The organism is Lachnospira hominis (ex Liu et al. 2021), from assembly GCF_014287955.1.
GTDB classification, from domain to species: domain Bacteria; phylum Bacillota; class Clostridia; order Lachnospirales; family Lachnospiraceae; genus Lachnospira; species Lachnospira hominis.
In genome coordinates this window covers 57,672-519,044 of record NZ_JACOPD010000001.1, presented here as the reverse complement: position 1 = coordinate 519,044, position 461,373 = coordinate 57,672, and the positions used below count along the sequence as shown (strand labels likewise).

The following is a 461,373-nucleotide window of genomic DNA, read 5'->3' as shown; positions in this document are numbered from 1 at the left end:
TAATGATTTTGGAAAAGATACGCTTGTTCTGGTTATGAATGCCTCAATGAAGCAGAAACTATATGATTCATTTGACAGAGCAATTAATGTGTATACATTATGTGAATTCTGCGGTGAACCTGAAGAAGAAGTACAGGACCCATATGGAAAAGGTATTGAAGAATATAATGTATGTTTTGAACAGCTGCAGCATCTGGTTGATATAGCAGCTGACAATATTATAAATAATATAAAACAAAAAGAAGAAAAAGGAGAATAACAAAATGATAGCAATTGGTAGTGACCACGGCGGAATTGAACTTAAAGAGCAGATGATAGAGCATCTAAAAAAAAGAGAAATTGAGTGTAAGGATGTAGGATGTTATTCAAAAGAGTCATGTGATTATCCGGTATATGCCAAGAAAGTTGCCGGTGAAATTCTTTCTGGAGAATGCGAGCAGGGTATTCTTATATGTGGAACAGGAATTGGAATGAGCATGGCTGCAAATAAGATTAAAGGTATAAGAGCAGCACTTTGCGGAGATTGTTTTAGTGCACAGATGACAAAGGAACATAATAATGCGAATGTATTATGTCTCGGTGCAAGAGTAATTGGATCTGAACTTGCATTCAGAATTGCAGATACATTTATTGATTCAAAGTTTTCTAATGATGAACGTCATATCAGAAGAATAAATATGCTTGAACAGTAATATTGCAGATTGGAGGATTTTCAATGAGCGATAAAAGAACAGACTATATTTCGTGGGATGAATATTTTATGGGTGTTGCCAAAATGTCGGCACTTCGTTCCAAAGATCCGAATACCCAGGTCGGTGCATGTATAGTAAGTAATGACAATAAGATTCTTTCTATGGGATATAACGGATTGCCAAGAGGATGCTCAGATGATGAATTCCCATGGGCAAGAGAAGGTGCACCACTTGATAATAAGTATATGTACACAGCACACAGTGAACTGAATGCAATTCTTAACTATCGTGGTGGAAGTCTTGATAATGCAAAGATGTATGTAACGCTTTTTCCATGCAATGAGTGTGCGAAGGCTATAATTCAGGCGGGAATAAAAACAATTGTATATGATTGTGATAAATATGCTGATACGGCATCCGTTATTGCATCAAAGAGAATGCTTAATGCAGCAGGTGTCAGATATTATCAATATCAGAGAACAGAAAGAGAAATAACTATTACATTATAATTGTTAATGGCAATAGTAATATGCCGGTTTTGCAAGTCGGAAAAGTATTTTATAAACATGCAAAACCGGTTGCTATGAGAATATGATATTTAATTAAAAAATATCTTATATTTCTTTATCTTTTGAAAAATAACTGTCAAGTTTATATATATAATCTTTAAATGAGCCATCGTATATAATAGATAAAAGATTATTAAGGCGGTGAAGTGAAGCAGTCAAAAGGGATGTGCTTATTAATTCGTTGCTGCAGGCATCAGCGAGTTCATCAAGGTCCACAACCTTTACAAATCCGGAATTTTCAATAATTACATCGGCAAGAAGGTCGGTAAATATATATTCGTCTTTCAGACTGTTATAATCAGTGTCTATTATATCGCAGTAGATATATTTCAGCTTGTTTTCAGATGTAAAAAACTTGCTTATTTTCCAGCCTTCATTAAGACAGTACATGGAGATTCCATGTGAGAATTCTGCTTTTGGATGAATGGTATTCCATTTTGTGACAATAATGTCTTTGCTGATATGAATGATGTGGTCATTTTTTAAATGAAGACATTCATCTGGGATTAAACGTCGTCTGTATAAATCGCTCATGGTAATCTCCGTTCTATATATCTATATAAAATTTGGTATAAATTATCTGTTAAATTAAAATGAAAATTGTATTAAGTACTTATTTTAAGTGAATTATAGCAATATAAAGCTATAAATTCAATCGTTTTATTGATGTAAAAAAAATGGACTTATTTGATTTTAAATGTTATTATAATAGCAAACGAAATTTGAGAGGATATTCGTATGGGCTCTAGTGATAAGAATTCTGAGTATCGCAACATTATTTTAATTTCGCAGGTTGGCATATGTGTGATGATACCGATGTTTTTATGTATGGCATTGGGAATATGGCTTGATAAAAAGTTTGGAACATATTTTACACTTCCTTTGCTGGTTGTCGGAATAGCTGCTGGTGCAAGAAATGCCTATGTACTTGTTATGAATGTTGTAAAGAGCGAAGAAAACAGACGAAAAAAGCGTCAGGAAGACGAAATTAAGCGGAAAATTGAAAGGGCTAATCAAGAAAAAGAAAATGACAAACAGACTTAGAGATTTAAATGAGGCATTGCCTGAAATATTGGTAATAGATTTATTATATCTTATTATTGGTGAGATTGTTATATTCCTTTTATTTGAGAATCCGGCAAAATTTGCAGTTGGATTTCTGGCAGGGGTAATTTATGCCATTTTTTGTGTGTTGAACATGAGCTTTAAAGTGCGTAAAGTGGTATATGGAAAAGCTAATCCTAAAAAGTCATATCTGTTAGGTTATCTTTTGAGGCTTACGGTTATGATTGCCATATTTGCAATATTGTATCTTTGTGATATCGGAGATCTGCTTGCGGCACTTGTTGGAATGTTCATTATGAAGCTGTCTGCGTATCTGCAGCCGGCTGCCTTGAGAATATCGTCCAAAATACTAAGAAAAGGAGGAAAAGAATGTGGGGAGCATGGGTGTGACCTCGATGACCTCAATGATAGCCTGTGACAGCAGTTTTATGATTAAGTCACTCTATAAGTTCAGAATCCCGGGTATTGACTATGATTTCAGTATCAATACAACACATGTTGCTTTGCTTATAGTCTCTATATTTATTCTTGTTGTTGCTATAATTGCAAGAATTAAGATTAATAAGGCAGAAGCATCAGACACACCGGGATTTTTCCAGAATATAATAGAGCTGATTGTAGAAATGCTTCAGACCATGGTTGAAGGAATTATGGGAAAAAATGCGAACAAGTTTGTAAACTATATGTCTACATTGTTCCTTTTTATAATTATATCCAATATTTCAGGTCTGTTTGGCTTGAGACCGCCTACGGCGGATTACGGTGTTACGCTGTGTCTTGGTCTTATAACATTTGTACTCATTCAGTTTAATGGTATAAAGAAAAATAAAATCAGACATTTTACGGCACTGTTCCAGCCAATATGGTTCTTATTTCCTATTAACCTTATTGGTGAGTTTGCAGTTCCATTGTCTCTTTCATTGCGTCTTTTCGGAAATATTATGTCAGGTACAGTTCTTATGGGACTTATATATGACTTGCTCAACCCGTATACAATCGGCGGTGGGGCATTGCTTCATGCGTACTTTGACCTGTTTTCGGGATGCATTCAGGCATACGTATTCTGTATGCTGACAATGGTATATATAAATGATAAAATTGCCGACGAATAACGTACGGTGTAAAATTAATTTTAATGGAGGATTTTAAACATGAATATTAGTGGACAGGAATTTATCCAGGCTATGTCAGCTATTGGTGCAGGTATTGCTATGATCGCAGGTGTAGGTCCTGGTATTGGACAGGGTATTGCAGCCGGACACGGTGCTGCAGCAGTTGGACGTAATCCAGGAGCAAAGTCAGCAATTACTTCAACAATGCTTCTTGGACAGGCCGTTGCCGAGACAACAGGTCTTTACGGTTTCGCCGTTGCTATTATCTTAATGTTCGTTAAGCCATTTAAGTAAAATAACAATGAGATTACGTAAAATTAAAAATTGTCAGGAAGGAGGCTATATATTTTGAGTTCCTTGGGAAGTACAATGATAGCCCTGGCGGATGATGGCAGACTGTTTGGTCTGGATTACCAGCTTCTTTTTGATGCTTCAATCACAGCTATAAATGTATTTATATTATTTATATTACTTTCATTTATATTATTTAATCCGGTCAGAAATATGTTAAAAAAGAGACAGGATAAAATTACAAGTGACAGAGAAAATGCTGAGGCAGATAAGAAAGAAGCCCTTGCCATGAAGCAGGAATATGAAGCAAAACTTAAAGCTGCCAATAAAGAGGCAGAGGGCATTTTAAGCGATGCAAGAAAAGTTGCAAAGCATAATGAAGAAAAGATTGTTGCTGATGCAAAGCAGGAAGCAGCAAGAATAATTGCCAGAGCTAATACTGAGGCAGAGCTTGAAAAGCAGAAAGCAGCAGATGAAGTCAAGCAGCAGATTATTGCAGTTGCAAGACTTATGGCATCTAAGGTTGTGGCTGAATCTATATCAGAAGCAGACAGTCAGGCACTTATTGAACAGACTTTGAATGAAATGGGTGATAAGACATGGCTAAGTTAGCGGCAACAAAATACAGTGAAGCTATATTTGAGCTTGCTGTGCAGGAAGGACGAGTGGATGAGTTCTATAATGAAGCCGAAGTCATTCTTAAAGAGTGCTCAGAAAATGATGAGATTTCAAAGCTTTTGAATCATCCAAAAGTCAGCAAAGAAGATAAAGAACATTTTATAGAGGATACATTTGGAAGAGTTATTTCAAAAGAGATGACAGGTCTTCTTGTTCTTATGATTGCTAAAGACCGACATAAGGACATTGTTGAAACTCTTAATATGTTTATGGCAAAGGTGCTTGAATACAAAAAGATAGGCACTGCATATGTAAAAACAGCTGTTCCACTTAGTGAGGAACAAAAAGAAAAGGTATTAAAACGCCTTTTGGCAACAACGGATTATAAAGAATTCCGCATGAATTATTCTGTTGAGCCGGAGCTGCTTGGAGGAATGATTATTCGTATAAATGATCGTGTTGTAGACAGCAGCATAAAAACAAAATTAGATAAGCTTGCAGGAGATTTGAAAAAAATCCAGTTATCGTAAGTTTATACTTTAATAGAAAGAAGGTGCGTTAGTCTAATGAATTTGAGACCGGAAGAAATCAGTTCTGTTATTAAAGAACAGATTGAAAGGTATGCTACAGGCCTTGAAGTATCAGATGTAGGTACTGTAATTCAGGTTGCGGACGGTATTGCACGTATACATGGACTAGAGAAAGCAATGCAGGGTGAACTGCTTGAATTCCCGGGCGGGGTTTACGGAATGGTATTGAACCTCGAAGAGGATAATGTTGGTGCAGTTCTTCTCGGCGATTCACGAAATATCAGTGAAAAAGATACAGTAAAGACAACAGGACGAGTAGTTGAGGTTCCTGTTGGCGATGCACTTATAGGAAGAGTTGTTAATGCACTCGGACAGCCAATCGATGGAAAAGGACCTATCAATACAGATAAGTTCCGTCAGATTGAAAGAGTTGCATCAGGTGTTATTACAAGAAAATCAGTTGATACACCACTTCAGACAGGTATTAAGGCTATTGATGCCATGGTACCAATCGGAAGAGGACAAAGAGAGCTTATTATCGGTGACCGTCAGACAGGAAAGACAGCTATTGCGGTTGATACAATTATCAACCAGAAAGGTCAGAACGTAAAATGTATCTATGTAGCAATTGGACAGAAAGCGTCTACAGTTGCTAACATAGTTAAGACTCTTGAAGAAAATGGTGCTATGAGTTATACAACAGTTGTAGCTTCTACAGCAAGTGAGCTTGCACCATTACAGTATATTGCACCATATTCAGGATGTGCAATTGGTGAGGAATGGATGGAACAGGGACAGGATGTTTTAGTTGTTTACGATGACTTGAGCAAACATGCTGCTGCATATCGTACACTTTCATTGCTCCTTAAAAGACCACCAGGACGTGAAGCTTACCCTGGTGATGTATTCTATCTTCATTCAAGACTTCTCGAAAGAGCTGCCAGAATGTCAGATGAGTACGGCGGAGGTTCTCTTACAGCACTTCCTATTATTGAAACACAGGCAGGAGATGTATCTGCGTACATTCCTACAAATGTAATTTCAATTACAGATGGACAGATTTATCTTGAGACAGAGATGTTCAATTCAGGTTTCAGACCAGCTGTTAATGCCGGTTTGTCAGTATCACGAGTTGGTGGTTCTGCACAGATTAAGGCTATGAAGAAGATTGCGGCTCCTATTCGTACAGAGCTTGCCCAGTACAGAGAGCTTGCATCATTTGCACAGTTTGGTTCAGAACTTGATGCTGATACAAAGGAAACTCTTGCACAGGGTGAAAGAATCAGAGAGATGCTTAAACAGCCACAGTATAAGCCAATGCCGGTTGAATATCAGGTAATAATCATCTATGCCGTTACAAAGAAATATGTTATTGACATAGATGTAGACAGAGTTATAGATTTCCAGGATGGATTATTTGAGTTTATTGATACTAAATATCCTCAGATACCGGAGAAAATCAAAGAGACAAAGGTACTTGATGAAGAGACAGAAAAAGAGCTTATCAGTGCTATAGAAGCATTTAAAAAGACATTTAAATAAAACAGTGGATGGAGGTAATGGATTATGGCCTCAATGAGAGACATAAAAAGACGTAAAGACTCGATTCAGAGTACCGGTCAGATAACTAAAGCCATGAAACTCGTTTCCACCGTTAAGCTGCAAAAAGCTAAAGGAAGGGCAGAGAATACAAAACCATATTTCGATTTGATGTATGAGACAGTCCAAAGTATTCTGGCAAAGTCAGGACACATTAACCATAAGTATCTTAAAGAGTCAGAATCTGACAAAAAAGCTGTAATTGTGGTTACTGCAAACAGAGGTCTTGCCGGCGGTTACAATTCCAATATAACCAGAATGATTATTGATGAAGGTTTTACTAAGGAAAATACCGTTGTATATGCTGTCGGTAAAAAAGGACGTGAATTGCTTGAAAGAAAAGGATATGAAATAAAAGCTGATTATTCTGAAGCAATTAATGACCCTATTTACAAAGATGCGAAAGAAATTTGTGATGATGTGCTTTCAGCATTTGCAGATGGTGAGGTAGGAGAAATTTATCTTGCATATACAGTATTCAAAAATACAGTTGTGCATGAACCTCAGTTAATCAGACTGCTTCCTGTAGAGGCAGATGATGCCGCACATGAAACAGACGGAAGTGAAGCACTTATGACATATGAACCAAGCGAGGAAGAAGCACTTGATATGATTATTCCCAAGTATGTATGCAGCCTGGTTTATGGTGCACTTATTGAGTCTGTTGCAAGTGAAAATGGTGCCAGAATGCAGGCAATGGATAGTGCAACAAGCAATGCAGAAGAGATGATTTCAACTCTGTCGCTTAAGTACAACAGAGCCCGTCAGGCATCTATTACGCAGGAGCTTACTGAAATTATTGCGGGCGCTAATGCTATCGAATAAAAATATGGAGGCTAGATTAAATGGCAGAGAAAAATATAGGTAAAATTACCCAGATTATCGGTGCCGTTTTGGATATAAAATTCCAGAATGAGATGTTGCCAGAGATTAACTCAGCGATTAACATTACAAGAAGTAATGGTGAGCGTCTGGTTGTCGAAGTTGCCCAGCATCTCGGTGATGATACAGTAAGATGTATTGCCATGGGACCGACAGATGGTCTTGTCAGAGGAATGGATGCAGAAGCTACAGGTGCTCCAATATCTGTTCCTGTTGGTGAGAACACATTGGGAAGAATGTTTAATGTACTCGGTGATCCGATTGATAACAAGCCGGTACCTGAGACAGAAGAATATATGCCGATTCACAGAAAGGCACCGGCATTTGAAGACCAGTCAACATCTACAGAGATGCTTGAAACAGGTATCAAGGTAGTTGACCTTCTTTGTCCTTATCAGAAGGGTGGTAAGATAGGTCTTTTCGGTGGTGCCGGTGTTGGTAAGACGGTACTTATTCAGGAACTTATCAGAAATATTGCTACAGAGCATGGTGGATACTCAGTATTCACAGGTGTTGGTGAGCGTACAAGAGAGGGTAATGACCTCTACTATGAAATGAAGGAATCAGGCGTTATCGAAAAGACAACAATGGTATTCGGTCAGATGAACGAACCACCTGGAGCCAGAATGAGAGTAGGTCTTACAGGACTTACAATGGCTGAGTACTTCAGAGATAAAGGTGGAAAGGATGTGCTTCTTTTCATTGATAATATTTTCAGATTTACACAGGCCGGTTCAGAAGTTTCAGCACTTCTTGGACGTATGCCTTCAGCCGTAGGTTACCAGCCTACACTTCAGACTGAAATGGGTGCATTACAGGAGAGAATCACATCTACAAAGAATGGTTCAATCACATCTGTTCAGGCTGTATATGTGCCGGCCGATGACTTAACTGACCCGGCACCTGCTACAACATTCGCACATCTTGATGCTACAACAGTTCTTTCCCGTTCTATTGTAGAGCTTGGTATTTATCCGGCTGTTGATCCGCTTGAATCAACATCAAGAATTCTTGACCCAAGAATTGTTGGTGAAGAACATTATCAGGTTGCACGTCAGGTACAGGAGATTTTACAGAAGTATAAGGAATTACAGGATATTATTGCAATTCTTGGTATGGATGAACTTTCAGAAGATGATAAGCTTGTTGTATCAAGAGCAAGAAAAGTTCAGCGTTTCCTTTCACAGCCATTCTTTGTGGCAGGCCAGTTTACAGGTCTTGAAGGAAGATATGTGCCTATTAGTGAGACAATTCAGGGCTTTAAAGAAATCATTGAAGGTAAATATGATGATATTCCTGAGGGATATTTCCTTAACTGCGGAAATATAGACGATGTTCTTGCTAAGGTTAATAAAGCCTGAAAGGAGCATATATGGCAGATAGATTTACGCTAATAGTCAACACACCTGACAGAGAATTTTATCGCGGTGATGTGACAATGCTTGAATTGACTACAAGTGAAGGCGATATTGGCATATATGCTGGACATATTCCGCTCACAGCTGTAATTGTTCCGGGCGTTATGACAATACACACTGATGAAGGCATTAAAAAAGCTGCTGTTCATGGTGGTATAATCGAAATTTTGCAGTCACAGGTAAATGTGCTTGCAGAAGTTGCCGAGTGGCCTGAAGAAATTGATGTAAACAGGGCTAACGAAGCAAGAGTACGTGCTGAGAGAAGATTAAAGAGCAGCGATGCAGATGTAAATATTGTAAGAGCCGAGATGGCACTCAAGCGTTCACTTGCCAGAATTAATGCTGTAGATTAATAATACAGTTAATTTTATGAATAAACCTCCCGGGAGTGGTAATAATCCAATTATCACTTCAGGGAGGTTTTTATGTTAAAAGATATATTTTGTTATATAAAAATGAGTATAAGAGGAGAACTTGAAACGGGTGGTGGTAAAAAGAAAATAAAATATCCTTTTCAGAAAATAGCAATAGTAATAGCACTTGCATTATGGACTATAACTGCAATCAACATATTATATTCAGAAAGTGCTTTAAGTGGTGAAGAAAAAATTATAAGTGCATTTGGAAGGCAGACATATTCAGATGTGTCATCATCAGTCAGTGCATATGGAAAATATGGTGATATCAGCATATCTGATAGTGCCAAAAAACTTATTTTAGAGAATATTGCAGAAAAAATCGGGATAAATCACTATATGATAAGTGATTTGGTGGATGAGGAGTATAATTCAGTTAAGACTTTGAGCCAGACATCTGTCAATGGTGATGTTATCCTGAAATTTATAACCCATGATGAGGATAAGCAGTATATTTATATCGGAATTACATTAAAAAATGGAATTGAATCAGCATTTACATACGAAAAAATTGTAAAGCAGATTTTAAAAGACCTTGAAATGACATCTGCTGTAAATGTCAATCTTAAAGGTGAAATAAATGGTGAACTTGATATTCAGGAAAAAAATGCACTTGCAGATTCACTGCTTGGAGAAGTGGGAGCAAAAATTGTTACGCAGAACAGAACAGATGATTTATATGTAATTTATGGTTATGATGATGAAATAGATGAGTATATTAATGTCGGAAGAGGGAAAGTCAATGTGTGTATTTCGGTAAATTATGATGAAATAAAAGATGTCACCTGTGTCTATTTTTCAACTCCAATGAATAATCAGGATTTTTAAATAAAAAAGTATAAAAACACAGATATAAAATATAGATATAAAAATTGTTTTATATTGCGGTTTTTTACTGAACGGATTACAATATAAAAGAGTATGTACATTGAAATGGAGATAAATACGCATATGAATTTACATGAATTATTTGATAAATGTCTGAATAAAAATTTAATTGATTTGACTATAAGCGGAAGAAAAGATAAATCGCAGGATGAGGTATCAAAAGTGAAGATTCGTCCTGTTATAATAAAAAACAACCTGTTATTTCAGGTATCTGAATACAAAGGGACAAAAGTTTACCATGACAATTACAGTGAAGCTGATGTCAGGAATTATATAGAAAAGATGATGACTGATAATTTTAAGCAGGCACAGTTTAAGATGACTGATGCAGATGCACAGGTTTTATCAGGAAAAAATTCAAATATGACAATTAAGTACAAAAAGAGCTGTGAAGTACGATGCCAGAAAGAATTGTCACATAACAGAAATAAAAAATATATTCTCGAGGAAGGCAAAAAGGTGGATTTTCTTGTAGACCTCGGAGTAATGACAAAAGAGGGTAAAATTGTTAATCAAAGATATGATAAATATCGCCAGATTAACAGATTTCTTGAGTTTATCGAGGATATACTGCCGGAACTTGACAGTACAAGAGAACAGACAATAATAGATTTCGGATGTGGAAAATCATATCTTACATTTGCAGTATATTATTATCTTAAAGTTTTAAAAGGCATGAATATAAGGATAATAGGTCTTGATTTAAAAGAAGATGTTATAAAAGAATGTAACAGGCTTGCAAAGAAATATGGATATGAAAAGCTTGAATTTCACGTAGGAGACATAGCTTCATTTAAAGATGTTGAACATGTTGACATGGTTATAACACTCCATGCATGTGATACAGCAACAGACTATGCACTTGGAAAAGCGGTAAAATGGGGTGCTAAGGTTATATTGTCAGTTCCATGCTGTCAGCATGAAGCAAATGGACAGATTAAATCAGAACTCTTATCTCCGGTATTCAAGTATGGAATTTTGAAAGAGAGGATGGCAGCAATATTTACAGATGCAATAAGAGCTGACATTCTTGAGGCAAACGGATACCAGACTCAGATTCTTGAGTTTATAGATATGGAACATACACCAAAAAATCTTCTGATAAGGGCTGTCTATACAGGAAAGAAGAACCGGGAAGCGGCAGAAAAGCTTAAAAAGATGGAGTCAGAGCTTAATCTTGACCTGACGCTTAACAAACTTTTATAAGAAAGGTGTAATTTATGAAAAATAAAAGTTTTTCAGGAAAATATATATTATATGTCATAATATTTATGGTTACTGCTATAGTGACATTTATATCAATGCATTATAAGACGGAGAGTGCCGCATCAGTTCTTATGTCAGAAGCAACACTTCCGGTTGTCATGGCAAAGACAGAAGCAGGAACACTTTATAATGCAATGCATGGATATACATGTGAAGTTGATTATTCAAGGCTTTCAACGGATCTTACACTGCTTCCGTCAGATAAAAAGCTTGCTATTGCAATTGATACATATGGTGAAAGTGTATCCTCAATATCATACAAAATCAGAGATTCAAGAGATATGTCGCTTATCGAGAGTACGAAAGTTGAAAACTTTGACAGTTCACCGTCAAGAGTGGAGACTGTGCTTAACATAAAGAATCTTATTTCAGATGAAGTTAAGTATATTCTTGAGATTACGCTAAATACGAAAAATCATGAAAATGTATATTACTATACTACCGTTGTGAGTGGAATGAGCGATGGTATTCAGGAAAAACTTGATTATGTAATAGAATTTAACAAAAATACTTATGATGCATCAAATGTTAATGAGATCAGTAAGTATCTTGAGACAACTGCATCTGCTGACAATTCAAATTATGGAAAGATTAATATTTATAACAGTCTTGACCAGGTAAGATGGGGGGATCTGCATCCGTTTATCGAAAGTAATATCATACCGTCGCTGTATGAGTCTGATGGTGATACTGCGGTTATTGCAATAGATTACACGGTTGGTGCCGGCAATGATAATGATTCATATGACACATACACAGTTCATGAATATTACAGAATAAGAAAAACGACAAGAGCAATGTATCTTCTTAATTTTGAGAGGGAATCAAATCAGGTATTCGACGGAAGGAATGATTTGCTTTCAAGTGGAAAAATCAATCTCGGAATACAGCCTGATTCTGATATAGAACTGATGGATGATGACAAGAATAATTACACATATTTTGAAAATGAGGGAAGTCTCTGGTGTTATGACAAGAGCAGCAATACATTTACAAAAGTATTTGCATTTGCTTCTGATGACACAGATAACATAAGAGAGCGTTATGAAAGACATAAAATTAAGATTCTTGATGTCACAGAAGATGGAAATGCACAATTTATTGTATATGGATACATGAACAGGGGTATACACGAAGGTGCAACAGGTGTTTCACTTTACAGTTATAATTATGTTTCAAATGAAACAGAAGAGCTTTTGTTTATTCCGGTAAATATGTCATATGAAGCTTTGTGTGAGACTGTCGGAGATGTGGCTTATGTCAGTGATGACAGATCATTTTATATAGTTTTAAATGATACAATGTATTCAATTTCGCTGGACAGCAGGGAAGTTATGACAGCTATTGATAAAATGTCTAAAGGCACATATAAAGTTTCAGGAAACGGACGGATAATAGCTTACAGTACCAATGGAGAACTTTATAATACTGACAGCATCAGGGTATTTAATATGGAGAGAACCAATGATTATACAATAGATGCACCGCCCGGCGATAAGCTTATGGTTCTCGGATATGTTAATACAGATTTTATATATGGTATTGCACACAGCACTGATATTATAAATGATGAAAATGGTATTACTACATTTCCGATGTATAAAGTCTGCATAATGAATGAAGATTATGAACTTATAAAAGAATATGAGCAGGATGGAGTATATGTAAGCAGTGCGAACGTTGACGGATTAAGAATTAATCTTGACAGAGTTGCTAAGAGTGATTCGGGTTATTCGGCTGTTTCAGTAGACCAGCTTATCAATAAAGATGAAAATAATACGAGTGAGCATGCATCATTTGATATAATATCTACTTCATTAAGAAAAGTAGAACAGGTTATTGTGCTTCCAAAAGGCGGTGGGAAGCCTGACTCGGTCATAACAAGAGCTGCAGGTTCTGTTGAGTATAAGGAAAACAGGACGATTGATATTAATGATATTCATATCGGTACATGTGAACGCTATAATGTTATAGGAAAAGGCAGATATTATAGCTCATATGACGATGCTGATAAAGCAATTATTGCGGCGGCAGGTAATTACGGTAATGTTTATGATGGAGAAAATAATATTATCTGGAAGAGATTTAAGACATCTTCATATATGATAAAAGGCTTTAGTTTATCGTCATCATATGGCAATTCATATGCGGCAGCTTCACATGCTGTTGAAAGCTTTATGGGAAGCGATAAGAATCTTACAAGGCTGACTTTGAAAGGTATTTCATTTGAAAATGCATTGTCATTTGTAAGTGATGGAAAACCTGTAATAGCAAAGACTGACGATGGTTATGTTGTAATAACAGCATATGATACAGCAAATGTGACATATATTGATGCTTCAACAGGAAGTGAAGTAACACAGACGCAGGCGAATGCGACAAAATTATTTACGCAGGCTGGCAATATTTATGTGACATATTATAAGAAATAAAGGTCAATATGTAAGTTACAGAGGTGCATATGGCAGCAAAAAAGAAGAAAAATAAGAAAAAGAAAATGGTTAAAAGAGTAATCCTTGGCATATTAGCAGTTATTTTTATTGCAGGCGGCATTTATGCCGGTCCTAAGGCATTTGCAATATTACGCATGAGCAGGATTGCAAAGGCATTTGTTGATTCAAGCACAGCCAGTACATTTAAAGAGAGTAAGACGACGCTTGTATATGATACAAATGGGAACGAACTGTGCAAGATTAAAAGCAGCAAAGATATGTATTATGTCGATTTCAGTGATATTCCGCTAACACTCGATAATGCATTTGTTGTAATGGAAGACAGGGATTTTTATAATCATGACGGAATTGATTACAAAGCAATTGTAAGAGCAGCAATTGTAAACCAGAAGAGTAATGAAATTGCCCAGGGTGCGAGTACAATAACACAGCAGCTTGCAAGAAATATTTTTCTTACGCAGGAAGTAACATGGCAGAGAAAAATTGAGGAAATATTTATTGCGTGGGGGCTGGAAAAGAAATATTCAAAAGAGCAGATTCTGGAATTTTATCTTAATAATATTTATTTTGGAAATGGGTATTATGGTGTTGAGGCTGCAGCAAAAGGATATTTTAACAAAAGTGTTTCACAGCTTACATTGTCGGAACAGGCCTTTATAGCTGCGATTCCTAATAATCCGTCAAAATACAATCCGTTGACAGGATTTGATAAGACATTAAAAAGGCGTGACCTTATTTTACAGCAGATGTATGAGGCTGATTACATAAGTTATGTGGATTATTATATGGCAAAAGGCGAAAATATCGTTTTGAACCAGCCTGAACAGGAAAAAGAAGACAATTCAGTTGTTACATATGTAAGACATTGTGCTACAGAATCACTTATGAAATCGACAGGGTTTTCTTTTCGTGATAATTTTTCATCTAAAGAAGATGAGGAAAGCTACGATTCATTGTATGATACATATTATACAAGATGCCAGCAGATGCTTCTTAGCGGAGGGTATACTGTGTATACATCATTTGACATGGATTTGCAGAATAAACTTCAGCAGGCTGTTGACGATAACCTTGCAGGATATACAGAGGTGTCTGATGACGGAATTTATAAGATGCAGGGGGCGGCTGTATCGATTGATAATTCAACGGGAAATGTTGTGGCGATTGTCGGAGGAAGAAGCCAGGATCTGAAAGCCGGATATACGTTGAACAGGGCATATCAGAGTTACAGGCAGTCTGGTAGTGCAATTAAGCCGCTTTCAGTATATATGCCATATCTTATGCGTGGCAAAACTGCAGATTCTATAGTTGTTGATGAGCCGATAGAAGGTGGACCGGTTAACTCTGATGGAGGTTACTGGGGTGAAATGACTGTAAGAGATGCCGTGAAATTTTCAAAAAATACAATAGCATGGAAAATATATCAGGAAATTACTCCAAGAGCAGGTGCGGCATATCTTTTAAATATGGATTTTAAAAAAGTGTGGTATGATAAGGATTACACTGCGGCAGCATTAGGCGGATTTACATATGGTGTAACAACAGAAGAGATGGCAGGAGGCTATGCTGCAATTGCAAATGATGGCATATACAGGAAAGCAACATGTATACAAAGAATTGTAGGGGCAGATGGCAAGATTGTCATTAATGAAGCTGATAGGGGAATGCGTGTTTATGATTCAAATGCGAGCAGGATGATGACAGGTATTCTTGAAGCGGTTGTTGAACCGGATGGAACCGGTGCAGCAGGTGCTGTGGGTAACGCGGTTATAGCCGGAAAAACAGGTACAACTAATTCTAATAAAGATATGTGGTTTTGTGGATATAGTGCGTATTATACAACAGCAGTGTGGATAGGCTTTGATTATCCAAAAGAAATTCAGGGGCATAACAGTGCCTCATATATTTTTAAACAGTATATGACACAGGTACATGAGAACCTGCCTAGAAGAGAGATAAGTATTTATTCGGATTCCGGACAGAATGAGACACAGTCAGCGACAGAAGCTGAGACCGAAAGCATACAGGAAACAACTGAAGAGCAGCAGCCTGTAACACAGCCGCAGACCACAACTCCGGCTAATGGTGGCACAACGGCAACAGGCGGTACTGGAAGTAACGGAGGAAATGGTAGTGTGGGAGGCAGTGCAACTTTGCCGGCAACGAAACCTACTTATCCACCTGGTGAATGGGACGCTCCGTCGATTGGTGACCCGGATAAACCGGCAGGCGGCGGTGGAGGAGACATAGATGTTCCAATAAGTGGAGATCCTGACAGACCGGCAGGGTAAAAAAAGGGGTTTGGTACTAATCAAGTGCCAAACCCCTAAATAATTATTTATTATAATGTAATTCGTTATATTCTTTTACACGCTGCTGGATTCTTTCAACAGGGCTTAAAAGGTTGCTGATTGATGAATCATGATTTAATGTATCGATAAGAAGAGCGATATATTTGCTCATATCAACATTGATATACCATGGCTTAGAAAGAAGTTCTTCAGGCTGGTATACAAGGTTTGTTGTAAGAACCTTATCAATAATTCCGTTTGTATAAGCTTCATCAAATTTCTTGAATCCGTTTGTGAAAAGACCAAATGTCGTAGCACAGAATACTCTCTTGGCTTTACGGCGTTTAAGTTCAGATGCAACATCAATCATGCTTTCACCAGAAGAAATCATATCATCAATAATAATAACATCTTTTCCTTCAACATTGCTTCCCAGGAATTCGTGAGCAACGATAGGATTACGTCCGTTTACAATCTTTGTATAATCACGTCTCTTATAGAACATACCCATATCAAGACCAAGAACATTAGCAAAGTATACGGCACGGCCTGTACCGCCTTCATCCGGGCTGATAACCATCATATGGTCACTGTCAATGTGAAGGTCGTCCACATTAAGAAGAAGGTATTTGATAAACTGATAAGTTGCTGATACAGACTCAAATCCCTTGAGAGGAATAGCATTCTGTACTCGTGGGTCATGTGCATCAAATGTTATGATGTTATCCACACCCATATCTGTGAGTTCCTGAAGCATAAGTGCACAGTCAAGAGATTCTCTTCCGTTACGTTTGTGCTGTCTGCTCTCGTAAAGGAATGGCATGATAACAGTAATTCTTCTTGCTTTTCCTCCGGCAGCAGCGATAACTCTCTTTAAATCTGCATAATGGTCATCAGGTGACATGTGATTTCTGAATCCACAGAGTGAATACTCAAGGCTGTAATTGCACACATCTACCATAATATATAAATCAGATCCACGGACAGAATCGTTTAATACACCTTTACCTTCGCCTGAACCAAATCTTGGTGTGCGGGCATCTAAAATATAGCTGTCTCTTTTGTAACCGTTGAATGCTAGAGTTGATTCGTTTTCGTGTTCACGCTGTTCTCTCCAATCAACAAGAAATTTATCTACTTTTTCACCCATTTTTGTGCAGCTGGCCAAAGGAATAATTCCTAATGTACCATATGGGATAGTTGCTGTGTGACGTTCGTCTCGTGGCATAATAAAATCCTCCTTGTTTGTAAATTACGTTATTGTAACAAAACCATATTAAAATATAATCATAAAAGCAAAATAAGTCAACAACTTTCGCAAAAACTTATTTTAAGCCTTTCCGGGCTTTCGTCCCGTTTTTTTCATCATTCGTATATCACTTCCGAAAACTTTTAATATTGTATAGGAACTTGTTATTCTTGAAAAAATTCGTTCGGAATAAGAATCCCTGATTTCCGAGAGTGAAAGATTAGTTGAAATAATTGTACTCTTCTTCTTTAACATCCGCTCATTAATTACATAGAACAGTTTGGAGTTAGTATAAGTGTTGCCAACTTCGGTTCCCAGATCATCAATAATAAGCAGGTCGCAATCAGAAAGATAATTGGCATCAGAATCTTTATCTTCACCGAAGCGGCTGAAGTCCTGACGCTGGAATGTTGTAAACAGCTCAATTGCTGTCAGGTAAATAACGCTGTGTGAAGTATTTAAAAGCTCTCTTGCAATGCAGTTGGAAAGAAAAGTTTTGCCTGTGCCTGTGCCGCCAAAAAATAATATGTTAGCAGCTTCCTTATCAAAGTTATTAACGAATTTGTGACATATGTCAACAATACGCTGCATATTATGATAAGGTGTGAGCCCGTTAGATGGGTCAGGTATTGTGTTGTCATACCACTCATATGAAAATGTATCAAAATTTTCATTATCGGTAATATTCTTCAAATTGGAATCATGATATACAAGGTCAATAGCTTTTTTGTTAAAGCATGAGCATTTGCGGCTGTTTATATATCCGGTATCATGGCACTGCACACATGTGTATACAGGATCCAGGTAGTCCGCAGGCTTACCGGCACTAATAAGCAGATTTGCCTTTTGGTCATTGAGAGATTTAAGCAGACTTGTATAATCTTGGCTGTTTCCGCTTATACGGGCTTTTGCGGCCTGCATTGAAACGGATATTATCTCATTTTCAATATTCTGATATTCAGGGATAAGTGAAACAATCTCGTTATAACGCTGTTCCTGAATATGGCGGTTGTGAGTGCGTATTCCGTCATATATACGCATTATTGCATCATGTTGTGCATTGGTTAGCGGCATACGGTATTCCTTTCCCAACAGGCTGTAAGTCAGCCATTGTTGCTTATTAATTCACTTTCAAGACTGTCAATGTCAGTATTACGCTGATTAAAATTATTAAAACGGTTATTGGAAGCTTTTACTGCATTATTATATGCATTATTCCGCTTGACAGCACTTGACTGCTGGTTCTGTTCAAATTCCATATCAATCCGTTTTATGTCAGAAGTGTTTTTTACATTGGCATCTTTCCAGCGTGAAAGAATGCTGTCAGCATATTCAAAACTAGGCTGATGTGTCTTTTTAAGTGTGCGGTTGCATGCTTCAACAATTATATCGGAATCAAAGCAGTATACATCAGTCCATTTTTTGATGTAATCCTGTTCGACTTTGCCGGCTGTGCGGTTAGTTATTCCGAATGCACCGAGAACAGAAAAAGCGGTATCGTTGTATCCTGATGATGCAGCTTTTGCCTGCTTCACAGTCTGTATTCCCTTGTCAGCCCATGCAAGTGCTACTTTTTCGATATAACGCATGCTCTTGTGACCGTTAGAAACACAGTATTCAATAAGATACTCAATGAGTTCTGAAGAAAACTGTAAAGAGTCGTATAAATATGCGATTACAGAGGCATCAGACGAATTGAGGACAGAACCAAGATAAGTCTGGGCTGCATATAAAAGCATTGAAAAATCTTCCTGTTCAGACAAATCTTCCAGCTGTTTCGGTGTATATGCAGAACGCGGGTCACATGTTTCATTGGAATCCGGTGTAATAGGAACTTCTGTGTCAGAAGCGGCTGCATTATATATATCAGTAGACTGTTCTGCATGCATATGGTTTGAAGGTATATGGTTTGAAGGCATCTGATTTGAATTAAGCTGTGCAGATGAATTATCGGGAGTGCTGCCTGAAGCAGAATCCAGGTTGCAGAAGGTAATTCCCGTAATCTGTCTGCCGGTGGAATCAGTTGATGCAATTAATACACCGGCCTTGTCCCAATAGCGGAGTGCACACATAATATCTGCTTCTGTCTGATTGAAAAAATCAGCGAGACAGTCTATTGATATATTAGTTTTTCCATTGGAAATACATCTTAAAAGATATAAATATATCTTTGTAAATTCACCGTTGGCAAGGGGCATGAATTCGTCAATAAACACGTTGGAAACGGTAGTTGTATTAGTATTGTTCATAGTTGATAAAGATAAGTTATTCATGATAATCCCCATTTCAAAATTTTCTAAAATCAGTTTAGCATATCCCGTTTAAAAATAAAAGAGGGCGACATATCCACAAAAATACAGGTGGAAAATGTGGATAATGTGGATAAATAGTAAAAAACGTGTAAAATCCTGTAAAATTTATTAACTAAAAATCCACACGGAAAATTCCATTCTTAGAATAATCCATGTGGATAATGTGGATAACTTTGTTGACAACTTTTATAAAAATTCAGAAATTACTGATTAACAAGGGCTTCGCCGACTTTATAAACATCTCCGGCACCCATAGTTATCAACAAATCGCCGTTGATACAATTTTTTAATAAAAATTTTTCGATTTCCTCAAATGAGTGGAAATAATAACATTCTTTGCCGAGTTCACCGATTGCTTTCTGTAAATCTGCTGAACTTATTCCAAGGTTATCAGTTTCTCTTGCAGCATATATGTCGGCGAGGACGACAATGTCGGCAGCTGAAAGTGCTTTTGCAAAATCACCGAGAAGTGCTTTTGTTCTTGAATAGGTATGAGGCTGGAATACGCACCATGTTCTGTTGTGTGGAAAATGTTTTGCACTGTCAAGAGTTGCTGTAATCTCGTCAGGATGATGTGCATAATCATCGACAACTGTCACACCGTTAAAAGTTCCTTTTTTCTGGAAACGTCTGTCAGTGCCTGAAAAACCGCATAGTCCTTTTTTGATTGTTTCAAGGTCAAGACCAAGTTTTATGGCAACGGCAATTGCTGCAAGTGAATTGTATACATTATGTTTGCCCGGAACACCGAGTTTTATTGTGCCATTTGGCTTATTATCAATAAGAAGTGTATATGAGCAGCAGCCGGCACTGTCATATGCGATATCAGCAGCACTGTAACGGCTTGTCGCAGGATTTGAACCGACTGTAATTACTTCACAGTCTGTATCTTTATAAAAATATTCATAGTTATCAATATCTGTATTAATAATGAGAGTTCCGTCTTTTGGAAGTTTTTCTGTAAAAAGCTTGAACGAATGGCGGATATCGTCAATATCTTTAAAGAAATCAAGATGGTCTGCTTTTACATTAAGAATTACATCAATTGTCGGATAAAATGATAAAAAGCTGTTAGTATATTCACAGGCTTCAGTTACGAAAATGTCAGATTTTCCGACACGTACATTGCCACCGATACTGTGAAGTATGCCGCCTACAGAAATAGTAGGGTCACAGTTACCGGCAAGAAGGATTTCTGTAATCATTGATGTAGTTGTCGTCTTTCCATGTGTTCCGGCAACATTTACCGCAACCTTATAATTTTTCATAAGCTGGCCTAAAAGCTCAGCTCTTGTGAGGGTAGGGATTCCAAGCTCTCTTGCACGTGCAAGCTCAGGATTGGAGTCTGAAATAGCTGCTGTATATACAACAACATCATAATCAGGATGTATATTAGAAGCCTCCTGCTTGTAAGAACATGTGCAGCCTTCCTTTTCAAGTGCATCTGTAAGTTCAGATTCGTGGCTGTCGGAGCCGGATACGGTAAAATGTCTTCCTATGAGAATATGTGCAAGACCGCTCATGCTTATTCCACCGATACCTATAAAGTGGACATGTACAGGATTATTAAAATCAATATGATACATAGATTAATTGCCTTTCTTAAAAATTACTTATTATAATGTAGTCTCCAATATTATTATAAACATAATGAGAAAAATTTCAAACTAATTTAAGGACACATTATGACCTTTTTGTCAATAGCCGGAATAAAATTGTTTAGATAATTTTTCTCGAATAAAATAATTGCATTAAAATTGTGTTTAGAATTTTTTGAATTGTCTATTTAAACAAGAAAAAAATAAAAAAAAATAAAAAATTCTTTTTACTTACAAGTCTGAATATGATATAATTAGGACAACTTAATAAGACAGTAAATTTTTAGCATCAGGGGTGAGAGCATGATTAAAAAAGAAATGATAGCCATGTTACTGGCAGGAGGACAAGGAAGCAGACTCGGAGTCCTCACATCAAAGATGGCCAAGCCGGCCGTAGCATTTGGCGGTAAATACCGCATAATTGATTTTCCATTAAGCAACTGTATTAATTCAGGGATTGATACAGTTGGTGTGTTGACTCAGTATCAGCCGTTAAGACTTAACACTCACATCGGTATTGGTATTCCGTGGGATTTGGACCGCAATGTTGGCGGTGTTACGGTGCTTCCTCCGTATGAGAAGAGTACAAACAGTGAATGGTATACAGGAACAGCCAATGCCATTTATCAGAATCTTGAATATATGGAGCAGTATAATCCTGATTATGTTCTTATTCTTTCGGGTGACCATATTTATAAGATGGATTACAAGATAATGCTTGATTATCATAAGGCCAACAATGCAGATATAACAATAGCTGCAATGCCTGTTCCTATTGAGGAGGCAAAAAGATTCGGTATTGTTGTTACTGATGATGACAACAGAATCACAGAATTCGAGGAAAAACCTGAGAATCCTAAGAGTAATCTTGCTTCAATGGGTATTTACATATTCAGCTGGAAAGTCCTTAAAAATGCACTTATTGCACTTAAAGACCAGAATGAATGCGATTTTGGCAAGCATGTCATTCCATATTGTTTTGAAAATAATAAGAGACTTTTTGCATATGAGTATAACGGCTACTGGAAAGATGTAGGAACGCTTAATTCATATTGGGAAGCTAATATGGAACTTATAGATATTATTCCTGTATTTAATCTATATGAAGAGTTCTGGAAGATTTATACCAGAACAGATGCGATTCCACCACAGTATATATCATCAGATGCTTTTATTGAAAAGAGTATTATAGGTGACGGAAGTGAGATATACGGAAAAGTCTATAATTCTGTAATAGGTTCAGGCGTTGTAATTGAAGAAGGTGCAGTTGTAAGGGATTCTATTATAATGCAGGATACTGTAATAGGAAAGAATACATCAGTTGAAAAAGCAATTATAGCGGAAGAAGTTGTTATCGGCGATAATGTTGAGATTGGTGTCGGAGAGGAAGCAGAGAATGTACTTAAACCTAAGATTTACAATTCGGGTCTTGTTACAATCGGTGAATGTACAGTTATTCCTGACGGCGTAAAGATTGGCAAAAACACAGCTGTTTCAGGTGAGACAAAACCAGAAGATTATCCGAATGGAGAACTTGTGGGAGGCGGTGTAATAATTAAGGCAGGTGACAACGTATGAAAGCAATAGGAATTATTTTAGCCGGCGGCAATAATAAGATGATGAAGGAATTGTCTAATAAAAGAGCGATAGCAGCAATGCCGGTTGCAGGAAGCTACCGCAGCATAGATTTTGCATTGAGCAATATGTCTAATTCAAAAATCCAGAAAGTTGCTGTTATAACACAGTATAATGCCCGCTCACTCAACGAGCATTTAAGCTCATCAAAATGGTGGGATTTCGGAAGAAAGCAGGGAGGACTTTTTGTATTTACGCCTACAATAACAGCTGACAGCAGCTACTGGTACCGCGGAACAGCAGATTCACTTTATCAGAATCTTCAGTTCTTAAAGTCAAGCCATGAGCCATATGTTGTAATTGCATCAGGTGATGGTATTTACAAGCTGGATTATGGTAAAGTCCTTGAGTATCATATAGAGAAAAAAGCAGATATTACGATGGTTGTAAAGAAGCTTGAAGACCGCTCTGAGATTAACAGATTTGGTGTTGTATCAATGACAGAAGAAGGACGTGTCACAGAGATAGATGAAAAACCTTTGGAGACTAATCTTTCAACAGTTTCGACAGGTATTTATATTATAAGAAGACGACTTCTTATTGAACTTATCGAAAAAGCGGCAGAAGAAGACCGCCATGATTTTGTAAGAGATATCCTTGTCCGTTATAAGAATCTTAAAAAGATTTATGCGTACAAGCTTGATACATACTGGAGCAATATTTCAACAGTTAATTCATATTACAAAACTAATATGGATTTCTTAAAGAAAGATGTAAGAAATTATTTCTTTAAACAGTATCCGGATATTTATACAAAAGTTGAGGATTTACCGCCTGCTAAGTATAACTTTGGTGCAGAAGTAAGGAACAGCCTTGTTTCAAGTGGATGTATCGTAAACGGATGTGTCGAGAATTCAGTTCTTTTTAAGAAGATTTATATCGGAAACAACAGTGTTGTAAAGAATTGTATTATTCTTAACGATGTTTATATCGGAGATAATTCCTATCTTGAGAATTGTATCGTTGAAAGCGGCAGTACAATAAAGGCAAATTCACGATATGTAGGCGAGGGTGATCCTATTATTGTAGTTGAAGATAATCCGATTTATTATTAAAATCATCATTAATTTGAAAAATTTCAGCTTGGGTGTTAATATGGCTATAATAGCTATTTCATCTGAGCTGATTTTTTATTGCGGCGGTGGGAAGGAGTTTAATTTTATGTATATAATAGCAGGACTTGGAAATCCGGGAAAAGAATATGCAGGTACAAGACACAACGCAGGATTTGCGGTTATAGATGCACTTGCTGATAAATATAATATAGATGTGGATACAGCTAAGCATAAAGGGCTTATCGGAAAAGGAATAATCGACGGTCAGAAGGTAATACTTGTAAAGCCGCTCACATATATGAATCTTTCAGGAGAATGTATACGTGAGGTTATGGATTATTATAAGGCAGATATTGATGACTTAATAGTAATATTTGACGATATAAGTCTTGAGCCCGGAAGACTGAGGCTTCGTGCAAAGGGAAGTGCCGGAGGTCACAATGGTATCAAAAATATTATTGCACAGCTTGGAAGTGACAAATTTAAGCGTATAAAATTTGGTGTCGGAGACAAGCCAAAGGAATGGGATCTTGCAGACTGGGTTCTGTCAAGATATCCGAAAGAGGTTGAGGCTGATGTGGAAAATGGAATAAAGAAAGCCTGTGATGCCGTTGCATGCATAATGAATGAAGGCATAGAAAGCGGCATGAATAAATATAACGGGTAAATATATTGTTAATACAAAAAACAGTAATTTATAAAATAACGGAGTTATATAAATGAAGACATTTTATGCACCGCTTTCTGAGTTGGCGGGAATAGAACAGTTAAAGAAAGATTTTGAAGTTACAGGGCAGCCGGTTATGATAAGCGGCTGCATAGATACCCAGAAAATTCATCTTGTTCATGCTGCCGTAAATGATTACAGATTTCGTCTTATAATAACGGGTGACGAGGCAAAAGCACGCGAAATGCAGGAGGATTCACGATTTTTTGATAAATCGAGTATATACTATCCTGCGAAAGATTTCATATTTTACAGTGCTGATGTACATGGTAATCAGCTTGCGGGTGAACGGTTAAGATGTATACAAAAAATTATTGCAGCACAAGATAATAGGACAAACATTACCGTTATTACTACAATTGACGGATGTGTTGATATGCTTATGCCGCTGCAAAGATACCGTGATAATATAATTCATTTTAAAAATAGTGATATTATTGATACGGAAAAGCTTATTTCTAAGCTTGTAGGAATCGGATATACAAGAGTTCCGATGATTGACGGACAGGGGCAGTTTGCGGTCCGTGGCGGAATAATAGATATATTTTCATATACGGATGAGACTCCGGTGCGTATTGAATTGTGGGATGATGAAATCGATTCAATACGTTTTTTTGACGTGGAGAGCCAGCGTTCAGTTGAAAAAATACAGACATACGACGTATTTCCGGCGACAGAGTGGATTTTATCTGAGGATGAAATAGATGCGGGATTTGAAAAAGTAAAAGATGAAGTTGAAAAGCAGCTTGTTACGCTTGGAAATGATAAGAAGAAAAAGACACAGCAGGAGATGGATGCATGTAACAGATTAAGACATGCATATGCTGATTTTGAAAGAACGAGAGATTACAGTAAATTTATACTGTCATTTACTGATGAGATAGAAGGGTTCACAGACTATTTTCCAAAAGATGAAACAGTTTTTGTGCTTGATGAGCCGGACAGGATTATGGAGAGAATGGAACTCATCTCATATGAGTATGAAGAGAGCATGAAGAACCGTCTTGAAGGCGGATATGTCGTTGCAAGCCAGACAAAGCTTATGCGTCCGATTGCAGAAGTTTACAAAAATATGCAGTCTTCAAGGCTTATGCTTTTATCGTCACTTGATTACAAGCCGAAAATGTTAAAACCGGCAGATTATCTGAGAATTGATGCGAGAAGCATAAGTTCTTATAATAACAGCTTTGAGTATCTTGCAGATGATATTAATAAATATAAAAGAACAGGGTACAGAGTTGTCCTTGTGTGCAATTCAAGAACGAGGGCGGCAAGAATTGTAGCAGATTTAGAGGAGCTGGGCACGCAGAGCTATTTCAGTGAGGATTATGACAAAGAAATAATGCCGGGAACTGTTATGGTTACGTATGGAAATATCCATCGTGGCTTTGAATATCCGCTTATTGGTTTTGTAATCATTACTGAAAATGATATATTTACGAGCCGTACAAGAAAGAAGCAGAAGAAGAAATACGAGGGCAGGTCAATTGCCGGATTTAACGAACTTAATGTCGGTGATTATGTTGTCCATGAAATGCACGGACTTGGTGTATACAAGGGAATTGAAAAGATTACTGTTGAGGGCGTTGAAAAAGATTATATCAAGATAGAGTACGCCGGGAACAGCAATCTGTATGTTCTTGCCACACAGCTTGACAGGCTTCAGAAATATGCTGCATCAGACACGGAAAAGAAGCCTAAGTTGAATAAACTTGGAAGTGTCGAGTGGAATAAGACCAAAGCAAAGGTTCACGGAGCTGTTGAGGAGATAGCAAAGGATCTTGTGGAACTTTATTCAATAAGACAGAACCAGAAGGGTTATGCATTTGGACCTGACACTGTATGGCAGAAAGAATTTGAAGAAATGTTCCCATATGAGGAGACTGATGACCAGCTTAATGCCATAGCTGATACTAAGGCGGATATGGAAAGCACACGAATCATGGACAGACTTATATGTGGCGATGTCGGATACGGAAAAACTGAAGTTGCCATACGTGCGGCATTTAAGGCTGTACAGGAAGGAAAACAGGTTGCTTACCTTGTGCCGACGACAATTCTTGCACAGCAGCATTTCAATACATTTGAGCAGAGAATGAAAAATTTTCCTCTTAAAGTTGCACAGCTTTCAAGTTTCAGAACCAACAAAGAAATAAAAGAAACGCTTGCTGATTTGAAGAAAGGTTTTGTCGATGTTGTTATAGGAACTCATCGTCTGCTTTCAAAAGATGTAGAATTCAAAGACCTCGGACTTCTCATAATAGACGAGGAGCAGCGTTTTGGTGTGGCACACAAGGAAAAAATCAAGAAACTGAAAAATAATATTGATGTTCTTACGCTCAGTGCAACACCGATACCAAGAACGCTTCACATGAGCCTTGTCGGAATAAGGGATATGAGTGTGCTTGAAGAACCGCCTGTAGACAGAGTACCGATTCAGACATTCGTGACGGAACATAACGACGAGATGATTCGCGAAGCGATAAACAGAGAGCTTGCAAGAGGCGGACAGGTGTATTATGTATACAATCGTGTCAGAAGCATAGATGAGGCGGCTGCACACATCCAGGAACTTGTTCCGCAGGCAAATGTGGCATTTGCCCATGGTCAGATGGAAAAGCGTGAACTTGAAAAGATTATGGTCGATTTTATCAATGGTGATATAGATGTGCTTATTTCGACAACTATCATTGAGACGGGCATGGATATTTCCAATGTAAACACGATGATTATAGAGGATGCCGATAAATTCGGGCTTTCGCAGCTTTATCAGCTACGCGGGCGTGTCGGTAGAAGCAACAGGACGGCATATGCATTTCTTTTATACAGAAGAGACAGGATGCTTACAGAGGTCGCCGAGAAACGGCTTTCTGCGATAAGAGAGTTTTCTGATTTTGGTTCAGGATTTAAGATTGCAATGAAAGACCTTGAAATCAGGGGAGCGGGAAATGTTCTCGGAAAGAGCCAGCATGGACACATGGCAGCAGTAGGTTATGATTTGTACTGTAAAATGTTAAATGAAGCCGTTAATGACTTAAAAGGAATTAAGAACGAATATAGTTTTGAAACGAATGTTGATTTGTCTGTGGATGCCTATATTCCTTCGACATATATCAAAAGTGAATATCAGAAGCTTGATATTTATAAACGTATTGCAGCTATTGAGAGCGAGGAAGAATTAAGCGACATGAAAGATGAACTTGTAGACAGATATGGTTCATTAAGCACACCGGCAGTTAATCTTTTAAATATTGCCCTCATTAAGTCAATGGCTCATAAAATCGGAATTATGGAAATGAAAGGAACTATTGAGGATGGACCGTCAGGTTGTTATAAGACAGTTATGAAAGTTTATCCTAAGGCAGAAATAAATACAGAGGCAATTCCGGATTTTATTGACAGCTTCGGAGGGGCAATGAAGCTTGTAAGCGGTTCACAGCCGCAGTTTATCTGGCGTGTGACAAAAAAGAAATACAATAATGCTGGAGAATATCTTACAGGTATTAAAGAGATGCTCAAACTTATGCAGAATAAACTTCAACTTTAATAAAAAAAGCTTATAAATGTTTTGACTTTTCGATTTAAAGTGGTATACTTATATCAATTTAACGCTTTAAAGTGAAAAATACAGACGTATAAATTAAATTAGGCGTCATGGTGAAATACGCATGGTAAAGCAAAAACATACGGAGGATTTTTTTATGCAACAGAAAGGTGAATTAATTTCGTTCAGACCAGACATCAAGGTTGTTGACTGCACAATAAGAGACGGAGGTCTTGTTAATAATTTTTATTTTGATGATGAATTTGTAAAAGATTTATATAAAACAAATGCTGCCGCAGGCGTTGATTATATGGAGTTCGGTTATAAGGCTTCAAAGGATTTGTTTGACGTGAATGAATTTGGCAAGTGGAAGTTCTGTGACGAGCAGGATATAAGAGATATTGTCGGTGATAATGATACTGACATGAAGATTTCGGTTATGGCGGATGTCGGAAGAACTGATTATAAAAAGGATATCATTCCGAAAAAAGACAGTGTAATTGATATGATTCGTATTGCGACATATGTAAATACTATCCCGGCAGCAGTTGAGATGATTAATTACTGTGCTGATATGGGATATGAGACAACAATAAATATTATGGCAGTTTCTACTGCACAGGAAAGTGAGCTTGATCTGGCACTTGATTTGCTTTCAAAGAGCAAGGCAGATGTTATTTACCTTGTTGACAGCTATGGTTCACTTTACCCTGAACAGATAAGAAGATATGCTGATAAGTACATTAAGGTTGCAGAAGCAGCAGGAAAGAAAGTTGGTATTCATGCACATAATAACCAGCAGCTTGCATTTGCAAATACAATTGAAGCATGTGCCTTCGGTGTAAGTTATCTTGATGCGACAATGAGCGGTATGGGAAGAGGGGCAGGAAACTGCTATATGGAACTCCTTCTGGGATTTTTAAGAAATCCTAAGTACAGCCTGAATCCTGTTCTTAAGTTTATTGAAAACAGAATTCTTCCACTGAAAAAATCAGGTGTTGTATGGGGATGTGATGTGCAGTACATGCTTACCGGACAGCAGAACCAGCATCCAAGAACAGCCATTGCATTTACAGCTGACAAGAGAGAAGACTATTTTACATTTTATCAGTCAGTGCTTGACAGGGAATAATTAAGCAGATAATGTTGTTGACTTTAATATAGTATCGTATTAAAATACGTGTAAGTATTTTATGAAAGGAAGTAATAAAGATGGAAAAGAAAAATCTTGACTGGTCAAATCTCGGTTTTGGTTACATGAAGACTGACAAGAGATTTGTTGCAAATTTCAAAGATGGAGCATGGGATGACGGTGTCATTACAGAAGATGATAAGGTCGTGATTAGCGAGTGTGCAGGCGTGCTTCAGTATGCACAGACATGTTTTGAAGGAATGAAAGCATATACAACACAAGACGGTCATGTAGTCATTTTCCGTCCTGATATGAATGCTGAGAGAATGGCAAACTCATGCCGCAGACTTGAGATGCCGATTTATCCTGAAGATAAGTTTGTAGAAGCAGTTGCAAAGACTGTTAAGGCTAACGATGCATGGGTACCTCCATTTGGTTCAGGTGCGTCTCTCTACATTCGTCCATATATGTTTGGTAGTAATCCTGTTATTGGTGTTAAGCCGGCTGATGAATATCAGTTCAGAATTCTCGTTACACCTGTTGGACCTTATTTCAAGGGTGGTGCTAAGCCCCTCACAATCAAAGTTTCTGATTTCGATAGAGCAGCACCTCACGGAACAGGTCATATCAAAGCAGGTCTTAACTATGCAATGAGCCTTCATGCTATTGTTACAGCACATGAAGAAGGTTATGCAGAAAATATGTACCTTGACCCTGCAACAAGAACAAAAGTTGAAGAGACAGGCGGAGCTAACTTTATATTCGTAACAAAGGATGGCAAGGTTGTAACACCTAAGTCTGACAGTATCCTTCCTTCAATCACACGTCGTTCACTTATTTATGTTGCTAAGGAATACCTTGGACTTGAAGTTGAAGAAAGAGAAGTATTATTCGATGAAGTTAAAGACTTTGCTGAATGTGGTCTTTGCGGTACAGCTGCAGTTATCTCACCTGTAGGCAAGATTGTAAATCATGGCGAAGAAATCTGTTTCCCTAGCGGAATGGAGAAGATGGGTCCTACAATCCAGAAGCTCTACGATACTCTTACAGGTATCCAGATGGGTAAGATTGAAGCTCCTAAGGGCTGGATTTACACAGTTGAATAATAGTAGATTTATACAAATATAATATTATATTGACTCAGACGCCGGCTTGTAAGATTAATTCTTTGGCCGGCGTTTATTATGTATGCGGGAAACAGGCTGCAGACTGTGCATACACGGAAAATATTGTTTATATAATTAAGTCATTTTATATGGATTTTTTATGAACAATATGTTATTATTTAATAACAATAAATGAGAAAGAGGCGTTTTAATATGGCAGAATTTGGTACGAATGAGCGGGTTCTGCGTTCGGATGTATCACCTGAAGAATGCAAGAAGATAGAAAAGGTCTTACGGAAGAATAATATTTCCTATTATGAAAAATGGAAAACGCATTCAGGCTTACTGAAGTTCCTGGACAATAGTAAGAATATGAAGTGTGATATATACATACATATGGATTCGTATGACGAAGCAAAAAAGGTATTAGGAGATAATTAATATCTGAATGGTGGCAGCTGTGGCAGTATAGTGCCACAGCTTATTTTATGTACGCACAGGGCGGTTTATGGAAGCCGACGGGAAGTATTTCTCATAGTTTTTGATAAAGGAGAAAAAAATTGAAGGCGATTTTGAAAAAACTTATTATGGCTGCGGCTCTTGTAGCTGTAATGGCAGGTGTGATTACCGGCTGCGGCAGTAAAAAGAATGACAGTAACGTGGCAAAAAACAGCGGGGATACATTTACGGTAGGTTTTGATGCGGAATTTCCGCCGTATGGATACAAAGATGACAGCGGAGAGTATGTCGGATTTGACCTTGACCTTGCAGCAGAGGTATGTTCAAGAAATGGTTGGACACTTGTAAAGCAGCCTATTGAATGGGAAAGCAAGGATATGGAACTTAATTCAGGTATGATTGACTGTATCTGGAACGGTTTTACAATGGACGGACGTGAAAAGGAATATACGTGGTCAACTGCTTATGTAGACAATTCACAGGTTGTGGTTGTAAAGAAAAATTCAGGAATAACAAAGCTTTCTGATCTTGCAGGTAAAAATGTTATAGTACAGTCTGATTCATCGGCACTTGCAGCATTTACAGGAGAAGATGCCGACGAGGAAAATATCAGGCTTGCAGCAAGTTTTAAGTCGCTTCAGCAGGTTGGAGATTACAACAGTGCATTTCTTAATCTTGATGCCGGTTCTGCAGATGCGGTATGTATGGATATAGGTGTTGCAAAGTATGAAGTTGAGTCGCGTGGTGATACATTTACAATTCTTAACGAGCATGTTTCAAGCGAGGAATATGGTGTCGGCTTTAAGAAGGGCAATACGCAGTTAAGAAATCAGGTTCAGGAAACACTTGAAGAGATGCTTGCTGATGGCTCGTTTGATTCAATTGTTCAGAAATGGGGACTTGAGGAGTCTGCATGTCTTGGACAGCCGGGAACAGATTCTGTTATGAAAGCGGAGGATACTGTTAAAGAAAAAACCGGATTTTTAGACAATATGCTTGATATATTAAGACAGCTTTTATCAGGAATGCTTGCATCACTTGGTATATTTGTGCTTACACTTATATTCTCACTTCCGCTTGGACTTGTTATTACATTTATAAGACGTTCAAAGTTAAAAGTACTTAACTGGATAGCAAGAATATATATTTCAATTATGCGTGGCACGCCGCTTATGCTGCAGCTTCTTGTAGTATTTTTCGGACCGTATTATCTTTTCGGAATGTCACTTTCTAACAGTTACAGGTTTTACGCTGTAATTATAGGATTTTCACTTAATTATGCGGCATATTTTGCAGAGATTTACCGCTCGGGAATAGAAGCGGTTCCAAAAGGCCAGTATGAGGCAGCAGCAGTTCTTGGCTATTCAAGAACACAGACATTTGTACGAATTATTTTTCCGCAGATGGTAAAAATTGTGCTTCCACCAGTTACAAATGAAGTAATTACACTTGTAAAAGATACATCGCTTGCATTTGCACTTGCATACACAGAAATGTTTACACTTGCAAAACAGATTGCGGCGGCACAGACAAGCATTATGCCACTTTTTGTTGCAGGTCTTTTCTATTACATATTTAACTTTGTAGTTGCATATGGCATGGAGAAACTTGAAAACAAAATGAAGTATTAAGATTATTTGTGATTATTTAAGATGTGTATTGTGTAAATGCACGGGAAGGATGAGTATATGAAGCTGCTTGAAATGAAAAATGTGCAGAAAAGCTTTGGCGGGCTTGAAGTGCTTAAAGATATTTCGTTAGATGTTAATAAAGGTGAAGTAGTGGCGATAATCGGACCTTCAGGTTCAGGAAAATCAACATTTTTAAGATGTGCCACACTTCTTGAAACAATGGATAAAGGAACTCTTTGTTATGGGGGAAAATATGCCACAACAAATAAACCTGATGAGAACACTTCATATGTTGGCAAGAAAGAAATGCTTGAAGTGAAGAGCCAGTTTGGTCTTGTGTTTCAGAATTTCAATCTTTTTCCACATTATACAGTATTGAAAAATATTATTGATGCACCTGTACATGTTCAGGGAAAGTCAAAGGAAGAAGCAGAAAAGACAGCAAGAGCACTTCTTAAAAAAGTGGGACTTGAGAGTAAAGAGGACAGTTATCCGAGCCAGTTATCAGGAGGCCAGCAGCAAAGAGTCGCCATTGCAAGGGCACTGGCAATGAATCCGCAGATTCTGTTTTTTGATGAGCCTACATCGGCACTTGACCCGGAAATAACAGCCGGAATTCTTAAAGTATTAAAAGACCTTGCCGCAGAGAAGATGACAATGGTTATAGTTACACATGAAATCGACTTTGCGAGAAAAGTTGCAGACAGGGTAATATTTATGGATGGTGGAGTTATTGTCGAGCAGGGTAGTGCCGAGGAAGTAATCGGTAATCCAAAAAATGAGAGAACAAAAGCATTTTTGTCACATCTTAATGTGTAAATTAAAGAAGAATTGAAAAAGAATTGAAAAAGAATGGGACTGTTGTTGTGATTGTTTTAAATCAATCAAAGCAACAGTCCTGTTTTTATCAGTGATTTTTAATCATATATGAGACAGATTTTAAAATCTGTATGGTCATTGTAGGAACAAAAGCAAGAATTATAATTTGAAGCAGCTGCATCTTTGAAAGGGTTACAGCAGAAAACAGTGTTCCCAGAAACGGGATGGCTAATACCATGATGAGCAGGCATACACCGGCACAAAAAGCACTTACGCTGTAAATATTCGAGAAAAGTCCTGCTTTTGAAATTGGTTTGTCAGTGCGGCAGTTAAAACCATGAAAAAGTCTTGCAAGAGTAAGCGTTGCAAATGCCATAGTCATTGCAAGTGCGGGATTGGCTGCTGTTTGTGCACCCTGTGCAAAAACGGAATTGTTGTATCCCATATAATAAGCTGTCATTACTGCGATTGCAATAAGAAATCCCTGACCGATAATCCTGAAAAGGAATGATTTTGTGAGTATTCCCTGTGAAGGATCACGCGGTTTTTCATCAAGCAGTGAGTCGTCAACCGGTTCCATTCCAATTGCGATTGCCGGAAGCGAATCTGTGAGCAGATTAATGAACAGAAGCTGTACAGGAGCAAAAGGAACAGGAAGACCGGCAATTGATGTATACAGTACAGCGAGTATGGCTGCCATGTTTCCTGATAAAAGAAACAGTATTGCATTGCGGATATTGCGGTAAACACATCTGCCGTTTGTCACTGCTTTTATAATAGTTGCAAAATTATCATCAGCAAGAATCATGTCGGATGCATCTTTGGAAACTTCTGTACCTGTAATTCCCATGGCAACACCAACATCAGCCTTTTTAAGTGCCGGTGCATCGTTTACGCCATCGCCGGTCATTGAAACAATACGACCTTTGTTCTGCCATCTTTCAACAATACGAATTTTGTTTTCAGGTGATACACGGGCATATACACTTATTTTTTCAAGCTTTGAATCAAGTTCTTCATCGCTCATTGAATCAAGCTCGCTTCCTGTTACAGCAATGTCCCCCTGCCTGAATATTCCGATAGCTTCGGCGATTGCAGAGGCAGTTATTTTATGGTCGCCGGTAATCATAACTGGCATTATTCCGGCACGGCGTGCATCTTTTACCGCCTGAACTGCCTCTGGACGTGGCGGGTCAATCATCGATATAAGACCGATAAAAATAAAGTCATTTTCATTCTCAAAATTAAGTGGCTCATGGCATTCTTTGTATGCAAAAGCAAGGACACGCTGGCCTTTTCTTGAGAAAACTTCATTTTGCTGTTTTATAGAATCTATATCGCTGCTATTTATTTTGCGGACGCCATCATTATCACGTATAAAGCTGCAGCGGTCTAACAGTACATCCACTGCACCTTTTGTGAGAACAGTAGGAACATTGTGAATATAGTATTTGGTGCTCATCAGTTTTCTTACAGAGTCAAATGGCAGTTCTTCAATACGCTGCATGTGATTGCGTATGTGATTTTCATTAAATGAGTTGTCAGTACCGTCAAAAGGTACTTTTTTTAACATTTCAAGGAGTGCCGATTCAGTAGGATCTCCAATACATTTGCCATCGGTTATGCATGAATCGTTTGTAAGTATTGCATCATAAAGAAGATACCGGTGAAGCGGCAGGGAAATGTCAAGCTGTTCAGGTGATATTTCTTCGGAGTTGATGTAGATATTCTGCACAGTCATTTTATTCTGTGTAAGTGTGCCTGTTTTATCGGAGCATATTACGGATACACAGCCAAGACTTTCAACAGCTTTTAATTGTTTAATAATTGCATTTTCTTTTGCCATTTTGCGTGTTCCCATAGCCTGGACGATTGTAACGATAGAACTTAATGCTTCAGGAATAGCAGCAACTGCAAGTGCAACAGCGAACATCATTGAATCGAGCATAGGCATTTTACGCACAAGACATAAGGCAAATACCAGTCCACATATAATCATAATCATTATGGCAAGTTTTTTGCTGAAATCATCAAGGCTGACCTGAAGAGGAGTTTTTCTTTCTTTAACTGAATTCATAAGACCTGCGATATTTCCGATTTCAGTATCCATGCCGGTTGATGTAACGATTACTCTGGCTCTTCCGTATGTTACCAGACTGCCAGAATAGACCATGTTTGTGCGGTCGGCAAGAGGCGTGTCATTACCGAGGATATCATTAAATTTGTCAACATTGGCAGATTCACCTGTGAGAGCACTTTCATTTACCTGCAGGGAAAAACTTTCTATGATACGGCAGTCGGCAACGATTAAGTCACCGGCTTCAAGCATTATAATATCGCCGGGAACTATGTCTTTTGAATGAATTTCAATTACACTGCCATCACGTATGACTTTTGCCGAAGGTGATGAGAGCTGTTTCAGGCTTTCAAGTGAACGCTGTGCTTTGACATGCTGGATTGTTCCTAATACCGCATTCATTATGAGAACCAGAAATATTACAATTGTACTTTCAATATTACCTGAAAACATAGAAATAAGTGCTGCGATAAGCAGTATTACTATTAAAAGGTCACAAAACTGGCTGAAAAACACTTTTATAATGCTGTCGGGTTTCTGTTCGTCAAGTACATTTTCTCCTTTTTCAAGCAGGAGCTGTCTGGCACGATTACTGCTAAGTCCGTCCGGACCTGAGCCAAGTTCACTGATAATATCAGCAGATGCAAGGGACCAATAATTTTTTGTTTTCATAAAACTCCTTTCTTTGCGGCTATGGCTGCAAGTTACATTTTTATTACATATCAAAAAAGAGTATAAAAAAAGACTTTTATTGCACAAATACATAGATGTATACAATAGTTATACATCATATATACATATGCAATAAAAGTCTTGTCACCATAAGTGTGCCGACCGGCTGTAAGCAGCGGGATGACGAACGGCACAACATCTATATTAATTAAGATGTGGACTACTCCCTGATATTGATAATAAAATAACAGTCATATTTAATTATATTCGGTTCAAAAAAGATTATTCATGAACCATGTTTTGTAAAATATTATCATTGCAGAAGTAATGTGTCAAGAATAAAATCGTATATTTTTATTTGATATTTCCTTTAAGTTTCCGGTACTCGGTAGGTGAAACACCATTTTTTTGTTTAAATGAATCTCCGTAATAATTACTGTTTTCAAATCCACATTCAAACGCAATTTCTGTAATATTTTTATTAGTCTCAAGCAGCATTTTTTCTGATTTTGTTATACGAAGATTATTGATGTATTCTTTAAAGCCGGTTCCGATTACCGTCTTAAATCTCTTTGAAAAATATGACGGATTCAGGTGAAAACGTTCTGCAATATCTGAGAGTGTGAGCCGGCTCTGAAAATTTTCATTAATATAATCAACGGCAAGCTGCATTGTATTGCTTGAGTTATTAAAATCAATCGTGCGTCCGTCAAGCGGGATACTTCCACGCATGAGACGCAGTATAAATTCCTGAAAATAAACATTTAAAAATGCAGGACTTATATAATCACGCTGCTTATATTCATTTATCATATTAAGGATAAGCGAATCAAGAAAAGCCGTGTTTTCTGTACTATTATGAAGAACTGTAAATAGCCGGCTGTCAAGAGTTTCATTTCCAAACATGGAAATAACAGGTTGTATGTAGTTTGCGGAAAATTCTATGCATAATCTTTTATTTACTTCTGCAAGGTATGCTGTTTTGTGCAAAATATCAGGAGGAATAACTGCAATATCGCCTTTTTTCATCAGATATGTCTTGTCCTGTATATAAAAAGTGCATTGCCCGGATTGCAGATAAAAAATTTCATACCATGAATGGGAATGAAAGTTATACATTGCAAAATTAGCACCATGTGTCTGTTCGGATATTTCAAATCTGTTTGGTGAAGCCATAAGTCCTCCTTTTATTCTATAAATGTAAAATGCGGCTTCTGTGCTGACTTTGGAAAATTGCACAGAGTGCTCTTAATTGTTTTGTTTAAAATGACCAAATTATATAACAGCTTTTTTTGTTGCTTTGTAATATATTATATTATAAACCTAAAAAAAACTGTAATCAATACTAACTTCCTCTAAAAATAGGTAGAACACCTGGTATAAGTGTGATAGCCTTGTCATTACAAAAGCTTTGTAAAAGCTATGTAAAAAAAAGGGAAAGCGAGGGCTTTATTAATGAAATTTCGTTCATTAAAAAGAGTTATGGCTGTTGTTCTTACAGCATTGCTTGCGGTGACAGCAATGCCTTCAGGTCTGACAGGGCTTTTAAGTGTAAAAGCTGCAGAACCTGAGATTACAAAGACAACAACTACGTATGACTTCACTAAGTCAGGAAAGTGGAGTAATGTTACAACTGTAGGAGCAGTTCTTCCGGATAATTATGGAATTATTTTAGGAAAGACAGCAGGTTCAGGAGTAAGTAATGATGGAACATTAAGATTCCGTAACGGAAATGTATTATATTTTCCGATTAAGGATGATACAACAAAGGCCACTGTTACAATGACTTGTAATGGTGATAAGCCGGACAGACTTGTAATTTTTGGTGATAATACTAAAGATACTACATATAATGTTGCAATGTCATCAAAGGGTACAACTGTTACAGTTGACGATATTGACGATTATATCAGAACAGTTGAAGGAAAGAAATATCTTGCATTAGTTTCTAATGGTGATATTAAAGCAAAGACTATTACAATTGATGAATATAATCCGATTAATTCTGTCACAGTAAGCGGTACAGTTGAAAATGCTGTACAAAGAGGAGTTAAGAGCATTAAGTTCAAGAATCTTGATAATGATAAAGCAGCAGTTGTTATTGCTGATATTGATGCTTCAGGAAAGTATACAGCAGTATTAAAGAGAATAGCCGGTAATACTAATTATGTTGCAGTAATTACAAAGGCAGGCTCTAAAGTTGATGATACAAATGATGCTAATAAATTTACCCTTACAGGTAATTCAGCGACAGCAGAAGTTAATTTTAAAGCTGTTGAAGCACCTGTAGCCACAGTAGCAGGTACATTTACAGGAGTGCCTGATGCTGCATTAAAAGGTGATGTTGCTGTAGAATTAGTACCTGATGATACATCCCTTGATACAGTAACATTATCACTTACAAAGACAGCTGATGGTAATTATACATATGCACAGGAATATATTGTTCCTGATAAGGATTATGCAGTTGTAATTAAAAATGCAGATGATTATGAAGTAACAGAAAAAATTAATAAGGCCGAAGGCAAATATTCAGATGTTGCAATTAATGCATCAAAGAAGCCGGTTGTTGATGTTAAAGGTTCATTTGTTACTTCTGATAAGAAGAATGCTAATGTAACAAAGATAACATTTAAGAATATGGATACTCCTGATTACACATATACTTTTGATGTTTCAGGAAAATCATATAGTGTAAAGCTTCGTGCAGGTGAATATGAGACATCTGTTGAATGTGAAGGATATACAGCATATGATCATGTAAGTGTTGGTAATACAGCAGTGTCTAATGACGTATATCTTAATGCACCTGAAGATACATCAGCAGTTGCTTATGAAGCAGAAGTTAAGGTAGGTGCAGGTCAGAAGTTTGAAAAGATTGCAGATGCAGTTAAGTATATTGCAAGAATGGAAAGAAGTAAGGATGAGAGAGTAACAGTTGTCCTTACTGATGATTTATACAGAGAGCAGGTAATAGTAGATACTCCTAATATAACAATTAAGAGTGCAAAAGAGAGTGGTTCAACAATCACATGGTATTATGGCGTTGGATTCTCTTATTATAGTGCAAAGAAAACAACTGATGGAAAAAATGGTTCATATTATGATGAAGCATGGGCAGTTGATAAATATTATAAGACAGCAGTTGAGCAGAATCCGGGACATTGGGGTTCAACGGTAAATCTTTTTGCAAATGCAAAGGGATTCAAAGCTGAGAATATTACATTTGAAAATTCTCTTAACAGATATCTCACACAGGAAGAACTTGCAGATGGTGCAGATAAGAATGTAGCTCCTGCATGTACGGCCAGAACAACAGAAAATATTGATGTTCGTTCTAAAGCAGCTAAAGAGAGAGCGGCAGTTATCTATATCCAGGCTGATGATACAGAATATAAGGATTGTAAGTTCCTTAGCAGTCAGGATACAGTTTATACAGGTGATGCACAGGAAGTTTCATATTTTAAAAACTGTGTAATTGAGGGAACTACTGATTATATCTGTGGTGACGGTAATCCTGTATTTGACGAATGTACATTAAGCATGTACAGCTACAGCGATAAGGAAGCAGTAGCAAGTTACATTGTTGCTTCTAAGGCAAAGGGTAAGCATGGATATATATTTAACAATTGTAAGATTGTTACAACATCATCAACTGGTCTCAAAGCTACGTCAAAGAATATTCTTGCACGTGCATGGGGAGCAGGAACAGTTACATGGCTTAACACAGAAGTTGAGTCTGCAAATATGATTGATCCTGTTGCTTACAAAGATATGAATGCAAAAGTAAAAGATGCTCATTATTATGAATATAATACACATACACCTGATGGAACAGCAGTTGATACATCAGCAAGAGCAGAAGGCGTTACAATTCTTACAGCAGAAGACGCTGCAAAAATTGATATTAAGGCATTACATACAGCAGGTGAGTGGATAGTAGACAAGGAAGCAACAGAAGAAGAAGCAGGAAGCAAGCACAAAGAATGTACAGTCTGCGGACATGTAATGGAAGAGGCTGTTATTGATAAGCTTACACCTTCAACACCAGACCCAGAACCAACACCTGGCAACACAGATAATAATCAGCCAGCAGCACCTGAAGCAGAAAAACCAGCTGCAGAAGGTTCATCACCAAATACAGGTGATATGGGTATGATGGCAGTTGTAATGATGATGTCATTAATGGTAGCAGCAATGCTTGGTGCAGCGTATGTATTATTTGCACAGGCTCGTTCAAGAAAGAGAAGTTAAATTCTTGAAATTGAAAATACGTATTGTGGGTTTGTTTAGAACGTGAAAATTAAAAATGATGCACATGCTTAGGGGTAAAGCGTGTGCATCATTTTTTGTTGTGTTCGGGAAGCATTTTTAATATAGAAATAACAAAAAGAAATAGATAATTTGCAAAAGATTTTTGTAAAAGGATAAAAAAACTGTACTTTAGAGGTTTGGAATAAAAAAATGAGTGGTCTGATATCAGATTATATAGTACAATCTATGCACAATATTTCTTGAAATAATAGTCATACGCATGAAAGTTGTGCATCATGTACAATTGAGTGCGTTATTGCATTTTTTTGGGGAATGTATAAAAAAGGAGGAAAGAGTTATGAAGTTCAAAAAAGGCAAGAAAGTATTGTCTTTAGTTCTTGCAGCACTCATGGTGCTTTCTGTTATGCCTACAAGCATGCTCATTCAGAAAGCAAACGCCGCAACAGCTTTTGAAGGCGGCAAAGAAGTGGCTGACGGAACATGGAAGGGCTGGACATGGTCCGTTTTTGGTAACAGTACAGCCGTTGCAAATAATACAATTAAAGAGAATTCAGATGGCAGTGTTACACTTGAATCATCAGGAAAAAAGGGTAAGATAGCATCTAAGAATGAAGGAATTGATTTCCTTTATTACAAAATTGAAAATGGCAAAGATTTTACTATCACAACAAAGATGACAGTAGATTCATTTGCTGTTACAAATCAGCAGGCTATGGGTCTTATGGCAAGAGCAGCTGTTGGCGAGCATGAAAATTCAAAAGATGTTGACCCATTAAACAGTGCTTTTATAGGTGAAGTTACTAAGACAGATGTATTTGCAGCAAGTTATCGTATAGCAAATGATACATTTAGTGCATTTGGTAAGGCTACAGAAACACAGCCTACAGTTGAAACCGGCAAGACATATGACCTTGCAATCCAGAAAATCGGTGACAGCTTAATCCTTTCAAAGGATGGAGTTGTATACAAAGAAGGAAAAGCTTCTGAGATATTCACAGGCGACGCAATGTATGTTGGTGTATTTACATCAAGATTGGCTAAGGCAACATTTAAGGATACAACACTTACAGTTACAGATACTAATTCAGATGTAGTTGTAAAAGATGTTACTAAGCCTTCAAAACAGGAGTATATCCAGGGAAATACATACAATGATATTGACCTTGCAGGATTTTCGGCAAATGTAACACTCGGTGGTGTTGAAAAGACAATCACAGCAAAAGACTGCCGTATAGAAGTACCTGATTTTTCAGAGATAACAGATAGCGGTAAGATTGTGCTTGATTACTTTGGTACAAAGATTGAAATTCCTGTAAAAGTAATAAAAGAAGTAGTTACAGATATTAAAGTTGATTACAATCCAATCAAGACAGATTATCTCTTAGATGAGAGTATTGACCTTACAGGTCTTGAAGGAAATGTTGTATATAACAGTGGTGTGACTAAGAAATTACAGGATCTGATTGCCGCAGGTGATGCAGATACAACTGTTTCTTATAATTTTTCTAAGGCAGGCAAGACACAGGTAACAATCGCACATACACACGGAGATGTTACAAAAGAATATAAATTTGATGTAAATGTTTCTGATGCAAAGGTTACTAAGATTGAACTTGCTGGTCCAAACAGAACAACATTTTATAAAGATGTTGTTTATGATGTAGATGCTTACAGAGACGGTGTTTTGGTAACAGCAGAATATTCTGACGGTTCATCAAAAGTATTGTCAGCAGGATTTGCTGTTGAGGCAAAGGGTGATGCTCTTGATACAACAAAGACAGGTAAGTATACATATGTAGTTACATATGGTGGAAAGACAGCCGAGTATACTCTTGAAGTTATAGAGAGAACAGTTCAGTCACTTGAAGTTACAAAGATTCCTGATAAGACAACATATTTAAAGGGTGAGGATTTCTCAGCTGACGGTCTTCAGGTATACGCTGTATATGACAGCGAAGAAAAAGTTAAAGTTGAATCACCTAAGGTAGATTCATCAGCATTTAACAAAGACGAAGCAGGCGAATATAAGATTGTTGTAAGTGCTGAAGTTGATGGCAAAGCACTTTCTACAGAATTTACAGCAGCTGTAAGAGATAAGATTGATTACAAATATAATGACCTTGAGTGGAATGCAGTAACATTCGGACAGTCTACAGCAAATGCAGAAAAAGCAACTGTAACGGACAATGAAGATGGTTCAAAGACAATTACTGTAGAAGCTAAAGAGGGCGTAGGTAAGTGTACCGATGATGGACAGGATGGTATATCATATTATTATACAGTACTTGACCCTACAAAAGATAATTTTGAAATTACAGCAAAGATAAAAGTTGATTACTTTATAACAAAGAAATCAGCTGATAATCAGGAAGGTTTCGGTATTATGGTAAGAGATTCTATCGGACCTGACGGAGATTCATCAATTTACTGTTCTAATGCAATGTCGGTCGGCGGATATTATGGTGCGTTTAATGTATTCGGAAGATACGGCGTTGCTTCAGCAGACGATGCAAGCGGAAAAGTAAATTATACACTTGTAAATAAGGGTAAATCTGAGAAAGTAACAGAAGCTGCTCCTAAGACATTTACACTTACACTTAAAAAAGATAATACAGGCGTATATGCTACAATGTTAGATGAAGCCGGAAATGCAGTAAACAAAATTGACGGAAGTAAGACATGGTATCTTCCTGCTGACACATTTGAAAAGATTGAAGGCAATAAGATGTACTTAGGTTTTATGGCATCCCGTGGAGCTAAGATTGAAGTAAATTCAAATGATATTGATGTTAAGATTACATCAAGAGAGGCTGATGCACCACAGACATTTGCACCTGTAAATGCAACAAAACCTACTGTAACACAGGCTTCATTAAGAGAGACAGCAGATGAAGATTATGAATACAAAGTGACAGTTAATACAAAGGGTCTTCTTACTGTAAAGCAGGATGGAAAGACACTTGCAAGCCAGCAGGTAGTTGAAGCTGGTACATATTCATATCCTACAAAACTTACAGTAGGCAATAACAAGTTCCAGATTCAGTTTGAGCCTGATGCAACCCAGAATATTAATCCTAAGGATACTATTACACAGAACAATACAGTAGTAAGAAAAATATATGCAGCAGTAGAAACACCGCTTTATGTCTCTGCTGACGGCAGCAAGTCAGGTAATGGTACAGTCGAGAATCCACTTGATATTCAGACAGCTCTTACATTCTGTCAGGCAGGTCAGGCTATATATGTAAAGGGTGGCACATATAACCTTTCATCATCTGTAGCTATTAAGAAATATAACAATGGTACATCTAAAGATATGAAGATGCTTGTGGCTGACCCTGATAATACAGAAGATGTAGTATTTGATTTTGCAGGTAATGATGGTAAAGCTACAGGAAATACATTTGATGTTTCTGGTGATTACTGGTATGTTGAGGGAATTAAATTCCTTAACGGCGGCGGCGTAAGAGTCGGTGGTAATCATAATATATTAAAGAACTGTGATTTTGCAGGACATACTAATTCAGGTCTTTCAATTTCAAGAACTGATGGTGCTACAGAACAGAAAGACTGGCCTTCATACAACCAGATTATAAGCTGTAATGCTTACAACAACAGAGATAAGTCAGACAATAATGCCGATGGATTTGCTGCAAAGCTTACATGTGGTGTTGGTAACGTATTTAAGTACTGCGTAGCTGCATATAACGCAGATGATGGTTGGGATTTATTCTCAAAGAGCGGTACTGGTGCAATCGGTGAAGTAGAAATCTATGATTCAGTATGTTATGCTAATGGTTATGTAATTGAAGATGGCAAGCTCGTTAAGACAAAGGGTGACGGTAACGGCTTCAAGATGGGCGGCAGCGGTATCGCCGTAAATCATAAGATTTACAACAGCTACTCATTTGGTAATGCAGCTAACGGTTTCACAAACAACAGTGACCCAATGGGCGAGTACATTAACTGTACAGGTTACAACAACGGAGGTTCAAACCTTGAACTTCACACATATACAGGTGCAACTGCACAGTTTGTAGTTGAAAACTTCAAGTCATTTGCAGATAACTCATGGGAAAATGAGGAAACACTTGCAGCTCTTACATCAACAGAAAAAGATGCAGAAGCTGATATTATGAATATGATTAAATCATCAAGCAATTTCTTATATGACAAAGAAACAGGTAAATCTGTTAATGCTGATGGTGTTGAACTTACAGCAGCTAACTTTGTAAGTCTTGCTGAATTCAAGGATTATCTCCTTGGTGGAATTGAAGCAGTTCAGAGAAATGAAGATGGTTCAATCAACTTAGGCAACTTCCTTAAATATACAAATGCTGCTGATAACGGAACAGATATACCGGCAGGAAGTGACACATCAATTACAACACCTGATACAGGTGACAGAGTAATGAAAGTTCTTGTTCCTTTAATTATCGTTATGGTAATTGCCGTTGCAGGTATCGTATATGTTGCAGTTTCTTCAAAGAAGAAAAAAGAAGATAAGTAAAATAATACAAAAATGTATTTTGTAATTATTTGAAATGTGAAAAACACCGTATCACAAGTATGTGGTACGGTGTTTTTCGATTTAACCGGTTATTATTATGATTAATTACGGTTATTGTTACTGTTATTAAGGTCTCTGACCGAGTCCGCCTTCAAGCGTGATAGTTTCGCCTGACATATATTTGAAATCAGGTGAACCAAGATGTACGCATACGCGTCCGATGTCCTGTTCAGGATCACCGAAACGACCTGCAGGAACAGCTTTTAAGCTCTTCCTGCAGGTCGATAAGTTTTTGTTCGTTACGTCCTGTAAGAACAAGATTTGCACCTTCTTTGGCATATGCTGTAGCGATGCCATATCCGATTGATTTTGCTTTTCCGCCACCTGTAATGATGGCTGTTTTACCTGTAAATATTCCCATATTCTTCTCCAATCTAAATTTAATAATGTGGGGCTGCTACGCACTGTGAAAATCCCGCATAATTTGATTTTATAAATAAATATTTAACTTGTCAAATATAATTGAATAAAATTTTATAAAAGAAGTGAAAAATTTTCTCATAATAATAAAAATGAAATAAAATTGTTAGAAAAATAACAAGTGTAATAGTTTTTACAAAAAAAGAACAAATCACTGCCTGTAAGAGCAGGATTTGTTCTTTTTAAACAAGATTTTATTTTAAATGTTTTTCAACGTAATCTTTAATTGCCAGATTGTCAGCAGGCATCTGGCAGCCTACGATATACATGCCGTCATTGTCTGATGAACGAATGATTTTACCTTCAAGAACGGAGTTGTCAGGAAGGTCGAAGTTTTCAATCTGCACAGAGATTTCAGAGCCCTTGCTGTCTGCAAAGAATGAATTATCAGCAAGGAAAGCAAATCCGTTAGCACTGATGTTGTCAAGCTTTCCGGAGTAAGTCGTACCAGTCTTTTTAACTGTAATAGTACATCTGTTAGATATATCAAGACGAGGATATTTACGTCTGTTTACAATACTAGGACGTGTAGTTATCGTTATTGTTAATGTATTAGTTGAACTGCTGCCGGCAGTTAATCCTGATGTAGGATTAATTGCAGCTTTATCCCAGCAGTAAAGAACGTTACCAACAGTTACCTGTACTTTACAAGGTGTATTTTTTGCTACATTAATTGAATTATCAAGGCGTACCTTTATGCTGTTACTGTTCTGTTCAAGGAGTTCACCGTGATATTCATTAATGTTACCATTTTCGGAATCAATAAATAGGCTCAGTTTCATGCCGGGCTTGATGTCGTCAATTCCCATGAAACCGCCGATGCCAAGTTCACACATAAGACCCTGGATTATTTCTTCAATGTTATCGATATTTGAAGCACTTTCTTCGTATTTACTTACCATTCGCTTGCTTGTTTCATCAGATTCATTGATGAAGCCTGTCATTGTATCGACAATGTTATATACTTTTTCCATGTTATCGACAAGCTGATGATTTGAAGATTCAACTTCTTTCATAGCTGTATTGATTACAGAGATATGTTCACCGAGTTTGCCGGAATCTTCGTTAATTTTATTAACATTCTGACCGGTAAGAGTAACTTTTTCAAGAGTAACCTGTATAAGTTTGATTGTCTGTTCTATTGAGGTCATCATCTTGTCAGATATTTCTGAGAGACGTGTAAGTGCGTCCTGTATCTGCCCTGAAGATGACTTGGTTTCTGTACTGAGAGTACGAATCTGTTCAGCGACGACGGCAAATCCTTTGCCGGCTTCACCTGCTCTTGCGGCTTCTATTGAAGCGTTGAGAGCAAGAAGGTTGGTCTGGCTTGAAATATTATCAATAGTGCTTGTTTCTTCTTTAACGGTCTCAAATTCATTCTTAAATTCAGTGAGAATATTTTCAACATCGTTTGATAATTCTGACATTGTTTTTGATGTCTTTACAAGACTCTCAAGGTCGGTTGAACTTGTCTGGGCATGGGAACCTGATTCAGCTGTAAGAGATACCATCTCATTGATGAGTCCCGCAACATTTTCAACCTGGGAATTAATGTCAGTAGTCATATCAAGTGAAGACGAGGCGTGGTTCTGGAGCTGTTTGTTGTTGTCGGTAAGTTCGTTGAGACCATCAAGTACGAGATCTGAACCATGTTTGTTTTCTGAAGCAAGTTCACGTACAACAGTGATGCCGTCCATGATAGTATTGCTTGCTGTTTTTACTTTTTCTACAGTTGTTACAACACGCTGTAAATCAGCCTTAATGCTGTCTGTCAATGCACCATCCGATTCGTTGAGATGTTTGATTGACATTACATAACATATATAGCACAAAACGATACATGATACCTGAAGCTGGTAGTTTTTCATATCTGAAGCACTTGTGCATCCAAGTAACATGGCTCTGTAGAATGCACTGAATATTATGCTGGCAGTATTGGCTATTCCACAGTAAACCATGAATTTACGCTGCTTGTATAAAACAAGAAGGCTTGTAACAGGAAGTATGTAAGTAAAAGCGATTGGTGATTCAGTAGTACATAATAAAAATGTATAAAAAATGCCATATCCGATTACCAGATTATACTTATATATATCTGTATCTTTACCTTTTATGCGAAGAAGAATTTCGCCAATAAAGAAAGGTATCCAGCACAAAATAACAAAAATAATATAATTATTTACCGGATAAAGACCGGAAGATACATCGGAACCATAGTTCGCAGTGAGAAGAAGGGCGAATACAAGCCATATTCTCCGGGCTTTTATATTGGCCTTGGCTTTAAATAATTTTTCATCATAATCCATATAAAATACTCCTATTAGATAAAATAAATTCATAAATCATATGCACTATAATTATAAGGGTTCTAACTATTATTTTCAACAAATTTGTATAAAATGTTGAAAAATGTCGAACTATATGCTGCAAATAAATTGTTTACATTAAAATATACATATGATATAATACCTATAGAATTGAATTACAATTTTAACTTACAAGATGACAGGGTGAAGTTTAATGAAATTACTATCAGAAGCGTTTGATACAGTAAAACGAGTATATGCCTATGAGAAGTCCGTAAAGGTTGATACGGCAACACTTCAGAAGATTATGGCAGTATTTGCAATTGTCATGATTCTTATTGATGTCGAGAATATAAGACTCGGCAAGTATATTATAGGTGCAGCTACATTTTTTGTGGCAGCTGTGTCGCTGGTGGCAGTATGGGCATTAGATTATTTTAAGAATGTATACAGAGTATGCAGGATTGCGGCAGTTATTCTGCTGGTTCTTGCTGTGCCAATTATATTCATGGGAGCCAATGATGGATTTTCTTTATTATGGTATCTTTTGCTTCCTGTTATTACACTTATTTTACTGGGAATGAAGTTTGGTGTTCCTGTGTGTGTTATATATGGACTATATATTACAATTTCGTTCTGGACGCCGCTTGGCAATATATTTAATTATGAATATGGCAGGGATTACCGTTTTTTCTATCCTGTTTTTTACTGGGGATTCTGTCTGGTTGTAATTACCGTGGATATATTCTACAAGAATTATCAGATGAGACAGGCTGATGACGAGCATGAGCTTGAAAAAGAAGTTCAGTCAGCTGTAGCGGGAACGAAAGTCCTGATGATTAATTCTGTTACGGCAATCAGCCGTATGCTTGATGAAAAGGATGGGTATACACAGCAGCATTCAAAGAGGGTGGCACAGTATTCGGAACTTATTGCACAAAATATGAAGAGCAGGACTTATACAAAAGAAGAGATTGATATTATATACAGGAGTGCTCTTCTTCATGATATAGGAAAGATAGCGGTTCCTGATGCAGTGCTTAACAAGCCTTCAAGGTTGACAGATGGAGAGTACGAGCTTATGAAGAAGCATACGATATGGGGTAAAGAGATTTTGGCAGGACTTGAATTTCTTCCACAGGCTGATATGGGAGCAGCTTATCATCATGAGAGATTTGATGGAAAAGGATATCCGTATGGAATTAAAGGTGATAAGATTCCGGATATTGTAAGGATAATCAGTGCTGCGGATTCATTAGATGCTATGAGTTCCAACAGATGTTACAGAAGACATTGCGATAAAGATTATATAATCAGTGAGTTTGAAAAAGGGGCAGGTACACAGTTTGATGCAGATGTTGCACAGGTTGTTGTCGAATTGATAAAGGAAGGCAGGATAATATTGTAATATATGGGAGATACCAAAGCAAAATTTACAGACACACGTACAGGTTTTATTGATATATTAATGTGCCGGTATGAGGATGAACATCTTGCATTATGGATGAAGATAGTATTCTGTTTTATATGGATTGTAAGTATTCCTAATGGGCTGATATATGGAGTGGACACGGATTATATTATGGCATTATTTTCTATTATTTTAATGCTTTTATTAAATATTGCAGTCTCACGTAAGAATTACCGGACATGGGTTGATGTTGCTGCTTTTATTATAATTGCAATCCCGGTATTCTTTGTATATTACCATGCGTGTATCGGATATTTCAGCGTATTTTTTCCACTGTTTTTTTCATCGGTGGCGGTATTTATACTTGGAATACGTAATAGTTTTTTTATCAATATAATATGTTCGGTAATCATTCTTATATGTTCAAGGACATATGGGAAGATGTCAGTAAGACATATATATGGTGATAATGTTACATTGAGGTTTCCATATATTTATGTGTGTATTATATTGATTTCATATTGTCTTATGTATGCTATTCAGAAGTACTGGGTTGATAAAAGAAGAAGAAAGCAGATTCTGCAAATCCGTATAGAAGAAGAAAATAAACATCTTCATGCAATGTCTATGAGAATTATGGATACTATGACTAATGCTCTTGATGCAAAGATTTCGGGAGAAAAGGAACATTGTGTGAGGGTTGCCGGGTATTGCAGGCAGATTGCACAGATGAAGAAGCTTGATGAAAAGATGTGCGAATATGCATATAGTGCAGGCTTGCTGCATGAGATAGGCATGGTGGGAATACCGGACAGACTGATACGTAAAGACAGCCTTACGGATGATGAATATACAGTATATCAGACATATGTTACAAAAGGATATGAGATTTTAAGTACGCTTCAGGTTGAAGATACAATTAATGTTGCACAGGCGGTAAAGTATCACCGTGAATATTTTGATGGAACCGGCTTTGTGGAAGGACTTAAAGGTAATGAAATACCGGTGCTTGCAAGAATCCTGTCGGTGGCAGATTATGCAGACAGGCATGTTATGAGGGGTGAAACACCGGAAAAGATTATTAGTGATATAAAGTACATGGAGGGAACAAGATTTGAGCCCGGTATATCATTATATATTGGTAAAGTGTTAATGGAATAAAGGCTGTTCATGAAGCGGCGATTTTATTGAAAATTGATTTTTCTTAAATGAAATCAGACCATCGTCACGCATTTTACTAAGTTCTTTGGAGAGTGCAGTGCGGTCAACATTAAGATAATCGGCGAGCTGTTGGCGGTCATAGTGTATTGTAAAATCAGAGCTGCCGGCTCTTCTTGATTCATTTGATAAAAAAATGAGCAGGCGGCTTCTGACTGTTTTGGGAGATGTACAAAAAATGCGGTTTGATAAAATAAGGTTTTTGTGCATGGAAATGGTGAGCATATTACCTGTGATTTTTTGTGAGAGTGTTTTTGCAATGTTGTTGTTATCTGATTGCGTAAACAGTCTGCTGATATTAAGGAAAAGAATCTCGGTATTGCTGGCAGAGATAACTTCGACCTGAAGTGGTTCACGACAGAAGCAGTAAGTTTCTGCAAAAACGTGACCACAAGCAATATTGCTGAGAATGGATTTATTTCCCCACAGGTCAATACTCTCAATTGTTACAATTCCTGAGATAACTATTCCTATTTCATCTATAAGTTCATCCATATGAAAAATTATGTCATTTTTTGCATATGATGATAATTTTAACATATTATGTTCTCTAAGATAATTCCATTCGTTTTCATTGATATTTGCAAACAGAGGCAATGATGGTATTTGCATAAAAACTCCTTTTATTTTTCAAATGTGGTTATAACAACGTAATTATTATAGCCATTATAGTATGCTTAATTCACAAAAACAAGAAAGAAGGAAATATATCATGATTAGAAAAATTATTCATATTGATGAAGATAAATGTAACGGATGTGGTGCATGTGTCAATGCATGTCATGAAGGTGCGATAGGTCTTGTCGATGGCAAGGCAAAACTTTTACGGGATGATTACTGTGACGGACTAGGAGATTGTCTGCCTGAATGTCCGACAGGAGCTATAACATTTGTGCAAAGAGAAGCGGCTGCATATGATGAGCAGGCAGTTATTGCCAATAAAGCACAAAAAGAAAAAGAGCAGAAAGAAGTATCTGATAACTGTGAAAATGCATGTTGTAGTTCAGGCATATCACAGTCGCAGCTTGGACAGTGGCCTTGTCAGATAAAGCTCGTTCCTGTTCGTGCACCATATTTTAATAATGCAAATCTTCTGATTGCAGCTGATTGCACGGCTTATGCTTATGCTAATATGCACAGCGATTTTATGAGTGGAAGGATTACTCTTATAGGCTGTCCTAAGCTTGATGCAGTTGATTATAGTGAAAAACTGACAGAGATTATTGCAAATAACAATATTGCAAGTGTGACAGTTGTGAGAATGGAAGTTCCATGCTGTGGCGGACTTGAATATGCAGCAAAAATGGCTTTAAAAAACAGTGGAAAATTTATTCCATGGCAGGTTGTGACTATTTCAACAGATGGAAAAATTCTTGAATGATTTATGAATTCAAAAATGACTTTTGAAAAACATCTTGCAAAAAGAGTGCTTTTGTTTTACATAATCCAATATATGTGTTAATATACTGAGTATATTTGTGTGAGAGAATATTGGAGTTTTTTAATTTTATTGTACATGGAAATTAAATAAACGGGGTATTTTACCGGAGAAACAGGAGGATAATGTATGCAGGAGTACGACGAGTCCTTTTTCAGGGCTAAAGCAAACAAGAGAGCCAGATTGACATGGCTTATTTTATTAGTGATTATAACAGTTTATTATGGTGTGAAGATTCCGTCAGATGATGTGGAACTTAGCAGGTTTCTTGCATTTACAATAACAGGATGGCTGCTTTATATAAGCGGTGCGGTATATCTGATTATAAGAGGTAATGACAGCAATAAGTATAAGTGGTTCCTGGGAGTAGGATATCTGTTGTTTTATGCCGTTATAACATGGACTTCTCTTAGTCAGATAACATTTGTGTTCGTAATGCCTTTGATTTCAATGATGATTCTTTACAAAGATCCGAAGTATATAAAGTCTATGATGTGGATGACTTTGTTTGTTCTTATATCTAGCAATATGTATAACGGTTTTGCAAAAGGCATGATGGATTTTGTGTCAAGTGCGGAGTGTGCATTGCAGTTTGCGATGATTCTGTGCTGCTTTTTCTGTACTGACAGTTCTATTAAGCATCTTATTGAATCGGATGGTGCACTTACGGCTTCGATTAAGGCAAATCTTGCAAGAGTTGTAAAGACGGTTGAACAGGTTAAGGATGCAAGCAATTCCATAGTTGACGGTGTTACTGTCGTAAGAGAACTTGCGGATGAGAATAAAGAAGGTGCGGATAATGTTGTAAAAGACATGAAAACACTTGCCTCAAATAATGAAATTCTTAATGATAAGACAATTTCATCAGTGGAGATGACTAAGGTTATTGACACACAGGTTAAGGATGTTGCTGACCTTATGAATGAAGTTGTCACACTTATCGGGGCTTCTGTTGAGCATGCTAGTACAAGTGAGAATGAATTAAAAGAAGTTGTTGAAGTAACCAATAAAATGGCGGTTCTCTCAAAAGATGTTGAAAAAATACTTAAAGATTTCAAGGCGGATTTCAACAGTGTAAAAGAAGAGACAGGTACTATTGAAAGCATTTCAAGCCAGACAAACCTTCTTGCACTCAATGCCTCAATTGAGGCAGCAAGAGCAGGTGAAGCCGGAAAGGGTTTTGCTGTTGTAGCTGATGAGATAAGAAATCTGAGCAGTGGAACAAAAGAGTCATCTAACAGTATTATGGAAGCACTTTCGCATCTTGAAGAAACATCAGAGAAGATGATGGAGTCAATAACAGAAACTGTAAAGTTAATACAGCTTAATATTGATAAGATGGCATATGTAAATAAGAGTGTGACAGATATTACCAACGACGCATCTACGCTTGGTGAAAATATTAGGATTGTTGACAGTGCTGTCAAAGAAGTAGAATCCTCTAATAAAACGCTTACTGAAAATATGAATCATGTTGGCGAAGTTATGCATATTATGACACAGAGTATTAATGAGGCTGAACAGACAACAAAAACAATGCTCAGCAAATATGAATTAAGTGCTAAAAGTGCATTGGATATTGAAAGTGTTGTCGGCGAACTTATGGAGGAACTTGGTGTTGGCGGATTTATGGGTGTTCAGGATGTAAAGAGCGGCATGAAGATTTCGCTTGTTTTGAATACAGACATAAGCGGAAGAAAAGAATATACCGGTGAAGTTGTTGAATGTAAGAACAATGATATATTTGTAACGCTTGATAAAGATGTCCGGATAGTTCAGGACGACGTTAGAAAGCCTCAGCTTTGCAGACTCCAGATTGTTGTTGAAAATGTATTATACTGTTGGAAAGACATTGCGGTACGCAATTCAAAGCCGGCAGAAAAGGGGCAGTACAGGCTTAATATCCAGACAAATCCTGAGGTATATAACAGAAGAAAATATCCAAGAATGCCATTTGATAACAAATGTGTTATAAGAATTGACGGAAGAGCAGACTCATACAATGGACATATGGTTAATATAAGTGCAAATGGATTTGCGTTTGTAGTTAATGATAATATATTTGAGAGCATGAAAAATAAAAACATCACAGCAGAAGTGGAAGATTTTGCAGTTATAGGTGATAAGCCGCTTGAAGGCTGCGTAATCAGATGTTCAAACAATGATGGTGAGTATATTGTCGGATGCCGTATGCCTGAGGACAGCGAGGCAATTAAGGAATATGTAAGTAAAAATTATAGCGTATAATGGCAGCTATGGAGGTTTGAAAGTGAAGATTAAATCTGTGGCACTTCTTGGTGCAGGAGCAGTTGGTGCATACATTATATGGGGGCTTTCAGAAGTTAAAAATATTGAGTTTGGAATTGTTGCAGAGGGAAGCCGTAAGGAAAGACTTGAGCGTGACGGAATTGGAATTAACGGGCAGGTTTATCATCCAAAAGTATGGACACCTGATGAGGCAAAAGGCGTTGATCTGCTTATTGTGGCTCTAAAATATGGAGCACTTGACGGAGCACTTGACAGCATTGATACTATTGCCGGTAAAAATACATCCGGAACAACTACTGTGATGAGCCTTATGAACGGAGTTGACAGTGAGGAGATAATTTCTACAAGAACAGGCATGAAACCAATATTACATTCTCTTATAAAAGTTGCATCACATAAAGAGGATGATGGGTATCATTTTGACCCTGAAACAACAATTGGCATTATTTTCGGTGAACTTAAAGCACCTTTTGACAGTGACAGAGTAAAGGCTGTGAGTGAAATTTTTGAGAGTGGCGGTATACATTATCGTGCCACGGAATATATCCGTGAAGAGATGTGGAGTAAATTCAGACTTAACGTGTGCAATAATCTTTTGCAGGCAGTTATATCTGCAGGAGTAGGCTGTTACCGTGACAGTATTCATATAGATGCTGTAAGAAAAGGGCTTCGTGCAGAATTGGAAGCAATTGCAAAAGCAAAAGGAATTGATATTGATAAGGCCGATTCTACATCGTCACATGGAAGTGCAGTTCCGCCAACAGCGAGGTATTCTACATTGCAGGATCTGGATGCAAAACGCCATACGGAGATAGACATGTTTTCCGGAGCATTGATGAAAATGGGAAAAGAGCTTGGAATTGCGACACCTTACAACGAATGTATTTATCATTTGATAAAAGTATTGGAAGAAAAAAATGATGGATTGTTTGATTACGATGAGAACGGCGAAAAAGTCACATATTCAAAATAATGCGTTGGCTGAAATTGAATAATTTTTCGGCTTTTTCCACATACTAACTCCAGAGCTAATATATAGCAAAAAAAGAGTGATTATGCACTCTTGTTTAAATATTGGATTGGAGGATTATATGAAAGCAACAGGGATTGTTCGCCGTATAGATGAGCTTGGAAGAATTGTCATACCGAAAGAGATAAGAAGGACATTGAGAATCAGGGAAACAGATCCTATGGAGATATTTACGGATAAAGAGGGCGAGATTGTTCTCAAAAAATATTCTCCGCTCGGTGAACTTGCGGAATGTGCAAAGGAATATTCGGAGTCGCTGGCAAGAACGACCGGCAACGTTGTGTGTATATCTGACAGAGAGCAGATAATAGCGATGTCCGGTACAGTAAAAAAAGAACTTGTAGAAAAGCCGGTAAGTGACAAGCTTGAGCAGATTATGCATGACAGGGAAAATTTCATGTCTGACGACAATAAAAGAAATTATATCAATATTTCAGATGAAATTGAAAATGAATATAATTCGCAGATTATAAGTCCGATAATCTGTCATGGAGATGTTCTCGGTGCAGTTATTATGCTTTCAAAAGATGGAAAGAAGCAATTTGGTGAGCAGGAAAAACAGATGGTAATGGTAGCATCAGATTTTCTTGGACATCATATGGAATCATAGATTTCCGGAAATTTAAGATAAAAAATGAAGAAGCTGTGTAGTATGTCGGTTGTGGAATACACGACGTACCGCATGGCTTTTTTTGACCAATGTCTTGCGGCACAAATTTTTGTGATGTATAATCTGAAACATATTAAGATTATTAAGAAAGAATAGAATATTTGAAATGGAGAATGTATGAAAAGAGTATTGAAAATATTTGTGCATGATTTAGTTGGCTTATCCAGGAATATATTTGCACTTATTATAGCGGTTGGTTTGTGCATAATTCCATCACTTTATGCATGGTTTAATATATATTCAAACTGGGATCCGTATGCCAATACGTCGTCAATTAAAGTAGCAGTTGTATCGCAGGATGCCGGATATAAAAATTCTGACGGAAAAAATGTAAATATGGGCGAAGAGGTTCTTGATACATTAAGAAAGAATACAGGTCTTGGCTGGCAGATACTTGGAACATATGATGAGGCAATTGATGGAGTTAAGAGCGGTAAATATTATGCAGCTATTGTTCTTGGTGAAGATTTCAGCAAGAATATGTTTGATTTTATTGATAATGGACTTGTGCATCCGTCAGTTACATATTATGAAAATGAAAAGAAAAATGCAGTTGCGAGCAAGATTACGCAGTCCGGAAAATCAACACTTCAGGAAAATATTAATACACAGTTTGTTGATACTGTAGTCCAGACAGCAATGGGTAGCACAGATGGGATTTTATCTGAGGATAAAGACATATTATCAGGTGTGACGGAAAGCCTCAAAAAGTTAAATTCCAATCTTTCGGGTTACAATACAACAATAACAGCATTTGTAAATAGTAATAATGCACTTCAGGGTACGCTTAATCAGGTTAAAAATGAGATACCGCAGGTACAGCAGGCACTTCTTGATGGTTCGGATACAACACAGAAAATACATGAGCAGACATCTGCTGCGGCTGATGAGTATATACAGAAGATTGATGAGTTGTCATCGCTTATAAGACAGACTTCAAAGGAACTGTCAGAGCAGATACATAAACTGATTGATTCGGTACAGAATAATGCAGGTACCGATGAGATTATAGCAGGAATTAACAGTGCACAAAATCTGCTTGATGCACTTATGGCACAAAATGACACGCTTGCAGGACAGCTTCAGGAGATTTCACAGCAGCTTGGAGGTGTTGTGGATGATGAAGTTATCAATGCAGCAGTAGCCTCAATAACACAGCTTGAAAATGTCACAAAAGCACTTCTTGAACAGGCGAAAGTTCTTGTTTCCAATTCGGCAGAAATGACAAATGCAAAATTGGAACTTTTAAAGATAATTCTTGGACAGTGTGAGACAAAGATTGATGAACTTGATAAATTATATCAGGATTCACTCCGGAAGAGTGTTGATTCGCTGCGTGCGGTTATAGGTACAACAATAAGTTCAATAGGAACATCACTCACGGAAATGTCGCAGCAGATGAGCGGCTTATCTGCAATGATGGGAAGCCTTATGACTACTGTTGACGGAATGAACATAGGGCTTGACCAGACAGGAATAATCATAAAAGGGATGACAGAAAAAATAACAACCCTTACGCAGAAGCTTGACAGCCTTAATGGTGATGAAAAATTTGAAATGCTTGCAAAGGCATTGTCACAGGACCCTGTTACATATGGAGAATTCTTATCTTCACCTGTTAAAGTATCAACACATCAGGTTTATGAAACAGCCAATTATGGCTCAGCTGTTGCACCATTTTATACAACACTTGCATTGTGGGTTGGAGGACTTCTTCTCACAGCACTTATCAAAGTCCACCCTGATAAAGATGAACTGACAAATGGGGCTAAAAGCCATGAGCTGTTCTTTGGAAGATATCTGTTATTCTTCGTGCTTGGTCAGGTACAGGCAGTAATAACGGTTTTGGGAGATTTGTATCTTTTGAAAATACAGTGTCTGCATAAAGGATTGTTTATGCTGGCAGCATGCTTCGTAAGTTTTGTATTTACACTTCTTATATATACACTTACAGTGTCATTTGGTGATATAGGAAAAGCACTTGCGGTAGTAATGGTAGTAATACAGATAGCCGGTTCAAGCGGAACATATCCGATAGAACTTCTTCCTGTATTTTTCCAGAAAGTATATATTTACTTCCCGTTCCCATATGCGATTAATGCTATGAGAGAGACAATAAGCGGCATGTATTCGGCAGATTATGCGATATACATAGGAGAACTTCTTATATTTGTCGCCGGTTCACTTGCACTTGGATTATTTATAAGAAAACCGTTTATGAAGCTTAATCATTATATGCATGAACGTATGCATGATACAGATATGATGTAAGGATGTATACATAATTTATATAGCAAACACAGACATTAATATGGAGGCATACTTTGAGTAAAGACATTAAAGACGAAGAATTGTACAGTCAGCTTTATAATATTATACAGAGTGCGGTACGAAATGAAGTCGAACGTGCCATGCAGGAAAAAGATGATAAAGCACAACATGATATAACACAGGATAATAAAATAACAAAAGCGTCAGAAAAACAAGTGGATTCATATATAATAGGCGGTGAAACTGAAGAAGATGCAGTAACAAATGATTTTTATATAGATGAATATGAGGAATCGGGTGAGGAAGAACAGCTTATATTTAATAAAATGCTGGAATATTATACGGAATCACACAGGAAGAATAAAAAAAGAATCAGGGTCGGCATGATATGTATGATTGTGATTCCTCTGATATTCCTTATGCTTATGTTTACAATGAACAGTTCAAAGATTGTATATCTGGTATTCTGGATAATTTCACTTTTTGCACTTTGTACATATCTTATTGCAGTAGAGTATATGGATTATAATCTGCAGGAGCGTATGAAAGAACTTGGTGTGACATCACACAAAAAGAAAGAGGCAATTATCGGACCGAAAGTAATAGGACAGGATATTGAAAATCTCAAAGAAAGGATTGGACTATGAAAAATATATACAAAGTTTTTATTTCAGACTGGAAAAGAATAAGTAAAAACGTAGTTGCGGTTGTAGTTGTGATGGGACTTATAATACTGCCGTCATTGTATGCATGGTTTAATATTCTTTCAAACTGGGACCCATATGGAGAAGAGTCAACTTCAAGGATAAAAGTAGCGGTTGCATCTGATGATAAGGGAATTGTTATGGATAGTCTGCAATTTAATATGGGTGATACTATTATTGAGGCACTTGAATCTAATACTACAATTGGATGGGTATTTACAGACAGCACAAAGGATGCTATAGACGGTGTTTACGCTGGCGATTATTATGCGGCACTTGTAATGCCGGAAGATTTTTCAAAGAAAATGGTAAGTTTTCTTACAGACAGTGTTACGCATCCTGAGATAGATTATTATACAAATCAGAAAAAGAATGCGATTGCACCAAAGATTACAGATAAGGCAAAGACAGCAGTTCAGCAGCAGGTCAACTCAACATTTATAAGTACAATTGCACAGACATTTGTAAAGGCGGCAGATGGAGTTGATACATCGGCAAATCAGGAAAATATGACATCAGGCCAGACAGTTCTTGACATCCTTTTGTCAAAAATGCAGCAGCTTAATACACAGCTTGATTCATATGACACGATACTTACGGCATTGATAAGTGTCACAGATTCGGCATCGTCTGCTATGAATGCAGCGGGACAGATTTCACCTGATATGTCAAAAAAAATCATCGCTGAGCAGCAGAAAGTAGATTCTCTTATGAAGATAGCATCAAAGGGAAATATACTTGATTCAAGTGTTTCCAGCCAGCTTGCGGCCGGTCTTGGACAGATTTCACAGATAATGGATAGTGTTATCAATATATATTCAAAAGCGGATGGCAATATAGACAGTTTTGCATCATCTATTTCGACGGCAGGTGTGAATCTTAAAGATACGAAAGAGATGCTTGGCAGTCTCAAAACGGATTTAAGTTCAACAATAGAAAAACTTAATAATATAAAGAATAGCGGAAGCTATGATATGCTTTTGAAAGTGTTGGGACTTGATGCGGACAGTTTCGGTTCATTTGTTGCATCACCTGTCGAGATTGAGACAGAGGCAATATATCCTATAGCGACATATGGTTCTGCGATGTCTCCGTTTTACACAGTTCTTGCAATATGGGTGGGCGGACTTATTCTTGTTGCAATTATACATGTGGGAGTAAAACCACAGAAAGAGCATCCTGATGTTAAGCCATATCAGGCTTATTTCGGAAGATATATAACATTTTTCCTTATAGGGCAGGCACAGGCACTTCTTGTTACGCTTGGCGATTTGTATTATATAGGGATCCAGTGCGTAAGCCCGTTTAAATTCTGGTTTGCTGCATCGGTTACAAGCTTTGTATTTACAATATTTATGTATTCGCTCACAGTTGCAATGGGCAATGTCGGTGAGGCACTGGCTGTAGTTATAATGGTTATTCAGGTAGCAGGAGCCGGTGGTACATTCCCGATAGAGGTGCTTCCAAAGGTTTACCAGAAAATATACGAATTCCTTCCATTTACTCACGCGATGAATGCAATGAGAGAATGTGTAGGTGGTTCATACCAGCTTAATTACTGGAAATATCTTGGATATCTTTGTGTTTATGTGATAATATCGCTTCTGATTGGGCTTTTATTTGCTATACCATGCAGAAAACTGAATGAAAAGATTGAGAAGAGCAAACATAGGTCCGGAGTAATGATATAAGTAAAGATTGGCATTTTTAACAAGAATTGGTGGCTAAAAAGCCTCAAAACCGCTTGAAAACTGTGAAAATGACTAAAATAAATGGCTTATATTGACAAATGGATTAAAAGAGTTTATAAATGATTTTATTGGGTAGACCAATAAAATATACCTGTTGAGGAGAGATTTACAATGAATAAAACAGAGTTAGTAGCAGCAATTTCAGAAAAGACAGAATTAACAAAGAAGGACAGCGAGAAGGCTTTAAAGGCTCTTATCGATGTTGTTGCAGAAGAATTAAAGAAGGGTGAAAAAGTTCAGTTAGTTGGCTTTGGTACATTTGAAGTATCAGAGAGAGCTGCAAGAACAGGCAAGAACCCACAGACTGGTGCAGAGATTAAGATTGCTGCCTGCAAGGCTCCTAAGTTCAAGGCTGGTAAGGCTTTAAAAGATGCAGTTAATGCATAATTAAATTTAGGATTTGTGAAAATGTAATTTTTGAACAGGAAGTGCATCGTGTCGAAAGACTGGTGGGCTTCCTGTTTTCAGATTTACGCGTGTAACGAGCCAAAGTCCGTGCTTGCACGAGACCTTGGCGACTGCCGCGATAACTTGAGAAACTCGCAGAGCGTGTTTCTCATAGTTTATGTGTATAAAAGGCTGATACAGGTCAGAAATACTGATACAGGTTATAATATAAGGAGACAGGTTATGAGATTAGATAAATATTTAAAAGTATCAAGACTTATCAAAAGAAGGACAGTTGCCAATGATGCATGCGATGCAGGAAGGGTTACAATAAATGGGAAAGTTGCCAAGGCATCAGTTGATGTAAAGGAAGGTGATGTTATAGAGATTGAATTTGGTAACAGAAGTGTAAAAGTCCGTGTTCTTGATGTAAAAGATACAGTGAAAAAAGAAGAAGCGGCGGACATGTTTGAATATATTTAAAAGTCATTATTATTTCCGAATATAAACGCCTGTTAAGACATACATTAAACAAGATACAATTTTTTATGTATGGGAGGCGGGTATTATGGAAGAAAAAATAAAACAGAGGCGTTCGCACAGACTTAACATGGAAGACCGTAAACGTCTTGAGATGACGGGAATAAGTGATGTTATCTCATTCGATTTAAATAAGATTCTGCTTGAGACAGATTACGGTGTTGTAACTGTAAAAGGTGACAATCTTCATGTGAACAGGCTGTCTGTAGAGAAGGGTGAACTTGACATAGATGGCAGCATACAGTCATTGGAATATTCGGAAGTTTCCAGCTTTGGCAAGAAGGGAGAGTCATTCTTTAGCAGGCTTATGCGTTAGACATGCCTGCCGGGTGGCAAAAAGCTGATTGGGTAAAGTGAGCAGTCTTATTATCTGGGAACAAAGTACATTTTTTGCAGCATTATTTATGGGAATGATGTTTGCGTTTATATATGACTGTATTCGTGTATTCCGGCGGGTGTTTAAGCATAAACATGTGTATACAATGGCGGTTGAGGATATACTGTTCTGGTTTTATGTAAGCATACGTGTTTTTACCTGCCTTTATGAAAGAAATAATGGCATTATCAGGGGCTTTATTGTAATATCGCAGATATTTGGTGCATTGATTTACAGGTACGCATTTGGAAAATTATTTGTGAAATATATGACCGGATTATTGATATTTATTTTGAAACCATTGAAAAAACTGTTCTTATTGATTAAAATAAAAGTACATGAGCTGGATGCTCATGTCAAAAGACGTAGAGCATCCGGGGAAAAGAGGAAAAAATGCAGTTTGAATCCAGATGGGAAAAACAGCAGCGTCTAAAAAGACAGAAACGTTCAAGTGTTGCCGGAATGATAACAGCCGTGATACTTGTACTTCTGCTTGGTGTTGCCATGTGGAATGGAAAAAGGACGCTGGAAAAGAAAAACAGGATTTACGAGGAACAGAGTGAATCCCTTACACAGCAGATAAATGAGCAGCAGCAGCGGCAGAAAGAACTTGAAGAATATAAAAAGTACGTTAAGACAAAGAAATTTGTAGAGGAAGTTGCAAAGAATAAGTTTGGACTTCTTTATCCGGATGAGATTCTTATAAAACCGGATGATTGACAGATACATACATAAAAGAGACTGATACGCACAGTGAGGGGGGAAACCTCTTAATATTTTCAGCGTATCAGCCTCTTTTTTTGTTGTCATCACTACATTATGACAAAAAATGACAGAACATATGGTTATAATATACAAAAGCAAAGAATCACAGACAGGGAGGTATGATTATGAGTGAGAGTGTTCGTGATTATGTAACTACATATTCTTTTAACAAGCTTGAAGAGACGGCTAAGACATTCAGAAGATTAGGGGAAGTATATGAAAATGCGGCAGAGTTCAAGACAGCGGACCCAGGAATATCAAGACAGCTCCTTCTTGTTGCTGATGTGTTGGATGAATGTGTGACAACGCACCTGTATTCAGAAGAAATCCCTAAAGATATTGCAAAGGAACTTTTCAGAAAATGTTTTCTTTCCGGTGTGAGAATAAAGAATTTATCGACAATCAGAAACCATCATGGGGCGGCTGAGCTTGTGATGCAGGCAAGGACTGTCGGCAGGGGATGTGTTTCGGTAAAAAAGATTCTGCCAATCATATCCGAAGTATTCGGGCTTGGCTATTATCTTCCGGGTTCAGACAGGACAACTATTCATGAACAATTTGAGCAGTTTATATTTATACAGGAGAGCAGATTCCGCATGCTTACGGGAGTTGCACGCCGTGGCAAAGGATGCAGTAAATTTAATGGGGATAATTTTCTTATTTCAAGACTTGATTGTGGAAAAACAACCGCGGCGATAGCTGACGGAATGGGAAGCGGGAAGAGGGCTTTTATAGAGAGCCGCATGGTTATTGAACTTATGGAAAACTGCATAGATGCAGGATTTGATGAACATGCTGCATTGGACCTTATAAATGCGGCGTATATTGCAGGCGGTTCTAAGAGTGTCAATCCTGTAACTATGGACATGAGCGTGATTGACTGTAACACAGGAATAATGTCGTGTATTAAAATGGGGGCGGCGGCTACATTTATAAAGCGTGATTCATCGGTGGAAGTTATAAAATCGACAACACTGCCACTTGGCGTGCTTGAAAAGGTTGATTATGAGCGTGTTAATAAAAAGCTTTATAATGGTGACTATGTTATTATGGTAAGTGACGGGTTGTTAGATAATATTCCCAATGTTGATAAAGAAAAAATATTCGCAGATATTATAAATACAATATCTGTTAAAAAGCCGGATGCAATGGCAGAAGAGATAATGCGTAAATCATTAAAATATAATGGCGGAAAGCCATCTGATGATATGACAGTTCTTGTACTCGGACTGTTTGACACTTATGACAAATAATAATATAATTTCTGGTATAATATAAAGTTATATTTGTTATAGTGACAAAAGAACGGACTGGATATGATTGAAAAAGTATATGACTATATGAAAAAGACAGGAATGTCTGATAATACAAAAACGATTGTGGCAGGACTTTCAGGCGGTGCAGATTCCGTATGTCTTGTTATGGTTTTAAAAAGAATAATTGAAATCCACAGACTGGGTATAAATATTGTGACAGTTCATGTAAATCATGGAATAAGAGGGGAAGAAGCAGAACGTGACGAGAAATTTGCCAAAGAATTTGCACAGGCAAACGGACTTGCATTTCAATCATATCATGTAAATATACCTATGATTGCAAAAAATGGCAATATGAGTGAGGAAGAAGCGGGAAGGCAGGAAAGATACAGGATTTTCAGAGCAGAAGCAAAGTGTTATCCTGATGCAAAAATTGCGGTTGCACATCATATGGACGACCAGGCGGAGACTGTGCTTATGCATCTTATGCGTGGAACCGGACTTGCCGGGCTTGTTGGAATGAATCCGGTTAATGGCGATATAATCCGGCCGCTTCTTTGTGTTACAAGACAGGATATAGAAGATTTTCTTGAAAAAGAAGGACAGGGTTTTATAACTGATTCGACAAATCTTGATGATGATTATACGAGAAATAAAGTGAGAAATATTCTCATTCCTCTTATGAAAGATATTTTTAATCCAAACGTGACACAATCGCTGTGTGCAGCATCTTTGGATGCAGCAAAGATAGAGTCGCATATAGAAAAAGAGACTTGCCAGGCAATTGATGAATATGTGGTTTATGGAAAAGAAGATGCGGTAATTGAACATCTTGAAGAGTTTTTAAAGCTTGATATATGCATACGTGAACGCGTATACAGAAACGTGTTATTCAGACTTTCGGGAAAACACAAAAATATATACCGGGTAAATATCGAGGCGGTTGACGGCATAGCGTGCGGTGATACTGGTAAAGTACATGATATGCCGTGGTCTTTGTGCGTGAAAAAAATATATGACAGACTTATATTTGAACGGAAAAACAGCTGCGATGCAGCTACAGATGATTTTTTGATTAAAATAAATAAAAATGAGATTGATTACAGTGGTGTCAAAAAAGAATATCCTGTTGGAAAGAATATATATCTGAACGGAAAAAATGTATATTTAAATAGTATAAATTTCCAAATGGTTAATAATCTTAATGGAAAATTTAGTGGGAATGACTATACTAAATATTTTGATTATGATAAAATAGAGAATACGATTCATATTCGTTTCAGGCAGAATGGAGATTATTTTATATTTTCATCTGATGGCGGTAGAAAAAAATTGAAAAATGAGCTGATAGACCGAAAAGTCGAACCGCAAAACAGGGATAAAGTGCTTATTGTGGCACAGAATTCGGAAGTTTTGTGGGCTGCCGGAATCAGGCGTTGTCAGTCGTATCTGATTGATGATACAACAAAACATATTTTAGAAATGACATTAAATTTTCAGGAGGAATAATAGCGATGGAAAAACACAATATTAGTGTTCTGATATCAGAAGAAGAGGTACAGAAGAGAGTTCGTGAGCTTGCAGCCCAGATAAGCAAAGATTATGATGGAGAATCAGTTAAGTTAATATGTATTCTCAAGGGAAGCGTATTTTTTACATGTGAGCTTGCAAAGAGAATTACAGTGCCTGTAATCCTTGATTTTATGCAGGTTTCAAGTTATGGAAGCCAGACTGTTTCAAGTGGAACGCTGAAAGTTAAAAAGGAACTTGATGAGCCTATTGAAGGTGATAATGTAATTATTGTCGAAGATATCATTGATTCGGGCAATACTCTTTCACGACTTGTTCCTATGCTTCAGGAAAGAAATCCTAAGTCGTTAAAGGTATGTACTCTTCTTGATAAGCCGGAAAGAAGAGAAGTCGATGTTAAAGTTGATTATAACGGGTTTAATATTCCTGATAAATTCGTTGTTGGATATGGTCTTGATTATGACCAGAATTATAGAAATCTCCCATATGTCGGAGTAATAAATTTGTAGGAGGAATATATGAATAACAAGGGAAAGGCCAGCGGCTTCGGAATATATGCCGTTGCGGTTGTGATTATTGCGGTTCTGTATCTGCTCATGTCACGCTTTGGCAGTCAGACAAGCGATTATACGTATGATGCATTTGTTAAAGACGTTGACAGCGGAAGCGTTACAAGCGTTGTAATAAAGCAGAATGCAGAAGTTCCAACAGGTGTTTTATATGTATCATTTTCAGGCAGCAAAGAACAAAAAATGCTCAATGTGTCTGATGTCAATGATATACAGAGCATGCTCACAAAGAAAAATATTTCTTATGATCTGAGAGACGTTTCAAGACAGAGCGTGTGGATAACGACGGTGCTTCCTATCGGAATAAGTCTGTTTGTTATAATATTTTTATTTGCAATGATGACAAGGCAGGGTGGAGGCGGAGGCAATGCCAAGATGATGAATTTTGGAAAGAGCCGTGCGAAGCTTATGACCAATGACCAGAATCATGTGACATTTAATGATGTTGCAGGTCTTGATGAAGAAAAAGAAGAACTTGCGGAGATTGTAGATTTCCTTAAAAATCCGGTGAAATATACAATGCTCGGTGCAAGAATTCCAAAGGGTGTAATTCTTACAGGCCCTCCGGGAACAGGTAAAACACTTCTTGCAAAGGCAATTGCAGGTGAAGCAGGAGTACCGTTTTTTAGTATATCAGGTTCTGACTTTGTAGAAATGTTTGTCGGCGTGGGTGCTTCAAGAGTAAGAGACCTTTTTGAAGAAGCTAAAAAGAATGCACCTTGTATTGTATTTATAGATGAGATTGATGCTGTTGCAAGAAGACGAGGAACAGGTATGGGCGGCGGCCATGATGAACGTGAGCAGACACTTAACCAGATGCTTGTTGAGATGGATGGATTTGGTGTAAATCAGGGCATCATTGTAATGGCAGCCACAAACAGAATTGATATTCTTGATCCAGCTATTTTAAGACCTGGCAGATTTGACAGAAAAGTAGTTGTTGGAAGACCTGATGTTGCAGGAAGACTTGCAATTCTTAATGTCCATGCGGCAAAGAAGCCTCTTGGTGATGATGTTGATCTTGACAGCCTTTCAAGAACTACAGCCGGATTTACAGGTGCAGACCTTGAAAATCTTCTCAATGAGGCGGCAATCAATGCTGCCAAGCACGGACGCAAGTTTATCAAAAATGAAGATGTCAATTATGCATTTGTTAAAGTTGGTATCGGTGTTGAAAAGAGAAGCAAGATTATTTCAGAAAAAGAGAAAAAGATTACAGCATACCATGAGTCAGGACATGCAATATTATTCCATGTACTTCCTGATGTCGGACCTGTTCATTCGGTATCAATAATTCCAACAGGAATGGGTGCAGCAGGATATACAATGCCGCTTCCTGAAAAGGACGAGATGTTTAATACAAGAGGCAAGATGCTTCAGAATATAATTGTAAGTCTCGGAGGACGTGTTGCTGAGGAACTTGTATTTGATGATATTACAACAGGTGCTTCACAGGATATACGACAGGCAACACAGACGGCAAGAGATATGGTTACAAAGTACGGATTTTCATCAAAACTTGGACTTATTAATTATGATACAGACAATGACGAGGTCTTTATCGGAAGAGACCTTGCACATACAAGACCATATGGTGAAAATATTGCCGGACAGATAGATGCGGAAGTTAAGAATATAATTGATGAGTGCTATTCACGGGCAAAGACAATTATCTCTGAGAACAGGGATATTCTTGATAAGAGTGCATCACTTCTCCTTGAGAAAGAAAAGATTTCAAGAGAAGAATTTGAGGCTCTTTTTGAAGAAGAAAATAAAGAGAATGAAGTTGTACAGAGTGTAGAATAGACAGATTGTATAAAATGCACAAAAAAACGTAATATATTACGTGAAAGTTTAGCAACACTTATGGGCGGCAATGTGATACTATAATTAATGTAAAAACCCCCCAATACATTATATTTTTTGCTACACCCCATAATAAGTGAAATACCTTCTCCAAAAAGGACAGCCTACCCCGGCTGTCCTTTTTACTTGCTTTATAAGGCGTTTCGTTATAAAATTATATTGAACCATTCACAGTAAGGAGTGTTTGAATATGAGACTTGTTAAGTCAACTGAAACTTTAGAGAAAAACGAGAAGAAACTTCTTTATATGTGTAATGCACGTCCTGTTTTAAAAATGAGGGCTTTATTTTCTGATGCAACAAAGGATTACAGAAATCCTCCGGAATGTGACCCGGGCGACAGCGTAGCTCTTCGTCTCAGAACAGGAAAATATAATGTTAATAAGGCATATCTTTGTACTGATAATGGGGAATACCGCATGGAACGTGTGGACTCGGATAATTTGTTTGATTATTACGAGGCTTCGGTTACAGTAAGCGAAAAGATTCTGTCTTATTATTTTAAAGTTGAGACAGCACATGGTGCAGTCTGTTATTACAATCAGATTGGTGCATCAAGGGAGCTTAACCAGTATTATAATTTTCGTATAATACCGGGATACAAGGTTCCGTCGTGGGCTAAGGGTGCTGTCATGTACCAGATATTTGTGGATAGATTTGCTAATGGAAGACCACAAAACAATGTACTTGATGATGAATATAATTATATAGGAGAGCATGTCAATGAGGTAAAGGATTGGTATAAGTATCCTGAACCTATGGGTGTCAGGGAATTCTACGGTGGAGATCTGCAAGGCGTATGGGATAAGCTGGATTATCTTGAAAATCTCGGAGTAGATGTTATTTACTTTAATCCTTTGTTTGTATCTCCTTCTAATCATAAATATGATATACAGGATTATGATTATATAGATCCACATATTGCAATGATAGTCTCTGATGAAGGAGAAGTTCTTGCACCGGGTGACCATGACAATACTCATGCGACAAGATATATTGACAGAGTTACAAACAGACGCAATCTGGAGGCAAGCAATATTTATTTTGCACAGCTTGTTGAAGAGATTCACAAGCGTGGGATGAAAGTTATTATAGATGGCGTATTTAACCACTGCGGTTCTTTTAATAAGTGGCTGGACAGGGAACATATTTACAGCAGAAGCCGCGACCAGTATGAGTCGGGAGCATATGAGCGTTTTGAAAGCCCATATCACAGCTTTTTTAAGTTTTACAGTGACCAGTGGCCTGATAATGGTTCATATGATGGCTGGTGGGGACATGATACACTTCCTAAGCTTAATTATGAAGGTTCAAAGAAACTTGAAGAGTATATTCTGGACATTGGAAAGAAATGGGTGTCTGCACCATACAATGTTGACGGATGGAGACTTGACGTGGCGGCAGATTTGGGATATAGTCCCGAGTATAACCATGAATTCTGGAAAAAGTTCAGAAAGTCAGTTAAGGATGCCAATCCACAAGCTGTTATTCTGGCGGAGCATTATGGCGATTCATATGACTGGCTCTCAGGCGGAGAGTGGGACACGGTTATGAATTATGATGCATTTATGGAGCCTGTCACATGGTTTCTTACCGGAATGGAAAAACACAGTGACCAGTACCGTGAGGATATGCTCGGCAACGCAGATAATTTTTTTGGTGCTATGCATCATAATATGTCAAGAATGGGTGGACAGCCTGTTAGTATTTCAATGAATGAGCTGTCAAATCATGATCATTCAAGATTTTTAACAAGAACAAACCACCGCGTTGCAAGGCTTGCAAATGCAGGACCTGAGGCAGCAGGTGAAAACATAGATAAAGCAGTCTTTATGGAGGCTGTAGTTATACAGATGACATGGCCGGGAGCACCGACAATATACTATGGAGATGAAGCCGGAGTGTGTGGCTGGACTGACCCTGACAACAGAAGAACTTATCCATGGGGCAGGGAAGATAAAGAGCTTATAGATTTCCACCGTGATGTCATTAAGATGCACAAATCGTGTGAAGTATTAATGAGCGGTTCGTATAAGCAGCTTTTATCAGAATATAATCTGATTTCATATGCAAGATTTAACCGTGATGATGCGGTTATAGTTATTATCAATAATTCACCGGAAGAACGCAGGACAAAGGTTCCTGTGTGGGAAGCAGGACTTCCGTATAACAGCGATGTTGAGCAGATATTTGTGACATATGAAAATGGTTACAGTACGGCAAGGCTCGGATATACGTTAAGTGGCGGCTGGCTTGATATTGGTCTCAGGGCAAAGTCAGCAGTTGTTCTTAAAAAATTGAATAATCAGATTTAATTCATAACAGAAAATGAAGAAAGGGGCGATTTTGTTATGCCTAAGAATACAGGTGACGAAACAAAAAGCGAAATTAAACTTAACCGAAAAATGAGAATGTGGAACAAATACCGCAATTATTTTATTACAGGAGTTGTAATTGTAATTGTCCTTATTGTTCTTGCAATTATATTTAAAGGTTGTTCAGGAAAAAAGAAAAACGATACTAAACCAACAGTGACAAAGCAGACAACGCAGGCTGATGTTACAAGTAATGATAGCACGAATGAGACAACAACACAGGCAACTACAGCAGCACCGGCTCAGACACAGCCTCAGACAACACAGGCTGCACAGGGCAGTTCTGGTAATGTATATAAAGTTGAAGGCACGGCTGGTCAGGAAGATTTTACAGCTAAGGATTCATATGCAGACACAGTTGTGCTTGGTGATTTTATTGCAGGTGGTATGTCCTATTATGGATACCTGTCAGATTCACAGGTTGTATCAGATGATAATATGACAACACGTAAAGCTGCTGACTATATTGATTCTGTAGCATCTGCAAACCCTAAGAAAGTCGTAATTATGCTTGGTTTAAATGATGCGAACTATGGAACAATGAGCGGCGAAGCTATCGGTGATAATATAAGCGAGGTTGTATCATCAGTTAAGTCAAAGTGTCCATCTGCAAAGATTTATGTAGTATCAGTGCTTCCGGTTACTTATGCATTTGAAGGACGTTCAAGTGTAGAACAGAGTGTGCTTGATACGATAAATACACAGCTTGAGAGTAAAGCAGCCTCAATGAATGTGACATATATTGATATTGCTAATTCATATAAGGATGAGAGCGGATATCTTAAAGGAGACTGCACAGGTAACGGATGTAATCTTAATAACGGATATTATCCATTCCTTTTAAATAACATTGCCAAGGCATTCAAATAATTGCTGAGGCGTCTGGAGGAGAGTAATGAATTTTCATGTATTGACACTGTTTCCTGATATGATAATAGACGGGCTTAATACAAGTATTACCGGCAGGGCAATTAAAAATGGCTGTCTTAGTGTAGAAGCGGTAAACATAAGGGACTATGCCAATAATAAACATATGAAGGTTGATGATTATCCATACGGTGGAGGGGCAGGGCTTGTCATGCAGGCTGCCCCTGTGTGTGCCGCGTATGACAGTCTTGTACAAAAGATAGGAAAAAAGCCCAGAGTTGTCTATATGACGCCGCAGGGATATACATTTAACCAGAAAATGGCACAGGATTTTGCCAAAGAAGACGATCTGGTTATTTTATGCGGACATTATGAGGGCATAGACGAGAGAGCGTTGGAAAGAATCGTGACTGATTATGTATCGATAGGTGATTATGTGCTTACAGGCGGCGAGCTTCCTGCTATGGTTGTTATAGATACAGTATCAAGACTCGTTCCGGGCGTACTTCATAATTCAGAATCGGCAGAGACAGAGAGCTTTGAAAATGGGCTTCTTGAATATCCACAGTATACAAGACCGGAAGTGTTTGAAGGGAAAAAAGTTCCGGATGTTCTTCTTTCAGGACACCATGCAAATGTTGAAAAATGGAGACTTGAAAAGTCAATTGAAAGAACAAAAAAATACAGACCGGATTTATATGAGGAATATTGCAGAAAGCAGAGTGGTACTTGACACTCTGCTTTTTTGATGTTATAATTTTATAGAAAATTTGAGCCTAGATAGCTCAGTCGGTAGAGCAGAGGACTGAAAATCCTCGTGTCGCTGGTTCGATTCCGGCTCTAGGCATTTTTAACTGATTATTTATTGTGTTTTTATTAAAATGGCAGCTTACAATGGTGTTTTCAGACATTTCTTGTGGGGTGTCTTTGTTTTTATATAAAAAAAATATTGCGATTAAATTTTTACCTTTTAAAATTATTAAAAATAAAACGGAAAAATGTAGATTTATTAAATTAATATAGAGAAAAATTGGTACTTGTATATCAATATTAATTATATTATTATAAATGAACAATGATTTTTGAAATGGTGGTAAAATGGATAATAACGTGTTTTTTAAAGGTAAAGCTATAATAGATGAACAGTTTAATATTTTGTCAGTAGATGATGAGCTTAAAGATTTTTTAGGAGACAATCTCGTTAATACTAAAATTGCACGACTTATACATCCAAGTGATATAAACCAGCTTGAGACAGCTGTAAAGAATGTCCAGAGTGAATCGGGATTTGTTACGGCACTTAGAATGGTAGATAATACAGGAAGATACAGATGGTTTGTTTATATTATAGATGAAGCTGAACCTGCGGATAATGTTTGTAACAGCAGAATATGCAGTATATCGATTTTTGATATAAGAGTATTTTTTAAACATACAGATACAAAGGCTGATAACACATATATGGAATATTTCAGTCTTATGGAGTATCTTATGTTCTCATATGACGTATCGACTGACAGATTGAGAATTTTTATGATGGAGAGCCACCAGCAGGTAGATTTTTACCGGGGAACTTTAGCTGATTGGCGTAGAACAATGCTTGCCAATGGCAATGTATATGGTGTTACACGCAATATATTTGATTCTTTTTGTGATGATTTTGCCAATGGAACAGAGATATTTGAACGTGAGTTTAAGATGAAGATATTTGAGAATTCACAGGGAATGGAATGGTGTCTTGTCAAAGGTAAGACTATCATAGATTTTAATGGCAAAAAGCATGTAATTGCCACAATGTCAAAGATAAGCCCTGTCAATGATGAAGAGCATGTATATCTTAATTCAGATGCACTTGATGTAGGAACGGATATTCTTAATAAGCGTGCGATTACGGAATATACAAAGAGGCTGATTGAGTCAAAACCCGGATGTCCTGTTACAATTGCAATTATAGATATCGATAATTTTAAGACGATTAATGATGAGTTTGGTCATATGTTTGGAGATGAGGTAATATGCAATGTTGCAGATGTTATTAAAGAGTCTGTTGAAGGAAAGGGTGTAGCCGGAAGAATTGGCGGAGATGAGATGTTTATCGTTGTTGAAGGGCTCAAGAGCAATGATGAGATAAGAAATGTGCTTCGTACAATCCGCAATAACGTCTCATTTATGTATAATAACCAGCCTGATAAGCCGCATGTCACATGTTCTATCGGTTCATCTACATATCCATGTGACGGACAGACATATGAAGAACTTTTTAATATAGCAGATAAGATGCTTTATCTTGCAAAAGAGAAAGGCAGGGACAGATATATAATATATCTCCCGGATTTGCATGAGGATTATGTGAAGGGCAAAGGAATGCCTAATTCAGAGGCATACATGTTCTACAAGTACAAAAAAATCGGGGTTGTTAATGATATAGTTAATGCTTATAGAAAAAATGGAAAAGACTGCATTATGGAGTCAGCTGATAAAATAAAGAGAGCTTTTGCATTAGACAGCATATTTATTTATCACCATACAGGAGAAGCCTGGGAGAGAAAGATTATAATAGGTAACAAAGATATTGCTGAAGATAATGATTATCTTAACGATAAGGCATATATAGCTGATTTTACGGAAGATGGTATTGAAGTTATTGATAATATCAATTTTTTTGAAAGACGAGCAAAAAATACGGTTAAGGCATTTATTAATATGGGAATTAACCAGGCTGTCCAGATTATAGTTAATGTCAGTGATGAAAACGATGTTATTGTTTCATTTAACAGAAACAGGCAGATGAGCAAGTGGAGCGAGATGGATATAGTATATCTTGCAATACTTGGTAATATATTTGGAAATGGAATATACAATGATTAATACATTTGTTGCCCTTGATATTGAGACGACAGGTCTTAATCCGGCAGAAGATAAGATAATAGAAATAGGAATGGCCAAAATATCCGATGGAGAAATTGTTGACAGTTATTCAACACTTGTTAATCCTGGAATAAGAATCAGCGAACGTATCACCATGATAACAGGTATTACAGATGATATGGTTGAAGGAAAGCCGGCGATAACAGAGATAATAAGTGACATAGTTGATTTTACAAAAGATATGCCAATCCTTGGACATAATGTAATATTTGATTACAGTTTTATTAAAAAGGCGGCTGTTAATTCGGGACTTGATTTTAAAAAGAGTGGAATTGATACGTTGAAGCTGTCAAGAAGGCTTCTTCCCGAAGTACCGCATAAAACACTTGAATATCTGTGTGGATATTTTGGGATTGATGCAGGAAATTCGCACAGGGCATATGATGATGCATTGAGTGCAATGAAACTGTATGAGAAGCTCCATCAAATTAAACCTGATGATACAGGATTTGATGAGCTTATAGAACTTAACTATTCAGCAAAGAAGGATTCTCCGATTACTGCGGCACAAAGAAAATATCTTATAGCACTTACCGAAAAGCATGGGCTTGAGCCGGTTGAAGACATTGATGCACTGACGAAGAGCCGTGCATCAAAGCTTATTGATAATATTATATCTAATTATGGGAAATAATTGCTATGGCAGATAATCTGTTATAAAAGGTATGCGTCGATTTTTTTGATTATGTAATCTTTTGTTATAGTATTAAGAGTTTCTGCATATTTTTTAAGGTGATTAATTTTTTCATTTTCGCCGTTTTTAGAATAGATTTCTGCAAGCATTACATAATTGGCAGATAAATCTGAGCGGCTGCGGATTCCGAATTCAAGGAAGCTGACAGCCTCTTTTTCATATCCGTTATCAATTAGTGCTTTTGCAAGGTTAATAATTTCACGACACAGCGTATGGAAATTATTTTCATATATTGTAAGTTCTGAAAGATTGGCAACACCATATTCCAGTTTTAAATCGGTGTTAGTCTTGCCGGTAAGGTTCAGGATTTTTTCATCTTTAAGATTCATAATATTCTGTTCGGCATTGCTTATTTCGGCAATGTCGGTTTTTATAAATGGCAGATTATCAGGTATTGTTATGTAATTAAGATTTGAAATATCGCGTTTACGGCTTTGGTTGGCTTCACTTTCACGCTTGAAAAAATCTTCATTTGAGCTAGCGGTTTTGTTGTTATTTCTTTTAAAATATATTTGCATTAAGATAAGTATTATTATAAAATAGGGCAGTATTAAATGCATTTGAATCTCCAATCTATGGAAAACAGTGCGGAAAAGAGGAAATATGATTAATTTTAATAACAAAAAAAATAAGAAAATATTGACAGCGGTTATAATTATTTTTCTTGTAGTCGCGATGGTTGTACCGATGGTTGCCTCTGCACTGCTTTCATTTCGTTAAATAATTTATTAATAAAATGATATATTAAATCGCCTTTTTTTTCAATATGTTAGATATAGAATATTAAATGCGGTCCGGAGGAGAATATGAAAACAGGAAAAATAACAAATTCAGTTATCAGTCGTTCTGTATTAAAAAATATAAAACCTGCAAAGAACAGCCTTGCTGTCAAGCCGTCAATTGGTGCAGATGCTTCAGTCCTTGAAAATGGTATTGTAATTGCATCAGACAGCGGTTTTGAACCTGTCTATACAGCATCTAACAATATTTATGCAAGAGGTGGAAGACCGCAGTATATCCAGTGCTGCGTCAATCTTGCACAGGATATGCGTGAGATACGTCTAAAAGAGATAATGCAAAAGATTTCTGCGGATTGTGCACAGCTTGGGCTTGTTGTTTCAGGTGGACATACACAGGTTGAGGCAGGAAATACAAGAGCTGTTGTAGCGGTTACAGCAGTTGGATTTACAGAAAATGTGAAAGAACCACATGCTGTCGGAAGCAATATGGCGAAGCCGGGAGACGATATTATAATGACAAAATGTATCGGCATAGGTGGAGTACAGTATATTATAAATAATAACAGAGAAAAAATACTTGAAAAGTATGTTGAAGATGTAGTAAAACGTGCATATGGCAATAGAAGTGATTTGTCAATTGCAAAAGAAGCCTGTATAGCGATAGAAAATGGTGCTGTATCTTTGCACGATATGTCACAGGGTGGTGTATATGCAGCGTTATGGGATATGGCTGAAGCATCAGGAACAGGACTTCTGGTGGATTTCAGGGCAATAGCTGTCAGACAGGAAATAATAGAGATATGTGAAATATTTGACATTAATCCATATGAATTAAATTCTTGTGGAAGTCTTTTGATAACATCATCCGATTCGGAGCGTATTATAAAAGCACTTGCAGAAGAGGGAATTGACGCATGTGTTATAGGAAAAGTTACGGATGGCAATGATAAGATAATCAATAATCTTGATGAGGTTCGTTTCCTTGATAAACCGGTACAGGACGAAATTTACAGACTGCAGGAGATGCAGAGTGAAACAACAGCAGAATGAGACTGCATGTACAGTGAAAGGATTATGATATGAGAGAAAAGATTTTAAATATGCTTGAAAAAAATTCAAGAATAGATATAAAGGATATGGCTGTTATGCTGGGGATAAGCGAGCCGGAGGTAGCCAATGAAATCGCTGAGATGGAAAAAGAGCATATTATATGCGGATATAATACAATAATTGACTGGGATAAAACGAGTGAAGAAAAGGTTACGGCACTTATTGAGGTTAAGGTTACGCCACAGAGAGGGCTTGGATTTGACAGCATTGCTGAAAGAATATACCAGTATGATGAGATAACTTCTGTATATCTTATGTCAGGCGGATTTGATTTTACGGTTATTATTGAGGGAAAGACAATGAAATCTGTAGCACAGTTTGTCGCCAATAAGCTTGCACCGCTTGATTCGGTATTAAGCACTTCAACACATTTTGTATTGAAAAAATATAAAGATTATGGAAAAGTTCTTGGCGAACCTGAGAAAGACGAAAGGATGCCGGTGACACCATGAGAGATGCTTTATCTAAAAAAATTGTTGATATTGAGCCTTCTGGAATACGTAAATTTTTCGATATAGTAAGTGAAATGCCTGATGCAATATCGCTTGGTGTCGGGGAACCTGATTTTGACACCCCTTATCGTGTAAGGGAAGAGGGCATTTATTCGCTTGAAAAAGGTCGCACATTTTATACGTCAAATGCCGGTTTAAAAGAGTTAAGGGATGAGATAAGCCGTTATATTGCAAGAAAATATAATTTGAATTATAGTGCCGAAGATGAGATAATGGTCACAGTAGGAGGAAGCGAAGCGATAGATGTTGCACTTCGTTGCATGGTTGATCCGGGGGATGAAGTACTGATTCCGCAGCCATGTTATGTATCTTATGTCCCATGTGCGGTTATGGCAGATGCAAAGCCGGTGGCTATTGAGTTAAAAGCCGAGAACGAATTCAAGCTTACAAAAGAAGAACTTATAGCATCAATAACAGATAAGACTAAGATACTTATACTTGCATATCCTAATAACCCGACAGGTGCTATTATGACAAAGGAGGAGCTTGCAGAGCTTGTACCTGTTATAATTGACAATGATTTGTATGTTATTTCTGATGAGATTTATTCAGAGCTTACATATGGCAGCAGGCATTGCTCTATAGCATCATTTCCGGGAATGAAGGAAAGAACTGTAGTCATAAATGGATTTTCAAAAGCATTTGCAATGACAGGATGGAGACTTGGGTATGCCTGTGCACCGAAAAATATCATGACGCAGATGATAAAGCTTCATCAGTTTGCGATAATGTGTGCTCCCACAAACAGCCAGTTTGCTGCGGTTGAAGCGATGCGTAACTGTGATGATGAAGTCGGAAAGATGGTTGAGGCATACGACCAGAGAAGAAGATTTCTACTTAATGCATTTAAGGAAATGGGAATAGAATGTTTTGAGCCATATGGTGCATTTTACGTATTTCCATCAATTAAAAAGTTTGGCATGACATCGGATGAGTTTGCTAACAGACTGTTGTTTGAGCAGAAGCTTGCCGTTGTGCCGGGAACTGCATTCGGAGCTTCGGGTGAGGGTTTTGTCAGAATTTCGTATGCTTATTCTGTTGAGAAACTGAAAGCAGGACTTGAGAGGATAGAAAATTTTATAAAGAACTTGTAGGAGAAAAAAACAATGACTGGAATAAATGTTGATTATATTAATCCGTTCTTAATGGCGGCAACGGGGATTATTAAAGATATATGTCAGATTGAAATGAAGATTGGCAAACCTTATGTAAAGGAGACAGCGTTTGCGGATGATTCAGTTATTATTATGATTGGTATTACGGGAGAGATGCGTGGTCAGGTTATGATTGTTCTTTCATATACAAAGGCACTTGAAATTGCATCTAAGATGATGATGGGGATGCCGGTTGAAAAACTTGATGAAATGTCTATTAGTGCAATCAGTGAACTTGGTAATATGATTATGGGTAATGCTGCGACAATATTTTCAACAAAAGGAATACTTATAGATATTACACCGCCTACGGTCTGTCGTGGTAATCTTACCATTGCACAGTCATTTGCACAGAATATATGTGTACCTTTAAGCGGCGGCGATATAACAATTGAACTTGACGTTGCTGTCAAGGCCTGATAGAAAAGAGGCACATAAATGCTTAATATTGTATTACACGAACCTGAAATGCCTGCAAATACAGGAAATATAGGAAGAACATGCGTTGCAGCAGGTGCAAGGCTGCACCTTATAGAGCCTTTGGGATTCAGTATCAATGATAAGATGGTAAAAAGAGCCGGTCTTGATTATTGGGATAAACTTGATGTGACAGTTTATGATGATTTTAATGATTTCTGTGAGAGGAATCCGGGAGCTAAGATTTATATGGCTACAACAAAAGCACATAAGACATATACCGAGGTTTCTTATGAGCCGGACTGCTATATAATGTTTGGTAAAGAAAGTGCCGGAATTCCTGAGGAAATTCTTGTGGATCATGAAGATACCTGTGTAAGGATTCCAATGATTGGAGATATCCGTTCACTTAATCTTTCCAATTCCGTTGCCATTGTTTTGTATGAGGCTTTAAGACAGAATAATTTTGATCATATGAATCAGGAAGGTCATCTGCACCGACTTGAGTGGCATGATGAGTAAAATTACAGCCGTGGAGTGTGTTAGTTATCACAACCACGGCTGATTTTGACTGCTTTTTGTTGTTTCAGACTGTTTTTAAGTGTTTTCAGCTGATTTTGCAATTGGCAGTGAGAATATGAATTCTGTTCCGACGCCGACTGTACTGATTACGTCAATATTTTCATTATGTGCAAGAAGGGTCTCTTTTACGATTGACAGACCAAGACCAGAACCTTTTTTATCACGTCCGCGGGATGAATCTGACTTGTAAAATCTGTCCCAGATTCTGTCAATATTTTCTTTGGAAATACCGGCACCGGAATCTTTTACTGAAATATAGGCTTTTTCACCTTTTTCTTTAACTGAAATAAATATATTTGAGTTTTCTGAACTGAATTTGATAGAATTATCTACAAGATTGTAAATAACCTGTCCGATTTTTACTTTATCAGCACTGACCAGTTCTTTTTCTGCGGAAAAAGTAAGCTGGAACTGGATTTTTTTCTTTTTGCAGGTTCCCTCAAATGTTTCTATTGTATGTTTTATAAGAGCATTAATATCAAAGCTGCTTATGTCGAGACGAACTGATTTGGGGTCAAGTTCGTTTAACGTAAGGATATTACTTGTAAGTTTTGTAAGGCGGTCAGTTTCAAACAGCACAATATTGATATATTTATTAATCATTTCCGGTGGAATAGTTCCGTCAGCAATCGCTTCGAGATAACCCTTGATTGATGTGAGCGGTGAGCGGAAGTCGTGTGAAATATTTGAAAGGAACTTCTGCTGGAACTGGTCCATCTCATTAATCTGTGTTGCCATGTAATTAAGCGAAGCAGAGAGCTGTCCAATCTCGTCATTATGTCCGACAGCAACTTTATATGAAAGATTACCGCGGCCATATTCTTTGATGGCATTGGTAATGTCTTTCAGAGGATTATGTATATGTATAATATACAGTATGATAAAAGCTGAGTTTAAAACAAGTATTATGAGAAGTGTTATATAGTTAGTGTTGAATGTTGTATACACACGGTCTGTTATAACAGATTCCGGCATATGGACAACGACATAGCCTTTCATGACAAATTTATTTGTAATAGGTGCGAATACGGAAACATTTTTTTCTGTAAATACACCATAGAAGTTACCATTCATTGAGTGATTGGTACCAAGCTTACTTACATCAAAATTGTTGATTGTATACAGGATACCATTTTCGTCAACTTCTTCATTCATATTGTTGTATTGTGTGTCAAGTATTACATTGCCATCCATGTCAACAAACATGATTCTTGAATGGTCAAGTTCGGTTATTGTATGAAGTTCAAGCTGTATGAGCTTCAATTTGTCATTGCTGAAGTAGTCCGGGGCAAATTCGGCAGCTATTGATACTGCCTGCCGGTACATGTTTTCAGTCTGTTCTGAATATACACGATTGTAATCTATTTTGTATGATATGACAGTTACACCTACAAAACCTATAATTGCAACGGAAACATATATGAGAATATATTTGGTTAATAGATTAAATTTCATATGATATACTCCATTATTTTGTAACAAATTTGTAGCCGATGCCCCATACTGTATCTATTGCCCAATGTGCATGGTCTTTGATTTTTTCACGGATACGCTTGATATGTACATCTACTGTTCTTGTATCACCGATATATTCATATCCCCATATATTGTCAAGAAGCTGCTCTCTCGTAAATACCTGATTAGGAGATGAGGCGAGAAAGTAGAGCAGTTCAAGTTCTTTTGGAGGCATTTCAACGTTTTTGCCATAATAAAGCACAGAATAATTGCCAAGATTGATTGTAAGGTCAGGATATTCAACAACCTGTGATGGCTTTTCTGGGACGGATGTGGCTGTCGGCTGCTGGTAACGTCGGAGTACGGCTTTAACACGTGCGACAAGCTCTTTTGTCTCAAATGGTTTTATCATGTAATCGTCAGCACCAAGTTCAAGACCGAGAACTTTATCGAATGTCTCACCCTTTGCTGAGAGCATGATTATAGGAATATTGTTTGTTTTTCTGATTTCACGGCATACCTGATAACCGTCAATGCCGGGAAGCATAAGATCGAGAAGTATCAGATCCGGTTTGAATATATTAACCTGTTCCAATGCAGATTCGCCGTCATATACTATCTTTGTCTCAAAACATTCTTTTGTAAGATACAAAGATATAAGTTCCGCAATATTTTCATCATCATCGACAATGAGTATTTTTTGTTTAACTGCCATGCTAAAGCCTCCTTTATTATTTGCTTTTTATTTGAATTCTACGATTGTAACGCCGGCATCACCTTCACCGACTTCGCCAAGACGGAATGATTTTACATATGGAACACCTTTTAAGTAGCTTGCAACACCATTTCTTAATGCACCTGTTCCTTTTCCGTGGACAATACGTACCTGTGCGATTTTTGCAATGTATGCATCATCAAGATATTTGTCAAGTTTTGCAACAGCTTCGTCAACGGTAAGTCCTAAAAGGTTGATTTCCGGTGAGATTGAAGCTGATTTTGACATCTTTATGCGGCTTGAGCCGCCTGTTTTTATTGTAGTCTTTTCTTCAGGGTCTTTGTATCCTGTTACAATTTCCAGATTGTTTATTTTGGTCTTGGTTGTAAGACTTCCAACGCCAACTGTTACTTCACCTTTTGGATTCGGTGCAGAAAGAATTGTGCCGATTACATTCATGCTGAGTACGCGTACATGCATGCCCTCTTTTAATTCTGCGGCAGATACAGGCTTGTGCGACTTTGGTGCAGTAGTCTTAACTGCGAGTTTTTCCTGCCTTTTATTCATTTTGTCACGGACAGCACTTCTTTGCTTTTCAAGCTCTTTTACGCTCATGCCGTGTTTGTTCATAGTCTTTATTGTCTCGTCGGCATATTCTTTTGCTTCACGTAGGATTTCTGCAGCTTCTTCATTGGCTTTACGGATAATCTTATCTGTTCTTTCATCGAGACGCTTTGATTTGGCAGCAGCTTCTGCTTTGAGTCTGCGTATCTGGTCTTTGTATTCTTTTATCTCAGCCTGCTCTTTTTCTATTGTTATACGGCTGTTTTCAAGGTCTGTGAGCAGATCTTCAAAGTGAATATCGTTTGCGTCAATACGGCTTGATGCATCATCAATTATATAAGATGGAAGACCGAGTTTTCTTGAAATTGCAAATGCATTACTTTTTCCCGGAACACCAATTAAAAGTCTGTAAGTAGGTGAAAGCGTTGCAACATCGAATTCACAGCTTGCATTTTCCACGCCTTCCGTTGTAAGTGCAAATACCTTTATTTCACTGTAATGTGTAGTAGCCATCGTTGTTATATCTTTGTTGTGAAGGTCGGATAAAATTGCAATTGCGAGTGCTGCACCTTCTGTCGGGTCAGTACCGGCACCAATTTCATCAAAAAGTATAAGGCTGTTTTCGTCAGCTTCCTTTAAAATACTTACAGTGTTAGTCATATGTGATGAAAATGTAGAAAGGCTCTGTTCAATACTTTGTTCATCACCAATATCTGCAAAAATATTATCAAATACGGCAATCTGTGAGTGGTCCATGGCAGGAATATGAAGTCCTGATTGTGCCATGAGAGTGAGAAGTCCGACTGTTTTTAAAGAAACAGTCTTACCGCCTGTGTTAGGACCTGTTACGATAAGCAGGTTAAAATCTTTTCCCAGATAAATGTCAATTGGAACGACAGTTTTTGCCGGAATAAGAGGGTGTCTGCCTTTTTTGATATTAATGTATTTATCAGTGTTCATTATAGGACAGCTGCATTTGTAAAACTTAGACAGCTGTGCTTTTGCAAATATAAAGTCAAGTGTGACAAGGATAGTGTAATCCGATTGCAATTCATCTGTATATGCGGATGCTTCAGCACTGAGTGCTGCAAGAATACGCTCGATTTCGGCCTGTTCTTTAAGTTCAAGTTCACGAATGTCATTATTTAACTTAACGACAGCTGCCGGTTCAATAAAAATTGTTGAGCCGGTTGCAGACTGGTCATGAATCATTCCGGCAATCTGTGATTTGTATTCGGCCTTTACGGGAAGGCAATATCTGCCCTGCCGCATGGTTATGACATAATCCTGCAGACACGATCTTGTTGACGGTGAATTGAGAATTTTATTAAGTTCAGTGTGAATACGGTCTGCCGAAATACGCATCTGGCGGCGGATGTCACGCAGAGTGCCGCTTGCGTCATCGCTTATTTCTTCCTCGGAAATAATACAGTTTTTAATCTGTGTATTGAGTGGTGTAAGAGGTTCAAGTGAGTTGAAATAATCTGTGAGTGAATCATTAGTTTCCTCGTAATGCGATTTTGCAGCTGCGGCAGTAGTAAGAACTGCACTTATATTCAGAAGTTCGTGTGTATTTAACGTGCTTCCGACCTCAAGACGCTTAATGCTGTCAATAATATTAGTAACTCCAGAAAATGATACACTGCCTTTTGCATATATTCTGGAGAGTGCATCGCTTGTCTGTGTAAGTGCGTCGTTAATTGAGTTGATATCAGTCATGGGTTTTAAATCAGCACACATTTTTCTGGCAGCTTCACTGCCGGCATAAGATGATAATTTTTCTATAATTTTATGATATTCAAGTGTTTTAAGTGACTTGTAATCCATTATTTAAATTCTCCATTCAAAATCTGTTTAATATGGTTATTTTACATCATTCAGCTAAAAAAAGCTATACGCATTGTTGGGTCAGGTACTCTGGTAATATTAATTTACAAGTATGTCATAGAATGTTCATATTTATTTATTATAATAAAATAAGTTTGGAATTGTGAGCGTGTTTCTCATAGTTAGGAAAATACTTTAGAACGGAGTTTTGTTTCGTATGGATTATAATGGAAGAGATGAGAAGGAAACACAGGAAGCACAGGAAGAGTTTCCTTTATATACGGAAAGAATAATTATTAATCCTAAAGTTAAGTATAAAAAGCTGTTCAGTTTTTTGAAGTTTCTTGGCGGTGCGGTTATATTCGGAGTAATTGCATGTGCCGTAATTGTATTATTGTATCCATATTTTGATAAAAAGGTAAATGGAAACAATGAGCCAGCTGTTTCACTTGAGTTAAAAAAAGACCAATATATAGATGATTCCGTTGACGGCAGTCTTGACAATGTACGCCAGGATCAGGCAGATACTGACAGACTGGAGATAAAATCGACGGCACAGATTAATGAAGAAGCATCAAAGTGCATGGTGATATTTGAAAATGATGGCAGCCAGAATACAGGAATGAATGATTCAGTAGGTCTTATAATAGGTGATATAAATAATGCATATATTATAATAGCTGATTCATGTGTTTTGAATAATTATGATATGGCTGTCAAAGTAGGATTTAATGGCGGTGCATATGGAGAGGCAAAGCTTATCGGCAGTGATTCATACAGTAAAGTTTCATTGTTGTCAGTACAGAAAGATTCAATTAAAGCAGATTCAGATGCTGATATACAGGTGGCTGTGCTTGGCAATTCGTATAAGATGAAGGAAAATGACCCTGTTATTGCAATAGGACGCATAAATGGAAGTACAGGACAGACAAAATTTGGAAATATTACACAGATTACAGATGAGAGCAGTGTCGATAATACATTTGAGATGATGAGTATTGATATTATTCCATCATATGGCGACTATTGTTATATATTTAACAAAGGCGGCAATGTTGTAGGAATTGCAAGACCATCAGGTGATATGATGAAATTTCAGGCGGTTGGATTATCTGATTTAAAACCTCTTATTGAGACACTTTCAGCAAGCCCTGAGATTATATATCTTGGAATAAAAAGCACTAATGTGACATCAGTTACAGCTGAAAGATATAAGCTTCCGCTGGGAGTCTATATTACAGATGTGATTATGGACTCGCCGGCTTTTGAGGCAGGACTTCAATGCGGTGATATTATTACTGCTTTGAATGGAAATAGTGTTTTGACAATTCAGTCATTTAGTGAGAAACTATATCGGTGTGTGAACGGTGAGAATATCACACTGACAGTCAAAAGAGCCGGACGCGATGAGTATAGGGAACTTAATTTTTCCGTTGTGCTTTCTGTGAGATAACGGTATGTTCCGGTGGATTTTTGTGAAAATAATGAGTAAATATTTTAAAGAAGGAATAGGTAAAAGAAAATGCGTTATATTGAGACTTTAAAAGATGGTGAAAGAATAAGTGAGGTATATCTTTGCAAGTCAAAATCGACTGCGACAACAAAAGCGGGTAAAGAGTATGAAAATGTTATGCTTATGGATAAGACAGGCCAGCTTGATTCTAAAATCTGGGACCCTAATTCAGGCGGAATAAGTGACTTCGATGCACTTGATTATGTTGCGGTTACAGGACAGGTTACAAGTTTCAATGGAGCATTACAGTTAAAGATTGACAGAATCAGAAAGGCTGATGAGGGTGAATATATTGAATCTGATTATATTCCAAGCAGCCGTTTTAATATTGATGATATGTATAAAGAGCTTCTTCAGTTTGCAGGAAGTATTAAAAATACATATATTTCATCACTCTTAAAAGCTTTTTTTGTGGATGATGCGGACTTTATCAGAAAATTCAAGTCAGTTGCAGCCGGAAAGTCTGTTCATCACGGATTTGCAGGCGGACTTCTTGAGCACAGCCTTAGTGTGACAAGAATGTGTGATAAAATTGCATCAAATTATGATTTTCTTAACAGGGATCTGCTGGTTGCCTGTGGAATGCTTCACGACTGCGGTAAGGTAAGGGAACTTGCAGAATTTCCTAAAAATGATTATACGGATGAGGGGAATTTCCTCGGACATATTGTAATGGGATACGAGATGGTTACTCAGAAAATGAATCAGATAGAAGGATTTCCTGAAACATTGAAAGCGGAAATAGGTCATTGTATACTTGCACATCATCGTGAACTAGAGTATGGTTCGCCGAAAAAACCGGCAATAGCGGAGGCACTTGCTCTTGCATTTGCAGATGACTGTGATGCAAAAATGGAGACAATGCGTGAGGCACTTGAGGCGAAAGATACAAATGACTGGCTTGGATACAACAGATGGATTGATGCTAATATCAAGAGAACAATTGTGTAGATAAGAATTCATCTTATAGGAGAATTTATGTTAAAAAAAGACGATCAGGTTACGATTGAAATAGAAGATATAGGAACAGACGGTGCGGGAATAGGCAAAGCCGATGGTTATACACTTTTTGTAAAAGATGCGGTTATAGGTGATATTATAAAAGCCAAAGTTATTAAGGCAAAAAAGACATACGGATATGCAAGGCTCATGGAGATAATAACACCTTCTAAAGACAGGGTAGAACCTGTATGCCCTGTTGCAAGGCAGTGTGGCGGATGTCAGATTCAGCAGATGTCGTACTCAGCACAGCTTAAATATAAACAGAAGCTTGTCCGTGACAATCTGGCAAGAATCGGTGGAATAACAGATTGTGAAGTTCTTCCTGTAATAGGAATGGAGAATCCGTTTAATTACCGCAACAAAGCACAGTATCCGGTCGGAAGAAATAAGGACGGAAAAGTTGTAATTGGTTTTTACGCAGGAAGAACACACAGTATTGTAGATTATACGCAGTGTGCAATCGGTGCACCTGAAAATGCACAGATTCTTGAGAAAATCCGTACATTTATCAATGAAAACAATATAAGCGTTTATGATGAGCAGTCCCACAAGGGACTTATCCGTCATATTCTGATAAGAACAGGAAAACATACCGGTCAGATTATGGTATGTCTTATTATAAACGGTAAAACGCTTCCGCATGCTGACAAGCTGGCAGATTGTTTAAAAGATATCAGCGGAATGTCATCAATTATGATTAACATTAATAAGGAAAGAACTAATGTTATTCTTGGCAGTGAATGTTCAGTAATATGGGGGAATTCCTATATCGAGGACAGTATCTGCGGGATTATGTTTAGAATTTCACCACTCTCATTTTTTCAGGTCAATCCTGTGCAGACGGAAAAGCTTTATTGTAAAGCTCTTGAATATGCAGAACTTACGGGAAATGAGACGGTCTGGGATTTGTATTGCGGAATAGGAACAATATCGCTTCTTATGGCAACAAAGGCACGAAAGGTATACGGTGTCGAGATTGTTCCACAGGCGATAGAGGATGCAAAAAATAACGCACTCCGCAATTCTCTTAATAATGCTGAATTTTTTGTCGGCAAGGCAGAAGAGGTTGTGCCGCGTATTTATGATGAAGATATGAAGAAAGCGGAAAATGAGCCTGTTGATTCAAAAGAAAGTTCTGGATTGTCCGATTCAGCCTCCTTTGAGTCTGTAATGAGGATTAATCCTGATGTTGTGGTTGTTGACCCGCCTAGAAAGGGCTGCGATGAGACACTTCTTGATACGATTGTCAAAATGAATCCTAAGCGGATTGTGTACGTGAGCTGTGATTCGGCAACACTTGCACGCGACCTGAAATATCTTGCTGCTAATGGTTACGAGATAGATCGTGTTCAGCCTGTAGACCAATTCGCTCATACGGTGCATATAGAAACTGTAATTTTATTGTCCCGAACAGCTCCAGATGCAGTAATTAAGGTAAATCTTGATATGTCGGAATTAGATGTAACCAGTGCAGAAAGCAAGGCAACATATAAGGAAATACAGGAATATGTGCAAAATAAATATGGATTGCATGTAACAAATTTGTATATAGCACAAGTAAAACAGGAATTTGGAATTATAGAACGTAAAAACTATAATGTTGGTGCAGGTAAATCAAGAGTGCCACAAGTAACACCAGAAAAAAGGGAAGCTATTATAGATGCACTTAAATACTTCCAGATGATAGTTTAATTTAAATTCACGCACCATATATGGTGCGAAGTGTTTCTAATAATAATATGACTGTATTAAGAAAAAAGAAAAAAGTTGTATAGCTTTTTTATATTAAAAATCAGTAAAAAGGCTATACAGAAAAGAACTCCTTCGGGGGTTCTTTTTTACGTGATGCGTAAAATCAATTTTTCAAGCTAAAGTGTAAGTTTTATAGTTAAAGTGAAAAAAATAAAAAAATCTCACTTTTTACACTTTAACTGTCATATTAATTGTAAGAATAAAAAAAAGAAAAAATGATAGAAATAAATGAATTTGATATGCAACAAAAAGTTGCAGAATCGACTAAACTAATAAGAAATATTTTTGATAATAATTTTACAAAACGACAATTAGACATGGTATATGCCATAATCTCATTGGTAAAACCAACAGATGATGATTTTAAGACATATCATATATCATATAGTGCAATCGGAAAAATTTTTAATCCTCAAAATCCATATTGTGAAGTAACTGTTAATGATATAAATTTAGCTGTTAAAGACATAATGAATAAATCATTCAGAATAAAAACTGACAAAAAGCATTATCATTATATAGAATATGCAGAAGTGGATGAAGAAGAAAGGTACATAGATTTTAAATTAAGTGAAGATGTAAAACAATTTTATCTTAAATTGCGTAAAGAAGAATACGCAGTATTTTTGCTAAATGATATTGTAAAATTGTCAACAGTATTTCAATTAAATTTGTTCAAATGGTTATCCTGTAATTCAAATTTCAAAAATGATGTAAGTATATACATTGAAGATGCAAAACTTCGATTTTATGGTGATGCATCTATAAGAACAGCGGATTTTACAAGAAAATTAGATAGTGCAATTAAACAAATCAATAAAAAAACAAATTTAGATGTAAGTTATCAGCGTGTGAATAAAAGGGGAAGTAGAAAAATAGCTGTATTAAGATTTACTATAAAAAATAAATATAAAAGTGAAAAATAATACACCAAACAAAAAGATTTGCCATGCCAGTGCTTTTTCTGGCTCGGTAAATTTTTTGTGCGATAGACTGGAAATTGATGCATCAGCATCAAGGCGTGTAGCACATAAAGATATTTATATAGAATATAAGCTCATTTTATGCTAAAATATGTGTAAAGTAGGCTTTTTATAAGCAAAAAAGGAGGCTATTATGGCTAATTTGTCCAAAATCAAAAGAGATGATTTGATAGATAGAATTGAAGCATTAAAAACACAGTATAAAGATGATGAAGATACAAAATTACTTTTGAATACTGTTATAAATGAATTAACAGGGAAGAAATACGGATTAGTATGGGAACAGCATGAAGAAAATGTTGATAAAAAAATGGAGACCGCTATTCCAGTCTTTGATGAAATAAAAGAATGTGAAATTTGTGGTAATCCAGATGATGAAAAAATAAATTTTTTGTTAGAAGGCGATAATTTACACAGTCTTAAATTGTTGGAAAAAACACATAAAGGAAAGATAGATGTAATCTATATTGATCCACCATACAATACAGGAAATAAAGATTTTGTATATATGGATGAATTTGTTAAAAAAGAAGATGCATATAGACATTCTATGTGGTTATCTTTTATGAGCGAACGTTTAAATATTGCTTATGACCTATTAAAAGAAGATGGATTGATTTTTTTATCAATAGATGATAATGAATTTTCACAACTAAAAATATTAATGGACGAAATTTTTACAGAAGAAAATTTCGTCATTTCTATGCCAAGAATAACTAAAAAAAGTGGAAAAACTACAACAGCATATGCAAAAAATCATGATTATATTTTAGTGTACACAAAAAGAAATCAAGATATATTTGCAATGGAAGAACACGTTGATCCTGCCTTTAAATATTCAGATGAATTTGAAAAGGAAAGAGGCAAATATAAGTTAAATCAAACACTTGACTATGACAGCTTGCAATATAGTAGTAGTTTAGATTATCCACTTGAAATAGAAGGTGAAACATTCTATGCTGGTGGTGATATAGAAAAATGGAAAGAAAGAAAAGCAGGAAATCATAAACGTGCAGATTGGGCATGGAGATGGAGCAAAAAATTATTTGACTTTGGATATAAAAATGGTTTTGTAGTTATAAAAAGAAAAAATGATGGTTCTGCCAGAATATACACAAAAACATATCTTAATGCTAAAATTGATAAAGATGAAAATGGTGAACCTTGTATTATCTACAATAAGAGGACTAAGGCAACCAGTTCAATAGAATTTATAAATAATATTTATTCAAATGATAATGCAAAAAAGGATTTAAAGGCATTTGGATTAGAAGATGAATTTGATTATTCAAAACCAGTTGCATTAATTAAAAAATTGATAAAAGCATATTACAGAAAAGATGCAATAATATTAGATTTTTTTGCTGGCTCTGGAACAACAGGACAAGCAGTAATGGAATTAAATATAGAGGATGGTGGAAACAGAAGATTTATACTTTGTACAAATAATCAAAATAATATTTGCGAAGAAATTACATACAAGCGAATAGGTGATGTAATTAATACATATCACTACCAGAAATGCACAGAAGAAATTTTATTTGAACATGAAATAAAATTGAAAGACATTAAGGATTCAACAGAATTATTAGAAAATATAGAATCAATTAAAAAAGAAAATAAAAGTCAATTTAAGAAGTTTCAAATAAAGGTTGTTGATGGAATTATAAAATTAATAGGAAAAACTGAAATTTTAGATTTAACAGGTATTCCAGCAAATCTAAAATATTATAAAACAGATTTTGTTGATAAATACTCTGATGATCCAGATTACTTTATTGAAGATGCATTAATGGAACATATTGTTGAAATGATTCAGCTTGAAAATGGTATCAGTATAGACAATGATAAATATGTTGTTTTATTGACAGATGAAGATGCAGAGGAATTTGAAAGCAACATAGATAGTTACAATCCGATAAAAGTTTATATTGATGGAACAGTATTTTTATCCAGAAAAATAATGGATAAATTAGATACTGAAGGGGTGGAAGTATTACCTATTCCAGATTACTATTTCGCAAAAGACATTAAAGGGGGTAACTAAATGATCGGTGTAAAGAAAATTGATTTTCAAGATGAATGTGTTGATAAGATGATTTCATTAAGCAATACTTCAAAAGATGGTATTGTAATAAAATCACCTACTGGATCTGGAAAAACTATCATCCTGTTGAAATATATAGAAGCATATTTTAATAATTTTGATGAAGATACAGTATTTGTGTGGTTCTGCCCTGGTGCTGGTGATCTCGAAGAACAAAGCAAGGCAGAAATGGAAAAGCATATGAAGGACAGAGTAGCAAAGGATCTTGATGATACTTTAAGAAATGGCTTTGATGCTGGTGATACTGTTTTTATTAACTGGGAAAAAGTAAATAATGCTAATAAAAAGGCAATGACTGAATCAGAACATAAAAACCTTATCGATCAGATTGCAAAGGCACATAGAGCAGGTCTTAAATTTGTTATCATTGTTGATGAAGAACATGCATACAATACATCAAAATCACAGGCTGTTATTAATGAATTTAATTCAAAACTTATTATTCGTGTATCGGCTACAGCAAAGAAAAATAATAAGTTTGAATGGATTGAAATTGATGAAAGAGATGTAATAAATGCACAGCTTATTACAAAGGCTTTATATATTAATGAAGGTGTGACAGCAGGACATATTACAAACGAAAATGAATTACTTTTAAAACTTGCCGATGAAAAACGTAAGGCAATTCGTGATGAATATAAAAATATCGGTGTAGACATTAATCCATTAGTACTTATTCAATTTCCAGATAAATCAAAGGATTTAATAGAATCCATAGAAAAAATATTGAATGATATGGGTTATTCATATGAAAATAAAGCACTTGCAAAATGGATGAGTGATAAGTCGGATAAAATCAATCTTGATGAAATAAAGGCAAAGAATGGTGAACAGCAGTTTTTATTAATGAAACAGGCTGTTGCAACTGGATGGAACTGTACAAGAGCCAAGATACTTGTAAAACTTCGTGAAAATATGAGTGAAGATTTTCAGATCCAAACAATCGGAAGAATCCGAAGGATGCCAGAATCACATTTCTATAATAAAGAATTGCTTGATAATTGTTACCTTTACACATTTGATGAAGATTATAAGGAAAGTGTGAAAGCTGAATTATTTTCTGCCTACAGTGTAAAACGTATTAAATTAAAGGACAAATGCAAAGTATTTTCAATACAAAAAGAAAATAGGGATCAAGATGTTGCAGGTCTTGGGGATGCAGAAGTATTTAGAAGAATCAAAAAATTTATGACTGATAAATACCATTTAACAGCACCAACAAAGAATAAGCCAATGTTTGAAGCTGGAAAATATGATGTTACTGATAAAATCAAATATGATGTAAAGACAGGAAAAGAAGTATTAACCAGTGGATTATTAAAAGAAACTAATACAGTAGTACTCACAAAGGATGTAAAAACACATTATGATGGACTTGATTTTAAGCAGACAACGGATATGCTAAAATCTGAATTAAAAACAGATTATAGTACTGCATCAAGGGTATTAAAAAAATTATTTTATGGAATGAAAAATGGTGGCAAGTTATTAAAACTAACAACGACAGAATATTATGCATTTGTAATCAATAACAGGGATTTATTAAAGCATGATTTCAGAGAAGCAATGTCGCAGATTGTTGTAGATCCAAGTTTTAAGGTTGCACCAAAAACATCCGAATTTAAGATACCAGAGGAAGATTTATTTTTATATGATGATTCCATTGAAGATGTAAATGTATTATTATCAAATGCCTATGAAGATTACACAACAGATTGTTTCATAAAAGGGTTACGCTCTAAGCCAGAAAGGGTATTTGAACGCTATTGTGAAAAGACAGATAGAATAGAATGGGTATATAAGAATGGTGATAAAGGAGCAGAATATTTTTCTATTGTATACTATGATGGAATGATGAACCAGTGCTTATTTTATCCCGATTACATAATAAAAATGAAAGATAATTCTGTATGGATTATTGAAACAAAAGGCGGTGAATCTGACAGCGGATCAGATGAAAATATTGATAAGTATGCAGAGAAGAAATTCAATGCATTAAAGGAATATGCAAAACATCATCATATTAATTTTGGTTTTGTAAGAAATAAAAATGTTGATGATGAACCAAAACTATTTTTGAATAATACAGAATACATAGAAGAAATGACCGATAACTGGGAATGTATTGAAAATTTCTTCTAAGGAAAAATGCGGGAGACCGCATTTTTTTATTACAAAAGGCACTAAAAAAAATCATTCTCTTTGTAAACAACAAGGAGAATGAAAATGGCAAATATATCAAAACAAAAGAGGGAAGAATTTATTGCAAAAATAGAAGCATTGAAGCAAAAAGAAGCAATAGATGATACAGATAGATTACTATTAAATGATATTATAAATGAACTCAATGAAAAAAGATATGGGTTAGTCTGGGAGCAACACTCTGAGGCAGTAGATGATATGATGGTTAATAACATACCAGTATTTACAGAAGATAAAGATAAAAAAATAGTTTCAGCTCCAGACCTTCCATACAACTTTTTATTAGAAGGTGACAATTTACACAGTCTTAAATTGTTGGAAAAAACACATAAAGGAAAGATAGATGTAATCTATATTGATCCACCATACAATACAGGAAATAAAGATTTTATCTATGAAGATAGAATGGTTGGAAAAGATGATGGATATAGACATAGTAAATGGCTATCATTTATGAATGAAAGGTTAAAAATTGCAAAAAAACTTCTATCACAGCAAGGAGTTATTTTTATTTCTATTGATGATAACGAATATGGTCAATTAAAAATTTTATGCGATTCAATTTATAATGAAGAAAATTTTGTAGCTAATATTATATGGGCGAAAAATTCTGGAAATAATAATTCAGTCAATGTATCTATAAAAACAGAGTATGTATTAGTTTATGGAAATGATAAAAAGCACTTAGGAAAATCATTTTTTTTCCAAAGAAAAGAATCCTTTGATGATATATTAGCATTAGTGAAAAAATGTAAAGATAATGGTATGACACCAGAAGAAGCACAGGCAGAATTGAGAAATTATTATTTGAAAAATAAAAATATTCCTAATGGAACAAAACAGTATAAATATGTAGATGATGAATTTAGAATTTTTAGGATTTCAGATCTTGGGAATCCTTCTGATACAGCATATCAAAAACCAGAATACACATATGATTATATTAATCCATTAACAGGAGAAAAATGTGAAATACCAAAAAGAGGTTGGTTGTATAAAAAGAAAGATTTAGATAAAAAGGTGGCTGAAAATATAATATATTTCAAGGCAAAAGTTCCGCAGTTAAAAAGATATTTAGATTCTGTTGAATATGAAAATGTATCATCATTATTAATAAACAATGATTTAGGAAATAGGGATTTAGAAGGTGTAATAAATGAAAAAAGTTCTTTTTCCTATCCAAAACCAATATCTCTTATAAAAAAATGTATTAGTTGTAATTCGAATAAAGATATAACTGTTTTAGATTTCTTTGCTGGCTCTGGTACAACAGGACAAGCAGTGATGGATCTAAATATGGAAGATGGCGGTAGTAGAAAATTTATTTTATGTACCAATAATGAAAATAACATCTGTGAAGATGTGACATATCAAAGATTGAAAACAGTTATAACAGGGATAAGGAAAGATGGTAGCAAATATTCAGATGGCATTTCTGCAAATCTAAAATATTATAAAACCGATTTTGTAAGTAAGATTTCAAAAGATAAAGATTATTACATAGAAGATAAGATAACGCAACACATAAAGGAAATGATTGAACTTGAAAATGCAGTTGAGATAGACAATGATAAATATGTATTATTATTGACAGATGAAGAAGTGGATGCATTTGAACAGGATATGAAAAATAAGAATTTAAAAAAGGTTTATATAGATTCCACAATAATGTTATCTGGAAAAGCATTAAGCTACTTAGATGATAAGAAAGTAGAAGTAATTCCTATTCCAGATTACTATTTCCATAAAGATATAAATGCAGGTTAATGACCTGCTTTTTTACACTTGAAAAACACCACAACATATAGTTTTTTTGAAAATAGATAAACCACAATATGGTGTATGAGATTCGGCTGGAAATGATAGAAAAATATTTTTTTAGTAAAACATCATAGATGTAAAGTTGTCCTAAAATGTCATATGATGTCATATTGTGTTTTTGAAAATTACCACTTACAATATATTTGTAAGTACTTACGGAAGAAATTTTTGATATGAAGATATAAGAACTATGGCAGGAGGTAAATAAAATGTCAACAAGCGAATTAATAGATGCATATACAAAAGCATTTAATGGTGATTATTTAAAGAATATGCAAGTGATTCAAGTAGGATTAGAAGCTACATACAAATCTATAACAGGCAATGATGCCTATAAGCAAATGCAGGCATGGCAAAAAGTTTTAAATGATCCAGAAAGTTCTATTAATAAATCAATGCGTATGTGGTCGGAATTTTCTAAAAAGATTGATTATGAAAAACTGACAGGAATACAAGCAGGATTACAGCAACTCACGTTTCAGATGCCAAAAATAGATATGAGTGCATTTGAAGGCTTGCAATCTAATTTAGGAAAGTTATTAAATACAGAAAATATAATTAATTCAAAACTTTCGGAAGCTATTGAATATGCATATGAAACAGCAAGAGAAGAAGCTGGAGAGCCAGACATAGGCAAAGAAGAATTACAAAATGTTGTTAGGGAAGAAATTGAAAATGATACGCTCGGTGATGCAGTTATTCAAAACAGCAAATTTAAAGAACACTTCTATGCGGTTATAAAATTTATCCTTTTGAATGTAATTTTGCCCTTAGCTGTAAGTTTTATATATGATTTAGGAAAAGCACAAATTGGAAAACTTATAAAAAGCTCTGCTGAGAATGATGCACCTGTGATTTATGAAATTCACAATGAAAATACATATGTAAATATCATAGATCAGACAGATAAGAAATATCGTGTATTTTTCATTGATGACGATGGAAATGTGATAGATGGCTATACAGACAAAGAAAATATAGATATGAATTTTGAAGATGAAGAGTAAAATACGAATTTATAAAAGGGTTTGATTTTGGTATAATAAAATCATCACAAATAACAAAGGCGGGCTATTATGCCAAAAGAAAACATATTTTCTGGCAAGTATGAACCAGATCGGGACACTTGCACAGAAGCAAATGAAGATAATGTTGCCAGATTTAGAACAGCAATGTTAAAGTTAGACAGAATACATAATGAATCAAATGAACAGGATCTAACAGAAAACATTATGCAGTTATGTTCCAGAAATAATAAGACTGGTGAAAAAATTGATTTAAGTGTATCTTATGAATTTGAAGATGCAATGGATTGGTTAGAAAGAGTCTATAATGATGTAGATGCTGATTTGATGATAATAGCAATAGACGAATTAGCAAAGCGTTATGGATATACTGCAGATATGGATGAAAGTATTGAAATTGTGCAGGAAAAAAGATTGCATGCAACAGAAAGTTTTCCTGCATTAATCAATAGAATACAGACAACCTATGCAACAGTGCCAGCAAGTGAACAGAAGATATTAACACATAAAATAGCTGGTGGAATGAAATTGTATGAATTAGAAAGTAATGCGAGACCGAAGGTACATAGAGGTGAAATCTGGGCGGTAGAAGTTTCTACTGGTGTTGGAAGGGAAACAACAGGAATAAGATGGTCGCTTATAATATCAAATACAACTCATGCAAAAGTAAGTGATGCGGTAAATGTAGTGTATTTAGATGGAGAAGAACCAAAGAATCTAATGTCACAAATGAAAATAAATAATACAGATCTGGAATTTGGAACATTAACAAAACAACCAAGTAGAATAAATTTAACAGATCTGTATACAGTAGATAGGAAACGATTTAGGGATTGTAAGGGTAAAGTAACAAGTGCATTTATGCAAAAAGTAATGACAAGAATAGCAAGTCAGATTGGAATTACTTTGGATAGTGGCTCAACCATAGAAGATATTGATTAAATTTTTCAGTTATTGTCAAAAGCAAAATTACATATTATAATTGTCTTAGTGAAGATATGGAGATTATACATAATGCTATAAATTATTTATAGATCGTTTCAAATCGTAATTGATATGCTGGTGAACCAGATAGTACCAATAGAATATTGGTGTAGATTAAAGAACTTGGTATAGTGAAAACCCCCTTTAATTGAATTAAATTTTCACGCATTAAAACACATCTGGAAATAGGTGTGTTTTTTTAGTGCAAAAATATATTTTGGAGGAGGCAAGTTCTGGAAAATTGATTTTCAAAAAAGGCTATACAGAAATTTTTTATGATTTGAAAAACAGAATAAGACATATTAAATAATAAAAGGGGGATTCAATATGTCAGAATTGGAAGAAGAAAAAAATATTGTAAATATTGTGGTGAGGTAATAGATGAAGATTGTGTAGTGTGTCCTAAATGTGGGAAACAAATTGAATCGTTAAAAGATAATTCAATACCAGTAATAGTAAATAATAGTGCATCAGCTTCAGCGTCTGCATCAGCAACAGCAATGCAACCAGAAGAGAAGAAAAAGAAATATAATCATTTATTGGATTTTATTCTTATATGTTGCACAGGTGGTTTCTGGATTATCTGGATGATAGTAAGACCAAAATATGAATACTAAAAATGTATATGTGAACAAACCAGAGTTTAGGCTCTGGTTTGTTTTCTAAAGAAATGTATACAAATATTTTTAAAGCCTTTTGAAAAATTAATCCCAAGGATTTGTTAATCGTCTTTCGTCACGAGGAATATCAGACCATAATGAACTAATATTATTAGCACGACAATAATCTGCAACTTTTTTCCCTAAAAAAAATTCAGTTTTATCAAAATTATGGGCTTTACGTTTATCTGTTTTATGATCATTCCAACCACAAAAGTATATTTTATCTGCATCATCAACATGACGATAATGAAGATAATTTCGCAATTCTCTGTATGGAACACCTCGCATATTAGAGTGTAAAGGAGCATTTTGTGAAAGGAGACGGAGGAACGTAGCAGAATTAAAATGATCAGCTTTCCAATTTAAATTTAATAATGAACAAAGGGAATAGTAGTCATTATCTTGCATTTCAATATTAAAATCATCATCCATAGTTAAAACACATCCCCAGTTATGTGTATGAATTGCAACAAGAATTTCATAACCAGTTGAGACAATAGATAAAATAGTGTCAAATCTAAAACCATTATAATTAAAAAAATAATGTTCTTTATCTATGTCATGTGTTTTCATATCGGTAATCAAGGGTTTAAATGCAGGACATCTCATAGTCGTTTCCTCCTAAAAAATATGTTTATTGAAAATGGAACTTTAGTGAAAGTAACCTGTTGTGATAACGCAACTTATACAGGAAGAGTATATAAAACAACTATACAATTATGTAAAGACGATAATGATAGACCACATGCATTAGTATTTATATCTCAAGATAAGCGTTATATAAAACAGGAAGGTGAATTTGGTTGTGTATCACTTTGAGTAGATAAAATAAAATCTTTAGAAATTTTATAAAACCAAATTTTAAATTCACAATTTTATTGTATCTTAAAAAGGTAAAAATAACAATATATGTAAAGGCAGTTTATAGCTGTCTTTTTTTATGCTTATAAATCAAATTAGTATAAAAGCAAGGAAATTTTTATATTGCCCAAAAGTGTACTTTTTGAAACTACTAAAAAACGACTGATAAACAGTCACGAAATGTATGGACATCCCTTTATGGAACGTTCCAGTATTTATGTACACATTTTAAGACTAGTGAAGGAGCGTTAATCATGAAGAGGTATGGTTATTATAATTCCAAAGGCAGATATCTTGATGAAGAGTCAAGTTCGATTTGGTTAAATGAGCAAGAGAATTGGTACATATTGGATTGTGGATATGGTCTGCCAAATGGGAGGCTCGCGAGTATCTGTCTGGAAAACGGAGAGAGATTTTATACGTAAGGAGATGATTTTTATCCACATATGTTATTTCAGATATTCGTGAGCTTATCTACATCCCCAGGTTCCCCGTCATATTAATAGTCGCCTGAAAACGGAATTCTCTGTCGTCGGTGAAAAATCCGTATAGACCATGATATTTTTCCATGACGGAAATCATGCTCTGTACGCCAATTCCGTGGCCGGGACGATATGATACAGGAATACCGTCTTTAAAGACAGGTGCATATTTTGGAGATGAGCAGTAGCTGTTTGCAATATTTATACAGAGCTGTTCATTTTTTTCATAAATTTTTAAATTGATATAGCGTTGTTCAGCTTCAGAAATGTGTGTGCATGCATTGAGGGCATTTTCAAGAGCATTTGCAAGCAGGCTGCATAAATCTGCTATTTTAAATGAATCAAAATTTGATGCGGTGACATTAAAATTAACAGTTATGTTTTGGGCAGCAGCTTTGTCGGCATATGATGACAAAATCAGATTTATCGCTTCGTTGCTGCAATATCTGATAAAACGGCTGTTTTCAAGTCCGGTGCATATTTCATCAATATAAGAGAGAGCCTGTGAAGTTTCGTTATTTTCAATACAGTTTTTTATAAAATTCATATGGTGACGCAGGTCATGTCTGTATATAGAAGACTGTTTTTGCGAAAAGGACAGCTGTTCTATTTCTTTTGCAGCTTGTGAAGTTGCCGTCGTGAGCAACAGATTTTCGCGTTCAGCTTTATTTTTTTCATCGGAAAATTTTAACGATAACATTGATAATATAAAATAAAATACAACAATAAAACTGTCCATAAAATCTATGACAACAGCTCCGCCTGTATACAGCAAATCAGTGTATACAGTAAATGTGTATTCCAGAATATAATAAGCCAGAGGAAGCATGAAAAATAATAACAAAGCTTTCTTTGATTCATATTTCAGGCGGATTATGTACGGAGACATGTATTTGATAACGAGAATCATAAGCGGAATTGTGACAAGAATGGAAACAGTATCAGAAACCAGAGTATTACCGTCAAAAAATGATGCTGCAAGAGTTCCAAACCATTTTCTTGGTGTGCATAAAAGATATGCGGCAAGAACTGAGGTTACGGAAATTAATATATTTTTATGAAAATAAAAACATATTAATAAAACAAGTGGAATATGTATAAGGAGAGGATAACATTTATTAAGAACTGTTTCACCGAGGACAAAATAGAAAACAGCCTGAATTAACGCAAATAAAATAAGTGTAATTATATAAAAGCTGCTGTATTTTTTCCAGCTTATATCTGCGAGACATAATGATACAACGATTCCGAAAATTAATACAAATATATAGTTGGTTATATTTAAAATGACAGAAATATCCATATTTTCAGTCCTCCATCTGGAATGCGAGATAATGTCGTTTAATATCGGCAACTCTTCGTTGTGCAAGTGGAATTATAAGTGAATTCTGCATATAAATATCTGTGGCGTTAATGTGTCGTATATAATTCATATTTACGAGAAAAGAGCGATGAACAAGAATAAATTCATGGTTATTTAAAAGAAATTCGCATACATTTGAAAATTTATCCGTACATTCGATTTTTTCATCGTTTTTTAAGTGATATATGACATGATGTTTTTGTGCTTCGACACAGATAATATTTGATAACATAATTTTGTGTACACCAATATTGCTCTTTATTACAACATATTTTTCTTGTTCATATTTTCTTTTTTCGACAATTTCGTTAATTGAATTTAAAAGACGATTTTTGTCAACAGGTTTTAATATGTAATCAGTTGCTTTGACACAGTAGCTTTCAACAGCGAATTCAGGTGAAGACGTAAGAAAAATAATATCGGAAGCTTTGTCAAAACTGCGTATTTCGGTTGCAAGATTCATACCGCTTAAGACGGGCATGACAATATCAAGAATATATATGTCGAATTTTTCTTTTTGTATAATAGAGGCAAGTTCTACACTGCTTCCGAATTTTGAAATATAAATATCGTATTTTTTTTCTTCAAAATAGTTATTTAGTATTTCACAAATGTTATTAAGTTCCGCAATATCGTCATCACAAACAGCAATTTTCATATGTAATCTCCGTAAATCCCGGTATGTCAAAAATTCTTTAATTGTTAAAATACCGAATAATAACAACATTATAACCCGCACTGATAAAAAATTCTAGTCACTCTACGCATCGTCGATTGAAAAAATTCATTTAAAATCGTAAGATTTTCATATGATAATGCCGATGCAGATAAGAATTACGCAGATTGCGAAGAGGAAAAGCGGGAACTTGCATTATATAAGGAAGAGATTGAAAAATATAATATGAGAAGAAAAAAGTTACATAAAAGTATAAGTATTATATGTGTTGCTGTCGGCATTGCACTGATAACAGCAGGAATATATTTTTTAAAGAATCCATACATGCAGACGTCTGAAGCCGTTCGCGGAAGTATTGACGGTCCCACAGCGGTTTATTTTGTGAAAAAACAGCCCGCAGTAGGAAGCGTCATATCCTGCATAACAGGAATTGTATGTATTGCGGCAGGAGTTGCCTTGACTGTAAAAGATACTCGTAATACATCAAAAATCAGATAACTTTATAGCCCATTTCTTTTATGGTGCGAATATCCTCATCCATTGAAATTCCTTTTACGGTCAGCATATTTCCCGTGATTGTCGCATTGGCACCTGATTTGAAACATGAAAAGCCGCTGTCGGGAAGATAATTTCTGCCTGCGGCTAATCTTATATATTGTTTCGGAAGTATAAAACGATAGAGAGCGGTTATTCTTAAAATTTCTTCTTTTGTAAGAGGAGCAAAATCGCCCATAGGTGTGCCTTTTATTGGATTTAAAAGATTAATCGGCACTGATGTGACATCAAGGTCACGCAGCGTGAATGCCATATCGATGCGGTCTTTCATTGTTTCACCGACACCGAAAATACCGCCGCTGCAAACTTCAAGCCCTGCTTTTTTTGCCGCAATTATTGTGGCGATTTTTTCGTCATATGTATGGCTTGTGCACAGGTACGGAAAATATCGTCTTGATGTCTCAAGGTTGTTATGTATTCTTACAACGCCTGCTTCTTTAAGTTTTCTGAATTGCTCTTCGCCCAGAAGACCGAAAGAGGTACAGACCGAAAGTTTAGTATCACGGCAGATTGCTTTGATTCCGCTGCATATTTTGTCAATATCTTTGTCGCTTACGCGTTTTCCGGATGATACCAGACAGTAGTGGCGTATATCGTGAAGATTACGGAGTCTTGCGTGTCTTAAAAGAAGCTCCGGTGAAATCATTGCATGGGCTTTGACGGGAATCTTTGCACATGTTGACTGTGAACAGTAAACGCAGTTTTCGGAACATTTTCCGCCTTTTACATTGACAACGGCACATATGTCAAAGTCATTTCCAAAAAATGTGTGCTGTATTTCATCGGCGGCTTTGCACAAATCATCAAGGTCTGCTTCGGAAAGAAACAAAGCATCGTCGATTGTAATTAACCCGCCTGATATTACTTTATCTTTTAAATCATTTATTGTCATAAAAATAACCTGCTTTCTGATAAAAATATTAACTGGTAAAACAATCATAATATAAAAAATATTAATAAATGATATTATAATCAGTAAAATGTATATTGTCAACGAAATGTAAACTACAATGAAATAAAGGTTGACAATCAAGAGGGCGTTTATTATACTTGCTTTAGACAAAATATATACGAGTGAGGTATAATAAAAATGGAAACACCAACAAAACCAGTAGCGGGTGCAAAACCTGCATTTACAACACAAAGCTTAGTCATGATGGCTATATTTGCTGCAATTTTATGTATTTCTGCATATATCAGCATACCGATTCCGGTTCCCGGAGCACCGCATATTACACTGCTTAACTTTGTAATTCTTCTTATTGCATTGTTATTTCCGCTTCAGCAGTCATTTTTTATCATTCTTGTATGGATGCTTCTCGGTGTGGTAGGACTTCCTGTATTTATCGGCGGCGGTGCCGGAACAGGTTATTTAATCGGACCATGGGGCGGTTATACTGCAACATTTATTCTCGTTGCTGTAATTCTTCCGCTTATCAGAGGTAAAAAATATAACCGTATAAGATATACACTTTCTGCTATTGCGGGTGCGTTGATTATTGACATTCTTGGAATGTTCTGGCTTATGGCACAGAATCATCTTAATTTACAGAGTGCATTTTTAATCGGATTTGTGCCGTTTATTCCGCTTGATTTGGTAAAATCAATAGTTGCGGCTCAGATAGTTCCCGCATTTAAAAATATTATTAAAAATTAACGGTTTTGTCAGTGCTTTCAAAAAACAAGTACGAGGCATAATTATGGATAATATTTATACAGTTATAAGAATTGACGAACCTGATTTCGGGTGCGAAGGTCTTCCTGACGGAGCGGTTTACAAAGACATTGTAAGAATTAAGGATAGTTCGGGCAATGAAAAGCAGCTTGAAATCGCAGATGCGTATTTATATGAAAATGATATTAACGAGGGGGACAGCGTGATTATATCGGATGGAAGTATTGTAAAGGTGTAAACTAAGCGGAACATGATTTATGGAGAAAACTTCATTTATCATGTTCCTTTTTTATTTACGCGTGTAACGAGCCAAAGTCCGTGCTTGCACGAGACCTTGGCGACTGCCGCGATAACTTGAGAAACTCGCGGAGCGTGTTTCTCATAGTTATGGGTCGTGACCCTGTTGAGCCAACGAAGCACACGAAATGATTTGTGGCAATAAAATAAAAACTGTTTAAAAATTACAATATACTTGACAATATATGACTAAAGTGTGATTATATAGCTATAATATTTGTTTTGAAATGAGTACATTATGAATGAGAGGTGCAAAAGAATATGGGGATAAAAAATATTTCCGATAACAGAGAACAAATCAGAGTAAGTAAAGACAGAATATTTTATAATATAAATATGCGTGATATAGATTATATTAGGGCATATAACAGTGAGACGCAGATTTTTGCCAAAGGTGAAACATTCAGGAGTGACGATTCACTTGTTGCAGTGGAAGAAATCCTTGATAAGTGTGTCTTTTTTAAAATATCAAGGTCTTATGTTGTGAATATACAACGAATTAAAGAGCTGGACGAGGCAGGACGACGTATAAAGATATACGATGAATTCATACCTGTGACAGCGAGAAAAATGAGTGCGTTAAAAAAGGCTTGTGTTGAATATAAGCTTAACAGAGGGGAGAATTCTTAGAATCAGTCTAAAAAAATCTTTTTAATAAATTCCCTGACAGTACAATAGAATAACAGTTTGAATTGTGTGAAAAATATACACAAAAAGAGTTATACCCCTCGTTCACGGAGTTATCATTGAAAATAGTGTCGAATAATGTAATATAAAATCAGACAGTGCCAAACTTCAGTACGGAGTGGATAAAGTTGAAGCCAATTATTATTTTTATACAAGTGAAGGGTATGAACATTCACAGTATGTAAATGCGGGAAATTAATATTTAAACAGAAGTTCCTGTCAACGTATATCAGTAAAAAGATATACGTTGACAGTTTGGGAGGTTGTTATGATGAAGTTCAAAAATACGTTAATAATTTTTTTAGGTATTATAGCAATTATTTTTGTAGGCTGCAAAGAAAAAAAGGCAACACATGAATCGGGTGCTCTTGAGGAACCTAAAGTAGAAACATACGAAGAAAATGGGGTTAATTTTACAAGAGAAAGTTATATAGGATATGAGATAACATATCCCAGTTTAGATAAAAAAATAGTTGATAAAACTTTTATTCAATACGGCGACAATCAATATACATGTTATGGGTATGAGAAGCCTGCACACAGTGTTAATGAAACTTATAAAGGAGAGCCGTATCATTTATGGACATATCATAAATTATGGACATTACCTGATGACATAAGCAGGGAAAATTTATCTGATGTTACATATACTGTGTATAACAGAACCGGAACATTTGTAAAAGAATTGCAGACAAGTAAAGTTATCGAAAATGCACAGTTATCGGGAGGGTATAAATTAGACTCAAGTTGTACAGTTACATCAGATTATACGGGAGATTTATATTTGTGTATTGTGTCGGAATATTATGGCTTTGTTGAAAAAATGACAAGCGAAACAAAGGAGTTGTCATTTGACCAAACAATAATAGGCGTAAACGCAAGGTATGCAGATGGAAGTACAGAAAATGCTTATTACAGCATTGAATATTATCCTGAAGGAAATAAAAAAGAACCATATAAAATCTACTATATATACCGCCTTACATTAGAAGAATAAAATGAGTACAAACAGAAGATATACGTTGGCAGTTTGGGAGGTTGTTATGATGAAGTTCAAAAATACATTAATAATTTTTTTAGGTATTATAGCAATTATTTTTGCGGGCTGCAAAGAAAAAAAGGCAACACATGAATCGGGGATTATAGCAGAACCTCAGAAATCAGAAACATATGAAGAGAATGGAATATCATATAAGAAAGAAAAATATTTGAGTTATGAGATAACATATCCTGTTTTAAATAAAAATATAAAAGATAAGTCATTTGTGCAATATATTGATTATCAGTGTTATTGGTGTGGATATAACAGACCGACAAGTGACCCGAGCGATTCTTATAAAGGTGAACCATACGATTTGCAAATATATCATAAAGAGTGGGAACTTCCGGCAGATATAGAAAAGCAAAATATCAGTGAAATAACATATACAGTGTATAACAAACCGGGAACATTTGTAAATGAATATCAGCAGGCAAAAATTGTAAGACAAGCTCAGTCAAACGGAGGATATAACCCGTCACCATACATTACAATTAGCGGAGACTGTAACGATATAGTATATCTTGCCGTGATTGCAGAGTATTATGGTAGGGCAGATGACCATGAGAATTCATCTATATTATATCAGAATTCATTTAACGATACAATAATAGGGGTTAAGGTAAAGTATAATGATGAAAGTGTAAAAGAAGCATATTATATTTTGGAATTTAACGAAAATATGCCACCAAAAGAGTCGGACAAAATGTTTATATTATACCGCCTTACATTAGAAGAATAAAATGAGTAAACGGAGGGATGCGTATGACAAAAAAATTAATAGCTGTTGTAATGATTATTTGTATTGGAATAACGGCTTTGACGGGGTGCGGTAAAAAAACAGTATCTAAAGCTGTTTTAAAAAATGATATGGAAAAAACAGAGATTAATGATATAGGCGTGTCAAAAGATGATTCGCAGCCGTATTGGGGTACATATGTGCACACATTTGCGGCGGCTGATGGCGGATATTATTATATAGGTAAATGGAATAACGCTTTTTTCCTGTTGTTTTTTGATAAAGATACCAAGGAATGTTATCCGGTGTGCGGGAAAGCGGATTGCACACATGATAATATGGAATGTAATGCCTATGTGGGGTACCAGTATTCAAAGAACAGACAGACAACAACATATTATTTGGACAGTGCGGTTTATTATTACAAAGATAATGTATATCTTCTTGATACGAATGGGTATCTTGTAAGATTTTCAACTGACGGAAGTACAAGGGAAAAAATAGCCGTTGTATATGCGTATGGTGGTGAGAGCGGAACCAATCTCGTGTTCCATGATGACTATGTGTATGTATACAATCTGCTTGGACATTTGGGAAATGAAGAAGAGGCTGTAGAGACAATAAAGCGTTATTCGCTTGATGGTAAAAAAGAAGAGACAGTTCTGGAATATACAGGTACAGGTGCCGCAATAACAAGGGCAAAAAGCTATGGGGAAAGACTCTACTTTCTTATAGAAACAGCGACAATGAGTAAAGACGAAAAAGCAAATAAGGTAATTATGAACAGCAGATACAACAGTCTTTATGCGTATGATTATAAGACCGGAACAGCAGGCAAAGTATTAGAAGGCAGTATAACAGATTATTGTATAGATGAAGTGTCAGGGAATATTTATTATTATGAATATAATGATGGCATGTATTGCTATAACGTAAAATCAAAAGAAAAAAATAAAATTTTTGACGGAAGCGAAGAAACCAGAAAAATGGAACTCTCTTTTGATGGAAAATATGTATATGCAGATAATCGTTTCTGGTCGATTGAAGCCGCAAGAAGTTACCAGACATATGACAGAAAATGTGTCGTATATTCAACAGATGGCAAGCTTATAAATACAATTAGCTGCAAAGGTGAAACATTTGCATTTTTTGGAGATGAGGATTATATGTTTGCGGAGGTTGAATTTGAGGAAAAAAGCTCAAGCGGTTCAAAGAGCGGACTTGCTTATATTAAAAAAGACGATATGGGTAAAGAATGTAAGTGGACAGAACTTAAATAATAAAAATGTCGTGTTATGGGGGTGAAGTATGCAGGAATATAAAAGGATATTAACTAAAAAATTAATTATAACAGTTATATTGTGTATGCTTCTTAATATAGCACTTTTTTTGTACGGCCAGCTTGAAGGACGAAATATTAATGATGTAATATCCGACAGCAGGCAGTATTCCGATTTAATCAGCCGTTTGAAAACGCAGAGAGAAGAATCGGATTTTGAGGGAATGTTTGAAGATGTTACACAGATTATAAAACAGGATAAAGAAGATGGTAAAGAATCATCGGCATCACTTGTAAGACTGAGAAAGAAACTTAAATATTTATCGGGTTTTACAAGTCAGGTAAACGAATGTCTTCAACAGGCGGAACAGATGCGTGGAAAGAAGCTGTTTTCAAATAAAAAAAGTTATTCATATAACAATATCTTAAAGACGGCTGAGGATTATAGCAGGATAGCTGATGTTAAGGTTGTGCTTGTGAATGATATGTGCATTGAAAAGACAATAGAATATAAATATACATATTATTTGCTGGCTGTATGTATGATTGTGATGATATATGAGTGCTTTAAGGAACGTGATAACGGCATGTGGCAGATAGTTCACAGTTCAAAAAGCGGACGTATGATACTTGCGTTGAAAAGATTTATATTTGTGTGGATATATGCGTTTGTGCTTACATTCATATATTTTGTATCAACAGTTATTGCATCTGTTTTGTTATACGGAGTATCTGGAATATGGAAAGCACCTGTTCAGTCGATAGAGACGATGAGCGGATTTACAATAAAATGCAATATGGCGGCATATATGTGTCTGCTCTGTTTAATTGCATCGTTTGTACTTGCAATGTTCGGAAGTATAATTTTGGCATTATTTACTGTTATAAGAAACAGAAATGTTGTACTTATAGGCAGTGTAATATTTGCGGGAGCCGAGTATCTGCTTTATAAAAATATAAGTTTGCAGAGCCGTATAAGTTTTCTGAGAGTGGTTAATATTATTAATTTTTTTGATATTAATACACTTTTGTCGAAATATGCAAATTGGGGATTTAAAACATTTGTTGTCTCATCAAAAGTTTTAATTATAACCGGAATGGCAGTTGTAACAATAATAATGTCTGTGGCGGCACTTATAAAGAGTGTTACATTGAGACCATTCGGAGCACAAAATGTGCTAAAAAAATTGTTTGATAAAGCGGGAGAGTTATATCAGAGAATATTTGCGTTATATCCGCCTGTAATTAAAGAAATGCATAAACTGATATTTACGGGAAAAGGATTTTTTGTAATTGCAATAGGACTTGTTCTTACATTATATATATGCGGTTCGGGGAAAATGGTATTTTCCGAGTCACAAAAGGAATATGATAATATATATATTCAAAAAGGCGGAGAAGATTATTCACAGCTAAAGAGTGAGATTGATGAACTTAACAGCAGGTATGACAGTATTCAGAAACAGCTTAAAGATATGCAGGAGGCATATAAAAACCGGGAAGTTTCGGATGACGAATTTCTTTATGCTGTAAATGCGGCACAGACGTTAAAATATGCAATTCAGAATAAAGAAGAATTAATAAATAAAATAGATTATCTTGCAAATATAGAAAATCAATATAATAAAAAAGGATGGCTTATCTCTGACAGGGGATATGAGCAGTTTTTTGGAAAGTATGGTAGACTTAGGGAATGTGTACTTGTCGGACTTATGGCTGCAATAATATTTATTGTGGTTTCAAGAGGGGCAGAAATACGATATTCAACGGGTATGAATATTATTGAGAATACATCGGCAGAGGGAAGAAAAAAACTTGCTTTAAAGCGGGATTTTGCAGCTATTATTTTTTCTGCGGCGGTTGTACTTATATTAAGTATAGTTGATTTGGGATTTGTAAGCCGAATGTATAATCTGACGTATAAAAATGCTCCGCTTGTGAGTCTTTCATTTATCGGGGATTATCTTGGAAAAGGAATCGGCAGAAATGCTGTCATACAAAAAATTATATTGTCATCAAGTATAGCAGGATTTCTTATTATAAGAATTGTATTGAGAATAATAACTGGATTTGTTGTTACGGCAGCGGCTTTATTGTCGGGAACTTTTGCCGCCAGAAAGAAAAATGCAGCAGTGGTTCCTATTGTAATGGCTGTAGTTGTATTGATTACAGTATTTATTTTTAACGGACTTGCAATATTTTAAATATTGTAATTATTTATGAAGTGTAAACTAAAAATCTTTTTGTCATATATTATAGTATAACGGAATATATGAAAGGAAACTATTGAATATGGCAAGATTTACAAATCAGGCACAACTTCGTTACGGCAATGCCGTTACAAATTCCAATATAGCGGTAGGAGAAATTCTGGAGGTGCTCTCGGCTACAAAAACGGCAGTGAGAAATACCTACGGACAGAGTGATACAGTTACGTATATTGTCAGTATTGTAAATTCGGGAACAACTCCGATTACAGGTATTTCAGTAACTGATAATCTTGGAGAATATACATTTGGAACAACAACACTTGTTCCACTTACGTATATTGACGGAACTGTAAAATATTATGTAAATGGTGTACTACAGCCATCAGCTGTTGTTACAGCCGGACCGCCACTTGTAGTGTCAGGAATAACGGTTCCGGCAGGAGGCAGTGTTACAGTTGCATATGAGGCAGCAGTTAATGAATTTGCACCACTTGATACAACTTCAGTTATAAATAATACAGCAATTGTTGCCGGAACAGGCATAACACCTATTACAGCTGAAGAAGAAATAACTGTAGAAAGTACGCCGGTTCTTACAATTACTAAATCTGTAAGTCCTGTTCCTGTTACGGAAAACGGTACACTGACATACACATTTTTAATACAAAATTCCGGTAACGTGGCAGCAGATGCTTCTACGGGAGTTGTGGTTACAGACGTGTTTGACCCTGTGCTGTCAAATATTTCCGTTACGTTTAATCAGACAGCATGGAGTTCACCTGCCAATTATTCTTATAATGAAACCACGGGAGCGTTTGCAACCAATTCGGGTCAGATAACGGTTCCTGCGGCGACATTTACACGGGACGAAGTAACGGGCGTGTGGAATATAAGTCCGGGAATAAGCACTTTGGTGGCAACAGGTACTATTTAATATATCAAGAATTAGAAAAGTATAGAATGGGCGAGGGCTGTAACGGCAATCGCCTGTTTTTTTTATGTTTATGCCGAAAAGTCTATTGACACAGCCGCAAAAAGGGAGTACACATTTGTTGAGAAAAGACGAAATGAGGAAAAATATATGAAGTACGTAAAGCAGTTTCTTATCATTATAGGAATATCGCTTGCCGGCGAAATATTAAAATATATTCTGCCGCTTCCGATTCCTGCAAGCATTTATGGAATGGCAATTCTTTTCATTGCACTTTTAACAGGTATAATTAAGTTGAAAGATGTACGTGAGACAGGAAAGTTTCTTATTGAAATTATGCCTCTTATGTTCATTCCTGCCGGTGTGGGACTTATGTCATCATGGGGCGTGTTAAAGCCTCTTCTTGTACCAGTCAGTGTTATAACAGTTGTTTCACTTGTTGTAGTTATGGCAGCAGGCGGTCTTGTGTCACAGGCAGTTATCAGAATTACAATAAAGAAAAATGGAGAGAATTATGATGAATGAATTTTTTATTAACTCAGCATTCGCAGGGGTTACAATAAGCCTTGTTTCATATATGCTTGGCATGTATCTGAAGAAAAGGTTTAAACTTGGAATATTTAATCCGCTTCTTATAGCAATTGCAGTTACAATGGTAATATTATTTGCACTTAACGTTGATTATGATACATATAATACGGGAGCAAAATATCTTAGCTGGCTTCTGACACCATCAACAGTGTGCCTTGCAATACCGCTTTATGAGCAGATATCACTTCTTAAAAAGAATTTTGCGGCAGTTGCGGCAGGAATTGTTGCCGGAGTGCTTGCCAGCCTTTTATCAATATTTATTATGGCAAAGCTTTTTGGACTTGGCCATACCGAGTATGTGACACTTCTTCCAAAGTCAATAACAACAGCAATCGGTATGGGTGTCTCTGAAGAACTTGGTGGTTACGTTACAATTACAGTTGCAGTAATAGTTATCACTGGTGTACTTGGAAATATATTTGCAGAACTTATCTGTAAAATATTCAGAATAAATGAACCAATAGCTAAGGGAATTGCAATTGGTTCAGCTTCACATGCAATAGGAACAGCAAAAGCTATGGAAATGGGTGAAATTGAGGGTGCAATGAGCAGTCTTTCAATAGCGGTTGCGGGAATTCTTACAGTATTTGGGGCAACACTTTTCAGTAATTTTATGTAATTGGAGGTTTTTGGCTATGATTATTACAATCGCAAGAGAATGTGGATGCTATGGTGATTTGATTGGAGAAAAGCTGGGAGAAAAACTTGGAATTCCTGTATACGATAAAAAGTCCGTAACACAGATGGCAAAAGAGGCCGGAATTTATAGCAAATATCCAAATTTCTTTTCGGAGAAACAGGCAAATGAGTTTCTTGCTGCAATTATATCGGATGAGTGTGAGACAGTGAAAGATACTCCCCAAAAAGCACTCAGTGCTGTAATAAAAGATGAATCATTTCTTTTAATAGGCAGATGTGGTAATTTTGCATATGGCACAGACCATAATGTTTTAAGAATATTTTTAAGTGGAAACAGACAGATACGCGTTGGAAATATTATGAAAAAACACAATGTGAATGTGCGTGAAGCAGAAAATACGGTTGATTCGACAGATGAGAGAAGAGCAGCATATCATAAGTATTATACAGATGAGACATGGGGATATGCGGGCAATTATGATTTGTGTCTTGATGCATGCAGACTTGGAGTAGACGGAGTTATAGATATAGTGTTACAATATATTAAAAAGACCGGAATGGAGAAAGATTAGCATGAGCTATAAACTTGCGATATTTGATTTGGACGGAACGCTACTCAATACAATAAGAGATCTTGCAGATAGTGTGAATTATGCACTTGAAAAAAATGGTTTTCCCAAAAGAACGCTTGAAGAAGTAACAAAATTCGTAGGTAACGGAATACGGCAACTGGTTGTGCGTGCTGTTCCAAAAGGAACAGATGAGCACATGACAGATGTTGTGTTTGAAGATTTCAAGGAATATTATGGAAAACATTGTGCTGATAAGACAGAAAAATATCCGGGAATTGATTATGTACTGGATTCGCTTCACAAAGAAAGATGCAGGACAGCAGTTATATCAAACAAGGCTGATTATGCAGTAAAAATATTGTGTGATGATTTTTTCCCGGGTAAATTTGATGCTGTATATGGTGAGCGTGAAAGCATGGGAATCAAAAAAAAGCCTGACCCGCAGGCGGTTCTTGCTGTTCTTGACGAATTTAAAACAGACAGAAAAGATGCGGTTTATATCGGTGATTCCGAAGTTGATATTGCAACAGCAAAAAATGCAGGAGTTGATGGAATAATAGTTTCGTGGGGATTCCGTGAAAAGGAAATTCTGATTCAGAACGGAGCGGAATGTATAGTAGATACATCACAGGAACTTGTCGATAAAATACTTGGATGATACAAATATAATTATAATCACGGAGAGTGAAAATATGGATACAAGAACAATTTTGCGAAAAGTAAAAGATGGAAGTCTTTCTATAGATGAGGCGGAACTTGCGTTTGGAAGACAGCCATATGAAGAGTTAGGATACGCCAAACTTGATGAAAACAGGAAAGTACGCCAGGGATTTCCAGAGGTTATATATTGCAGTAACAAACCTGATGATTATCTTGTATCTATTTATTGTAAAATGTTTGAAGAAAATGGCGAAGTGTTTGGCACAAGAGCTTCAATACATCAGTATGAAATAGTAAAGAAGAAACTTCCACAGGTTCAGTATGATGAGGTTTCCCAAATATTAAAGATAGAAAAAAACGACAAAAAGCTGACTGGAAGAATTGCTGTGTGCAGTGCTGGAACAGCTGATATTCCGGTTGCAGAAGAAGCAGCACAGACAGCAGAATTTTTTGGAACATACGTTGACAGAATCTATGATGTAGGAGTAAGCGGTCTTCACAGACTGTTGTCAAAGATGGAAGTTATACAGAAAGCAAATTGTGTTGTTGCCGTTGCCGGAATGGAAGGAGCTTTGGCAAGCGTTCTTGGTGGTCTTGTGAAAAATCCGATTATTGCTGTGCCTACGTCGGTCGGTTACGGTGCAAGCATGGGTGGTCTTTCGGCACTTCTTACAATGATTAATTCGTGTGCCAACGGTGTTACAGTTGTAAACATTGATAATGGATTTGGTGCCGGATATGTTGCAACACAGATTAACAGACTTGCGGGAGGAAAATAATTTGGCAAAAAAGAAAACATTATATTGGGAATGTAGTTCAGGAATCAGCGGGGATATGGCAGTTGCATCGCTTCTCGATGCCGGTGCAGACGAAAAAGTCCTGCTTGAAGTATTAAAAACAATTCCTGCACATGGATTTGATATAAAAATAAGCAGAGTAAGCAAGTCAGGTCTTGACTGTTGTGATTTTAATGTTGAGCTTGATAAAGATCATGAAAATCATGACCACGATATGGAGTATCTTTTTGGACATGACCACATACACAGTCATGAGCATATGGAAGAACATGTCTATAATGAAGACCACACACATTTACAAGAAGATACACATCATCATGAGCATAGAAATTTAGCTGATGTTATTGCTATAATAGATAAAACTCATATGACAGAAAATGCAAGAGCACTGGCTGTAAAGATATTTACAATTCTGGCACAGGCTGAAGCAAAAGCACATGGAACAGACATAAATCATGTCCATTTTCATGAGGTCGGGGCAATAGACTCGATTGCTGATATAATTGCGGTGTCAGTATGCCTTGATAATCTGGCAGTTGACGAGGTGTGCATACCATCGATGAATGAGGGCTGTGGAACTGTACGCTGCCAGCACGGAATACTTCCGGTTCCGGTGCCGGCTGTTGCCAATATAATTGCAGAGTATGGAATTGCAGTTAATCAGATGGATATAAAAGGTGAATTTATAACACCGACAGGTGCTGCGGTTGCGGCTGCGGTAAGAACTACAGACAGGCTTCCGGATAAGTATATAATCAAAAAAATCGGTATCGGTGCGGGGAAACGTACATACGAAAGACCAAGCATTTTGAGGGCGATGATTATAGAGACCGACGCAGAATCAGAGTGTGGCAAAGCCAATACCGGCTGTGAAGAGGCAGATTATATATATAAACTTGAGAGCAATATAGACGACTGCACAGGTGAAATATTGGGATATGTCATGGACCGTCTTTATAATGCCGGTGCGAGGGAAGTTAATTACATGCCTGTTTTTATGAAGAAGAACAGACCGGGATGGCTTATTACGGTTATCTGCAAAGAGGAAAATATTAAAACTCTAGAAAATATAATATTTGCAGAGACAACAACTATAGGAATCCGCAGGCAGAAAATGGAGAGGACAATTTTAAAAAGAGAAATTTCCGAGATTGCCACACCGCTTGGAAATGCGGTTGTCAAGGTATGTGATTCCGGTGATTCAAAAGTATTTTATCCGGAATACGAAAGTGCGGCAGCTATTGCCAAAAAAAATAATGTGCCGCTTAAAGAAGTATATGATATTATAAAGAGAGAAATTAATTCAGGAGGACAATGTGGTAAAAAAGAAAAAGACTGAGACAAGCTGTGATTTTTGTAATAATCTTGTTTATGATGATGAAATTGAATCATACGTGTGTGACGTAAACATGGACGAGGACGATTATGCAAGATTTTTAAGTTCAAGCAGAACATATTGTCCGTATTATCAGAGCAATGACGAGTACAAGATTGTTCGTCATCAGATGTAAACGCAGACACGAAACGGAGAATTATTATGGAAGAGAAAAAATATGCAGTGCTAATTGACGGGGATAACATTTCGTCGAAATATCTGGACAGCATTTTGAATGAAATGACAAAATATGGTATTGCAACATATAAAAGAATATATTGTGATTTTACAAGCCAGCAGTCATCAAAATGGCGGAGACTTGTAAGGGATAGCGGAATTCAGGCAATGCAGCAGTTTGCTAATACTGTCGGCAAGAATGCGACTGATTCGACGCTGATAATTGACGCCATGGATATTCTGTATACAGGAAATGTAGACGGATTCTGTATTGTGTCAAGTGATGGGGATTTTACTAGACTTGCAATAAGGCTGAAAGAGTCGGGAATGGATGTAATCGGAATGGGAGAGAGTAAAACTCCGAGATCATTCCGTGCGGCGTGTACGGTATTTACAGATTTGGAAATACTTTATGAGGCAGAATCGGAAGACGATGAAATCAGTACAAAAGGCAAGAAGCCTGCAGTTAAGCATAATGTTGTAAAGGTTTCGGAGATTGAAAATGTAATTATTGAGATAATTAACGAAAATAACAACAAAGGCAGGAGAACAGGGCTTGGAGAAATCGGAAGCCGTATACAGAAAAAATATAATGACTTTGATGTCAGACAGTATGGCTACAGTTCCCTTTCTACATTTATAGACGAAATTGACAGCTTTGTGTTGATAAAAGAAAACAATACTGTCCATGTGGCATTAAAAGAAGACAATGATGTCAAAGAAAAAGTAGTTCAGTTTGCAAAAGAGTATGTAAAAAAAGCCGGAAAAAACGGCATAGATTTAGGTGCTCTCGGACAGAAAATACATGGAAAATATCCTAACTTTAAGGTTAAAGAATACGGTTATTCTACACTTCAGAAGTTCATTTCAGGAATAAACATATTCAGGATAGAGTCCGATGAAGATAACAGAAAAGTAATATTTTTAAAGGAAAAGTAATGAATAAAATATTAAGGGAAAGAGGTTAAATATTATGAACAAAATAGCAAGTTTTACAGTTAATCATCTGAATCTGCTTCCGGGGGTATACGTTTCAAGACGTGATTATATCGGAAGTGAAGTTGTGACAACATTTGATTTACGTTTTACAAGACCAAATCTTGAGCCACCTATGGATAATCCTGGAATTCATTCAATAGAACATCTTGTTGCTACATTTTTAAGAAACCACCCTGTATGGAGCGACAAGACAATATATTTTGGACCTATGGGCTGCCGTACAGGATTTTATGTAATATTTGCAGGGGAGCTTAACTCTGAAGATATTCTTGATGTATTGAGAGAAGCCGCTGATTTTGTGCTTTCTTATGAGGGTGAGATTCCGGGATATTCTCCGAGGGACTGTGGTAATTATCTTGATAATAACCTCAAACTTGCACAGATTTACATGGACAAGTTCAAGAGAGAAGTTCTTGATAATCCGACACCTGACAGACTTACTTATCCGGAATAATCAGTCAGAGAAAATAATTAATTATAAACAATACAAAAGGACTTCGCGGATTAATCTGCGAAGTCCTTTTTGGAAGACAAAAATTTATTTAACTCTGATGAGAATTAAACCTCGAATAATAAATCGCCATATGAAGGGAATGGCCAGAATTCCTTGTCAACAATCATTTCGAGCTTGTCAGCAGGGGCTCTCAATTCATCCATTGCAACCTTAACAACATCTCTGAAATATGTTGCCTGCTCTTTACCTTCAGTAATATCTGAAGCCTTTTCAGTAACTTCTGTAAGCTTTTTCAAAGCAGCCTTCATTTCTTTTAAGTATTTAGTAACTTCATCGAGAAGTTCTTTCTGTGTAGAACTGTCAACACCAGCCTCGCTTACTGCGATAACTGAATTAGCAAGCTCTGTTGTATATGAAACAACAGCTGGGATGATGTGCTTGCTTGCAATATCAATCATAGACTTAGCTTCAATATTGATAGCCTTAGCGTAAGCTTCGTACTTGATTTCGGCTCTTGATCTTAATTCTGACTCTGTAAATACACCAAATGATTCAAAGAGCTTAATAGCCTTAGGTGCTGTAAGAGCTGGAACAGCATCAACCATGGATTTGATATTTGGAAGACCTCTTCTTTCGGCTTCTTCAACCCATTCATCAGAATAACCATTTCCGTTAAATACGATTCTGTGATGTTCTGTGAAGAGTTTCTTAATCATATCATGGCAAGCCATGTCAAAGTTGTCAGCCTTTTCAAGTTCATCAGCAATTTCCCTGAAGCTTTCTGCAACGATTGTATTTAATACAACATTTGCAGGAGCGATTGAATCAGAAGAACCAACCATACGGAATTCAAACTTGTTACCTGTGAAAGCGAATGGTGATGTTCTGTTTCTGTCTGTAGCATCTTTATTTAAATCAGGAAGTGTAGAAGCACCAGTCTTTAATTTGCCCTTCTGTATTGAGTTAGTAGCATCACCTTTGTCGATAAGCTGCATAACTACGTCCTCTAACTGCTCGCCAAGGAACATAGAAATGATTGCTGGAGGTGCTTCGTTAGCACCAAGTCTGTGATCGTTACCAACGTCAGAAGCGGATTCACGAAGAAGGTCTGCGTGAGTGTCAACTGCCTTCATTACGGCACCAAGTACAAGAAGGAACTGGATGTTTTCGTGAGGAGTTTTACCCGGGTCTAAGAGATTAATGCCATCATCTGTTGTGATTGACCAGTTGTTGTGCTTACCTGAACCGTTAACACCTGCGAATGGCTTCTCATGGAGAAGACATACAAGATTGTGGCGATAAGCAACTTTCTTTAATACTTCCATTGTAAGCTGGTTGTTATCTGTAGCTGTATTGCACTGTGCATAGATTGGAGCAAGCTCATGCTGTGCAGGAGCAACTTCGTTATGCTGTGTCTTTGCTGAAACACCCATTTTCCAGAGTTCCTTGTTGACATCCTTCATGAATGCACCGATTCTTTCACGGATAGCACCGAAGTAATGGTCATCAAGTTCCTGACCCTTAGGAGGCATAGCACCGAAAAGTGTACGTCCTGAGAAGATTAAGTCTTTTCTCTGTAAGTATTTATCTCTGTCTACAATGAAATATTCCTGTTCAGCACCAACAGAAGGAGTTACTTTCTTTGAAGTTGTATTGCCGAATAATTTTAAAATACGGAGAGACTGTTCGTTGATTGCATCCATTGAACGAAGAAGAGGTGTCTTCTGGTCAAGAGCTTCACCTGTATAAGAACAGAAAGCTGTAGGGATGCAAAGAGTAGCACCTGTTGCATCTTCACGTACAAATGCAGGTGAAGTGCAGTCCCATGCTGTATAACCTCTTGCTTCAAATGTTGCTCTTAATCCGCCTGAAGGGAATGAAGAAGCATCTGGCTCACCTTTAATAAGTTCCTTACCGGAGAACTCCATAAGAACTTTACCATTTTCGTTAGGTGCAGAGATGAAAGAATCATGTTTTTCAGCAGTAGAGCCTGTGAGAGGCTGGAACCAGTGTGTATAATGTGTGGCACCTTTCTCAATAGCCCAATCTTTCATTTCATTAGCAATAACATCTGCATCTGCGAGCTGTAATTCCTTTTCGCCTTTCATTGCAAGTTTAAGATTCTTATAAACGTTTTTTGGCAGACGTTCTTTCATAACTGTGTCATTAAACACGTTTTCGCCGAAAATCTCAGCAACATTAATCTTTTCACTCATGTTTTTGTCTTCCTTCCTTTATATGTATTTATTATTTAGATAGTAGAACTAAAAAAGGCATTCCCATTTATATCAAGAAGTATATAAATTGGAACGCCTTTGTTCTGCTATTAAATTACGACAATCATCTGTCTTTAAATAAAATAACTCAAAAACATTTATTATGCAAGTGTTTTTTTGAAAATTATTTAAAAATTTAATTTTATAGAGTACAAAACCGCCAAATAGCAAGCTGGTACGGAATGAACCGTGTCAGAAATATGCTGTTCTACGGTATAACAGATTCACCGATATAACTGCCATGTATTATGAGACGTTTAGTAAGATTATCTGCACATGTTGAAAGTGTGATAATCTGAGTTGCTTCACTCACATCACCCGTTGTTTCATACATGGTCAGTTCCTTACGCTGCATTGCATATTGTCTCATGGATGCAATATCAGGAAAATTAAATGTAAATGTATCGCTGACCGGGTCAGTAAGATACACACTGAAAATCTGATACTCTTTAATCTTATCCTGTGTATAAATGTAGAACTTGTCATTACCTTCTGTAGAATAAAAACCGGAATTACGGTATTTATGCAGAGAAGAGAACATAGTTCCGCTGTATAATGTGTGACCATATATTATTACATGGCTTGCTGTAATGCCGCCTTTTATACGATAGTCGATGAAAGGACAGCCGTTTTTATTAATGGAACCGTCAATTGTGGTTTCAAGATACTTTTCATTATCTGTTCCCTGGACAATCGGCAGACGTAAATTCACAGAGGGCACATAAATATACCCCTGGGCGTCAGGATTGATTGCAAGGAGAGCTTCATGATTATATTTGAAAGGAATCTCAACTTCACCCTCAGGCATCTCAACGGTTACCGGAGTATTATCGTCAAGAACCTCTGACTGGACATCTTTATAAATATCAGAACCCTTCTTATACTCGAGCAGTATCTTTATGAGCATACCGGCTGATACACAAAAGACAATTATACATATAATGAGAATTATACGTCGTATTACAGATCCTTTCTTTTTTGATTTTTCCTGCTTGTCAAATGCAATATCAGCTTCATCTTCTTTGTATTCTGTATCATTAATGATGTAGTCATCATCAGAGTGCTTTGAATCCATTATAATCAGGCCTTTCCGGCTGAACCGAAAAGAGTAATCTTTTCACGTACAGTCTGTTTTATTGCTTCGGTACCAGGAGCTAAAAGTTTTCTAGGGTCAAATCCTTTACCTTCAAGGTCTTTTCCTTCTTCAATGTACTTTCTTGTAGCAGCAGCAAATGCAAGCTGACATTCTGTATTAACATTAATCTTGGCAACACCGAGAGAAATTGCTTTTTTAATCATATCCTCAGGGATACCTGTACCACCGTGAAGAACTAATGGCATATTGCCGACTTTTGCTTTGACAGCTTCAAGAGTTTCAAAGCTTAAACCTTTCCAGTTAGCTGGATATTTGCCGTGGATATTGCCAATTCCGGCTGCAAGCATGTTGACACCGAGGTCAGCAATTGCTTTGCACTCATCAGGATCTGCACACTCTCCGGCACCGATAACACCGTCTTCTTCGCCGCCGATAGCACCAACTTCGGCTTCAAGTGACATGCCAAGAGCCTTAGTAATGGCAACGAGTTCTTTTGTCTTTTCAACATTTTCTGCGATTGGATAATGTGAGCCGTCAAACATTATAGAAGAAAATCCGGCTTTGATACACTTGTAGCATCCTTCGTATGTTCCGTGGTCAAGGTGAAGAGCAACAGGAACCGTTATCTCCATAGAATCTGTAAGAGCTTTAACCATATCGGCAACGACTTTGAAGCCGCCCATATACTTTCCGGCACCTTCAGAAACGCCGAGGATAACAGGTGCATTCATCTCCTGTGCAGTAAGAAGAATAGACTTAGCCCACTCAAGATTGTTAATGTTGAAGTGACCTACTGCATATTTGCCCTCACGGGCCTTGTTCAACATATCTGTAGCATTAACTAACATAAGATATACCTCCCGAATAAAATATTTTAACTATCAACATAAAAATATTATACATTATATTCAGACAAATTAAAAGCTAAATTTTGTTGTTAGAAACATTCATATATTGTATAATGTGAACAGAATTTGTAGCGGTTATATTACAGATTTCGTATGATATATATAGAGGTGGCAGAAAAATCAAAAAAGGAGGTAATTTATATGACAATATTATCTACGCTCGCAGCAAATGCTGCAATGTTTGCATGTGAGATTGACTTTAATGATGCTGAAGCACATGCAGGAACATCGTTTGTACCATTTTTGGGATTTATGGTATTTCTTATAGGTCTGGTATTCTGTTTTATCGGAATAGTTAAGATTAATGATGCAAAAAAGCAGTGGTATCTTTTCTACGATAACCGTGATAAAGATGACAGAAAACAGCCTAAGTATGCAAAAGAGAAAAAAACAGGCATTATATTTGTTGTTATTGGAGTAGTATGTATGATAGCTTCATTTATTATTATGCGTTAAGAGCTGAAATGTCGAAATCAGGCGTAAGCCGTCAATGTTTCATGTAATGCAAGTGAATTTTAGGTAAAAAAACACTGCCCGTTTTTGACGGGCAGTGAAAAGAGGGAGGAGAGCTGTTCTCTATAAATTAACAACTCGATTTATGAAAAAATTCTTGTAAACATTTTAATGTTGAGTTATCTGTTCAACTCATTTTTAATTCTCTTTTAGTATATGTTGGAAAAGTGAAGAAAAAATGTTCATAATGTAAATTTAAATTGAATGATATATGAATAAATTATGAACATAAATATTAATTATGGGGAGGAATTATAATGCCTACAACTTACAAATGCCCATCCTGTGGGGCGGCAATGGAATTTGACAGCGATACACAAAAGATGAAGTGTCCGCAGTGTCAGAGGATTATGGATGTCAGTGAATTTGACATGGATGCAGCTGACGGCAATTATGATGAAAATACCGGATTTGCCGGAGAAGGATATGAAAAGGAATCATATGATGGGGAAGCTACAGGTGGAACAATGAATATGAAAACATATCATTGCACAAGCTGTGGAGCTGAACTCCTTGCTGATGAATACACATCGGCAGTGATATGTTCATTCTGCGGTAATCCATCACTTGTGGAGGACAGACTTACAGGAGCATATAAACCAAAGAGAATTATTCCTTTTAAAATTAACCGTGATGCTGCTGTTGATGCGTATAAAAAATGGGTGCACAAAGGACCGCTTACGCCGGCAGCATTAAAGAGCCAGTCAACAATAGAAAAAATATCAGGTCTGTATGTACCATTTTGGCTTTATGATTACAAGGCTGAAGACAGAATGATTGCAGATGCCGAAAAAATAAGAACAATAAGGCGTGGAAATACAGAGTATACATATCATGACCATTTTTATGTATACAGGGATGTTGAGGCTGATTTCAAAAAGATTCCGGCAGATGCTTCTGAAAAGATGGAAGATGGAGCCATGGATAAGATGGAGCCGTATAATTATGCTGAGTTAAAAGATTTTGAGCCGGCATATCTTTCCGGTTATCTGTCCGAAAGATATAATTTTATGCATCAGCAGATGGAAGAACGCGTTAATAGGAGAGTTGATAAGTACATAACAGAGCTTACAAGAGATACAATTGCCGGGTACAGCAGTGTCAATGTGAGACATAATGATATAAGGAGAAATAATTATAATGCAGAATATGCCCTTCTGCCTGTGTGGGTTCTTAACTGCCGTTATCACGGAAAAGACTTCCAATTCATGTTAAACGGACAGACAGGGAAAATAGTTGCAGACCGCCCGATAAGCAAAGGTAAGGCATTTGCATGGGGAGTAGGAACATTCGTTGTTTCACTTGCTGTTATGATGTTGGGAGGTATGTTTATATTATGATGAATGTAAGGTTTAACAAAATTAAGAATATTTTTCTGGCAGCACTGGCAGTCCTTATGCTGTTTTTAAGTTTTCCACAGGTATTATATGCAAAAGATCCGGATTCATCAAAGATATATGTTACAGATGAAGCAGAAATACTATCAGATACAAAGGAGTCAAAGCTTCAGAAAAAATGCAAATCAGTGTCAAAAAACTGTAAGACAGATGTTGCAGTGCTTACTATATCAAAAGGACTTGATTATACAGACCTTGATAATTATGTAAGAACTTTTGCAAAAGAAAAAGGATATGCATATGATGCTTCATCATCAGAAGCTGACTACATCGTCTATGTGATAGATATGAAGTCAAGAGCTGTGAGAGTTGTAACATCAGGAATAGCAAAATCTGATATTTCACAGTCTGACCTTCAGAGTATAATCGATAAGACAACATCGACACTTTCAGATGGAAATTATTATAAGGCATGCGTAAAATACACAGATATTACCCAGAATCTGCTTTCAACAAGCAAAACATATAAGCTTTTCTTATATATGCCAATAAAGCTTGGCATTGCGGCAGTAATAGCAATTATTGTTGTTCTTGTAATGATGTTTAATGCAAAGACTAAGATGACAGTTGACGGAAATACATATGCAAAGAATGGCGTTCATGTATACAGGCGTGAAGACAGATTTATTAATACAACAGTGACAACAAGGACTATAGAGACAAATAATTCATCAGGAGGAAGCTCCGGCGGAGGCGGCGGTAACTCAGGAAGTGCCGGTGGACATTTTTAAATCGGAATTATAAAGAAAAAAGGTCTGTTCCCATCTGTGCAGGCACAGGTGGAAGCAGACCTTTTAATGAATTAAAAGAATGATACAGTATTATAAAGTTTCCGGTTCATCGTAATCAACATCGAAAGTTTCAACAGTTACAGTCTTCATAACCTGTGGCTGTAATGGACGGTCATTCCAGTCTGTATCGCATGTTGCGATTTTATCAAGAACGTCTTCGCCCTCTGTGAGTTTGCCGAATGCTGCATAATCACCATCAAGATGAGGTGCATTTGCATGCATGATAAAGAACTGTGAACCTGCTGAGTCAGGAACCATTGTACGTGCCATAGAAAGAACACCCTTAGTGTGTAAAAGGTCATTCTTGAATCCGTTGTGTGAGAATTCACCTTTGATGCTGTATCCGGGACCACCCATTCCTGTTCCTTCCGGGTCACCGCCCTGAATCATAAAACCTGGAATGATACGGTGGAATACTACGCCGTCATAAAATCCCTTGTTGATAAGGCTTATAAAATTGTTTACTGTATTAGGTGCGATTTCAGGATAAAGTTCAGCCTTCATAACGTCACCATTTTCCATTGTAATTGTAACTATTGGATTTTGATTTGCCATGATTATGTCCTTTCAAAAAATAAAATTCTTAAATATATTTATACAGTAAATTTATGTGAGTGGTCAAGCAAATCTTTTATATTTATGATATATATAAATAAATAAGGCATGAAAACTTGTGAGGAAAGGTTATAAAATTAAAAATGTTAAGAAATATATATGTATATATAAAATATATTACAATTGGCAGCGACGAACTTAATATAATTAAACAAAATCTTGATAAAGAAGTTAATCTTTTCATTCCTGATGATATTGAAGAAATTGATTTTGAAGATTCACTTGTTATTACGGATGTGCCTGAAAATGAATTTAAGATGCAGGCTGAGGCGTGTGGAAAAGACAGCTGTGAGGTAAAGGCTGCAGGGTTTAATACAAAGCCGGGAGAGGGTTATTCTTATGTATGCCAAACACTTGATATGGGGATTTCTTATTACAGGCTTGTATATGCACGCCTTACAGGTGAACCGTTTGTTGTAGCAGAGACAAAAAATTTATTAATAAGGGAGATGACGACAAAAGATCTGCCAGAATTGTATGCTGTATACAGCACACTTGAAGACTGCCGGTACATTGAACAGCTTTACGATTATGATAAAGAACTTGAATTTACAAAAAATTACATAAAAAATATGTATGGATTTTTCGAGTATGGTCTGTGGCTTGTATTTGAAAAAAAATCTGGAAAACTTATAGGAAGAGCTGGCATTGAAAACAGGGAAATAGACGGTGTTACATGCTGCGAGATAGGTTATCTGATAAGAAGAGATATGCAGCATAAAGGGTATGCATATGAAGCGTGTCAGGCAATTCTTGAATATGCATCAGATGAGCTTGGGATACAGGAAATGTTTGCTGTGATAGACAAAACAAACGAGCCGTCACGAAAGCTGGCACAAAAACTTGGCTTTGAACTTTATGCACAGACAGACGGCGGCCCGGATTTATATAAATTTGTATTTGGATAAATTGCATTTGCAAAAAATTACAAATCAAAAGCATAACGGATAAACGCAATAGCATTTTCAGGATTTTTGGCAGATACAACAACTCCGTAGCAAGGTGATTCGAGTGTGAGGTCGGTATCAGTCTTTACCTTCGTATTTGTGAGGTCAACAGCGATAGGAATACGGGTTTTATCAGCTGTTGTATAGTAAATGATGTTTTCCTCACCGATTTTTGCAAGCTCATCATCAGTAAGAATTTCAGTTAAATCATATAAAAATGTCTCGGCATCAGTTGAAAAATAATCGATATAGTCACGATTTGCCATGTAACCATCAATAGAGCCGACAGATGCAAGAATATAAATCTTGTTCTGGCTTATGTTAGCTTCCTGGTCGAGCGGCTTTATTGTTAAAGAATAGTGGCAGTCGAGTTCAACACGTTCTTTTTTTCCGTCAAGACCAATATATCTGGTGAAATTTTTTGTTATATCGTCAGAATATGTATCATATCCTGTAATCTTACCGTCAACAACTACAATATTGCATTTTATATCATAATTATTCTGCACAAAAGAGTAGATGGTATATCCGGCAGCGGCAATTATAATAACAGCGGCAAGCATGTAATATTTATAATAGCCGAAAATGTAACGGATTTTATCGGAAAAAGATAATTCCTTAAAAGATGTCTGCTGTTCTTTCGGCATTTCTTTCTTTGATTTTTTGTTCTGAGCCATAAAGACCTCCTTGATTTGTGTGTGTCGTTAAACATACAGAGTTTAACATAATCAGAGACGAAAAAACATACTTTTATAAATATTTAATAAAAACAGGGGATTATTTAATTAAAAATTCTTTGCTTTTTATGGTTTTTACAGTATAATCTTATTTTGATAGTAACTAAGTACACTGAAAGGAAAACAGACATATGTTTAGTATAGAAGGAAAGTTTTTTAAGGCACTCACTAAAGCGGGAGATTTTCTGATACTTGGCTTTTTGGGCTTTGTATTCAGTATTCCGGTTATAACAATGGGGGCTTCGATTACTGCAATGTTTTATGTTGGCATGAAACTTGTAAGAGATGAAGAAGGATACGTATTTAAAGGATTTATCAAGTCGTTTAAGCAGAATTTCAAACAGGGATTTCTGATAGAATTGATAATTGGCGTAGTTGCAGCATTGCTTATAGCAGATATAAGAATATGCTATATGTGGGCAAAAGCAGATGGCGGAGTTCCGATAAGACTTCTTATGTTTGCGGCAATAGGACTGCTTCTTGTTTTATCAGCAGTTGCACTATATGCATTTCCGATGCTTTCAAAGTTTGAAAATACAGTAATAGGAATACTTAAAAATGCACTTCTGCTCTGTATGCATCATCTGCCACAGACACTTATAATGCTTTTTATAACATATGGTCTTATAGTATTTTCAATCAATTACTTTACGGCATTTATAGTGACAATACCTCTGATTCTTTATATAGACAGCTATGTCCTGTCAAGAATTTTTCTTATTTATGTTAAGAAGAGCCAGGAGGAAAATGCAGTAAAACAGGCACTTGAAGATATAGAAAATGGACATCAGCAGGAATCATCAGAGAGTTCAGAAAGTGATGAAGAAAAATAAATACCGGCAGTCAGTTGTTTTACATAAATTAAAAACCGGCATGATTAAACCTTATTTCAGGCTTAATCATGCCGGTTTATTTACGCGTGTAACGAGCCAAAGTCCGTGCTTGCACGAGACCTTGGCGACTGCCGCGATAACTTGAGAAACTCGCAGAGCGTGTTTCTCATAGTTTTTGCTTGGATTTTGTCATATAGACCGATAGGTCAGACTTTAAAGTGCATCAACTCCGCGTTCGCCGGTTCTTATTCTTACGGCATCGGCTACATCATAGATAAAAATTTTGCCGTCGCCATATGTGCCGGTATTGATTTTATCAATTACAAGATTAATGATTTCCTCGGAAATTTCGTCACTTACAATAGTCTCAACTTTTACTTTTGGAAGCAGATTGCCACCAAAATCAATTCCATTATATTCACGTTTGTGGCCTCTTTGTATTCCATATCCCATGATATTGGTAATCATAAGACCGTGTGCATCACATTCATTGAGAATAGCTTTTAAATCGTCAAGTCTTTCAGGGCGGATGATTATTTCTAATTTTTTCATATCAAAATCCTTTCAGTTAGATTATTTTTCTGTATCCATATGTTTTGTTGGAAGCCCTTCCATGTAGAGCTGGCTGCATGAAGTAAAAACAGATGAACAGTAGTAAATAGAAAATATTACACATACAATCTGAACAAGTGTAGATACAAGTGCGATTCCTGACATAAGTGCGATGAAATTACCGAAAATAAGAATGCCATATAATGCCCATACTAATCTGAGAGAACGTGTGAGAGCTGATTTATCCTGAAATTTAGCTTCAAGGATAAGTCCTTCAGTAAAATAGTATGTCAGATAAATGTTAAATATTGTTGCGACACCGGATACAACCTTTAAAGCATTGTCGCCTCCCATGATAACCATAAGGAAATTAATTACCTGTCCCAGAATTATAAAAATGATGCTTACAACAGATAAGATACGAAATTTTTTGAATACGACATTGCGGCCGCCCAGTGGAAATGCACCGGCTGTAATAAGCACAGCTGCAAGTATGTCGTTAAAAATATCAATGTAAACAGAACCGATTTTTACGTTGAATTGAAGAGTCAGCAGTAAAAAGCCTGCCAGAATAAAAGATATATTTTTTTTGTTCATAATATTGTTAAAATCCTCCATTTCTTTACCATGCAATATGCAAAAACACTAAAATTATTTTAGAGGATATAGATACTGCGGTCAACTTAAAAATAGATTACTTTATAAAAATTTCATTATAGTAATACATTGTACTTGAAACATCAGTGTGTTACAATATCGCCGTTAATTAATACAGGCGATGAACAAAAAATAAGAAAATGAGGATTATTTATGCTTGAATGGTCTATACCTGAGGCGGAAGATGAAGACTGGATAAACAGCTGTATTGCTGTGTCAGGCACAATGGCAAGTGACGCTTCATTTGCCAATATCTATCTGCTTCGCAATAAATATAGTACAAAGATAAGCCGTTATAAAGACTTTATAATAAGAAAGTATTCTGGAAAAGGTGCAAGATGTGGTTATACATTTCCGCTTGGAAAAGGTGATGTCGCAAAGGCACTCGCCGAGATAGAAAAGGATGCAAAAGAGTGTGGTGAACGCCTGCAGTTTGCATTTGTCACAGAAGAACAAAAAGAAGTTCTTGAAAATGCCATGCCGGCACGTTTCTGCTACAGCAGTGATGCCGGGGACAGTGATTATATATATCTGAGAAGCGAACTGGCTTCGCTTTCGGGAAAAGCATTCCATAAGAAGAAAAACCATTTTTCAAAGTTTGTAAGGACGTATCCTGATTATAAATACTATGAGATTGGTGCATGTAATATTTATGATGCACAGAAAGTTGCGGATGCGTGGTATTACGAGCATCTGCAGGATGAGGATGCATCACAGCTGGCTGAGTACAAGGCTATAAAGGAAGCTTTGGAAAACTTTGAAGAACTCGGGCTTATAGGCGGAATAATATATGTTAATGACAGCCCTTGTGCCATGACTATTGCGTCAAAAATAAATGAAAATACTGTTGATGTCCATTTTGAAAAAGCAGTTGGTGAGTATGCATTAAATGGCGGATATGCAGCCATCAATAAGCTTTTTTCCGAAAAACTTGACGGCGTGACATGGCTTAACAGGGAGGAAGATATAGGAATTGAAGGACTGCGTAAGGCAAAGCTGTCTTACAGGCCTAAAATAATGCTGAAAAAATACAGTGCAGTTGAAAAATAAAGCTTTTAAACGGAGTAAAATTGTTAAGATAATCCGGACACAAGCGGAAGGGAGAATATTATGTTATCAAAAGTTCTAGAAAAATCGACATGTGCAAAATGTAAGTTCTGCTGTTCATTCAGAAGATGCAGTCTGTGGGAGACACCGCTTTTTCCGGAAAATACAGTTGAAAAACTTGAAAGCCGGGGAAGTTATCAGTTTGATATGAATGATGACAATGGCAAATATGGAAGGATGCATCTCCAGGACTCATATAATACAGATGATGAAAATGAGGAAGTACCATGTTTTTTCCTTGACCCGGACAAAGGATGTACGTTGTCATACGAAGATAAGCCATTTGACTGTAAAATATGGCCTTTAAGAATAATGAAAAAAGACGATGAGTATGTAATTGCACTTACGCCTACATGTCCGTCAATCGGAAAAGAACCGTCAGATGAGCTGCAAAAGCTCGTTGATGATGGACTTGGCGATATTATTTATGATTATGCCAAAACACATCCATTTATAATAAAAGACTATAAAGAGGGCTTTCCTGTACTTATGGTACGAAAGTAATACTTTTATTTGAAAAATGTAGAAAAAAGTCTTAATATGAGGTTAAAGTTTTTTTATATAATCCGATATATAAAGTGATTACAGATGACTATGGCATAATTGGGAAAGGAGATGCATACTATGGCAATATATGGAATAAATCAGCATGGTTCTCAGATGTATATAAACAGTATTGATGACAGCGATAAACTGAATGTTGTGAAAGATAACGGCAGTATAGATTCTGGAAGCAATGGAATTTCAGATAACAGCAATAGTATGCCGGGAGATTTTGCTGATAATCAGAACAGCAGAAACAATGCACCTAAGTTTTCTGACCCTGAGAAACTGTTTAATATAAAAAAGAATAATGGTTTTGACTTTACAGAAAAATCTGTTAAGTTTAATCAGGATGATATAGACAAAGCGATAGATGATATGAAAAAGGAAGTTGTCCTTGAGCAATATACATATTTCGTTGAGCCGGCAAATCTTGGTACAGATGCGGATGGTACGGTAAGGCTTAAAGGCTGATATTTTCGGGCGTTGTACTTATTGCATTTAGTGTTGTAAAAAAAAATTAAAAAAATTTCAAAAAAACACTTGCATTTTGTAAAAACATCAGATATAATACCATATGTCGTCACGATATTGGGCTTTCGCCAAATGGTAAGGCACTGGATTCTGATTCCAGCATTCTGGGGGTTCGAGTCCCTCAAGCCCAGCTTACCCTCGCATATATGCGAGGGCTTTTTTTATGCTGACAGCGAGCCGAAATCCGTGCTTGTATGACACCCGTTTATTTAAGAAATGGAGAGATTATATGATAGAATTAGGAAAGACACAGTGTCTTAATGTAGTTAAAAAAGTTGATTTTGGCGTTTATCTTGGAACTGAGGAAGATAAGGTGCTTCTTCCAAAGAAAATGGTTCCTGAAGATATAGAAGCCGGGGATGCACTTACTGTTTTTGTATACAGGGATTCAAGTGACAGACTTATTGCCACGACAAAGACTCCTAAGGTGCAGCTTGGCCAGCTCGCGGTTCTTAAAGTTTCGCAGGTCAGCAAAATAGGAGCTTTTCTTGACTGGGGTCTTGAGAAAGATTTATTTATGCCGTTTAAGGAACAGACAAAACATGTCCAGGAGGGCGATGAATGTCTTGTGGCATTATATATAGATAAGAGCAGCAGACTTGCCGCAACAATGAGAGTATATGATTATCTTACAAATGCACAGAACTATGTGAAGGATAGTGCTGTAAGCGGTACAGTTATTGAGATAAACCCTGATTATGGTGTTTATGTTGCCATAGATAACAAATATTTCGGAATGATTCCTAAAAATGAAGTGTTCGGAAAAATTAACATAGGTGACATAATATACGGAAGAGTTTCAAAGGTAAGAGAAGACGGGAAACTTACAATAAGCCTTAAACAGAAAGCATATATCCAGATGGATGAAGATTCTTCTATTATATATGAAGCAATTAAAAATAATGGCGGAAGTCTTCCGTTTACAGACAAAGCGTCACCTGAAATAATAAAAGAACATTTCCAGATGAGTAAAAATGCTTTTAAGCGTGCGGTAGGCAGACTTCTTAAAGAAGGAAAAATTGTTATAAATGAGACTTCAATTAATATGAAATAAATGGTATAATGCACTTTAGCAATTCGCAAAACAAGGAGGCTAAATCCTCTGCTCCTGCATGGGGCAGTCGCATTTTGCTTCGCAAAACAAGGAGGATTTTATGCAGAAAGTTATCAGTACAGATAAGGCACCGGCAGCAATCGGACCTTATTCACAGGCAATCGAAGTTAATGGTATGGTTTATACATCAGGCGTTATTCCTGTAGACCCTGCAACAGGCAATATTGCAGAAGGTGTTGAAGCACAGGCAGAGCAGGCTTTTAAGAACCTTTGTAATCTTGTTGAAGAATCAGGTTCAAAGGTTGAGAATATCATTAAGACAACAGTATTTATTAAAGAAATGAATGATTTCGGAACTATCAATGAGATTTATAAAAAATATTTTAAAGAACCATTCCCGGCTCGTTCATGTGTTGAAGTTGCACGACTTCCAAAGGATGTTCTTTTAGAGGTAGAGGCTATAGCATTTAAGTAAAATGTGGAAAAGTTAATGCAGAAGGGGGTTTTTACGGCATATGTGTAAAAGAATTAATATATTTTTTGCATGTTTTCTTGCATTTTATGTGGCTGGCTCAATGGCTGCCGGACTGGTGATAGGAACGACGGGGATTGACCTGCCTTACTGGGGACAGTGCCTTATAAGCCAGGCAATACTGCTTATTCCGGCATTTATCTATGTATTTATCAATAAGATAAATATATATAAGTGTATTCCATATAGAAAAATTAAGCCGTTAGATGCATTTCTTTCACTTGTATTCGGATATACACTTATTCCTGTGGTTTTGTTTATCAATGTACTTACACAGTTTATATCAACAAATTATATGAATGATGCGGTTTCTGACCTTACTTCATATCCGTTTATAATACAGATAATTCTTCTTGCAGTCATACCGCCTGTTGTGGAGGAGTTTATATTCAGGGGACTTATTTATCATTCATACAGGAAAAACGGAATCTGTGGAGCAGCACTGTTAAGTGGTCTGCTTTTTGGTGTTACACATCTTAATATTAATCAGCTCTGTTATGCTTTTGTAATTGGAGTTATGTTTGCATTTCTTGTCGAGGTAACAGGCTCTATGTGGTCATCAATGATAGCACACTTTGCTGTAAATACTTATTCAATTACTGTAATGAAGATTTTATCGCTCGCCGGTGTTGATGTAAATGCGATGGCAGGACAGACACAGCAGCTTTCATCGGGAAGCATGTTTATTGCAACGATTATTCAGGTGATTGTACTTGGAGCGATTGCAATGGGATTTCTGGCACTTTCGATACTTATATTAAATAAGCTTGCCGAGAGAAACGGAAAAGCCGGATTTATCAGACGTGATTTTGAGTTAAGACATGTGAGAAGAAACGGAGAGAAGTTTGTTACAATACCACTTATAATTACATTGGTTCTTGCATTTGGTTATATGATATTTACTGAAATAATAACAAGACTTACCATGATGGTTTGATAATACTATATGAAAATATAAAACAAAAAGCTTACCGGTTGATTACCCGGTAAGCTTTTTGTTTCGTGGATAAATCCACTGAAAAGAAAATGAGAAAGGAAAAATATAAGAAAAAACGAATTAAACTAAATAATCAATATTCTGTCCGAGATAAGGAGTAACGGAAGATTCCATCATCTTCTTCATCCCATCACCTAAAGTCTCCATGGTGTCAAGACTCTTACTTAAAACAGCGACTTGAACATCACTGGCAACATTAATAGTGCTTTGTGCTATTGACAATGAAGCTATATCCATATCAATCAGCCTCCAAATATTAAAATAATGTAACTTGTTTTGTTTATGTATTGATTATAGTACAATTGTTGTAATAATGCAACACATTTTTTGAAAAAACGGCAGAAAAATTGTTATAACTATTATAAACGCTAATTTTATGGTTAAAATAGTGCAGAATTGTGCCGGTGTTTTGTGAAAAATTCACATGAAATAAGCACATGTAGTAAATTTGCAAAAAAAACCAGACATATATTTGTGAAATTGAGATATGGTTTTTATTATCAAATTATTGTATGATTGTTACATCAAAAAAGTGCCGTGCGTAAGCTGAAGGCACAATAAGAGTGCAAAGATATACATAACTGATGTTTTTCTATTATATTATGACACATTATTTTGCACCTATTTAATTTAGGAGGATTTTTAAGAATGGCAAGTTTATCACTTAAGAATGTATGTAAAGTATATCCTAACGGTTTCGTTGCTGTTAAGGATTTTAATCTTGAAATCGCTGATCAGGAGTTCATCATCTTCGTTGGACCTTCTGGTTGTGGTAAGTCAACAACTCTTCGTATGATCGCTGGTCTTGAGGAAATCAGCTCAGGTGAGCTTTGGATTGGAGACAAACTCGTTAATGATGTAGAACCTAAGGATAGAGATATCGCCATGGTTTTCCAGAACTACGCTTTGTATCCACATATGACAGTATATGATAACATGGCATTTGGTCTTAAGTTAAGAAAAGTACCAAAGGCTGATATTGATAAGGCAGTTCATGAAGCAGCTAAGATTCTTGATATCGAACATCTTCTTGATCGTAAGCCAAAGGCTCTTTCAGGTGGTCAGAGACAGCGTGTTGCCATGGGTCGTGCAATCGTTCGTAGCCCTAAGGTATTCCTTATGGATGAGCCACTTTCAAACCTTGATGCTAAGTTAAGAGTACAGATGCGTGTTGAGATTTCTAAGCTTCACCAGAGATTACAGACAACAATCATCTACGTTACACATGACCAGACAGAGGCTATGACACTTGGTACAAGAATCGTAGTTCTTAAAGATGGTATTATCCAGCAGGTTGATACACCACAGAACCTTTACAACACACCAAACAACATCTTCGTTGCTGGTTTCATTGGTTCTCCACAGATGAACCTTGTTGATGCTGAAGTAGTAGGCAATGGTTCAAGTGTAACATTAAAGCTCAGTGATACAGTTTCTATTGCTTTACCAGCTGATAAGAGCAAACCTATCATTGATGGTGGTTATGTTGGTAAGACAGTTGTTGCTGGTATCCGTCCAGAGGATATCAAGGATGATGAAGAATTCATCACAAAGCATTCAGCTACAACATTTGAAGCTACAGTTAAGGTATACGAATTACTTGGTGCTGAAGTTAACCTTCACTATGATATTGCTGATACAACATGTACAGCTAAGGTTAATCCACGTACAACAGCTCGTCCTGGTGATGTTGTTAAGTTTGCTATGGATATTTCAAGACTTCATGTATTTGATAAAGAGACAGAGCAGATTATCACTCACTAATTGAGTTAATAAGCCAATATCATTTGGTTTTGGTTTTTTTGAATGGAATAATGATGTAATTTTTGAGGAAATGTATAGAAATTATGCATTTCCTCTTTTTTTTTTCGCCATTTTGCATTACAATAAAACAAGGACCTAAAAAGGACTAAAAGCGAAAGGGTGTTCACTATGATATCAAATCAAATATTACAGACAACTGTTGATGGACTTAAAGCAATATCACGGGTGGATTTGTGCGTTATAGATTCAGACGGCAAGATTGCGGCTAAGACATTTGATGATGTTCAAGGCTGTGTTGCAGATGCATTGACATTTATGGATTCGCCGGCAGAGAGCCAGGTTGTAAATGGCTACCAGTTTTTTAAAGTTATAGACGAACAGAATCTTGAATATATTCTTCTTGCAAAGGGAACAAGCGATGATGTTTATATGCTTGGTAAGCTTGCAGCATTTCAGATTCAGAATCTCTTGGTGGCTTATAAGGAAAGATTCGATAAAGATAATTTTATAAAGAATCTTCTTCTAGATAATCTCTTACGTGTAGATATGTATACAAGAGCAGAAAAGTTACATATTGAGACGGATGTTAAGCGTGTTGTTTATATAATTGAGACGAAACACGAAAAAGATACTAATGCACTTGAGATAGTAAGAACTTTATTTGCGGGAAAAGTGCATGATTTTATTACAGCAGTTGATGAGAAGAGTATAATTCTTGTTAAGGAAGTTAAAGGCAATGAGACATATGAAGAACTCGACAAGACCGCACAGGTTATTATTGACATGCTCAATACTGAGGCAATGAGTTCAGCACATATTGCATATGGTACTATTGTGGGTGATATAAGAGAGGTTTCGCGTTCTTATAAAGAAGCTAAGATGGCTCTCGATGTAGGCAAGATTTTCTACAGCAACAAGAATGTGGTTGCTTATAGCAGACTTGGAATCGGACGTCTTATTTATCAGCTTCCGATACCACTTTGTCAGATGTTTATAAGGGAAATATTCGGCGGTAAGTCGCCTGACGATTTTGATGATGAAACATTGTCAACAATTAACAAGTTCTTTGAGAACAGCCTGAATGTTTCAGAGACATCAAGACAGCTTTATATTCACAGAAATACGCTTGTATACAGACTTGATAAGCTCCAGAAGAGCACAGGTCTTGATTTGCGTGTATTTGATGATGCGATTACATTCAAGATTGCACTTATGGTTGTGAAATATATGAAGTATATGGAAAGTAAAGATACATTTTAATGGAGGAGATTACTGATGATAATCTTAGAAAATGTCACAAAGACATACTCATCCGGTACACCTGCCTTAAATGGTATTAATCTGCATGTTCAGAAGGGTGAGTTTGTATTTATAGTAGGTAAAAGCGGTTCGGGTAAATCAACTCTTATAAAGCTTCTGCTTAAAGAGTTAGACCCGACAACAGGAAAGATATATATTAATAAGAAATATCTTAACAAAATCACAAGAAAGAAGCTTCCTTATCTCAGAAGGGACATAGGTGTTGTATTCCAGGATTTCAGGCTTCTTCCGGATAGAAATGTTTATGAAAATATTGCATTTGCAATGAAGGTTGTAGAAGCTCCGTCAAGACAGATTAAGAGCCGTGTCCTTTCTATGCTCTCAATGGTTGGGCTTCTCGACAAATATAAGGCTTATCCGAATGAGCTTTCAGGCGGCGAGCAGCAGAGAGTTGCAATCGCAAGAGCTCTTGTAAACAGACCGGCTATCCTTTTATGTGATGAGCCGACAGGTAACCTTGACCCTGCCAATTCTGCCGAGATTATGAAGATTCTTAATCAGGCTAACAAGCTTGGCACGACTGTCCTTGTTGTTACACATAACATGGAAATTGTGCAGCAGATGAAGAAGAGAACTATCACAATGAGTGAAGGTAAGATTATAAGCGATTTGGAAAAGGGTGGTTATTTCTATGAAGATTAGGTCATTATTTTATCATATAAAAGACGGTCTCAAGAACATATACCGCAACCGTCTGTTTTCACTTGCTTCAATAGCAACAATAGCGGCATGTATATTTCTTTTTGGTATTTTGTATTCACTTGTAATGAATTTCCAGTATATGGTTAAAAAGGCTGAAAATGAAGTCTGTGTTACGGTTTTCTTTGACGAGGGACTTTCAGAGACACAGATTAAGCAGCTCGGTGATACTATTTCAAAAAGAGTTGAAGTTTCTTCAGTACATTACACATCTGCTGAAGAGGCATGGAATAATTTTAAGTCAGAATATTTTAAGGAGTATCCTGAACTCGCAGAAGGATTTAAGAATGATAACCCTCTTGCCAACTCTGCATCTTATGAGGTATATCTCAGCGATGCAAGCATGCAGGGTACACTTGTAACATATCTTGAGAATCTTGACGGCGTAAGACAGGTAAACCGTTCAGAGGTTACTGCGAGCAGCCTTGCAAGTGCAGCAAAGCTTGTAGGATATGTTGCTGCAGCAATTATTATCATACTTCTTGCAGTATCAATTTTCCTTATTACGAATACAATTGTTATTGGTATTACAGTTCGTAAAGATGAGATTTCAATTATGAAATTTATTGGTGCAACTGATGGATTTGTAAATGCACCGTTTTTTGTTGAGGGTATTACAATCGGAATTATCGGTTCAGTAATTCCGCTTGTTATTCTGAGTTATATTTATCAGAAGGTTATCAGCTACGTTCTTGGTAAATTTTCAATTCTCAGCAATATTCTTGCATTTATGCCGATGTCAGATGTTTTCAGAGTTCTTGCACCTGTGGCAATATGCCTCGGAATCGGCATTGGTTTCCTCGGAAGCTTCTTTGCGGTACGTAAGCATGCCAATGTATAAAATGCCGGTTTGAAAAATGTTAAAAAAATGTGCCGTTATCGGATGGTATTGGGAAAGGAGAGGCACCGTATGAAAAAAACGACAATTTTAAAATTTGTTGCTACATTGCTGTGCCTTGCATTATGTGCATCTTCTGTTATGGCTTTGTCTAACGGATTGTTTGCGGCAAAAAAGGTCGCGGCTTCTGACCTTGATGACGTAAAACAGGAAAAAGAAGATAAGGAACAGCAAAGAAAAGATGTTCAAAAGAAAATGGACGAATATAAGGCCAGTGCACAAGATACAAAAGAATATATGGCAATACTTGACGCACAGATGTCAGAACTTAATGGCAGTCTGTACGAACTCCAGATAAAGATGGAAGATCTGAATACACAGATTGATGAGACAACACAGAATCTTGAGGCGGCACAGGAAGATGCAGCAAGCCAGTACGAGATGATGAAGTTAAGAATTAAATTTATGTACGAACATAATGAAGAGAGCTATCTTGCTTTGATTCTTACATCTGAGAGTATGGGTGAAATGTTAAACCGTGCCGAGTATGTTACAAAAATTTCGTCATATGACAGGGATATGCTCACAAAATATGAAGAGACTATTAAGTATATAGCAGAGGCAAAACAGCAGCTCGAGGATGATTATACTGAGCTTGCGGATACACAGTCACAGCTTGAATCACAGCGTGACGAGCTTGCACAGATGCAGGCTGAAAAAGAGAGCGAACTTGCCAATTATAACAGTCTCATAGCATCCTCAAAGGCACAGGAAACGGAACTTTCTAGTGATATCAGCGGACTTACGAGTGAGATAGAGCGTATTGAACGCGAGCTTGAGGAACAGAACAGAAATAACAACAATAATAATGGCGGAAATAGTGGCGGAAGCACAGATATTCCAAGTACGGGAGTATTTCTATGGCCTACAGAATCAAGAAGAATAACTTCTGATTATGGCGATACTGATGGAAGAACAAGTCCACATATCGGAATTGATATAGGTGCAACTAAGCCGGGCGTATGGGGAGACCCTATTTATGCGGCTGACGGAGGAAGAGTTGTAAGAGCTGAGTATAACTGGTCAGCGGGTAACTGGCTCTGGATAGACCATGGCAACGGACTCTATTCTATTTATATGCACTGTTCAGAGTTCCTTGTCCGTGTAGGCCAGACAGTAAACAGAGGAGATAAAATAGCTCTGATGGGTTCGACAGGTGAATCGACAGGGGCACATCTTCATTTCAGTGTGCGTTATGGCGGTACATATGTTAATCCTTGGGGATATTTAAGGTAGAAAGACATATTTTTTATACATAAATCAGAACGGGTCTTAATACGGATTTGTTCTGATTTAAGTTTTTTGAAAGGCGAAAACAGATGGATAATATGGACAATTCAAATCAGCAGAACAATGATTTAAATAATGCGTATGCATCGTATAGGAGAGAAAAAAATAAAAATAAGTCAAAGTTTGGCAAAGGGCTTGTGGCTGGCATTCTTGCAGGAGTTTTCGCAACGGTTTCTGTTGTGGGAATTACAGCTGGGATTTTTGAGAGAAAAGGATATCTTCATTTTGGTGCAAATGGAGAGGTGTATGTGCAGCAGACTTCAACTGATGATTCAGATGGAATAGGAAGTGATGTTGAGGGGAAGCTTAATGCAATTGATTCGCTTCTTGACAGGAATTTTTATTTTGGTGGAACAGATGATGAAAAGGCTGAAAATTATATTTACAAGGCTTTTCTTGATTCCTATGGCGATAAATATACAGTTTATTATACTCCTGATGAATATAAGGCAATCCTTGAATCGACAAGCGGCAAGTTCTATGGAATAGGTGCTGTATGCCAGAAAAATGAGGATGGTTCGATTCTTATCGCAGACCCATATGAGGATGCTCCGGCATACAAAGCGGGAATAAGAAAGGGCGACTGCGTTGTGAAAGTTGACGGAACAGATATAACTGATATGGATTTGTCATCCGCAGTTGCACTTATAAAGGGGGATAAAGGAACAACTGTTAATCTTGAAATAAGAAGGGGTTCACAGACACTTACCTTTACAGTTGAAAGAGCAGAGGTAAATGTAAAGACTGTTGACCATAAAATGATGGATGATAATATTGGATATATTATAATTTCACAGTTTGATGAAGTTACGACAAAGCAGTTTAAAGAAGCATTAGAAGATTTGCAGCAGCAGGGAATGAGCGGACTTATAATTGATATACGTTCAAATCCTGGTGGACTTTTAAACAGCGTTGTTGATATTCTTGATGGGCTTCTTCCGGATGGATTGATTGTGTATACAGAGACTAAGAGCGGAACACGTAAGGAATATAAGGGAAGCAACAGTAATGAACTTAAAGTTCCTCTTGCAGTTCTTGTAAATGAGGATAGTGCGAGTGCTTCAGAGATATTTGCCGGTGCGGTTCAGGATTACGGAAAAGGTGCGATTATCGGAACAAAGACATTCGGTAAAGGTATTGTCCAGACAATACAGCCGCTCACAGACGGAAGTGCTGTAAAGTATACGATTGCCAAATATTTTACTCCTAAGGGACAGGATATTCACGGAAATGGCGTTACACCTGATATTGAGGTTACGCTTCCGGATGATGCTGTAAGTGATGTCCAGTATGAGGCAGCTGTTAACTATCTTAAAGGGAAAATGAATTAAGAGTTTTAAAAGTACAGAACAAATATTCGATTTGTTCTGTACTTTTTTTATTTTGAATGATATACTATAGTGGTAACATACTAGGAATAGTTTATTATTTTAGATATATCACATAGTTTAATCTTAATCAGGAGAACAGTATGAATCATTTTGAGTTGGTATCTGAATATAAGCCGACCGGCGACCAGCCACAGGCAATTAAGAAGCTTTCAGATGGATTTCTTGAGGGCAATCAGTTTGAGACGCTTGTCGGTGTAACCGGTTCGGGAAAGACTTTTACAATGGCTAATATTATTGAGAAAGTGCAGAAGCCTACGCTTATTATTTCACATAATAAGACACTTGCTGCACAGCTTTACGGCGAGATGAAGGAATTTTTTCCAAATAATGCTGTTGAATATTTTGTTTCATATTACGATTATTATCAGCCCGAGGCTTATGTACCGCAGAGCGATACTTATATAGCTAAGGATTCTTCTATTAATGATGAGATTGATAAGTTAAGGCATTCAGCAACAGCCGCACTTTCTGAAAGAAAGGATGTTATTATTGTGGCTTCTGTATCGTGCATATACGGACTCGGTGCACCTATTGATTACCAGAATATGGTTATTTCCCTGCGTCCCGGCATGGAGAAGGACAGAGACGATGTCATAAGAAAGCTTGTTGATATTCAATATATGAGAGGAGACCAGGATTTTAAACGAGGAACTTTCCGTGTGCGTGGCGATGTTGTTGAGGTTTATCCGGCAGCATCAAGTGGAGAGGCTGTAAGAATTGAATTTTTTGGTGATGAAGTTGACAGAATATCTGAGATTGATTCTTTGACTGGAGAAGTCAAGTCAGAGCTTGAACATATTGCGATTTTCCCGAATTCACATTATGTTGTTGATAAGGAAAAGATGGCGGCAGCAATTGAGAATATTAAGGAAGAACTGAAGGAGAGAATTGCTTATTTTAAGAGCGAAGATAAGCTTGTTGAGGCACAGAGAATTGAGGAGAGAACTAATTTTGATATAGAGATGATGCAGGAGACCGGTTTCTGCTCGGGAATTGAGAATTATTCAAGACATCTTGCGGGGCTTCCGGCAGGGGTTCCGCCATATACACTTATGGATTATTTTCCGGATGATTTTCTTATTATAGTTGATGAGTCACACATAACGATTCCACAGATAAGAGGAATGTATGCCGGCGACCAGTCAAGAAAGACAACTCTTGTAGATTATGGTTTCAGGCTTCCATCTGCTAAGGATAACAGACCGCTTAATTTTACTGAATTTGAGAATAAGATTTCGCAGATGTTGTTTGTTTCGGCAACACCATCTGTCTATGAGGAAGAGCATGAACTTTTAAGGGCGGAGCAGATTATACGTCCTACAGGACTTCTGGATCCTGAGATTTTTGTACGTCCTATTGAAGGGCAGATTGATGACCTTGTTTCGGAGATTAACAAGGAGACTAAGAAACATAATAAGATCCTTGTCACAACGCTTACTAAACGTATGGCAGAGGATTTGACAGATTATCTTAAAGAGCTTGGAATACGTGTCAAGTATCTTCATGCCGACATTGATACGCTTGAAAGGCAGAAGATTATACGTGATATGCGAATGGATGCGTTTGACGTGCTTGTTGGTATTAACCTTTTACGAGAAGGTCTTGATATTCCTGAGATTACACTTGTTGCTATTCTTGATGCCGATAAGGAAGGATTTTTAAGGACGGAGACATCGCTTATCCAGACAATCGGACGAGCTGCACGTAACAGTGAGGGACATGTTATTATGTATGCCGATAAGATTACGGAATCAATGGAAAAAGCGATTTCCGAGACGGAAAGAAGACGTCAGATTCAGCAGGAGTATAATGAAGAGCATGGAATAACTCCTCAGACTATAAAGAAGGCTGTGAGGGATCTGATAAGCATTTCCAAGGCAGCAGATGCATCATCCGGCAATGGTGAGACTCTTGAGAAAGATTATGAGTCTATGAGTCGAAAAGAACTTGAAAAGGTTAAGAAGCAGATTGAGAAGAATATGCACAAGGCTGCGGCAGAGCTTAACTTTGAGGAGGCAGCAGTTCTCAGGGATAAGATGATTGAAGTTAATAAGTTTTTATATGAGACGAAGTGAAAGAGGTAAATGATGAAAAAAGGAGATTACAGGCAGTTTATAAGGATTAGGGGAGCTAATGAGCACAACCTTAAAAACGTATCTGTTGATATACCAAGAAATGAGCTTGTTGTGCTTACAGGACTTTCAGGTTCAGGTAAGTCTTCGCTTGCATTTGATACTATTTATGCTGAAGGACAGAGAAGATATATGGAGTCGCTTTCTTCATATGCCAGACAGTTCCTCGGTCAGATGGAAAAGCCTAATGTTGAAAGTATAGAGGGACTTTCACCGGCGATTTCTATTGATCAGAAATCTACTAACAGAAATCCACGTTCTACAGTCGGAACTGTTACAGAGATATATGATTATTTCAGGCTTTTGTATGCAAGAGTGGGTATTCCGCATTGTCCTAAGTGTGGAAGAGAGATTAAGAAACAGACTGTGGATCAGATGGTTGATGTTATTATGGGACTTCCCGAAAGGACAAAGATTCAGCTTCTTGCTCCTGTTGTAAGAGGAAGAAAAGGTGAGCATGTTAAGCTTTTTGAGCAGGCTAAAAAGAGTGGATATGTTCGTGTTATGGTTGATGGCAGCATGTATGAGCTGACAGACGAGATTAAACTTGATAAGAATAAAAAACATAATATTGAGATAGTTGTTGACCGTCTTTCTATAAGAGAGGGAATCGAAAAAAGACTTACTGATTCGATTGAGACGACATTGAAGCTTGCTGATGGAATAATGACTGTTGATGTTATTGGCGGAAAGCCGATAAACTTCAGCCAGAGTTTTGCATGCCCGGACTGTGAGATAAGTATTGATGAGATTGAGCCGAGAAGCTTTTCTTTCAATAATCCTTTTGGTGCGTGTCCTGATTGTTTTGGCCTTGGATATAAGATGGAATTTGACGCCGAGCTTATGATACCCGATGAGAGACTTAGTATTGATGAGGGTGCCATTGTTGTTATGGGCTGGCAGTCTGTAACAGATGAGGGAAGTTTTTCAAGAGCGATTATGAAAGCACTTGCAGATGAGTATAATTTCAGCCTTTCAACACCATTTAAGGATTATCCGGACGAGATTAAAGATATTATTATCAACGGAACCAAAGGTCACAGCGTTAAGGTTTATTACAGAGGCCAGCGAGGTGAGGGTGTATATGATATTGCATTTGAGGGACTTGTAAGGAATGTTGCAAAACGCTACAGGGAGACAGCTTCAGAGGCATCTAAGCAGCAGTATGAAGAATTTATGAGAATTACTCCGTGTGCGTCATGTAAGGGACAGAGATTAAAACCGACATCGCTTGCTGTTACGGTTGCTGATAAGAATATTTATGAGATTACCAATATGCCGATTCTTGATTTGCAGGATTTTCTTCAGAATATGAAGCTTTCAGAAAGACAACTTGCCATAGGCAGCCAGATTTTAAAGGAGATAAGGTCAAGAATACAGTTCCTTATGGATGTAGGACTTGATTATCTTTCTCTTTCCAGGGCAACAGGTACGCTTTCGGGCGGCGAGGCACAAAGAATCAGGCTTGCAACCCAGATTGGTTCGGGGCTTGTAGGTGTTGCATATATTCTTGATGAGCCAAGTATCGGTCTTCATCAGAGAGATAATGACAAGCTTTTAAAGACGCTTGAACATTTAAGAGACTTAGGCAATTCGGTCATCGTTGTTGAACATGATGAGGATACTATGTATGCTGCAGACTATATTGTGGATATCGGTCCCGGTGCCGGCAGGAATGGTGGACAGGTTGTTGCAACGGGAACTGCTGAACAGATTATGAAGTGTAAGGAATCAATTACCGGAGCATATCTGAGCGGAAGAATTAAGATTCCTGTTCCTGCAAAAAGACGCAAACCGACAGGCTGGATTAAGGTGAGAGGTGCAAGGGAAAATAATCTTAAAAATATTGATGTTGATATTCCACTTGGCGTATTTACATGTGTTACGGGTGTATCAGGTTCAGGAAAGAGCTCACTTGTAAATGAGATTCTTTACAAGCACCTTGCAAAGGAACTTAACAGGGCAAGATGTATCCCGGGAAAACACGACGGAATAGACGGAGTGGAACAGCTTGATAAGGTTATTGATATAGACCAGTCGCCAATCGGACGTACTCCGAGGTCAAATCCTGCGACATATACAGGCGTATTTGATATGATAAGGGATTTGTTTGCCGCAACATCGGATGCAAAAGAGCGAGGATACAAAAAAGGAAGATTTAGTTTTAATGTCAAGGGCGGAAGATGTGAAGCATGTTCGGGTGACGGTATTATTAAGATTGAGATGCATTTTCTTCCTGATGTGTACGTGCCTTGTGAAGTCTGCGGCGGCAAGCGTTACAACCGTGAAACGCTTGAGGTTAAGTATAAAGGCAAGAGCATATATGACGTGCTTGATATGACAGTTGAAGATGCAGTTGAATTTTTTGAAAATGTTCCGTCAATTAAAAGAAAAATTGAAACTCTCAATGATGTGGGACTTTCTTATGTAAAGCTCGGACAGCCTTCAACTGAACTTTCGGGTGGCGAGGCACAAAGAATAAAGCTGGCGACAGAGCTTTCAAAGAGAAGCACAGGAAAGACTATTTATATTCTTGATGAGCCTACAACAGGACTTCATTTTGCGGATGTGCATAAACTGGTTGATATTCTTCATAAGCTCGCGGAGGGCGGCAATACGGTCGTTGTTATCGAGCATAATCTTGATGTAATAAAGACTGCAGATTATATTATCGACATGGGACCGGAAGGCGGTGCGAGAGGCGGTACTGTTATTGCAAAGGGCACGCCTGAGGAGATTGTCAAGGTTAAAGAATCTTACACAGGACAGTATGTAAAAAAATATCTGGAAAAGTAGGCGGTATTTTGATTGCGACATCAGGCAGTTTGAATACCTGAAGGATTTATATAGGGCAGCAGAGATATAAATATACAGATATACACAAAATATTTTGGAGAAAAATAAGTATGGTTGATGGAATTATTTTTGATATGGACGGAGTTTTGGTCGATTCCGAAAGACAGTCAAATGAGGGCTGGAAGTGGGCAGCAAAAAAACAAGGCATAGACATGCCTATGTGGCTTATCGATAGTTTTAAGGGAGCACCCGATGAGCTTAACTGTAAAATATTTGATGATTATTTTGAAGGAAAAGCTGATTATTGGGAGACAAAAATGCTTCGCACAAAGCATATTTACAAGATAAGGGAAAAGGAAGGTCTTCCTGTTAAAAAAGGTGTTAAAGAAATATTTGAGTATATTAAAGCAAATAATTTGAAATGTGCGGTTGCAACTTCAACAAGGCGTGTCAGTGCCGAAAAAACACTCCGCGATATAGGTGTGTCGGATTATCTTGATGCGGTCGTGTATGGCAATGAGGTTGAGCATGGGAAACCCGAACCTGATATATTTCTGCTTGCGGCAGATGCAATAGGTGTAAAACCTGAAAATGCGATTGTTGTAGAGGACAGTATCAACGGAATTAAGGCAGGTCATGCGGCGGGAATGAGAGTTATTCATGTGCCTGACACGATAGCGATTGATGATGAGATAAGAAAGCTGACGTACTGCGTGTGCAATGATTTGACGGAAATTGCCGATATTGTTGACAGTATTAACAAGCCTGTGATTAACAGAAAGGCTGTGCTTAACGCATTTGCCGGATATGTGCATTATTATGACCCGTCGGATGGAAAGATTAAACTAAAAATTGACCACACTTACAGAGTTGCTGCACTTTGTGAAAAAATTGCCGATTCTGTAGGGCTTACTGGTGAAGATAAGGACGTTGCATGGCTTCTGGGCATGTTGCATGATATTGGAAGATTTGAACAGATAAGATGTTTTGGAACTTTTAATGATGGAATGTCAGTTGACCATGCCGAGCTTGGTGCGGATATTCTTTTTGACCCTGACAGAAAAGATAAAGTTTGTGTAACTTTCGCCCAGGGTACTGTGTATGCAATAAAAAAGCCTATGTGTGAACCAGTCAACAATACTGTTGTGAAAAATGCTCCTCGCATAATTAATAAATTTGCCGAAGGATATGTCGAGAAAAACGGCAGTGATTTGCTTGAGCTTGCTATCAGACAGCATAATAAGTTCAGGATTGCCGATGGGCTTTCCAAACGTGAAGAAATGTTTTGTAATATTCTTCGTGACGCAGACAAAATCGATATTTTAAAGGTTAATGTAGATGTGCCGCTTGAGACGATTTATAATGCAACGACAGAAGAGATACGAAACAGTGTGATAACAGATGAAGTGCTTGAATGTTTTTATGCAAAACAGACTGTACTCAGGTCGCTTAAAAAAAGTGTTGTGGATAATATTGTCGGACACATTTCGCTTATTTTTGAACTGGTATATCCAGTGAGCCTTAAAATTGTAAAGGAGCAGGGTTATGTGTATAAAATGCTGGATTTTAAGTCGGACAGACCGGACACTGTGGAAAAGTTTGCCGGAATGAGGAAGTTTGTTGATAAGTTTCTTGAGGAAAATTAAGCAGGACATAGTGTGTCTATAGGTGAAAATTCGGCATTTCTCGTTTTGTGTCGTGTTTATTCCGGTACAGATGATATAACCTGTCAATGAAAGGAGGCAGCAGTATGAATCAAAAAAATATAGGCTCGTTTCTTAAAATATTAAGAAAGGAAAAGAACCTTACGCAGGAACAGCTTGCGGAACAGTTCAATGTATCGTCAAGGACTATTTCGAGATGGGAAACGGGAAGCAATATGCCCGATTTGAGTCTTTTGGTTGAACTTGCGGATTTTTACAATGTTGACATCAGGGAAATTATTGACGGGGAAAGGAAAAGCGAGATTATGAACAGTGAAGAAAAAGAGACATTGAAACTTGTTGCGGATTATGCGGAGAACGAAAAGGGCATTTTACTTAAAAGACTCAGAATTATAAGTATCGTAGGGCTGTGTTCGATTATTGTCGGTTTTGTGATGCTGAATCTGGGAACGGAAAATAACATGCCTGTTTATGATTATCTTATGGGAACTTCGTTCGGACTGGCTATGGGTGCATTGATTGTTGCAGTTTTTTATTCTACGGGAGTATTGTCTTATTTAAGAAAAAATATAAAATGCAGGAACAGCATGAAAGTCATAAAGATAATCGCTATATTGGCATGTGCGGCATTTTTGGTAGCATCAATAGTTGCGTCATTATAAAAAACATCGCAGTTAAATGATTTTTTGTAAGTTTATTTACAAAGTGGCTTGTCATTGCCGGCGGACTTTACTATAATAATTAAAGGAGTGCAAAGTTCGTGTATACACTGTAACTTGGCAACTGCCGTGAAACTGTCGGAACATGCAATACGTGTTTTGTGGTTTAGGAAAAACAATATATGAAAGGGACAATATGAATCAGGAAAAGGTTATTGTTATAGACTTTGGCGGACAGTACAACCAGCTTGTTGCACGTCGTGTCCGTGAATGTAATGTATATTGTGAGATTTATTCTTACAAGACACCTCTTGAGCAGATAAAGGCCATGAATCCTAAGGGAATTATCCTTACAGGTGGTCCAAACAGTTGTTATGAAGAGGGTTCGCCTACATGCACAAAGGAATTATTTGAACTCGGAGTACCGGTACTCGGACTTTGTTACGGAGCACAGCTTATGCAGCATGTTCTTGGCGGAAAGGTTGAAAAGGCACCTGTACGTGAGTACGGAAAGACAGAGACATTTGTGGATAAGAGCAGTGCTTTATTTGGAGATGTTTCAGAAAAGACTATCGTTTGGATGAGTCATTTTGATTATATTTCACAGGTTGCACCGGGATTTAAGATTATCGCCCACACAGCAGACTGTCCTGTCGCAGCTGCTGAGTGCAAGGAAAAGAATCTCTATGCAATTCAGTTCCACCCGGAAGTTCTTCATACACAGGAAGGTACAAAGATGCTTCATAATTTTGTACGCGGCGTGTGCGGTTGTGCTGGAACATGGAAAATGGATGCATTTGTTGAAAATACGATTAAGGAAATCCGTGAAAAAGTCGGCGACGGCAAGGTTTTACTTGCTCTTTCAGGCGGTGTTGATTCATCTGTTGCGGCCGGACTTCTCTCAAGAGCAATCGGAAAACAGCTTACATGTGTATTCGTAGACCACGGTCTTTTGCGTAAAAACGAAGGTGATGAAGTTGAGGGCGTATTTGGTCCAAATGGTCAGTTTGACCTTAACTTTATAAGAGTAAATGCTCAGGAAAGATATTACTCAAAGCTTGCGGGAGTCACAGAACCCGAAGCAAAGAGAAAGATTATAGGTGAGGAATTTATTCGTGTATTTGAGGAAGAGGCAAAGAAAATCGGTGCTGTTGATTTCCTTGCTCAGGGCACAATTTACCCTGACGTTGTTGAAAGCGGACTCGGCGGCGAATCAGCCGTAATCAAGTCTCACCACAACGTAGGCGGTCTTCCTGATTTCGTTGATTTCAAGGAAATTATTGAACCTCTCCGCAACCTTTTCAAGGATGAGGTAAGAAAAGCTGGTCTTGAGCTTGGAATTCCTGAAAATCTCGTATTCCGCCAGCCATTCCCGGGTCCGGGTCTTGGAATCCGAATTATCGGTGAAGTAACGGCTGACAAGGTACGTATCGTTCAGGATGCAGATTTCATCTATCGTGAAGAGGTTGATAAGGCAGTAGCCGAATACAAGAAGGCAAACGGTGAAGCTCCGGCATGGATGCCGAACCAGTATTTTGCAGCTCTCACTAACATGCGTTCAGTCGGCGTTATGGGCGATGAGAGAACCTACGATTACGCAGTTGCACTGCGTGCCGTAAACACTATAGATTTCATGACAGCCGAGAGTGCCGAGATTCCATTCGCAGTGCTCCAGACAGTCATGAGCCGAATTATAAACGAGGTGCGTGGGGTCAATCGAGTATTTTACGATTTGACGAGCAAGCCACCTGGAACGATTGAGTTTGAATAATGTACACGAGCCAAGAAATGCCGAATTTACGGCGTTTCTTGGCTCGTTTTTTGTTGCGTGACAATCAAATGACAATAATTTATTCATTTTCAGAAGTAGCTTTTAGTTTAAAAGATAAGTCTTGGAAATCAATGTTAAAATGAGCAAATAACACGCGAAGCATTTCAATTTTAGTTTGCGTATTTAAGTTTAACTCAATATAGACATCAGAATCTACCATAAAAGGATTTCTCATTCCTGTATTAGTTGTGTTGAATCTTTTTTTAATAGTCTTATTTTCCGGGAAATCTGCATTTACAAATGATATAAATGAACTTCGATCCAATAGGAATAATGATTTACAAACATCTTTGTACATTGATGTCCAATCAGAAATTGGAGTAAGTTCTGTAAGAAATTTGTATTGGCAGATGGATTTTCCTGTATAGTCAATATTATCTTCGTCAAGACCAATCCAATCATCTTCATTAGTCTTTGTGAATGAAGAATCTGGAAGTTTCCATATTTTAAGTGCTCGTTCAAATAGTACATGTGCACGCTCTTCCATAGTATCTTTTGTCCAGCATGTTTGCTGTGATACGAATTTGTTTAAATATAGACGACTTTCATTAAACCCTTTTTCAATACTACATTTTTCTTTGAATGATAAATTGCTATATTTGCTATTGTATCCAGTTAATGTTAAATTTCCAAAGGTATGTAAATATTCTTCGTGTATTTTGCTGTAGTTTTCTCCTAATTCATTTTTCCATGGTTCATTTAGAGTTTGTGGCATTATATGTTCAATGGTTAATTCACCAGAGTCTAATTGACCATATACATCTATTTTTTCTTTGTTGTCATAGTTTTCTAACTCAGCGAGAAAATACTTTTTGTAATTTGATTTTGTGTTATAAACATCTTTCGATAAAAATTTTTCTTCAAATTCATTATCTCTTGGAAAACGATAATGACCTACTTTATTTAAAAGTATGTATTTAAAAGCTACTAAGTAAGATACTTTTTCCTTGGACATCATATCTTTAATATTTTTACCCATGAAAGCAAACATTTTATTTAACGATCCAGAATCTATTCCGCAGATGATTCGCCGTGCCATGTATGATTCAATGTAAAGAAAAATTTCATCTAAATGCTTTTCTGAAATTAAATTATTGTCTAAAGCTTCAAAAAGTTCCATAGCAAAAGGATATACTATTGAAAAATCTAACATTTTTATTTTTGTTAGGGATCCTTTATAGCCTGATATACCATCCGTATTGATGACATAATTATAGTAGTTTGCATATTTTAGTAAATCTTTTAATAAAATACTAATGTCGTTATTCAAATTATTTGCAATAACATATGTTTTAAAATATTTATACAATTTGTCAGTTTGCCATAGCTTTTGCTCTTTTATTGCTAAATAATATCTAAGAAATGTACTTACATTATGAGATGTAAGTGTTTCAATTTTAGCCCAATATTCATTGTAATATTTAGTTTGTAGCTCTGAGTTTAATCCCATCAGAATAAAGTTTCTTACTTTATCTGCTTCTTCAAGTCCTAAGCCAGTAGAATTAAGACTTTCAAAAATGAGTTGAGGATCGTCTCCGTGAGACGGATTAATGGAAATCTTAACTATAATAAGTTTTTGTATTGCAGAAAAGAGTTTATCCAGTTCAGCAGGCTCCATATGTGATATTCTAGTATAAAAGTAGTTGTAATTACCTGTGACCGATGAGTTTTCAACTAATGTATCATGTGAAAATAATTTTTCATAAGCATCTTTATCGTTTTTTGCTAATTTTAGTTTGAGCTTTAATTCATCTGGTGCATATTCATCGACAAGATAACTATCTTTGATTTTTCTAGGGTTAATTATCTGCGTTTCAATATTGTTTTCCGTAACATAGTTATATATAGCCAATAGTAATAATGAAATAGTTGTTAGACGTTGTTGACCATCAATAATGCAAAATTCTGTTCCAGAAGCAAGTTCTTCTCCTACAAAAACAATACTTCCAAAGAAATGAGAGGGAATATTGTTACGATAAATAGATATCAAATCTTCCATAAGTGTTTCACATTGTTCCTTTTTCCAATCATAATTTCTTTGATAGACAGGGATGACAAAACGTTTATCTGATCCCTCCATAAAGCGTAATAAGTAACTTTGTATAGCGTCCATAATATAATTCCCCTTTCAAATTGTAATTGATTTTATTGTAAGTGATAATATTATTACTCCTTCTTCGGTTTCCTCTTTCTCTTCACATACGAAAAATCCGGAAACAAGTCTTTTAACAATTCAGCAGTTTCTTCTGCATCGTCATCCTCATTCATATTCTGAACCAGTAGCTGGTCGTCATCATCAAGGTTTAACGAAACAGAGTACTCTTTATTTGGACCTATTGGATTCATTGGGTACTTTACCTCTTTGAGATAATATTCCGTTTCTGATATTTCTCCATCCTCCAGCTTGTCTCGCAAGCGTGCCCAATACTCAACCATCTTTCGGAAGTTATCAAGGTCTTCTTGTGGACGGGGACCGGCACTAGGAAGCCGCTCTTCAAATTTGAAGCATATTTCTCCATCTTTTAGGGTAGGTCGTAGTCCATATGCCCATTCAATGTCAAACAGTACATGAAGTGCACTGAATATATTTGCCACATCAGGATCAGACAACGCATAAAAACTGACCCCTAGATTTCTTGCAATATTTAATAAAGTTGCTTCATCCGGATATCTGTTTCCAAGTTCATAGTTTCTGATAGTGGATTCGTTTAATCCACATTTATCTGCTAATTCCTTTTGCGTCATGTCAGATGCAATTCTGAAATTTCGAATCAAATAGCCTACCCGGCTGGTGAATTTCTCGCCCATTTTACTGCTCCTTATTCGTGTAATGAGTACCGTATTATGCATGATGTCACAAGGTACAAATCATATATCTGCGTACATTATATCATTAACAGTACAAAAATGAAATGTTTTTTACCAAAAAGTATTGACAGTACAAAAGTGAACTGCTAATATAATGCACATCACAAACGTTCATAAATGAACTGAATAATAAAACGAAAGAGAGGAGGCATTTGCTTATGGAGAACAAACGATTTTTAACAGCGCAGGATGTCATGGAAATGCTAGACGTATCACTATCCTATGCATATAAGCTGATACGGCGGCTGAATGCAGAACTTGAGGCTGATGGATTCGTGACAATAAAAGGGCGTGTAAGTACACAGTATTTTATGAAACGAATCTACGGGCTATCTACGGATAAGGAGGTGGGATAGATGGCGGTTATCAAGAATAATAAGACTGGAATGTGGGAGGTGAGAACCTATTATAAGGATTTGACTGGAGCAAGGAAACAGAAAACCAAGAGGGGCTTTGCGAAGAAAAGCGAAGCTCTTGAATGGGAGCGGAACTTCAAGCTGAAAGAGAATCAGAGTATCAGTATGAGCTTTCAAAGCTTTGTGGATATTTATTTGACGGATTTGGAGCCGAGAATAAAACGCAATACTTTCCTGACAAAGAAGCACATTATTGAGACAAAGATTCTGCCTTATTTCGGAAAAAGAAAACTGGATGATATACGAACCTCGGATGTCATCCAGTGGCAAAATGAGATTATGAAGCTGAAAAAGGATAATGGGGAGTTGTTCTCCCCTACCTATCTGAAAACCATTCATAATCAGCTTAGTGCCATATTAAATCATGCGGTAAATATGTATGGTCTGAAAGATAATGTGGCACGAAAAGCAGGAACCATGGGTAAAGAAGAAAATAAGGAAATGGAGTTCTGGACACAGGAGGAATTTCAGGCATTTTTGGAGTGTGTGGCAGATAAGACTATTTCGTATTATGCATTTGAAATACTTTATTGGACTGGTATTCGTGAAGGTGAGCTGCTTGCCTTGACACCGGGTGATTTCAATTTTGAAAAGAAAACGCTTCGGATAAACAAGTCATATCAGAGGCTGGAAGGTAAAGATGTAATTACAGACCCGAAAACACCAAAGAGTAACAGAATCATTGTCATGCCGGATTTCCTTACTATAGAGATGGAGGATTTTATAAAAAGCATATACGGAATCAAGATGGATGACAGAATTTTTACCATTTCAAAAAGCTATCTGCATCACGAAATGGATAGGGGAGCAAAGCTTGCAGGAGTGAAAAGAATTCGAATCCATGGATTACGACATTCGCATATTTCCCTGTTAATCAATTTAGGATTTTCAGCATTGGCAATAGGGGAAAGAGTCGGACATGAGGCGGTAGATATTACTTATCATTATGCACATTTATTTCCAACGGTGCAGACGGATATGGCAGCACAACTGGAAACAGAAAGGGAGGCGTTGGTCAATGTCAGAAAAGAATAGAGATGATAAAAACAGATGGCGTAATGTGACAATCGCATTCCGCATGTCACCGGAGGAAAACGAGGAGCTGAATAATAGAGTGAAGCTCAGCGGATTTCGTACCAAGCAGGATTATATAATCCAGAGTGTTCTTCATCAAAAGGTGGTTGCCATAGGTAACCCATTGATGTTGGTACAATTCCGGCAGAACCTGCAAAGGATTGAGCGTGAACTTGAAAGAATAGAAAAGGCATCGGATATGGATGGGGAGCTGCTGACTCCCATCCGCTCCATGCTGGAAATATTGGAAGGCTTCAAAGAAAAGCCGAGAACATTGGCAGATATGAAGCAACTTACAGTACCAAATGAGGAATAACAAAAATTTTGCATAAAGGAAGTGACTGCTATGAGCGAAGAAACATTATTTGAAAAATTAGGTGTGAGATACATAGAAAAAGAGGGCATTTTTTATCCATTGATTACATTAGGTGGAGAGGAGAATAGTTCAGATGTCGGAAAATATGGTCATATGTGGATTGATTACATACAGAAGGAATATCCACAGCGATACAGAAGTCTGGTACGATTTGGAGAATTACATGACAAAGCAACCGAAGTAAATGAAGTGGCTTATGAATTGTTGGAGGATATTGAAAATGAGTGGTTGCGTAAACATAAACCAAAGCATGCGAATTCTTTTGTGGAAATGTATCAGCTACGAACTCAGGCAAGAATGATAGCTGAAGAAGTAGTTCTGCATGATGTGGTGAACTGTTTTCATTAGGGGATAAGTGGAGTTCTGTATCGGAGCTGTGGCTGGTAAATAATATGTCGCGTATCCGCGACTTATAAGCTCCCGAAAGGGAGCTTTATCCGGTGGGGAGAGCCGTATAGCCACTCCGGCGAGGAGCGCAAAACCCGCTTGCGGGTCTGCATTTTTGATGGCGAAGCTGTCAAAAGTGCTTTTGCGTTACTTTTGACAAAAGTAACAAAACCTTCCCAGGGAAATCTGCTGTTTCGTGCCGTATCCGGCACTCATTACAGATAAGAAGGAGGTGCCTATATTACATACCAAAAGAGGAGGATTTTGACAATGGAAAGAACTATCAGTTTCATGAATGGGGAAGGTTCCATCGGGCACAACACTAGAAGATTTATAGCTGACAATGTAGATGCCAGCCGTACCAAGAATAATATTACTCTTATTCACGAAGATATTAAGCAGGCATATCATAAATTATTTGATAAGGCACTTAAGGAATATAATGCAAAACAGAAACGCAAGGACAGGCAGATTAAAAGTTATTATGATAAAATTTCCCGAAGCAAGCAGGAAAAATTATTTTATGAGGTTATCGTTCAGATAGGCAATAGGGATGATACCGGAGTAGGTAGTTCTTCTGCAGAGGTTGCAACATGGGTGCTGAAGGATTATGTGAAAAAGTTTCAACTTCGCAATCCACAGCTTTATGTGATTGGTGCTTATATTCATTTGGATGAGGAAACACCACATTTGCATCTGAATTTTATCCCTTGGGTATCCGGTTGCAAGAGAGGATTGGAGACAAAGACAAGTCTTAAGGCGGCACTTGCTACCAGAGGATTTGTAAGTGAAGGCAAAGGGAACACCGAATGGAAGCAGTGGGCGGAGGCAGAGAAAGATGATATTGCTCTTATTATGAGCCGGTACGGAATTGACTGGAAGAAGAAAGAGACGCACAATAAGCATTTATCCGTACTGGATTATAAAAAGCAGGAACGGGCAAAAGAAGTGGCTGTACTTGAGGAGGAGTTGGAGGGCGCACAGGTTGTTCTGGAATTAAAAGAGGAACGGATAGAGTCTTTGGAAAAAGAAATTGAAAGTAAGCGGGAATGTTTTAGAAAAGAACGGTCTGAGGTTCAAAAGAAGCTGGATGATACCATAGCCGAAAATCAGAAATTACAGTCGGAAACAATGGATTTACGCTTAAAGAATTCTGAATTACGACTGGAATATTATGAGAATGTAGATAAGCTCACGGATAAACAGAACGAAATTGAGGCTGCGCAAAAAGAGGCAGACAAGTGGATGATGATATCGGATACTGCAAAATTACAGACTGAACGGGCTGAATTTGAACTGGAAGAGGCAGAAAGACTTAAGAAGGAACTTCTGAGAGCGGTCGATGGCGACGATTATCTGAAGGAGCAGGTGATAGAACTGAGGTATCAAAACCAGATATTGCGGGAGGAGAATCGTAGCCTAAAGGACAAGCTGGAAAATGCATATGAGTTTATGAAGCAGTTTGTAATTGGTGGGATTAATCTGCTGGAGAAGTTTATGGAGTGGCTCGGGGAGAAGGTCAAGGATGTGGGGAGAGGAAGGTGATGTGCACCTTCCTATATTTCAAAATAATTTTTTTACTATTCGAGTGTAATTAAATATTTTAAGCAGGGAATTTTAAAATAAAAAGCTCTATTTTTGTCTGATACGATTCTGTCATATTTCCTTGAATAAATTGCATGATAAGGAATGGAATCTTTCGTTCTGATTTGAATATACTTTCCATTTGCAGTATGTAACATTGCGTCAGGCGAAAGACAAAGTTGGTCATTTAGAATGTCACATATGTCTATGTAGTCAAATTTTAGTTGGGCAGCAAGTTCGGCATATTTTGGCAATGATAGGTCTACTAATATAGGTGGCAAAAACATCCAATTCTCAGGCGCTCCTTCTTTGTTGATGCGAACATATAACATTCGATTGATTTTTTTATATAACTTACTTTCTTCAAAGGGCTTGAAAGATAGTAATTCATCAATAATAGATGCGGTTTGTGTGATAAACATTGTTTCAGCAGGAATTCCGAGTTTATTACATTTGTTAGTTTTAAGCTCTCCATCTTCGAAATCGAGAGTAGTATTGGAAAGTTGAAGTCCAATAGTGAGTTCTAAAATCTGTCCGGTTTTACCTTTATTAACAACAATATTATTAAACTGTTCTTCGGTAAGGTATTCCTTAAATGGAATATAAGCAAGTTTTTCGATTCTTTTCTGAGCTTCTATTAGTTTCATGTTTTATCAACCTCCTTAAAAAATTCACTAATCTCAACACCAAGTACATTTGCAATCTGGTTCAGCACCGATATTGAAAGACTCTTATCACATCCGGATGCTTCGATTTTGGAGAGATAGCTGATGCTGATTTTAGCCTGTTCGGCAAGTTGCACCTGTGTTAATTTAGATTGTTCTCTGTAATATTTTATATTTGCACCTATAACACGATATAGGTCTATATCATTTTCGAAATGCATATCAACACCTCTTTCACTATTTGTGAATATTATCTCATGAGATGTATAACAGATAAATTCACTTATAGTGAAAGAAAACTACTATGGATTTTTGAATGAAATTGAGTTACAATGTAGAAATCAACAAAAAAGAAGGAGGAATGTCTTATAAGTTTACAACCAAATAGTTTTAAGCTTGAACCAACAACAGTCTGGTCGTTTCCGGACAGGGGCAGTTGGGCAACGCATTCAGGAAAGTATCGAGGAAATTGGTCACCATATGTACCAAGAAATCTGATACTTCGGTATTCTAATCCCGGTGATTGGGTCTTAGATCAATTTATGGGTAGTGGAACAACCTTAGTAGAGTCAAAGCTACTCAATCGTCATGCGGTAGGTGTTGACATCAATCCGCAATCTGTTTCAATCTCTGAAACGAATTTACAATTCCAATGTGAAACAAATTCAAAAATCTTTACACGAAATGGAAATGCTACAGATTTGCATTTTATCAAAGATAGTCGTATTGACTTTATCTGTACGCATCCGCCATATGCCAATATCATCAAATACAGCAAAGGGATAGAAGGGGATATTTCATTACTTGGTGTGGAAGCGTTTTTAAATGAGATGAAGAAGGTCGCAAATGAAGCATATCGTGTTTTGAAAAAAGGAAAAATGTGTGCTGTAATGATTGGGGATGTAAGAAAATATGGAAAGGTTATTCCATTAGGATTTCGTATGATGGAATGCTTTTTACAGGCAGGATTTACGAATAAAGAAATTATAATTAAAGAGCAGCATAATTGTCGTTCTACTGATTATTGGGAAAAACAAAACAACAATTTTCTGCTTCTGGCACATGAGTATATATTTGTATTTCAGAAGTAAGATAATTCACACAGAGTGAAAGTTTTGGTTGTTATTTTGTATGTTTGCAAGTATAATAGATATGTAAAAGATTGTCCTTTTGCGGACATAGAGAAGAGGAATCAAAATGAATAATTCAAGTGTCGCTCCATTTGTGAAATGGGCTGGCGGTAAGCGTCAGTTGATTCCACAAATAAAGGAAAGAATGCCTGAAAAATATAATAATTATTATGAGCCATTTGTGGGTGGCGGTGCAGTTACATTCGAGTTGCTACCTGCAAATGCTCTGATAAATGATATAAACAAAGCATTGATAAATGCATACAAGCAGATATGTAACGCACCGGAAGCATTCCTGAAGGCTGTGAGCAGGCTTGATACGGAAATGTGGGAAGATGGTAAGGAATACTATTATTCCCTCAGGGAGCATTACAATGACAAGCTGATGAAAGCGGAGTATGATGTGGAATTGGCTGCGTTGTTTGTGTTTATAAATAAGCATTGTTTTAATGGCTTGTATCGGGTAAATGGCAAAGGATTATTTAATGTTCCGTATAACAACAGCCGGAGAGCTTCTGTTGATGAAGAGGTTATTATGGCTACTTCAAAGTACTTGCAAGGAGTAACCATTATAGATGGTGATTTTGAAATGGCTTGTAAGGATGCAAAGAAGGGCGATTTTATATTTATAGATAGTCCATATGCACCACTCGCGCCTACTTCTTTTGAGTCATACACAAAAGAGGGATTTGATATAGAAAGCCATAAGCGTTTAGCAAAACTTTTTGATGAATTAACAGATAGAGGTTGCTACTGTATGCTCACAAATCATAATACGGACTTGATAAATGAGCTGTATGGCAACAAAGGCTATAAAATAGATGTTGTAAGTGTAAAACGTATGATTAATTCAGATGCATCCAACAGAGTTGGTGAAGAAGTGATTATATGCAATTACTAAAGGAGTCGAGATAATGGAGAACTTATTTACAAAGAAAGTGCCATTATATTTTGAGACTGAAGAATCACAATTGATATTAGGTGATTCCTTTAAAATTCTAACAAAAATGGAACCAGAATCTGTTGATATGATATTTGCAGATCCACCTTATTTTTTAAGTAATGACGGCATTACCTGTCAGGGCGGAAAGATGGTTTCAGTAAATAAAGGCTCATGGGATAAGCTTTCGGAAAGTGGAACCAGCGTCGAAGAAAAACACAAGTTTAACAGAAAGTGGATTAAGTTATGTAAGAAAGTACTAAAGCCGAACGGCACAATATGGATATCAGGAACACTACACAATATATATTCAATTGGTATGGCATTGGAGCAGGAAGGCTTCAAAATAATCAACAACATAACATGGCAGAAAACAAATCCACCACCAAACTTAGCATGTCGATGCTTCACACATTCTACGGAAACCATTTTATGGGCACAGAAGAATGATAAGAAGTCTCGGCATTTTTTTGATTATCAGAAAATGAAAGAAATGAATGGCGGAAAGCAGATGAAGGATGTGTGGACTGGAGCATTGACGAAACCTTCTGAGAAAACAGAAGGTAAGCATCCCACGCAGAAACCGGAATATTTGCTTGAAAAAATTGTACTGGCGTCAACGGAGGATGGACAAGTTATATTGGATCCATTTTGTGGTTCTGGAACTACCGGAGTAGAGGCAGTACGATTTGGACGGAAGTTTATTGGAATAGATGTAAGTGAAGAATACTTGGAGATATCCAAGAGGAGATTGGAGAAGGTAGCAAATGACAAATAGAAATTTTGATGAATGGTTGAGTAAGTTCAGACCAAGTATATCAAGTTATGATTATTATATTGATTTTGAAAAGGTCGTAAGAAATGTTAATGAAATCAAGGTGGAATTAAACATCTTAAATTCCTTGATTGGTTCTAAAAATATCGAAGAAGAATTTGAGAAGATTGTGACAAAGTATCCGGAAACTTTACAATGTGTTCCGCTACTTCTTGCGGTGAGAGGTCATGAAATATATGCCCAGGATGAAGAAGGTGCGTTCTTATATAATTTCAAACAGATGAATTACAATGTGGAGCAGTACAAGGTATTCATGCGTAAGACAGGATTATTTGATATGATTGCAAATCACTTAGTAAATAATCTTGTGGATTATGCGTTGGGTATAGAAACCGGATTGGATTCTAATGGTCGTAAGAATCGTGGCGGTCACCAGATGGAAGACTTGGTTGAAAAGTATATCATGGCAGCAGGATTTGAAAAGGATGTAAATTACTTCAAGGAAATGCACCTCAAGGATATTGAAGAAAAGTGGAATATTGATTTATCTGCACTTTCTAATCAGGGAAAAGCCGCTAAGAGATTTGATTTTGTAATCAAGACAGATAAGATGATTTATGGTATTGAAACAAATTTCTATGGTGGCGGTGGCTCGAAGTTGAATGAAACCGCAAGAAGTTATAAAATGCTTTCGCAAGAAGCAGACACTATTGAGGGATTTACCTTTGTGTGGTTTACAGATGGAATTGGCTGGAAGAGTGCAAGAGGTAATTTGAGAGAGACATTCGAAGTTATGGATACTATTTATAGTATTGATGATATGGAGAATGGTGTTATGGAAATAATATTTAATGGAGGAAAAATATGATAGAAAGAATTTATAATAAAGTAAAGTTTCCAAAAGATGAAACTGCAAATGCAATATTGAATTTTTTAAGAAGTAAAATTGGAGATAGGGAGGATTGCTATTGTTTATATGAAGAACCGGATTTTTTAGTGGAGAATGGCGTTCTGCCAACATTTACCATAGTGGACAGAGAATGGGGAGTAATATTTATTAAAGGATATAATTATACAGCAGAACGTTTAACGGAAATGAATGAAAATTATTGGGTTATTTCTGAAAATAAAGAGATAAATGAGATAAAATACTTTGACAATTATTGTTATAAATGCAAAACAGATATTATGTCGCCATTAAATGGAATAGACAATGAACTGAAATTTACAAGCTTTATTATTTTCACTAATTTAGAAAAGGAAAGGGTCAAAATTCACGAAAACTTTATGAGAAATATATGGTTTTCGGACTATATATCAGGCAATATGTTTGATAATATGTGTGAGCACCGATTGGATGATGATAATTGGAAAAGGCTACTTAGTGTTATTGAAAAGGCGAATGTATTGGCGAAAGATATCGGAATTCCGATTGAAAAACCAGCAAAGAACTTAAGGGAAGCAATTGCAATAAACAATCAGAAAATATACACATTTGATGAAACTCAATTAGAGGCAAGCCTTAGTATAACAGATGCATGTGAGCAGATTAGAGGGTTGGCTGGAACTGGAAAAACAGTTATTTTGGCAATAAAAGCTGCTAAGATTCATAGATATGATCCCAATGCAAAAATTGCGTATGTATTTTATACTCAGAGTTTGTATACGCAAGTAACGAGACTGATACAAAAGTATTATGTAAAATTGACTGGGGTTCAACCGTCAGAGAATTTAAAGATATTGCATGCGTGGGGAGGAAGAACAACAGGCGAGGGACTATTGTATAATGTTTGTAGAACTAATGGATTGTCACCTATACCATATTATGAAGTAAGGGGATATAGTAATCCCTTTGGAGAGGCATGTAAAAGAGTTTCAGCTTATAATTTAAGAAAAGAATATGATTATGTGCTTATAGATGAGGCACAAGATTTACCAGAAGAATTTTTTTATTTAGTAGCGAAGATTGTTAAAGACCCTAAGAAGATTGTGATAGCATATGATCAATTACAAACAACAACAGATGTTTCAATGCCAGATTTTGAAGAATTATTTGGAAAGGATAAAAATGGAGAACCGCAGGTAAAGTTACTTGAAGAAAATGATCATATATTGAAAAAGTCATATAGAAATTATCGAGATGTTCTTTTGATTGCTATGGCTTTTGGCTTTGGAATTTATGCTGTAGATGGAATGGTTCAAATGATAAGAAGCGTTAAAAATTGGAAAGCTTTGGGGTTTGATTTTGAAAAGATTAATAACGTGGGAGATGATATTTCTTTTTCAAGTCGAGTTATAGTGGAAAGAACTAAAGAAAACAGTCCTAACGAAATCAATCAGCTATATGAAAAGTATCCGATTGTAAATTTTGATTTTTATTCTACAATTAATGAAGAATATCAGAGGGTAAGTGAAAAAATAGATGAATTAATTACTCAAGAAAAAGTTAAGCCTGAGGATATAATGGTAATAGATCTGAGAAAAAAATCTAAAGAATTGTTGCAACGTATGCAAGAGTTGTTATACAAGAAAGGGCACCTTTCAATTATTCCAGGAATTGTTGAAGATTCTAAAAATTTCTTTCAAGATGAGTGTGTTACATTGACAACACCGAGGAGAGCAAAAGGAAATGAGGTTCCGATAGTATTTGTTCTTGGTGGAAATAGCATGTATGACGAGACCTCTATGGCGAAACGTAGAATTGCGAGAAATTCTTTTTTTATTTCAATGACCCGTTCTAAAGGTTGGGTATTTGTGAGTGGTGCTGAGGACAATATAGATTTGTTTAAAGAAGAATATGAGAAAATCGTTAGTAAATTGCCATGTTTTGAATTTGATTTCCCATCACAAGCTGAATTTGAGAAAATGGTAAATATAGATTATATTTTTAAATCAGATAAAACAGCAAAATTTGAAAGAGATATTGAAGCGTTGAAAGCGGTTTTGGGCGATAAGGAAAAACTGAAATTACTTAACTTATTTTTAGATGACGATACAAAGGAGAGCATTAAAAATTTGCTTGGAGAGAGTACAGATGAATAGTTATGAATTAATTATGAAAGATATTAAAGCAACTATAAGTAAATATTTGGAGTGTAAAATGATTGTGAATCCGCTCTTTGCAGAAAAAAAGTGCAATGATTTCTCTATTTCATCAAATCATAATCAAACTGGAATACAGAAAGATGCTAAATTTTCGGAAGTATATCAGAATATTTGTAATCAGAATGATTATTTGTTTATGTTTAATGATGGTGGTGTTATACAGATTGATTATAAATTTTATATGAAAAGTATTTCAGAGGCTTGCCTAATTTATTATCCGTGTCCAAATGAGTTAATGTATGATGGATATTTGGATAAAATGAAAACGTATATTCGATTAGAATATACAGAAGACAGAACACAATACTCTGCAGTGTCACATCCAAAGGCTCATATACATATTGGAAATTATAATGATTTAAGGATAGGGGTAAAACGTGTGCCTACGTTATCGGAATTTATGGAACTAATAATGTACCTTAATTATCATGAGGATTGGATTAAAATAAAAAATGTTACATCCGAAGACGAGTTGATAAAAATGGTTGAAGATATCATTAGGGAAAGAAAAGAAATGACAGTTCAAGGATGCCTAGAGTCATATGAAGAACAGTTTTTTTCGATTACTTTGTAAATCGAAACTGGCAAAATTGTTGTGACAACAAAATGACAATACAATTACCTAAAAATCCACGCAACAGGTATAGTTTGGACAAAACTCCCGGATTTTCACCACCAAAATCAATACATTACACCACAAAACAACTTGGCAAAGAGGAGTTTGAATAACGGATTGAAATGCCGAAAGCTTGTATTTATGCGGGCTTCCGGCATTTGTTTTATCAAATGGCTCTAGTTTGGCTCTATTTGTGGAGTGGCAAATAATATCGATTTTTCTGTTGAGAGTGATATATCTGAATACGAAATATAATGTGACCAGAGATTAAGCATTTTAAGAATTTCAGATGATAACTGCATCAAGCTTAAGTGGTTGGTGGAGACAGAAAAGTTTTGGAGAGTAAGAAACGAGCGTCCGGGGTGGCATGATACCACTTCCGGGCGTGTTTTTTATTTGACAAGATTTGTTAAGTTATAAAAAATGAAAATAAAACTATCTTTTTGAGGTAGTCAGTTGTTACACATATTAGAGTGAGATAAACGTTTATTCATTACAAAATAAGGAAGGAGTGTAACTTGAATGATTTTATTTTAATCCTGCAAATGAAACAGGGCAATGATCAAGCCTTTGATAAATTTGTACGGAAATATTATGCGGATATTTTGTCTTATTGTAGATATCACTGTTTGAATCAGACAGAAGCGGAAGATCTAACACAGGAAACCTTTCTTCGCTTTATAAATAACATACAATCTTATCAGCATATGGGAAAAGCAAAGAATTACCTTTATGTGATAGCTGGTAATCTCTGTAAGAATAGTGCAAAGAAATGGAAGGCAGAGAGCATAGAAACGGAAGTATTGGAAAGAGAGTTAGTTTCTGATGGCGATATCCCCAAAAAGGAAAATCAAATGTATGTGGAACATGCACTTGAACAGATGCAGCCGGAATTAAGAGAAATTATTATAATGATCTATTTTCAAGAGCTAAAGCTAAGAGAAATTGCTGACATAATGCAGATTGGATTACCGCTAGTAAAGTATAGGCATAAGAGAGCAAAAGAAGAATTAAAAAGATTATTGGGAGAGGAGGAGTCTCATGAAACTTGAGAAGATGATGGAAACATATAAAAGAGAAAATAGTGTTACTCCAAGAGAAGAAAAAATTTTGGAAACTATACAGAAATCAAAGAATGTCATGATGGAAGTACAGTCTGAAAATATGATGAGTTATACAGAATTCTTTTTTTCGCAGTTTCGCTTGATTCGAAAGAGATGGTGGATATTACAGGCAATGTTGCTTGCCTTGGTATTTTTGATTATGCCATTTTTGAAGGATTCGATTTATCTTATGAGAACATTGGGAGTTGCTTCTGTATTTTTTGTAGTGATGATTATTCCGGAATTTTGGAGAAATAAGGAGAGTAATTCCCGTCAAATAGAGGTGACATGTTTGTTCTCTCTTAGACAGATTTATTCGGCAAGAATATTTCTAATAGGAATAGTTGATGTATTCATGCTAACAGTATTTTTAACAGTGGTATGTATCGGCATGAAAATGCAGTTTATGGATTTACTGGTTCAGTTCTTGTTCCCTATGGTTATTACAGCGGGAATTTGTTTTGTAATGTTGAACTGTAGCTTTCTGAATGAGGCAACATCTATATTAGGATGCTTTATATGGGGCGTGATATGGTGGGGCGTTGCAATGAATAATGCTATTTATGAACGTATTGCTATGCCTATATGGATTATCCTGTTCGTATTTGCAATATGTTTTTTGATTGGTGCAGTCTATAAGACGATTCATGAGTGTAATCGTTTTTTGGAGGTGAATTTATATGGAATTACAAATGGTTAATGTTACAAGAAAGTTTGGTGAGTTTTGCGCTGTAGATGATCTGAATTTAACAATAACCAATGGCGTATATGGATTGTTGGGTGTGAATGGTGCAGGTAAGACAACTTTTATGAGAATGATTTGTACCTTATTGCCGCCAACAAGTGGACAGATTTTATGTGATGGAAAAGACATTTTCCAAATGGATGGAGAATATAGAAATTTGCTTGGATACTTACCACAGGAATTTGGATTTTATCCAGATTTTACGGTAAAGGATTATCTGATGTATATTGCCAGCTTAAAGGGAATCCGTCCTATGGTAGCAGGAAAACGAGTAAAAGAATTATTAGAGCAGGTGGGACTTACAAAGGCTGCCAATAAGAAGATGAAGAAGCTATCAGGAGGTATGAAGCGTAGAACTGGAATCGCTCAGGCTATGTTAAATAATCCAAAGATTCTTATTTTGGATGAGCCTACAGCCGGACTTGACCCATCGGAAAGAGTTCGTTTTCGTAATCTGATTAGTGAACTGTCAGAGGAGCGAATTGTTATTTTGTCAACGCATATTGTTTCAGACATAGAGTATATTGCAAACGAGATCTGGCTGATGAAAGAAGGGCAGATTGTGCAACAGGGAAATCTGGATGATATGATTGCTTCTATGCAGGAAAATGTGTATGCGTGTGAAGTATCACAGGCAGACGCAACAAAAATGATGAAACAGTTCAAAGTGTCAAATATGAAGTCGGAGAGAGGAATGGTGGAACTGCGTATTATTGCTGATAGACCGCCAATTCCTGAAGCCTGCGTGATAGAGCCAACACTAGAAGATGTGTTTCTGTATTACTTTGGAGAAAAGGGTGGTGAGACAGAATGATACGTTATGAAATCAAGAAGATTTTTTCTAAAACCATCTGCAGGATATCTATGATTGTGCTGCTACTTTCACTTATTATATCCTGCTATTTTGCAATTACAAATATCACTTACATTGATGAACAAGGGGTATCGCATACAGGAATAGCAGCAGCTAGAGATCTACGAACAGAAAAGCAGAAATGGGAAGGCACTTTGGACGAAGAAGCCTTGCAGAAAGTTTTGGATGAATATAGAAAGATAAATGAAGAATACCCAATTCGTCAAGGAGATTACACAGCCAATATGCTGCATGATTCCAAAGTGCAGGGCATTTCAGAAATCAAAGATATGATTAATATCGGATTTTGTGAGTTCCGAGATTTCAACTATTATCGTATTGATTCTGTATCAAAAGATGAAGTTGGTAAGCTATATGAGAATAGGGTAAAAAGTTTAGAAAAATGGCTAGGTTCTGAAGATGCAGAAGGGTTATTTGATGAAAATGAGAAAGCCTTTTTGCTTGAAAGATATGGTCAGCTAAAAGCTCCATTATATTATGAGGATTATGATGGATGGGGGTCAGTACTACACTATGCTCAAACTATTGTAATGTTAGTCATGCTTGTATCTGCATTTTTGGTATCTGGTATTTTCTCAAATGAATTTAGCTGGAAGGCAGATTCCATATTTTTCTCGACAAAGTATGGAAGGGATAAAGGAACGAAAGCCAAACTTACAGCAGGGCTTATTGTGGTAACGGCTATTTATTGGCTGTTTATTGCTTTATATTCCATCATTGTATTAGGGGTTCTCGGATTTGGTGGTGGAAATGTAATGATACAAACTGGATTTTGGTATTGGAAGTCCTTTTACAATATTACTTATGTGCAACTGTATGTACTTACCATTTCAGCCGGTTATATTGGAACATTGTTTTGTATGTTACTGTCTATGCTTATATCTGCGAAAACACATACAGCAGTAGTGGCGGTTACTATTCCATTTGTTAGTTTGTTTTTACCATTATTCTTGTCGAATTTCCACTTCTTAGAAGGTGTACTTGGATTATTCCCAGACCAATTATTGCAGATTAATGAGATTATAAATCTTTTCAATTTGTATCAAATAGGTGGGAAGGTTGTTGGTTCGATTCCGATTATGATGGTAATATATCCTATTTTATGCGTGGTGCTATTGCCGATTATTTATTATATATATCATAAAACGGAGATAAAATAGATGAAACGTAAAAAGAGAGGCCATCTAAAAAATATGGCTCTGTTCATGTTTCTGCTCTTGGTCGCTTGTGTTGGGTATTTCTTGGTAGTGAATGGTGTCATTCATTATTCAAGTAAGTTAAAAAGTTTTGGGATAATAAAGCAAGAAGAACATAACACTGCAAGTGACAAGTATGGATGGGAGTTAATGCTGGTCAATCGTGATAATTATGTTCCTGATATTTATGAAATTGATTTTATGGAGCTAAGCAATGGACAGAAAATTGATTCCAGAATATACCCATATTTGCAGGAAATGTTTGATGATGCGAGGAATGCAGGTGTATATCCTTTTGTTAGGGAAGGATACCGAACCGCAGAGGAACAGCAACAGATTTTAGATGATAAAATAGCTGCTTATCGAAGTGAGGGATATACAAAGCACATGGCAGAAGAAACAGCAATGGAGTGGGTAGCGTTGCCGGGGACAAGTGAGCACCAACTTGGAATAGCAGTAGATATCAATGCAGATACCTCAAAGTGTTCTCGTGATGATGTTTACAACTGGTTACTTGAAAACTCTTATAAATATGGTTTTATCCAAAGATATCCGTCAGGAAAGACAAGCATTACGGGAGTTGCTAATGAACCGTGGCATTATCGCTATGTAGGAAAAGACGCGTCAGAGGCAATTCATCAGAGTGGAATGTGCTTGGAAGAGTATATTGATACATTGGATTAGTGGAGGGCCATAAGTAATAATATGAAATGAATTTGTATGAGCGTCCGGGATGGCATGATACCACTTCCGGGCGTATTTTAACTATATAAAAAACATGTCGAGAACAAACGATTCTAGGAGTAGATAATCATGTTGAAATACTTGGAAGAAAATAATAAAAAACTGAAAGAAGTGCATGTACTCTTGCAGAAGCATTAGTTCTTATGTTAGGATACTATCTAAGGAAAGTACCCATGACAGGGCGTTAAGCGTCCGGGGGACGCTTGTTTAGCACCGACCGGAGCGAAGCGTAGAGGTAGACTCCCGAGTTTATGATACCGGTTTACCGGCGGAATACATAGGAAGGGGTGCTAGGTGCCGGTGGCACCTGCTTAGCACCGACCGAAACGAAGTGTAGACGTGGCGCCGATGACAGCTTATGAGATCATTACGATTTTCATTGGGATATTAGCTTTACTGATGTCCTTTGGTAGCTTGATTGTAGCGTTGCTTGCCTTTCTCGACAAGAGAAACAAGCACAAATAAAAATGCCTATCCTGTCTGATCCACAGGATAGGCGGTGTCCATAAGGACATTTCTTTAGCCTAAACTCGGAGCATCCACCTTTGGAGTGGGTGCTTTCTGTTTAATTAGATATTATCATCTTATGTCTGATAATTCAAGAGATTTCTCTAATTTGGAAAAATTTTCACGGTAAGTCTGTCAGTTCCTTTTTGACAACCATATTGTCATCAAGCAGGTGCTGCTTGATTTCTTCGATATTTTCATTGATGTGCTTCAGGTTGTCAGCATACTCTTCTTCTGAATATTCATCTTTAGCATTTATCATATTTTCACGAATTTCCAGAACTTTCATATAGGTACAGAGTTTTTTATTGATGAGATTGTTCTTAAAGGACAGCTTAACAGTAGATGGCTTGAAATTGCCCTCATCGTCCTTATCTGCCTCAAATTTCATATCAATCTGATCATCCAGTTTAAACAGTAATGATAAGACATCAGAAACTGTTTCTATATCAAAATCCATGAAAATGTTAATGCTGATGCCTAGTGCATTGGCAATCTTTAAAAGCTGGTCAGGCTTTGGATTACGGATTCCATATTCATATTTCTTTATTGTTGCGGAGTTTATGCCGGATAACTGACCAAGCGTTTCCTGCGATATTCCACGCATATTGCGAAAGTATTTAATCTTTTCCCCAGTAGTCATGTGAAAACAGCTCCTTTATGTTTTGATAAGCCTATTCTATCACATTGGGACACATTTGTGTATAAAAATTTAATATAAATACTTGACAGACACAAATGTGTACTGATATAATACGGACAAACAAGGTCACAAAAGTGTACCAAAATAAAACAGGAAAGGAGAACTCAATATGGAGAATACGATGAAGATGTATGTAACAGCAGATGAAGCGGCACAGATTCTTGGAGTATCAAGAGGATATGCTTACAAAATCATTCGTGGTCTTAACAATGAATTAAAAGAAAAAGGCTATCGAGTGATTTCAGGCAAGGTGCCTACAAAGTATTTTGAAGAAAAGTTTTATGGTATGGCAGTTGGTTAGTGGAGAGGAGATGATGATATGCCAGCAACAAGAGATGGCAAGACGTGGCGTAGCCAGTTCTATTATGAGGACTGGCAGGGTGTACGTCATAAAAAGAACAAAAGAGGCTTTAAGACAAAAGCCGAAGCAGAGGAGTGGGAGCGTAACTTCCGGCAACAGCAACAAAAGGACTTGGATATTAATTTTGAGAACTTTGTGGAGATCTATTTTGCTGATATGGAGAACCGATTGAGGGAAAGCACAATCAAGAACAAAAGATATGTGTTTGACCTTAAGGTTACACCATATTTCAAAAAGAAAAAGATGTGTGAGATTAAGACAGCGGATATTCGAGCTTGGCAGAATGAATTGATAAAAAAAGGATATGCACAGACGTATCTTAAAAGTATCAATAATCAGCTTGCTGCACTTTTCAATTATGCGGTCAGATATTATGACCTGAAAGATAATCCATGCAGAAAAGCAGGAAGTATTGGGAAGAGCAAAGCCGATGATATGGAATTCTGGACAAAGCAGGAGTTTAAGCAGTTTATCCCTTCAATGGATCAGAAACCGGAGGCAAGGATGGCATTCTTGCTTCTGTATTGGACGGGAATGCGTATAGGAGAATTACTTGCATTGACCTATGAAGATATTGATTTTGAAAATCGTATTGTAAGTGTTTCGAAATCATATCAGAGGTTGGATGGAAAAGATTTGATAACTCCGCCCAAGACACCGAAAAGTAATCGTAAGATTAGTATTCCACCATTTTTGGCAGAAGAGTTAAAAGAGTATTGTAGCCATTTATATGGGATTATGGCAAATGAGAGAATGTTTCGTTTTACAAAGTCTTATATGGAACATGAAATAGTGCGTGGCATTAAGGAAACAGGGGTAAAGCGAATTCGTCTTCACGATTTACGTCATAGTCATGCTTCCTTACTTGTGGAGCTAGGCTTTCAACCTTTGGCAATAGCGGAAAGGCTTGGGCATGAAAAGATAGAAACAACCTTAAATACCTATTCACATTTATATCCGAATAAACAGGCAGAATTGGCGGATAGGTTAGAACTTGAAAATGAGGAGGATGTACAATGAGTGGAGTACACAAATATCCTACAATCAGCTTTCGTGTTTCACCAAGAGAACGGGAGATGATTGAGGCAAAGATACTTGCAAGCGGTATGCAGAAGAAAGATTATTTTGTCCGTTCTTGCATATACAATCGTGTATGTGTGGTTGGAAAGAAGGAAGTCATTTACAGACTGGTAGAAGAATTACAGAATATGCAGACCAATATATCCGAAGTTGTAAAGCAATTTGAACAGCAGGCGGTAACATTATCTTCTGAAGGATTAGAGGATATGAGAAATGACTGTATGGATATGTTGCAGGCAATTCTCTGGATGTTGGACGGAGCGAAATATCTTTGGCAAGGACAACAGACAGATAAAGAAAAAAGTCCTGACAGCGGCAACTGTTAGGACTTGTGATAACTGGAGAAACCTCTGTTATCCATGCTTATTGAACTGCTAATGTTCAATAAGATATGTATTTACAATAAGAGTATAGCAGAGGTTCTTCTTTTGAGCAAATTATATTTTGAATTGGAGAGGACTCTTATGGAAGAACAAAAGACGGAATTAAAGATGATACGGATGTCAGAGATACAGTCACAGGAAGTTGAATGGTTATGGTATCCGTTTATACCATACGGAAAACTTACAATTATTCAAGGTGATCCGGGGGATGGCAAGACCACATTGGTTTTGAATATTGCGGCAAAGCTTTCCAGAGGTGAGGGCTTGGATAATGATATGAAAGTGAAGGAACCGGTAAATGTAATTTATCAGACTGCCGAGGATGGTTTGGCAGATACAGTAAAGCCAAGGCTTGAGCTTGCAGGAGCAGATTGTGAAAAGATATTGGTTATTGATGAGAGTGATAAATCCCTGTCTATGGCAGATGAGAGGCTGGAGGAGGCTATTGCTCGAACAGGGGCAAAGGTATTGATTTTAGATCCGATACAGGCTTATTTGGGTGGTGGAATGGATATGAACAGAGCAAATGAGGCAAGAGATATGACAAAGAAATTAGGAGCGTTGGCTGAGAAATATCAATGTGCAATCCTTCTTATCGGTCATATGAATAAAGCATCGGGAAATAAGGCGGCATATAGAGGCATGGGTTCCATTGACTTCTTTGCTGTAGCAAGAAGTGTGATTCTGGTTGGCAGAGTGGAAGGTGAAGCAAATACACGAGCAGTAGTTCAGATAAAGAACAATTTAGCTGCATTTGGTCATTCGAAGGCATTTATGTTGTCAGAAAGTGGGTTTCATTGGTTAGGGGATTATGAGATTACAGCGGATGAAGTGCTTGGGGGAATTGCACCTAAAGCAAATAAATTGGAGCAGGCAAAGCAAATGCTTCGAGAACTTGCGGAAACGGCAAATGCAGTGCAGAGCAATGAGATTTTTGAAATGGCAGATGAGCGGGGGATTTCAAAAAGAACACTGGAAAATGCCAAAAAGGAACTTGGTATCCGGGCGAAGAAAATCAACAATTCATGGTATTGGGAGTTGGATAAGGTAAAGTCAGATTAAGGCAAGAATGCAACAATGCAGACTATATAGAAATTGCGGAGATGAACCTTGCAAGGTTGCAAAATCTATAGATATTGCATTGTTGCGGACTTGATAGTAGAGGAAAGGATTGATGGATTGATATGAAAAATGTGCAGATTTCACAGGAGCTTTTCATTGCACTTATGAGGTATTTTCTGCTGGAGCAGGAGGAGTTATACCCAGAGATAAAGAAAGGTCTTGAAAAGAAACTAGATGCGCTGGTAATGAGAGAGCTGTATACGAAGTACAAAACCGCACCAAGCGAAGAAGAACGAGAAAAGGCACGCAGGGAATATTTGGATAAGCGTGGTGTGCCGGAAAGCTTTCGGTGGTAGTTTCGCTTAATCGTAAATGACGGGTGCGTGGCACGCTCCCGTTAGATATGGTTAAGGAGAAATGTTGTGCGGTGGTAATACAGTGAACGCTTGCGGACACTGACTGCCGGAGGCAGATTAGCCCCCGGCAGGGCGCAAAACCTGACTTGTCAGGTTGCATTTTTGATGCCGCAGGTGTCAAAAGTGCTTTTGCGTTACTTTCGGCGAAAGTAACAAAGCCTGCGCCGTTTCCGGCGCTAATATGACAGATAAAAGGAAGGAGAGAATTGCCTATGGAAAGAACGATTAGTGGGATGGTAGGAAAAGGTTCCGTTAATCATAACACCCGAGCATTTACAGCAAAAAATGTGGATAGTGATAGAAGTGGTGCTAATGTTCATTTTTGTAATGAAGATATAAAACAGGTTTATCATAAATTGTTTGATGAAGCACTTGAACGATATAATGCAAAGCAGAAACGTAAGGATCGAGTGATTGATGATTATTATGAAAAAATCAGACAAGGCAAGCAGGAGAAACATTTTCACGAAGTCATTTTTCAAATTGGAAATAAAGACGATATGAATGCCAAAAGTGAAGAAGGGATTCTTGCTAAAAAGATATTAACAGAGTTTATGAACGAGTTTCAAGCACGAAATCCTAACTTGTATGTGTTTTCTGCTCACTTGCATATGGATGAGGAAACACCACATCTACACATTGATTTTGTGCCATATATTACAGGTAGCAAGCGAGGATTGGATACAAGAGTATCATTAAAATCTGCATTGGCTGCAGAGGGTTTTACAGGTGGCACGAGAGGCGCTACAGAGTGGAATCAATGGATTGCAGCGGAGAAGCAGGCGTTGGCTATGGTAATGGAGCGATACGGTGTTAAATGGCTTCAAAAGGGAACACATGAAAAGCATTTGTCGGTACTGGACTTTGAAAAGCAGGAGAGAGCGAAGGAAGTAGCGGAATTAGACAGTCAAAAGCAGGAAAAGACCACTGAGGTTGCTAAATTGGATCAAGTAGTATCCTCTATGAAGCAGGAATTAATGACTACTACGATTAAGCAGGTAAAAGCTGAGGAGGCTATTGAAAAGGCAAGAGCGGAAGGTGCTACGCTTCAGAGGGATAACGAAACATTAAGTACAAGCAATCAACAATTGCGAGTGGAAAATACAAGCCTTGAAATAAAAAAGGAGGAACTACGGACCGATAACCGCCACTTGGAACAGCAACAATGGAAATTGAGGACAGATAATAGCGAGTTAAAGTTGAAACAGAGTGTTTTACAGTCCGAGAACCAGCTATTGGAACAAGAACAGAACAAATTGCAAAAGGATAATGAAGATCTGGAGCAGAAGCAAGCTACGCTACAATCGGATAATCAGGTACTAAAACAAATGCAGGATAGGCTGCAGAAAGATAATGCCCAGCTTGAAATACAACAGGAGAAATTGAAAAGCAGTATTAATCAGATGGTGCAGTCAGAGAAGTTGTTGCAGCGTGACGTCCGAAAGTATGATGAAGAACCTGAATGGCAACTTCAAGAGCCGGGAGCATTTACAAGTGCAAAGTCATTTCGGGATAAAGTAGCGTTGCCTCTTGTGAACAAATTGAAGGAAACGGTAAAAAGTTTGACAATCCAATGTGTTAGATTAAAAGAGGAAGTGCTTCAACTACGAGATAAAGTTAAGCATCTCACAAGTGATGTAGAATTTTATAAAGGCAAGATTAGAGATATGAACACTAAAACGGAATTATTGAAGGAAAAAGCCGATGATCTGGAGCGTGTGAAACGATATGCCGGTGCGGAGCAAATCAACACTATTATCAGTAAGGTAAAGGAGCAGGAACGCATGGAGCAACAGGCAAGACAGTATAACAGGTCTTATGGAGCGAGATAAACGAAAGGATGGATTGATATGATGGATGATAACAGATTGGATAATATTGCAGAGTGTGCTTATAACATGGACAACGGATATGTTGAGGTGTGGTATGTTGACGGGAATATGCTTCGGATAAAGTGCGATGAGGTTGAGGCTGCTCTGCGGACTACAGAGCAGTCGCTGGCAAAGCTACACAAATTGTTGGATAATAAGCCGATAGAGTATGTGGCAATGGCTTTGTCAGGGGAAATGCAGGCATATTGTGATATCGAGGATGAAATGGCTAAGAGTATGTTTGGGACGATTGTGCAGGGGTATTTGAAGAAGGGGTATAATCGAGCTACGGCGGAGATGATGGCGAGGGAGTTTTTTCGGTATGAGAGTTGAATTTTGTTATAATTGAAAAACGGTACATATTTACTGAAAAGTTTAAGTAGTAGAATAGATAATTATGTTATAATTATACTAAGATTTTAGTGGAGGAAAATGAAAATGTATGATTTCCTATTGGAATTGAAAAAGGTTTCGCTTTGGGGTGCTTTACCTTTGTTTGTAAATGTTATATTTGTTATAATAATAATTATGGTTTCAAGTATGAAAAAAGACAAACTTTCACCTGCCGATGAGTTATGTGATAAAAGAAAAAATCATAAATTACAAAAGATTTTTTTGCGCGTTGATCTTTTTTCGGAAGTGTATTTATTTGTATGCTCAATTATGGCGTGTATTCCACTTGTAGCAATTTTTAATCAAAAATACTATGCTTATATTAATGGAATGATTGACAAAATAGAAGTTGTAGGTAGCAGTGTTTTAGGATTAACAACAATTGCTGTAACACTATCAGTTGCAGTTATTCTTTTTGATAGAAAGTATTACATTGTTTTTTCAATACGTGATGTTCTTCAAAAATTTAAATTTGCAGAATGTTTGTTTATAAGTGTGTCAAGTTGCGTAATAGTAATTATTATGCAAATTACTCTGATAAATCAAACTATTGAGTCACTTTTTGATTTGATTAGGTTTATGGTGTTTGAAATTGTTACTATATACAATATTGTTGCTAATACTTATGTCCTTTTCATTATTGTTTATATTATGTTTTTTGAGCAAAGAAAAGAACTTGAAATATTAGGACAGTTATATCGAAGTTTTTGGATTGATAGACTTGATACATCGTCTTTTAAAGAAAAAACGAATTGGAGCAAAGAAGCAGTTGAAATAAATGTTGATTATTTGCTTCAAAAATATGTTGATACATGTAGGAAAAAGAAAATATTAAAAATAGATTATATCGAATTTGCAACAACATTGGATACATATAAGCAAAAATGGTATAATAAAGCAAGAAATAAATTTATTAAATTGAATATAATTTGCATGTTAAGTAGTATATTATTGGACATTGCTTTTTTGAATAGAAAATGTATTATTCTAGTTGTGATTAATCTAGTTTTTACTGCAATTAATATAGGGATTACCTTTTGTGAAAAAGACTGTATACACTTGGTGATTTTAAAATTTTTTTCTGATACATGGGGATATTATATTCATCAGAGAAACAATAAAGAAAAATTCATTCCAAGAGTTGCATTAAGAAAAAGCAATGTATATGACAAATATATAATGAGAATGAATAGTCTTAATGCTTTTTTTTACATATGGATAAATTATTTAGATTATAAAACTAGTGACAACAAACTAGTTATAGATATGTATCAAGAGATGATAGACTGCTTAGAGTCGATGGAAAATATTAATAGTGTTTTATATATGCCAATATTTATTGTTGGGTTCTTCTTATATGAGAAAAATATAAATGTATTAAGTGCAAGAGAGATATATGATAAAATAGATGAAAATGGAAATTTATTTGAAATGATGTTTATGAGTCAAATAGTACATTTGACGAAAAATGATAAAAGATGCATTCAAGATGCAAAGAAGTATTTGTTATGGTTACAACAAATAGGTGATATAAAGGAATGAAAGTGGAGATAGCATGGATAAAGAAATAATTAAAAAAATATATAATGATATTTTTCTTTATATACAACATAGTAATATTGATTTGTTTTTATGCGGTGGAGCTAGTAATAAATCATATGTTTCAAACCGAGATCAATTAAGAAAGCGATTGGAGAAGGATAAAAAGTTATCTATTTTTTATCCTGAAGATATGTTTATGGAATTATTAAGTAGAAAAAAGTATGACTTATTTACATTAGAAAATTTTTTGGCTGAAAATAGTGACTTGATTATGATTGTATGTGAAAGCCCAGGTTCTTTTACGGAATTAGGTGCCTTTACAAGTAATGAGAAAACACTAAGAAAATTGGTTGTTTTGATTCAGAAAAAATATAAGAATGACAAAAGTTTTATTATGCAAGGTCCTGTTAGATATATAGAAAAGCATGACAAGAAAAATGTAATATATTTTAATAATGATTTGGATGATATGGAAGAAGTAGTTGAAGAATATTTGGCATCAAAGTATTGGTTTTATAGAAATAAGAAATATACAAGAAAATATGGTAATTATACAAAAGAAATTAACTTGATATCAGGTCAGTTTTATTTTATACTGTTATTGTTATATTTTTATAATAAAATAGAAACAAAAGAAATGAATGAAGCAATCAGATATATTTATCAAGAAAGAAAATTTGAGGCGAATCAATTTGAAATTCTTTATACAGCAGCATTGAAGAGATTATATAAAGAAGGAATGCTGATAAAAAATGTTGAAAATGGGTTGAATTATTATAAATTATCAAAAAAGGGTTATTACACTGTAAAAGATTTATTAAATGATGTTATGGTAGATAACCGGGATAAATTGGTAAATAGAATTCGACTTGACATTATTTCTGCTCAATATCGTTAGCATCACAATCTTAGAACGTTACTGATACATATTTTTGTTGAAGTTTATGGAGGATGGTTCGTCTTCCGGAGAATATGAACATGACCAGAGTTGGTCAAAACCATGGTGTAATTCCACGACAGTGAAATCCCACCATGGTTTTGACGCAAAATATATAAGGTAAGAAAGTGGTGTTAACGATTTGAAAAAATATAATAACAAAATGGTAATTGAATCATTAGGGCTACCAATGTTTGAAGATATAGAAACATTGGCGGAGGAAACGAGGCTAACAGAAAAATTAGTGTTCTTTATAACCAAAGAGGATGCGAAAGGACGTTATAAAAAATTTTATATCCCGAAAAAAGACGGAACTTCAAGAGAAATAAATTCACCATGTATGTCTTTAAAAGTAATACAACGTTGGGTGCTAGAGAATATTTTATATAAAGTTAGAGTTTCGCAATATAGTATCGGTTTTGTAAAAAACGGTAAAGGTTCGCCACTGGTACAATGTGCTGAACGCCATAAAAATAATCTCTATATATTAAAAATGGATTTGAAAAATTTTTTTCCCTCGGTAGAGAGAGGCAGAGTTTATAATCAATTTTTACAATTAGGATATAATACATATGCATCTAATTTGCTAACGAATATATGCACATTAAATGGAAGCTTGCCTCAAGGAGCGGTAACATCGCCATATTTAGCCAATTTGGTATGTTATAAAATGGATATAAGAATTGCGGGATACTGTAATAAACGAGATATAACATATACTAGATATGCGGATGATTTAATTTTTTCAAGTGATAATAGAGATTTGTTACGAAAAATTTATGGAATGATCAAGAAAATTGTTGAAGATGAAGGTTTCGTAGTTAATGAGGAAAAGACCCGATTTTTATCACCTAAGGTTCACAAGGAAGTTATAGGGGTAACAGTAAATGATGGCGTAATAAAAGCACCTAAGGAAATGAAACGTATGGTTAGGGCGATGATTCACTATGAAATAGTAACGGGTGATTATTCGGACAACGAAAAAATTAGAGGATATATTGCATATATTGATTCATTAGAGAGGAATTATCGAAATAAAATCATAAAATATATTGAAAAATATTTAGACGATACCATTACATTGTTTCCAGAACTAGTAGAAAAATTTAATCAAAACAAATTATATAATCAAATTCCAGATATGAAACAACATGATATATCAAGATTTGTCAATTTTGAAGATGAAGCAGATTATTATAGTATGGTAGTAAATGAACGAGAAGACTATTTATCTAGACATGGAATTGCTATATAAGTTTTACTATGCTACTGGCTCCATTTTGGCTCTAAAAAATTTGGACGAGATAGAGATAAACATAAATTATGAAGAATATGAATAATAAAACACACAAATGTATACTATGAAACACCCCAATAAATCTCTCCGCCCAAGAGTTTGAATAGTAAACAGAGCTTCATAAATGGCGTAAACAAGCCATTTATGGGGCTTTTTCTTTTGTCGAGATACCTATATGATACCCATTGAGGGTCATGTGAGGAAGAGTTGATGTAGATATTATGATTAATTATCTGGCTTTGCAGGATGAAAGTTATCAGAACATGATGAGGATACTTCAGAAAAACGGATACTTTCATTGCAACATATTACAATAAATAATATAATAGATACAATAAATATTAATTGAATGGATGTCATCAATATGGATAAAATAAATGAATTACGATTAGGATTAGAAACTGCATACATAGATGGTTCTGTTGCTTCTGACAGTTTTTATTGTCCTCAGTTTGTATCGAATAATTATAAATCTGGTAAGAAAGTTTTATCTTCGATTGAAGATGAGCTGTTAAGATGTGATAAGTTTCAGATAAGTGTTGCATTTATTACTATGAGCGGAATCACACCATTACTTCAGACATTTAAAGATTTGGAAAAGAAAAATATTCCAGGTGAAATTCTCACAACTAATTATTTGAATTTTAGCGAACCTAAAGCGTTGGAGAAGCTTAATGGATTATCAAATATTACATTAAAAATGTATGACGTACAAGAGGCGGATGAAGGATTTCATACAAAAGGATATATTTTTAAAACAGATGAAGTATATCGTATTATCATTGGAAGTTCGAATATAACAAGTGCAGCACTTACCAGCAATCATGAGTGGAATACTAAGCTTGTATCAACGCAGCAAGGGAAGATAGCGAAGGAAATAGTTGATGAATTCAATAGATTATGGAATTCTAGTTATGCCTTAGATTTTAATGAATTTTATAGGAATTATAAAGAACAATATGAAATTATTAAACATCAGAGAGATATTGCGAGGATTGATAATGTTGTATCGCTTGAAAAATACAAGCTAAAGCCAAACAGCATGCAGATTGGATTTATTACAAATCTTAAGAAGATTTTAGAAGAAGGAGAGGACAGGGCACTTCTTATATCGGCGACAGGAACAGGTAAGACTTATGCTTCTGCATTTGCAATGAGAGAGCTTGGATTTAAAAAAGTTTTATTTTTAGTTCATAGAGGACAGCTTGCAAGACAGACTAAGAAATCTTATGAGAAGGTGTTTGCAAAATCTGTTTCTATGGGTTTGGTTGGTGCAGGTTATCATGAATATGAAGCGGATTATGTATTTGCTACTGTTCAGACGTTAAATAGGGATGAACATTTGCTTCAATATGATAAAAATGCATTTGATTGTATTATTTTTGATGAAGCACATCATGTAACTGCTGATACATATCAGAAGATTATGAAACATTTTACGCCTAAGTTGTGGCTTGGAATGACAGCAACTCCTGATAAGCGGGATGATAATATTGCAGGTAGAAATGTTTATGAGTTGTTCAATTATAAGATTGCATATGAGATACGTTTACAACAGGCCATGGAAGAAAATTTGTTATGCCCATTTCATTATTTTGGAATTACTGATTTGTCTATAGTTGGAGATGTTAAAGAAAATCATGATTTTAGTATGCTTACAAGCGATGAACGTGTAAGGCATATAATCCAGCAGGCAAATTATTATGGATATAGTGGAGAAAAAGTTAAAGGTCTTATATTTTGTAGCAGTATCAAAGAAACACAGGAGTTATCAGATAAATTTAATAATATAGTTAATCCAGATACAGGGAAATATTTTCGTACGATAGCGTTGAATGGTGATGCAACGGAACAGGAAAGGCAGAATGCATTTGAGAGACTTGCAATGGATGAGAATGAGGAAAATATTAATAAGAAGCCGTTAGACTATATATTTTCTGTAGAAATATTGAATGAAGGTGTTGACATTGTAGAGGTTAATCAGGTTATTATGCTTAGACCGACACAATCACCTATAATATTTATACAGCAGTTGGGACGAGGACTTAGAAAGGCCGATGGAAAAGAGTATGTTGTTATTCTTGATTTTATTGGTAATTATAATAATAATTTTATGATTCCAATAGCACTGTCAGGGGATAGAACTTACAATAAAGATAATATACGTAGATACATAATGGAAGGTGGAAGGGTTATTCCAGGTGCATCTACAGTGCATTTTGATGAAATAAGTAAGAAAAGAATATTTGCATCTGTTGATAATGCTAATTTTAGTGATATTAAACTGATAAAAGAAAATTACACAAATCTTAAGAATAAATTAGGAAGAATACCACATTTACGGGATTTTGATGATTATGGAGAAATGGATGTTGCCCGTATTTTTGATAATAATAGTCTGGGTTCGTATTATAAGTTTTTAGTTAAATATGAGAAGGATTATAAGCTTCGTCTCTCACAGGAAGAAGAAAAGATAGTCGAATTTATTTCCAAGAAACTGGCAAATGGCAAGAGAATTCAAGAATTACAATTACTTAAGAGAATGCTTATGTATGCAAAAGGATTGTCCAAATGTGGATTATTTTCAAGTCTTTCACAGGATATGTTGACTTATGGTAAATTAATTAGCAAGGAACAGAAGGAAAATATTATAAATGTTATGACTAATGAATTTCCGGCAGGATCTGGTAAGAAAACATATGCACAGTGTGTTTTTATAGAAAAGGAAGGCAATGATTATAAGCCAACAAAAACATTTCTTGAAATGCTATCAAATAAAGATTTTTATAATATTATTAAAGAACTTGTTGATTTTGGAATAAGCAGATATGAGAGAGATTATAAACAAAGTTATGATGTAACAGATTTTGTCCTTTATCAAAAATATACGTATGAGGACGTATGTCGTCTGCTTAATTGGGAACAGAATGAAGTTCCATTAAATATTGGTGGTTATAAATATGATAAGAAAACAAAGACATTTCCAGTATTTATTAATTATGATAAATCGGATGATATTAGTGACACAACAAAATATGAGGATCATTTTGAACAAGGATTTAGGGATCGATTGATAGCAATATCAAAATCGGGAAGGAGTCTGCAATCTGAGGATGTACAGAATTTTCTTAAGGCTAAAGAGAGAGGAATTAGAGTAGAACTTTTTGTGCGAAAGAATAAGGACGATAAGATTTCTAAGGAATTTTATTATCTTGGGCATATGACGGCTAGTGGAAATACTAAGGAATTTACAATGCCAAATACACAGAAAACAGCAGTTGAAATAGAGTGGATACTTGATGTTCCAGTACGTGAAGATATATATGAGTATATTGTAAATTCATAAATATTATGTATATGTCAAAAGTATAAAAAGTCGTTTGTGCTTGCAGAAAAAGACTTTTTTACTTAATTTATTGCATTAAATCACGATATTAAAAGAAAGAAGGAAAGTGAGATAATTAGTTTTATAATTGTCACACAAGAATTATATGAAAACAGTTAAAGTAGTTGCAGCAGTAATAAAAGAAGTTAATGATAATGGGGAGCCAATTATATTCGCAACGCAGCGCGGGTATGGAGAATTCAAGGATGGCTGGGAATTTCCAGGAGGAAAAATAGAGGCAGGAGAGACACCACAGGAAGCATTAAAACGAGAGATTATGGAAGAATTAGATACAAAAGTTAAAATTGGAAATTTAATAAATACAATTGAATATGATTATCCCAATTTTCACCTTTTAATGGATTGTTTTTGGTGTGAGATAGTAAGCGGAGAATTGAAGTTAAAGGAACATGAAAATGCAAAATGGCTGACTAAGGAGCATCTTGATGAGGTTGAATGGCTGCCGGCAGATGTTATTTTGATTGATAAGATAAGAATGGATATGTAGGAGAAATTATACGGAAAATTTGATAAGAATGATATTAAAATAAAATTTGAATTTAATATCCAGTAAAAAGGAGGAGAATATGATACCGGCAATTAATAAAAGAGAAACAGGATGGAATATCCGAATACTTATGGATAAATACAATCTAACAGTAAAGGATGTACAGGAATATCTTGGATTAGGAAGTCAGCAGAGTATATATCATTGGCTTAACGGAATAAGCATGCCGACTATAGATAATCTTTATGCGTTAAGTAGTTTGTTTGGCGTTTCAATGGATGATATTGTGCGTGGAAATAAATCTGATATAAAAGATTACAGTTATAGAAGACTTTTTAGATATTATAATATTTTAAAGAAATGTGTTGCATAATATTTTTATACTACAAGTTCAATGACAAATGTATCAGTATATCTTAATATATTATATATAAATTATATATTTAGGAGGCTGATATTTATGAATGAAGGGATTTTGATAGCATATGATGATACATACTATAGTATAGGAGATACGTTAGTAATACAGAAAAGATTGACTGATATTTTAAAACCGTGTGGTATGAGATACTTTACTGGACGTAGTTTGTATAAGCCTGAGGATCCAGATAGAAGGGATGATATCATGTATGATGCAATGAAACTACTGTCTCAATGTGAATGGATTGATAATAAAAATGTAGGTATATTTGTGATTGATGACATAATAAGTATTTCATTTAGCGATATTGACTGTTCTGGAATGGTAGAACCTAAATCCGAAAAATATAAGTATTATGAGGATTATTTCAAGAAAACAGGCAGGATGGCTCATAATATATTAATAGATGAGAACAATCAGATTGTAGATGGATATGTATCATTGCTTATTGCAGATAAACACAAGGATAATATGAAAAAGTGGCAGAATCCAGCGATATATAAAGTAAATGCATTGGTTCCTCGTGCAAAGGTTGTTATTGGACGCCATGTTGATATGTCAGGAACTGATATAATAATAAAAGGACCACAGTATTTTGCATGGATATATAATAAAAAAGAACCTGTTGTGCCTGGAGATGTATTGAAAGTTAATACGAGAAAAGGAGAGGCATATATGGTGGTAGAGAAGATTAAGTATATAGCGGGAAAGAAAAAGTGTGCAGAATATAAAAAAGTTATTGAGCATATGGGGATGAGAATAGAGATATAATTATTTTAATAATTCAAAATTCACCAAAATCAACTTGTGTTTTAACAACACCATATATATGTGACAATGATAATTATGAGTCAATTCTTTATGGGGTGTACAGCACGGAACAACTTGCAAGAGAAGCAGCGGAGGAACTTCTTGAACTGGGGAATATACATCATTATGAAATAGAATGTCCTAAGTTAGATGAATTTGGATGGAGATAGGTAAATGTGGACAATAGTTTCATAAATTAGATTAAGGAATTAAACTGCAATGACACAAGAGTAGACTACAAGGATTGTAATGGGAAATTTTTAGGAGAACGGTTACTATTTGAAGAAATCCCCTGTAAATTATATTTTCAAAAACAATACAAATGATTGACAATGTAAATTAAAACGGTATAATATAATTATAAGAGGTGCATATAATATTATTATTGTATTTTGAGATGGAGGCGATTTTATGGCTACAGTACCTACACAAGTAAGAATAGATGAAAATTTAAAGAAACAGGCAAGTGAACTTTTCTCACAGTTAGGAATGGATATGTCCGGTGCAATGAATATATTCTTGAAACAGTGTGTATTAAGAGGAGGACTTCCTTTTAGTGTTGAATTGCCACAGTATAAGCCGGAAGTATTAGAGGCAATGGAAGAAGCAAAGAGAATCAGCAAAGATCCTAATACAAAGAGATACGCTAGCTTTTCAGAGGCTTTGGAGGATATTGATTGATGCAATATGAATTAATACTAACCGGGAAATTTAAGAAAAGTCTCAAGCTGGCAAAGAAACGAGGCTTGGATTTGAAACTTTTAGATAAAGTTATTACGATGCTGCAGAATGATATTCCTCTCGAAGAGAAATATCGTGACCATGAACTAAAAGGGAAATACCAGGGGTTCAGGGAATGTCACATTCAGCCGGATTGGTTATTGATTTATCTGAAGGAGAATGATGTTCTAACATTGACTTTAGTTGATACCGGAACACACGCGGATTTGTTCAATTTGTAGCGGAATATACAAAGGTATTTCATAGTAACGGATTAAAATGCCGAAAGCCTGTATTTATGAGGGCTTCCGGCATTTGTTTTTTCAAATGGCTCTAGTTTGGCTCTATTTGTGGGTGGAGTAATGATTTTCATAGGTTAATGTTAATTTTCCTATTTTGGTGTATGAAGCAGGAAACCAAACTTTGGTCGGGGAGGTTCCTGCTTTTTGTTTATTAGTGACGAGACTATAATAACAGAAGGTACAGACTAAAACAATCTGACGCATAATGCATCAGAATAATTTAGGCTGTACCTTCTTTTAATTTGCCTGAAAATGAAGAAAAAAGAAGCGTGGAAAGTTACGGTTTACAATTTGGGGCAGTAGAAAGGCTGCCTTTTTGCTATATGATATATTGTAAAATTAAATATTTTTTGTGAAAAATAGTTGCATAAAAAATAATTAATGATATAATAATGATAAGTAAAGAAGAAAAGTGACTTGGAGGAATGAGCCATGATTATAGAGATAAGAGCAAAAAACTGTTATGCATTTGAGGATGACATTACATTTTCGATGAAAGCAGATATGCGAAATAAAAAATTTGGAGCAAATGTTCACAAAGAGAATAATTTTAATGTCCTTAAAACGGTAGGAATATATGGACCAAACAATGCCGGTAAAACATGTCTAATCAAGTGCATTAGGGCAATAAGAAATGTACTTTTAAATAAGAAGAATGGACTGATGCCAAATATATTTACTGATAGTGATGTATGCGAGTTAGGTGTTACATTTATGGCATCTGGAAGAAAGTTTTCTTATGATTTTAAGTATGATGCAGAAAAAGAAGAATATATATATGAGTCATTTTCGGAGATATTTAAAGATCAGTACAACAACGAAAAGGAAGTTTGTTGGTTAAAAAAAGATACTGTTAGTGAAATATATGAGTGTATTGATGAATCTGTTCAGAATATGATTTCAGTTGTATCGAAGAATAATTTGCTATGCTATGTGGTAGATACAAGTAAATTCGAACATATCAATGAGATGAAGCAGATTCTTGTCGGATTTGCAGAAAAAATTGATATCATCAATATGAATAACATACCTATGCAGCACACGATTGAACTTATGAAGAATAAGAATCAGTTACAGCAAAAGGTTGTTGAGTTCATAAAAAATGCAGACTTATATATGGATAATTTTGAATATGTGGATATGGATAAGATACAGCTGAAAACTGGTGAAGGTGACGAAAAGCCAGATGAGAAAGTGCTTGATATTCCAGAGAACATTATGGATCAAATCAGATTGGTTTCTACTTATAAAGGAGTCCATGTGCCAAGTATGATGTTTGACTCCACAGGAACAAAGAAGATTGCAGCTATTGCCAGCTATGTAATTGAAGCACTTGAACAAGGCAGGATTTTAGTCGTGGATGAGTTGGATAGCAGTATTCATTTTAAGCTTACCAGGGCGATTGTTGCGATGTTTAATAATGAATTAAATACAAGTGCACAGATGATATTTACAGTACATGATATAAATCTTATGGATTGCAAGAGAATGTTTCGAAAGGAGCAGATTTGGTTTGTTCATAAGGATGAAGAAGGTGTGTATGTATATTCACTTGCAGATTTTACAGCACAGCAGGGCGTACGAGATACGACAGATGTTATGGAAAAATATAGGAAAGGTGCACTTGGAGCTTTACCTGATCCAGAATTGATTAACTCTTTGCTTAGCATTAAAAGCGGTGTAAAGGGGGGGTGATGCCGATGCCAAATAAGCTCCCTAGGTTTTTTGATAACCATAAAATCTGTATTATTTGTGAAGGTAATGAGGAATATGAGTATCTAAATCGATTAAAGAATTTAAAAGTATGGAACGAGCAATATGATATTTCATTGGTAAATGCCGATGGAAATGGTAATATCCCGGCGAGGTATCAGGATCGATATCAAAATGGAGCAGATGAACTTGTGCTTGTGTTCTGTGATACGGAAAAGAAACCTCACGAGCAGTATGAGGACATTAAACGCAAAATCAATGAGTTTCATGGTGTGGATAGTGCAGCGAATGAAGTGATTATGTTTGGTAATCCTTGTACGATGCAGATTATATCTAAGCACTGGGCCGATGAAAAACTGAAATCTCCGGCAAAACCAGTGAATGCTCCCTTGATAAAGGAATATACCGGAGTAGAGAATTACAAAGGTAGAGCAGACCAGATTCAGAAAGTTATGGAACATGTTACTGCGGAGAATTACAAGGATATGAGTCAACGAGTGAGAAAACTGGATTCGGATGATTCTGTTACTGGAAGCAGTAATTTTGGAAAGTTCATAAAGCTGTTTGAGAGTGATGACAGTGGGTGGATTGAGGAGATTAATGAACAAATAGAGTAGTATAAGGAGAGTACAAAAGTTATATTATGAACAAAGTGAATGTGATAAAACAAAATTTGGAGTTCATAGGTAAAACGTGGATGAAGTGTATTGGCACATTTGCAAGTATATTATCGCTTTTCTTTTTGTTTTGGACTTGGGATGATATACGCATTACGTCAACGCAATATAAATGTGTGATAATAATATTATTATGTGTGCTTGCACTCATACTTGCAATCCTATGGACGTGTATTTTTAAGAGAACAAAGACAATTTGGGAAAGTCCATCTGGGAAAATAAAAGTATGTTATTCTGATATTATGAAAGATGGGTTTGACAAAAGGAACAAGGAAGAAAAGTTATTTGTAATTCCAGTTAATTCATGTTTTGACACTATTGTAGATGAAGATATATCAACATGTTCAAAGCCATTGGTATCACCTAATTCGTTACATGGAAGATGGATAAAAAAAATGGTTAATAAGGGATTTACTATAGAAGAAATAGACAACAAGATACATAATTGCTTGGAAATGCAAAATTTAGCGCCCAAAAGTATTATTGCTGACGAAGATAAGGAACGTGGGAAAAGAGAAGTATATGAGTTAGGTACAGTGGCGATGATTAGGGGAAATAACAATAGTACCTTTTTGTTACTTGCAATTTCGGAATACGATAAAGATAATATCGCTCATACTTCTGTCGATGATTTAGAAATGTGCATAAAGTCACTTCTTAATTTTTACGATCAACATGGTCAAGGGCATAGATTGGTAATTCCATTGATGGGAACAAACCTTTCGAGAGCAGGATTGTCACATAATGATTCACTGAGAGTAATAACATCGTTATTTCAATTGTATGGAGATAAAATACATGGAGAAGTTGATGTTGTTATATATAAAGGAGATAAAGATAAAGTAACATTAGACATATAGTAAAGGAGGAATTTAATATGTCATATCAAAATGCAAATTATAGTGCGTTTTATGTTTCGGAACCATTTAGCGAAAGTAATTTAGGGGCAAATTCAACACATGATTTTGTTTACTACAATATGCTAAGAATGTGGAAAGGGGAGGATAATAGTTTTCCCTTTAATGATGCACATGATAAGACATATAATGTGCGAGATGGTAGTGATTGGGAAAAGACTCTTAAGCCTAGACTTCATACAAGGCTTGACAATTCTAAGAACATTATTTTATTTTTAAGTTCCATTACTGCCAATAGTCATGTATTGAGGGAGGAAATGAATTATGGAATAGGTACAAAAGGTTTACCGGTAATTGTAATTTATCCAGATTACGACAAGAAGTCAGATATAGTTGATAGTAATGGAAATTTTAAGAAGCAAATTAAAGATTTGTGGGATAAGTTGCCGGCTTTTCGTGATAATATGTCCTCGGTAGCTACATTGCATATTCCATGCACTAAGAGCGTTATTATATCAGCATTGAATAATGAAGATTTTATGGTAAATACAATGGCAGATGCAAAAAAATATTACTATAAACCATAAACAATGACATTTTGAAAATAACGAAACTTGTAGTGATTGCAAAATGCTTGCAAAAAGTTCCGAAACGGCAAAGAATATGTAGAATTTTAAGAATAATCATACCAAATATAGATGTTTATAATTTGATTAGATACAATATATAGTTGCCGAAATCGAGTTTGAATAACGGATTGAAATGCCGAAAGCTTGTATTTATGCGGGCTTCCGGCATTTGTTTTATCAAATGGCTCTAGTTTGGCTCTATTTGTGGGGAGAGTAATAGCAAGGTTAAGGAGAAATTATGAAAAAGATAATCATATTAAGAGGTAACTCTGGAAGTGGAAAAACAACAGTAGCTAGAGCGTTGCAAAAGAAATTTGGATATAATACAATGATGATTTCACAAGATGAGATTAGGAGAAATATCTTGTGGGTTAAAGATGGCGTTGATACTAAGGCATTACCACTTATGATAGAACTTATGAAATATGGGTATGAGCATTGTGATGTGGTTATTTTAGAGGGCATCATGTATGATGAGTGGTATAGTCCTTTGTTCAAAACGGCAAATGAATTGTATGGAATGGATATATATGCGTACTATTTTGATATACCATTTGAAGAGACGGTCAGGCGGCATAATACAAGAGATAAAAAACAGGAATTTGGTGAAGAAGATATGCGTAGATGGTGGAGAGAAAAGGATTTTTCATCAGTTTTTAATGAAAAAATTATTACATCTGATATTGATGCAGACAGTATTGTTGAAATGATATATATGGATTCAGCAAATGAAGGATAAGGGTATTACGAATGGCAAGAACAGAAAAAGTGATAATGACTAATATGTGTATGGTGTTTAGTGAAAATAGGATACTTGTCCAAGATAAGACGGATGATGATTACTCTGGAATAACATTTCCGGGAGGACATGTGGAAAGAGGAGAATCATTTACAGATGCTGTGATACGCGAAGTGTGGGAAGAAACTGGATTGAAAATTTCAGAACCAAAACTTTGTGGGATAAAAGACTGGATGAAGGATGAGGAAACAAGATATATAGTGTTATTGTATAAGACAGATAAGTTTGAAGGAATAGTTACTTCGTCTGAAGAAGGGGATGTATTCTGGCTGACATTAGATGAAATGAAGCAGAGAAAACTTGCTTATGGAATGGATAAGATGTTGGAAGTATTTTTAAATGACAATATTAGTGAGTATTTCTTTTTTGAAGAAAATGGCAAATGGATAGAAGAGTTGAAATAGTTTAAATAAATGCAAAGGAGTTTTAAGTGGATATTTTATTTAAGAATGATGATTTTGTATTTTCATACAGAGTTGGTGGAATATTGATACGCAATGGAAAAATTCTATTACAGCGTCCTAAGAATGATGATTATTCCATTATAGGTGGACATGTATCAGCAATGGAAACAAGTATAGAAACTTTGAAGCGGGAATTTGAAGAAGAACTTCACACTAAAATAGAGGTAGATAATCTGCTGGCGATTGGTGAAATATATTTTCCATGGGGTAAAAGACCATGTCATCAGATATGTTTATATTATAATGTACATCTCGTTAATTATGATATTCCTTTAGATGGAGTATTTCATGGTTATGATGGTCTGGATGACAAAAGGATTGATTTAGATTTTTGTTGGGTTCCACTTGAGGATTTAAAGAATGATGTAAAGGTATATCCGCAGGAGTTGGTACCTTATATTCTTGAACCAAAGAAGGAAATTGTACATTTTGTTTCAAAGCAAATTTAGAAGATGAGATTATAGGTGTCGATGGAGAAGAAATATGTTAGAAGTTAAATTTTATGATACAGTAGATGATTCATTACTGAAATTTGCAGTAATTATCTCACAGAGTAACGGCAAGTGGGTATTTTGCAAGCATAAAGAAAGAGATACATATGAAGTGCCGGGAGGGCATAGAGAAGCTGGGGAAAATATTCTTGAAACTGCTAAAAGAGAGTTGCAGGAAGAAACAGGAGCTATCAAATTTGAGATAAAACCAATATGCGTATATTCGGTGACAGGTAAGACTAGAGTAAATGATACTGGTGAAGAAACATTTGGACTGCTTTGTTTTGCAGAGATAACAGAGTTTGCGAAAGAATTACATAGCGAGATGGAGAAAGTTGTGCTTATGGATGAGTTGCCTGAGAACTGGACATATCCGTTGATACAGCCGAAATTGATAGAAAAGTATTTACGGGTAAAAAATAATTCTATAATCGGAGCAACAGTAACTGTCACGGTCGATAGACCATTAGGAAGTTATCATCCTGAATATAAGGATATGTATTATCCAATAAATTATGGTTACATTGAAGGAGTTATGGCATCAGATGAAGAGCAGGACGCTTAGATATTAGGTGTAAATGAACCAGTAGGCAAGTTTACAGGTAAAATTATTGCTATTGTTCATAGAAAAGATGATGTAGAAGAAAAATGGGTAGTTGTACCTGACGGAATGATGTTTTCAAAAGATGAGATTAGGCAGCAGATTTATTTTCAGGAGCAATATTTTGATAGTGAAATTGTGATGTAATATTAAGGAGATTGCTATGTCATTAGGATTAAAAAGAGGAACAGTGCAGCTTGAACCACATGATAAACAGTGGGATGAGGCTGCGATTCAAACAATCAAAAAACTTAAATCTATATTAGGTGATGATGCTGTTGATATACAACATATTGGAAGTACAGCAATACCGGCAATTAAAGCAAAACCGATTATTGATATTGTCGTTGGGGTAACTGATTTTGAGGAAATAATGTCATATAATGAGCAGTTACAGAAGGAAGGAATCTTTTATCGTGGTTCAGATGTGGAACGTCAGCTTCTTTATGTAATGGGTGATATGGAAAAGGATATCAGGACACACCATATTCATGTTGTGAAGTGGAATGGAACTGAGTGGAAAAAATATATTCATTTCAGAGATTATCTAAATGATAATGAGAATATGGCTTTGCAGTATCAGAAGGTAAAGGAAGAACTGGAAAGTAAGTATGCAGATGATAGAGTAGCATACACTAATGGAAAGCAAGATATGATAGATATTATTTTGAATGGCAAATAGATTGTTGACATGAATTGCCAAGACTGTTATATTGTTCAATAAAAACAAGGAGAACATACACATGAATCAGAACTTATATTCAAGACATTATATGTACATGTATTACGGACGTACACGGCTATAAACATGCAAGGGTAGTGCATTAGGTTATAGCGTGTAGGTCTTTTAGTCTAGTGCATAAAACCAGAATATAAGAGAAGATTTTACATACATTGCATCTTATTAAATTGGATTTATCGCACTGGACATTGAATGTTTGGTGCGATTTTTTATGTTTACAAGAAAGAGGTGCAGAAAATGAATGATTTAATTGAACTTAAACTGATAACAAGAGAAGATGCTGAATGTCTGCATAAACTGCAGATAGAAGCGTTTATGCCCTTATATGAAAAATATCAGGATGATGCTACAAGTCCGGCGAAAGAAAGTCTTGAAACAATAACAAAGAAGATAGTTGATGATAATTCGGATTTCTATTTTATTTTGTTTAATGGTGAGAAAGCTGGAGCTGTAAGAGTTAAATGGCATAAAGGGCAAAAAGTACACAAGAATGTAAATTGGATATCTCCTATTTTTGTTATTCCAAAGTTTCAAAATAAAGGGATTGCCAGTAACGTAATCAAACAATTATTTGATATTTATCCGAATACAATAGAATGGTGGTTATCCACTATCAAGCAGGAAGAGAAGAATTGCCATTTGTATTAAAAATGTGGATTTGTTCGAACTGGAGATGAAATAGTTGTAAATGAAAATATGACATTAGTTTTTTATGTAAAGAGTTATATTGAGGTAAGGAGATTTAAGAAAGAGGATGCCAAAGAGGTCAGAAATCTTATTGTCAGGAATTTCTTAGAGGTTAACAGTAAAGATTATGGCATATCAGCAATGGAGAAACTTGCAAAGGTTTACAATGTGGAAAAGGTTCTGAGTGTGGCAAGTTATGCACATATGTATGTCTTTGAATTTGATGGAAAAATAATTGGAACAGGTTCTATCTCAAGTTTTTGGGAAAGTGAAACAGAAAGTATACTTTTGTCAATTTTTGTCCTCCCGGAATTTCATGGAAAGGGTGTTGGAAGAAAAATCATAAATACATTAGAAACGGATGAATTTTATGTAAGAGCAAGCAGAATTGAGATACCAGCATCTATTACAGCAACGGAATTTTATAGAAAATTTGGATATGATTACAAAAATGGTGTTAAGGAATTGGATGATGAACACCATTACAGATTGGAAAAGTTTAAGGCGGCAGGGTTGAAATAACAACAGATAATCAATTTGTCATTTGTTAGCTTGATTATAGCATTGCTTGTTTTTGGAGATAAAGAGAAAAACTATTTGAGGAAGAGCAAGCGAAAATAAGACCTATAGGACAAAATGTGTTGATAGAAACCGCCCTCAGCCTTTGAAATTAAAGGGCTGAGGGTGGTTCAATCTTTTTTGAAACAACTTTGAGGGTGGACAAAACGTGTTGATAAAAACACCTGCATCCCTTGCAAATAAAGGGGAAAACAGTGTTTAATCTTCCTTGAAACAGCAACAACGGAGGAAGATTAAATGAATCAAGTAAATTGTCCTGTATGTAGAAATAAATGTATTAAAGCCGGAAAAACAAAAGCAGGGTCACAGCGTTGGCTTTGCAGAAAATGCAATTCATCAGTTACACACAAAATAGACAACTCTGCCAAATAACTGCAAATCTTCTTGGATTGGTTGTTTGGCAAAGAATCCCAATCATCGATGCACAGAGATGGAAGAACATTCAGACACAAAACCGCTAAATATTGGAATATATGGCCTATGCAGCCTAAAGTCGAGAACAGCAGGGATGTCGTGTATCTTGATGGTATTTATCTGGGAAGAAAAGCGTGCGTTTTAATCTGTTGTGATGATAAATATGTCCTTGGCTGGTATTTATGCAGATATGAATATGCTGCTGCATGGACGTCTTTAATGAAACAAATAGCCGAACCGAGAATGGTTGTATCTGACGACGGAATAGGGTTCGCAAAGGCATTCGAAAAAGTATGGTCCGGAGCAAAGCATCAAAGATACGTTTTCCATGTATTCTGCCAGGTAAAGCGTTACACGACATCAAGACCTAATTCAATGGCAGGTACAGAGTTATATAATCTGGCAAAAGAGCTCCTGAAAATAAATACAAAAGAAGAAGCGGATTTATAGATAAAACGATTTATTGAATGGACAAATAATAAGGGCTATTCCAACTGATAAAAGTACCATGGTAGTATATAAAAATGAATGAGAAGAATAAACTGGAAAAAAGTCTCTCTAATTGGGGCGATGCCATTGTATGGAGTGATTTACATAATTATGAATATTAAGGAATTGGCTTGTGGAAATTCGGCATTACATCTACAGAATGTTAAATTTTCTAAAGTGCCCAGATAGAAGTGTGATATATAAAAGAATATGCCAATATGAATGCAGTTTGTGTTGTTGGAGCTGGTTAGCCGATAGGTTAACCTGGATACCTCAGACGATTCACTAGTCAAAAAATGAATATAGTGTTTGTATTACTGTTGTTGCTAATGTTAAGTTGAATTTGTTTGATTAGGTTGTCTGAAATTTCTGCTTTACGGATATGATATGGAACACATTGAAGATGAAAACAGTAATAATTGTTGCCACCAAAATGTAGACAAAACTGCTGATATATGGGGAGTCACTTTTTTCGGACAGCAGCAACAGCGGAATTCTTATTTTTAAAATGACATTTCCCAAACAATGCAATGTTGAAATTAGTATAAGAATTGTGAAATAAAAACGTATGATAAGCGGGAGTTGTGTTTTTGATAAGTATGAATTTTCGTGATACCAATTTTAATATAGTGCAATTACCATGTAAATTGTAAAGCTAAGTCAAGCTGGAAAAGTTTTTGACTAATGGAGGTTTATTTGTGAATAAGGAAAGTGGCATTGGTAATTCAGTAAAAGTATTTCAAAACTAATCTTAATTCTCGAAATTATTATGAATAAATAGACATATAGATTCTTTATTGTATTTTTGATATAATAATTTTATGAAAAGTAGGGCTGATAGATATGAAGGGAAAACAGTTAATTTAAGTATTAAACTGTTATAGTAATGGGCACAAATAGTATTAAATATATGTCTCAATTAATGCAATTTAATTATATAATATTAAAGATGAAATTATTTATGGGCTAAAGTGGTTAATAATATTATTATAAATGTTAATATGAAACTGTGATTTTTATCATATAGGAATATAGAAAATTCTTATATGATATTTTTTAATTATTCTCGGTCATGTACTGAATTTTAATGAAGTTAATATTGATGCCGTGGCGTTTTGAATATCAGATTATGATAAGAGGAAGCACGCAGAATAGAAATCTTCTTATTGAAGTAATTAATAAAAATTATAATATAAATTCCACCAATAATAGATAGGCTCGATAATTAGTTGATATATGTAATTTGATTAAATTACATATTGACAAAATTGGTTAATATGATATTATAAAAATGTAATTTAGCTAAATTACAGAAAGGGGCTGCGATGAAATTAGAACAATTAAGTGACATAGTTAGCTTTACAATAGGTAAAAATCCTACGAGAATTAAAGAGCCGGAATTAATTTTGTATTCGTTAGAGGATTTCGAAAATGATTTGTATGGAATAACAAAGCCAAGTAATAAATCAGAATGTATCATCAATCTTATAAAATCAAAGGTGGCTCCGGTTTCAGTTGATAATAAAGATAAATGTATTACATCAAATTTTCTAAAATGCGAATTTAATGAGCAAATACTGGATAAGTGGTATTTTTGTTATCAATTTAATGAGGGAAAGGATTTTAAACAGCAAATAGCAATGGTTCATCAGGGAACAACTTTAAGTGTAAAAAAGTTAAATATGAAAATAGTAGGGGAATTGAAAATAAGATTGCCTGATATAGAAACGCAACATAAGATTGGTGAAATATATAGGCAGTCTTTAGTGCAAAATCGACGAATGATAAAGCAGGCAGAGGATATTAAGAAATTAACTCTTACAATTATAAGGAAACTTGAGGAGGATTAAAAAATGGCAGAAAGTAAAGATTTATTGCAGGTATTATGGAGTGGGGCAGATGTGCTCCGAGGAAAGATGGATGCGAATGAGTACAAAACATATTTATTAGGATTAATTTTTTATAAATATTTATCAGATTCATATTTAGCAAAGGTGTACGATTTGCTGAATGACGAGACGCCTGATGATTTACAAGAAGCACAAAAACAATATGAAGAAGTAATGAAAACAGAGGATGCAAAGGATTTGTTACAGGAATTGAGAGAGTCAATGCATTATACACTTGAACCGGATATGACATATGTAAGTATATTAAATGATGCTAAGGGAAATTCATTTAATAGAGAGAAATTACAGGCAGCATTTAATCGTATTCAGGAATCAGATGAATTATTTAATGGATTGTTTGCTGATGTAGATTTGTATTCTAACAGATTAGGAACAGGAGATCAGAAACAGAGTGCTACAATAGCAGAAGTGATAAAAGTACTTGATGGAGCAGATTTAATTCACGCAAAAGGAGACGTTCTTGGAAATGCGTATGAGTATTTAATAGGACAGTTTGCATCGGAAACCGGCAAGAAAGCGGGCGAATTTTATACTCCGCATGGACCGGCACAGATTCTTTGCAGAATTGCAATGACGGGGCAGGAAAATAAAAGAGGGCTTCAGGTTTATGATCCGTGTATGGGTTCGGGTTCTTTAATGCTCAGTTGTAGAAATTATTCAACAGAACCAGACTATATTAAGTACTATGGTCAGGAGCTTATGCCCTCAACTTATAATTTAGCAAGAATGAATATGTTTTTACATAGAGTTCATCCTGAAAATCAGCATTTAAGAAATGGAGATACATTAGATGCCGACTGGCCTACTGATGAAGAGACAGAATTTGATGTTGTTACTATGAATCCTCCTTATTCAGCTAAATGGTCTGCGGCAGAAGGGTTTAAACAAGATGAAAGATTTATGGATTACGGTGGAAAACTTGCACCTAAATCAAAAGCAGACTATGCATTTTTGCTTCATGGTTTTTATCATTTGAAACAGACGGGAACAATGGCAATCGTACTTCCTCATGGAGTGTTATTTAGAGGGGCTGCTGAAGGCACAATCAGAGAGACTTTACTGAAAAACGGTTCTATATATGCAGTAATTGGTTTGCCGGCTAACATGTTTTACAATACATCAATTCCAACATGTATAGTAGTGCTTAAAAAGCATAGGGAGGGTAGAGATGTCCTTTTTATAGATGCATCTAATCTCTATGAAAAAGAAAAAAAGCAAAATGTAATGAATGAAGAACATATTGATAAAGTATTAGAACTCTATAATAATAGAAAATCTGTGGATAAACTGGCATATTTGGCTTCATATGAAGATATAAAAGCAAATGATTTTAATCTTAATATCCCTAGATATGTAGATACAAGTGAAGAAGAGGATGAAGTAGATATAAAGGCACTTACAAATAGTATAAAAGAGACCAATAAGGCTATTAAGGAAAGTAATACAGCCTTAGTGGATATGCTTAATAATCTTACATTTAGCTCATCTGAGACAGAAACAGCAATTAATGAATTTATAGAGATTCTTAAGGAGGTGTAAGAATGGGAAATACACCTAATATTAGATTCAAAGGATTTACTGATGATTGGGAACAGCGTAAGTTGGGGGATTGGGGGGATTTTTATTACGGAAGAAGCTGCCCTAAATGGTCAGTAACAGAGGATGCAACCATTCCGTGTATTCGATATGGAGAACTTTATACGAAATTTGGAGCAAAAATAGATAGAGTTTATTCCTACACCAATATGCCGCCAGAAAACCTTAGATTTAGTAAAGGAACAGAGGTTTTAATTCCACGAGTTGGGGAAAATCCTATGGATTATAACCACTGTACATGGCTATCTATGAAGGATGTAGCGATTGGTGAAATGATTTCTGTATTCAACACGGATAACAATCCGTTGTTCACGGCTACAATGTTTAATGCTACATTACAGAATGAATTTGCCATGAGAGTGGAAGGGGGAAGTGTTACCAATCTTTACTTTGAAAAGTTGAAGAATATAGATGTTTCTTTTCCTTCTATTCGAGAGCAAGAAATGATTGCAGCATATTTTGAAAATATCGATAACCTCATCACTCTTCATCAGCGTAAGTGTGATGAAACAAAAAAGTTAAAAAAATTTATGCTTCAAAAAATGTTTCCGAAAAAAGATGCAAAAAAACCAGAAATCAGATTTGCTGGATTTACTAACGATTGGGAACAGCGTAAGTTTGCTAATATTACAATGCGAGAATCAACTGTTGGTGTTTCTTCATCTACTTATCCAAGCGTTGAATACGAAGATGTTATTGCAGGAGAAGGCAGATTAAATAAAGATATTAAATACAAAGAGCAGCAGAAAACAGGCATTGTTTTTAATGGTACACAAATCCTTTATGGAAAATTGCGACCATATCTTCATAATTGGTTAAACCCTGATTTTAGTGGGATTGCAGTAGGAGATTGGTGGGTTCTTAAACCAGTTGAAACAGATAAAAGTTTCATTTATAGACTTATACAGACACAACAATTTGATGATGTTGCAAATCAATCAGCAGGTTCAAAAATGCCTCGTGCAGATTGGAATTTAGTATCAAATACGGAGTTCAGAATACCTAAAACGAGTGAAGAACAGATGGCGATTGGAACATACTTTAGCAACCTTGACCACCTCATCACTCTTCATCAACGTAAGTGTGATGAACTAAAAGAATTTAAAAAATATATGTTACAGAATATGTTTCCGCAGAAAGGATAAGTGATTATGGCAGAATTAGAATCAGTGATTGAAAATAGGCTTATACATCAGCTTTGTAGTGGCGAATCTCAATGGACATATAGACCAGACATTAGGACAGAAGAAGATTTGTGGAATAATTTTAAATATATTTTGGAACAGAATAACAAAGCTAAATTAGACGATATTCCACTTAGTGAATCTGAGTTTGCAAAAGTTAAAAATGATTTGTCACATGCATCATTTTATGATGCAGGAAAGTGGCTTGTTGGAGAAAATGGTAAAGTTTATGTTCATGTTCAAAGAGGAAATGAGACGCTTCATTTAGTTGTTATGAATAATGAACATGTGGCAGGTGGTTCAAGCGTTTATGAAGTAATTAATCAGTATCAGGCATTTAAAGATGACAATGATGTTAATGCAAGAGACAGGAGATTTGATGTTACACTTTTAATTAATGGCATACCATTAATTCACATTGAATTAAAGAACAAAGAACATTCTTATATGGACGGATACCGTCAGATAAAGAAATACATAGCTGAAGGAAAATTTCATGGCATTTTTTCAAATGTGCAGATGTTTGTGGTTAGTAATGCTGTTGATACAAAGTATTTTTCAGCAGCAAGAGATACTGAATTAAATAAAAAGTTTTTAACAGGCTGGATAGATAGAGAAAATATGCCAGTATGTGATTATATTGATTTTGCTGAAGCTGTACTCAGAATACCACAGGCTCATGAGATGGTGACAAAATATACAGTTTTAGATAATGACAAGAAAAAATTGCTTATTTTAAGACCTTACCAGATTCATGCTATTGAAGCAATGAGAGAAGCATCTAAAGCTGGTAAATCAGGATACATCTGGCATACAACTGGTTCTGGAAAAACAATGACATCATATAAGGCTACAAGAAATCTTTTGATGGATATACCATCAATTCAAAAAACTGTTTTTTTAATTGATAGAAAAGATTTAGATTTACAGACAAAAGGTGCTTTTCAGTCATATGCAGATAACGATACAATTGATGTAGACGATACTGAACATGTGGGTAGCTTGATAAAAAAATTAGCAGATGATAACAGACAGATGATTGTAACCACTCGTCAGAAGATGCAGGTTATGATTAACAGACGACTTAAAGAGGGAACAAAAGAATATAATAAAATAAAGGCTCTTAAGGTAGCGTTTGTAGTAGATGAATGTCACAGAGCAGTAACCCCTCAAACAAAGAGAGATATAGAAAAATTTTTCAATAATTCAATCTGGTTTGGGTTTACTGGAACACCTATATTTGAGGAGAATAGATACGAACAAAAAGGTGATTTACCGCAGACAACAGAAGAGTTATATGGACCATGCCTTCATAGTTATACGATAAAAGAAGCAATTCATGATGGAGCGGTACTAGGGTTTAATGTTGAAAATCTTGGACCTAGAGATATTCCAAAGGACGATGAAGATAAATATTATCATAGTGTAAATCACATGAGAAATGTTTTGAACATAATTATTAATCAATCATTAGCTAAATTTGGAATGCAGAATGGAAGGGGAAAGACCTATGAAGCTATGCTTACAGTTGAATCTATAGCTATTGCTCAAAAATATTATGATATGATTTTGAAAATTAAAGCAGGGGAAGATGAACTTAAAATAAGTGATGATGTAAAAAGAATCTTACCAGATTTTCCTAAAGTTGCTATTACATTTTCTGTATCAGAAAATGAAGAACAATCACAAGTTAATCAGGATTCCATGAAGAGATATTTAACATATTATAATAAACTTTTTGGTACAAAATATGCTATTGAAGGGCTTGGAGCATATAATGGCAATTTAAATGATAGACTGGCAAGAAAAGAAAAAAGATATGCAGATAGGGAACAGCAGGTTGATATTGTAATAGTGGTAGATAGGTTGCTTACAGGTTTTGATGCTCCATGTTTATCAACATTATTTATTGACAGGCCTCCAATGAGTCCGCAGGGATTGATACAGGCATTTTCAAGAACAAATCGTTTATATGATCAAAACAAGGAATATGGTCAGATTGTTACATTTAGAAGTCCTAAAGAATATAAGAAAAAAATAAATGATGCACTGGTGTTATATTCTAAGGGTGGTATAGGACAAGCGATTGCTGAAGATTGGGAGACTGTACTTAATAATTTTGTTTTATCATTAAAGACAATAAGAACATTTGCTCCTACACCAGCAGATGTAAATGGATTATCTAAGAAACAAAAGAAAACATTTATTAAATTGTTTAGAGACTTAGATCATGATTATGCACATTTGAAATCATTTTCAACTTTTGAACCTAAAATCTTGGATGAATATGGATTCAGCCAGCAGATATATGAAGATTATGCTGCAGTTTATAATAATGTTATTGAAGAATTAAAAAAGGATCCACCAGATGATACAGGAGATGAACCAATTAGAGATGATTATGATTTAGTGGCATATAGTAAATTTAAAATTGATTTTGAGTACATTGTAGAATTGTTACAAGGTTTTGTAGATTTCTTGGATCAAAAAGATATAGAATTTAATGAGGCAGAATTTGAACATAAATTACTGGAATTAAAAGAGATTGTAAAAGATTTTGCAGAAGATAATTCTAAACTAAGTGATTTATTATTACAGGTACTAGATGAAATCGAACAGGATAAAGCCAAGTTTATGGGACAAGATATGTCTGTTATCATTAATCAGATGCGTTATGCTGCCATAGATAAGGAAATAGAAAAATTTTCGAAAAAGTGGTATATTCCGTTTGAAGCTGTTAAATATGAGGCTTATAATTATAAAGACGGAGAGCTGGCAAATGAAAATAAATTGAAGGAACTTGCTGATTATGCGACATATAAAGTGGAAACATCTGAAGCACTACCTAAATTCAAATTTAATGGAGCTCTTATTAAAGAATTTAAAGAAATGCTTATGCCTGAAATTGGTTCACTAATTGAATAAAAGTGAAGAAAGCTTGTAGTTTTTTGCTACAAGCTTTCTTCATTTATCTATAAATTAGCGTGCGTATTGCTATTATTAATTTAAATTTGATAGTGCTCTCATAATTAAATCTATGTCTTTACTTTCTAGTTCTTGAATGATATGCAAGTATGTTTTTTGTGTTGTAGTTATATTTGAGTGTCCTAATCTACGGGCAACACTTGCTATTGATACACCTGCAAATAACAAGAGTGATGCATGAGTGTGTCTCAATCCATGAATTGAAATTATAGGTATATCGACTTCCTTGCAATGTCTTGCCAGGACACTGTTAATGGTAGAATTATAAATCTTTCCATTTACAAAAATAGGCTCATCTTCGGGTAATCTTTTTACAAGTTCAGCAAATTGCATAACAGTTTGCCAATCTAACGGTATCTTTCTGATAGAAGATTTATTTTTGGTAGGAAGAAAACCGGTATGGTTTTTATAATCCCATGTTTTAGAAACTGAAAGCATCTGACGTGACAAGTCAAAATCTTTAGGTGTAAGTGCCAGTGCCTCAGAAAAACGCATTCCTGTTTTTGCAATTAATAGGATTAACCAGTCTAAATTAACTTCTGATTTTAAATCGAGATTATCCAATAGTTTATGAAGTTCATATTGGTTAAGATATTTGGGTTTCTTTTTGCGTGGTGTTTTTCCTTTGATAATTGCTTTTCTGGTAGGATCTCTTAGAATCAGCCCCTCATCAACGGCATCAAGTATTGCACATTTAAGATGATGATGAAAATCCATTGTAGTTTGTCGTTCGTGGGACATTGCATAATCATTAAGAAGTTTTTGGTAGGAAAAGCGATCAAGTTCACCAATAGTTAGGTTAGGAATAAGTTTTTCAAGCCATTGATGAGCCATATTATATTTACTCATTGTAACAGGTCGAATAGCTCCCTCCTTATAGACTGTAATCCATTGTTTGTAGTAATCACAGAATAGCATAGTATTGTTGGTTGTCGTTGTGTACATTTGTAAGTCCTCCTTTTTTATTGTAATACGCACGCCGATGAAGAGTGATGAGGTGGTCAAGTTGTTGGAAATACATTCCAATTTTCTGTTGTTCCTTATAACTTGGATACATATCCTCATAATTTAACACATCTTTTATAGACAAATTAGTTTGCTTATTTCCATCATCAAATTTAAGAAAGTACTCATTACGATTCATCTTAATATATAGATAGTATGGATCAGTATCCTCATGAGGAGTTATACCTGCAATTCTCTGATTAAGCGTATATTTCCCTGATTTATCAACTAAAAATGTTCTAGCAATAGCCCTTCCATTTGGAACATCGCTTAACACAAATGCTATTTCATTTTCATATAAAGGTTCATTTTGGGCATAAGAAAACTTCCGTATTTCTCCATTAGTTGATACAAATTTTGAATTAACAACAATATATTCACCATCATCATTTATTTCATTCTCATGTGCTTTTCCGTTACGATACTCTGCCACTTCCATTAACTTACGCTGTTCCCAATCATTTATTCTTGAAAAATATAGAAATGACTTACGCTGATGAAGAGTGATGAGATTATTTAATGATTTAAAGTAGTTTCCAATATTTTTTTGTTCTTCAATATCTTGTGGTAACATTAATTCTGTTTCAAAAAAATCTGCAGGTGCAATATTTAATAAACCATGATTTCTAGCCCCCTCCGCTGCAATAGCCTGAATGTCTTTATGCCAATTATTCGTATCATAATAATTCATAAGAAAATCGGAATTTAAAATATCTTCATTTTTTATTCTAAATACAATATAAAGCGTAGATAATACACCATTTTCGTATCTATCAAGTCTTTTTATGGCACCCCAAGGAGCATCACTAGATGTACTCTTGTTATATGCAAATTCACCATTATAAATTAAGTAATAACCACTAACATCTTTACTTGCCACACGTTTATCAAAAAACTCATTCTGATCAATAAGACCGTATTGAGCTGATATTGTGAGTGGTAATTCAGATACTAAATCTTGATTTTTTCGAGTAACTCTTTCTACTATTTCCCCCAACTTACGCTGTTCCCAAGTGTCTGTATATATTGATACTAGTACAATAGCATATTAACAAAGAGTTACGCATAAATAATAACTTTGTATTTTCAGGATTGATATTATATATACTAATTGGGAAGTATTACAAGAATGGTATTAAAAAATTGGACAAAGAGCATCATTACAGCTTGAAAAAATTTAAAGAAACAGACTTGAAATAATAAATGATGTATAGTATTATAAATATAGCTATAAAAAATAAGTGCGTGAATTAAAATATAATGATTGGGAGGTGGTTAAGTGGATATTTTATTTAAAAATGATGATTTTGTATTTTCATACAGAGTTGGCGGTATATTGAAACATAATGGTAAAATCTTGTTACAGCGTCCGAAGAATGATGATTATGCCATTATTGGCGGACATGTTGCGGCTATGGAGACAAGTATGGAAACTCTTAAACGGGAATTTGAAGAAGAGCTTCATGCTAAGATAGAGGTAGATAATCTGTTAGCAATCGGAGAAATTTATTTTCCATGGGGAAAAAGACCCTGTCATCAGATATGCTTATATTATAATGTACATCTGATAGATGATAATATTCCATTAGATGGTGTGTTTCGTGGATATGATGAGCTGGATAATGAAAGAATTGATTTGGATTTCTGTTGGGTTTCACTAGAAGATTTAAAGAAGGGTACTAAGGTATATCCTTTAGAGTTGATACCATATATCCTTGAGCCAGGGAAAGAAATTGTACATTTTGTTTCAAAGCAGATTTGAGGAGATAGTCAATGATAGAAAACATGAAGGTAGAATTTGGCAGAACATCAGATATTGATTCATGAATGACAAACGTGCTTTGTGCGTGAAGAACGAACAAGCTATTGTTGGCGTACTTTTATATTCAAGGAAGCATAATATGATATGTTGTTTGGCTGTTGATCCAGCTTATCGAAAAAGGGGAATTGCTTCGATTCTTTTAAAAGAGGCACTTGATAAGCTTGACAGAGATAAAGATATAACTGTGTCTACATTTAGAGAAAATGATGTTAAAGGAATTGCACCTAGAAAATTATATAAGAAATTCGGATTTGAAGAAGGTGAGCTGATTGAAGAAATTGGATATCCTAATCAAAGGTTTGTGTTGCATACTGACAAAAGTGCTGATAATGTAATAATTGGTACAAAAGTAACTGTCACAGTCGATAGACCATTAGGAAGGTAAGATGCAGGAAGATATTGCAGAAGTTATTGGAATATCGAGGCATGTATATGTGAGAATTGCAGGATAGTACCATTTGAATATTAGATATAATAAAAAAGGAGCATGCACATGAGCACACAGACATTCACAATATCACCAATTCCGGACGACATATTTGCTAAGATGCAGGGAAAATCATTTAAGGACAACTGCACCGTGCCAAGAGATGATTTGAGGTATATTAAAGTTTTGCATGTTGGGTTTGATGGTGAAACACATGTTGGTGAGCTGGTTGTGAACAGAGTGATTGCTGATGACGTGCTTGATATATTTAAGCAGCTTTATGAAGCGGGTTATGAGATTGAAAAAATCCGCCTGATTGATGAATATGATGCCGATGATGAAAGGTCAATGAGAGATAATAATTCTTCGGCATTTAATTTCAGGTACATTTCTTATTCAACGACGCTGTCAAAGCATGCGTTAGGGCTGGCGGTTGACATCAATACACTTTATAATCCTTATGTGAAAAAAGTTGATGGCAGAAGAAATGTGGAGCCTGCCAATGCTGAAAAGTATACAGACAGGAGCGTGGATTTTCTTCATAAAATAGACCATGACGATTTGTGTTACAAGCTGTTTGTGGAACACGGATTTGAGTGGGGAGGCGACTGGGAGCATGCGAAAGATTACCAGCATTTTGAGATGACTGACGGGTGGATTGAAAGCCATGCAAAAAATCAGGGGAGAATGAGTAAATGAAATTATTATACGGAACAGGAAATCAGGCAAAATTAGCTACGATGAGAAGCAGACTCAGGCAAATTGGGATAGAATTAATAGGATTAAATGATTTGAAGGCTGATGGGCTGGATATTCCTCAGGTAGTGGAAAATGGCAATACTCCGCTTGAAAATGCACGATTGAAAGCAAAAGGTTATTATGAAGCTTTTCATATTCCTGTATTTTCGTGCGATTCAGGATTGTATTTTGATAATGTTCCTGATGAGATTCAGCCGGGCGTACATGTACGCAATGTAAACGGAAAGCGTTTGTCAGATGATGAGATGATAGATTACTATTCTGGATTGGTGAAAATTTATGGTAATCTGATAGCGAGATACAAGAATGCGATTTGCTTTGTGATGGACAATACACATATGTATGAGGCAATGGAGCCGTCTATGGAAAGTGAGAAGTTTATTTTGACAGATAAACCACACAGTACAATCAGAAAAGAGGGTTTTCCGCTGGACAGCATATCGTTGGAGATAAATACGAATAAATATTACTATGATTTGCCGGAAGATAAATTAGAACAGGTTGCTGTTGAGGACGGATTTTTGGAATTCTTTAAGAATATTTATTGTGTGTGCGAAAAGGATAGTTTTATACCGGGAGAGATTTAAGCTTTGATTTTTAAAGAATATAACCAAACTGACATAATCAACATAAAAAATCAAATAGACAGGTTAAGAGCATGCGGAATCGGTGTTGCGGATTTGCCGCAGAATTTAAGGGATTCTGTGTGGAAAATTGTTTACTGCGAGTTGAAACAAAATGGCAGCCGACAAAATACCGTCAGCAAAGCGGCTGACGGTGTCTGCCAGAGCAATATACTTGAAAAAATGTTTGGGCTGCCGAAAGATGTTTTCGGGAAAAAATATTGGAATATGTATTCGCCCGACAGTAAGATAAGACAGGAAAAATACAGTAATGTGCAGCTGCCGTTTAATTACGCACAGGTTGAGTGCAATAGCGTATACAGGGCTATGATTCATCATATGATAACAGGGGCGGACGTGCCGACGGATACGGTTGTTGATATTTTCGGGAAATTCGGGCTGGCGGCGGCATTGTGTGCAGGTGGATATAAATATAAAATAGTATGCCTTAATGAGCAGAATTTTTATTTGTATTCGCTTCTTCAGGACGTGATGCGAAAGCCTGTAAAGTTTTATAAAATGATAGATGAGGAAAGAAAATATCTGGAAATCAAGCTTGCCGACAATGAGATAAAAGATATAATGAAGTCACAGATACAGCATCTTGGACAAATTAAGGTACTTGTCTATTACGGAGTACGAAAGAATGTCGGAGGACAGTATTCGTATGAATCTACGGGATATACGAAAGAGCAGATTGCCAAGTATATATTTATATGTTTGTGTTTTGCACCGGAATACTGGGTGGAGACTAATCTGGAAGTAAAAAACAATAAAATGGTTACTGGGTGGCTTGACGATGAAAAGACATATAAGAAATGTGTGACGGATTTTGTGAAGTTATCGCAGGAAGATTTTGTGGCTTTTGCCAAGAAATTTTCGGAGTTGAAATTTGTAAACTGCGATATAAGCAGGGTTATTGATATAATAAGAAAAAATGCAGACAATCAAAATTATAGCAGCGGTGACATACAAAAGTTTCTTCTTTATATAGACGTACCGAAATATATAAAAGAATATCAGCGTTTCGGATTTGACGGCACTATGATGATAAGCCTTTTAAAAATGCTCCATCACTACGAGGGCAACTGGATTATGACATGGTCAACATTTTTACAGAAAGGCCTTAATGATGAAAATCCCACGCTCTACGATATGTTGTATACACAACAGGAAATGCAGTCCGATATATACATAGCACATGGGAATTACGAGCGTTTTGAGGAAAAAGTGCCCGTGAAAGTCATATATAATATGTTTGATATGATAGACAAAGACAAGAATTTATTTGTTTTCATTTACAGGGATAAGAATAAAAACAAGCAGCAGAATATCGTTTTTGTTACTGATATAGATTTTGATGAAATCGATTGTGAATCATTTTTCCGAAAATATAAAATGGAATTTAACGGAAAAGAAAAGTTATTAAAATTAAAGTGGCGTGAATTTAAAAAGAATTATGTGAAGTTTTCATAAGTGTAAAAATCGTGCGACGGGATAAAAATTTTTTTTGAGAGAGTGCAGAAAACCTGTGCTCTTTTTTTATTTATAGGCTGATAGCATGATTAAAATCCGGAATTTATAATAAGCTCATAAACAAAAACAAACGCACAAGCGAAAGGAGAAATTATTATGATGAGAGTATTGACACCAAACGGAAATGTAATTGAGGTAGAAAAGGCAGAAGCAATAGTCGAGAAAAGAGTCAGCTTTAACGGAAGGGATATCAGACTGTGTCAGACGGCAAAAGACAAAAGCCAGCCTGCCAGCGGATTGTATTTTTCGGTGAAAACGGAGTCGGTTTTTACTATTGCAAATGAAGGAAATCTTCTTGTTGGAAATCTTCCCGTTGATACGGTAAAGAAAATTGTCACAAATCTTGCAAAAGACGGTTTCTGTGATTTGAGCGAATTTGATTACCAGCCGGAAATCGGAATTAACGACAAGCCTGTATTTGACGAAGGTAAATCACGTCCGTATTTTTGCAGGAGCAATGTTGCGATGATGTTTGCACCGAGACAGAATATGGATTTTCCGATAAACGGAATTTCAAATACAGATACCGGAGTAAATTCATTTCCGCAGAACAATACTGAGGAAACAGATATTTTTAATGATGATTTGTGGGCTGATGACAGCTCTGATAATGATAGCTGTGATGATGGCTTTGATAATGGAGAAGAAAATTAAAAATGCCTAAAATATATATTTTAAGAACAGATTCGGCGGGAAATGTATATCGTGGGTATGAATATGATGCACAAGATTATTCGGACATGATTAAAATTACCGACATACAAAAATTTGCACTTACAAAAAATATCGACATTTTATATGAAGAAGATGCCGTTATTATGGGAAAAACGCTTAACCGTGCGGTATGCGGCGAAGACGGAAAAGTGCAGAAAATATTTGCGGGAAATATAGCTGCTGTAAAACATGAAAAAGACATTATAAAAGATATTAATAAAGAAGATATTGAATTCGTTGAAAAGTCATTGAGACCCATAGAGCGTATTTTTGGCGGTGAAGTATTTTTTAAATCATAGATTTATAACCTAAAGCACACGACACGCCGGCTGTCAATAACAAAGACGGCTGAATTACATTCAACAAAGACGGCTGAATTACATTCAACAAAGACATCGAATTTCCTTCAAAAAAGTGTCGAATTACTAAAAAAAGCGGCTGAATATCCGTATCGGAAAACAGCCGCTTATTTTTTAAAAAATTCATTAAAATCACATTCAAAAACTTTGGTTAATGCGATAAGCATATCAACGGTCGGGTTATTGTATCCGTTTTCGACTTTACTGAAAATTCCTGTTGTGACATTGATATTTTCGCATTGGAGTTTGGCAATGACATCAACAGCTTTCATGTGGCGTTCTTTGCGCAAACGCCGTATGTTTGAGCCGATGAGCGGATTAAGATGCTGGTTGATTCGTTCACTCATGATATTCACCTCAAAGAAATCATATGTAAAATTTTATCCAAAATAGAAGAAAAAAGTATCCAAAATAGAAGTTATATGTTACAATGATAAAAACTTCCATTTTGGACAGAAATGTAAAATTACAAGGGAGGAAAAAATTTTAATGGCAATACAGGAAGTTATAAAGTACGAGGGAGAAAATTCTGTTTTGATATATAAGCATCCTGCTGAGGATTTTAATACGATGTCACAGCTCATTGTCCATGAGTCGCAGGAAGCGGTATTTTTTAGTGACGGACAGGCTTTGGACAGCTTCAGGGCAGGAAGATATACTCTTGAGACAAAGAATATCCCGTTAATTTCCAAGCTTAGAAATCTTGTATCGGGCGGCGTATCACCGTTTCACACAGAGGTTTATTTTATAAATCTTGCAACGATGATGGACATACCGTGGGGCACGCCGAGCCAGGTAACTGTGAGAGACCCGAATTACGGATACAGTTATAGTGCGGGTGCAAGTGGTTCGTTCGGACTTAAAATAACAGACGGACGCAGACTTCTTATTAATCTTGTCGGTACAGAGAAGAAGATGGAGACATCTGATGTTCAGAAGTATTTTAAAGATCTGATTGTTACGAGAGTTAAAAATTGTATTGCGGTTGAACTAGGCAGATACAGCTACAATGAATTTAACCAGCATTTAAGTGACATTTCTGAAAGCGTTGCGTCACAGATTGAAAAAGATATTTCCGATTACGGCATACAGATACTTAATTTCTTTTTATCTTCGGTCAATATAAAGCCTGATGATCTTGAAGCATTAAAAAATCTCGACAACAGCATGGTACAGAAAAGATTTGAGGCTATGGGTAACAGGGATGCGAATGTTATCGAGGCACAGGGAATGGCGAAAGCGAGAGAAATCCAGGGCTACACATGGCAGCAGGAACAGCAGTTTGACGTTAGTAAGACATTTGCACAAAACGAGGGATTTGCGGGTAATCCTGCCAATATGATGGCACAGATTCCGCTGGCATTTTCCATGGGAGACATGATTAAATCAAATGTAGATTCTGCAGTGGCTTCGACAGCCGAAACGAAAAATAATACGGATATTTCTGTTATAAGATGTGCAAAATGCGGCACTGAACTTCCGTCAAATTCAAAATTCTGCTTTAACTGTGGAGAAAAAGTTGAGGTTCCAAAGACGGTTTTCTGTTCGGAATGTGGACAGCCGATAAGTCCCGAAGCTAAATTCTGCATGCACTGCGGAGCAAGGAGGGACGTATGACAAGATACATTTTTTGCGTGATTGCTGTTTTAGTACAGCCGTTATTTGTGTGGTATGTGTACCATAAGCAGGATAAAAGAGAAGCAGCCTTAAAGATTCCGATGATTGGCTGCAGTGTGCTTTATCTTGTTGTGCAGGTATATGCGTTCTTCAAACTGTGTATAAAAATTCCGGGAAAATACGGTATATTTTCTTATCTGATTCAGGCTGTAATTCTGGCGGTATTTATAGCTTTGGAGCTGGCTTTGTCAGGCAGCAACAAATATATAAAAAAAGTCCAGGAAAATGAGCAGAATTCAATACGTGATTTTAAAAATCTTATCAAAGAACTAGAAATATGCAGATTGGATATCTCTGAAGAAAATAAAAAATATATAGATAAATTATACGAAAAAATGAGATATTCCAATCCTGTGAGTTCACCTGAAGTTTCACAGGAAAATGAAAAAATACACAAATTGATAGCTGAATTACCGGGAATTACAGAATCTTCACAGTTTGGGGCTAAATGCCTGGAGATAGAAAAACAGCTTGATATAAGGAAAATAAAGAATACAAAGGAGCAGGGTTAAACAATGGAGGCTATAAAGTGTCCTAATTGCGGAAGTGAAAAAGTAAAAGAACTGACAGAAGAAAAATATGCGTGTCTTGCATGTGATAATATATTTTTAGTACATAATCTTTCAAAAGAGTTCAGACAGACAGATGCACATATTACAGATATGCACGAGGATATAAATGAAAAACTCGATAATTTAAGTAAGAATGTTAATTCTGTAACTGTAAATTCCAATTCACAGGCTTCAAGAGCAAAAGAAATCCTGATTGAAGCACAGGATAATTTTGACAGAGGAAAATATTGCGAGGCTTATGCCGGATTTAAAAAATATACAGGCTTTGAACCGGATTCATGTGTCGGATATGAAGGAATGTATAAAGTTATATTAAAATTAAAAGGTAATACATCTAAAGAAAAAGACAAATATGCTGGTTATGATCTATTAAATAAAATGATAAGCTGCAAAGACTGTGATAAAGAAGCTGTACTAACACCTATGATACAGCAATATGTCGCAGAAAAAACTGAAACAGAAAGTCGTAATTTAGAAAATGAAGTTAATAATGCATGTTCTGAAAACGGAATTAAGAACAATGGTGTAGAGGATGGCATAAAAGCATTAATAGAATTCTACGAAAAACAAAAGGATACCACTGAAAAACGATATGAACAATATAGAGAGTCAAGTATAAAAGATTACGAAGAATACAGTGCGATGTCCGATGAAGAAAAGAAGAAGAAAAACCTTTTAAAACTTATTGCACCTGTAATAATAGGTGTGCTTTCTTTAATTTTATTACATGGATTTTTCAGATGGGTTGTAGTTATAATAGCAGTAATATGGGCATGGCTCTCAACTGCATCTCCGGTAAAATGGGATGATGATTCGTCTGACAGTAATAAGTGGAAAGACAGCATTAACAGCAATCAGACGCGTGCTGATTATTGGAAAACAAAAGAAGAAAGACTAAATGACAAAGAAGAATTCACAATATCTGATATGGAATCTGTTATAAATGATATTTCAAAAAGCTGTAGTTCTTCAGATGAGATTATAGAAAATGAGAGAATAAAACAGGAAGATGACATATCAGGCTACTGGATAGTAGAAGTCGGACGAGGGGCCATGGAAAGCGTTGATTCTTCGCTTAAGGCATGTGAAGCTGTTGAAAAGCATTGCAAAGAAACAGGTATTTATAATATACACGAACCAAATAATGTGTACATATATTATACTGAAATAAGAATCAAGAAAATAAGAAAGAGTCAGGCAGTTACAATTCAGAAGTTAATACAGTCATATGGAATCCAGAATGTCAATATCAGACAGATGAGTCCGAATGAATTATAATAGGCCGTGTTGGTTAGTGGGAGCGTTTTATCGCCCCCACTTTTTATATGTTTAATATTTAAAATAGTTATTGTAAAGAAATATAAAAAATTATATAATAAATATATTAAATACTAATGTGCAAGAGGTTTTTACATGAAGAATATATCAGAAATGACCATTAAAGAAATAGAAGATGAAATAAAAATGGCTAAGTTTGATGCTAATGAAAATTATGTTTTTGTAAGTTATTCGCATATGGATTATAAACAGGTATATCCAATGGTTTTAAGATGGATAAGAAAGGGATATAACATATATCTTGATGTGGATTTTGAAAATCACAGTGGAAATGAAAACTGGGTCGAAATGATGACAAAAGCATTGAGGTCTGCATCATGTCAGCTTGTTGCATGCTTCTACAGCGAGAATTACTGCTTCAGTTATCCATCTATGCTTGAATTGCTTACTGTTTGCTCAGATGAAACGGCAAAGAAAAGAAAACCGTTTACAAATCCTGTTTTGCCGGTAGATATTATATGTCTGGAAAACAAGCCGAAAGATGAAGGGAAAAATTTTAGTTCACAGGAAATTAAGAATGATTACAAAAAGTATTTTACAAATTTAAGACAAAAAGTAGGTGATAGATTGTGGGAAAATAATCATCACGAGGAAGAATGTTACGAAGAGGGATTAAGAAGCCTTTACAACAATGATGAAGAGCGTGTAAAAGCAGCTGTAGAGGGTATAAAGCAGGCATATGATTCTTCTCAAATGGTTAATTTTTATCCTTCTGTTGCTATGATAGTCCGTGAGGTAAGAAAAAAGAGTAATCTTTATGGCAATTATATTGATGCGTCAAAGTATAATGAAGAAAACAGATTTAAACAGGACAGTGAAAATGCCATATATATGTTTGACAAAGATAATGGAGAGCCGGAAGTTTTAGATGAAGCAGAAGCTGTCAAGAGTGCAGATGATGTCGTTGAAACAGCCGCTACAGCCGAGGCAGTTGAAGATATAAATGACGCAGCCGACACACAAGATTTAAGTGATGACTTGTTATATTACGATTCTGCAATTGGCAGGGACAACATGCTTGGCGGAATTGTGATTCTTAAAGGTTCAAAAATCAGCAGGAGCGAGGCGAATTCATGCCCTGAGGGAGCAAAGAAAAAGAGAAACAGCTCGCTATTAGACGGAAGTATCACGGACGATGGTGAGTATTATGTCCTTCAAAAAGATATGGAGTTCAGGAGCCTTTCGGGAGCGGCATGTTTTGTGTCGGGTACAAGTGTCAACGGAAAGCTGGCATGGAAATCAGGAAAAAAGAATGAAAAAACAGTGGGAAAAAGTTCATCCGGAGTGCGGAGTACAGGTGTAAGTTCTAAGATTAATCAGATTTGCATGGTAATTGAAAAGGTGAATCAGGAAAATAAACCGATTGAGAATTATACAAAAACACTTCAGAATATTTACGGAGCTGTTGCAAGTGAACTTAATATAAGCAAATCTCCAGTTGTAGACAAGTGCAACAGACAGCTCGGTCTTACTGCCATGGAATTTGCAAAATATGTCCGCGATTACAGCGAAGAAGGCAAAGATACATTATATGACATAGTTATGAATGCAGCTGGCAATGAAGATGAAAAGGCACTTATAAGAAAAACATTCAAAAAGAACTGATAAGTTTTGAGGAGATTGCATGAAAAGAAATAAATATAAAGATTATTTGTGGTATACAGCTCTTGCAGTATTTATCATATGTGTAATTGAAGGCATATTTTTCTATCACAATGTAGAAAATCCTTTCCTTAAAGTTACGCTTAATATTCAGAATGCGATAAAAGCATATAAGATTGATCCAGACATAAAGCAGGCAGAAGCACTTGCCTATATGCAGAAGTCTGGTGGTGGAATTATAAGCGTCATAATAACATATGTTTACTGTTTTGCTGTTATAGTGGCACCATTTTGTACAGTAGGTGCATTGGCTGTGCTTATAAGAAAGCCGGCAAGTTATGTAAGAGGATTTTTTAGCCAGAGAAACAAGAAGCATGTGCTTATAATAGGAGAAGGAAAGTATCAGTTTGCATTTATTGATGGTCTGGTAAAAGACTGCCGTGTGACAGTTATTGTAAGCAGAATGCTTTCAGAAGATACGAAACTGAAGTACATAAATAAGGGAGTAAAGATTATCCAGAAATATGGTGATATGTCAATTGAAACCATATTCAAATCGCTTGATATACGTAAATTTAATGATATCTTTCTCTGTGATGAAAGTGCAATTGCTAATATTGAATATTTGAAATCTTTATCTGAAAAATCATCAAAATACAGTGATGCAGGCAATTCAGCTTATCAGCAGATTCATGTTAGCAGTGCAGATAATTCGATGGCGGAACTTATCCGACAGTATTATGATAATCTTGATACAAAATTATTTGACCTTGATATAGTAGATGTAAATAAAATGGCTGTTAATAAGATGTATAAAGAACATCCTGTATACATAGCAAACAAAGATGATAATTATGATGTCCATATCGGAATTATAGGTTTTGGCGATTTTGGACAGAGTTCACTTATACAGGGGCTTAATATGTCAGTTCTATCGGCGGATTCAAAAATATGTATAGATGTTTTTGATAAAGATATTGATTCGATAATCGGTGGATTTATGAAAAACTTTTCGGTTGATGCACTTGAGGGTCTGAAATTTATAAAAGAAGATATTTATGAAGGAAAAAGTACAGGTTGTTACGAATTAAAAATGCCTTTTAACACTTCACCGGACAAGTTTGGAATGGATGGAGAAATAAATATCAGATTTTTTAACACAGATGCAACAAAGTTACATTTTAATAAAATATTTAAAAAATGTAATGATGAAAATCCATTTACATATCTTATAATTGCGATGGCAGATACACGCTCAATGGCAAATACCATTATAGAATTAAAGCAGCTTTTATATAAAAAAGGTGACACATGTATAAACATTCCTGTTATTGTAAGAGTAAAAGAAAATAATGATTTTGCAAGTATTTATGGTGAAAAGAATCTGTATACAATAAACCGCGATAAGGATATTTATTCGTATAAATCAATAACAAACCAGGAAATTACAAATGAAGCAAAGCTTTTTAATCACAGATATAATCTGCTTTATGATGTGATAAGCGGTTATAAGAAAGATAAAAATATAGTTGTAGATGATAAATTTATGCTTGAAATAGAAAATCATCTTAAAGAGGATGCACTAAGAATCGAAAAGAATGAGACAGAATTAAATAATGCATGGCATAAGATGAGTATTTTCGACAGGGAGTCAAGCATTGCACAATCACTTCATCAGGATGTAAAAAGATGGCTTGTGTATGATAAAAAGGCATATTCGCTTAAAGATAATAAGGAAGAACTGGAAAGAATTGAACATAGAAGATGGAATGTGTTTATGATTACCCGTGGATTCAAATATGAAAAAGCAGGGAAAAAGGATTTGTATGCAAAAACCCATCCGTGTATTTCCAAGTGGGAAGTTTTGAAAGTTGAAAAGCCTGATACACTTGAATATGACTATACGCCATATTATATTTTAAAAGTTAATAAATAATTATAATATAAGCTGTGAGGTCAAATGTGGCTTCGCAGCTTCTTGTTATACTTGGTATTGTGGCACTTATTATGATGTTATTTGTTATGATATTGAAGTTAAGATATGTTTTTTTGAGGAGAACGGAAGATAATGAAAAATATGAAAACAGAAAATGTATTAAAACTTATATTAAAGATGGGAATGCCAATGGTTATATCAATGATGGTAAATTCGTTGTATAATATTGTTGACAGCCTGTTTGTAGCGAAGATGAGCGAGAATGCCATGACGGCACTTTCACTTGTATTTCCAATTCAGAATCTTATAAGTTCAATTATGATTGGATTTGGTATAGGAATTAATGCAGTTGTATCATTTTATCTCGGAGCAGGAGATAGGAAAAGAGCTGATAAAGCAGCCAGTCAGGGATTATTTCTGGGTACTGTCCATGGCCTTGTGTTTACTGTAATTGGTATAACAGTTATGCCATGGTTCCTTAGAATGTTCACAGATGATAGTGAGATACTAAGTCTTGGTGTGCAATATACAAATGTAGCATTTGCATTTTCAGTGGCACTTTCGTGGGAACTTGTATTTGAGAAAACATTTCAGGCAGTCGGCAGAATGACGGCATCAATGGTATGTATGCTGGCAGGCTGTATTGTAAATATAATACTTGATCCGGTACTTATATTTGGACTTGGCCCGGCACCGAGAATGGGAATAGAAGGTGCAGCACTTGCGACCGGAATAGGTCAGTCGGTATGTGCAATTGCATATATAATTTTATACATAGTAAAACCTATTTCTGTTAAATATAAAAAAGAGTATATGATTCCGCAAAAAGATATGTGTAAGAGACTTTATGCAATAGGAATACCGGCAAGTCTTAGCCTTGCACTGCCATCACTTCTTATATCAGCATTAAATGTTATTCTTGCGGCGTTTTCCCAAACTTACGTATTTGTGCTTGGTGTTTACTATAAATTACAGACATTTCTTTACCTTCCGGCAAACGGAATTGTTCAGGGAATGAGACCGCTTATAGGATATAATTATGGTGCCGGTGAGCATAAAAGAGTTGAGGAAATATACAGAACATCGCTTGTTCTGGTTGCTTTAATAATGGCAGCAGGTACAATACTTTGCTTTGTATTTCCTGGAGAGCTTATTGGTTTGTTTACAACAAATGCGGACACAATAAGTGCAGGACGGACAGCACTAAGGATAATTGGTCTGGGATTTATAGTATCTTCTGTGTCAGTTGCATCATCAGGTGCATTGGAAGGACTTGGAAAAGGTGGTCCGTCACTTGTTATTTCTGCTTTAAGATACGTTGCTGTAATAATACCGGCAGCATTTATATTAAGCCGTATTATCGGAGCAGCAGGAGTATGGCATGCATTCTGGATAACAGAATTAATAACAGCGGTAGTATCATTTTATATATTTGTCCGTTCAAAATCAAAATAAATGAAAAGGAGAGTGCTATATGTGTACAGCAGCAACTTATAAGACAAAAGATTTTTATATGGGAAGGACACTTGATTATGAATTCGCATATGGCGAAGAAGTAACAGTTATGCCAAGAAATTATCCGCTTCATTTCAGATATATGGGGGATATGTCAGAACATTTTGCAATAATCGGAATGGCACATGTTGCTGATAATTATCCATTGTATTATGATGCAGTCAATGAGAAGGGGCTTGGAATGGCAGGACTTAATTTCGTTGGAAATGCAGTCTATGCAGAACCGGATACAGAGGCTGATGAGAAAGAAAATGTATCACAGTATGAATTTATACCATGGGTTTTAAGCCAGTGTTCAAGTGTAAAAGAGGTAAGGAGTCTGCTGATGAGGATTAATCTTGTCGGCACACCGTACAGTGAGATGTTTCCGGCAGCACAGCTTCACTGGATTATTGCAGATGAGAATGAAGCTATAACAGTAGAATCTGTAAAGGACGGATTAAAGGTATACGATAATCCTGTAGGTGTACTTACAAACAATCCACCATTTGATATTCAGATGCTTATACTTGCGGATTATGCAGGACTTTCACCAAAGCAGCCTGTTAATACATTTGCATCAGGCGTTGACTTAAATATGTACAGCAGAGGAATGGGCACTATTGGACTTCCGGGAGATTTATCATCCCGTTCAAGATTTGCAAGAGTAGCTTATACGAAGATGAATTCACGTTCCGGTGATTCTGAAAATGAAAGCGTAAGCCAGTTTTTCCATATACTTGGAAGCGTTGAACAGCAGCGTGGATGCTGTGAAGTTGCAGATGGAAAATATGAGATAACAATATATACGTCATGCTGGAATGCCGCAAAAGGAATATATTATTATACAACATATGAAAACAGTCAGATTTCAGCTGTTGATATGAACAGGGAAGACCTTGAAAGCAGCGGATTAAAGAGATATCCGCTTGTCAACGGACAGCATATAAATTATCAGAATTGATTAACTATTACAAAAAGAATTCTGCACACGGGCATTGTCCATAAGCAGAATTCTTTTTGTACATATGTTATAGCTGCTCGGAATTCCATTCAGGCTGTTCACGAAAAGTTACTTTGCCTGTGGAAGCATCCATAGCATCAACAATTGCAAGTGACTCAAGATGATAACCGAGATTTCTGATAATCTGACCTCCACTTTGGAACCCTTTTTCAATTACAATCCCGATACCTTCGACAGAAGCACCAGCCTCATTTACAATAGAAATAAGTCCCTGAAGTGCACATCCGTTTGCGAGGAAATCATCAATTATAAGAACGTGGTCCTCTGGATTTAAGAATTTCTTGGATACAATAACCTGATTTTTGCATTTGTGTGTAAATGACTCAACCTCGGCAACGTACATTTCGCCTTCAATATTAATGCTTTTTGATTTTTTGGCAAATACAACAGGAACATTGAAATGTCTTGCCACGATACATGCAATGCCGATTCCTGAAGCTTCAACAGTTACAATTTTATTAATCTTTTCTTTAGCAAAACGGCGTTTGAATTCTTTTCCAATCTGGTCAAATAATGCAATATCCATCTGATGATTTAAAAAACTGTCAACTTTTAATACATTACCTTCTTTAACGATGCCATCTTTAATAATTCTTTCCTCTAAAAAGTTCATTATAGCCTCCGTGTATATTTTTATATTCTCTAGAATACCAAATACGGTAGAAGGTAGCAACAAAAATTTATAAAAATATAAGTAAAAATACGGATTTAAGGGAACCGGTACGCATTATGTCAGATTATTGAGCTTTCAGGGTGTCCGTTAATCCAGGCTTTTACATTAGCCATTGCAACATCAACAACGCGAAGCTGTGCCTCACTTGGTGACCATGCAATATGTGGAGTAATTATGGCATTAGGACAATCCATAAGCGGAATGTGTGAGTGCGAGTTGTCTGCTGATGTTGCATCAAGTCCGGCAGCGTATACTTTGCCGCTTTTAAGTGCTTCACAGAGTGCGTCCTCGTCGATAAGACTGCCTCGAGAAGGATTAATAATGATAACACCATCCTTCATTTTGCTGATGCTTTCCTTATTAATAATGTTGACAGTTGATGGATTAGCAGAACAGTTGAGCGAGATTACATCAGCTCTTGCATAAATTTCCTCTGTACTTACCTGTTCAATTGAAGCATATTCGGGACCGGTTTTTATGTGGTGGCTGGATGCGATGACTTTCATTCCAAAGCCCTGTGCCATGCGTGCAACCCAGAGACCTACGTGTCCCAATCCGATAATGCCAAGTGTTTTGCCGTATAATTCAATCTGCCTGTCAATAGGATTAAAAAAAGTACCGCCTGAAAGTACATTATCAGGAGCTTTTTTGATAAAGTCACTATTGCCACGTATATCATGGCATATATCGAGAAGCAGTGCCATTGTAAACTGGGCAATTGTCTGTGCACCATAAACTGTGTTTGTAAGAGTTACATTGTGTTTTTTTGCAGCGTCACGGTCAAAATTGCCATATCCCATAGCAAGTGTCGAAATATATTTAAGATTAGGATGACGTTCAAAAAATGACTCGTTAAGATAATTATCTATATTAAAACCTATAAGTATTTCCTCATCTTTAAGCTGCGATTCGATGTCCTTTTGAGACTGGTGGTATACGCTGTACAGACGGAAACTTTCAATTTCCGGGATTTCATTGATATGCTGTTCCCATCTTGACTTAATTATGGGATTGAGACTTTCCTTCCATGCAGGATGACCTGTGTAAATTAATGCCTTCATATAAAATCCTCCTTGTTTTTGCGGAGCAAAAATCCGAGTCCTATGGCGGGGAGAGGACTTAACCTCCTTGTTTCTAAATATAATACATGTATAATTTTATGCAATGGATATTATAATGTCAATATTGATAATTAAAAAGTGAAATTTATAAGCTTAATCGGCACATAACAAGGAAAAATAAGGGAAATACCACATAAAACATTAAAAAAGCAGGAAGAATCATATATAATTTAAAGGCTGCTTTTATGAAATAATAAACTATAATATTATACATGTGTAGTTATGGCACGATGTATAATATAAAAAGAAACGTATACTTTTTTGCTAATATATAGTAAAATAAAATAGTATGTAATGAACTGATAATGCACAAATATGGTTATTGATGGAGGGTCAGATTATGAAAGCAGATGTTGTTATTGTAGGAAGTGGACCAGCCGGTATTTTTACGGCACTTGAACTTATAAAGAACGGAAGTAAGAAAAAGATAATAATGGTTGAAAAAGGCAGCAGTATTCATAAGAGAAACTGTCCTAAGAGTAAAACCAAAAAATGTGTTGGATGTGAACCTTGCAATATTACAGCGGGTTTTTCAGGAGCCGGGGCATTTTCGGATGGAAAACTGTCTTTGTCATATGAAGTTGGTGGAGATCTGCCATCACTTATAGGGGAAGATTTTGCACAGAGTCTTATTGATTATACAGACAAAATTTATCTGGAATTTGGAGCTGATACTCATGTTGAGGGTATTAATCAGGGTGAAAAGGTAAAGGAAATCCGTAAACGTGCAATTCAGTCAGGGCTTAAACTTGTAGATTGTCCAATAAGACATCTTGGAACAGAAAAAGCACAGGAAATATATGCAAGCATAGAAGATTTCCTTGTTGAGCATGGTGTTGAGATAATGTTTGGCTATACATGTGAAGATATTATTTTAGAGGAAAATAAGTGTGTCGGCATACGTATTAAAAAGACTGTTGGTGTCAGTGATGAAACAGAAATTTATGGCGATGATGTTATTATTGCAACAGGAAGAAGAGGTGCCGAGTGGCTTGAAAAATTGTGTGCAAAGTATGATATCATGCATAAGCCGGGAACTGTTGATATAGGTGTGCGTGTTGAAGTACGCAATGAAATTATGGAGGATGTCAACAATGTTTTGTATGAATCAAAACTTATAGGATATCCAAGACCATTTAAGAATAAAGTGAGAACATTCTGTCAGAATCCGGGAGGATTTGTAAGCCAGGAAAATTATGATGACAATCTTGCAGTTGTAAATGGACATTCATATAAAGATTTAAAATCTAACAATACAAATCTTGCAATCTTATGTTCGCATAATTTTACTGAGCCATTTAACCAGCCGATTGAATATGCTAAAAAAGTCGGAGAACTTACAAATATGCTTGGAGCCGGTCAGATTATGGTACAGCGTTATGGTGATATTCTTGACGGAAAGAGAACATGGCAGAAGGAACTTGCACAGTCCAATGTAAAACCGACACTGCCTGATGCGGTTGCTGGCGATATTACAGCAGCAATGCCATATCGTGCAATGGTTAATATTATTAATTTCATACAGGCAGTAGACCATGTTGTTCCGGGTTTTGCAAGTACAGAGACTCTTTTGTATTCTCCGGAATTGAAATTTTACAGTAATAAGGTTAAAATGGATGAAAATCTGAATACAAATGTAGAACATCTATACTGTCTTGGCGATTCAAGCGGATGGACAAGAGGTCTTATGATGGCATCTGTGATGGGTGTCCTTATGGGAAGAAAGCTTATTTAGTTTTCTGTGAGAAATTTAAAAAGTGATAAATGCAAAAAAAAATAAAATTACATAAAAAAATAAAACCACATCAAAAAATGTGGGTTCTCTGTAACATACAAGAATAGAAAAATCCGACCGGGCAGCAGTTAAATGTTGTCCGGTCGGATTTTATTGCGTACAGAGAGGTAAAATCCGTAATTACATAGGAATCTGTCAGCTGTTGCAATAACATAATTTAGTGAAATTACATAAGTGAGCGATATAATGCTGCAATTTCTTCAACTGATGTGTCTCTTGGGTTACCAGGACGGCATGCATCAGCATAAGCTGATTCAGATAAGAACTGAACATCCTCTTCTTTTGCAATTTCCTTGAGATTTGCAGGAATACCAACATCTGAAGAAAGTTTCTTAACTGCATCAACAGCAGCTTTACGATATTCTTCCTGAGTCATATTTTCAACGCCTTCAACGCCCATTGCTTTTGCGATGTATTTGTATTTGTCGCCTGTGAATGGAGCATTGTATTCCATTACTGTTGGAAGAAGAATAGCATTGGCAACGCCATGCGGTGTATCATATACAGCACCAAGTGCATGAGCCATTGAATGAACGATACCAAGACCTACATTAGAGAAACCCATACCTGCGATATACTGACCGAGAGCCATGCCTTCACGTCCTTCTGGAGTATTGTCAACAGCACCTCTTAATGAGTTAGATATAATCTCAATAGCTTTTAAGTGGAACATGTCTGTCATTTCCCATGCGGCTTTTGTAGTATAACCTTCGATGGCATGTGTAAGTGCATCCATGCCTGTTGCGGCTGTAAGACCCTTTGGCATGCTTGACATCATGTCTGAGTCAATAACTGCGATTACAGGAATATCATGTGTATCAACACATACGAATTTACGTTTCTTTTCGACATCTGTGATAACGTAGTTAATAGTAACTTCTGCTGCCGTACCTGCGGTAGTAGGAACTGCTATAATAGGAACACATGGTTTCTTAGTAGGGGCAACGCCTTCGAGGCTTCTTACATCAGCAAACTCAGGATTATTGATAATAATGCCGACAGCCTTTGCTGTATCCATTGATGAACCGCCGCCGATTGCAATTATGTAGTCAGCACCTGAAGCTTTGAATGCTGCAACACCGGTCTGTACATTTTCAATTGTAGGATTTGGTTTGATATTTGAATAAATCTCATAGGCAAGCCCTGCTTTGTCAAGAACGTCAGTAACCTTCTTTGTTACATTAAACTTGATGAGGTCAGGGTCTGAACATACAAATGCCTTTTTAAATCCACGTACATTTACTTCATCAGGAATTGAGTTGATAGCTCCTGCACCATGATAAGATGTTTCGTTTAATACAATTCTGTTTACCATAATAATAGTTCCTCCATGTTTTATTTAAAAAATCAAGATGTAAATACCTTTGCTATTATTTTAACAAATTAGTACCGAAATGTCAAAATAATTTGGTGGATTTGTATTAAGTTTTCTGATAAAAATATGTAATAAATTGATTATGATTATTAAGTCTGTGTAAATCTGTAGTTTTGACTTGCTTTATACACATTAATACAAGTCGGAATAGGTAACTTTTGAAAAAAGTAATAGGATTTGGGTATTGTAAAGAATAAAATCATTGTCTAAAATATAACAAAATCAAACAAAAAGATTTATAGAAGAATGAGTTTAGGAGGAAAGCGACATGGCAGAAACAAATGTTGTTGAAAAACAGCCTGTTACAGATGAATACCTTAAAAAGATGGATGCTTACTGGCGTGCAGCAAACTATCTCGGAGCAGCACAGCTTTATTTACTTGATAATCCACTTTTACGTGAGCCGCTTACTATGGAACATGTAAAAAAGAAGATTGTTGGTCACTGGGGAACAGTTCCGGGACAGAATTTTGTATATGTTCATTTGAACAGAGTAATTAAAAAATATGATCAGGATATGATTCTTATTTCAGGTCCGGGCCATGGCGGAAATTTCTTTGTAGCCAATACATATCTTGAAGGAACTTACAGTGAAGTATATCCAAACATCGGTGAGGATATGGATGGACTTAAAAAGCTCTGCAAGCAGTTCTCGTTTCCGGGCGGTATTTCAAGCCACGTTGCACCTGAGACACCTGGTTCAATCAATGAAGGTGGTGAGCTTGGTTATTCACTTGCACATTCATTTGGTGCAGTATTTGATAACCCTGATCTTATTGCAGCCTGTATAGTTGGTGATGGTGAGGCAGAGACAGGTCCTCTTGCAACATCATGGCAGTGTAATAAGTTCTTAAATCCTAAGACAGATGGTGCAGTTCTTCCTATTCTTCATCTTAATGGATATAAGATAAGCAATCCTACAGTTCTTGCACGTATTTCACATGAAGAACTTGAGCATTTCTTTGACGGATGCGGCTGGAAGCCATATTTTGTTGAGGGTAGTGATCCTATGGAAATGCATAGAAAGATGGCAGAAGCTCTTGATACTGTAATGGATGAGATTAAAGCAATCCAGAAAGACGCAAGAGAAAATAATAATACAGAAAGACCTAAGTGGCCTATGATTGTACTTCGTACACCAAAGGGCTGGACAGGTCCAAAGGAAGTAGATGGCAATCAGATTGAAGGCTCATTCAGGGCACATCAGGTACCTATCATGATGGATAAGCCTGAACATCTTGATATGCTTAAGAACTGGCTTGAAAGTTATCATCCTGAAGAACTTTTTGATGAGAACGGAAAGCTTATACCTGAACTTAAAGAACTTGCACCTGTAGGTGACAGAAGAATAGGTTCTAATCCACATGCTAACGGTGGTAAGCTTTTAAGAGATTTGAGACTTCCGGATTTCCGTGAGTATGGAATTGACGTTCCTAAGCCGGGTGCTGTTGAAGCACAGGATATGATTGAACTTGGCGGATTTGTAAGAGATATATTTAAGTTGAATGATGATGCCAAGAATTTCCGTATATTCGGACCTGATGAGACTATGTCAAACAGACTTGGAAAAGTATTTGAAGTTACTAACCGTGACTGGAATAATGAAAAATATGATACAGATGAATTCCTTGCACAGGATGGACGTGTAATGGATTCAATGCTCAGTGAGCATATGTGTGAAGGCTGGCTTGAAGGGTATCTTCTTACAGGACGTCATGGATTCTTTGCAAGTTATGAAGCATTTATCAGAGTTGTAGATTCAATGTGTGCACAGCATGCAAAATGGCTGAAGGTATGTAACCAGCTTCCATGGAGAGCATCTATTGCATCATTAAATCTTATATTAAGTTCAAATGTATGGCAGCAGGATCATAACGGATTTACACATCAGGATCCGGGATTCCTTGACCATATTGCCAATAAGAAAGCAGATGTTGTAAGACTTTATCTTCCACCGGATACTAACTGTCTTCTTTCATGTTTTGACCATTGTATTAGAAGCCGTAACTATGTAAACGTACTTGTTACATCTAAGCATCCAAGACAGCAGTGGCTCACAATGGAGCAGGCTGTAAAGCATTGTACACAGGGTATCGGTATCTGGGAATGGGCAAGTAACGACCAGGGTCAGGAACCTGATATTGTTATGGCATGCTGCGGTGATACACCTACACTTGAGACTCTTGCAGCAGTTACAATTTTAAGAAAGGCACTTCCGGAGATTAAAATTCGTGTTATCAACGTAGTAGACCTTATGAAGCTCGAGCCTAAGTCAAAGCACCCACATGGATTAAGTGATGCAGAATATGATGCATTGTTTACAAAAGATAAACCAATCATATTTGCATTCCATGGTTACCATACACTTATTCACGAACTTACATACAGAAGAACTAACAGAAACATTCATGTATATGGATATCAGGAAGAAGGAACTATCACAACTCCATTCGATATGCGTGTCCAGAATGAAATTGACCGTTTCCATCTTGTAAAGAATGCTGTTAAGTATCTTCCACAGCTTGGCAACAGGGGTTCATATCTTGTTCAGGAAATGAATGACAAGCTTGTCGAACATAAACAGTATATCCATGAATATGGTATTGATATGCCGGAAATCAGGGATTGGAAATGGGATATGTAACTATATGATTAAATAAATTTGCCATAATAGATACCTTTTCTTACATAATTCTATAGAAAATGCAGAGCATACTAAATGGTTGGCTCTGCATTTTCATTTTTATATAAAATTAAATCAACAAAGTTTTTTATGACTTATTTTTCTTACGGAACTGTGCCGGCGTAATCTTATATTTGTCAGTGAAAATTTTATAAAAATATCCTTTGTTCTGGTATCCGACTTCATGGGAAATCGTGTCAATTGTGTGGTCAGTGTTAATCAGCATGTCTTCAGCTTTTTTGAGACGCAGTGACTGAAGATATTCCGTATATGTAAGACCAGTCTGGCTCTTGAGCAGCCGGTTAAAGTAATCTTCCTGAAAATGAAATTCATTGGAAAGCTGCATAATTGAAATATTATTAAGATTATTATTGATATAATTAGTGATTTCTTCAAAAAGAATCCAATTCATACGTTTGCGGAGCTGCTTTGACAGAGAAAATTCATATTTGGTACTAAGAATGTGAAAAATTCTTATGAGAAGTCCCTGACATATAAAAGGAGAGGCTTCATCATGACGCTTTAGTTCTTCAATAAGGCTTGTAAGTGTCTGCTCCATTAAAACTTCTCCATCGGAATGTGGACGGAAGTGAAGATATTGTTGTAAAGTTTTCTGTTCAAGTAATGCAGTGCTTAAAAAAGAAGAAATACGTTCTGTCGTAACATGATGCTTTACAATATCGTCAAACATGAAGTTAGTTATGCCAAGAAACAGAATAGTTGCATTGCTGCTGTCAAGAATCTCCTGATGCTGGCAGTTCTTATCTATAAGGCAAAGTTCGCCTTTATGGAATGTGAATTCGCTGCCTAGAATCTTCTGACGGTATTCTCCGTCAATAATATAAAATAATTCAAGATATTCATGTGAGTGCATCTGGGTTCTCATGCCATGTTTAAAATGACAGCTGTATGTAAATGGTGTATCACATGGAAGAATAGTTGCATAAAGGCTGCTGTTATCAGGTATATCCCATAGCAAAGTAAATAAATGCTCCTTGTCGGGCATGGGATATTCCTTTACTTCTATATCACGGGATGAATATTCAGGACAGACAATGCCGAACTTCTGATAGATATCAGGAGTTTCGATATTGTGTTCATCATATATAAGTTGTTTTGTAAGAGATTGTAAATCCATATATAACCACCAAATTTATAAAATGTATATTAATAATATAACACAATATTTTTAAATTGCAAGTAAAAATGTTAAAAAAATTCAAGAAAAATATAGAAAAATGTCAAAAATAATGTTAATATTATTTTATAAGTAAAAGGCATATTTTATTAATATGTATAAACGGGAGCGTATAAATATGGATATTGCGGTTTGTGATGATTCAATGGAAGCATTGAATGATGTGAGGAATGTTCTTATTGAAACTAACAGAGTAAACTTAATCGAATGTTTTAATGATATTGATAGGTTTATGAGGGATGTAGAAGATGGCAGCAGATATGATATTGTAATGATGGATATTGATTGGAAAGAGAAAAAGAATGGTATTGATTATGCTGCATGGCTCTATGATAAGGCACCTGATACACGTCTTATATTTTTTACAGGATATTCGCAGGAGTATATAGAAGATGTATTTATGCAGCGGACCAATATTGAAGGTTATCTAAAAAAACCTGTAAAAAAGGACCGTGTAATAAAGATTATAGATAAGATTGAAAATTCAAAAATAAACATGAATTTACAAAAGCTTGTAATAAAACAGCGTGGACAGATTCAGACGGTAGCATATGAATCAATAATATATATAGAGGGCAGCAACCATAATGTATATATATATACTGATAAGAAAGATATTATGGTATATGATTCGCTGCAGCAGATTTTAAAACAGCTTCCCGATGATTTTTACCAGTGTCACAGAAGTTTCATCATTAATTTTAATCATGTGAAGCGTATTGAAAAAGAATATGTTGTTATGGACAATGGTGAGCACGTTTCGGTGAGCAGACTCAAAAGAAAAGAATTGTCTGATTTATTTTTTAAATATATGGGAGAGAAGATGTGAAAGTACTTTTAGAAACAGGGTTTATAATTGCAACAGCAAAAATTATATATGCAGTAAGTGTTTTTTTGGATAAGGAATCTGGGAAAAATAAAAAAATAAAGAAAAGTCTGATTGATATATCATTAAGTTTTGTAATAGAATTATGCGAACTTATTTTTTTAAAAACACTAAATGTTGAGGCACAGGACGTAATTTTAAAAACAGTTATTACATGCAGTGTTTTACAGATTATTTTAATTTATGTGCTGGCATTTATTAAAAAAAGGAAAAAATCACCGCGGTTTAATATTATGAATCTTTTTATTGTAATATTTCCGCTCAGCCAGCTGATGGTAGTACCTTATTGTTATGTTGGTGAAAATTATAATAATCTTGCTATTTCAGCGGTTACAACCGTTATTGGATGTCTTATAGACAGTGTACTGTTATATATTGTATATAGTTTGTGGGCAAAGGACGAACTCGATTACAATATTGAAAATCAGAGAAAAGAACTTGAACTTATGAAGCTGAATAAAGAAAATATTGAGCAGGACGAGAAGAAACTTCACGAACTTAAAAACAAATATAATGAAGAATTGAAGCAGATTCTTGTTATGTATACGGATAATGAGGATGGTGATAAGATTGCCTCATCTATAGAGGCACTTGAGGCGAAAGTAAGAAGTACAGGAGAAAAGAGATTCTGCAAAAATATGATTGTTAATGCTGTTCTTGAAGATAAAGACAGAATTATAAAACAGAATGGTATTAAGGCTGAATATTCAGTAAAAGCCGGAGAAAATACTAATATTTCCAATCTGCATCTTTGCAGCATATTTTCAAACATACTTAACAATGCAATTAATGCATGTCTTGAAATTGAAGATAAGAGTAAGCGTTTTATCAGTGTAAAGTGTGATTATTCGGGCGATTATATGAATGTTCTTGTTAAAAATTCGGCAGATAAGAATCAGAAAAAGAAAATCAGAAGCTCAGAACACGGATGGGGAATGAAAATTCTTGAAGACATAGCACAGCAGTACAACGGAAGGCTTGAATACGGTTTTAAAGATGGCATATACAGTACTATGGTTTCTCTTGTATATACGAATAATCAGGAGGAAAGCATATGATAACTGCGATTAATTTCTTTTTGTATTTTTTTGGCTCTAGTATTGAACTGGTAGCTATTACATTTATGCTGACACCTAAAAAATCAAAATTATCGGCATTTATTATTATGTTTATGTCAGGTTTTTTCGGAGCCACATACAAGTTTTTCTATGTCTATGACGACAGTGGCATGCAAAGTGTAATTATATCACTTATTTTGCAGGCTGCACTTATAATAGCAATGAAGCTGGCTTTTGAAGAAAATTTGCTGAAATGTATAACAGTTGCAGCGATAGGCGTGCTTGTTCCTATATTTACGGCGATTATACACATTCTTATTCTTGGAAGCGAAAGACAGATGGACAGCATTATATATACGATGTCTTATATTATTCAGATTCCGACAATGGCAGCTTTGTTTATTATTGTTGTATGGCTGTGGAATAAGACGAAAAAAACTCATCAGATAAGCGGAAGTTTTGCGATTATGTCAATTATGGCGGCGGTTTATTTTACAATATTGACATATCTTGTGTTGTATTATCTTGAAGAAGTGAAAAAACGTGTGTTTATTTTTTTGCCGGTAATATTGATTGAATTTGTTGCAATGATTTTTCTTTTGTACCTTATCTACAGAAAGAACGAAGAACAGATGCAGCTTAATTATATAAAAGAGCTTGAGATAGCAAGGAAAAAGGAATCATATGAATATGAGCAGCTTATTAATAAAATCGAGGGTATGGCAAAGATACGCCATGATTTTTATGACCAGCTTTCAGTTACAAAATATATAGGTGGAAAGGATAAAGAATCAGCATTAAGAATGATTAATGAATTGAATGAAAAAATTTCGGAACAATCATAATATAAGCTGACCGACAGGTGCAGATATGATTAGTACATTTAATTTTCTACTGTATTGGATAGCAAACTACATGATATTTATAGCATTGACATTTATGCTCACGCCGAGGAAATCAAAGTTTTTGTCTACTGTTATTGTGTGTGCGGTTGTATTTGTGCCGACTTTGTATAAGGTGCTTCATCTTGGAGAACAAGGGCAGGCTTCGGCAGTAATCATGATAGTAGTAACAACAACATTACTTTTTGTTGGTGTAAAATTGGCATTTAAGGACAGCATTTTAAGGTGCATGATTGCGGCAGGATTGTGTGTTTTTGTTGCACTTATGGCAAATGTTATTTATATGCTGTGGCCTAATTCAACTGATTTTACGACACAAGTCTATGTAACACGGGCATATCTTGTTCAGATTACAATTCTTGCGATGTTATATCCGGCAGTTATTTATCTGTGGCATAAGTTTAATCAGAGAGTAAAAATTGATATAAGAATAGTTATTTTTTGTGTACTTATTTATCTGTATTTTCTCATGATTGTATACATATTTACATATCAGATATATCGTGTGGATGTAAAAAGTAAGATTGTAATTGGAGTATTGTTTTTTATTGCTGTAGCTGCTGTTTTGTTTATTATTTATATTCTGTATCGGAAAAATGAGGAGCACAAAAAACTTGCAGCAATTAAAGAGCTTGAGATAGCAAGGAAAAAGGAATCGTATGAATATGAGCAGCTTATTAATAAAATTGAGGGTATGGCAAAGATACGCCATGATTTTTATGACCAGCTTTCAGTTGCAAAGTATATAGGCGAAAAGGATAAAGAATCAGCATTAAAAATGATTAATGAATTGAATGAGAAACTGAAGTAAGATAAATGAAGATTAAATAAAAAAACATCTGACAGGTTTTAGCACTGCCAGATGTTTTTTATGTTGAATGTTATAAAGATGCAGAGTCGTCTTCCTTGACGGTATCAATGAGACCATGCATTTTATCTGCAATACTTTCAAGGATTTTGACATTCTCTTCTTCATTATTAGTAGTTTCAGAAGCATGTGCTGAAAGCTGTTCTGAAACAGCTGATATTGTCTGGATAGAATCAACAATTACATTATTGGCATTTTTAAGTTCTACTATGCTCTGTGTGAGCTGTTCAACATTATCGCGTATTGCATATGTATTATTCTGAATATTGTCAAAGCTCTTTGCTGTACTTTCGGTTGAAGACTTTTCTGCATTGATTCCGTCAATCATTTCGTAGATTACAGTTACAACTTCTTCAATAGCAGTTGAAATATTTTCAATAAGTTTTGTTATATTTTCTGTAGCATCACCTGTCTGAGTTGCCATTTTTGAAATTTCAGTTGCAACTACAACGAAGCCCTTACCGGCTTCTCCGGCTCGTGCGGCTTCAATGCTTGCATTGAGGGCAAGTAATTCTGTCTGTGAAGCAATTTCTTCAATCATTGCTATGATTGAATGCATTTCTTTAATACGTACACTGAGGTTAGAGAGCTTGTCTGCCACATGCTGACCGTTTTTAACTGAAATATCTACATTTGCAACAAGCTGTTCAACATCTTTGCTGCCGTTTGTAAGTATGTTTAATGTTTCCATCATGCTGTCAGATATTTCATTTGCAGCAGTGTCAACAAGGCTGACTTTTTTCTGGATTTCTTCAGTTTGTGAGAGCTGGTTCTGTACTGCGTCTGCTGTATCGGCAGCACCGGTAGAAACCTGAACCATTGTTGACTGTGTAAGTTTTGCTGAATCATTTAACTTTTCAAGCTGTGTATATATTTCTGCAATACCATTCTGCATATGTGCAGACATCTGGGAAATATCGTCAAGAACTTCCTGTGTCTTTTGCTGTGATTCTTTAACGACATCAATTTTCTGCTGTGCATTTGCTTTTGTTGTAAGTGCGAGCAGACATGCGAGCACACCTGTTATTATTACTGTTACAATCTGGATTGCAGCAGTATCAAGTCCGAGATAACCAAATTTTCCGGTTGACGCACCAACAAATACGGCTATAAAACTTTCGATTATAACACCTGCGTTTACCATAAGCATGTATTTGAAATCATTGTAAACAGATACGATGAATATCATGGGAAGAGCCATGACATATATTGCACTGCATGAAGTCGTAAATATCGTGCATGTATAAAATATGGCATAACCAATTGCTACAAAATGGCGTATTGCCTGTGATTCATGGTTTTTCCCCCATGCTATGAATTCGCATATGACAGGTGCAAAGCCGATTGTTGTAAGAATTATTACAAAAAGCCATGATTTTCCTCTTGTTGAGGCTTCAAGGACGCAGAATAAAGTTATAATAATAACTTCAACAAGGTGTGAATACATTGCAATTTTGTTGTTGCGTTCCAGCTCGGAAGCATAATTTTCGATTTTCTTTTCTGCTTTTTTAAAATTTTTATTAATTATTTTATCTGTCTGTTCTTTCATAAAATCTCCATTTCTGTGTAATTAACATAGATATTAAATTGGTTTACGAAATTGTACAAAATAATTATAGTCTGTATTCAGATAATTTACAACAAAAAAATCATGCCGGTAATTTTTGAAAGCCGGCATGATTTTTTTGTGTGATTATTTAAATGTTTTTTAAATATTCTTCATCAGGAATATGTGAGTATTTAACTGCTTTTAAAATGGCTGCTGACATAACTTCGGCTGCGAGAGTTCCTACAATATTAATGTCTGCTTTCACAGGCTCATTACCGGATGGAATACTTGCAGCATATATTGTATCGCCGTCTGCCATTGTGCCTACAGGATTGATGCATCTTGCATAGGCATTTCGTGTCATTGAAGCGATTTTACCCATCTCGGCTTTTGAAAATTCAGCATTTGTTATAATTGCACCGATTGTTGTATTTCCTGTAAATGGGTCTTTTGGCAGCATATTGTGGAGTGCTGCTGTTATGCTGTCGGCAAAGCCTGAACGGTCAGGTTTATGGAATCCGGCGATTTTTTCTCCTGTTTTGGGATTGAAAATGTCACCGAGTGCATTGACGACAACAATGGCTGTGAGTGTGAGTTTTCCGACTCTCACAGAATGTATTCCAAGACCTGATTTCTGTGCGTAATTCATGCCTCCGATTTTACCGACGGTTGCACCTGTACCGGCACCGACATTGCCGATAATCTCTGATGTTTCATGATTTTTTGCTTCAACGGAATCACCGGCTGTAAAATCAGCAGATGAGCGGTTAAGTGCGTTTGTGCATGCTTCGTAACCCATTTTGTAGTCAGGGCGTACATGCGAATTACCATAACCAAGGTCGAATATGCATGACTGGCATACAAGCGGAACTTTAGCGACGCCGGTATCATATCCGATACCATTATCTTCAAGACATTTCATTACACCATCTGATGCGGCAAGTCCATATGCTGAGCCGCCTGAAAAAACGATTGCATTTACTGGATTGTCAGCTGTGAGCGGCATTGTAAGAGGGGTCTCTCTTGAGGCGGGACCTCCGCCGCTTATATCGCAGCCAACCTTTGCACCGTCAGGAAAGTATATTACCGATACGCCGGTTTTGGCTTTATTGTCTGCTGCATGACCGAGTTTAAATCCAAGTGTGCCATTGGTTGCAGTGTTTACATCAATTTCATTAAAGAACTGATTTTGCTGATTCATTTTTAACGCCTCCTGCTTTTAAAACCTTGTAAAGCGTGCGTGTTAAAATGCTTCCAACAACAAAACAGATTACGGCTTCAATAGCACCCTGAACTCCGACAAATGCGATTACGAACATAAATGGATTTGTGGCACCAAATGCTTGAGCAAAGCCCTGTATATACTCAGTGTTGTAAAAGAATATTACAAGTGAACTCATGAAAAGCAGAGTGTTAAGAAGAGGGCATGCAAGACTTGCAATGTAAAATGATGCCTTTGCAAGGTGCTTTGACTGACGGAGTGCTTTGAATATAAGACCTGTAAGCCAGCCTTCAAGTACACGCATTACAAATGTAGTGATAAATGTTCCAACCGGATTGATTGTAAGAAGTACAGAACCGAATGCACTTATGCCAAAAGTCTGGTAGAAGCTTGTGAGACCAAAAGCCGCACCGCATACCGCACCGCCAGCAGGACCTAACATTACGGCACCGACAGTTACCGGAATAGTCAAAAGTGTTACAGAAAGTCCCGGTGTTTTAATATAACCGAGTGGTGTGAGAGCCATAACCATAATAATTGCGACCATTAACGCAAGCTCGACTAAAAATTTTGTGTTTCCCTTAGAATTCATAATATCCTCCTTGTTTTGCGAAGCAAAATCCGAGCACCTCAGGCGAGGAGAGGATTGCCTCCTTGTTTTGCGAAGCAAAATCCGAGCACCTCAAGCGAGGAGAGGATTGCCTCCTTGTTTTGCGAAGCAAAATCCGAGCACCTCAAGCGAGGAGAGGATTGCCTCCTTGTTTTGCGAAGCAAAGTTCCAATGTGCATCTTTGATGCAATATGCCTCATGATGATGAAAGGACTTTCTTCTTTTTAATTAAATATAGGGATAAAAATGAACGCTAAAATTAAAGAGACGTCAAGGCTTGTTAGCAGCATGAATGTCTGACATCAGAATAAATACTTTGACTAATACAATCTGTCAGAACAGTTTGTTATGTAACCGCCATAAAGGTCGGTTCTTTTTAAAAGTATTTAAAATAAAATATAGTGAATAAAGCTGATGCATTTTCTTTAAAGAATAACGCTCATTAATATATTAGCACAAGTTATTAAAAAAAACAATGTAAATGAGAAATAATATGGTTGATTTTTCAAGTAATATACTATATACTATAACTATATAGTATGAGTGTATAAGTAGATATAGAAAAGAAAAGAGGCATTTATGAAACTATTTTTAAAATATATAAAGCCATATGTTTATTATTATATTTTAGGACCGATTTTTATGCTGGTTGAAGTTGCGGGTGAGATTATCCTGCCATGGCTGTTGTCAAAGATTATTAATGTCGGAGCAGCCAATCATGATGTAGGATATATAACAAGAATCGGGCTTGTCATGGTTTTAGTGGCAGTATGTATGGCGGTTGGAGGCGTGCTTGGTGCATGGTTTGCGGCTAATGCAGCCATGAATTTTGGTGCTGACCTGCGTATGGATTTATTTGAAAAGATACAGAAGTTTTCATTTAACAATATAGATAAGTTTTCAACAGGGTCGCTTATTACGAGGCTTACCAATGATATTACGCAGATTCAGAATATGATAATGCAAACACTCCGGGCGTGCCTTCGGTCTCCGGGAATACTTATAGGTGCAATAACTATGGCATTTGTAATAAGTCCATCGCTTGCTATTGTATTTATAATTGTAGTTCCTGTACTTGTTATTTCTATTATTATAATAATGAAGAAAGCATTTCCAAGATTTAAGGCTTTGCAAAACAGCATTGACTGTCTTAATTCGTGCGTTCAGGAGGGGCTTGTCAACATAAGGCTTATTAAGTCATTTGTGAGAAAAGATTATGAAGAAAAGCGTTTTGATGAGCATAATAAGGACTTGTTTGATAAAAATATCCACGCCATGAATATTATGATTAAGTATCAGCCTGTCATGACGCTTGCACTCAATGCTACGACCGTTGCTGTTGTATGGTTTGGCGGCAATATGATTATAGGTGGGAAGATGCAGGTGGGTGACCTTACGGCATTTATTAATTATATAGTCCAGATTATGGGAAGTCTTACGATGCTTTCAATTGTATTTTTAAATTGGGCAAGAGCAGTCGCATCATTTAGAAGAGTAAGAGAGGTGCTTGAAGAAGAGATTGACCTGACAGATGATAATGCATTATATAAGGAAAGAAAAGTTGAGGATGGAAATATATCATTTAAAAATGTGTCGTTCAGATATTATAAGAACAGTGAAGAAAATGTTTTGTCGAATATAAGCTTCGATGTAAAAGCAGGACAGACACTTGCTATTATCGGTCCGACAGGAAGTGGCAAGACTACACTTGTGTCCCTTATTTCTCGTCTTTATGATGTTGATGCGGGTGAAGTATGTGTGGATGGAGTTAATGTCAAAGAGTATTCGCTTGATAATTTAAGAAATGGTATAGGCATGGTACTTCAGAAAAATACGCTGTTTTCGGGAGATATTTATGAAAATCTCAGGTGGGGCAATGAAAATGCAGATGAAAAAACGATTGCACAGGCAGCGGCAGACGCACAAGCTGATAAGTTTATAAGAGGCTTTAGAGAAGGATATAATACACAGCTTGGACAAGGTGGTTCTAATGTGTCGGGCGGACAGAAGCAGAGACTTTGTATTGCGAGAGCCTTATTAAAGCATCCTAAGATATTGATTCTTGATGATTCGACAAGTGCGGTTGATACTGCAACTGAAAAATATATAAGAGATGTATTATATGGAAAATATTCAGATATGACAAAGATAATTATTGCACAAAGAATTACATCAGTTATGGAAGCTGATGAGATTCTTGTCATGGATAATGGCTGTGTAAAAGGATTTGGAACACATGAAGAACTTTTAAAGACATGTCCTTTATATAAGGAAATATTTGATATCCAGATAAGTAAGGAGGTGGGATGATATGCCACCAATGGGCGGAGTTACCGGAGCCATGAAAGGAACCGGCGGGTCTATGGGAAAAAAGAAAGAAAGACCCAAGAATACTAAAAATACGATAATCCGTCTTTTTTCTTATATGAAAGAGACAAAACTTCAGCTGGCTGGTGCATTGTGTTGTGTTCTTGCGAGTACAGTCAGTACGCTTGCGGCATCTTATATGTTAAGACCGGTGATTAATAATTATATTATAGGATTTAATGAAAATGGCGGTATAAAGAGTCTGGCGATGGCACTCGTTGTTATGGCATCGGTTTATCTTCTGGGAGTTCTGGCAACATATTTTCAGGCAAAGCTTATGTTAAAAGTGTCACAGAGAGCAATGTTTTCTTTAAGGCGTGATTTATTCGTACATATGCAGAAGCTTCCGGTATCATTTTTTGATATGAACAGCAAGGGTGATCTGATGAGCCGGTATACTAATGACGTTGATGTTGTAGGTGAGATGTTAAACAGCACGGCAGTACAGCTGTTTTCTGGGATAATGACGCTCGTCGGAACATTTGCGATGATGATATATACCAATATATGGCTTTCATTAATAACATTTGTCATGGCACCTGTTATTATTTATTCCGGCAGATTTCTTGTGTCACGAAGCAGGAAGTATTATGCGGCACAGCAGAAGTCGCTCGGTGCCCTAAACGGGTGCATAGAGGAGACAATAAGCGGACAGAGAGTTGTCAAGGTTTTCTGCCATGAAAAACAGGCAGTGGAAGATTTTAAAAAATATAATTATGACTTGAAAGACAAGCAGATAAAAGCACAGTTTTTTGGTGGAATTATGGGACCTGTTGTAGGAAATCTCGGACAGGTCAATTATTCGCTTACAGCTATGATTGGCGGTATTTTATGTGTGCTTAAAGGCTTTGACATCGGAGGACTTACGATATTTGTAACTTATGCAAGACAGTTTTCAAGACCGATTAATGAGATTACAATGCAGATGAATACAATATTTTCTGCACTTGCCGGTGCAGAGCGAGTGTTTGATATATGTGATATGGAAGTGGAAGATGTAACGGGTGATATTCCTGACAATGTGAAAGGTGAGATTGTCATGGATGATGTTACATTCGGATATAGAAAAGATACTCCTGTACTGAAACATATAAGTCTTGTTGCGAAAAAGGGACAAAAGATTGCTTTTGTAGGTTCAACAGGAGCAGGAAAGACAACAATAACTAATCTGCTGACAAGATTTTATGAAATATGGGACGGTGGGATTACGCTTGACGGCAGGGATATAAGAACATTAAATATGGAAGAACTGCGTAAGAATATAGCACTTGTACTTCAGGACACACATCTTTTTACGGGAACAGTCATGGAGAATATAAGATATGGAAGGCTTGATGCATCTGATGAGGAGGTTATAGCGGCAGCAAAGACTGCCAATGCTGATTACTTTATACGTCATTTGTCAGAAGGATATGATACTGTGCTGGAGGGAGATGGCTCTAATCTCAGTCAGGGCCAGAGGCAGCTTCTTAATATTGCCCGTGCGGCATTATCCAAGGCACCGGTGCTTATAATGGATGAGGCGACAAGTTCAGTTGATACAATTACAGAGCGTCAGATTCAGGATGGAATGGACAGACTTATGTCAGACAGAACTACATTTGTAATTGCACATAGATTGTCTACTATAAGAAATGCGGATGCCATTATGGTTCTTGAGAATGGAGAAATTATAGAATGGGGAACACATGAGCAGCTTCTTGCAATGAAAGGAAGATATTACGAATTATATACAGGAAAAGCAGAACTAGATTAAAAATAATATGCACTGTTTAATAAATGATTTTTTGGGGAATAATGCTTTTGAAAAATCATATTAAAACAATTAATTAAGGAGTGCATATATGAAATCCGGAAGCATTATTGAAGAAGTTACTGCAAGAGAAGTATTGGATTCAAGAGGAAATCCGACTGTTGAAGCGTGTGTAAAATTATCGGATGGAAGTGTCGGATATGGGATATCACCGAGCGGTGCATCAACAGGTATATATGAGGCACTGGAATTAAGAGATAATGATAAAAAAAGGTATATGGGAAAGGGTGTTCTTAATGCTGTAAAAAATGTTAATACAGTTATTAACGACACATTAAAGGGCATGGAATCTGGTGATATTTATGCCATTGATGCGGCAATGATTAAAGCTGACGGAACAAAAGATAAGTCAAAACTTGGTGCCAATGCAATACTTGCGGTGTCTATAGCAGCATCACATGCTGCGGCTGCGTCATTAAAGCTTCCTCTTTACAGACTGTTTGGTGGAATTGCAGCTGATACTATGCCTGTACCTATGATGAACATATTAAACGGTGGTGCACATGCGGGTAATACGCTTGATGTGCAGGAATTTATGATAATGCCTGTTGGTGCCGGGAATTTCAGGGAAGGGCTTCGTATGTGTGCTGAAGTATTTCACACTTTGAAGAGTATATTAAAAAAAGACGGATATTCGACAGCAGTTGGAGACGAGGGAGGATTTGCCCCTGACCTTGTAAGCGATGAAGAGGCATTGTCTTATATTGTAAATGCAATAGAAAAAGCCGGATATATTCCGGGAAAAGACTTTGCACTTGCAATTGATGCGGCAGCAAGCGAATGGAAGGGAAGTGTGTGTGGAGAATATGAGCTTCCTAAGTCAAAAAATACTTTTACTTCTGAAGAACTTGTTATACACTGGGAGCAGATAGTTGACAGATATCCGGTTATATCTATTGAAGATGCACTAGACGAAGAGGACTGGGAAGGCTGGAAAATGCTTACAAACAGGCTTGCACACAAATGTCAGCTTGTAGGAGATGATTTATTTGTCACCAATACTGAGAGGTTAAAAAAAGGAATAGAGAGCGGATGTGCCAATGCAATTCTTATCAAGCTTAATCAGATTGGAACCGTGTCTGAGACAATTGAAGCTGTAAAGATGGCTCACAAAGCCGGATATAAAGCGATTATATCGCATCGTTCGGGTGAGACAGAAGATACGACTATTGCAGACCTTGCTGTAGGCCTTAATGCAGGCCAGATAAAATGCGGGGCACCAAGCAGAAGTGAGAGAGTTGCAAAGTATAACAGGCTGCTTAGAATAGAGGATGAAATTAATGGAAAATATGGATTACAAATTACTGATAGATACGGCGGCACTGGCAGGAACGGTAATGCTTGAAAATGGTGCTGAAATTTATAGGGTTGAAGAGACGATAAATTATATTCTCAAAGTGTCAGGACTTAAAACAACACAGGCGTTTGTTATTTCGACTGGATTTATGATTTCTCTTGATGACCCTGATATTGACGCACTTACAGTTGTACGTCGTGTAAATAAAAGCACAACTAATCTTAATATGATAGCAAGCGTCAATGATATTTCAAGAAAGTTTTATAAAGGTGAAATTACGCTTGAGGAGGCTTTTTATCAGATAAAACACCTGAAAAGAAATGTATATCCATGGTGGCTTAAAGATATATGTATAATTCTTGGAGTTGCTTTTTTTACAGGTATGTTTGGAGGAAACTGGCAAGACATGTTCTATACAGGAATAGTGGGGCTATGTCTTGTCGGATGGCTGCATATTGGAAAAGTAACTGAATTTAATGATTTGATACAGGATTTGATTTCTTCCGTGATTATTTCGGTTATTGCATCGCTTTTTGTAAGATTTAATCCGCAGCTTCACCTTAATCATGTTATTGTTGGTGCAATAATGGTTCTTGTTCCCGGAGCCGCAATAACCAATGCTATACGTGATACACTTCATGGAGATTATGCGGCTGGAAATGCCAAAATTCTTGAATCATTTGTCCGTGCAGCAATGATTGCACTTGGTGTATATGTCGGATTTCTTATAATGGGAGGTGTTGTGAGATGATTATGCAGTGTATATTTGCCTTTTGTGCAATTATCAGTTTTTCAGTGATAAATGAAGCACCTAAAAAGTGCCTTTTTATAAATGGTGTTCTTGGAATGGCAGGCTGGGCAGTTTACTTATATATAGACAGAATTTCAACAATGCTTACGGCAACTTTTGTATCAGGGCTGGTACTTGCTGTTGCTTCACATATACTTGCAAGAATATTAAAGACACCGGTTACGACGATGCTTATTCCCGCAATTCTTACTATCGTTCCGGGAGCAGGAATGTATCAGACCGTCTATAATCTGTTTCTGTCAGACATGGATGGTGCATTATCAAGTCTCGTATATACGATAGGTGCAGCTGGAGCGATTGCTATTGCAATCTTTCTTGTTGATGCATTTGTAGTTGCAATAAAGAAAATTGTAAAAAAAAGACCGCAAACTGATTGATTATTACAATTAGCTTGTAATTTATTCAAAAAGTATTGCAAAAATATGTCGAAAAGTGTTAAATATAAGTAAAGATTTTAAATTTTCTAACAAAAAAAGTTGAAATCAAATTCGTGAGTATATGTTATTTGAGAGGTACATTATATAGGTGGCGGGGATGACTGAGACGATAAAAAATGATGACTACATATTTAATTATATTTCAAATAAAAGTATAAAGAATATAATGACCGATGAAATAAAGTATTTTTTCAGCGATAAAAGAAAAATATGCATGGTGAAAACAGACAATGAAAAAATTGAGTTTTATGGCAAACTTAGTGATATAGAAGCTGATTTGAGTAAAGTGCCATTTGTGAGGACACATCAGTCTTATCTGGTAAATTGTAAATACATAAAAAATACAAGCTATAATCATGTTGAGTTAATGGACGGAGCTGTTCTTCCTGTAAGTCAGTCAAAGAGGAAGAATATTTATAATATTTTTGGGAAGTACAGAAAGATAACAGAAGATAGTGATTATTAATTTAATTAATGTATGGTGAGGGAAATATATGAAAAGATACAGGAAGCTTTTTTATTTAATACCGGCATTTGCGGTAATGATATTTGTTGGCTGTTCAAATAAAGGCAGATCGTCTGACAATGTTGATTATGAATATAGTGATTATGTGTTTGATAATGATGCACCTCAGTATTATATGAGTAATAGCAGTGCGGCATCACCAAGCGGGTATTATTTTATAGGTGATGCTGCAATATCTACAGGCTCTGAAAGATTTTTGTATTATTTTGATATGGTTAATAAGAGTGTTATGCCTCTTTGTACTAAGCTTAATTGTGAACATAATTCGCAGGATTGTGATGCATATGTGTCTGATAAAAGCAGAGTAACCGGAGGTTTATGGTATTATAATAACCGTCTTTATATGATTGAAAGAACAGATGAGAAAGACCTGCTTGTTTCATATGATAAAACCGGACGTGACAAAAAGACAGAAGCGGTACTTTCGGTTAATGGAATGTCTGTTGTAAGCAGCAGGCAGAGAGCATGCTTCAGCCACGGAAAGCTGTATTATATTTTAACTTCCGAAAAGACGCAGTATCTGTATTACGTACAGGTTGGCACAAATACACAGCCACAGTTTATAAAAGAATATTCGACTGTATATGGTATAAGAGAGACAATTACATTGTATCCTGTTGGCGAAAAGGTATATGTAAAACTTGTAAGCGGCATTACAGATGTTACAAATGATTATATACTTGAGAGTATAGATATTAATAACAATAATGTGTCAAAAGTTTATGATTACATGTCTGACGGAAGTATTTTCAGAGGTGAGGCTGATGATTGGAATAATGGTGCATATATTGATGAATCGGGAAATATGTATTTTATTTCACTGACAGAAGATTCATATATACTTAATAAGATGAATACAGTTTCAAAAGATAATGAAGAGATATTTGTTATTGATTTATCACAGGACACAGGGAAAAAGGAAGCGTATACAGACTTTCTCGGAATTGATGATAAGTATATTTATATTCTTGAACGTGTTGATTTTTCTATTGTCGAAAATAGAAAAAATAAAGAATTAAAAAACAAACTTGATATATTGGATACAAAAGGAAATATTGTTGACGTTATAGAATTCACAACAAATGACGAGTATGCAAAAGAAAATCAAGTGGGAACAGAGGGGAATGGATTACAGTTTGATTTTTTTAACGGAGACAGCAGATATATGTTGTTTGCTGTAGAAGGATATTCTAAAACAGGGGTTGAATTTTCAGAACAGAATATAAAAAAATATAAAGAATGTGTTGAAAAGTTAAGAGGACAGCAAAAAACTGTTACAACATATTCTTATGCTGTTATTGACAAGAAAGATATAGGAACAGGAAATTGTAAGATTATTAATGTTACACCTTAGTTTTATATATGGGGAGTGAGGTGTGGTATATGGAAATTGTAAGAGTTTTTCGTAAAATTTGGGGCATTGTTATTGTTATATTTGTTATAGCTGCAGGCATGTGCATTTTTAAAACAAACAATGATAATGATAAAAAGGCATATGATTATTATAGCAGCCTGACTGATGAATATATAAGCAATCTTAATAAAATGTCACAGGACGAAGCTTATAAGTCTGTGTTTTCGGTGAAACTTGAAGATAACGAAGAAGCACAGTATATACGTCAGGCAAGGGCAGTCTTAAAAGATAAAATAGAATATGCACAAAATTATAAAAGCAAAGTAACGGATATGGCAGGATATGAAAAGATATTAAATAGCAGCCTGTATGCCGACGAGGATAATTTCGGAAGATTAAATGCAAAAAAATATGCAAAAGACATAAAAAAACTGGCGGATATGGATGTTACTCCGGCAAATACCGCAGCGATTGAGAAATTCATGGATTTTAAGGAAGGCTCTGTTATATTTGCCATAATGATTATAATGCTCGTTGTTATTTTTGTGGATGAGCGTGATAACCGCATGATTTATCTTACACATGCATCATCCTGCGGAAGAGTCAATCTTATATTAAAAAGATGTGGAATATTGTGTATGTTCAGTTTTATATGTTCATATATTTTTAATACATTAATATACGGAATGTTTCTTTATATGTACGGAGGTATCAGGTATCTGAATGTTACGATACAAAGTTCACAGATGTTTTCAATGTTTCCGCTAAAAATAAACATATGGCAGTTTTTTATCCTGTATTGTGCGATATTCGCTGTTGCAATGATATCTTTTGGTTTAATTTCGTATTTGTTTGTGAGTATGTTTAAGAATTATAAGATTGCAATGGTTGTTATTCTTGCAATATTTTTATGTGAATATCTTTTATATAACAATATTGAAAAGAATAGTGCACTTTGTATATTACATTATGTAAATATTATTAATGTGATAATACCGCAATATTCGTATTTTATATATGAAAATTGGGGATATACGGGATTTATTGCCGATATATCGGGGACAACATTTGTGTTGACGGCAGTTATTGCATGTATTGGTTTTTGTGGCATGCTTTTAATGGGATATTATATGTATCCGGACCGGAAACAGGGATTTTTAGATAAAGTATATCAGAGATTAAGAGAATTATGGCAGCAGATTTTTGGCAGAACCAATTCGGTTTTTATGGAATTTTATAAGTCATTTATAATTCAGAAAGGATTTATAATTCTTATTCTGGCAATATATCTGTTTGCAAATTGTAAGATATACAGAGGCGTTAATTATAGTAACAACAATTTATATCTTGTAAACTTTTATGATGAATTTTCGGGGCGGATACCTGATGAAGAATGTGATACATATATATCTGCTTTAAAAAATAATATAGATGAATTAAAAAAGATTGAAAATCTTACATATAACCAGAAAAAGTCTGTTTCAGATATGGAAAGTGCATATGCTGTCATGGTTTCAACTGTTGAACATGTAAGAAAAATCAGCAATGAAAAATCTATCAATGCAGTTATTGTAAAGCCGGATACTTATAATGATATTCTGGGAGAGCGTAATTACAATAATCAGGAGAGCATTAATCTTATTTGTATAATTGCAATTATACTGATGACTGCCGGGGATTTTTCATATGAAAGAAAATGTGGAATGTATGTACTTTCGAGAACATCAAAAAAGAGGAATATTACATGGATTAATAAGACTGTGAAAGTGGCATTGACAGCAGTTGTAATATGGGGGATATCATTAGCTTTTAATTACACTAATGAAGTATCTTTATATACATTTAACAATATAAATGCACCGGTTCAAAGCCTTATTACGTTTGCAGCATTTCCACTAAAAGTTTCAATCCGTGGGTATATGGCATTGTGTCAGATTATAAGGCTGATAATGTTTATTGTCATAGGATTTATGGTATTGGGAATTTCATTTTTTATGGATTATAAGAGGTCAGTTGCACTTTCCGTGGTAATTTTATTGCCACACGTTCTGTATATATTGAAAGTTCCATTTATGTATTATCTTTCTGTTGTAATACCGGTTGATTTTAACAGGTATTATATAAGGTTTGCAGGAGGCATAGGAATGTTTGTTATGCCTGTTATGATGATTATATCAGGGCTGGTTATTTATATTATTGCTCTGAGGAAATGGAGGGTATCATGAAAAAATTAATATTTATTATATGTCTTGTAATGTTTATGGTGACAGGGTGCACAAGTGGTAATGATAATAAACCAGCCGGCAATAATTCACAGAATGAGTCACAGATGCAGTCACGGACCGATAATGATAATGTGCCGTCAAAATCGGAATCGAAGTATATATGGGAAGAAGAGCCATTGTATGATAGCAATATTGATATGTCGGGAGCTGTTGATGAAACATTATCAAAAGTTATAAGCATATATAATGGCAATTCGGATGCAAAAGAATTAATTACGGATGATGTGAAGGCTGATATGACATCAATAATAGAAAAGTGGTATAATAACAAATTTTATAATGTCAAGAATATCAAAAAATCTGAAATGTTAAAGCTGGACATAGAATCATGCGACAAAGAGTTGGTAATGTGTGATGGCAGACCATATATTAAAGTTACATTCCGTGTTTCGGCAATGAATGGCGGTCTGCGTGGAGAAGATAAACTTAATGCCTTGCTTGACTGTTCAAATGACAGATATAGTGTGTATAAAATGTGGTATTACGGTAAGTATAGAAATACAAGTGGCTCATTTTAAATAAGAGAATAAAAAATATCAAAAACCTACTTGACAACTAGGAATAGAGGGAATATAATTCAAAACATAGCAATCATACTAAAACAGTAGGAATAAAAACAAGGAGAATTTGATATGAGTAAAATAGTTGAGAGCAGTTTGGAATTAATCGGTAAAACACCTCTTTTAAGAGCATCTAGATATGCAGCCAAGGCAGGTGCAACTGATGCGGATATATTAGTTAAGCTTGAATATCTTAACCCGGCGGGTTCAGTTAAGGACAGAGTAGCACTTGCAATGATTGAAGATGCAGAAAAGAAGGGTGAATTAAAGCCGGGGGCTACAATTATTGAGCCAACTTCAGGAAATACAGGTATCGGTCTTGCAGCAGTAGCTGTGGCAAAAGGTTACAGAGCAATTCTTACACTTCCTGATACAATGAGTGTTGAGAGAAGAAATCTTCTGGCAGCATATGGTGCAGAACTTGTACTTACAGAAGGTTCTAAGGGAATGAAAGGTGCTATTGCAAAGGCAGAAGAGCTCAAAGAGTCAATTCCGGGAGCAGTTATTCTGGGACAGTTTGATAACCCTGCTAACCCAGCAGTACACAAGGCAACAACAGGTCCTGAAATATGGGAACAGACAGATGGAAAAGTTGATATATTTGTTGCCGGTGTTGGTACAGGCGGAACAGTTACAGGCGTCGGCGAATACTTGAAGTCAAAGAATCCTGATATTAAGATTGTTGCTGTAGAACCTGCAACAAGCCCGGTTCTTTCAAAGGGAACACCTGGAGCACACAAGATTCAGGGAATAGGTGCCGGATTTGTTCCAAAGGTATTGAATACAAAGGTATATGATGAAGTTATTACAATTGAAAATGATGATGCATTTGAAGAAGGAAGAACATTTGCAAGAAGCGAAGGAATACTTGTAGGTATTTCATCAGGTGCCGCATTAAAGGCAGCAGACATTCTTGCCAAGAGACCTGAAAATAAAGGAAAGACTATTGTTGCACTTCTTCCGGATTCAGGTGACAGATATCTTTCAACAGCATTATTCAGCACAGCTGAGTAATCAGGCTTGACAAAACAGAATGAATTCGTATAATAATAAAAGAACTTTTTGTATGTGTATTTGAAAATACAGGTATGGTACGAGGGGGAGCGCCCTGGTACTGTGTATGGAAAGTATAGCGATGGGAGTCCGTGTTTCGGATTGAGAGGATGCATGTGAGCATCGACCGCCAATAATTTTAATAGCTGTTTTTGGCGTAGTCGTTATATCTGGAAGTTCTATATTATGAGTGAATTATAATCAGCAGACATATTACAAAAAGATATGGTTTGCATATAAGCTGAACAAATTATAGAAGATATTAAGGATACGTCGCAAGGCGTATCCTTTTTCAATTTGCAGAGCGTATTTCTCATAGCCGGTATACGTCTATACAGCGGAAAAGAGGAGAAACATGAACAAAAGTCAAAAATTAACAAAGCTTATTTTCCTTGCTATGATGGTGGCAATCGGCGTAGTAATTTCACCGATTCTTCGAGTAGAGGGAATGTGTCCTATGGCACATTTTATTAATGTAACATGTGCTGTTATGCTCGGACCATGGTATGCATTTATCTGTGCACTTGCAATCGGAATTATCCGTATGGCATTTATGGGAATTCCGCCACTTGCACTTACAGGAGCGATATTCGGTGCATTTTTTTCAGGTATGCTTTACCGTCTTTCAAAGGGTAAACTTATATGTGCATTTTTAGGAGAAGTAATAGGAACAGGTATCATCGGTGCAATAGTTTCTTATCCTGTAATGACATTATTCTGGGGAAAAACAGGTCTTACATGGTTTTTCTATGTTCCTTCATTTATCGCAGGAACACTTATCGGAGGAAGTATTGCATTTATTTTCTTAAAGCAGCTTCAGAAAGCAAAGCTTTTATCAAAATTCCAGACAGCACTTGGTTCAAATGTATATGAAGGTTCAGATGTTGTCACAAATGATGCAATTGGCATAGCATGTCTTGGATTTATCGGATATCTTGCAACAGTTGTAATTGTAAATAATTTTGTAGCAAATCCGACAGGTTTTGTTTCAATTATAAAATACATAGTTTTTGCTGTATTTATTATAGCAGCTGTGGTATTCTGGTTCGTGAAGAAACCAAAGAAGGAATCAAAAGAATCTTATGTATAATAAATGGAATGATGTAAAAGGAAAAATTGACAGCCAAAGTCCGCTTATTCATTGTATTACAAGCCCGATTGCAATTAATGACTGTGCCAATGCAGTGCTTGCACTTGGAGCAAAGCCTATTATGGCAGAACATCCGCTGGAAGTGGAAAATATAACATTAATGTCAAAATCAATTGCAGTAAGTCTTGCTAATATTACTGATGCAAGAGCGGAGTCAATTATGATTTCCGGTAAAACAGCATGCAAAGCCGGTATTCCATCAGTAATTGACCTGGTTGGTGTTACATGCAGTAAAATGCGTGCAGACCTTGCAAAGAAATATATTACACAGTGCAGACCGGCAGTTATCAAGGGAAATGTATCAGAGATAAAGGCGGTATGTGGAATGGGATTTGATGCATCATCTGGAATAGATGTGTCAGATAAGGATAAGGTTGATTCAGCCAATCCAAAGTCAATAGAAGAGATGTCTTATATTGTTAAGAATTATGCAGCTGCTAATGGCTGTGTTGTTATGGCAAGCGGTGAGACAGATATTATAAGCGATGGAAAAGAAGTTTATCATATTTCAAATGGTTCATCCAGGATGGCAGATGTAACTGGTACAGGATGTATGCTTAATTGTATAACAGCAGTATTTATGTCTGTTACAGATGCACTTACGGCTTGTGTGCTTGCAGCGGCAGTGCTTGGTATAAGTGGCGAATTGGCTGATGATTCCAGAGGACTTGGCACATATCATATCGGTCTTATTGATTCACTTTCCCTTATGGATTCAGAAAAGTTTTCGCAGATGGCGAAGATAAAAAAGTACAATAAATAACATTATTACGGTGTCATTTTCATAAAACCAGACATCATACATCCACCGGCAGCACCTGCCTGAAGAATTTCAGGCATACGTGCTGCCGTTATTCCTCCTATCGCATAGACAGGAAAATCTGCAATTTCAACAACACTTTTTAGAAAATCAAGTCCTCTTCCTGCAAGACCCTTTTTGCAGTCGGTCTCGTAAATATTACCGGCAAATGCATAATCTGCACCAAGTTTTTTGGCAAGAAGCATGTCTTCAACAGAGTGAACGGAAGTACCTTTTATCTTAAAAAATGAGCCTTTCTGTTTGTCAAGTTCTGACAATATATGCAGTGGGAGATGAATAAATGGGTGATTGCATTTTATTGCAACATCATAAAAATTGTGGAGAATAAGCATTACATTTTCATTATTGCATATTTCAATAGCTTTCCCGGCAAGTTCCTCATATTCTTCCGGTGATAAGTCCTTTTCACGGAGAACTATTGCTTTTGGGTGAAGCGATGCGATAAATTGTAATTGTTCAAAATAAGAAAATTCATCACAAAGATGTCTGTTAGTTATTGCAATCATATTTTCATACATAATATTTTACCGGCCTTTCTGGTACAAAATTGTTATTGCGGCATGTTTCTTTATGGATTATAATGGATAAAATTATAAAAAACAACAGAATAGGAGATAATAAGTATGTATACATTTACTAAGGATTGTCTTATTGGAATAGAAGCAATAGATAAAGAACATGAGCAGCTTTTTAAGATGATAAACGATGCAGCAAAAATGCTTAACGATGGACAGGTAAGCGTTCCTGCCGTAAAAAATGTTGTTAATCATTTGAAAGATTATGCGGCAGAGCATTTTGCACATGAGGAAGCTTATATGGAAAAGATAGGTGACCCGGAGCTTGCACGTCAGAAAAAAGAACATGCTTCATTTGCGGCAAAAGTTGCCGGTGTTGATTTTGATTCAATGACCGATGAGGAGGCTGTAAAAGAGCTTACAGAACTTGTGAAATTCCTTGCAAAATGGCTTTATCATCATATTCTTGGCAGCGATATAATGATTGGCAAAATGATATCTGAAAAGCCGGCAGGTGCGGGAGACAATCAGAAAAAGAGCATGTTTGAATTTACAGATGAATACAAAACAGATATTGATTTTGTAGATGATGAACATAAAAAGCTTTTTGAGATTATTGAGCGTACATATGATGTAATTAATAATCCGTTTCTTGCAGATAAATATGATTCAATAGTTTCTATTATTGCAGAACTTAAAGATTATACAGAACTTCATTTTAAGGATGAAGAGAATTATATGGAAAAAATCGGTTATGAGGGACTTGCAGCACAGAAACTTGCACATGAGTCATTTGTTGAAAGACTTGCAGAAATTAATATGGAAGAGGTTGATGACAGCCAGCATGAGTATCTCTGTGAACTTATAGATTTCCTTCTTGGATGGCTTAAAAACCATATTTTGAAGATGGATAAAAAAATCCCGGTAAAATAATAAATAGAACATCATTTTATGATAAAAACCGCAGCTCCGGAGTAAATACCGGAATTGCGGTTTTTGTTTATTTTATATATCCATTCTGCTTTAATGATTGTTCAATTTCATCAAGAATCTCTTCACTTGGAGCTTCGATAGTGTGGAAATGTTCATTACATGTCACATTTTTAAGAAGTGATGAATTGCCGCTTTCCACATCATTAATGAATCGGGCGACATCACGTCTTGAGGTAATATCGAGCTTTGCTTCAAAACGGCCGTATACATTGTGGTCAACAAATACATTGAGAACTTTGCCGCCTAAATCAACGATTAAAGAAAGCTCATCAGCAGTCTGGTCATCGCTGTGTGAAACTTTAAATGTGCGAGTAAAAACCTTTGGCTTTGGAGCGATAACATATCCGCGGTTTGTTGAAAGGATATCATTTCCTGAAGCACGAAGAAGAGCAATATCCTGTACAACTGCCTGTCTGCTCACGCTGAAATGATTAGCAAGAGCAGTGCCTGATACAGGAACAGGACTGTGTTCAATATAGTCTATTATTTTATTGCGACGTTCTTCTCCATTCATTTTATTTTTAACCATGCCTTTCTACATTTCTTCGTTATATAAATATTTCATGTAAAATAAAATTATATTCTGTGAAGATTTTTGAGGGAAATATCCATAATAGGTGCTGAATGTGTAAGTGCACCGCTTGAAATATAGTCTACGCCGATATTAATTAATCTGTCAATATTTTCTTTTGTTACATTTCCTGAACATTCTGTTTTTGCTCTGCCGTCTATTATTTTTACAGCTTCTTTCATCTGTTCAGGTGTCATGTTGTCAAGCATGATGATGTCTGCACCAGCTTCGACAGCTTCGCGTACCATGTCAAGATTTTCAGTTTCAACTTCGATTTTTCTTACAAATGGGGCATAGTCTCTTGCCATTTCAACGGCTTTTCTGACACTTCCGGCTGCACCGATGTGGTTGTCTTTAAGGAGAACACCGTCGGAAAGATTGTAGCGGTGATTGTATCCGCCGCCGACTGTAACGGCATACTTTTCAAAGATTCTGTTGTTTGGAGTTGTCTTTCTTGTATCGAGAAGACGGGTTTTGGAGCCGGAAAGCAGGTCGGCGATACTTCTTGTGTATGTTGCAATTCCGCTCATTCGCTGAAGGTAGTTAAGTGCAGTTCTCTCGCCTGACAAAAGGACTCTTATGTCGCCTTTTATGATTCCCATAAGCTGGCCTTTTGTAACTTTGTCGCCGTCTTTTACTTTCATATCAAATTCAGTATTTTCATCAAGGAGGCTGAACACACGCATAAATACATCAAGTCCGCATATTATTCCGTCCTGTTTGCATATAAGTTCAACTTCTCCCGGACATGCATCAGGCATTACGGCATTAGTTGTTATATCTTCACTTGTTATATCTTCGGCAAGAGCCTGCTGTATCAGATGGTCGGCATTTAATTTCATTGTTATTGAATTCATGGTAAAAATCCTTTCGTGCAATATTGGTATTTATTGTTATAAAAATAATATTTAAGCTGATTTTTTGGCATTTGTTTCATTTTTAGCACGTTCTATTTCATTTAAAACAGATTCGCGGTAGTTTGCAGCGATTTCTTCTTTATTAGTATAAAGTGATGTGTTGATATTATCAATTATAAAATCCGGGCACTGCAATGTATTGTCAAAATCCATGTCATTGACAGCACGTTTCGCAAATACAAGACTTTCAAGAAGTGAGTTGCTGGCAAGGCGGTTGGCACCATGTACGCCGTTGCAGCTTGTTTCACCGGCTGCATACAGGTTATTCATTGTTGTTTTACTCTTCATATTAACTTTTACGCCGCCCATAAAATAGTGCTGTGCAGGAACAACCGGAATAGGTTCTTTTGTGACATCATAGCCTTCCTCAAGACAGTGCTCATATATATTAGGAAAATGATTTTGTATCACTGCTTCGTCAATAGGTGCAAGCGACAGCCATACGTGATTGCTGTTTTCCTTTTCCATTTCATTAAATATTGCTGCTGCAACAACATCTCTTGGCTGTAATTCATCTGTGAAACGCTCACCTTTTTCATTAAGAAGAACGGCACCTTCACCGCGGACGGATTCTGAGATTAAGAAACGTCTTCCGGGTTTTGAAGAGTAGAGTGTTGTGGGATGAATCTGTATGTAATCAGGATGCTCAAGTTCAATATTGTGATTTAAGGCTATTGCAAGTGCATCGCCTGTGAGCTGTCTGTAATTGGTTGAGTGTGTATACAGACCGCCGATGCCGCCACATGCCCATAATGTGTACGGTGCCGTTATTGCATAGAGAGTATCATTTTCACCGGCTGCAATGATGCCGTAGCATGTGTTATCTTTTTCGATGATATCAAGCATTGTAGTGTTTTCCATTATTGTTATGTTGGAACGGTTTCGTACCTGTGCAAGCAGTTTTGATGAGATTTCTTTTCCTGTTATATCTTCGTGAAAAAGAATTCTAGATGTTGAATGTGCACCTTCTCTTGTAAATGCAAGACTGCCGTTTTCGTTATGTTTGAAGTCAACCCCGTAACCTATAAGTTCACGGATTGTGTCCTGTGATGAACGAATCATTATATCTACAGCCTCAGGATTGTTTTCATAATGGCCTGCACGCATAGTGTCTTCATAGTAGCTGTCGTAGTCATTATCGTTTTTTAACATGCATATACCGCCCTGTGCAAGAAATGAATCGCTTTCTTCGGCAGTTGATTTTGTTATCATGATTATGTTTTTATCCTCAGGAAGGCTGAGTGCTGCATACATTCCGGCAACGCCTGTGCCTGCTATAACTATATCTGCATTGATTTTTTTCAGGTTTGAATTATTCTGCATAATAATCTCCATTCTGCAAACGATTGTGTTAATGTCTGCTTATTTTGCAAGTTCGAGCATTTTATCAAGTGATGCAAGAGCTTTATCTTTTAAATCGTTGTCTAAGAAAATTTCATTTTTACCGGTTTTTAAGACATCAAGTATTTTTTCAAGAGTGACTTTTTTCATATTTACACATGTAGGAAGTCCGACAGTATAGAATGTTTTGTCAGGATATCTTTCTCTTAATTCGTATAATACGCCACATTCTGTGCATATGATAAATGAAGCGGCTTTGCTTTCTCCGGCATACTTTATAATTCCTGATGTACTGCCGATGAAGTCGGAGAGTGCAAGTACGTCCTGTGTACATTCAGGGTGGGTAAGAACTTCGGCATCAGGAAACTTCTTTTTACATTCGGCAAGTTCTGCGGCACTTATGCCTTTGTGGATAGGACAGAATCCCGGATTGAAAATGAAGTTTTTTTCAGGAATCTGGCTTGCAACATATCGTCCGAGATTTTCGTCAGGTATAAAAAGAATGTTTTTATTAGGGAGAGCTTTGACAACTTTTACAGCATTTGCGGAAGTTACACACACATCAGAGTGGCTTTTTAAAAGTGCAGTTGAGTTTATATAACAGACAATGGCAATGTCATCATATTTTTCTTTTACTTTTTCTATGTATTCAACAGTTGCCATATGTGCCATCGGACAGTCAGCATGACTGTCGGGCATAAGTACTGTTTTTTCAGGGTTTAAAAGCTTTGCACTTTCGCCCATGAACGACACACCGCTTAAAACGATAATATCGGCATCAGTCTCCTTTGCAACTTTGCTTAAATAATATGAATCACCTGTATAATCGGCTACTTCTTTGACATCATCATCGACGTAGTAGTGAGACAGAATGACTGCATTTTTTTCTTTTTTAAGGCGGTTGATTTCTTCAATAATATCCATAATTAAATAAAGCCCCGGTAATGAGGCGGCCTCCTTTGGTATTTGCTAAAATATTACGTGAGATTATAGCATAAGACTTTACATGTGACAAGACACATGTTAAAAAATATCTTTACATAAAGTTTACACCGGAATATTGGATGTAAATGAAAAGCTACTTATTAATATTAATATAATTTTTAGTTGTGGTAAAAATATTTTTATTATATAATATTAACATGTCTGTGTATGCAGACACGGCACTGGCCCGGCGTTATAATTTTAATTTATAATTTAAAATGGAGATATAATATGCAATATACGTTTATTCAGTTGATATTTTTATTTTTTGTATACTCTTTCCTCGGATGGATTTTTGATATGACAGTGGCTGCTATCAGATATGGAAAGATTTTAAACAGAGGATTTCTTAATGGACCACTCAGTATCCAGTATGGAATTATTATGATTATAGTTCTTCTTGATATTAATGATTTGTGGGATTATCCACTTTATCAGTTTATTACATGTATGGTTATTGTATTTATGACGGAATATGCGTCAGGTGCAATTTTGAAGAGAATTACAGGAAGACGTTTCTGGGATTATTCTGATATGAAGCTTAATGTCGGTGGATATACATGTGCATTCAGCGTGCTTGGTTGGGGATTTACAGCAGCAGTTACTGTATGGCTTATCAATCCGCTGGTGTGCATTGTCTATTCGCTTATTCCTGTAAATGTTGTAAAAGTTCTTGAGATTATTGCGATAGTTGTGTTTTTAATTGATTTGTTTGTGACAGCAGCAACTATGTTAAAATGGCATTATGCAGGCGGAATATATGGTAATGTGGCTGACACGCTCAAAAAGACAAAGAGCACGCTCGGAAGAAAAACATATGAAATTATTTCAAGGCGTATGTATAAAGCATTTCCTGAGCTTGTAGGTCAGGAAATTAATGACGAAGTAGGTTTTGGAAGGACTAAGGACAGAATATTTGCAAAGGGGCTTTGCATAGATAAGCTTGTGTGGATATTTTTTGTTAGTGCATTAATCGGAGACTGGGTTGAGACTGTGTTTGTGTGGGCTACTTCCGGTGTATTTATGAGCAGAAGCAGTCTTATATACGGAACATTCAGTATTGTATGGGGTCTTGGAGGTGCATTGGCAACTGCCATGCTTTATCCTTTAAAGGATAAGAATCCGCTTTTTATATTTGCAGGAGGCTTTTTCCTCGGCGGAGTTTATGAATATAGCTGTTCTGTTTTTACGGAAGTTGTATTCGGAACAGTATTCTGGGATTACAGCCATCTTCCATATAATATTAACGGAAGAGTGAATCTTCTTTTTTGCGTATACTGGGGAATAGCGGCAATAGCATGGGTAAAACTTCTATATCCGGCGGCAAGCTTTTTACTTGAAAAGATACCACCTGTTGCGGGAAAGATAATGACATGGATTATAGTTATATTTATGGTGCTTGACATGGCTGTTTCAGGTGCAGCGATAAGCAGATATGTCTCAAGAAAAGCCGGAGTTGAAGCGTCAAATCCTGTTGAGCATATGTGTGACAGCATTTATAAGGATAAGCTGATAGAAAGAATTTATCCTAATATGAAGATTCAATAAAGAGTATAAAAAAGCCATGCAGTGTTGTAATTCATGGATTACATTCCAAAGTTACATCATGTGCATGGCTTGCTTTTTATTTAATTTACAGATAGAAACGTCCGGATGCTCCGCATGGAAGCACAAGTCCGTTAGATGTTACAGGCAGTCCGACCTCCTGGGAGTCAACATGACCGTTAAATTTCTTTAATTCGGTATTTAAAAGATAACTTAAAACTGCAGGCTGAAGTCCTGTCGTGTATGAGTTGATAAGGAAAAATAAAGGCTTGTCTGTAAGAAGTCCGGCACACTTGGATACAAGCGGATGGATTGCATCTTCTATTTTCCAGATTTCACCCTTAGGACCGCGGCCGTAAGATGGGGGATCCATAATAATTGCATCGTAGTGATTGCCACGTCGGATTTCACGTTCTACAAACTTGACACAGTCATCTACAATCCAGCGTATCGGCTTATCCGAAAGTCCGCTTGAAGCGGCATTTTCCTTAGCCCATGTCACCATGCCTTTTGAAGCGTCTACATGTGTTACGGCTGCACCGGCAGCAGCACATGAAAGTGTTGCACCGCCTGTATAAGCAAAAAGATTTAAAACCTTGATTGTTCTTTCAGGGTCTGCAGCTTTTGCATCTGATATAAGTTTGCCAAACCAGTCCCAGTTAGCAGCCTGTTCAGGGAAAAGGCCTGTGTGTTTGAAGCTGAACGGCTTCAGGTTAAATATTAGAGGCGTGTCAAATGAAGGACTGTTATATGAAATCTGCCACTGTTTTGGCAAATCAAAGAACTCCCAGTCGCCGCCGCCTTTGGCACTTCTGTGGTAGTGGGCATTCATATGCTTCCAGCCTTTGTTAGTCTTTGGAGTATTCCAGATAACCTGTGGGTCCGGTCTTACAAGTATGTAATCTCCCCAGCGTTCAAGTTTTTCTTTGTCAGATGTATCTATAACTTCATAATCTTTCCAGTTTTGTGCGATAAACATAAAATTTATTACCTTTCATTTTATAAATAATACAAAGTATACCGCTATCAGTATACATTAAAATAATCATTTGCACAATCAGAACGATATTTTTTATAAAAAATTTGCAGACATGTAAGCCATTATGATATAAAATAAAATACACAAAGAAAAATTACTTCGCATAAACAAAGAGAAGATACAGGGATTCTGCATAGATAACTGCATTTCTCTTGCAAAAAATAGTAGGAGGGACATTTTGAATTTTAAGAATTATAAACGTGAATATCTGATGAAAGACATAATATCAGGTATTATAGTTGCACTTATATCAATCCCTATTTCCATGGGATATTCCCAGGTAGCAGGGCTTCCTGTAGTATATGGTCTTTATGGTTCGCTTTTTCCTGTAATAGTGTTTGGACTTATCTCTTCATCACCACAGTTTGTATTTGGTGTTGATGCGGCTCCTGCGGCACTTGTCGGCGGAACAATTGCAACGCTTGGAATTGCATCAGGAAGTGAAGAAGCGATGCGGGTTGTGACGGTCATAACATTCGTTACTGCGTGCTGGCTTCTGCTTTTCTTCTTAGTAAGGGCGGGAAAGCTTGTTAATTATATATCAAAGCCTGTGCTTGGCGGATTTATATCGGGAATCGGATGTACAATCATACTTATGCAGGTTGCAAAGCTTTTTGGTGGAACAGCCGGAACAGGTGAAGTATTTGAACTTGTAAGCCACATAATCTCACAGCTTGGAAGTTTTAATCTGCTTTCACTCATTATGGGTGTGGGTACAATTGCTGTTGTGCTTATAAGCAAAAAAATATCAAAAAAGTTTCCAATGTCAGTAATTATGATGCTTGTCGGTGCATTGTCCACTGCAGTATTTCATGTTGACAGATATGGTGTCAAACTGCTTCCTAAGGTTGAGCCGGGGCTTCCAAAGTTTAAAATGCTTGATTTTTCGGTATTGTCAGAACATCCGGCACAGATTATAACACTTGGTCTTACGGTTGCACTTGTAATTGTGTCATCTACACTTTTAACTGCGTGCAATTATGCAATAAAAAATGATTACAAAATACAAAATAACAGAGAAATTCTTGCATATTCTGTCTCTAATTTCTGTGCCGCATTTAACGGATGCTGTCCGCTTAACGGTAGTGTATCAAGAACGGGTATTGCAGAGCAGTTTGGCGTTAAATCACAGATGATGTCTCTTGTAGCTGCTGTGACAATGCTTCTTGTTCTTATGTTTGGAACAGGGTTTATTGCATATCTTCCGGTTCCGGTTCTTACAGGTATAGTTATTGCGGCACTTATGGGAATTCTTGAATTTGGAATGGCAAAGAAGCTCTGGAAGACTGATAAAGTAGAGTTTGCAATATTTACGGGAGCATTTCTTGGTGTTCTTATATTTGGAACTATTTACGGCGTTATAATTGGTATTGTGCTTTCATTTGTTTCAGTTATTATAAAGGCGTCGGTTCCTCCGAGAGGACTTCTGGGTATTATTCCGGGACAGAACGGTTTTTATGATATGGAGAGAAACCGTAATGCACATGCTGTAAAAAATACTGTTATTTACAGGTTCAGCGGTACTTTGTTTTTTGCAAATATCAATGTTTTTGTAAATGATATAGAAAAGGCGGTAATGCCTGACACAAAGCAGGTTATAGTTGATGCCAGCGGTATTGGAAGCATTGATATAACCGCGGCAGACAGACTTGTGCTTCTTGCAGGAAAGCTTGAAAACAAAGGGATAAAATTTTACATAACCGAGCATGTCGGTGCAGTAAATGATCTGCTAAGAAAGCTTGGAGCCGGTGAGCTTATTGAAAAAGGTGCTGTGCGAAGAACCATTTCATTAGCTTTAAGAGACGCCGGAGTAGTTAGACCATATCCGCTTGAAGACAGGGATGGCATGACTCCTATGGACACAGTGCTTGAGAGCAATGATGAACTTGCCGAGTTTGAATGGGCTTTCGGGGATGATGCTGATGAACGGATGGAAAAACTTGCACTTGAAGTTGCCGGAAAAGTTGCTGATGGCGATATAGATGAAAAAGGTATTATTAAAGATGCTGAGCAGCATGCGTCATGGGGACGTATCGGTTTGTTTGATGAAGATGAACTTCTTGACAGACTTGAGATGCATCTGTCAGAAATAGCACAGCGAGGACATCATGATCCAAAACAGCTTGAGGAAAGAATTGAAGAGAGACGTGCTGTTGTTGAGAAGAAGCTTCAGAGCCTTAATCCGGAAGCTATCAAGGCACTTCATGAACACAGAAGAAAGATGGCAGCACATTTTAAAAATGCCAACCCTAAGGCTTATGAACATATGATACAGGTAAGAAAAGAGCATATAGAAAAGCTTGAAAAGAGTGATCCAAAACTCGCAGAGAAATTAAAGGAACTTTATAATCACGGAGAAGACAGTGAATCATGAATATTTTAAATGCAGAAAAAATCAGTAAAACATATGGTGAAAAGGTATTGTTTGATAAAGTCGTGCTTGGCGTAAATAAAGGCGACAAAATAGGCGTTATCGGTGTAAATGGTACAGGAAAATCAACATTTTTAAAAATTATTGCAGGAATTGAGGAACCTGACGCGGGAGAAATTGTTTCCGGGCGTGGAGTTACAGTGTCATATCTTGCACAGGCACCGCAGTTTAATCCTGGTGATACGATTGTGGGTTATGTTATTAAAGATAAAAATAATGCAAGTGAAGCTGAGGCAAAGACAATACTTACAAAGCTTGGAATAACTGATTTTGACGCTGCAATCAATACTCTTTCCGGTGGACAGAGAAAAAGGATTGCACTTGCAAGAACACTTGTGTCACCTGCCGAGGTTCTTATACTTGATGAGCCTACCAACCACCTTGACAGTGATATGGTTATATGGCTTGAAGAATATATTAAGAAATTCAAGGGCGAACTTATAATGGTAACGCATGACAGGTATTTCCTTGATAATGTAACAAACAGGATTGTTGAACTTGACGGTGGCAAATTATATGGTTACGATACAAATTATTCCGGGTTTCTTGAGTTAAAAACCCAGCGTGAGGAGATGGAGCGTGCGACGGAAGCTAAACGTGCCAATATTTTACGCCGGGAACTTGAATGGATAAGACGTGGCTGTCAGGCACGTTCGACAAAACAGCAGGCAAGAATTGACAGATATGAAGATATGAAAGAAGCGTCAAGGCAGGCAAGAGCAAGCTTTGAAAATAAAGCACTTGAAATGAATTCTGTAAGCACGCGTCTTGGCAAAAAGACTATAGAATTGTCAGATATATGTAAAAGCTTTGGAGAAAAGAAAGTGATAGATGATTTTACATATATTTTTCTGCGTGATGACAGAATCGGCATAATCGGAAAAAACGGATGTGGCAAGTCTACGCTTATGAAGATAATAACAGGTAATCTGAAGCCTGATTCAGGCAGTGTGGAGATTGGCGATACTGTAAGAATTGGCTATTTTATGCAGGAAAATGAACCTCTTGATGAAAAGATGACTGTTCTTGAATTTGTAAGAAGCATAGGAGAGTATGTGACAACAGCTACAGGAAAAGCTACTGCTTCGCAGATGTGCGAGAAGTTTCTTTTTGGACCAAAGAGCCAGTGGACACCAATATCCAAGCTGTCTGGCGGCGAGAAGAGAAGGCTGTATCTTTTAAGCGTGCTTATGAGTGCACCTAATGTCCTTATACTCGATGAGCCGACTAATGACCTTGATATTGAGACACTTGAAATATTAGAAGATTATCTTGATGGATTTGCAGGAATAGTTATAGTGGTTTCGCATGACAGATATTTCCTTGACAGAACTGTTGACCGTATCTTTTCATTTGAGGGCGGTGGCAGATTAAAGCAGTACGAGGGTGGTTTTTCGGATTATTATGAGAAAAAACAGGCAGAAAACGGTATTGCATCTGATGGTGCTACGCAGTCAGTAAAAGAAGCTGTATCTGGTGATACGACATCTGCAAAACCTAAAAAGTATTATAAGGAAAGAGAAAACAAGCTGAAGTTTACATATGCCGAGCAAAAAGAATATGATACGATAGATGATGATATTGCATCACTTGAGTCAAAAATTGAGGAACTTGATGGTGAGATTGCAGGTGCTGCAACACAGTACAGCAGGTTGAATGAACTGATGCAGGAAAAAGCGGATGTTGAAGCACAGCTTGAACACAAGATGGACAGATGGGTGTATCTTAACGACCTTGCAGAAAAGATAGAAGCCCAGAAGCAGAATTAAAAATTTTCAAAAATAAAATTATATATAATATCAGAAACCGGTCGTAAAGTCAGTAAAATCTGGCTTTTGCGGCCGGTTTTTAAATGTTAAAAAAATATAAACATTTTACAACTAAAAAATAAAATACTTCGTATATAGATTTAGAAGAGCAAAATTCAATCTGCAATTTTAAAATCTTTAAATTGTATGGGGAGTTTAAAGGGAAAAGAGGTATTTATGAAAAGAAGATTTTTAATCAGGGGGAGTTGTCTTGTTCTTGCAATCGGGATGATATTAGCAGGAATGGGATGTGAAAAACGTAAAAGAGTTCCGGAGGATATGACACTTGGTGACGAATATCTTGAAAAGATAGTGTTGGCGTCGGATGTTGAGGAGAGAGATTTTGAGGAAGACGGCATCAGGTATCATGAGTTTAAGACAAAGAAAATGATTGTCACATATCCATTGATTGAAAAAGAGGTTAAATCGGAGACGGAAATCAGGAAGGAATCATTTTCGCTGAGAACGGATAAATCTTTTTTTATTGGTGACAGGTCATTTGATTACAAAAAGAGAACCTGCTGGTATAAGTATGTGGCACTGCCGTATGTGGACAGAGACGATAAGATGGTAAAAAAAGAGTATTCATTATATAACGCAAAAGGTTATATTAAACAGCTCGGAGATTCTTATCAGGAAACTATTGATAAGATAGGAATATCAGAGGCTGATGATATTTTTAAGGTAAATGGGACAGACAAACAGATTATAGAAAATGGTGATACTCACAGACCGATAATTGTACTTTTTGGAGATGAAAATTCAAGTGCGACCAGCTACAATGATTTGAATGTCAAGTTCTGTAAAGAATTGAATAAAGCAGTAATAAGAATAGACACGACATATACTGACGGAACTGCCGAGACAAAATATTACAAGATAAAGACATATAACAATAACACATTTACACATTATACGTTTTACGAAGTTGAGTTTGACTGAGGTGTATCACAAAATGACGAAAGGCGGGGCTGATTTATGAATAAGAAGCTTTCAAAACTTTTTTACAGAGGGATGTGGCACAGAAAAAAAGAAGTAGCCGGTGTGTGTATAGCGACAATGCTGGCATCATTTTTTATAACATGTATATTGCTTTTTCAGGAAAATATGTATCAATGGCAGGTGGCGGAGAATTTTATGAGGTTCGGAAGCTGGTTTGTAATGCAAAGCAGTGGAGAGCCATACAATACCTTGAAAAATAGTATTTATCTTGATGAACCTGTAGAAGCCGGAGTATACGGTACAATTTATAACAGAAACTGGGACAAGGCAAGAGGGTGTATAGGTTACATGACACCTGAGTTTATGGAACAGGCTAATATAGAACTTGATAAAGGAAGATTGCCTGAAAATGAAAAAGAGATAGCCTGTGACTGGACGACACTCGCAAAACTCGGATATAACGGTCAGTTGGGACAGGAAATAGTAATAAAATATTATCAGAATGACAATAAAAGCCGTGAGGACCCGGAAAGACAGGCTGTGTACACACTTTGCGGTGTGTTCGGAGATTATTCAGATGTATGGGAATACGGAAAATATATCCCATGCGGAGTAATAACGAAGGAAGCATGTGAACAGCTTGATTCAAAAGAATCCAAAGTGTGGCTGTACAGTCTTAAAAATACAGTAAGAAATAAGGATTACAACAGTATTTATAATGAACTTCAGGGCAACATAACATCAAAGATTTTCTATAATACAAGTGTGTATGATTTTGAGGCGTGGGGACCGAAAGATATTTATAATTATATTTACATACTTGTAATGATAATCGGAGTTGCATCCCTTACTTATCAGGTTATAGGTTATCAGCATGGCAGAAACAGATTTTATAAAAGAATACAGCTTATAGGTGCGTCAAAAAAACAGGTACATATGATGCGTCTTGTGGAAAATGTCACAATACTGGTTGCTGCGGGTGTGCTTGGAAGTTTTATTGCAATGTTTGGAGCGAGAGCTTTGTGCTGGTATCTTGAGTGGTATAAAGGAATTTCATTTTTTAAGATTACAGCGGCCATTATTTTAAAATGTATTCTGACTATATTAATTGCAATTGTTATGTCAGAGCTTGTCAATGTAAGCATGATTAGGAAAAGTTCAGGTGTCTGGACAGAGAATTCAAAGAAGAAAAGCAAATCAAAAGTTTCTTATAATTATAAAGGAAAGCTTAAAAAGAATAATCTTACATGGCAGATGCAGGTAAGAATATCAAGAAGCAGTGGATTGGGACAAAGACTTGGTGTCCGGATTTTCTCCCTTGGTGTTACGGCGGTTATAATTTTTTGCTTCCTTAATATAAGCAATGCAGTTAAAGATTATAAGTCTATTGAGAATATGTATGATATGACGGGTTTCCAGCAGTCAGACAGGAGCCTTGAATACACACTTCCAATGACTACAAAGTATTCTTTGGAAAATTATATAGACAACAGCAATATGGATACAATGAAGTATCTTCTTCAGAAACAGGTACCGCTTATTACAAGAGATGAGTATATCACAAAAGAGCAGGAGAGTAACGAAAAAGCAAAGAACGGCAGACATACTTATGTAAAATCTAATGAAGAGGTGGTAAGACAACTCGATATAACAGCACATGATATATATTGTAAACCCGGAAATACAAGTCTGTTAAAAGGAATAGATAAATCATTTCTTGATAAAGTAGAACAGTTAAATGGAGTAGAGAGCATAACATATTCATGTTTTGAGTCTATGCGTAACTGGACCTGGGATAGTATGGATTATGAAAAAATGGGGGCAAGACGTTTTTCAAAATCTTCATCCAATTCAAAAGATAAAATGACGGGATATGCAGATAAATATCTTTATACAACATATTATCTTGATGCGGACAAAATATTATATGACAGATTAAAACAGTATGCAGGAAGCGGATTTGACTATGATTCATTTGCTGATGGAGAAAAGATAATTGTGTTTGTTGATAAGAATCCATATGAGCAGTATGACGATTCTATAAAGGAAGGAAGTAAAATAAACTTTCATTATTATAATGTGCTTCTTCCGGGAGCAGATAGAAAGATGTCGTCTAGTTCTTATTTTAATATATTTGATAGAGGTAAAGATGATGTAGAATATAATTTCTTTTACGATGCTGCAATTGAAAAACATCTTGAGGATAAGATATATGCCTATCAGCTTGTGGCATCAGAAAGAGGAAGAACTTATCAGAGTTTATTAAGAACAGAATATGGGGCTTCATCGGAATATCTCGGCCTGGAATATGATATGAAATATGGTACATGCGTATCACCTGAAGCTGCAGGAGTTGTGTATGTCACTGATGAAATAAAAAATGAATTAAAAGACATTATTCCGGATTTTGGATATTATACAGCAGTTGCATCCAAGAAACTCGCTGAGACAGAATGTGAAAAACAGAATGAACTTCTTGAAAAAATTTACGGCGAAGAATTGCCGGAAGAATTGAAGTGTGAACTTAAAGATAATACATTTACAATAAAATATAATATCGCTGCTTCTTATTCAGCAACTGATAATATTGTACAGATTTACTGCAAGTCAAATGATGTAATATTTACAACCAATTCTGAACTTAAAAGTGAGTACCGCACGAATGTGCTTAATGCATTTCTTGAATACGGCATAACAATGCTGGCGGTAATTATAATTAATCTTCTTATTATAACGGTGCTTACAAAGAACCGGATTGAGAACAGGACTGACAAAATAGTACTGTTAAAAAGACTGGGGGCAGGCAGGTCAAGAATTGTCCGTATATTTATGATAGAAGTGTTGCGTGAATCGCTGTGGTGCGTATTTACGCTTCCACTTCAGATGATAATTCAGTTTATTGTATACAGAAGTCAGATTAAGAAAATATAAAGGAGTTGTGGTTATTATGGAAAATATAATTTTAAATGCAGCAGGAATTTCAAAAACATACCATGCAGGTTCGGTTGATGTAGAGGCTTTGAAGAAAAGCGATGTATTATTTAAAAAGGGGGAGTTTACGGCTATAGTTGGAAAGAGCGGTTCGGGCAAGTCTACACTTTTAAGGATAATAGGAACTATGGACAGACCTGATGAAGGAACTGTGGAAATTGAAGGGATGAATGTGTTTGAGATGAAAGATAAACAGCTTTCAAAGTTCAGGCGTGAGAAGATAGGCTTTATATATCAGGATTACAGCCTGTTTCCTGAATTTACAGCGTATGAAAATATTGTAGTTCCGTTTGCACTTGACAATAAGAATGCACCTGAAGAAGAGATTGATGGAATACTTGAATCACTTGGAATATCACATTGTAAAGGAAAATATCCTTCACAGATGTCGGGTGGCGAACAGCAGCGTGTGGCAATTGCGAGGGCAATTGCCACGCATCCAGCCGTAATATTTGCAGATGAACCTACAGGCAATCTTGATGCCGAGAGTGCAAAAATAGTTGCAGATATGCTTTCAATGGCATCAAAAAAATATAACCAGACAATAATAATGGTGACGCACGATATGCAGATGGCAGACCATGCAGACAGAGTTCTTACAATTGTAGACGGCAATGTGAAAGAAGGAAAATTATATTAAGATTGTACTAAAAAAAGAACAATAAAATTTATTGATTTTATCAAACTTATCATGTATACTATCACTTGCTGTGACATTGATAGCGTAGAAGCGTGAGGTTGCTGCCGCAAGGCAGGTTTTCCGTGGAGCGAATGTCAAGGCCGGTATTAACCGGCAGATGAACCTGGCGACAAGTCACTGTACAAATATTAATCATCTGCATGAGCAGAGATGACACGCAGTTATTGAGATGAGAATTTTCGATACGCGTGGGAGTGTGTACAGTCACCGCTTGTCGTACTTACATTATAAAGTGCGAAAAGGAGGCGACTTTTTTTATGGCAAATCAGGTAATAAGAATTACACTGAAAGCTTACGATCATCAGTTAGTTGATCAGTCTGCGAAGAAAATCATCGAAACAGTTAAGAAAACAGGAGCTCAGGTGAGTGGTCCGGTACCTCTTCCAACAAAGAAGGAAGTTGTTACAATTCTTAGAGCTGTTCACAAGTACAAAGACTCTAGAGAGCAGTTTGAACAGAGAACTCATAAGAGACTTATCGATGTTTTAACACCTTCACAGAAGACTGTAGATGCATTATCTAAGTTAGAGATGCCAGCTGGTGTATTCATCAATCTTAAGGTTATGAACTAATCATTCCTTAAACTTTTTTTCATTATTTTTAAGAGCATTAATCCTAAGGGTTTAATATAGAAGCAACTTGGCAACAGTGGTGCAGGTTCCACTTATATTAGCTGTTCTAGGATGACAGGATGCGCTGTGCATATGTTTAATAAGGCATATCATCTTGTCCGCTGTAGATTAAAACAGGAGGAAGATCAATGAAGAAAGCAATTTTAGCTACAAAAGTCGGAATGACTCAAATCTTCAATGAAGACGGTGTTTTAACACCTGTAACTGTTCTTCAGGCAGGTCCTTGTGTTGTTACACAAGTTAAGACTGTAGAAAACGACGGTTACGATGCAGTTCAGGTAGGTTTCGCTGATATTAAAGAAAAGTTAGTCAGCAAGCCTGTTAAAGGACATTTTGACAAGGCAGAGGTTCCTTACAAGAGATTTGTAAGAGAGTTCAAGTTTGAAAATGCTTCAGAGTATTCAGTTAAAGATGAAATCAAGGCTGATATCTTTGCTGCAGGAGACAAAGTTGACGCAACTGCTATTTCAAAGGGTAAAGGTTTCCAGGGTGCAATCAAGAGATTGGGCCAGTCAAGAGGACCTATGGCTCACGGTTCTAAATTCCACAGACATCAGGGTTCAAACGGATCAGCAACAACACCTGGTAGAGTATTCAAGGGAAAAGGAATGCCTGGACATATGGGTTCAAAGAGAATCACAATCCAGAATCTCGAAGTAGTAAGAGTTGATGTTGAAAACAACGTAATCTTAGTAAAGGGTGCAGTACCTGGACCTAAGAAATCATTAGTAACACTGAAAGAAACAGTAAAAGCTGCAAAGTAGTTTTTGCTAAGGAAGGAGGACCACACAGATGGCAAACGTATCTGTTTACAATATTGAAGGCAAGGAAGTTGGTTCTATCGAATTAAACGATGCTGTATTTGGTGTTGAGATTAACGAACATCTTGTACACATGGCTGTAGTAAACCAGCTTGCAAATAATCGTCAGGGAACACAGAGCGCAAAGACACGTTCAGAAGTTTCTGGTGGCGGAAGAAAACCTTGGAGACAGAAGGGAACTGGTCATGCAAGACAGGGTTCTACAAGAGCTCCACAGTGGACTGGCGGCGGTATCGTATTCGCACCAAAGCCAAGAGATTATTCATTCAAGATGAACAAGAAAGAAAAGAAGATTGCTCTTCTTTCAGCTTTAACTTCAAAGGTTGCTGACAACAAGATTGTTGTTCTTGATGAGTTCAAACTTGATGAAATCAAGACAAAGAAATTCGCAGAAGTTATGAACAACTTAAAGGTTTCTAAGGCACTCGTAGTTCTCGAGGGCGAGAACAAGAACGTTGTTCTTTCAGGAAGAAATATTCCTACAGTTAAAGTTTCAGCTACAAATGAGATTAACACATACGATGTATTAAAGTATGATACTCTCGTTGTTACTAAGGCTGCTGTAGAGAAACTCCAGGAGGTGTATGCATAATGGCAAACGTACAGTATTATGATGTAATCCTCAAGCCTGTTATCACAGAGAAATCAATGGCTGATATGGCTACAAAGAAATATACATTTCTTGTACATCCTGAAGCAAATAAGTCAATGATTAAAGAAGCTGTTGAGAAGATGTTTGAAGGAACAAAAGTTGCTAAAGTAAACACAATGAACAGCGTTGGTAAGAAAAAGAGAAGAGGCAGAGTTGAAGGTATGACTGCTAAGACAAAGAAAGCAATCGTTCAGCTCACAGAAGACAGCAAAGATATCGAAATCTTTGAAGGCCTCTAAAATATACGCAACAGTGTAGAAAACAATATTACACAACTCGAAAGGAGAGAATATAATGGGAATTAAAACATATAACCCATATACACCTTCCAGAAGAAATATGACTGGTTCTGATTTCTCAGAAATCACAAAGAAGACACCAGAGAAATCATTACTCGCTTCTAAGAAGAAGACAGCCGGACGTAACAATCAGGGTAAAATCACTGTAAGACATCACGGCGGCGGAAACAGACAGAAGTATAGATTAATCGACTTCAAGAGAAATAAGGAAGGAATTCCTGCAAAGGTTATTGGTATCGAATACGATCCAAACAGAACAGCAAATATCGCTTTAATCTGCTACGCAGATGGCGAAAAATCATATATTCTTGCACCACAGGGTCTTACAGATGGTATGACAGTTCAGAATGGTGCAGGTGCAGAGGTTAGAATTGGTAACTGCTTACCACTTTCAGAAATCCCTGTTGGTACTCAGGTACACAATATTGAGTTATATCCTGGCAAGGGCGGACAGCTCGTTCGTTCAGCTGGTAATTCAGCTCAGTTAATGGCTAAGGAAGGCAAGTATGCAACACTTCGTTTACCTTCTGGTGAGATGAGAATGGTTCCTATCGTTTGCCGTGCAACAATCGGTGTAGTAGGAAACGGTGATCACAGCCTGATTAATCTTGGTAAGGCCGGTCGTAAGAGACATATGGGCATCAGACCTACAGTTCGTGGTTCTGTTATGAACCCTAATGACCATCCACACGGTGGTGGTGAAGGTAGAGCACCTGTTGGTCGTCCATCACCTATGACACCTTGGGGCAAGCCAGCTATGGGTCTTAAGACTCGTAAGAAGAAAAAGCAGTCTAATAAGCTGATTATCAGAAGAAGAGACGGCAAGGCTATTAAGTAATTAATAAAACTGTAAACAATCAAGATTAAGATTATAAGGAGGTTTGAACCTATGGCTCGATCACTTAAAAAAGGACCATTCGCAGACGAGAGCTTGCTCAAGAAGATTGATGCATTAAACGCATCAGGTGACAAGCAGGTTGTTAAAACATGGTCACGTCGTTCAACTATTTTCCCACAGTTCGTTGGACATACAATCGCAGTTCATGACGGAAGAAAGCATGTTCCTGTATATGTAACAGAGGACATGGTTGGCCATAAGCTCGGTGAGTTCGTAGCAACAAGAACTTACAGAGGACATGGTAAGGACGAGAAGAAGAGTAGATAAATATCCATTAATTGAAAGGAGGCTGTAATACCATGGCAAAAGGACATAGATCCCAGATAAAGAGAGAAAGAAATGCAGTTAAGGATACAAGACCTAGTGCAAAATTATCATATGCCAGAGTTTCAGTACAGAAAGCATGTTTCGTATTGGATGCTATAAGAGGTAAGAGTGTTGAAGAAGCACTTGCAATCGTAATGTACAATCCAAGATATGCTTCATCACTTATAGAGAAGTTAATTAAGTCAGCAGCAGCAAATGCTGAAAACAACAATGGTATGGACCCAAGCAAACTTTATATCGAAGAGTGCTATGCAAACAAGGGACCAACAATGAAGAGAATTAAGCCAAGAGCACAGGGTAGAGCTTACAGAATCGAAAAGAGAATGAGCCATATCACTGTAATACTCAATGAAAGATAATTCCGGATGCGCTGATTGCGCATTGCCGGAACGGCTTTTGGAAATGGACGTTTCCTGAAGAACAGAAAGGAGATTTAAATGGGACAGAAAGTTAATCCTCATGGTTTGAGAGTTGGCGTTATCAAAGACTGGGATGCTAAATGGTATGCAGAAGATAACTTCGCTGACAACCTTGTAGAAGATTATAACATTAGAAAATTCCTTAAGAAGAAACTTTATGCTGCAGGAATTTCTAGAATTGAGACAGAAAGAGCTTCAGACAGATTAAAGATTATTATTCACACAGCTAAGCCGGGCGTAGTTATCGGTAAAGGCGGTGCTGAAATCGAAAGCTTAAAGAAGCAGGTTGAAAAACTCACTTCAGCTAAGAAGTTAAGCATTGATATTAAGGAAGTAAAGAGACCGGACAAGGATGCTCAGCTTGTTGCAGAAAACATTGCTCAGCAGCTTGAAAACCGTATCTCATTCAGAAGAGCTATGAAGTCATGCATGGGCAGAACAATGAAGCAGGGTGCTAAGGGTATCAAGACATCTTGTTCAGGTCGTCTCGGCGGTGCTGATATGGCTCGTACAGAATTCTACAGCGAAGGTACAATTCCGCTTCAGACACTTCGTGCTGATATCGATTATGGTTTTGCAGAAGCAAATACAACATACGGTAAAGTCGGCGTTAAGGTTTGGATTTATGAAGGAGAGGTTCTTCCTGCAAAAAAGGCTAATAAGGAAGGGAGCGAACAATAATGTTACTACCTAAGAGAGTAAAATATCGTAGACAGTTCCGTGGTTCTATGGCTGGTAAGGCTACAAGAGGCAACAAGATCACTAATGGTGAATATGGTATCGTTGCAACAGAACCATGTTGGATTAAATCAAATCAGATAGAGGCTGCCCGTATTGCGATGACACGTTACATCAAGCGTGGCGGTAAAGTATTTATTAAGATTTTCCCAGATAAGCCGGTAACTGGTAAGCCTATCGGTGTTCGTATGGGTAAAGGTAAAGGTAACTTGGAGTGCTGGGTAGCAGTAGTTAAACCTGGACGTGTTATGTTTGAAATCTCAGGCGTTCCTGAAGAGACAGCCAGAGAGGCGTTGCGTCTTGCAACACACAAGCTTCCTTGCAAGTGTAAGGTTGTTTCACGTGCAGACTTAGAAGGCGGTGATAACAGTGAAAATTAATAAATATGTAGAAGATTTAAAGGCAAAATCAGCTGCAGAATTAAGTGATGAATTAGTAGCTGCTAAAAAGGAACTTTTCAACTTAAGATTCCAGAACGCAACAAATCAGTTGGATAATACTAGCAGAATCAAAGAAGTTAGAAAGAACATTGCTAGAATTCAGACTGTAATTGCACAGAAGAATGCTTAATTAATTGTTGAATAAATAATTTTTGGATTCCTAAGAAAGGAGAACGAACTGTGGAAGAGAGAAATCTTAGAAAAACTCGTACAGGCAGAGTCGTAAGCAATAAAATGGATAAGACAATCGTTGTTGCTGTTGAGGATAACGTAAAGCATCCACTCTACAATAAGATTGTCAAGAGAACATACAAGTTAAAGGCACACGATGAGAACAACGAATGTTTAATCGGTGATACTGTTAAAGTAATGGAAACAAGACCACTCTCAAAGGATAAGAGATGGAGACTTGTTGAGATTATCAGCAGAGCTAAATAATATTGTTAAAGAATTCAAAATGTCGATACGCCAGGCACGGTTGAAACTGGCGGCAAGACATGAATATTACTGAAAGGGGTAGTATTATGGTACAACAGGAAACCAGACTGAAGGTTGCTGATAACACAGGTGCTAAGGAAATCCTCTGCATCAGAGTTATGGGTGGCTCTACAAGAAGATATGCAAATATCGGTGATGTAATCGTAGCTTCTGTTAAAGAGGCAACACCAGGCGGCGTTGTTAAGAAGGGCGATGTAGTTAAGGCCGTAGTTGTTCGTACTGTTAAAGGTACACGCCGTAAAGACGGATCATATATCAAATTTGATGAAAATGCTGCTGTTATTATTAAGGACGATCAGACTCCAAAGGGAACTCGTATTTTCGGACCAGTAGCAAGAGAGTTAAGAGATAAGAAGTTCATGAAAATCGTATCTTTAGCTCCAGAAGTATTATAAGGAGGTGCCACAATGTCAGCTGTAAGAATTAAAAAAGGTGATACAGTTAAAGTTATCGCAGGAAAAGACAAAGGCAAAGAAGGCAAGGTATTGTCTGTAAATGCTAAAAACAATACAGCATTAGTTGAGGGCGTAAACATGGTTACAAAGCATGCTAAGCCAAGTGCAGCTAATCAGCAGGGTGGAATTCTCCACCAGGAAGCACCAATCGCTATTTCAAACATCATGTATGTTGTGAAAGGTAAGACAACAAAGATTGGTTACGAATTCAAAGATGGCAAGAAAGTTCGTGTTGCTAAGGCAACTGGCGAAGTAATTGACTAATACAGGAAGGAGGCAATAAAAATTGAGTAGACTTAGAGATTTATACGAAAATGAAATCACTAAAAAGATGACAGAGAAATTCGGTTACAAGAACCCAATGATGGTTCCAAAGATCGATAAGATAGTAATAAACATGGGCGTTGGCGAAGCTAAGGAAAATTCAAAGCTTCTTGATGCTGCAGTTAAGGAACTTGAGACAATTTCAGGTCAGAAAGTAGTTCTTACAAGAGCAAAGAATTCTATTGCTAACTTCAAGTTAAGAGAAGGTCAGGCTATCGGATGTAAAGTTACACTCCGTGGTGAAAAGATGTACGAATTCCTTGACAGACTTGTAAACCTTGCATTACCTCGTGTACGTGACTTCCGTGGCGTAAGTGCTGAGTCATTTGATGGCAGAGGAAACTATGCATTAGGTATTAAAGAGCAGATCATCTTCCCTGAAATTGAGTATGATAAGATTGATAAAGTAAGAGGTATGGATGTTATCATTACAACAACAGCTAAGACTGATGAGGAAGCTCGTGAATTGTTGAGAATGTTCAACATGCCATTTAAGAACTAATTTAAGGAGGAAAATTCAATGGCTAAAACTTCTATGAAGATTAAGCAGCAGAGAGCTCCTAAGTTCTCTACTAGAGCGTATACTCGTTGTACAATTTGTGGTCGTCCACATTCTGTTTTAAGAAAATACGGAATCTGCAGAATTTGCTTCCGCGAGTTAGCTTACAAGGGTCAGATCCCAGGCGTTAAGAAAGCTTCTTGGTAAGATTTTACCAGGAAGGCCGCCATTGCCTTTAAGGCTGGCGGCTGGATACGCATGACACATTTGTGTCAGTTGCATTAACAAAAGTCCTGCATGTGCGGGAAACCGGTTAATTAATTAAGGAGGAACATTTAAAATGACAGATCCAATTGCAGATATGCTTACAAGAATCCGTAATGCGAATACAGCAAAGCATGATACAGTTGATGTACCATCTTCAAAGATGAAGCTTGCTATCGCAAAAATCCTTTTAGATGAAGGATATATCAAAGCATACGAACTTGTTGATAACGGTAACTTCAAAGATATCCATATCACATTAAAGTATGGTAAAGATAAGAATGAAAAAATCATCTCTGGTCTTCAGAGAATTTCTAAGCCAGGTCTTAGAGTATATGCAAACAAGGAAGAACTTCCTAAGGTATTAGGTGGTCTTGGTGTTGCTATTATCTCAACAAACCAGGGTGTTATCACAGATAAGGAAGCTAGAAAGCTCGGCGTAGGCGGAGAAGTTCTTGCATTTATCTGGTAGTATAAGACAGCAATAGCTGTATATAAACAACTCATTAAGCGGGCATTAAAAGATGCTCTACTATAATTAGGAGGTGCACGGCATGTCACGTATAGGAAAAATGCCTATCGCTGTACCAGCAGGAGTAACTGTTGATATCGCAGAAAATAATAAAGTGACTGTAAAGGGTCCTAAGGGAACACTCGAGAGAGTATTACCTGCAGAAATGGACATCAAAATGGAAGGTAATGAAGTCATCGTTTCAAGACCAAACGATTTAAAGAAGATGAAATCATTACACGGTTTAACAAGAACACTCATCCACAACATGGTTGTTGGTGTTACAGACGGATATGAAAAGAAACTTGAGGTAAACGGTGTTGGTTACAGAGCACAGAAGCAGGGTAAAAAGCTTGTTTTATCACTCGGTTATTCTCATCCGGTAGAAATGGAAGACCCAGATGGTATCGAGACTGTATTAGATGGTCAGAATGTTATCATCGTTAAGGGTATCAGCAAAGAAAAAGTTGGCCAGTACGCAGCTGAAATCAGAGCTAAGAGAGCTCCTGAACCATATAAGGGCAAGGGTATCAAGTATTCTGATGAGGTTATTAGACGTAAGGTCGGTAAGACTGGTAAGAAATAATTAAAGGAGTGAATGTTATGGTTAGTAAGAAGTCAAGAACAGTAGTTCGTGAAAATAAACATAGAAGATTACGTAATCGTTTCAGCGGTACAGCAGAGAGACCTCGTTTAGCTGTGTTTAGAAGCAATAATCATATGTACGCTCAGATTATTGACGATACAGTTGGTAAGACACTTGTTTCAGCTTCAACACTTGATAAGGATGTAAAGGCTGAATGTGAAAAGACTAATAACGTTGAGGCTGCTGCAGTAGTAGGTAAGGTAGTTGCTAAGAAGGCATTAGAAAAAGGTATTACAACTGTTGTCTATGATAGAGGCGGTTTTATATATGAAGGAAAAGTAAAAGCATTGGCAGAGGCAGCAAGAGAAGCTGGCCTTGAATTCTAAGCGGAAGGGAGAAACAGTATGAAACGTACAATCATTGACGCTAGTCAGTTAGAGTTAAATGATAATGTTGTTGCAATTAAGCGAGTAACTAAGGTAGTAAAGGGCGGACGTAACATGAGATTCGCAGCTTTAGTTATCGTTGGTGATGGCAACGGACATGTAGGTGCAGGTGTTGGTAAAGCAGCTGAAGTTCCTGAAGCAATCCGCAAGGGAAAAGAAGATGCTATGAAACATTTAGTAGAAGTTCCGATTGATGAGAATGGTTCAGTTCCACATGATTATATCGGTAAGTTCGGAGGAGCTACAGTTCTCCTCAAGAGAGCTCCAGAAGGTACTGGTATCATCGCTGGTGGTCCTGCTCGTTCAGTACTCGAGCTTGCAGGTATCAAGAACATTCGTACAAAGTCACTTGGTTCAAACAATAAGCAGAATGTTGTACTTGCAACAATCGCAGGTCTTCAGTCAATGAAGACACCAGAGGAAATCGCAAGACTTCGTGGTAAGTCAGTAAGCGAAATCCTTGGCTAATCAAGAACACACGAGAATTTGATGTAAAGGGTAAGAGGGCAGTGTACTGCTGTCTCTCCTGCCCAAAACATTGTTATAGTGTCCGCTGATAAGCGGCAAGATGGAGGTTAAAATGGCTGATAAGAAGTTAAAAATAACTTTAGTAAAGTCTCCAATCGGTGCTGTTCCTAAGCATAGAAGAACTGTTGAGGCTATGGGTCTTACAAAGATGCATAAGACTGTAGAACTCCCAGATAATGCAGCAACAAGAGGACAGATACAGCAGATTGGTTACATGTTAAAGGTAGAAGAAATCTAATTTTATTTAGATGAAGGAGGTGCAATAATGGATTTATCTAATTTAAGCCCAGCTGAGGGTTCAGTAAAAAGCGATAATTTCAGAAGAGGCCGTGGTCATGGTTCTGGTAACGGTAAAACAGCCGGTAAGGGACATAAGGGTCAGAAGGCACGTTCAGGTGCTCCAAGACCAGGTTTTGAAGGTGGCCAGATGCCATTATACAGACGTATTCCTAAGAGAGGTTTCACAAACAGAAACCGTTTAGAAATCGTTGCAATTAATGTTAGTGCATTAGAAAGATTTGATGCCGGTTCAGAAGTTTCAATTGAAACACTTATTGAATCAGGAATTGTTAAAAATCCTAAAGACGGCGTTAAGATTCTTGGAAATGGAGAACTCACAAAGAAGCTTACAGTAAAGGCTAATGCTTTCAGTGCTTCAGCTAAGGAAAAAATCGAAGCTGTTGGTGGAACTTGTGAGGTGATCTAATGATAAAAACACTTACGAGCGCATTTAAAAATAAGGATATACGCAAAAAATTGCTTTATACACTTATGATGCTTGTTGTAATTAGAATAGGAAGTCTTCTTCCTATCCCTGGTGTTGATACAGAGTATTTTAGTACGCTTCTGAGTGGTTTTAACAGCGGCGACTTGAGTTATCTGAGTGCATTTACAGGAGGTTCATTTGAAAAAATGTCCCTCTTCGCACTCAGCATAACACCTTACATTACTTCTTCTATCATCATGCAGCTCCTTACAATTGCAATTCCTAAATTAGAGGAAATGCAGAAAGAGGGCGAAGATGGCAGAAAGAAGATTGCTTCTATTACGAGATATGTTACAATTGCTTTAGCTTTAATCGAGAGTATTGCAATGGCAGTAGGATTTGGCCGTCAGGGTCTTATTAAAGACTACAAAGACATGAGTACAATACATTATGTTACATGTATCATTGTAGTAGTAGCAGCACTTACAGCTGGTTCAGCTGTGCTTATGTGGATTGGAGAGCGTATCACAGAAAAAGGTGTAGGTAATGGTATTTCAATAGTATTGTTAATTAATATTATTTCAGGTATGCCAAGTGATTTTGTGACACTTTACAGCACATTTGTTGCTAATAAGAGTATTGCAAGGGGCGTTACAGTTGCAGTAATCATTGCTGCTATAGTAATCGCAGTAGTCGTTCTTGTTGTAATATTACAGGATGGCGAACGCAGAATACCGGTACAGTATTCACAGAAAGTTGCAGGAAGAAAGACAATTGGTGGTCAGGCTACAAATATTCCTTTAAAGGTAAATACAGCTGGTGTTATGCCAATTATCTTTGCTTCATCAATTATGCAGTTCCCTGTAATCATCGTTCAGTTGTTTACAAGTAACTCATATGAGTGGACAAAGTATTTAAGCCAGTCATATTGGTGCAGAGTACAGATGCCTAAGTATTCTATAGGCCTTTTACTTTACATCATACTGGTAGTAGTATTTGCTTATTTCTATACATCGATTACATTTAATCCTGTACAGATTGCAGATAACTTAAAGAAAGCTGGTGGAGTTGTTCCTGGTATTACACCTGGCCGTTCTACAAGCGAGTATTTAAATAAAATATTAAATTATATCGTATTTATTGGCGCTGTTGGTCTTATGATTGTAGCGTTAATCCCGATTATGTGCACAGGCTTTTTCAATGCAAGTGTATCATTTGGTGGAACATCTATCATCATTATTGTTGGTGTTGTTCTTGAAACAATGAAACAGATTGAGTCAATGATGGTAAATCGTAACTACAGAGGATTTTTAAGCGAGTAAAGATATAGACATGAGGGACTTGCCTGGGATATTTTCCGGGCGAGTCGTTTGTGTATATTGCGTTTAAATTCTACAGGAATGGAGAGACTTATGAAGATTATAATGTTAGGAGCACCTGGTGCCGGTAAAGGTACACAGGCCAAAAAGATTGCGGCTGAATACAAAATCCCACATATCTCAACAGGAGATATTTTCAGAGCTAATATTAAAAACAATACAGAGCTTGGTCAGAAGGCTAAAGCTTATATGGATAAGGGAGAGCTTGTTCCGGATGAACTTACACTCGACCTTATAATGGATAGATTTAAACAGCCTGATTGTGAAAACGGATATGTGCTTGATGGTTTCCCAAGGACAATTCCACAGGCAGAGGCACTTGATGCAGCACTTACTGCTAAGGGTGAGGCTGTTGATTTTGCAATCAATGTTGAAGTTCCTGATGAAAATATTATAAACAGAATGTCAGGAAGAAGAGCATGTGTAGGATGTGGTGCAACATACCATATTAAATATAACCCTACAAAGGTAGAAGGAATCTGTGATGTCTGCGGCGAAAAGCTTATTTTAAGAGATGACGACAAGCCGGAAACAGTTAAGAACAGACTCAGTGTATACCATGAACAGACACAGCCATTAATTGACTTCTACGCAAAGAAGAATGTATTGGCTGAAGTTGATGGAACAAAAGACATGGAAGAAGTATTCGAAGATATTGTAAAAATATTGGGAAAGTAGTGAAGTCATGGCAGTTTCGGTAAAATCACACAGAGAAATTGAATTGATGAGAGAGGCAGGCAAAATTCTTGGTACAGTGCTTAATAATCTTACAAAAGAGATTAAGCCCGGAATGTCAACATGGCACATCGACAAGATGGGCGAGGACATGATAAGAAGTTTTGACTGTGTCCCTTCGTTTCTTGGTTATGGCGGCTATCCTGCTTCAATATGTGTTTCGATAAATGATGAGGTAGTTCACGGAATTCCGTCTAAGAAAAGGATTGTAAAGGAAGGCGATATTGTCAGTCTTGATGCCGGTGTGATATATAAAGGTTATCAGTCAGATGCAGCCCGTACGGTTGGAGTCGGACAGATAAGCGATGAAGCGGCACAGCTGATAGAAGTCACAAGACAGAGCTTTTTTGAAGGCATCAAATTTGCAAAAGAAGGCTGTCATTTACACGAAATATCAAATGCTATTGCAGATTACAACGAAAAGCACGGTTATGGAGTAATCCGTGATTTAGTCGGTCACGGCATTGGAACAAAACTTCATGAAGACCCTGAAATTCCAAATTTCCGACAGGAAAGAAGAGGAATAAAGCTTTATGAGGGAATGACACTTGCTATTGAACCTATGGTAGCCATGGGAGACTGGAAAGTGAGATGCCTTGATGATGACTGGACAATGGTTACAACAGACCATTCACTTACAGCACATTATGAAAATACTGTGCTGGTAACAAAAAATGGACCGGAGATTCTTTCACTGGTCAAAGAATAATGGAGGTCTGTTATGGGAAATAAAATGACCGGCTGTTTTGCAAGGTCCCTTGCAGGACATGACAAAACAGAAATTTATATAATAGTAGGTGAAGAGCCGGGGTATGTATATCTTTCAGACGGAAAACTCAAAAAAGTTGAGAATCCAAAGAAGAAGAAATTAAAACATATCCAGCCCGTAAAACGTGCAGATGCACTTATTGCAGAAAAACTCGAGACACAAAAAGAATTGCATAATGAAGATATTAAAAGAGCAATTAAAGAATATATTTCTAATATGAAGGAGGACAATAAATGTCAAAATCAGATGTAATTGAAATTGAAGGAACTGTTGTGGAAAAACTTCCAAATGCTATGTTTCAGGTAGAACTTGAAAATGGTCATCAGGTGCTTGCACATATAAGTGGCAAGTTAAGAATGAACTACATTCGTATCTTACCTGGTGATAAAGTTACAATTGAGCTCTCTCCATATGACCTTAGCAAGGGCAGAATTATCTGGAGAGATAAATAAGAAACATGATAACAGTATTACTGCACAGCAAAAATTTTTGAAAAAATTTTCAAAATTACCTTGCAATTAAAATTTATGTTGTGCTATAATATCAAACGAACTTGTCTGAAAGGAGGCTTTTGCAGTGAAGGTTAGATCATCAGTAAAACCAATTTGTGAAAAGTGCAAAGTCATTAAGAGAAAGGGTGCTATCAGAATTATCTGTGAGAACCCAAAGCACAAACAGAGACAGGGCTAATTTATAGTTTATGGGAGAAGTAGTGATACTTCTCATGTTTGTGTGTTTACAGATAGAATATATTTCAGGTACAATATATTTTATTTGTTACAATAATCTTTCCTGTGATTTTATTTTGAATAAGGAAAGATGTTTAGTTATGCGGCTGCAGTGATGAACCACACGGCTAAGTTGTACGGTTCAATCACTATTTTATATATGCGGGAAGAGTGGCAGCGCACACATTTCAGGCGGCACATTTTGTGACGAGCTGCGTTTTGTTAGTCGGACTGCAACATTTCATTTTAATTATTATTTATACATTGATTAACGGAGGTTAAAGAACACATGGCTCGTATTTCAGGTGTAGACTTACCAAGAGAAAAAAGAATTGAAATCGGTCTTACTTATGTCTATGGTATAGGCAGAGTTAGAGCATCTAAGATTCTTGCAGAGGCAGAGGTTAATCCAGACACACGTGTTAAGGATTTAACTGACGAAGAAGTTGCAAGAATTGCTAAGGTTATTGATGCAGATACAGAAAATCTTGTAGAAGGTGACTTAAGAAGAGAAGTTGCCATGAACATCAAGAGATTAAAGGAAATCGGATGCTACAGAGGAATCCGTCATAGAAAAGGTCTTCCTTGCAGAGGTCAGAAGACAAAGACTAATGCTAGAACATGTAAGGGTCCAAAGAAGACAGTTGCAAATAAGAAGAAGTAATAAGGTAGACTTTTAATATAGGAGGTTAGTTTAGAAATGGCTCAAAAAGTTACAAAAAAAGTGACAAAGAAGCGCGTTAAGAAAAACGTAGAAAGAGGACAGGCTCATATTCAGTCTTCTTTTAACAATACAATCGTTACATTAACAGATGCAGAAGGCAATGCTTTATCATGGGCAAGTGCCGGCGGTCTTGGTTTCAGAGGTTCTAAGAAATCAACTCCTTATGCAGCACAGATGGCAGCTGAGACTGCAACAAAGGCTGCTTTAATTCACGGATTAAAGTCTGTTGACGTTATGGTAAAGGGCCCAGGTTCTGGTAGAGAAGCTGCAATTCGTGCACTTTCTGCTTGCGGACTTGAGGTTACAAGTATCAAGGATGTTACACCAGTTCCACATAATGGTTGTCGTCCACCAAAGCGTAGAAGAGTTTAATTAGGAGGTAGAATTTAAGATGGCAGTTAATAGAACACCAGTGCTTAAGAGATGCAGATCTCTTAATTTAGATCCTATTTATTTAGGTATAGATAAGAAGTCAAACAGAAAGGCAAAGAATGCCGGAAGAAAGATTAGCGAGTATGGTATGCAGCTTCGTGAGAAGCAGAAGGCTAAGTTTATCTACGGTGTATTAGAGAAGCCTTTCCGTAACTATTATAAGAAGGCTGAGAAGCAGAAGGGTATGACTGGTGAAAACCTCATGGTTATGCTTGAGCTCAGACTTGACAATGTAATCTTCAGAATGGGTTTAGCCAGAACTAGAAGAGAAGCAAGACAGATTGTTGATCATAAGCATGTATTAGTAAATGGTAAGTGCATCAATATTCCTTCATACCTTGTTAAGGCTGGAGACGTAATCGAAATCAGAGAAAAGTCTAAGTCATCAGCAAGATATAAAGAAATTCTTGAAGCTACAAATGGAAGACTTGTTCCAGAATGGCTTGAAGCTGACAGCGAAGCTCTTAAGGGTACAGTTAAGGCTATCCCTACAAGAGATATTATCGACGTTCCAGTTGATGAAATGCTTATCGTCGAGTTATATTCTAAGTAATTAAAGAGTAAACTCAAATTAACCCATAAAAGGAGGGGCTATACATGGTTGATGCAGATTTTAATTTCAATATGCCAAAGATTGAGATGACTGAAGAGTCAGAAGATGGAAAATATGGCAAATTTGTAGTAGAACCACTTGAGAGAGGCTATGGTTTAACTCTGGGTAACTCACTCAGAAGAATCATGCTTTCATCATTAGTTGGTACTGCTGTAAGCAGTGTTAAGATTGATGGTGTGCTTCATGAGTTCAGTTCAATTCCTGGCGTTAAAGAAGACGTTACAGAGATTATCTTAAACATCAAGAAGCTTGCTATTAAGAATAACAGCAACTCAGTCGAGCCGATTACTGCTCATATTGACTTCGCTGGAGAAGGCGTGGTTAAAGCATCAGATATCAAGGTTGATCCTGATATTGAAATTGTTAACCCGGACCTTGTTATTGCACATTTAAATGGCGGTGCTGACTGCAAGCTCTCTATGGAGCTTACAATCACAAACGGCAGAGGTTATGTAAGTTCTGAAAAGAATAAGCATGAGGATATGCCAGCCGGTGTTATCGCTGTAGATTCTATTTACACTCCTGTAGAGCGTGTAAATATGGCCGTACAGAACACTCGTGTAGGCCAGGATACAGATTTTGATAAGCTTACTCTTGATATATTTACTAACGGAACAATTACTCCTGATGAGGCTTTAAGCCTTGCAGCTAAAGTTTTAAGTGAACATCTCAAAGTATTTATCAACTTATCAGAAAATGCTGCAAACGCTGAGGTTATGGTTGTTGCACAGGAAGACGAATCAAGCAAGGTACTCTCTATGAGCATTGAAGACCTTGAATTATCAGTTCGTTCATTCAACTGTCTTAAGAGAGCAGGTATCAATACTGTTGAACAGCTTTGCAATAAGACACCTGATGACATGATGAAGGTTCGTAATCTTGGTAAGAAGTCTCTTGATGAGGTACTTCTTAAACTTAAAGAGTTAAATTTAAGCCTTAGTCCAAACGAGGACTAATAAATAAATAGGTGTGTTACATACACACGATAGTAGATTTGTAGATTTAAACACACATACAGTAAGTCCATAAGCGCATGTATGTGCGTTACAAATGGAGGTTAAATTAAATGGCAAAGTATAGAAAGCTTGGTAGAAATTCAAGCCAGAGAAAAGCATTACTCAGAGGACAGGTTACAGCTCTTATTGAGAATGGTAAGATTGTTACAACTGAGGCAAGAGCAAAAGAAGTAAAGAAGCAGGCTGAAAAGCTTATAACACTTGCAATCAAAGAAAAAGATAACTTCGAGACAGTTAAAGTTTCTGCAAAGGTTCCTAAGAAGGATGCCAACGGCAAGAGAGTTAAAGAAGTTGTTGATGGCAAGAAAGTTACTGTATATGAGACAGTAGAAAAGGAAATCAAGAAAGATTTACCTTCAAGACTTCATGCAAGAAAGCAGATGGATAAGGTTCTTTACAAAGTAACAGAAGTTCCTGCTGAAGCAGCTGGAAGAAAGAAGAACACAAAAGTTGTTGATCTTACAAATAAAATGTTTGATGAAATCGCTCCTAAGTATGCTGACCGTAAGGGTGGCTATACAAGAATCGTTAAAATCGGTTTAAGAAAAGGCGATGCAGCAATGGAAGTTCTCCTTGAGTTAGTATAATGAATTGGAAGTCCCCAGTCATAAGGAGAGTTCTTCCTATGAGATAAAATTAGCGGACTTTTAAATGCGTGGATATTGTTTAACTCAATATCCACGTTTTTTTCATAGTTATAAAATATATTATAAGATTATTATGTCAAAGACTGTATTGATATAAATGAAATGGAAATGAATTATGGGAATTGTTAAGACAAAGGATTTAACATTTGAATATATAAGACGAGACGAAGAGGGAAATGTAGAGGGAATTACAACAGCAGTAGATCATGTCAACATCGATTTGCAGGCAGGGCAGTTTATAGCTGTACTTGGACATAATGGTTCAGGCAAATCAACACTTGCAAAGCATTTTAATGCACTTGTATCACCAACGGAAGGTACGGTGTGGGTAGATGGCATGGATACAAAGGAAGATGATAAAATCCTTGATATAAGACAGACTGCCGGAATGGTATTCCAGAATCCCGATAATCAGATTATTTGTACATTAGTAGAGGAAGAAGTGGGCTTTGGCCCTGAAAATATAGGTGTGCCTACAGATGAGATATGGCAGAGAGTAGCTGACAGCCTTCAGGCAGTTGGCATGTACAGTTTCAGAAAAGCTTCACCAAATAAACTTTCAGGAGGGCAGAAGCAGAGAGTTGCAATTGCAGGTATCGTTGCGATGAAACCAAAGTGCATTATACTTGATGAACCGACAGCAATGCTTGACCCATCCGGACGAAAAGAAGTGATATCGGTACTTCATGAACTTAATGAAAAAGAAAACGTGACAATTATTCTTATAACTCATTATATGGAAGAAGTAATAGATGCAGACAGAGTGTTTGTTATGGATGCTGGAAAAATCATGATGGAGGGAACTCCGCGGCAGATATTTTCAAATGTTGAGCATCTAAAGGAATTAAGACTTGATGTGCCGCAGGTAACAGAACTTGCATATGAGTTAAAGAAAGCTGGTGTGCCACTTCCTGACGGGATACTCACAAAGGAAGAATTTACGCTTGCATTAAAACGACTTGTTATGCAGAATGGAGATTAATATGTCAATTATAGTTGATAAAATAAGCTATACATATGAAATAGGAACCGGATTTGAAAGGCAGGCATTAAAAGAAGTAAGCTGCGTTATAGAAAAAGGTGAATTTATCGGACTTATCGGTCATACAGGTTCAGGTAAATCAACATTTATACAGCATTTGAACGGACTTGTAAAAGCAACTTCAGGTGCTATATATTATGACGGTGAAGATATATATGACAAAGATTTTGATATGAGAAAATTGAGAAGCAAAGTCGGTCTTGTTTTCCAGTATCCTGAGCATCAGCTTTTCGAGACTGATATTTTCAAAGATGTATGTTTTGGTCCTAAAAATCTTGGCCTTGACAGAGCAGAGACAGAACTTAGAGCATTTGAAGCACTTCGCCTTGTTGGACTTGATGAATCTCTTTACTACCAGTCGCCGTTTGATTTGTCAGGCGGTCAGAAAAGAAGAGTTGCAATAGCCGGAGTTCTTGCTATGAAACCGGAGGTTCTCATATTAGATGAGCCGACTGCCGGTCTTGACCCTAAAGGAAGAGATGATATTCTTGACTGTGTCAAAAAGCTTCAGAAAGAAACAGGCATTACAGTAATCCTTGTTTCACACAGCATGGAAGATGTTGCAAAATACGTTGACAGAATTATGGTTATGAATGATGGAATACTTATGTATAACGGAACACCAAAAGAAGTATTTGCACATTACAAAGAGCTTGAGAAGATTGGACTTGCGGCACCGCAGGTTACATATATAATGAATGATTTGAAAAATGCAGGATTTGATGTTGACGTGAGTGCAATAACGATAGAAGAAGCAAAAACATCAATACTTAAAGCATTGGGAAAGAAATAAGCTGGAAATAATGTTGAAAGCATAACTCCGGCTGAAAGGAAAAATATGATAAGGGATATTACAATAGGACAATATTATCAGACAAAGTCTGTTATACATGAGCTTGACCCAAGAGTAAAACTTATGGGAACATTAGTATTTATTATTTCACTGTTCTTAGGTAAAAGTGTATGGATGTATCTTGCGGTTACAGCATTTCTTGCCGTAATAATCAAGCTTTCAAATGTTCCGCTGAAATTCATTGTAAAAGGTCTTAAAGCGGTACTTATTCTTATAATATTTTCTGCAGCATTTAATCTGTTCCTGACAGATGGAGAAGTGGTTGTAAGACTGTGGAAATTAAAAATCACAAAAGAAGGTATTTATCAGGCGGTATTTATGGTTATAAGACTTATGTACCTTATTATGGGCTCATCACTTATGACACTTACGACAACGCCGAACAATCTTACCGACGGACTTGAAAAGAGTCTTGGATTTTTAAAAGTTATAAAAGTTCCTGTCCATGAAATAGCGATGATGATGTCAATAGCATTAAGATTTATACCGATTCTTATCGAGGAGACGGACAAGATAATGAAAGCACAGATGGCAAGAGGTGCTGATTTTGAAAATGGAAATCTTGTTAAACGTGCAAAAGCAATGATACCTGTACTTGTGCCATTATTTATATCAGCTTTCAGACGTGCCAATGAACTTGCAATGGCTATGGAAGCAAGATGTTATCATGGTTCAGAGGGGCGTACAAAAATGAAACCGCTTAAATATAAGAAAAATGACAGAATTGCATATGGTGTACTTGCAGCATATCTGTGTGCAATGATAGCACTTAATATATTTTTAGGTGGAAGAATTATATAAAAATTGGAATTAATAATTATAATAAATATGTTTTAATTAAGCCGCGGTGAATTTTTGGTATTGAAAAAATCATCGCGGCAAATGAGGTTATTTATGAGACGTATAAAACTGACAGTAGCGTATGATGGCTGTAATTACAGCGGATGGCAGATACAGCCTAATGCTTCGACAATAGAACAGGTTCTTGATAATGCGATTAATAAAGTGACAGGAGAGAAAGTTCACGTTATCGGTGCAAGCAGAACGGATGCAGGTGTACATGGTCTGGGAAATGTCGCTGTATTTGATACGGCTTCTGGAATTCCGGGTGACCGCTGGGCATATGCAATCAATACACATCTTCCTGAAGATGTGAGTGTTGTTGAGTCACGCGAAGTTTCACCGGAATTTCACCCAAGACACTGTAATACTGTAAAAACGTATGAGTACAGGATATTAAATACAAGATTTCCGATTCCACAGTTTAGAAATTACAGCTGGCATGTAAAAGAGCCTCTTGATGTAAATGCAATGCAGAGTGCAGCACAAAGGCTGGTAGGAGAGCATGATTTTAAGAGTTTCTGCTGTGTAAAAACACAGGCGGAGTCTACTGTAAGAACGATTTATTCTGTAGATGTGCGGACTGAGGATGAAGCGTGTATAGTTATCAGGGTTTCGGGAAACGGATTTTTGTATAATATGATAAGAATAATCGCAGGAACGCTTGTAAAGGCTGGAAAAGGCAAAATAACACCGCAGGATATAGACTTAATGCTTGAAGCAAAAAACCGCTGTGAAGCAGGACAGACAGCTCCACCGCAGGGGTTGACACTTATGAATATAGATTATGTTGACGGTGACGACATGGAAGTTGAAAATCAACATTGAAAAAAGTGTTTTGTTGATTATCATGAAAATTTTTATGATTTTGTGGATAACCTCCCGGAATGCAAAAAATCTGATAAATAAATATTGACACGCGTGGTATCGTGTTATATAATCTTTAAATGTGGCGTGGAAAAGTACGCCCTGAATCAGGTTAATATGATTTTGCATGCTTCACCAATGCCCCGGAAAAGCATCTGTAAAGTCATTAACAAATATATTTATCTAAATAATTAAGTATGCATTTAAAGCAATATTTCAGGAGGAAAACCAATGAAAACTTATATGGCTACTGCATCAAGCATCGAAAGAAAATGGTATGTTGTTGATGCTGCAGATTATACATTAGGTCGTTTAGCATCACAGGTTGCTGCTGTATTAAGAGGCAAGAACAAGCCAACATATACACCATCTATGGATTGTGGTGACAACGTTATCGTTATCAATGCTGAGAAGGTTCAGCTTACAGGTAAGAAGTTAGATCAGAAGATTTATTACAATCACTCAGAGTATGTTGGTGGTATGAAAGAGACAACACTCAGAGAAATGATGGATAAGAAGCCTGAAAGAGTTATCGAACTCGCTGTTAAGGGTATGCTTCCAAAGGGACCTTTAGGAAGACAGATGTACACAAAACTTCACGTTTACGCTGGTCCTGATCATGATCAGGCAGCTCAGAAGCCAGAAGTATTAAAGTTTTAATTTTGGACATATAAGGAGGAAATAACAGTGGCTAAGAAAGCAAACGCAAAGTTCTACGGAACAGGTAGAAGAAAAAGCAGTATCGCTAGAGTATATTTAGTACCAGGTAACGGTACAATTACTATAAATAAGAGAAGTCTTGATGAGTATTTTGGTCTTGAGACATTAAAGGTTGTTGTTAAGCAGCCATTAACACTCACAGAGACAGCTGATAAGTTTGATGTTATCGTAAACGTACACGGTGGCGGATACACAGGTCAGGCTGGTGCTATCAGACATGGTATTTCAAGAGCTCTCCTTGAGGTTGATTCAGACGAATATCGTCCAGCACTCAAGAAGGCAGGTTTCTTAACAAGAGATCCAAGAATGAAGGAAAGAAAGAAATACGGTCTCAAAGCAGCTCGTCGTGCTCCACAGTTCTCAAAGAGATAATAAGAAGAAAATTGATATTTCAAAAAGCCCCGATTTTTCGGGGCTTTTTTTATACCAAAAATTAAAAAATAAGCATTTTTTTGAATAGTTGCCACATTGTAGACATACAGTAGCCACACCAAAAATAAAAATCAATTTTCTAATAATCAACACCAGCAGAATTTAAATATCTTCATAATAATATTTGTATTCCACTACATGGTTATTAAGATAAATATAATTAGAACACTTGAAACCCTTGTCAACATTGACTTGCAGAGATTTTTTTGTCCAATTACAGACATTTGGTGTTTATTTGAAGTATAAATGGATGCTAATTTTACATAGATTAAATGTAAAAATAGCATCCATTTTTTAGACTATTCTCTAATATATATATTGAAAAATAGAGAGATAATGGTATAATTAATAAAAAAAGTGTCCAATAAGGGATAAAATATGTTGCATAAAATGGAGATGAAATTATGAGTTATTCAGCAACACAATTAGCAAAAAAATTAGACATTTCTAGATCATATTTATATTATCTTAAAGATAATGGCGTAGTTGAAGTTGAGATAAATGATAATGGCAGAGTTATATGGAATGAAGAAGCATACCAAAAACTTAGTGAATATATAAAGAAAAACAAAGCGGATAGTTCAGATGAGCCTAAAGATGCACCAAAAGAATATAAAACAACTAAAATAAATAATCGCAGATATTTGGGTAATAAATATAAGTTACTTCCGTTTATTACAGGAGTAGTTGAAAATGAATGTAAAAATATAAATACAGTAGCAGATATTTTTGCAGGAACAGGTGCTGTTGCCTCTGCTTTTATTGATAAGAAGATTATTACGAATGACATTATGTATAGTAATTACATATGCCATGTTGCATGGTTTAGTAGTGAACATTATTCAGAAGAGAAAGTTATAAAAATTATTACACAATATAACAATTTGGAAATTACTGAAGATAATTATATGAGTGATAATTTTTCAAATACTTATTTTTCTTTGGATGATTGTAGAAAAATAGGATTTATTAGGCAGGATATAGAAGATAAATTTAATTTGGGGTATATTAACGCAAGGGAGAGAGCTTTACTAATAACATCATTGTTGTATGCAATGGATAAGATTGCTAATACATGTGGACATTATGATGCCTACAGGCAGGGAGTGGAGTTTGAAAAACATTTGGAATTGTATGTTCCACAACCAGAACCTGATGTTAATGAGAATAATGTTTGTTATAATATGGATACAAACGAATTAGCACCAGAAATAGAAGCGGATTTAATCTATATTGATCCACCATATAATTCAAGACAGTATTGTGATGCGTATCATCTATTGGAAAATGTAGCCAGATGGGAAAAGCCAGAGGTATTTGGTGTTGCTAGGAAAATGGACAGAACAGCTTTAAAAAGCGATTATTGTACTCAAAAGGCAACGGTAGCATTTGAAAATCTTATTGATTCAATTCATGCAAAGTATATTTTGCTCTCATATAATAATATGTCAAATAAAGGAAATGACAGATCTAATGCCAAAATAAGTGATGATGACATTATGAAAATTTTAAGTAAAAAGGGAAAAGTAAAAGTTTTCTCGGAAGATTACAAAGCATTTTCTACTGGAAAGTCAGACATACAGGCAAATCAGGAAAGATTATTTTTGTGCATATGTAATAATGAAAAAAAAGAAGTTATTCCATCAGCATTGAATTATACAGGCGGAAAGTATAAATTGCTTTCACAAATTCTTCCATTGTTTCCGAAAGATGCAGATCAGGTTGTAGATTTGTTTTGTGGTGGTTGTAATGTTGGGATAAATGTAGATTGCAACAAAGTTTTGTTTAATGATAGTAATGAATATCTTATGGGGTTATTGGATACATTTAGACGATTAACGAAAGAAGAGATATTTGATTGGATATATAAAAGTATAGACAAATACGGATTATCGCTAGTAAGTAAGAATGGATATGATTTTTATAATTGCGAAAGCTCAAAGGGATTAGGTGAATATAATAAAGCCGGTTACAATAAACTTAGAGGTGATTTTAATAAAAAAGCCAGCAAAGATAATGAGTATTATTTAATGTTATATTTGTTAATCGTATATTCATTTAATAATCAATTACGATTCAACAGGAAAGGAGAGTTTAATTTACCTGTTGGCAAAAGGGATTTTAACTCTAAGATGCAGGGAAAGCTGGAAGCATTTATTGATAGAGTTAAGAGTGGAGATTATAGGTTTACAACAGATGACTTTAGGAATGTAAGTATGGAAGACTACACAGATAAAAGTTTTTTCTATGCTGATCCTCCTTATTTGATAACATGTGCAACTTATAATGAACAAGCCGGATGGACAGAAAATGATGAAAAAGATTTGCTGAATTATCTTGAAGAGCTTGATAAAAAGGGGATTAGATTTGCCTTATCTAATGTATTGGAAAGTAAGGGTAAGAAAAATGTAATACTTTCGGAATGGATTAATCAAAATAAGAAATTTAAAGCTATTCCATTGAATTATGATTATACCAACTCAAATTATCATACAAAAAAGGATGGAATAACTAAGGAAGTGTTAGTAGTAAACTATTGATTAGAGGAGATATTTTATGGCAAAAAAGATTGGATTTAAAAGTTATTGCTGGGCTATTGGTACAACAAGCTATCGTACTGACAACTTTAATCTGAGTATAGAAAAACAATTGCATTTACTGAGGCAATTCAGAGAGTTGGAAGAAAATAAAAACAAGAAGTGGGGAAATAATAAAAAGTTTCAAGCAGAATATTACAATTTTTTGAAAGAAAATAACTTTGTAAAAGGAGATGCTGCTCTTCCAGATAAAGATGCAAGAGAAAAAACATCAGGATTAAGAGATATAGGACTTCTAGATGATGAGCGTAACATAACAGAAGCAGGATTAGAACTGTTAAGAATCACTGATTCAGCAGATTTTTCAGCGGATAATTTTTTGGAAATTCCGAAGGACAGCTTTTTATATTTCAAACAGATGTTAAAAACATCAAATGTTGTAGAGGGAAAAATCGTAAGACCCTTTGTCGTATTTCTGTATGCTGTAAATGAATTAGGTTATCTCACAAATGATGAGTTTACATATCTATTACCATTATGTGTGGATGAGCATACTACAAAAAATATAGTTAAGAGTATAAAGAACTATCGCGAGACTGGCGAGAAAGATTTTGATGATATTATTTTATCCGTTTTGATGGAAAAAGATAATTATAAACAGGCGTTGAATTTGTTGAAAACAGAACCTATCTCAGAAGAATTGATATGTAACGTTGGAATCAATAGAAAAAGTGCAAAATATGACAAGCCATATTATACCTTATATTCCTTATTAAAAAAGATTGTATTTTCAAAAGATAATCTTGCATTAGAATTTTATGAAGCTACAAAGAAATTAACCAATAGTAAGGTTGGAGGAGCTTGGAGAAAATATTTCTTCAACAGTAGTGCACGAAGTGTAATTTCAAGAGAGGGGCTATCTGTACTTAATACTGTTCCTATATTACAGGTAACAACAGAAGAACAGTTTAATGAAGAATTTTTTAAGGTGGTGCATACTTTTAAGGCTAGAGCAACATTATCAGATTACTTTGATTTGAATAGAAGATATTTCAAAATAACAGATATCGTTTTGTTTGAGGATAATAAGGTAAAACTGGATGTACTTCCACAATGCTATATTGAGATTATAGCAGGAAATCTGTTAAATATAGCTTTTGAACAGACAGAGTTATTACCCCAAAATTCAAAGCTTAAAGATATAGATTCATTCTTTGATATAGATATAAATATTTTATATCAAAAATTAGGATGTGCTCTAGGTACCAGCGTAGCCAATAAAGAGATGGCTCAGAAGGTTATAAAAGATGAGCGTTACACAAGATTTAATAAGCTTATAGATGACAAGTTTGATAAAAATACTATTATTAGACTGCTTGATGATTTTGAAAGCAGAAATGACGATGAAATAAGAAGCATAGTTACAGACAATGCGGATATTCCTACAATATTTGAATATGTACTTGGTATAGCATGGTATATAATCAGCGAACGAAAAGGTGATGTTCTTGAATATATGAATTTATCATTAGAAGCAGATTTATTACCGAAGACTCATGCTGGAGGCGGAGAAGCTGATATAGTATGGAAGTATGAAATGACATATGAATATCCTAAGCATACATTGTTAATAGAAGCTACACTTGCGGATAAAAAGAATCAGCGAAGAATGGAAATGGAGCCAGTATCAAGACATTTGGGAGATTATTGTCTGGCACATCCAGAAGATGAAGCATATTGCGTGTTTATTACAACATTTTTAAATAATAATGTAATATCAGATTTCCGGGCTAGAAGGTTTATGGAGTATTATAATAACGCAGGAACTAAGTATATTACAGGAATGAAAATTCTTCCTATACAGACTACAGAGCTTAAAACATTACTAAGATTTGATGTTAAGTATCCACAGATATACAAAATGTTAGATGCAGCTTATAAAACGGACGGGTCACCTAAAGAATGGTATGAGAATAGTATTGTGAGAGAAATTGGTATGTATAATGGACAGGAGATTTAGAATAATTTCATAAGTGGCATTGTTATTTATATGTTAATTTGGTTTAATTGCACTTCAGGATTGATTTCTGGAGTGCTTTTATAATATATATTTGTTTATTATCTTATATTTATGACACTAAATAGAGTCATTGATGTATGACGAAAAAAAACAAGGAATAATAAAAAAAACGATAGAGTCTATTGAAAAAAGCTTTGGATAGTGTTATCTTAACTATAAGAATAATATTAGGAGGTATTTTATGGCACTTGTTATGGCTTTTTCGTATGATTCAAGACCAATCCAGACGATATTGAATCAAATTAGGAATATAAATAAAAGAGATGGTATTGATCTTCAACCTAATTATCAAAGGGGATATATATGGAGTTCGGATTTTAAAGATAAATTATTATATAGTATCATTAAAAGCTATCCTATTGGAAATGTGAGCTTAAGAGTACGTACTGAAAAAAATGAAAAAGGAGCTATGCAAGAGGTTGTAGATGGACAACAAAGATTGACTACAATATATAAATTTATTGAAAACGAGTATGTTATTCAAAGTGATATATCTAAAGATATTATAGAATACATTATAGAATATATGGGGGAAGATACGGATGAAAAATTAAATAGGCTAAAAAAAAGAATGCATAATAAAGGCAAAATATCTATTTCATTTAAGCAACTTCCTGAGGCAATACAAGATAATATTTTAGCATATAATATATCTATTACAAATATAACAAATGCATCTGATGATGAGATAACAGAGTATTTTCGTTACTTGCAGAATCAAGAAAGACTTAGGGCAGGAGAATTACTTAATTCGATACCAGATACAGAGCTTGAAAAGTATTTGAATCAGATTGAAAAGAAGGAAATTTTATTATCAAAGTTAGCGTTTCAAAATAAAAGGAAGCAGTTTGATCGCGTTTTCTATAGTATTGTAGGATTAATAGATGGTCAAATAGGTTTTGGCGTGACTGACAAGGAAGTTATGAAATTCCTAGATAGCTGTAAGGACTTAAATGATGATACGATAAAAAGTGTAAATTATTTGATTGAGACATTAAATGAAATAGCTGATGATGAATCTATACCTGTAAATTATATTTCATGTAATGCAAGAGCAATGAAATTTTTATTGCTTTTAATAGTTCTGAGATTGGTTGATTTTAAAACTGATTGTAAAAACAAATTAAAAGCATTAGATGCCATAAATGAAAAATTGTCAGCATTTAGTTCAGCAAAAGCAGATAGCGTAATGAAAGCTTTTTCTGGTTATTCAAATACTGTAATAGAAGAGTATAGATTGCTGGCACTGATATCTAAAGGGGGGCATTCATTCAAAAGAGTAAAAAATAGAATGGAAATATTGGCATATTATATTAATAATTTTGACAATAGAGAACAATCATCTGGAATTATACTTGTTGAGGAAACAGATGAATAATTCAAATAAATAAAATACTTTGAATATTTGTAAGAAAGCATAGGTTAATAATCTATTAAAGGTGAGAAATTATGAATGCTATGGAACAGTGTCCGGTATGCGGCAAGAGAGGAATATTTAAGCAAGTATGTTATGATCCTACCGCAGTTTTTTATGAATGTCCAGTTTGTGGACGGTATGAATACTCAATGGAGAATAATGCATATGAAGAATTAGATTATAATGAATTAGCACCATTTTTGTTTTATGAGGGATTCAGAAATCAGCAGGGTAGAGTTGAACACAGGTATTATTCTACAAAATCAAGAGAATGGTGTGATACATATACAGTGGAATTTAGAAATGATAATAATATTGCAGAAATGCCAGTCCATATGGATCAGAAAATTATTTCATTGTGGTTTCCAAAAAGTTTTTCTCAAAAAATTGATATGATTTTGATTAAATTAAATGAATTGACAGAATTTGTTGGACAGGAAATTAAACTTGATATTCCATCACTTCTAAGTTGTATGTTTGTTAGAAGGTTTAAATCAGACAATAGAGAAACTGTGGAAGATAAAGAATTAGTAAAGCAAGCGCTATATATGACATCTTATTTGTTTGAAATAGGATATGTCAAGGGAATAAATTGTATAAATGGTGATGTTTCAAGAGCGGATAGTTATTATGGAGAGATTTCTATTACCCCTAAGGGCTATGATAGGATAGATCAATTACAACAAAGAGATAATGATGGAAAAGATGTATTAGTAGCAATGAGATTTGGAAGTGAAACTCTAAAATTAAGAGAAGCAATACGAGAAGGAATTTTTGAAGCAGGATATCACGCGATATTTATCGATGAAGTTGAACATAATGGTTTTATAACGCCAGAGTTATTAAGTAGAATTAATAAGAGTAGATTTGTTGTTGTTGACCTAACACATAGAAATAATGGGGCGTATTTTGAAGAAGGATATGCAATGGGATTGGGAAAAACAGTAATTCAGTTATGCAAAAAGGGTGTTGAATTACATTTTGATATTGCACAGATTAATACAATTATGTGGGAAGATGAAAAAGATATTCCTTTGCGATTGAAGAATAGAATAGAGGCAACTATAAAATAAACTTTAGTAATTTGTTAGCGATATGAAATAAATCTTCATATAGTTTAAATCTAACTTATGAGGTGAGTGTTGAAGAACTGGAGGTGTAAAAAGATTTGGAAGAAATATTAAATACATTATTGGTCTCATGTGTACCAGCTATCATAACAGGGATTATTTCTTATTTGACAGCAAATAAAAAAGCCAAAGCAGAAATCGCAACATTACAAGAAAGTAATAAGCATGAAATAGAAAAGTTAATGAAGCAACATGAAGTGGATATTGAATCATTAAAAGAAAAACATCAGCTTGAAACTGAAAAATGTGAGCAGGAGCATAAACATAAAATTGAAATAATGCAGATTGAACATAAAAATGCTTTAGAAAGCAATGAAAAGCAGCAAAGTAATGCAGCGATGTTTAGTGTGATGACGGATATAATTAAGGAACCACAAAAATTGCAAGGATTATTGGAACTTGCCAATAATCCTGCATTCAAAAAATAAATGATTATAGAGTAATTTAATAGGGATTCCAGTGTGTATCCATAGCATCAGCCCATGCCTGCAACTCGCAATCGAGAGCAAGTGCAGCATACATTAGTGGATTATCAATTGCAAGGTTATCAATAAGCCTTTGAGAGTTAGGTGTAGTATGGAGATTCTTTTCAGCTTCAGCACAGGATAAGAATAGAAGTGTATTATCAGCAAAAGCAATATCAATTCCGTTCTTGTACTGGTTATAGTAAGCAAAATGTATTTTCATAGTATTAGACCTTTCTTTGTTAAAGTAATGAGTAGTCCTGGGAATGTGTGGGCAGCCAACCGTATACAACACATATGCAGCAATGTCAACCGTAAATTCCCTATTTCTGGGCTTTTCAGGATATACAAACGCTCTCAAAGAGATAGGATTTTATGTTTTACATAAAATTAACACAATGTTTACAGCTTTTAGATTGACTATGTGAGGACTTTTTGTTATACTTTACAAAATATTATTTAAGGAGGAATGTTTAACTTGGACGAAAGTGATAATGATTCTGATGCGAACCAATTCAATAGAATTTTTATTTATATATCTCAAGGCATGGACTATGTATTCGGAACATAGACCATGTCTTTTGTTGCTTTTATAAAGTGTGATATTTAGATAATTTTATTGTAGAAAGGTTTTATTTGTGAGTACATCAATTTTTATTCTTTTATTAGTACAGATTATTTTAATTATATTAAACGCGATTTTTGCGAGTGCAGAGATTGCTGTTTTATCAATGAATGAAACAAAACTAGAACGAATGGCAGAACAAGGTAATGGCCGGGCAAAGAGATTAGTACGATTAACACAAGAGCCAGCACGATTTCTTGCGACAATTCAGGTTGCAATTACGTTGTCGGGATTTTTAGGAAGTGCTTTTGCAGCAGATAATTTCTCAGAACCTTTAGTTGATTGGGTCGTAGGAATAGGAGTGAATATTCCACGTTCTACTTTAGATACCATAGCTGTTATATTGATTACATTGATTTTATCATATTTCACGTTGGTTTTTGGCGAATTAGTTCCAAAGAGAATCGCAATGAAAAAATCGGAAGAACTTGCACTGAGGATTTCAGGATTGGTTATGGGAATCTCTATCTTATTTAAGCCAATTGTTTCATTTCTTTCAATATCAACCAATATTGTCTTGAGGGTTTGTGGTGTTGATCCAAATGAAGCGGAAGACCAGGTAAGTGAAGAAGAAATACGTATGCTTGTTGATGCAGGAAGTGAAAAAGGAACAATAGATCATCAAGAAAAAGAATTTATTCAGAAAGTTTTTGAATTTAATGATATTATGTCTGGCACGATTGCTACACATCGAACAGATGTGACAATATTATGGATGTCTGATGATGTGAAGGAGTGGGATGAAACAATTCATAATACACGACATACCCTTTATCCTGTCTGTGGAGATTCGATAGATCATGTTATTGGTATTTTAAATGCAAAAGACTATTTTAGATTAAAAGAAAAAAGTAAGGATATGGTTATAGATTCTGCAATTTCTGCACCATATTTCGTTATGGAAACTACAAAAGCAGATGTGCTTTTTAAAAATATGAAACAATCGAAGCAATCTATGGCGATTGTATTAGATGAGTATGGTGGAATGGTTGGAATAGTGACTCTTTTTGATTTATTAGAAGAAATTGTTGGCGATTTAAACGATATTGAACCAATATCGTTGGAAGAAGAAACTGTTATTATAAGAATAAGTGATGACAAGTGGGAAGTGAAAGGAAATATACGATTAAGTGATATTGAAGACGCTATAGGCGTTACGTTTACAGAAGAAGATTGTGACACATTTACTGGATTTGTATTTCAAAAATTTGGTATGGTACCAAAGGATGGGGATACAAAAATAGAATTAGAAATAGAAAATATGCATATAATCATTGACAAAATAAAAGAGCATCAAGTTGAACACGCAATTATAGAAATTTTAAAATAAAAATTTTGAAATCGCATTTGTAAATTATTTTAGAAACAAGTGGATATATCAGAAGAGTACATATACATTTTCAAATCCAACAGGGAGAGAATGATACTGCGATAAAAAATAGGCGATGCCTATTTTTTATGAACTGTGGTATAATTAATAATCATTAATTTACCGAGGTACATATGAAAATTTGGTTAGATGATTTAAGGGTTGCACCTGACGGATATGAAACCACTAAATCTGTCAATGAGGCAATTGATTTAATAGAAGAGTGTGAGCAGAATGGAGAAGAAATAGAAGTTCTGGATTTGGACCATGATTTAGGCGATTATGCTTATGATGGCGGCGATGCAATAAAGCTTCTTGATTATCTGGCGGAAAGAGAAACATTTTATCCAGTGGAAATCCATACAGCAAACCCGGTTGGAAGGGAAAATATGTATAGAATGCTTGATCGGTATTGGCCTGATTTATATTAATCAGCATTTGGTATATACAATGGGAAAAGTTCCAGGGGGTGGCATTATAACAGCTGTGTTTTGTATTTCTGGTCAATAAAAGTAGGGCTGGCAGTCAAATATGATTGCCAGCCCTGATTTTTTTTGGTTTACCACCATTTCTCCTTATAAGAATACTCACCACGGTAATTGGAAGCATTATAATCAGGATACTTAAATGGTGCATATACGTCATCCTTAGGTGCGTCATCCTGTGTGTATATGTACATAGAGTCATAATCCCATGTGACAATTTCGTCGCGGGCGTCACCGTAAAGATTTACAGCCTCGGCACACAGGGTAGGATGTCCGTCATCAGGAAATCTGACGACCTGAATACCGTTTCCGTCAATCATGCCGCCTCGCTCAATATCGGCATTGAGCAGGATAAAGTCCTGACCGTCGCCAGTCCAATTGACAGGAGTTAAGAGATTGCCGTTAAGTTCATTTTCCATTTCCCACAGCTGATTGCCTTCGCTGTCATAGAAATATATAATTCCCTGATGTCCCCAGAAATTAACAACAACCATTTCATATCCTGGGCGGTTCGGGAGATAATTGGCGAGACTGACACGCTGTGCATGACCGATGCCATCCTTTTTAAGAAGATTTCCATTAAAATCACTTATCAGGAAACCTTCTTTTCCGGCAACGCAGGCAAAAAATTTAGTGCCCTTATGCGGACCGGATTCAAATCTGCCCGGAACAATCTCATCAATATGGTCTTCTTTGACAGGCATTGTCCACATTTTATTTCCGTGGCAGTCAAGCATGTTATAACCGACTAAAAGCTCATCGTGTCCATCACCATTAATATCGATTGCAAAAGGAAAATGTCCCGTATTTTTATCGCTCTGGAAATGCCACATAACCTCAAGGTTATCATTTAGGGCATAAACTCTGCAATAACGGTCCTTAATAAGAATATCGCGTGGTTTTTCAAGACCACGGAAATTGCATATACGCATGCCGTCAGGATTAATTCTGTCAAATGCATATATTTTATCAGGAACACCTATAATAGTTCCGTCTTCTTCAGACGTAGAGAAAGGCGTTTTAGCCCGTTTTTTAACTTCACCGGTTCTTCCGTCAAGAATTAAGACTTCAAAATTCTTGGCGGTGATAACTTCATCAAAACCATCACCATCAATGTCATATATCTGCATAGGCATATCGGCAGATATCGTTCCGATGTCGTGGTTATCTGTTGGTTCGCCATGCTGCCATAATATATTTCCGTCAAGGTCGAATGCAGTGAGACAGCTTATCGTTCCGTAAGCATCACGGTTTACACGTTTCTGGCACTGTGCCATAACCATCTGGTACTCACCATTGCCAAGAAGATGTCCAAAACGGAGTTGTCTGCCTGTGCCACAGCCTTTGAGGTCGATTTTTTTAAGAAGCTTCATCTTAGGATATTTAGCCTGTGCTTTTTCACATTCAGCTTTATAGGCATTTCTTGCTGCGTCAATAGATGCAGCAGTGCTTTCAGAAGTTGTAACATTTACAAAGCCAAATTGTGCGGGTATAGTTGCAGTAATGGCAACTTTTCCACCTTGTGCAGCATATTCTGTATCAAGGTCAAAATATACTTTATCATCAACACTACATATAATGTGGCTTCCTTTAATATCGGCTTTGAGTACATAAGTGTCATCACAGTTGTAATCAAAAGGCACTGAAGCGATAATAGTAACTTCTTCTTTGTGGCGGTATTCAAGCCTTAATTCATGCTCTTCAAAAACGAGAACAAGAAGATTTGCTGAATTCTGACAGCAAAATCCGATACCTGCATTGCCCCATTTTGTTGTGAACATACGCACGCCTGCAGTTATAGTGTAATCCCGCCAGAACCGGTCTCCGCTTGTAAGCATCGGAAAAGTGCGGTGTGGCTTGTCATTGCGGATGCGCATCTGTTCCATATAATGTTTTCCATTATATTCAGTAATAACCCATGATGCACCCTGTCCGTTATAAGTGTGGTTACACACGGGGTCATACCATTTTCCATAATATCCGGGATAGTGGATAAAATGATATTCGCCCATTGCCGAATGATTTTTGTCATATGGGAATTCACCAATAGGAAAATCCTTAAAATCTTCATCAAGTAAAATATACTCTGTCATAATTACCTCCATTCTGATAACTTGTAATTTTATTGAAGTAAAATTGTATATTGATTATAAAATGTTTTTTGAAAAATTATTACTGTTTTTTTACATGTTTTTTGAATTTAAAAGATTTAATGTCGTTATTTATATAAATTTTTTGACAAATATTATTAGCAGTGGTATTATAATATAAAATATATATTAAAACACAGAAAATATTAGAAACGGAGGTACATGCATGACAAGAAACTTATTTAGCAGATATGCTTCTGATGATAATAATCCTGACTGGGAGAATCATATAGAGCGTGAAACACAGTTGTATCATCGGAAAAGTGACATACGTTCAGAATATGAGAGAGATTATACACGTATATTACATTCACTTGCATACAGAAGATTAAAGCATAAGACTCAGGTGTTTTTTAATATTGACAATGACCATATATGCACACGAATGGAACATGTACAGCATGTTGAGTCGGTGAGCTGTACTATTGCAAAGTTTCTCGGATTGAATGTTGACCTCACAAGAGCAATAGCAATGGGGCACGATTTGGGACATGCACCTTTTGGACATGAAGGAGAAGTTGAGTTAACGAGAATACGAAAAGACTTTGGAATGGATAGATTCTGGCATGAAAGAAACAGTCTTAGAATAATAGACAATATTGAACTGCTTGAAGACGATAAGAGCGAGCTGAAAAATCTTGACCTTACGTATGCAGTCCGGGACGGTATAATTTCACATTGCGGAGAGGTTGATGAGAACGGTATCTTTCCAAGAAAAGAAAAAATAGATCTGGATACATTTTGCGAACCGGGACAGTTTCAGGCGTATACATGGGAGGGCTGCGTTGTAAAAGTTTCCGATAAAATTGCATATCTCGGAAGAGATATAGAAGATGCAGTCCGGATTAATTTTATTGGTGAAAAAGAGATTGATGAGCTGGCAAAGATTTCACAAAAGTATGGTGTTGAAACGATAAATACGACAGTTATAATCCATAATTTTATAACAAGCATATGCGGGAACAGCTCGCCTCAACAGGGAATCAGGCTGAGTGATAAATATAATAAAATGCTTAAAGAAATAAAAGATTTTAATTATACAGCAATTTATAACAATGAAAAATTCAAAGTTTACCGTGACTATGTTGCATTGGTTATAAGAAGTATTTTTAATACACTGATGAAGACATATGATGTTTGTAATCCTTATAAAAGCCTTGATAATATAGATTGCATGAAAGAAGCATATCCTATGCTTGCAGGTGATTTTTACAAACATATCAAAGTATATTCCAATATACAGGGTGATAATGAAAAGTACAAAAATAAAAAGATTTATGGAAATATAGAGACAAAAGAAATATATGCTCAGGCAATAATTGATTATATTTCGGGAATGACGGACAGATACGCAGTTGAGATATTTAACGAATTGTTAAAGTATTAAAATATATCTGATGGAGGCATTATATATGGAATTATATGTAGTCGCTCCCGGATGAATTCGATATATTACACTATGTGAGGATAACAGATGTCAGAAAAAAATCCGATGCTGCCGCTTTCATCATTTGGTATACCCGATGCGAAGAACACATTGAATATATTGACATTTTAAAATGATTGTATTAGTATATGTAATACAAGCAATACAAAATATGTGAGGAGAAAATTATGATATTAAAGTTAGATATGAACAGTACGGTTCCGATATATGTACAGCTTCGTAATCAGATAGTTATGGGAATCGGACACGGAGAACTGAAAGAGGGAGAGCGGCTGCCGACGGTAAGACAGCTTGCGTCGGATGCGGGAGTTAATACGATGACGGTCAATAAGACGTACCAGATTCTTAAAGCGGAAGGGTATATACAGACTGACAGACGGCAGGGGGCGATGGTTGCACGTAACATTACCATGAATAAGGAATTTCGTGAAAAGCTTGAATCGGAGCTGGAGCTTTTATCTGCTGAGGCAAGTATTAACGGAATGGATAAGAGTGAATTTATGAAAATGTGTGAAATTATTTATTCAAAGATGAATCCACAGCCGCTACAGGCGTGAGAAAGCAGGTAAGGTATGAGTATAGTATTATTTATGATGTTTTTGTTTTCCGGGCTTATGATAACACTTATTTGCAGATTTACAGTTTTTTCAGAATATGAATATACACAGGGAATGTATCTTGGAGTGCATATTCCGCCAGAAGAAAAAGATAGTGAGATAGTCAGGCCATTCATGGAAAAAGAGGTAAAAAGGCAGAAGATATTCCAGAATATTAACATGCTGTTATCGGTTTTATTGTGCATACCGGTCTTTTTCTGGGAAGCTGCGTCAGTTATAATATGGACGGTATGGATGTGTACATATATGATAGGATACATGTACATTCTTAATTCGGCACACCGCAGATTATATAAAATAAAGATTCAGAACGGGTGGATAAATAAGAACACGCAGATGATTTATGTGGATACATCGCTTTCGGCAGATGAACGCAGTTTTAAGTCAAATAAAATATATCACATTATTACGATTGTGTCAGAATTTATAATGACAATCCCGTTTATGATTAATAAATCATACAGCAGAAGTGAAGGGTTGATTTTCGCATTAGCTGCAATATCAATTTCTTTAATATGTATGATTTTAAATATATATGTTAATAAAAGAAATACCACGGTTTACAGTGAAGATACTGATATAAACAAGGCTGTCATGAATCTGTCAAGGAAGTATTTCAATGAGGGCTTTATATCATTAAGCATGTGCAATGCCGCAGCATTTCTGTTATTTACAATATTGTATATGATAAACAGGGAAGTATCTTTTATGTCGATGATGCTGTATATAACTATTCAGACACTTTCAACAATATTTCTTGTGGCGGCGTATCTGATTCTGATAAAAAAGAAAAAAGAACTTCTGTCGTCAGATATGAAACCGGTTTATGTAGATGATGATGAATATTGGAAAACAGGATATTATTATAATCCGAACGATAATCATATTCTTGTGAAGAATCGTATGTTTGATGGTAATTATTCATTCAATCTGGCTAATTCCAAAGCAAGATTTATATGTGGAGGACTTTATATAGTTATAATAGCATCTATAGTGTTTACGCTGGTTGTGTTGCTTCCGTTTTCTAATGTGAAGATGAATGTGGATATTTCATCAGAAAAAATGAAAGTATCGGCGGCAGGTTATAAATATCAGGTGGACGCAGATAATATTGAGAATATTGAATTGCTTGATAAATTGCCCGGTGAAAGTTTTTACCGCGTAAACGGAGGTTCAACTGATACGTATGATATAGGTTATTATAAAGGTTCTGATACAGGAAAGTGTATGCTTTTCATATTTGACGGATATGAACCCATCCTTAAAATAACAGGTGGTGGAAAAATTGTATTTTTAAATTCAAAAAATGAAGGAGAAGTACAAGATTGGTATGAACAGATAAAAAAGATACGGAATGATATTGATATGAAAGAATAAAAGGCTGATTTTTGGCGAAACAAAAAATACCGCAGACACATTTAATGTCTGCGGTGAAAATAATTCAATATGTTATGTTTAGCATATTACAGTTTGTAATCAACATCAGGGTTTATGGTGAGTGCAACACCGGTTTCAAATGTACCTTTACCGTTTTCGGCAAAAAGTGAAAATAATGTTCCTGTAAAAGTCATTGTACGTGTACCCTCCGTGCTGAGTCCGGCATTAAGTCCCGACCCGATTTCATGGTAGGCAATTTTTGCATTGAGATTCGTTGTATCAGCAAGGGCATAAGAAAAAGTATATTTTTCGCGGTCAGTATCTATTTTTACAAGAAGATTGAGATTTTCCTCTTCTTTAGATATAGGAATATGTGCAAGTTCTGCACCCATGTCGTGTATATGTTTATAAAATCCGACATATTTTCCATTTTCATCGCTGCCAACATATATTTCATAGTGATAATCGTTGTTATAGTAGGCAGCAACACCGAATCGTTTTGCTGTACTGTCTTTTATTTTTAATACAGCTTTAAGTGATGTTGTAAATTCCGGCTGCTTAAATGAAAGAACAGTCGGGGATTTACCTGGTTCATTCAATGTTATATCAGTACCTTTAAGCGTGAGACATCCGTTTTTACTGTCATAAATATAATGAGACATATCAGGATTTCTTGTGAACTGCAGGCGTTTGTCAAGAGTATCATTGTGGAAGTCAATATTGACGCTGTGGTCTGCATGTAAAAATGGTCTGCCTGTTGCATCGTCTGTTATTGTATTAGCAATTGTCTCCGGCTCATTTATGCCCGGAAGAGGTGCATCCATTACAAGCTCAATAGTTCCGTTTCCGTTGTATCCGACAACAGGCCATCCGTCTTCATTCCATGTGACAGGTGCAAGAAAGGTTTCACGGCCGAGATTGTGAAGAAGTGCATGGCTGAAGCGTCTTATTCCGAGGAATACAAGCCACCAGTTTCCGTTTGCATCTTCAACAAGGTCAGCATGTCCGGTAGCCTGAATTTCGGATTTTTTATACTCTTTATGAGAAATAATAGGATTGTGTGGACATGGTGTATAAGGACCGAATACATTTTTTGAACGCTGTATTGTTTCGCGGTGAGCATATTCTGTTCCGCCTTCCGCAATCATCAGGTAATACCAGCCGTCTTTTTTGTAGATATGTGGACCTTCTGCACATTGACCGCCGCAGCCAGTGCTTATAAGGTGCTTGTCGGAAAGAATTTCGCCCGTCATCGGATTGATTTTAAATGCAACAATACCTCTTACACCGTCAAGATTACCGGTTGAACAGTAATAACAGCAGTCATCATCATCCCAGAAAAGTGATGGGTCTATACCACCCTGGTCAATCCATGCAGGGTCGGACCAGTCTTTGTTTATATCGTCTGTATGAACAACAAAGTTTCCTTTATCGGTAACATTAGTTGTTATCATATAAAACATTCCTTTGTGGTACCTTATTGTAGGTGCATATATACCACCGGAATTGCGGCAGCCTTCAAGTTCAAGCTGCGAACGTCTGTTAAGGCAGTATCCGGTAAGTTCCCAGTTTACAAGATTGCGACTGTGATATATCGGTACACCGGGGAAGAATTCAAATGTTGAATTAACAAGATAAAAATCATCGCCAACGCGGCAGATGCTTGGGTCGGGATTGTATCCCGGAATAACAGGGTTTTTAAAAAGCATAATCTTATCACCTCAGAAAAAATATTGTATACAAAATAAAAATTAAAGTGCGGTTATATAAAAATACATTTAATAACTTATCTGTAGAATATATTTATTTAAAGATAAATTCAAGGTAAAAGTGTGTCATAAATTATTTAATTTACAGAAAAACTTTTGACAAATCTGATACATAAATTTTGTATGTAACGTGTATGACGCTTATTTTTAATCAGAAATAATTTAATATATGAGGTGCATGGCTGCAAAGTAGTTTACTTGAAATAGCAGTTTATGTATGTTACAATGGCAAAAGCAATAAATTTAATATACGAAAGGCGGATTTGAGCATGAATGACAGATACCAGACACCTCTTGCGGAAAGATATGCGAGCAAAGAAATGCAGTATATTTTTTCGCCTGATATGAAGTTTAAGACATGGAGAAAACTTTGGATTGCACTGGCTGAGACAGAAAAGGAACTCGGACTTGATATTACAGACGAGCAGATTGAGGAACTCAAGGCTAACAAAGACAATATCAATTACGAAGATGCAAAAAAGCGTGAAAAAGAAGTAAGACATGATGTAATGTCACACGTATATGCATATGGACTTCAGTGTCCTAAGGCAAAAGGAATTATCCATCTTGGAGCAACTTCATGTTATGTTGGTGATAATACAGATATTATTGTTATGACAGAGGCATTGAAGCTTGTTCGTAAAAAACTTATAAATGTAATCGGTGAACTTTCTAAGTTTGCAGATAAATATAAGGCACTTCCTACACTTGCATTTACACATTTCCAGCCGGCACAGCCGACAACAGTAGGCAAGCGTGCAACACTCTGGCTTAATGAACTTGTTATGGATTTAGAGGATGTTGATTATATACTTTCAACAATGAAGCTTTTAGGATGTAAAGGTACAACAGGTACACAGGCCTCTTTCCTTGAATTGTTCAATGGAGATCATACTAAAATCCGTCAGATAGATGGAAAGATTGCACAAAAGATGGGATTTGACAAGTGTGTTCCTGTATCGGGACAGACATATTCAAGAAAAGTAGATACAAGAGTTCTCAATGTACTTGCAGGAATTGCAGCGAGTGCACATAAGTTCTCTAACGATATCAGACTTTTACAGCACTTAAAAGAAGTTGAGGAACCATTTGAAAAATCACAGATTGGTTCATCAGCTATGGCTTATAAACGTAATCCGATGAGAAGCGAAAGAATGGCATCACTTGCAGATTTTGTAATTGCAGATGCACTTAATCCGGCTATCGTATCATCAACACAGTGGTTTGAGAGAACGCTTGATGATTCAGCAAATAAGAGAATGTCAGTTCCGGAAGGATTCCTCGCAGTTGATGGTATTCTTGATTTATATCTTAATGTTGTTGACGGACTTGTTGTATACGAGAAGGTTATTAACAGAAGACTTATGTCAGAACTTCCATTTATGGCAACAGAAAATATTATGATGGATGCAGTTAAGGCCGGCGGAGACAGACAGGAACTCCACGAAAGAATCCGTGAGCTTTCTATGGAAGCAGGAAAGAGAGTTAAGCAGGAAGGTCTTGAAAATAATCTTCTTGAACTTATTGCGGCAGATCCAATGTTTGGTGTAACACTTGATGAACTTAAAGCTAAACTTGATCCTTCAAAGTATGTAGGACGTTCAAAAGAGCAGGTTGAAGAATATCTTGCAGAAATTATCAATCCTATTCTTGATGCTAATAAAGAAGAACTCGGAATGACAGCTGAGATTAATGTTTAATATATACATATTCTCATAGCATATGATTTTGCCGGACGCAGTTTACGTCCGGCAAAATTAATTTTACAAAGTGAGGTTAATTGTGGATAATAAAAATAAGACAGACAAGGGACTTTTGGGAAATGAGAAAATAGAAGAAGCTGTTGCAGCACTCCAGCAGGAAACAACGCAGGAAATGCTTGCACACACACTTACTGTAATTAGACGCCGCATGAGAGAAGCCGGTCAGCTGATAGTAGCAGTAGAGCCATCGGTGGGAGATAACAATCTTAATATACAGTCAGTTAAGACGGACGACGGAAAATGCTGGTGGATGGCGTTTACAAGTTTTGATGAAGAATTAAAAGGTAGTGGCAGTGTAATGTCAACATTTATGGCAGACATAGAAAAAATGTTCGAGTCAGCTATAAATGCAGAAGGAATAGAAGGCATAATAATTAATCCATGGAATCGTACAATTATGCTTGATAAGGAACTTATACGTATAGTTCTCGGATAATCCGTCAGAAGAAGATTTGACAAATAAAGACAGGAATTATAAAAGCATGAATTTGGTCCCGGCTGCCGTGAAAAAAGAACCCAAAATCGAAAAATGAAAAAAATTGAAAAAAGTTTAAAATTATGCTTGACAACCTCGAATTTATATATTACAATAGCAAAGCAAGTTCGCGAGAGCAAGCAAAGCAAACCGCTTGTACGGAGTGCATGACATGGGATCTTAGCTCAGCTGGGAGAGCATCTGCCTTACAAGCAGAGGGTCACAGGTTCGAGCCCTGTAGGTCCCATAGTTACTTAATTTAATATGGCGAGATAGCTCAGTTGGCTAGAGCACACGGTTCATACCCGTGGTGTCGTGGGTTCAAATCCCTCTCTCGCTACTAATTTAAAAAGAGTTCAGGCGGTTGCCTGAGCTCTTTTTGCTATAGTTCATTTTATGGCAGCACATGTGCTGCAAAGTTCAGACATTGTATGTGCTATAAAGTTGTAAAGCTATAAAGTTCAGATATTGCTTGTAAAATAAATAAAAATATGTTTTACTTAAAAAAGGTATGTGAAATAATAAAAGATGTTTGTAAATAAAGGAGGAAGCGGGCACATGAGAGTTGGAATGGGTTATGACGTTCATAAGTTGGTTGAGGGTAGAAAGCTCATACTTGGTGGTGTTGATATTCCTTATGAAAAAGGACTCCTTGGACATTCAGATGCGGATGTGCTTCTTCATGCGATTATGGATGCACTTCTCGGAGCTGCGGCACTTGGTGATATAGGAAAGCATTTTCCTGATACAGACGACAAGTACAAAGGTATTTCAAGTCTTGAATTGTTAAAAGAAGTTGGAAGACTTTTAAATGAGAATAATTATATAATAGAAAATATAGATGCAACAATTATTGCACAGCGTCCTAAGATGCTTCCTCATATACAGAAGATGAGAGAGAATATTGCGGGCGTTCTTGGAATACAATTAAATCAGATAAATGTAAAAGCTACAACCGAAGAAGGTCTTGGATTTACAGGAAGCGGTGAGGGCATATCTTCTCAGGCAATATGTGCTTTGACATCAGTGTCAAATTATATATATGGTGAGGCGGATATGAAAAACTGTTGTTCCGGATGTAATGGATGCACTAAGTATCAAGAATAGTAAATCAGATTAAAATCGGGAGCAGATATGAAATTTATAAATTTTGTAAAACAGGAAATAGCAGTAATAAAGGACAGAGACCCTGCCATTAAATCAACGATGGAGGTGTTTCTTTATCCAAGTTTTAAAGCTATATTAAAATACAGAAAGGCACATAAGCTTTTCCTGAAAAAACATTATTATCGTGCAAGAAGAATATCACAGAAAACGGCAAGACAGACCGGTATCGAAATTCATCCGGGAGCACAGATTGGTGAAGGACTTTTCATTGACCACGGACATGGTGTGGTAATAGGTGAAACAGCAATCATTGGTGATAATGTAACGCTTTATCAGGGTGTTACACTCGGTGGTACAGGAAAAGAGCAGGGAAAAAGACATCCTACAGTTGGTAATAATGTAATGATTGGAGCAGGAGCGAAAGTATTAGGTTCTGTTACAATTGGAAATAACTGCAAGATAGGTGCCGGTTCAGTTGTTTTAAAAGACGTTCCGGATAATGCGACGGTTGTCGGTGTGCCTGGAAGAATAGTAGTTCTTAACGATGTCAGGGTTGCTGATGCAAATGATTTGGACCAGGTTGATTTACCGGATCCAGTAATGAATGACATTGATGAATTAAAAACAGAGAATGATGAACTTAAAGAAAGAATTATACAGCTTGAAGATAAACTTAATGAGTGTAGAAAAGCTAACAGCAAATAACTAAGACGTTTAGTGAAAAAATATCATGATGGAAATGTCATATAAAATTTAGGAGGAAAATATGAAGATTTATAATACACTTACAAAGAAAAAAGAAGAATTTGAACCTCTTGAAAAAAATAAGGTAAAAATGTATGTCTGCGGACCTACAGTTTACAATCTTATCCATATCGGTAACGCAAGACCGATGATTTGCTTTGATACAGTAAGAAGATATCTTGAATATAAAGGATATGAAGTGAATTATGTATCTAATTTTACGGATGTTGATGATAAAATTATAAAGAAAGCCAATGAAGAAGGTGTTTCAGCAGAAGAAATTTCAACACGTTACATTGCTGAGTGTAAAAAAGATATGGAAGGCATGAATATCAAGCCTGCTACAACACATCCTCTTGCTACACAGGAAATCGGTGGCATGATTGATATGATTCAGACACTTATTGATAAGGGATATGCTTACAATGTCAATGGTACTGTATATTACAGAACAAGAAAGTTTGAAGGATATGGCAAGCTATCAAAGAAAAATATTGATGACCTTGAGGCAGGACACAGAGATATAAAGGTTGCAGGAGAGGACGAAAAAGAAGATCCGCTTGATTTCGTACTCTGGAAACCTAAAAAAGAAGGTGAACCTTCATGGCCGTCACCTTGGAGCGACGGAAGACCGGGCTGGCATATTGAATGTTCAGTTATGGCAAAGAAATATCTTGCAGATGAGATAGATATCCATGCAGGTGGTGAAGATCTTATATTTCCTCATCATGAAAATGAGATTGCACAGTCAGAAGCTGCAAACGGAGTACAATTCGCAAAATACTGGATGCACAATGCATTTTTAAATATTGACAATAAGAAAATGTCAAAGTCACTCGGTAATTTCTTTACAGTGCGTGACATAAGCAAAGAATATGACCTTCAGGTATTAAGATTTTTCATGCTCTCTGCACATTACCGCAATCCTATTAATTTCAGCCATGATTTGATGGAATCAGCAAAGAACGGACTTGAAAGAATTGTTACAGCAGTAGCTAATCTCAAACATTTATCTGAAAATGCAAAAGAAGGCAGCATGGCAGCAGATGAAGCAGAAAAGATTGCATCGCTTAAAGAGATGTATGACAAGTTTGAACAGGCAATGGATGATGATTTTAACACAGCAGATGCCATTTCTGCAGTTTTTGAAATTGTAAAATTTGCCAACTCAAACAGCAGTGCTGAAAATACAAAGGAATATATAGATACACTCATAAAGAAAATTACAACACTTACAGATGTTTTAGGACTTAAAGTAGAGAAAAAAGAAGAAATTCTTGATGAGGATATTGAGAAACTTATTGCAGAGCGTCAGCAGGCAAGAAAAGACAGAAACTTTGCCCGTGCCGATGAAATCCGTGATGAACTTCTTGCCAAAGGAATTGTACTTGAAGATACAAGAGAAGGTGTAAGATGGAAGAGAGCCTGACACAAAATCTCACTGAGAGTATAAAAAATGTGCTTGGATTAAAGGAAATTTCTCCGGCACAGCTTTCACCGCTTGTTCTTGCATACATCGGGGACAGCATATTTGACCTTGTCATAAAAACGTATCTTTTAGATACAAAGGGAAATATGCAGGTTAATAAACTCAACCGTTTTGCAAGTAATATTGTAAAGGCACAGTCACAGTCAGAAATGATAGGGATTATAGAGCCGCTGTTAAGCCCGGCGGAAGAAGCGGTATACAAAAGAGGTCGTAACGCAAAATCATATACATCAGCAAAAAATGCTTCAATATCAGATTACAGAAGAGCTACAGGCTTTGAGGCTCTTATGGGATATCTGTACCTTGAAGGTGAGTATGAGCGTATGATACAGCTTATAAAAGCGGGGCTGGATAAGGAAAAATAGAATTCTTTCTGCAAAATATTAAGAATTTTATCCGCATAATAGGGAGGATTTATGAGATATAAAGAATTCACAATAGAAGGACGTAATGCGGTGCTTGAAGCATTTCGTTCCGGAAAAACAATTGATAAGCTTTTTGTGCTTGATGGCTGTCAGGATGGTCCTGTAAAAAGCATTATAAGAGAAGCTAAAAAGACAGATACTATAATTAATTTTGTGGATAAGGAACGTCTTGACAGGCTTGCCGGAACAGGACACCATCAGGGTGTTGTTGCACAGGCGGCAGCATATGAATATGCAGAAGTCGAAGATATATTAAAGGCTGCAAAAGATAAAGGCGAGGCTCCGTTTATATTTATTTTGGATGAAATAGAAGACCCGCATAATCTTGGTGCGATAATAAGAACTGCCAATCAGGCAGGTGCACATGGTGTAATTATACCAAAAAGAAGAGCTGTAGGACTTACGGCTACAGTTGCAAAGACATCTGCGGGTGCAATTAACTATACACCTGTTGCAAAAGTGACAAATATTTCAAAGACAATAGAAGATTTGAAAAAACAGGGAATGTGGTTTGTGTGTGCAGATATGGACGGAACAACAATGTACGACCTTAATCTCACAGGACCTATAGGACTTGTAATAGGTAATGAAGGAAGCGGCGTTGGCAGGCTTGTAAAGGAAAAATGTGATTTTGTTGCATCTATACCTATGAAAGGTGATATTGATTCACTTAATGCTTCAGTTGCAGCCGGAGTGCTGGCTTATGAAATAGTACGACAGAGAATGACAAAATAATGCCGCAGCAGATTTATGGAGGCTGAATTGGATTTCAATAAATGCAGTGATGAAACATTGATTGATATATACCGCAAAGGTGACGAAGCGGCAATAGAAGTTCTATTTGAACGGTATAAAGATATAGTCAGAAAAAAGGCAAAAGCCATGTATCTGGCAGGAGGCGACAGTGATGACCTTATTCAGGAGGGAATGATTGGGCTTTATAAAGCTGTCAGGGATTATGATGATACAAAGGAGGCTGCGTTTAAGACATTTGCAAGCATGTGCATTAACCGCCAGCTTATCAATGCCGTGGCAGTTTCAAACAGAAAGAAAAACATACCGTTAAACACATATGTGTCGTTCGATATGCCGGCATATCCTGATGAAGATAATGAAACACGGCTTGTTGATATTTTAAAACCTGAATCAGAACAGAATCCTGAAAAATTATTTATAGACAGGGAGTACAGTGATTCATTCAAAAAAAAGCTGTTTGACAGGCTTAGCAGCTTTGAAAAACAGGTGCTGCAGCTGTATATGGAAGATAATGATTACAGGCAGATTGCAATGCTTCTGGGAAAAACTCCAAAATCAATAGATAATGCCATTCAGAGGATAAGAGCTAAGGCAAACAGCATATCTTGACAAAAGATAAAAGCTGTAATAATATAGATTTTGTCTTGCTGATGTAGCTCAGTGGCAGAGCACTTCATTGGTAATGAAGAGGTCAGGGGTCCAATTCCCCCCATCAGCTCTCAGACTGAAACTTTTCTGAAGTATTTTTTAGGACGTTTTACAAAATATACCGCCATATCGGATTGGTTTTCCGGTGTGGCGGTATTTTGGCATATGCAGGCAGATGAAGTGGAACGATTAATTTATTTGAATATATTGAACTTATTTGATTACAGCAGCCTGATAAAAGAATTTCTGGTAATAATCAGTAAATTCATCTATTGTATGTGTTACAATTCCATAAGTCGGGTCGGCAAAAGTTACCGTCCTGTCTGTAAGGTTGTATCCGGATAGAACAACACAGTGTTCATATGACGGCCATGAGAAATACTCGCCGTCAGAAAGGGGAACTTCGCGGTAAGTGATGTCTTTTACAGAATAATCGTATGAAGTCCACACAATAACCGGATTCCCTGCGGCAACATATTCAAAAAGTGAATGTACAGATGAGTAACTTATTACATGAGCCGTCAAATTTGAATTATTATTTTTTAAAAATGAATTTGCTGCAGTTACAATAGCTGGTGCAAAACATCCGCTTCCGTGTTCGTCCCATGGTGAACCGAGAAAATAATCTATAAAGCATCCGGCATCAGCGGTATCACGCATCGGCAGGTAATTGGTTGCAAGAATCTCTTTGTCAACATTAAAGCCGTAAAAATGAAGAACCTCGGCGAGCGATGTTATCTCACATCCTGTAGGAAGATCGGGTTCCTGGCTGATGAAAGGAACATCTAGCTGCATTTTTGATGGGATGTTCCGGCTGCTTTCGGCCGCGGTTGTATATTCGTGTTTATCAGAGTATACATAATCAAAATCCTGTGATGAAGTTTCTGATGTGGCAGATACAACAACAGAGGCATCGTTTTTATTTTTATCTTTTGATGAATCCAGATACATAGTAACAACAAAAATAAGAGCTGCGACTGATGAAATCAGGATTATAATTTTTAAAATATTTCTTTTTGCTTTTTTCACTTACAAAAATCTCCAATTCAAGTATATAGAATGATTAGAAAAATATATTTATTTTCATTATATACATAATAATGATTGATTGCAAATCCAAAGATGTGGTATTATACTAAAGTGTGGTTGTAAAACCCGGATTTAAGTATATATATGCAGGCTGATATAGATAAATGTCAGCGGAATGGAGGAAATATGGTAAAAGCTATCGTTGGCGCTAACTGGGGTGACGAAGGTAAAGGTAAGATTACAGATATGCTTGCTGAGGAATCTGATATTATTGTAAGATTTCAGGGAGGAAGTAATGCAGGACATACCATTATCAATGAATACGGTAAATTCGCACTTCATCTTCTGCCATCAGGCGTTTTCTATAATCATACAACAAGTATTATTGGCAACGGCGTTGCTCTTAATATTCCATACCTTATCAAGGAATTAAAGAGCCTTACAGACAGAAATGTACCTATGCCTAAGATTCTTGTATCAGACAGGGCACAGATTCTTATGCCTTATCATGTTGATTTTGATACATATGAGGAGGCAAGACTTGCAGGAAAGTCATTTGGTTCAACAAAGTCAGGCATAGCACCATTCTATTCAGATAAATATGCAAAAATCGGATTCCAGGTATGTGAATTATTTGGAAATGAGGATGAACTTAAAGATAAAATAGCTAACGTATGCACACTCAAAAATGTTATGCTTGAGCATTTATATCATAAGCCGCTTCTCAATCCGGATGAGATATTTAATACTTTAATGGAGTACAAGGAAATGATAGCTCCATATGTGACAGACACATCTGCATATCTTAATAAAGCATTAAAAGAAGGAAAGAAGATTCTTCTTGAGGGTCAGCTCGGTTCACTCAAAGACCCTGACCACGGAATTTATCCAATGGTTACATCATCTTCAACACTTGCTCCTTATGGTGCAATCGGAGCTGGTGTTCCGGCTGCATCAATTCAGGATGTTGTCACAGTAGTTAAAGCATATTCATCAGCAGTTGGTGCTGGTGCATTTGTAAGTGAAATATTTGGAGACGAAGCAGACGAACTTAGAAGACGCGGCGGTGACGGCGGCGAGTTCGGTGCTACAACAGGTCGTCCTAGAAGAATGGGATGGTTTGATGCAGTTGCAACACGTTACGGTGTAAGAATGCAGGGTACAACAGAAGTTGCTCTTACAGTAATAGATGTACTTGGATATCTTGATGAGATTCCAATGTGTGTAGGATATGAAATTGACGGTAAAGTTACAAAAGATTTCCCTACAACACCACAGCTTGAGAAAGCAAAGCCGGTATGGAAAGTGATGCCGGGCTGGAAATGTGATATTCGTGGAATAACAAAGTACGAAGATTTACCAGAGGCATGCAGAAACTATATCGAGGCAATTGAAGAGGAAATCGAAGCACCAATTACAATGGTTTCAAATGGTCCTGGAAGACATGAGATTATTCACAGAGAAAGCAGCTATTCTAAATAATCTGATAAGATAAAAGACAGGTGTCAGCTGTCGGAAACTGTGCATTGACAGACGACGGCCGGTGTCATAAAAATAAGACAGCGTTGATAATAAGTCAACGCTGTCTTGAATTATCTTTTTGACAGATATTTGTATACAAGCATCATTGCATATATTACAATGGGAAATACGATATCTGTAAATATAAGCCCTTTAAAAAGCGTTCTTGCGGTCTGCGTGTCGATAAAAGCAGTTATAAGTGTGACAATTATCAGGACACCCCACAAAATAACAGCGGTAAGGGCAACACCTCGTTTTATTTTTTTCATATTTATTAACCTTTCCGTGATATGAATTAATCATTATCAATTTATATAATAATAGCATAGAAAATAATAATATAAAAGACTTTATATATTAAATATAATTATAGGAGAAAAACAATGGTAAAGAGTGTATTGGAATATCTCGAGAATTCAGCAGCAAGATTTCCTGATAAAAAGGCAGTCGCTGATGACAAAAGCAGCATGACATATTCAGAACTTGTAAATAATGCACGGAATATTGCGGCAGGGCTTCTTCCTTACACAGAAAGAAGACAGGCAGTTCCTGTATACATGGACAAGAGCTGTCATACACTTGCTCTTTTTATGGGAGCTGTAATGGCAGGATGTTTTTATGTCTGCCTTGATCCAAGCCAGCCGGCAGAAAGAATCAATATGATTCTTGAGACGCTTGAGGCAAAACTTATGGTCGTTGATGAAAAATCAGCAAAGAAGCAGGCGAAGCTTGGTTTTGATGGCCATGTTCTTAATATTGACGAGCTTATGACACATGAAGTGACAGAAGAAGAGAACGAAAAACTTGCACAGATAAGAAGTGAAGCTCTAGATATTGACCCGTTGTATTCAATATTTACATCAGGCTCAACAGGTGTTCCTAAGGGTGTTATAGTAAATCACCGTTCAGTCATAGACTTTATAGATTGCTTTACAGATACATTTAACATCAGTGAAAATGATATAATTGGCAATCAGGCACCATTTGATTTTGACGTATCAGTAAAAGATATTTATTCAACATTAAAATGCGGTGCAACAATCCAGATTATACCTAAACAATTATTTTCATTTCCTACAAAACTTCTTGATTATCTTGATGACAATAATGTTACAACACTTGTATGGGCTGTTTCGGCATTGTGTATAGTTACAACTTTAAATGGCTTTGAGTACAAGGTTCCGTCAAAGATTAATAAAGTAATTTTCTCAGGTGAAGTTATGCCGATAAAACATCTTAATCTCTGGAGAAAAGCATATCCGGATGCGATGTTTGTTAATGTATACGGACCTACAGAAATCACATGTAACTGCACATATTATATAGTTGACAGGGAGTACGAACTTGACGAGACACTTCCTATGGGTAAAGCATTTCCTAATGAGAGAGTATTCCTGCTTGATGATGACGATAATATTATCACTGAATCACAGCCGGGTACAACAGGTGAAATTTGTGTTTCAGGAACAGCAGTGACAATGGGTTACTATAACAATCCGGAAAAGACAGATGCAGCATTTGTTCAGAATCCTCTTAATAACAAATATAATGAAATAATATATAGAACGGGCGACTTAGGATATTATAACAATGACGGTCTTATGTGCTTTTCATCAAGAAAAGATTTCCAGATTAAGCATATGGGACACAGAATAGAGCTTGGTGAAATTGATATGGCAATCAACGCAGTGGATGATGTCGTAAGAGCATGCTGCATATTTCATCAGGACGCAAATAAGATTCTTGGATTCTATGAGGGAGCTGCAGATAAAAAGACTATTACACATGTTCTTATGCAGAAACTTCCAAAGTTCATGATTCCACAGGAATTTATCCAGGTGGAATCAATGCCTATAACAAAGAATGGTAAGATTGACAGAAAACTTCTTCTTGAAAATTATATCGGAGGCGAAAATGCTTAGTATAGAAAAAATAACACAGCTTGCAAAAGAAAATTCAACACCGCTTTATATATTTGATAAAGATGAGCTTGCAGACAGAATTTCATCAATAAAGAGAATAGTAGGAGATGGCGTCACAATATGTTATGCCATGAAGGCTAATCCGTTTCTACTCGATGCGGCAAAAAAGCTTAATGTGAAATTTGAGGTGTGTTCGCCGGGCGAATTTTCAATATGTGAGCGTGAAAATATTAATATGTCAGACATAGTTCTTTCCGGTGTCAACAAGGAAAAGCATGATATAGAACATGTCATGGACGACTGTGGCGGTGTAGGAATGTATACAGTTGAGTCAGTAAGCCAGTTTGAACTTCTCAATGAATGTGCGGCAAAAAGAAATATTACAATACCTGTGCTTTTAAGAGTTACAAGCGGCAACCAGTTCGGACTTGACGAAGCTGAGGTTGAAAGACTCGTCTCACACAGAGAAAACTATCCTAATATTGATATACACGGAATCCAGTGTTATACAGGTACGCAGAAAAAGAAAATTGACCATATCACAAAAGAACTTGAATGGCTTGACGGAATATGTGATATGTTAAAAGAAAAATATGGTTTTAATGCAAGGGAACTTGAATATGGACCTGGACTTCCTGTTTCATATTTTGGCGAAGATGCTTTCAATAATTCGTATGATATGTTAAAAGAGTTTGCCGAGTATCTCAAACCGCTTAAAAGTAAATACAAGATAACACTTGAGATGGGTAGATATATTGCCGCAACATGCGGAGTATATGTGTCATCAGTTGCTGATACAAAGACTAACAAGGGCCAGAACTACTGTATAATTGATGGTGGAATTAACCACGTTAATTACTATGGACAGACAATGGCAATGAAAGTTCCGGCTTATACATTTGTGAAAGCCGACGGCACAGCTGCGGCAGGCTATGGTGCTAAAGATTACGGCACAGAACCTGAAAAATGGACAATATGTGGTTCACTGTGTACAGTTGCTGATGTAATTGTAAAAAATCTTCCGATAGGAAAGCCGGAATCAGGCGATATGATTATTTTTTATAATATCGGTGCATATTCTGTTACAGAGGGAATTTATCTGTTCCTGAGCAGAAAAATGCCTAAGATTATAGCATACAGCGAAAAAGAAGGAACAAGTTTATACCGTGATTTCAAATTTTCGGATAAGATTAATTCGAGAGAAGATCTTATTTAATAGATTATTAATATATAATTCACTTTCATTTTTCAAAAATGTGCTTGACTAACACAGGAAGATGTTATATTTTAAATTCGATATACTAAAGGGGTAAATATAAAACCCTGTTTGGTCGATATAATTTAGTGAAAGAAAGGTCAGGATTTTTATAATGGATCAGTTAATGGACATTTTGACAGAAGTTAATGCAGACGTAGATTTTGAAACATGTGATACACTTATCGATGATGGTATTCTCGATTCTTTTGATATCGTATCAATCGTTGGTGAGCTTAATGACACATTTGATATTGAGATTACACCTGTTGACATTGTTCCTGAGAATTTTAATTCTGCAGAGGCAATGTGGGAGATGATTCAGAGACTTCAGGATAACTAGGATATGCATTAACGTGACATGAGGCAGATAATGCCGCCGTATTTGTTTATGACAAGGAGGAATTGATATGTCAGGTTTTAATTTGTATACTTCTAATTCTATTTCAACTTTATTTTCTTCATTGGGAAACAGAAGTAATGGAAGCACAATATTTTCCGGGCTTGATTATTCAACATTATCAAGCATCCATAATGGCTCATATAAAAAGCTTCTTAATGCTTATTATAATAAAACAGGCAACAAAGATGCTGTTTCAAGCATAACAGCAGGAAAGACTGATGTTAAGAAAACAGATACCAATGCTGTAAGTACACGTAATAATGCATCTAATGTGAGCGAAGATATTGATACATTAAATAAGAGCGATTTATGGAAACAAAAGGAAATAAAAGCTGAGGATGGCAGCAAGACAAAGGAATATGATAAAGATGCCATTTATAAGGCAGTTTCATCATATGTAAAAGATTACAATCTTCTTGTTGACAGTGCAGGTAATTCTGAGAGTTCCTCAGTTTTAAGAACAGCATCAAGTATGGTTAATTATACTAAAGCTAATAAATCGGTGCTTGCTTCAATGGGCATTTCGATTGGTGCTGATAATAAGTTGAGCATTGATGAGAAGACATTTAAAGGTTCATCAATGGCAGCAGTTAAATCTGCATTTACCGGAGCCGGTTCATATGGAAAGAGCGTTCAGGCGAGTGCATCAATGATTTATGGCTCTGCGGCAGCACAGGTTGCTAAACAGTCAGGAACAGGATTGTATTCATCAGGAGCATCATATTCATATGTGAATGGTTCTATTTATAACAGTTATTTTTAAATAAAAACAGCGAGAGGAAGCAAAAGACATGGCTTTACTTGAAACTTGGAGAAAGTTAGCATACGAGACAGAGATGAACCAGAATCAGGCAACACAGTTCTGGGGTAACTATTTTAACCTTGAAAAAGGAATTTATGAGCAGATTCTTTCAACACCGGACGAACCTGTATCAGGAACAGTTAAAGAACTTGCAGAGAAATTTAATGTTGAAGTTTTAATTATGACAGGATTTCTTGACGGAATCAATGACAGCTTAAAGAATCCTAATCCAATTGAGACAATGGAAGAGGATACACAGGTAAATCTTGATTACGATAAGGAAAAACTCTATTACAACATGGTTGGTGCAAAAGCTGACTGGTTATATGAACTTCCACAGTGGGATAATCTTTTAGATGAAGCAAAGAGAAAAGAGCTTTACAAGAAGCAGAAACTCTCTGGTACAGTTATCAAAGGAAAGAAGATTGGCAGAAATGAGCCATGTCCATGTGGAAGCGGCAAGAAATATAAGAACTGCTGCGGTAAGAACGCATAACCCACAATGTCTTAGTGAGATAAAAGACGGTGCAGGATTTATTCCCTCACCGTCTTTTTAAGTGTTTTGAAATATTTAACAATGTAAAATACTAATGAAATTATGCCAATAAATGTAATTATAAGAAGGCACAGATATAATGGAAGACTGTAATGATACTGGCTTATCATTATCGCTGATGTATGTGATGACAATCCTGAATAATTCCAGTTTAAGTCAATAGCCATATATTCGAGCAGTGGTTTAAGATAAGTATCATTTTTCTTTAAAACTGCTTTGAATGAGACATCATCAAGTGATACAGGAATGTCATTATCTTTATTAAAATATTTTGTGGAAATAAGATAAATTGTACATCTGTCATCAGCAAGAGTGTAATAGTAATGTCCTTTTACACGGTCATGGTCAATATAATCATATCCTGTATAATATAAAGTATCTGCGTCAACATTGACATATCTGGCTCCGGACAGATAACAGTCGTCAATATTATCAGATGAACTGTATGACTGTGGTTTGAAGCTTTTGAAAAGCGATATATGCATGCAGGCTGATATGGTGATAAGTACAAATAAAAATAAGAATACAGCAGCCTGAATCTGGTGGTTAAATAAAATTGACTTTAGTTTCTTTAGTTTCATAGAACGTTCCCTGTTAATAAAGTTATATATAAAATTATTATATAATAAATTAAAATTTAAAGAAATAGGGAAAAGGTAATTTAATAAACATTGCTTTTTTTCAGAAAAATTGTTACATTATATAGATAAGATGAAAATGTGGCGGGAGTCAGTAAGAACGGAGAAAATTATGGAAGCTTATACAGGATTTGCTTATGTATATGATGAATATATGGATAACATTCCATATGATGAGTGGAGTGAATATCTGATTGAACTTTTAAAAGAAAATGGTATAGAGAAAGGACAGTGTATCGCAGAACTTGGATGTGGAACAGGAACAGTTACGAGAATACTTGACAGTAACGGATATGACTGTATCGGGATAGATTTGTCAGAAGATATGCTGGCAATTGCCTCAGAAAAGACATATGACAATGATCAGGAGATAATATATACACATCAGGACATGCGGGATTTTGCACTTCCTTATACAGTTGATGCCATGGTAAGCATCGGCGATTCAATGAACTATATTACAACAGCCGATGATTTGAAAAGTGTTTTTGAATGTGTATATAACGGACTTGAAGAAGGCGGAGTCTTTATATTTGATTTAAAGACAATACATTTTTTCAGAGATATATTAAGTGATAATACATATGCCCAGAATAGAGATGATTCAGCATTTATATGGGATAATTGTTACGAAGAAAAAACGCGTAATAATATATACAATCTTGCAGTTTTTGTATTAAATGAAGACGGAGCTTTTGACAGATATGAAGAAAATCACTGCCAGCACGGTTTTACAATGGAAGAAGTGCTTTCATCAGCAGAGGCGGCAGGACTTACATGCACTGCCACATATGATGCATTTTCACACGATGCACCAAAAGATGACAGCGAAAGATTATATTTTGTATTTAAGCGTTAAAATGGAAAATAAAGATGTATAATCGGAGGAATAAGAATGAATGATTATATTGTAAGAGGAATTGCAGCAGGTGGACAGATTCGGGTGTTTGCAGCAACAACCAGAAATGTCGTTGAGACGGCAAGACAGCACCATGAGATGAGCCCGATTGCTACTGTTGCACTTGGAAGACTTCTCACAGGCGGTGCGATGATGGGAACTATGATGAAAAACGACTCAGATGTCGTTACAATACAGATTAAAGGTAATGGTCCAATCGGTGCGATGACGGTTACTGCTGATTCAAAAGGAAGAGTAAAGGGATTTGTTGCCAATCCACAGGTAATGCTTCCGTTAAAAGACGGAAAACTTGATATTGCGGGTGCGTTGGGACTTGGCGTGTTAAGTGTTATAAAGGATATCGGATTAAGAGAGCCTTATGTTGGAGATACAATACTTGTTACAAGTGAGATTGCAGACGACCTGACATATTATTTTGCAACAAGCGAGCAGGTGCCTTCATCAGTAGGTCTTGGTGTCCTCATGAATAAGGACAATACAGTTGAACAGGCGGGTGGATTTATAATCCAGCTTATGCCGGATGCAAAGGAAGAGACTATAGAAAAGCTTGAAGCACGTATAAAAGAAGTAAAGTCGGTAACACAGCTTCTTGAAGAGGGAATGACCCCGGAGGAAATCCTTGAGCATATTCTCGGGGATATGGGGCTTGAGATCCTGGATAAGACGCCTACAGAATTCTATTGCAACTGTTCAAAAGAGAGAGTTGCAATGGCAATCATGAGTGTCGGCAAAGATGAGATTGACCAGATGATAGAAGAAGGCAATCCTATAGAAGTCAAGTGTCATTTCTGTAATACAGCATATAATTTCAGCATAGATGACTTAAAACATTTACGTGAACTTTGTGAGAAGAGAAAATGAAAAATATAATATTTATCGGAATGCCGGGCAGCGGAAAGAGCACACTTGGTGTAGTTCTTGCAAAAAAGCTCGGATACAGTTTTATAGATTCTGACCTTGTAATTCAGGAAAAATACGGTACAACACTTGAAAGAATTATTGAAAAATATGGTGACGATGGATTTATCAAAATAGAAAATGATGTCAATTGTACAATAAATGCAGAACATGCAGTTATTGCAACAGGTGGAAGTGCCGTGTACGGAGAAACGGCAATGGAGCATTTTAAAGATATCGGAACTGTTATATATCTTGAGGTTGACGAGATTGAGCTGGAAGAGCGAGTAGGAAGCCTTAAAGAACGTGGTGTTGTATCAAATGGAAAGACAACAATTGACGAGATATTTGAAGATAGAAAAAATCTGTATCGTAAATATGCCGATATTACACTTAATCTTAATGGAAAAAGCATAAGAGAGTCAGTTGATGACATTTATGATAATCTTATTAACAAAGACAGCAATTATTAATACATTGCAACAAAAACAAATTTGTTTTATACTTAACTAACTTTATAGCAGGAGGAAAAATCAAATGGAAAATGAAGCTGTTTCAAAAAATTTCATAGAGCAGATTATTGATAAAGATATTGCGGAGGGACATTGCAAAAAGGTTATTACAAGATTTCCACCTGAACCTAACGGATATCTTCATATAGGTCATGCAAAGTCAATACTTTTAAATTATGGACTTTCACAGGAATATGGCGGACAGTTTAATTTAAGATTTGATGATACAAATCCGACAAAAGAAAAGGTTGAATTTGTAGATTCGATTAAGCGTGATGTAGAGTGGCTCGGTGCAAAGTGGCATGGCGATGTTTTATTTGCATCAGATTATTTTGATAGAATGTATGAGGCTGCAGTAAAGCTTATCCGCAAAGGGAAAGCATATGTGTGTGACCTTACACCTGAACAGATAAGAGAGTACAGAGGAACACTTACTGAACCTGGCAAGGAAAGTCCTTACAGAAACCGTTCGGTTGAAGAGAATCTTGAACTTTTTGAAAATATGAAAAATGGAATGTATGCAGACGGAGAGAAAGTGCTTCGTGCAAAGATTGATATGGCAGCAGCCAATATCAACATGAGAGACCCTATTATTTACAGAGTTGCACATATTTCACATCATAGAACAGGTGATAAATGGTGCATTTATCCTATGTACGATTTTGCACATCCGATTGAAGATGCTATTGAAGGTGTTTCACATTCAATATGTACGCTTGAGTTTGAAGACCACAGACCGCTTTATGACTGGGTTGTAAGAGAACTTGAATATGAGAATCCACCTAAGCAGATTGAGTTTGCAAAGCTTTACCTTAACAATGTTGTTACAGGAAAGAGATATATTAAGAGACTTGTCGAAGATGGAATTGTTGACGGATGGGATGACCCACGTCTTGTATCAATTGCAGCTTTGAGAAGAAGAGGATTTACACCTGAATCGATTAAGACATTTGTTGAGCTTGTTGGTGTTACAAAGAGCCAGGGCTCTGTTGAATATCCGATGCTTGAGTATTGCATAAGAGAAGACTTAAAACTCAAAGTACGCAGAATGATGGCTGTACTCAATCCTGTAAAAGTTATTATTGACAACTATCCTGTTGGACAGGTTGAATATATGGAAGTTCCTAATAATCAGGAAAATCCGGAGCTTGGAACAAGAAAAGTTCCATTTACAAAAGAACTCTATATTGAGAGGGATGATTTTATGATCGATCCTCCAAAGAAATATTTCAGAATGTTTCCTGGTAATGAAGTGCGTCTTATGAATGCTTATTTTGTTACATGTACAGACTATAAGACTGATGAATCAGGTGAAGTTACAGAGATTCATTGTACTTATGATCCGGAAACACGCGGCGGTAATTTTGAGGGCCGTAAAGTAAAAGGTACAATTCATTGGGTATCTGCATCTGAAGGCAAGCAGGTTCAGGTACGTCTATATGAAAATATCGTGGATGAAGAAAAAGGCGTGTATAATGAAGAAGATGGTTCAATAAATGTAAACCCACATTCACTTACAGTCATTGATAACTGTTATGTTGAGCCTGAACTTATGAATGCAGCAAAAGAAGAAAAATTCCAGTTTGTAAGAAACGGTTATTTTTGTGTTGATATTAAAGACAGTGAGGCTGGAAAGCCGGTGTTTAACCGGATTGTATCGTTAAAGAGTTCATTTAAACTTCCAAAATAATAAGCATGGAGGCTCATAGTGAGTGAATTAACACAGGAAATTGAAAAAGAAGAGGGTATGTATGTCTATGATAAAAAGATAGAATGTCCTGTATGCATGAAGGAATTTACAACAAAGATAGTAAAGACCGGAAAAGCAAGATTTAAGGGGAGTGAAATGGATTTACGTCCGATATATGAGGGAGTTGACACCATAAAATATGATGTTTACATGTGTCCTCATTGCGGATATTCTGCAGTATCAAGAGAATTTAATAATATTACACATTCACAGCGTAAAACGCTTATGGAAGAAATCGGCAGTAAATATGCCGGGATTTCAGGTGGACACGATGAAATATATTCATATGATGAAGCTGTTGTCAGATACAAAATGGCACTTCTTACAGCTATAAAAAAGCCTGCAAAATTAAGTGAATGTGCATATTTATGCCTGAAGCTTTCATGGCTTTACAGATCTATGTCGGAAGAAAAAATAGAAGAGCATTATAGGGAAAAAGCTTACAAAGGTTTTGAGGAAGCATTGCAAAAAGAATATCCTCCGATATGTGGAATGGATGAAAATACTATTAGTTATCTTATGTCAGTTCTTGCATACAAGAGCGGCGATAATGATAAAGCGATGCAGTATGGCTACAGTGTAATAAGCTCAAGAGGAGCTTCAACAAAACTTAAAGATAAAGAACGTGAGATTATAGACATATTAAAGGCGGAGAAATAAAATTGAAAAAGATTTTGTTCTGGTGCAGAAACGTGGCTTGTGCCGGTCTGCATACCGAAGTAGGAAAGATGATAATTCTTTCATTGATTATTAATATGATTATTGAATGTCTGAATCACAGAAATTTATGGGGATTGGCAGAGCTATTTGCCAATCCTGTTGTGTTTCTTTACAATACTTCAATAATATTTCTTACATTATGTATAGGATTTTTTACTACACGCAAGGTTTTTGTGTATGTAATGATATCAGCGATATGGATAACACTGGCGGTTATCAATTTTGTTGTTTTGTCTGCCAGAAAAACTCCATTTACAGCAATGGACATATATCTGATAAAAGATGCGGTTAAAGTATTGCCTGTATATCTTAATGTTTTTCAGATTATACTGATTGTTATTGGAATAATTGCAGGTATTGCGGGATTGGTGTTTTTATGGATTAAAGGACCAAAAGTAATAATTGCACAGACATTAAAGAGAAGAATAATATTTTCATCTGTAAAAACAGTTATTGCCGGTGCAGTTGTTACAGCATTGACAGTTATACTGATTCCGGCAGGTGTTCTTGGACGCAATTTTGGTAATCTTGGAATAGCATACAGGCATTACGGATTTGCATATTGTTTTTCATGCAGTGTTGTTGGGCGTGGAATAAGCAAATCGGGAGAATACTCACAGGAATATATTAACAATATAAAAAATAATATTGAAAATGAGCAGGCTGACAATGGCGTTGTTAATTCACAGGAAGCACCCAATATTATATTTTTGCAGCTCGAGTCATTTTTTAATCCGGACAGAGTTAAAGGAGTAAAATTTTCACAGGATGTATTGCCTAATATGAAAAGACTATCATCAGAATATTCAGCCGGTTATATATCTGTGCCATGTTTTGGTGCCGGGACAGCAAATACTGAATTTGAGGTACAGACAGGAATAAATCTTGATGATTTCGGACCTGGTGAGTATCCTTACAAAACAGTTTTGCAGTCGGCTATATGTGAATCGGCGGCATATGACCTGAAAAATCTTGGATATAGCACACATGCTCTTCATAATAATGACGGAACATTCTATAACCGCAATAAGGTTTTTTCACATCTTGGATATGATACATTTACATCAATAGAATATATGTCAGATATTGAATATAATCCGATAGGCTGGGCAAAAGACAGCATACTTACCGGCGAAATTGCAAAAATTCTTGATTCAACGGAAGGCTCCGATTATATATATACAATATCAGTTCAGGGACATGGCGATTATCCGTCGCAGATGCCGGAAAATTATAATCCTGAGATAAAAGTTGAAAACTTTTTTGATGGGGCAGATAAGACTGCGTTTGAATATTATATTAATCAGATACATGAGATGGATAAGTTTGTCGGTGAGCTCGTAAAGTATTTATCAGAAAGGGATGAGCAGACAATTCTTGTAATGTATGGCGATCATCTTCCCGGATTTAATTTTACAAACGAGACACTTTCATATGGTAATATATATCAGACACCATATGTTATATGGGATAATATCGGTCTGAAAAGAGAATATAAGAATATGGAAGCGTATCAGCTTTCGTCATATGTATTTGGAAGGCTTGGCATTACAGAAGGATATATTAATAAATATCATCAGAAACAGAAAGATTCAACAGAATATCTTAAAAATTTAAAAATTCTTGAGTATGATATACTATATGGTGACCATGATATATATGGTGGAGAAAATCCATATCAGGCAACGGATTTAAAGATGGGAACTGATGAGATAAAAATAACAGATGCATATGAATATTCCGATCACATATGTGTAGAAGGAGAGAATTTCAATACGTTCAGCGTAGTATTTGTCAATGATAAAGAATGTACAACAGTGGCTGTTAATGGAAATATGCTTATTGCTAAAGGTATAAAACTCAAAAAAGGTGATAAAGTATCCGTTGTGCAGCGTGGCAAGGATAAAATTGAACTTAGCCGTGTGACGTTTGAAAATTAAAAAAATGATTTTTATATGTTGAATAACTATATAAATGGTTGTTGACAGTGCATAAAAGTAATGCTAATATAGGAATGAGGTATTTGCTTATAGGCAAAACGTCACATTTTTTTTGGAGGTACTTGAAATGAAAGGTACAGTTAAGTGGTTCAACAATCAGAAGGGTTACGGATTCATCAGCGATGAGAATGGTGATGATGTATTCGTACATTACTCAGGTCTTAACATGGACGGCTTTAAGTCATTAGACGAAGGTGCTCAGGTTGAGTTCGATGTTACAGAAGGAGCTAAGGGTCCACAGGCAACTAATGTAACAAAATTATAATCCGCAATGTTCTACAGTGTGCCTTTTTAAATATATAGGTAATTTTTGAAAAGATATATTGTTTGCAATAAAGATTATGTGAAAAGCAGCTGCATTATGTAGCTGCTTTATTTTATATAAATTTTATATAAAATAAATAAAGGCTTCTTTGCAAATAAAGTTGTCATATGATAAAATAAAAAAAGAACAATATGTTGGAGGAATATATGGAAGGAATTGATTTATTACAGACTTTGCCGTCTGGTGTAGAAGGGATGATTATGGCAGGAGGAATTCTCATGCTGTCATTTTTCATTGTAATGTTTATTGTAGTTAAGAAAAGATGGGAAGGCAAAGTCGTTCCATTCTTTCTCGGACTTTTAAGTTATGTGATTTTTGTATTTGTATGTGTGAATCTTATTATGTCGGCATTTGCACTTATACCTAGTGTAGATATGGCATTTTCATATAATCAGCATGCGTATACAATTGTCTATTGCGTTGTTGCTTCTGTTGCATTTCTTGCAGCAAGAGTTGTGCTTGGCAATATGATAACACAAAGATATGACACACGCGGTGATGTATATATGGCAGGTATGGGGCTTGGAATTGGTGATGGCATATTATATGGTGTCACAGCGGTTTCATATTATGTATGGTGTATTGCAATCAGAAATGAAGGTCTTGAGCAGGCTTTTCAGGGACTTTCCAACAGTGATATAACATCTACATATGAATCGGTATCAACACTTTTTAATGCACCAATAGCGTTATGGCTTCTCATGGGTCTTGGCTGTATCATGGATATGCTTATTCATTTTGCACTTACTAATGCAACATATGGAGTTATAACCGGAAGCCTTCCAAAATACTGGTATGCATTATCAACAGGCATTTATTTTGTTAATGCTATATCATTCCAGTTATATGATTCGTCATCAATGGTAAGTATAGCAGTTTCATTTGCAATAAAACTTATTATATTTGCAGCGTCAATGTATTATACATTGTCTGTAGCAGGAAAGCAGATAAAATACGGGGAATAAAGATATGTCAGATACAGATACTATCAAAGGTCTTACACAGGAACAGGTTGACAAATTAACAGCAGACGGACTTTTTAATGAAACAGTTAAGAGCCAGTCTAAAAGTGTGTGCCAGATAGTAGCCGGTAATGTATTTACATATTTCAACTTAATATTTGCAATATTTGCATGTTTGTTAATTCTGGTAAGGTCATATATTAATATGACCTTTCTTCCAATTATAGTGATAAATACACTTATCGGTATAATACAGGAACTAAGAACCAAACGTGTGCTCGACAGGCTTACGCTTCTCAATGCACCTAAAACAAAAGTTATAAGGGATGGAAAAGAGTCAGAAGTTGATTCGCAGACGCTTGTAAAAGGAGATTTGTGCAGGTTTAAATCAGGAAACCAGATTTGTGCAGATGCTGTAGTTGTGGATGGGATTGTCAGGGTTAATGAATCACTTGTAACAGGAGAATCTGATGAGATAACAAAGAAAAAAGGAGATATGCTATTATCGGGAAGTTTTGTTGTGTCAGGAGAATGTTTGGCTGTTCTTGAGAATGTAGGACTTTCATCATATGCATCAAAGATAACCCTGGAAGCGAAAGCATCGAGAAAAAAACAGCAGACGGAGATGATGCGTTCTCTTGACAAGCTTGTGAAAGTTATAGGTATTGCTATTATTCCAATTGGCATATTGATGTTTTGCAGAACATTTTTTGCACTAGGCAATACGTTACAGCAGAGCGTTGTGTCGATGATAGCTGCACTTGTAGGAATGATACCTGAAGGCTTATATCTTCTTGCAAGTATTGCACTTGTTGTAAGTGTAATGAGACTTGCAAAAAAGAATGTTCTTGTACATGAAATGGCATGTGTGGAAACACTTGCAAGAGTAAATATCCTGTGTGTTGATAAGACGGGAACAATAACAGAAAATAAGATGTCAGTTGCACAGGTTGAGCCGCTTGAATACTATGAGCAGGGTGAATTTCCGGCACTTCATGAGATGATAGGCAATCTTGTTAATAATCTCAATGCTGATAATATTACAATGGAAACGTTGCAGCAATATTTTGATTCAGAAAAGACGAGGCAGGCGGAGAGTGTCTGTTCATTTTCATCTGAGACAAAGTACAGCAGTGCTACGTTTTCATCAGGAGATACATATATAATTGGTGCACCGGAAAAACTGCTTCTCAATGAGTATTCTGTATATGAAAGCCATATAGAGTCATATGCAAGAAAAGGTCTAAGAGTTATGGTGTTTGGAATTTTAGACTATAATCCGGAAGGTAAGAAACTTACATCGCCTGCGAAACCGCTCGCACTTATTGCAATTGGCAATGCGATAAGAGAAGATGCAAAAGAAACATTTAAGTATTTTGCAGATCAGGAAGTTGAGATAAAAGTTATATCGGGAGATAATCCGGTGACAGTATCAAGTGTTGCACACGATGCAGGAATTATTAATGCTGATAAATTTATAGACGCCTCGTCACTTCAGACAGATGAGGAACTTGAAGCTGCGGCACTAAAGTATACAGTGTTTGGCAGAGTGCAGCCTGAACAGAAGAGAAGAATAATACAGGCTCTCAAAGATAACGGCGATGTGGTCGCAATGACCGGCGATGGTGTCAATGATGTACTTGCACTCAAAAGTGCCGATTGCAGCATAGCTTTTGGTTCCGGAAGTGAAGCGGCATGCAATGCGGCACAGATAGTGCTTGTTAATTCAGATTTTTCATGTATGCCATCAGTTGTTCTTGAAGGAAGAAGAGTAGTTAATAATATCCAAAGGACAGCCTCGCTGTTTCTTGTAAAGAATATATTTTCAATGCTTTTAGCATTGTTTACACTTATAGTAGGACACAGGTATCCATTGTATCCTACACAGCTGTCCCTGCTTGGGGCATTTACAATCGGTGCTCCGGGATTTTTACTTGCAATGCAAAGAAACAGGAGCCGGATAAAAGGAAGATTTCTTGTGAATGTTGCTATTAAGGCACTTCCGGCAGCATTGACGGATTTTCTTCTCGTTGCGATATTTACTGTATACAATAATTTCAGTGGAATACCGCATGAACAGCTGTCAACATCAGTTACTTTTATCCTGCTCACAGTAGGAATGGCAGAATTGTATCGCGTATGCAGACCGTTTGATTTGTTCAGGGCAGTTGTTTGCGTGTTGATGGGAGCTGGAATAGTTGGTGGTATTCTGTTATTCCCGGGATTATTTGCAATAAGCAGCATGCCATTGCCATTGTTTGTAATGACACTTATATGGATGGCAGGTGCAATTCCTGTGTTTTATGGAATGTGTAAACTTATAGGAAAGTTATTTAACCGCTTTCTTTGAAAAATCAGTTGTTACCAGTTTGTTGTAAGGGACATTCTCGTCAAGTTCTCCGGCCTGTTTTAAAATGTCAGTAAGCAGAGAAAATGATGACTCTTCAAAAATAGTATCATTTTTCCATGTATCCTGTGATTTATAACGTTCAACTATTTTTGTGAGTGTCTGGATGTCAGTTTCTTTGAACTGTGGAGCTATAACGGCGGCGATTTCGCTGCTGTTGTGGCTGTTTACAAATTCAAGACCCTTTTGGATTGCATTGGTAAATGACTGTATTATTTCAGGATTATTCTTTAAAAAGCTTTTTTTGGCACAATATGCTGTATATGGAACATAACCGCTGTCTACGCCGAGCGAAGCAGCAATGTATCCTTTATTTTCTGACTCAATTGCTGTTGCAGATGGTTCAAATTCCACAGTAAAGTCCCCAAGACCAGACGCAAAAGCTGCAGCAGTTGAACCAAAATCGATATTTTGCACTATTTCAACATCTTTTTTACAATCAATATTATTTTTCTTTAAAATGTATTCGAGAAGCATCTGTGGCATGCCGCCGGCTCTTCCTCCGATGATAGTTTTTCCTTTTACATCACTCCATTTAAAATTACTTATATTATCTCTTGAGACAAGAAAATTACCGGCACGTTGTGTAAGCTGTGCAAAATTGACAGCATAATCTGAAGAACCACCGGTATATATATAAACAGAGGCTTCAGAACCCATAAAACCAATATCTGCATCTCCACTTATGAGTGCGGTCATAACTTTATCAGCACCAAAGCCGGTGACAAGAGTTAAATCAATGCCTTCGTCCTTGAAATATCCTTTTTCGATTGCCACATATTGAGGTGCGTAAAAAATAGAGTGTGCAACTTCATTCAGGGTGATTTTTCTGATATCATTTTTTTGTGTGTGTTTTGTACATCCTATAAGTGATATACATGTAAAAACCATAATCATAATAAGGGCGGTAAGCCGCTTAAATGCATGCTTCATAGAAACTCCATAAAACTTTTTTATTATAATATGTGAAATCAAAATAATTGTTTCTTTTTTTTGAAAATTATGTTATCATATTAAAAAATATTATGTACGAAATTTAAGCATGAAAGTGCTTAAATAAAGACAGCGGAAGGAGTAATCGCTATGTTTGGAAAAAATAAAAATAATAGTAATGTTAGTCATGATATAGATGTTATGATGCAGATGATGGACAAAGTCATACAGGGTGAATATGATGATATTGATGTAACGGCATTTGATAATCCGGCATATGGAGAGAAGCTTAATGAGCTGATTCATGCATTTAAGAAGTCAAATAACAACTTTGTTATGCGTCTTAATGAGGCTATGGAATCAATTGGCGATAATTCGTATGTAAAGAATACGCTTGATCAGGTACAGTCACAGACGGACTCAATAGCTGAGATGGAAGAAGCAAGTCATAATCTTGAAGAATCAATTAATAATATTTCAAAGACAGTTGGCGGTATTCAGGATAATACACATGAGATGCTTGCAGTAGCACAGAACAGTACAGCCAACATGAACGAAAGTATCAAGGTTGTAAACCAGTCATCAGAAAATATAAGCAGGATTAATGAACAGGTGCAGGAATTTCAGGATAAGATTGATAAAATCAGTGAGATTGTTGATATTGTTAAAAAAGTTGCCAGCCAGAGTAATCTCTTAGCACTTAATGCATCTATTGAGGCGGCAAGAGCAGGTGAAGCAGGAAAAGGATTTGCGGTTGTTGCAGACCAGGTAAGACAACTTTCAAGTAATACATCAGAGTCAGCAGAAGATATCGTAAGATATGTTAATGAATTAAAAAATGATATCGGAGTTCTCGCTGAATCAATGAATGAGACAACTTCAAAACTTGAAGAAGGTAATAAAAAAGTTGAAGATTCACTTGTAGATATTGAAAAGATGGCATCACAGATGACAGAGATAAAAGATAAGATTGATGAAGTATTTTCTGATATTGATAAACAGTCAGAATTCACATCGGATTTTGCAAAACAGGTATCTAACATATCTGACAGTTACGAAGAACTGTCTAAGGATTGTAAAGAACAGGGTACACATGTATACAAGATTGGACGTTATATTGATACGACAAGAAGTGATATGGTTCGAGGCTTTGCTGAGGTTACAACTCAGGACTGGCTCAGAATATTTGAGATAGACCACTTTATTCTTATGTGGCGTGTATATAACAATGTTGTTGATTTTGAACATTTAAAGATTACACAGCTTAATAATAATGAGACATGTAAGCTTGGTAAGTGGCTTGCAGCACAGACAGACCCGGCTATTACAGGATGTACTGAATTTGCAGAATTAAAAGCTTCACATAATGATATTCACAAGTATGCTACACAGTCATGGCAGGCAAAAGAAGATGGCAATGTAGAACTTGCTATGGAATACTTCAATAAGGCACATGATGCATTCTATGTATATCAGAAGAAGATAAAGAACATGCAGGCAAAGTTAAGACAGCTTGGTGAGACAGAATCAACTGAGATTGTTGTATTCCGTAACTAATATAAAAGACTGTTATATGTGGTATTTATTTGCAATATCGTATATGGCAGTCTTTTTGAAATATTAAAAATATTAGCAGATTATAGTAATTATCTGTGGAATGGAGGAAAATATGAAAACTCCTATATATGTAATAGGGCATAGAAATCCTGATACAGATTCGGTGTGTTCAGCCGTATGCTATGCCAGGTTTAAAATTATTATAACAGGAGAACGTTATATTCCGAAAAGAGCAGGGCATCTTAATGAAGAGACACAGTTTGTGTTTAAAAATCTGGGAATAAAGCCGCCGGAATATATGCGTGATGTACGGCCACAGGTTAAAGATGTTGATATACATTTTGTTGATGGTGTTGATGAAAATATTTCAATAAAACAGGCCTGGGAAATAATGAAAAAGAACAATGTTGTAACGCTTCCTATTGCAAGTGATGGAATTTTGAAGGGACTTGTTACAATAGGAGATATATCACGTTCATATTTTGAGGTTTATGACAGTAACATATTGTCAGTTGCAAAGACACGATTTGAAAATATTGTAGATACGTTGAAAGCAAAGGTTGTTACAGGCGATACAACACAGATAGTAGACAGCGGTAAAGTTGTAATAGCTGCAGCAAACCCTGACTTAATGGAACAATTTATCAATAAGGGAGATATAGTTATACTTGGAAACAGGTATGAAGCCCAGTTATGTGCTATAGAAATGGACGCAAGATGCATTGTTATATGTGAGGGTGCAGCAGTTTCAAAGACAATTATAAAGGTTGCACAAGAAAAAAATTGTGCTATTATTGTTACTGACTACGATACGTATACGGTTGCCAGACTTATAAACCAGAGCATCCCCATAAGTTACTATATGATGCATTCGGAAGGCCTTATCACATTTAAGAATACAGATTTCATAGAGGATATTCAGGATGTAATGGCAAAAAAGCGTTTCCGTGATTTCCCGATAACAGATGAAAATGGTAAATATATCGGCATGATTTCGAGAAGAAATCTTTTAAAACATGGAAAAAAGAAGCTTATTCTGGTTGACCATAATGAGAGAAGCCAGGCTGTTGATGGTGTGGATACGGCTGATATTATGGAAATAATTGATCATCACCGTATTGGTTCAATACAGACAATGTTTCCTGTATTTTTCAGAAACCAGCCATTGGGCTGCACTGCGACTATAATATATAAGATGTATTGTGAACATAATCTTGTACCGGAAAAAGATGTTGCGGCACTTTTATGTTCGGCAATAATATCAGATACATTAATTTTGAAATCTCCAACATGTACTGCAGATGATATTGAAGCATGCAAAAAGCTTGCCAAGCTTGCCAGTATTGACATAGAAGAGTATGGCAGGGCAATGTTTAAGGCCGGAAGCAATATCGAAAGCCGGACACCCAAAGATCTGTTTAACAGAGATTTCAAGAAGTTTTCTGTAGGCGATGTTGTGATAGGCGTTGGACAGGTCAACTGTATGGAACAGGAAGAAGTTCAGAATATAAAAGTGAAAATGAAAGATTATATCAGTACGGTTACCGGCGATAACGGAATGGATATGGTATTTTTTATGATTACTAATGTATTAGACGGCGGTTCTGAAGTTTTGTGCAGTGGCAAAAATGCCTCGGCAACAATATCACAGGCATTTAATGTTGGTACAACCGACGATTCAGTTTATCTTGATGGTGTTGTATCACGTAAGAAACAGATGCTTCCGGCAATTATGGAAGCATTGCAGCAATAGCAGAATTGTATGATAATCATATACGTATATTGAATGTTGAATGGAAAAAATTTCGGGAAATGAGGATTATAATGAAAAAGTTAAGAAGAGATGAGCCTTGCTGGTGTGGAAGTGGAAAAAATTATGGAGAGTGTCATGCTGACTTCGACAGAAAAATAGAGACATTCAGGAAAAAATTCCACAAAGTTCCACCTAGAAGCATCATTAAAAATGAATATCAGCTTGAAAAAATGCGTGAAAGTGCCAAAATCAACATAGCGGTTCTTGATTATGTAGGTGAACATATTAAAGCCGGGATGACAACAGAAGAAATTGACCAGATGGTATATGAAAAGACAACGGCAATGGGAGGAATTCCAGCACCGCTTAATTATGAGGGATTTCCAAAGAGCGTGTGTACGTCAATTAATAATGAAGTATGCCATGGTATTCCATCAAGTAATATAAAGTTAGTTGATGGCGATATTATAAATGTTGACTGTTCAACAATTCTTGATGGGTATTTTTCTGATTCATCAAGAATGTATTGTATAGGAAATGTTTCTCCTGAAAACAAAAAGCTCGTTGATGTAGCAAAGGAGTGTGTTGAACTTGGACTTAAACAAGTTAAACCATGGGGACACCTTGGAGATGTTGCACAGGCAATTAATGATCACGCAAGGGCAAATGGCTATTCTGTAGTAAGAGATGTCGGTGGACACGGAATTGGACTTGAATTCCATGAGACACCATTTGTAAGTTATGTTATCAAAAAAGGAACAGGAATGGTTATGGCACCTGGAATGGTATTCACAATTGAACCTATGATAAATATGGGTGTGCCTGACATTTATGTTGATGAAGATAATGGCTGGACAATATATACAGACGATGATGAACCATCGGCACAGTGGGAAATTATGGTTCTTGTCACAGATACCGGTTACGAAGTAATGAGCTGGTAAAATAAATATAATATTGAAAAATTATTGCGGCAGCCGCCAGAATTTATGTTTATACAGGATTCTGGCGGCTGCCGTTAAATATTAAAAAATATACTGCTTAACCGGATTAATAGAATCGGTAAGTCTCATGTAAGCAGTCTGATTTTGTGTAATTATATAAAAAAAGAAGCCGAAATTCGACTTCTTAAATAAAAGAGCGCGAGACGGGGATCGAACCCGCGACCCCCTCCTTGGCAAGGAGGTGCTCCACCACTGAGCCACTCGCGCATAAACTATTTAACTATGCCAGCATTTATCTACAATGCCGAACGCAAGTGTTATTCTACATAAAATTCTATAAATTGTCAAGGGGTAAATTTAAAAAAATATATTTTTTTGTAAATTTAATACATATAATGATTTAGAAGTTATTTAGGAAAATAAATTATGGAAATAAATGAAAAAAATGTAATTATGTATCTTAGAAAATCGCGTGCCGATGATTCTGCACAACAAGTATGTGAAGTGCTTGCAAAACATGAGTTACAGCTTCAGGATTATGCTGTAAGAGAATTTGGTAAAAAAATATCGGAAGAACACATATGCCGTGAAGTTGTTTCGGGTGAAACTATTGATGACAGACCGGTAATGAAAAAGGTACTTCATATGCTGGAGTCACAGATATATGCTGGTGTTCTTGTTATAGAACCGCAAAGATTGTCAAGAGGTGATTTGCTTGATTGCGGGAGAGTTATAAACACATTTAGATATACTAATACAGCTGTTATAACACCAACAAAAATATATAATTTATGTGATGAATATGACAGACGTTTTTTTGAAATGGAATTGATGAGAGGAAATGATTATCTTGAATATTCAAAAAGAATTATGAATCGTGGCCGGATGGCATCAGTAAAGCAGGGAAATTATATAGCGTCAGTACGACCGTTTGGTTATAACAAAATAATTGCAGGAAGTGGAAAAGATAAATTTCATACGCTTGAAATAAAACAAGAAGAAGCAGATGTTGTAAAAATGATTTTTGATTTGTATGTAAATAAAGGATATGGATTTGCCAAAATAGCAAAAATTCTCGATAGCGGCAGTGTAAAGCCATTAAAATCAGATAACTGGTCGCCGTATTCAATAAATTCAATATTATCTAATCCAGTATATATAGGGAAAATAAGGTGGAATATAAGAAAAACGGTTAAAATCTGGAAAGATGAAAAAATATTGAAAACAAGACCATTTAATCATAATAATGATGAAATAATAATGGCAGATGGTAAGCATGAGGCTATAATTGATGAAAAAATATTTTATGAGGCTCAGAAAAAAAGGGGAAGTATTTCAAGAGAGAAAAAAGATGTGACATTAAAAAATCCTTTTGCTGGAATTATGGTTTGTGGCAGGTGTGGTGCTGCAATGATTATGAAAAAGTATACTGATAAAAGAAATAAGAATAATAAAGATGCAACATACATTCTTTGCAGCAGGCAATCGGTATGTCATACAAAATCAGTTAAGTATTCAAAAATTTCAGAAATAATAAAAGATTCGTTATTGTGCATATTGCCGGAATTTGAAATTGATATGAGTGTATGTAGACAAAAAGAGAACTGTATTGATGTGGCTATAGATAGTATTTTAAATAATATTCATTTAATGAAGAAAAAAGATGAACGGCAGAAAGATGCATATGAAAATGGGATATATTCCAAAGAGGAATACAAGTTGAGGAATGAAGAGTTGCAAAGTCAGATAAAAAAAGCAGAAGAAATGGTTGAAAATGAACGTGAAAGACAAAAAGAGCTTTTATTATATAAAGAGAAAAAATTATATTTTAATGATTGTATTAAACTTATAGATAATCAGAATATAGATGCAGCTAAAATGAATCATTTTCTAAAAAGTTTTATAAGTAAAATAGAGTATTACGATAATTCCTTCAATGACATGAATAAGTATAATTTGAAAATTTATTTGAAAATATAATATGCAACATAAGTGTGCAGATTCTTCTGTTCCAATATCTGTAAGAAGTCCCGCCACAGCACGGTCGGGCATGGTGTAACGTTGCGAAATATAACGCATTGAAGCCCCAAGCTCGCCGTCAGGTCCACCATACTGACTGATAATCATAGCCGCAAGTGCCGGATTTGTCTGTTTAATATTTATAGGATACTCAAGCCTTTTTTCATAATTCCACATATTAACAGCCCTCCTTTTCCCATGGAAGTGGTGTCGCCTGCCAGTTCCAGTAACCACATCCGTTAGTGCCGGTTGCAATGAGTGCACCAAAACACTCCTCATAATCAGCAACAGCTTCGGAATATTGTGGTTTTATTGAATTATAATATTCAATAGCTTCGGCATCATCTGGGTGCGTATCAAGGTATAATAGAGCTTCTGTCATGGCAAACCCAAGTTCGTATATACTCATAAGTCCTTTATTTTTATTATACGTCTCAACTGCCGGCATGGCATTTCGCTGCTGCATATTTCTGTTTTGCTGGCTGCATCCACAGTTTCGCATATTTGCATTTCTCATATAATTGTTATTCATCGACAGCCTCCTTTAAAAGGTTTATCCAAGGCTGCAAAAAGAGTTCCTCTTGCCAATGCCTTACATGGTTCATATATGTCGCCCCAACGCTGCCATGGAACATAAGCCATTCCAACAACCTGAAGCTGTACAGAATTTGGACAGTTCATAAAAACCTCGTAACAGTTAATGTTCTATTTAGTCTATGCTTTGAATATAATTTTGTGCAAATGATGTATATATATGAGGTGGCGATAATGGAAGAAAAATATCTGAAAATGAAAGAGATAGATGATATGGATGAATGGGTTATAAAGATATATACACCTGAAAATGCAAAAAAGAATATTATAGAAAAAATAAATAATACAGCAGTGGATTTGTACATGGAAAGTAAATGTGAAAATAAATTATAGTAATTGAAAAGCATTATGCGATATGATATTATTAAAACAGTTGGGATAAAAGAGCGTGATGTCATGGAGGGGAGTATAAAAAAAGGTCTCATATGAGACCAATAAAATCTGCACCATGCAGAGCCACAAAGTGGCGATTTCGGATTAACCTTATTTGCACTCGCTTTGTTAATTCAATATTAAAATAACACTAGAAAAGATTTAAGTCAAGGGGGTTTTACGTATGGAGAAAGAATATTATCTTGGACTTGATATGGGTACTAATTCTGTAGGATGGGCAGTGACAGATGACGCCTATAATCTGATTAGGTTTAAAGGAAAGGATATGTGGGGAATCCGTGAGTTTGATGAAGCTAATCCTGCAGTGGAGAGGAGAACTCACAGGACATCAAGGAGAAGGGAACAAAGAAATGCAGTCAGAATGGGATTAATCAGAAGTTATTTTGCAGATGAGATTCAGAAAGTTGACAGTAATTTTTATCAACGACTTGATAACAGTTTTTTTCACGTTGAGGACAAGCAGGATAATGTAAAAGATAAGAATGGTATATTTAATGATAAAAATTATAAAGATGCCGATTATTATAAACAATATCCGACGATATTTCACTTGAGAAAAGAATTAATTGAAGATGCTTCTCAAAAAGATGTGAGATTGGTATATCTTGCGGTTGCAAATATGTTTAAGCACAGAGGGCATTTTTTGTTATCCGGAATAGGAAGTGAAAGCAGTAAACAGACGATAACAGATTTGTATAATCAGGTGTCTGGTCTTATTACAGAAGAGTATGGAATATCATTAAAGACGGACATTGCTGGAACAGATTTTGAGCAGGTACTTTGCAGCAGAGAATATTCAAGAACAAGAAAATCAGAAAAAGTTTGTGAAATACTTGAGATAAAAAACAGTGATAAGTTAAAAAAAGCATTTGTTAAGAGCATGTGCGGACTCAGTGTCAAAATTACAGATATTATAGATGATACATTTACTGAAATATCAGATGAAGATAAGAAAATCACATTTAGTTTTGTTGATAGTGATTATGATGAAAAGGCAGGAGTGCTTGAAGAAAAGCTGGGAACAGATGTATATGATATTATTTCAAAATTAAAAGAAATACATGATAAGGCACAGGTGGCAGAGATAATGAAAAATTATCAATATTTGTCATTTGCAAGAGTTGCTGATTATGAAAAACACAAAAAAGATTTAAAAATTTTAAAACGAGTTGTAAAAAAGTATTTTGAACCTACCGTATATGATAAATTGTTCAGAAGTGAAGAAAACGGTACATATAGTGCATATGTCAATTCGTTTAACTCGGAAGAAAAGTCACGAAGAAATTATAAAGAGCGAAAGCAGGAAGATTTGTACAATAGTATAAAAAAACTGTTAAAATCTGTTGATAATGTAGATGATACAGATATAGAATATATAAAAAATGAGATGGATAAGGAAAATTTTCTGCCAAAACAGCTTACATTTAAAAATGGGGTTATTCCGAATCAGATTCATGCTTCTGAATTAAAAGCAATATTGAAAAATGCTGAAAAATATCTTCCGTTTTTGAATGAAAAAGATGAGTCGGGATATACAGTATCAGAAAGAATATTAATGCTTTTTTCTTTTCAGATTCCATATTATGTTGGACCTGTATCATCAAACAGTAACGGCTGGGTAAAGAGACTTGAGCCGGGGCAGGTACTTCCGTGGAATATTGATAAAAAGATAGATTTAAAGGAAACATCTGAACAGTTTATACAAAGAATGGTCAGAAATTGCACATATATTGCTGGGGAAAAAGTATTACCTAAAGATTCTCTTTTGTACGAAAATTTTAAAGTTTTAAATGAAATTAATAATTTGTCAATTAACGGTGAGCGTATAACGGTTAATTTAAAACAGGATTTATATAACACATTATTTTTAAAGGGAAAAAGAGTTACACGAAAACAGATATTTAATTATTTTCATAGCAGAGGTCTTGTTGAGGAAGATTCACAGATAAGCGGAATTGATATTGCTGTTAATAACAGTCTTTCTACCTATGGAAAGTTCTTGCCTTTATTTGGAGAGCATTTAAAAGAAGATAAATATAAAAAGATGGTTGATGATATTGTATTCTGGTGTACTGTATATGGTGATTCAAGGAAATTCTTAAGGGAACAGCTTGAAGAGAAATATTCAGATGTGCTTGATGAAAACCAGATAAAACGAATAACAGGAATGAAATTTAAAGACTGGGGCAACCTGTCAAAAGAATTTCTTGAGTTATCAGGATGTTGTAAATCAACAGGTGAAGTGATGCCTCTTATAAGAGCAATGTGGGAAACTAATTATAATCTTATGGAATTGCTTCACAGTGAAGAATTTACATATAGTGAAGAGTTAGAGGAAAAGCAGGGGAAAATTGAAAAAGTCCTTTCAGAATATACTATAGATGATTTGAACGAAGAATATTTTTCTGCACCTGTAAAACGAATGGTATGGCAGACATTACTTATTATTAAAGAAATTGAGAAGATAATGAAATGTCATCCAACAAGAATATTTATTGAGATGACAAGAAAAGATGATGAAAAAGGTGATAACGGACGTAAATCATCAAGAAAAGACCAGCTGCTTGCACTTTATAAAAAGATTCAGAGTGAAGATAAAGAGTGGAAGAAAGAGATGTCTTCTCGAATTGAGGATTACGATAAAAACGGTGCATTAAGAAGTAAGAAACTTTATTTATATTTTATTCAAAAGGGTCTTGATATGTATACAGGCAAACCTATAGATTTGGATAATCTTATGAGTGCTAATTCAAACTATGATATAGACCATATATATCCCAGACATTTTGTTAAAGATGATAATATTAATAATAATCTTGTGTTGGCAAGCAAGCCTGCAAATGCAGAAAAGAGTGATATATATCCGATAAAGGATTCTATATATCAAAAGATGAAATATACATGGAAAGTTCTTAGGGATGAGGGGCTTATAACAGAAGAAAAGTACAAGAGACTTACCGGAAGGAATCAGTTTACAGATGAGCAAAAAGCCGGATTTATAGCAAGACAGTTAGTTGAGACCGGACAGGGAACAAAGGGTGTAGCGGATTTACTTACGGCATTGCTTCCCGATACAAAGCTTGTATATTCTAAGGCCGGTAATGTTTCGGACTTCAGAAACAGATATGATATTCCTAAGAGCAGGCTTATTAATGATTTTCATCATGCACACGATGCTTATCTTAATATAGTTGTCGGAAATATATATTTTACAAAATTTACATCAAATCCGTTAAATTATATTAGGAAAGAGTGTTCATCGAAAGATAATAAGTATCAATATAATCTCGGAAATATGTATAAATGGGATGTGAAAAGAGATGGAAAGACTGCATGGGTAGCAGCAAAAGAAGGGGAAACAGGAACGCTTGCAACGGTCAAGAAGATGCTTTCAAGAAATACACCTATACTTACAAGACTTGCGATAGAGGGACATGGTGGAATTGTCGATGCAACACGTTACAGTCACAAAAAGGCTAAGCAGGATGCTTATATTCCATTAAAATCCTCTGATGCCAGAATGGCAGATGTGACAAAATACGGTGGATATTCAAGTGTCACAACAGCATATCTTTTTCTTGTAGAACATGAGATAAAAGGGAAAAAGATAAGAACACTTGAGACGGTGCCGTTATATCTGAAAGATAGATTAGAAAACAGTAAAGAGAAACTTGAGGAATATTGCAGAGAAACTTTAGGTTATACTAATCCATCTATAAGAATGAAGAAAATCAAATTGCAGTCATTAATAAAACTTAATGGTTATTATATGCAGATTTCGGGAAGAACAGGCAATAGATTTACATTAAGAAATTATGTTCAGCTTTGCCTTAACGGTAAATGGGTTGATTATATTCATAAACTTGAAAAATATCAGGATAAAGGTTTTATTGATAATGTTATAACTGATGAAAAAAATGTGGAATTGTATAATGTTTTATGCGAAAAACATAATGTTGGTATATATACAATGCGTCCGAATCCGGTAGGTGATAGAATAAAAAATGGATATGATAAGTTTGTAAATCTTACTACAGAAGAACAAATAAAATTGCTTATTGAGATTATAAAACTGACGTGTGTTGGAATAGTTAGTGCTAATTTGACTTTAATAGGCGGTGCATCTATAAGTGGAAAAATGCTTATAAGCAAAAATATAACTGATTCTAACGAATGCCTTTTAATAAATCAATCTGTCACGGGATTATATGAGAACAGAATTGATTTATTAAGAGTATGAGTTGGCGTACAGTGGTAATCTCAAGCAGTGCAAAGCTTGATTATCATATGGGATATATGGTTGTGCGTAAAGATGAAGAGATAAAGATACATATAAGCGAAATATCAATTCTTATTATAGAGAGTACAGCCGTATCCCTTACAGCAGCATTGCTTAGTGAGCTTACCAAGAAAAAGATTAAAGTTATTTTTTGTGATGAGAAGAGAAATCCGTCATCTGAACTTGTATCGTATTATGGGGCACATGATACAAGTGAAAAAATAAGGCGGCAGATGGCATGGACAAATGACGTTAAATCAATTATATGGACTGAGATTGTACGTGAAAAAATATTAAAGCAGGCAAAACATCTTGATGAATGGAATCTTGCAGAAGCAGAAATGCTATATAATTATATTAATGAAATAGAAATTGGCGATGCAAGTAACAGGGAAGGTCATGCAGCAAAAGTATATTTTAATGCTTTGTTTGGCAAAGATTTTACAAGAACAGAAGAAAACAGTATAAATGCAGCTTTAAATTATGGATACGGAATTATATTGTCTACATTTAACAGAGAAATAGTTTCTAATGGCTATATAACACAGATAGGACTTTTTCATGATAATATGTTTAATCAGTTTAATCTTGGTTCTGATTTAATGGAACCATTCCGTCCGTTAGTTGATTATATTGTAATGTCATTAATGCCACAGAAGTTTGAACGAGAAGAAAAACTTGAAATTTTAAGAATATTACAACAGGAAGTTACAATTGCTGGAAGAAGGGAAGTAGTCAATAATGCCATTAAAATTTATTGCAAGAGTGTTTTTGATGCTTTAAATGAAAATGATACATCATTGATAAAATTTTATAAGGATGAGTTATAGATATATGAGAATAATTGTATTTTTTGATTTGCCTGTAACAACAGCAAAGAGCAGACGTGATTATTATATTTTTAGAAAATATCTTATAAAATCTGGTTTTGTTATGATGCAGGAGTCTGTATATTGTAAACTTGTACAGAATTCAACAATGGCTGATGCGTATATCAACAACATTAAGCAAAACAGGCCACCGTCAGGATTAGTACAGTTACTCAAGGTTACAGAAAAACAATATGCAAAAATGGAATATATAGTAGGACATGGGAAAAGTAATATTCTGGATACAGATGAAAGACTGGTGATTATATGAGTATGAGGGTTGCCTGGAGTGTTGAAAATCTGGATATAGAACTTCAGGAAAATAAAATTACGGTTATAACTATTGAAAATACAGAAGCATATGTTGATTTTTTAATGAATTTGAATCTGCAGGCAGAAGGACAGGCAGGGACAATAATAGTATCAGATGGAGTAAAGGAGCAGAACTTTGTAAAATCATGTGATGTTATATTTAATCCGTTTGCATTAGAGCTTAATAGTAAAAAGGTTTTGACAAAACTGTATAAGGAATTGCAGGAAATTGCTGATACAGTCTGTCAGGAAAAATATATACAGGTAAAATCTGATTGGATTGCGTTTATGGATGAACTTGCAGATAATAGTTCATATGCTCTTGAATTTGATTTGGAATTTGAAATGGTGTCGTTGTTAAAAATTTTTAATATGCGTCTTTTAAATAATGCTCAGGGATTGATTGAAAATATTATTGAATATATAAAGGTTCAAAGCAGAATATGTAATATAAAAAATTTCTTTTTTGTAAATTTGAAAGATTATTTGAATGAAAAAGATATTGACATGTTTTATGAATTTGTCAGATACGAGAAGGTTAATCTTATTTTAGCAGAATCACACCAGTCTCATGTGAATTTACATGAAAAACGCTGGATTTTAGACATGGATAGGTGCATAATAGAACCAGATGAATTAACAGTGTAATCGCATTGCACATACAGCTCGGTGAGAACCTCAAATTTTGAATTTGAGGTTTGAGAGCTTTGTTAATTCAGAAGAGTATCAAACCATGATATTCACAATTATGCAGCAGGGAGCGTTTGAGAGCTTTGTTAATTCAGAAGAGTATCAAACTACTACAGCAATAACAGCAGACGGGCAAATGTTTGAGAGCTTTGTTAATTCAGAAGAGTATCAAACTGCCAAGTTCCTCATTTTCTGCAATATCCAGTTTGAGAGCTTTGTTAATTCAGAAGAGTATCAAACGAAAAGGCTGTAAATAAGTGATTATTATTGGTTTGAGAGCTTTGTTAATTCAGAAGAGTATCAAACCTTTTCCCGCTGCAAGTGACCTCTATTTCCGTTTGAGAGCTTTGTTAATTCAGAAGAGTATCAAACCAGAAAGGAGAATTGAGAGGTAGAGAAAATGTTTGAGAGCTTTGTTAATTCAGAAGAGTATAAAACTGACTGAAAGTGCCGTGCTTAACAGGTTGTGTTTGAGAGCTTTGTTAATTCAGAAGAGTATCAAACATATAAAGGTCATATTTGTGAACTTATTGGGTTTGAGAGCTTTGTTAATTCAGAAGAGTATCAAACAAGAACAGCAATCAATGCGACTGTTAAACCGTTTGAGAGCTTTGTTAATTCAGAAGAGTATCAAACCGACCTCCTTTTCCGCATTCGTGCATGTATGGTTTGAGAGCTTTGTTAATTCAGAAGAGTATCAAACCAGAGAACATAGAGAAAGCACCAACTACTCGTTTGAGAGCTTTGTTAATTCAGAAGAGTATCAAACTGATCATCTGTAATATGGTCGATATTTAATGTTTGAGAGCTTTGTTAATTCAGAAGAGTATCAAACATACTGCCGTCTTCACGAACAGTTATACGCGTTTGAGAGCTTTGTTAATTCAGAAGAGTATCAAACTGCTGTATTTATTTCTATCATATGCTTCCGGTTTGAGAGCTTTGTTAATTCAAAAGTAGTATAGATAGCTTGATTTTATGGCTTGTTAATAAAATATATACATCATGAGTGGGCATATGAACTCGCTCACTTTGAGATGATTAGCACAATGGTGCATCAGCTCACACGTAACATGACGGTTGAACAGCTTAAAGGAACGCCGTTTGAAGCATACTATGTTGACCATACGGCGGGAATCTGGCCGCAGGCTGCAGGCGGAATTCCTTTCAATGCATGCGAATTCCAGTCAAAAGGTGATGCAATTACAGATTTAACAGAAGACATGGCAGCAGAGCAGAAGGCACGTTCAACATATGAGAATCTTATAAGGCTTACAGATGACCCGGATGTGCTTGACCCATTGAGATTTTTGAGGGAGAGAGAAATAGTGCATTTTCAGAGATTTGGCGAAGCACTTTCAATGATTCAGGATAGTCTCAACTCAAAGAATTTCTATGCATTTAATCCTGAGTTTGACAAAGGCTGCAAATAATCAGATAATAGCAATAATACATGTCAATAATGATGTGGATTAATTGAAAGGAATTTGCATGCAGATGAAAGAGAAAATATTTACAATACCGGTTGACGATGCTTTTGACAGTGGATGTGAGTGTCCGGTATGTTATATGAAGCGTGAGCTTGAAAATGCAGCGGTTGAATATACGATGGGTCCCAGCTATATGGAGGATGATATAAGAGCAAAGACAGATGAGCTTGGATTTTGTGAAAAACATATCAAAGATGTATACAATTGTGAAAACAGGCTTGGTTTTGCACTTGTAATGAAAACTCATATGGATAGGGTTATAGCAGATATATCAAAAAAGGCACAGGAGCCTGTAAAAGGTAAAAAGCTGTTCTCAAAAGTGCAGCCTAATGGCATATCTGATTATACGAAAGAACTTAATACAAAATGTTTTGTATGTGAGAGGATAGAAGATACATTTAAAAGATATATAGATACAATAATTTATCTTTACAAACAGGATGAATCATTTAGGAAAAAATACAATGAATGCAAAGGATTCTGTACGCAGCATTACGGAATTCTCATAGAAGAGGCATCATCAAAAATGAGTGGTCAGATTCTTAATGATTTTGTTGAACAGACCAATAGGTTATATCTTGAAAACATGAAGCGTGTCCGTGATGATGTTGAATGGTTTATCAACAAATTTGACCATAAATATGCTGATGAACCTTGGAAAAATGCAAAAGATTCGCTTACAAGAGCAATGATAAAAACAGCTTCTGTTCTTCCTGAAGAAGAAAAGAAGAAAAAGTAAATTAAAACCCACGGAGCACTGAACTGATGGTGTTTCGTGGGCTTTTATTAAATGATTTAATAAATACAGAACTGTTTTATTCTTTCTCTTTGTGGGTATTGATACTTATTGATACATATTCGCGTGGGGTATCATTAGTCAGAGATTCAAAGTCTATAGTATCAATGTCATCATTTTCATTATCAGCCGTGATTTCATCGGCGGTTTTATCAGCATTTTTATTTTTTCTATATTTAGTGAAGCAAGCAGCCAATGTGGCGGCAACAGCTCCGACAGCACCCGCGGCAGCAGTCAAAGCAATAATTTTCTTAGAATTCTTAGCCATATAATCCTCCTTGTTTTGCGAAGCAAAACAAGAAAAACTTAAAGTTTTTCTTGTTATCGCGGTATTCGCCAAGGTTTTAAGCAAGCTTAAACTTTGGCTCATTACTCGCGTAAATCCGTGCCCTTGCAGGAGCAGAGGATTTAGCCTCCTTGTTTTGCGAAGCAAAAATGTCATTGTGATATATTGTTTCTAAGTATTCTACTCTATAAACAAAATTTTTTAAAGTGCAAAATATAAAATAATAATAAAAATTCGTATTTTGCAGTTACAGTGTGATATTATATGAGAAAAATGAGCAATAATATTACATGACAGATATGGGGTATACATATGGACGTTGAATATAAAGGAAAAGATACTATAATACATAATCTGAAAGATTTTGATCTGGGACAGACGATGGAATGCGGACAGTGTTTTCATTTTCAGAAAATTGATGATGATGAATATGGAATGTCAGCATATGGAAAATTTCTGCATGCAGCCCAGAAGGATGATAAGATGTATTTATTTGATACAACAAAAGAAGAATTTGAAAAAATATGGTGTCATTATTTCGATTTGGATAGAGATTATGGGGAAATAAAATCATTTTTGTTGAAAGAAGATGAAAAATTGCGTGAGGCTGTGGAAAAGATGTGGGGTGTAAGAATTCTTAATCAGGAATTTTTTGAGACATTGATTTCATTTATAATTTCGCAGAATAAGCAGATTCCGCATATCAAACAGATCGTTGCAAGAATTTCACACGATTACGGCAAATATCAGGGAAGTGTTGGCGGGATTGATTTCTATGGCTTTCCGACGCCACAGCAGTTGTCACAAGCAGATATAGATGCATTGAGAGAGTGCAAAACGGGATTTCGTGCTCCATATATTTATAATGCGGTTGAATTTGTGAATAATGAAATAATAAAAGAAGAGAATTTAAGAAAATGTGGTGTGGATGAATGTCGTGAACAGCTTATGAAAATAAAAGGTGTGGGAATGAAGGTTGCTAACTGTGTGAGCCTTTTTGGATTAGGTTACAGGGAAGCATTCCCGGTTGACGTCTGGATAAAGAGGATTATGCAGAGTCTTTATTTTGATGGTGAGGAACATTCCAACGCGGAAATAGAATCATACGGCGTGGAGCATTTCGGAAAATATGGCGGCTATGCACAGCAGTATCTCTTTTATTATGGAAAATCAGAAAAAATAGGATTGAAAAATAAGACAAATTAGTTCCTTATTGAACAGCAAAAAAAATATTAAAAAATTATAATGAAATCATTAAATAAATAATATATTTAAAATAGCTGTTGACAAACAAAAAGGGTAGTGATATTTTAATGTTATCGTAATTAGCACTCGAAAATAATGAGTGCTAACAGAACAAGAGCTGCCAGCAAGGAAAGAATCAATGACAGCAGAATGGAGGAATATTAATTATGAAGTTAGTACCATTGGGCGACAGAGTCGTAATTAAAGCATTAGTTGCAGAAGAAACAACAAAGTCAGGCATTGTTTTACCTGGTCAGGCAAAGGAAAAACCACAGCAGGCAGAGGTAGTTGCAGTAGGACCTGGCGGAATGGTAGACGGCAAAGAAGTTAAGATGCAGGTTAAGGCCGGAGATAAGATTATTTATTCTAAATATGCAGGAACAGAAGTTAAGCTTGAAGATGAAGAATATATAATTGTTAAGCAGTCAGATATTCTTGCAATAATTGAATAATAGATAATATAGGCATTGAATTATAATTTGATTTAATATTTAATCAGGAGGCAATAATTATGGCAAAGGAAATTAAATATGGCATAGATGCAAGAAAAGCACTTGAAGCAGGCGTTAACCAGCTTGCAGATACAGTAAGAGTAACACTCGGACCTAAGGGAAGAAACGTAGTCCTGGATAAATCATACGGTGCACCGCTTATTACTAACGATGGTGTTACAATTGCAAAGGACATTGAACTTGAAGATAAGTTTGAAAATATGGGTGCACAGCTTGTTAAGGAAGTTGCAACAAAGACTAATGATGTTGCAGGTGATGGTACAACAACAGCCACAGTTCTTGCACAGGCAATGGTAAATGCCGGTATGAAGAATCTTGCAGCAGGTGCTAATCCTATTATTTTAAGAAGAGGTATGAAGAAAGCTACTGATTGTGCAGTGGAAGCAATTGCAAAGATGAGCCAGAAGGTTACTGGCAAAGACCAGATTACAAAGGTAGCTTCAATTTCAGCAGGTGACCCGGAAGTAGGACAGCTTGTTGCTGATGCAATGGAGAAGGTTTCTAATGATGGTGTCATCACAATTGAAGAGTCTAAGACAATGAAGACAGAACTTGACCTTGTTGAAGGTATGCAGTTCGACAGAGGATATATTTCAGCATATATGGCAACAGATATGGATAAGATGGAAGCAAATCTTGATGACCCATATATCCTTATTACAGATAAGAAGATTTCTAACATTCAGGAAATTCTTCCAATTCTTGAACAGATTGTACAGAGCGGTGCAAAGCTTCTTATTATCGCTGAAGATATTGAAGGTGAAGCACTTACAACACTTATTGTTAATAAATTAAGAGGAACATTCAATGTTGTCGGTGTTAAGGCTCCGGGCTATGGTGACAGACGCAAAGAAATGTTAAAGGATATTGCAATTCTTACAGGTGGTCAGGTTATTTCAGAAGAACTTGGACTTGAACTTAAAGATACAACAATGGATATGCTTGGACGTGCTAAGTCAGTTAAGGTTCAGAAGGAAAATACTGTAATCGTTGACGGCGAAGGCAACAAGGAAGATATTCAGGCAAGAATTGCACAGATTAAGGCTCAGCTTGAAGAGACAACATCTGATTTTGATAAAGAAAAACTTCAGGAAAGACTTGCAAAACTTTCTGGCGGTGTTGCTGTTATCCGTGTCGGTGCAGCTACAGAAACAGAAATGAAAGAGAATAAGTTAAGACTTGAAGATGCTCTTGCAGCTACAAAGGCAGCAGTTGAAGAAGGTGTTATCTCAGGTGGTGGTTCAGCATATATCCATGCATCTAAGGAAGTTGAAAAACTTACTAAGACACTTTCTGGCGATGAAAAGACTGGTGCTGAGATTATTCTCAAGGCTCTTGAAGCTCCACTCTTCCATATTGCAGCTAATGCCGGTCTTGAAGGTGCAGTTATTATCAACAACGTAAGAGAATCAGAAGTGGGTACAGGTTTTGATGCGTTAAATGAAACATATGTAAATATGATTGATGCAGGTATCCTTGACCCTGCAAAGGTTACAAGAAGTGCGTTACAGAATGCTACAAGTGTTGCATCTACACTTCTTACAACAGAATCAGTTGTTGCAACTATTAAAGAAGATACTCCAGCAATGCCAGCAGGTGGTGCCGGAATGGGAATGATGTAAAATATGTATAATGTTTCAACAGAGCAGATAATAAAGGTAAAAGCACCTAAGAATGCACTTATCTTTAAAATAATAATGATAATAGCATGTATTCTTGCGGTTACAACAATTCCACAGACACATGCATTCGGTCTTCTGTTATTTGTTGTACTTGTAGTGTTTACTGTTTTTGTATTCAGATATTACAATGCGGAATATGAGTATTCACTTGTTGACGGAGAATTTACAGTAGACAGAATTATGGCAAGAACAAGAAGAAAAAGATGTGGTGTCTACGATTTAAGTAAAGCTGAGCTTGTTGCAAAGACAGGAAGCCAGGATGCTTTGAGAATGGAACACAGACAGTTAAGAACACATGATTATACTTCCAATGAAGGGAATGAAGCTGTTGTCATTTATACATTTAATGTAAATAATGAGATGGAGAGACTACTCATAGAACCGTCAGAGTCAATGCTTGAAGCGGTAAAAGAAACAGTCCCTAAGCAGTCATATAAGGTTGACTGATAAAATATACAATGTTTTTTAATACAATAGCAAATGGAAAGATGAGAAAAAATTTCTTGACTTTCTATTTGCTATTTGTTATATTGTCTGATAATATTATAGCAAGGGCGGACGAAGATGTACGCCGAAAGAGATATCCGAAACGAATAAGTATTCGGATATTTTTGCAACATAAAGATAATATAAAAGAAAGCGAGGATAAAGATTACAATGGGTAAAATTATTGGCGAAGGAATTACATTTGATGATGTGTTATTAGTACCACAGTATTCAGAAGTAACACCTAACATGATTGACTTATCAACACAGCTTACAAAGAATATTAAGCTTAACATTCCGCTTATGAGTGCGGGAATGGATACAGTAACAGAACATAGAATGGCAATTGCTATGGCAAGACAGGGCGGTATCGGTATTATTCATAAAAACATGTCTATCGAGCAGCAGGCAGAAGAGGTTGATAAGGTTAAGCGTTCAGAAAACGGTGTAATCACAGACCCATTTTATCTTCATCCTGATAATACACTTGCTGATGCAAATGACCTTATGGGTAAGTTCAGAATTTCAGGCGTTCCTATTACAGATGATAACGGTAAGCTTGTTGGTATCATCACAAACAGAGACTTAAAGTTTGAAGAAAATTTCGACCGTCCAATCAGTGAATGTATGACAAGTGAGAATCTTATTACTGCACCAGTTGGAATTACACTTGATGAAGCAAAGAAGATTCTTGCAAAGGCAAGAAAAGAAAAGCTTCCTATTGTTGATAATGATTTCAAATTAAGAGGTCTTATCACAATTAAGGATATTGAAAAGCAGATTAAGTATCCGGCATCAGCACATGATTCACAGGGCAGACTTCTTGCAGGTGCCGCAGTAGGCATAACATCTAATGTTATGGATAGAGTACAGGCTCTTGTTGATGCAAAGGTTGACTGTATTGTTATTGACTCAGCACATGGTCATTCAAAGAATATTATTACAACATTAAAGAATATTAAGTCAGCATTCCCTGATTTACAGGTTATTGCCGGTAATATTGCAACAGGAGCAGCTGCAAAAGCTCTCTGTGAGGCTGGTGTAGATGCTGTCAAAGTTGGTATCGGACCTGGTTCTATCTGTACAACAAGAGTTGTAGCGGGTATTGGTGTGCCTCAGGTTACAGCTGTTATGAGTGCATATGAAGAAGCTAAGAAGTATGGAATTCCTGTTATCGCTGATGGTGGTATCAAGTATTCAGGTGATATTGTTAAGGCTATTGCAGCCGGTGGTAATGTATGTATGCTCGGAAGTCTTCTTGCAGGATGTGATGAAGCACCTGGTACATTTGAGTTGTTCCAGGGAAGAAAATACAAAGTATACAGAGGCATGGGTTCTATCGCAGCTATGGAAAACGGAAGCAAAGACAGATATTTCCAGACAGGTGCAAAGAAGCTGGTTCCGGAAGGTGTTGAAGGACGAGTTGCATATAAGGGACTTGTTGAAGATACAATATTCCAGCTTATGGGTGGCCTCCGTTCAGGTATGGGCTATTGTGGAGCACCTACAATTCCAGTACTTCAGGAGACTGGTCAGTTTATTAAGATGTCATCAGCAGCATTAAGAGAGAGTCATCCACATGATATTCATATCACAAAGGAAGCTCCTAACTACAGTGTTGAAGATAAATAAATTAATAATTATTGTGTAATTGTGAAAAAGAGGGTTCAATTTGAACTCTCTTTTTCTTGATTTTTTTACTATTTAGGGTATACTTATTATGTTATATTGATTTTTCAATGGAGTCGTGAAAAAGAAAAGACTAGAAACCTGGAGGGGTCCTATGGGAGATATTTTACTAAGCAGTTATATAGCAAAGAACCGCAACGGTGCTAATTTTACCGATGCGGAATTAAAAGCATTAAAAGAGGGCAATCTTGACAATATGGTATCGATATTTGTGCCTATGAAAAACGACAAATATGTCCAGCAGTTACAGTGCGTTTTAAAGAGCATGAGATACTATATGGGAGAAGATGTAAGTCTTTTGCAGGTTAATCTTGAAGATAATCATCGTGAGCACTTTGTCGGATGCCAGATGATGGATGGCGATGAAGAAGTATTTTTTGCAATAGGCGGAAGCGATGACGCACTTATAAAGGTTGCATCAAGATTTGCACAAGTTGATTTTGATGAATTTGATTCGGATGCATATGATGCAATATGTGAGTTTATCAATTGTACTAACGGAATGTTCGCAACAAAGCTGAGTGACCAGGAAATTGAGGTGGTATTAAGACCGCCTGTATTTTATGGTGATGCCAGCATATCCGGTGATAATGGATTTTATGTTGTGACAATGGAAATTGACGGAACTGAGTTTAATGTGATTATGTCAGTATCTGACAAGGTACGTTTAAAAACTATAAAAACTAATTGTGTTTAATGCAGAGGGAGATTTGTTATGGCAAAGATATTAATTGTAGATGATTCAAAGACATCAAGAAGATTTTTAAGAAATATGCTTGAAAAGGCTGGACATGAAATTGTATATGAAGCAGTTAATGGAAGAGAAGGCGTTGATAAATACAAAGAATTACATCCTGATATAGTCACTATGGATATAACAATGCCGGTTCTTGACGGAATAGATGCAGTTAGCGAGATTATGGATTATGATAAAGAGGCTAAAGTTATCATGGTCACAGCAGCAGGACAGAAAAACAATATGGTTGAAGCATTAAAGAAAGGTGCATCAGACTTTATTCAGAAACCATTCGAGAGTGATGTTATTCTTGAAGTGGTTCAGAAAGTATTAGAAGAATAGGAATAAGTATGTATAATTATAAACTGGTAATACAATATGATGGAACAAGATACGACGGATGGCAGCGTATGGGAAAGGATGAGTCAATCAATACGATTGAATATAAGATTGCTGAGATATTAAGAAAGATGACGGGTGAGGAAATCCAGATATTTTGCGGATGCAGGACAGAAAAAGGTGTCCATGCAAGAGGTCAGGTTATCAATTTCAAGCTTGATGAGCAAAAGAAACCTTATGAAGTGAAAAATTATCTCAACAGATACCTTCCAAGGGATATTGCTGTTATATCAGCAGAGGTTGTGCCGGAAAGATTTCACAGTCAGCTTAATGCAAAAGGAAAGGTATATGTATACCAGCTTGACACAGGTGATGTGGCTGATGTATTTGAGAGAAGATACAGATATAATACATTTGAGAAACCTGATTTTAAAGCAATGAGAAAAGCTGCCGGGTATTTTGCCGGCGAGCATGATTTTAAAGCGTTTACAACTGCTAAGAAGAGTAAATCAACTGTACGTACAATTAATTCAATTGATATAGTGGAAAATGGCGATAAAGTAAAGATAATAATATCTGCCAATGATTTTTTACATAATATGGCACGATATATGATTGGTATGCTGCTCGATGTTGGCAATGGATTAAAGAAGCCTGAAGCAGTAAGAGATATTATGGATGGCAAAGATGTACAGATGTCACTTCCAGCAGAAAGTTACGCACTTTTTCTTGAAAAAATCATATACCAGGAGGCATAATTATATATGAAAACAATTATAGAACATATTGGTGAGGTTGTCAGCAAAGCATTTGAGGAATGTGGATATGATGCATCATATGCAAAGATTACAATATCCAACAGACCTGATTTATGCGAATATCAGTGCAATGGTGCGATGGCGGCAGCAAAAGCATACAAGAAAGCACCATTTATGATTGCAGATGAGGTAGTAGAAAAATTATCAGGCAGCTCAATGTTTGAAAAGATTGAGAGTGTAAAGCCTGGATTTATTAATATCAATATATCAGCTGGATATCTTGCTGATTTTGTGAACAGCATGTCTGAAAAAGAAAAATTCGGATATGAGCCAGAAGTGACAAATAAGACTGTAATAGTTGATTACGGTGGAGCTAATGCGGCGAAACCTCTTCATGTTGGACATCTTCGTTCGGCAGTAATCGGCGAGAGTGTTAAAAGAATCCAGAAATATGCAGGCAATAATGTAATTGGAGATGTACATCTTGGAGACTGGGGTCTTCAGATGGGACTTATTATAGAAGAGTTAAGGGACAGAAAGCCTGAACTTCCGTATTTTGATGAGAATTACACAGGTGAATACCCAGCTGAACCACCATTCACAATATCAGAACTTGAAGAAATATATCCGACAGCAAGTGCAAAGTCAAAAGATGATGAAGCATTTCTTGCAAGAGCCCATGAAGCAACATTGAAACTTCAGAGTGGCGATAAAGCATGTACTGCTATATGGCATCATATAATGAATGTATCAAAGGCTGATTTGAAGAAAAATTATGATAATCTTAATGTTCATTTTGACCTTTGGAAAGGTGAAAGTGATGCACAGCCATACATTCCTGATATGATACAGTCAATGATAGACAGTGGACTTGCATATGAAAGCCAGGGAGCGACAGTTGTTGACATACAGGAAGACACAGATACGAAGGAACTTCCTCCATGTATCATAAGAAAGTCAGATGGTGCAGCACTTTATGCGACATCGGACCTTGCTACACTTGTAGAAAGAGAAAAAATGTATCATCCTGATTCATATATTTACCTTGCAGACAAACGTCAGGAACTTCATTTTACACAGGTGTTCAGAGTTGCGAAAAAGGCCGGAATTGTAAAGCCTGACGCTGATATGACATTCCTGGGCTTCGGCACAATGAACGGAAACGATGGAAAGCCGTTTAAGACACGTTCTGGTGGCGTTATGAGACTTGAAAATCTTATAGCAGATATTCAGGATGCTGTTTATGGAAAAATAACTGAAAACAGGACAATGGATCAAGCAGAAGCCAGAGATACTGCACGTATAGTCGGACTTGCAGCATTAAAGTATGGTGATCTTTCTAATCAGGCTTCAAAAGATTATGTGTTTGATGTTGAAAGATTTACTTCATTTGAGGGAAATACAGGTCCATATATTCTTTATACAATAGTAAGAATTAAATCAATTCTTGCAAAATATGCAGCAGAGGGCGGTAAGACAGACAATCTTAAATTGCTTCCACCGGTGAGTGCTTCTGAGAAGAATCTTGAATTGGCACTTGTAAAATATCTTGATGTGATGGAAGCAGCATATATGGATAAAGCACCTCATAAAATCTGTCAGTATATTTATGAGATTTCAAATGTTTTTAATGGATTTTATCATGATACAAAGATACTTGCAGAGCAGGATAAAGAAAGAAAAGAAAGCTATATATCATTGATTTCACTTACGAAGGATATTCTTTTAAGCTGTATAGATTTGCTTGGAATAGAATGTCCTGAGAGGATGTAAAAAGGAGGAATAAACCGGGGCACAACCTTGGATTTATGTTTAGATATGAAATTATTATCATTTGCCATTCCATGCTATAATTCAGCGGATTATATGGAAAAATGTATTAAGTCAGTTCTTATTGGCGGTGAGGATGTAGAAGTTATAATTGTTGATGATGGTTCGACAAAGGATGATACTGCAGAAATAGCAGACAGATATGCCAAGATGTATCCTACTATAGTAAAAGCTGTTCATCAGGAAAATGGCGGACATGGACAGGCTGTGAATACAGGACTTGCACATGCCACAGGAAAGTTTTTTAAGGTGGTTGACAGCGATGACTGGGTAGATGCCAGAAGTTACAAAAAGATTCTTACAACTTTAAAAAACTTTGTAGAAGGCGAAGAACCGGATATGGTTATTGCCAATTATGTATATGATAAAGTTGGTGCTAAGAGAAAAAAGGTGATTCATTATGATAATGTATTTCCTGTTGAGCAGATGTTTGGCTGGGATGATATAGGTAAGTTTAAAATAGACCAGTACATACTCATGCATTCTGTTATATACAGGACACAGCTTTTAAAAGATTGTGCGTTACAGCTTCCTAAGCATACGTTTTATGTTGATAACATATTTGTATTTGAACCGCTTCCATATGTTAAGAAAATGTATTACATTAATACTAATTTTTATAGATATTTTATCGGAAGAGACGACCAGTCTGTCAATGAAACAGTTATGATTTCAAGAATAGACCAGCAGATACGTGTCACAAAGCGTATGATTGATTCATTTATTAAAAGCGGCGTACAGAATAAAAAATGCAGGATGTATATGCGTAATTATTTGAGGATAATGATGGAAGTATCATCAATATTTCTTATATTATCAGGCACAAAAGAAAATTTTGAAAAGAAAGAAGAACTTTGGAATTATGCAAAGAAAAGTGATGCAAAGCTGTATCGTTCACTTAGATACAGTGTGCTTGGCAATTCTGTAAATATTCCGGGAAAGAGCGGAAGATGGCTTTCAAGAATGGGATATAAAGTTATGAATAAGCTTATTGGATTTAATTAGAATTTTATAATGGGAGATGTATAAAATATGATTCTTGATTTATTTAAACTTGATGGTAAAGTTGCTGTTGTTACAGGTGCCAATACAGGACTTGGACAGGGAATGGCGATTGCTCTTGCACAGGCTGGTGCAAAAGTTGTTCTTGTGGGAAGAAGAAATTGCGATGAAACCCAGGCAAAAATTGACGAATTTGGAGGACAGTCAGCACAGGTGCTTGCTGATTTATCATTGACAGAGAGTGTTGACCAAGTTCTTTCAGGTGCACTTGATGCATTCGGACGAGTTGATATTCTTGTTAATAATGCGGGAATAATAAAAAGATGTGATGCGATTGATGTGCCAAAGCAAGACTGGGATTCAGTGATTAATGTCAATCTTAATATGGTATTTTTACTTTGTCAGGCATTTGCAAAGCAATATGTAAAACAGGGCGATGGTGGTAAGATTATCAATGTATGCTCAATGCTTTCATTTCAGGGTGGAATACGAGTTCCGGCATATACTGCAAGTAAGAGTGCGGTTATGGGACTTACAAAAGCACTCGCAAATGAATGGGCATCAAAAGGAATTCAGGTAAATGCGATAGCACCTGGATATATGGCAACTAATAATACATCACAGCTTAGAAGTGATACAGACAGAAGCGAGGCTATTCTTGACAGAATACCGGCAGGACGCTGGGGAACACCTGAAGATATGCAGGGAGCAGCAGTATTTCTTGCATCAAAAGCCTCTGACTATGTTAATGGTTACACAGTTGCTGTTGACGGCGGCTGGCTTGCAAGATAAATATAAAAACGGATTCATGCATGTAATAAAGCATGAATCCGTTTTTTGCATGTCTTTACTAAAACATGTCTTCAATATAATTTTAAAATAAAACTTTGCATTTATTCATATCAACATGGCTTTTTATAAAATCAGAGGCTGCATTACGCTGGTTTTCAGGAATGTCAGCTTCACGAAGCATAACAGTCATTTTTGAATTTTCAAAAAGCATATAGTAACCGAATTTTTTATATATAGTAGTAAATGAATCCCATTCATAGTTGAGTGTCTTGTCATAGTCAGGAATTTCAGCGAGAATTCCCGAATCCATAAGTGTAATTGTACATGGAGCACTCTCAGAAGCCTCGCGGTTTTTTAAGTGATAATTAACACTGCTTTTGAACTGGAAGAAAAATATATAAATCGGGTATGCCCAGCATGCCGCATATATAACTGCCAGGTACGTATTGAGAAATCCCAGTACAATAAGAACAATTGTTATGGCGGCAGGTGTCCATGTTAAAATAGTCTCGACAGGATTTCTTACAAATCTGTTCCAGAAAACAATTTTTTTGTATTCATCACCGCTTGCTTTAAGTGTAGTCTTATATTTTATATAATCCATGAAAAAACCATCCTTTAATAAATGAAATGTAATATATAACGCCCATAAAAATGCACTTTGATATAATAACATTATATTTAATTTTATACAAGGTGTTTGCAAAGATGATAAAATAATATATAATAAGATACAGAAACCATAGTTGGTGACATTGGTTGCTTACATAATTTAAAAAAGAAGGTTTGAGTGTAGTATAGTGGATAATTATATTATGAAGGATGAAGTGATGACAAATATAGTTTCATTGCTTGAATCTGATGAGACATTTGCAGAGATTGTTGAAAAAATACTCAGAGAAGCAGAGAGATATCTTTGTACTTCACATGCGGCAGTGCTTCAGGTAAGCACAGATGGTAAACTGATTAATACAGTTATAAGTTATGCCGGTGAAGGCGAACTGCCTCTTAAAATAAACAATATACCAAAATCAAAGTTTTTGATAGGCAGTGATGAGTTAAAATGTTGTGCAACAGGCAGATGTAGTGAAGAAGAAAAATATGCACTTGAGGCATTCGGAGTAAGGTCAAGCGTAGTAGTACCTATATTTATCAATGATTCGTGTGCCATGTATTTTGCTGTATTTGATGTCCGTAATGAGCTTTGCTTCGATAAAGTGAGAATGCAGTTTATCAGGGATGTATCAAGGATAATACAGAGCATAGCACAAAAGAAGGTTACTAATAATTCGTTATTGTCATCTTACGAAGTATTAAGGGATATTTTGAGCAGTATCGGCTCAGGAATAATGGTCTTTGATAAGCACGGCGATGAGATTTATTTTGAAAATGACGTGGCAAGAAAGACTGATGAAGTAAGACGTACAATACAAAAGTGCGTAAAAGAAAGAGTTATAAGACAGGATAATGCCAAGAAGCCGGAAAACGATGAAGAGACAGAGACAGAAAGACCGATAGAACATTATGATCCGGAATCAGGTCTGTGGTTTGAAATTAAGTTTTCTGACCTGACATGGATAGACGGAAGTGCTGTTATTGTATGCACAGCTGTTGATATAACGCAGAAAAAGAAGAATCAGCAGAAGATAGAATATCAGGCAAATAATGATTTTCTCACAGGACTTTATAACAGAATGAAGTGTGAACTTGACCTGAGAAATATTATCCGTGATGCAGTATGTTCCAATCAGAAAGGTGCATTAATGTTTATTGACCTTGATGATTTTAAACATATCAATGACGGGTTGGGACACCAGTATGGCGATTTGTTATTACAGCAGATAGCAGCCGGATTGCAGGGGATTCCGGGGCTTCGTGGACACTGTTACAGAATGGGCGGAGATGAATTTGTTGTAATAGTAAAGCCTGAACAGTTTATCGGAATTTCCAAAATCATAAAAAATGTCGTTGCATTATTTAACAGGCCATGGTATCTGAGAGGAACGGAATATTTCTGTACAATGAGCATGGGTGTTGCAACATTTCCTGATAACAGCGATGACGTGCATGAAATAGTTAAAATGGCAGATATGGCAATGTATGATGCCAAGAGAAGCGGAAAGAACAGATATAATTTCTATGACGGAAGCAAGAATCACAATACGGTCCAGAGACTTGATATAGAAAATAATATGAGGCAGGCGGTTGCATCACAGATTCATGAATTTGTAGTATTTTACCAGCCGGTTGTTGATACTGTTACCAAAAAATGTATGTCATGTGAGGCACTTGTACGATGGGACAGTAAAGCACTCGGATTTATGGGACCAGGGGATTTTATACCGCTTGCTGAATACCTCGGACTTATAACAGATATAGGAGATTATGTGCTGGAAGAAGCATGCAGGCAGTGTAAGATATGGAATGACAAAGGATACAAGGATTTTCATATTAATGTCAATCTGTCCGTAGTACAGCTGCTTCAGCAGAATGTTGTTGAGAATGTCGGACGTATATTAAGCAGGACAGGTGTTAATCCGAGAAATATAGTTCTTGAGATAACAGAGTCATTTGCAATAAATGATATGGAAAGAGTCCTTAAAATTATTTCCGGTTTAAAGGCACTCGGTCCAAGAATCGCACTTGATGATTTCGGAACAGGATATTCATCGCTTAATTATATAAAACAGCTTCCGCTCAATATTATAAAAGTGGATAAAACATTTATTGATGATATAGTTGAAGATGAATATGCACAGGCTTTTGTAAAGCTTATTGTTGATTTGTCAAAGACAATCGGAACACAGATTGTTGTTGAGGGTATCGAGGATATTGAACAATATAATCTTTTAAAGAAGATAGGTGTTAATTATATTCAGGGATATTACTTTGGCAAGCCGGTTCCGGCAAACCAGTTTGAATTTGAATATCTTGGAAAAGTACTGAATGATAATAAATAGGATACAATAGATTGTTGTGTCGGGAAGGAGAGGATAATGAAAACGTTAATTAAGGGAGGAAGGGTATTAGACCCTGCCAGCAAAACAGATGCTGTAAAGGATGTTCTTTTTGAGGATGGTGTTATCCTTAAAGTGGCAGAAAATATTACAGATGATGCAGAAAATGTTATTGACGCAGACGGGATGTTTGTAATGCCGGGACTTATAGATTTACATGTCCATTTCAGGGAGCCTGGTTTTGAGCATAAAGAGACAATCCGTACAGGTGCGAGAGCAGCTGCAAGAGGTGGATTTACAACGGTTTGTGCCATGCCTAATACTAAGCCTGCTATTGACAGCGTTGAGATGGTAAGATATATAATTGATAAGGCAAAAGAAGTTACAGATATTAATGTACTTCCGATTGCTGCAATAACAGCCGGACAGGATGGAGAATATATTACAGACTTTGAAAAACTCAAAGAAAACGGAGCTGTTGCTGTAAGTGAGGATGGCAAGTCTGTTATGAATGCCAGAGTTGCAAGACAAGCTATGAGACTTGCCGCAGAAGTTGACATACCTGTGTTTGCCCACTGTGAGGATAAGAATCTTGTTGCAAGAGGCGTCATGAATGCCGGTGAGAAAGCAAAAGAGATGGGATTTTATGGCATTATGAATGCTGTTGAGGATGTAATTGTTGCAAGAGATATTCTTCTTGCAAAAAATACAGGTGCCAGATTGCATTTATGCCATTGTTCAACAAAAGACAGTGTAAGAATGGTTGAACTTGCAAAGAAAGAGGGACTTCAGGTAACAGCTGAGGTTACACCACATCATTTTACGCTTACAGAAGACGCAATTACAAGCGATGATGCTAATTTTAAGATGAATCCGCCACTCAGAAAACAGGAAGATGTGGATGAGTTAAAAGAGGGATTATCATCAGGAATAATGGATTGCATTTCAACAGACCATGCACCACATCACAAGACTGAAAAAGAGCGTTCATTTGTCGATGCACCATTTGGGATTACAGGACTTGAGACATCTGTAGCACTCACAATTACAGAGCTTGTTGATAAAGGCGTTTTGACGCCGCTTCAGATGGCAGAAAGAATGAGTTACACACCGGCTCAGATTATAAAGAGTGACAGGGGAACGCTTCTTGAGGGGAGACCGGCAGATATAACAATTATCGACCCTGCAGACGAATATGTTATTGACAGTTCAATGTTTGCTTCAATGGGTAAAAATACACCATTTAACGGAAAGACTGTAAAAGGAAGGGTACGTTATACAATAGCCGGTGGAAAGACAGTATATTCTTACAGACCGGGCTGTGAATGTATTGTAGATAAAGATGTTCCTAAACTTTAATATATATTGAAAGGATTTATTAGACGATGATTAACAAGTTAGTAGACAAGATTAAGAAGCAGAATGCACCTGTAGTAGTGGGACTTGATCCTATGATGAAATTTGTCCCAAAACATCTTCAGGATGCTGCATTTAAAGAATATGGAGAGACACTTGAGGGCGCAGCAGAAGCTATATGGCAGTTCAACAAAGCTATCATTGATAATATATATGATATAGTTCCTGCGGTAAAACCACAGGTTGCAATGTATGAGCAGTTTGGTATTCCGGGAATGATTGCATTTAAGAAGACTGTAGATTACTGCCATGAAAAAGATATGGTTGTAATCGGTGATGTCAAGAGGGGGGATATCGGCTCAACATCAGAGGCATATGCTGTTGCTCATCTTGGCAAAGTTAAGGTTGGAAATAAAGAGATAGCTGCATTTGATGAAGACTTTGCAACAGTTAATCCATATCTTGGTTCAGATGGAATTAATCCTTTCCTCAAAGTATGCAAGGAGGAGAAAAAAGGAATATTTATACTTGTTAAGACATCAAATCCTTCAAGTGGAGAATTTCAGGACAGACTTATCGATGGCAGACCTCTTTATGAACATGTCGGTGAAAAAGTAAATGAGTGGGCTATGCAGTGCATGGGCGATGATTACAGCTATGTAGGAGCAGTTGTAGGAGCTACATATCCTGAGATGGGTAAAGTTTTAAGAAAAGTCATGCCTAAGTCATTCATCCTCGTTCCAGGATATGGTGCCCAGGGTGGAAAGGCAGAAGATTTAGTGCATTTCTTTAATGAAGACGGTCTCGGTGCCATAGTAAACAGCTCAAGAGGAATTATTGCAGCATATGCAAAAGAAGAATATGCTAAGTTTGGTGAGGCAAACTTTGCTGATGCTTCAAGACAGGCAGCAATAGACATGATTAATGATATTAATGGAGCTTTAAATAAAAGATAATTAATGAGGAGAATTTCTTATGTCATTTAGAGAAAATGCTAAGATAATAAAAACAGGCTGTCTTGGGATCGGGGTATATGAGATATGGTTTGAGACATCAGATATTGCAAAGGCAGCAAAACCGGGACAGTTTATATCAGTATACAGTGCTGACGGTTCAAGGCTTCTTCCACGTCCAATCAGTATATGTGCAATAGTCGATAACAAGTTAAGAATTGTATATAGAACAGTTGGTGCGGGAACAAAAGAATTTTCATCAATGAAAGAAGGAGAGAGCCTCTCAATTCAGGGACCTCTCGGCAATGGATATGATGTCAATGCAACATATGCTTCAAAAGATGCAATAATTTTCGGTGGTGGTATCGGAATTCCGCCTATGCTTGAACTTGCAAAACAGCTAAACTGCAAAAAACAGATAGTTCTTGGATACAAAGATGAGCTGTTTCTTAATGAAGAATTTGAAAAATACGGAACAGTTACAATTGCGACAGAAGACGGAAGCTGTGGAACAAAAGGAAATGTTCTTGATGCTGTGAAAGCACATAATATTAAGGGTGATGTTATATACGCCTGCGGACCAATGCCAATGCTTCGTGCGATAAAAGCCTATGCTCTCGAAAATAATATTGAGTGTTATATTTCATTAGAAGAAAAAATGGCATGCGGAATCGGTGCATGTCTTGCATGCGTATGCAAATCAAAAGATATTGATGATCATTCAAAAGTCCATAATAAGAGGGTTTGCAAAGAAGGTCCTGTATTTAATGCTAAGGAGGTGGAGATATAATGCCAGCAGAATCAGTAAATATGTCAGTAAATATTGCCGGTGTTACATTTAAAAATCCGGTTACGGTTGCTTCCGGAACATTTGGTTCAGGCATGGAATACAGTGAATATGTTGACCTTAACAGACTTGGTGCTGTGACAACAAAAGGTGTTGCTAATGTGCCATGGCCTGGCAATCCAACTCCACGAATAGCAGAAACGTACGGTGGGATGATTAATGCAATCGGACTTCAGAATCCAGGGCTTGATACATTTTTAACAAGAGACATTCCATTTCTTAAAAAATATGATACGAAAATCATTGTAAATGTCTGCGGAAAGAGCAAAGAAGATTACATTGATGCTGTTGAAAAACTTTCAGAAGCACCTGTTGACATGCTTGAAATTAATATATCATGCCCGAATGTAAAAGAGGGCGGAATTGCATTTGGACAGAGAGCTGAGTCAGCAATGGAGATAACAAGTGCCGTTAAAAAGGTATCAAAAAAACCTATAATAATGAAATTAAGTCCTAATGTAACAGATATTACAGAGATGGCAAAGGCTGTTGAAGCCGGCGGTGCAGATGCTGTATCACTTATAAATACGCTTACAGGCATGAAGATTGATATCAACAGACGTACATTTGCGGTTGCTAATAAAACAGGCGGTCTTTCAGGTCCTGCAATTAAGCCGGTTGCCGTAAGAATGGTATATCAGGTTGCCAATGCGGTAAACATTCCGATAATTGGAATGGGTGGAATTGCAAGTGCCGAAGATGCATTAGAGTTCATAATGGCAGGTGCAACGATGGTTGCAGTTGGAACAGCTAATTTCAACGACCCTATGACAACCATCAAGGTGATTGAAGGAATACAGTCATTTATGAAAAAAAATGGAATTAAAGATATAGCGGAAATAACAGGCTGTGTAAAATAGTACATGAGTTATTAATAATAAAGAATTCACGTAAACAGGAGGTTTAAGATACAATGGAGCAGTACAAGCAGGAATTTATTGATTTCCTACCTGCTCCTTTATCTTAACCCTTGTGAATGCCCTCAAATGCTTGATTTTACAGGCTTTGAGGGCATTTTTAATTTGAGAGGAAACTATCGTAACTTATCATAAAATGGTGTAATTTGATGAAAAAAGTGTGTAGTAAAGTGTGTAGTAATTCGTAGGAAGGATACGCTAAATATCAAGAGTGGCAGTTGATTCGTCCATGTGTTTGTAGAGATACAGATGCATGGACTTTTTTATTTTGGTTACCGGCACAGATGCCGGAGAAAGAGAGGATTATATGACAGGGAAGATTAGAGAATACAGTATGAACGGAGCACTGATTATCGGTGTGGATAATGGCTACGGAAATATGAAAACAGCCAGAAGATGCTTTAAGACAGCAATTGCAAAGTATGACAGCGCACCTGTGTTAAGCAGAGATTATATCGAGTACGATGGTGGATATTATGTCATTGGAGAGGGAAGAAAGGATTCATCTTGCAGTTGGGCTTCCTCTGAAATGGGTGCAGGCACAGAGGGAGGACTTTAAGAGATATATGCTTAGAAACAGCAGTGTGGAGGTCGGCTATAAGGACAGACTTTATTGTATTGAGTTTGCAGGATGTACGGTTATGCCGCAGTGTTACTCGGCAGTGACAGAGAATCTGAAGGATTTTGCAGGTGTAACGCTTCTTGCAGATATTGGAAACGGTACCATGAATCTGATGTATCTGAATAACGGTAGACCAATGGAAAGCAAGGCATGGACCGAGAAGCTTGGTGTGTTCCAGTGCTTTCAGAAGATTCACAATATGGTGCAGGACAAAACGGGAGACAATCTTATGGATGATGTAATTGATAATATTCTCCGTAGCGGAAAGATTGAACTGCCGGATCCCCATGCATCACTCGTGGAAAAGGCTATTTGTGACTATGTGGAGGAGATTTTTCAGAAGCTTCGTGACCATGAATATAATGAGAAGCTGATGAAGGTTTACTTCATGGGTGGCGGAGCAAGGCTGGTTGAAAATTTCGGCGAGTACAATCCTGAAAATACAGTCTTTAACAATGATATCCGTGCTAATGCAAAGGGCTATGAGTATTACTGCTATATGCTTTTAAGACATTAGGAAAGAGCAGGCAGAAGGTAGGTGAGGCAATATGACAAAGCACTACAGGAATCACAACATCCGTTTCAATATGACGGATGAGGGAGGCGTGCAGGCGTGGGAACGCCTGCATTCCGCTGAAGTGGAACAGGACTTTAAGTCGCAGAATGCTTTTGTGGTGGCTGCGATTAATGATTATTATGAAAGGCATCTTGCCAAGAAAAACGATCCATATCTGGAGAGTCGGGAAAAGGAAGATGCCTTTGCAGACAGACTGGTGCAGACTGTGGAGCAGAAGCTTCTTTCAAATCTTCCGGCACTTGCAGCCATGTATCAGATGCAACAGCAGGCATTTTTTCAGGCGGGACTGCAGGCTGGTGGGATAATGCCTTATCCGTATCAGCAGGGAAATCCGGGAGCTGAGGCATCGGTGGGGGTAAAGCTAGTTACGGAACCGATACAGGGCAGTGAACAACCGATAGAAGTTGTAAAGCAAGAACTGTCGGAGCCAGAAGAGAATGAGTTTCTGGATTACTCGTTTGGTGTGTAAATTATGGATTCGTGTTGATTTTCAATTGATAAAAGAAGAAGTGGCATGATATAATTAACCACACAATGAGTGTGTGAGATAAAGGTTCAGATACCACTTCGAACGGTGGAAGAGTGGGAAGCGGGTCGAAGAAAGCCTCCTGAGTATATTCCACGGTTGAAAAAGTATCAGATTATGTATGAACAGCAATTTGGGAAGCAAAACAAGAAGGAACACGATGATACTGTTTGAGGTCACAGTTTGTGACCTCAGAATGAGTACACAGATTGTAGACTTGAAGTCGCAATTTGCGACTTCAAAAATGGATTGGAGGATTCGATGGCAAAAGATAATAGTGAATTGATTGACGTAAATTCAGATGTAAAGGATAGGGTTATGGAAGTGAGTCATATTCAGAGTCTTATATATGTTATTAGAGGAAAACAGGTAATGCTCGATAGTGACTTGGCAATTTTGTATCAAGTTGAAACAAAAACTTTTAATCAGGCTGTAAAAAGAAATATTGAAAGATTTCCTGAGAATTTCAGGTTTCAACTAAAAAAGGAAGAGTACGACTCTTTGAGGTCACAATTTGTGACCTCAAAAGAAGGGAGAGGTGGAAGAAGATATCTGCCATATGTTTTTACAGAACAAGGTATTGCAATGCTTTCTGCGGTGCTGAGGAGTGATATTGCAATACAAGTCAGTATTAGGATAATGGAAACATTTGTTGAAATGCGTAAATATATGGCAAACACGTCACTTTTGTATGATCGCATGAATGCAATAGAAGAAAGACAGATAACTTATCAAAATGAAACAAATGAGAAATTTGATAAAGTATTTGCATATATTTCTGACCACGAAGAATCACAGCAGAAAATCTTTTTTGATGGACAGATATATGATGCGTTTAGCTTACTGATAGATCTGGTAGCTAGTGCAACGAAAAGTCTTGTATTGGTCGATAATTATGTCGATGTGGGAACTTTAAATATTCTGTCCAAGAAGAAAGAGAATGTATCGGTAACGATTTACACAGTTAGAAAAACCAGATTGTCAGAAAAAGATATTGAAACTTTCAATCAACAGTATCCCAAACTTGAAGTGAACTACACAGGTGTATTTCATGACAGGTTTTTAATCATTGATGACAAAAAAGCGTATCACATTGGTGCATCATTAAAAGATGCAGGAAAGAAATGTTTTGCTATAAGCTTATTAAACGATTCTGGTGTGATATATGATATTTTACAGAGGCTGGATATAGAAACAGAAGAAAACGAATCATAAAGAGGGATAATGACTTGGGGTGGGTAACACCCAAGTCCCCCCCAAGTCACCCCCCCCAAGTCTAACAGACTGATATTACAGAAAGAATTCTATTGTTTTGTAATGAGGGTAGAAGCAAGAAGGATATAGCCGATGATAATCAATTCAATTATCCAAGTAAACATCGGCTACATTCCCGGGTACAATTGCAGTAAAGACAGAAAGACACACCATCCCCTTTGTAGATGGTGTGTCTTTCTGTCTGGGGGTCTCGGGGGCGTAGCCCATGAGCAGGTAGCACCGATGGCGCAGACAATGAGGCGGAAATAAAATCAGGGTACCGGAGGGGACCCTGATTTTATTTTTGACGAGTTGGCAAGCCAGCGGTACTACCTGCCTATATCATCCCCACCACATCGGAAAGGGAATAGAAGATTTCAATAAGTAGTAGAGATGTGAAAAAAAGCAGTCCGAAGCGGTAAGCGAAGGGCTGCTTTTGTCTGTCTGACGGAGTCTTTTTTCCGTCAGGCAGACCTGTGGGGATGATGTGCCCTGCTGACGAAGCATCGCTTACACAAAGGCTACGAAGAAATACCAAGACGGATGCAGATGATAGCGGTTCTTATGGACAGTATAGCTATAACAGATACAGTTTAGACAACATCTGCAACCAAATGGCTACAAAGCAGAGCAACAGTAGAACCACAACAGGGGCATGACACTGCAATTTACCGGTGCAGACCACAATTTCTATTAGTATGTAGCCATAATCCGGTGCAATCGTAGCCAAAACACAATAACTGAAAATACCAAAAAATGAAGCCATGAAACAATTGGAAGAAAAGGCAGCAATGCCAATTCAACCAATGAGTTTTGTGGCTTTTTTTACAGATAAAAAGAAGGAGGACACTATGGGGAAACGAACAAGAGACGAGGTAATCTATTCTCGTGTGGATTACCGTGTAAAACAGGAATTTGAATCACAGATGAAGGAGAGCGGATATAAGACTTCCGCTGATTTCATCGACTATCTGCTCCGGGGCAACAAGGGCAGGCAGATTGACGGGACAACATTAAAGCAGTTTATGGAGGTCATGAATGAGGTCTGCTACGAACTGAAAAAGCAGGGAGTCAATATCAACCAGCTGGCAAGGAATATCAATGCCTATCCGGATTTGATATCCATGACAGCATTTGAACCGTTCCAGAGAGTATTCCGGCGGTTGGAAGACTCAGTATTAAAACTATATGAAAAGGTGGTGAGTTAGATGGCAGTATATGGAAATGTCAATGTAAAATATGCTCCATGCAAGTCTGTGGCACAGCTTCACAGTGCTGCAGATTATATTCTGGGGAAGAAGAAGGAACAGCTAAGTTCCAGTGTTATCAAGACAAAGTCGGAGTTATATAATGCTTTTGGCTGCAATCGGGATAACTTTGCAAACAGTGTCCTTATGACAAGGAAAATGCATCAGAAGAAGTATAGCCGGTTCTTCCCGCGGGACATTCTGGCACAGAAGCTATCAATATCCTTTCATCCGGAGGACAATGATAAGCTGACTTATGCAGAGGCTTACAAGATGGCAGAGGACTTTGCTCGTGAGTTCTTCTGGAAAAAGGGATTTGAGGTATTGTTTGCGGTTCATGTGGATACGGAGCATGTTCACGTGCATTTTCTGGTAAATAACTGTAATCAGAAGGATGGTTCTTCCTTTCGGAGAGGTCCGAAGGAGCTGGTGGAAATGTCGGAATATTTTGGAGAACAGTGCAGGAGCCGGGGCTTGACACACTCTGTCCGTGACAGCTTCTACAATCCGGATAAGACCAGGGAGGAACGCACCTTAGCGGAAAATCATATGCAGAAAAGGGGAAAACTTTCTTTCAAGGATGAAATGCGTGTGTATATCAGACTTGCCATGAATGATCCGACCACGCAGAACATCCATGATGTGGTGAATATGTTAGAAAGAACCTATCATATGAATGTAAGGCTGAAAGGTAATACCATTAGCTATGCCCTTCCCTATCGTAGCAGTAATGGAGGCAAGGTAAAGGCAGTACGAGGCAGTAAGCTTGGTAAGCGATTCACGGTTGCAGGCATCAGGGAGTATATGAAACAGAAGGAAAAAGAGGATTGGTTTGATTATCCAAGGCAGGAGCAGGACATCGAGCATTCCAGTCAGTCCATGAAGGATTATCCCAGATGGGAAGAGGATGAGGAGGAAGTGAAGGAGTCTGCTTCTAAGGCTAAAAAGCAGATACCAACACAGGAGTCACAGCCGACCAGAAAACCGGATGTTTCTGTATATGAGGCATATGACGAGTTTCAGGAAAAACATGAGATACCGGAGAATGACGAGTCTTTCTTTTATGGTGCTGCATTTGATGACTTCAATAAAGAGTGGCAGGGACTTGATGCAGGCGCAGGCTCGGTAAGTACTGAGTTTGGCACAACAAATAACTCAACCGACGCAGAACCATATAATGAGGATGAGTTAGACGAATTACTTGATAACAATTCGTCAACGGTGCCGGTTCAAAATAAGCCGTTTCCATCTCCAGCAGAATACCGCAAGCTCTCTCTGGAAAAACGTGCTAAACTTCTTCCGCCACCTTCTGATGACCGAATTGAAGAACTAAAGAAGTATCAGGACAGAATGGGATATACCGAAGAATCCATGCGGAGTATGCGTTACAAGATGTCTGTATATGATGATTTTACCGAGGAATATGATTATCGTGTGAAATACAACAGAAATCATTCTTCAGAGGAGCAGCTAAAAGCACAAGCGGAACAGCAGATAATCACACCGGTTCGTAGACGTGGGCGTGGCAGATGACAAGGCTTTGATTGCCTTTCAAACTCACTTTCGGTAAGAAAAACTCCATTGCACATAAAATGATTTTGAGCTATAATTTTAATGGATTTTTGTATGAAAGGCGGGTATGATATATTACCAAACATTATGCTGGTAGGAGCAGAGCAAGAGTTATCACAGACGGGAAAGGAACACCGTTTGAAAGAAGCTATTGCCCCCGTAGCGGAAAAGTATGATTATATTATTATAGACACGCCGCCCTCTTTGGGCGTGTTGACCGTAAACGCATTTACGGTGGCAGGTGATATTCTGATACCGACCACAGCGGGCATATTTGCCACAACAGGAATTAACCAGCTTAACGAAACAGTAAAGAGCGTACAGCGGTACTGCAATCCGAATGTAAAGATAACGGGTATTCTGTTTACAAGGTTCAATCCGAGAGCAAACATCAGCAAGCAGATAAAGGAACTTACGGAGCAGTTGAGCGAGTACATTTCTGCACCGATATATAAGACCTATATTCGGTCAGCGGTAGCGGTAGAGGAAGCACAGGCAAACAGAACAGATATATTTGAGTATGCGGAGAAGTCCACCGTATCAGAGGACTATAAAGCCTTTATAGAGGAATTTTTGAAAGGAGAGGTAGAGAGTAATGGCAGGAAAGGCAAAATTTGACCAAGAAGCGGCGTTTAAGTCGATTATAGGTGCAGGAGCAAGCGAGGGTTCAGAGAAGCCAGTGGCAAAAGGCAGACCAAAAGCGGAGTGGGAAACAAAGAAGCCCATAAAAAAGCGTGTGAGCATTGGAACGAGGGTGGCTTAGCAAAGGTTTGGATAGATAAGGACGGGTATCTTTGTATCGAATATGAAAGCGGCGAATGGTGGCACTACAACGATAAAGGAGAGTGGTGGTAGATGAAAGTATCAGATAGGACGTTTCCATGCGATTATTCGTAAGGAATACGAAGACGGAAGTGTTGACTATGAAACCTCATTTACGGATATTGAAGATTTTAACGAAAGTTATTATTGTATTCTGAAATGTATCGGGAAAGAGGTAGGAATTGCAACGGACAATCCCAAAGTGCTAACCTATGCTTGCGTTATTCGTGGGAAAGAAGAAATTGAGAAAGAACTTTTACATGGAAATGGTAAGCAGTTAGAGTATATTTAATCACGGTGATTACGAAAGGAGAATGTTATTATGTGGAAAGCTATTTTTACAGCAATTATAACAGTATTTGTTGGATTGGTATTTGCAGCAATAGGAAATGATTTATTGAATGGATTTTCGGAAATTGGTGTCATAGTTGCAGTTGCAGTTGCAAGCGGTTTAACAATTTTCTTTAACCAAAAAAAATAAAAAAGAGGGAGATTTTCTCCCTCTTTTTTTATGTTCTGTTTTTTAATATTTTGTTATTGTTCCGCTATTGTTCATTCTTATGGCTTCTTCACACATGGTTTCAACTCCTGCAGAAAAGCCAATGCCGAATGAAGCTGGTAATGATAATGAAGGACTGACAGAAACAATGGTATGACCGTATCCGAAAACAAAAGCGCCTTCTTTAATGCTATTTGAGCCAGTACGGTCAACTTTTAAGATTAAAGTTCCTTTTTTTGCGTAGTAATCACCGACTGCATCTCCTGTACCAGCACTCATTGGTATTTTTGCGTAGGCGTGTCCATAAGGGTCATCGGTTGATATGGATACACTACTCCGACTTTTATATGAGCCTGAACGGCTGTAATAACTTATTTTACAAGATGAACCATTGGTATTAAGGGCTAAATTCAGCGGTTGTCCAGAGGAGTTTGTCCCCTGCCATCTAATACCTATAATATCCTTAATTGCAACTCCAGCAAGAACAGGTACGTTGCTCCAATTCCAAATAACTTTCACTGCCAATGAAGAAGTACTTGCAGAATATTTGTAAAAGTTACAGGTCATATCCGCAAAAATGCCACGTAATTCGGCATTGGTTTCAATTCTTTCGCCGTTGTAATTTTGTAATAAATCAATTTGCTCCGAAGTATAGCCAAGTTGTGAAAGTTCTTTTTCACTTTTGTTTGAAAGTTCGGATAGTTTAGTTTCAATAGCGTTTGATTTTATTACATCAATGGAATCACTATCCATACCGCTTCTTGCTAATTGCGCTTGCGTTGCACAGCGAGTTTGTACATAGATATCGTATTCATTTACTGTTACTGAATACGCAGGAATTTCTGTTTCAGTTTCTGCGGCAAAACTTGTTACAGACATTCCCATAACCATAACAGCAGTAAGTGCAAGACTTACAAGTTTCTTAAAATGTTTTTTTAGCATAGGCAATTCCTCACTTTCTTTGAAAAATAAATGGTTTACATAAGTCATCATAGCATATTGTCAATATTTTGTCATGTAAAAAATGGAAAATTCTGTAAATTTATAAACGTAATAACGATATATCAGAAAAATGTGATTGTACTTGCATTGTCAAGATAATTATTTAATAGGAATATTGATAATAAATTATATATAATATATAATTTATAATTTATGTATAGTAAATATGAAATAAGTTATTTATTTAAAGAAAGAGGAAAGGGAGTGAAGCTGAACGAGAGATTACTTTTTAATCATTTTTTTAATAGTGGTGCTGGTTCTGCTTCTTCCGTTTATCCTTTGGTGGAAGCACAGGCACAAAGAAACAGATAGAAAGGGGAACAGTAAAATGTAATAGGGTGAATGATTATAGCAAAAAGACCAGTATCAATATATGATTTTAAGGCTTTCGGGGCTGCCATTAAAGCCGCGAGAAACGAATACGGAGAAAGTCGCAAAAAAGTAAGCGACGAGTTATATATCTCCCCGCGCTATCTTGCGAATATCGATAACAAAGGACAGCAGCCGAGCCTACAAGTTTTCTATGACCTCGTTACCCGTTATGCTGATATTTGGGTGTGTTCTGACTATATGTATCATTGTTATGGCAATACCTAATGCGTGCTGATTAGTATTTTTTATATTGCTCCGCAAGCTCTTTCTTTCCCCATCTCATATACAAACTATACAAATAACGAGCAGTACTTTTGGAATAATCATTATCAGGGTTCTCGTTCATAACAGCATGAAAGACGGCATCTGCGTTAAGCAGGTGCTGTTCTGCTATCACAGGCTGAGAACGGGTATAAGCAATGACACCACGATAGAACTCGCACATACCATAATCAAGGTTATTTCTACCCATAACTTCATCAATGGTGGATTCACAGAAATCAATAATTTCCAGAGCAGAATCATATTCCTTATTCTGCACCAGCATGTTAGCAAGTGAGAGTGTCTGCTGCAGGGTATCATTATTCTCTATCAATCCAAGACTGGCATATTCCCTGCGTACTGTGAAAGCTGTCTTGAGTTCTGATACGGCTTCTTCCAGTTTCTTCCGGAACAGATAAGCTGTAGAGAGGTTGTTGTGCAGGTTTGAAAGCAGATTGGCGGAACGGGCATCCGCAGTATTGGTCTTATGGTAATTTTCCATGAGGGCAATCGCCTTTTTATATTTCTTAATGGCATTATCATATTCCTTGCGTGGGAACAGAAGCTGTGCTTTGTAATCTAATAATAATGCTTTGTCACAGGCAGAAATGTGGTTGGTTTCTTGCGTAATATCTGGTGTGCCTGATTTATCTGAATTATACGATTTACTCGTTTCATCCGACTTGCCCGAATCATTCATAAGATTCATCACATATTCTATACGTTCTACCAGCTCCGACAGATAATCGGTATCCAGATATTTGTCAAAGTAAGGGTACATATCCTGTAAGAACAGTAGATAGTAAGCCCTGTTATCTAGGATGATGTGTCTGTTGATGCTTTTCAGACATTCCATGACAGTCACCGGTCTTTTTACATCCAGACCGTGAGCAAGGCAAATCAAATGCAGGTGATTTAACATCACATGGCAGTCTGATACGGTTGGAATGGTCTCTGCGATTGCCACTTCCTGAATGAGAGGATGGAGTGCAATCGTCTTATTTTCGGTATCTTCACTGATAATGCCATAGCGTATCAGCTCATTAACATTTTTGAGAGAATCCAGTTCCAGCCACATTTTGAACGCACTTTTATAAACTCCTGATACCGGCAGGAGTGAGAGGTTACGGAGGATATCAATACTGTCCTCATTTAATCTATTAAGCTTCATCAACATGCGAAGGTGTCCTATCATACTGGCATAGGAGAATTCATCATCCTTGAATACCTCGATTTCTTCCATGTTCTGCCCGATACCGCAGGAACGCAGCTCCTGTAACAATTCTTCCGGTTCCATGCCGCTGGCTTCTAAGGTAAGAGCAGCCATGCAGACAGTCAGGGTATGACAGTTCACTTCTTCTATAATGGCAGACACACTGTCCGGATCACGTTTTGCAGAAGGACAATGCTTGTAGAACAGTTCTGTCAGTTCTTTTTCTTTATCCAATTCCTTTATTTCTATAGAATCATAATTCTTAAGTTTGCATCTGCTGGTAATCAATAGCTGCATATCATTCTTCATCAGTTCCTTTAAGAAGGGTTCGTCCTTTGGAAGCACATTGAAGTTGTCCAGAATCAGCAGTGTATCTGTGTGGAGTCTCTGCATCACCTTATAGTGATTCTGAAAACGGACTTCCTCATTCATTTCTACGGAATCATCTGCAAATGTAAGGTTTGCGATGTCTTTTCTCAAATCACCGGTGTAATACAGATAAATGATATTGGTGTACTTTTTACGGTTCGTCTGTGCATAGGCTTTGGCAACTTCGCTTTTTCCAATGCCTGCCATACCAGTAATGAATAAGACGGATTGATTGGAAAGATGGGATGCGATTGCTTTTATCTCATCCTTTCGTCCAATGAATGCCTGATTGCAGGAGGGAAGCTTATTGCAAAGAATCACTTCCGAAAGGTCGGGAGAATAGAGCGCACCTGTGCTATGGTCATTCAAAATCGCATATCTTACCACAGAGCAGAAAAAGGCTGCATTATCCGGCTCCTGAATCAGTGCATCAGCCATTTCCTGCCCGATGGTTTTTATACTGTCTGTAATCAATTCCTCCATCTGGATTCGAGCCTGTGCTTCGTTCAACAGGTTCGGAATAATCTTATCTCTGAAATCATCCTCCATCGTATCCCATTCATCCTCATCTTCATAAGTCTTTAGGATATCTATAGGAATCGGGCGGGCGCCATTGCACCAGCGGCTGTACATCGTCGTGTCATCTGCGATTAATTCCGAAGCTGTCAGAGTATCATCCAGATATGCAGAGAACAGACTGCGTACAAGCTGGTGCTGCGGGTAGGTTTTCTTTTTATTTTCCAATAATACACCAATCACATTGGCGAAGGTCAGTCTGTTTCTCATCTGTGTGCTCCTTTCAGAGAGGATTTATCAATCCCGCTATCTATCTTATCTGTCTTTCTATATTTTCATTCTTTGAAAAGTTTCTATGTCAAGTCGCGGTCAAGTGACCGTCAATTATTTTATTCTCTATATTTTACTACAATTAACTTACAAAACGTAGCCGGGCGGCATCAGAAATGAAGCAAATCGGCTACAACAATCATAACACAAAACAAACTTATGTTCTACAAGAATATTGAAATGTTTTAACTGTACATTGAAAACTTCATGAGTTGTATTCACAGTCAACGGACTTTGCGATGATACTTAAAGCAATTTAAGCGGAGCAAAGAACAGACACTTCCGTCAAGGGTGGGAGATGATCTCGCGCAGGAGAGGCCCACAGGCAGGTTTCAGTAGTGAGAAATCGGTGCTAAAGAATCCAGACAGTGGATACGTAGAAAACCAAACTAAGAGTACTGGAACAATCTTACTTTAGGAACCGCTTATTGCGGGTAGGAAAGAAGGTGGTTAATGAGAATATTACGAGAGGAGGCAGGACTACCATGAAAACAGAACTTGATACAAGAGCGTTATTAAATGTAAAGGAAATGTGTGAGTACCTTGGTATTGGACAGACGAAAGCAAGAGAATTGCTTTCCAATCCGGCCAATGGTTTCACGGTAAGAATCGGTAACAGACTATATGCTCATAAGGGCAGATTAGACCACTGGTTACTGAATCAGATTCTTTCATAAATAAGAACACGGAGGAGTTTCAAAATGAGAATTCAATTTTTGAAACGGATTGATAATTGTAAGGTTTTATGGTAGAATAGGGACGATATTTGGAATCCTTCCTATTCTACACTTAGGAAGGAGGCATAAATGGGTAAATCCCTTAATGGTAAAGAATTAGGTAAAGGCTTATCACAGAGAAAGGATGGTCTTTATCAGGGAAGATTCGTGAATCGTTTTGGCAAGAAGCAGACGGTTTACGCAAAGACGCTGAATGAGGTAAGACAGAAGCTTAGAAACGAACAGTATGAGGATGAAAAGGCACTCAATGTTGTTGCGAAGGACGTAACGCTTGACGAATGGTATGAAATCTGGATGGATACCTGCAAGAAGAATTGCAGAGACTCCACCAAGGAGACATACGCAGGTCATTATCGCAGAATACAGAAGGCTCTGGGATGGAGAAAACTCACATCCTTGAATTTACTGATTATGCAGCAGGCGATTAACGAACTGGAAACAGACAATGAGCGTAAGAATTCGAAAAAGATACTGGTCGATATGCTGGAGAAAGCAATAGACTCTGATTTACTTATCAAAAATTCTGCTAAGCAGATCAATACTGTGATTTCTAAAGAGGTTAAGAAAGAACGTAGAGTATTAACGGTAGGTGAAACGGAGCTTTTTTTTAGCTATGCGAAGGACACATTCTACTACAATTTATATGTAGTGGCAATCGACACAGGAATGCGTATTGGTGAGTTGATGGGGCTTCAGTGGTCTGATGTAGACTTTGAAAAGAAGGTTGTACACGTCAGACGTTCCTTATGCTATTTCCGCAAGGATGGCAAATATGTCTTTGAATGGCATGATACCAAGACGCATAACAGCAAGCGAACCATTCCCTTAACAACAAGAGCTATGGAAGCTCTGAAAAAACAAAGAGTTCGCGGGCAGGAGATTCTGCTTAAGAACGCACAAACAGCACAGGACGAATACAAGAATCTGGTTTTCGTAACCAGAAACAATCGACCTACACAGCAGTTCATCGTACAGGAATGTATGGATGTAACAACGAGACGAATTCAGAAGGAACACCCGGAATTTGAGAGGTTCTCTCCTCATTGTTTCCGTCACACCTTTGCAACAAGGGCAATCGAGAACGGAATGCAGCCTAAGAGCGTGCAGAAGCTTCTCGGACATGGCTCCTTACAGCTGACAATGGATTTGTATTGTCACGTAACAGATGATACCTTGTTTGACGAGATGAGGAAGATGGAAGCGGTGTAAAGTGTGTAAAAAGTGTGTAGTAAAGCAATTTGAGACAATAATAAAGGCGTGAAAGCCTTATAAACAGGAGGTTTTAAGATAAAATGGAACAGTATAAGCAGGAATTTATAGATTTTATGGTTGATTGCCATGTTTTAAAATTTGGCGATTTTACATTAAAGAGCGGAAGAAAATCACCGTTTTTTATGAATGCGGGAGCATATGTTACAGGAACACAGCTTATGAAGCTTGGTGAATACTATGCAAAGGCAATTCATGAGACATATGGTGATGATTTTGATGTGCTTTTCGGACCTGCATACAAAGGAATTCCAATCAGTGTTGTAACAGCAGTTGCATATGCAAAACTTTATGGAAAAGAAGTGCGTTATTGCTCTGACCGTAAAGAAGAAAAAGACCACGGCGCTGATAAGGGAGGCTTCCTCGGAAGCAAGTTGCAGGATGGCGACAGAGTCATTATGATAGAAGATGTTACAACATCAGGAAAATCAATGGAAGAGACAGTTCCTAAGGTTCGTGGTGCAGCAGATGTAACAATTATCGGACTTATGGTTTCTCTTAACCGTATGGAAGTAGGACTTGGCGGCAAAGTAAGTGCACTTGATGAAATTAAAGAAAGATACGGATTTAAGACAAGTGCTATCGTAAGCATGGCAGATGTAGTTGAGCATCTTTATAACAAGCCTTGCAATGGTGAAATTGTTATTAATGATGACATCAAAGTTGCAATAGACAAATATTATGAAGAGTACGGAGTAAAATAAGCAGGATTTTGCTCCGCAAAACAAGGAGGCAAATCCTCTCCTCACCAAAGGGTTCGGATTTTGCTTCGCAAAACAAGGAGGAGTGTTATGGACGAAAAGTTATATAAAAAAGTAAAAGGAATAGGAGCATCAAATCTTGCGTTTGGAATTATCACACTTGTGTTTGGTATTACAGCAGGAGTTATGCTTGTAGTTAATGGTGCAAGACTTCTTGCACACAAATCCGACAGCCTTATATAAAGAGGTCTGCATGAAAAACAGAAAAATAAAAAGTATTTTTAAATGGAGTGCATTTTTAATCTATATTGTGGCACTTATTTATTTTGTGTTTTTTGCAGAGATGCTTGGAAGGGCAGATGTACCTGTTAATTACAGGTACAATCTTGTGCCGTTTAAAGAAATAAAAAGATTTATCATATATTACAGACAAATAGGGATTAATGCGGTTATTCTCAATCTGGCAGGAAATGTAGTGGCATTTATGCCATTTGGATTTTTTCTGCCGCTTGTTTCAGAACATAAGATAAAGTTTTTCAAGGTTTTTATAACTGCATTTTCTCTTAGTCTGTCAATAGAACTTATCCAGCTTATATCGAAGGTTGGCAGCTGTGATGTTGACGACCTTATACTTAATACGCTTGGTGGTCTTCTGGGGTATTGGTGTTTCTGCATATATAAAAATATGAATAGAGCATACAAAAAAAGTAAAGAACAGGGAAAAAGGTAAAAGAATGAAATTATTTAATAAATACAAATTTTCCGATAAGAGCCAGACACTTGGCGGTACAATTTCAACCGTAATGGGGGTCGCTGCATTAAGCTGCCTGCTTTACGGTGTTTTTGTAGCATTTAAAAAGAGCGGTGAAGCCGGACTTGAAGTGGGAAGTCTTGGACTTATGGCTCTTATGCTGTCAGTAATTGGGACAGTAATCGGATTATTAAGTTTTAAAGAATATGATAAATTTTATACATTATCAAAAATCGGTTCAATGTTATGCGGTATCATAGCGGTATTTATGATGGCAGTATTTGTCATGGGTCTTGGTTTTTAAAGTAAATGCATTAAGGAGGCAGTAAAAGTTGTTTGACGATAATCTCATCGAACGTTTTGAATTGGCATCTGAAAGAATTAAAGAGATAAAAACAGCCGGCGGTGCGTGTAGTGATGGCAGATTCAGCGATTATTTCTGCAAAATGTCGGAGTTTATTATTTCGATGACGGAACTTTTTGGCAAAGTTAAAAATAATGAATTTGAAGATTATACATTTAATCAGCTTTCAGAGTTTAATAAATCATTATATGAAGATATACTTGAAAAAAATTATGACAAAAGCTATGCAAATCCTGTTTATGCCGTAAAGGTGATGGGACTTGAATATGGCAGGATGCTGTCATTTCTTTATGTTGAATTAAGAGGAATGATTGCATATGCATATGAATTAAGAATTGCAGAGATGACAGTGCTTATGGAGCTTTTTGTTGAGATTTACTGTTCATTTGAATCAGAGACACCTGACAGCACATCGCTAAGAGATATAATATACTGGTATGTAAGTGATTACAGTGATGATTTTGTTGAGTACAGAGTCCGTGAGCAGATAGATACTTCACTGTCATTTGCAACGGATATTATAATGAATGAAAATCTTGATGACATAAGATATCTCTATAAATTTGGCGAATATATCACAGATAATGAAATTATGACTGCAACATATCTTAACAGTCTTCCTGACGAAAAGATTAGTGCGATGGCACATACATTTACAGAGGGATACCGCAAAGGTTTTGAGCTTACTGGCAAAGACATAAGCAGGAAGAAAACAGTTAATATAAGATACTGTCTGGGATTTGAGCGTCTTGTGCGTGAGGAGATTAAGCAGTTTGAAGAAATTGGGCTTAAAACAACAATATACCGTGCCGCAGTTAATACAATAAACAAGCGTATGCATATAAAAATAGGATATTATGGAACAAGTCCGAATAAACAGATGGAATATGATCATAGGTTTGATAACGGAATATATCTGGATGCTGCATTTATAGAAAGAAAGATTGGTGCATTAAAGTTTGCCTATGAGAAAAATAAAGAGAAAGCATCAGTATTCGGCGGTCCTGCTGTTATGGAAGTTTTCGGGGAAGAGCCGTTTGAACCTGAAAACAGGACGGAGTGTATGACACTTGATGATAAACAGCGTGCATTATCAGTAAAATATGACAGGGAATCTTCAGAGATAGTCAATAATTATATAAAAGGAGAGGAACGCAGTTTTACAATAATTGCATATCCGATTCCTGAAATAGGAAAAGATTACGAAAAAATATTTGATGAGACTGTTAAAATAAATACGCTTGACTATGATGTGTATTGTAAAATCCAGAAAAATATTATTGATGCACTCGATAAGGCTGATTATGTAGAAGTTAAAGGCATGAATGGCAATAAGACAGATATATGTGTCAATCTTATGAAAAAGACGAACACTGAAAAGCAGACAGTATTTGAAAACTGCCTTGCTGATGTAAATATACCGCTTGGAGAAGTGTTTACCTCACCAGTGCTTGCAAAAACAAATGGCGTAATCAATGTAAGTGAAGTGTATCTTAATGATTTAAAATTTAAAAATCTTTCAGTTACATTAAAAGACGGAATGGTCGCAGATTATACATGTGATAATTTTGCTGACGAAGAAAAAAACAGGGAGTTTTTTAAGGAAAATGTATTGTATAACCATGAGACACTGCCAATAGGTGAGTTCGCAATTGGAACAAATACAACAGCATATGTAATGGCAAACAAATATGATATTGTATATAAGCTTCCGATTCTTATAGTAGAGAAGATGGGGCCGCATTTTGCACTTGGTGATACATGTTATTCAAGGGCTGAAGATATAAAGGTTTACAATCCTGACGGAAAAGAAATTATTTCAAAAGAAAATGAGATTTCATCATTAAGAAAAACACAGCCGGAAAAAGCGTATTTTAACTGCCATACTGATATAACAATCCCTTATGAGGAAATTGGAAGCATAACAGCGGTTGAAATTGACGGCAAAAGAACCGATATAATCAGAAACGGAAGATTTGTACTTGAAGGATGTGAAGAATTGAATCGTCCGTTTGAAAAATAAAACTGTAGTTTTATAATAAGTGATTAAGCAAAAAGTTGCGTTTATATTAATAGAGAGTTATAATATAACAATAAAATATAAATCCAATGGGGTGATTTTATGAGAATTCAAGATTTTTGTGACATGAAGAAATTTGAAGAAATTATGAGTAATTGGGCGAAAAGCACAGGACTTGCGACGGTTGCAGTCGGAGATGACGGCAAGTATATAAGTGAGTGTTATAATTTTACTGACTTTTGTATTAAACTCACAAGAGGAAGCAATGAAGGACGTAGAAGATGTGAAAAGTGTGACCGCGAAGGAAAAGGCGTATATCCGTGTCATGCAGGTCTTATTGATTTTGGTATTCCGATTACACTTGATGACGGAACTGTACTTGGAAGCGTAATAGGCGGACAGGTTCTCCCGGAACATCCGGATGAGGATAAGTTCAGAAAAGTCGCTGATGAAATCGGCGTTGACCAGGACAAGTACATTGAGGCACTTGGAAAAGTTAATGTTAAGACAAGAGAAGAGATTGAAGCGGCAGCTAACCTTCTCGGTGATGTAATTAACATGTATGTGAGAGCCTGTTATTCATCAGCACGCAGTGAGAGAATACTTGATAATCTGAAGAATGGTATCAAAGATGCTGCAGAACAGATTGAAGTTGCCAATGATAATACGAAACAGATAGAGTCATTTGGACATAAACAGAAGATACTTGCCCTTAATGCAAGTATAGAGGCTGCAAGAGCAGGCGAAGCAGGTAAGGGATTTGCTGTAGTTGCAGAGGAAGTACAGAAACTTGCACAGGGTATGTCTGTAGTAAGTGTTAATATCAGAAAAGCTCTTGATGAGGTTACACAGACGATTAATAAACTTAATCAGTGATAAGTACATAAGTACAATATGTTTTAATAATAATCAGTTAAACTTATAATCGGATGGAGAACAATGGCTGGAAAGATTAGTAAAGACAAGAAAAAATATATTATAGCCGCTATTTCGGGAATTTTAGTAATTATATTGATATTAACGGCATATAGTATTAATAGTGCAAAAAATGATAAAAAACCGACAACAGATGTAAGCGTTGAAGATTCTGACAAAAAAGTTAAAAGTCAATCATCTGCATCATCAGATGGAGGACGTGTTGCATCTACGGTAGAGATTGAATTTGAAGACAGTGCAGTTCTTGTCGGAACAAGATTTAAAGTGACAGCCATTGTTACACCATCAGATACAGATAAAGCATTACTCTGGAGCAGTAGTGATGATTCTGTTTTTTCAGTTGATGAAAATGGAATTGTAACAGTAAAAGGCACGGGTAATGCAGTTCTTACGGCAACTGTGGGAACAGTATCGGATGCGGTTGTTATCGAAGGAATAACAGACGCTGCCACAGGCTCATCAGAAAATCTTCCTGTATTCATAGCTGATTCATATGATTCTTCATATACTGTGTCAGGTTCATCCGGTAACAGGACAGGCACACAGGCAACAGGCAGCGGTTCATCTTCATATCAGGGCAGTTCAGAAAATGGCAGCAGCTATCAGGGAACTTCAGGTACATCAGGTGGACAGACGGCTTCTGGCGGACAGAATTCAGGCTCTGACTATACGGGTTCATCAGAAAATACATGGTCAGATAATTCTGGCAGTAATAATTCAGGCAATCAGAATCAGGACAACGGAGGTAATAATAATTCAGGCAGTCAGGATTCAGGTAATACAGATAACGGCTCATCAGGTGGACAGACAAGCAGCACAATAGGTGAGAGTCTTCCGGCACTTGGTTTTAACCATATGATGAGTAATGTATACGTTTATGAAGAAGGAAACAACTATTACGGCGAGGTAATAACCCAGCCTAATGTTGCAATTATATATATTATGCAGAGAAGTTCGGGATTTGATAATGTTATAAATCAGGTACTGCAAAGACTTGTTCCGGGAGGAGCATCGCAAATCTGGAACAACTATTCTACAGCAACAACAGATAAAACATTTACAATAAATGACAGAAAAATAAGAATAGTAATGCCTAAGGGCGGCGGTCATTCGCAAATTGTAATATACAATTAGCTGGTGGTGTGTTATAATGTCGAAAGTAAAACCAAAAATCACAGAAATGTGAGTATGGAGGTATTTGGTGTTAAACGAAAATAAAATAAAAATGATGACAAAAATGGCAATATATGAAAAAAATCAGGGCAGGCAGATGTTAAAGAATGCCAGATATTATAAAGGTGATTATATTGCATTAAGCGTATTGAAAAGTACAATAGCAACGACATTTGCATATATAATAGTTTTTTTAATGTATATATTGTGTGATGTCGAAAAACTTGTCGCAGATATTAACAGTCTTGATTATGCAGCCATGGGAAAGAAGATGGCTTTATATTATGTAATTATGCTTGTTGTGTTCGCTGTTATTTCTGGTGCAGTCAGTGCATATAAGTACGACCATTCACGCAGTGGAATGAAGAAATATTTTTCAAGACTTAACAAACTTGAAAGATTCTATAACGGACAAAAAAACAGAAAGTAACGGAGGACCCATGATGACTTTTTTATTGGAGTTAAAGGATAATATCAACAAATTTTACAATAAACATAATGTATATCTTGTCCCTGCACTTAAATTTGTAGTGGCATTTATATCATTTCTGCTTCTTAATGTGCAGATAGGATATATGACAGTATTAAAAAATCCTCTTATTGCACTTGCTGTGTCAATAATATGTGCATTTCTCCCAAGCGGTTTTACAGTTGTTGCACTTTCAATATTTATGCTTGCACACCTGTATGCCATATCAGCAGAATTTGCGGTAATTTCATTATGTATTGTACTTGTTATGTATCTTCTCTATTTCAGATTTGCACCTAAACAGGGATACATTCTCATATTCACAGTTATTTTATGCTGGTGTAAGATTCCGGAAGCAATTCCTGTTGCGGTAGCTCTTGGAGCCGGACTTACATCATTCATACCTGTTTCGTTTGGCGTTATTATATATTATATAATCAAGACAGCAAGTGCTTATGAAACAGCAATAACTAACTCATCTGTGGCAGACAGCATGCAGCAGATATCTTATATTGTAGAAAGTTTTTTCAATAACAAAAGCTGTCTTATTTTTGTAATTGCATTTACAGTTGCAATAATCATTACGTATATAATTAAGAGACTTTCAGTTGACAATGCATGGACATATGCAATTGCAGTTGGTACAGTTTCAGAATTTATAATATTGATAGTTGGAAGCCTTGCATTAAATGCAAAGATTAATATTGTATTTATGATTATAGGTATTATTATTGGAGCAGTTGCTGCATATATCTGTAAGATTGTATTTTTTAGTGTTGATTATAAGAGAACTGAATTTGTGCAGTATGAAGATGATGAATACTATTATTATGTAAAAGCAGTTCCAAAAATCAGTCTCGTTAATGAAAATGTCAAAGTTAAGCAGATTAATGCAAGAAAGACAAGAAAAACAAGTGATTTAAGTGATATAAGAAGAGCAGCAGATAAGAATGCAGCTACATTGGAAACTGATGATGACGATATAACATTTTATGATAAATAATATTTAACAGAATAATAAAAGCGAAGGGAGTGAAGATATGACAGCGGTTAATAATTTTATACAAAATTATTTGTCTAACCTGTATATACCCCGTATTACATGGACAGATATAATAGAGATTTTTATTATAGCATTTGTTCTGTACAGCTTTCTTGTATGGATTAAGAATACAAAAGCATGGGCGTTATTAAAGGGTATTATAATTGTCGTACTTTTCGCTCTTTTTGCATATATTCTTAATCTCAGAACGATTCTGTGGATAGCAGGAAAGACAATAAGTGTTGGTATTATAGCACTTGTAATTATATTCCAGCCTGAATTAAGGCGTGCTCTGGAACAGCTGGGAAGAAAAAAACTTGTGCTTAATTTCTTTAATTTTGGCGACAGTCATGAAAAAGATGAAAGATATAGCTCAAAGACAGCAGATGAGATTGTCCGTGCTGCATATGAAATGGGAGCAGTAAAGACAGGTGCTCTTATTGTTATAGAACAGGATATGATGCTTGATGAATATGTAAGAACGGGCATAAATGTTGACGGAATTGTGACGAGCCAGCTTCTTATAAATATTTTTGAACATAATACACCGCTTCATGATGGTGCTGTTATTATTAGAGGAAACAGGGTTGTGGCGGCAACATGTTACCTTCCGCTTTCTGATAATGTTAATCTTAGTAAAGAGCTTGGAACAAGACACAGGGCTGGAGTTGGAATAAGTGAAGTGACAGACAGCATGACAATTATTGTCTCAGAAGAAACAGGTGCTGTATCAGTAGCTGTCGGAGGAGAACTTATAAGAGATATAGATGAACATTCACTGCGTAACAAACTGGAATATTTAAGAAAGAGGACAATAGATGTAAAGTCTTTCAAAATATGGAGAGGAAGAATAAAGAATGAAGGAAAAAATATTTAACAACTTTTCTCTTAAAATCCTTTCAGTGTTATGTGCAATCGTTTTGTGGGCTGTTATAGTCAATATATATGACCCGACAACGAGTGTTACAATAAGTAATGTGAATGTAGAACTTATCAATGCACAAAGTCTTACTGATAAGGATTATACCTATGAAGTTGTGGACGGAAGCAAAATATCAGTATATCTTAGCGGACCTAAAAGTGTAATTACTGACATTAAGTCAAGTGATATAGTTGCAACTGCAGATTTGAGTAAAATATCAGCATTTGCCGATTATGTTGACATTGATGTAAAAGTAGTAAAAGATGGCAAAGAAGTTACAGGAATTGAAGTTACACCAAGAACAACGGCCGTAAAGCTTGATATTGAGAACAGGCTTACAAAGGAATATACAATTGAGACAGATACTGAAGGAATGCCTGCAGACGGATATGTGCTTACATCAGTAAGTGTTACACCTACAACTGTAAAAGTTACAGGACCGTCATCAATTGTAGAAAATATTGACAAAGTTAAGGCTGTGTGTGATATTAGTGGTGCATATTCCAATGTTAACAGTACAGCTAAGCTTACGGCATATGCGGCAGATGGAAGCCAGATAAATGAGGAAGTTTTTTCATTTTCAAAAAGCGATGTAGATTATACAGCACTGATAAGTGCCCATAAGATAGTTAATGTGAGATGTGCAGGTACAACCGGAACAGTTAAAGACGGATATATGATTATGGGAATTGAACTTAGCACAGATAAGGCTGAACTTATCGGTGATGTTAATACACTTAACAACATTTCTGAGATAGTTATACCTGAGAGTGCAATTAATGTTGATAATATTGATTCGTCAAGAAACTATACGGTATGGCTTTCTGACTATATAAGTCAGGATTTAAAAGTAAAATCTGAAAACAAGCTAAATATTAAAGTTAAAGTGGCTGATTTAAACAGCCGCGAGTTTTCATTTGACACATCGAAGATTACATTTAATAATATAAAGACAGGATATCATGTTACAATAGATGATGATTCTGTTATGTCAATAGTCATAAGCGGTGAGGGCAGTGTTCTTGATTCGATTTCAGGAGATAATATAAAAGGAACAACAAACCTTACGGCTTTATCGGCGGGAAGACATACTGTTTTTGTTAACTTTACAGTACCGGATGGTTGTAAAGTTGTAGGAGAATATAAGATACAGGTTCTTATAGAAGCAGACAAACTGCAGGAAACAACATCTGCTGCTTCAAATTAATGCGGTATATGTATACAGGAGGTTGAAAAATGTTAAAGCAGACTATATTAGTAGACAGTCCTTTGGGAATTCATCTGCGTCCGGCTACAGCAATGTGTGATCAGGCGATTAAATATAAATCGAAGATTTCATTTAATTATGGCGATGGCAAAACTGCGAATGCAAAAAGCGTAATATCAATACTTGCTTCAAGTGTCAAATGTGGGCAGGAAATTGTGCTTGAAGCTGACGGCGAAGATGAAGAAGAAGCAATAAATGCTGTAGCACAGGCATTTAAAGAATCACTCAAAAATGATTAATAATAATTAAGAATGGAGGATAATAAAATGGGCTATATGGAAACTTATAAGTCTTGGTGCGATAATGAATATTTTGATGAGGCAACAAGAGATGAATTAAAATCTATAGCTGGTAATGAAGCGGAGATAGAAGATCGTTTTTATAAAGATCTTGAATTTGGTACAGGCGGTCTTAGAGGTGTAATTGGAAATGGTACAAACAGAATGAATGTTTATACTGTAAGAAAGGCAACACAGGGACTTGCTAATTTTATTATAAAGGATAATGCAGCAGACAGAGGTGTGGCTATTGCATACGATTCAAGAAGAATGTCAAAGGAATTTGCAGACGAAGCAGCACTCTGCCTTAATGCAAATGGTATCAAAGCATACATATTCCCTACATTAAGACCTACACCAGAGCTTTCATTTGCATTAAGAGAGCTTCATTGCATAGCTGGTATTGTTGTTACAGCAAGCCACAATCCTCCTGAATATAATGGATACAAAGTATATTGGGAAGATGGTGCACAGATTACAGCACCTAAGGATTCACAGATTATATCAGAAGTTAAAGCAGTTACAGATTATAATACAGTAAAGACAATGGATATTGATGCTGCAAGAGTTGCAGGTCTTTACAATGTAATCGGATATGATATGGATGATAATTACATGGCTGCACTTAAAAAGATGAGCCTTAATGGAGATATTATCAAGCAGGTTGCAGATGATATCAAGATTGTATACACTCCATTTAATGGTACAGGTAATGTGCCTGTAAGAAGAATTTTAAGGGAGCTTGGATTTAAGAATGTATACGTTGTTCCTGAACAGGAAAAACCTGATCCAAACTTTACAACACTTGAATATCCTAACCCTGAAGATCCTAAGGCTTTTACATATGCATTAAAGCTTGCAAAAGAAGTTGATGCAGATATTATTCTTGCAACAGACCCTGATGCAGACAGACTTGGTGTATATTCTAAAGATGTTAAGAGTGGTGAATACAAGTCATTTACAGGTAACATGTCAGGTATGCTTATTGCAGAATATCTTCTTTCACAGAGAAAAGAACGCGGTCTTATCCATAAAAATGGTGCATTTGTTAAGACTATTGTTTCAACAAATATGGCTGATGCAATTGCAAAAGAATACAATGTAAAGCTTATAGAGGTTCTTACAGGATTTAAGTTTATCGGTGAACAGATTAAATTCTTTGAACAGCAGCATACATATGAGTATGAATTTGGTTTTGAGGAAAGTTATGGCTGCCTTGTAGGTACACATGCAAGAGATAAAGATGCCGTAGTTGCTGTTATGGCACTTTGTGAAGCAGCTGCTTATTATAAGACAAAAGGTCTTACACTCTGGGATCAGATGATTAATATCTTTGAAAAATATGGATATTATAAAGAAGGCCAGAAGGCAATCACAATGAAAGGTGCTGAAGGTGCCGCTCATATTGCCAAGATGATGGATGATTTAAGAAATAACCCACCAAAGAAATTTGGCAGATGGGATGTTCTTGAGACAAGAGATTATAAGAATGATGAGTGCATAGTTCTTGCAACTGGTGAGAAACACAGCACAGGTCTTCCTAATTCTAATGTATTATATTATGATTTATCAGATAATGCATGGTGTTGTGCAAGACCTTCAGGTACAGAGCCTAAGATTAAGTTCTATATGGGCGTAAAAGGTTCAAGCCTTGAGGATGCTCAGAGCATGCTTGACGAACTTACAAAAGCAGTTATGGAAAAAATAGGACAGTAAAGTTCAGAAATTTTTAACAAGTAAAACACAATATGAACACATTTCGTTGTTAGTATACATATACAGACAAGGAAATGTGTTCTTCTTATATAATTACATGTATTATACAGAACATATTTTAAAGGAAGGAGTAAGGTAAAATGTACGATAATGATTTAGATAATAATAATACATCATCAGGTGTAACAGGAAGCGAATCACAGAATTCGCAGGAAAGTACAGAATATAGATATACGTCAGGAAGCATGCCATACAATGATAATTCATACAATTCATCATATAATAACAATGCATGGACTTCCAATAATGGCGGTTATTATTCAAATACTAACTATTCAAATACTACAGGCAACACTAATTATAATAAAAAGAAAAACAAGACAGACAAAAAAGGAATCGGAAAGAGAATTGCAGCAATTGCATTGTCAGCAGTTTTATTTGGTGTAATTGCCGGTGGTACAATGTATGGCGTCAACTATGCGGCTAATAAAATAAACCCTGTCAATAATAATTCTAATGTAGAAATACCAATAGTATCAAGCAGTGTATCATCAACATCAGGAACAGTTAACGATGAAAGTTCGGCATACGATGTAAAGATGGATGTTGCAGCAGTCGCTAATGCAGCAATGCCGGCAATGGTTGCATTACAGGGTACAACAACAGTTTCAGGCAACTCATCATCAATATTCGGATATGGACAGAGTTATGAGGCAACAACAAGTGGAACAGGTATAATTGTTGGTAAAAGTGATACAGAACTGCTTCTTCTTACAAATGCACATGTAATAGATGGTGTAAGCAACTTAAAGTGTACATTTGTGGATGGTGAATCAGTAAACTGTACAGTAAAAGGCTCTAAATCAGATAAAGATATTGCAGTAGTTGCAGTTAATCTCAGTGATATAAAGAGTTCAACAATCAATCAGATTTCAATTGCTGAACTTGGTGATTCTGATGATGTTACACTGGGTCAGGAGGTTGTAGCCATCGGTAATGCACTTGGTGAAGGCCAATCAGTAACAAATGGTATAATAAGTGCCATGAATCGTTCAATAACAGTTAATAATGTAACATTTGATGGCCTTTTCATGACAAATGCAGCAATTAACTCAGGAAACAGTGGTGGTGCATTACTTAATGCAGACGGACGTGTAATTGGTATTAACTTTGCAAAGACATCAGAAGATGGTGTTGAAGGCATGGCATATTCAATTCCTGTTTCAAATGTAAAAGACCTTATAAATTCACTTATGAACAGAGAGACAAGAACAAAGGTTGCTGATTCTGAAGCATCATATCTTGGCATTTCAGGCGTTGATATAACAAGTACAATTTCACAGTATTACAAGTATCCACAGGGAGTACAGATTCGTTCAGTTGCATCAGGTTCTGCAGCAGAAAAGGCTGGTCTTGGTCAGTATGATATAATTGTAAGCTTTGATGATGAGTCAATATCATCAATGTCAGAACTCCAGAATACAATGCAATATTATAAAGCTGGTGAAACAGTTACAATAAAATATTATCATCCTGAAGGCACTCAGTACGTATTAAAATCTGTAGATGTTACACTTGGAAAGAAAAACTGATAAAATACATCCGTCTACAGGAAATGGTTAAAAATCAAAAATAAAGAATAAAGAATAAGAAGGATACATCAACCGGCAGGCATATATGCGGTGCAGGGCATGTATCCTTCTTCTTTTAACTTTTATTTTAGAAAGATTTTATTGATATATATAGAAGCAAAATGTATACTTTATAATATACATAAGAAATCGGGAGGACAATATTATGCAGGATAATAAAGATAATAACAATGTTAATGATATAGATAATAAAAATGCAGATAATTCTACAGATACATCCACAACAGAAAAAAAGGATGAGTATGAAAAAGTATGTTATGTATGTCATCGTACAGAAAGCCGGGCAGGCAAGATGATAAATATGGGCAATAATATATACATATGCCCTGACTGTATGCAGCGTTCATTTGATGCTATTTATAACAGTGGTATTAATTATGATGATATGATGAAAAATATTCCCGGAATGGGCAATATTCCCGGAATGAATGGATTTATGTCTGGTGATATGAATGATAATATAAGCCAGAAACAGAAGATAAAAAAGAAGAACAATAAAGATGACAAAGATAAAAAAGAAGATATTGATTTAAAAAATATTCCGGCACCGCATGTGATAAAAGAGATGCTCGACCAGTATGTGGTAGGACAGGAACATGCCAAAAAAGTAATGTCTGTTGCTGTATACAATCACTATAAGAGAGTAGCATGCAAGGATACAGATGTTGAGATTGAAAAGTCAAACATGCTTATGATAGGACCGACAGGTTCAGGAAAGACTTATCTTGTAAAAACACTCGCAAAGCTTCTTTCAGTGCCGCTTGCCATTGCAGATGCTACATCACTTACAGAGGCAGGGTATATTGGTGATGATATAGAAAGTGTTGTTTCAAAACTTCTTGCGGCGGCAGATAATGATGTTGAGAGAGCAGAACATGGTATAATCTTTATCGATGAGATTGATAAGATAGCAAAGAAAAAAGAGACAAGAAGCCGTGATGTAAGCGGTGAATCAGTACAGCAGGGAATGCTCAAACTTCTCGAGGGAAGTGATATAGAAGTTCCTGTTGGAGCGACAAGCAAGAATGCGATGGTTCCACTCGTTACAGTCAATACAAAAAATATTTTATTCATTTGTGGAGGTGCATTCCCTGACCTTGAAGATATAATAAAAGAAAGACTCAATCATCAGGGGTCAATAGGATTTACTGCTGATTTGAAGGATAAGTACGATAATGACAGCAATCTCTGCCAGCAGGTAACAGTAGACGATTTAAGAAATTATGGCATGATTCCGGAATTCCTTGGCAGACTGCCTGTTGTATTTGCACTTGAAAGTCTTACAAAACCTATGCTTATTGAGATAATGAGAGAACCTAAAAATGCAATATTAAAGCAGTATGAGAAGCTTCTTGAACTTGATGAAGTCAAGCTTGAGTTTGATGATGCTGCACTTAATGCCATTGCAGATAAAGCTATGGAGAAAAAGACAGGTGCCAGAGCACTGCGTTCAATAATAGAAGATTATATGCTCGATATAATGTACGAAATACCTAAAGATAATAACATAGGAAAAGTTGTTATAACAGGAGATTATATATTAAAAAAGGGTGCCCCGGTTATACAGATGCGTGGATACGAAACACCGCTGATAGAATCACATGAATAATAACAGGGATATATGAATATAATAGATTAAATTATATATAGCGGCCGGATATATGGATATGACATGTGACGCACTTGTTAAATCACAGGAAATTATGGATTTTATCATATATAACAATCCATGGTACTATAATTATAATCCGTCAGATAAAATAGAAAACGCATGCGTAATTGAAGTGGATGAGAACTTTTCAATTGGATATGGAAAGCTTTCAGGTGATATGAAAATGAGCATAAGCAATCTTGGATATCAGACAATACCTAAGCTATATGGAATAATGGATACATCAAGTATGGATGCGGCTGGTATTACGTCTTCGTTAAACCAGCCGTTTCTTAATGTCCGCGGACAGGGTGTAATTATGGGAATTGTTGATACCGGAATAGATTATACACATGAAGCATTCAAGAAAAGCCCAAATGTCAGCCGTATAGCTGTAATATGGGACCAGACGGGTGAGTGGAATAATACAGAAAGTCAAGAGAGCAGAAGCGACTATATTAGCAGTGTATACAAATATGGGAGAGTGTTTACTAATGAAGAGATAAATGCAGCACTCAAAGCACAGTCTGACGGCGGGAATCCTTATGAATATGTTCCAGAAAAAGATACTGACGGTCATGGCACTTTTATAGCCGGTATTGCAGCAGGAAGCCAGACAGATGAATTCTGTGGAGCAGCACCGGAGTGTGAACTGGCAGTCGTTAAACTTAAAGAGGCAAAAGATTATCTTAAAGAATATTTTCTTGTAAACAGAGAGGCAGCAGTATTTGAAGAGACAGATATAATGCTTGGTGTACGGTTTCTGCTTGATTATGCTGCTAAAAGGAAAATGCCGCTTGTGATATGCTTCGGACTTGGAACAGGAAGCGGTCCAAGAACAGGTGCAACGCCATTGGCAAGTATGCTTAGTTTGGCTGCAATAAGAACAAATGTAGTAGTTGTTTCTTGTATGGGTAATGAAGCTGCAGGAAGAACACATATATCAGGTGAGGCACTTTCATCTGTATCACCATATACAATAGAATTAAATGTAGGTAAAAAAGAAAAAGGATTTTCAATGGAAATATGGGCAAATACGCTCGATGTGCTGTCAGTTTCAGTAATATCTCCGTCGGGCGAGAGTGTGCCAAGATTATCTGCAAGAACAGGCATGACAAATGTGTTAAAGTTTATATTTGAAAATTCACAGGTAGAAGTAGATTACAGAGTGGTAGATACATTATCAGGATATGAAGTGATATTTTTCAGATTTATTAATCCGGCACAGGGTGTATGGAAAATTAATGTATACAGCCTTACAAATATAAAGGGGAGTTTTAATGGATGGCTTCCGATTAATAATTTCCTGCAGTCAGACACATTTTTTCTGAATTCTACGCCGGATACAACATTGACAGAACCAGCTGCAGAATCAAGAATTATAAGCATTGCATCATATAATCATCTGACAGGTGCTATAAGTATAGAGTCAGGCAGGGGATACAGTGCAGATAATGTTGTAAAACCTGAACTTGCAGCTCCTGGTGTTAATGTATATGGCCCACGCACCGGAGGAGGATACACATATAGAAGCGGAACCAGCATTGCGGCGGCACATGCTGCAGGAGCAGCAGCACTGTTACTTACATGGGGCGTATATTACGGCAATGCAAAATATCTTGGAACAAATGACGTGAAATATATTCTTATTCGTGGAGCAGTAAGGGATGAGAGTGTAACATCTTCCGGCAGTGAAGAGTTTCCAAATAACATATGGGGATATGGCAGACTTAATCTGATAAATTCGTTTCTGGAACTCCGTGTGACATAAAGCTGTTTACTAAATCTGCTAATTGTAATAATATAATAAATGAAAAGTTTTGCGATAAAGCGGGCTTACGATAAAAAATAAGAATGCGGAAATGGAGAGCATAATGGAAAAAAAATACAAAGCACTTGCACTTGACCTGGATGGAACTTTGATGGACAGTAATAAGGAATTATCAGATGTTAATAAAAAGGCTGTCTGGGAAGCGATTGATGTGGGTACGGCAGTTATTCTTGCATCAGGCAGGCCGATGTTTGGCGTACTTCCTGTTGCACGTATGCTTGAACTGGAGAAACGCGGAGGTTATGTGCTTGCATATAACGGTGGCAATATATTGGATTGTAAGACAGGAAAACTTGTATATGAAAGATATGTTCCTAAACAGTGCATTGAGGATATATGTATTGCTGCAAGAGAATGTGATGTTGCACCATTGACATATTACAAAGACAAAGTTATATCTGAGAGAGCGGATGATGAATACGTAATAAAAGAGGCATTTTGTAACAGTGCAAGCATAATGCAGGTTGACAACATACCTGAATTTGTAGATTATCCTGTTTCAAAAGTTCTTGTTGTAGGAGAACACAAAAAGCTTCTTCCTGTAAAAGAAAAGCTGGAAAATAAATATTCCGACATACTTGAATTATTTTTCTCAGAAGATTATTTTCTTGAAATTGTACCAAAGAATGTAGGAAAAGATGCATCACTTGCAGAGCTTCTTTCGCAGCTTGGGATTAAAAGAGAAGAACTTATCGCCTGTGGCGATGGACTTAATGATATTTCAATGATAAAATATGCAGGATTAGGGATAGCAATGAAAAATGCATATGACGAAGTGAAAAATAATGCAGATATGGTAACAGAGCTTAATAATGATGAAAATGCAGTGGCAGATGTTATCAATAGATTTATAATTAACGAGCAATAAATATGTTATTTAAAGATTATAAAAAGACGATTCTGAATTGTAAACCAGAATCGTCTTTTTTATATAGTAAGTTAAATATAAGATTTACTGTGCACTACCTGTGGCAGTCTCATTTTCAAGACTTTCAACATACTCATCAACATTGACTGTTTCATCATTGTAAATCATATTCATAAGTTTGATTGCTATATTAACCGTGTCATAATCAGGAACAACAGTTGATGCATAGAATCCATATAAGTTACAGTAGTTAGACTGTGTTCTTCCGCTTACTGCATAAGACTGGACATTCCAAGGTGTCGAATCAGCAAGCTGGTCTTTTATAAGACCTGTAATCATGCTTGTTGGCATGTTGGTATATAAAACTTCTGTTGCAGCCTCAAGCACTGATGAATAACTTGTAAGTATAGAAGGTGAAGTAGCTTTGTTGATAATACCTGAAATAGCTGCCTGCTGGTTTCTTCCTCGCTGGAAATCGCCATTCATAAAGCACTGTCTCTCACGTACAAATGCAAGAGTCATTGCACCGTCACATTCATTTAAGCCTTTAACGAAATGATAATTTTCAGGAGCAGCATCATTACCGTTGGTAAATTCCACTTCAGAATCAATTGTAATGCCTCCGAGTGCATCGACAATCTTGACACATCCGTCAAAGTTAAGCTTCATAAAGTAATCAGCTTTAAAACCATAAAGGTCGTAAAGTGCATCAATAGAACCCTGAGTTCCGGCATTACCTGCATGTGTAAGTTTATCAATGCCTTTTCTTCCATTTGCATCACTTATCGTAATATAATAATCACGAGGTGTAGAAATAAGAAGAACCTGTCTTGTCTCAGGATTAATCACTGCGAGAATATTAACATCACTTCGGCCTACATCAGATATATCGCCATATCCGTCATTTCCTGATATATATACAACAAAAGGTTCACCCTTTGATTTCTTTGCAGCTGTGTTTACAGTAGTCTTTGTAATAATCTTTATGTTGCCAAGAACTTTTGTCTTTGATGCAAAATCCGTATCTTCTTCAGACATGGAAGCACGCATCGATTCAGTCATAAATATTGCTTTAATATCTTTATTTGAATAAAGAGCTTCAAGCAGATTATCCCATGATGTATATTTCTTTGTTGAAATGCTGGCATTATTTTCTGAATTAATCTGTTCTGCTGCTTTTGTCGAAAGCGTCTCTTCAATAGAACCATTATAGCCAAAAGTATATGAGAGAGCATCTTTTATAGAAGAAGCAGAGTCATGTTTAAGTACGATAACATCAACAACGTCAGTCTCAATCTTCGTATTTGTAATATTGCCAAAAGCCCAGTTTACTTTTGAACCTACAAGATATCCAAAAACTAAAATGACTGACATCAGAACTGATAAAAACTTACCGAAGTAGTGAGCTTTGGTAAACTGTGATGTAAAGTTGTATAACAGAATAAGTACAAGTATAATAATCATCATTATAAAGTATTTTGTAGGAAAAATATCCAGTTTAAAAATCTCAAACAGGAAAAGACCGGATATAACGAGCTCAACAAGAACGAGAAGCAATCCGATAAGAGCCATAACGCCACGTTTTTTTCTTCTTTTTTCCTTTTTGTTCAGATTTGCACTTTTTTTAAAGATATATTTCATATCTTTATTAGTCTTTGTGAAAAAGTTTGCCATAACAATCCCCTTTATCAATAGAAAGAATTTAAAAAATCTTAGCTGGTAATAATCGGCATAGATAATTTTAATTATACAACAAAAAATACAAATAACAATAAAAATAAACTAAATTTTAAAGCTTTTTTTCATTATAATATTATTGTTCGATTATAGTATGAAAACACCTGGAAGCGTGGTAAGAATACATTATATTTTCATAGTATTGCATACTTAATATTATTAAGTGAAATAATAGGACATGTATAAAAAACTAATTAAAATAATTAATTATTTAACAAAAACGACAAAAAATTAAGTATACAACATAAAAAACTTGCAAAAATTAAGCATATTTAATATAATAACACCATAATATTTCGCTGCGGCGTTAAGAAAAGGAGTAAAAGATATTATGGGTTATGTTGATGAAGTCTTAGAAAAAGTATCTAAGAAAAATGCAGATCAGCCAGAATTTTTACAGGCAGTAAATGAGGTTCTTGAGTCATTAAGACCGGTTATCGATGCTAACGAGGAACTTTACAGAAAGAATGCAATTCTTGAAAGAATTACAGAACCTGACAGAGTTCTTATGTTCCGTGTACCTTGGGTAGATGACAAGGGTCAGGTACAGGTAAACAGAGGTTTCAGAGTACAGTTCAATAACTCTATCGGACCTTACAAGGGTGGTTTACGTTTACATCCATCTGTAAACCTTGGTATTATTAAGTTCTTAGGTTTTGAGCAGGTATTTAAGAACTCACTTACAAGCCTTCCTATTGGTGGTGGTAAAGGTGGTTCTGACTTCGATCCTAAGGGTAAGTCAGACAGAGAAATTATGGCATTCTGCCAGAGCTTCATGACAGAACTTTGCAAGTACATCGGTGCTGATGTCGATGTTCCTGCTGGTGATATCGGTACAGGTGCAAGAGAGATTGGTTTCATGTTCGGTCAGTACAAGAGAATCAGAGGTATGTACGAAGGCGTTCTTACAGGTAAGGGTCTTTCATACGGCGGTTCACTTGCCAGAACAGAAGCTACAGGTTATGGCCTCTTATACTTAACAGAAGAGCTTATGAAGTGTCATGGTGAATCACTTGAAGGCAAGACAGTTGCTGTATCAGGTGCCGGTAACGTTGCTATCTATGCAATTGAAAAAGCTCAGCAGCTTGGTGCTAAGGTTGTTACATGTTCTGATTCAACAGGCTGGATTTATGATGAAGACGGTATTGATGTAGCTCTTCTTAAAGAAGTTAAGGAAGTTAAGAGAGCAAGACTTACAGAGTACGCAGCAGCAAGAAAGTCAGCTCAGTATCATGAGAAGAAGAACGGCGAACATGGCGTATGGACAGTTAAGTGTGATGTAGCTCTTCCATGTGCTACACAGAACGAACTTGATATTGAAGATGCTAAGCAGTTAGTAGCTAACGGTGTTAAGGTTGTTTGTGAGGGTGCTAACATGCCTACAACACTTGAAGCAACAAAGTATTTACAGGATAGCGGAGTATTATTCGTTTGCGGTAAGGCTTCTAATGCCGGTGGTGTTGCAACTTCAGCTCTTGAGATGAGCCAGAACAGCGAGAGACTCAGCTGGACATTTGAAGAAGTTGATGCTAAGTTAAAGACAATCATGGTAAATATCTATCATAACATTGATGATGCAGCTAAGAGATACAACATGGAAGGAAACTATGTAGCAGGTGCTAACATTGCAGGTTTCGAGAAGGTTGTAGATGCTATGCTTGCTCAGGGCGTTTGCTAATTCTTTAATATCTGATTAAGAGGCTGTCAGTATCAGCCAGGATATAAAATTTTAAAATACATAAAAGTCCCGTAGACAAATTCAAATCTGAGATTTGACAAATGTTTATGGGACTTTTATTATAGTTATTGCAATGGGTAAAGAGCTTTTTGATTAGAGAGGAGTGATTGTTGATGCCTAATATATTTGATGGAATACGAAAAATGTCAGACGAAGATGTCAGGCTTGAAATAGCCCTGATTACACAGACTAATCTTCTTAATGCTGCAAAAGAGACCGGTAATAAGCTGGTCAACTCGCTTGCAGATGCAGCCAATTCATTTATGCAGGCGTTCGCTTCATCTAAGTCTATAGATTATCAGATAGTGCGTGTTTCAGATATGGTACGAAAAAATATAATACAGCTTCATGCTGATACAAGAAGTGAACTTGAAATACGGCTTAAAGAACTCATTGCACAAAAATGTGGGCTGACAGCACAGGAATCATTGACAGTAAGTGAGGAAAGACTTTCAATTCTGGCAGCAGCTGAAGCGGCAAAATTGTATAATATTACAAAATATGATACTCCTGCTAATAAAATAGAAAATGTCAGCATATACTATAACGAAGCATTTATTGCGGCATTACATCAGTGTCTTGTGCGTCAGGATGCAAAGGATGTTGCAGATACTGATTTGAGAATACAGAAAAGAATAGATGAAATATCTATAGAAGATAAGAGAGAATTACATAAAAGACTTATGCCTAAAGAATTTTCGGGTAAAGGCATTGGAAGAATACTGAGATTAGAGAAAAAAACGACGTATTTAAAGGATGTCATACAGATACTTGGATTACAGGTTTTTGATGAGATAGCTGCATATGTTACAGCAAGCGTCAATGTACTTAAAAGTTTCAAAAGAATATCATGTGCACTTATGGCACAGCTTGTATGGAAGGCAAAAAATGCATATGGTACAGGATTTGGCGTCAATGAAAAATCTCTGCCATCATATACTACGGAAGAAAACGGGGCGATGCAGCGAAAAGAAATTACGGATTTTCATGCAATGCTAAAAGAGATACAGGCACAGAAGGCTGCAGTTGAAGAGTATGATAAAAAACTGGACAGGCTTTATGAGCAGGTTTCAAAGACAGGTGAAAAACTTCAGAGTGAAAAAGATTTACTTGAAAAAGAACGTGTGCAATTTGATAAACTTGCATCACAAAAAGATGAGTACAATGCAGGGAAACATTCTGAGAGTGACACGAAACTATATTATTCAGAAGTAAATAATACAAACAGACGCATTGGACAATATGAGCAGTCTGTTTCAAAACTTGAGCAGAAAATGAAAGAACTTGATATATCAACAGGTGAGTGTGAAAATAACAAGGAAAATGCTGCAAAAGAGTCAGAGAGAATGACAAAAGAGGCAGAATTGCGGGAACATGAACTTTCTGAGATTATAAAAAACAAATGGGGTGCATTTTATTATAAAATGACATTTGAAGATGAAGTATTTGTACAGGCTGTGAGACTTCTTACACTTGACGGAAGAATTGCAGTTGAAAGAATGATGAAAGAATTTCATGATACACCTGACAGTCAGGCATTTGATACACCCTCGTCATCCGGATGCATTATATGTGATACAGTGGCTGATGGTCAGGTAAAGTTATATCACGAAGGCACACATATAACTAAAATAGGAAAATAATAAATGAATATAATTGATGGTAAAAGTTATGAAAAAGCAATTGAATATATTAATTCGCTGAGCCAGTTTGTAGCGGGAACAGGATGTGAAAGAGCGGAAAAACTTCTGGAAAGGCTCGGCAATCCACAGGATAAGCTCAAAGTAATACATGTTGCAGGAAGCAATGGCAAAGGTTCTGTATGTGCCTATCTTGCAGGTATTTTACAGGAAAACGGCTATAAGACCGGGCTGTTTACATCTCCGCATCTGATAGACGAACGTGAACGCATAAGAATTAATGGAATGATGATAACAAAAGAAGAATTTGCTGAGGCATATGCCAGGGTAAAAGCGGTGGAAGATGAACTTGGAAAAGGAAGCCTTGCATATTTTGATTATTTCTTAGGCATAGCATTTCTTGTTTTCCTGAAACAAAATGTTGATATCTGCGTCATAGAAACGGGACTAGGTGGAAGACTTGATGCGACCAATGCAGTTAAAAATCCTGTTCTTGATATAATAGCAACAATCAGTCTTGAGCATACAGCGATACTTGGCGATACAATAGAAAAGATAGCAGAAGAAAAGTCCGGCATAATAAAAAATAATGTTCCTGTTGTATTTATAAAAGATAAAAAAAGCGTGACAGATATAATAGAAAAAAATGCAGAGGATAATAATTGTGAAGCATATGGTGTGACACAAAAAGATTTTCAAATAATTAAAAACTACGGCTATTGTATTGATTTTTCGCTAAACAATATGTATTATAAGAATGATTGCTTTACAATTACAACCGGTGCCGTATATCAGGTCCAGAATTGTTCACTGGCACTTACGGCAGCTGAAGTGCTTAAAAAAACAGGAGTTGTAAAACTTGAGAGCAATGCAGTCCATAAGGCTGTCAAAAAAGTACAATGGCATGGCCGTATGGAACAGATAGCAGATAACATATATGTTGATGGAGCACACAATCCTGAAGGCATAGAAGCACTTATTTGTTCAGTAAGCCCGATTACCTGCGGCAGAAAGACGATACTGCTCTTTTCTGTTGTCAATGATAAAGATTATGACAGAATGATAAAGAGCATATGTGACAGTAATATGTTTGATTATTTTGTTATCGCAGGGATACAGGGAAAAAGGTGCCTGGATGACAGCTGTATAAGTGATACATTTAAGAAATATACGGACAAGCCTGTGATTGACAAAATAAATATAAAAGATGCATATGAGAGTGCAGCTGCACTGCGGCGTGATATTGATGGCGTGCTTTTTTGCACAGGTTCATTATATCTTGTCGGTGAGATAATGAGTATTATTAAATAATGGAGGAACAATATGATAGATTTTGATGAAGAGATTAAAAAATTCAAGCCAAGCCTTGAAGTAGAAGACGCAGAAGATGCGATTTATAATAATGATGTTCCTGATATAACAGATCTTATTAATAAAATTGTTGAGGATTTATCAGACAAGTAGGAGAAAAATAATGAGATGCTTTAAATGTAATGAAGTTCTTACAAAAGAAAGCCACTGCCCGAACTGCGGCATTGACGTTTCTATGTATAAGAAAGCTGTTATGGCTTCAAATGCATATTATAATCTCGGACTTTCAAAAGCAAAAGTAAGAGATTTGTCCGGTGCAGTAGAAAGCCTGAAGATGAGTATAACAATAAATAAAAAAAATATAGATGCAAGAAATCTTTTAGGACTTGTATATTGTGAGATGGGCGATGTTGTTGAAGCATTAAGCGAATGGGTTATAAGTAAAAATATCCAGCCTGATAATAACTGTGCAGAAGATTATATAACTGACATCCAGTCAAACCAGAATAAATTTGAGCTTGTTACTTCAACAATTAAGAAGTATAATCTGTCTCTCAGATATGCCAAAGAAGGCAATACCGATATGGCACAGATTCAGCTCAAAAAGGTGGTTTCACAGAATCCAAGACTTTTAAAGGCACAGCAGCTTCTTGCTCTTATTTATATAAAAGAAAAGGAATACAGCAAAGCCAGAAAATGTCTTGCTTCTGTATTGAGAGTTGATAGAAATAATACACTTGCACAGCTTTATATGCAGGCTATTGATGAAGAATTATCATCTAAAAAGAAAGAATCACAGTCATCATTGAAGAAGAGAAATAAAGATGATGATAGAAAGCCGTTAAGCGGTAATGATGTAATCCTTCCGCGTTCATCATATAAAGAGCCGAGCAATGGTGCCATAACGATTATAAATATACTTGTTGGTGTTGCAATAGGAGCAGCATTGATATGGTTTCTTATCATACCGTCAAGATACAGGGGGCTTACATCAGAATATAATAAGAGCCTTCAGGAATACAGCGAACAGCTCTCATCTGGCAATGTAGAGCTTAATTCGCTTCAAAACCAGCTCGATTCTGTAAAGAAAGAAAAAGAATCGTTAGAGACACGTCTGTCACAGGTAAGCGGTGCAGACGGCAATAATAAGCTGTTGACTGCTGTTATAAAAGCAGCTAACTTATACATTTCAAATGATTCAACAGGTGCGGCAGAGGCTATTGCTGATGTTGATGTAAGTTCACTCCCTGTTGAAGAAGCAAAGACACTTTATAATACAATATCAGGTGCTACAATGATGAATGCAGCAAATGATTTGTATAACAGAGGAATGACGGCATATAACAAGGCTGACTACACAACGGCAGCAGATTTGCTTGTGAGAGCTTATAAGTGTGACAAGACAAAAGCCGATGCAGTTTTCTATGCGGCAAAGAGTTATGTTGCACTTAATCAGCCGGATAATGCTAAAAAATACTATCAAATTATAGCAGATGAATTCAAGAGCAGCGGATATGTAACAGAAGCACAGGCTTATGTACAGTCACACTGATGTTGAAAAATATACGTAAAAGAGAAGACCTGACAGGAATGAAAGCCTGTCAGGTTTTTTGTTACGGAAAAATATAGTTATAATCAAATGGAGGTTGACAGGAATGCAGGAAGAACATGTTGCTGTTGCAGACGGAGAAAATGAAGTAAGGCACACAGATTATATTTACATGGTGTCGGATAAAATGCTTGTTATAAGCATGATAGCGGAACTTGACCATCATCTTGCGGATGAAATGAGAGAAGTGATTGATGATGTCATTGATGTAAGAGGCGTAGAAGATATAATATTTGATTTCAGCAGAATAAATTTTATGGATAGTGCCGGAATAGGTCTTATAATGGGACGGTACAGAAAAATCCATGAAAAAGGCCGGATATATGTTGCCGGTGCAGGGGAAGGAATATCAAGAATACTCCTTATTTCGGGACTTCATAAGCTTGTAGTTGTAAGCAGTGATGTAAATGATGCAGCGAAGAAAATATTAGAAGGTAAAAGGGGAAATTGAAATGAATAAAAATAGTAACAGCTTTGAAATTATATTTGATTCAAAATCCGAAAATGAAAGTTTTGCAAGAGTTGTTGTTGCGGCATTTTGTACAAGATTAGATCCGACATTAGAAGAAATCTCTGATATAAAAACTGCTGTATCGGAAGCGGTAACAAACTGTATAGTCCATGGATATGAGGGAAGAGAAGGCAAAATAAGCCTGAAATGTGAGCTTAATGATAATGAACTGACAATAGAAGTACATGATGACGGAGTTGGAATAGATGACATAGAAAGAGCAATGGAGCCAATGTATACATCAAAGCCACAGCTTGAGCGTTCAGGAATGGGATTTTCATTTATGGAGGCATTTATGGATGAGTTACATGTCAAATCAGGAAAGCACAGCGGTACAACCGTGATGATGAAGAAAAAAATAGGAGTAAATAATTAGTGGATTGGGTGTGGTTATATGAATCATACTAAGGAACTGATAGAAATGGCACATGGAGGAGATAAAGCAGCCAGAGAGAAACTGATTGTTGAAAATATGGGACTGATATGGAGCATAGTAAAGCGATTCGCGGGACGTGGCTATGAACAGGAAGATTTATTCCAGATAGGCAGCATTGGACTTATAAAAGCTGTTGATAAGTTTGACACATCATTTGATGTACAGTTTTCGACATACGCTGTACCAATGATTTCGGGAGAAATCAAGCGTTTTTTAAGAGATGACGGAATGATAAAAGTAAGCCGTTCGATGAAAGAGACCGCATACAAAGCTTATATTGCGAGGGAGAAAATGGAGGAAAAACTTAAAAGAGAGCCAACACTTACCGAGATAGCGACAGAAATCGGAGTTACATCAGAGGAACTTGCACAGGCATTTGATGCATCGGCACAGATAGAGTCACTCCACAAAGTGATTTATCAGGGGGATGGAAGTGATATTTCACTTATTGACAAGCTTCCGTGTGAAGACGACCCATGTGAAGATATGATGAACCGCATGGTGCTGGAAGAGATGCTCTCAAAGCTTGATAAAAAAGAACGCCAGCTTATTTATATGCGTTATTATCAGGATAAAACGCAGACGGAAATAGCTGGAATTCTTGGCGTTTCGCAGGTTCAGGTATCAAGGCTTGAGAAAAAAATACTAAAAAAAATGAAATCCGGTGAATAAATTTCCTGTTGGAAAGCCATGCTAAAAACGAGGAGATGATGTCAAAATGAGTGAAACGGTATATATAAAAACAGACAAAAACATCGAAGTTTCAAAACGCATGGTATTAATTGGTGATGTTGCTGATGTATATTGCAACGATAAAAAGATGGAAAATGATATAAAACATATATGCCTTATTATACTCGAAGAAGTTGGCGTGAATAAAATAAAGAAAAAGAGAGTATGTCTTTCATTTATGGATATTGTAAAAGCTGTTGCAAAAAAATATCCTGATGCCGATGTGAATAATCTTGGTGAAAATGATTTTATTGTGGATTACATTTTGGAAAAGAAACATTCAAAGTTTCTTCAGGGATTATTAATAGCATTTGTGGCTGCATTTACATTTGTCGGGAGCATGTACGCAATTATGGCATACAACAATGATGTAAGTACCATTGAAATATTTGAGAAAGTGTATGAGATATTTGGAGCAGACAATGCACAACAGGTAAAACTGCTGGAAATAATGTATGCTGTCGGTCTTGCACTTGGAATTATAATTTTCTATAACCATTTTGCCGGGGTGAGGCTGTCAGGGGAACCTACACCTATAGAAGTTGAAATGGATAAATATGAAAAAGATGTTGATGATACGCTTATTGACAGAAAATCCAAAACAGAACAGAAAGGAAAGAAAGCATGACAGTATTTCTGGCTTTTTTTGGACTGGCAGCAGGTGCGGTTACAGCAGCAGGATATTTTGCACTTATAACAAGCGTTGGAATGATAAACAGGGCAGCAGCATCAACAGGAACAACAAAAAGCATATTTTTTTATGAAGAATGTCTGCTATTTGGAGTTGTAACAGGAAACTGCCTGTCAATGTTTAATATCAGTATAGATATTGGCACAGCAGGTATTGTGATGTATGGAGTATTTTCAGGAATGTTTATAGGACTGCTTGTTGTAAGCCTTGCAGAGACACTGAAAGCACTGCCTATATTTATAAGGCGTGTAAGAATCGGTTCCGGGCTTGGCATCATAATTCTTATGATTGGTCTTGGAAAAGCAGCAGGTCATATAATTTATTATTTTTTCCTTTATTAATCCGGTATACCATTAATCTAACCTATGTAGGAGGCGGCAGAATGATTCGTGATGTAGAAAAAAGAAATAAAAATTATAACGCATATGTTGAGCAGGTAACGCCAAAGGCCAGCTGTCTTAAAAATTGTATTAAAGCATTTATTACAGGTGGTGCAATATGCCTTTTTGGCCAGATTCTTATAGAACTATTTAAAAATGCAGGGATGGCAAAAGATGAGGCGTCACTTTGGACGACGATTTGCCTTGTTCTTGCAAGTAATATTCTTACAGGTCTTAATATTTATCCTCTGATAACAACATGGGGCGGTGCGGGAAGTCTCGTTCCGATAACAGGATTTGCAAACAGTGTTGCAGCACCTGCGATAGAATATAAGGCTGAGGGAGAAGTATTTGGAATCGGATGCAAAATATTTACGATAGCCGGGCCGGTTATTCTTTATGGAATATTTTCATCATGGATAGCCGGGCTATTATATCTGCTTGCAAAATTATGGATGTAGGAGGTGATAGTGTGCAAAAAGGAAGTCAGAGCTTTAAGTTTGATATACCTGTATACATTGAACAAACCGCATCGGTAGTGGGCGAAAAAGAGAGTGAAGGTCCGCTTGGCAGAATGTTTGATGTTGTGATAAAAGACCCAATGTCAGGAAAAGATAACTGGGAGCAGGCAGAAAGTGCCTTGCAGGAGGCTGTAGTAGACAAGCTTCTTATGAAAACATCATACAAAAAAGAACAAATAAGATATATATTATCGGGAGATTTGTTAGGACAGCTTATAGCGACGTCTTTTGGAATAAGTAAATATGAAATTCCGCATTTCGGAATATATGGTGCATGTTCGACATTTGGAGAAGCGTTATCACTTGGGGCACTTATAATCTCTGCGGGTGCGGCCGACAGACTCATATGTATGGCATCAAGCCATTTCGCAAGTGCGGAAAAACAGTTCCGTTTTCCTCTTGAATATGGAAACCAGCGTCCTAAGGCTTCCACCTGGACTGTCACGGGAAGCGGAGCGGCAGTTATTACAAACGAGAGGCAGCCTGTGGCCATTACAGGTATTACAACGGGAAAAATCATAGATTATGGTGTCAAAGATTCAATGAATATGGGTGCCTGCATGGCACCGGCAGCAGCAGACCTGATTGTGGCAAATTTTAAGGATTTTGATACGGATGAAAAATATTATGACAGAATCATAACCGGAGATTTAGGAACGGTAGGAAGAGAAATACTTATAAATCTTGTAAAAGAAAAAGGTTATGATATTTCGCAGATTCATATGGACTGCGGAATTGAAATATTTGACCCGCAAAAACAGGGAACACATGCTGGCGGAAGTGGATGCGGCTGCAGTGCGGTGGTGTTTAGCTCATATATAATTGACAATGTAAGAGATGGAAAATGGAAAAGAATTTTATTTATTCCGACAGGGGCATTGCTGTCAACAGTAAGTTATAATGAAGGGCAGAGTGTTCCCGGAATTGCACACGGAGTGATTGTTGAACATGTATAAAAATAATATACAGTATGTGGAAATTATTAAATGTGTATAGGGAGGCAGAATGGTATTTGTAAAAGCATTTGTCATAGGCGGTCTTATATGTGCCGCAGTACAGATTCTTATGGAAAAAACCAAGCTGATGCCGGGCAGGATAATGGTTCTTCTTGTATGCTCCGGCGTAGTTCTGGGGGCTGTCGGTTTATATGAACCGATTCTTGAATTTGCGGGAGCTGGGGCATCAGTGCCACTTCTTGGATTTGGTAATGTTTTATGGAAAGGAATTAAACAGGCGGTTGACGAATCTGGTTTTCTTGGGCTTTTCAAAGGCGGGTTTACCGCATGTGCCGTAGGTGTATCATCGGCATTGATATTCGGATATATTTCGTCATGGATATTTAAACCTCATATGAAGAAAAAATAAGCGGATGGGAAGTGATTTCCCATCCGCTTTCTGTTATCGTCTCGTTGTACCTGACGTATTGCTATTGCTGGATGTTGTAGGTTTTGTGGAAGACGGAGCAGTTGTACTATGTGTGGTTCCTGAAGAATTGCCTGAGCTTGTGCTTCCTGATGATGAACCGCCGTGTGCAGTACATACCTTTGAAAGCTGTTCCTCGGTAATTGCATATTCCTGATCCCATGTAGTATAAGTTGTCTCATCTTCATTTGAAGGATTCTTAACAATCGCAGCTTTTTTAATCATAATCTTAGTAGTCTTGTGAGGACAGTTTGCAGATGCGATTTTGCCTGTGTCATCACAGATAGTTACTTTAATATGAACATCACATGTATCGGTCGGATTATTATCCTTAGAGAAATATTCTGTCACAAGCTGTGAACCTCTTGGATCCTGGTCGCATAAGCCTGCTACAGGAAGCTTTCCTGACTGTGAGCATACCTCTGTTTCTACTATATCATCCGGTTTTTCAAAAGAACCGGTAGGAAGATTATCGTGAATTTCCTGCATTATTGTACGCCACATTTTTCTGTGGTCAATATATCCTGAAAGTTCCTTTGAGTTATCATCATATCCGAGCCATATAGCAGCTGTATAATAAGGTGTATAACCGCAGAACCATTTATCTGTTACATTCTGTGTAGTACCTGTTTTTCCGGCTGTAGGCTGATTGCTTAAAGCAGCAGCTTCTGCAGTACCGGCAGCAGTAACTGATTCAAGTGCGTTAGTTAAAAGCCATGAAGTTGATTTCTTCAAAACAGTATGTGTAAGAGGCTGTGTATTGTCAAGGATAACATTGCCGTCTTTATCTTTGACCTGTGTATAATAAACAGGCTGCGTATAAGTTCCCTGATTTGCGATAGCTGCGTATGCAGCACACATTTCAATATTGTGTACACCATATGTCAGACCGCCGAGTGCGAGTGAAGGGACAACATCATGGTTGCCGTTGACAGCTTCCTTAGGTGAAATAAGTGTTGAAAAACCGAATTTCAGAAGGTAGTTAAAACCAACCTGAGGAGTAATCTGAGCAAGTACCTTGACAGCAGGTACGTTTTCGGAGAGTTTTAAAGCTGTTCTTACAGACATAAGACCTCTGTATTCACCCACAAAATAATTCTTTACAAGCTTTGAATTTTCACCCGGATAATAGTAAGGTGCATCATCAATAGCTGTTGCAAGAGTAATAGCACCTGTATCAAGCGCAGGACCATAATCAGCGAGAGGTTTTATTGATGAACCCGGCTGACGCATAGTATCAACAGCTCTGTTAAGAGTACGGTTGCCGCTCTTTTCACCACGGCCTCCAACGATTACCTTAACCTGGCCTGTATGCTGGTCCATAATTGTAAATGACATCTGAGGCTGTACTATATAAGAAACGCTCTCAGAAACAACTTCTCCTCCATTTGCAAGTATAGAATTTTTGTATTCATCAATATAAGTCTGTGCATCATCTTTGTCTTTAAAGATGAGAGTGAAATTACTCTGGCCTTTGTCTTTTTTGTAATAATCCAAAAGACCATAATGAGAATAGTAATTGACATTGCCTTTTGTATCTTTTACAGCAAGCGAATATGAAATAGAAAGCTCAGTATTGTCAGGATAATAGCCAGGGTCGTTAATAACGTTATCAGCTATCTGCTGCATTGACATATTCTGTGTAGAATAGACCTGAAGACCATTCTTGTAAATCATGTTGGTTGCCTGTGTCTCAGTATATCCTTTCTGCTCCATAAGATCCTTTATAAGCTGGTCAATAAGAGCATCAACAAAGTAAGAATATGTTGAACTTGCAACTTCAATCTTTCTGTCCTGGATTCTTGCATACACATCATCAGAAACTGCCTCGTCATATTCTGCCTGTGAGATATATCCCTGGTTACGCATATTATTAAGAACCTTTAACTGGCGCTTCTGGTTTTCGGCAGGGTACTTAACAGGATTGAGTGAAGACGGACTCTGTGTTATTGAAGCAATTACGGCACATTCGCTTAAAGAAAGCTCTGATACATCTTTGCCAAAATAACCCTGTGCAGCAGTCTGAACGCCGTAATAACCATTTCCTAAGTTGATTGTATTAAGATAGTTACCTATTATAGTCTGCTTGTCCATGACTGTTTCAAGCTTTACGGCGAGATACTGTTCCTGGATTTTTCTCTTGATTTTTTCAACGGTACTTTCATTATATGCTTTGAAAACATTATTTTTAAGAAGCTGCTGTGTGATTGTACTTGCACCTTCTGACATGCGTCCTGTAGAAAGAAAAACCGTTCCGGCACGAAAGATACCTTTGATATCAATACCGTTATGTTCATAGAAACGCTCATCTTCAATTGCAATAAAAGCATGCTGCAATGTGATAGGAATATCTTCAACGTCCACATATATACGGTTGGAACCGCTTGTTGATAATGTCTGTATTTCATTACCACCATCGTCATAAATTTTTGTTGCATAACCCTCAGGTGACACATCAATTGTTGATACATCAGGTGCACTGGCGATAATGCCTTCTGCAGCCCCTAATGCCAGGCAGGAGCCTGCAACTATAACAGCAATGACAGCTATGAACAAAAGCTTTACGACAGTAACGCCCAGCTTTGTGCCGAGACGCGAACCGGAAGAATTCAGCCGTTTTTTCTTTTGTATTATGCCTTGTTTGCCAAAATTCATATTTACCTCCAATTTCTGCACAAAAAAGTGTTGTTTGGATTCATTATACCATATAATTATAAAATGTCTCAAGTAAAATGATTTATCACGAATTATTAATAGTTTGACAAAAGAAATAAGTACAGGCATAATCTGAATAGAAAATACTGCATCTTGCAAAAGGAGAGCAATTTTGAAAAGAGTACATAAAGACGGAAGTGCACAGATAACAGAAAAAAAATCCCGGTTTATTGGTGACGTATATAATATAGAAAATGAAGAAGATGCATTATATTATATAAATGAAACCAAAAAGAAGTATTGGGATGCAAGGCATCACTGCTACGCATATATAATAGGAAATAATAACGAAATAAAAAGATTCAGTGATGATGGAGAACCTTCAGGAACAGCAGGAAAACCAATACTCGATGTACTTGATAAAAGTGGTATAGCAAACTGCCTTATAATTGTGACAAGATACTTTGGCGGAACACTTCTGGGAACAGGCGGCCTGATAAGGGCATATTCAGAAGCAGCCAAATCGGGAATAGAAGCATCAGGCATCATGGAAGTTAAAAAAGGCATACAGGCACAGATAGATGCTGACTATAACAGTTTCGGAAAAATACAGTACATGTGTATGGAAAGAAATATAATAATAACAGACACCGAGTATGGTGAAAATGTCCATATAAATATGATTATAGAAGAGTCTGAGTATGCACATTTTCAGAAAGCTGTGGCGGACGCATTTGCCGGACGCCTTGGAATTATTAAAAATGACAATGTAATTTTTGGTATTTATGACGGAACGGTGCAAATATTGACAAGCAATAATTAATATTCGGTTAACAATGGTAATAAAGCACAAAACAGAAAATAAATTAATAAAATTTGGGCACTTTGTTGTAAAATTGATGTAAAAAAATCATAAAAGAGAGTTATGATAGTGCAAAATTTACATAAAAAATACAATGCCGACTGGTTAAAAAACATTACATGAAGTATATTTTGGGCAATTTGTACATAAAAAATTAAAAAATATGAAAAAAATATGAACGTGGAAAGCCGCATGAATGCTGGGTTTTCACAAAATATACAAAAAAAATACAATAATTGTTCAAAATCCTCTTGTTAAAATAGTACAAAAATGCTATTATACTTTTGTCAAAAAAATTGACCGTGGGGCTTGCCCCATATAACCAATAAGGAGGGTTTATAGGTTTATGAAAAAAACAGTTAAGAAACTTACTGCTGTAGGTCTTACTCTTACATCAGTAATGAGCCTTGTTGCATGTGGTAACAACAATGGTGGTTCAAACAACAACGCTTCTTCAAACAAAGAAGTAACAAAGCCAGACAAATTTACAGTTATGTGCGACTCTACAGTCGTTACAGAAGCTAACGGCGGACAGGCATTCTACAAATATCTTGGCGATTTAACAGGCCTTGAAATCGAATGGGTACGTCCTGACCACAGTAACTACTATGATGCAGTTTCTAATGCATTCAACAGTGATAGCATTCCTGATGTAGTTCTTCTTTCATCTGATTACTATGCTCTTTATGCAGCTAACGGTTTCCTTTGGAACATGACAGATGCTTGGAACTCTTCAGAGACAAAGAAGTCAGGCAGACTTATCGATACAGCTGAGAACGTTCTTTCAGCATTACTTGTTAATGGCGAAGACGGAACAAAGGCTATGTATGGTTTCTCTCCATACCGTGGTAATGGTTGCTGTACATACATCAAGAAGGCTTGGCTTGATGATGCTGGCATCGATGTATCAAAGGTTGACGGCGTTACTATGGACTTCAACACATACTATGGTATCTTAAAGCAGTTAGCTGCTAAGAAAGGTCATTATGTAATTTCAGCTCCTGACTTCATTTCAACAGAAGCTCCTTACACAAACTACCTTCCAGAATTCTATCAGCAGGCTAACTACACATTCTACAAAGATTCTTCAGGAAAGTATGTAGATGGTTTCTCAGAAAAAGCTATGCAGGATGCTCTTCAGAGAATTCAGAATGCTGTTAAAGATGGCGTAATTGATAAGGCTACACTCGGTCAGAAGACAACAGATGCTCGTAACAAGTTCTTTTCAACAGATGCTTCTTCAGAATCTGGTGTATTCTCATATTGGGCTGGTACATGGGCTAACACATTAATGACAAACCTTAAGTCTAAGGGTCTTCCTACAGATCTTATTGCTATCAATCCTATCAAGGAACTTGGTACATACGTAGAAAGAATTGCACCAGCTTGGTGTATCACAACAAGTGCTAAGAATCCAGAAGGTATCTTCAAGTACTTCATCGACACAATGCTTGATGGTGGCGACATCCAGACAGCTTGGACTTACGGTGCTAAGGGTACTCATTGGGATGACAAGGCTGAGACAGTAACACTTGCTGATAATAAGGGTACATTTGAGTACAAAGAAGGCGAGTTCCACTTCCTTCCATCTCCAGAAAAGCCAGGAACATTAATGTCTAAGAACCACATTGATCCAATCCTTTCTCTTGCTAAGTTCAAGACAGCTGATCCTGGTGAGGCTAAGATGACTGAAGCAGCTAAGAAAAATGGTGAATTCTTCGCTAAGAACTCTACAGTTGCTACTCCACTTCCTATGACAGAGACACTTGGTGAAAACAGCACAGATATCAATACAACAAGAAATAAGGTTATTTCAGAAGTTGCACTTGGTAACATGACTGTTGAAGAAGGTATGAAGCTCTACAAGGATAGAGTTGGTACATTAGTAGAAGATGTTCTTAAGTCATTAAATGAGACAAAGAAGTCTAAATAATTTAAGATAATATTTTAAAAGATATTATATAGGTAATTTAATTACCAACCTTTAAGAATCCACTTCCGGGTGGCATTGGTTCATCCGGAAGGTCGGATTCTGATTTTTAGCTTATTAATCATACAGATGTAGGCTTAGAATTAAACAAAAATATTAGGAAAGAAGGTATGAAGATGCAATGTAAGTCTTGTAACACAGAATTACCAAAGCATGCAAAAGTGTGCCCGAGATGTGGTGCATTAGTAGGTAAGAAATCAGGCAACCATCAGGCAACCTCAAGGTAATTGCTATAATAGGTTTAGTAATTGCTTTTATAGGCGGGCTTTTGCCTTTCGTTCAGAATTCAAGTGATATTTCTGATGCCTACAGTTTTATGAATATTGATGCCCCTGTTATGTGGTATCTGTTCATGATTGCTATTATAGCTGCTATTATTCTTCTTGTTTTAAAGAAGGATATGTTCTCAATTATACCGACAGCAATTTCAGCAGTTATATTTGTTATCTCTTTAGTTGCAGTTAACTTCAGAGGTTACTACGGAAGAAATAAATATGATATTTATTCTCTTACTAATCTTTTATCATCTGGTAATGGTTCAGATGACGCTAAATACGTTTTAGGTTTAGGTGTCTACGTATTGATTGTAGGTTATATTCTTGCAATCGCTGGCTGCTTCATTGATATTATGAAGTATTTCAAGAAAGATCTTGGCGTTGATTCAAGATATCTTTCTAACTCAATTAACAAGAGTGTATGGAAGACAATGTATTATTACCGTGGCTTCTATATCATGTTCTTACCAGTATTAATCATGATTATTCTCTTTAATTACTGGCCAATGGCTGGATGCCGTTATGCATTCACAAAATATGTTATTGCAGGACCTTACTATGTAGGTCTCAAGCATTTCGTTCAGATGTTCACTAATGACCTTTATTTCTGGACAGCATTTAGAAACACATTAATTCTTTCGATTATTAAGTTGATTTTAAATACAGGTGCAGCTGTTATTATCTCACTTCTTTTAAATGAGATTGTTTCACTCGGATTTAAGAAGACAGTACAGACAATCGTTTATCTGCCTCACTTCATGTCATGGGTTGTAGTTGCATCAGTTTTCAAGATGATTCTTGATCCTAACGCAACAGGTGTTGTAAACAGCCTTTTACTTAAAGCTAATATGATTAATGAACCAATCTATTTCCTTGGTGACTCTAAGTATTGGAGAGGAACATTCTATGTAATGAATGTTTGGAAAGATACAGGTTGGGGAACAATCCTTTTCCTTGCTACATTGTCAGGTATCAGCCCTGATTTATATGAAGCAGCCCAGATTGATGGTGCTAACCGTTGGAAGAGACTTATCTATATTACACTTCCTGCATTAGCAAACACAATCATTACAGTATTCATTCTTAACCTTGCTAAGGTTATGAACCTTTTTGAATCTGTTTTCGTTACTATGAACAATGCCGTATTGGATGTTGCCGAAGTATTACAGACATATGTATACCGTAAGACATTCTCAAGTGGTAACTCAGATTATGGTTATACTACTGCGGTAGGTTTATTTAAATCGTTTGTCGGAATGATTCTCGTACTTAGCTGTAACTACGCTAGTAAGAAAGTCCGCGGACGTGGTATTGTATAAGGAGGGATAGATAATGAGTGATAATTCAGTTGTAGTTACAAAGAAAAAGAAAAAATTCAAAATCTTCCCACTTGTAAATGGTTTGATTTTTATTTTGATTTCATTAGCAATCATGTTACCTATCTGGAAGGTAATCATCGATTCATTTGATGCCAGATCTGCTTATGGTTTTAAGTGGGTTCCAACAATGTTTACATGGGGTGGTTATAGAGCTATCGTTACTCGAGTTGCTTTATATAGACCATTCGGTATCTCATGTATCGTTACAATCGCTGGTACATTCCTCGGTTTGTTACTTGTAACATTAGGTGGTTATGTATTAATTCAGTGGGAAATGCCAGGAAGAAACTTCTTCGCATATATGTTACTTTTCACAATGATTTTCGATGGTGGTATGATTCCTAAGTACCTCGTTATGAAGCAGTTACATTTGCTTAATACACTCTGGTCAGTTATTTTACCATTGTCAATCAACGTATATAACCTGGTACTTATGAGGAACTTCTTTGAAGGTATTCCAGAGGCTCTATTTGAGGCCGCCAAGATTGATGGCTGCTCTCCAATGGGTATCTTCTTTAAGATTGTACTTCCTCTTTCAAAGGCAGCTCTTGCTTCAATCGGTTTGATGTTTGCTGTACAGTTCTGGAACGATTATACTAACTTCAAGATTTACATCAACAAGGATAAGTTATTCAACTTCCAGATTAAACTTCGTAACATGGTTATGGATAGTGATATTCCTAATGATGACGCTGTTGACCCTAATACAATTTCTAGTGCTTCGGTTATTGTTGCGATTTTACCATTCGCAATTATTTACCCATTCTGCCAGAAATACTTCGTACAGGGTGTTAATATCGGTGCCGTTAAGGAGTAATTCCCGGTTTATTTAAGATTTTTTAAAGGCGAATCTGTTAATGCAGGTTCGCCTTTTTTTTCTGTAAAAGAGTATATAAATTAATATTAATATGTAGAAAATACTGTATTTATGCTGTATACTTAAATAATTAGTTAAATTACAAATAAAGGAGGCGGAGTATGGGTACAATCAAAGATGCCATTTATCTTGAGAATATAAGCGAAGTAAAGCGTATTCTTGAAGAAGAACCTAATCTTATTGATGAAAAAGATGAGAATGGTGTGCTTATGGCACTGCTTGCGGCGAAGACCGGAAATCTTGCACTTGTAAGATACATAGTCGAGTATTCGAGAGCAAGTATGGATATTACAGACAATGAACATAAGAATATGCTTCATTATGCAGCACTTTCAGGAAGCGTTGAGGTCTGCCGTTATCTTGTGGAAAGAGTTGGATTGTCACCGCTCACAGGTGATAATAATCTTGTAACGCCAATAGACATAGCGGTAAATAATAAGTTCTTTGACCTGCAGAGTTATTTTGAAGAAGAAATAGGAGCAAAGTATAATGATTTATACCGCAATCCGATAAGAACAGGATTTTATCCTGACCCATCGATAGTGAGGGTCGAAGATACATATTATATGGTTAATTCTTCATTTATCTATTTTCCGTGTATACCGGTATCAGAATCAAAAGATTTGATACACTGGAGAATAATAGGATATGCGATTACTAATCCGGAATGGGCAGCACTTGATAATCTTGAAGGTGGAAGAGGATATTGGGCACCGGATATTTCGTATTATAATGGAAAGTTTTATATAACAGCAACATATCGTCTTAATGACGACGGAACTATATACAGAAAACAGATAGTTGTGAGCTCAGATAAGCCTGAAGGTCCATACAGCAAGCCTGCGATAATAGATGAAGACGGAATAGACCCATCAATCTTTACAGATGATGATGGAAAAAGATATATGCTTTTAAACAGAGGTGCAAGAATACTGCCTTTAAGTGATGATGCGACACGCCAGATTGGAGAAGCACATCTTCTTTATTATGGTGATAATAAAAGAGCACCGGAAGGACCGCATCTTTTAAAGAAAGACGGATATTATTATCTGTTTGAAGCAGAGGGGGGAACAGGACCGGGACATAGAATTACTGTTTCAAGAAGCCGCGAACTGATGGGCAGATACATGCCATGCCCATATAACCCTATAATGCGTCAGAATGATGAAAATGCAATAATTCAAAGGTGCGGACATGGTAAGCCTGTATGCACGCAGAACGGACAGTGGTATATGGTCTATCTGTGTGGAAGAAAAATAGGTGACGGTTACAGCCTGCTTGGAAGAGAGACGGCAATTGACCCGATTGAGTGGACTGCGGACGGATGGCCGATTGTCAACTCACTTAACGGACCTTCGACATTGCAGATAAAACCGGATTTACCGGAGTGTATATGGGAATCCAGTCTTGATGATGATTTTGGCAATGATTGGTTAAGTTCAGACTGGATGTTTCCAAGAGCACCGGAGTTTGATGGAATAGTTCTTGAGAATTCATATGTCAAAGTTAAAGGAAGCCGTTATGACCTCAATTCAATGCATGCAAAAAATATTCTGTTAAGAAGACAGCAGAACTTCAGGTTTGAGGCGGTATGTAAGTTAAGAATGCCTCAGATTTATCCGGGACAGGATGTTGGAATGACATGCTATTATGACGAAAATACATTTTTGAAATTTGGTATATTTGCAACAAAAGAAGAAAATCCAAGACTGCTTGTAAAAGTCGCAGAATATATAGACGGATATAAAGAAGGTAAATCTGCGGAGCTGGATTTCAGTAAAGAATATGTGTATCTGAAAACAGAGACAAATTATCTTACAAGAACATTTTCATACAGCTATGACGGATTAAATTATACTACTGTTGATGTGCTTGATAATGTATATTATCTCTGCGATGAAGGGTTAAAGAAAGGCAAGCGTTTTACAGGTGCAATGATTGGAATGTACGCATATGCCGGTTCATTTGGACAGGAATACACAGATGATGCAGGAAATCATGGAAGCGATGTAATATATGGCGAATTTGATTTCTTTAATTATAAAACATTATAAAGGAGACAGGATATGACAATAGAAAGAAATGAAAAATTAGAAGGCAGCCTGCTTGAAAAAATGTCATCAGTTGATTTGAAAAAAACTGATAACTGGAATAAGGCAATGATTTTAAACAGTGCTGCAAAAGTTTATTTTGCCACAAAAAACGAGAAGTTTGGAGAGTTTCTTGTAAAAGGCATTGATAAATGCTGTGACTGCGGTATCGAAGAAGGATTTGCAGGAAATGATAATGATTTGACTAATCTGTTGCTGGCCAATGTATTATATGCAGCAAAAGATTACACAGGAAAAGATGAATATGAAAAGGCTGCAATAAAGATGGCAGCACAGCTTAATTCACAGAAGAGAAGTGAAAAAGGATATTTTACGGATGTTGACGGAAAAGCATGTCTTTGCCAGACATATGCAAGTCAGGTATTCTATATGAATTATGAGACAAGAGATGATGGAAAAGAACATTATAATGACATAATTGCACAGTATAATGTAATTCATGAAGATTTGTATAAAAATACATCCAGCAAAGCATTCAAGGACAGTGATGCACTTGAAGCATTATGTTATTACAGTGCAGCACTTATTGATACAATGGAAGTCATGGATCAGGCACTATATGAGATATACAGACAGCTTATGGATTATTATAAAGAGACAGTAAAAGATGTTCTTGCAACAGGTATTTCCAGTGCAGAAAAAAATCCTGCAAAAGCACCATATGAACTTGTATTTGCATATGCATTGCTCAAAGGCTGCCGTATGAAAGCGGTTCTGACAGAAAAATATGAAGATGCAGCACTTGCAATATATGAAAAATATAGTGATGTGTCAGAAAAAGATGCAGCTGAGTTTGCATTGTGCTACAGCGAGGCAGTAAGGAACAGAGATTATCAGGATTATGGACGTAATAACGGAGGCAGATTATGGAGTTAAAATTAGTTACAAATACAGCAAGAAGTGCTGTTTTAGAGCTTACTGAATCAGGAAAATTTTATACAGAATCGCAGTATGATATATATGTCAATGACGAAAAATATATGGAAAGTAATAAGGTTATAACATCACTTTTTGATTTAAAACCTGACACAGATTACAATGTGTATGCTGTATACAATGGTCAGAAAACAAACGAGGTAAATATTCATACAAAATATGAATTTGTAACATTAAATGTACGCGATTTTGGTGCATTGGGCGATGGTGTGCATGATGATACAAATGCAATCCAGTGTGCAATTATGGCATGCCCTAAGGATTCAAGAGTCCTTGTTCCGGAAGGTGAATATAAGGTTTCAAGTGTATTTTTAAAAAGCGATTTAACACTTGAACTTGCAAAAGGAGCGGTATTATCTGCATTTACAGAAAGAGACAAATTCCCTATACTTCCTGGTGTTATTGAATCATATGATGAGAAAGAAGAATATAATCTGGGTTCATGGGAAGGAAATCCGCTTGACTGTTTTTCGGCAATTCTTTGCGGAATTAATGCAGAAAATGTAGTTATTACAGGTGAAGGTACAATTGATGGCAATACGACATTTGAAAACTGGTGGAATAACTGCAAAATAAGAAATACAGCATGGAGACCGAGATTATTTTTCATCAACCATTGCAATAATGTAATGATGCACGGAATAACAGTACAGAATTCTCCATCATGGACAATACATCCATATTTCAGCAACCACCTCAAATTCATAGATGTAAAGATTAAGAATCCGGCCAATTCACATAACACAGACGGACTTGATCCTGAGAGCTGCCAGGATGTACTTGTACTCGGTACATATATCTCAGTTGGTGATGACTGTATTGCTATAAAATCAGGAAAGATATATCAGGCACGCAAATACGAGATTCCGACATCAGACATGACTGTAAGACAGTGTTGCATGAGAGACGGACACGGTGCCGTAACAGTCGGAAGTGAGATTGCTGCCGGTGTAAAGAATGTTCATATTACGGACTGCCTGTTTATGAATACAGACAGAGGTCTCCGTGTAAAGACAAGACGAGGCAGAGGCAAATTATCAGTTCTTGATGATATTTCATTTGAAAATATTGATATGGATAATGTAATGACGCCATTTGTTGTAAACAGTTTTTATTTCTGTGATCCTGACGGAAAGACTAATTATGTTGGTTCAAAAGAGCCGCTTCCTGTCGATGACAGAACACCGTCAATCAAGCGTCTTACATTCAGGAATATAAAAGCGTCAAACTGCCATGTAGCAGGAGCTTATATTTATGGATTACCAGAAAGCAAGATTGAAAAGCTTACATTTGAAAATATTGATTTTACATATGCTAAGGATGCAAAACCGGGTGTCGCTGCGATGATGCTTGGATGTGATGAGGCAGTAAAACAGGGGCTTATAATAAATAATGCCAAAGAACTTATACTTAAAAATGTAAATATTACAGGATGTGAAGGTGAACCTGTAGTAACTGGAAATGTTGACAAAATTATAAAATAAGTGGTGAAAAAAATGAATTTACATGCACCTAAAGGAATTGATGTTGATAACTGGTTTATCGAATGTTACAAAAAACATAAAAAGCATCCGCTTATAATACTCATACGGCTTTATAAAGGCAACTATCACAAATTTGCTGCGGCAGTGTTTTTCTTTTTCATAAAGCACTGCCCTGTATGGGTGCTGCCTATTGTAACAGCCAATATAATTAACGATGTGACAACGCACAGTCCAGATACATACCAGAACACTATATTCTATTCAATAATAATGATAGGACTTATAATACTTAATGTACCAACCAATTATATGTATACAAGGTACAAGTCACTTGCAACGCGTTACGCTGAGACGGGACTTAGAAAAGCACTTGTAAGAAAACTCCAGCAGCTTTCAATTTCATATCACAAAGAGACACAGTCAGGACGACTGCAGTCGAAGATAATGCGTGATGTTGAAGCGGTTGAGATGCTTTCCACACAGCTTTTAATCAGCACGCTCAATATTGCACTCAATATATCGGTGGCATTGGCGGTTACAATTTCAAAAAGTCTTGTTGTATTTTTGTTCTTCCTTGTAACAACACCGCTTGCGGCACTTACAATGGTATTTTTCAGGAATATAATGAGAAAGCGTAATTATGAGTTCAGGCATGAAATGGAAGAGACATCCGCCCAGGTAATGGAAATGGTTGAACTTATTCCGGTTACGAGGGCACATGCACTTGAAGAAAAAGAGATACAAAGAATGAGCAACCAGCTGTTTACGGTTGCTGAAAAAGGTTACAAACTTGATGTTATCCAGTCGCTGTTTGGTTCTGTAGGCTGGGCAATATTCCAGATATTCCAGGTATTATGTCTTGCATTTACAGGAATTCTTGCATTAAAAGGAAACATACTTGCCGGTGATATAACGCTTTACCAGAGTTATTTTGCAACAATAGTAAATCAGGTATCTGCATTTATAACACTCATACCGACAATAGCGAAGGGCGTTGAGTCAGTAAATTCTATTGGTGAAGTCCTTCTTGCTGATGATATTGAACATAACGAAGGAAAGAAGAAACTTGGCGGTGTAAAGGGCGAATTTGATTTCAAAAATGTATGCTTCAGATACAATAATTCAGAGGCACACGTTCTTAACAATTTTAACCTTCATGTTACACCGGGAGAGACAATAGCACTCGTAGGTGAATCGGGTTCCGGAAAATCGACAATACTTAATCTTGCGATAGGATTTAACATTGCAGACAGCGGACAGGTACTCCTTGACGGCAATGATATGAAAGATATAGATTTAAGAACATATCGTAAGTACCTTGCAGTTGTGCCTCAGACGTCCATATTGTTCTCAGGAACGCTCAGAGACAACATAACGTATGGAGTTGACAATGTTGATGAAAAAGCCCTGAATGAGGCTGTTAAGGCGGCAAATCTTACTGATCTGGTTGAGAGCCTGCCTGACGGACTTGATACGGAAGTCGGGGAACACGGCGGTAAATTGTCAGGTGGACAGAGACAGCGTGTTTCAATAGCAAGGGCACTTATAAGAAATCCAAGAGTAATTGTCCTTGATGAGGCGACGTCGGCACTTGACAGTATATCAGAAAAGCTTATACAGGAAGCACTCAACAATCTTACAAAAGACAGGACGACATTTATAGTTGCACACAGACTCTCAACAATAAAAGATGCAGATAAAATAGCAGTAATAAGTGAGGGACACTGTGTTGAATACGGAACATTTGATGAACTTATGGAATTAAAAGGTGAGTTCTACAGAATGAAAAAAATCCAGAGTTAATAAATTCAGAAAAAAATGGCTGTGCAATATCTGCACAGCCATTAATATTATAAAAGATAAATTAAGCTTCTTTCTTTTCCCAGATTCTAAGAGTTGAGATAAGCTTCTCCTTTGTATCAGCATCAAGCTTCTGGACAATCTGCATAATCTCATTGTCAAGAGCTGTATTCTGATAGCTCTTATCAACACTGCCTGCAAGGTAATCAAGAGATACACCTGTAAGTTCAGCATAATATGATAACATTCTTAATGTCATAAGGTTTCTTCCATTTTCAACATTGCTGATGTATCCAGGAGTAACATCGAGTGCCTTTGCAACATCTTCCTGTGTTAATCCGTGAGAAATTCTTAACTTTTTAACTTTTGCTCCTAAATCGCTTTCCATTATCTTATAACCTCCAGTAATGCGTATTTTCACCAGACAAAATCACAGTGGATTTTATCAACGGAATGTTTTTTATTTATTTGCATTATACAATAAAAACATTGCCTTGAAAAGTGGTATTTTAAAAATTTTTTTATTTTTTATTTGCTCTGTATCTTAATGTTGAATCAAGAATCTTTTTACGGATTCTTAAATGATTAGGTGTAACTTCGAGAAGTTCATCTGTATCAATATAATCAAGAGCCTGCTCAAGACTTAAAATCTTAGGCGGAACGAGTCTTAATGCTTCATCGGCACTTGAAGAACGTGTGTTAGTAAGGTGCTTTGTCTTACATACGTTTACCTCAATATCCTCTGTACGTGGGTTTTCGCCGACAATCATACCGGCATAAACCTTCTCACCCGGTCCGATGAAAAGAGTACCGCGGTCCTGTGCGTTGAAAAGACCGTAAGTTACAGCTTCACCATCTTCATATGCAATAAGGGAACCGGTCTTTCTGTATGAAATATCACCCTTATATGGTTCGTATCCTTCAAATGAAGTATTGATGATACCATTACCTTTAGTATCTGTAAGGAATTCGCCACGGTAACCGATAAGTCCTCTTGAAGGGATAGAGAACTGTAATCTTGTATAACCACCATTGATAGGTGTCATTCCAAGAAGTTCACCCTTTCTCTGGCTGAGCTTCTGGATTACAGAACCTGAGAATTCGTCAGGAACATCAATATAAGCAAGTTCCATTGGCTCAAGCTTTCTGCCACGCTCATCAGTATGATATAAAACTTCTGCTTTACTTACGGCAAATTCATATCCTTCACGTCTCATATTTTCAATAAGAACAGAAAGATGAAGTTCGCCTCGTCCTGAAACCTTGAATGAATTTTCAGAACCCGGATTATCCTCGACACGAAGGCTGACATCAGTATTTAATTCCCTGAAAAGTCTGTCACGGATATGTCTTGATGTTACAAACTTGCCTTCCTTGCCGGCAAGAGGGCTGTCATTAACCATAAAGTCCATAGAGAGAGTAGGCTCTGAAATCTTCTGGAACGGAATGGCAACAGGATTGTCAACTGAACAGAGTGTATCACCGATATGGATATCTGCGATACCTGATACAGCTACGATATCACCAAATGATGCCTCGTTTACCTCAACTTTGTTAAGTCCGTTGAAAGTATAGAGCTTTGTTACACGTACTCTCTTCTTAACAGAAGGGTCATGATGGTTTACAATCATAACTTCCTGATTAACCTTGAGGCTGCCGTTATCAATCTTACCTACACCGATACGGCCGACGAATTCGTTGTAATCAATAGTAGATATAAGCATCTGTGTGTCAGCATCAGGGTCACCTTCAGGTGCCGGAATGTTATTAACGATACATTCAAATAATGGCTGCATGTCTTTTCTTTCATCATTAAGGTCTGCCATAGCATAACCTGATTTTGCTGATGCAAAGATAAATGGGCAGTCGAGCTGGTCTTCATTGGCATCAAGGTCAATGAAAAGTTCAAGTATTTCGTCGATAACTTCATTAGGTCTTGCTTCGGGACGGTCAATCTTGTTGATACAAACGATAACTGACAGGTCAAGGTCAAGAGCCTTCTGGAGTACGAACTTAGTCTGAGGCATTACACCCTCAAAAGCATCAACAACAAGAATAACACCATTTACCATCTTGAGAACTCGCTCAACTTCTCCGCCGAAATCGGCATGGCCCGGTGTATCAATGATATTGATTTTTGTGTCTTTATAAGTGATGGCTGTATTTTTTGAAAGAATAGTGATACCACGTTCCCTTTCAATATCATTAGAGTCCATCACACGTTCTGCAACTTCCTGATTCTCACGGAAAGTACCGCTCTGCTTTAAAAGTTCGTCAACCAGTGTTGTCTTACCGTGGTCAACGTGAGCGATAATAGCAATGTTACGTATGTCTTCACGCTTTGTCTTCATAATTATAGTCCTTTCTTAGTTCTGCAATATCTCCGTATATAAGGATTCCCAAATAAAAAGAGAATATAGCGGGTAAGATATAATTAGCAACTTTTATATTCTATCACAATATTACCAAATTACAATAGTGAACATATAAAAGTGATTGTATATTTATAGGAACAATTTTATTAAATTATATTGTGAAAATATGAAAAAATTATAAAATGTGTTCTGAACGTGAAAATGGACATAAAAAATTCATATTTTTTTGTAATAATCTGAATCACTGATACATATACATTTTAAGAACACAAAATTAAAGCACAATACCGGGGATGTATCCGGAAAAGAAGGGAGAAATACATTATGCTTGATAAGGTGATTGAAAACAACAGGGTTAGTATTATTGGAGAGGTGGTCTCAGAGTTCCAATTCAGCCATGAGGTATTTGGAGAGGGCTTTTACCTTGTGAATGTATCGGTTGACAGACTTAGTGATATGGTTGATATCATACCGCTTATGATTTCTGAAAGGCTTATTGATGTGACAAAAGATTACAGAGGCATGAAGATTGAAGTATCAGGACAGTTCCGTTCTTATAACAGACATGAGGGACTTAAAAACAAACTGATACTATCAATATTTGTAAGAGAACTTCAGTTTGTAGAAGATGACGACATGCCGCAGGAACAGTCAAAATCAAATCAGATATATCTTGACGGATATGTATGCAAGCCGCCGATTTACAGGAAAACTCCGCTCGGAAGAGAAATAGCCGATATATTAATCGCAGTCAATCGTCCGTATGGCAAATCAGATTACATACCATGTATCGCATGGGGACGAAATGCGAGATTCGCATCAACAATAGAAGTTGGAGGCCATCTTCAGGTTCAGGGAAGAGTCCAGAGCCGTGAATACACGAAAAAAATCAACGAGGAAGAGACAGAGAAGCGAGTTGCTTATGAAGTGTCTGTAAGTAAGATTGATTTTGTTGAAGACGAAGAATAGAATAAATTCATAAAGATTATTTAACGCCATAAGTTGACATCAAAAGTGTTAAGTGATATAGTCAACATAAGTCAGATAATTTAAGTAGAGGTCGCATTGTTTATCAGTATTCCTATGGATGCCGCGGCAGGCAGTTGAAGCAGGGAAGAAAGGAAACGATGCCGAAGTAAAATGTCGGCCGCAGATGTTTTGCTGGGCGTAAAGTCAATAGCTTTGCGACTGTCATCAGCAGATGGAGAGCTACGTACAGATTATAATCTATATGATAATCAAAAGCTGGTCCATTGCGTGACCGGCTTTTTTGTTCTGAATTATGTTTTGAAAAGCTGTATTACAGCAGAAAGAAGGAAAAGATGGCAATATTTACAGGTGCAGGCGTTGCGATAGTAACACCTATGAAAGAAAACGGTGAGGTAAATTATGATAAAATGGGAGAACTCCTTGATTATCAGATAAATAATTCAACTGATGCCATTGTTGTATGCGGAACAACAGGTGAAGCTTCAACACTCACACATGAGGAGCACATAGAGACAATCCGATTTACTGCTGATTATGTTAAAAAGAGAGTTCCTGTTATTGCAGGTACAGGTTCAAACTGTACAGAAACAGCAATATACCTTTCACAGGAAGCACAGAAAGCAGGAGTAGATGCGTGTCTTGTTGTTACACCTTACTATAACAAAGCAACACAGAAAGGTCTTATAGAGCATTACACAGCAGTAGCAAAGTCAATCGACCTTCCGATTATAATGTATAATGTTCCGGGAAGAACAGGCTGTAATATCCAGCCGGAGACAGCAGTAAAGCTTGCAAAGGAAGTAGATAATATCGTTGCAATCAAGGCTGCAACAGGCAATCTTGCACAGGAGACAAAGACAATGGCACTTGCAGAAGGATGCCTTGATATGTATTCAGGCGAGGACGGACTTATCGTTCCGCTTATGTCAATCGGTGCAAAGGGTGTAATTTCAGTATTGTCAAATGTTGCACCAAAGCAGACACATGATATATGTGCAAAGTTTTTTGCAGGTGATGTTGCAGGAAGTGCAAAGATGCAGTTTGAGGTACTTGAACTTGTAGATGCTCTGTTCTGTGAAGTTAATCCGATTCCTGTAAAGCATGCACTTAACCTTATGGGAATGGAAGTAGGACCACTTAGAATGCCTCTTTGCCCAATGGAAGATGCAAATCTTGAAAGACTTAAAAAAGCAATGAAAAATTATGGCATTCTTGCATAAACAGCAAATAAAATGCAGCAGTTATAATTAAAATATAATATAAACCGCAGAAAATAAGGAGCAGACAGATGACCAGAGTAATAATGCATGGCTGTAACGGCCATATGGGCAGAGTTATAACAGACCTTGTAAGTAAAGATGATGATATAGAAATAGTAGCAGGAATTGACCCGTTTGATGACGGACATAACACATATCCTGTATTTGCGTCAATTAAAGACTGCGATGTAAAGGCAGACGCAGTCATTGATTTTGCATCTGCTAAAGCAGAAGATGCACTTCTTGACTATTGTGTGGAAAAACAGATTCCTGTTGTTGTATGTACTACAGGTCTTTCAAAGGAACAGCTTGACAAAGTAAGAGAGAGTGCATGTAAAGTTGCTGTATTAAAATCAGCTAACATGTCACTTGGTATCAATACACTTTTCAAACTTTTACAGGATGCCGCAAAGGTATTTATACCATCAGGTTATGACGTAGAGATAGTTGAAAGACACCACAACCAGAAACTTGATGCACCGAGCGGTACAGCACTTGCACTCGCAGATGCAATCAAAGAGGTTGCCGGAGACGAATACTATTATAAATATGACAGAAGCCAGGAACATAAAAAGCGTGACCCTAAAGAAATCGGAATCAGTGCAGTCCGTGGCGGAACAATCGTAGGTGTTCATGATGTAATATTTGCCGGTGAGGATGAAGTTATAGAATTCACTCACACAGCATATTCAAAATCAGTATTTGCCAAAGGTGCGATAGAAGCTGCCAAGTTCCTTGCAGGAAAGCCGGCAGGAATGTATGATATGACAGACGTAATTGCGTCAAAATAGGCAATCTGGATATTAGCTAAAAGTATTAAGCCGGGTTTTTGTATAACGCACAGTAATCAAGCTGTTCAGTTATATTAAATCCGGCTTTTTTGTATAACTTCACGGCTGCGGCATTTTTGCTGCTGACCTGTAAAACAAGCGGATTTTTATTGTCTTCAAAATAATCATTTAAAAGATTGGCAATAAAAAAAGTTCCAACCCCTTTATTACGCATATCTTCATCAACATATACATCATATATGCAGGTCTGTTTTTCGCCATAGTCAATGGAACAAACCGCACATGGCTCGGCAGCATCATCATTCATGTATAAAAGATAATCAGTATTATCATCTGAAAAAAACGATTCATATTCATGCAATCCCTCAGGAACAGCACATTTTAAACGTGTATAATCATTAAAATCCAGTTCCATAAGATATTCACTGTAATAATATTTTATATTGTCGTGTTTTTTAATGAGTGATTCATAAAATGAAGGTGCTTCAAAGTACAAAAAACTGTCGCTGTTTTTGACAAAAAACTTGTCAGCGGCGGTTCTGACAAGACGGCTGAATATTCCATGATGTCTGTAAGAATCTGCAACAAAGCCGGTCAGTTCATTTCCGCGGATTGCACAAAAGCCGATAAGACAGCCGTTGTCAAAGGTACAAGATGTAATACATGTATCATCAATGTCATAAGGTGCATCAAATCCGTTTTTATCTATAAAATCATTTATAATCTGTGTCATATTACCAATTCCCCTGCTTTTATGTTGAAAATTTGAATAAATGTATTGTAGCAAAATAAAAAGTAAGGTACAATATACAAGATAAATTGATTATTATGAAGATTATTATAAATAAAGGGGTAAAGCAAATATGAGCAACAAAGTTGCAATACTTACAGACAGCAATAGCGGCATAACACAGGCACAATCTAAAGAAATGGGAGTTACGGTAATTCCTATGCCGTTTTTTATTGATGGTGAGCAATATTTTGAAGATATCAATCTTACACAGGAAGAGTTTTACAAAAAACTGCAGGAAGATGCTGATATTTCAACATCGCAGCCTTCAGTCGGGGAACTTCAGGAATATTTTGACAAGCTTTTGAAAGATTATGATGAGATAGTATTCATACCGATGTCAAGCGGGCTTTCAGGAACATGCCAGACAGCTACAATGCTTGCTGATGAGTATGACAGAAAGGTTCATGTAGTCAATAACCAGAGAATATCAGTTACGCAGAGACAGTCAGTAATTGATGCACTTAATCTTGCAAAAAAGGGTTACAGTGCTCTTGAGATAAAAGAGATTCTTGAAAGAGAAAAGATGGAATCAAGCATATATATAACACTTGACACATTAAAATATCTTAAAAAAGGCGGAAGAATTACGCCAGCCGCTGCAGCAATAGGAACTGTTTTAAGACTTAATCCTGTATTACAGATACAGGGAGAAAAGCTTGATGCTTATGCAAAAGCAAGAGGAAAGGCATCAGCTAAGAAGATTATGTTAAAAGCAATGGCAGATGATATGGAAAAAAGATTTGCTGACAGCTTCAAAAAAGGAAGAGTACATATGGAGGCTGCATATGCAGGCAACCGTGAAGAGGCAGAAGAATGGGCAGAGATTGTTAAGGAAGAATACCCACAGCTTGATTTTCATATGGATCCGCTGTCTTTAAGTGTTGCATGCCATATTGGATATGGAGCACTGGCAATAGCTTGTTCGGTATATCTTCCGGAGGATAAATAGATAAATAAAAGATATGGAGTGTGGCATAATTGAAAAGAAGTGAAATATCAGACGAATACAAATGGAGTGTCAAAGATTTGTATAGCAGTGATGAACTGTGGAATAATGATTATGAAAAAGCATTGAAAAGCACACAGGAAAAGAGCAGCTTTGAAGGATGTGTGATGGACAGTGCCGATACACTTGCGGATGCACTTTCAGAATCTGAAAAAGACGATTATATAACTGAGAGACTGTATGTATATGCATTTATGAGGTATTATGAAGATACATCTGATGGTACTTATCAGCAGATGTCCGGCAAAGCACAGATGCTCGCAGTAAAGATGAGCGAAAAATATTCGTTTCTTGTGCCGGAGATAATGGCTGCTGATGATGACAAAGTTGCACGATTTCTTGACAGTGACAAGATAAAGCCATACAGGCATCTTCTTTGTGATATGCTTGCTAAAAAAGAGCATACATGTTCACAAAAAGAGGAAAAGCTGCTTGCAATGGCATCACAGATGGCTGACAGTCCTTCTGATATTTTTTCAAAATTTAATAATGCAGATGTAAAGTTTGGAAAAGTACATGATGAGCATGGCGATGAGAAGGAGCTTACAAGTGCAGGGTTTTCTGTATTTATGGAAAGCAGGGACAGAAATGTAAGAAAAGAGGCTTTTTATGCACTTTACAGACAGTATAAGTCATATATTAATACGCTGGCAGCGTCATACTATGGCAACGTAAAGCAGGCAGTATTTTTTGCAAATGCAAGAAATTATGAGTCTACACTTCAGATGTATCTGTCAGGTTCATTTATACCGGAGAGTGTGTATACCAATCTTATAGATACAGTCAATAATAATCTTGATAAAATGCATGATTATGTATCATTAAGAAAAAAGACACTTGGTGTCGATGAGCTTCATTTTTATGATATATACGCACCGCTCACATCTGATTATACGGTAAATGTTTCATATGAAAATGCAAAAGAGACTGTTCTTGATGCACTTAAAATACTCGGTGATGATTATGTTTCACAGGTTAAAAAAGGATATGAGAGCGGATGGGTAGATGTATACGAAAATGACGGCAAGAGAAGCGGTGCATTTTCGTGGGGAGCATATGGAACACATCCTTATATATTTCTCAATTATACAGAGACGCTCAATGACATATTTACACTTATCCATGAGACAGGCCATGCAATGCATACGTATTATTCAAATGAGACACAGCCATATACTTATGCAGGATATAAGATATTTGTTGCGGAAGTTGCATCGACATGCAATGAGGTAATACTTATAGATTATCTCTTGAAACACAGCCAGTCGGATGAGGAGAAAAAGTATCTTTACGGACATTATCTTGAACAGTTTAAAGGTACACTTTTCAGACAGACAATGTTTGCAGAGTTTGAGATGATTACACACCGCATGGCACAGGATGGAGAAGTTCTCAATGCAGAATCGCTCTGTGGCACATATAAAAAACTTAATGAAAAATATTTCGGCAAAGATATGGTTATAGATGAAGAGATTGCATATGAGTGGGCCAGAATACCTCATTTTTATACGCCATTTTATGTATATCAGTATGCAACAGGATTTTCGGCAGCAGTTGCCATAGCTACAAAGATTATAAATGGTGATAAAGAAGTTCTTCATGGTTACAGGGAATTTCTTAAAGGAGGAAGCAGCATGCATCCGATTGAGCTTCTTTCACTTTGTAAAATTGACATGTCAAAGCCGGATGTTATACAGGATGCATTGAATGTATTTGGCAGCCTGATTGAAGATTTTAAAAAAATATAAAAAAATTCAAAAATTCTATTGACAAGTTAAGTAAAAGCATGTAGAATAACACTTGCGTTCGTCATTAGAGAAAAGAACGCAAGTGAATATATGCGCGAGTGGCTCAGTGGTGGAGCACCTCCTTGCCAAGGAGGGGGTCGCGGGTTCGATCCCCGTCTCGCGCTCTTGTTTTAAGAAGTCAGTTGAATGCTGGCTTCTTTTTTGTTTTATACGGGCAACGTGCCAAAGTATGTGATTGTATGGAAATTTGGCGGATGCCCGCATAACAGGGAGGAGGGACATATGGCTAATATTGAGGACTATCTTTTATGGCGTGGTGATTTGACTTTTGAGCAGGATGAATTCAATCTTGTTGATAACCTGATTCTTGCAGAGCTTGCATATGTTGATTTTAAAGACATAATTCCGGCTGCTGGCAGCGGTGAAAAAATAACACTTAAACAGGCATGTGATGATTTTTTTGAACTGCATGATGAAGAAGAATTAAAACTTGTGAAATCATTTATATGGTATGCTCCGTTTTTTATGAAAAAAATGGCACATACAAAAAGATTTGCAGATATGCTGCTTGGCAATTATGCACTTCACAATAATGAGGAAAAACAGGTACAGTTCGGTGCGTTTACGGCAGAACCCGGAGACGGCTCGATATATGTTTCGTTTATGGGGACAGATGATTCGCTTATCGGATGGAAAGAAGATTTTAACATGAGTTTCATCCGGCCTATACCGTCACAGCTTGAAGCAGCGGAATATGTCAATGAGACGATAAAGTATTCAAGACGCAAAATAAGACTCGGAGGTCATTCAAAAGGTGGAAATCTTGCGATATATGCAGCAGTGAAAGCAAAGCCGTCACTGAAAAGAAGAATTATAGCTGTATACAATAATGACGGACCGGGTTTTGACCGTGAAATGATAGAGAGTGAAGAATACAGGCAGATGTTACCAAAGATTAAGACAATAGTACCTGAACATTCTGTGGTTGGCATGCTTTTGGAACATGAAGAGAAGTATATGATAGTAAAAAGTTCCCAGACAGGAATAATGCAGCATGATGCAATGTCGTGGCAGGTATGTGGTAACAGATTTGAGACAGTAAAGAGTGTTGACAGGACGAGCAGAATGCTTAATGAAGCGTTGAGTAACTGGATTAATGGGCTTTCACGTATGCAGAGAAGTGAATTTGTAGAGACGCTTTTTGCAATTATAACGTCGAGCGGTGCAGTTAATCTGTCCGATTTGTCGGCAGACAGGTTCAATTTTGCAGGTTCAGCATTAAAGATGTATAGCTCGCTTGACAGAGAAACAAAGATTATGCTTAGAAGAATGTTAAAATCATTGACAGGAGAGTTTGACAAAGCGAGGAAGATGATTAATAATAAATTCAAATAATTAATGAGAAAAAATTTCAATAATTTATTCTCAAATAAAAATTAATGATTTGGAGAAAAAGCATGACATTAGATGAACTTCAGGTTGGCAAGGACGCAGTTATACAGAGCGTTGGCGGAGAAGGAGCATTACGACGCCATTTTCTTGATATGGGGCTTATACCGGGAACGGAAGTCACTCTTATGAAGGTTGCACCTATGGGTGACCCTGTCGAGTTAAGAATAAGAGGATATGAGCTTACGTTAAGAAAAGCTGATGCAGCAAGAATTGAGATACAGGATATACATGACAGTGATTATGTTGAGAGACAGCATAAGCATGAGAAGGATATTCCACATCCGCAGGTAGGCGAGATGGGAATATATCATGTAAGAAAGTCGGGCGATGAACTAAAAGAGGGAGAGCCTCTTACATTCGGTCTTATCGGCAACCAGAATTGCGGAAAAACGACACTTTTCAACCAGCTTACAGGTTCCAACCAGCACGTAGGCAATTTCCCAGGTGTTACAGTTGACAGAAAAGATGGAACGATAAGAAACCATCCGGAGGCTTCTGTTACAGATTTACCGGGTATTTATTCGCTTTCACCTTATACGAGTGAAGAGATTGTTACAAGAGATTTTCTTTTGAAAAATCATCCTCGTGGAATTATCAACATTGTTGATGCAACTAATATAGAGAGAAACCTTTATCTGACAATGCAGCTTATAGAGATGGATATTCCTATGGTGCTTGCACTTAATATGATGGATGAAGTAAGGGAAAATGGTGGAACAATAAGAATTAATGAACTTGAAAATACGCTTGGTATTCCGGTTGTACCGATTTCAGCAGCAAAAAATGAGGGTATAAACGAGCTTATAGAGCATGCGGTACATGTTGCAAGATATGATGAATGTCCCGGAAGGCTTGATTTTTGTGATGCTAATGCAGAAAATGGTCTTGCAGCTGTACATCGTGGAATACATGCAGTGGTACATCTTATAGAAGACCATGCTGCAAAGGCAAAAATTCCTGTAAGATTCGCAGCCACAAAGCTTATGGAAGGCGATAAGCTGATAATGACCCAGCTCGCACTTGATGAAAATGAAAAAGAACTTCTGGAGCATATCATTTCAGAGATGGAAAATGAGTGTGGCAAAGACCGTGAGGCGGCACTTGCTGATATGCGTTTTAACTTTATAGAGAAAGTCTGCTCAAGTACAGTTGTAAAGCCTGTGGAGAGCAAGGCACATGCAAGAAGTGTAAAAATTGACCGTTTTCTTACAGGAAAGTATACTGCACTTCCGGCTTTTGCAGGAATTATGGCACTTGTTTTCTGGCTTACATTCGGTGTTATAGGTGCCGGACTTTCAGATCTGCTAAGCATGGCAATCGACTGGTTCACAGGCGTATGTGATGCCGGACTTACAGCATTTGGAATCAATCCGGTAGTACATTCACTTGTGATTGATGGTATATTTGCAGGTGTGGGAAGTGTTCTGTCATTCCTGCCTGTAATAGTTGTGTTGTTCTTCTTTTTGTCAATTCTTGAAGACAGCGGATATATGGCGAGAATCGCATTCGTTATGGACAAGCTGCTTAGAAAAATAGGCCTCTCAGGCAGAAGTTTTGTTCCTATGCTTATAGGCTTCGGCTGTTCGGTTCCTGCGATAATGTCAACAAGAACACTTGCATCAGAACGTGACAGAAAGATGACCATTCTTCTCACACCGTTTATGAGCTGTTCGGCAAAGCTTCCGATATATGCATTGTTTACATACGCATTTTTTCCAAAATATAAAGTGCTTGTTATGATTGGATTGTATTTTACGGGAATAATTACAGGTATCCTGTATGCACTTATTTTGAAAAAAACAGCATTTAAAGGTGAGCCGGTTCCTTTTGTAATGGAACTTCCAAATTACAGGCTTCCCAGCCCTAAAAGTGTAATGCAGCTTATATGGGAAAAAGCAAAAGATTTTATAACAAAAGCATTTACAATAATATTCCTTGCAACTATTGTTATATGGTTCTTACAGACATTTGATGTAAGGCTTAATGTTGTGACAGATTCAAAAGACAGCCTTCTTGCACTTATTGGCGGATTAATTGCACCTGTTTTCGCACCGCTCGGATTTAATGACTGGAGAATTTCTACAGCACTTATTACGGGATTTACAGCTAAAGAGAGCGTTGTCAGCACTCTTACAGTGCTTCTTGGAGGAGACACAGCACTTCTTGGAACAATGTTTTCAACAAAGACAGCACTTGTATTTCTTGTGTTTACATTGCTCTACACACCATGTGTTGCAGCTATTGCTTCAGTAAGAAGAGAAATGGGCACAAAAAAAGCAGCGTTTATGGTTGCGGCAATTCAATGTTTAATTGCATGGAGTGTTGCATTTTTAGTGCATTTAGTGTTAAAGTTAATATAAATAATTTTACTGCATGATAAACATTTAATAAATGTCTGAAAAGGAGAAATCATGGCTGGTATGTCAAATATAATAAGTGGTGCAATCCTTCTTGTAATCGTTATAGGAATCTATGTTGCAGTCACTTATATGAGAAATAAAAAAATTGGCGGTAACGGCGGATGTGATGGCAATTGCTCAGCCTGTACCATGCATCATGGCAATGAATGTGATGACAAAAAAGCGGGAGAATAGATTGTATGCTTAATATTTACAGGACTGATGAGCGTGTTTTAAATAAACTTACTGATTTTCGTGACGGTGTATGGGTCCAGATGGTTGACCCGACGAGTAACGAATTGTCAAGAGTAGCAGAGCAATATGAAATAGAACTTGATGATCTTGCGACTGCAATGGATGATGAAGAAAGTTCACGTATCAGTCTTGAAGATGGTTACACTTTGATTCTTGTTGATATTCCTTCTCCGGAAGTAAGACATGAGAAAAAGATGTATACAACAATCCCGCTTGGCATAATACTGAAGCAGAATGCGATTATAACAGTATGTCGTGAGAATACGCCTGTTGTTGACTATTTTATATTAAATAAAATGAAGGATTTCAGCACAAAGAAGAAGATGCGTTTCATATATCAGATTCTTCTGCGTTCTGCGACCATGTATCAGGCATATCTTAGAGGAATAGACAAGAAAAGAATCGAGATAGAGGAGCGTGCCGGTGAAAATACAAAAGACGGCGATATAATAGAACTTCACGAACTTGAATCAACTCTTGTATACTTTGCAACATCATTACGGTCTAACAGCATAGTCCTTGAAAGATTGAGAAGATATAAAAGAATAGAGCAATATCCTGAAGATATGGAGCTTCTTGAAGATGCAATGGTCGAATTCCAGCAGGCTATCGAGATGACAACTATTTACAGGGATATTATTGACGGTACAAGAGAACTTCTTGCATCGGTTATGGATAACAGACTGAATACAGTAATGAAATATCTTACATCTATAACACTTGTAACAACAATTCCCACAATTATATCGGGAATATATGGCATGAATCTTGATGAGAGATGGGTTCCGTTTGCGAAAGTGCCATTCGGATTTGAGATAGTATGTGGCATAATTGTAATTATATGTGTTATAACACTTTGGATACTTCACAAAAAGAAGATGTTATAGATTGTGAAATGTATGTTATGATATATTTGTAAAAGATATTATTATTTTGGAGGCGTAAAGTGAAATCAATACTTGTTATAGGTGTTGGAAGATTTGGGCATCACCTTGTGAACAGACTTATAGAGTTAGATAATAAAGTTATGGTTGTAGATAAGGAAGAGGACAGCATAAGAGACATGTTTCCGCTTGTTACGACAGCGAGAGTCGGCGACTGTACCAATCCTGATGTTTTAAAGTCAGTAGGTCTTGAAAATTTTGACCTTGTTATAGTTTGCATTGCACAGGATTTCCAGAGCAGCCTTGAAGTGACAAGCCTTGTAAAGGAGATGGGTGCAAAATATGTCATAAGCATGGCATGTCGCGATATTCAGGCAAAGTTTTTATTAAAAAACGGTGCGGATGAGGTTATCTATCCTGACAGGGATGTTGCTGTTAATCTTGCGGAGCGTTGTACGGCACATAATGTATATGACTACATATCGATTTCAGATGAGTATTCAATATATGAAATTCCCATAGTTCCGTCATGGATTGGAAAAAGCCTCAAAGAGATAGATGTGCGTGCTGTATATAATGTAAATGTTATTGCGATTATACAGAGTGACGGCAATGTCATGGTCATGCCTAAGGTTGACTATGCCTTACAGGAAGCAGACCATGTAAAGATAATAGGAAGCAAAGAAGATGTTGCGAAGCTTCTTAAAGAAATTCCGGAAAAAGAATGATTTTAATGTTAATCAAGAAAAAAATAAGCAGGTATTTAAGTTTGCCGGGAAACAATTCCATAAGACTTAAATACCTGCTTTGCTTTATTTGTAAATTTCCTGCCAGCGTGAAACCATCTCCATTGCATCTGATTCATCAGATACCTTTGTAACAATAACCCCATCAAGATAAATTTCGTATACTGGAAACTTCTTTGCCGTGTTTCCGTGTGATACCTCTACTTTGCTCATTTTCACGCGTTCCATGTAAAAACCTCCTCATAATAATGATAAATTCACGCTCTGGTCAAATCATAAATAGTGTAAGACCAACAACATGTTGTATTATAACATAGGGCAGTTAAAAAACAAATACAATATAGTGTATTGGTACCAAAAACCCAGATTGCAAAAGTTAATATATTTATGTGTGAATATACCCAAAAAATCATGTCATATTTTGTAGGATTTGTTTAAATTGTATAAATAAACTTGCAAAGACAGGACTAAAATCATATAATAAAAACTGTAATTGTGCGGGATGACGGCAGCACACCGTCGAAATTTTACAATCAGGAAGGGAATATTGTCATGGCTGATAATCAAAGTGGAGATTTTGACATTAGTGTCGAAAATCATGAGGGCAGCAGGCTTGAAAGAAGACTGGCATCATTTGATGATAAATATAATATTTTTGTCTCTAACAAAAGCTTTACAAGTTATCTTGGGAGTGAAGAACTGAGAAGCTTTAAGATTACGGATTATATTCATCCGGATGATGTTGAATCATTTAAGAAGTTTGTTGAAGATAAGTCTTTTACGGGGGGCGAAGAAGTTTTCCGTCTGAAAAAGAAAAATAATGGGTGGCATTACAATGTTGTGAGAATCCATACAGAAAAAGGTATGGTTGAGAACAGACGCAATATAGGTGTTGAGATAATTGATATAGATGAATCTGTTGGTGATTATGAAACCGCAATGGACAGCCTTTCAAGAGTAAGGCTTCTTATGAGTCTCACTGATGAATTTGCATTTATATATGACAAAGCGACTAATATGTTTAAGATGTTCAAGTATGACAGATTTAACAGAATTATTCTTTATGATATGGATATAGACCAGTGGAAGAGAGAAATGCTTTCAAAGAGTTATGTAAAATATGATGAGAAAGCTATGCTCGATACACTTGTGCTTAATATGAAAACATATGCTGACAGTTTTTCGATAAAGATGAATTGTGCAATAAGAACGCAGAGTGATATATTTGAAGCTGTCAGATTCATTGGAACTGTACATAATGAGAGCAGCGGCAATAAAATTATAGTCGGAAGAGTTGTATCAGATGAGTCGGTCGGACATGCCAGCACTGCTATGGAGATAATGAACGAACTCCAGTACGATTCACTTACAGGTGTATATAATAAAAAGACAATCACAGAGTATGCCAAGAAGAGGATATCTGAAGAAAAAGAGAAGAGGATTGTAATAGCAATTCTTGATGTTGACCACTTTAAATCGGTCAATGATACATTTGGCCATCTTTATGGTGATAAAGTGCTTGCAAGAGTTGGCGGCAGATTAAAGGAGATTGTTGGCGAGGATGGTGTGATAGGCAGAATCGGCGGCGATGAATTTATGATTGTATTTAATGGACTTGATGATGACCAGGTACTCCGCGGTATGCTAAGAGCGATAAGAACGCAGATTAAGTGGGAGTTTGCAGAAGATTTCGAGAATCTTTCCATTACATGTTCCATCGGTGCTTCCATATTCCCTGTCAACGGCAGAGACTATGAAGATTTATTTAAAAAAGCGGACTGCTGTCTTTATATAGCAAAAGAAAAGGGCAGAGACAGATATGTATTTTTCAGGGATGAGATGCACAGAGCGTCATATGAGGCTATGCTTAACCAGAACCAGCTTAATGCAATGAAAAATCCAAGAGAGATAAGAGAATTAAAAAATGTCGCCTCATTTATGGAAAATGCAATGACTGACAGCCGTAAGGCAATTCTTGATGCTATGAGACATATGAAAGATACATTTGGAATAGATAATATTAATATTTACTATGGTGAAGGCATGAAAAAAGTATATTCATTTGGCTCCGATATTCCGGAAGCAAAAGATGCAATGTATGTATTTTCAGAAGAATTTCAGAAACTTATGGGAGAGAATGAAAGATTCCTGCAGATAGGTTTTGCTGATACATTTTCAGATATAACACCTGATTTTTGCGGACGCATGAAGGCAGAAAGAATTGCATCCACGATACAGTGTTATATCGGAGATAAGAGAAATATAAAGGGGCTTGTTACATTTAATAAATGCAGGGAGGCTTCCCAGTGGGCTAATTATGAGATTGACTGTGCGAGAATATTTGCAGCTGTATTAAGCTCTATGGCATTAAATGATATTGGGACAGATGACTGTGCTATATATTGATAGTATTGTTGACTGTATACCCTATATATTGTATAATTGACCTTGTTCACGAGATGAGATTGAACAAGGTCATTTTGCCGCAATTACAATTATTGCGGCAAAATTTTAGATAGTATAAGATTTAGCTTGATAGTAAGGAATGGGGAAAGTATGAAAATTATTAAAAGAAGCGGAACAGAAGTTACATTTGATATTGATAAGATAATGGCGGCAGTCTCAAAAGCCAATAATGAAGTGGTACACAGCGAAAGATTATCAGATGAACAGATTGAGATGATAAGCAAAAATGTTGAAGACATATGTCAGGAGATGAACCGCTCATTGAGTGTTGAAGAGATTCAGGATCTGGTTGAGAACCAGATAATGAACCTTCGTGCATTTGCAGTAGCGAGAAAGTATATAACATACCGCTATAAGAGAGCCCTTGTAAGAAAGTCCAATTCAACAGATGAGCAGATTTTAAGTCTTCTTGAGTGCAATAATGAAGAAGTAAAACAGGAAAATTCAAACAAGAATCCTACAGTCAACAGTGTCCAGCGTGATTATATGGCAGGTGAAGTCAGCAAGGATATAACAAAGAGACTTCTTCTTCCACAGGATATAGTAGATGCACATGAGCAGGGACTCATTCATTTCCATGATGCAGATTATTTTGCACAGCATATGCACAACTGCTGTCTTGTCAACCTTGAAGATATGCTTCAGAACGGAACAGTAATCAGTGAGACAATGCTTGAAAAGCCGCATAGTTTTTCTACTGCATGTAATATTGCTACGCAGGCAATTGCCCAGATTGCAAGTTCACAGTATGGCGGACAGAGCATAAGCCTTGCACATCTTGCACCATTTGTACAGATAAGCCGTGAAAAGTTTATCAGAAAAGTGCGTGAAGAATTTGAAAAGGCAGGAATCGATTATACAGAAGAAAAAGTACGTGAAGTTGCAGAAATGCGTGTGCGTGATGAGATTAAAAATGGTGTCCAGATGATTCAGTATCAGGTCATAACACTTATGACAACAAACGGACAGGCTCCATTTGTAACTGTATTTATGTATCTTGATGAAGTGCCGGAAGGAAGAACAAGAGATGACCTTGCACTTGTCACGGAAGAAGTGTTAAAACAGCGTATCCAGGGCGTTAAAAATGAAAAAGGCGTATGGATAACACCGGCATTCCCGAAGCTTATATATGTTCTTGAGGAAGACAATATAAGAGAAGGTTCAAAATATTGGGAGCTTACAAAACTCGCAGCACAGTGTACTGCAAAACGTATGGTTCCTGACTATATTTCAGAGAAAATTATGAAGAAGTTAAAAGATGGTAACTGTTATCCATGCATGGGCTGCCGTTCATTCCTTACTGTATACAAAGATGAGAATGATAAGCCTAAATTCTACGGAAGATTCAATCAGGGTGTTGTAACATTGAATCTTGTTGATGTTGCATGTTCGTCAGGAAAAGATGTGGATAAATTCTGGAAAATTCTTGATGAGAGACTTGATTTGTGTAAACGTGCCCTTATGTGCAGACATTACCGCTTAAAGGGTACTCCGTCAGATGTTGCACCGATTCTTTGGCAGAATGGTGCACTTGCACGTCTTAAAAAAGGCGAGACAATTGATAAACTTCTTTATGGTGGATATTCAACAATTTCACTCGGATATGCAGGACTTTGTGAATGTACAAGATACATGAAAGGTGTTTCGCATACACAGCCGGGAGGAACAGAATTCGCACTTGAAGTTATGCATTATCTGACAGATACATGCAAAAAGTGGGCTGAAGAGACCAATATTGATTTCAGCCTTTATGGAACACCACTTGAATCAACAACATATAAATTTGCCAAGGCTCTTCAGAAGAGATTTGGTAAGATTCCGGGTGTTACCGACAAGAATTATATCACTAACAGCTATCATGTTCATGTAACAGAAAATATTAGTGCGTTTGATAAATTGAAATTTGAAAGCCAGTTCCAGGAACTTTCACCAGGCGGTGCCATAAGTTATGTTGAAGTACCGGATATGGAAAATAACATTCCTGCTGTAATTTCTGTCATGCAATACATTTATGACAATATCATGTATGCTGAACTTAATACAAAGAGCGACTATTGCCAGGTATGCGGTTATAACGGACAGATACAGATTATAACAGATGATGACGGAAAACTTGTATGGGAATGCCCTAACTGTGGCAACCGTGATCAGGACAAGATGAATGTTGCAAGAAGAACATGCGGCTATATCGGAACACAGTTCTGGAATCAGGGGCGTACCCAGGAAATCAAAGAAAGAGTACTTCATCTGTAAAATAAGTACCAGAAAGCAATTTTTTGGTTGTGAAAAAAAATAAATTGTTATATTATTAACTAAAAATGTGAAAGAAAGGGACATAGATTATGAATTCAGTAAAAAATAAAATTATGATACCGGTTCTTCTGCTTGCGGTTATAGCTTTTGCAACAAGTATTCTTAGTATTATGAATGCAGACAGCATCAGTAAAAAAGGCGATGATATAGCAAATAATTATCTTGTAACCATTGAAAATGTAGGTTATCTGTCAGAGAGTACACAGAAGCTTACAAGATCAGCATACAGCTACATAGTTGCTGAAGGAGATGCAGCCAAAAAGAGTGTTAAAGATAATATAGAAAGTTTAAAGTCAGAGATAGACGGATATATGAAAGATTATGAGCAGACGCTTGATGAAAATGAAGAGACTGCATATTCATCATATAAGAATTATTATTCCCAGTTTCTGACACAGTTTGGGGTACTTGAGAAATATGTAGATACTAATCAGACAGTCAATGCGTCAAAACTAGCCAATAATAATCTTGTTGATGTATGTAACAGTCTTGAATCAGCACTTGATGATATGACCAATAGTGAAGTTGAGGCAACGGATCATGCAATGAGACAGATGCATGCGTTAGCGGCATTTGCAAAGACTACGGGCGGTGTCTGTCTTGTAGTTGCAATTGGTGCACTCATTGTGGCATTCCTGATAAGTACAAGAAAAGTTGTAAATCCAATAGTAAAAACTAATAAAGAGCTTAAAGAAATAAGTGCACTTATCAATGATAATAATGGTGATCTTACTAAGAGAGTTAATGTTAAGTCATCTGATGAAATTGGACAGCTTGCACAGGGAATCAATCAGTTCCTTGATATACTCCAGAATACAATCGGAAAGATTGTAGAAGGTTCTAAGAATCTTGATAATATGATTAACTCAGTAGGTGAGAATGTTACAGTATCTAATGATAATGCACAGGATGTATCATCTGCTATGGAAGAGCTTTCTGCAACAATGCAGGAAATTGCGGCAACAATACAGACAGTGAACGATAATACAGAGTCAGTTGGAAAGAATGTTGTTGATATAGCTGATAAGACAGGAGAGATTAACAATTATTCACAGGATATGCGTGAACGTGCGGATTCGCTTGCAAAGTCAGCTGATGAAAATAAACGTACAACTGATGAGATGGTTGGTAATATTGTAGGAACACTTAAAAAGGCAATTGAAGACAGCAAGAGTGTTGAGCGTGTAAATGAACTTACAGGCGAAATCCTTAATATTTCAAGCCAGACTAATCTTTTGGCACTTAATGCTTCAATCGAGGCTGCAAGAGCCGGTGAAGCCGGTAAAGGCTTTGCGGTTGTAGCTGATGAGATAAGACAGCTTGCTGATTCAAGCAGGGATACAGCTAATAACATCCAGGCAATAAATGAGCATGTAACAAGTGCTGTATACCAGCTTATTGATAATTCTAATAAAATTATCAAGTACATAGAAGAGACAATACTTGCAGATTACGATTCATTCGTACAAGCAGGTGCACAATATAATGAAGACGCATGTTACATAAGCGAGACAATGCAGGAATTCGCAGAAAAGACAGAAAAACTTAAAGAGCTTATGAAAAATACAGTTGAGTCAATTGAAGGAATTTCAAGCGGTGTAGAGCAGAGTGCTAATGCTGTAACGTCGTCAGCGGTAAGTACATCTCAGCTTGTTGAGCAGATGAACAGCATAGATAAAGAGATGTCAGAAAGCAGGAATACAGTCGGTGAATTAAAAGCACAGACAGACGTATTCAAGAATTTTTAGTTAGGTAATCTTTAAAGATTTCCATATAAAACAAAAAATAAAACGGGGAGCTAAAGTTCGACAGCTGAGAGGGAACATGGTTCCGACCCGAAAACCTGATACGGATAATGCCGTCGTAGGAAACTTATTATATGGATTTGTATAAATGATTTTTGCGATTATTTAGTACATTTCCTGCAATGTTTTTGTTTACTGCGTTGCGGTATTATGAGTATCTCGAATTTAACAATAAAGGAGATTAAAGCATGAGTTACACAACACAGATGGACGCAGCACGTCAGGGCATTGTAACAGAAGAAATGAAAGTAGTTGCCGAAAAAGAAAATATTGACGTTAAGGAGCTTATGTCACTTATGGCTAAAGGTCAGGTTATAATTCCTGCAAACAAGAATCATAAGTGCTTAAGCCCTAACGGTATAGGTTCAAAGCTCCGTACAAAAATCAATGTAAATCTTGGAACATCAAGAGATTGCGTTGATTTGAATATGGAGCTTGAAAAAGTTAATAATGCAGTTGCTATGGGAGCGGAAGCAATTATGGATCTCAGCTCATTTGGCGACACACAGAAGTTTAGAAGAAAGCTTACATCTGAGTGTCCTGCAATAATAGGAACAGTTCCTATCTATGATGCTGTTGTATATTATCACAAAGCATTAAAGGATATTACAACACAGGAATGGCTTGACATCGTTGAGATGCATGCAAAAGATGGCGTGGACTTTATGACAATCCACTGCGGAATCAATAAGGCTACAGCAAAAAGATTTAAGGATGCAAAACGTCTTACAAATATTGTTTCAAGAGGCGGTTCTATAATATTTGCATGGATGGAAATGACAGGAAATGAAAATCCGTTCTATGAACATTATGACTGGATTCTTGATATCTGCAGAAAGTATGATGTCACAATGAGCTTAGGTGATGCGTGCCGTCCGGGATGTATAGCAGATGCTTCTGATATATCACAGATTGAGGAACTTGTAACACTTGGTGAACTCACAAAGAGAGCATGGGAAAAAGATGTACAGGTAATGGTCGAAGGTCCGGGACATATGCCACTTAACCAGATTAAGGCAAATATGGAAATCCAGCAGACAATCTGCAAGGGAGCTCCTTTCTATGTATTGGGACCTCTCGTTACAGATGTAGCTCCGGGATATGATCATATAACAGCAGCAATCGGTGGTGCAATTGCTGCAACTTATGGTGCTTCATTCCTCTGCTATGTAACACCTGCAGAACATCTTCGTCTTCCGGACCTTGAAGATGTTAAGGAAGGAATTATTGCTTCAAGAATTGCTGCACATGCGGCTGATATAGCAAAGGGTGTTTCAGGTGCGGATGAATGGGATTACAAGATGAGCCTTGCAAGAAAGAAGCTTGACTGGGAGGCGATGTTTGACGTTGCTATTGACCCTGAGAAGGCAAGAAGATACAGAGAATCAGCGAAGCCGGAAAAGGAAGACACATGTTCAATGTGTGGTAACTTCTGTGCAGTTAAGAATATGAACAGAATCCTTGATGGCGAAATCGTAAGCATCTTTGATGAATGATAAATGAGAAAATAAATATTTTTTAGAGAATTCCTGCTATAGTGGACTTTTCCTATGAACGACTGTAACCGTTGTAATTACAACATTTGTTTGCTATCATGCTGCTGTAGAAAGAATTATGGAGGTATAAGATAATGCAGATTTCAAGCAGATTTACAATGGCAATTCATATGTTTGCATGTATAGATGCATTTTCAGACCAGAAGATGACAAGTGATTTCATGGCGGCAAGCATAGGAACGAATCCTGTTATCATAGGAAAGCTGCTGCAGCAGTTAAAAGCTGCGGGGATTATTGAAGTCTCAAGAGGTACAGGTGGTGTAACAATAACAAGACCGCTTGACGAGATAACATTTCTGGATATATATAAGGCTGTGGAATGTGCACCAGATGAGCAGCTGTTTCATTTTCATGAGAATCCTAACCAGCAATGTCCTGTAGGAAAGAATATTCACCGTGTGCTTGATGACAGGCTGTTACAGGTTCAGAAGGCAATGGAAGATAAGCTTGCACAGATGACGCTGGCAGATGTAAAGAATGATGTCACTATGTGTATAGAAAAATAAAATAATCATGTTAAGGGCAGTCCGTGAGAGGCTGTCCTTTTTTGCAAGAAATAAAAAATGATGTAACTATTGACGTCACATCAAACGGATGATATATTACGGTTATGCGATGTAACAATGAATGTTACAACAATAAATAAAAGTTCAGGAGACTTATATGACACAGAGTGAGAGAAGATAATATTTGATTGAATACCTGTTAAAAGAAGAAAGAAAAATATTCAGGCAGAAAATGCCGTCTGACAAAGAGGGACAGGAGAATCCCCTGCGTTCACTTATGAATGTCAGAATGCCAAAGCCGGCAAGCGAGGAATTTATTAGAGTTCAGGATGAATATCTTAAGGAAAGAAATGCAGAACGCGGCATTACAGATATTGCAGGTTTAAAGCCGGTTTCATCGGATGAAAGAATGTACATCTGGCAGGGAGATATTGGATTAATGGTATGCAAGAGTCATAGAGAGACATTTTATGGTATTGTGGGTGTACAGAACATTACTTCATTATGAAAATAGCGTCTGTAGCTGGCGATTACCTATAAGAATTACATTTAATATACTGCTTATATCTGAAATTATGCAAAATATATTGAATTAAAGTCAGGTTTATATCGTAATATTATTATAGAAACTTACCATGAATTTTAAAGATAGAATGGAGGCATGGGTGCTAAGTATATTGTACAGAATGCACATTATGACTACAACACACCAGACATGATAGTGGTGAGCCCGACAGTATTTACATCGGCTAAATACGATTCAGAGGAAGGATTGTCATTCAAGGTTTTGACATCGCAGTATGACAATTTTATAGATGAGCTTGAAAATGACCTTATGCCAGCGATAGAGAGCCGGTATTCCATAAAAACAGGGCGTGACAATACAGCAATTGCCGGATATTCACTCGGCGGCAGGGAATCATCATATATTGGGTTTAAAGACCCTGACAAATTCGGATACATAGGTGCATTTTCAGCTACAAACGGAATATTTAAAGACGAAGTGTGGGCTGATGCGGCATTGAAAGGTTATGATTATACAAATCTGAAGAATAATTATAAACTGCTGTTATATCAGGTTGGCACAGAAGACCCATACATTGATGGAGTAAGGGAATTCAAGCAGCTATTTGACAAATATAATGTCCAGTACATGTACTACGAAATGCCTGGAGACCATGAGGCTGCTGTCTGGCAGCATGGATTGTATAATTTTGCAAGACGGATTTTCAGGTGAAGAATTTATAAGATAGTAAATTTACAAGGTGATAAATTTACCCGGATGCGACCAAAGCGGTTTCATCCGGGTAAAATGTTTGTATGGGTGCCTCTGCTTTTTCTGATTGATTGGGTGTTGCTTCATACATTATCCACGCTCGTAAGCCATCTGATATATTGCAAGGATGTCATCATAAGCTAAAGGCTTATAGCCTGTAAGAGTACGGGTTTTGTTTCGTGAGCAGTTAAGAGCCAGTTTTGTAAGTGATGCTTCTTCAACGCCGAGGGCTTTAAGACCGATTGGCATGCCTAGTGAAACATAATACTGTTCCTGAAGATTAATGGCTTCTTCAATGGTCTTTTCAGGGTGTTCGTAATCAATATCGAGATTCCATACGTTTGCAGAATACTGCAGCCAGCGGCTGATGTTGGCTTTATAGACATATCTTGCCCAGGTGCACCATAGGGCGGCAAGACCGGCACCATGTGCAATCTTTGGATACATACCGGATAATTCATGCTCAAACTGGTGGACAACTAATTGGAATTCTCTGCCACACTGGGTAAGACCATTATGAGCCAGGGATGATGCCCACATCATATTAGCTCTGGCAGTGTAATCATCGGGATTCTTCATGCAGTCAAAAGCAGCTTTTCTTGTGCTTTTAATTACAGCCTCAGCGATTGAGTCTGTGAGGTAAGTGTCTTCGCCAGGGCAGAAATAGCGCTCGATAGTGTGCATTGCAATATCTACGGCACCACAGGCAGTCTGGTAAGGATTTACTGTGTATGTAAGAACAGGATTCTCAATGGCAAAATTCATACGGTTGAAGCTGCTGTTGTAGCCTCGTTTTTCACCAGTTGCTGCATTGGTAATAACACATGAGGAACTCATCTCAGAACCGGCAGCAGCCAGAGTGAGGATGGCACCTTTTGGAAGTGTCCTTGCAGGAGCAGCTTTTCCGAGAGAGAAATCCCACACATCTACATCTGGATTAGCAAGACCATTAGCAATGGCTTTCGATGAGTCCAGTACGGAACCGCCACCGACTGCCAGTACAAAATCAACGCCCTCCCTTTTACCAATGGCGATACCCTCTCTTACCAGAGACAATTCAGGGTTGGCGACCACGCCGCCAAGTTCTACGAAGCTGATATTTTCTTCTTTCAGGCAATTCTCAACACGTTCAAGCAATCCGCTCTTTCTTGCAGAAGCTCCGCCAAAATGTATCAAAACCTTTGATGGGTGATATTCAGATATAATCTTTCCTATCTTCAATTCTTCATCTTTTCCAAAATAAACCTTTGTTGGTGTATCATAAATAAAATTATTCATAATTATCTGGTCTCCTTTATTGAAAATATTTGAATATTAAAAAGTTTAGCATTTTGATATAAGGAATTCAATGAGATAAAACTGTAATAATGTAAAATTTAATTATTAATACCAAGGATAATAAAGAAAAACAGAAATAATATCGTGCTAAGGGAAAATTGACATTTGACAATTAAAAAAAATATATAATAAACCATGAACGAGTAGCGAACTAGCGTAAATTCAGTTTGCTACTCGTTTTTTTATGCAGAAAAAGGAGGATTATTATGGCGGAAAGTAGCAAAATGAAGGATATGCCGGTTAATAAGCTTATGATTCAGATGGGAATACCAATGATATTATCCATGGCTTTGCAGGCAGTTTACAATATTGTGGATAGTGCCTTCGTTGGAAACATGAGACAGGGGAGCGAGGCATACGCACCTGCCGAGATAGCTGGCAAATCCATCTGCATGGATACTGATATCAGCGTGCTGCTTGAGGAAACAAGAAGAGCCAAAGCATTTAATCTTATATAAATTAAATAATTATATTATAAAACTTCCGGGAATTATATAATTTTCGGAAGTTTTCTGTTTCGACAAAAAAACATACAATATGTTGACTAACAAAAATACAGATGATAAACTACTAGGTGATGCATTATGTTTTGTAGTATTGTGTTTTTAAGTACATTTTAAGTGTATGAATACAATGGTAGAAGGATAGATATGATATTTGGTAGAAAAGCTAAGCAGGCAGAGTACATAGTTGATGTGCACTGTCATATTCTTCCGGGAATTGATGATGGTTCAAGAAGCATGGAGGAGACATTGAAGATGCTTCGCATTGCTGCAGATGAGGGAATAACACATGTTATTGCAACACCTCACTACAAGCTTGAACATAATAATGCGACACCCGGACAAGTTGACGAACTTATAGATGCAGTTCAGGCAGAAGCCAGTAAAAATAACATCCCGATAGTTATTTATCAGGGAAATGAAGTTTTATTTTTCAATGAATTTGATGAGTATCTCGAAAATAAGAGCTTTTGCAGAATGAATTATGGAGATTACGTTCTTACAGAATTTCTTCCAACCGACAGATTCAGTTATATCCGCAATGCGGTAGATGATGTGCTGAGTACGGGATGTGTTCCGATAGTTGCACATGTTGAGAGATATGAATGCATGGCTTCCAACATTGAAAATGTAAGAACAATCCGCAATATGGGAGCGGATATACAGATTAACGCTTCGAGTGTTACAGGCGGTGGCGGAAAGAATGTCAAGAAGTTTGTTCACAGCCTGCTAAAAGAGCAGCTCGTTGATTATATAGGAACAGATGCACACAGATGTGAAGGCAGCCGCGTTCCCAATATATGTGAATGCAGCAATATTCTTTACAAAAAATATGATGAAAAATATGTTGACTCCATATTATATGGCAATGCAATGGACAGAATTATACAGTAAGCAGCACATTGAAATGCGATTATTTATATATTTAAGAAATGAGGAGAAATACAGAAAATGAATCAGCAGAACAAAGAAAATACTGATGAAATCGAAATTGACTTAGGAGAAATATTCGGTCTGTTACTTCACAGACTCTGGCTCATCCTTTTATGTGGCATTGCATGCGGCATTATAGGATTTATCGTAAGCAGTTTTATCGTTACACCAAAGTATGATTCGACAACAAAGATTTATATACTTAACAGGCAGAATAATAATAATCTTACATTAAGTGATACACAGCTTGCTTCACAGCTTACAAAGGACTACACAGAACTCGTAAAGAGCCGTTATGTATTAGAGACAGTTATAAAGCAGTGCGGACTTAATGAATCATATGGAACACTTCTTAGCCGTGTTACAGTTGCCAATACAACAGATACGCGTATTATTTCTATAACAGTGCGTGATGAAAGTCCACAGGCAGCACAGACAATCGCTAATGCTATAAGAACAGTATCTGCAAGCCACATTAAGTCAGTTATGGATATAGAAGCTGTCAATGTTGTTGATGAGGCCAATCTTCCATTATCACCTGCCGCACCATCTATTACAAAGTACACAGTGCTTGCGGCAGCAATCGGTATCGTGCTTAGTGCGATAATTATTGTTATATGCTATCTTCTTGATGATACAATCAAGTCATCAGAAGATATTGAAAAATATCTTGGACTTAGCACACTTGCCCTGATACCTCTTAATACAGGAGAAGAACTTTCTAAGAAAGGTGACAGAAGAGGCAGCGAGAGAAGAAGTGCCAGAACTGAGGAAGAAAGCGGTGTTAACAAAGAAACTGTAAAAGCACCTTCAGGCAGACGTACATCAGGACAGGCATCATCACCGGCAGCAAAGCCAAATAACCAGAGAGTAAATGCTTCTAATTCAAAGAATCAGATAAAGCAGAAAGTTGAACTTAACAATTCTTCAACATCAAGAAAAGTTAAGACATCCGAAGCAGCAAAGAAATATCTTGATGATGGAATAGAACTTATTGATGATTGAGCAAAAGTTGAAAGGGATTAAACAATGCAGGAATTTACAATAAAGCAGACAATACTTGATTATAGAAGCAAAGAAGCATTTAAGACATTAAGAACTAACATAGAATTTTCTGGTGAGGATACAAAGGTAATATTTCTTACCAGTACAACACCTAATGAAGGTAAGAGTACAGTTTCATTTGAACTTGCACAGTCATTTGCACAGAATGGAATGAAAACACTTCTTATAGATGCCGATCTCAGAAAATCAGTTATGAAATCAAGAGGTAAGAAAGGTAAAGTAAAGTATGGACTTACACATTATCTTTCAGGAAAGACAACATTTGAGAATGCACTGTGTGTAAGTGATGTAGATAATTTCTACATGATATTTGCAGGTCCGGTGCCACCAAACCCAAGTGAACTTCTCGGCAATGACAGATTTAAGAATATGATAGAAGCATCAAGAAAGATGTTTGATATAGTAATCGTTGATACACCTCCTATCGGAAGTGTCATTGATGCGGCAGTAGTATCTAAGTTCTGTGACGGAGGTATCCTTGTAATCGGATGTGGCGATATAAGTTACAGATATGCAAGAAAGTCAAAAGAACAGCTTGAACTTGCAGGCTGCAAAATACTAGGCTGTGTACTTAACAAAGTTAATTTTTCAAGCAACAGCTATTATGGCAAATACTATGGCAAGTATTATGGTAAATATTATGGCAAATACTATGGCAATTACAGCAATGAAGACAATTAATCTGATGAACATATAATCCGTAAGGGTTATATGTTCATCACATATATAAAAATAAGCCTACCAAAGATAGAGTTATAATATTTACGAAAAATTAAGGGGGGGGGTAATACAAAATGCAGTATTGCTCTAACGGAAAGTATGAGGGATAACGAATGTATAGGAAAAAGTCAAATGGATGGTTCAAACATTTCGATTTTATAATAATTGATTTATTATGTGTCCAGTTTTCATATGTACTGGCATACTTTTTCCGTCATGGATTGACGAACCTTTATGAAGTTGAGTTATACAGAAATATGGCATTGATGATAGAGATTGCCGATTTGATAGTTATCTTTATGCTCGAACAGTACAAGGGTGTCCTAAGGAGAGGATATTACAACGAATTCGTGTCAGTATTAAAGCAGATGATATTTATTGAATTAATATCAAGTATGTATCTGTTTACAATAAAGAGTGGCGGATTTTCACGTGTTGTATTATATCTGATGGGAGCTTTTTATCTTGAATTTTCTTATATAACAAGAGTCTTGTGGAAAAACCACCTTAAAAAGAAAATGGAAGAGGGCGGCAAGCGTTCTCTTTTAATAGTGACAACAAGAGCATCTGCCGAGGATGTTATAAAGAATGTGCGTGCTGAGAATTATGACATGTTCAATATAAGCGGACTTGTAATCTCTGATTCTGATATGACAGGCAGAACAATAGGCGGCGTAAAAGTTGTTGCCAATATGCAGAATGTTAGTAAATACATATTAAAGAACTGGGTAGATGAAGTATTTATCAACATGGAATCTAGAACGGAATATCCGCAGGAACTCGTTGACGACCTCGTTGAAATGGGCGTTGTTGTTCATTTTAATCTTTATAATATCGAAAATGTTGCAGGAAACAGACATGCAGTTGAAAGACTCGGTAATTATACGGTTCTTACATCAAGCATGAACTATGCGACAAACAAGCAGGCATTTGCAAAACGAACAATGGATATTGCAGGCGGTATAGTCGGATGTATCTTAACCGGAATCATCTTTATATTTATAGCACCTGTTATATATATAAGCTCGCCGGGACCTATCTTTTTCTCACAGACAAGAGTAGGTCAGAACGGACGACGCTTCAAAATCTATAAGTTCCGCAGCATGTACATGGATGCAGAGGAACGAAAAAAAGAACTTATGGCACAGAATCGTGTCAAAGATGGCATGATGTTCAAGATGGACTTTGACCCGCGAATCATCGGCAACAAAATCCTTCCTGACGGCACAAAAAAGACAGGCATCGGTCACTTCATCCGTGTTACATCACTCGATGAATTCCCACAGTTTTTTAATGTGCTTAAAGGTGACATGTCACTTGTCGGCACACGTCCCCCAACGGAGGACGAAGTTGAAAAGTACGACCTTCACCACCGTGCCCGCCTGGCAACAAAGCCCGGCATAACAGGTATGTGGCAGGTCAGCGGCCGCAGCAAAATCACAGATTTTGAGGAAATTGTAAGGCTTGACACGGAGTATATCGAGAAGTGGAGTATCGGGCTGGATATTAAGATTTTGGTGAAAACGGTGGGAGTGCTGTTTAGGAAAGATGGTGCAATGTGATGGGAGAATATGTGAATGAACGGAGTAATGATATGCTACAGTCAAAAAAACAAAGTGTATTTCTTGTGGGGGCTAAAAGTTTAGGTAATTATGGCGGATATGAGACATTTGTTGATAAATTGACGGAATATCATCAAAATAATACATCCATTAAGTATTATGTTGCATGTAAAGCCAATGGCGATGGTTGTATAGATGAAAAAAAACTTACAGATATAAAAAGAAATTCTGATAATGAATTTACATATCATAACGCAATATGCTTTAAAATTAATATACCAAATATCGGACCTGCTCAGGCAATATATTATGATGTTGCTGCTTTAAAAAAATCTTGTGAATATATTAAAAAAAATAAAATAAAAAATCCTATAGTATATATAATGGCGTGTAGAATTGGACCATTTGCAAAACATTTTTATAAAAAAATTCATAAACTTGGGGGGAAAGTATATTTGAATCCCGATGGACATGAATGGATGCGTGCAAAATGGAGTGCACCGATACGTAAATATTGGAAAATTTCTGAAAAAATGATGGTAAAATATTCAGATATTGTTATATGTGATTCTATAAATATTGAAAAATATATTCATCAAAGCTATGATGGAAAATGTATTAAAGGAAGGAATCCTCAAACAACTTATATAGCATATGGTGCAGATATGACTAAGAGTAAGCTTGCGGATAATGATGAAAGACTTGTAAAATGGTATGCGGAAAAAGGATTATCCAAAAAAGAATATTATCTTGTCGTTGGTCGTTTTGTGCCTGAAAATTCATTTGAAATTATGATACGAGAATTTATGAAATCAAATTCAAAACGTGATTTTGCAATTATAACAAATGTGAATGATAAATTTTTAAATGAATTAGAAAGAAAATTACATTTTAAATCTGATAAAAGAATAAAATTTGTAGGAACAGTTTATGATAAAGAACTGTTAAAGAAAATAAGAGAAAACGCATATGCATATTTCCATGGACATACAGTTGGAGGAACAAATCCAAGTTTAATCGAAGCTTTGAGTAGTACAGATTTAAATTTGTTAGTTGATGTTGGCTTTAACAGAGAGGTTGCAAAAGACTGTGCTATGTATTGGAAAAGAGAAGATGGATATCTGGCAGACTTAATAGATAAAGCGGATAGACTTACTCAAAATGAAATAGAAAAATATGGAGATAAAGCAAAAAAAAGAGTTAAGGAAGCGTATACGTGGGAACATATTTGTGCATTGTATGAACATGTTTTTTTAAAGGAGACATTTAATGAATAAAGAGTTGATAAGCATAGTAGTTCCTGTATATAATGTTGAAAAATATTTAGACAAATGTGTTAAAAGTATAATTAATCAAACATATGACAATTTACAGATAATTTTGGTTGATGACGGTTCTAAAGATAACAGTGGAAAATTATGCGATTTGTGGGGGCAAAGGGATAGAAGAATACTTACAAAACATAAAGATAATGGTGGATTGTCTGATGCAAGAAATTATGGAGTGAAATTTGCCGAGGGGAAATATGTAATGTTTGTTGACAGTGATGACATAATTTCTGAATATATTGTGGAATATTTGATGAAATTAATTTATGAAACAAATTCTGATATTTCAATATGTGACCCATTGCATTGTTATCCGGAGGAAAACATTGTATTTGAGGAAGAGAAATTTCACAAGGTATTTAGTGCTGATGAAGCTGTAAAAGAAATGTTATATCAAAAATCGTTTTTGGTTTCTGCGTGTGCAAAAATATATAGAAAAGAATATTTTGATAATATAAAATTTCCTGTAGGAATGTTGTTCGAAGACAGTGCAACAATTTATAAGATTTTTGAATGTGCAGACAGAATAGTATATGGTGATGCGAAACTATATGGATATATGCACAGAGAAAACAGCATTACAACCAAAAAATTTTCAAAGGCTGATTGTGATATTTTGTATATTTGTGATGAGATTGTAGCATATATGGATAGAAAAAAAGATCATGATTTAATTGCAGCATCATTGGCTTATCAAATGTCCGCAGCATTTAGAATATATTTAAATGCACCTAGAAATAATCAATTTAATGATGAAATTAAAAAAAGTGAAGATATTATTAAAACAAATTCATATAAAGTCTTACTAGATAAAAATGTAAGAAGAAAAGCAAAAATTGCAATTATTATGTTTGCATGTTCAAAAAAAATGATGATAAAGGTGTACAAACATGTTGATAGATGGAAATGATGAAAAAAATTTTTTGTTGAGTATAGTAGTTCCTGTATATAATGTTCAAAAATATCTTGACAGATGTATGGATTCTTTATTGAATCAAAATATAGAAAATTATGAGATTATATTAGTTGATGATGGTGCAACGGATAATTCAGGTTTGATATGTGATAAATATAGTCAGGAATATTTTAATGTTAAAGTAATACATAAAAAAAATGAGGGATTGGGATTAACAAGAAATGTAGGTATTGATAATTCAAAAGGGCAATATATAATGTTTGTTGATTCTGATGACTATATTGAAAAAAATTGTTTGTTTGGTTTATATCAATACGTCAAGAAAAATAATTCTGATGTTTGTTTTTTCCATAGGGCAAAATATTTGAAAAATGGTGTGGTTAAGGAGTCTCAAGAAATTTTTGACAGTAAATGCAATACAAATGAATTGATAGGGTTATGCTTGGGTGAACCATTAAAAAAAGATTTGTTTGAAATTGGACCTGCATGGAAAGCCATATATAACAGAAAGTTTTTACAAGAAAAAAATATAAAGTTTAAATCGGAACGTGAGATATTAAGTGAAGATTATATTTTTTCTGCCGAAGTATGTGCAAAAGCAAATGTTATTTGCTTTTATGATAAAACAATTTATTATTATTGCGATAATGAACAATCACTTACTAATTCCTACAGAAGTGACAGATATAAAAAAGCCGTTGTTTTGTATAAAGAAATGCACAAAATTGCTGAAAAATATAAGCTGACCAATAATGAGATATTAAGAATGGACAATAATTTCTTAATAAATATGCTTGTTTGTTTTAAACATATAAGTTTAAGCTCAGGAATGAATAAAAGAAATAAATTGTCTGAAATAAAAAAAATATGTAAAGATGAAGATGTAAATGGAGTTTTATTAAAGATAACATATGCTGATTCATTAAGCTTAAAAATATTGAAGAAATTAATGTTGGAAACTAACTCAAGAATGATTTATATTTTAATGCGATTAAGATACCATTAAAATATTTATTTATGATATTAGGAAGAATTTTAAAATGAAAATCAAGTTAAATGTATTAATATATATCATAATAACTACGTTAAATGTAACTTTCAAATTTAACGGAGTTACTGTAAAACCTATTTTAAAATATATTTTATCACTTCTATGGATTGCGTATACAATACCATATATATTTAAAAAGAAAAAAGAGAATAAAATAGCAAAAATTCATTTTAAATATGCGATTATACCATTAGCAGCTATGTTTATATATACAATTTTTTTGTGGATTACAGGTATATCACGCGTCGAAAATATACGTTACGTAACACGTCTTATAAGCACAGTTGGTTATCTTGGAATTTGTATATTATATGCTTGTATATCATATATAGTTTTAGGTAAAAAAATAATAGATTATACATGGTATTCATTAATTATATCATATTTTTTCGGATCTATTTGTATGGCGTTTTTTGGAAGTCCTGTTGATACTTTAAGATATATGTTTACACTTAAAGATACGGTGCAAATTACAAAAATATTTGAAGTTCATGACTTGACATTTGCAATGGGATTTTTCCTTATATATTTTGTGTATTTTGGCAAAAAAGAGAATATAAAACATTTATATAGCAAGATAATTATATCGATATTGTATGTTATTTGGGGATATAAACGAATTGAATTTGCAGCAATAGCGATAACATTTATTTTATTTATTTTCATAGGTAGAAAAAGAAAAGAATTATCTTTTAAAACAACAGTAATAACAGGAGTTGTTTTGGCAGTATCATTGATATATGTTTTTTTGGCATCAAGTGGATTACTTTCAATATTGGCAGAAAAATATAATGTTAATTTTATGGGTCGATTGTATACTTATGAATTTATGACAAGATATTTTGAATTTAAACCTACATTTATGGGGCACGGTTTGTCATATGTTGATAAACTTATAGAAGAACTTAGAACTAGAGGAACATTATACAAAGGCTGGATGCTATTGTCGGGAATGCATAGTGATACCTTAAAGAAATATATTGAATTAGGATTTATTGGTTTTATTGTTTGGACAATATATGTCATAAAGATTAAAACAATAAAATTCAAGAATGAATTTTCAGATAAAGTTGCAGCAATATATTTAATGTTTACTGTATATTCTTTTGTATTGTATCTTACTGATAATGTTTTTGAATATTATATATTTACATTAATATATGTTATTATACCTTTAGCTATGAGTGAAATAACGGATAATACAATTAAAAAAGCTGGTGATTGATATGTTTATTAAAGAATTTGTAAAAAAAATATTATATGGCAATAGATATTCATCAGAAACATATATTAAATATCTGAAAAGATTGGGAGTAAAAATTGGTGAAAGAACTGTGATTTTTTCTCCGAGAGAAACATTTATTGATGAACAATATCCTTGGATGGTTGAAATTGGTAATGATGTTCAAATAACTAGAGGTGTTATAATATTGACACATAGTTATGATTGGAGTGTAGTTAAGAAAAAATATTCAAGATTATATGGTGCATCCGGGAATGTTGTTATTAAAGATAATGTTTTTATTGGAGTAAATACTGTAATATTGAAGGGCGTAACTATTGGTGAAAATTCCATAATTGGTGCCGGAAGTGTTGTTGCTAAAGATATACCGGCTAATTCCGTAGCTGTTGGAAATCCGGCAAAAGTTATTCATAAGATTGACAATAGTTATTTAAAAAAATATTCTGACAGACAGGAGAAAGAAGCTATTGATTTGGCTGTCGGTTATTATAATAGATATAAAAAGTGGCCTGATAATACTATATTTTATGATTATTTTTGGTTATGGAATGATGATAAAGACTATGAAAAAATACCGAGATATAAATATGAAATGGAATTGCTGGGAAATTACGAAGATTGTATGAAAAATCTAAAATTAATAAGACAGAATCCTAGATATGCTTCATTTGATGAGTTTATTGAAAAGTGTAAATGTTTGGTATAAAGGAGAAAAAATGATAGCTTTTTTTTGCAGAACACCTATACATATATTTAGAACAATTCAGTTAAAATATGAAATGTTTGAGAAAGAGAAAGTTGATGTTTATGTCTTTTCATCATTTAATGGAGCAAGTAATATTGTGCAAAGATTGAAAAAAATAAATATTTTTGAAAATGTATATTATATTGATGATAGCACATATATGAAAGGAAGACATTTGGTTGATCTTAAAGCATGTGTTATAAAATCAGAGTTTAAGAAAATCTTATCAGAGAAAAAATATAGAGAATTGTTTACATATAATATTTATGGACCGTTTAACGAGGTTGGTTATAATGTTTTAAAGAAAAATAATATTGATTTGAAGTATAATGTTGTGGAGGATGCTCCAACTGTATATGGAATACAATATAAAGAAAATAAATGTATTAAATATTTATTTAAAATATTCAATTTAAAATCATCAATAAGAAATATTAATTGCTGGTGGTTTAGCTCACCTGAAAGCATGTCTCCGTTCAGAAACGGAAAAAAACAAAAATTGCCTATGGTTTCAAGACAAAATAAAAAAATGTGTCAAACAATTAATTATGTATTTGAATACAAAGAAGATGTTGATTTGCAAAATGCAGATGTAATATTAATGGAAGAATGTTATTCTAATGATGGATTGATAAAGAATGAAGATATAGAATTGTTTAAGCAGGTTATTGACATTGATAAAAAATTTAATTCAGTTGTTAAGTTACATCCCAGATCAAAGACAAATAGATTTGAAAATACATTTAATGTTATTAAGTCACAGGGGATACCATGGGAAGTTTATATTCTTAACTGTCCGATGAAAGATAAAATATTAATATCTTTATCATGTGCAACAATGACATCAGGAAAATTTATGTTTGGTGAAGAATCATATTCTCTTCTTTTATTTCCTATTATAGAGGATAAAGTAATTGATACATATGATAAATCAAAATATTTTACGGAAGAAAGAAAGAAAAAATTGAGTAGTCAAAAGCAGATGTATGATGATAAAAATAAGTTCTTTATAGCAGGTACTGTTAAAGAAGCAAAAAATAAATTATTTGAATGGTTGGATAATAAAAATGAGTAATATTAAGAAAATAATTAAAAAAATTCTTCCGGATAAATTAATATATGATTATAGAATTATTCAGATATTACCTCAGTATATACGTTCAAAGCATAAAGCAGCAAAGATTAGTATACCTGAATTTAAGATGATGTCAGATGAAGAAACAGTAGATTGTATTATTAATAAAAATATGTCTCTTTCACGTTTTGGGGATGGCGAATTCTTATGGATGTGTGGTCAAAAATTAAATTCATTTCAGAAATACTCACCAGAACTGGAGAAGCGGCTTATAAATACAATGAAATCAAAGAATGAAAAGTTGCTTATAGGATTTCCTAAAGGAATTATTGATTCACATAAATGTAATTTGTTTGCAAGAATGCATTGGACAATTATCAGGGCAAATTATTTTTATGATATAGCAAAGTTCTTGGATGAAAGTCAAACATATTGTGATGCAAGTATAACAAGACCTTATATTGATTATTGTGATATAGAATTTAGCAGGCATAAGTTTGA

Annotated in this window: 435 protein-coding genes, 7 tRNA genes, 8 pseudogenes, 1 CRISPR repeat array and 2 riboswitches (2 of these 453 running past the window's edge); of the genes and pseudogenes, 381 read left to right on the top strand and 69 right to left on the bottom strand. The window is 36.4% G+C overall.

Annotated features, from left to right (window positions below; all coding sequences use genetic code 11):
- The 3 genes in view from H8S01_RS02445 to H8S01_RS02435 are tightly spaced (at most 23 nt apart) and all read left to right on the top strand, a layout consistent with a single transcriptional unit that may run on beyond the window.
- Positions 1-259, top strand: the 3' portion of a protein-coding gene (locus H8S01_RS02445) for a protein tyrosine phosphatase (RefSeq protein ID WP_243204177.1). Its footprint begins 221 nt before the window's first position; the window shows 259 of its 480 coding nt (coding positions 222-480); the start codon falls outside the window, past its left edge; its stop codon occupies positions 257-259.
- A gap of 4 nt (positions 260-263) precedes the next feature.
- The gene (gene rpiB, locus H8S01_RS02440) at positions 264-692 is read left to right on the top strand and encodes a ribose 5-phosphate isomerase B (RefSeq protein ID WP_186836042.1); all 429 of its coding nucleotides are present in this window, start codon (positions 264-266) and stop codon (positions 690-692) included.
- A 23-nt stretch (positions 693-715) separates the two neighbouring features.
- A complete protein-coding gene (locus tag H8S01_RS02435; protein ID WP_021865236.1) occupies positions 716-1,201 on the top strand; it encodes a deoxycytidylate deaminase in 486 nt (161 codons plus the stop codon).
- A gap of 105 nt (positions 1,202-1,306) precedes the next feature.
- Here H8S01_RS02435 and H8S01_RS02430 read toward each other — a convergent pair whose 3' ends face one another.
- Positions 1,307-1,795, bottom strand: coding sequence for a DUF402 domain-containing protein (locus tag H8S01_RS02430; protein WP_021865237.1), 489 nt, complete (start codon positions 1,793-1,795; stop codon positions 1,307-1,309).
- Positions 1,796-1,999: 204 nt separating this feature from the next.
- Between H8S01_RS02430 and H8S01_RS02425 the strand changes: the two genes are divergently transcribed.
- The 14 genes from H8S01_RS02425 (at position 2,000) to H8S01_RS02360 (ending at position 16,090) form a co-directional block, all read left to right on the top strand.
- A complete protein-coding gene (locus H8S01_RS02425; protein WP_021865238.1) occupies positions 2,000-2,305 on the top strand; it encodes an AtpZ/AtpI family protein in 306 nt (101 codons plus the stop codon).
- Complete coding sequence (locus H8S01_RS02420) at positions 2,289-2,744, top strand: ATP synthase subunit I (protein ID WP_021865239.1); 456 nt, start codon at positions 2,289-2,291, stop codon at positions 2,742-2,744. Before H8S01_RS02425 ends, H8S01_RS02420 begins: the two co-directional genes overlap by 17 nt.
- Positions 2,707-3,438, top strand: coding sequence for a F0F1 ATP synthase subunit A (gene atpB / locus H8S01_RS02415; protein WP_186836074.1), 732 nt, complete (start codon positions 2,707-2,709; stop codon positions 3,436-3,438). The genes H8S01_RS02420 and atpB overlap by 38 nt, the downstream gene beginning before the upstream one ends.
- Before the next feature lie 39 nt (positions 3,439-3,477).
- Positions 3,478-3,732 carry an ATP synthase Fo subunit C gene (locus tag H8S01_RS02410; RefSeq protein WP_021865241.1) on the top strand — a complete coding sequence of 85 codons (255 nt, stop codon included), beginning with the start codon at positions 3,478-3,480 and terminating at the stop codon, positions 3,730-3,732.
- Positions 3,733-3,807: 75 nt separating this feature from the next.
- Entirely contained in the window at positions 3,808-4,341 is a 534-nt protein-coding gene (atpF, locus tag H8S01_RS02405) for a F0F1 ATP synthase subunit B (protein WP_186836073.1), read from the top strand.
- Positions 4,329-4,877, top strand: a complete 549-nt coding sequence (atpH, locus tag H8S01_RS02400; RefSeq protein ID WP_021865243.1) for an ATP synthase F1 subunit delta — start codon at positions 4,329-4,331, stop codon at positions 4,875-4,877. Before atpF ends, atpH begins: the two co-directional genes overlap by 13 nt.
- A gap of 36 nt (positions 4,878-4,913) precedes the next feature.
- Complete coding sequence (gene atpA / locus H8S01_RS02395) at positions 4,914-6,419, top strand: F0F1 ATP synthase subunit alpha (protein WP_186836041.1); 1,506 nt, start codon at positions 4,914-4,916, stop codon at positions 6,417-6,419.
- Between the two features lie 24 nt (positions 6,420-6,443).
- Positions 6,444-7,301, top strand: a complete 858-nt coding sequence (gene atpG, locus H8S01_RS02390; protein WP_186836040.1) for an ATP synthase F1 subunit gamma — start codon at positions 6,444-6,446, stop codon at positions 7,299-7,301.
- 20 nt (positions 7,302-7,321) lie between these two features.
- Complete coding sequence (atpD, locus tag H8S01_RS02385; protein WP_021865183.1) at positions 7,322-8,719, top strand: F0F1 ATP synthase subunit beta; 1,398 nt, start codon at positions 7,322-7,324, stop codon at positions 8,717-8,719.
- An 11-nt stretch (positions 8,720-8,730) separates the two neighbouring features.
- Positions 8,731-9,129, top strand: a complete 399-nt coding sequence (gene atpC / locus H8S01_RS02380; RefSeq protein WP_021865182.1) for an ATP synthase F1 subunit epsilon — start codon at positions 8,731-8,733, stop codon at positions 9,127-9,129.
- A 72-nt stretch (positions 9,130-9,201) separates the two neighbouring features.
- Positions 9,202-10,020 (top strand): YwmB family TATA-box binding protein, encoded by an 819-nt coding sequence (locus H8S01_RS02375; protein WP_186836039.1) that lies wholly within the window; start codon positions 9,202-9,204, stop codon positions 10,018-10,020.
- A 123-nt stretch (positions 10,021-10,143) separates the two neighbouring features.
- Positions 10,144-11,286 carry a class I SAM-dependent methyltransferase gene (locus H8S01_RS02370; protein WP_186836038.1) on the top strand — a complete coding sequence of 381 codons (1,143 nt, stop codon included), beginning with the start codon at positions 10,144-10,146 and terminating at the stop codon, positions 11,284-11,286.
- A 14-nt stretch (positions 11,287-11,300) separates the two neighbouring features.
- On the top strand, positions 11,301-13,778 hold the full coding sequence (locus H8S01_RS02365) for a hypothetical protein (protein ID WP_186836037.1): 2,478 nt from the start codon (positions 11,301-11,303) through the stop codon (positions 13,776-13,778).
- Positions 13,779-13,807: 29 nt separating this feature from the next.
- Positions 13,808-16,090, top strand: coding sequence for a transglycosylase domain-containing protein (locus H8S01_RS02360; protein ID WP_243204176.1), 2,283 nt, complete (start codon positions 13,808-13,810; stop codon positions 16,088-16,090).
- Positions 16,091-16,133: 43 nt separating this feature from the next.
- Here the strand turns inward: H8S01_RS02360 and H8S01_RS02355 are convergent, their stop codons facing one another.
- The 4 genes from H8S01_RS02355 to murC all read right to left on the bottom strand — a co-directional run bounded on the left by H8S01_RS02355 (position 16,134) and on the right by murC (position 21,237).
- Positions 16,134-17,318 carry a ribose-phosphate pyrophosphokinase gene (locus tag H8S01_RS02355; RefSeq protein WP_021865177.1) on the bottom strand — a complete coding sequence of 395 codons (1,185 nt, stop codon included), beginning with the start codon at positions 17,316-17,318 and terminating at the stop codon, positions 16,134-16,136.
- Positions 17,319-17,420: 102 nt separating this feature from the next.
- Positions 17,421-18,413: an ATP-binding protein gene (locus H8S01_RS02350; RefSeq protein ID WP_186836036.1), complete on the bottom strand. Its 993-nt coding sequence runs from the start codon at positions 18,411-18,413 to the stop codon at positions 17,421-17,423.
- A 29-nt stretch (positions 18,414-18,442) separates the two neighbouring features.
- Positions 18,443-19,612 carry a DnaD domain protein gene (locus H8S01_RS02345; RefSeq protein WP_186836035.1) on the bottom strand — a complete coding sequence of 390 codons (1,170 nt, stop codon included), beginning with the start codon at positions 19,610-19,612 and terminating at the stop codon, positions 18,443-18,445.
- Positions 19,613-19,854: 242 nt separating this feature from the next.
- Entirely contained in the window at positions 19,855-21,237 is a 1,383-nt protein-coding gene (murC, locus tag H8S01_RS02340) for a UDP-N-acetylmuramate--L-alanine ligase (protein WP_186836034.1), read from the bottom strand.
- A gap of 315 nt (positions 21,238-21,552) precedes the next feature.
- Between murC and H8S01_RS02335 the strand changes: the two genes are divergently transcribed.
- The 10 genes and pseudogenes from H8S01_RS02335 to H8S01_RS02295 all read left to right on the top strand — a co-directional run bounded on the left by H8S01_RS02335 (position 21,553) and on the right by H8S01_RS02295 (position 33,357).
- Positions 21,553-22,827 carry a glucose-1-phosphate adenylyltransferase gene (locus H8S01_RS02335; RefSeq protein ID WP_021865173.1) on the top strand — a complete coding sequence of 425 codons (1,275 nt, stop codon included), beginning with the start codon at positions 21,553-21,555 and terminating at the stop codon, positions 22,825-22,827.
- Entirely contained in the window at positions 22,824-23,939 is a 1,116-nt protein-coding gene (glgD, locus tag H8S01_RS02330) for a glucose-1-phosphate adenylyltransferase subunit GlgD (RefSeq protein ID WP_186836033.1), read from the top strand. The genes H8S01_RS02335 and glgD overlap by 4 nt, the downstream gene beginning before the upstream one ends.
- Before the next feature lie 106 nt (positions 23,940-24,045).
- Complete coding sequence (gene pth / locus H8S01_RS02325) at positions 24,046-24,606, top strand: aminoacyl-tRNA hydrolase (protein WP_021865171.1); 561 nt, start codon at positions 24,046-24,048, stop codon at positions 24,604-24,606.
- Between the two features lie 52 nt (positions 24,607-24,658).
- Positions 24,659-28,213 (top strand): transcription-repair coupling factor, encoded by a 3,555-nt coding sequence (gene mfd / locus H8S01_RS02320; protein WP_186836032.1) that lies wholly within the window; start codon positions 24,659-24,661, stop codon positions 28,211-28,213.
- A gap of 154 nt (positions 28,214-28,367) precedes the next feature.
- Positions 28,368-29,342: an aldolase catalytic domain-containing protein gene (locus H8S01_RS02315; protein ID WP_021865169.1), complete on the top strand. Its 975-nt coding sequence runs from the start codon at positions 28,368-28,370 to the stop codon at positions 29,340-29,342.
- A gap of 80 nt (positions 29,343-29,422) precedes the next feature.
- Entirely contained in the window at positions 29,423-30,448 is a 1,026-nt protein-coding gene (locus tag H8S01_RS02310; protein WP_186836031.1) for a branched-chain amino acid aminotransferase, read from the top strand.
- A 213-nt stretch (positions 30,449-30,661) separates the two neighbouring features.
- On the top strand, positions 30,662-30,889 hold the full coding sequence (locus H8S01_RS02305) for a hypothetical protein (protein ID WP_021865167.1): 228 nt from the start codon (positions 30,662-30,664) through the stop codon (positions 30,887-30,889).
- Between the two features lie 146 nt (positions 30,890-31,035).
- Positions 31,036-31,794 (top strand): annotated as a pseudogene (locus tag H8S01_RS14410) (amino acid ABC transporter substrate-binding protein); the annotation flags it as partial.
- Positions 31,795-31,899: 105 nt separating this feature from the next.
- Positions 31,900-32,538, top strand: a complete 639-nt coding sequence (locus tag H8S01_RS14405) for an amino acid ABC transporter permease (protein WP_243204187.1) — start codon at positions 31,900-31,902, stop codon at positions 32,536-32,538.
- Between the two features lie 57 nt (positions 32,539-32,595).
- Positions 32,596-33,357, top strand: a complete 762-nt coding sequence (locus tag H8S01_RS02295; RefSeq protein ID WP_279287859.1) for an amino acid ABC transporter ATP-binding protein — start codon at positions 32,596-32,598, stop codon at positions 33,355-33,357.
- A gap of 88 nt (positions 33,358-33,445) precedes the next feature.
- Here H8S01_RS02295 and H8S01_RS02290 read toward each other — a convergent pair whose 3' ends face one another.
- Both H8S01_RS02290 and H8S01_RS02285 read right to left on the bottom strand, forming a co-directional pair.
- Positions 33,446-36,106 carry a cation-translocating P-type ATPase gene (locus H8S01_RS02290; protein WP_186836030.1) on the bottom strand — a complete coding sequence of 887 codons (2,661 nt, stop codon included), beginning with the start codon at positions 36,104-36,106 and terminating at the stop codon, positions 33,446-33,448.
- A gap of 354 nt (positions 36,107-36,460) precedes the next feature.
- Positions 36,461-37,282, bottom strand: coding sequence for an AraC family transcriptional regulator (locus H8S01_RS02285; protein ID WP_186836029.1), 822 nt, complete (start codon positions 37,280-37,282; stop codon positions 36,461-36,463).
- 279 nt (positions 37,283-37,561) lie between these two features.
- On the opposite strand from H8S01_RS02285, the gene H8S01_RS02280 reads away from it, so the two are divergent.
- The gene (locus H8S01_RS02280) at positions 37,562-40,360 is read left to right on the top strand and encodes a pectinesterase family protein (RefSeq protein WP_186836028.1); all 2,799 of its coding nucleotides are present in this window, start codon (positions 37,562-37,564) and stop codon (positions 40,358-40,360) included.
- 358 nt (positions 40,361-40,718) lie between these two features.
- Positions 40,719-44,891, top strand: a complete 4,173-nt coding sequence (locus H8S01_RS02275; protein ID WP_186836027.1) for a bacterial Ig-like domain-containing protein — start codon at positions 40,719-40,721, stop codon at positions 44,889-44,891.
- A 235-nt stretch (positions 44,892-45,126) separates the two neighbouring features.
- Here the strand turns inward: H8S01_RS02275 and H8S01_RS14520 are convergent, their stop codons facing one another.
- Together H8S01_RS14520 and H8S01_RS02265 are read right to left on the bottom strand one after the other, a co-directional pair.
- Complete coding sequence (locus tag H8S01_RS14520) at positions 45,127-45,312, bottom strand: SDR family NAD(P)-dependent oxidoreductase (protein ID WP_330605458.1); 186 nt, start codon at positions 45,310-45,312, stop codon at positions 45,127-45,129.
- Positions 45,313-45,565: 253 nt separating this feature from the next.
- Positions 45,566-47,677, bottom strand: coding sequence for a methyl-accepting chemotaxis protein (locus H8S01_RS02265; RefSeq protein ID WP_186836026.1), 2,112 nt, complete (start codon positions 47,675-47,677; stop codon positions 45,566-45,568).
- Positions 47,678-47,891: 214 nt separating this feature from the next.
- Here H8S01_RS02265 and H8S01_RS02260 point away from each other — a divergent pair, with 214 nt between their 5' ends.
- Together H8S01_RS02260 and H8S01_RS02255 are read left to right on the top strand one after the other, a co-directional pair.
- Positions 47,892-49,085 carry an HD-GYP domain-containing protein gene (locus tag H8S01_RS02260; RefSeq protein WP_186836025.1) on the top strand — a complete coding sequence of 398 codons (1,194 nt, stop codon included), beginning with the start codon at positions 47,892-47,894 and terminating at the stop codon, positions 49,083-49,085.
- Between the two features lie 3 nt (positions 49,086-49,088).
- Positions 49,089-50,249, top strand: coding sequence for an HD-GYP domain-containing protein (locus H8S01_RS02255; protein ID WP_186836024.1), 1,161 nt, complete (start codon positions 49,089-49,091; stop codon positions 50,247-50,249).
- Here H8S01_RS02255 and H8S01_RS02250 read toward each other — a convergent pair.
- Complete coding sequence (locus H8S01_RS02250; protein WP_186836023.1) at positions 50,238-50,918, bottom strand: Crp/Fnr family transcriptional regulator; 681 nt, start codon at positions 50,916-50,918, stop codon at positions 50,238-50,240. The two genes, H8S01_RS02255 and H8S01_RS02250, sit on opposite strands and share 12 nt — an antisense overlap.
- Positions 50,919-51,018: 100 nt before the next feature.
- Between H8S01_RS02250 and H8S01_RS02245 the strand changes: the two genes are divergently transcribed.
- From H8S01_RS02245 to H8S01_RS02140, 22 genes are all read left to right on the top strand, one after another.
- Positions 51,019-51,687 carry an ATP-binding protein gene (locus tag H8S01_RS02245; RefSeq protein WP_186836022.1) on the top strand — a complete coding sequence of 223 codons (669 nt, stop codon included), beginning with the start codon at positions 51,019-51,021 and terminating at the stop codon, positions 51,685-51,687.
- Positions 51,688-51,873: 186 nt separating this feature from the next.
- Entirely contained in the window at positions 51,874-53,991 is a 2,118-nt protein-coding gene (locus H8S01_RS02240; protein ID WP_186836021.1) for a methyl-accepting chemotaxis protein, read from the top strand.
- Positions 53,992-54,013: 22 nt separating this feature from the next.
- Entirely contained in the window at positions 54,014-54,985 is a 972-nt protein-coding gene (locus tag H8S01_RS02235) for a ketopantoate reductase family protein (RefSeq protein WP_186836020.1), read from the top strand.
- 118 nt (positions 54,986-55,103) lie between these two features.
- Positions 55,104-55,652, top strand: coding sequence for a stage V sporulation protein T (spoVT, locus tag H8S01_RS02230; protein WP_186836019.1), 549 nt, complete (start codon positions 55,104-55,106; stop codon positions 55,650-55,652).
- A gap of 177 nt (positions 55,653-55,829) precedes the next feature.
- Complete coding sequence (locus H8S01_RS02225) at positions 55,830-57,983, top strand: YhgE/Pip domain-containing protein (RefSeq protein ID WP_021865221.1); 2,154 nt, start codon at positions 55,830-55,832, stop codon at positions 57,981-57,983.
- Positions 57,984-58,036: 53 nt separating this feature from the next.
- On the top strand, positions 58,037-58,630 hold the full coding sequence (locus H8S01_RS02220) for a hypothetical protein (protein ID WP_186836018.1): 594 nt from the start codon (positions 58,037-58,039) through the stop codon (positions 58,628-58,630).
- On the top strand, positions 58,627-60,378 hold the full coding sequence (locus H8S01_RS02215; protein WP_186836017.1) for a YhgE/Pip domain-containing protein: 1,752 nt from the start codon (positions 58,627-58,629) through the stop codon (positions 60,376-60,378). Before H8S01_RS02220 ends, H8S01_RS02215 begins: the two co-directional genes overlap by 4 nt.
- A 171-nt stretch (positions 60,379-60,549) precedes the next feature.
- Positions 60,550-60,825, top strand: coding sequence for an HU family DNA-binding protein (locus tag H8S01_RS02210; RefSeq protein WP_021865218.1), 276 nt, complete (start codon positions 60,550-60,552; stop codon positions 60,823-60,825).
- Between the two features lie 243 nt (positions 60,826-61,068).
- Positions 61,069-61,308, top strand: coding sequence for an RNA-binding S4 domain-containing protein (locus H8S01_RS02205; protein WP_021865217.1), 240 nt, complete (start codon positions 61,069-61,071; stop codon positions 61,306-61,308).
- An 85-nt stretch (positions 61,309-61,393) separates the two neighbouring features.
- Positions 61,394-61,681, top strand: coding sequence for a sporulation protein YabP (gene yabP / locus H8S01_RS02200; RefSeq protein WP_186836016.1), 288 nt, complete (start codon positions 61,394-61,396; stop codon positions 61,679-61,681).
- A 37-nt stretch (positions 61,682-61,718) separates the two neighbouring features.
- Complete coding sequence (gene yabQ / locus H8S01_RS02195; protein WP_330605466.1) at positions 61,719-62,174, top strand: spore cortex biosynthesis protein YabQ; 456 nt, start codon at positions 61,719-61,721, stop codon at positions 62,172-62,174.
- Positions 62,135-62,461 carry a septum formation initiator family protein gene (locus tag H8S01_RS02190; RefSeq protein WP_021865215.1) on the top strand — a complete coding sequence of 109 codons (327 nt, stop codon included), beginning with the start codon at positions 62,135-62,137 and terminating at the stop codon, positions 62,459-62,461. The genes yabQ and H8S01_RS02190 overlap by 40 nt, the downstream gene beginning before the upstream one ends.
- Positions 62,462-62,631: 170 nt before the next feature.
- Positions 62,632-63,759: a SpoIIE family protein phosphatase gene (locus H8S01_RS02185; RefSeq protein ID WP_186836014.1), complete on the top strand. Its 1,128-nt coding sequence runs from the start codon at positions 62,632-62,634 to the stop codon at positions 63,757-63,759.
- A gap of 63 nt (positions 63,760-63,822) precedes the next feature.
- The gene (tilS, locus tag H8S01_RS02180) at positions 63,823-65,271 is read left to right on the top strand and encodes a tRNA lysidine(34) synthetase TilS (RefSeq protein ID WP_186836013.1); all 1,449 of its coding nucleotides are present in this window, start codon (positions 63,823-63,825) and stop codon (positions 65,269-65,271) included.
- 5 nt (positions 65,272-65,276) lie between these two features.
- The gene (hpt, locus tag H8S01_RS02175; protein WP_186836012.1) at positions 65,277-65,801 is read left to right on the top strand and encodes a hypoxanthine phosphoribosyltransferase; all 525 of its coding nucleotides are present in this window, start codon (positions 65,277-65,279) and stop codon (positions 65,799-65,801) included.
- Between the two features lie 9 nt (positions 65,802-65,810).
- Positions 65,811-67,667 carry an ATP-dependent zinc metalloprotease FtsH gene (gene ftsH / locus H8S01_RS02170; RefSeq protein WP_186836011.1) on the top strand — a complete coding sequence of 619 codons (1,857 nt, stop codon included), beginning with the start codon at positions 65,811-65,813 and terminating at the stop codon, positions 67,665-67,667.
- Positions 67,668-67,917: 250 nt separating this feature from the next.
- Positions 67,918-70,041, top strand: coding sequence for a glycoside hydrolase family 13 protein (locus tag H8S01_RS02165; RefSeq protein WP_186836010.1), 2,124 nt, complete (start codon positions 67,918-67,920; stop codon positions 70,039-70,041).
- Between the two features lie 36 nt (positions 70,042-70,077).
- Positions 70,078-70,971 carry a GDSL-type esterase/lipase family protein gene (locus tag H8S01_RS02160; protein WP_186836009.1) on the top strand — a complete coding sequence of 298 codons (894 nt, stop codon included), beginning with the start codon at positions 70,078-70,080 and terminating at the stop codon, positions 70,969-70,971.
- A 25-nt stretch (positions 70,972-70,996) separates the two neighbouring features.
- Positions 70,997-71,701, top strand: coding sequence for a tRNA (guanosine(37)-N1)-methyltransferase TrmD (gene trmD / locus H8S01_RS02155; protein ID WP_021865209.1), 705 nt, complete (start codon positions 70,997-70,999; stop codon positions 71,699-71,701).
- A gap of 41 nt (positions 71,702-71,742) precedes the next feature.
- A tRNA-Phe gene (locus H8S01_RS02150) sits at positions 71,743-71,815 on the top strand.
- A 251-nt stretch (positions 71,816-72,066) separates the two neighbouring features.
- The gene (locus H8S01_RS02145; protein ID WP_021865208.1) at positions 72,067-73,836 is read left to right on the top strand and encodes a GGDEF domain-containing protein; all 1,770 of its coding nucleotides are present in this window, start codon (positions 72,067-72,069) and stop codon (positions 73,834-73,836) included.
- Complete coding sequence (locus tag H8S01_RS02140) at positions 73,829-74,530, top strand: 3'-5' exonuclease (RefSeq protein WP_021865207.1); 702 nt, start codon at positions 73,829-73,831, stop codon at positions 74,528-74,530. Before H8S01_RS02145 ends, H8S01_RS02140 begins: the two co-directional genes overlap by 8 nt.
- Before the next feature lie 20 nt (positions 74,531-74,550).
- On the opposite strand, the gene H8S01_RS02135 is transcribed toward H8S01_RS02140, so the two are convergent.
- Positions 74,551-75,150 (bottom strand): hypothetical protein, encoded by a 600-nt coding sequence (locus H8S01_RS02135; protein ID WP_021865206.1) that lies wholly within the window; start codon positions 75,148-75,150, stop codon positions 74,551-74,553.
- Positions 75,151-75,193: 43 nt separating this feature from the next.
- Between H8S01_RS02135 and H8S01_RS14395 the strand changes: the two genes are divergently transcribed.
- The 6 genes from H8S01_RS14395 (at position 75,194) to H8S01_RS02110 (ending at position 79,045) form a co-directional block, all read left to right on the top strand.
- Entirely contained in the window at positions 75,194-75,310 is a 117-nt protein-coding gene (locus H8S01_RS14395; protein WP_021865205.1) for a hypothetical protein, read from the top strand.
- Between the two features lie 86 nt (positions 75,311-75,396).
- Positions 75,397-76,380: an AIR synthase-related protein gene (locus tag H8S01_RS02130; RefSeq protein ID WP_186836008.1), complete on the top strand. Its 984-nt coding sequence runs from the start codon at positions 75,397-75,399 to the stop codon at positions 76,378-76,380.
- Positions 76,381-76,409: 29 nt separating this feature from the next.
- Complete coding sequence (locus tag H8S01_RS02125; RefSeq protein ID WP_186836007.1) at positions 76,410-76,892, top strand: Lrp/AsnC family transcriptional regulator; 483 nt, start codon at positions 76,410-76,412, stop codon at positions 76,890-76,892.
- On the top strand, positions 76,889-78,046 hold the full coding sequence (locus tag H8S01_RS02120) for a pyridoxal phosphate-dependent aminotransferase (RefSeq protein WP_186836006.1): 1,158 nt from the start codon (positions 76,889-76,891) through the stop codon (positions 78,044-78,046). The genes H8S01_RS02125 and H8S01_RS02120 overlap by 4 nt, the downstream gene beginning before the upstream one ends.
- A gap of 12 nt (positions 78,047-78,058) precedes the next feature.
- Positions 78,059-78,526 carry a chemotaxis protein CheX gene (locus H8S01_RS02115; protein WP_021865201.1) on the top strand — a complete coding sequence of 156 codons (468 nt, stop codon included), beginning with the start codon at positions 78,059-78,061 and terminating at the stop codon, positions 78,524-78,526.
- 18 nt (positions 78,527-78,544) lie between these two features.
- Entirely contained in the window at positions 78,545-79,045 is a 501-nt protein-coding gene (locus H8S01_RS02110; RefSeq protein ID WP_021865200.1) for a tRNA (cytidine(34)-2'-O)-methyltransferase, read from the top strand.
- A gap of 75 nt (positions 79,046-79,120) precedes the next feature.
- On the opposite strand, the gene H8S01_RS02105 is transcribed toward H8S01_RS02110, so the two are convergent.
- From H8S01_RS02105 to H8S01_RS02095, 3 genes are read right to left on the bottom strand one after another with little or no spacing between them, the layout of a single operon-like run.
- Positions 79,121-80,560 carry a sensor histidine kinase gene (locus tag H8S01_RS02105; protein ID WP_021865199.1) on the bottom strand — a complete coding sequence of 480 codons (1,440 nt, stop codon included), beginning with the start codon at positions 80,558-80,560 and terminating at the stop codon, positions 79,121-79,123.
- 13 nt (positions 80,561-80,573) lie between these two features.
- Complete coding sequence (locus H8S01_RS02100) at positions 80,574-81,275, bottom strand: response regulator transcription factor (protein WP_186836005.1); 702 nt, start codon at positions 81,273-81,275, stop codon at positions 80,574-80,576.
- A gap of 27 nt (positions 81,276-81,302) precedes the next feature.
- Entirely contained in the window at positions 81,303-83,666 is a 2,364-nt protein-coding gene (locus H8S01_RS02095; RefSeq protein ID WP_186836004.1) for an endonuclease MutS2, read from the bottom strand.
- Positions 83,667-83,883: 217 nt separating this feature from the next.
- On the opposite strand from H8S01_RS02095, the gene H8S01_RS02090 reads away from it, so the two are divergent.
- The 10 genes from H8S01_RS02090 to H8S01_RS02045 all read left to right on the top strand — a co-directional run bounded on the left by H8S01_RS02090 (position 83,884) and on the right by H8S01_RS02045 (position 97,672).
- Complete coding sequence (locus H8S01_RS02090; RefSeq protein WP_186836003.1) at positions 83,884-85,119, top strand: S1C family serine protease; 1,236 nt, start codon at positions 83,884-83,886, stop codon at positions 85,117-85,119.
- Positions 85,120-85,188: 69 nt separating this feature from the next.
- Positions 85,189-86,130: a 3'-5' exoribonuclease YhaM family protein gene (locus H8S01_RS02085; protein ID WP_021865195.1), complete on the top strand. Its 942-nt coding sequence runs from the start codon at positions 85,189-85,191 to the stop codon at positions 86,128-86,130.
- Positions 86,131-86,157: 27 nt separating this feature from the next.
- The gene (rlmD, locus tag H8S01_RS02080; protein ID WP_186836002.1) at positions 86,158-87,873 is read left to right on the top strand and encodes a 23S rRNA (uracil(1939)-C(5))-methyltransferase RlmD; all 1,716 of its coding nucleotides are present in this window, start codon (positions 86,158-86,160) and stop codon (positions 87,871-87,873) included.
- A gap of 275 nt (positions 87,874-88,148) precedes the next feature.
- Positions 88,149-88,859, top strand: a complete 711-nt coding sequence (locus H8S01_RS02075; RefSeq protein ID WP_186836001.1) for a replication initiation protein — start codon at positions 88,149-88,151, stop codon at positions 88,857-88,859.
- Positions 88,860-89,049: 190 nt separating this feature from the next.
- The gene (locus H8S01_RS02070; protein ID WP_186836000.1) at positions 89,050-90,963 is read left to right on the top strand and encodes a site-specific DNA-methyltransferase; all 1,914 of its coding nucleotides are present in this window, start codon (positions 89,050-89,052) and stop codon (positions 90,961-90,963) included.
- A complete protein-coding gene (locus H8S01_RS02065; protein WP_186835999.1) occupies positions 90,964-93,165 on the top strand; it encodes a DEAD/DEAH box helicase in 2,202 nt (733 codons plus the stop codon). It abuts the gene before it with no gap.
- A gap of 84 nt (positions 93,166-93,249) precedes the next feature.
- Complete coding sequence (locus H8S01_RS02060; protein WP_186835998.1) at positions 93,250-94,992, top strand: site-specific DNA-methyltransferase; 1,743 nt, start codon at positions 93,250-93,252, stop codon at positions 94,990-94,992.
- A 263-nt stretch (positions 94,993-95,255) separates the two neighbouring features.
- Positions 95,256-96,053, top strand: coding sequence for a hypothetical protein (locus tag H8S01_RS02055; RefSeq protein ID WP_186835997.1), 798 nt, complete (start codon positions 95,256-95,258; stop codon positions 96,051-96,053).
- 69 nt (positions 96,054-96,122) lie between these two features.
- On the top strand, positions 96,123-97,013 hold the full coding sequence (locus H8S01_RS02050) for a type II toxin-antitoxin system PemK/MazF family toxin (protein WP_186835996.1): 891 nt from the start codon (positions 96,123-96,125) through the stop codon (positions 97,011-97,013).
- Between the two features lie 437 nt (positions 97,014-97,450).
- Entirely contained in the window at positions 97,451-97,672 is a 222-nt protein-coding gene (locus tag H8S01_RS02045; protein WP_186835995.1) for a hypothetical protein, read from the top strand.
- 87 nt (positions 97,673-97,759) lie between these two features.
- Here H8S01_RS02045 and H8S01_RS02040 read toward each other — a convergent pair whose 3' ends face one another.
- The 3 genes from H8S01_RS02040 to H8S01_RS02030 all read right to left on the bottom strand — a co-directional run bounded on the left by H8S01_RS02040 (position 97,760) and on the right by H8S01_RS02030 (position 101,081).
- Positions 97,760-98,326, bottom strand: a complete 567-nt coding sequence (locus H8S01_RS02040; protein ID WP_186835994.1) for a DUF6037 family protein — start codon at positions 98,324-98,326, stop codon at positions 97,760-97,762.
- Positions 98,327-99,052: 726 nt separating this feature from the next.
- Positions 99,053-100,363 (bottom strand): sensor histidine kinase, encoded by a 1,311-nt coding sequence (locus H8S01_RS02035; RefSeq protein WP_186835993.1) that lies wholly within the window; start codon positions 100,361-100,363, stop codon positions 99,053-99,055.
- Between the two features lie 4 nt (positions 100,364-100,367).
- Positions 100,368-101,081, bottom strand: a complete 714-nt coding sequence (locus tag H8S01_RS02030; RefSeq protein ID WP_186835992.1) for a LytR/AlgR family response regulator transcription factor — start codon at positions 101,079-101,081, stop codon at positions 100,368-100,370.
- A 243-nt stretch (positions 101,082-101,324) separates the two neighbouring features.
- On the opposite strand from H8S01_RS02030, the gene H8S01_RS02025 reads away from it, so the two are divergent.
- On the top strand, positions 101,325-101,597 hold the full coding sequence (locus H8S01_RS02025; protein WP_186835991.1) for a hypothetical protein: 273 nt from the start codon (positions 101,325-101,327) through the stop codon (positions 101,595-101,597).
- Here H8S01_RS02025 and bioB read toward each other — a convergent pair.
- A complete protein-coding gene (gene bioB, locus H8S01_RS02020; protein WP_021865134.1) occupies positions 101,590-102,546 on the bottom strand; it encodes a biotin synthase BioB in 957 nt (318 codons plus the stop codon). The genes H8S01_RS02025 and bioB overlap by 8 nt on opposite strands.
- 198 nt (positions 102,547-102,744) lie before the next feature.
- On the opposite strand from bioB, the gene H8S01_RS02015 reads away from it, so the two are divergent.
- From H8S01_RS02015 to H8S01_RS01935, 17 genes are all read left to right on the top strand, one after another.
- On the top strand, positions 102,745-103,311 hold the full coding sequence (locus H8S01_RS02015; RefSeq protein ID WP_021865133.1) for a biotin transporter BioY: 567 nt from the start codon (positions 102,745-102,747) through the stop codon (positions 103,309-103,311).
- A gap of 43 nt (positions 103,312-103,354) precedes the next feature.
- On the top strand, positions 103,355-103,567 hold the full coding sequence (locus H8S01_RS02010; protein WP_021865132.1) for a hypothetical protein: 213 nt from the start codon (positions 103,355-103,357) through the stop codon (positions 103,565-103,567).
- Between the two features lie 320 nt (positions 103,568-103,887).
- Positions 103,888-104,256, top strand: coding sequence for a LytTR family DNA-binding domain-containing protein (locus tag H8S01_RS02005; RefSeq protein WP_186835990.1), 369 nt, complete (start codon positions 103,888-103,890; stop codon positions 104,254-104,256).
- Positions 104,257-104,581: 325 nt separating this feature from the next.
- Positions 104,582-105,310 carry a hypothetical protein gene (locus H8S01_RS02000; protein WP_186835989.1) on the top strand — a complete coding sequence of 243 codons (729 nt, stop codon included), beginning with the start codon at positions 104,582-104,584 and terminating at the stop codon, positions 105,308-105,310.
- A 46-nt stretch (positions 105,311-105,356) separates the two neighbouring features.
- Entirely contained in the window at positions 105,357-106,094 is a 738-nt protein-coding gene (locus tag H8S01_RS01995; protein ID WP_186835988.1) for a hypothetical protein, read from the top strand.
- A gap of 23 nt (positions 106,095-106,117) precedes the next feature.
- Positions 106,118-107,371 (top strand): hypothetical protein, encoded by a 1,254-nt coding sequence (locus H8S01_RS01990; RefSeq protein WP_186835987.1) that lies wholly within the window; start codon positions 106,118-106,120, stop codon positions 107,369-107,371.
- Positions 107,372-107,399: 28 nt separating this feature from the next.
- Positions 107,400-109,574: a hypothetical protein gene (locus H8S01_RS01985; RefSeq protein WP_186835986.1), complete on the top strand. Its 2,175-nt coding sequence runs from the start codon at positions 107,400-107,402 to the stop codon at positions 109,572-109,574.
- A gap of 88 nt (positions 109,575-109,662) precedes the next feature.
- Entirely contained in the window at positions 109,663-110,514 is an 852-nt protein-coding gene (locus H8S01_RS01980; protein ID WP_186835985.1) for a hypothetical protein, read from the top strand.
- Between the two features lie 147 nt (positions 110,515-110,661).
- Positions 110,662-111,036: a CidA/LrgA family protein gene (locus tag H8S01_RS01975; protein WP_186835984.1), complete on the top strand. Its 375-nt coding sequence runs from the start codon at positions 110,662-110,664 to the stop codon at positions 111,034-111,036.
- Positions 111,029-111,721: an LrgB family protein gene (locus tag H8S01_RS01970; protein WP_186836068.1), complete on the top strand. Its 693-nt coding sequence runs from the start codon at positions 111,029-111,031 to the stop codon at positions 111,719-111,721. The genes H8S01_RS01975 and H8S01_RS01970 overlap by 8 nt, the downstream gene beginning before the upstream one ends.
- Positions 111,722-111,737: 16 nt before the next feature.
- A complete protein-coding gene (locus H8S01_RS01965) occupies positions 111,738-112,313 on the top strand; it encodes an AAA family ATPase (RefSeq protein ID WP_021865663.1) in 576 nt (191 codons plus the stop codon).
- A 1-nt stretch (position 112,314) separates the two neighbouring features.
- Complete coding sequence (locus H8S01_RS01960; protein WP_186835983.1) at positions 112,315-112,971, top strand: HAD family hydrolase; 657 nt, start codon at positions 112,315-112,317, stop codon at positions 112,969-112,971.
- Between the two features lie 34 nt (positions 112,972-113,005).
- Positions 113,006-113,752 (top strand): nickel pincer cofactor biosynthesis protein LarB, encoded by a 747-nt coding sequence (gene larB, locus H8S01_RS01955; protein ID WP_186835982.1) that lies wholly within the window; start codon positions 113,006-113,008, stop codon positions 113,750-113,752.
- Between the two features lies 1 nt (position 113,753).
- A complete protein-coding gene (larC, locus tag H8S01_RS01950) occupies positions 113,754-115,109 on the top strand; it encodes a nickel pincer cofactor biosynthesis protein LarC (RefSeq protein ID WP_279287858.1) in 1,356 nt (451 codons plus the stop codon).
- The gene (locus tag H8S01_RS01945; protein WP_021865659.1) at positions 115,087-115,281 is read left to right on the top strand and encodes a DUF6472 family protein; all 195 of its coding nucleotides are present in this window, start codon (positions 115,087-115,089) and stop codon (positions 115,279-115,281) included. Before larC ends, H8S01_RS01945 begins: the two co-directional genes overlap by 23 nt.
- Before the next feature lie 26 nt (positions 115,282-115,307).
- The gene (locus H8S01_RS01940) at positions 115,308-116,261 is read left to right on the top strand and encodes an NYN domain-containing protein (RefSeq protein WP_021865658.1); all 954 of its coding nucleotides are present in this window, start codon (positions 115,308-115,310) and stop codon (positions 116,259-116,261) included.
- Between the two features lie 34 nt (positions 116,262-116,295).
- On the top strand, positions 116,296-116,775 hold the full coding sequence (locus tag H8S01_RS01935) for an S-ribosylhomocysteine lyase (protein ID WP_021865657.1): 480 nt from the start codon (positions 116,296-116,298) through the stop codon (positions 116,773-116,775).
- Positions 116,776-116,879: 104 nt separating this feature from the next.
- Here H8S01_RS01935 and H8S01_RS01930 read toward each other — a convergent pair whose 3' ends face one another.
- The 3 genes from H8S01_RS01930 to fba form a co-directional block, all read right to left on the bottom strand.
- On the bottom strand, positions 116,880-118,991 hold the full coding sequence (locus tag H8S01_RS01930) for a glutamine synthetase III (protein ID WP_021865656.1): 2,112 nt from the start codon (positions 118,989-118,991) through the stop codon (positions 116,880-116,882).
- 268 nt (positions 118,992-119,259) lie between these two features.
- Positions 119,260-120,126 carry a class B sortase gene (locus H8S01_RS01925; RefSeq protein ID WP_186835980.1) on the bottom strand — a complete coding sequence of 289 codons (867 nt, stop codon included), beginning with the start codon at positions 120,124-120,126 and terminating at the stop codon, positions 119,260-119,262.
- Positions 120,127-120,131: 5 nt separating this feature from the next.
- Positions 120,132-120,995, bottom strand: a complete 864-nt coding sequence (gene fba, locus H8S01_RS01920) for a class II fructose-1,6-bisphosphate aldolase (RefSeq protein WP_021865654.1) — start codon at positions 120,993-120,995, stop codon at positions 120,132-120,134.
- Between the two features lie 201 nt (positions 120,996-121,196).
- Here fba and H8S01_RS01915 point away from each other — a divergent pair, with 201 nt between their 5' ends.
- From H8S01_RS01915 to H8S01_RS01905, 3 genes are all read left to right on the top strand, one after another.
- On the top strand, positions 121,197-121,511 hold the full coding sequence (locus tag H8S01_RS01915) for a hypothetical protein (protein WP_186835979.1): 315 nt from the start codon (positions 121,197-121,199) through the stop codon (positions 121,509-121,511).
- 314 nt (positions 121,512-121,825) lie between these two features.
- A complete protein-coding gene (locus tag H8S01_RS01910) occupies positions 121,826-122,908 on the top strand; it encodes a hypothetical protein (RefSeq protein WP_021865652.1) in 1,083 nt (360 codons plus the stop codon).
- Positions 122,905-123,696, top strand: coding sequence for a TPM domain-containing protein (locus tag H8S01_RS01905; RefSeq protein ID WP_021865651.1), 792 nt, complete (start codon positions 122,905-122,907; stop codon positions 123,694-123,696). The genes H8S01_RS01910 and H8S01_RS01905 overlap by 4 nt, the downstream gene beginning before the upstream one ends.
- 90 nt (positions 123,697-123,786) lie before the next feature.
- Here the strand turns inward: H8S01_RS01905 and H8S01_RS01900 are convergent, their stop codons facing one another.
- Positions 123,787-124,311 (bottom strand): peptidylprolyl isomerase, encoded by a 525-nt coding sequence (locus H8S01_RS01900; RefSeq protein WP_021865650.1) that lies wholly within the window; start codon positions 124,309-124,311, stop codon positions 123,787-123,789.
- A 143-nt stretch (positions 124,312-124,454) separates the two neighbouring features.
- On the opposite strand from H8S01_RS01900, the gene H8S01_RS01895 reads away from it, so the two are divergent.
- Complete coding sequence (locus H8S01_RS01895; protein WP_186835978.1) at positions 124,455-125,279, top strand: GNAT family N-acetyltransferase; 825 nt, start codon at positions 124,455-124,457, stop codon at positions 125,277-125,279.
- A 17-nt stretch (positions 125,280-125,296) separates the two neighbouring features.
- Here the strand turns inward: H8S01_RS01895 and H8S01_RS01890 are convergent, their stop codons facing one another.
- The gene (locus tag H8S01_RS01890) at positions 125,297-125,995 is read right to left on the bottom strand and encodes a hypothetical protein (RefSeq protein ID WP_021865648.1); all 699 of its coding nucleotides are present in this window, start codon (positions 125,993-125,995) and stop codon (positions 125,297-125,299) included.
- Positions 125,996-126,186: 191 nt separating this feature from the next.
- Between H8S01_RS01890 and H8S01_RS01885 the strand changes: the two genes are divergently transcribed.
- Positions 126,187-126,888, top strand: a complete 702-nt coding sequence (locus H8S01_RS01885) for a YesL family protein (RefSeq protein ID WP_021865647.1) — start codon at positions 126,187-126,189, stop codon at positions 126,886-126,888.
- A 213-nt stretch (positions 126,889-127,101) separates the two neighbouring features.
- Here the strand turns inward: H8S01_RS01885 and H8S01_RS01880 are convergent, their stop codons facing one another.
- Positions 127,102-127,440, bottom strand: coding sequence for a P-II family nitrogen regulator (locus tag H8S01_RS01880; protein WP_021865646.1), 339 nt, complete (start codon positions 127,438-127,440; stop codon positions 127,102-127,104).
- A gap of 21 nt (positions 127,441-127,461) precedes the next feature.
- Positions 127,462-128,037: a hypothetical protein gene (locus H8S01_RS01875; RefSeq protein WP_186835977.1), complete on the bottom strand. Its 576-nt coding sequence runs from the start codon at positions 128,035-128,037 to the stop codon at positions 127,462-127,464.
- Positions 128,038-128,250: 213 nt separating this feature from the next.
- Here H8S01_RS01875 and H8S01_RS01870 point away from each other — a divergent pair, with 213 nt between their 5' ends.
- The 7 genes from H8S01_RS01870 (at position 128,251) to H8S01_RS01840 (ending at position 132,804) form a co-directional block, all read left to right on the top strand.
- On the top strand, positions 128,251-129,147 hold the full coding sequence (locus tag H8S01_RS01870; RefSeq protein WP_186835976.1) for a DUF2156 domain-containing protein: 897 nt from the start codon (positions 128,251-128,253) through the stop codon (positions 129,145-129,147).
- 60 nt (positions 129,148-129,207) lie between these two features.
- Positions 129,208-129,708, top strand: a complete 501-nt coding sequence (locus tag H8S01_RS01865) for a YkgJ family cysteine cluster protein (RefSeq protein WP_021865643.1) — start codon at positions 129,208-129,210, stop codon at positions 129,706-129,708.
- 120 nt (positions 129,709-129,828) lie between these two features.
- On the top strand, positions 129,829-130,221 hold the full coding sequence (locus tag H8S01_RS01860) for a hypothetical protein (protein WP_186835975.1): 393 nt from the start codon (positions 129,829-129,831) through the stop codon (positions 130,219-130,221).
- Between the two features lie 118 nt (positions 130,222-130,339).
- Positions 130,340-130,412 (top strand) — tRNA-Gln (locus H8S01_RS01855).
- A gap of 98 nt (positions 130,413-130,510) precedes the next feature.
- Positions 130,511-131,335, top strand: a complete 825-nt coding sequence (locus H8S01_RS01850; RefSeq protein WP_186835974.1) for a S1 RNA-binding domain-containing protein — start codon at positions 130,511-130,513, stop codon at positions 131,333-131,335.
- Positions 131,336-131,435: 100 nt separating this feature from the next.
- Positions 131,436-131,810 (top strand): RidA family protein, encoded by a 375-nt coding sequence (locus tag H8S01_RS01845; protein WP_021865640.1) that lies wholly within the window; start codon positions 131,436-131,438, stop codon positions 131,808-131,810.
- Between the two features lie 40 nt (positions 131,811-131,850).
- Complete coding sequence (locus H8S01_RS01840) at positions 131,851-132,804, top strand: CPBP family intramembrane glutamic endopeptidase (protein WP_186835973.1); 954 nt, start codon at positions 131,851-131,853, stop codon at positions 132,802-132,804.
- Positions 132,805-132,924: 120 nt separating this feature from the next.
- Here H8S01_RS01840 and H8S01_RS01835 read toward each other — a convergent pair whose 3' ends face one another.
- Complete coding sequence (locus H8S01_RS01835) at positions 132,925-133,101, bottom strand: YjfB family protein (protein WP_021865638.1); 177 nt, start codon at positions 133,099-133,101, stop codon at positions 132,925-132,927.
- A 411-nt stretch (positions 133,102-133,512) separates the two neighbouring features.
- Between H8S01_RS01835 and H8S01_RS01830 the strand changes: the two genes are divergently transcribed.
- From H8S01_RS01830 to guaA, 11 genes are all read left to right on the top strand, one after another.
- On the top strand, positions 133,513-134,628 hold the full coding sequence (locus H8S01_RS01830) for an ABC transporter ATP-binding protein (protein WP_186835972.1): 1,116 nt from the start codon (positions 133,513-133,515) through the stop codon (positions 134,626-134,628).
- Positions 134,629-134,796: 168 nt separating this feature from the next.
- Positions 134,797-135,888, top strand: coding sequence for a PucR family transcriptional regulator (locus H8S01_RS01825; RefSeq protein WP_021866025.1), 1,092 nt, complete (start codon positions 134,797-134,799; stop codon positions 135,886-135,888).
- Between the two features lie 15 nt (positions 135,889-135,903).
- Positions 135,904-136,590, top strand: coding sequence for a cell division ATP-binding protein FtsE (ftsE, locus tag H8S01_RS01820; RefSeq protein ID WP_021840326.1), 687 nt, complete (start codon positions 135,904-135,906; stop codon positions 136,588-136,590).
- The gene (ftsX, locus tag H8S01_RS01815) at positions 136,580-137,488 is read left to right on the top strand and encodes a permease-like cell division protein FtsX (protein ID WP_186835971.1); all 909 of its coding nucleotides are present in this window, start codon (positions 136,580-136,582) and stop codon (positions 137,486-137,488) included. The genes ftsE and ftsX overlap by 11 nt, the downstream gene beginning before the upstream one ends.
- Before the next feature lie 69 nt (positions 137,489-137,557).
- Positions 137,558-138,781 (top strand): murein hydrolase activator EnvC family protein, encoded by a 1,224-nt coding sequence (locus H8S01_RS01810; protein WP_186835970.1) that lies wholly within the window; start codon positions 137,558-137,560, stop codon positions 138,779-138,781.
- An 83-nt stretch (positions 138,782-138,864) separates the two neighbouring features.
- Positions 138,865-140,166, top strand: coding sequence for a S41 family peptidase (locus H8S01_RS01805; RefSeq protein ID WP_243204174.1), 1,302 nt, complete (start codon positions 138,865-138,867; stop codon positions 140,164-140,166).
- 140 nt (positions 140,167-140,306) lie between these two features.
- Positions 140,307-142,301 (top strand): excinuclease ABC subunit UvrB, encoded by a 1,995-nt coding sequence (uvrB, locus tag H8S01_RS01800; RefSeq protein WP_021866021.1) that lies wholly within the window; start codon positions 140,307-140,309, stop codon positions 142,299-142,301.
- Positions 142,302-142,313: 12 nt separating this feature from the next.
- On the top strand, positions 142,314-145,154 hold the full coding sequence (gene uvrA / locus H8S01_RS01795) for an excinuclease ABC subunit UvrA (protein WP_330605452.1): 2,841 nt from the start codon (positions 142,314-142,316) through the stop codon (positions 145,152-145,154).
- Between the two features lie 110 nt (positions 145,155-145,264).
- Positions 145,265-146,800 carry an HAD-IA family hydrolase gene (locus H8S01_RS01790; protein ID WP_186835968.1) on the top strand — a complete coding sequence of 512 codons (1,536 nt, stop codon included), beginning with the start codon at positions 145,265-145,267 and terminating at the stop codon, positions 146,798-146,800.
- A gap of 104 nt (positions 146,801-146,904) precedes the next feature.
- Entirely contained in the window at positions 146,905-147,480 is a 576-nt protein-coding gene (locus H8S01_RS01785) for a helix-turn-helix domain-containing protein (RefSeq protein ID WP_186835967.1), read from the top strand.
- 193 nt (positions 147,481-147,673) lie between these two features.
- Positions 147,674-149,248: a glutamine-hydrolyzing GMP synthase gene (gene guaA / locus H8S01_RS01780; RefSeq protein WP_186835966.1), complete on the top strand. Its 1,575-nt coding sequence runs from the start codon at positions 147,674-147,676 to the stop codon at positions 149,246-149,248.
- Positions 149,249-149,327: 79 nt separating this feature from the next.
- Here guaA and H8S01_RS01775 read toward each other — a convergent pair whose 3' ends face one another.
- Both H8S01_RS01775 and H8S01_RS01770 read right to left on the bottom strand, forming a co-directional pair.
- Positions 149,328-151,421, bottom strand: a complete 2,094-nt coding sequence (locus tag H8S01_RS01775; RefSeq protein WP_186835965.1) for a DUF262 domain-containing protein — start codon at positions 151,419-151,421, stop codon at positions 149,328-149,330.
- A gap of 53 nt (positions 151,422-151,474) precedes the next feature.
- Positions 151,475-152,083, bottom strand: a complete 609-nt coding sequence (locus H8S01_RS01770) for a helix-turn-helix domain-containing protein (protein ID WP_243204173.1) — start codon at positions 152,081-152,083, stop codon at positions 151,475-151,477.
- Positions 152,084-152,334: 251 nt separating this feature from the next.
- Between H8S01_RS01770 and H8S01_RS01765 the strand changes: the two genes are divergently transcribed.
- From H8S01_RS01765 to H8S01_RS01745, 5 genes are all read left to right on the top strand, one after another.
- Positions 152,335-152,532: a hypothetical protein gene (locus tag H8S01_RS01765; protein ID WP_005333555.1), complete on the top strand. Its 198-nt coding sequence runs from the start codon at positions 152,335-152,337 to the stop codon at positions 152,530-152,532.
- Positions 152,533-153,627, top strand: coding sequence for a site-specific integrase (locus H8S01_RS01760; protein WP_186835963.1), 1,095 nt, complete (start codon positions 152,533-152,535; stop codon positions 153,625-153,627). It begins immediately after the preceding gene.
- The gene (locus H8S01_RS01755) at positions 153,611-153,982 is read left to right on the top strand and encodes a plasmid mobilization protein (protein WP_186835962.1); all 372 of its coding nucleotides are present in this window, start codon (positions 153,611-153,613) and stop codon (positions 153,980-153,982) included. Before H8S01_RS01760 ends, H8S01_RS01755 begins: the two co-directional genes overlap by 17 nt.
- Positions 153,983-154,012: 30 nt before the next feature.
- On the top strand, positions 154,013-154,390 hold the full coding sequence (locus tag H8S01_RS01750; RefSeq protein WP_186835961.1) for a TnpV protein: 378 nt from the start codon (positions 154,013-154,015) through the stop codon (positions 154,388-154,390).
- Positions 154,391-154,699: 309 nt separating this feature from the next.
- Positions 154,700-155,974, top strand: a complete 1,275-nt coding sequence (locus H8S01_RS01745; protein WP_186835960.1) for a plasmid recombination protein — start codon at positions 154,700-154,702, stop codon at positions 155,972-155,974.
- Positions 155,975-156,009: 35 nt separating this feature from the next.
- On the opposite strand, the gene H8S01_RS01740 is transcribed toward H8S01_RS01745, so the two are convergent.
- Both H8S01_RS01740 and H8S01_RS01735 read right to left on the bottom strand, forming a co-directional pair.
- On the bottom strand, positions 156,010-156,660 hold the full coding sequence (locus H8S01_RS01740; RefSeq protein WP_186835959.1) for a DNA mismatch repair protein MutH: 651 nt from the start codon (positions 156,658-156,660) through the stop codon (positions 156,010-156,012).
- A complete protein-coding gene (locus H8S01_RS01735; protein ID WP_186835958.1) occupies positions 156,657-156,899 on the bottom strand; it encodes a helix-turn-helix domain-containing protein in 243 nt (80 codons plus the stop codon). The genes H8S01_RS01740 and H8S01_RS01735 overlap by 4 nt, the downstream gene beginning before the upstream one ends.
- A 147-nt stretch (positions 156,900-157,046) precedes the next feature.
- Between H8S01_RS01735 and H8S01_RS01730 the strand changes: the two genes are divergently transcribed.
- From H8S01_RS01730 to H8S01_RS01680, 11 genes are all read left to right on the top strand, one after another.
- A complete protein-coding gene (locus tag H8S01_RS01730) occupies positions 157,047-157,769 on the top strand; it encodes a DNA methyltransferase (protein ID WP_186836066.1) in 723 nt (240 codons plus the stop codon).
- A gap of 106 nt (positions 157,770-157,875) precedes the next feature.
- A complete protein-coding gene (locus H8S01_RS01725; protein WP_186835957.1) occupies positions 157,876-158,709 on the top strand; it encodes a DNA adenine methylase in 834 nt (277 codons plus the stop codon).
- Between the two features lie 13 nt (positions 158,710-158,722).
- The gene (locus H8S01_RS01720) at positions 158,723-159,526 is read left to right on the top strand and encodes a DNA-methyltransferase (RefSeq protein WP_186835956.1); all 804 of its coding nucleotides are present in this window, start codon (positions 158,723-158,725) and stop codon (positions 159,524-159,526) included.
- On the top strand, positions 159,516-160,391 hold the full coding sequence (locus H8S01_RS01715) for a type II restriction endonuclease (RefSeq protein ID WP_186835955.1): 876 nt from the start codon (positions 159,516-159,518) through the stop codon (positions 160,389-160,391). The genes H8S01_RS01720 and H8S01_RS01715 overlap by 11 nt, the downstream gene beginning before the upstream one ends.
- Positions 160,388-162,565 (top strand): DEAD/DEAH box helicase, encoded by a 2,178-nt coding sequence (locus H8S01_RS01710; RefSeq protein ID WP_186835954.1) that lies wholly within the window; start codon positions 160,388-160,390, stop codon positions 162,563-162,565. The genes H8S01_RS01715 and H8S01_RS01710 overlap by 4 nt, the downstream gene beginning before the upstream one ends.
- Positions 162,558-163,202: a DUF2290 domain-containing protein gene (locus H8S01_RS01705; RefSeq protein ID WP_186835953.1), complete on the top strand. Its 645-nt coding sequence runs from the start codon at positions 162,558-162,560 to the stop codon at positions 163,200-163,202. The genes H8S01_RS01710 and H8S01_RS01705 overlap by 8 nt, the downstream gene beginning before the upstream one ends.
- A 560-nt stretch (positions 163,203-163,762) precedes the next feature.
- Entirely contained in the window at positions 163,763-164,296 is a 534-nt protein-coding gene (locus H8S01_RS01700; protein ID WP_243204172.1) for an RNA polymerase sigma factor, read from the top strand.
- Complete coding sequence (locus H8S01_RS01695; protein ID WP_186835952.1) at positions 164,286-165,047, top strand: hypothetical protein; 762 nt, start codon at positions 164,286-164,288, stop codon at positions 165,045-165,047. Before H8S01_RS01700 ends, H8S01_RS01695 begins: the two co-directional genes overlap by 11 nt.
- A complete protein-coding gene (locus tag H8S01_RS01690) occupies positions 165,028-165,906 on the top strand; it encodes an ABC transporter ATP-binding protein (RefSeq protein ID WP_186835951.1) in 879 nt (292 codons plus the stop codon). The genes H8S01_RS01695 and H8S01_RS01690 overlap by 20 nt, the downstream gene beginning before the upstream one ends.
- Positions 165,903-167,126 carry an ABC transporter permease gene (locus H8S01_RS01685; protein WP_186835950.1) on the top strand — a complete coding sequence of 408 codons (1,224 nt, stop codon included), beginning with the start codon at positions 165,903-165,905 and terminating at the stop codon, positions 167,124-167,126. Before H8S01_RS01690 ends, H8S01_RS01685 begins: the two co-directional genes overlap by 4 nt.
- Positions 167,127-167,846 (top strand): M15 family metallopeptidase, encoded by a 720-nt coding sequence (locus H8S01_RS01680; protein WP_243204171.1) that lies wholly within the window; start codon positions 167,127-167,129, stop codon positions 167,844-167,846.
- Between the two features lie 688 nt (positions 167,847-168,534).
- Here H8S01_RS01680 and H8S01_RS01675 read toward each other — a convergent pair.
- A complete protein-coding gene (locus H8S01_RS01675) occupies positions 168,535-169,056 on the bottom strand; it encodes a helix-turn-helix domain-containing protein (RefSeq protein ID WP_186835949.1) in 522 nt (173 codons plus the stop codon).
- 169 nt (positions 169,057-169,225) lie between these two features.
- On the opposite strand from H8S01_RS01675, the gene H8S01_RS01670 reads away from it, so the two are divergent.
- The 32 genes and pseudogenes from H8S01_RS01670 to H8S01_RS01520 all read left to right on the top strand — a co-directional run bounded on the left by H8S01_RS01670 (position 169,226) and on the right by H8S01_RS01520 (position 201,361).
- Positions 169,226-169,417, top strand: coding sequence for an ICEBs1 excisionase (locus H8S01_RS01670; protein ID WP_116444116.1), 192 nt, complete (start codon positions 169,226-169,228; stop codon positions 169,415-169,417).
- An 18-nt stretch (positions 169,418-169,435) separates the two neighbouring features.
- Positions 169,436-170,497 (top strand): site-specific integrase, encoded by a 1,062-nt coding sequence (locus tag H8S01_RS01665; RefSeq protein ID WP_186835948.1) that lies wholly within the window; start codon positions 169,436-169,438, stop codon positions 170,495-170,497.
- The gene (locus H8S01_RS01660) at positions 170,494-170,883 is read left to right on the top strand and encodes a plasmid mobilization protein (RefSeq protein ID WP_186835947.1); all 390 of its coding nucleotides are present in this window, start codon (positions 170,494-170,496) and stop codon (positions 170,881-170,883) included. The genes H8S01_RS01665 and H8S01_RS01660 overlap by 4 nt, the downstream gene beginning before the upstream one ends.
- A gap of 138 nt (positions 170,884-171,021) precedes the next feature.
- Positions 171,022-172,002 (top strand): AAA family ATPase, encoded by a 981-nt coding sequence (locus H8S01_RS01655; RefSeq protein ID WP_186835946.1) that lies wholly within the window; start codon positions 171,022-171,024, stop codon positions 172,000-172,002.
- A 122-nt stretch (positions 172,003-172,124) separates the two neighbouring features.
- Positions 172,125-172,358: a complexin-2 gene (locus H8S01_RS01650; protein ID WP_186835945.1), complete on the top strand. Its 234-nt coding sequence runs from the start codon at positions 172,125-172,127 to the stop codon at positions 172,356-172,358.
- 272 nt (positions 172,359-172,630) lie between these two features.
- On the top strand, positions 172,631-174,250 hold the full coding sequence (locus H8S01_RS01645; RefSeq protein WP_186835944.1) for a plasmid recombination protein: 1,620 nt from the start codon (positions 172,631-172,633) through the stop codon (positions 174,248-174,250).
- An 18-nt stretch (positions 174,251-174,268) separates the two neighbouring features.
- Positions 174,269-174,622, top strand: a complete 354-nt coding sequence (locus tag H8S01_RS01640; protein ID WP_243204170.1) for a DUF6061 family protein — start codon at positions 174,269-174,271, stop codon at positions 174,620-174,622.
- Between the two features lie 99 nt (positions 174,623-174,721).
- Positions 174,722-176,224, top strand: coding sequence for a hypothetical protein (locus tag H8S01_RS01635; protein WP_186835943.1), 1,503 nt, complete (start codon positions 174,722-174,724; stop codon positions 176,222-176,224).
- Between the two features lie 13 nt (positions 176,225-176,237).
- Positions 176,238-177,122 carry a retron St85 family effector protein gene (locus tag H8S01_RS01630; RefSeq protein WP_186835942.1) on the top strand — a complete coding sequence of 295 codons (885 nt, stop codon included), beginning with the start codon at positions 176,238-176,240 and terminating at the stop codon, positions 177,120-177,122.
- Positions 177,123-177,303: 181 nt separating this feature from the next.
- The gene (locus tag H8S01_RS01625; RefSeq protein WP_186835941.1) at positions 177,304-178,416 is read left to right on the top strand and encodes a retron St85 family RNA-directed DNA polymerase; all 1,113 of its coding nucleotides are present in this window, start codon (positions 177,304-177,306) and stop codon (positions 178,414-178,416) included.
- Between the two features lie 406 nt (positions 178,417-178,822).
- Positions 178,823-181,804 (top strand): DUF3427 domain-containing protein, encoded by a 2,982-nt coding sequence (locus tag H8S01_RS01620; protein WP_207723006.1) that lies wholly within the window; start codon positions 178,823-178,825, stop codon positions 181,802-181,804.
- Positions 181,805-181,949: 145 nt separating this feature from the next.
- Entirely contained in the window at positions 181,950-182,351 is a 402-nt protein-coding gene (locus H8S01_RS01615; protein WP_186835940.1) for a (deoxy)nucleoside triphosphate pyrophosphohydrolase, read from the top strand.
- Positions 182,352-182,430: 79 nt separating this feature from the next.
- Positions 182,431-182,724 carry a helix-turn-helix domain-containing protein gene (locus tag H8S01_RS01610; protein ID WP_186835939.1) on the top strand — a complete coding sequence of 98 codons (294 nt, stop codon included), beginning with the start codon at positions 182,431-182,433 and terminating at the stop codon, positions 182,722-182,724.
- Between the two features lie 87 nt (positions 182,725-182,811).
- Complete coding sequence (locus tag H8S01_RS01605) at positions 182,812-183,543, top strand: hypothetical protein (RefSeq protein WP_186835938.1); 732 nt, start codon at positions 182,812-182,814, stop codon at positions 183,541-183,543.
- 450 nt (positions 183,544-183,993) lie between these two features.
- Positions 183,994-184,263: a type II toxin-antitoxin system RelB/DinJ family antitoxin gene (locus H8S01_RS01600; protein WP_186835937.1), complete on the top strand. Its 270-nt coding sequence runs from the start codon at positions 183,994-183,996 to the stop codon at positions 184,261-184,263.
- On the top strand, positions 184,263-184,544 hold the full coding sequence (locus tag H8S01_RS01595) for a type II toxin-antitoxin system mRNA interferase toxin, RelE/StbE family (RefSeq protein ID WP_005602462.1): 282 nt from the start codon (positions 184,263-184,265) through the stop codon (positions 184,542-184,544). Before H8S01_RS01600 ends, H8S01_RS01595 begins: the two co-directional genes overlap by 1 nt.
- 492 nt (positions 184,545-185,036) lie before the next feature.
- Positions 185,037-186,299, top strand: a complete 1,263-nt coding sequence (locus H8S01_RS01590) for an AAA family ATPase (protein ID WP_186835936.1) — start codon at positions 185,037-185,039, stop codon at positions 186,297-186,299.
- Positions 186,300-186,304: 5 nt separating this feature from the next.
- Complete coding sequence (locus H8S01_RS01585) at positions 186,305-186,934, top strand: hypothetical protein (RefSeq protein WP_186835935.1); 630 nt, start codon at positions 186,305-186,307, stop codon at positions 186,932-186,934.
- Between the two features lie 26 nt (positions 186,935-186,960).
- Positions 186,961-187,854 (top strand): macro domain-containing protein, encoded by an 894-nt coding sequence (locus tag H8S01_RS01580; RefSeq protein WP_186835934.1) that lies wholly within the window; start codon positions 186,961-186,963, stop codon positions 187,852-187,854.
- Between the two features lie 17 nt (positions 187,855-187,871).
- Positions 187,872-188,438, top strand: a complete 567-nt coding sequence (locus H8S01_RS01575) for a TIR domain-containing protein (RefSeq protein WP_186835933.1) — start codon at positions 187,872-187,874, stop codon at positions 188,436-188,438.
- 280 nt (positions 188,439-188,718) lie between these two features.
- Positions 188,719-189,219, top strand: coding sequence for a kinase (locus H8S01_RS01570; protein ID WP_186835932.1), 501 nt, complete (start codon positions 188,719-188,721; stop codon positions 189,217-189,219).
- An 11-nt stretch (positions 189,220-189,230) separates the two neighbouring features.
- Entirely contained in the window at positions 189,231-189,683 is a 453-nt protein-coding gene (locus H8S01_RS01565; protein WP_118344901.1) for an 8-oxo-dGTP diphosphatase, read from the top strand.
- 26 nt (positions 189,684-189,709) lie between these two features.
- Positions 189,710-190,192 (top strand): NUDIX domain-containing protein, encoded by a 483-nt coding sequence (locus H8S01_RS01560; protein WP_186835931.1) that lies wholly within the window; start codon positions 189,710-189,712, stop codon positions 190,190-190,192.
- A 34-nt stretch (positions 190,193-190,226) separates the two neighbouring features.
- Complete coding sequence (locus H8S01_RS01555; RefSeq protein ID WP_186835930.1) at positions 190,227-190,799, top strand: NUDIX hydrolase; 573 nt, start codon at positions 190,227-190,229, stop codon at positions 190,797-190,799.
- Between the two features lie 199 nt (positions 190,800-190,998).
- Positions 190,999-191,517 (top strand): GrpB family protein, encoded by a 519-nt coding sequence (locus H8S01_RS01550; protein WP_186835929.1) that lies wholly within the window; start codon positions 190,999-191,001, stop codon positions 191,515-191,517.
- 297 nt (positions 191,518-191,814) lie between these two features.
- The gene (locus H8S01_RS13980; RefSeq protein WP_243204169.1) at positions 191,815-192,225 is read left to right on the top strand and encodes a GNAT family N-acetyltransferase; all 411 of its coding nucleotides are present in this window, start codon (positions 191,815-191,817) and stop codon (positions 192,223-192,225) included.
- 48 nt (positions 192,226-192,273) lie between these two features.
- Positions 192,274-192,786 carry a GNAT family N-acetyltransferase gene (locus tag H8S01_RS13975; protein ID WP_243204168.1) on the top strand — a complete coding sequence of 171 codons (513 nt, stop codon included), beginning with the start codon at positions 192,274-192,276 and terminating at the stop codon, positions 192,784-192,786.
- Positions 192,787-193,080: 294 nt separating this feature from the next.
- Positions 193,081-193,868: pseudogene (locus H8S01_RS01540) on the top strand (transposase-like zinc-binding domain-containing protein).
- Between the two features lie 1,203 nt (positions 193,869-195,071).
- The gene (locus H8S01_RS01535) at positions 195,072-195,596 is read left to right on the top strand and encodes a restriction endonuclease subunit S (protein WP_186835928.1); all 525 of its coding nucleotides are present in this window, start codon (positions 195,072-195,074) and stop codon (positions 195,594-195,596) included.
- 3 nt (positions 195,597-195,599) lie between these two features.
- Entirely contained in the window at positions 195,600-197,195 is a 1,596-nt protein-coding gene (locus tag H8S01_RS01530) for a type I restriction-modification system subunit M (protein ID WP_186835927.1), read from the top strand.
- A gap of 2 nt (positions 197,196-197,197) precedes the next feature.
- Positions 197,198-198,397: a restriction endonuclease subunit S gene (locus H8S01_RS01525; protein WP_186835926.1), complete on the top strand. Its 1,200-nt coding sequence runs from the start codon at positions 197,198-197,200 to the stop codon at positions 198,395-198,397.
- Between the two features lie 6 nt (positions 198,398-198,403).
- Positions 198,404-201,361 (top strand): type I restriction endonuclease subunit R, encoded by a 2,958-nt coding sequence (locus H8S01_RS01520; protein ID WP_186835925.1) that lies wholly within the window; start codon positions 198,404-198,406, stop codon positions 201,359-201,361.
- A gap of 75 nt (positions 201,362-201,436) precedes the next feature.
- Here H8S01_RS01520 and H8S01_RS01515 read toward each other — a convergent pair whose 3' ends face one another.
- Complete coding sequence (locus H8S01_RS01515; RefSeq protein WP_186835924.1) at positions 201,437-202,366, bottom strand: site-specific integrase; 930 nt, start codon at positions 202,364-202,366, stop codon at positions 201,437-201,439.
- Positions 202,326-203,453 carry a restriction endonuclease subunit S gene (locus tag H8S01_RS13895; protein WP_330605464.1) on the bottom strand — a complete coding sequence of 376 codons (1,128 nt, stop codon included), beginning with the start codon at positions 203,451-203,453 and terminating at the stop codon, positions 202,326-202,328. The genes H8S01_RS01515 and H8S01_RS13895 overlap by 41 nt, the downstream gene beginning before the upstream one ends.
- A gap of 252 nt (positions 203,454-203,705) precedes the next feature.
- Between H8S01_RS13895 and H8S01_RS01505 the strand changes: the two genes are divergently transcribed.
- The 7 genes from H8S01_RS01505 (at position 203,706) to H8S01_RS01475 (ending at position 208,606) form a co-directional block, all read left to right on the top strand.
- The gene (locus H8S01_RS01505) at positions 203,706-204,188 is read left to right on the top strand and encodes an NUDIX hydrolase (protein ID WP_186835923.1); all 483 of its coding nucleotides are present in this window, start codon (positions 203,706-203,708) and stop codon (positions 204,186-204,188) included.
- A gap of 61 nt (positions 204,189-204,249) precedes the next feature.
- The gene (locus tag H8S01_RS01500; protein WP_243204167.1) at positions 204,250-204,633 is read left to right on the top strand and encodes a GNAT family N-acetyltransferase; all 384 of its coding nucleotides are present in this window, start codon (positions 204,250-204,252) and stop codon (positions 204,631-204,633) included.
- Positions 204,634-204,741: 108 nt separating this feature from the next.
- Positions 204,742-205,374, top strand: a complete 633-nt coding sequence (locus tag H8S01_RS01495) for a M15 family metallopeptidase (RefSeq protein ID WP_186835921.1) — start codon at positions 204,742-204,744, stop codon at positions 205,372-205,374.
- Positions 205,371-206,021: a non-canonical purine NTP pyrophosphatase gene (locus H8S01_RS01490; protein WP_186835920.1), complete on the top strand. Its 651-nt coding sequence runs from the start codon at positions 205,371-205,373 to the stop codon at positions 206,019-206,021. The genes H8S01_RS01495 and H8S01_RS01490 overlap by 4 nt, the downstream gene beginning before the upstream one ends.
- Before the next feature lie 3 nt (positions 206,022-206,024).
- Positions 206,025-207,533 (top strand): hypothetical protein, encoded by a 1,509-nt coding sequence (locus H8S01_RS01485; RefSeq protein WP_186835919.1) that lies wholly within the window; start codon positions 206,025-206,027, stop codon positions 207,531-207,533.
- Positions 207,534-207,689: 156 nt separating this feature from the next.
- Positions 207,690-208,247, top strand: a complete 558-nt coding sequence (locus H8S01_RS01480) for a hypothetical protein (protein ID WP_186835918.1) — start codon at positions 207,690-207,692, stop codon at positions 208,245-208,247.
- Between the two features lie 2 nt (positions 208,248-208,249).
- Positions 208,250-208,606, top strand: a complete 357-nt coding sequence (locus H8S01_RS01475) for a hypothetical protein (protein ID WP_186835917.1) — start codon at positions 208,250-208,252, stop codon at positions 208,604-208,606.
- 167 nt (positions 208,607-208,773) lie between these two features.
- Here the strand turns inward: H8S01_RS01475 and H8S01_RS01470 are convergent, their stop codons facing one another.
- Entirely contained in the window at positions 208,774-209,013 is a 240-nt protein-coding gene (locus H8S01_RS01470) for a helix-turn-helix domain-containing protein (RefSeq protein ID WP_021866844.1), read from the bottom strand.
- 142 nt (positions 209,014-209,155) lie between these two features.
- On the opposite strand from H8S01_RS01470, the gene H8S01_RS01465 reads away from it, so the two are divergent.
- The 7 genes from H8S01_RS01465 (at position 209,156) to bsh (ending at position 218,249) form a co-directional block, all read left to right on the top strand.
- Positions 209,156-210,283 carry an SPFH domain-containing protein gene (locus H8S01_RS01465; RefSeq protein WP_186835916.1) on the top strand — a complete coding sequence of 376 codons (1,128 nt, stop codon included), beginning with the start codon at positions 209,156-209,158 and terminating at the stop codon, positions 210,281-210,283.
- Positions 210,280-210,855 (top strand): hypothetical protein, encoded by a 576-nt coding sequence (locus H8S01_RS01460; RefSeq protein WP_186835915.1) that lies wholly within the window; start codon positions 210,280-210,282, stop codon positions 210,853-210,855. The genes H8S01_RS01465 and H8S01_RS01460 overlap by 4 nt, the downstream gene beginning before the upstream one ends.
- 3 nt (positions 210,856-210,858) lie before the next feature.
- Positions 210,859-212,193: a hypothetical protein gene (locus H8S01_RS01455; RefSeq protein ID WP_186835914.1), complete on the top strand. Its 1,335-nt coding sequence runs from the start codon at positions 210,859-210,861 to the stop codon at positions 212,191-212,193.
- A gap of 135 nt (positions 212,194-212,328) precedes the next feature.
- On the top strand, positions 212,329-213,858 hold the full coding sequence (locus tag H8S01_RS01450; RefSeq protein WP_186835913.1) for a DUF4357 domain-containing protein: 1,530 nt from the start codon (positions 212,329-212,331) through the stop codon (positions 213,856-213,858).
- A 19-nt stretch (positions 213,859-213,877) separates the two neighbouring features.
- Positions 213,878-215,791, top strand: a complete 1,914-nt coding sequence (locus H8S01_RS01445) for a hypothetical protein (protein WP_186835912.1) — start codon at positions 213,878-213,880, stop codon at positions 215,789-215,791.
- A 132-nt stretch (positions 215,792-215,923) separates the two neighbouring features.
- Entirely contained in the window at positions 215,924-217,246 is a 1,323-nt protein-coding gene (locus H8S01_RS01440; RefSeq protein WP_021866839.1) for an MATE family efflux transporter, read from the top strand.
- A 19-nt stretch (positions 217,247-217,265) separates the two neighbouring features.
- A complete protein-coding gene (gene bsh / locus H8S01_RS01435) occupies positions 217,266-218,249 on the top strand; it encodes a choloylglycine hydrolase (protein ID WP_186835911.1) in 984 nt (327 codons plus the stop codon).
- A gap of 67 nt (positions 218,250-218,316) precedes the next feature.
- Here the strand turns inward: bsh and H8S01_RS01430 are convergent, their stop codons facing one another.
- On the bottom strand, positions 218,317-218,922 hold the full coding sequence (locus H8S01_RS01430; RefSeq protein ID WP_186835910.1) for a xanthine phosphoribosyltransferase: 606 nt from the start codon (positions 218,920-218,922) through the stop codon (positions 218,317-218,319).
- A 119-nt stretch (positions 218,923-219,041) separates the two neighbouring features.
- The gene (locus H8S01_RS01425) at positions 219,042-220,043 is read right to left on the bottom strand and encodes an NAD(P)-dependent oxidoreductase (RefSeq protein ID WP_186835909.1); all 1,002 of its coding nucleotides are present in this window, start codon (positions 220,041-220,043) and stop codon (positions 219,042-219,044) included.
- A 400-nt stretch (positions 220,044-220,443) separates the two neighbouring features.
- Between H8S01_RS01425 and H8S01_RS01420 the strand changes: the two genes are divergently transcribed.
- A complete protein-coding gene (locus H8S01_RS01420; RefSeq protein WP_021866835.1) occupies positions 220,444-221,838 on the top strand; it encodes an NAD(P)/FAD-dependent oxidoreductase in 1,395 nt (464 codons plus the stop codon).
- A 226-nt stretch (positions 221,839-222,064) separates the two neighbouring features.
- Here the strand turns inward: H8S01_RS01420 and fucO are convergent, their stop codons facing one another.
- Entirely contained in the window at positions 222,065-223,213 is a 1,149-nt protein-coding gene (fucO, locus tag H8S01_RS01415) for a lactaldehyde reductase (RefSeq protein WP_186835908.1), read from the bottom strand.
- A gap of 328 nt (positions 223,214-223,541) precedes the next feature.
- Between fucO and H8S01_RS01410 the strand changes: the two genes are divergently transcribed.
- Complete coding sequence (locus tag H8S01_RS01410; RefSeq protein ID WP_186835907.1) at positions 223,542-225,917, top strand: phosphoketolase; 2,376 nt, start codon at positions 223,542-223,544, stop codon at positions 225,915-225,917.
- A 127-nt stretch (positions 225,918-226,044) separates the two neighbouring features.
- Here the strand turns inward: H8S01_RS01410 and H8S01_RS01405 are convergent, their stop codons facing one another.
- On the bottom strand, positions 226,045-227,094 hold the full coding sequence (locus H8S01_RS01405; RefSeq protein ID WP_186835906.1) for an AraC family transcriptional regulator: 1,050 nt from the start codon (positions 227,092-227,094) through the stop codon (positions 226,045-226,047).
- A 178-nt stretch (positions 227,095-227,272) separates the two neighbouring features.
- On the opposite strand from H8S01_RS01405, the gene H8S01_RS01400 reads away from it, so the two are divergent.
- From H8S01_RS01400 to H8S01_RS01385, 4 genes are read left to right on the top strand one after another with little or no spacing between them, the layout of a single operon-like run.
- Positions 227,273-227,983 carry a LytR/AlgR family response regulator transcription factor gene (locus tag H8S01_RS01400; protein WP_186835905.1) on the top strand — a complete coding sequence of 237 codons (711 nt, stop codon included), beginning with the start codon at positions 227,273-227,275 and terminating at the stop codon, positions 227,981-227,983.
- A complete protein-coding gene (locus H8S01_RS14255; protein ID WP_186835904.1) occupies positions 227,980-229,098 on the top strand; it encodes a GHKL domain-containing protein in 1,119 nt (372 codons plus the stop codon). The genes H8S01_RS01400 and H8S01_RS14255 overlap by 4 nt, the downstream gene beginning before the upstream one ends.
- A complete protein-coding gene (locus tag H8S01_RS01390; protein ID WP_186835903.1) occupies positions 229,095-229,943 on the top strand; it encodes a hypothetical protein in 849 nt (282 codons plus the stop codon). The genes H8S01_RS14255 and H8S01_RS01390 overlap by 4 nt, the downstream gene beginning before the upstream one ends.
- Before the next feature lie 25 nt (positions 229,944-229,968).
- Positions 229,969-230,811, top strand: coding sequence for a hypothetical protein (locus H8S01_RS01385; protein ID WP_186835902.1), 843 nt, complete (start codon positions 229,969-229,971; stop codon positions 230,809-230,811).
- 70 nt (positions 230,812-230,881) lie between these two features.
- On the opposite strand, the gene H8S01_RS01380 is transcribed toward H8S01_RS01385, so the two are convergent.
- From H8S01_RS01380 to H8S01_RS01370, 3 genes are all read right to left on the bottom strand, one after another.
- Positions 230,882-232,417 carry a methyl-accepting chemotaxis protein gene (locus tag H8S01_RS01380; RefSeq protein ID WP_186835901.1) on the bottom strand — a complete coding sequence of 512 codons (1,536 nt, stop codon included), beginning with the start codon at positions 232,415-232,417 and terminating at the stop codon, positions 230,882-230,884.
- Between the two features lie 148 nt (positions 232,418-232,565).
- Complete coding sequence (locus tag H8S01_RS01375) at positions 232,566-233,618, bottom strand: P1 family peptidase (protein WP_186835900.1); 1,053 nt, start codon at positions 233,616-233,618, stop codon at positions 232,566-232,568.
- On the bottom strand, positions 233,593-234,231 hold the full coding sequence (locus H8S01_RS01370) for an ECF transporter S component (RefSeq protein WP_186835899.1): 639 nt from the start codon (positions 234,229-234,231) through the stop codon (positions 233,593-233,595). The genes H8S01_RS01375 and H8S01_RS01370 overlap by 26 nt, the downstream gene beginning before the upstream one ends.
- A 597-nt stretch (positions 234,232-234,828) precedes the next feature.
- Here H8S01_RS01370 and H8S01_RS01365 point away from each other — a divergent pair.
- The 12 genes from H8S01_RS01365 (at position 234,829) to H8S01_RS01310 (ending at position 248,665) form a co-directional block, all read left to right on the top strand.
- The gene (locus H8S01_RS01365) at positions 234,829-236,559 is read left to right on the top strand and encodes an ABC transporter ATP-binding protein (RefSeq protein WP_186835898.1); all 1,731 of its coding nucleotides are present in this window, start codon (positions 234,829-234,831) and stop codon (positions 236,557-236,559) included.
- 1 nt (position 236,560) lies between these two features.
- Positions 236,561-238,372 (top strand): ABC transporter ATP-binding protein, encoded by a 1,812-nt coding sequence (locus H8S01_RS01360; RefSeq protein ID WP_186835897.1) that lies wholly within the window; start codon positions 236,561-236,563, stop codon positions 238,370-238,372.
- Positions 238,373-238,460: 88 nt separating this feature from the next.
- Positions 238,461-239,774 carry a phosphopyruvate hydratase gene (gene eno, locus H8S01_RS01355; protein ID WP_186835896.1) on the top strand — a complete coding sequence of 438 codons (1,314 nt, stop codon included), beginning with the start codon at positions 238,461-238,463 and terminating at the stop codon, positions 239,772-239,774.
- The gene (locus H8S01_RS01350) at positions 239,710-240,477 is read left to right on the top strand and encodes a threonine/serine ThrE exporter family protein (protein WP_186835895.1); all 768 of its coding nucleotides are present in this window, start codon (positions 239,710-239,712) and stop codon (positions 240,475-240,477) included. The genes eno and H8S01_RS01350 overlap by 65 nt, the downstream gene beginning before the upstream one ends.
- Complete coding sequence (locus tag H8S01_RS01345) at positions 240,474-240,914, top strand: threonine/serine exporter family protein (protein WP_021865780.1); 441 nt, start codon at positions 240,474-240,476, stop codon at positions 240,912-240,914. Before H8S01_RS01350 ends, H8S01_RS01345 begins: the two co-directional genes overlap by 4 nt.
- 157 nt (positions 240,915-241,071) lie before the next feature.
- Positions 241,072-241,440 carry a LytR/AlgR family response regulator transcription factor gene (locus H8S01_RS01340; protein ID WP_186835894.1) on the top strand — a complete coding sequence of 123 codons (369 nt, stop codon included), beginning with the start codon at positions 241,072-241,074 and terminating at the stop codon, positions 241,438-241,440.
- 28 nt (positions 241,441-241,468) lie between these two features.
- The gene (locus H8S01_RS01335) at positions 241,469-242,854 is read left to right on the top strand and encodes a hypothetical protein (RefSeq protein ID WP_186835893.1); all 1,386 of its coding nucleotides are present in this window, start codon (positions 241,469-241,471) and stop codon (positions 242,852-242,854) included.
- A 29-nt stretch (positions 242,855-242,883) separates the two neighbouring features.
- Positions 242,884-245,079: a hypothetical protein gene (locus H8S01_RS01330; RefSeq protein WP_186835892.1), complete on the top strand. Its 2,196-nt coding sequence runs from the start codon at positions 242,884-242,886 to the stop codon at positions 245,077-245,079.
- On the top strand, positions 245,076-245,657 hold the full coding sequence (locus H8S01_RS01325) for a hypothetical protein (protein WP_186835891.1): 582 nt from the start codon (positions 245,076-245,078) through the stop codon (positions 245,655-245,657). Before H8S01_RS01330 ends, H8S01_RS01325 begins: the two co-directional genes overlap by 4 nt.
- 114 nt (positions 245,658-245,771) lie before the next feature.
- Entirely contained in the window at positions 245,772-246,713 is a 942-nt protein-coding gene (cysK, locus tag H8S01_RS01320) for a cysteine synthase A (RefSeq protein ID WP_021865775.1), read from the top strand.
- Between the two features lie 394 nt (positions 246,714-247,107).
- Positions 247,108-247,842 carry an energy coupling factor transporter S component ThiW gene (gene thiW / locus H8S01_RS01315; protein WP_186835890.1) on the top strand — a complete coding sequence of 245 codons (735 nt, stop codon included), beginning with the start codon at positions 247,108-247,110 and terminating at the stop codon, positions 247,840-247,842.
- Positions 247,835-248,665: a hydroxyethylthiazole kinase gene (locus H8S01_RS01310; RefSeq protein ID WP_186835889.1), complete on the top strand. Its 831-nt coding sequence runs from the start codon at positions 247,835-247,837 to the stop codon at positions 248,663-248,665. The genes thiW and H8S01_RS01310 overlap by 8 nt, the downstream gene beginning before the upstream one ends.
- Positions 248,666-248,670: 5 nt before the next feature.
- Here the strand turns inward: H8S01_RS01310 and H8S01_RS01305 are convergent, their stop codons facing one another.
- A complete protein-coding gene (locus H8S01_RS01305; RefSeq protein WP_186835888.1) occupies positions 248,671-249,240 on the bottom strand; it encodes a thiamine phosphate synthase in 570 nt (189 codons plus the stop codon).
- 105 nt (positions 249,241-249,345) lie between these two features.
- Here H8S01_RS01305 and H8S01_RS01300 point away from each other — a divergent pair, with 105 nt between their 5' ends.
- Positions 249,346-250,170, top strand: coding sequence for a bacteriohemerythrin (locus H8S01_RS01300; protein WP_186835887.1), 825 nt, complete (start codon positions 249,346-249,348; stop codon positions 250,168-250,170).
- Positions 250,171-250,237: 67 nt separating this feature from the next.
- Here H8S01_RS01300 and H8S01_RS01295 read toward each other — a convergent pair whose 3' ends face one another.
- The 4 genes from H8S01_RS01295 to nadA are packed head-to-tail and all read right to left on the bottom strand — an operon-like array spanning position 250,238 to position 253,983.
- Positions 250,238-250,759, bottom strand: coding sequence for a transcription repressor NadR (locus tag H8S01_RS01295; RefSeq protein ID WP_243204166.1), 522 nt, complete (start codon positions 250,757-250,759; stop codon positions 250,238-250,240).
- A gap of 47 nt (positions 250,760-250,806) precedes the next feature.
- Positions 250,807-251,658, bottom strand: coding sequence for a carboxylating nicotinate-nucleotide diphosphorylase (gene nadC / locus H8S01_RS01290; protein WP_186835886.1), 852 nt, complete (start codon positions 251,656-251,658; stop codon positions 250,807-250,809).
- Between the two features lie 51 nt (positions 251,659-251,709).
- The gene (locus H8S01_RS01285) at positions 251,710-253,041 is read right to left on the bottom strand and encodes an L-aspartate oxidase (RefSeq protein WP_186835885.1); all 1,332 of its coding nucleotides are present in this window, start codon (positions 253,039-253,041) and stop codon (positions 251,710-251,712) included.
- A 39-nt stretch (positions 253,042-253,080) separates the two neighbouring features.
- Entirely contained in the window at positions 253,081-253,983 is a 903-nt protein-coding gene (gene nadA / locus H8S01_RS01280) for a quinolinate synthase NadA (RefSeq protein ID WP_186835884.1), read from the bottom strand.
- A gap of 291 nt (positions 253,984-254,274) precedes the next feature.
- Between nadA and H8S01_RS01275 the strand changes: the two genes are divergently transcribed.
- A complete protein-coding gene (locus tag H8S01_RS01275) occupies positions 254,275-255,591 on the top strand; it encodes a putative ABC transporter permease (protein ID WP_186835883.1) in 1,317 nt (438 codons plus the stop codon).
- 85 nt (positions 255,592-255,676) lie between these two features.
- On the opposite strand, the gene H8S01_RS01270 is transcribed toward H8S01_RS01275, so the two are convergent.
- Positions 255,677-256,567 carry a class I SAM-dependent methyltransferase gene (locus H8S01_RS01270; RefSeq protein WP_021865765.1) on the bottom strand — a complete coding sequence of 297 codons (891 nt, stop codon included), beginning with the start codon at positions 256,565-256,567 and terminating at the stop codon, positions 255,677-255,679.
- A gap of 238 nt (positions 256,568-256,805) precedes the next feature.
- On the opposite strand from H8S01_RS01270, the gene H8S01_RS01265 reads away from it, so the two are divergent.
- The 48 genes from H8S01_RS01265 (at position 256,806) to H8S01_RS01030 (ending at position 294,931) form a co-directional block, all read left to right on the top strand.
- A complete protein-coding gene (locus H8S01_RS01265; RefSeq protein WP_243204165.1) occupies positions 256,806-259,001 on the top strand; it encodes a SulP family inorganic anion transporter in 2,196 nt (731 codons plus the stop codon).
- Positions 258,998-260,827 (top strand): ABC-F family ATP-binding cassette domain-containing protein, encoded by a 1,830-nt coding sequence (locus tag H8S01_RS01260; protein ID WP_186835882.1) that lies wholly within the window; start codon positions 258,998-259,000, stop codon positions 260,825-260,827. The genes H8S01_RS01265 and H8S01_RS01260 overlap by 4 nt, the downstream gene beginning before the upstream one ends.
- A gap of 216 nt (positions 260,828-261,043) precedes the next feature.
- Positions 261,044-261,808 (top strand): hypothetical protein, encoded by a 765-nt coding sequence (locus H8S01_RS01255; protein ID WP_186835881.1) that lies wholly within the window; start codon positions 261,044-261,046, stop codon positions 261,806-261,808.
- A gap of 36 nt (positions 261,809-261,844) precedes the next feature.
- On the top strand, positions 261,845-264,739 hold the full coding sequence (locus H8S01_RS01250) for an ABC transporter permease (protein ID WP_186835880.1): 2,895 nt from the start codon (positions 261,845-261,847) through the stop codon (positions 264,737-264,739).
- 16 nt (positions 264,740-264,755) lie between these two features.
- Positions 264,756-265,439 carry an ABC transporter ATP-binding protein gene (locus tag H8S01_RS01245; RefSeq protein WP_186835879.1) on the top strand — a complete coding sequence of 228 codons (684 nt, stop codon included), beginning with the start codon at positions 264,756-264,758 and terminating at the stop codon, positions 265,437-265,439.
- Between the two features lie 317 nt (positions 265,440-265,756).
- Positions 265,757-266,071 carry a 30S ribosomal protein S10 gene (gene rpsJ / locus H8S01_RS01240; protein WP_021865189.1) on the top strand — a complete coding sequence of 105 codons (315 nt, stop codon included), beginning with the start codon at positions 265,757-265,759 and terminating at the stop codon, positions 266,069-266,071.
- A gap of 188 nt (positions 266,072-266,259) precedes the next feature.
- Complete coding sequence (gene rplC, locus H8S01_RS01235; protein ID WP_186835878.1) at positions 266,260-266,895, top strand: 50S ribosomal protein L3; 636 nt, start codon at positions 266,260-266,262, stop codon at positions 266,893-266,895.
- A 28-nt stretch (positions 266,896-266,923) separates the two neighbouring features.
- Positions 266,924-267,544 (top strand): 50S ribosomal protein L4, encoded by a 621-nt coding sequence (gene rplD, locus H8S01_RS01230; RefSeq protein ID WP_186835877.1) that lies wholly within the window; start codon positions 266,924-266,926, stop codon positions 267,542-267,544.
- Complete coding sequence (gene rplW / locus H8S01_RS01225; RefSeq protein ID WP_186835876.1) at positions 267,544-267,843, top strand: 50S ribosomal protein L23; 300 nt, start codon at positions 267,544-267,546, stop codon at positions 267,841-267,843. Before rplD ends, rplW begins: the two co-directional genes overlap by 1 nt.
- 55 nt (positions 267,844-267,898) lie before the next feature.
- A complete protein-coding gene (gene rplB / locus H8S01_RS01220) occupies positions 267,899-268,741 on the top strand; it encodes a 50S ribosomal protein L2 (RefSeq protein ID WP_021865996.1) in 843 nt (280 codons plus the stop codon).
- A gap of 51 nt (positions 268,742-268,792) precedes the next feature.
- Positions 268,793-269,068, top strand: a complete 276-nt coding sequence (gene rpsS / locus H8S01_RS01215; RefSeq protein ID WP_021865995.1) for a 30S ribosomal protein S19 — start codon at positions 268,793-268,795, stop codon at positions 269,066-269,068.
- 32 nt (positions 269,069-269,100) lie between these two features.
- On the top strand, positions 269,101-269,487 hold the full coding sequence (gene rplV / locus H8S01_RS01210) for a 50S ribosomal protein L22 (RefSeq protein WP_021865994.1): 387 nt from the start codon (positions 269,101-269,103) through the stop codon (positions 269,485-269,487).
- Between the two features lie 78 nt (positions 269,488-269,565).
- Positions 269,566-270,228, top strand: coding sequence for a 30S ribosomal protein S3 (gene rpsC, locus H8S01_RS01205; RefSeq protein WP_021865993.1), 663 nt, complete (start codon positions 269,566-269,568; stop codon positions 270,226-270,228).
- Positions 270,228-270,665, top strand: a complete 438-nt coding sequence (gene rplP, locus H8S01_RS01200; RefSeq protein ID WP_021865992.1) for a 50S ribosomal protein L16 — start codon at positions 270,228-270,230, stop codon at positions 270,663-270,665. Before rpsC ends, rplP begins: the two co-directional genes overlap by 1 nt.
- Positions 270,655-270,855 carry a 50S ribosomal protein L29 gene (gene rpmC / locus H8S01_RS01195; RefSeq protein WP_021865991.1) on the top strand — a complete coding sequence of 67 codons (201 nt, stop codon included), beginning with the start codon at positions 270,655-270,657 and terminating at the stop codon, positions 270,853-270,855. The genes rplP and rpmC overlap by 11 nt, the downstream gene beginning before the upstream one ends.
- A 50-nt stretch (positions 270,856-270,905) precedes the next feature.
- Positions 270,906-271,163 (top strand): 30S ribosomal protein S17, encoded by a 258-nt coding sequence (gene rpsQ / locus H8S01_RS01190; RefSeq protein ID WP_021865990.1) that lies wholly within the window; start codon positions 270,906-270,908, stop codon positions 271,161-271,163.
- Between the two features lie 86 nt (positions 271,164-271,249).
- Positions 271,250-271,618 (top strand): 50S ribosomal protein L14, encoded by a 369-nt coding sequence (gene rplN, locus H8S01_RS01185; protein WP_186836058.1) that lies wholly within the window; start codon positions 271,250-271,252, stop codon positions 271,616-271,618.
- A 12-nt stretch (positions 271,619-271,630) separates the two neighbouring features.
- A complete protein-coding gene (gene rplX, locus H8S01_RS01180; protein ID WP_021865988.1) occupies positions 271,631-271,942 on the top strand; it encodes a 50S ribosomal protein L24 in 312 nt (103 codons plus the stop codon).
- 22 nt (positions 271,943-271,964) lie between these two features.
- A complete protein-coding gene (gene rplE, locus H8S01_RS01175) occupies positions 271,965-272,504 on the top strand; it encodes a 50S ribosomal protein L5 (protein WP_021865987.1) in 540 nt (179 codons plus the stop codon).
- Positions 272,505-272,522: 18 nt separating this feature from the next.
- Entirely contained in the window at positions 272,523-272,708 is a 186-nt protein-coding gene (locus H8S01_RS01170) for a type Z 30S ribosomal protein S14 (protein ID WP_021865986.1), read from the top strand.
- 133 nt (positions 272,709-272,841) lie between these two features.
- Positions 272,842-273,237, top strand: coding sequence for a 30S ribosomal protein S8 (gene rpsH, locus H8S01_RS01165; protein WP_021865985.1), 396 nt, complete (start codon positions 272,842-272,844; stop codon positions 273,235-273,237).
- 82 nt (positions 273,238-273,319) lie between these two features.
- Positions 273,320-273,862: a 50S ribosomal protein L6 gene (rplF, locus tag H8S01_RS01160; protein ID WP_186835875.1), complete on the top strand. Its 543-nt coding sequence runs from the start codon at positions 273,320-273,322 to the stop codon at positions 273,860-273,862.
- Positions 273,863-273,879: 17 nt separating this feature from the next.
- Complete coding sequence (gene rplR, locus H8S01_RS01155) at positions 273,880-274,248, top strand: 50S ribosomal protein L18 (RefSeq protein WP_186835874.1); 369 nt, start codon at positions 273,880-273,882, stop codon at positions 274,246-274,248.
- 18 nt (positions 274,249-274,266) lie between these two features.
- Entirely contained in the window at positions 274,267-274,776 is a 510-nt protein-coding gene (gene rpsE, locus H8S01_RS01150) for a 30S ribosomal protein S5 (RefSeq protein WP_021865388.1), read from the top strand.
- A 112-nt stretch (positions 274,777-274,888) separates the two neighbouring features.
- Complete coding sequence (gene rpmD / locus H8S01_RS01145; RefSeq protein WP_021865387.1) at positions 274,889-275,074, top strand: 50S ribosomal protein L30; 186 nt, start codon at positions 274,889-274,891, stop codon at positions 275,072-275,074.
- Positions 275,075-275,101: 27 nt separating this feature from the next.
- The gene (rplO, locus tag H8S01_RS01140) at positions 275,102-275,542 is read left to right on the top strand and encodes a 50S ribosomal protein L15 (RefSeq protein ID WP_186835873.1); all 441 of its coding nucleotides are present in this window, start codon (positions 275,102-275,104) and stop codon (positions 275,540-275,542) included.
- Positions 275,542-276,864, top strand: coding sequence for a preprotein translocase subunit SecY (gene secY, locus H8S01_RS01135; protein WP_186835872.1), 1,323 nt, complete (start codon positions 275,542-275,544; stop codon positions 276,862-276,864). The genes rplO and secY overlap by 1 nt, the downstream gene beginning before the upstream one ends.
- Before the next feature lie 90 nt (positions 276,865-276,954).
- On the top strand, positions 276,955-277,599 hold the full coding sequence (locus tag H8S01_RS01130) for an adenylate kinase (protein ID WP_021865384.1): 645 nt from the start codon (positions 276,955-276,957) through the stop codon (positions 277,597-277,599).
- Positions 277,600-277,606: 7 nt separating this feature from the next.
- Entirely contained in the window at positions 277,607-278,365 is a 759-nt protein-coding gene (map, locus tag H8S01_RS01125) for a type I methionyl aminopeptidase (protein WP_021865383.1), read from the top strand.
- 12 nt (positions 278,366-278,377) lie between these two features.
- The gene (locus H8S01_RS01120; RefSeq protein ID WP_243204164.1) at positions 278,378-278,677 is read left to right on the top strand and encodes a hypothetical protein; all 300 of its coding nucleotides are present in this window, start codon (positions 278,378-278,380) and stop codon (positions 278,675-278,677) included.
- On the top strand, positions 278,659-278,877 hold the full coding sequence (infA, locus tag H8S01_RS01115; RefSeq protein WP_007707618.1) for a translation initiation factor IF-1: 219 nt from the start codon (positions 278,659-278,661) through the stop codon (positions 278,875-278,877). Before H8S01_RS01120 ends, infA begins: the two co-directional genes overlap by 19 nt.
- Positions 278,878-279,001: 124 nt before the next feature.
- A complete protein-coding gene (gene rpmJ / locus H8S01_RS01110; RefSeq protein ID WP_023353537.1) occupies positions 279,002-279,115 on the top strand; it encodes a 50S ribosomal protein L36 in 114 nt (37 codons plus the stop codon).
- 327 nt (positions 279,116-279,442) lie between these two features.
- Positions 279,443-279,817 carry a 30S ribosomal protein S13 gene (rpsM, locus tag H8S01_RS01105; protein WP_021865381.1) on the top strand — a complete coding sequence of 125 codons (375 nt, stop codon included), beginning with the start codon at positions 279,443-279,445 and terminating at the stop codon, positions 279,815-279,817.
- 36 nt (positions 279,818-279,853) lie between these two features.
- Positions 279,854-280,249 (top strand): 30S ribosomal protein S11, encoded by a 396-nt coding sequence (gene rpsK, locus H8S01_RS01100; RefSeq protein ID WP_021865380.1) that lies wholly within the window; start codon positions 279,854-279,856, stop codon positions 280,247-280,249.
- 19 nt (positions 280,250-280,268) lie between these two features.
- Positions 280,269-280,862: a 30S ribosomal protein S4 gene (gene rpsD / locus H8S01_RS01095; RefSeq protein ID WP_021865379.1), complete on the top strand. Its 594-nt coding sequence runs from the start codon at positions 280,269-280,271 to the stop codon at positions 280,860-280,862.
- Positions 280,863-280,906: 44 nt separating this feature from the next.
- Positions 280,907-281,878, top strand: a complete 972-nt coding sequence (locus H8S01_RS01090; protein ID WP_021865378.1) for a DNA-directed RNA polymerase subunit alpha — start codon at positions 280,907-280,909, stop codon at positions 281,876-281,878.
- A 110-nt stretch (positions 281,879-281,988) separates the two neighbouring features.
- Positions 281,989-282,525 (top strand): bL17 family ribosomal protein, encoded by a 537-nt coding sequence (locus H8S01_RS01085; protein WP_186835871.1) that lies wholly within the window; start codon positions 281,989-281,991, stop codon positions 282,523-282,525.
- Positions 282,526-282,700: 175 nt separating this feature from the next.
- Positions 282,701-283,567: an energy-coupling factor transporter ATPase gene (locus H8S01_RS01080; RefSeq protein WP_021865377.1), complete on the top strand. Its 867-nt coding sequence runs from the start codon at positions 282,701-282,703 to the stop codon at positions 283,565-283,567.
- 1 nt (position 283,568) lies between these two features.
- Positions 283,569-284,420, top strand: coding sequence for an energy-coupling factor transporter ATPase (locus H8S01_RS01075; RefSeq protein WP_021865376.1), 852 nt, complete (start codon positions 283,569-283,571; stop codon positions 284,418-284,420).
- 45 nt (positions 284,421-284,465) lie between these two features.
- A complete protein-coding gene (locus tag H8S01_RS01070; protein ID WP_186835870.1) occupies positions 284,466-285,281 on the top strand; it encodes an energy-coupling factor transporter transmembrane component T family protein in 816 nt (271 codons plus the stop codon).
- A gap of 93 nt (positions 285,282-285,374) precedes the next feature.
- Positions 285,375-286,148, top strand: coding sequence for a tRNA pseudouridine(38-40) synthase TruA (truA, locus tag H8S01_RS01065; protein WP_186835869.1), 774 nt, complete (start codon positions 285,375-285,377; stop codon positions 286,146-286,148).
- 270 nt (positions 286,149-286,418) lie between these two features.
- Positions 286,419-286,847 carry a 50S ribosomal protein L13 gene (gene rplM, locus H8S01_RS01060; protein WP_021865373.1) on the top strand — a complete coding sequence of 143 codons (429 nt, stop codon included), beginning with the start codon at positions 286,419-286,421 and terminating at the stop codon, positions 286,845-286,847.
- A 27-nt stretch (positions 286,848-286,874) separates the two neighbouring features.
- On the top strand, positions 286,875-287,279 hold the full coding sequence (gene rpsI / locus H8S01_RS01055) for a 30S ribosomal protein S9 (protein ID WP_021865372.1): 405 nt from the start codon (positions 286,875-286,877) through the stop codon (positions 287,277-287,279).
- A gap of 464 nt (positions 287,280-287,743) precedes the next feature.
- Positions 287,744-289,879 (top strand): Dam family site-specific DNA-(adenine-N6)-methyltransferase, encoded by a 2,136-nt coding sequence (locus H8S01_RS01050; protein ID WP_207723004.1) that lies wholly within the window; start codon positions 287,744-287,746, stop codon positions 289,877-289,879.
- 16 nt (positions 289,880-289,895) lie between these two features.
- Positions 289,896-291,896 (top strand): AlwI family type II restriction endonuclease, encoded by a 2,001-nt coding sequence (locus tag H8S01_RS01045; RefSeq protein WP_186835868.1) that lies wholly within the window; start codon positions 289,896-289,898, stop codon positions 291,894-291,896.
- Between the two features lie 241 nt (positions 291,897-292,137).
- The gene (locus H8S01_RS01040; RefSeq protein ID WP_021865935.1) at positions 292,138-293,334 is read left to right on the top strand and encodes a DUF262 domain-containing protein; all 1,197 of its coding nucleotides are present in this window, start codon (positions 292,138-292,140) and stop codon (positions 293,332-293,334) included.
- Positions 293,335-293,405: 71 nt separating this feature from the next.
- Complete coding sequence (locus H8S01_RS01035; RefSeq protein ID WP_207723003.1) at positions 293,406-294,446, top strand: hypothetical protein; 1,041 nt, start codon at positions 293,406-293,408, stop codon at positions 294,444-294,446.
- A gap of 95 nt (positions 294,447-294,541) precedes the next feature.
- Positions 294,542-294,931, top strand: a complete 390-nt coding sequence (locus tag H8S01_RS01030; RefSeq protein WP_021865933.1) for a hypothetical protein — start codon at positions 294,542-294,544, stop codon at positions 294,929-294,931.
- A 16-nt stretch (positions 294,932-294,947) separates the two neighbouring features.
- Here the strand turns inward: H8S01_RS01030 and H8S01_RS01025 are convergent, their stop codons facing one another.
- A complete protein-coding gene (locus H8S01_RS01025) occupies positions 294,948-295,190 on the bottom strand; it encodes a DUF6061 family protein (protein ID WP_186835867.1) in 243 nt (80 codons plus the stop codon).
- A gap of 415 nt (positions 295,191-295,605) precedes the next feature.
- On the opposite strand from H8S01_RS01025, the gene H8S01_RS01020 reads away from it, so the two are divergent.
- Both H8S01_RS01020 and H8S01_RS01015 read left to right on the top strand, forming a co-directional pair.
- Positions 295,606-296,922, top strand: a complete 1,317-nt coding sequence (locus H8S01_RS01020) for a hemolysin family protein (RefSeq protein ID WP_186835866.1) — start codon at positions 295,606-295,608, stop codon at positions 296,920-296,922.
- Between the two features lie 173 nt (positions 296,923-297,095).
- Positions 297,096-297,392, top strand: a complete 297-nt coding sequence (locus H8S01_RS01015; RefSeq protein WP_186835865.1) for a cyclic-phosphate processing receiver domain-containing protein — start codon at positions 297,096-297,098, stop codon at positions 297,390-297,392.
- 128 nt (positions 297,393-297,520) lie between these two features.
- On the opposite strand, the gene H8S01_RS01010 is transcribed toward H8S01_RS01015, so the two are convergent.
- Positions 297,521-299,539: a hypothetical protein gene (locus tag H8S01_RS01010; protein WP_021865929.1), complete on the bottom strand. Its 2,019-nt coding sequence runs from the start codon at positions 299,537-299,539 to the stop codon at positions 297,521-297,523.
- Positions 299,540-299,762: 223 nt separating this feature from the next.
- On the opposite strand from H8S01_RS01010, the gene H8S01_RS01005 reads away from it, so the two are divergent.
- The 3 genes from H8S01_RS01005 (at position 299,763) to H8S01_RS00995 (ending at position 303,037) form a co-directional block, all read left to right on the top strand.
- Complete coding sequence (locus H8S01_RS01005) at positions 299,763-300,983, top strand: deoxyguanosinetriphosphate triphosphohydrolase family protein (protein WP_186835863.1); 1,221 nt, start codon at positions 299,763-299,765, stop codon at positions 300,981-300,983.
- Between the two features lie 227 nt (positions 300,984-301,210).
- Entirely contained in the window at positions 301,211-301,600 is a 390-nt protein-coding gene (locus tag H8S01_RS01000) for a GntR family transcriptional regulator (RefSeq protein ID WP_186835862.1), read from the top strand.
- A 15-nt stretch (positions 301,601-301,615) separates the two neighbouring features.
- The gene (locus H8S01_RS00995; protein ID WP_186835861.1) at positions 301,616-303,037 is read left to right on the top strand and encodes a hypothetical protein; all 1,422 of its coding nucleotides are present in this window, start codon (positions 301,616-301,618) and stop codon (positions 303,035-303,037) included.
- Positions 303,038-303,123: 86 nt separating this feature from the next.
- Here H8S01_RS00995 and H8S01_RS00990 read toward each other — a convergent pair whose 3' ends face one another.
- Entirely contained in the window at positions 303,124-304,746 is a 1,623-nt protein-coding gene (locus tag H8S01_RS00990; protein ID WP_186835860.1) for a glycoside hydrolase family 43 protein, read from the bottom strand.
- A 323-nt stretch (positions 304,747-305,069) separates the two neighbouring features.
- Between H8S01_RS00990 and purB the strand changes: the two genes are divergently transcribed.
- The 11 genes from purB (at position 305,070) to H8S01_RS00935 (ending at position 312,283) form a co-directional block, all read left to right on the top strand.
- Positions 305,070-306,506, top strand: coding sequence for an adenylosuccinate lyase (gene purB / locus H8S01_RS00985; protein ID WP_186835859.1), 1,437 nt, complete (start codon positions 305,070-305,072; stop codon positions 306,504-306,506).
- A gap of 82 nt (positions 306,507-306,588) precedes the next feature.
- Positions 306,589-307,005: an SseB family protein gene (locus tag H8S01_RS00980; protein ID WP_186835858.1), complete on the top strand. Its 417-nt coding sequence runs from the start codon at positions 306,589-306,591 to the stop codon at positions 307,003-307,005.
- A gap of 213 nt (positions 307,006-307,218) precedes the next feature.
- Positions 307,219-307,291: transfer RNA gene (locus H8S01_RS00975), tRNA-Val, on the top strand.
- Positions 307,292-307,310: 19 nt separating this feature from the next.
- Positions 307,311-307,384, top strand: a tRNA-Met gene (locus tag H8S01_RS00970).
- A gap of 218 nt (positions 307,385-307,602) precedes the next feature.
- Positions 307,603-308,151: a 2-C-methyl-D-erythritol 2,4-cyclodiphosphate synthase gene (gene ispF, locus H8S01_RS00965; protein ID WP_021865922.1), complete on the top strand. Its 549-nt coding sequence runs from the start codon at positions 307,603-307,605 to the stop codon at positions 308,149-308,151.
- A 27-nt stretch (positions 308,152-308,178) separates the two neighbouring features.
- On the top strand, positions 308,179-308,856 hold the full coding sequence (gene epsC / locus H8S01_RS00960; RefSeq protein ID WP_021865921.1) for a serine O-acetyltransferase EpsC: 678 nt from the start codon (positions 308,179-308,181) through the stop codon (positions 308,854-308,856).
- A 61-nt stretch (positions 308,857-308,917) separates the two neighbouring features.
- Positions 308,918-310,324 carry a cysteine--tRNA ligase gene (gene cysS, locus H8S01_RS00955; protein ID WP_021865920.1) on the top strand — a complete coding sequence of 469 codons (1,407 nt, stop codon included), beginning with the start codon at positions 308,918-308,920 and terminating at the stop codon, positions 310,322-310,324.
- Positions 310,309-310,749 (top strand): Mini-ribonuclease 3, encoded by a 441-nt coding sequence (locus tag H8S01_RS00950; RefSeq protein ID WP_021865919.1) that lies wholly within the window; start codon positions 310,309-310,311, stop codon positions 310,747-310,749. The genes cysS and H8S01_RS00950 overlap by 16 nt, the downstream gene beginning before the upstream one ends.
- 51 nt (positions 310,750-310,800) lie before the next feature.
- The gene (rlmB, locus tag H8S01_RS00945; RefSeq protein WP_186835857.1) at positions 310,801-311,544 is read left to right on the top strand and encodes a 23S rRNA (guanosine(2251)-2'-O)-methyltransferase RlmB; all 744 of its coding nucleotides are present in this window, start codon (positions 310,801-310,803) and stop codon (positions 311,542-311,544) included.
- 27 nt (positions 311,545-311,571) lie between these two features.
- The gene (locus H8S01_RS00940) at positions 311,572-312,174 is read left to right on the top strand and encodes an RNA polymerase factor sigma-70 (RefSeq protein WP_021865917.1); all 603 of its coding nucleotides are present in this window, start codon (positions 311,572-311,574) and stop codon (positions 312,172-312,174) included.
- 37 nt (positions 312,175-312,211) lie between these two features.
- A tRNA-Thr gene (locus tag H8S01_RS00935) sits at positions 312,212-312,283 on the top strand.
- Positions 312,284-312,426: 143 nt separating this feature from the next.
- Here H8S01_RS00935 and H8S01_RS00930 read toward each other — a convergent pair.
- Complete coding sequence (locus H8S01_RS00930) at positions 312,427-313,242, bottom strand: C39 family peptidase (RefSeq protein WP_021865916.1); 816 nt, start codon at positions 313,240-313,242, stop codon at positions 312,427-312,429.
- Between the two features lie 186 nt (positions 313,243-313,428).
- Between H8S01_RS00930 and H8S01_RS00925 the strand changes: the two genes are divergently transcribed.
- Entirely contained in the window at positions 313,429-314,724 is a 1,296-nt protein-coding gene (locus H8S01_RS00925; RefSeq protein ID WP_186835855.1) for an adenylosuccinate synthase, read from the top strand.
- A 110-nt stretch (positions 314,725-314,834) separates the two neighbouring features.
- Here the strand turns inward: H8S01_RS00925 and H8S01_RS00920 are convergent, their stop codons facing one another.
- Positions 314,835-315,032 carry a hypothetical protein gene (locus H8S01_RS00920; RefSeq protein WP_021865914.1) on the bottom strand — a complete coding sequence of 66 codons (198 nt, stop codon included), beginning with the start codon at positions 315,030-315,032 and terminating at the stop codon, positions 314,835-314,837.
- A gap of 114 nt (positions 315,033-315,146) precedes the next feature.
- Between H8S01_RS00920 and H8S01_RS00915 the strand changes: the two genes are divergently transcribed.
- The 5 genes from H8S01_RS00915 to H8S01_RS00895 all read left to right on the top strand — a co-directional run bounded on the left by H8S01_RS00915 (position 315,147) and on the right by H8S01_RS00895 (position 319,641).
- Positions 315,147-316,685 carry an amino acid adenylation domain-containing protein gene (locus H8S01_RS00915; protein ID WP_186835854.1) on the top strand — a complete coding sequence of 513 codons (1,539 nt, stop codon included), beginning with the start codon at positions 315,147-315,149 and terminating at the stop codon, positions 316,683-316,685.
- A complete protein-coding gene (locus H8S01_RS00910) occupies positions 316,678-317,901 on the top strand; it encodes a diaminopimelate decarboxylase family protein (protein WP_021865912.1) in 1,224 nt (407 codons plus the stop codon). The genes H8S01_RS00915 and H8S01_RS00910 overlap by 8 nt, the downstream gene beginning before the upstream one ends.
- A gap of 154 nt (positions 317,902-318,055) precedes the next feature.
- Positions 318,056-318,283, top strand: a complete 228-nt coding sequence (locus tag H8S01_RS00905; RefSeq protein ID WP_021865911.1) for a phosphopantetheine-binding protein — start codon at positions 318,056-318,058, stop codon at positions 318,281-318,283.
- 67 nt (positions 318,284-318,350) lie between these two features.
- Positions 318,351-319,106: a hypothetical protein gene (locus H8S01_RS00900; RefSeq protein ID WP_021865910.1), complete on the top strand. Its 756-nt coding sequence runs from the start codon at positions 318,351-318,353 to the stop codon at positions 319,104-319,106.
- A 28-nt stretch (positions 319,107-319,134) separates the two neighbouring features.
- Positions 319,135-319,641 carry an SEC-C metal-binding domain-containing protein gene (locus tag H8S01_RS00895; RefSeq protein ID WP_021865909.1) on the top strand — a complete coding sequence of 169 codons (507 nt, stop codon included), beginning with the start codon at positions 319,135-319,137 and terminating at the stop codon, positions 319,639-319,641.
- Positions 319,642-319,679: 38 nt separating this feature from the next.
- On the opposite strand, the gene H8S01_RS00890 is transcribed toward H8S01_RS00895, so the two are convergent.
- Positions 319,680-320,282 (bottom strand): hypothetical protein, encoded by a 603-nt coding sequence (locus tag H8S01_RS00890; protein ID WP_186835853.1) that lies wholly within the window; start codon positions 320,280-320,282, stop codon positions 319,680-319,682.
- 169 nt (positions 320,283-320,451) lie between these two features.
- On the opposite strand from H8S01_RS00890, the gene H8S01_RS00885 reads away from it, so the two are divergent.
- The 9 genes from H8S01_RS00885 to H8S01_RS00845 all read left to right on the top strand — a co-directional run bounded on the left by H8S01_RS00885 (position 320,452) and on the right by H8S01_RS00845 (position 330,774).
- Complete coding sequence (locus H8S01_RS00885) at positions 320,452-321,198, top strand: class I SAM-dependent DNA methyltransferase (RefSeq protein ID WP_021865907.1); 747 nt, start codon at positions 320,452-320,454, stop codon at positions 321,196-321,198.
- 36 nt (positions 321,199-321,234) lie between these two features.
- Positions 321,235-322,119, top strand: coding sequence for an Hsp33 family molecular chaperone HslO (gene hslO, locus H8S01_RS00880; protein ID WP_186835852.1), 885 nt, complete (start codon positions 321,235-321,237; stop codon positions 322,117-322,119).
- Positions 322,116-322,628, top strand: coding sequence for a shikimate kinase (locus H8S01_RS00875; protein ID WP_186835851.1), 513 nt, complete (start codon positions 322,116-322,118; stop codon positions 322,626-322,628). The genes hslO and H8S01_RS00875 overlap by 4 nt, the downstream gene beginning before the upstream one ends.
- A gap of 64 nt (positions 322,629-322,692) precedes the next feature.
- Positions 322,693-324,357: a glutamine--tRNA ligase/YqeY domain fusion protein gene (locus H8S01_RS00870; RefSeq protein ID WP_186835850.1), complete on the top strand. Its 1,665-nt coding sequence runs from the start codon at positions 322,693-322,695 to the stop codon at positions 324,355-324,357.
- Between the two features lie 18 nt (positions 324,358-324,375).
- Entirely contained in the window at positions 324,376-325,077 is a 702-nt protein-coding gene (locus H8S01_RS00865) for a DUF2225 domain-containing protein (RefSeq protein ID WP_021865903.1), read from the top strand.
- A 2-nt stretch (positions 325,078-325,079) separates the two neighbouring features.
- Positions 325,080-327,077, top strand: coding sequence for an LTA synthase family protein (locus tag H8S01_RS00860; RefSeq protein ID WP_186835849.1), 1,998 nt, complete (start codon positions 325,080-325,082; stop codon positions 327,075-327,077).
- A 127-nt stretch (positions 327,078-327,204) separates the two neighbouring features.
- Positions 327,205-327,402 (top strand): cold shock domain-containing protein, encoded by a 198-nt coding sequence (locus tag H8S01_RS00855; protein WP_021865901.1) that lies wholly within the window; start codon positions 327,205-327,207, stop codon positions 327,400-327,402.
- Positions 327,403-327,608: 206 nt separating this feature from the next.
- Complete coding sequence (locus H8S01_RS00850; RefSeq protein ID WP_186835848.1) at positions 327,609-328,427, top strand: YhfC family intramembrane metalloprotease; 819 nt, start codon at positions 327,609-327,611, stop codon at positions 328,425-328,427.
- Positions 328,428-328,431: 4 nt separating this feature from the next.
- Positions 328,432-330,774, top strand: coding sequence for an HAD-IC family P-type ATPase (locus tag H8S01_RS00845; RefSeq protein ID WP_186835847.1), 2,343 nt, complete (start codon positions 328,432-328,434; stop codon positions 330,772-330,774).
- Here H8S01_RS00845 and H8S01_RS00840 read toward each other — a convergent pair.
- On the bottom strand, positions 330,754-331,764 hold the full coding sequence (locus tag H8S01_RS00840) for an ABC transporter substrate-binding protein (protein ID WP_186835846.1): 1,011 nt from the start codon (positions 331,762-331,764) through the stop codon (positions 330,754-330,756). The genes H8S01_RS00845 and H8S01_RS00840 overlap by 21 nt on opposite strands.
- Positions 331,765-331,914: 150 nt before the next feature.
- Here H8S01_RS00840 and H8S01_RS00835 point away from each other — a divergent pair, with 150 nt between their 5' ends.
- From H8S01_RS00835 to H8S01_RS00825, 3 genes are all read left to right on the top strand, one after another.
- Positions 331,915-333,321 (top strand): methyl-accepting chemotaxis protein, encoded by a 1,407-nt coding sequence (locus H8S01_RS00835; RefSeq protein WP_186835845.1) that lies wholly within the window; start codon positions 331,915-331,917, stop codon positions 333,319-333,321.
- Positions 333,322-333,421: 100 nt separating this feature from the next.
- Entirely contained in the window at positions 333,422-335,074 is a 1,653-nt protein-coding gene (locus H8S01_RS00830) for a putative manganese-dependent inorganic diphosphatase (protein ID WP_186835844.1), read from the top strand.
- Between the two features lie 71 nt (positions 335,075-335,145).
- Positions 335,146-336,018 (top strand): methionyl aminopeptidase, encoded by an 873-nt coding sequence (locus H8S01_RS00825; protein ID WP_021865895.1) that lies wholly within the window; start codon positions 335,146-335,148, stop codon positions 336,016-336,018.
- A gap of 195 nt (positions 336,019-336,213) precedes the next feature.
- Here the strand turns inward: H8S01_RS00825 and H8S01_RS00820 are convergent.
- Positions 336,214-336,285 (bottom strand) — tRNA-Gly (locus H8S01_RS00820).
- Between the two features lie 159 nt (positions 336,286-336,444).
- On the opposite strand from H8S01_RS00820, the gene H8S01_RS00815 reads away from it, so the two are divergent.
- The gene (locus H8S01_RS00815) at positions 336,445-337,998 is read left to right on the top strand and encodes a recombinase family protein (RefSeq protein ID WP_186835843.1); all 1,554 of its coding nucleotides are present in this window, start codon (positions 336,445-336,447) and stop codon (positions 337,996-337,998) included.
- On the opposite strand, the pseudogene H8S01_RS14390 reads toward H8S01_RS00815, so the two are convergent.
- The 3 genes and pseudogenes from H8S01_RS14390 to H8S01_RS00800 all read right to left on the bottom strand — a co-directional run.
- Positions 337,993-338,214 (bottom strand): annotated as a pseudogene (locus H8S01_RS14390) (manganese catalase family protein); the annotation flags it as partial. The gene H8S01_RS00815 and the pseudogene H8S01_RS14390 sit on opposite strands and share 6 nt — an antisense overlap.
- A 1-nt stretch (position 338,215) precedes the next feature.
- Positions 338,216-338,569: a spore coat protein CotJB gene (locus tag H8S01_RS00805; RefSeq protein WP_186835841.1), complete on the bottom strand. Its 354-nt coding sequence runs from the start codon at positions 338,567-338,569 to the stop codon at positions 338,216-338,218.
- Entirely contained in the window at positions 338,566-338,718 is a 153-nt protein-coding gene (locus tag H8S01_RS00800) for a spore coat associated protein CotJA (protein ID WP_021866920.1), read from the bottom strand. The genes H8S01_RS00805 and H8S01_RS00800 overlap by 4 nt, the downstream gene beginning before the upstream one ends.
- A gap of 87 nt (positions 338,719-338,805) precedes the next feature.
- Between H8S01_RS00800 and H8S01_RS00795 the strand changes: the two genes are divergently transcribed.
- The 7 genes and pseudogenes from H8S01_RS00795 (at position 338,806) to H8S01_RS00765 (ending at position 347,403) form a co-directional block, all read left to right on the top strand.
- Positions 338,806-338,964, top strand: coding sequence for a hypothetical protein (locus tag H8S01_RS00795; protein WP_186835840.1), 159 nt, complete (start codon positions 338,806-338,808; stop codon positions 338,962-338,964).
- 223 nt (positions 338,965-339,187) lie between these two features.
- Positions 339,188-343,264, top strand: coding sequence for a type II CRISPR RNA-guided endonuclease Cas9 (gene cas9, locus H8S01_RS00790; protein WP_186835839.1), 4,077 nt, complete (start codon positions 339,188-339,190; stop codon positions 343,262-343,264).
- Complete coding sequence (cas1, locus tag H8S01_RS00785) at positions 343,261-344,133, top strand: type II CRISPR-associated endonuclease Cas1 (protein ID WP_186835838.1); 873 nt, start codon at positions 343,261-343,263, stop codon at positions 344,131-344,133. The genes cas9 and cas1 overlap by 4 nt, the downstream gene beginning before the upstream one ends.
- Before the next feature lie 4 nt (positions 344,134-344,137).
- Complete coding sequence (gene cas2, locus H8S01_RS00780; RefSeq protein WP_186835837.1) at positions 344,138-344,443, top strand: CRISPR-associated endonuclease Cas2; 306 nt, start codon at positions 344,138-344,140, stop codon at positions 344,441-344,443.
- Positions 344,440-345,132 (top strand): type II-A CRISPR-associated protein Csn2, encoded by a 693-nt coding sequence (gene csn2 / locus H8S01_RS00775; RefSeq protein WP_186835836.1) that lies wholly within the window; start codon positions 344,440-344,442, stop codon positions 345,130-345,132. The genes cas2 and csn2 overlap by 4 nt, the downstream gene beginning before the upstream one ends.
- A gap of 48 nt (positions 345,133-345,180) precedes the next feature.
- Positions 345,181-346,075: a CRISPR direct-repeat array (repeat unit 36 nt; unit sequence GTTTGAGAGCTTTGTTAATTCAGAAGAGTATCAAAC).
- Positions 346,076-346,193: 118 nt separating this feature from the next.
- Positions 346,194-346,607 (top strand): annotated as a pseudogene (locus H8S01_RS00770) (manganese catalase family protein); the annotation flags it as partial.
- A gap of 64 nt (positions 346,608-346,671) precedes the next feature.
- Positions 346,672-347,403, top strand: a complete 732-nt coding sequence (locus H8S01_RS00765) for a DUF6062 family protein (RefSeq protein WP_186835835.1) — start codon at positions 346,672-346,674, stop codon at positions 347,401-347,403.
- A gap of 76 nt (positions 347,404-347,479) precedes the next feature.
- Here H8S01_RS00765 and H8S01_RS00760 read toward each other — a convergent pair whose 3' ends face one another.
- Entirely contained in the window at positions 347,480-347,728 is a 249-nt protein-coding gene (locus tag H8S01_RS00760; protein WP_186835834.1) for a hypothetical protein, read from the bottom strand.
- A 330-nt stretch (positions 347,729-348,058) separates the two neighbouring features.
- On the opposite strand from H8S01_RS00760, the gene H8S01_RS00755 reads away from it, so the two are divergent.
- The 11 genes from H8S01_RS00755 to kduD all read left to right on the top strand — a co-directional run bounded on the left by H8S01_RS00755 (position 348,059) and on the right by kduD (position 358,817).
- Complete coding sequence (locus tag H8S01_RS00755; RefSeq protein WP_021866851.1) at positions 348,059-348,952, top strand: DNA-3-methyladenine glycosylase family protein; 894 nt, start codon at positions 348,059-348,061, stop codon at positions 348,950-348,952.
- 206 nt (positions 348,953-349,158) lie between these two features.
- Positions 349,159-349,443 (top strand): co-chaperone GroES, encoded by a 285-nt coding sequence (groES, locus tag H8S01_RS00750; protein ID WP_021866852.1) that lies wholly within the window; start codon positions 349,159-349,161, stop codon positions 349,441-349,443.
- A 59-nt stretch (positions 349,444-349,502) separates the two neighbouring features.
- Positions 349,503-351,125, top strand: coding sequence for a chaperonin GroEL (groL, locus tag H8S01_RS00745; protein WP_021866853.1), 1,623 nt, complete (start codon positions 349,503-349,505; stop codon positions 351,123-351,125).
- A 3-nt stretch (positions 351,126-351,128) separates the two neighbouring features.
- Positions 351,129-351,632 (top strand): DUF6106 family protein, encoded by a 504-nt coding sequence (locus tag H8S01_RS00740; protein WP_021866854.1) that lies wholly within the window; start codon positions 351,129-351,131, stop codon positions 351,630-351,632.
- A 210-nt stretch (positions 351,633-351,842) separates the two neighbouring features.
- Complete coding sequence (gene guaB / locus H8S01_RS00735; protein ID WP_021866855.1) at positions 351,843-353,303, top strand: IMP dehydrogenase; 1,461 nt, start codon at positions 351,843-351,845, stop codon at positions 353,301-353,303.
- Positions 353,304-353,454: 151 nt separating this feature from the next.
- Entirely contained in the window at positions 353,455-354,057 is a 603-nt protein-coding gene (locus H8S01_RS00730) for a chemotaxis protein CheX (RefSeq protein ID WP_021866856.1), read from the top strand.
- 18 nt (positions 354,058-354,075) lie between these two features.
- Positions 354,076-354,438, top strand: a complete 363-nt coding sequence (locus H8S01_RS00725) for a response regulator (protein ID WP_021866857.1) — start codon at positions 354,076-354,078, stop codon at positions 354,436-354,438.
- An 8-nt stretch (positions 354,439-354,446) separates the two neighbouring features.
- Entirely contained in the window at positions 354,447-355,193 is a 747-nt protein-coding gene (truA, locus tag H8S01_RS00720) for a tRNA pseudouridine(38-40) synthase TruA (protein ID WP_021866858.1), read from the top strand.
- A gap of 6 nt (positions 355,194-355,199) precedes the next feature.
- Positions 355,200-356,966, top strand: a complete 1,767-nt coding sequence (gene argS, locus H8S01_RS00715; RefSeq protein ID WP_186835833.1) for an arginine--tRNA ligase — start codon at positions 355,200-355,202, stop codon at positions 356,964-356,966.
- A 45-nt stretch (positions 356,967-357,011) separates the two neighbouring features.
- Positions 357,012-358,028, top strand: a complete 1,017-nt coding sequence (locus tag H8S01_RS00710; protein ID WP_186835832.1) for a glycosyltransferase family 2 protein — start codon at positions 357,012-357,014, stop codon at positions 358,026-358,028.
- Between the two features lie 27 nt (positions 358,029-358,055).
- A complete protein-coding gene (gene kduD, locus H8S01_RS00705) occupies positions 358,056-358,817 on the top strand; it encodes a 2-dehydro-3-deoxy-D-gluconate 5-dehydrogenase KduD (RefSeq protein ID WP_021866861.1) in 762 nt (253 codons plus the stop codon).
- Positions 358,818-358,899: 82 nt separating this feature from the next.
- Here the strand turns inward: kduD and H8S01_RS00700 are convergent, their stop codons facing one another.
- Positions 358,900-359,421 carry a hypothetical protein gene (locus H8S01_RS00700; RefSeq protein ID WP_021866862.1) on the bottom strand — a complete coding sequence of 174 codons (522 nt, stop codon included), beginning with the start codon at positions 359,419-359,421 and terminating at the stop codon, positions 358,900-358,902.
- 211 nt (positions 359,422-359,632) lie between these two features.
- Here H8S01_RS00700 and H8S01_RS00695 point away from each other — a divergent pair, with 211 nt between their 5' ends.
- The 15 genes from H8S01_RS00695 (at position 359,633) to H8S01_RS00630 (ending at position 372,948) form a co-directional block, all read left to right on the top strand.
- The gene (locus tag H8S01_RS00695; protein WP_186835831.1) at positions 359,633-361,777 is read left to right on the top strand and encodes an EAL domain-containing protein; all 2,145 of its coding nucleotides are present in this window, start codon (positions 359,633-359,635) and stop codon (positions 361,775-361,777) included.
- Positions 361,778-361,813: 36 nt separating this feature from the next.
- A complete protein-coding gene (locus tag H8S01_RS00690; RefSeq protein WP_021866864.1) occupies positions 361,814-363,133 on the top strand; it encodes a dihydroorotase in 1,320 nt (439 codons plus the stop codon).
- A 26-nt stretch (positions 363,134-363,159) separates the two neighbouring features.
- Positions 363,160-364,086, top strand: coding sequence for an orotidine-5'-phosphate decarboxylase (gene pyrF / locus H8S01_RS00685; protein WP_021866865.1), 927 nt, complete (start codon positions 363,160-363,162; stop codon positions 364,084-364,086).
- Between the two features lie 19 nt (positions 364,087-364,105).
- Positions 364,106-364,873 carry a dihydroorotate dehydrogenase electron transfer subunit gene (locus H8S01_RS00680; RefSeq protein WP_186835830.1) on the top strand — a complete coding sequence of 256 codons (768 nt, stop codon included), beginning with the start codon at positions 364,106-364,108 and terminating at the stop codon, positions 364,871-364,873.
- Complete coding sequence (locus H8S01_RS00675) at positions 364,873-365,790, top strand: dihydroorotate dehydrogenase (protein ID WP_186835829.1); 918 nt, start codon at positions 364,873-364,875, stop codon at positions 365,788-365,790. The genes H8S01_RS00680 and H8S01_RS00675 overlap by 1 nt, the downstream gene beginning before the upstream one ends.
- Positions 365,791-366,100: 310 nt before the next feature.
- Positions 366,101-366,406: a hypothetical protein gene (locus H8S01_RS13965; protein ID WP_243204163.1), complete on the top strand. Its 306-nt coding sequence runs from the start codon at positions 366,101-366,103 to the stop codon at positions 366,404-366,406.
- A complete protein-coding gene (locus tag H8S01_RS00670; RefSeq protein ID WP_243204162.1) occupies positions 366,324-366,986 on the top strand; it encodes a ParM/StbA family protein in 663 nt (220 codons plus the stop codon). The genes H8S01_RS13965 and H8S01_RS00670 overlap by 83 nt, the downstream gene beginning before the upstream one ends.
- A gap of 154 nt (positions 366,987-367,140) precedes the next feature.
- Entirely contained in the window at positions 367,141-367,515 is a 375-nt protein-coding gene (locus H8S01_RS13960; protein ID WP_243204161.1) for a hypothetical protein, read from the top strand.
- Between the two features lie 318 nt (positions 367,516-367,833).
- Positions 367,834-368,787 (top strand): ORF6N domain-containing protein, encoded by a 954-nt coding sequence (locus tag H8S01_RS00660; RefSeq protein WP_008120482.1) that lies wholly within the window; start codon positions 367,834-367,836, stop codon positions 368,785-368,787.
- Between the two features lie 515 nt (positions 368,788-369,302).
- Positions 369,303-369,485, top strand: coding sequence for a hypothetical protein (locus tag H8S01_RS00655; RefSeq protein WP_151202271.1), 183 nt, complete (start codon positions 369,303-369,305; stop codon positions 369,483-369,485).
- 192 nt (positions 369,486-369,677) lie between these two features.
- Positions 369,678-370,034, top strand: a complete 357-nt coding sequence (mobC, locus tag H8S01_RS00650) for a plasmid mobilization relaxosome protein MobC (protein ID WP_022292457.1) — start codon at positions 369,678-369,680, stop codon at positions 370,032-370,034.
- Positions 370,035-371,606: a relaxase/mobilization nuclease domain-containing protein gene (locus tag H8S01_RS00645; RefSeq protein ID WP_008120479.1), complete on the top strand. Its 1,572-nt coding sequence runs from the start codon at positions 370,035-370,037 to the stop codon at positions 371,604-371,606.
- A gap of 93 nt (positions 371,607-371,699) precedes the next feature.
- The gene (locus H8S01_RS00640) at positions 371,700-372,263 is read left to right on the top strand and encodes a ParA family protein (protein WP_243204160.1); all 564 of its coding nucleotides are present in this window, start codon (positions 371,700-371,702) and stop codon (positions 372,261-372,263) included.
- Entirely contained in the window at positions 372,241-372,408 is a 168-nt protein-coding gene (locus tag H8S01_RS00635) for a hypothetical protein (protein ID WP_008120476.1), read from the top strand. The genes H8S01_RS00640 and H8S01_RS00635 overlap by 23 nt, the downstream gene beginning before the upstream one ends.
- Positions 372,409-372,789: 381 nt before the next feature.
- Entirely contained in the window at positions 372,790-372,948 is a 159-nt protein-coding gene (locus H8S01_RS00630) for a binding-protein-dependent transport permease (RefSeq protein ID WP_118375276.1), read from the top strand.
- Between the two features lie 42 nt (positions 372,949-372,990).
- Here the strand turns inward: H8S01_RS00630 and H8S01_RS00625 are convergent, their stop codons facing one another.
- Entirely contained in the window at positions 372,991-373,959 is a 969-nt protein-coding gene (locus H8S01_RS00625) for a hypothetical protein (protein ID WP_243204159.1), read from the bottom strand.
- Between the two features lie 357 nt (positions 373,960-374,316).
- Here H8S01_RS00625 and H8S01_RS00620 point away from each other — a divergent pair.
- Positions 374,317-374,511 (top strand): annotated as a pseudogene (locus H8S01_RS00620) (transcriptional regulator); the annotation flags it as partial.
- A 64-nt stretch (positions 374,512-374,575) separates the two neighbouring features.
- Here the strand turns inward: H8S01_RS00620 and H8S01_RS00615 are convergent.
- Complete coding sequence (locus H8S01_RS00615) at positions 374,576-376,969, bottom strand: ATP-binding protein (protein WP_186835827.1); 2,394 nt, start codon at positions 376,967-376,969, stop codon at positions 374,576-374,578.
- A 545-nt stretch (positions 376,970-377,514) separates the two neighbouring features.
- On the opposite strand from H8S01_RS00615, the gene H8S01_RS00610 reads away from it, so the two are divergent.
- The 20 genes and pseudogenes from H8S01_RS00610 to H8S01_RS00520 all read left to right on the top strand — a co-directional run bounded on the left by H8S01_RS00610 (position 377,515) and on the right by H8S01_RS00520 (position 396,676).
- Positions 377,515-377,706 carry an excisionase gene (locus tag H8S01_RS00610; protein WP_015568191.1) on the top strand — a complete coding sequence of 64 codons (192 nt, stop codon included), beginning with the start codon at positions 377,515-377,517 and terminating at the stop codon, positions 377,704-377,706.
- A 129-nt stretch (positions 377,707-377,835) separates the two neighbouring features.
- A complete protein-coding gene (locus H8S01_RS00605; protein ID WP_008120472.1) occupies positions 377,836-378,975 on the top strand; it encodes a tyrosine-type recombinase/integrase in 1,140 nt (379 codons plus the stop codon).
- Between the two features lie 83 nt (positions 378,976-379,058).
- Complete coding sequence (gene pyrE / locus H8S01_RS00600; protein WP_186835826.1) at positions 379,059-379,739, top strand: orotate phosphoribosyltransferase; 681 nt, start codon at positions 379,059-379,061, stop codon at positions 379,737-379,739.
- Positions 379,740-379,826: 87 nt separating this feature from the next.
- Positions 379,827-379,979: a hypothetical protein gene (locus tag H8S01_RS00595; RefSeq protein WP_021866869.1), complete on the top strand. Its 153-nt coding sequence runs from the start codon at positions 379,827-379,829 to the stop codon at positions 379,977-379,979.
- A 10-nt stretch (positions 379,980-379,989) separates the two neighbouring features.
- Positions 379,990-380,466: a VanZ family protein gene (locus H8S01_RS00590; RefSeq protein WP_021866870.1), complete on the top strand. Its 477-nt coding sequence runs from the start codon at positions 379,990-379,992 to the stop codon at positions 380,464-380,466.
- 4 nt (positions 380,467-380,470) lie between these two features.
- Positions 380,471-380,791, top strand: a complete 321-nt coding sequence (locus H8S01_RS00585; RefSeq protein WP_021866871.1) for a DUF6142 family protein — start codon at positions 380,471-380,473, stop codon at positions 380,789-380,791.
- Between the two features lie 28 nt (positions 380,792-380,819).
- A complete protein-coding gene (locus H8S01_RS00580) occupies positions 380,820-382,874 on the top strand; it encodes an aminopeptidase (RefSeq protein WP_186835825.1) in 2,055 nt (684 codons plus the stop codon).
- Positions 382,875-382,973: 99 nt separating this feature from the next.
- Positions 382,974-383,390 (top strand): annotated as a pseudogene (locus tag H8S01_RS13955) (PocR ligand-binding domain-containing protein); the annotation flags it as partial.
- Positions 383,391-383,429: 39 nt separating this feature from the next.
- Positions 383,430-383,747, top strand: a complete 318-nt coding sequence (locus tag H8S01_RS13950; protein ID WP_243204181.1) for a methyl-accepting chemotaxis protein — start codon at positions 383,430-383,432, stop codon at positions 383,745-383,747.
- Between the two features lie 63 nt (positions 383,748-383,810).
- The gene (locus H8S01_RS00570) at positions 383,811-384,941 is read left to right on the top strand and encodes an Ig-like domain-containing protein (protein ID WP_186835823.1); all 1,131 of its coding nucleotides are present in this window, start codon (positions 383,811-383,813) and stop codon (positions 384,939-384,941) included.
- A 67-nt stretch (positions 384,942-385,008) separates the two neighbouring features.
- Positions 385,009-385,410 carry a hypothetical protein gene (locus tag H8S01_RS00565; protein ID WP_021866875.1) on the top strand — a complete coding sequence of 134 codons (402 nt, stop codon included), beginning with the start codon at positions 385,009-385,011 and terminating at the stop codon, positions 385,408-385,410.
- A 10-nt stretch (positions 385,411-385,420) separates the two neighbouring features.
- The gene (locus H8S01_RS00560) at positions 385,421-386,452 is read left to right on the top strand and encodes a hypothetical protein (RefSeq protein ID WP_186835822.1); all 1,032 of its coding nucleotides are present in this window, start codon (positions 385,421-385,423) and stop codon (positions 386,450-386,452) included.
- 37 nt (positions 386,453-386,489) lie between these two features.
- Positions 386,490-387,368, top strand: coding sequence for a diadenylate cyclase CdaA (gene cdaA, locus H8S01_RS00555; protein ID WP_021866877.1), 879 nt, complete (start codon positions 386,490-386,492; stop codon positions 387,366-387,368).
- A complete protein-coding gene (locus tag H8S01_RS00550) occupies positions 387,349-388,620 on the top strand; it encodes a YbbR-like domain-containing protein (RefSeq protein ID WP_186835821.1) in 1,272 nt (423 codons plus the stop codon). The genes cdaA and H8S01_RS00550 overlap by 20 nt, the downstream gene beginning before the upstream one ends.
- A 29-nt stretch (positions 388,621-388,649) precedes the next feature.
- Entirely contained in the window at positions 388,650-388,919 is a 270-nt protein-coding gene (locus H8S01_RS00545; RefSeq protein ID WP_021866879.1) for an HPr family phosphocarrier protein, read from the top strand.
- Positions 388,920-388,946: 27 nt separating this feature from the next.
- A complete protein-coding gene (locus tag H8S01_RS00540) occupies positions 388,947-390,674 on the top strand; it encodes a phospho-sugar mutase (RefSeq protein ID WP_021866880.1) in 1,728 nt (575 codons plus the stop codon).
- Between the two features lie 140 nt (positions 390,675-390,814).
- Complete coding sequence (locus H8S01_RS00535; protein ID WP_186835820.1) at positions 390,815-392,266, top strand: S1C family serine protease; 1,452 nt, start codon at positions 390,815-390,817, stop codon at positions 392,264-392,266.
- 205 nt (positions 392,267-392,471) lie between these two features.
- Positions 392,472-393,935: an ATP-dependent Clp protease ATP-binding subunit ClpX gene (clpX, locus tag H8S01_RS00530; protein ID WP_021866882.1), complete on the top strand. Its 1,464-nt coding sequence runs from the start codon at positions 392,472-392,474 to the stop codon at positions 393,933-393,935.
- Positions 393,936-393,987: 52 nt separating this feature from the next.
- Positions 393,988-395,748: a S8 family peptidase gene (locus H8S01_RS00525; RefSeq protein ID WP_186835819.1), complete on the top strand. Its 1,761-nt coding sequence runs from the start codon at positions 393,988-393,990 to the stop codon at positions 395,746-395,748.
- A 103-nt stretch (positions 395,749-395,851) separates the two neighbouring features.
- Positions 395,852-396,676 carry a Cof-type HAD-IIB family hydrolase gene (locus H8S01_RS00520; protein ID WP_243204158.1) on the top strand — a complete coding sequence of 275 codons (825 nt, stop codon included), beginning with the start codon at positions 395,852-395,854 and terminating at the stop codon, positions 396,674-396,676.
- Positions 396,677-396,760: 84 nt separating this feature from the next.
- Here H8S01_RS00520 and H8S01_RS00515 read toward each other — a convergent pair whose 3' ends face one another.
- Positions 396,761-398,350 carry an LCP family protein gene (locus H8S01_RS00515; RefSeq protein WP_186835817.1) on the bottom strand — a complete coding sequence of 530 codons (1,590 nt, stop codon included), beginning with the start codon at positions 398,348-398,350 and terminating at the stop codon, positions 396,761-396,763.
- 394 nt (positions 398,351-398,744) lie between these two features.
- Here H8S01_RS00515 and gdhA point away from each other — a divergent pair, with 394 nt between their 5' ends.
- From gdhA to H8S01_RS00450, 13 genes are all read left to right on the top strand, one after another.
- Positions 398,745-400,091, top strand: a complete 1,347-nt coding sequence (gdhA, locus tag H8S01_RS00510; protein ID WP_186835816.1) for an NADP-specific glutamate dehydrogenase — start codon at positions 398,745-398,747, stop codon at positions 400,089-400,091.
- A 173-nt stretch (positions 400,092-400,264) separates the two neighbouring features.
- Positions 400,265-401,794, top strand: a complete 1,530-nt coding sequence (locus tag H8S01_RS00505; protein ID WP_186835815.1) for a hypothetical protein — start codon at positions 400,265-400,267, stop codon at positions 401,792-401,794.
- Positions 401,795-401,797: 3 nt separating this feature from the next.
- On the top strand, positions 401,798-403,102 hold the full coding sequence (locus H8S01_RS00500; RefSeq protein WP_186835814.1) for a bifunctional folylpolyglutamate synthase/dihydrofolate synthase: 1,305 nt from the start codon (positions 401,798-401,800) through the stop codon (positions 403,100-403,102).
- Between the two features lie 12 nt (positions 403,103-403,114).
- Entirely contained in the window at positions 403,115-403,255 is a 141-nt protein-coding gene (locus H8S01_RS00495; protein WP_021866889.1) for a hypothetical protein, read from the top strand.
- Between the two features lie 10 nt (positions 403,256-403,265).
- Positions 403,266-404,654, top strand: a complete 1,389-nt coding sequence (locus tag H8S01_RS00490) for a tetratricopeptide repeat protein (protein ID WP_021866890.1) — start codon at positions 403,266-403,268, stop codon at positions 404,652-404,654.
- 103 nt (positions 404,655-404,757) lie between these two features.
- Positions 404,758-405,162 (top strand): anti-sigma factor antagonist, encoded by a 405-nt coding sequence (locus tag H8S01_RS00485; protein ID WP_021866891.1) that lies wholly within the window; start codon positions 404,758-404,760, stop codon positions 405,160-405,162.
- Between the two features lies 1 nt (position 405,163).
- Positions 405,164-405,598, top strand: coding sequence for an anti-sigma F factor (gene spoIIAB / locus H8S01_RS00480; RefSeq protein ID WP_021866892.1), 435 nt, complete (start codon positions 405,164-405,166; stop codon positions 405,596-405,598).
- Positions 405,599-405,616: 18 nt separating this feature from the next.
- A complete protein-coding gene (sigF, locus tag H8S01_RS00475) occupies positions 405,617-406,330 on the top strand; it encodes an RNA polymerase sporulation sigma factor SigF (protein WP_186835813.1) in 714 nt (237 codons plus the stop codon).
- A gap of 46 nt (positions 406,331-406,376) precedes the next feature.
- The gene (locus H8S01_RS00470) at positions 406,377-407,018 is read left to right on the top strand and encodes a stage V sporulation protein AA (RefSeq protein ID WP_186835812.1); all 642 of its coding nucleotides are present in this window, start codon (positions 406,377-406,379) and stop codon (positions 407,016-407,018) included.
- Positions 407,015-407,422, top strand: a complete 408-nt coding sequence (locus tag H8S01_RS00465) for a stage V sporulation protein AB (protein WP_021866895.1) — start codon at positions 407,015-407,017, stop codon at positions 407,420-407,422. Before H8S01_RS00470 ends, H8S01_RS00465 begins: the two co-directional genes overlap by 4 nt.
- Before the next feature lie 41 nt (positions 407,423-407,463).
- Complete coding sequence (locus tag H8S01_RS00460; RefSeq protein ID WP_021866896.1) at positions 407,464-407,922, top strand: SpoVA/SpoVAEb family sporulation membrane protein; 459 nt, start codon at positions 407,464-407,466, stop codon at positions 407,920-407,922.
- Between the two features lie 11 nt (positions 407,923-407,933).
- Positions 407,934-408,938 (top strand): stage V sporulation protein AD, encoded by a 1,005-nt coding sequence (gene spoVAD / locus H8S01_RS00455; protein WP_330605440.1) that lies wholly within the window; start codon positions 407,934-407,936, stop codon positions 408,936-408,938.
- 49 nt (positions 408,939-408,987) lie between these two features.
- Positions 408,988-409,347: a SpoVA/SpoVAEb family sporulation membrane protein gene (locus H8S01_RS00450; RefSeq protein WP_021866898.1), complete on the top strand. Its 360-nt coding sequence runs from the start codon at positions 408,988-408,990 to the stop codon at positions 409,345-409,347.
- A 33-nt stretch (positions 409,348-409,380) separates the two neighbouring features.
- Here H8S01_RS00450 and H8S01_RS00445 read toward each other — a convergent pair whose 3' ends face one another.
- Positions 409,381-412,059, bottom strand: a complete 2,679-nt coding sequence (locus H8S01_RS00445) for a transglycosylase domain-containing protein (protein ID WP_186835810.1) — start codon at positions 412,057-412,059, stop codon at positions 409,381-409,383.
- A gap of 172 nt (positions 412,060-412,231) precedes the next feature.
- On the opposite strand from H8S01_RS00445, the gene H8S01_RS00440 reads away from it, so the two are divergent.
- The 9 genes from H8S01_RS00440 to H8S01_RS00400 all read left to right on the top strand — a co-directional run bounded on the left by H8S01_RS00440 (position 412,232) and on the right by H8S01_RS00400 (position 423,776).
- Positions 412,232-412,882 carry a YigZ family protein gene (locus tag H8S01_RS00440; RefSeq protein ID WP_186835809.1) on the top strand — a complete coding sequence of 217 codons (651 nt, stop codon included), beginning with the start codon at positions 412,232-412,234 and terminating at the stop codon, positions 412,880-412,882.
- A 385-nt stretch (positions 412,883-413,267) separates the two neighbouring features.
- Positions 413,268-414,854: an ABC transporter substrate-binding protein gene (locus H8S01_RS00435; RefSeq protein ID WP_186835808.1), complete on the top strand. Its 1,587-nt coding sequence runs from the start codon at positions 413,268-413,270 to the stop codon at positions 414,852-414,854.
- A gap of 167 nt (positions 414,855-415,021) precedes the next feature.
- Complete coding sequence (locus H8S01_RS00430) at positions 415,022-415,138, top strand: zinc-ribbon domain-containing protein (RefSeq protein ID WP_186835807.1); 117 nt, start codon at positions 415,022-415,024, stop codon at positions 415,136-415,138.
- Between the two features lie 41 nt (positions 415,139-415,179).
- Positions 415,180-416,505, top strand: a complete 1,326-nt coding sequence (locus H8S01_RS00425) for an ABC transporter permease (RefSeq protein WP_243204157.1) — start codon at positions 415,180-415,182, stop codon at positions 416,503-416,505.
- 13 nt (positions 416,506-416,518) lie between these two features.
- The gene (locus tag H8S01_RS00420) at positions 416,519-417,382 is read left to right on the top strand and encodes a carbohydrate ABC transporter permease (protein ID WP_186835806.1); all 864 of its coding nucleotides are present in this window, start codon (positions 416,519-416,521) and stop codon (positions 417,380-417,382) included.
- Between the two features lie 161 nt (positions 417,383-417,543).
- Positions 417,544-419,496 (top strand): family 43 glycosylhydrolase, encoded by a 1,953-nt coding sequence (locus H8S01_RS00415; RefSeq protein ID WP_186835805.1) that lies wholly within the window; start codon positions 417,544-417,546, stop codon positions 419,494-419,496.
- 12 nt (positions 419,497-419,508) lie between these two features.
- Entirely contained in the window at positions 419,509-420,429 is a 921-nt protein-coding gene (locus tag H8S01_RS00410) for a hypothetical protein (RefSeq protein WP_186835804.1), read from the top strand.
- The gene (locus H8S01_RS00405) at positions 420,420-421,973 is read left to right on the top strand and encodes a glycoside hydrolase family 28 protein (protein ID WP_186835803.1); all 1,554 of its coding nucleotides are present in this window, start codon (positions 420,420-420,422) and stop codon (positions 421,971-421,973) included. The genes H8S01_RS00410 and H8S01_RS00405 overlap by 10 nt, the downstream gene beginning before the upstream one ends.
- A 12-nt stretch (positions 421,974-421,985) precedes the next feature.
- Positions 421,986-423,776 (top strand): ABC transporter ATP-binding protein, encoded by a 1,791-nt coding sequence (locus H8S01_RS00400; protein WP_021866907.1) that lies wholly within the window; start codon positions 421,986-421,988, stop codon positions 423,774-423,776.
- Positions 423,777-423,837: 61 nt separating this feature from the next.
- On the opposite strand, the gene H8S01_RS00395 is transcribed toward H8S01_RS00400, so the two are convergent.
- Positions 423,838-424,161, bottom strand: coding sequence for a helix-turn-helix domain-containing protein (locus H8S01_RS00395; protein WP_021866908.1), 324 nt, complete (start codon positions 424,159-424,161; stop codon positions 423,838-423,840).
- Between the two features lie 133 nt (positions 424,162-424,294).
- Positions 424,295-426,124 (bottom strand): translational GTPase TypA, encoded by a 1,830-nt coding sequence (gene typA, locus H8S01_RS00390; protein WP_186835802.1) that lies wholly within the window; start codon positions 426,122-426,124, stop codon positions 424,295-424,297.
- A gap of 348 nt (positions 426,125-426,472) precedes the next feature.
- Between typA and H8S01_RS00385 the strand changes: the two genes are divergently transcribed.
- From H8S01_RS00385 to dapB, 3 genes are all read left to right on the top strand, one after another.
- Entirely contained in the window at positions 426,473-427,117 is a 645-nt protein-coding gene (locus tag H8S01_RS00385; RefSeq protein ID WP_021866910.1) for a single-stranded DNA-binding protein, read from the top strand.
- Between the two features lie 77 nt (positions 427,118-427,194).
- Positions 427,195-427,368, top strand: a riboswitch (Lysine riboswitch).
- Between the two features lie 102 nt (positions 427,369-427,470).
- Entirely contained in the window at positions 427,471-428,358 is an 888-nt protein-coding gene (gene dapA, locus H8S01_RS00380) for a 4-hydroxy-tetrahydrodipicolinate synthase (RefSeq protein WP_021866911.1), read from the top strand.
- A gap of 68 nt (positions 428,359-428,426) precedes the next feature.
- A complete protein-coding gene (gene dapB, locus H8S01_RS00375) occupies positions 428,427-429,188 on the top strand; it encodes a 4-hydroxy-tetrahydrodipicolinate reductase (protein WP_021866912.1) in 762 nt (253 codons plus the stop codon).
- A gap of 25 nt (positions 429,189-429,213) precedes the next feature.
- Here the strand turns inward: dapB and H8S01_RS00370 are convergent, their stop codons facing one another.
- Entirely contained in the window at positions 429,214-429,921 is a 708-nt protein-coding gene (locus H8S01_RS00370) for a GNAT family N-acetyltransferase (protein WP_186835801.1), read from the bottom strand.
- Positions 429,922-430,051: 130 nt separating this feature from the next.
- Here H8S01_RS00370 and H8S01_RS00365 point away from each other — a divergent pair, with 130 nt between their 5' ends.
- The 8 genes from H8S01_RS00365 (at position 430,052) to H8S01_RS00330 (ending at position 438,453) form a co-directional block, all read left to right on the top strand.
- On the top strand, positions 430,052-430,930 hold the full coding sequence (locus tag H8S01_RS00365; RefSeq protein WP_186835800.1) for a DegV family protein: 879 nt from the start codon (positions 430,052-430,054) through the stop codon (positions 430,928-430,930).
- Between the two features lie 29 nt (positions 430,931-430,959).
- Entirely contained in the window at positions 430,960-432,735 is a 1,776-nt protein-coding gene (gene pepF / locus H8S01_RS00360; RefSeq protein ID WP_186835799.1) for an oligoendopeptidase F, read from the top strand.
- A 92-nt stretch (positions 432,736-432,827) separates the two neighbouring features.
- A tRNA-Gly gene (locus H8S01_RS00355) sits at positions 432,828-432,899 on the top strand.
- A 118-nt stretch (positions 432,900-433,017) separates the two neighbouring features.
- Positions 433,018-434,130 (top strand): DUF2974 domain-containing protein, encoded by a 1,113-nt coding sequence (locus tag H8S01_RS00350; RefSeq protein WP_186835798.1) that lies wholly within the window; start codon positions 433,018-433,020, stop codon positions 434,128-434,130.
- A gap of 62 nt (positions 434,131-434,192) precedes the next feature.
- Positions 434,193-436,547 carry a ferrous iron transport protein B gene (feoB, locus tag H8S01_RS00345; protein ID WP_021866922.1) on the top strand — a complete coding sequence of 785 codons (2,355 nt, stop codon included), beginning with the start codon at positions 434,193-434,195 and terminating at the stop codon, positions 436,545-436,547.
- 51 nt (positions 436,548-436,598) lie between these two features.
- Positions 436,599-436,781 (top strand): FeoB-associated Cys-rich membrane protein, encoded by a 183-nt coding sequence (locus H8S01_RS00340; RefSeq protein WP_021866923.1) that lies wholly within the window; start codon positions 436,599-436,601, stop codon positions 436,779-436,781.
- Positions 436,782-436,786: 5 nt separating this feature from the next.
- A complete protein-coding gene (locus H8S01_RS00335) occupies positions 436,787-437,728 on the top strand; it encodes a magnesium transporter CorA family protein (protein ID WP_021866924.1) in 942 nt (313 codons plus the stop codon).
- A gap of 59 nt (positions 437,729-437,787) precedes the next feature.
- Positions 437,788-438,453: a potassium channel family protein gene (locus H8S01_RS00330; protein WP_186835797.1), complete on the top strand. Its 666-nt coding sequence runs from the start codon at positions 437,788-437,790 to the stop codon at positions 438,451-438,453.
- A gap of 84 nt (positions 438,454-438,537) precedes the next feature.
- Here H8S01_RS00330 and H8S01_RS00325 read toward each other — a convergent pair whose 3' ends face one another.
- Positions 438,538-438,699 (bottom strand): hypothetical protein, encoded by a 162-nt coding sequence (locus H8S01_RS00325; protein WP_021866926.1) that lies wholly within the window; start codon positions 438,697-438,699, stop codon positions 438,538-438,540.
- A 324-nt stretch (positions 438,700-439,023) separates the two neighbouring features.
- Between H8S01_RS00325 and H8S01_RS00320 the strand changes: the two genes are divergently transcribed.
- The 7 genes from H8S01_RS00320 (at position 439,024) to H8S01_RS00290 (ending at position 448,354) form a co-directional block, all read left to right on the top strand.
- On the top strand, positions 439,024-440,877 hold the full coding sequence (locus H8S01_RS00320; RefSeq protein WP_186835796.1) for a sensor domain-containing diguanylate cyclase: 1,854 nt from the start codon (positions 439,024-439,026) through the stop codon (positions 440,875-440,877).
- Positions 440,878-441,027: 150 nt separating this feature from the next.
- Positions 441,028-443,190, top strand: a complete 2,163-nt coding sequence (gene nrdD / locus H8S01_RS00315) for an anaerobic ribonucleoside-triphosphate reductase (protein WP_021866928.1) — start codon at positions 441,028-441,030, stop codon at positions 443,188-443,190.
- A gap of 89 nt (positions 443,191-443,279) precedes the next feature.
- Positions 443,280-444,998: a methyl-accepting chemotaxis protein gene (locus tag H8S01_RS00310; protein WP_186835795.1), complete on the top strand. Its 1,719-nt coding sequence runs from the start codon at positions 443,280-443,282 to the stop codon at positions 444,996-444,998.
- A gap of 33 nt (positions 444,999-445,031) precedes the next feature.
- A riboswitch (TPP riboswitch) is annotated at positions 445,032-445,137 on the top strand.
- A gap of 106 nt (positions 445,138-445,243) precedes the next feature.
- Positions 445,244-446,551: a phosphomethylpyrimidine synthase ThiC gene (gene thiC / locus H8S01_RS00305; protein WP_186835794.1), complete on the top strand. Its 1,308-nt coding sequence runs from the start codon at positions 445,244-445,246 to the stop codon at positions 446,549-446,551.
- 134 nt (positions 446,552-446,685) lie between these two features.
- Entirely contained in the window at positions 446,686-447,117 is a 432-nt protein-coding gene (locus H8S01_RS00300) for an Rrf2 family transcriptional regulator (protein ID WP_186835793.1), read from the top strand.
- Between the two features lie 184 nt (positions 447,118-447,301).
- A complete protein-coding gene (locus H8S01_RS00295; RefSeq protein ID WP_186835792.1) occupies positions 447,302-447,625 on the top strand; it encodes a hypothetical protein in 324 nt (107 codons plus the stop codon).
- A gap of 153 nt (positions 447,626-447,778) precedes the next feature.
- Complete coding sequence (locus tag H8S01_RS00290; RefSeq protein ID WP_186835791.1) at positions 447,779-448,354, top strand: alpha/beta hydrolase; 576 nt, start codon at positions 447,779-447,781, stop codon at positions 448,352-448,354.
- 129 nt (positions 448,355-448,483) lie between these two features.
- On the opposite strand, the gene H8S01_RS00285 is transcribed toward H8S01_RS00290, so the two are convergent.
- On the bottom strand, positions 448,484-449,671 hold the full coding sequence (locus H8S01_RS00285) for an iron-containing alcohol dehydrogenase (RefSeq protein WP_186835790.1): 1,188 nt from the start codon (positions 449,669-449,671) through the stop codon (positions 448,484-448,486).
- A 266-nt stretch (positions 449,672-449,937) separates the two neighbouring features.
- Between H8S01_RS00285 and H8S01_RS14385 the strand changes: the two are divergent.
- The 12 genes and pseudogenes from H8S01_RS14385 to H8S01_RS00225 all read left to right on the top strand — a co-directional run.
- A pseudogene (locus H8S01_RS14385) lies at positions 449,938-450,087 on the top strand (MATE family efflux transporter); the annotation flags it as partial.
- A gap of 294 nt (positions 450,088-450,381) precedes the next feature.
- Positions 450,382-451,128, top strand: a complete 747-nt coding sequence (locus tag H8S01_RS00275; RefSeq protein ID WP_186835789.1) for a CpsB/CapC family capsule biosynthesis tyrosine phosphatase — start codon at positions 450,382-450,384, stop codon at positions 451,126-451,128.
- A gap of 57 nt (positions 451,129-451,185) precedes the next feature.
- Positions 451,186-452,172, top strand: a complete 987-nt coding sequence (locus tag H8S01_RS00270) for a YveK family protein (RefSeq protein ID WP_021866934.1) — start codon at positions 451,186-451,188, stop codon at positions 452,170-452,172.
- A gap of 24 nt (positions 452,173-452,196) precedes the next feature.
- Entirely contained in the window at positions 452,197-452,913 is a 717-nt protein-coding gene (locus H8S01_RS00265) for a polysaccharide biosynthesis tyrosine autokinase (protein ID WP_186835788.1), read from the top strand.
- 152 nt (positions 452,914-453,065) lie between these two features.
- Entirely contained in the window at positions 453,066-454,514 is a 1,449-nt protein-coding gene (locus H8S01_RS00260; protein WP_186835787.1) for a sugar transferase, read from the top strand.
- On the top strand, positions 454,514-455,791 hold the full coding sequence (gene cps2T / locus H8S01_RS00255) for a beta 1-4 rhamnosyltransferase Cps2T (protein ID WP_243204180.1): 1,278 nt from the start codon (positions 454,514-454,516) through the stop codon (positions 455,789-455,791). The genes H8S01_RS00260 and cps2T overlap by 1 nt, the downstream gene beginning before the upstream one ends.
- Entirely contained in the window at positions 455,784-456,752 is a 969-nt protein-coding gene (locus tag H8S01_RS00250) for a glycosyltransferase family 2 protein (RefSeq protein ID WP_186835786.1), read from the top strand. The genes cps2T and H8S01_RS00250 overlap by 8 nt, the downstream gene beginning before the upstream one ends.
- The gene (locus H8S01_RS00245; protein ID WP_186835785.1) at positions 456,733-457,764 is read left to right on the top strand and encodes a glycosyltransferase; all 1,032 of its coding nucleotides are present in this window, start codon (positions 456,733-456,735) and stop codon (positions 457,762-457,764) included. The genes H8S01_RS00250 and H8S01_RS00245 overlap by 20 nt, the downstream gene beginning before the upstream one ends.
- Positions 457,765-457,798: 34 nt before the next feature.
- Complete coding sequence (locus H8S01_RS00240) at positions 457,799-459,034, top strand: O-antigen ligase family protein (RefSeq protein ID WP_186835784.1); 1,236 nt, start codon at positions 457,799-457,801, stop codon at positions 459,032-459,034.
- A 274-nt stretch (positions 459,035-459,308) separates the two neighbouring features.
- Positions 459,309-459,461 (top strand): annotated as a pseudogene (locus H8S01_RS14515) (DapH/DapD/GlmU-related protein); the annotation flags it as partial.
- A gap of 271 nt (positions 459,462-459,732) precedes the next feature.
- Positions 459,733-460,872 (top strand): hypothetical protein, encoded by a 1,140-nt coding sequence (locus tag H8S01_RS00230; RefSeq protein ID WP_186835782.1) that lies wholly within the window; start codon positions 459,733-459,735, stop codon positions 460,870-460,872.
- Positions 460,865-461,373 carry the 5' portion of a GT-D fold domain-containing glycosyltransferase gene (locus tag H8S01_RS00225; protein WP_186835781.1) on the top strand. Its footprint extends 430 nt past the window's final position, so only the first 509 of its 939 coding nucleotides appear in the window; it begins with the start codon at positions 460,865-460,867; its stop codon lies off the right edge, out of view. The genes H8S01_RS00230 and H8S01_RS00225 overlap by 8 nt, the downstream gene beginning before the upstream one ends.

Coding starts and splice junctions, on each gene's coding strand:
- H8S01_RS02265 (WP_186836026.1), bottom strand. CDS start 47,677: ATGGATTATGATGAAAAATTATTTAAAGCCAAGGCCAATATAAAAGCC.
- H8S01_RS01360 (WP_186835897.1), top strand. CDS start 236,561: ATGCCACCAATGGGCGGAGTTACCGGAGCCATGAAAGGAACCGGCGGG.
- atpD (WP_021865183.1), top strand. CDS start 7,322: ATGGCAGAGAAAAATATAGGTAAAATTACCCAGATTATCGGTGCCGTT.
- H8S01_RS00320 (WP_186835796.1), top strand. CDS start 439,024: ATGGCTGATAATCAAAGTGGAGATTTTGACATTAGTGTCGAAAATCAT.
- H8S01_RS01470 (WP_021866844.1), bottom strand. CDS start 209,013: ATGAGTGAACGAATCAACCAGCATCTTAATCCGCTCATCGGCTCAAAC.
- H8S01_RS00460 (WP_021866896.1), top strand. CDS start 407,464: ATGATTCGTGATGTAGAAAAAAGAAATAAAAATTATAACGCATATGTT.
- fucO (WP_186835908.1), bottom strand. CDS start 223,213: ATGGTAAACAGAATTGTATTAAACGAAACATCTTATCATGGTGCAGGA.
- H8S01_RS01340 (WP_186835894.1), top strand. CDS start 241,072: ATGACTGAGACGATAAAAAATGATGACTACATATTTAATTATATTTCA.
- H8S01_RS00950 (WP_021865919.1), top strand. CDS start 310,309: ATGGAAGAGAGCCTGACACAAAATCTCACTGAGAGTATAAAAAATGTG.
- kduD (WP_021866861.1), top strand. CDS start 358,056: ATGATTCTTGATTTATTTAAACTTGATGGTAAAGTTGCTGTTGTTACA.
- H8S01_RS00470 (WP_186835812.1), top strand. CDS start 406,377: ATGAGTGAAACGGTATATATAAAAACAGACAAAAACATCGAAGTTTCA.
- H8S01_RS00485 (WP_021866891.1), top strand. CDS start 404,758: ATGCAGGAAGAACATGTTGCTGTTGCAGACGGAGAAAATGAAGTAAGG.
- thiC (WP_186835794.1), top strand. CDS start 445,244: ATGAGTTACACAACACAGATGGACGCAGCACGTCAGGGCATTGTAACA.
- H8S01_RS01300 (WP_186835887.1), top strand. CDS start 249,346: ATGTATACATTTACTAAGGATTGTCTTATTGGAATAGAAGCAATAGAT.
- H8S01_RS00910 (WP_021865912.1), top strand. CDS start 316,678: ATGCTTAGTATAGAAAAAATAACACAGCTTGCAAAAGAAAATTCAACA.
- H8S01_RS01130 (WP_021865384.1), top strand. CDS start 276,955: ATGAAGATTATAATGTTAGGAGCACCTGGTGCCGGTAAAGGTACACAG.
- H8S01_RS02335 (WP_021865173.1), top strand. CDS start 21,553: ATGATTAAAAAAGAAATGATAGCCATGTTACTGGCAGGAGGACAAGGA.
- H8S01_RS01310 (WP_186835889.1), top strand. CDS start 247,835: ATGTATAATAAATGGAATGATGTAAAAGGAAAAATTGACAGCCAAAGT.
- ftsX (WP_186835971.1), top strand. CDS start 136,580: ATGAAGATTAGGTCATTATTTTATCATATAAAAGACGGTCTCAAGAAC.
- H8S01_RS01465 (WP_186835916.1), top strand. CDS start 209,156: ATGGCAATACAGGAAGTTATAAAGTACGAGGGAGAAAATTCTGTTTTG.
- H8S01_RS01565 (WP_118344901.1), top strand. CDS start 189,231: ATGGCAAGAACAGAAAAAGTGATAATGACTAATATGTGTATGGTGTTT.
- H8S01_RS01445 (WP_186835912.1), top strand. CDS start 213,878: ATGAAAAGAAATAAATATAAAGATTATTTGTGGTATACAGCTCTTGCA.
- H8S01_RS01880 (WP_021865646.1), bottom strand. CDS start 127,440: ATGAAAAAATTAGAAATAATCATCCGCCCTGAAAGACTTGACGATTTA.
- rplC (WP_186835878.1), top strand. CDS start 266,260: ATGAAGAAAGCAATTTTAGCTACAAAAGTCGGAATGACTCAAATCTTC.
- H8S01_RS00400 (WP_021866907.1), top strand. CDS start 421,986: ATGAATTTACATGCACCTAAAGGAATTGATGTTGATAACTGGTTTATC.
- H8S01_RS02115 (WP_021865201.1), top strand. CDS start 78,059: ATGACTGGAATAAATGTTGATTATATTAATCCGTTCTTAATGGCGGCA.
- cysK (WP_021865775.1), top strand. CDS start 245,772: ATGAGTAAAATAGTTGAGAGCAGTTTGGAATTAATCGGTAAAACACCT.
- H8S01_RS01575 (WP_186835933.1), top strand. CDS start 187,872: ATGTCATATCAAAATGCAAATTATAGTGCGTTTTATGTTTCGGAACCA.
- H8S01_RS01900 (WP_021865650.1), bottom strand. CDS start 124,311: ATGGCAAATCAAAATCCAATAGTTACAATTACAATGGAAAATGGTGAC.
- H8S01_RS00660 (WP_008120482.1), top strand. CDS start 367,834: ATGGCAAAAGATAATAGTGAATTGATTGACGTAAATTCAGATGTAAAG.
- H8S01_RS01375 (WP_186835900.1), bottom strand. CDS start 233,618: ATGAATCAGCAAAATCAGTTCTTTAATGAAATTGATGTAAACACTGCA.
- H8S01_RS00365 (WP_186835800.1), top strand. CDS start 430,052: ATGAGCAACAAAGTTGCAATACTTACAGACAGCAATAGCGGCATAACA.
- H8S01_RS01740 (WP_186835959.1), bottom strand. CDS start 156,660: ATGAAACTAATAGAAGCTCAGAAAAGAATCGAAAAACTTGCTTATATT.
- H8S01_RS00560 (WP_186835822.1), top strand. CDS start 385,421: ATGATGACTTTTTTATTGGAGTTAAAGGATAATATCAACAAATTTTAC.
- H8S01_RS00815 (WP_186835843.1), top strand. CDS start 336,445: ATGGAAATAAATGAAAAAAATGTAATTATGTATCTTAGAAAATCGCGT.
- H8S01_RS02370 (WP_186836038.1), top strand. CDS start 10,144: ATGAATTTACATGAATTATTTGATAAATGTCTGAATAAAAATTTAATT.
- H8S01_RS02070 (WP_186836000.1), top strand. CDS start 89,050: ATGGCTAATTTGTCCAAAATCAAAAGAGATGATTTGATAGATAGAATT.
- H8S01_RS02315 (WP_021865169.1), top strand. CDS start 28,368: ATGCAACAGAAAGGTGAATTAATTTCGTTCAGACCAGACATCAAGGTT.
- H8S01_RS01425 (WP_186835909.1), bottom strand. CDS start 220,043: ATGAAGGCATTAATTTACACAGGTCATCCTGCATGGAAGGAAAGTCTC.
- H8S01_RS01925 (WP_186835980.1), bottom strand. CDS start 120,126: ATGGATTCAAAGCACTCTGATGATGACTACATCATTAATGATACAGAA.
- H8S01_RS00690 (WP_021866864.1), top strand. CDS start 361,814: ATGAAAACGTTAATTAAGGGAGGAAGGGTATTAGACCCTGCCAGCAAA.
- sigF (WP_186835813.1), top strand. CDS start 405,617: ATGAATCATACTAAGGAACTGATAGAAATGGCACATGGAGGAGATAAA.
- H8S01_RS01365 (WP_186835898.1), top strand. CDS start 234,829: ATGAAACTATTTTTAAAATATATAAAGCCATATGTTTATTATTATATT.
- H8S01_RS00700 (WP_021866862.1), bottom strand. CDS start 359,421: ATGGATTATATAAAATATAAGACTACACTTAAAGCAAGCGGTGATGAA.
- H8S01_RS02160 (WP_186836009.1), top strand. CDS start 70,078: ATGCCTAAGAATACAGGTGACGAAACAAAAAGCGAAATTAAACTTAAC.
- H8S01_RS00835 (WP_186835845.1), top strand. CDS start 331,915: ATGTTTGGAAAAAATAAAAATAATAGTAATGTTAGTCATGATATAGAT.
- rpsE (WP_021865388.1), top strand. CDS start 274,267: ATGAAACGTACAATCATTGACGCTAGTCAGTTAGAGTTAAATGATAAT.
- truA (WP_021866858.1), top strand. CDS start 354,447: ATGTATAATTATAAACTGGTAATACAATATGATGGAACAAGATACGAC.
- H8S01_RS00625 (WP_243204159.1), bottom strand. CDS start 373,959: ATGATGACTTATGTAAACCATTTATTTTTCAAAGAAAGTGAGGAATTG.
- H8S01_RS01600 (WP_186835937.1), top strand. CDS start 183,994: ATGGCTACAGTACCTACACAAGTAAGAATAGATGAAAATTTAAAGAAA.
- spoIIAB (WP_021866892.1), top strand. CDS start 405,164: ATGAATAAAAATAGTAACAGCTTTGAAATTATATTTGATTCAAAATCC.
- H8S01_RS00550 (WP_186835821.1), top strand. CDS start 387,349: ATGAAGGAAAAAATATTTAACAACTTTTCTCTTAAAATCCTTTCAGTG.
- H8S01_RS02165 (WP_186836010.1), top strand. CDS start 67,918: ATGAGACTTGTTAAGTCAACTGAAACTTTAGAGAAAAACGAGAAGAAA.
- csn2 (WP_186835836.1), top strand. CDS start 344,440: ATGAGTATGAGGGTTGCCTGGAGTGTTGAAAATCTGGATATAGAACTT.
- bsh (WP_186835911.1), top strand. CDS start 217,266: ATGTGTACAGCAGCAACTTATAAGACAAAAGATTTTTATATGGGAAGG.
- H8S01_RS01500 (WP_243204167.1), top strand. CDS start 204,250: ATGAATGACAAACGTGCTTTGTGCGTGAAGAACGAACAAGCTATTGTT.
- H8S01_RS01405 (WP_186835906.1), bottom strand. CDS start 227,094: ATGGATTTACAATCTCTTACAAAACAACTTATATATGATGAACACAAT.
- clpX (WP_021866882.1), top strand. CDS start 392,472: ATGCAGGATAATAAAGATAATAACAATGTTAATGATATAGATAATAAA.
- H8S01_RS01895 (WP_186835978.1), top strand. CDS start 124,455: ATGTTAAGAAATATATATGTATATATAAAATATATTACAATTGGCAGC.
- rplX (WP_021865988.1), top strand. CDS start 271,631: ATGTCAGCTGTAAGAATTAAAAAAGGTGATACAGTTAAAGTTATCGCA.
- H8S01_RS01250 (WP_186835880.1), top strand. CDS start 261,845: ATGAATAAGAAGCTTTCAAAACTTTTTTACAGAGGGATGTGGCACAGA.
- H8S01_RS00710 (WP_186835832.1), top strand. CDS start 357,012: ATGAAATTATTATCATTTGCCATTCCATGCTATAATTCAGCGGATTAT.
- H8S01_RS01620 (WP_207723006.1), top strand. CDS start 178,823: ATGGATAAAATAAATGAATTACGATTAGGATTAGAAACTGCATACATA.
- cysS (WP_021865920.1), top strand. CDS start 308,918: ATGAAGATTTATAATACACTTACAAAGAAAAAAGAAGAATTTGAACCT.
- H8S01_RS00385 (WP_021866910.1), top strand. CDS start 426,473: ATGCTTGATAAGGTGATTGAAAACAACAGGGTTAGTATTATTGGAGAG.
- H8S01_RS00635 (WP_008120476.1), top strand. CDS start 372,241: ATGGCAGGAAAGGCAAAATTTGACCAAGAAGCGGCGTTTAAGTCGATT.
- pth (WP_021865171.1), top strand. CDS start 24,046: ATGTATATAATAGCAGGACTTGGAAATCCGGGAAAAGAATATGCAGGT.
- nadA (WP_186835884.1), bottom strand. CDS start 253,983: ATGGATATTATTGAAGAAATCAACCGCCTTAAAAAAGAAAAAAATGCA.
- H8S01_RS01380 (WP_186835901.1), bottom strand. CDS start 232,417: ATGAAAGAACAGACAGATAAAATAATTAATAAAAATTTTAAAAAAGCA.
- H8S01_RS01400 (WP_186835905.1), top strand. CDS start 227,273: ATGGATATTGCGGTTTGTGATGATTCAATGGAAGCATTGAATGATGTG.
- H8S01_RS00435 (WP_186835808.1), top strand. CDS start 413,268: ATGAAAAAAACAGTTAAGAAACTTACTGCTGTAGGTCTTACTCTTACA.
- pyrF (WP_021866865.1), top strand. CDS start 363,160: ATGATTAACAAGTTAGTAGACAAGATTAAGAAGCAGAATGCACCTGTA.
- H8S01_RS01940 (WP_021865658.1), top strand. CDS start 115,308: ATGGAAGAGAAAAAATATGCAGTGCTAATTGACGGGGATAACATTTCG.
- H8S01_RS00795 (WP_186835840.1), top strand. CDS start 338,806: ATGGAAGAAAAATATCTGAAAATGAAAGAGATAGATGATATGGATGAA.
- H8S01_RS00875 (WP_186835851.1), top strand. CDS start 322,116: ATGAAAAATATAATATTTATCGGAATGCCGGGCAGCGGAAAGAGCACA.
- feoB (WP_021866922.1), top strand. CDS start 434,193: ATGACATTAGATGAACTTCAGGTTGGCAAGGACGCAGTTATACAGAGC.
- H8S01_RS02360 (WP_243204176.1), top strand. CDS start 13,808: ATGGCAGCAAAAAAGAAGAAAAATAAGAAAAAGAAAATGGTTAAAAGA.
- rplB (WP_021865996.1), top strand. CDS start 267,899: ATGGGAATTAAAACATATAACCCATATACACCTTCCAGAAGAAATATG.
- H8S01_RS00805 (WP_186835841.1), bottom strand. CDS start 338,569: ATGAATAACAATTATATGAGAAATGCAAATATGCGAAACTGTGGATGC.
- H8S01_RS01525 (WP_186835926.1), top strand. CDS start 197,198: ATGGGAAATACACCTAATATTAGATTCAAAGGATTTACTGATGATTGG.
- H8S01_RS02015 (WP_021865133.1), top strand. CDS start 102,745: ATGGAAACACCAACAAAACCAGTAGCGGGTGCAAAACCTGCATTTACA.
- H8S01_RS01930 (WP_021865656.1), bottom strand. CDS start 118,991: ATGAGTGAAAAGATTAATGTTGCTGAGATTTTCGGCGAAAACGTGTTT.
- H8S01_RS02060 (WP_186835998.1), top strand. CDS start 93,250: ATGGCAAATATATCAAAACAAAAGAGGGAAGAATTTATTGCAAAAATA.
- H8S01_RS00605 (WP_008120472.1), top strand. CDS start 377,836: ATGGGTAAATCCCTTAATGGTAAAGAATTAGGTAAAGGCTTATCACAG.
- H8S01_RS00405 (WP_186835803.1), top strand. CDS start 420,420: ATGGAGTTAAAATTAGTTACAAATACAGCAAGAAGTGCTGTTTTAGAG.
- H8S01_RS00290 (WP_186835791.1), top strand. CDS start 447,779: ATGGGTGCTAAGTATATTGTACAGAATGCACATTATGACTACAACACA.
- H8S01_RS01745 (WP_186835960.1), top strand. CDS start 154,700: ATGGAAAGAACTATCAGTTTCATGAATGGGGAAGGTTCCATCGGGCAC.
- H8S01_RS01790 (WP_186835968.1), top strand. CDS start 145,265: ATGGTTGATGGAATTATTTTTGATATGGACGGAGTTTTGGTCGATTCC.
- H8S01_RS00845 (WP_186835847.1), top strand. CDS start 328,432: ATGTCAGATACAGATACTATCAAAGGTCTTACACAGGAACAGGTTGAC.
- H8S01_RS01325 (WP_186835891.1), top strand. CDS start 245,076: ATGAAAAAATTAATATTTATTATATGTCTTGTAATGTTTATGGTGACA.
- H8S01_RS01295 (WP_243204166.1), bottom strand. CDS start 250,759: ATGGTTAAAAATAAAATGAATGGAGAAGAACGTCGCAATAAAATAATA.
- uvrA (WP_330605452.1), top strand. CDS start 142,314: ATGAAAAAAGGAGATTACAGGCAGTTTATAAGGATTAGGGGAGCTAAT.
- H8S01_RS01910 (WP_021865652.1), top strand. CDS start 121,826: ATGCCTACAACTTACAAATGCCCATCCTGTGGGGCGGCAATGGAATTT.
- rlmD (WP_186836002.1), top strand. CDS start 86,158: ATGTTAAAAAAAGACGATCAGGTTACGATTGAAATAGAAGATATAGGA.
- H8S01_RS01725 (WP_186835957.1), top strand. CDS start 157,876: ATGAATAATTCAAGTGTCGCTCCATTTGTGAAATGGGCTGGCGGTAAG.
- H8S01_RS13980 (WP_243204169.1), top strand. CDS start 191,815: ATGAATGATTTAATTGAACTTAAACTGATAACAAGAGAAGATGCTGAA.
- H8S01_RS14520 (WP_330605458.1), bottom strand. CDS start 45,312: ATGGGAATATTTACAGGTAAAACAGCCATCATTACAGGTGGCGGAAAA.
- H8S01_RS01890 (WP_021865648.1), bottom strand. CDS start 125,995: ATGGCTCAGAACAAAAAATCAAAGAAAGAAATGCCGAAAGAACAGCAG.
- H8S01_RS00610 (WP_015568191.1), top strand. CDS start 377,515: ATGAAAACAGAACTTGATACAAGAGCGTTATTAAATGTAAAGGAAATG.
- H8S01_RS00800 (WP_021866920.1), bottom strand. CDS start 338,718: ATGAACTGTCCAAATTCTGTACAGCTTCAGGTTGTTGGAATGGCTTAT.
- H8S01_RS02375 (WP_186836039.1), top strand. CDS start 9,202: ATGTTAAAAGATATATTTTGTTATATAAAAATGAGTATAAGAGGAGAA.
- H8S01_RS00525 (WP_186835819.1), top strand. CDS start 393,988: ATGGATATGACATGTGACGCACTTGTTAAATCACAGGAAATTATGGAT.
- rpmD (WP_021865387.1), top strand. CDS start 274,889: ATGGCTGATAAGAAGTTAAAAATAACTTTAGTAAAGTCTCCAATCGGT.
- trmD (WP_021865209.1), top strand. CDS start 70,997: ATGAATTTTCATGTATTGACACTGTTTCCTGATATGATAATAGACGGG.
- H8S01_RS01025 (WP_186835867.1), bottom strand. CDS start 295,190: ATGAAAATACATTTTGCTTACTATAACCAGTACAAGAACGGAATTGAT.
- H8S01_RS00675 (WP_186835829.1), top strand. CDS start 364,873: ATGCCAGCAGAATCAGTAAATATGTCAGTAAATATTGCCGGTGTTACA.
- H8S01_RS01825 (WP_021866025.1), top strand. CDS start 134,797: ATGATATCAAATCAAATATTACAGACAACTGTTGATGGACTTAAAGCA.
- H8S01_RS01720 (WP_186835956.1), top strand. CDS start 158,723: ATGGAGAACTTATTTACAAAGAAAGTGCCATTATATTTTGAGACTGAA.
- H8S01_RS00640 (WP_243204160.1), top strand. CDS start 371,700: ATGAAAGGCGGGTATGATATATTACCAAACATTATGCTGGTAGGAGCA.
- H8S01_RS00430 (WP_186835807.1), top strand. CDS start 415,022: ATGAAGATGCAATGTAAGTCTTGTAACACAGAATTACCAAAGCATGCA.
- H8S01_RS01570 (WP_186835932.1), top strand. CDS start 188,719: ATGAAAAAGATAATCATATTAAGAGGTAACTCTGGAAGTGGAAAAACA.
- H8S01_RS01460 (WP_186835915.1), top strand. CDS start 210,280: ATGACAAGATACATTTTTTGCGTGATTGCTGTTTTAGTACAGCCGTTA.
- H8S01_RS02000 (WP_186835989.1), top strand. CDS start 104,582: ATGATGAAGTTCAAAAATACGTTAATAATTTTTTTAGGTATTATAGCA.
- H8S01_RS02260 (WP_186836025.1), top strand. CDS start 47,892: ATGAAATTACTATCAGAAGCGTTTGATACAGTAAAACGAGTATATGCC.
- H8S01_RS00520 (WP_243204158.1), top strand. CDS start 395,852: ATGGAAAAAAAATACAAAGCACTTGCACTTGACCTGGATGGAACTTTG.
- H8S01_RS00245 (WP_186835785.1), top strand. CDS start 456,733: ATGTTGATAGATGGAAATGATGAAAAAAATTTTTTGTTGAGTATAGTA.
- atpC (WP_021865182.1), top strand. CDS start 8,731: ATGGCAGATAGATTTACGCTAATAGTCAACACACCTGACAGAGAATTT.
- H8S01_RS01330 (WP_186835892.1), top strand. CDS start 242,884: ATGGAAATTGTAAGAGTTTTTCGTAAAATTTGGGGCATTGTTATTGTT.
- cas1 (WP_186835838.1), top strand. CDS start 343,261: ATGAGTTGGCGTACAGTGGTAATCTCAAGCAGTGCAAAGCTTGATTAT.
- groL (WP_021866853.1), top strand. CDS start 349,503: ATGGCAAAGGAAATTAAATATGGCATAGATGCAAGAAAAGCACTTGAA.
- H8S01_RS01765 (WP_005333555.1), top strand. CDS start 152,335: ATGGAGAACAAACGATTTTTAACAGCGCAGGATGTCATGGAAATGCTA.
- H8S01_RS02435 (WP_021865236.1), top strand. CDS start 716: ATGAGCGATAAAAGAACAGACTATATTTCGTGGGATGAATATTTTATG.
- H8S01_RS00420 (WP_186835806.1), top strand. CDS start 416,519: ATGAGTGATAATTCAGTTGTAGTTACAAAGAAAAAGAAAAAATTCAAA.
- H8S01_RS02075 (WP_186836001.1), top strand. CDS start 88,149: ATGATAGAAATAAATGAATTTGATATGCAACAAAAAGTTGCAGAATCG.
- H8S01_RS00695 (WP_186835831.1), top strand. CDS start 359,633: ATGAAGGATGAAGTGATGACAAATATAGTTTCATTGCTTGAATCTGAT.
- H8S01_RS01495 (WP_186835921.1), top strand. CDS start 204,742: ATGAGCACACAGACATTCACAATATCACCAATTCCGGACGACATATTT.
- H8S01_RS02245 (WP_186836022.1), top strand. CDS start 51,019: ATGATTAGAAAAATTATTCATATTGATGAAGATAAATGTAACGGATGT.
- H8S01_RS00630 (WP_118375276.1), top strand. CDS start 372,790: ATGTGGAAAGCTATTTTTACAGCAATTATAACAGTATTTGTTGGATTG.
- cas2 (WP_186835837.1), top strand. CDS start 344,138: ATGAGAATAATTGTATTTTTTGATTTGCCTGTAACAACAGCAAAGAGC.
- H8S01_RS01520 (WP_186835925.1), top strand. CDS start 198,404: ATGGCAGAATTAGAATCAGTGATTGAAAATAGGCTTATACATCAGCTT.
- truA (WP_186835869.1), top strand. CDS start 285,375: ATGAGACGTATAAAACTGACAGTAGCGTATGATGGCTGTAATTACAGC.
- glgD (WP_186836033.1), top strand. CDS start 22,824: ATGAAAGCAATAGGAATTATTTTAGCCGGCGGCAATAATAAGATGATG.
- H8S01_RS01370 (WP_186835899.1), bottom strand. CDS start 234,231: ATGAATTCTAAGGGAAACACAAAATTTTTAGTCGAGCTTGCGTTAATG.
- H8S01_RS00325 (WP_021866926.1), bottom strand. CDS start 438,699: ATGGAACGCGTGAAAATGAGCAAAGTAGAGGTATCACACGGAAACACG.
- H8S01_RS01245 (WP_186835879.1), top strand. CDS start 264,756: ATGGAAAATATAATTTTAAATGCAGCAGGAATTTCAAAAACATACCAT.
- H8S01_RS01630 (WP_186835942.1), top strand. CDS start 176,238: ATGGATAAAGAAATAATTAAAAAAATATATAATGATATTTTTCTTTAT.
- H8S01_RS01580 (WP_186835934.1), top strand. CDS start 186,961: ATGAACAAAGTGAATGTGATAAAACAAAATTTGGAGTTCATAGGTAAA.
- rplP (WP_021865992.1), top strand. CDS start 270,228: ATGTTACTACCTAAGAGAGTAAAATATCGTAGACAGTTCCGTGGTTCT.
- rpsK (WP_021865380.1), top strand. CDS start 279,854: ATGGCTCAAAAAGTTACAAAAAAAGTGACAAAGAAGCGCGTTAAGAAA.
- H8S01_RS01805 (WP_243204174.1), top strand. CDS start 138,865: ATGGATAATATGGACAATTCAAATCAGCAGAACAATGATTTAAATAAT.
- rpsS (WP_021865995.1), top strand. CDS start 268,793: ATGGCTCGATCACTTAAAAAAGGACCATTCGCAGACGAGAGCTTGCTC.
- H8S01_RS02285 (WP_186836029.1), bottom strand. CDS start 37,282: ATGGCTTCACCAAACAGATTTGAAATATCCGAACAGACACATGGTGCT.
- H8S01_RS01835 (WP_021865638.1), bottom strand. CDS start 133,101: ATGGATATAGCTTCATTGTCAATAGCACAAAGCACTATTAATGTTGCC.
- H8S01_RS02205 (WP_021865217.1), top strand. CDS start 61,069: ATGAGATTAGATAAATATTTAAAAGTATCAAGACTTATCAAAAGAAGG.
- H8S01_RS02190 (WP_021865215.1), top strand. CDS start 62,135: ATGCAGTTTGAATCCAGATGGGAAAAACAGCAGCGTCTAAAAAGACAG.
- H8S01_RS01915 (WP_186835979.1), top strand. CDS start 121,197: ATGACAATATTATCTACGCTCGCAGCAAATGCTGCAATGTTTGCATGT.
- H8S01_RS01690 (WP_186835951.1), top strand. CDS start 165,028: ATGGAATTACAAATGGTTAATGTTACAAGAAAGTTTGGTGAGTTTTGC.
- H8S01_RS00395 (WP_021866908.1), bottom strand. CDS start 424,161: ATGGAAAGCGATTTAGGAGCAAAAGTTAAAAAGTTAAGAATTTCTCAC.
- H8S01_RS01605 (WP_186835938.1), top strand. CDS start 182,812: ATGAATGAAGGGATTTTGATAGCATATGATGATACATACTATAGTATA.
- rplF (WP_186835875.1), top strand. CDS start 273,320: ATGTCACGTATAGGAAAAATGCCTATCGCTGTACCAGCAGGAGTAACT.
- nadC (WP_186835886.1), bottom strand. CDS start 251,658: ATGAATTCAATAACAATGAAATTAAATGCCGACCATCTGATACAGCAG.
- H8S01_RS01840 (WP_186835973.1), top strand. CDS start 131,851: ATGTGTAAAAGAATTAATATATTTTTTGCATGTTTTCTTGCATTTTAT.
- H8S01_RS02350 (WP_186836036.1), bottom strand. CDS start 18,413: ATGCCGCTAACCAATGCACAACATGATGCAATAATGCGTATATATGAC.
- guaB (WP_021866855.1), top strand. CDS start 351,843: ATGGGTAAAATTATTGGCGAAGGAATTACATTTGATGATGTGTTATTA.
- hslO (WP_186835852.1), top strand. CDS start 321,235: ATGAATGATTATATTGTAAGAGGAATTGCAGCAGGTGGACAGATTCGG.
- thiW (WP_186835890.1), top strand. CDS start 247,108: ATGAACAAAAGTCAAAAATTAACAAAGCTTATTTTCCTTGCTATGATG.
- H8S01_RS00730 (WP_021866856.1), top strand. CDS start 353,455: ATGGGAGATATTTTACTAAGCAGTTATATAGCAAAGAACCGCAACGGT.
- atpG (WP_186836040.1), top strand. CDS start 6,444: ATGGCCTCAATGAGAGACATAAAAAGACGTAAAGACTCGATTCAGAGT.
- H8S01_RS00260 (WP_186835787.1), top strand. CDS start 453,066: ATGTATAGGAAAAAGTCAAATGGATGGTTCAAACATTTCGATTTTATA.
- H8S01_RS00855 (WP_021865901.1), top strand. CDS start 327,205: ATGAAAGGTACAGTTAAGTGGTTCAACAATCAGAAGGGTTACGGATTC.
- H8S01_RS01685 (WP_186835950.1), top strand. CDS start 165,903: ATGATACGTTATGAAATCAAGAAGATTTTTTCTAAAACCATCTGCAGG.
- H8S01_RS01695 (WP_186835952.1), top strand. CDS start 164,286: ATGAAACTTGAGAAGATGATGGAAACATATAAAAGAGAAAATAGTGTT.
- H8S01_RS01715 (WP_186835955.1), top strand. CDS start 159,516: ATGACAAATAGAAATTTTGATGAATGGTTGAGTAAGTTCAGACCAAGT.
- H8S01_RS00570 (WP_186835823.1), top strand. CDS start 383,811: ATGGCTGGAAAGATTAGTAAAGACAAGAAAAAATATATTATAGCCGCT.
- H8S01_RS01810 (WP_186835970.1), top strand. CDS start 137,558: ATGAAAAAAACGACAATTTTAAAATTTGTTGCTACATTGCTGTGCCTT.
- H8S01_RS02050 (WP_186835996.1), top strand. CDS start 96,123: ATGCCAAAAGAAAACATATTTTCTGGCAAGTATGAACCAGATCGGGAC.
- H8S01_RS01035 (WP_207723003.1), top strand. CDS start 293,406: ATGAATGCTATGGAACAGTGTCCGGTATGCGGCAAGAGAGGAATATTT.
- H8S01_RS00995 (WP_186835861.1), top strand. CDS start 301,616: ATGAGTATAGTATTATTTATGATGTTTTTGTTTTCCGGGCTTATGATA.
- H8S01_RS00755 (WP_021866851.1), top strand. CDS start 348,059: ATGGACGTTGAATATAAAGGAAAAGATACTATAATACATAATCTGAAA.
- cdaA (WP_021866877.1), top strand. CDS start 386,490: ATGACAGCGGTTAATAATTTTATACAAAATTATTTGTCTAACCTGTAT.
- H8S01_RS02210 (WP_021865218.1), top strand. CDS start 60,550: ATGAATAAAACAGAGTTAGTAGCAGCAATTTCAGAAAAGACAGAATTA.
- H8S01_RS01650 (WP_186835945.1), top strand. CDS start 172,125: ATGAAAAATGTGCAGATTTCACAGGAGCTTTTCATTGCACTTATGAGG.
- H8S01_RS01860 (WP_186835975.1), top strand. CDS start 129,829: ATGGCAATATATGGAATAAATCAGCATGGTTCTCAGATGTATATAAAC.
- H8S01_RS02225 (WP_021865221.1), top strand. CDS start 55,830: ATGAAAAGAGTATTGAAAATATTTGTGCATGATTTAGTTGGCTTATCC.
- H8S01_RS01660 (WP_186835947.1), top strand. CDS start 170,494: ATGAGTGGAGTACACAAATATCCTACAATCAGCTTTCGTGTTTCACCA.
- cas9 (WP_186835839.1), top strand. CDS start 339,188: ATGGAGAAAGAATATTATCTTGGACTTGATATGGGTACTAATTCTGTA.
- H8S01_RS00410 (WP_186835804.1), top strand. CDS start 419,509: ATGACAATAGAAAGAAATGAAAAATTAGAAGGCAGCCTGCTTGAAAAA.
- secY (WP_186835872.1), top strand. CDS start 275,542: ATGATAAAAACACTTACGAGCGCATTTAAAAATAAGGATATACGCAAA.
- H8S01_RS02355 (WP_021865177.1), bottom strand. CDS start 17,318: ATGCCACGAGACGAACGTCACACAGCAACTATCCCATATGGTACATTA.
- H8S01_RS01665 (WP_186835948.1), top strand. CDS start 169,436: ATGCCAGCAACAAGAGATGGCAAGACGTGGCGTAGCCAGTTCTATTAT.
- H8S01_RS02305 (WP_021865167.1), top strand. CDS start 30,662: ATGGCAGAATTTGGTACGAATGAGCGGGTTCTGCGTTCGGATGTATCA.
- tilS (WP_186836013.1), top strand. CDS start 63,823: ATGATTGAAAAAGTATATGACTATATGAAAAAGACAGGAATGTCTGAT.
- H8S01_RS00275 (WP_186835789.1), top strand. CDS start 450,382: ATGATATTTGGTAGAAAAGCTAAGCAGGCAGAGTACATAGTTGATGTG.
- H8S01_RS02030 (WP_186835992.1), bottom strand. CDS start 101,081: ATGAAAATTGCTGTTTGTGATGACGATATTGCGGAACTTAATAACATT.
- H8S01_RS01750 (WP_186835961.1), top strand. CDS start 154,013: ATGAGCGAAGAAACATTATTTGAAAAATTAGGTGTGAGATACATAGAA.
- H8S01_RS00300 (WP_186835793.1), top strand. CDS start 446,686: ATGCAGATTTCAAGCAGATTTACAATGGCAATTCATATGTTTGCATGT.
- H8S01_RS00825 (WP_021865895.1), top strand. CDS start 335,146: ATGAAAAAGTTAAGAAGAGATGAGCCTTGCTGGTGTGGAAGTGGAAAA.
- H8S01_RS01885 (WP_021865647.1), top strand. CDS start 126,187: ATGTTTAGTATAGAAGGAAAGTTTTTTAAGGCACTCACTAAAGCGGGA.
- H8S01_RS00645 (WP_008120479.1), top strand. CDS start 370,035: ATGGCAGTATATGGAAATGTCAATGTAAAATATGCTCCATGCAAGTCT.
- rlmB (WP_186835857.1), top strand. CDS start 310,801: ATGAGATATAAAGAATTCACAATAGAAGGACGTAATGCGGTGCTTGAA.
- H8S01_RS02425 (WP_021865238.1), top strand. CDS start 2,000: ATGGGCTCTAGTGATAAGAATTCTGAGTATCGCAACATTATTTTAATT.
- fba (WP_021865654.1), bottom strand. CDS start 120,995: ATGTTAGTTAATGCTACAGATATGTTGAACAAGGCCCGTGAGGGCAAA.
- H8S01_RS01350 (WP_186835895.1), top strand. CDS start 239,710: ATGGAAAATATGGATTACAAATTACTGATAGATACGGCGGCACTGGCA.
- rplN (WP_186836058.1), top strand. CDS start 271,250: ATGGTACAACAGGAAACCAGACTGAAGGTTGCTGATAACACAGGTGCT.
- H8S01_RS02430 (WP_021865237.1), bottom strand. CDS start 1,795: ATGAGCGATTTATACAGACGACGTTTAATCCCAGATGAATGTCTTCAT.
- H8S01_RS00830 (WP_186835844.1), top strand. CDS start 333,422: ATGGAGGAAAATATGAAAACTCCTATATATGTAATAGGGCATAGAAAT.
- H8S01_RS01850 (WP_186835974.1), top strand. CDS start 130,511: ATGATAGAATTAGGAAAGACACAGTGTCTTAATGTAGTTAAAAAAGTT.
- murC (WP_186836034.1), bottom strand. CDS start 21,237: ATGTATCATATTGATTTTAATAATCCTGTACATGTCCACTTTATAGGT.
- argS (WP_186835833.1), top strand. CDS start 355,200: ATGAAAACAATTATAGAACATATTGGTGAGGTTGTCAGCAAAGCATTT.
- H8S01_RS01870 (WP_186835976.1), top strand. CDS start 128,251: ATGCTTGAATGGTCTATACCTGAGGCGGAAGATGAAGACTGGATAAAC.
- atpB (WP_186836074.1), top strand. CDS start 2,707: ATGGGTGTGACCTCGATGACCTCAATGATAGCCTGTGACAGCAGTTTT.
- H8S01_RS01830 (WP_186835972.1), top strand. CDS start 133,513: ATGGCAAGTTTATCACTTAAGAATGTATGTAAAGTATATCCTAACGGT.
- ispF (WP_021865922.1), top strand. CDS start 307,603: ATGAGAGTTGGAATGGGTTATGACGTTCATAAGTTGGTTGAGGGTAGA.
- H8S01_RS01260 (WP_186835882.1), top strand. CDS start 258,998: ATGAATATTTTAAATGCAGAAAAAATCAGTAAAACATATGGTGAAAAG.
- H8S01_RS01050 (WP_207723004.1), top strand. CDS start 287,744: ATGAGTTATTCAGCAACACAATTAGCAAAAAAATTAGACATTTCTAGA.
- H8S01_RS00590 (WP_021866870.1), top strand. CDS start 379,990: ATGAAAAACAGAAAAATAAAAAGTATTTTTAAATGGAGTGCATTTTTA.
- rplR (WP_186835874.1), top strand. CDS start 273,880: ATGGTTAGTAAGAAGTCAAGAACAGTAGTTCGTGAAAATAAACATAGA.
- H8S01_RS02065 (WP_186835999.1), top strand. CDS start 90,964: ATGATCGGTGTAAAGAAAATTGATTTTCAAGATGAATGTGTTGATAAG.
- epsC (WP_021865921.1), top strand. CDS start 308,179: ATGAAATTTATAAATTTTGTAAAACAGGAAATAGCAGTAATAAAGGAC.
- H8S01_RS00505 (WP_186835815.1), top strand. CDS start 400,265: ATGCCTAATATATTTGATGGAATACGAAAAATGTCAGACGAAGATGTC.
- H8S01_RS02250 (WP_186836023.1), bottom strand. CDS start 50,918: ATGCAAATACCATCATTGCCTCTGTTTGCAAATATCAATGAAAACGAA.
- gdhA (WP_186835816.1), top strand. CDS start 398,745: ATGGGTTATGTTGATGAAGTCTTAGAAAAAGTATCTAAGAAAAATGCA.
- rplM (WP_021865373.1), top strand. CDS start 286,419: ATGAAAACTTATATGGCTACTGCATCAAGCATCGAAAGAAAATGGTAT.
- H8S01_RS01455 (WP_186835914.1), top strand. CDS start 210,859: ATGGAGGCTATAAAGTGTCCTAATTGCGGAAGTGAAAAAGTAAAAGAA.
- H8S01_RS01990 (WP_186835987.1), top strand. CDS start 106,118: ATGACAAAAAAATTAATAGCTGTTGTAATGATTATTTGTATTGGAATA.
- H8S01_RS02215 (WP_186836017.1), top strand. CDS start 58,627: ATGAAAAATATATACAAAGTTTTTATTTCAGACTGGAAAAGAATAAGT.
- H8S01_RS01735 (WP_186835958.1), bottom strand. CDS start 156,899: ATGCATTTCGAAAATGATATAGACCTATATCGTGTTATAGGTGCAAAT.
- H8S01_RS01440 (WP_021866839.1), top strand. CDS start 215,924: ATGAAAAATATGAAAACAGAAAATGTATTAAAACTTATATTAAAGATG.
- H8S01_RS00670 (WP_243204162.1), top strand. CDS start 366,324: ATGTCATTGGAGAGGGAAGAAAGGATTCATCTTGCAGTTGGGCTTCCT.
- H8S01_RS01875 (WP_186835977.1), bottom strand. CDS start 128,037: ATGAACAAAAAAAATATATCTTTTATTCTGGCAGGCTTTTTACTGCTG.
- H8S01_RS01645 (WP_186835944.1), top strand. CDS start 172,631: ATGGAAAGAACGATTAGTGGGATGGTAGGAAAAGGTTCCGTTAATCAT.
- H8S01_RS00890 (WP_186835853.1), bottom strand. CDS start 320,282: ATGAAACTAAAGAAACTAAAGTCAATTTTATTTAACCACCAGATTCAG.
- H8S01_RS00900 (WP_021865910.1), top strand. CDS start 318,351: ATGTCAGGTTTTAATTTGTATACTTCTAATTCTATTTCAACTTTATTT.
- H8S01_RS01670 (WP_116444116.1), top strand. CDS start 169,226: ATGGAGAATACGATGAAGATGTATGTAACAGCAGATGAAGCGGCACAG.
- dapB (WP_021866912.1), top strand. CDS start 428,427: ATGACCAGAGTAATAATGCATGGCTGTAACGGCCATATGGGCAGAGTT.
- H8S01_RS02005 (WP_186835990.1), top strand. CDS start 103,888: ATGGGGATAAAAAATATTTCCGATAACAGAGAACAAATCAGAGTAAGT.
- H8S01_RS01865 (WP_021865643.1), top strand. CDS start 129,208: ATGTTATCAAAAGTTCTAGAAAAATCGACATGTGCAAAATGTAAGTTC.
- H8S01_RS02025 (WP_186835991.1), top strand. CDS start 101,325: ATGAGAAGAAAAAAGTTACATAAAAGTATAAGTATTATATGTGTTGCT.
- H8S01_RS00310 (WP_186835795.1), top strand. CDS start 443,280: ATGAATTCAGTAAAAAATAAAATTATGATACCGGTTCTTCTGCTTGCG.
- H8S01_RS00500 (WP_186835814.1), top strand. CDS start 401,798: ATGAATATAATTGATGGTAAAAGTTATGAAAAAGCAATTGAATATATT.
- H8S01_RS02140 (WP_021865207.1), top strand. CDS start 73,829: ATGATTAATACATTTGTTGCCCTTGATATTGAGACGACAGGTCTTAAT.
- guaA (WP_186835966.1), top strand. CDS start 147,674: ATGAATCAGGAAAAGGTTATTGTTATAGACTTTGGCGGACAGTACAAC.
- H8S01_RS01615 (WP_186835940.1), top strand. CDS start 181,950: ATGAAAACAGTTAAAGTAGTTGCAGCAGTAATAAAAGAAGTTAATGAT.
- H8S01_RS00495 (WP_021866889.1), top strand. CDS start 403,115: ATGATAGATTTTGATGAAGAGATTAAAAAATTCAAGCCAAGCCTTGAA.
- larB (WP_186835982.1), top strand. CDS start 113,006: ATGGATACAAGAACAATTTTGCGAAAAGTAAAAGATGGAAGTCTTTCT.
- H8S01_RS01635 (WP_186835943.1), top strand. CDS start 174,722: ATGAAAATGTATGATTTCCTATTGGAATTGAAAAAGGTTTCGCTTTGG.
- H8S01_RS00760 (WP_186835834.1), bottom strand. CDS start 347,728: ATGGCTAAGAATTCTAAGAAAATTATTGCTTTGACTGCTGCCGCGGGT.
- eno (WP_186835896.1), top strand. CDS start 238,461: ATGAAATCCGGAAGCATTATTGAAGAAGTTACTGCAAGAGAAGTATTG.
- H8S01_RS01985 (WP_186835986.1), top strand. CDS start 107,400: ATGCAGGAATATAAAAGGATATTAACTAAAAAATTAATTATAACAGTT.
- H8S01_RS01040 (WP_021865935.1), top strand. CDS start 292,138: ATGGCACTTGTTATGGCTTTTTCGTATGATTCAAGACCAATCCAGACG.
- H8S01_RS00335 (WP_021866924.1), top strand. CDS start 436,787: ATGCTTAATATTTACAGGACTGATGAGCGTGTTTTAAATAAACTTACT.
- atpA (WP_186836041.1), top strand. CDS start 4,914: ATGAATTTGAGACCGGAAGAAATCAGTTCTGTTATTAAAGAACAGATT.
- rpsD (WP_021865379.1), top strand. CDS start 280,269: ATGGCAGTTAATAGAACACCAGTGCTTAAGAGATGCAGATCTCTTAAT.
- H8S01_RS01430 (WP_186835910.1), bottom strand. CDS start 218,922: ATGAACTTTTTAGAGGAAAGAATTATTAAAGATGGCATCGTTAAAGAA.
- H8S01_RS01845 (WP_021865640.1), top strand. CDS start 131,436: ATGCAGAAAGTTATCAGTACAGATAAGGCACCGGCAGCAATCGGACCT.
- H8S01_RS01755 (WP_186835962.1), top strand. CDS start 153,611: ATGTCAGAAAAGAATAGAGATGATAAAAACAGATGGCGTAATGTGACA.
- H8S01_RS02185 (WP_186836014.1), top strand. CDS start 62,632: ATGAGTGAGAGTGTTCGTGATTATGTAACTACATATTCTTTTAACAAG.
- H8S01_RS01590 (WP_186835936.1), top strand. CDS start 185,037: ATGATTATAGAGATAAGAGCAAAAAACTGTTATGCATTTGAGGATGAC.
- nrdD (WP_021866928.1), top strand. CDS start 441,028: ATGAAAATTATTAAAAGAAGCGGAACAGAAGTTACATTTGATATTGAT.
- H8S01_RS00905 (WP_021865911.1), top strand. CDS start 318,056: ATGGATCAGTTAATGGACATTTTGACAGAAGTTAATGCAGACGTAGAT.
- H8S01_RS01640 (WP_243204170.1), top strand. CDS start 174,269: ATGATGGATGATAACAGATTGGATAATATTGCAGAGTGTGCTTATAAC.
- H8S01_RS01530 (WP_186835927.1), top strand. CDS start 195,600: ATGGCAGAAAGTAAAGATTTATTGCAGGTATTATGGAGTGGGGCAGAT.
- H8S01_RS01005 (WP_186835863.1), top strand. CDS start 299,763: ATGACAAGAAACTTATTTAGCAGATATGCTTCTGATGATAATAATCCT.
- H8S01_RS00615 (WP_186835827.1), bottom strand. CDS start 376,969: ATGAGAAACAGACTGACCTTCGCCAATGTGATTGGTGTATTATTGGAA.
- H8S01_RS02280 (WP_186836028.1), top strand. CDS start 37,562: ATGAAATTTCGTTCATTAAAAAGAGTTATGGCTGTTGTTCTTACAGCA.
- H8S01_RS00490 (WP_021866890.1), top strand. CDS start 403,266: ATGAGATGCTTTAAATGTAATGAAGTTCTTACAAAAGAAAGCCACTGC.
- H8S01_RS01585 (WP_186835935.1), top strand. CDS start 186,305: ATGCCAAATAAGCTCCCTAGGTTTTTTGATAACCATAAAATCTGTATT.
- H8S01_RS02275 (WP_186836027.1), top strand. CDS start 40,719: ATGAAGTTCAAAAAAGGCAAGAAAGTATTGTCTTTAGTTCTTGCAGCA.
- H8S01_RS01255 (WP_186835881.1), top strand. CDS start 261,044: ATGAAAAGAAGATTTTTAATCAGGGGGAGTTGTCTTGTTCTTGCAATC.
- uvrB (WP_021866021.1), top strand. CDS start 140,307: ATGAATCATTTTGAGTTGGTATCTGAATATAAGCCGACCGGCGACCAG.
- H8S01_RS01490 (WP_186835920.1), top strand. CDS start 205,371: ATGAAATTATTATACGGAACAGGAAATCAGGCAAAATTAGCTACGATG.
- H8S01_RS01960 (WP_186835983.1), top strand. CDS start 112,315: ATGAGCTATAAACTTGCGATATTTGATTTGGACGGAACGCTACTCAAT.
- H8S01_RS01345 (WP_021865780.1), top strand. CDS start 240,474: ATGATTATGCAGTGTATATTTGCCTTTTGTGCAATTATCAGTTTTTCA.
- rpsJ (WP_021865189.1), top strand. CDS start 265,757: ATGGCAAATCAGGTAATAAGAATTACACTGAAAGCTTACGATCATCAG.
- map (WP_021865383.1), top strand. CDS start 277,607: ATGGCAGTTTCGGTAAAATCACACAGAGAAATTGAATTGATGAGAGAG.
- H8S01_RS02295 (WP_279287859.1), top strand. CDS start 32,596: ATGAAGCTGCTTGAAATGAAAAATGTGCAGAAAAGCTTTGGCGGGCTT.
- H8S01_RS14395 (WP_021865205.1), top strand. CDS start 75,194: ATGATTAATTTTAATAACAAAAAAAATAAGAAAATATTGACAGCGGTT.
- H8S01_RS01785 (WP_186835967.1), top strand. CDS start 146,905: ATGAATCAAAAAAATATAGGCTCGTTTCTTAAAATATTAAGAAAGGAA.
- H8S01_RS00285 (WP_186835790.1), bottom strand. CDS start 449,671: ATGAATAATTTTATTTATGATACACCAACAAAGGTTTATTTTGGAAAA.
- rplW (WP_186835876.1), top strand. CDS start 267,544: ATGGCAAACGTACAGTATTATGATGTAATCCTCAAGCCTGTTATCACA.
- H8S01_RS02055 (WP_186835997.1), top strand. CDS start 95,256: ATGTCAACAAGCGAATTAATAGATGCATATACAAAAGCATTTAATGGT.
- rpsM (WP_021865381.1), top strand. CDS start 279,443: ATGGCTCGTATTTCAGGTGTAGACTTACCAAGAGAAAAAAGAATTGAA.
- H8S01_RS02240 (WP_186836021.1), top strand. CDS start 51,874: ATGCAGGAGTACGACGAGTCCTTTTTCAGGGCTAAAGCAAACAAGAGA.
- H8S01_RS00765 (WP_186835835.1), top strand. CDS start 346,672: ATGAAAGAGAAAATATTTACAATACCGGTTGACGATGCTTTTGACAGT.
- H8S01_RS01420 (WP_021866835.1), top strand. CDS start 220,444: ATGAAAGCAGATGTTGTTATTGTAGGAAGTGGACCAGCCGGTATTTTT.
- yabP (WP_186836016.1), top strand. CDS start 61,394: ATGGAAGAAAAAATAAAACAGAGGCGTTCGCACAGACTTAACATGGAA.
- H8S01_RS01550 (WP_186835929.1), top strand. CDS start 190,999: ATGTCATTAGGATTAAAAAGAGGAACAGTGCAGCTTGAACCACATGAT.
- H8S01_RS01385 (WP_186835902.1), top strand. CDS start 229,969: ATGATTAGTACATTTAATTTTCTACTGTATTGGATAGCAAACTACATG.
- H8S01_RS02035 (WP_186835993.1), bottom strand. CDS start 100,363: ATGGATATTTCTGTCATTTTAAATATAACCAACTATATATTTGTATTA.
- H8S01_RS01970 (WP_186836068.1), top strand. CDS start 111,029: ATGAATGAATTTTTTATTAACTCAGCATTCGCAGGGGTTACAATAAGC.
- ftsE (WP_021840326.1), top strand. CDS start 135,904: ATGATAATCTTAGAAAATGTCACAAAGACATACTCATCCGGTACACCT.
- H8S01_RS01275 (WP_186835883.1), top strand. CDS start 254,275: ATGCAATATACGTTTATTCAGTTGATATTTTTATTTTTTGTATACTCT.
- cps2T (WP_243204180.1), top strand. CDS start 454,514: ATGGGAGAATATGTGAATGAACGGAGTAATGATATGCTACAGTCAAAA.
- H8S01_RS01410 (WP_186835907.1), top strand. CDS start 223,542: ATGGCAGAAACAAATGTTGTTGAAAAACAGCCTGTTACAGATGAATAC.
- H8S01_RS01070 (WP_186835870.1), top strand. CDS start 284,466: ATGATAAGGGATATTACAATAGGACAATATTATCAGACAAAGTCTGTT.
- H8S01_RS02040 (WP_186835994.1), bottom strand. CDS start 98,326: ATGAGATGTCCTGCATTTAAACCCTTGATTACCGATATGAAAACACAT.
- H8S01_RS01270 (WP_021865765.1), bottom strand. CDS start 256,567: ATGTTTATCGCACAAAACTGGAAAGATTATGAAGTTATAGATACATCT.
- H8S01_RS01000 (WP_186835862.1), top strand. CDS start 301,211: ATGATATTAAAGTTAGATATGAACAGTACGGTTCCGATATATGTACAG.
- H8S01_RS01595 (WP_005602462.1), top strand. CDS start 184,263: ATGCAATATGAATTAATACTAACCGGGAAATTTAAGAAAAGTCTCAAG.
- H8S01_RS02290 (WP_186836030.1), bottom strand. CDS start 36,106: ATGAAAACAAAAAATTATTGGTCCCTTGCATCTGCTGATATTATCAGT.
- H8S01_RS01080 (WP_021865377.1), top strand. CDS start 282,701: ATGGGAATTGTTAAGACAAAGGATTTAACATTTGAATATATAAGACGA.
- groES (WP_021866852.1), top strand. CDS start 349,159: ATGAAGTTAGTACCATTGGGCGACAGAGTCGTAATTAAAGCATTAGTT.
- H8S01_RS00595 (WP_021866869.1), top strand. CDS start 379,827: ATGGACGAAAAGTTATATAAAAAAGTAAAAGGAATAGGAGCATCAAAT.
- H8S01_RS02105 (WP_021865199.1), bottom strand. CDS start 80,560: ATGAAATTTAATCTATTAACCAAATATATTCTCATATATGTTTCCGTT.
- atpH (WP_021865243.1), top strand. CDS start 4,329: ATGGCTAAGTTAGCGGCAACAAAATACAGTGAAGCTATATTTGAGCTT.
- H8S01_RS01680 (WP_243204171.1), top strand. CDS start 167,127: ATGAAACGTAAAAAGAGAGGCCATCTAAAAAATATGGCTCTGTTCATG.
- H8S01_RS02100 (WP_186836005.1), bottom strand. CDS start 81,275: ATGGCAGTTAAACAAAAAATACTCATTGTCGATGATGATGAAAATATT.
- H8S01_RS00535 (WP_186835820.1), top strand. CDS start 390,815: ATGTACGATAATGATTTAGATAATAATAATACATCATCAGGTGTAACA.
- H8S01_RS02095 (WP_186836004.1), bottom strand. CDS start 83,666: ATGGATTACAAGTCACTTAAAACACTTGAATATCATAAAATTATAGAA.
- H8S01_RS00445 (WP_186835810.1), bottom strand. CDS start 412,059: ATGAATTTTGGCAAACAAGGCATAATACAAAAGAAAAAACGGCTGAAT.
- H8S01_RS01085 (WP_186835871.1), top strand. CDS start 281,989: ATGGCAAAGTATAGAAAGCTTGGTAGAAATTCAAGCCAGAGAAAAGCA.
- H8S01_RS01090 (WP_021865378.1), top strand. CDS start 280,907: ATGGTTGATGCAGATTTTAATTTCAATATGCCAAAGATTGAGATGACT.
- H8S01_RS00850 (WP_186835848.1), top strand. CDS start 327,609: ATGGAAGGAATTGATTTATTACAGACTTTGCCGTCTGGTGTAGAAGGG.
- H8S01_RS00415 (WP_186835805.1), top strand. CDS start 417,544: ATGGGTACAATCAAAGATGCCATTTATCTTGAGAATATAAGCGAAGTA.
- dapA (WP_021866911.1), top strand. CDS start 427,471: ATGGCAATATTTACAGGTGCAGGCGTTGCGATAGTAACACCTATGAAA.
- spoVT (WP_186836019.1), top strand. CDS start 55,104: ATGAAAGCAACAGGGATTGTTCGCCGTATAGATGAGCTTGGAAGAATT.
- H8S01_RS01075 (WP_021865376.1), top strand. CDS start 283,569: ATGTCAATTATAGTTGATAAAATAAGCTATACATATGAAATAGGAACC.
- H8S01_RS02410 (WP_021865241.1), top strand. CDS start 3,478: ATGAATATTAGTGGACAGGAATTTATCCAGGCTATGTCAGCTATTGGT.
- H8S01_RS01980 (WP_186835985.1), top strand. CDS start 109,663: ATGGCAAGATTTACAAATCAGGCACAACTTCGTTACGGCAATGCCGTT.
- H8S01_RS01120 (WP_243204164.1), top strand. CDS start 278,378: ATGGGAAATAAAATGACCGGCTGTTTTGCAAGGTCCCTTGCAGGACAT.
- H8S01_RS00540 (WP_021866880.1), top strand. CDS start 388,947: ATGGGCTATATGGAAACTTATAAGTCTTGGTGCGATAATGAATATTTT.
- H8S01_RS00250 (WP_186835786.1), top strand. CDS start 455,784: ATGAATAAAGAGTTGATAAGCATAGTAGTTCCTGTATATAATGTTGAA.
- H8S01_RS00870 (WP_186835850.1), top strand. CDS start 322,693: ATGGAAAATGAAGCTGTTTCAAAAAATTTCATAGAGCAGATTATTGAT.
- H8S01_RS00265 (WP_186835788.1), top strand. CDS start 452,197: ATGCAGGAATTTACAATAAAGCAGACAATACTTGATTATAGAAGCAAA.
- H8S01_RS01480 (WP_186835918.1), top strand. CDS start 207,690: ATGATGAGAGTATTGACACCAAACGGAAATGTAATTGAGGTAGAAAAG.
- rpiB (WP_186836042.1), top strand. CDS start 264: ATGATAGCAATTGGTAGTGACCACGGCGGAATTGAACTTAAAGAGCAG.
- H8S01_RS02345 (WP_186836035.1), bottom strand. CDS start 19,612: ATGAATAACTTATCTTTATCAACTATGAACAATACTAATACAACTACC.
- H8S01_RS00585 (WP_021866871.1), top strand. CDS start 380,471: ATGAAATTATTTAATAAATACAAATTTTCCGATAAGAGCCAGACACTT.
- H8S01_RS00895 (WP_021865909.1), top strand. CDS start 319,135: ATGGCTTTACTTGAAACTTGGAGAAAGTTAGCATACGAGACAGAGATG.
- H8S01_RS01515 (WP_186835924.1), bottom strand. CDS start 202,366: ATGTACACAACGACAACCAACAATACTATGCTATTCTGTGATTACTAC.
- H8S01_RS01775 (WP_186835965.1), bottom strand. CDS start 151,421: ATGGACGCTATACAAAGTTACTTATTACGCTTTATGGAGGGATCAGAT.
- H8S01_RS02085 (WP_021865195.1), top strand. CDS start 85,189: ATGCGTTATATTGAGACTTTAAAAGATGGTGAAAGAATAAGTGAGGTA.
- H8S01_RS02420 (WP_021865239.1), top strand. CDS start 2,289: ATGACAAACAGACTTAGAGATTTAAATGAGGCATTGCCTGAAATATTG.
- H8S01_RS00915 (WP_186835854.1), top strand. CDS start 315,147: ATGGTAAAGAGTGTATTGGAATATCTCGAGAATTCAGCAGCAAGATTT.
- H8S01_RS01655 (WP_186835946.1), top strand. CDS start 171,022: ATGGAAGAACAAAAGACGGAATTAAAGATGATACGGATGTCAGAGATA.
- rplV (WP_021865994.1), top strand. CDS start 269,101: ATGGCAAAAGGACATAGATCCCAGATAAAGAGAGAAAGAAATGCAGTT.
- H8S01_RS02310 (WP_186836031.1), top strand. CDS start 29,423: ATGGAAAAGAAAAATCTTGACTGGTCAAATCTCGGTTTTGGTTACATG.
- pyrE (WP_186835826.1), top strand. CDS start 379,059: ATGGAACAGTATAAGCAGGAATTTATAGATTTTATGGTTGATTGCCAT.
- H8S01_RS01170 (WP_021865986.1), top strand. CDS start 272,523: ATGGCTAAAACTTCTATGAAGATTAAGCAGCAGAGAGCTCCTAAGTTC.
- rpsH (WP_021865985.1), top strand. CDS start 272,842: ATGACAGATCCAATTGCAGATATGCTTACAAGAATCCGTAATGCGAAT.
- H8S01_RS02135 (WP_021865206.1), bottom strand. CDS start 75,150: ATGCATTTAATACTGCCCTATTTTATAATAATACTTATCTTAATGCAA.
- rplO (WP_186835873.1), top strand. CDS start 275,102: ATGGATTTATCTAATTTAAGCCCAGCTGAGGGTTCAGTAAAAAGCGAT.
- H8S01_RS01705 (WP_186835953.1), top strand. CDS start 162,558: ATGAATAGTTATGAATTAATTATGAAAGATATTAAAGCAACTATAAGT.
- H8S01_RS02145 (WP_021865208.1), top strand. CDS start 72,067: ATGGATAATAACGTGTTTTTTAAAGGTAAAGCTATAATAGATGAACAG.
- H8S01_RS01015 (WP_186835865.1), top strand. CDS start 297,096: ATGAAAATTTGGTTAGATGATTTAAGGGTTGCACCTGACGGATATGAA.
- H8S01_RS01710 (WP_186835954.1), top strand. CDS start 160,388: ATGATAGAAAGAATTTATAATAAAGTAAAGTTTCCAAAAGATGAAACT.
- H8S01_RS01045 (WP_186835868.1), top strand. CDS start 289,896: ATGGCAAAAAAGATTGGATTTAAAAGTTATTGCTGGGCTATTGGTACA.
- H8S01_RS00370 (WP_186835801.1), bottom strand. CDS start 429,921: ATGACACAGATTATAAATGATTTTATAGATAAAAACGGATTTGATGCA.
- H8S01_RS02120 (WP_186836006.1), top strand. CDS start 76,889: ATGAGAGATGCTTTATCTAAAAAAATTGTTGATATTGAGCCTTCTGGA.
- H8S01_RS01010 (WP_021865929.1), bottom strand. CDS start 299,539: ATGACAGAGTATATTTTACTTGATGAAGATTTTAAGGATTTTCCTATT.
- H8S01_RS01965 (WP_021865663.1), top strand. CDS start 111,738: ATGATTATTACAATCGCAAGAGAATGTGGATGCTATGGTGATTTGATT.
- H8S01_RS00240 (WP_186835784.1), top strand. CDS start 457,799: ATGAAAATCAAGTTAAATGTATTAATATATATCATAATAACTACGTTA.
- H8S01_RS01535 (WP_186835928.1), top strand. CDS start 195,072: ATGAAATTAGAACAATTAAGTGACATAGTTAGCTTTACAATAGGTAAA.
- H8S01_RS02090 (WP_186836003.1), top strand. CDS start 83,884: ATGGATTATAATGGAAGAGATGAGAAGGAAACACAGGAAGCACAGGAA.
- H8S01_RS02365 (WP_186836037.1), top strand. CDS start 11,301: ATGAAAAATAAAAGTTTTTCAGGAAAATATATATTATATGTCATAATA.
- H8S01_RS14405 (WP_243204187.1), top strand. CDS start 31,900: ATGCTTGATATATTAAGACAGCTTTTATCAGGAATGCTTGCATCACTT.
- H8S01_RS01475 (WP_186835917.1), top strand. CDS start 208,250: ATGCCTAAAATATATATTTTAAGAACAGATTCGGCGGGAAATGTATAT.
- H8S01_RS13965 (WP_243204163.1), top strand. CDS start 366,101: ATGGACTTTTTTATTTTGGTTACCGGCACAGATGCCGGAGAAAGAGAG.
- mfd (WP_186836032.1), top strand. CDS start 24,659: ATGAAGACATTTTATGCACCGCTTTCTGAGTTGGCGGGAATAGAACAG.
- H8S01_RS00925 (WP_186835855.1), top strand. CDS start 313,429: ATGGTAAAAGCTATCGTTGGCGCTAACTGGGGTGACGAAGGTAAAGGT.
- bioB (WP_021865134.1), bottom strand. CDS start 102,546: ATGACAATAAATGATTTAAAAGATAAAGTAATATCAGGCGGGTTAATT.
- H8S01_RS00340 (WP_021866923.1), top strand. CDS start 436,599: ATGGCTGGTATGTCAAATATAATAAGTGGTGCAATCCTTCTTGTAATC.
- H8S01_RS01335 (WP_186835893.1), top strand. CDS start 241,469: ATGAAAAGATACAGGAAGCTTTTTTATTTAATACCGGCATTTGCGGTA.
- H8S01_RS02130 (WP_186836008.1), top strand. CDS start 75,397: ATGAAAACAGGAAAAATAACAAATTCAGTTATCAGTCGTTCTGTATTA.
- rpsC (WP_021865993.1), top strand. CDS start 269,566: ATGGGACAGAAAGTTAATCCTCATGGTTTGAGAGTTGGCGTTATCAAA.
- H8S01_RS01610 (WP_186835939.1), top strand. CDS start 182,431: ATGATACCGGCAATTAATAAAAGAGAAACAGGATGGAATATCCGAATA.
- H8S01_RS00680 (WP_186835830.1), top strand. CDS start 364,106: ATGTCATTTAGAGAAAATGCTAAGATAATAAAAACAGGCTGTCTTGGG.
- H8S01_RS01555 (WP_186835930.1), top strand. CDS start 190,227: ATGTTAGAAGTTAAATTTTATGATACAGTAGATGATTCATTACTGAAA.
- H8S01_RS02125 (WP_186836007.1), top strand. CDS start 76,410: ATGAGAGAAAAGATTTTAAATATGCTTGAAAAAAATTCAAGAATAGAT.
- mobC (WP_022292457.1), top strand. CDS start 369,678: ATGGGGAAACGAACAAGAGACGAGGTAATCTATTCTCGTGTGGATTAC.
- hpt (WP_186836012.1), top strand. CDS start 65,277: ATGGAAAAACACAATATTAGTGTTCTGATATCAGAAGAAGAGGTACAG.
- H8S01_RS01905 (WP_021865651.1), top strand. CDS start 122,905: ATGATGAATGTAAGGTTTAACAAAATTAAGAATATTTTTCTGGCAGCA.
- H8S01_RS00920 (WP_021865914.1), bottom strand. CDS start 315,032: ATGAAAAAAATAAAACGAGGTGTTGCCCTTACCGCTGTTATTTTGTGG.
- atpF (WP_186836073.1), top strand. CDS start 3,808: ATGATAGCCCTGGCGGATGATGGCAGACTGTTTGGTCTGGATTACCAG.
- H8S01_RS01450 (WP_186835913.1), top strand. CDS start 212,329: ATGAAGAATATATCAGAAATGACCATTAAAGAAATAGAAGATGAAATA.
- H8S01_RS00270 (WP_021866934.1), top strand. CDS start 451,186: ATGAATCAGCAGAACAAAGAAAATACTGATGAAATCGAAATTGACTTA.
- H8S01_RS01675 (WP_186835949.1), bottom strand. CDS start 169,056: ATGACTACTGGGGAAAAGATTAAATACTTTCGCAATATGCGTGGAATA.
- H8S01_RS13975 (WP_243204168.1), top strand. CDS start 192,274: ATGACATTAGTTTTTTATGTAAAGAGTTATATTGAGGTAAGGAGATTT.
- H8S01_RS01390 (WP_186835903.1), top strand. CDS start 229,095: ATGATAACTGCGATTAATTTCTTTTTGTATTTTTTTGGCTCTAGTATT.
- H8S01_RS00840 (WP_186835846.1), bottom strand. CDS start 331,764: ATGAAGCATGCATTTAAGCGGCTTACCGCCCTTATTATGATTATGGTT.
- H8S01_RS02255 (WP_186836024.1), top strand. CDS start 49,089: ATGGGAGATACCAAAGCAAAATTTACAGACACACGTACAGGTTTTATT.
- H8S01_RS02110 (WP_021865200.1), top strand. CDS start 78,545: ATGCTTAATATTGTATTACACGAACCTGAAATGCCTGCAAATACAGGA.
- ftsH (WP_186836011.1), top strand. CDS start 65,811: ATGAATAACAAGGGAAAGGCCAGCGGCTTCGGAATATATGCCGTTGCG.
- typA (WP_186835802.1), bottom strand. CDS start 426,124: ATGAAGACAAAGCGTGAAGACATACGTAACATTGCTATTATCGCTCAC.
- infA (WP_007707618.1), top strand. CDS start 278,659: ATGTCAAAATCAGATGTAATTGAAATTGAAGGAACTGTTGTGGAAAAA.
- H8S01_RS01305 (WP_186835888.1), bottom strand. CDS start 249,240: ATGTATGAAAATATGATTGCAATAACTAACAGACATCTTTGTGATGAA.
- H8S01_RS13950 (WP_243204181.1), top strand. CDS start 383,430: ATGTATGTGAGAGCCTGTTATTCATCAGCACGCAGTGAGAGAATACTT.
- H8S01_RS01995 (WP_186835988.1), top strand. CDS start 105,357: ATGATGAAGTTCAAAAATACATTAATAATTTTTTTAGGTATTATAGCA.
- H8S01_RS02010 (WP_021865132.1), top strand. CDS start 103,355: ATGGATAATATTTATACAGTTATAAGAATTGACGAACCTGATTTCGGG.
- H8S01_RS01935 (WP_021865657.1), top strand. CDS start 116,296: ATGAACAAAATAGCAAGTTTTACAGTTAATCATCTGAATCTGCTTCCG.
- H8S01_RS00990 (WP_186835860.1), bottom strand. CDS start 304,746: ATGCTTTTTAAAAACCCTGTTATTCCGGGATACAATCCCGACCCAAGC.
- H8S01_RS00885 (WP_021865907.1), top strand. CDS start 320,452: ATGGAAGCTTATACAGGATTTGCTTATGTATATGATGAATATATGGAT.
- H8S01_RS00450 (WP_021866898.1), top strand. CDS start 408,988: ATGGTATTTGTAAAAGCATTTGTCATAGGCGGTCTTATATGTGCCGCA.
- H8S01_RS00545 (WP_021866879.1), top strand. CDS start 388,650: ATGTTAAAGCAGACTATATTAGTAGACAGTCCTTTGGGAATTCATCTG.
- H8S01_RS01760 (WP_186835963.1), top strand. CDS start 152,533: ATGGCGGTTATCAAGAATAATAAGACTGGAATGTGGGAGGTGAGAACC.
- H8S01_RS00725 (WP_021866857.1), top strand. CDS start 354,076: ATGGCAAAGATATTAATTGTAGATGATTCAAAGACATCAAGAAGATTT.
- rplD (WP_186835877.1), top strand. CDS start 266,924: ATGGCAAACGTATCTGTTTACAATATTGAAGGCAAGGAAGTTGGTTCT.
- H8S01_RS01975 (WP_186835984.1), top strand. CDS start 110,662: ATGAAGTACGTAAAGCAGTTTCTTATCATTATAGGAATATCGCTTGCC.
- H8S01_RS00740 (WP_021866854.1), top strand. CDS start 351,129: ATGTATAATGTTTCAACAGAGCAGATAATAAAGGTAAAAGCACCTAAG.
- H8S01_RS00515 (WP_186835817.1), bottom strand. CDS start 398,350: ATGGCAAACTTTTTCACAAAGACTAATAAAGATATGAAATATATCTTT.
- H8S01_RS00350 (WP_186835798.1), top strand. CDS start 433,018: ATGGCTAATATTGAGGACTATCTTTTATGGCGTGGTGATTTGACTTTT.
- H8S01_RS01285 (WP_186835885.1), bottom strand. CDS start 253,041: ATGCAGAATAATTCAAACCTGAAAAAAATCAATGCAGATATAGTTATA.
- H8S01_RS00465 (WP_021866895.1), top strand. CDS start 407,015: ATGACAGTATTTCTGGCTTTTTTTGGACTGGCAGCAGGTGCGGTTACA.